The 461373-nt window shown below is 64.5% G+C and carries 423 protein-coding genes, 4 tRNA genes, 1 pseudogene and 1 riboswitch (2 of these 429 only partly in view); of the genes and pseudogenes, 222 read left to right on the top strand and 206 right to left on the bottom strand.

The annotated features are described in order from the left end of the window. The 4 genes in view from SIL87_RS11005 to SIL87_RS10990 are tightly spaced (at most 11 nt apart) and all read left to right on the top strand, a layout consistent with a single transcriptional unit that may run on beyond the window. Positions 1-853, top strand: partial view of an aminotransferase class V-fold PLP-dependent enzyme gene (locus tag SIL87_RS11005; protein WP_319614232.1) — the 3' portion only. The gene continues 395 nt to the left of window position 1, outside the view; the window shows 853 of its 1248 coding nt (coding positions 396-1248); the start codon falls outside the window, past its left edge; it ends in the stop codon at positions 851-853. Beyond that, complete coding sequence (gene sufU, locus SIL87_RS11000) at positions 850-1296, top strand: Fe-S cluster assembly sulfur transfer protein SufU (protein ID WP_319614231.1); 447 nt, start codon at positions 850-852, stop codon at positions 1294-1296. Before SIL87_RS11005 ends, sufU begins: the two co-directional genes overlap by 4 nt. Next, positions 1289-1654, top strand: a complete 366-nt coding sequence (locus SIL87_RS10995) for an SUF system Fe-S cluster assembly protein (RefSeq protein ID WP_319614230.1) — start codon at positions 1289-1291, stop codon at positions 1652-1654. Before sufU ends, SIL87_RS10995 begins: the two co-directional genes overlap by 8 nt. Before the next feature lie 11 nt (positions 1655-1665). Further along, a complete protein-coding gene (locus SIL87_RS10990; RefSeq protein WP_319614229.1) occupies positions 1666-2037 on the top strand; it encodes a HesB/IscA family protein in 372 nt (123 codons plus the stop codon). Here SIL87_RS10990 and hisI read toward each other — a convergent pair. The 4 genes from hisI to SIL87_RS10970 all read right to left on the bottom strand — a co-directional run bounded on the left by hisI (position 2034) and on the right by SIL87_RS10970 (position 5476). Next, on the bottom strand, positions 2034-2378 hold the full coding sequence (hisI, locus tag SIL87_RS10985) for a phosphoribosyl-AMP cyclohydrolase (RefSeq protein ID WP_405055228.1): 345 nt from the start codon (positions 2376-2378) through the stop codon (positions 2034-2036). The two genes, SIL87_RS10990 and hisI, sit on opposite strands and share 4 nt — an antisense overlap. Continuing rightward, positions 2375-3631: a cystathionine beta-lyase gene (gene metC, locus SIL87_RS10980; protein ID WP_319614228.1), complete on the bottom strand. Its 1257-nt coding sequence runs from the start codon at positions 3629-3631 to the stop codon at positions 2375-2377. The genes hisI and metC overlap by 4 nt, the downstream gene beginning before the upstream one ends. After that, a complete protein-coding gene (gene sseA / locus SIL87_RS10975) occupies positions 3628-4470 on the bottom strand; it encodes a 3-mercaptopyruvate sulfurtransferase (RefSeq protein ID WP_319614227.1) in 843 nt (280 codons plus the stop codon). The genes metC and sseA overlap by 4 nt, the downstream gene beginning before the upstream one ends. A gap of 127 nt (positions 4471-4597) precedes the next feature. Beyond that, positions 4598-5476 (bottom strand): helix-turn-helix domain-containing protein, encoded by an 879-nt coding sequence (locus tag SIL87_RS10970; RefSeq protein ID WP_319615955.1) that lies wholly within the window; start codon positions 5474-5476, stop codon positions 4598-4600. Between the two features lie 287 nt (positions 5477-5763). Here SIL87_RS10970 and SIL87_RS10965 point away from each other — a divergent pair, with 287 nt between their 5' ends. Then, a complete protein-coding gene (locus tag SIL87_RS10965; RefSeq protein WP_319614226.1) occupies positions 5764-6165 on the top strand; it encodes a YraN family protein in 402 nt (133 codons plus the stop codon). A 74-nt stretch (positions 6166-6239) separates the two neighbouring features. Then, positions 6240-8261 carry a hypothetical protein gene (locus tag SIL87_RS10960; RefSeq protein WP_319614225.1) on the top strand — a complete coding sequence of 674 codons (2022 nt, stop codon included), beginning with the start codon at positions 6240-6242 and terminating at the stop codon, positions 8259-8261. 34 nt (positions 8262-8295) lie between these two features. On the opposite strand, the gene gabT is transcribed toward SIL87_RS10960, so the two are convergent. The 6 genes from gabT to SIL87_RS10930 all read right to left on the bottom strand — a co-directional run bounded on the left by gabT (position 8296) and on the right by SIL87_RS10930 (position 15097). Beyond that, positions 8296-9576, bottom strand: a complete 1281-nt coding sequence (gabT, locus tag SIL87_RS10955) for a 4-aminobutyrate--2-oxoglutarate transaminase (protein ID WP_319614224.1) — start codon at positions 9574-9576, stop codon at positions 8296-8298. A gap of 21 nt (positions 9577-9597) precedes the next feature. After that, positions 9598-10251 carry a CoA transferase subunit B gene (locus SIL87_RS10950; RefSeq protein WP_319614223.1) on the bottom strand — a complete coding sequence of 218 codons (654 nt, stop codon included), beginning with the start codon at positions 10249-10251 and terminating at the stop codon, positions 9598-9600. Between the two features lie 12 nt (positions 10252-10263). Next, positions 10264-10965 (bottom strand): CoA transferase subunit A, encoded by a 702-nt coding sequence (locus SIL87_RS10945; protein WP_319614222.1) that lies wholly within the window; start codon positions 10963-10965, stop codon positions 10264-10266. Between the two features lie 4 nt (positions 10966-10969). Beyond that, positions 10970-12142, bottom strand: coding sequence for an acetyl-CoA C-acetyltransferase (locus SIL87_RS10940; protein WP_319614221.1), 1173 nt, complete (start codon positions 12140-12142; stop codon positions 10970-10972). Positions 12143-12199: 57 nt separating this feature from the next. Continuing rightward, complete coding sequence (locus SIL87_RS10935; RefSeq protein WP_319614220.1) at positions 12200-13375, bottom strand: alpha/beta fold hydrolase; 1176 nt, start codon at positions 13373-13375, stop codon at positions 12200-12202. 540 nt (positions 13376-13915) lie between these two features. Next, complete coding sequence (locus SIL87_RS10930; protein WP_319612316.1) at positions 13916-15097, bottom strand: IS256 family transposase; 1182 nt, start codon at positions 15095-15097, stop codon at positions 13916-13918. A 207-nt stretch (positions 15098-15304) separates the two neighbouring features. Here SIL87_RS10930 and phaR point away from each other — a divergent pair, with 207 nt between their 5' ends. The 6 genes from phaR (at position 15305) to SIL87_RS10900 (ending at position 20948) form a co-directional block, all read left to right on the top strand. Beyond that, positions 15305-15907, top strand: a complete 603-nt coding sequence (gene phaR, locus SIL87_RS10925; protein WP_319614219.1) for a polyhydroxyalkanoate synthesis repressor PhaR — start codon at positions 15305-15307, stop codon at positions 15905-15907. Next, entirely contained in the window at positions 15904-18294 is a 2391-nt protein-coding gene (locus tag SIL87_RS10920) for a glucan 1,4-alpha-glucosidase (protein ID WP_319614218.1), read from the top strand. Before phaR ends, SIL87_RS10920 begins: the two co-directional genes overlap by 4 nt. 9 nt (positions 18295-18303) lie before the next feature. After that, on the top strand, positions 18304-19254 hold the full coding sequence (locus tag SIL87_RS10915; protein WP_319614217.1) for an NAD-dependent epimerase/dehydratase family protein: 951 nt from the start codon (positions 18304-18306) through the stop codon (positions 19252-19254). 72 nt (positions 19255-19326) lie between these two features. Continuing rightward, the gene (gene rplM, locus SIL87_RS10910) at positions 19327-19791 is read left to right on the top strand and encodes a 50S ribosomal protein L13 (protein WP_319614216.1); all 465 of its coding nucleotides are present in this window, start codon (positions 19327-19329) and stop codon (positions 19789-19791) included. A 2-nt stretch (positions 19792-19793) separates the two neighbouring features. Beyond that, positions 19794-20285: a 30S ribosomal protein S9 gene (rpsI, locus tag SIL87_RS10905; RefSeq protein WP_319614215.1), complete on the top strand. Its 492-nt coding sequence runs from the start codon at positions 19794-19796 to the stop codon at positions 20283-20285. Between the two features lie 204 nt (positions 20286-20489). Continuing rightward, positions 20490-20948, top strand: a complete 459-nt coding sequence (locus SIL87_RS10900; RefSeq protein WP_319614214.1) for a MarR family winged helix-turn-helix transcriptional regulator — start codon at positions 20490-20492, stop codon at positions 20946-20948. Between the two features lie 50 nt (positions 20949-20998). Here SIL87_RS10900 and secA read toward each other — a convergent pair whose 3' ends face one another. After that, complete coding sequence (gene secA, locus SIL87_RS10895) at positions 20999-23737, bottom strand: preprotein translocase subunit SecA (RefSeq protein WP_319614213.1); 2739 nt, start codon at positions 23735-23737, stop codon at positions 20999-21001. Positions 23738-23950: 213 nt separating this feature from the next. Between secA and SIL87_RS10890 the strand changes: the two genes are divergently transcribed. Both SIL87_RS10890 and argJ read left to right on the top strand, forming a co-directional pair. Further along, positions 23951-24886, top strand: coding sequence for a peptidylprolyl isomerase (locus SIL87_RS10890; protein ID WP_319614212.1), 936 nt, complete (start codon positions 23951-23953; stop codon positions 24884-24886). A 12-nt stretch (positions 24887-24898) separates the two neighbouring features. Next, positions 24899-26128 carry a bifunctional glutamate N-acetyltransferase/amino-acid acetyltransferase ArgJ gene (gene argJ / locus SIL87_RS10885; protein WP_319614211.1) on the top strand — a complete coding sequence of 410 codons (1230 nt, stop codon included), beginning with the start codon at positions 24899-24901 and terminating at the stop codon, positions 26126-26128. Positions 26129-26168: 40 nt separating this feature from the next. On the opposite strand, the gene pstA is transcribed toward argJ, so the two are convergent. The 4 genes from pstA to SIL87_RS10865 form a co-directional block, all read right to left on the bottom strand. After that, a complete protein-coding gene (gene pstA / locus SIL87_RS10880) occupies positions 26169-27038 on the bottom strand; it encodes a phosphate ABC transporter permease PstA (RefSeq protein WP_319614210.1) in 870 nt (289 codons plus the stop codon). Then, positions 27022-27996: a phosphate ABC transporter permease subunit PstC gene (gene pstC / locus SIL87_RS10875; RefSeq protein ID WP_319614209.1), complete on the bottom strand. Its 975-nt coding sequence runs from the start codon at positions 27994-27996 to the stop codon at positions 27022-27024. The genes pstA and pstC overlap by 17 nt, the downstream gene beginning before the upstream one ends. Positions 27997-28062: 66 nt before the next feature. Continuing rightward, the gene (pstS, locus tag SIL87_RS10870) at positions 28063-29139 is read right to left on the bottom strand and encodes a phosphate ABC transporter substrate-binding protein PstS (protein ID WP_319614208.1); all 1077 of its coding nucleotides are present in this window, start codon (positions 29137-29139) and stop codon (positions 28063-28065) included. Between the two features lie 112 nt (positions 29140-29251). Continuing rightward, positions 29252-29764 (bottom strand): hypothetical protein, encoded by a 513-nt coding sequence (locus SIL87_RS10865; protein ID WP_319614207.1) that lies wholly within the window; start codon positions 29762-29764, stop codon positions 29252-29254. 63 nt (positions 29765-29827) lie between these two features. On the opposite strand from SIL87_RS10865, the gene SIL87_RS10860 reads away from it, so the two are divergent. Both SIL87_RS10860 and SIL87_RS10855 read left to right on the top strand, forming a co-directional pair. Further along, complete coding sequence (locus tag SIL87_RS10860) at positions 29828-30388, top strand: chromate transporter (RefSeq protein ID WP_319614206.1); 561 nt, start codon at positions 29828-29830, stop codon at positions 30386-30388. Positions 30389-30395: 7 nt separating this feature from the next. Beyond that, positions 30396-30911: a chromate transporter gene (locus SIL87_RS10855; RefSeq protein WP_319614205.1), complete on the top strand. Its 516-nt coding sequence runs from the start codon at positions 30396-30398 to the stop codon at positions 30909-30911. A 37-nt stretch (positions 30912-30948) separates the two neighbouring features. On the opposite strand, the gene der is transcribed toward SIL87_RS10855, so the two are convergent. The 3 genes from der to SIL87_RS10840 are packed head-to-tail and all read right to left on the bottom strand — an operon-like array spanning position 30949 to position 34336. Further along, the gene (der, locus tag SIL87_RS10850; RefSeq protein ID WP_319614204.1) at positions 30949-32316 is read right to left on the bottom strand and encodes a ribosome biogenesis GTPase Der; all 1368 of its coding nucleotides are present in this window, start codon (positions 32314-32316) and stop codon (positions 30949-30951) included. Continuing rightward, entirely contained in the window at positions 32313-33671 is a 1359-nt protein-coding gene (locus SIL87_RS10845; protein WP_319614203.1) for an outer membrane protein assembly factor BamB family protein, read from the bottom strand. Before SIL87_RS10845 ends, der begins: the two co-directional genes overlap by 4 nt. After that, entirely contained in the window at positions 33668-34336 is a 669-nt protein-coding gene (locus SIL87_RS10840) for a tetratricopeptide repeat protein (protein ID WP_319614202.1), read from the bottom strand. The genes SIL87_RS10845 and SIL87_RS10840 overlap by 4 nt, the downstream gene beginning before the upstream one ends. Positions 34337-34510: 174 nt before the next feature. Here SIL87_RS10840 and SIL87_RS10835 point away from each other — a divergent pair, with 174 nt between their 5' ends. Continuing rightward, entirely contained in the window at positions 34511-34882 is a 372-nt protein-coding gene (locus SIL87_RS10835; RefSeq protein WP_319614201.1) for a hypothetical protein, read from the top strand. A gap of 2 nt (positions 34883-34884) precedes the next feature. Here SIL87_RS10835 and SIL87_RS10830 read toward each other — a convergent pair whose 3' ends face one another. Continuing rightward, on the bottom strand, positions 34885-35778 hold the full coding sequence (locus SIL87_RS10830; protein ID WP_319614200.1) for an ROK family protein: 894 nt from the start codon (positions 35776-35778) through the stop codon (positions 34885-34887). Positions 35779-35863: 85 nt separating this feature from the next. Here SIL87_RS10830 and SIL87_RS10825 point away from each other — a divergent pair, with 85 nt between their 5' ends. From SIL87_RS10825 to SIL87_RS10805, 5 genes are read left to right on the top strand one after another with little or no spacing between them, the layout of a single operon-like run. After that, entirely contained in the window at positions 35864-36118 is a 255-nt protein-coding gene (locus SIL87_RS10825) for a sulfurtransferase TusA family protein (RefSeq protein WP_319614199.1), read from the top strand. 1 nt (position 36119) lies between these two features. Then, a complete protein-coding gene (locus SIL87_RS10820) occupies positions 36120-37049 on the top strand; it encodes a histone deacetylase family protein (protein ID WP_319614198.1) in 930 nt (309 codons plus the stop codon). Between the two features lie 40 nt (positions 37050-37089). Beyond that, positions 37090-37353 (top strand): exodeoxyribonuclease VII small subunit, encoded by a 264-nt coding sequence (locus SIL87_RS10815; protein WP_319614197.1) that lies wholly within the window; start codon positions 37090-37092, stop codon positions 37351-37353. Further along, positions 37350-38255: a polyprenyl synthetase family protein gene (locus SIL87_RS10810; RefSeq protein WP_319614196.1), complete on the top strand. Its 906-nt coding sequence runs from the start codon at positions 37350-37352 to the stop codon at positions 38253-38255. Before SIL87_RS10815 ends, SIL87_RS10810 begins: the two co-directional genes overlap by 4 nt. Before the next feature lie 4 nt (positions 38256-38259). Next, positions 38260-39234 (top strand): glycosyltransferase family 2 protein, encoded by a 975-nt coding sequence (locus tag SIL87_RS10805; RefSeq protein ID WP_319614195.1) that lies wholly within the window; start codon positions 38260-38262, stop codon positions 39232-39234. Between the two features lie 6 nt (positions 39235-39240). Here SIL87_RS10805 and SIL87_RS10800 read toward each other — a convergent pair whose 3' ends face one another. Continuing rightward, the gene (locus tag SIL87_RS10800) at positions 39241-40293 is read right to left on the bottom strand and encodes an acyltransferase family protein (protein WP_319614194.1); all 1053 of its coding nucleotides are present in this window, start codon (positions 40291-40293) and stop codon (positions 39241-39243) included. Positions 40294-40469: 176 nt separating this feature from the next. Here SIL87_RS10800 and paaD point away from each other — a divergent pair, with 176 nt between their 5' ends. Continuing rightward, positions 40470-40952, top strand: coding sequence for a 1,2-phenylacetyl-CoA epoxidase subunit PaaD (gene paaD / locus SIL87_RS10795; protein ID WP_319614193.1), 483 nt, complete (start codon positions 40470-40472; stop codon positions 40950-40952). A gap of 47 nt (positions 40953-40999) precedes the next feature. On the opposite strand, the gene SIL87_RS10790 is transcribed toward paaD, so the two are convergent. The 5 genes from SIL87_RS10790 to secB all read right to left on the bottom strand — a co-directional run bounded on the left by SIL87_RS10790 (position 41000) and on the right by secB (position 46328). Next, the gene (locus SIL87_RS10790) at positions 41000-41758 is read right to left on the bottom strand and encodes an NAD-dependent epimerase/dehydratase family protein (protein WP_319614192.1); all 759 of its coding nucleotides are present in this window, start codon (positions 41756-41758) and stop codon (positions 41000-41002) included. 9 nt (positions 41759-41767) lie between these two features. Next, the gene (locus SIL87_RS10785; RefSeq protein ID WP_319614191.1) at positions 41768-43096 is read right to left on the bottom strand and encodes a TldD/PmbA family protein; all 1329 of its coding nucleotides are present in this window, start codon (positions 43094-43096) and stop codon (positions 41768-41770) included. Beyond that, entirely contained in the window at positions 43093-44358 is a 1266-nt protein-coding gene (locus SIL87_RS10780) for a M16 family metallopeptidase (RefSeq protein WP_319614190.1), read from the bottom strand. Before SIL87_RS10780 ends, SIL87_RS10785 begins: the two co-directional genes overlap by 4 nt. Further along, positions 44355-45758 (bottom strand): threonine synthase, encoded by a 1404-nt coding sequence (thrC, locus tag SIL87_RS10775; protein WP_319614189.1) that lies wholly within the window; start codon positions 45756-45758, stop codon positions 44355-44357. The genes SIL87_RS10780 and thrC overlap by 4 nt, the downstream gene beginning before the upstream one ends. Positions 45759-45827: 69 nt before the next feature. Beyond that, on the bottom strand, positions 45828-46328 hold the full coding sequence (gene secB / locus SIL87_RS10770; RefSeq protein ID WP_319614188.1) for a protein-export chaperone SecB: 501 nt from the start codon (positions 46326-46328) through the stop codon (positions 45828-45830). 94 nt (positions 46329-46422) lie between these two features. Between secB and argC the strand changes: the two genes are divergently transcribed. Beyond that, positions 46423-47379: an N-acetyl-gamma-glutamyl-phosphate reductase gene (argC, locus tag SIL87_RS10765; RefSeq protein ID WP_319614187.1), complete on the top strand. Its 957-nt coding sequence runs from the start codon at positions 46423-46425 to the stop codon at positions 47377-47379. Between the two features lie 48 nt (positions 47380-47427). Beyond that, on the top strand, positions 47428-47961 hold the full coding sequence (gene thpR / locus SIL87_RS10760; RefSeq protein WP_319614186.1) for an RNA 2',3'-cyclic phosphodiesterase: 534 nt from the start codon (positions 47428-47430) through the stop codon (positions 47959-47961). 136 nt (positions 47962-48097) lie between these two features. Here thpR and SIL87_RS10755 read toward each other — a convergent pair whose 3' ends face one another. Both SIL87_RS10755 and SIL87_RS10750 read right to left on the bottom strand, forming a co-directional pair. Then, entirely contained in the window at positions 48098-48955 is an 858-nt protein-coding gene (locus tag SIL87_RS10755; protein WP_319614185.1) for a slipin family protein, read from the bottom strand. A gap of 81 nt (positions 48956-49036) precedes the next feature. Continuing rightward, positions 49037-49110: transfer RNA gene (locus SIL87_RS10750), tRNA-Cys, on the bottom strand. A gap of 205 nt (positions 49111-49315) precedes the next feature. Here SIL87_RS10750 and SIL87_RS10745 point away from each other — a divergent pair. The 3 genes from SIL87_RS10745 to SIL87_RS10735 all read left to right on the top strand — a co-directional run bounded on the left by SIL87_RS10745 (position 49316) and on the right by SIL87_RS10735 (position 52216). Then, positions 49316-49981 carry a protein-L-isoaspartate O-methyltransferase family protein gene (locus SIL87_RS10745; RefSeq protein ID WP_319615954.1) on the top strand — a complete coding sequence of 222 codons (666 nt, stop codon included), beginning with the start codon at positions 49316-49318 and terminating at the stop codon, positions 49979-49981. Between the two features lie 72 nt (positions 49982-50053). After that, positions 50054-51589, top strand: coding sequence for a TolC family outer membrane protein (locus tag SIL87_RS10740; protein ID WP_319614184.1), 1536 nt, complete (start codon positions 50054-50056; stop codon positions 51587-51589). 27 nt (positions 51590-51616) lie between these two features. Then, positions 51617-52216 (top strand): DUF2497 domain-containing protein, encoded by a 600-nt coding sequence (locus SIL87_RS10735; RefSeq protein WP_319614183.1) that lies wholly within the window; start codon positions 51617-51619, stop codon positions 52214-52216. Positions 52217-52234: 18 nt separating this feature from the next. On the opposite strand, the gene SIL87_RS10730 is transcribed toward SIL87_RS10735, so the two are convergent. Further along, on the bottom strand, positions 52235-53632 hold the full coding sequence (locus SIL87_RS10730) for an MFS transporter (RefSeq protein ID WP_319614182.1): 1398 nt from the start codon (positions 53630-53632) through the stop codon (positions 52235-52237). Between the two features lie 155 nt (positions 53633-53787). Here SIL87_RS10730 and SIL87_RS10725 point away from each other — a divergent pair, with 155 nt between their 5' ends. Continuing rightward, complete coding sequence (locus SIL87_RS10725) at positions 53788-54417, top strand: glutathione S-transferase family protein (RefSeq protein ID WP_319614181.1); 630 nt, start codon at positions 53788-53790, stop codon at positions 54415-54417. Positions 54418-54638: 221 nt separating this feature from the next. Next, complete coding sequence (locus SIL87_RS10720) at positions 54639-55094, top strand: GFA family protein (RefSeq protein ID WP_319614180.1); 456 nt, start codon at positions 54639-54641, stop codon at positions 55092-55094. Positions 55095-55101: 7 nt separating this feature from the next. Here SIL87_RS10720 and SIL87_RS10715 read toward each other — a convergent pair whose 3' ends face one another. Beyond that, complete coding sequence (locus SIL87_RS10715; RefSeq protein ID WP_319614179.1) at positions 55102-55548, bottom strand: phosphate-starvation-inducible PsiE family protein; 447 nt, start codon at positions 55546-55548, stop codon at positions 55102-55104. A 242-nt stretch (positions 55549-55790) separates the two neighbouring features. On the opposite strand from SIL87_RS10715, the gene hslV reads away from it, so the two are divergent. Genes hslV through SIL87_RS10685 form a run of 6 tightly spaced genes read left to right on the top strand, consistent with a single transcriptional unit; the run spans position 55791 to position 62367 of the window. Further along, positions 55791-56342: an ATP-dependent protease subunit HslV gene (hslV, locus tag SIL87_RS10710; RefSeq protein ID WP_319614178.1), complete on the top strand. Its 552-nt coding sequence runs from the start codon at positions 55791-55793 to the stop codon at positions 56340-56342. Then, on the top strand, positions 56342-57658 hold the full coding sequence (gene hslU / locus SIL87_RS10705; RefSeq protein ID WP_319615953.1) for an ATP-dependent protease ATPase subunit HslU: 1317 nt from the start codon (positions 56342-56344) through the stop codon (positions 57656-57658). The genes hslV and hslU overlap by 1 nt, the downstream gene beginning before the upstream one ends. A gap of 17 nt (positions 57659-57675) precedes the next feature. Continuing rightward, the gene (locus SIL87_RS10700) at positions 57676-58977 is read left to right on the top strand and encodes a chloride channel protein (RefSeq protein ID WP_319614177.1); all 1302 of its coding nucleotides are present in this window, start codon (positions 57676-57678) and stop codon (positions 58975-58977) included. A gap of 53 nt (positions 58978-59030) precedes the next feature. Further along, complete coding sequence (locus tag SIL87_RS10695; protein WP_319614176.1) at positions 59031-61142, top strand: FAD-dependent oxidoreductase; 2112 nt, start codon at positions 59031-59033, stop codon at positions 61140-61142. Continuing rightward, complete coding sequence (locus tag SIL87_RS10690) at positions 61139-61822, top strand: glycosyltransferase (protein WP_319614175.1); 684 nt, start codon at positions 61139-61141, stop codon at positions 61820-61822. Before SIL87_RS10695 ends, SIL87_RS10690 begins: the two co-directional genes overlap by 4 nt. Further along, positions 61819-62367 (top strand): TIGR04282 family arsenosugar biosynthesis glycosyltransferase, encoded by a 549-nt coding sequence (locus tag SIL87_RS10685; RefSeq protein ID WP_319614174.1) that lies wholly within the window; start codon positions 61819-61821, stop codon positions 62365-62367. Before SIL87_RS10690 ends, SIL87_RS10685 begins: the two co-directional genes overlap by 4 nt. Before the next feature lie 30 nt (positions 62368-62397). On the opposite strand, the gene SIL87_RS10680 is transcribed toward SIL87_RS10685, so the two are convergent. From SIL87_RS10680 to SIL87_RS10665, 4 genes are all read right to left on the bottom strand, one after another. Further along, positions 62398-64278 (bottom strand): AI-2E family transporter, encoded by a 1881-nt coding sequence (locus SIL87_RS10680; protein WP_319614173.1) that lies wholly within the window; start codon positions 64276-64278, stop codon positions 62398-62400. A gap of 151 nt (positions 64279-64429) precedes the next feature. Continuing rightward, a complete protein-coding gene (gene thrS, locus SIL87_RS10675; protein WP_319614172.1) occupies positions 64430-66352 on the bottom strand; it encodes a threonine--tRNA ligase in 1923 nt (640 codons plus the stop codon). Between the two features lie 165 nt (positions 66353-66517). After that, positions 66518-67420: a glycosyltransferase family 9 protein gene (locus tag SIL87_RS10670; RefSeq protein WP_405055227.1), complete on the bottom strand. Its 903-nt coding sequence runs from the start codon at positions 67418-67420 to the stop codon at positions 66518-66520. A gap of 10 nt (positions 67421-67430) precedes the next feature. After that, positions 67431-68570 (bottom strand): glycosyltransferase family 4 protein, encoded by a 1140-nt coding sequence (locus SIL87_RS10665; RefSeq protein WP_319614170.1) that lies wholly within the window; start codon positions 68568-68570, stop codon positions 67431-67433. Positions 68571-68629: 59 nt separating this feature from the next. Here SIL87_RS10665 and SIL87_RS10660 point away from each other — a divergent pair, with 59 nt between their 5' ends. Continuing rightward, positions 68630-69379 (top strand): alpha/beta hydrolase, encoded by a 750-nt coding sequence (locus tag SIL87_RS10660; protein WP_319614169.1) that lies wholly within the window; start codon positions 68630-68632, stop codon positions 69377-69379. Here the strand turns inward: SIL87_RS10660 and SIL87_RS10655 are convergent. Both SIL87_RS10655 and SIL87_RS10650 read right to left on the bottom strand, forming a co-directional pair. Further along, the gene (locus SIL87_RS10655) at positions 69366-70187 is read right to left on the bottom strand and encodes a class I SAM-dependent methyltransferase (protein ID WP_319614168.1); all 822 of its coding nucleotides are present in this window, start codon (positions 70185-70187) and stop codon (positions 69366-69368) included. The two genes, SIL87_RS10660 and SIL87_RS10655, sit on opposite strands and share 14 nt — an antisense overlap. Before the next feature lie 462 nt (positions 70188-70649). Then, a complete protein-coding gene (locus SIL87_RS10650; protein ID WP_319614166.1) occupies positions 70650-71642 on the bottom strand; it encodes a beta strand repeat-containing protein in 993 nt (330 codons plus the stop codon). 126 nt (positions 71643-71768) lie between these two features. Here SIL87_RS10650 and SIL87_RS10645 point away from each other — a divergent pair, with 126 nt between their 5' ends. Next, the gene (locus SIL87_RS10645; protein WP_319612376.1) at positions 71769-72941 is read left to right on the top strand and encodes an IS4 family transposase; all 1173 of its coding nucleotides are present in this window, start codon (positions 71769-71771) and stop codon (positions 72939-72941) included. Here the strand turns inward: SIL87_RS10645 and SIL87_RS10640 are convergent. The 6 genes from SIL87_RS10640 to dxs form a co-directional block, all read right to left on the bottom strand. Continuing rightward, the gene (locus SIL87_RS10640) at positions 72830-73780 is read right to left on the bottom strand and encodes a hypothetical protein (protein ID WP_319614165.1); all 951 of its coding nucleotides are present in this window, start codon (positions 73778-73780) and stop codon (positions 72830-72832) included. The two genes, SIL87_RS10645 and SIL87_RS10640, sit on opposite strands and share 112 nt — an antisense overlap. A 183-nt stretch (positions 73781-73963) precedes the next feature. After that, positions 73964-74761, bottom strand: coding sequence for a hopanoid biosynthesis-associated protein HpnK (gene hpnK / locus SIL87_RS10635; RefSeq protein WP_319615952.1), 798 nt, complete (start codon positions 74759-74761; stop codon positions 73964-73966). Continuing rightward, positions 74754-76178, bottom strand: a complete 1425-nt coding sequence (gene hpnJ, locus SIL87_RS10630) for a hopanoid biosynthesis associated radical SAM protein HpnJ (protein ID WP_319614164.1) — start codon at positions 76176-76178, stop codon at positions 74754-74756. The genes hpnK and hpnJ overlap by 8 nt, the downstream gene beginning before the upstream one ends. A 26-nt stretch (positions 76179-76204) precedes the next feature. After that, complete coding sequence (gene hpnI / locus SIL87_RS10625; protein ID WP_319614163.1) at positions 76205-77377, bottom strand: bacteriohopanetetrol glucosamine biosynthesis glycosyltransferase HpnI; 1173 nt, start codon at positions 77375-77377, stop codon at positions 76205-76207. A gap of 7 nt (positions 77378-77384) precedes the next feature. Next, positions 77385-78017 carry an ABC transporter substrate-binding protein gene (locus SIL87_RS10620; RefSeq protein WP_319614161.1) on the bottom strand — a complete coding sequence of 211 codons (633 nt, stop codon included), beginning with the start codon at positions 78015-78017 and terminating at the stop codon, positions 77385-77387. 17 nt (positions 78018-78034) lie between these two features. Further along, complete coding sequence (dxs, locus tag SIL87_RS10615) at positions 78035-79978, bottom strand: 1-deoxy-D-xylulose-5-phosphate synthase (RefSeq protein ID WP_319614160.1); 1944 nt, start codon at positions 79976-79978, stop codon at positions 78035-78037. A gap of 489 nt (positions 79979-80467) precedes the next feature. On the opposite strand from dxs, the gene ispH reads away from it, so the two are divergent. The 9 genes from ispH to SIL87_RS10570 all read left to right on the top strand — a co-directional run bounded on the left by ispH (position 80468) and on the right by SIL87_RS10570 (position 88888). Then, a complete protein-coding gene (gene ispH, locus SIL87_RS10610) occupies positions 80468-81409 on the top strand; it encodes a 4-hydroxy-3-methylbut-2-enyl diphosphate reductase (RefSeq protein WP_405055268.1) in 942 nt (313 codons plus the stop codon). 50 nt (positions 81410-81459) lie between these two features. Continuing rightward, positions 81460-82611, top strand: a complete 1152-nt coding sequence (gene hpnH / locus SIL87_RS10605; RefSeq protein WP_319614159.1) for an adenosyl-hopene transferase HpnH — start codon at positions 81460-81462, stop codon at positions 82609-82611. A 122-nt stretch (positions 82612-82733) separates the two neighbouring features. Beyond that, complete coding sequence (gene msrB, locus SIL87_RS10600; protein WP_319614158.1) at positions 82734-83183, top strand: peptide-methionine (R)-S-oxide reductase MsrB; 450 nt, start codon at positions 82734-82736, stop codon at positions 83181-83183. Further along, complete coding sequence (msrA, locus tag SIL87_RS10595) at positions 83180-83692, top strand: peptide-methionine (S)-S-oxide reductase MsrA (RefSeq protein ID WP_319614157.1); 513 nt, start codon at positions 83180-83182, stop codon at positions 83690-83692. The genes msrB and msrA overlap by 4 nt, the downstream gene beginning before the upstream one ends. A gap of 115 nt (positions 83693-83807) precedes the next feature. Then, positions 83808-84542 carry a 4-hydroxy-tetrahydrodipicolinate reductase gene (gene dapB, locus SIL87_RS10590; protein WP_319614156.1) on the top strand — a complete coding sequence of 245 codons (735 nt, stop codon included), beginning with the start codon at positions 83808-83810 and terminating at the stop codon, positions 84540-84542. 108 nt (positions 84543-84650) lie between these two features. Then, on the top strand, positions 84651-85838 hold the full coding sequence (gene metK, locus SIL87_RS10585) for a methionine adenosyltransferase (RefSeq protein WP_319614155.1): 1188 nt from the start codon (positions 84651-84653) through the stop codon (positions 85836-85838). Between the two features lie 7 nt (positions 85839-85845). Next, positions 85846-86508, top strand: a complete 663-nt coding sequence (gene trmB / locus SIL87_RS10580) for a tRNA (guanine(46)-N(7))-methyltransferase TrmB (protein WP_319614153.1) — start codon at positions 85846-85848, stop codon at positions 86506-86508. Positions 86509-86519: 11 nt separating this feature from the next. Next, on the top strand, positions 86520-87701 hold the full coding sequence (locus SIL87_RS10575) for a YbfB/YjiJ family MFS transporter (RefSeq protein WP_319614152.1): 1182 nt from the start codon (positions 86520-86522) through the stop codon (positions 87699-87701). Between the two features lie 74 nt (positions 87702-87775). After that, entirely contained in the window at positions 87776-88888 is a 1113-nt protein-coding gene (locus SIL87_RS10570; RefSeq protein ID WP_319614151.1) for an alkene reductase, read from the top strand. A 4-nt stretch (positions 88889-88892) separates the two neighbouring features. On the opposite strand, the gene SIL87_RS10565 is transcribed toward SIL87_RS10570, so the two are convergent. The 8 genes from SIL87_RS10565 to SIL87_RS10530 are packed head-to-tail and all read right to left on the bottom strand — an operon-like array spanning position 88893 to position 97576. After that, the gene (locus SIL87_RS10565; protein ID WP_319614150.1) at positions 88893-89924 is read right to left on the bottom strand and encodes an ABC transporter ATP-binding protein; all 1032 of its coding nucleotides are present in this window, start codon (positions 89922-89924) and stop codon (positions 88893-88895) included. After that, positions 89867-90865: an ABC transporter ATP-binding protein gene (locus tag SIL87_RS10560; protein ID WP_319614149.1), complete on the bottom strand. Its 999-nt coding sequence runs from the start codon at positions 90863-90865 to the stop codon at positions 89867-89869. The genes SIL87_RS10565 and SIL87_RS10560 overlap by 58 nt, the downstream gene beginning before the upstream one ends. Continuing rightward, entirely contained in the window at positions 90862-91836 is a 975-nt protein-coding gene (locus tag SIL87_RS10555; RefSeq protein WP_319614148.1) for an ABC transporter permease, read from the bottom strand. Before SIL87_RS10555 ends, SIL87_RS10560 begins: the two co-directional genes overlap by 4 nt. 1 nt (position 91837) lies before the next feature. Then, entirely contained in the window at positions 91838-92854 is a 1017-nt protein-coding gene (locus SIL87_RS10550; RefSeq protein WP_319614147.1) for an ABC transporter permease, read from the bottom strand. Beyond that, positions 92851-94494 (bottom strand): ABC transporter substrate-binding protein, encoded by a 1644-nt coding sequence (locus SIL87_RS10545; protein WP_319614146.1) that lies wholly within the window; start codon positions 94492-94494, stop codon positions 92851-92853. The genes SIL87_RS10550 and SIL87_RS10545 overlap by 4 nt, the downstream gene beginning before the upstream one ends. Then, positions 94491-95492 (bottom strand): tryptophan--tRNA ligase, encoded by a 1002-nt coding sequence (trpS, locus tag SIL87_RS10540; protein WP_319614145.1) that lies wholly within the window; start codon positions 95490-95492, stop codon positions 94491-94493. The genes SIL87_RS10545 and trpS overlap by 4 nt, the downstream gene beginning before the upstream one ends. Positions 95493-95503: 11 nt before the next feature. Further along, positions 95504-97057 (bottom strand): murein biosynthesis integral membrane protein MurJ, encoded by a 1554-nt coding sequence (murJ, locus tag SIL87_RS10535; RefSeq protein ID WP_319614144.1) that lies wholly within the window; start codon positions 97055-97057, stop codon positions 95504-95506. Between the two features lie 9 nt (positions 97058-97066). Next, positions 97067-97576: a CHAP domain-containing protein gene (locus SIL87_RS10530; RefSeq protein WP_319614143.1), complete on the bottom strand. Its 510-nt coding sequence runs from the start codon at positions 97574-97576 to the stop codon at positions 97067-97069. 42 nt (positions 97577-97618) lie between these two features. Between SIL87_RS10530 and SIL87_RS10525 the strand changes: the two genes are divergently transcribed. From SIL87_RS10525 to dmeF, 3 genes are all read left to right on the top strand, one after another. Further along, positions 97619-98311 carry a tyrosine-protein phosphatase gene (locus tag SIL87_RS10525; RefSeq protein WP_319614142.1) on the top strand — a complete coding sequence of 231 codons (693 nt, stop codon included), beginning with the start codon at positions 97619-97621 and terminating at the stop codon, positions 98309-98311. Positions 98312-98388: 77 nt separating this feature from the next. Then, entirely contained in the window at positions 98389-98667 is a 279-nt protein-coding gene (locus tag SIL87_RS10520) for a metal/formaldehyde-sensitive transcriptional repressor (protein ID WP_319614141.1), read from the top strand. Between the two features lie 7 nt (positions 98668-98674). After that, positions 98675-99976 (top strand): CDF family Co(II)/Ni(II) efflux transporter DmeF, encoded by a 1302-nt coding sequence (gene dmeF, locus SIL87_RS10515; RefSeq protein WP_319614140.1) that lies wholly within the window; start codon positions 98675-98677, stop codon positions 99974-99976. Between the two features lie 6 nt (positions 99977-99982). Here dmeF and SIL87_RS10510 read toward each other — a convergent pair whose 3' ends face one another. The 9 genes from SIL87_RS10510 to tsaE form a co-directional block, all read right to left on the bottom strand. Next, a complete protein-coding gene (locus SIL87_RS10510) occupies positions 99983-100468 on the bottom strand; it encodes a DUF4167 domain-containing protein (protein WP_319614139.1) in 486 nt (161 codons plus the stop codon). A 276-nt stretch (positions 100469-100744) separates the two neighbouring features. Continuing rightward, positions 100745-101605 (bottom strand): peptide chain release factor N(5)-glutamine methyltransferase, encoded by an 861-nt coding sequence (prmC, locus tag SIL87_RS10505; RefSeq protein ID WP_319614138.1) that lies wholly within the window; start codon positions 101603-101605, stop codon positions 100745-100747. Then, positions 101598-102653 (bottom strand): peptide chain release factor 1, encoded by a 1056-nt coding sequence (prfA, locus tag SIL87_RS10500; protein WP_319614137.1) that lies wholly within the window; start codon positions 102651-102653, stop codon positions 101598-101600. Before prfA ends, prmC begins: the two co-directional genes overlap by 8 nt. Beyond that, positions 102650-103885: a histidine--tRNA ligase gene (gene hisS, locus SIL87_RS10495; protein WP_319614136.1), complete on the bottom strand. Its 1236-nt coding sequence runs from the start codon at positions 103883-103885 to the stop codon at positions 102650-102652. Before hisS ends, prfA begins: the two co-directional genes overlap by 4 nt. A 238-nt stretch (positions 103886-104123) precedes the next feature. Continuing rightward, entirely contained in the window at positions 104124-104525 is a 402-nt protein-coding gene (locus tag SIL87_RS10490) for an acyl-CoA thioesterase (protein ID WP_319614135.1), read from the bottom strand. Beyond that, on the bottom strand, positions 104525-104851 hold the full coding sequence (gene trxA / locus SIL87_RS10485) for a thioredoxin TrxA (RefSeq protein ID WP_319614134.1): 327 nt from the start codon (positions 104849-104851) through the stop codon (positions 104525-104527). Before trxA ends, SIL87_RS10490 begins: the two co-directional genes overlap by 1 nt. Positions 104852-104905: 54 nt before the next feature. Further along, a complete protein-coding gene (addA, locus tag SIL87_RS10480; protein WP_319614133.1) occupies positions 104906-108352 on the bottom strand; it encodes a double-strand break repair helicase AddA in 3447 nt (1148 codons plus the stop codon). Further along, positions 108349-111258, bottom strand: coding sequence for a double-strand break repair protein AddB (gene addB, locus SIL87_RS10475; RefSeq protein ID WP_319614132.1), 2910 nt, complete (start codon positions 111256-111258; stop codon positions 108349-108351). Before addB ends, addA begins: the two co-directional genes overlap by 4 nt. Continuing rightward, positions 111255-111692, bottom strand: coding sequence for a tRNA (adenosine(37)-N6)-threonylcarbamoyltransferase complex ATPase subunit type 1 TsaE (gene tsaE / locus SIL87_RS10470; protein ID WP_319614131.1), 438 nt, complete (start codon positions 111690-111692; stop codon positions 111255-111257). The genes addB and tsaE overlap by 4 nt, the downstream gene beginning before the upstream one ends. 187 nt (positions 111693-111879) lie before the next feature. On the opposite strand from tsaE, the gene SIL87_RS10465 reads away from it, so the two are divergent. From SIL87_RS10465 to egtD, 3 genes are all read left to right on the top strand, one after another. After that, on the top strand, positions 111880-112893 hold the full coding sequence (locus SIL87_RS10465; protein ID WP_319614130.1) for an NAD(P)/FAD-dependent oxidoreductase: 1014 nt from the start codon (positions 111880-111882) through the stop codon (positions 112891-112893). 95 nt (positions 112894-112988) lie between these two features. Further along, a complete protein-coding gene (gene egtB, locus SIL87_RS10460) occupies positions 112989-114170 on the top strand; it encodes an ergothioneine biosynthesis protein EgtB (protein ID WP_319614129.1) in 1182 nt (393 codons plus the stop codon). A gap of 108 nt (positions 114171-114278) precedes the next feature. Next, a complete protein-coding gene (gene egtD / locus SIL87_RS10455; protein ID WP_319614128.1) occupies positions 114279-115223 on the top strand; it encodes an L-histidine N(alpha)-methyltransferase in 945 nt (314 codons plus the stop codon). A 233-nt stretch (positions 115224-115456) separates the two neighbouring features. Here the strand turns inward: egtD and SIL87_RS10450 are convergent, their stop codons facing one another. The 4 genes from SIL87_RS10450 to SIL87_RS10435 all read right to left on the bottom strand — a co-directional run bounded on the left by SIL87_RS10450 (position 115457) and on the right by SIL87_RS10435 (position 119730). Next, on the bottom strand, positions 115457-116011 hold the full coding sequence (locus SIL87_RS10450) for a GNAT family N-acetyltransferase (RefSeq protein ID WP_319614127.1): 555 nt from the start codon (positions 116009-116011) through the stop codon (positions 115457-115459). Positions 116012-116289: 278 nt separating this feature from the next. Continuing rightward, on the bottom strand, positions 116290-117471 hold the full coding sequence (locus tag SIL87_RS10445; protein ID WP_319612316.1) for an IS256 family transposase: 1182 nt from the start codon (positions 117469-117471) through the stop codon (positions 116290-116292). 213 nt (positions 117472-117684) lie between these two features. Continuing rightward, positions 117685-118754 (bottom strand): IS630 family transposase gene (locus SIL87_RS10440; protein WP_319612768.1). Its coding sequence is split into 2 segments (ribosomal slippage): positions 117685-118262 and positions 118262-118754, totalling 1071 coding nucleotides; the frame shifts between segments, so codons are not numbered across the junction. Positions 118755-118809: 55 nt separating this feature from the next. After that, the gene (locus tag SIL87_RS10435; RefSeq protein WP_319614126.1) at positions 118810-119730 is read right to left on the bottom strand and encodes a GNAT family N-acetyltransferase; all 921 of its coding nucleotides are present in this window, start codon (positions 119728-119730) and stop codon (positions 118810-118812) included. 255 nt (positions 119731-119985) lie between these two features. Between SIL87_RS10435 and SIL87_RS10430 the strand changes: the two genes are divergently transcribed. Beyond that, positions 119986-120618, top strand: coding sequence for a hypothetical protein (locus SIL87_RS10430; RefSeq protein ID WP_319614125.1), 633 nt, complete (start codon positions 119986-119988; stop codon positions 120616-120618). 204 nt (positions 120619-120822) lie between these two features. Here SIL87_RS10430 and SIL87_RS10425 read toward each other — a convergent pair whose 3' ends face one another. Genes SIL87_RS10425 through SIL87_RS10405 form a run of 5 tightly spaced genes read right to left on the bottom strand, consistent with a single transcriptional unit; the run spans position 120823 to position 123760 of the window. Beyond that, positions 120823-121128: a 4a-hydroxytetrahydrobiopterin dehydratase gene (locus SIL87_RS10425; protein WP_319614123.1), complete on the bottom strand. Its 306-nt coding sequence runs from the start codon at positions 121126-121128 to the stop codon at positions 120823-120825. Position 121129: 1 nt separating this feature from the next. Further along, complete coding sequence (locus SIL87_RS10420) at positions 121130-121714, bottom strand: uracil-DNA glycosylase family protein (protein ID WP_405055266.1); 585 nt, start codon at positions 121712-121714, stop codon at positions 121130-121132. Continuing rightward, positions 121698-122216 carry a copper chaperone PCu(A)C gene (locus tag SIL87_RS10415; protein ID WP_319614121.1) on the bottom strand — a complete coding sequence of 173 codons (519 nt, stop codon included), beginning with the start codon at positions 122214-122216 and terminating at the stop codon, positions 121698-121700. Before SIL87_RS10415 ends, SIL87_RS10420 begins: the two co-directional genes overlap by 17 nt. After that, positions 122213-122878: a glutathione S-transferase family protein gene (locus SIL87_RS10410; protein WP_319614120.1), complete on the bottom strand. Its 666-nt coding sequence runs from the start codon at positions 122876-122878 to the stop codon at positions 122213-122215. Before SIL87_RS10410 ends, SIL87_RS10415 begins: the two co-directional genes overlap by 4 nt. Positions 122879-122887: 9 nt before the next feature. Continuing rightward, on the bottom strand, positions 122888-123760 hold the full coding sequence (locus tag SIL87_RS10405; protein WP_319614119.1) for an alpha/beta hydrolase: 873 nt from the start codon (positions 123758-123760) through the stop codon (positions 122888-122890). A gap of 244 nt (positions 123761-124004) precedes the next feature. Between SIL87_RS10405 and SIL87_RS10400 the strand changes: the two genes are divergently transcribed. From SIL87_RS10400 to SIL87_RS10370, 7 genes are all read left to right on the top strand, one after another. Continuing rightward, on the top strand, positions 124005-124262 hold the full coding sequence (locus tag SIL87_RS10400; RefSeq protein ID WP_319614118.1) for a hypothetical protein: 258 nt from the start codon (positions 124005-124007) through the stop codon (positions 124260-124262). A gap of 36 nt (positions 124263-124298) precedes the next feature. After that, a complete protein-coding gene (gene folP / locus SIL87_RS10395) occupies positions 124299-125156 on the top strand; it encodes a dihydropteroate synthase (protein ID WP_319614116.1) in 858 nt (285 codons plus the stop codon). Between the two features lie 31 nt (positions 125157-125187). Beyond that, on the top strand, positions 125188-126576 hold the full coding sequence (gene glmM / locus SIL87_RS10390; protein WP_319614115.1) for a phosphoglucosamine mutase: 1389 nt from the start codon (positions 125188-125190) through the stop codon (positions 126574-126576). Between the two features lie 17 nt (positions 126577-126593). Further along, positions 126594-127382: a bifunctional hydroxymethylpyrimidine kinase/phosphomethylpyrimidine kinase gene (gene thiD, locus SIL87_RS10385; RefSeq protein WP_319614114.1), complete on the top strand. Its 789-nt coding sequence runs from the start codon at positions 126594-126596 to the stop codon at positions 127380-127382. A 68-nt stretch (positions 127383-127450) separates the two neighbouring features. Continuing rightward, the gene (locus SIL87_RS10380) at positions 127451-127873 is read left to right on the top strand and encodes an organic hydroperoxide resistance protein (RefSeq protein WP_319614113.1); all 423 of its coding nucleotides are present in this window, start codon (positions 127451-127453) and stop codon (positions 127871-127873) included. 130 nt (positions 127874-128003) lie between these two features. After that, on the top strand, positions 128004-128552 hold the full coding sequence (locus SIL87_RS10375) for an A24 family peptidase (RefSeq protein WP_319614111.1): 549 nt from the start codon (positions 128004-128006) through the stop codon (positions 128550-128552). After that, positions 128549-129757 carry an AAA family ATPase gene (locus SIL87_RS10370; RefSeq protein WP_319614110.1) on the top strand — a complete coding sequence of 403 codons (1209 nt, stop codon included), beginning with the start codon at positions 128549-128551 and terminating at the stop codon, positions 129755-129757. The genes SIL87_RS10375 and SIL87_RS10370 overlap by 4 nt, the downstream gene beginning before the upstream one ends. Positions 129758-129797: 40 nt before the next feature. Here SIL87_RS10370 and SIL87_RS10365 read toward each other — a convergent pair whose 3' ends face one another. Genes SIL87_RS10365 through SIL87_RS10350 form a run of 4 tightly spaced genes read right to left on the bottom strand, consistent with a single transcriptional unit; the run spans position 129798 to position 133028 of the window. Beyond that, positions 129798-130868, bottom strand: coding sequence for a glycosyltransferase family 4 protein (locus SIL87_RS10365; protein WP_319614109.1), 1071 nt, complete (start codon positions 130866-130868; stop codon positions 129798-129800). Next, complete coding sequence (locus SIL87_RS10360) at positions 130852-131262, bottom strand: 6-pyruvoyl trahydropterin synthase family protein (protein ID WP_319614108.1); 411 nt, start codon at positions 131260-131262, stop codon at positions 130852-130854. Before SIL87_RS10360 ends, SIL87_RS10365 begins: the two co-directional genes overlap by 17 nt. Further along, positions 131263-132249, bottom strand: a complete 987-nt coding sequence (locus SIL87_RS10355; RefSeq protein WP_319614106.1) for a zinc-dependent alcohol dehydrogenase — start codon at positions 132247-132249, stop codon at positions 131263-131265. Beyond that, positions 132246-133028 carry a RibD family protein gene (locus tag SIL87_RS10350; protein ID WP_319614104.1) on the bottom strand — a complete coding sequence of 261 codons (783 nt, stop codon included), beginning with the start codon at positions 133026-133028 and terminating at the stop codon, positions 132246-132248. Before SIL87_RS10350 ends, SIL87_RS10355 begins: the two co-directional genes overlap by 4 nt. Before the next feature lie 105 nt (positions 133029-133133). On the opposite strand from SIL87_RS10350, the gene mdoH reads away from it, so the two are divergent. The 9 genes from mdoH (at position 133134) to SIL87_RS10305 (ending at position 141077) form a co-directional block, all read left to right on the top strand. Continuing rightward, a complete protein-coding gene (gene mdoH, locus SIL87_RS10345) occupies positions 133134-134849 on the top strand; it encodes a glucans biosynthesis glucosyltransferase MdoH (RefSeq protein WP_319614103.1) in 1716 nt (571 codons plus the stop codon). A gap of 119 nt (positions 134850-134968) precedes the next feature. After that, entirely contained in the window at positions 134969-135475 is a 507-nt protein-coding gene (locus SIL87_RS10340) for an RNA polymerase sigma factor (protein ID WP_319614101.1), read from the top strand. Then, positions 135472-136251 carry an anti-sigma factor family protein gene (locus SIL87_RS10335; RefSeq protein ID WP_319614099.1) on the top strand — a complete coding sequence of 260 codons (780 nt, stop codon included), beginning with the start codon at positions 135472-135474 and terminating at the stop codon, positions 136249-136251. The genes SIL87_RS10340 and SIL87_RS10335 overlap by 4 nt, the downstream gene beginning before the upstream one ends. An 82-nt stretch (positions 136252-136333) precedes the next feature. After that, complete coding sequence (locus tag SIL87_RS10330; protein ID WP_319614098.1) at positions 136334-137092, top strand: substrate-binding domain-containing protein; 759 nt, start codon at positions 136334-136336, stop codon at positions 137090-137092. Between the two features lie 88 nt (positions 137093-137180). After that, on the top strand, positions 137181-137864 hold the full coding sequence (locus tag SIL87_RS10325) for a hypothetical protein (RefSeq protein ID WP_319614097.1): 684 nt from the start codon (positions 137181-137183) through the stop codon (positions 137862-137864). A 10-nt stretch (positions 137865-137874) separates the two neighbouring features. Beyond that, a complete protein-coding gene (locus SIL87_RS10320) occupies positions 137875-138498 on the top strand; it encodes a cytochrome b/b6 domain-containing protein (protein ID WP_319614096.1) in 624 nt (207 codons plus the stop codon). Next, positions 138495-139250: a molybdopterin-dependent oxidoreductase gene (locus tag SIL87_RS10315; RefSeq protein WP_319614095.1), complete on the top strand. Its 756-nt coding sequence runs from the start codon at positions 138495-138497 to the stop codon at positions 139248-139250. Before SIL87_RS10320 ends, SIL87_RS10315 begins: the two co-directional genes overlap by 4 nt. Positions 139251-139380: 130 nt before the next feature. Continuing rightward, positions 139381-139569 carry a hypothetical protein gene (locus tag SIL87_RS10310; protein ID WP_319614094.1) on the top strand — a complete coding sequence of 63 codons (189 nt, stop codon included), beginning with the start codon at positions 139381-139383 and terminating at the stop codon, positions 139567-139569. Further along, entirely contained in the window at positions 139566-141077 is a 1512-nt protein-coding gene (locus SIL87_RS10305) for a glycosyltransferase family 39 protein (RefSeq protein ID WP_319614093.1), read from the top strand. The genes SIL87_RS10310 and SIL87_RS10305 overlap by 4 nt, the downstream gene beginning before the upstream one ends. Positions 141078-141082: 5 nt before the next feature. Here SIL87_RS10305 and zwf read toward each other — a convergent pair whose 3' ends face one another. From zwf to SIL87_RS10290, 3 genes are all read right to left on the bottom strand, one after another. Next, the gene (gene zwf / locus SIL87_RS10300) at positions 141083-142546 is read right to left on the bottom strand and encodes a glucose-6-phosphate dehydrogenase (protein WP_319614092.1); all 1464 of its coding nucleotides are present in this window, start codon (positions 142544-142546) and stop codon (positions 141083-141085) included. A 243-nt stretch (positions 142547-142789) separates the two neighbouring features. Further along, entirely contained in the window at positions 142790-143440 is a 651-nt protein-coding gene (locus SIL87_RS10295) for a TVP38/TMEM64 family protein (protein WP_319614091.1), read from the bottom strand. After that, positions 143437-144267 (bottom strand): glycosyltransferase family 2 protein, encoded by an 831-nt coding sequence (locus SIL87_RS10290; RefSeq protein ID WP_319614090.1) that lies wholly within the window; start codon positions 144265-144267, stop codon positions 143437-143439. Before SIL87_RS10290 ends, SIL87_RS10295 begins: the two co-directional genes overlap by 4 nt. Before the next feature lie 260 nt (positions 144268-144527). Between SIL87_RS10290 and SIL87_RS10285 the strand changes: the two genes are divergently transcribed. Continuing rightward, positions 144528-144962, top strand: a complete 435-nt coding sequence (locus SIL87_RS10285) for a hypothetical protein (RefSeq protein ID WP_319614089.1) — start codon at positions 144528-144530, stop codon at positions 144960-144962. A gap of 21 nt (positions 144963-144983) precedes the next feature. Here SIL87_RS10285 and araD read toward each other — a convergent pair whose 3' ends face one another. Both araD and SIL87_RS10275 read right to left on the bottom strand, forming a co-directional pair. Continuing rightward, positions 144984-146708: an L-arabinonate dehydratase gene (gene araD, locus SIL87_RS10280; protein ID WP_319614088.1), complete on the bottom strand. Its 1725-nt coding sequence runs from the start codon at positions 146706-146708 to the stop codon at positions 144984-144986. Between the two features lie 29 nt (positions 146709-146737). Further along, positions 146738-146917: a hypothetical protein gene (locus tag SIL87_RS10275; RefSeq protein ID WP_319614086.1), complete on the bottom strand. Its 180-nt coding sequence runs from the start codon at positions 146915-146917 to the stop codon at positions 146738-146740. Positions 146918-146919: 2 nt separating this feature from the next. Between SIL87_RS10275 and SIL87_RS10270 the strand changes: the two genes are divergently transcribed. Further along, positions 146920-147513 (top strand): cytochrome P460 family protein, encoded by a 594-nt coding sequence (locus tag SIL87_RS10270; protein ID WP_319614085.1) that lies wholly within the window; start codon positions 146920-146922, stop codon positions 147511-147513. A 43-nt stretch (positions 147514-147556) separates the two neighbouring features. On the opposite strand, the gene SIL87_RS10265 is transcribed toward SIL87_RS10270, so the two are convergent. Together SIL87_RS10265 and SIL87_RS10260 are read right to left on the bottom strand one after the other, a co-directional pair. Next, on the bottom strand, positions 147557-148282 hold the full coding sequence (locus tag SIL87_RS10265) for an anti-sigma factor (RefSeq protein ID WP_319614084.1): 726 nt from the start codon (positions 148280-148282) through the stop codon (positions 147557-147559). Further along, positions 148279-148821, bottom strand: coding sequence for a sigma-70 family RNA polymerase sigma factor (locus SIL87_RS10260; RefSeq protein WP_319614083.1), 543 nt, complete (start codon positions 148819-148821; stop codon positions 148279-148281). The genes SIL87_RS10265 and SIL87_RS10260 overlap by 4 nt, the downstream gene beginning before the upstream one ends. 459 nt (positions 148822-149280) lie before the next feature. Between SIL87_RS10260 and SIL87_RS10255 the strand changes: the two genes are divergently transcribed. The 13 genes from SIL87_RS10255 to mscL all read left to right on the top strand — a co-directional run bounded on the left by SIL87_RS10255 (position 149281) and on the right by mscL (position 159400). Further along, on the top strand, positions 149281-150291 hold the full coding sequence (locus SIL87_RS10255; RefSeq protein WP_319614081.1) for a DUF3034 family protein: 1011 nt from the start codon (positions 149281-149283) through the stop codon (positions 150289-150291). 24 nt (positions 150292-150315) lie between these two features. Next, the gene (locus SIL87_RS10250) at positions 150316-150750 is read left to right on the top strand and encodes a group I truncated hemoglobin (RefSeq protein WP_319614080.1); all 435 of its coding nucleotides are present in this window, start codon (positions 150316-150318) and stop codon (positions 150748-150750) included. A 42-nt stretch (positions 150751-150792) separates the two neighbouring features. Beyond that, positions 150793-151062 carry a hypothetical protein gene (locus SIL87_RS10245; RefSeq protein ID WP_319614079.1) on the top strand — a complete coding sequence of 90 codons (270 nt, stop codon included), beginning with the start codon at positions 150793-150795 and terminating at the stop codon, positions 151060-151062. Positions 151063-151176: 114 nt separating this feature from the next. After that, a complete protein-coding gene (locus SIL87_RS10240) occupies positions 151177-151650 on the top strand; it encodes a Fur family transcriptional regulator (RefSeq protein ID WP_319614078.1) in 474 nt (157 codons plus the stop codon). Then, positions 151647-152474, top strand: a complete 828-nt coding sequence (locus tag SIL87_RS10235; protein ID WP_319614077.1) for a GNAT family N-acetyltransferase — start codon at positions 151647-151649, stop codon at positions 152472-152474. Before SIL87_RS10240 ends, SIL87_RS10235 begins: the two co-directional genes overlap by 4 nt. Positions 152475-152575: 101 nt before the next feature. Beyond that, the gene (locus SIL87_RS10230; RefSeq protein WP_319614076.1) at positions 152576-153085 is read left to right on the top strand and encodes an SspB family protein; all 510 of its coding nucleotides are present in this window, start codon (positions 152576-152578) and stop codon (positions 153083-153085) included. Between the two features lie 28 nt (positions 153086-153113). After that, positions 153114-154760, top strand: a complete 1647-nt coding sequence (locus SIL87_RS10225; RefSeq protein ID WP_319614075.1) for a fumarate hydratase — start codon at positions 153114-153116, stop codon at positions 154758-154760. 88 nt (positions 154761-154848) lie between these two features. Continuing rightward, positions 154849-155244, top strand: a complete 396-nt coding sequence (locus SIL87_RS10220; RefSeq protein WP_319614074.1) for a VOC family protein — start codon at positions 154849-154851, stop codon at positions 155242-155244. Beyond that, complete coding sequence (queA, locus tag SIL87_RS10215) at positions 155241-156278, top strand: tRNA preQ1(34) S-adenosylmethionine ribosyltransferase-isomerase QueA (protein ID WP_319614073.1); 1038 nt, start codon at positions 155241-155243, stop codon at positions 156276-156278. The genes SIL87_RS10220 and queA overlap by 4 nt, the downstream gene beginning before the upstream one ends. Continuing rightward, the gene (gene tgt, locus SIL87_RS10210) at positions 156275-157396 is read left to right on the top strand and encodes a tRNA guanosine(34) transglycosylase Tgt (protein WP_319614072.1); all 1122 of its coding nucleotides are present in this window, start codon (positions 156275-156277) and stop codon (positions 157394-157396) included. The genes queA and tgt overlap by 4 nt, the downstream gene beginning before the upstream one ends. Continuing rightward, positions 157386-157850 carry a preQ(1) synthase gene (gene queF / locus SIL87_RS10205; protein WP_319614071.1) on the top strand — a complete coding sequence of 155 codons (465 nt, stop codon included), beginning with the start codon at positions 157386-157388 and terminating at the stop codon, positions 157848-157850. Before tgt ends, queF begins: the two co-directional genes overlap by 11 nt. Next, positions 157795-158877: a tRNA epoxyqueuosine(34) reductase QueG gene (gene queG / locus SIL87_RS10200; protein WP_405055265.1), complete on the top strand. Its 1083-nt coding sequence runs from the start codon at positions 157795-157797 to the stop codon at positions 158875-158877. Before queF ends, queG begins: the two co-directional genes overlap by 56 nt. Positions 158878-158941: 64 nt before the next feature. Next, complete coding sequence (gene mscL, locus SIL87_RS10195) at positions 158942-159400, top strand: large conductance mechanosensitive channel protein MscL (RefSeq protein WP_319614069.1); 459 nt, start codon at positions 158942-158944, stop codon at positions 159398-159400. 11 nt (positions 159401-159411) lie between these two features. Here the strand turns inward: mscL and SIL87_RS10190 are convergent, their stop codons facing one another. The 4 genes from SIL87_RS10190 to SIL87_RS10175 form a co-directional block, all read right to left on the bottom strand. Continuing rightward, positions 159412-160923 carry a sensor histidine kinase gene (locus tag SIL87_RS10190; protein ID WP_319614068.1) on the bottom strand — a complete coding sequence of 504 codons (1512 nt, stop codon included), beginning with the start codon at positions 160921-160923 and terminating at the stop codon, positions 159412-159414. A 10-nt stretch (positions 160924-160933) separates the two neighbouring features. Next, entirely contained in the window at positions 160934-161617 is a 684-nt protein-coding gene (locus tag SIL87_RS10185; RefSeq protein WP_319614067.1) for a response regulator transcription factor, read from the bottom strand. Then, positions 161617-162678 carry a S1C family serine protease gene (locus SIL87_RS10180; RefSeq protein WP_319614066.1) on the bottom strand — a complete coding sequence of 354 codons (1062 nt, stop codon included), beginning with the start codon at positions 162676-162678 and terminating at the stop codon, positions 161617-161619. The genes SIL87_RS10185 and SIL87_RS10180 overlap by 1 nt, the downstream gene beginning before the upstream one ends. 134 nt (positions 162679-162812) lie before the next feature. Next, complete coding sequence (locus SIL87_RS10175) at positions 162813-163955, bottom strand: UDP-galactopyranose mutase (RefSeq protein WP_319614065.1); 1143 nt, start codon at positions 163953-163955, stop codon at positions 162813-162815. A 249-nt stretch (positions 163956-164204) separates the two neighbouring features. Here SIL87_RS10175 and SIL87_RS10170 point away from each other — a divergent pair, with 249 nt between their 5' ends. From SIL87_RS10170 to ptsP (SIL87_RS10150), 5 genes are all read left to right on the top strand, one after another. Then, positions 164205-164627, top strand: coding sequence for an HPr kinase/phosphorylase (locus tag SIL87_RS10170; RefSeq protein WP_319614064.1), 423 nt, complete (start codon positions 164205-164207; stop codon positions 164625-164627). Next, on the top strand, positions 164624-165601 hold the full coding sequence (rapZ, locus tag SIL87_RS10165; RefSeq protein ID WP_319614063.1) for an RNase adapter RapZ: 978 nt from the start codon (positions 164624-164626) through the stop codon (positions 165599-165601). Before SIL87_RS10170 ends, rapZ begins: the two co-directional genes overlap by 4 nt. Further along, on the top strand, positions 165598-166020 hold the full coding sequence (locus SIL87_RS10160) for a PTS sugar transporter subunit IIA (protein ID WP_319614062.1): 423 nt from the start codon (positions 165598-165600) through the stop codon (positions 166018-166020). The genes rapZ and SIL87_RS10160 overlap by 4 nt, the downstream gene beginning before the upstream one ends. Before the next feature lie 46 nt (positions 166021-166066). Next, the gene (locus SIL87_RS10155) at positions 166067-166366 is read left to right on the top strand and encodes an HPr family phosphocarrier protein (protein WP_319614061.1); all 300 of its coding nucleotides are present in this window, start codon (positions 166067-166069) and stop codon (positions 166364-166366) included. Positions 166367-166438: 72 nt separating this feature from the next. Beyond that, on the top strand, positions 166439-168217 hold the full coding sequence (gene ptsP, locus SIL87_RS10150) for a phosphoenolpyruvate--protein phosphotransferase (protein WP_319614060.1): 1779 nt from the start codon (positions 166439-166441) through the stop codon (positions 168215-168217). Positions 168218-168495: 278 nt separating this feature from the next. Here ptsP (SIL87_RS10150) and SIL87_RS10145 read toward each other — a convergent pair whose 3' ends face one another. Further along, the gene (locus SIL87_RS10145) at positions 168496-169860 is read right to left on the bottom strand and encodes a formimidoylglutamate deiminase (RefSeq protein WP_319614059.1); all 1365 of its coding nucleotides are present in this window, start codon (positions 169858-169860) and stop codon (positions 168496-168498) included. 20 nt (positions 169861-169880) lie between these two features. Here SIL87_RS10145 and hutI point away from each other — a divergent pair, with 20 nt between their 5' ends. The 4 genes from hutI to hutU are packed head-to-tail and all read left to right on the top strand — an operon-like array spanning position 169881 to position 175158. Continuing rightward, positions 169881-171146: an imidazolonepropionase gene (gene hutI, locus SIL87_RS10140; protein ID WP_319614058.1), complete on the top strand. Its 1266-nt coding sequence runs from the start codon at positions 169881-169883 to the stop codon at positions 171144-171146. Then, the gene (gene hutH / locus SIL87_RS10135; protein WP_405055226.1) at positions 171143-172651 is read left to right on the top strand and encodes a histidine ammonia-lyase; all 1509 of its coding nucleotides are present in this window, start codon (positions 171143-171145) and stop codon (positions 172649-172651) included. Before hutI ends, hutH begins: the two co-directional genes overlap by 4 nt. A 1-nt stretch (position 172652) precedes the next feature. Beyond that, complete coding sequence (gene hutG, locus SIL87_RS10130) at positions 172653-173501, top strand: N-formylglutamate deformylase (protein ID WP_319614056.1); 849 nt, start codon at positions 172653-172655, stop codon at positions 173499-173501. Further along, positions 173482-175158: a urocanate hydratase gene (gene hutU, locus SIL87_RS10125; protein WP_319614054.1), complete on the top strand. Its 1677-nt coding sequence runs from the start codon at positions 173482-173484 to the stop codon at positions 175156-175158. The genes hutG and hutU overlap by 20 nt, the downstream gene beginning before the upstream one ends. A 20-nt stretch (positions 175159-175178) precedes the next feature. On the opposite strand, the gene SIL87_RS10120 is transcribed toward hutU, so the two are convergent. Further along, the gene (locus tag SIL87_RS10120; RefSeq protein WP_319614053.1) at positions 175179-175817 is read right to left on the bottom strand and encodes an SOUL family heme-binding protein; all 639 of its coding nucleotides are present in this window, start codon (positions 175815-175817) and stop codon (positions 175179-175181) included. A gap of 42 nt (positions 175818-175859) precedes the next feature. After that, positions 175860-176519, bottom strand: a complete 660-nt coding sequence (gene bluB, locus SIL87_RS10115) for a 5,6-dimethylbenzimidazole synthase (RefSeq protein ID WP_319614052.1) — start codon at positions 176517-176519, stop codon at positions 175860-175862. On the opposite strand from bluB, the gene cobC reads away from it, so the two are divergent. Next, complete coding sequence (cobC, locus tag SIL87_RS10110) at positions 176518-177066, top strand: alpha-ribazole phosphatase family protein (RefSeq protein WP_319614051.1); 549 nt, start codon at positions 176518-176520, stop codon at positions 177064-177066. The two genes, bluB and cobC, sit on opposite strands and share 2 nt — an antisense overlap. Here the strand turns inward: cobC and SIL87_RS10105 are convergent. Genes SIL87_RS10105 through cobA form a run of 4 tightly spaced genes read right to left on the bottom strand, consistent with a single transcriptional unit; the run spans position 177050 to position 181000 of the window. Continuing rightward, positions 177050-177841, bottom strand: a complete 792-nt coding sequence (locus SIL87_RS10105; RefSeq protein WP_319614050.1) for an adenosylcobinamide-GDP ribazoletransferase — start codon at positions 177839-177841, stop codon at positions 177050-177052. The two genes, cobC and SIL87_RS10105, sit on opposite strands and share 17 nt — an antisense overlap. A 9-nt stretch (positions 177842-177850) precedes the next feature. Continuing rightward, positions 177851-178861, bottom strand: coding sequence for a nicotinate-nucleotide--dimethylbenzimidazole phosphoribosyltransferase (gene cobT / locus SIL87_RS10100; protein ID WP_319614049.1), 1011 nt, complete (start codon positions 178859-178861; stop codon positions 177851-177853). After that, the gene (locus tag SIL87_RS10095) at positions 178854-180197 is read right to left on the bottom strand and encodes a cobyrinate a,c-diamide synthase (RefSeq protein WP_319614048.1); all 1344 of its coding nucleotides are present in this window, start codon (positions 180195-180197) and stop codon (positions 178854-178856) included. Before SIL87_RS10095 ends, cobT begins: the two co-directional genes overlap by 8 nt. After that, positions 180194-181000: a uroporphyrinogen-III C-methyltransferase gene (gene cobA, locus SIL87_RS10090; RefSeq protein WP_319614047.1), complete on the bottom strand. Its 807-nt coding sequence runs from the start codon at positions 180998-181000 to the stop codon at positions 180194-180196. The genes SIL87_RS10095 and cobA overlap by 4 nt, the downstream gene beginning before the upstream one ends. A 50-nt stretch (positions 181001-181050) precedes the next feature. Between cobA and SIL87_RS10085 the strand changes: the two genes are divergently transcribed. Continuing rightward, positions 181051-182154: a cobalt-precorrin-5B (C(1))-methyltransferase gene (locus tag SIL87_RS10085; RefSeq protein WP_319614046.1), complete on the top strand. Its 1104-nt coding sequence runs from the start codon at positions 181051-181053 to the stop codon at positions 182152-182154. Here SIL87_RS10085 and cobM read toward each other — a convergent pair. Genes cobM through cbiE form a run of 3 tightly spaced genes read right to left on the bottom strand, consistent with a single transcriptional unit; the run spans position 182112 to position 184473 of the window. Then, positions 182112-182882 carry a precorrin-4 C(11)-methyltransferase gene (cobM, locus tag SIL87_RS10080; protein WP_319614045.1) on the bottom strand — a complete coding sequence of 257 codons (771 nt, stop codon included), beginning with the start codon at positions 182880-182882 and terminating at the stop codon, positions 182112-182114. The genes SIL87_RS10085 and cobM overlap by 43 nt on opposite strands. Then, positions 182879-183253, bottom strand: coding sequence for a cobalamin biosynthesis protein (locus SIL87_RS10075; RefSeq protein ID WP_319614044.1), 375 nt, complete (start codon positions 183251-183253; stop codon positions 182879-182881). Before SIL87_RS10075 ends, cobM begins: the two co-directional genes overlap by 4 nt. Continuing rightward, on the bottom strand, positions 183250-184473 hold the full coding sequence (gene cbiE / locus SIL87_RS10070; protein WP_319614043.1) for a precorrin-6y C5,15-methyltransferase (decarboxylating) subunit CbiE: 1224 nt from the start codon (positions 184471-184473) through the stop codon (positions 183250-183252). The genes SIL87_RS10075 and cbiE overlap by 4 nt, the downstream gene beginning before the upstream one ends. On the opposite strand from cbiE, the gene SIL87_RS10065 reads away from it, so the two are divergent. Then, on the top strand, positions 184456-185235 hold the full coding sequence (locus SIL87_RS10065; RefSeq protein ID WP_319614042.1) for a cobalt-precorrin-6A reductase: 780 nt from the start codon (positions 184456-184458) through the stop codon (positions 185233-185235). The two genes, cbiE and SIL87_RS10065, sit on opposite strands and share 18 nt — an antisense overlap. Here SIL87_RS10065 and cobJ read toward each other — a convergent pair. From cobJ to SIL87_RS10030, 7 genes are read right to left on the bottom strand one after another with little or no spacing between them, the layout of a single operon-like run. Next, entirely contained in the window at positions 185205-186008 is an 804-nt protein-coding gene (gene cobJ, locus SIL87_RS10060; RefSeq protein WP_319614041.1) for a precorrin-3B C(17)-methyltransferase, read from the bottom strand. The genes SIL87_RS10065 and cobJ overlap by 31 nt on opposite strands. Next, complete coding sequence (locus SIL87_RS10055) at positions 186005-186736, bottom strand: precorrin-2 C(20)-methyltransferase (RefSeq protein ID WP_319614040.1); 732 nt, start codon at positions 186734-186736, stop codon at positions 186005-186007. The genes cobJ and SIL87_RS10055 overlap by 4 nt, the downstream gene beginning before the upstream one ends. Then, the gene (locus SIL87_RS10050) at positions 186733-187362 is read right to left on the bottom strand and encodes a precorrin-8X methylmutase (RefSeq protein WP_319614039.1); all 630 of its coding nucleotides are present in this window, start codon (positions 187360-187362) and stop codon (positions 186733-186735) included. The genes SIL87_RS10055 and SIL87_RS10050 overlap by 4 nt, the downstream gene beginning before the upstream one ends. Beyond that, positions 187359-188579, bottom strand: a complete 1221-nt coding sequence (locus SIL87_RS10045) for a hypothetical protein (protein WP_319614038.1) — start codon at positions 188577-188579, stop codon at positions 187359-187361. Before SIL87_RS10045 ends, SIL87_RS10050 begins: the two co-directional genes overlap by 4 nt. After that, positions 188528-191863 carry a cobaltochelatase subunit CobN gene (gene cobN / locus SIL87_RS10040; RefSeq protein ID WP_319614037.1) on the bottom strand — a complete coding sequence of 1112 codons (3336 nt, stop codon included), beginning with the start codon at positions 191861-191863 and terminating at the stop codon, positions 188528-188530. The genes SIL87_RS10045 and cobN overlap by 52 nt, the downstream gene beginning before the upstream one ends. Positions 191864-191866: 3 nt before the next feature. After that, on the bottom strand, positions 191867-192910 hold the full coding sequence (gene cobW, locus SIL87_RS10035) for a cobalamin biosynthesis protein CobW (protein ID WP_319614036.1): 1044 nt from the start codon (positions 192908-192910) through the stop codon (positions 191867-191869). Then, complete coding sequence (locus SIL87_RS10030; RefSeq protein ID WP_319614035.1) at positions 192907-193287, bottom strand: DUF1636 domain-containing protein; 381 nt, start codon at positions 193285-193287, stop codon at positions 192907-192909. The genes cobW and SIL87_RS10030 overlap by 4 nt, the downstream gene beginning before the upstream one ends. 136 nt (positions 193288-193423) lie before the next feature. Continuing rightward, positions 193424-193640: riboswitch (cobalamin riboswitch) on the bottom strand. Positions 193641-193729: 89 nt separating this feature from the next. On the opposite strand from SIL87_RS10030, the gene alaS reads away from it, so the two are divergent. From alaS to SIL87_RS10000, 6 genes are all read left to right on the top strand, one after another. Further along, positions 193730-196366, top strand: coding sequence for an alanine--tRNA ligase (gene alaS / locus SIL87_RS10025; RefSeq protein ID WP_319614034.1), 2637 nt, complete (start codon positions 193730-193732; stop codon positions 196364-196366). A 203-nt stretch (positions 196367-196569) separates the two neighbouring features. After that, on the top strand, positions 196570-197139 hold the full coding sequence (locus tag SIL87_RS10020) for a hypothetical protein (RefSeq protein WP_319614033.1): 570 nt from the start codon (positions 196570-196572) through the stop codon (positions 197137-197139). Between the two features lies 1 nt (position 197140). Continuing rightward, entirely contained in the window at positions 197141-200056 is a 2916-nt protein-coding gene (gene ileS, locus SIL87_RS10015; protein ID WP_319614032.1) for an isoleucine--tRNA ligase, read from the top strand. Beyond that, positions 200053-200577 (top strand): signal peptidase II, encoded by a 525-nt coding sequence (gene lspA / locus SIL87_RS10010; RefSeq protein ID WP_319614031.1) that lies wholly within the window; start codon positions 200053-200055, stop codon positions 200575-200577. Before ileS ends, lspA begins: the two co-directional genes overlap by 4 nt. Further along, positions 200574-201149 (top strand): DUF3035 domain-containing protein, encoded by a 576-nt coding sequence (locus SIL87_RS10005; RefSeq protein WP_319614030.1) that lies wholly within the window; start codon positions 200574-200576, stop codon positions 201147-201149. Before lspA ends, SIL87_RS10005 begins: the two co-directional genes overlap by 4 nt. A gap of 53 nt (positions 201150-201202) precedes the next feature. Then, a complete protein-coding gene (locus tag SIL87_RS10000) occupies positions 201203-202414 on the top strand; it encodes an MFS transporter (protein WP_319614029.1) in 1212 nt (403 codons plus the stop codon). Here the strand turns inward: SIL87_RS10000 and SIL87_RS09995 are convergent, their stop codons facing one another. From SIL87_RS09995 to SIL87_RS09950, 10 genes are all read right to left on the bottom strand, one after another. Continuing rightward, positions 202415-202810: an ArsR/SmtB family transcription factor gene (locus tag SIL87_RS09995; RefSeq protein WP_319614028.1), complete on the bottom strand. Its 396-nt coding sequence runs from the start codon at positions 202808-202810 to the stop codon at positions 202415-202417. It lies immediately after the preceding gene. Then, positions 202807-203484, bottom strand: coding sequence for a peroxiredoxin (locus SIL87_RS09990; protein ID WP_405055263.1), 678 nt, complete (start codon positions 203482-203484; stop codon positions 202807-202809). Before SIL87_RS09990 ends, SIL87_RS09995 begins: the two co-directional genes overlap by 4 nt. A 48-nt stretch (positions 203485-203532) precedes the next feature. After that, positions 203533-205413 carry a DNA helicase RecQ gene (gene recQ, locus SIL87_RS09985; protein WP_319614026.1) on the bottom strand — a complete coding sequence of 627 codons (1881 nt, stop codon included), beginning with the start codon at positions 205411-205413 and terminating at the stop codon, positions 203533-203535. A gap of 173 nt (positions 205414-205586) precedes the next feature. Then, positions 205587-206246: a PEP-CTERM sorting domain-containing protein gene (locus tag SIL87_RS09980; RefSeq protein WP_319614025.1), complete on the bottom strand. Its 660-nt coding sequence runs from the start codon at positions 206244-206246 to the stop codon at positions 205587-205589. 246 nt (positions 206247-206492) lie between these two features. After that, positions 206493-207641, bottom strand: coding sequence for a glycosyltransferase family 2 protein (locus tag SIL87_RS09975; protein WP_319614024.1), 1149 nt, complete (start codon positions 207639-207641; stop codon positions 206493-206495). Continuing rightward, positions 207641-208345, bottom strand: coding sequence for a PglD-related sugar-binding protein (locus tag SIL87_RS09970; RefSeq protein ID WP_319614023.1), 705 nt, complete (start codon positions 208343-208345; stop codon positions 207641-207643). Before SIL87_RS09970 ends, SIL87_RS09975 begins: the two co-directional genes overlap by 1 nt. Continuing rightward, the gene (locus tag SIL87_RS09965) at positions 208342-209502 is read right to left on the bottom strand and encodes a DegT/DnrJ/EryC1/StrS family aminotransferase (protein ID WP_319614022.1); all 1161 of its coding nucleotides are present in this window, start codon (positions 209500-209502) and stop codon (positions 208342-208344) included. Before SIL87_RS09965 ends, SIL87_RS09970 begins: the two co-directional genes overlap by 4 nt. Before the next feature lie 40 nt (positions 209503-209542). Further along, positions 209543-210412: an ADP-polyphosphate phosphotransferase gene (locus SIL87_RS09960; RefSeq protein ID WP_319614021.1), complete on the bottom strand. Its 870-nt coding sequence runs from the start codon at positions 210410-210412 to the stop codon at positions 209543-209545. A 63-nt stretch (positions 210413-210475) separates the two neighbouring features. Then, on the bottom strand, positions 210476-211279 hold the full coding sequence (locus SIL87_RS09955) for a phosphate/phosphite/phosphonate ABC transporter substrate-binding protein (RefSeq protein ID WP_319614020.1): 804 nt from the start codon (positions 211277-211279) through the stop codon (positions 210476-210478). A 5-nt stretch (positions 211280-211284) separates the two neighbouring features. Further along, the gene (locus SIL87_RS09950; protein WP_319614019.1) at positions 211285-212136 is read right to left on the bottom strand and encodes a helix-turn-helix domain-containing protein; all 852 of its coding nucleotides are present in this window, start codon (positions 212134-212136) and stop codon (positions 211285-211287) included. 148 nt (positions 212137-212284) lie between these two features. On the opposite strand from SIL87_RS09950, the gene SIL87_RS09945 reads away from it, so the two are divergent. Further along, positions 212285-213169: a fatty acid desaturase gene (locus tag SIL87_RS09945; protein ID WP_319614018.1), complete on the top strand. Its 885-nt coding sequence runs from the start codon at positions 212285-212287 to the stop codon at positions 213167-213169. 1 nt (position 213170) lies between these two features. Here SIL87_RS09945 and SIL87_RS09940 read toward each other — a convergent pair whose 3' ends face one another. Continuing rightward, positions 213171-213314, bottom strand: coding sequence for a hypothetical protein (locus SIL87_RS09940; protein ID WP_319614017.1), 144 nt, complete (start codon positions 213312-213314; stop codon positions 213171-213173). A 97-nt stretch (positions 213315-213411) separates the two neighbouring features. Here SIL87_RS09940 and SIL87_RS09935 point away from each other — a divergent pair, with 97 nt between their 5' ends. Both SIL87_RS09935 and SIL87_RS09930 read left to right on the top strand, forming a co-directional pair. After that, complete coding sequence (locus tag SIL87_RS09935) at positions 213412-214182, top strand: enoyl-CoA hydratase (protein WP_319614016.1); 771 nt, start codon at positions 213412-213414, stop codon at positions 214180-214182. Positions 214183-214260: 78 nt separating this feature from the next. Further along, entirely contained in the window at positions 214261-216027 is a 1767-nt protein-coding gene (locus SIL87_RS09930) for a histidine kinase famiy protein (RefSeq protein WP_319614015.1), read from the top strand. A 51-nt stretch (positions 216028-216078) separates the two neighbouring features. On the opposite strand, the gene SIL87_RS09925 is transcribed toward SIL87_RS09930, so the two are convergent. Further along, positions 216079-216324 carry a DUF2934 domain-containing protein gene (locus SIL87_RS09925; RefSeq protein WP_319614014.1) on the bottom strand — a complete coding sequence of 82 codons (246 nt, stop codon included), beginning with the start codon at positions 216322-216324 and terminating at the stop codon, positions 216079-216081. Positions 216325-216717: 393 nt separating this feature from the next. On the opposite strand from SIL87_RS09925, the gene SIL87_RS09920 reads away from it, so the two are divergent. Then, on the top strand, positions 216718-217221 hold the full coding sequence (locus SIL87_RS09920; protein ID WP_319614013.1) for a YciE/YciF ferroxidase family protein: 504 nt from the start codon (positions 216718-216720) through the stop codon (positions 217219-217221). Positions 217222-217310: 89 nt separating this feature from the next. Here SIL87_RS09920 and SIL87_RS09915 read toward each other — a convergent pair whose 3' ends face one another. The 7 genes from SIL87_RS09915 to SIL87_RS09885 form a co-directional block, all read right to left on the bottom strand. Further along, positions 217311-217529, bottom strand: coding sequence for a dodecin (locus SIL87_RS09915; RefSeq protein WP_319614012.1), 219 nt, complete (start codon positions 217527-217529; stop codon positions 217311-217313). 101 nt (positions 217530-217630) lie between these two features. Further along, entirely contained in the window at positions 217631-217987 is a 357-nt protein-coding gene (locus SIL87_RS09910; protein ID WP_319614011.1) for a hypothetical protein, read from the bottom strand. Beyond that, positions 217975-218466 carry a hypothetical protein gene (locus tag SIL87_RS09905; RefSeq protein WP_319614010.1) on the bottom strand — a complete coding sequence of 164 codons (492 nt, stop codon included), beginning with the start codon at positions 218464-218466 and terminating at the stop codon, positions 217975-217977. The genes SIL87_RS09910 and SIL87_RS09905 overlap by 13 nt, the downstream gene beginning before the upstream one ends. Before the next feature lie 5 nt (positions 218467-218471). Next, positions 218472-220376 (bottom strand): potassium transporter Kup, encoded by a 1905-nt coding sequence (locus SIL87_RS09900; protein WP_405055225.1) that lies wholly within the window; start codon positions 220374-220376, stop codon positions 218472-218474. Next, positions 220373-221182, bottom strand: a complete 810-nt coding sequence (locus tag SIL87_RS09895) for a (Fe-S)-binding protein (protein ID WP_319614008.1) — start codon at positions 221180-221182, stop codon at positions 220373-220375. Before SIL87_RS09895 ends, SIL87_RS09900 begins: the two co-directional genes overlap by 4 nt. Continuing rightward, positions 221179-222429 (bottom strand): murein transglycosylase A, encoded by a 1251-nt coding sequence (mltA, locus tag SIL87_RS09890; RefSeq protein WP_319614006.1) that lies wholly within the window; start codon positions 222427-222429, stop codon positions 221179-221181. The genes SIL87_RS09895 and mltA overlap by 4 nt, the downstream gene beginning before the upstream one ends. 15 nt (positions 222430-222444) lie before the next feature. Then, complete coding sequence (locus SIL87_RS09885; protein ID WP_319614005.1) at positions 222445-223113, bottom strand: Tim44/TimA family putative adaptor protein; 669 nt, start codon at positions 223111-223113, stop codon at positions 222445-222447. Between the two features lie 142 nt (positions 223114-223255). Between SIL87_RS09885 and SIL87_RS09880 the strand changes: the two genes are divergently transcribed. The 6 genes from SIL87_RS09880 to SIL87_RS09855 all read left to right on the top strand — a co-directional run bounded on the left by SIL87_RS09880 (position 223256) and on the right by SIL87_RS09855 (position 233656). After that, positions 223256-223810 (top strand): histidine phosphatase family protein, encoded by a 555-nt coding sequence (locus tag SIL87_RS09880; protein WP_319614004.1) that lies wholly within the window; start codon positions 223256-223258, stop codon positions 223808-223810. A gap of 60 nt (positions 223811-223870) precedes the next feature. Continuing rightward, positions 223871-225382 (top strand): efflux transporter outer membrane subunit, encoded by a 1512-nt coding sequence (locus SIL87_RS09875; RefSeq protein ID WP_319614003.1) that lies wholly within the window; start codon positions 223871-223873, stop codon positions 225380-225382. A gap of 2 nt (positions 225383-225384) precedes the next feature. Further along, positions 225385-226590, top strand: a complete 1206-nt coding sequence (locus SIL87_RS09870; protein WP_319614002.1) for an efflux RND transporter periplasmic adaptor subunit — start codon at positions 225385-225387, stop codon at positions 226588-226590. After that, a complete protein-coding gene (locus SIL87_RS09865) occupies positions 226587-229835 on the top strand; it encodes an efflux RND transporter permease subunit (protein ID WP_319614001.1) in 3249 nt (1082 codons plus the stop codon). The genes SIL87_RS09870 and SIL87_RS09865 overlap by 4 nt, the downstream gene beginning before the upstream one ends. Positions 229836-229838: 3 nt before the next feature. Then, on the top strand, positions 229839-232931 hold the full coding sequence (locus tag SIL87_RS09860; RefSeq protein ID WP_319614000.1) for an efflux RND transporter permease subunit: 3093 nt from the start codon (positions 229839-229841) through the stop codon (positions 232929-232931). A gap of 191 nt (positions 232932-233122) precedes the next feature. Further along, positions 233123-233656, top strand: coding sequence for a hypothetical protein (locus SIL87_RS09855; RefSeq protein ID WP_319613999.1), 534 nt, complete (start codon positions 233123-233125; stop codon positions 233654-233656). Positions 233657-233660: 4 nt separating this feature from the next. Here the strand turns inward: SIL87_RS09855 and glgA are convergent, their stop codons facing one another. Genes glgA through tsaD form a run of 4 tightly spaced genes read right to left on the bottom strand, consistent with a single transcriptional unit; the run spans position 233661 to position 240122 of the window. Further along, a complete protein-coding gene (glgA, locus tag SIL87_RS09850) occupies positions 233661-235112 on the bottom strand; it encodes a glycogen synthase GlgA (RefSeq protein ID WP_319613998.1) in 1452 nt (483 codons plus the stop codon). 16 nt (positions 235113-235128) lie between these two features. Beyond that, positions 235129-236391, bottom strand: coding sequence for a glucose-1-phosphate adenylyltransferase (gene glgC / locus SIL87_RS09845; protein ID WP_319613997.1), 1263 nt, complete (start codon positions 236389-236391; stop codon positions 235129-235131). A gap of 60 nt (positions 236392-236451) precedes the next feature. Further along, positions 236452-238971, bottom strand: a complete 2520-nt coding sequence (locus SIL87_RS09840) for a glycogen/starch/alpha-glucan phosphorylase (RefSeq protein WP_319613996.1) — start codon at positions 238969-238971, stop codon at positions 236452-236454. Positions 238972-239012: 41 nt separating this feature from the next. Further along, a complete protein-coding gene (tsaD, locus tag SIL87_RS09835) occupies positions 239013-240122 on the bottom strand; it encodes a tRNA (adenosine(37)-N6)-threonylcarbamoyltransferase complex transferase subunit TsaD (protein ID WP_319613995.1) in 1110 nt (369 codons plus the stop codon). 41 nt (positions 240123-240163) lie between these two features. Between tsaD and hemC the strand changes: the two genes are divergently transcribed. The 4 genes from hemC to SIL87_RS09815 are packed head-to-tail and all read left to right on the top strand — an operon-like array spanning position 240164 to position 244038. Continuing rightward, positions 240164-241162 (top strand): hydroxymethylbilane synthase, encoded by a 999-nt coding sequence (hemC, locus tag SIL87_RS09830; RefSeq protein ID WP_319613994.1) that lies wholly within the window; start codon positions 240164-240166, stop codon positions 241160-241162. Further along, a complete protein-coding gene (locus tag SIL87_RS09825) occupies positions 241155-241853 on the top strand; it encodes a uroporphyrinogen-III synthase (protein WP_319613993.1) in 699 nt (232 codons plus the stop codon). The genes hemC and SIL87_RS09825 overlap by 8 nt, the downstream gene beginning before the upstream one ends. Further along, positions 241850-242848 carry a hypothetical protein gene (locus tag SIL87_RS09820; RefSeq protein ID WP_319613992.1) on the top strand — a complete coding sequence of 333 codons (999 nt, stop codon included), beginning with the start codon at positions 241850-241852 and terminating at the stop codon, positions 242846-242848. Before SIL87_RS09825 ends, SIL87_RS09820 begins: the two co-directional genes overlap by 4 nt. Continuing rightward, positions 242848-244038: a heme biosynthesis HemY N-terminal domain-containing protein gene (locus SIL87_RS09815; RefSeq protein WP_319613991.1), complete on the top strand. Its 1191-nt coding sequence runs from the start codon at positions 242848-242850 to the stop codon at positions 244036-244038. Before SIL87_RS09820 ends, SIL87_RS09815 begins: the two co-directional genes overlap by 1 nt. Here SIL87_RS09815 and SIL87_RS09810 read toward each other — a convergent pair. From SIL87_RS09810 to SIL87_RS09800, 3 genes are all read right to left on the bottom strand, one after another. Further along, on the bottom strand, positions 243977-245152 hold the full coding sequence (locus SIL87_RS09810; protein WP_319613990.1) for an acyltransferase family protein: 1176 nt from the start codon (positions 245150-245152) through the stop codon (positions 243977-243979). The two genes, SIL87_RS09815 and SIL87_RS09810, sit on opposite strands and share 62 nt — an antisense overlap. 122 nt (positions 245153-245274) lie before the next feature. Then, positions 245275-245532 carry a GlsB/YeaQ/YmgE family stress response membrane protein gene (locus SIL87_RS09805; RefSeq protein WP_319613989.1) on the bottom strand — a complete coding sequence of 86 codons (258 nt, stop codon included), beginning with the start codon at positions 245530-245532 and terminating at the stop codon, positions 245275-245277. An 82-nt stretch (positions 245533-245614) separates the two neighbouring features. After that, positions 245615-246607 carry a lysylphosphatidylglycerol synthase domain-containing protein gene (locus SIL87_RS09800; RefSeq protein WP_319613988.1) on the bottom strand — a complete coding sequence of 331 codons (993 nt, stop codon included), beginning with the start codon at positions 246605-246607 and terminating at the stop codon, positions 245615-245617. A 209-nt stretch (positions 246608-246816) separates the two neighbouring features. Between SIL87_RS09800 and hpnA the strand changes: the two genes are divergently transcribed. Genes hpnA through hpnE form a run of 5 tightly spaced genes read left to right on the top strand, consistent with a single transcriptional unit; the run spans position 246817 to position 251912 of the window. Next, positions 246817-247869: a hopanoid-associated sugar epimerase gene (gene hpnA / locus SIL87_RS09795; RefSeq protein WP_319613987.1), complete on the top strand. Its 1053-nt coding sequence runs from the start codon at positions 246817-246819 to the stop codon at positions 247867-247869. Next, on the top strand, positions 247866-248990 hold the full coding sequence (locus tag SIL87_RS09790) for a glycosyltransferase (RefSeq protein ID WP_319613986.1): 1125 nt from the start codon (positions 247866-247868) through the stop codon (positions 248988-248990). The genes hpnA and SIL87_RS09790 overlap by 4 nt, the downstream gene beginning before the upstream one ends. Then, positions 248987-249829 carry a squalene synthase HpnC gene (gene hpnC, locus SIL87_RS09785; RefSeq protein WP_319613985.1) on the top strand — a complete coding sequence of 281 codons (843 nt, stop codon included), beginning with the start codon at positions 248987-248989 and terminating at the stop codon, positions 249827-249829. Before SIL87_RS09790 ends, hpnC begins: the two co-directional genes overlap by 4 nt. Continuing rightward, positions 249826-250683 carry a presqualene diphosphate synthase HpnD gene (gene hpnD / locus SIL87_RS09780; protein WP_319613984.1) on the top strand — a complete coding sequence of 286 codons (858 nt, stop codon included), beginning with the start codon at positions 249826-249828 and terminating at the stop codon, positions 250681-250683. Before hpnC ends, hpnD begins: the two co-directional genes overlap by 4 nt. Beyond that, positions 250680-251912 carry a hydroxysqualene dehydroxylase HpnE gene (hpnE, locus tag SIL87_RS09775; RefSeq protein ID WP_319613983.1) on the top strand — a complete coding sequence of 411 codons (1233 nt, stop codon included), beginning with the start codon at positions 250680-250682 and terminating at the stop codon, positions 251910-251912. The genes hpnD and hpnE overlap by 4 nt, the downstream gene beginning before the upstream one ends. Positions 251913-252311: 399 nt before the next feature. Here hpnE and SIL87_RS09770 read toward each other — a convergent pair whose 3' ends face one another. Next, positions 252312-253514, bottom strand: a complete 1203-nt coding sequence (locus tag SIL87_RS09770) for an ROK family transcriptional regulator (protein WP_319613982.1) — start codon at positions 253512-253514, stop codon at positions 252312-252314. After that, entirely contained in the window at positions 253511-253720 is a 210-nt protein-coding gene (locus SIL87_RS09765; protein ID WP_319613981.1) for a hypothetical protein, read from the bottom strand. Before SIL87_RS09765 ends, SIL87_RS09770 begins: the two co-directional genes overlap by 4 nt. 173 nt (positions 253721-253893) lie before the next feature. Between SIL87_RS09765 and SIL87_RS09760 the strand changes: the two genes are divergently transcribed. The 4 genes from SIL87_RS09760 to katG all read left to right on the top strand — a co-directional run bounded on the left by SIL87_RS09760 (position 253894) and on the right by katG (position 260171). Beyond that, positions 253894-255264 (top strand): carbohydrate porin, encoded by a 1371-nt coding sequence (locus SIL87_RS09760; protein ID WP_319613980.1) that lies wholly within the window; start codon positions 253894-253896, stop codon positions 255262-255264. A gap of 156 nt (positions 255265-255420) precedes the next feature. Next, entirely contained in the window at positions 255421-255918 is a 498-nt protein-coding gene (locus tag SIL87_RS09755) for a DUF427 domain-containing protein (protein WP_319613979.1), read from the top strand. A 140-nt stretch (positions 255919-256058) separates the two neighbouring features. Next, on the top strand, positions 256059-257837 hold the full coding sequence (locus SIL87_RS09750; RefSeq protein ID WP_319615947.1) for a DEAD/DEAH box helicase: 1779 nt from the start codon (positions 256059-256061) through the stop codon (positions 257835-257837). A gap of 177 nt (positions 257838-258014) precedes the next feature. Continuing rightward, complete coding sequence (gene katG, locus SIL87_RS09745) at positions 258015-260171, top strand: catalase/peroxidase HPI (RefSeq protein WP_405055262.1); 2157 nt, start codon at positions 258015-258017, stop codon at positions 260169-260171. Positions 260172-260260: 89 nt separating this feature from the next. Here katG and SIL87_RS09740 read toward each other — a convergent pair whose 3' ends face one another. Together SIL87_RS09740 and SIL87_RS09735 are read right to left on the bottom strand one after the other, a co-directional pair. Beyond that, the gene (locus SIL87_RS09740; RefSeq protein WP_319613977.1) at positions 260261-261862 is read right to left on the bottom strand and encodes a PhoX family protein; all 1602 of its coding nucleotides are present in this window, start codon (positions 261860-261862) and stop codon (positions 260261-260263) included. A 2-nt stretch (positions 261863-261864) separates the two neighbouring features. Next, on the bottom strand, positions 261865-262401 hold the full coding sequence (locus SIL87_RS09735; RefSeq protein WP_319613976.1) for an outer membrane protein assembly factor BamE: 537 nt from the start codon (positions 262399-262401) through the stop codon (positions 261865-261867). 109 nt (positions 262402-262510) lie between these two features. Here SIL87_RS09735 and SIL87_RS09730 point away from each other — a divergent pair, with 109 nt between their 5' ends. The 7 genes from SIL87_RS09730 to SIL87_RS09700 all read left to right on the top strand — a co-directional run bounded on the left by SIL87_RS09730 (position 262511) and on the right by SIL87_RS09700 (position 266692). After that, complete coding sequence (locus SIL87_RS09730) at positions 262511-263065, top strand: DUF177 domain-containing protein (protein ID WP_319613975.1); 555 nt, start codon at positions 262511-262513, stop codon at positions 263063-263065. Between the two features lie 137 nt (positions 263066-263202). Then, the gene (gene rpmF, locus SIL87_RS09725) at positions 263203-263406 is read left to right on the top strand and encodes a 50S ribosomal protein L32 (RefSeq protein ID WP_029311542.1); all 204 of its coding nucleotides are present in this window, start codon (positions 263203-263205) and stop codon (positions 263404-263406) included. Positions 263407-263471: 65 nt separating this feature from the next. Further along, positions 263472-264584, top strand: coding sequence for a phosphate acyltransferase PlsX (gene plsX, locus SIL87_RS09720; protein WP_456304826.1), 1113 nt, complete (start codon positions 263472-263474; stop codon positions 264582-264584). Continuing rightward, a complete protein-coding gene (locus SIL87_RS09715) occupies positions 264581-265549 on the top strand; it encodes a beta-ketoacyl-ACP synthase III (RefSeq protein WP_319613973.1) in 969 nt (322 codons plus the stop codon). Before plsX ends, SIL87_RS09715 begins: the two co-directional genes overlap by 4 nt. A 111-nt stretch (positions 265550-265660) precedes the next feature. After that, positions 265661-265987, top strand: a complete 327-nt coding sequence (locus SIL87_RS09710; RefSeq protein WP_319613972.1) for an integration host factor subunit alpha — start codon at positions 265661-265663, stop codon at positions 265985-265987. Between the two features lie 2 nt (positions 265988-265989). Beyond that, the gene (locus tag SIL87_RS09705; RefSeq protein WP_319613971.1) at positions 265990-266574 is read left to right on the top strand and encodes a MerR family transcriptional regulator; all 585 of its coding nucleotides are present in this window, start codon (positions 265990-265992) and stop codon (positions 266572-266574) included. A gap of 41 nt (positions 266575-266615) precedes the next feature. Then, positions 266616-266692 (top strand) — tRNA-Pro (locus SIL87_RS09700). A 28-nt stretch (positions 266693-266720) separates the two neighbouring features. Here the strand turns inward: SIL87_RS09700 and ubiG are convergent. Then, positions 266721-267437, bottom strand: coding sequence for a bifunctional 2-polyprenyl-6-hydroxyphenol methylase/3-demethylubiquinol 3-O-methyltransferase UbiG (gene ubiG, locus SIL87_RS09695; protein WP_405055261.1), 717 nt, complete (start codon positions 267435-267437; stop codon positions 266721-266723). A 131-nt stretch (positions 267438-267568) separates the two neighbouring features. On the opposite strand from ubiG, the gene SIL87_RS09690 reads away from it, so the two are divergent. From SIL87_RS09690 to ispG, 5 genes are all read left to right on the top strand, one after another. Then, positions 267569-268786 (top strand): aspartate kinase, encoded by a 1218-nt coding sequence (locus SIL87_RS09690; protein WP_319613969.1) that lies wholly within the window; start codon positions 267569-267571, stop codon positions 268784-268786. Further along, positions 268786-269820 carry an NAD(P)H-dependent flavin oxidoreductase gene (locus SIL87_RS09685; protein ID WP_319613968.1) on the top strand — a complete coding sequence of 345 codons (1035 nt, stop codon included), beginning with the start codon at positions 268786-268788 and terminating at the stop codon, positions 269818-269820. Before SIL87_RS09690 ends, SIL87_RS09685 begins: the two co-directional genes overlap by 1 nt. Beyond that, positions 269798-272065, top strand: a complete 2268-nt coding sequence (gene ptsP / locus SIL87_RS09680) for a phosphoenolpyruvate--protein phosphotransferase (protein WP_319613967.1) — start codon at positions 269798-269800, stop codon at positions 272063-272065. Before SIL87_RS09685 ends, ptsP (SIL87_RS09680) begins: the two co-directional genes overlap by 23 nt. A gap of 87 nt (positions 272066-272152) precedes the next feature. Then, positions 272153-273394: a helix-turn-helix domain-containing protein gene (locus tag SIL87_RS09675; protein WP_319613966.1), complete on the top strand. Its 1242-nt coding sequence runs from the start codon at positions 272153-272155 to the stop codon at positions 273392-273394. Between the two features lie 13 nt (positions 273395-273407). Next, positions 273408-274544 (top strand): flavodoxin-dependent (E)-4-hydroxy-3-methylbut-2-enyl-diphosphate synthase, encoded by a 1137-nt coding sequence (gene ispG / locus SIL87_RS09670; RefSeq protein ID WP_319615945.1) that lies wholly within the window; start codon positions 273408-273410, stop codon positions 274542-274544. A gap of 293 nt (positions 274545-274837) precedes the next feature. Here ispG and SIL87_RS09665 read toward each other — a convergent pair whose 3' ends face one another. From SIL87_RS09665 to SIL87_RS09655, 3 genes are all read right to left on the bottom strand, one after another. Then, positions 274838-275470 (bottom strand): hypothetical protein, encoded by a 633-nt coding sequence (locus SIL87_RS09665; protein WP_319613965.1) that lies wholly within the window; start codon positions 275468-275470, stop codon positions 274838-274840. Between the two features lie 234 nt (positions 275471-275704). Then, positions 275705-277021: an MFS transporter gene (locus SIL87_RS09660; protein ID WP_319613964.1), complete on the bottom strand. Its 1317-nt coding sequence runs from the start codon at positions 277019-277021 to the stop codon at positions 275705-275707. A gap of 134 nt (positions 277022-277155) precedes the next feature. After that, complete coding sequence (locus SIL87_RS09655) at positions 277156-278247, bottom strand: AbrB family transcriptional regulator (RefSeq protein WP_319613963.1); 1092 nt, start codon at positions 278245-278247, stop codon at positions 277156-277158. A 176-nt stretch (positions 278248-278423) separates the two neighbouring features. Here SIL87_RS09655 and SIL87_RS09650 point away from each other — a divergent pair, with 176 nt between their 5' ends. Both SIL87_RS09650 and SIL87_RS09645 read left to right on the top strand, forming a co-directional pair. Continuing rightward, a complete protein-coding gene (locus SIL87_RS09650) occupies positions 278424-279104 on the top strand; it encodes a DUF1045 domain-containing protein (RefSeq protein WP_319613962.1) in 681 nt (226 codons plus the stop codon). A gap of 193 nt (positions 279105-279297) precedes the next feature. Next, positions 279298-280227, top strand: a complete 930-nt coding sequence (locus tag SIL87_RS09645) for a dihydrodipicolinate synthase family protein (protein ID WP_319613961.1) — start codon at positions 279298-279300, stop codon at positions 280225-280227. A gap of 158 nt (positions 280228-280385) precedes the next feature. On the opposite strand, the pseudogene SIL87_RS20245 reads toward SIL87_RS09645, so the two are convergent. Beyond that, positions 280386-280627: pseudogene (locus tag SIL87_RS20245) on the bottom strand (transposase); the annotation flags it as partial. Between the two features lie 163 nt (positions 280628-280790). On the opposite strand from SIL87_RS20245, the gene SIL87_RS09635 reads away from it, so the two are divergent. After that, complete coding sequence (locus SIL87_RS09635; protein WP_319613960.1) at positions 280791-281345, top strand: Uma2 family endonuclease; 555 nt, start codon at positions 280791-280793, stop codon at positions 281343-281345. Between the two features lie 123 nt (positions 281346-281468). Here the strand turns inward: SIL87_RS09635 and uvrA are convergent, their stop codons facing one another. Further along, on the bottom strand, positions 281469-284336 hold the full coding sequence (uvrA, locus tag SIL87_RS09630; protein WP_319613959.1) for an excinuclease ABC subunit UvrA: 2868 nt from the start codon (positions 284334-284336) through the stop codon (positions 281469-281471). Positions 284337-284631: 295 nt separating this feature from the next. Between uvrA and ssb the strand changes: the two genes are divergently transcribed. After that, positions 284632-285162: a single-stranded DNA-binding protein gene (ssb, locus tag SIL87_RS09625; RefSeq protein WP_319613958.1), complete on the top strand. Its 531-nt coding sequence runs from the start codon at positions 284632-284634 to the stop codon at positions 285160-285162. An 8-nt stretch (positions 285163-285170) separates the two neighbouring features. Here ssb and SIL87_RS09620 read toward each other — a convergent pair whose 3' ends face one another. The 3 genes from SIL87_RS09620 to SIL87_RS09610 are packed head-to-tail and all read right to left on the bottom strand — an operon-like array spanning position 285171 to position 287637. After that, a complete protein-coding gene (locus tag SIL87_RS09620) occupies positions 285171-285770 on the bottom strand; it encodes a hypothetical protein (protein WP_319613957.1) in 600 nt (199 codons plus the stop codon). Continuing rightward, on the bottom strand, positions 285767-286444 hold the full coding sequence (gene aat, locus SIL87_RS09615; RefSeq protein ID WP_319613956.1) for a leucyl/phenylalanyl-tRNA--protein transferase: 678 nt from the start codon (positions 286442-286444) through the stop codon (positions 285767-285769). Before aat ends, SIL87_RS09620 begins: the two co-directional genes overlap by 4 nt. Positions 286445-286464: 20 nt before the next feature. Beyond that, complete coding sequence (locus SIL87_RS09610) at positions 286465-287637, bottom strand: hypothetical protein (protein ID WP_319613955.1); 1173 nt, start codon at positions 287635-287637, stop codon at positions 286465-286467. 165 nt (positions 287638-287802) lie between these two features. Here SIL87_RS09610 and SIL87_RS09605 point away from each other — a divergent pair, with 165 nt between their 5' ends. The 9 genes from SIL87_RS09605 to SIL87_RS09565 all read left to right on the top strand — a co-directional run bounded on the left by SIL87_RS09605 (position 287803) and on the right by SIL87_RS09565 (position 299872). Continuing rightward, positions 287803-289224, top strand: coding sequence for a UDP-glucose dehydrogenase family protein (locus SIL87_RS09605; protein WP_319613954.1), 1422 nt, complete (start codon positions 287803-287805; stop codon positions 289222-289224). Further along, entirely contained in the window at positions 289217-290995 is a 1779-nt protein-coding gene (locus SIL87_RS09600) for a methyltransferase (RefSeq protein WP_319613953.1), read from the top strand. The genes SIL87_RS09605 and SIL87_RS09600 overlap by 8 nt, the downstream gene beginning before the upstream one ends. After that, complete coding sequence (locus SIL87_RS09595) at positions 290992-294471, top strand: methyltransferase domain-containing protein (RefSeq protein WP_319613952.1); 3480 nt, start codon at positions 290992-290994, stop codon at positions 294469-294471. The genes SIL87_RS09600 and SIL87_RS09595 overlap by 4 nt, the downstream gene beginning before the upstream one ends. Continuing rightward, positions 294380-295171, top strand: a complete 792-nt coding sequence (locus SIL87_RS09590) for a rhamnan synthesis F family protein (RefSeq protein ID WP_319613951.1) — start codon at positions 294380-294382, stop codon at positions 295169-295171. The genes SIL87_RS09595 and SIL87_RS09590 overlap by 92 nt, the downstream gene beginning before the upstream one ends. Next, complete coding sequence (locus tag SIL87_RS09585; protein WP_319613950.1) at positions 295161-295994, top strand: lysophospholipid acyltransferase family protein; 834 nt, start codon at positions 295161-295163, stop codon at positions 295992-295994. Before SIL87_RS09590 ends, SIL87_RS09585 begins: the two co-directional genes overlap by 11 nt. A 137-nt stretch (positions 295995-296131) precedes the next feature. Then, entirely contained in the window at positions 296132-297562 is a 1431-nt protein-coding gene (gene miaB, locus SIL87_RS09580) for a tRNA (N6-isopentenyl adenosine(37)-C2)-methylthiotransferase MiaB (protein ID WP_319613949.1), read from the top strand. Next, positions 297559-298557, top strand: coding sequence for a PhoH family protein (locus SIL87_RS09575; RefSeq protein WP_319613948.1), 999 nt, complete (start codon positions 297559-297561; stop codon positions 298555-298557). The genes miaB and SIL87_RS09575 overlap by 4 nt, the downstream gene beginning before the upstream one ends. Beyond that, positions 298557-299018, top strand: a complete 462-nt coding sequence (gene ybeY, locus SIL87_RS09570) for an rRNA maturation RNase YbeY (RefSeq protein WP_319613947.1) — start codon at positions 298557-298559, stop codon at positions 299016-299018. The genes SIL87_RS09575 and ybeY overlap by 1 nt, the downstream gene beginning before the upstream one ends. Beyond that, positions 299015-299872 (top strand): hemolysin family protein, encoded by an 858-nt coding sequence (locus SIL87_RS09565; RefSeq protein WP_319613946.1) that lies wholly within the window; start codon positions 299015-299017, stop codon positions 299870-299872. The genes ybeY and SIL87_RS09565 overlap by 4 nt, the downstream gene beginning before the upstream one ends. A 58-nt stretch (positions 299873-299930) precedes the next feature. Here the strand turns inward: SIL87_RS09565 and SIL87_RS09560 are convergent, their stop codons facing one another. Next, complete coding sequence (locus SIL87_RS09560; RefSeq protein ID WP_319613945.1) at positions 299931-301388, bottom strand: diguanylate cyclase domain-containing protein; 1458 nt, start codon at positions 301386-301388, stop codon at positions 299931-299933. A gap of 395 nt (positions 301389-301783) precedes the next feature. Between SIL87_RS09560 and SIL87_RS09555 the strand changes: the two genes are divergently transcribed. After that, positions 301784-302506, top strand: a complete 723-nt coding sequence (locus tag SIL87_RS09555; RefSeq protein WP_319613944.1) for a hypothetical protein — start codon at positions 301784-301786, stop codon at positions 302504-302506. An 82-nt stretch (positions 302507-302588) separates the two neighbouring features. On the opposite strand, the gene moaA is transcribed toward SIL87_RS09555, so the two are convergent. Continuing rightward, on the bottom strand, positions 302589-303575 hold the full coding sequence (moaA, locus tag SIL87_RS09550; RefSeq protein WP_319613943.1) for a GTP 3',8-cyclase MoaA: 987 nt from the start codon (positions 303573-303575) through the stop codon (positions 302589-302591). Positions 303576-303767: 192 nt separating this feature from the next. On the opposite strand from moaA, the gene SIL87_RS09545 reads away from it, so the two are divergent. Then, a complete protein-coding gene (locus SIL87_RS09545; protein WP_319615943.1) occupies positions 303768-304352 on the top strand; it encodes a DUF1013 domain-containing protein in 585 nt (194 codons plus the stop codon). Positions 304353-304395: 43 nt separating this feature from the next. Here the strand turns inward: SIL87_RS09545 and SIL87_RS09540 are convergent, their stop codons facing one another. After that, positions 304396-304566, bottom strand: a complete 171-nt coding sequence (locus SIL87_RS09540; RefSeq protein WP_319615942.1) for a YdcH family protein — start codon at positions 304564-304566, stop codon at positions 304396-304398. A 232-nt stretch (positions 304567-304798) separates the two neighbouring features. On the opposite strand from SIL87_RS09540, the gene SIL87_RS09535 reads away from it, so the two are divergent. Genes SIL87_RS09535 through SIL87_RS09525 form a run of 3 tightly spaced genes read left to right on the top strand, consistent with a single transcriptional unit; the run spans position 304799 to position 306633 of the window. Continuing rightward, positions 304799-305002, top strand: a complete 204-nt coding sequence (locus SIL87_RS09535; RefSeq protein ID WP_319613942.1) for a YdcH family protein — start codon at positions 304799-304801, stop codon at positions 305000-305002. A gap of 7 nt (positions 305003-305009) precedes the next feature. Continuing rightward, positions 305010-305483, top strand: a complete 474-nt coding sequence (gene purE, locus SIL87_RS09530; RefSeq protein WP_319613941.1) for a 5-(carboxyamino)imidazole ribonucleotide mutase — start codon at positions 305010-305012, stop codon at positions 305481-305483. Position 305484: 1 nt separating this feature from the next. Then, positions 305485-306633 carry a 5-(carboxyamino)imidazole ribonucleotide synthase gene (locus tag SIL87_RS09525; protein ID WP_319613940.1) on the top strand — a complete coding sequence of 383 codons (1149 nt, stop codon included), beginning with the start codon at positions 305485-305487 and terminating at the stop codon, positions 306631-306633. 11 nt (positions 306634-306644) lie between these two features. Here the strand turns inward: SIL87_RS09525 and SIL87_RS09520 are convergent, their stop codons facing one another. The 7 genes from SIL87_RS09520 to SIL87_RS09490 form a co-directional block, all read right to left on the bottom strand. Further along, complete coding sequence (locus SIL87_RS09520) at positions 306645-307268, bottom strand: isochorismatase family protein (RefSeq protein ID WP_319613939.1); 624 nt, start codon at positions 307266-307268, stop codon at positions 306645-306647. A 9-nt stretch (positions 307269-307277) separates the two neighbouring features. Then, positions 307278-309509 carry a xanthine dehydrogenase family protein molybdopterin-binding subunit gene (locus SIL87_RS09515; RefSeq protein WP_319613938.1) on the bottom strand — a complete coding sequence of 744 codons (2232 nt, stop codon included), beginning with the start codon at positions 309507-309509 and terminating at the stop codon, positions 307278-307280. Beyond that, complete coding sequence (locus tag SIL87_RS09510; protein ID WP_319613937.1) at positions 309509-310492, bottom strand: FAD binding domain-containing protein; 984 nt, start codon at positions 310490-310492, stop codon at positions 309509-309511. Before SIL87_RS09510 ends, SIL87_RS09515 begins: the two co-directional genes overlap by 1 nt. Continuing rightward, positions 310492-310998, bottom strand: coding sequence for a (2Fe-2S)-binding protein (locus SIL87_RS09505; protein WP_319613936.1), 507 nt, complete (start codon positions 310996-310998; stop codon positions 310492-310494). The genes SIL87_RS09510 and SIL87_RS09505 overlap by 1 nt, the downstream gene beginning before the upstream one ends. After that, positions 310995-312473 (bottom strand): NADP-dependent succinate-semialdehyde dehydrogenase, encoded by a 1479-nt coding sequence (gene gabD, locus SIL87_RS09500; protein WP_319613935.1) that lies wholly within the window; start codon positions 312471-312473, stop codon positions 310995-310997. Before gabD ends, SIL87_RS09505 begins: the two co-directional genes overlap by 4 nt. 69 nt (positions 312474-312542) lie before the next feature. Next, positions 312543-313436: an alpha/beta hydrolase gene (locus tag SIL87_RS09495; protein WP_319613934.1), complete on the bottom strand. Its 894-nt coding sequence runs from the start codon at positions 313434-313436 to the stop codon at positions 312543-312545. Between the two features lie 5 nt (positions 313437-313441). After that, positions 313442-314299, bottom strand: a complete 858-nt coding sequence (locus SIL87_RS09490; protein WP_319613933.1) for an SDR family NAD(P)-dependent oxidoreductase — start codon at positions 314297-314299, stop codon at positions 313442-313444. A gap of 53 nt (positions 314300-314352) precedes the next feature. Here SIL87_RS09490 and mutL point away from each other — a divergent pair, with 53 nt between their 5' ends. From mutL to SIL87_RS09470, 4 genes are all read left to right on the top strand, one after another. Beyond that, positions 314353-316092, top strand: a complete 1740-nt coding sequence (gene mutL, locus SIL87_RS09485; RefSeq protein ID WP_319613932.1) for a DNA mismatch repair endonuclease MutL — start codon at positions 314353-314355, stop codon at positions 316090-316092. 218 nt (positions 316093-316310) lie between these two features. After that, on the top strand, positions 316311-320504 hold the full coding sequence (locus SIL87_RS09480; RefSeq protein ID WP_319613931.1) for a Hint domain-containing protein: 4194 nt from the start codon (positions 316311-316313) through the stop codon (positions 320502-320504). Between the two features lie 40 nt (positions 320505-320544). Then, positions 320545-322233, top strand: coding sequence for a M3 family oligoendopeptidase (locus SIL87_RS09475; protein WP_319613930.1), 1689 nt, complete (start codon positions 320545-320547; stop codon positions 322231-322233). A gap of 132 nt (positions 322234-322365) precedes the next feature. Beyond that, positions 322366-324120: an ABC transporter ATP-binding protein gene (locus SIL87_RS09470; RefSeq protein WP_319613929.1), complete on the top strand. Its 1755-nt coding sequence runs from the start codon at positions 322366-322368 to the stop codon at positions 324118-324120. Here SIL87_RS09470 and SIL87_RS09465 read toward each other — a convergent pair whose 3' ends face one another. Further along, entirely contained in the window at positions 324121-326163 is a 2043-nt protein-coding gene (locus SIL87_RS09465; protein ID WP_319613928.1) for a prolyl oligopeptidase family serine peptidase, read from the bottom strand. Positions 326164-326283: 120 nt separating this feature from the next. Here SIL87_RS09465 and SIL87_RS09460 point away from each other — a divergent pair, with 120 nt between their 5' ends. After that, complete coding sequence (locus SIL87_RS09460; RefSeq protein ID WP_319613927.1) at positions 326284-326532, top strand: hypothetical protein; 249 nt, start codon at positions 326284-326286, stop codon at positions 326530-326532. A 75-nt stretch (positions 326533-326607) separates the two neighbouring features. On the opposite strand, the gene SIL87_RS09455 is transcribed toward SIL87_RS09460, so the two are convergent. Both SIL87_RS09455 and SIL87_RS09450 read right to left on the bottom strand, forming a co-directional pair. Then, positions 326608-326985, bottom strand: a complete 378-nt coding sequence (locus SIL87_RS09455; protein WP_319613926.1) for a YMGG-like glycine zipper-containing protein — start codon at positions 326983-326985, stop codon at positions 326608-326610. An 83-nt stretch (positions 326986-327068) separates the two neighbouring features. After that, entirely contained in the window at positions 327069-327593 is a 525-nt protein-coding gene (locus SIL87_RS09450; RefSeq protein WP_319613925.1) for an energy transducer TonB, read from the bottom strand. Here SIL87_RS09450 and SIL87_RS09445 point away from each other — a divergent pair. Continuing rightward, positions 327592-328293 carry a type 1 glutamine amidotransferase domain-containing protein gene (locus tag SIL87_RS09445; protein ID WP_319613924.1) on the top strand — a complete coding sequence of 234 codons (702 nt, stop codon included), beginning with the start codon at positions 327592-327594 and terminating at the stop codon, positions 328291-328293. The genes SIL87_RS09450 and SIL87_RS09445 overlap by 2 nt on opposite strands. A 3-nt stretch (positions 328294-328296) precedes the next feature. On the opposite strand, the gene SIL87_RS09440 is transcribed toward SIL87_RS09445, so the two are convergent. From SIL87_RS09440 to SIL87_RS09430, 3 genes are all read right to left on the bottom strand, one after another. Continuing rightward, the gene (locus SIL87_RS09440) at positions 328297-329526 is read right to left on the bottom strand and encodes an argininosuccinate synthase (RefSeq protein ID WP_319613923.1); all 1230 of its coding nucleotides are present in this window, start codon (positions 329524-329526) and stop codon (positions 328297-328299) included. A gap of 157 nt (positions 329527-329683) precedes the next feature. Continuing rightward, the gene (locus tag SIL87_RS09435; RefSeq protein WP_319613922.1) at positions 329684-331123 is read right to left on the bottom strand and encodes an MFS transporter; all 1440 of its coding nucleotides are present in this window, start codon (positions 331121-331123) and stop codon (positions 329684-329686) included. A 2-nt stretch (positions 331124-331125) separates the two neighbouring features. Beyond that, on the bottom strand, positions 331126-332178 hold the full coding sequence (locus SIL87_RS09430) for an aldo/keto reductase (protein WP_319613921.1): 1053 nt from the start codon (positions 332176-332178) through the stop codon (positions 331126-331128). A gap of 239 nt (positions 332179-332417) precedes the next feature. On the opposite strand from SIL87_RS09430, the gene SIL87_RS09425 reads away from it, so the two are divergent. The 6 genes from SIL87_RS09425 (at position 332418) to SIL87_RS09400 (ending at position 337952) form a co-directional block, all read left to right on the top strand. Then, positions 332418-333260, top strand: coding sequence for a TonB-dependent receptor plug domain-containing protein (locus tag SIL87_RS09425; RefSeq protein ID WP_319613920.1), 843 nt, complete (start codon positions 332418-332420; stop codon positions 333258-333260). A 69-nt stretch (positions 333261-333329) separates the two neighbouring features. Further along, a complete protein-coding gene (locus SIL87_RS09420) occupies positions 333330-334427 on the top strand; it encodes an ISAs1 family transposase (protein WP_319612416.1) in 1098 nt (365 codons plus the stop codon). Between the two features lie 63 nt (positions 334428-334490). Further along, positions 334491-336056, top strand: a complete 1566-nt coding sequence (locus SIL87_RS09415; RefSeq protein WP_319613919.1) for a TonB-dependent receptor — start codon at positions 334491-334493, stop codon at positions 336054-336056. A 90-nt stretch (positions 336057-336146) separates the two neighbouring features. Further along, positions 336147-336815, top strand: coding sequence for a MotA/TolQ/ExbB proton channel family protein (locus SIL87_RS09410; RefSeq protein ID WP_319613918.1), 669 nt, complete (start codon positions 336147-336149; stop codon positions 336813-336815). Positions 336816-336819: 4 nt separating this feature from the next. Next, positions 336820-337230: an ExbD/TolR family protein gene (locus SIL87_RS09405; protein WP_319613917.1), complete on the top strand. Its 411-nt coding sequence runs from the start codon at positions 336820-336822 to the stop codon at positions 337228-337230. Continuing rightward, positions 337230-337952, top strand: a complete 723-nt coding sequence (locus tag SIL87_RS09400) for a TonB family protein (RefSeq protein WP_319613916.1) — start codon at positions 337230-337232, stop codon at positions 337950-337952. Before SIL87_RS09405 ends, SIL87_RS09400 begins: the two co-directional genes overlap by 1 nt. Here the strand turns inward: SIL87_RS09400 and SIL87_RS09395 are convergent, their stop codons facing one another. Next, the gene (locus SIL87_RS09395; protein WP_319613915.1) at positions 337953-339323 is read right to left on the bottom strand and encodes an FAD-binding oxidoreductase; all 1371 of its coding nucleotides are present in this window, start codon (positions 339321-339323) and stop codon (positions 337953-337955) included. Positions 339324-339432: 109 nt separating this feature from the next. Between SIL87_RS09395 and SIL87_RS09390 the strand changes: the two genes are divergently transcribed. Next, positions 339433-340509, top strand: a complete 1077-nt coding sequence (locus SIL87_RS09390; RefSeq protein WP_319613914.1) for a hypothetical protein — start codon at positions 339433-339435, stop codon at positions 340507-340509. Here the strand turns inward: SIL87_RS09390 and SIL87_RS09385 are convergent. Next, positions 340477-341637, bottom strand: a complete 1161-nt coding sequence (locus tag SIL87_RS09385) for an IS4 family transposase (RefSeq protein ID WP_405055223.1) — start codon at positions 341635-341637, stop codon at positions 340477-340479. The two genes, SIL87_RS09390 and SIL87_RS09385, sit on opposite strands and share 33 nt — an antisense overlap. 184 nt (positions 341638-341821) lie before the next feature. Here SIL87_RS09385 and SIL87_RS09380 point away from each other — a divergent pair, with 184 nt between their 5' ends. After that, on the top strand, positions 341822-342106 hold the full coding sequence (locus tag SIL87_RS09380; protein WP_319613912.1) for a hypothetical protein: 285 nt from the start codon (positions 341822-341824) through the stop codon (positions 342104-342106). Here SIL87_RS09380 and SIL87_RS09375 read toward each other — a convergent pair. Continuing rightward, positions 342093-344636, bottom strand: coding sequence for a hypothetical protein (locus SIL87_RS09375; protein WP_319613911.1), 2544 nt, complete (start codon positions 344634-344636; stop codon positions 342093-342095). The genes SIL87_RS09380 and SIL87_RS09375 overlap by 14 nt on opposite strands. 309 nt (positions 344637-344945) lie before the next feature. Between SIL87_RS09375 and SIL87_RS09370 the strand changes: the two genes are divergently transcribed. The 5 genes from SIL87_RS09370 (at position 344946) to SIL87_RS09350 (ending at position 350630) form a co-directional block, all read left to right on the top strand. Beyond that, positions 344946-346382 carry a DUF2142 domain-containing protein gene (locus tag SIL87_RS09370; protein WP_319613910.1) on the top strand — a complete coding sequence of 479 codons (1437 nt, stop codon included), beginning with the start codon at positions 344946-344948 and terminating at the stop codon, positions 346380-346382. A gap of 76 nt (positions 346383-346458) precedes the next feature. Next, entirely contained in the window at positions 346459-347307 is an 849-nt protein-coding gene (locus SIL87_RS09365) for an undecaprenyl-diphosphate phosphatase (protein ID WP_319613909.1), read from the top strand. Beyond that, positions 347307-348479: an MFS transporter gene (locus SIL87_RS09360; RefSeq protein WP_319613908.1), complete on the top strand. Its 1173-nt coding sequence runs from the start codon at positions 347307-347309 to the stop codon at positions 348477-348479. The genes SIL87_RS09365 and SIL87_RS09360 overlap by 1 nt, the downstream gene beginning before the upstream one ends. 180 nt (positions 348480-348659) lie before the next feature. Continuing rightward, entirely contained in the window at positions 348660-349379 is a 720-nt protein-coding gene (locus tag SIL87_RS09355; RefSeq protein WP_319613907.1) for a GDSL-type esterase/lipase family protein, read from the top strand. A gap of 63 nt (positions 349380-349442) precedes the next feature. Next, complete coding sequence (locus SIL87_RS09350; protein ID WP_319613906.1) at positions 349443-350630, top strand: pyridoxal-phosphate-dependent aminotransferase family protein; 1188 nt, start codon at positions 349443-349445, stop codon at positions 350628-350630. On the opposite strand, the gene SIL87_RS09345 is transcribed toward SIL87_RS09350, so the two are convergent. Further along, positions 350612-351988: a purine-cytosine permease family protein gene (locus tag SIL87_RS09345; RefSeq protein ID WP_319613905.1), complete on the bottom strand. Its 1377-nt coding sequence runs from the start codon at positions 351986-351988 to the stop codon at positions 350612-350614. The two genes, SIL87_RS09350 and SIL87_RS09345, sit on opposite strands and share 19 nt — an antisense overlap. A 100-nt stretch (positions 351989-352088) precedes the next feature. Beyond that, positions 352089-352850 (bottom strand): 3'(2'),5'-bisphosphate nucleotidase CysQ, encoded by a 762-nt coding sequence (cysQ, locus tag SIL87_RS09340; RefSeq protein WP_319613904.1) that lies wholly within the window; start codon positions 352848-352850, stop codon positions 352089-352091. A gap of 95 nt (positions 352851-352945) precedes the next feature. Here cysQ and SIL87_RS09335 point away from each other — a divergent pair, with 95 nt between their 5' ends. After that, entirely contained in the window at positions 352946-354454 is a 1509-nt protein-coding gene (locus SIL87_RS09335) for a leucyl aminopeptidase (RefSeq protein ID WP_319613903.1), read from the top strand. A 49-nt stretch (positions 354455-354503) separates the two neighbouring features. Then, positions 354504-355547, top strand: coding sequence for a glycosyltransferase family 61 protein (locus tag SIL87_RS09330; protein ID WP_319613902.1), 1044 nt, complete (start codon positions 354504-354506; stop codon positions 355545-355547). On the opposite strand, the gene SIL87_RS09325 is transcribed toward SIL87_RS09330, so the two are convergent. Next, positions 355538-356071 carry a TIGR00645 family protein gene (locus SIL87_RS09325; RefSeq protein WP_319613901.1) on the bottom strand — a complete coding sequence of 178 codons (534 nt, stop codon included), beginning with the start codon at positions 356069-356071 and terminating at the stop codon, positions 355538-355540. The genes SIL87_RS09330 and SIL87_RS09325 overlap by 10 nt on opposite strands. Continuing rightward, positions 356046-358001, bottom strand: coding sequence for an FUSC family protein (locus SIL87_RS09320; RefSeq protein WP_319613900.1), 1956 nt, complete (start codon positions 357999-358001; stop codon positions 356046-356048). Before SIL87_RS09320 ends, SIL87_RS09325 begins: the two co-directional genes overlap by 26 nt. On the opposite strand from SIL87_RS09320, the gene SIL87_RS09315 reads away from it, so the two are divergent. Continuing rightward, complete coding sequence (locus tag SIL87_RS09315; RefSeq protein ID WP_319613899.1) at positions 358000-358353, top strand: hypothetical protein; 354 nt, start codon at positions 358000-358002, stop codon at positions 358351-358353. The genes SIL87_RS09320 and SIL87_RS09315 overlap by 2 nt on opposite strands. Here the strand turns inward: SIL87_RS09315 and parC are convergent. The 4 genes from parC to SIL87_RS09295 form a co-directional block, all read right to left on the bottom strand. Beyond that, a complete protein-coding gene (parC, locus tag SIL87_RS09310; RefSeq protein ID WP_319613898.1) occupies positions 358281-360515 on the bottom strand; it encodes a DNA topoisomerase IV subunit A in 2235 nt (744 codons plus the stop codon). The two genes, SIL87_RS09315 and parC, sit on opposite strands and share 73 nt — an antisense overlap. Continuing rightward, positions 360505-361248, bottom strand: a complete 744-nt coding sequence (gene recO / locus SIL87_RS09305; protein ID WP_319613897.1) for a DNA repair protein RecO — start codon at positions 361246-361248, stop codon at positions 360505-360507. Before recO ends, parC begins: the two co-directional genes overlap by 11 nt. 165 nt (positions 361249-361413) lie before the next feature. Beyond that, on the bottom strand, positions 361414-362538 hold the full coding sequence (locus SIL87_RS09300) for a class I SAM-dependent methyltransferase (protein WP_319613896.1): 1125 nt from the start codon (positions 362536-362538) through the stop codon (positions 361414-361416). Next, positions 362535-363686: an amidohydrolase gene (locus SIL87_RS09295; RefSeq protein WP_319613895.1), complete on the bottom strand. Its 1152-nt coding sequence runs from the start codon at positions 363684-363686 to the stop codon at positions 362535-362537. Before SIL87_RS09295 ends, SIL87_RS09300 begins: the two co-directional genes overlap by 4 nt. Before the next feature lie 277 nt (positions 363687-363963). On the opposite strand from SIL87_RS09295, the gene panB reads away from it, so the two are divergent. Further along, the gene (gene panB / locus SIL87_RS09290; RefSeq protein WP_319613894.1) at positions 363964-364764 is read left to right on the top strand and encodes a 3-methyl-2-oxobutanoate hydroxymethyltransferase; all 801 of its coding nucleotides are present in this window, start codon (positions 363964-363966) and stop codon (positions 364762-364764) included. Between the two features lie 4 nt (positions 364765-364768). On the opposite strand, the gene SIL87_RS09285 is transcribed toward panB, so the two are convergent. The 11 genes from SIL87_RS09285 to cysS all read right to left on the bottom strand — a co-directional run bounded on the left by SIL87_RS09285 (position 364769) and on the right by cysS (position 379880). Then, positions 364769-364954 (bottom strand): hypothetical protein, encoded by a 186-nt coding sequence (locus SIL87_RS09285; RefSeq protein ID WP_319613893.1) that lies wholly within the window; start codon positions 364952-364954, stop codon positions 364769-364771. Positions 364955-365089: 135 nt separating this feature from the next. After that, positions 365090-365704 (bottom strand): 30S ribosomal protein S4, encoded by a 615-nt coding sequence (gene rpsD, locus SIL87_RS09280; RefSeq protein ID WP_029311030.1) that lies wholly within the window; start codon positions 365702-365704, stop codon positions 365090-365092. A 169-nt stretch (positions 365705-365873) separates the two neighbouring features. Beyond that, complete coding sequence (locus SIL87_RS09275; RefSeq protein ID WP_319613892.1) at positions 365874-366275, bottom strand: DUF4345 domain-containing protein; 402 nt, start codon at positions 366273-366275, stop codon at positions 365874-365876. A 36-nt stretch (positions 366276-366311) separates the two neighbouring features. Beyond that, a complete protein-coding gene (locus tag SIL87_RS09270; protein ID WP_319613891.1) occupies positions 366312-370823 on the bottom strand; it encodes a Hint domain-containing protein in 4512 nt (1503 codons plus the stop codon). Positions 370824-370962: 139 nt separating this feature from the next. Next, on the bottom strand, positions 370963-373698 hold the full coding sequence (locus tag SIL87_RS09265; protein ID WP_319613890.1) for an Rne/Rng family ribonuclease: 2736 nt from the start codon (positions 373696-373698) through the stop codon (positions 370963-370965). 381 nt (positions 373699-374079) lie between these two features. Further along, complete coding sequence (hutC, locus tag SIL87_RS09260) at positions 374080-374820, bottom strand: histidine utilization repressor (protein ID WP_319613889.1); 741 nt, start codon at positions 374818-374820, stop codon at positions 374080-374082. 3 nt (positions 374821-374823) lie between these two features. Then, on the bottom strand, positions 374824-375681 hold the full coding sequence (locus SIL87_RS09255; protein ID WP_319613888.1) for a glycosyltransferase family 2 protein: 858 nt from the start codon (positions 375679-375681) through the stop codon (positions 374824-374826). Then, positions 375678-377072, bottom strand: coding sequence for an aspartate ammonia-lyase (locus SIL87_RS09250; RefSeq protein WP_319613887.1), 1395 nt, complete (start codon positions 377070-377072; stop codon positions 375678-375680). Before SIL87_RS09250 ends, SIL87_RS09255 begins: the two co-directional genes overlap by 4 nt. Positions 377073-377106: 34 nt before the next feature. Further along, complete coding sequence (locus tag SIL87_RS09245; RefSeq protein WP_319613886.1) at positions 377107-377739, bottom strand: class I SAM-dependent methyltransferase; 633 nt, start codon at positions 377737-377739, stop codon at positions 377107-377109. Next, complete coding sequence (locus SIL87_RS09240) at positions 377729-378523, bottom strand: RNA methyltransferase (RefSeq protein ID WP_319613884.1); 795 nt, start codon at positions 378521-378523, stop codon at positions 377729-377731. Before SIL87_RS09240 ends, SIL87_RS09245 begins: the two co-directional genes overlap by 11 nt. A 4-nt stretch (positions 378524-378527) precedes the next feature. Further along, positions 378528-379880, bottom strand: a complete 1353-nt coding sequence (gene cysS, locus SIL87_RS09235) for a cysteine--tRNA ligase (protein ID WP_319613883.1) — start codon at positions 379878-379880, stop codon at positions 378528-378530. 127 nt (positions 379881-380007) lie between these two features. Between cysS and SIL87_RS09230 the strand changes: the two genes are divergently transcribed. Beyond that, complete coding sequence (locus SIL87_RS09230) at positions 380008-381258, top strand: NRAMP family divalent metal transporter (protein WP_319613882.1); 1251 nt, start codon at positions 380008-380010, stop codon at positions 381256-381258. A gap of 4 nt (positions 381259-381262) precedes the next feature. Then, a complete protein-coding gene (locus tag SIL87_RS09225) occupies positions 381263-381994 on the top strand; it encodes an HAD family hydrolase (RefSeq protein ID WP_319613881.1) in 732 nt (243 codons plus the stop codon). A gap of 16 nt (positions 381995-382010) precedes the next feature. On the opposite strand, the gene SIL87_RS09220 is transcribed toward SIL87_RS09225, so the two are convergent. From SIL87_RS09220 to gyrA, 5 genes are all read right to left on the bottom strand, one after another. Then, on the bottom strand, positions 382011-382205 hold the full coding sequence (locus SIL87_RS09220; RefSeq protein ID WP_319613880.1) for a hypothetical protein: 195 nt from the start codon (positions 382203-382205) through the stop codon (positions 382011-382013). Positions 382206-382298: 93 nt separating this feature from the next. Next, positions 382299-382374: transfer RNA gene (locus SIL87_RS09215), tRNA-Lys, on the bottom strand. A gap of 139 nt (positions 382375-382513) precedes the next feature. Next, entirely contained in the window at positions 382514-383011 is a 498-nt protein-coding gene (locus tag SIL87_RS09210) for a peptidylprolyl isomerase (RefSeq protein ID WP_456304836.1), read from the bottom strand. 56 nt (positions 383012-383067) lie between these two features. After that, the gene (gene coaD, locus SIL87_RS09205; RefSeq protein WP_319613878.1) at positions 383068-383580 is read right to left on the bottom strand and encodes a pantetheine-phosphate adenylyltransferase; all 513 of its coding nucleotides are present in this window, start codon (positions 383578-383580) and stop codon (positions 383068-383070) included. Then, the gene (gene gyrA, locus SIL87_RS09200) at positions 383573-386308 is read right to left on the bottom strand and encodes a DNA gyrase subunit A (protein ID WP_319613877.1); all 2736 of its coding nucleotides are present in this window, start codon (positions 386306-386308) and stop codon (positions 383573-383575) included. Before gyrA ends, coaD begins: the two co-directional genes overlap by 8 nt. Before the next feature lie 146 nt (positions 386309-386454). On the opposite strand from gyrA, the gene SIL87_RS09195 reads away from it, so the two are divergent. After that, on the top strand, positions 386455-387774 hold the full coding sequence (locus SIL87_RS09195) for an OprD family outer membrane porin (RefSeq protein WP_319613876.1): 1320 nt from the start codon (positions 386455-386457) through the stop codon (positions 387772-387774). A gap of 6 nt (positions 387775-387780) precedes the next feature. Here SIL87_RS09195 and SIL87_RS09190 read toward each other — a convergent pair whose 3' ends face one another. After that, a complete protein-coding gene (locus tag SIL87_RS09190; protein WP_319613875.1) occupies positions 387781-388500 on the bottom strand; it encodes a phytoene/squalene synthase family protein in 720 nt (239 codons plus the stop codon). A gap of 121 nt (positions 388501-388621) precedes the next feature. On the opposite strand from SIL87_RS09190, the gene SIL87_RS09185 reads away from it, so the two are divergent. Further along, positions 388622-389227, top strand: coding sequence for a superoxide dismutase (locus SIL87_RS09185; RefSeq protein ID WP_319613874.1), 606 nt, complete (start codon positions 388622-388624; stop codon positions 389225-389227). Between the two features lie 100 nt (positions 389228-389327). On the opposite strand, the gene yajC is transcribed toward SIL87_RS09185, so the two are convergent. Then, the gene (yajC, locus tag SIL87_RS09180; RefSeq protein WP_319613873.1) at positions 389328-389690 is read right to left on the bottom strand and encodes a preprotein translocase subunit YajC; all 363 of its coding nucleotides are present in this window, start codon (positions 389688-389690) and stop codon (positions 389328-389330) included. Between the two features lie 90 nt (positions 389691-389780). Here yajC and SIL87_RS09175 point away from each other — a divergent pair, with 90 nt between their 5' ends. The 12 genes from SIL87_RS09175 (at position 389781) to SIL87_RS09120 (ending at position 406163) form a co-directional block, all read left to right on the top strand. Continuing rightward, positions 389781-390656, top strand: coding sequence for an ATP-binding protein (locus SIL87_RS09175; RefSeq protein ID WP_319613872.1), 876 nt, complete (start codon positions 389781-389783; stop codon positions 390654-390656). Positions 390657-390919: 263 nt separating this feature from the next. Further along, positions 390920-391603 carry an energy transducer TonB gene (locus tag SIL87_RS09170; RefSeq protein WP_319613871.1) on the top strand — a complete coding sequence of 228 codons (684 nt, stop codon included), beginning with the start codon at positions 390920-390922 and terminating at the stop codon, positions 391601-391603. A gap of 481 nt (positions 391604-392084) precedes the next feature. Further along, complete coding sequence (locus SIL87_RS09165; RefSeq protein ID WP_319613870.1) at positions 392085-394628, top strand: TonB-dependent receptor; 2544 nt, start codon at positions 392085-392087, stop codon at positions 394626-394628. A gap of 402 nt (positions 394629-395030) precedes the next feature. Further along, on the top strand, positions 395031-397646 hold the full coding sequence (locus tag SIL87_RS09160) for a TonB-dependent receptor (RefSeq protein WP_319613869.1): 2616 nt from the start codon (positions 395031-395033) through the stop codon (positions 397644-397646). Positions 397647-397854: 208 nt separating this feature from the next. After that, positions 397855-399567, top strand: coding sequence for a peptide ABC transporter substrate-binding protein (locus SIL87_RS09155; RefSeq protein ID WP_319613868.1), 1713 nt, complete (start codon positions 397855-397857; stop codon positions 399565-399567). Between the two features lie 10 nt (positions 399568-399577). Next, entirely contained in the window at positions 399578-400531 is a 954-nt protein-coding gene (locus tag SIL87_RS09150) for an ABC transporter permease (RefSeq protein WP_319613867.1), read from the top strand. Then, positions 400528-401415 (top strand): ABC transporter permease, encoded by an 888-nt coding sequence (locus tag SIL87_RS09145; protein WP_319613866.1) that lies wholly within the window; start codon positions 400528-400530, stop codon positions 401413-401415. The genes SIL87_RS09150 and SIL87_RS09145 overlap by 4 nt, the downstream gene beginning before the upstream one ends. Continuing rightward, a complete protein-coding gene (locus SIL87_RS09140; protein ID WP_319613865.1) occupies positions 401412-403295 on the top strand; it encodes an ABC transporter ATP-binding protein in 1884 nt (627 codons plus the stop codon). The genes SIL87_RS09145 and SIL87_RS09140 overlap by 4 nt, the downstream gene beginning before the upstream one ends. A gap of 32 nt (positions 403296-403327) precedes the next feature. Next, positions 403328-404002, top strand: coding sequence for a MotA/TolQ/ExbB proton channel family protein (locus SIL87_RS09135; RefSeq protein ID WP_319613864.1), 675 nt, complete (start codon positions 403328-403330; stop codon positions 404000-404002). 2 nt (positions 404003-404004) lie between these two features. After that, positions 404005-404409: an ExbD/TolR family protein gene (locus SIL87_RS09130; RefSeq protein WP_319613863.1), complete on the top strand. Its 405-nt coding sequence runs from the start codon at positions 404005-404007 to the stop codon at positions 404407-404409. Beyond that, complete coding sequence (locus SIL87_RS09125) at positions 404384-405337, top strand: tyrosine recombinase XerC (protein ID WP_319613862.1); 954 nt, start codon at positions 404384-404386, stop codon at positions 405335-405337. Before SIL87_RS09130 ends, SIL87_RS09125 begins: the two co-directional genes overlap by 26 nt. A gap of 76 nt (positions 405338-405413) precedes the next feature. After that, complete coding sequence (locus SIL87_RS09120) at positions 405414-406163, top strand: SDR family NAD(P)-dependent oxidoreductase (protein ID WP_319613861.1); 750 nt, start codon at positions 405414-405416, stop codon at positions 406161-406163. 6 nt (positions 406164-406169) lie between these two features. Here the strand turns inward: SIL87_RS09120 and SIL87_RS09115 are convergent, their stop codons facing one another. Further along, the gene (locus tag SIL87_RS09115; protein ID WP_319613860.1) at positions 406170-407114 is read right to left on the bottom strand and encodes an SMP-30/gluconolactonase/LRE family protein; all 945 of its coding nucleotides are present in this window, start codon (positions 407112-407114) and stop codon (positions 406170-406172) included. 142 nt (positions 407115-407256) lie between these two features. On the opposite strand from SIL87_RS09115, the gene SIL87_RS09110 reads away from it, so the two are divergent. Then, complete coding sequence (locus SIL87_RS09110) at positions 407257-408216, top strand: SDR family oxidoreductase (RefSeq protein ID WP_319613859.1); 960 nt, start codon at positions 407257-407259, stop codon at positions 408214-408216. An 8-nt stretch (positions 408217-408224) separates the two neighbouring features. Here the strand turns inward: SIL87_RS09110 and SIL87_RS09105 are convergent, their stop codons facing one another. Next, positions 408225-408827, bottom strand: coding sequence for a TlpA family protein disulfide reductase (locus SIL87_RS09105; RefSeq protein WP_319613858.1), 603 nt, complete (start codon positions 408825-408827; stop codon positions 408225-408227). Here SIL87_RS09105 and argH point away from each other — a divergent pair. Genes argH through SIL87_RS09085 form a run of 4 tightly spaced genes read left to right on the top strand, consistent with a single transcriptional unit; the run spans position 408826 to position 414113 of the window. After that, entirely contained in the window at positions 408826-410274 is a 1449-nt protein-coding gene (gene argH / locus SIL87_RS09100; protein WP_319613857.1) for an argininosuccinate lyase, read from the top strand. The genes SIL87_RS09105 and argH overlap by 2 nt on opposite strands. Next, complete coding sequence (locus SIL87_RS09095) at positions 410271-410393, top strand: hypothetical protein (protein WP_319613856.1); 123 nt, start codon at positions 410271-410273, stop codon at positions 410391-410393. The genes argH and SIL87_RS09095 overlap by 4 nt, the downstream gene beginning before the upstream one ends. Then, positions 410390-411736, top strand: coding sequence for a diaminopimelate decarboxylase (lysA, locus tag SIL87_RS09090; RefSeq protein ID WP_319613855.1), 1347 nt, complete (start codon positions 410390-410392; stop codon positions 411734-411736). The genes SIL87_RS09095 and lysA overlap by 4 nt, the downstream gene beginning before the upstream one ends. After that, positions 411711-414113 (top strand): DUF4175 family protein, encoded by a 2403-nt coding sequence (locus SIL87_RS09085; RefSeq protein WP_319613854.1) that lies wholly within the window; start codon positions 411711-411713, stop codon positions 414111-414113. The genes lysA and SIL87_RS09085 overlap by 26 nt, the downstream gene beginning before the upstream one ends. A gap of 8 nt (positions 414114-414121) precedes the next feature. On the opposite strand, the gene SIL87_RS09080 is transcribed toward SIL87_RS09085, so the two are convergent. Next, positions 414122-414733 carry an endonuclease/exonuclease/phosphatase family protein gene (locus SIL87_RS09080; protein WP_319613853.1) on the bottom strand — a complete coding sequence of 204 codons (612 nt, stop codon included), beginning with the start codon at positions 414731-414733 and terminating at the stop codon, positions 414122-414124. 120 nt (positions 414734-414853) lie between these two features. Here SIL87_RS09080 and SIL87_RS09075 point away from each other — a divergent pair, with 120 nt between their 5' ends. After that, on the top strand, positions 414854-416290 hold the full coding sequence (locus SIL87_RS09075) for a phospholipase D-like domain-containing protein (protein ID WP_319613852.1): 1437 nt from the start codon (positions 414854-414856) through the stop codon (positions 416288-416290). Between the two features lie 13 nt (positions 416291-416303). Here SIL87_RS09075 and SIL87_RS09070 read toward each other — a convergent pair. Further along, positions 416304-416378: transfer RNA gene (locus SIL87_RS09070), tRNA-Gln, on the bottom strand. Positions 416379-416503: 125 nt separating this feature from the next. On the opposite strand from SIL87_RS09070, the gene SIL87_RS09065 reads away from it, so the two are divergent. Beyond that, positions 416504-417706, top strand: coding sequence for a pyridoxal phosphate-dependent aminotransferase (locus SIL87_RS09065; RefSeq protein WP_319613851.1), 1203 nt, complete (start codon positions 416504-416506; stop codon positions 417704-417706). A 101-nt stretch (positions 417707-417807) separates the two neighbouring features. On the opposite strand, the gene SIL87_RS09060 is transcribed toward SIL87_RS09065, so the two are convergent. Then, positions 417808-417999 carry a hypothetical protein gene (locus tag SIL87_RS09060; protein ID WP_319613850.1) on the bottom strand — a complete coding sequence of 64 codons (192 nt, stop codon included), beginning with the start codon at positions 417997-417999 and terminating at the stop codon, positions 417808-417810. Positions 418000-418528: 529 nt separating this feature from the next. On the opposite strand from SIL87_RS09060, the gene SIL87_RS09055 reads away from it, so the two are divergent. Together SIL87_RS09055 and SIL87_RS09050 are read left to right on the top strand one after the other, a co-directional pair. Further along, entirely contained in the window at positions 418529-420421 is a 1893-nt protein-coding gene (locus tag SIL87_RS09055; RefSeq protein WP_319613849.1) for a ribonucleoside-diphosphate reductase subunit alpha, read from the top strand. Positions 420422-420933: 512 nt separating this feature from the next. Continuing rightward, on the top strand, positions 420934-422106 hold the full coding sequence (locus SIL87_RS09050) for an IS4 family transposase (protein ID WP_319612376.1): 1173 nt from the start codon (positions 420934-420936) through the stop codon (positions 422104-422106). Positions 422107-422389: 283 nt separating this feature from the next. Here SIL87_RS09050 and SIL87_RS09045 read toward each other — a convergent pair whose 3' ends face one another. Then, positions 422390-422917, bottom strand: coding sequence for an REP-associated tyrosine transposase (locus SIL87_RS09045; protein WP_319613848.1), 528 nt, complete (start codon positions 422915-422917; stop codon positions 422390-422392). 325 nt (positions 422918-423242) lie between these two features. On the opposite strand from SIL87_RS09045, the gene SIL87_RS09040 reads away from it, so the two are divergent. Beyond that, a complete protein-coding gene (locus SIL87_RS09040) occupies positions 423243-423875 on the top strand; it encodes a hypothetical protein (protein WP_319613847.1) in 633 nt (210 codons plus the stop codon). 183 nt (positions 423876-424058) lie between these two features. On the opposite strand, the gene tsf is transcribed toward SIL87_RS09040, so the two are convergent. From tsf to SIL87_RS09025, 3 genes are all read right to left on the bottom strand, one after another. After that, the gene (tsf, locus tag SIL87_RS09035) at positions 424059-424964 is read right to left on the bottom strand and encodes a translation elongation factor Ts (RefSeq protein ID WP_319613846.1); all 906 of its coding nucleotides are present in this window, start codon (positions 424962-424964) and stop codon (positions 424059-424061) included. Between the two features lie 30 nt (positions 424965-424994). Then, entirely contained in the window at positions 424995-425768 is a 774-nt protein-coding gene (rpsB, locus tag SIL87_RS09030; protein ID WP_319613845.1) for a 30S ribosomal protein S2, read from the bottom strand. Positions 425769-425955: 187 nt separating this feature from the next. Next, positions 425956-427842, bottom strand: coding sequence for a polysaccharide biosynthesis protein (locus SIL87_RS09025; RefSeq protein ID WP_319613844.1), 1887 nt, complete (start codon positions 427840-427842; stop codon positions 425956-425958). A 97-nt stretch (positions 427843-427939) separates the two neighbouring features. Between SIL87_RS09025 and putA the strand changes: the two genes are divergently transcribed. From putA to SIL87_RS08980, 9 genes are all read left to right on the top strand, one after another. Next, complete coding sequence (gene putA / locus SIL87_RS09020; protein WP_319613843.1) at positions 427940-431482, top strand: bifunctional proline dehydrogenase/L-glutamate gamma-semialdehyde dehydrogenase PutA; 3543 nt, start codon at positions 427940-427942, stop codon at positions 431480-431482. A 197-nt stretch (positions 431483-431679) separates the two neighbouring features. Further along, entirely contained in the window at positions 431680-432552 is an 873-nt protein-coding gene (locus SIL87_RS09015) for a protein-methionine-sulfoxide reductase heme-binding subunit MsrQ (RefSeq protein WP_319613842.1), read from the top strand. Between the two features lie 121 nt (positions 432553-432673). Then, the gene (locus SIL87_RS09010; RefSeq protein WP_319613841.1) at positions 432674-434002 is read left to right on the top strand and encodes a hypothetical protein; all 1329 of its coding nucleotides are present in this window, start codon (positions 432674-432676) and stop codon (positions 434000-434002) included. Further along, positions 433936-435432 (top strand): hypothetical protein, encoded by a 1497-nt coding sequence (locus tag SIL87_RS09005; RefSeq protein WP_319613840.1) that lies wholly within the window; start codon positions 433936-433938, stop codon positions 435430-435432. The genes SIL87_RS09010 and SIL87_RS09005 overlap by 67 nt, the downstream gene beginning before the upstream one ends. Further along, positions 435429-436685: a nickel-dependent hydrogenase large subunit gene (locus SIL87_RS09000; protein WP_319613839.1), complete on the top strand. Its 1257-nt coding sequence runs from the start codon at positions 435429-435431 to the stop codon at positions 436683-436685. Before SIL87_RS09005 ends, SIL87_RS09000 begins: the two co-directional genes overlap by 4 nt. Further along, positions 436678-437202 carry an NADH-quinone oxidoreductase subunit B family protein gene (locus SIL87_RS08995; RefSeq protein ID WP_319613838.1) on the top strand — a complete coding sequence of 175 codons (525 nt, stop codon included), beginning with the start codon at positions 436678-436680 and terminating at the stop codon, positions 437200-437202. Before SIL87_RS09000 ends, SIL87_RS08995 begins: the two co-directional genes overlap by 8 nt. Then, entirely contained in the window at positions 437195-437791 is a 597-nt protein-coding gene (locus SIL87_RS08990) for a ribonuclease HII (RefSeq protein ID WP_319613837.1), read from the top strand. The genes SIL87_RS08995 and SIL87_RS08990 overlap by 8 nt, the downstream gene beginning before the upstream one ends. Before the next feature lie 49 nt (positions 437792-437840). Then, on the top strand, positions 437841-438152 hold the full coding sequence (locus tag SIL87_RS08985; RefSeq protein WP_319613836.1) for a hypothetical protein: 312 nt from the start codon (positions 437841-437843) through the stop codon (positions 438150-438152). Positions 438153-438161: 9 nt separating this feature from the next. Next, a complete protein-coding gene (locus SIL87_RS08980) occupies positions 438162-439334 on the top strand; it encodes an IS4 family transposase (RefSeq protein ID WP_319612376.1) in 1173 nt (390 codons plus the stop codon). A gap of 160 nt (positions 439335-439494) precedes the next feature. Here SIL87_RS08980 and SIL87_RS08975 read toward each other — a convergent pair whose 3' ends face one another. Beyond that, entirely contained in the window at positions 439495-440592 is a 1098-nt protein-coding gene (locus tag SIL87_RS08975) for an ISAs1 family transposase (protein WP_319612416.1), read from the bottom strand. 267 nt (positions 440593-440859) lie between these two features. Beyond that, entirely contained in the window at positions 440860-441912 is a 1053-nt protein-coding gene (locus tag SIL87_RS08970; RefSeq protein ID WP_319613835.1) for a ribonucleotide-diphosphate reductase subunit beta, read from the bottom strand. Between the two features lie 241 nt (positions 441913-442153). Between SIL87_RS08970 and SIL87_RS08965 the strand changes: the two genes are divergently transcribed. Further along, positions 442154-442423 carry a hypothetical protein gene (locus SIL87_RS08965; protein ID WP_319613834.1) on the top strand — a complete coding sequence of 90 codons (270 nt, stop codon included), beginning with the start codon at positions 442154-442156 and terminating at the stop codon, positions 442421-442423. On the opposite strand, the gene SIL87_RS08960 is transcribed toward SIL87_RS08965, so the two are convergent. The 3 genes from SIL87_RS08960 to SIL87_RS08950 all read right to left on the bottom strand — a co-directional run bounded on the left by SIL87_RS08960 (position 442424) and on the right by SIL87_RS08950 (position 445252). Beyond that, positions 442424-443110, bottom strand: a complete 687-nt coding sequence (locus SIL87_RS08960; RefSeq protein ID WP_319613833.1) for a thioredoxin domain-containing protein — start codon at positions 443108-443110, stop codon at positions 442424-442426. 98 nt (positions 443111-443208) lie between these two features. Then, positions 443209-443841: a hypothetical protein gene (locus SIL87_RS08955; RefSeq protein WP_319613832.1), complete on the bottom strand. Its 633-nt coding sequence runs from the start codon at positions 443839-443841 to the stop codon at positions 443209-443211. A 247-nt stretch (positions 443842-444088) separates the two neighbouring features. After that, positions 444089-445252 carry an iron-containing alcohol dehydrogenase gene (locus SIL87_RS08950; protein ID WP_319613831.1) on the bottom strand — a complete coding sequence of 388 codons (1164 nt, stop codon included), beginning with the start codon at positions 445250-445252 and terminating at the stop codon, positions 444089-444091. Positions 445253-445657: 405 nt separating this feature from the next. On the opposite strand from SIL87_RS08950, the gene SIL87_RS08945 reads away from it, so the two are divergent. Beyond that, on the top strand, positions 445658-446518 hold the full coding sequence (locus SIL87_RS08945) for a DUF2189 domain-containing protein (protein ID WP_319613830.1): 861 nt from the start codon (positions 445658-445660) through the stop codon (positions 446516-446518). A 126-nt stretch (positions 446519-446644) separates the two neighbouring features. Here SIL87_RS08945 and SIL87_RS08940 read toward each other — a convergent pair whose 3' ends face one another. From SIL87_RS08940 to SIL87_RS08930, 3 genes are read right to left on the bottom strand one after another with little or no spacing between them, the layout of a single operon-like run. Beyond that, positions 446645-447196: a histidine phosphatase family protein gene (locus tag SIL87_RS08940; RefSeq protein WP_319613829.1), complete on the bottom strand. Its 552-nt coding sequence runs from the start codon at positions 447194-447196 to the stop codon at positions 446645-446647. Beyond that, on the bottom strand, positions 447196-447819 hold the full coding sequence (locus SIL87_RS08935; protein ID WP_319613828.1) for a glutathione S-transferase family protein: 624 nt from the start codon (positions 447817-447819) through the stop codon (positions 447196-447198). The genes SIL87_RS08940 and SIL87_RS08935 overlap by 1 nt, the downstream gene beginning before the upstream one ends. 16 nt (positions 447820-447835) lie before the next feature. After that, positions 447836-448768 carry a ribose-phosphate pyrophosphokinase gene (locus SIL87_RS08930; RefSeq protein WP_319613827.1) on the bottom strand — a complete coding sequence of 311 codons (933 nt, stop codon included), beginning with the start codon at positions 448766-448768 and terminating at the stop codon, positions 447836-447838. Between the two features lie 162 nt (positions 448769-448930). Here SIL87_RS08930 and SIL87_RS08925 point away from each other — a divergent pair, with 162 nt between their 5' ends. The 4 genes from SIL87_RS08925 (at position 448931) to SIL87_RS08910 (ending at position 452697) form a co-directional block, all read left to right on the top strand. Then, positions 448931-449407 (top strand): RDD family protein, encoded by a 477-nt coding sequence (locus SIL87_RS08925; RefSeq protein ID WP_319613826.1) that lies wholly within the window; start codon positions 448931-448933, stop codon positions 449405-449407. A gap of 6 nt (positions 449408-449413) precedes the next feature. Then, positions 449414-450175 carry an arginyltransferase gene (locus tag SIL87_RS08920; RefSeq protein ID WP_319613825.1) on the top strand — a complete coding sequence of 254 codons (762 nt, stop codon included), beginning with the start codon at positions 449414-449416 and terminating at the stop codon, positions 450173-450175. 134 nt (positions 450176-450309) lie between these two features. Then, on the top strand, positions 450310-451479 hold the full coding sequence (locus SIL87_RS08915) for a mechanosensitive ion channel family protein (protein ID WP_319613824.1): 1170 nt from the start codon (positions 450310-450312) through the stop codon (positions 451477-451479). Positions 451480-451545: 66 nt separating this feature from the next. Next, the gene (locus SIL87_RS08910; protein WP_319613823.1) at positions 451546-452697 is read left to right on the top strand and encodes a LysM peptidoglycan-binding domain-containing protein; all 1152 of its coding nucleotides are present in this window, start codon (positions 451546-451548) and stop codon (positions 452695-452697) included. 13 nt (positions 452698-452710) lie between these two features. On the opposite strand, the gene SIL87_RS08905 is transcribed toward SIL87_RS08910, so the two are convergent. From SIL87_RS08905 to SIL87_RS08895, 3 genes are all read right to left on the bottom strand, one after another. Continuing rightward, positions 452711-453616, bottom strand: a complete 906-nt coding sequence (locus tag SIL87_RS08905; protein ID WP_319613822.1) for a tetratricopeptide repeat protein — start codon at positions 453614-453616, stop codon at positions 452711-452713. 69 nt (positions 453617-453685) lie between these two features. Beyond that, positions 453686-455515, bottom strand: coding sequence for a translational GTPase TypA (typA, locus tag SIL87_RS08900; protein ID WP_319613821.1), 1830 nt, complete (start codon positions 455513-455515; stop codon positions 453686-453688). A gap of 142 nt (positions 455516-455657) precedes the next feature. Beyond that, the gene (locus SIL87_RS08895; protein ID WP_319613820.1) at positions 455658-456506 is read right to left on the bottom strand and encodes a hypothetical protein; all 849 of its coding nucleotides are present in this window, start codon (positions 456504-456506) and stop codon (positions 455658-455660) included. 256 nt (positions 456507-456762) lie between these two features. On the opposite strand from SIL87_RS08895, the gene SIL87_RS08890 reads away from it, so the two are divergent. Next, entirely contained in the window at positions 456763-457389 is a 627-nt protein-coding gene (locus SIL87_RS08890) for a lysozyme family protein (protein ID WP_319613819.1), read from the top strand. Between the two features lie 141 nt (positions 457390-457530). Next, positions 457531-458820 carry an AmpG family muropeptide MFS transporter gene (locus SIL87_RS08885; protein WP_319613818.1) on the top strand — a complete coding sequence of 430 codons (1290 nt, stop codon included), beginning with the start codon at positions 457531-457533 and terminating at the stop codon, positions 458818-458820. A 25-nt stretch (positions 458821-458845) separates the two neighbouring features. Here the strand turns inward: SIL87_RS08885 and SIL87_RS08880 are convergent, their stop codons facing one another. The 3 genes from SIL87_RS08880 to dnaJ form a co-directional block, all read right to left on the bottom strand. Beyond that, on the bottom strand, positions 458846-459766 hold the full coding sequence (locus SIL87_RS08880; RefSeq protein WP_319613817.1) for an energy transducer TonB: 921 nt from the start codon (positions 459764-459766) through the stop codon (positions 458846-458848). Next, positions 459729-460253, bottom strand: coding sequence for a glycine zipper family protein (locus SIL87_RS08875; RefSeq protein WP_319613816.1), 525 nt, complete (start codon positions 460251-460253; stop codon positions 459729-459731). The genes SIL87_RS08880 and SIL87_RS08875 overlap by 38 nt, the downstream gene beginning before the upstream one ends. Before the next feature lie 111 nt (positions 460254-460364). After that, positions 460365-461373, bottom strand: partial view of a molecular chaperone DnaJ gene (dnaJ, locus tag SIL87_RS08870; protein ID WP_405055260.1) — the 3' portion only. It continues 134 nt past the right edge of the window; 1009 of the gene's 1143 nt are visible here — the last part of the coding sequence; its start codon lies off the right edge, out of view; it ends in the stop codon at positions 460365-460367.

Raw genomic sequence — 461373 nt, 5'->3', positions numbered from 1 at the left:
CAACCTTGTGCCGTGGCAGATGTTGCGTGATCAGCAGGGGCCGGAACTTCGGGTCGTGAAAATTACCGATGCCGGGGAAATTGATTTCACCGATCTGGAACGGCAATTTTCAGACGGCAAAGTGAAACTTCTTGCGGTTACGCATATGTCGAATGTGCTCGGGACTTATACTCCGGTCGAACGACTGGCTGAGTTTGCCCACGCACATGGCGCGAAGATCCTCATTGATGGCGCACAAGCCGTGGTTCATCGTGCTGTGGACGTCAAAGCAATCGACGCGGATTTTTACGTATTCTCCGGCCATAAGCTCTACGGTCCAACCGGAATCGGCGTGCTGTATGGACGGCGTGAGTTGCTGGATCAGATGCCGCCGTTCATGGGTGGCGGCGAAATGATCCGCAGCGTGAGCTACGCAGGCTCGACATGGGCAGAGCCGCCGTATCGGTTCGAGGCGGGCACCCCCGCGATCATTGAAGCGATTGGACTGGGTGCGGCTATCGATTACGTTAGTGCGATCGGGTTCGAAGCGATTTCAGCGCATGAACGATTGCTCACCGACCATGCGATGGCAACTCTGGCAGCGCTTAAAGGCGTACAAGCCATTGGTCATGCGCAGGACCGGGGAGGCGTTGTATCATTCACTGTGGAGGGTATCCACTCACATGATGTCGCAACGCTGCTCGACAAACAGGGCATTGCGGTTCGGGCCGGATTTCATTGCGCCGAACCCCTGGTCCGACGTTTGGGCCTGGAAAGTACGACCCGTGCGTCGTTTGGCGTTTATACGACGACGAGCGAGATTGATGCTTTGGCAACCGGTCTGCGACGTGTTCAGCAGGTTTTCGGGCAATGACTGCGACTTCCGACGATCTTTATCAGGATCTCATCATGGATCGTGCGCGCAATCCTTGCCACACAGGTCGGTTGGAGCCGTTCGATGCCGAAGCGCAAGGCGATAATCCTATGTGCGGCGATCGGGTCATGTTGCGGCTCCGATACGATGGGACCCGCGTTGGAGCGCTGATGCATGAAACCCGAGGATGCGCAATTTGTATAGCCGCAGCTGATCTGATGGCAGATGCGGTGATCGATTTTGAGCCCGCGGCCGCTTTCGATCTCGCCGACCAGTTCGACTCGATGATATTGACGGGTAGTGCGCCCGAGCAATCGTCATTCGCAAAATTGCGCGCCTTTTCTGGCGTTCATCTTTATCGGTCACGCCATCGTTGCGCCATGCTCCCTTGGCAAGCTCTACGCATTGCCCTGAGCCAGAAGACGGACCTTTATCATGAATGAATATAACACGCAGACAGAGCCGGTTTCGACATGGACCCCTGAGGGAGAAAATGTTGCGCCGCCGACTGAGGATGCAGTGATTGCCGCGATTGCGACGGTCTACGATCCGGAAATTCCGGTTAACATTTTCGAGCTGGGCCTGATTTACGCGATCGAAATCGAGGCAGGGACTGTCAAGGTCGAGATGACTTTGACCGCGCCGGCATGTCCCAGCGCTCAGGAACTGCCCGAGGCGGTGCGCCTTGCAGTGGGTGCAATTCCCGGTGTCACAGAAGTTCAGGTCGAGACAGTCTGGGATCCGCCCTGGGATATGTCGCGTATGAGCGACGAAGCCCGCCTTGCAGTCAACATGTTTTGACGGAGATAGCCATGAGCACGACCAATACGCCCGATCGAGCGATATCACGGACGCTCCCGCCTCTCATGCGACTTACGGAAGCTGCCGTCGAGCGACTTCAAAGTCTCTATACGCGGGGCGAAGCCGGGAAGATGCTCCGTATCGGCATCAACACCAAGGGCTGCTCCGGAATGTCGTATCAGATGGATTGGGTTGAAACAAAGTCACCAACTGATGAAAGTGTAACCGAACAAGGTATTACCGTGCTGATTGATCGCAAAGCGACGCTATTCCTGATTGGAACGGTGATGGATTATAAATCTGACAAATTTACATCCGGTTTCACCTTTGAAAATCCCAACGAGAAGGGGCGTTGCGGCTGTGGCGAAAGTTTTCATGTTTAAGAATGATGATTATCGATAGTGATATTATTAAAAAAACAGTTGTGGGCCCCGGTATGACAAGCGGGGCCAGTTTGATCGACTAGCGCCAATATTGTGTCACCATCGCAGTCGAGCCGGAGCTCAATCAGTTTCTGGAAGTGACCAGAACTTTCTCCTTTGATCCATAACTTGTTGCGGCTCCGGCTGAAATAGCAAACTTGGTTGGTGCGCAGAGTGGTCGCGATGGCCTCCTCGTTCATCCAGGCAAGCATGAGCACCTCACCCGTATCATATTGCTGGGCAATGACGGGGATCAGCCCTGAATCATTGAAACGGTATGCGGGGGCTTGCTCAGTATTCATATCTTGGGCTCATTGCCGTACAGATCCAGCATTTCATCTGCGAAGCATGGAGCAGAAGCAACGTGCGTTCTTTGCTGGCTCCGTAAAACGGCCAGCCCAGCAACAAGATCATCGATCAAGTCTTCGACGTGTTCAAGCCCGATTTGTAGCCGCAACATTTCACCGCCGAACTCCCCGGTATTGCGGCTGCGGGTTATGGTGAAGCTGGTAGGAAGCGCGAGGCTTTCGTACCCGCCCCAAGAGGCACCAATCCCGAACAACTGCAAGCTGTCGACCATGGCGACGACGGCCTGATAGTCGAAATCCGGTTGAAATACGACGCCGAACAGGCCGCACGAACCGGAAAAATCGCGTTTCCAGAATTCATGACCGACGCATGAGGGAAGGGCAGGATGAAGTACTTTTTGTACTTCCGGCCTTGTGGACATCCATTCCGCAATCCGCAGCGCATTGGCTTCCTGAGCGTCGAGCCGGACATTCAGGGTTCGCGCGCCGCGCAATGCGAGCCAGCAATCGTCCGGCGAGGCATACTGTCCCAGATCGAGCGCCCCTGCCCGAAGCCAGGACCAGTCTTCTTCGGATGCGACCGTAATTGCGCCAAGTATGATATCGGAATGACCGCCGATATATTTGGTAAGCGCCTGAATGGATACATCGACGCCATGACTGAACGGCATGAAGTTGCGAATACCCCAGGTATTGTCCATGAACACCTTGCCGCCGAAGTCATGCGTGACGCGGCAGATCATGGGAACATCCTGTACTTCGAACGTATGACTACCTGGGCTTTCAACGAATACGACTTTGGCTTCGGCTGTGAGCATGGCGCGGAGATCGCGCTCGACAATCATCGGATCGTAGTAGGTTGTGGTTACGCCGAATTTCGACAGCGTTGCATCGCAAAATCGCCGCGTTGGCCCGTAGACAGAATCCGGCACCAGAATGCGGTCACCTGCCTTGAGATAGGCGAGCAACGGCACCGTGATAGCTGCCAGCCCGGACGAAACGATCTGGCAGTGCGTTCCACCTTCGATTTCGGCAATCATCGATTCAAGGGCGAAATGCGTCTCGGTGCCGTACAGCCCATAGATTTCTGCCTGCTCGAGCCGCCGCTTACCAATCTCGCGACGATCGGCACAATTCGGGTAGAGCACCGTCGAACCGCGGACCAATTTCGGATTAACATAGCCGTGGGATTTCACAGGACGCCGGCCGCTTAATCCGAGGCGCGTTTCGAACCGGTTCGTACTCATACTGATTTTTCCACTTGAGTGTCTGGTGAGCCACCCCATTCGGCCCACGAGCCGTCATATAGCGCGCCTGGGGGAAGGCCAGCGTGTACTAAAGCGAGCGATACGACTGTGCCGGTGACGCCCGATCCACACATCGTTACCGGTGCGACGGTCTCGTTGATTCCAATTGCGTTGAATATCGTGCGCAACGCGTCGGATGATTTCAGTGTGCCGTCAGGATTGAGCAATTCTCCAAACGGAAGAGATCGGGCTCCGGGAACATGGCCGCTTCGGACGCCGGGTCGGGGTTCGGGAGCGGCACCGCTGAACCGATCCGCTGACCGTGCATCGATGACGATTTCGCTCTGTGTATCAAGATTTTCCTTGACCTGAGCGATCGACCTGACGAATGCCGGATTCAGCCTTGCGGTGAAATGCGCTTCTCGTTTTGCGGGCGCGTGACCTGACTCGATCGGGCGGTGCTCCGCCAGCCATTTGGGCAACCCGCCGTCCAAAACTTGAACGCGATCATGACCGAACAGTCGAAACAGCCACCACACCCGCGCTGCCGAAAACAATCCACGTTGGTCGTATGCCACGATCGTGGATGAATTCGATACACCGAAGTCTCCAATCATTCTCTCGAATGTGACAGGATCCGGTGCCATATGCGGAATCGACGATTGATGATCGGATACATCATCAATGTCGAAGAAGAGCGCTCCGGGGATGTGCTTCTGATGGAACAGAGCCAAAGGATCACGATTTTCATGCGGGAGGTAAAACGACGCATCGAAGATGATCAGGCCAGGATCTGCGAGATGAGCCGCAAGAGCATCGGAGGAAATCAAAGTGTGCATCCCCGAGGATTAGCCCGCGCCGCGATGTTTGTCTCCCCGCGCGCGGCGCATAAGTAGAACCAACACGCTAACTACGGTGCTTCCTCACAGAGAGAAAGCACCGCAGCCCGGTCTGACGAGTGAATGATCAGTTCGCCTGCTTGGCGAGCAGTGCTTTGATCTGCTTGGCGGCGGCCTGCCCCTTGATTGCTTCCCGCCAGGTTGCCTCCGCGATACGCTGGTGCGTCATGACCGCATCTTCCGCGCTCGTAATCATGGCTACCCCACATTGTGCACCGGGAGGCGCGTCCGTCGGAAATGGGTTTATGGCGAGAGAGGCCCGGTCCCGTGTTCTCAGAAGCATGAACGGCCCGTTCAATTCTGCGCCCGCAATCAAGCCGAACTGCAACCCGATCGGCTCACTCTCCATCAGATCAACCATGCGTTCAACCTCATGACGAGCCACATCCCGGCATTGCGCCTTGAGCCTATCCGAAAGCGGCAGGATGCCCGCAACCCCTTCCGATAGGAATTTCTCAACCGCTGAAACCGTAAAAATGGCGATTACCGAAGGACGGCGCGCGATGAACATTCTCTTGCGTGCGGATAGCGCACTAAGGACTTGTTCGGCGGCCGTCCGTGCCATTCCACGATCGACCCCGGTTGCTTCGGCATGCTCTTCGAAAATTTGCGCAAGGATCGAATCGTATTCATCCGACGTCGTCAGGTAACAGACCGGCCCATAAAGCTGGAGGATTTGATCGGCGGTTTCCTCGAGCTGGCGAATCCGCTCAAGATATCCGATCGGACGACTGTAGTATTCCACGCCAATGCCCAAAAGGGTCAAAGGTGAGATCTTGAGAAGTTCAGCAAGGCGCTTGACGGTGTCGAGCTTGATGACCTCACCCTTCTCGTACCGATAGAGGGCCGCGCGCGATACGCCAAGCCTCGCGGCAATTTCCTCGGCTTTGAGTCCGGATTCCATCCGATAGGCCCGAAGCTGCTGGCCTATTTCATTGAAATGCATCATTTTAGTCCCCCAAGTGAAACCGGGCCGTACCCCGGTGTTAAAGAAATGCGCCACAATAGGCACCGGTTGCAGATAAAAAAGGATATAAGAACCAATCTGAGATAAGCTTAAAAAATACTAAGTACGCTAAAGATATACCCGTGAATCGTGCCGAGATCAATGGATTTTTTCGAGAATTCCAAAAAATCGAGAAGCTTATTCACCCATGCAACCTCTCATTGTTTGGCCCTGTAAAAGCCCCCGTTGCGTTGACGCCATATTGGTAAACCGGAGATCATTCTAAGATGGTGAAGGACATTTCATTCACAAACTCCAAAATTAAATCATCGCGCCGAGCTGCCGAAATGCGAGGGCGAAATGCCGAGTCGGTGGCAGCAGACTTTTACCAACAGCAGGATTTTGTAGTTCTTGCCCGTCGTCTGCGAAATGCCGGCGGCGAACTGGATCTTGTCGTGGCAAGCGAGACTGTCCTGGCGTTCATTGAAGTGAAGGCACGAGCAAGCTTCTCTGCCGCGAACGAGGCCGTTACGCGACGGCAACAGCGGCGCCTCGTCGCTGCAGCGGAACTTGCAATGGCCGATCACCCGGATTGGCACCGCAATGAGACGCGCTTTGACGTCGTTCTCATTGTAGCAGGCAGCGTGGTACCTTTGGTCGACGCCTTTCGTCCGGACGATCCAACTTAACGGTGACGGACCTGTGTTCTGGCACAAGCGGTAAGATACCCTTATATCACCGTCTTATGAGGAGTGATTAAGTCGTGCTGGCCTCCGCGATCCGACATTGTCTGCCCGGCGATCTAGAGCATTTCATCGAACAGGATGCGGCCTTCTGGCCGTTACGAACGATATCGTATGGGTTTTCCGATGATATCGATCGGCTGGTAATTGATACTGGGGTACCGGTTCGCGTCGTGATCCCGATCTTGGATCGCTCTGCTCTGGTCTGGGCGCGGTTGGCTGCCGAATGGCTTGCCCTCGTAAGCCATGGGGTGCCAGCCCCCTTGGCCGGCCTGGCGGCGGCGCGAATCGCTATCCAGTTCGCGTCGAGCGAGTCGATAGCTCTGAGCGGATCATGGCGGTGGATGATAGCGTTGCAGGGAGATGCGCCGCCGGCACCGGCGGAGATCGTCGCAGTCTGGCATACACTGCGACACTCGTGGGCCAACCCGGTTCCTGATTTGGCACAGCACGATTGCCAAACGCTCATAAATTTATGGCCCCTGATCGGCACAGCTGAAACAATCATGGAGACCGGTGGCGATGTCCGGCTGCTCAGGGATCCGCAGAGCAATCTGAACGGGTACGGGTGCAGTCATCGCCCTCGTCCCTGGGCAATCACCTACGCATCATCGACGGCCTCGTCGATTTCGGAACGAGGTTATGAAGCGGCGGATCGTATCCGTCTGCGTGCAACCGCGGAAATGTTGATCTCCCGCAACCGCCACGCCTTGTCGAATGAAGCGAACCAGATCAGGCGGTCAATCGCTCGATCCTTACGCTTGCCAGCCGGTTCTGCCGTTGTGCTCGCGGCTTCTGGGACCGATTGTGAACTACTCGCTTTGGCGATCGCGCATCTTTCAACGGCGGACTGCCCGCTGACGACAATTCTACTTGCGCCCGAGGAGACGGGAAGTGGAGTGCCCATGGCCGCAGTGGGTAAGCATTTCGCAATTGATACCGCCAACGGCCACGACGTGATCAAAGAGGCGCCCATAGCGGGTTTTCGTGATGATACGGCTTTGGTCTCAATTCCACTACGCGATGAAAAGGCTGAAGTCAGACCACGACTGGATATCCAAGCTGATATTCTCGAAGCGATCGAGTCGGCCCTACATCGTGGACGAAAAGTGATCCTGCATGTTCTGGATCTCTCGAAGACCGGACTTCTTGCCCCCACCATGTCGTTTCTGCGCGATATCTGCGGGCGATACGCCGGTCACATTGAAATCATTGTCGATGCCTGTCAGATGCGTATGGCTCCCGAGCGATTACAGGCCTATCTGGCGCTAGGAGCCATTGTTCAAATCACCGGTTCAAAATTTCTGACCGGTCCTCCGTTTGCAGGAGCGGCGTTGCTACCGCCGGCGATCGCGAAGCGCCTGTCGACCGGTAGGCTCCCTGCCGGATTGAATGCCTACTCCTCGCGTGGAGACTGGCCTGCATCAGCGTTCGCCGCTCAAAATCTCCCAAGCGGGGCCAATTACGGCCTGATCTTGCGCTGGTCAGCCGCGCTTGCCGAATTGCGCGCGTTTGCAAAAGTCAGCAACCGGCGAAAAGCGCTTACAATTGCCCGCTTCAAGGCCACCATCGAAGGTATAATCCAAGGCCACCGCATTTTTATCCTGCAGCCGTCACCCGTTCTTGAGCGTGAGTCCGAGGGCTGGGACACGGCCCGCACCGTCTTTTCATTTGCGGTAAGACGAAAACCAGACAGCAATGAGTGCCTCGACCCGTCCGAAATGAGACGTTTATACCATTGGCTCAATGCCGATTGTTCCGAAGCGTTTGAGGACCCGAGTGAACGGACACTCGCTGCTCGAATTTGCCATATCGGCCAACCGGTCTCACTTCCAAACTCGTATGGCGGCAAAACTGGCTGGCTGCGCGTTTCTGCCGGCGCGCGTCTGTTTTCCGGCGAGCCATCGCATCATCATCTCAGGTTTGAACGGCGAATGGATCGCGAGCTGTCAGACCTTAGAATTATCTTCGACAAAATAATCCTGCTGCGGAACAAGTGGTCAAGCTTATCGGCACTGGATCCACGTCCCAGCTATCGATGACACGACCGCCCGATCTCGACGGTGATGCGTTGTTTCAATTGATCAGCGCACTCTGAAGGGCGGCCAAGCCTTCCTGAAGAACGTCATCGCGAACAGTGAGCGGTACCAGGAGGCGGATCGTATTGGCATTCACGCCGCAGGACAGCAGGATCAGCCCCGCCTCGCGTGCTTTAGCGATTACCCGCTTGGTCTGATCGGCGTCCGGTGTGTGCCCTCCGCGCTCCTGCACGATATCGAAAGCGATCATGGCACCCGGACCGCGGATTGCCGAAATCGGCACAACATCGTTTCGCCCTGCTATGCTCTTGAGATGAGCCGTCATGGCGGCACCGATCAGATTCGCCCGATCAATCAATCCCTCGTCCTGAATGACGTCGAGAACGGCAAGCGCAGCGGCACACGCTAGGGGGTTCCCGGCGTAGGTGCCGCCAAGCCCACCCGGTTCGGGGGCGTCCATAATTGCGGCGCGACCAATTACACCCGAAAGTGGAAAGCCGCCGGCCAGTGATTTGGCAACTGTCATCAAATCGGGTTTCACGCCCATATGCTCGACGCCGAACATCTTGCCGGTTCGACCAAACCCGGTCTGTACCTCGTCGGCGATCAGCAGGATCCCGTGCTGGTCGCACAGCGACCGCAATGCCTGGAACAGCTCCGGAGGGGCGGGGATAAACCCACCTTCACCCTGAACCGGTTCGATCACGATAGCTGCAACCCGTGATGGCTCGATGTCGGCGCGAAACAGCATGTCGATGGCCCGCAAGCTGTCATCGACATCGACCCCGAATGGCTCAAACGGAAAGGGGACGTGATAGATCTCACCGGGCATAGGACCGAAATTGCGCTTATATGGCAGAACTTTCCCGGTCATCGCCATCGTTAGTAGCGTCCGCCCGTGATACCCCCCGGCAAACGTGATGATCCCGGGCCGTCCGGTTGCTGCACGGGCAATTTTGATGGCGTTTTCAAGCGCCTCCGCCCCGGTGGTGAGAAATATCGTCTTTGCCGGGCCCGCGATCGGGGCAATCGCGTTCAGCCGCTCGGCAAGTTCGATGTAGGGTTCGTAGGGTGTAACCTGAAAACATGTATGGGTGAACCGCTCAAGCTGCGCCTGAACCGCCGCAATCACTCTGGGGTGCCGATGGCCAGTGTTTAATACCGCGATACCTCCGGCGAAATCGACGTAGCGCCGTCCTTCGACATCCCAGAGTTCCGCGTTTTCCGCGCGAGCCGCATAGACCGGGTGGGCAATGCCAACCCCTCTCGCGACCGACGCCTCATGTCTGGCTCGAAGTTGCGCGTTCAAATCGGTCATGAAACTTTCCCCAATGCGAAATCAGTGTTCGATGGTGGGCGCCACGGTGAACTCGGCCTCCGTTGCTGCCGTGATGTCGGCAACCGTCACATCGTCCGGCTTGTCGACGAGTTCGAGTGATGGCGACCTCTCGGGATGAATATTGAACACCGCAAGTTCGGTAATGATCATGCTGACAACGCCCTTCCCAGTCAGCGGCAGGGAGCAGGATCTCAGAATTTTTGGTGCTCCTTTGGCAGTATGCTCCATCAGGACCACGACCCGCGGAACTCCCGCGACCAGATCCATGGCACCGCCCATACCTTTCACCATTTTGCCCGGGATCATCCAGTTTGCCAGATCGCCATTTTCAGCGACCTGCAAAGCCCCAAGGATCGAGATGTCGATATGCCCGCCGCGGATCATACCGAATGACGCCGCGCTGTCGAAGAAGCTGGTTGTGGGTAGAGCTGTCACGGTCTGTTTGCCGGCATTGATCAGGTCGGCATCCTCTTCCCCTTCGTAGGGGAAAGGACCGATCCCGAGCATACCGTTCTCCGAGTGCAACTGAACCGAAATGCCGGGCGGAATGTGATTGGCGACCAGAGTCGGAATGCCGATTCCGAGATTGACATAAAATCCGTCGCGCAGCTCTTGCGCCGCCCGGGCCGCCATCTGGTCACGCGTCCATGCCATCTTATGGGTTCCTCAAGCGCGCTTGCGCACAGTGCGTTGCTCGATCCGCTTTTCGACATGATCGAGGACCACGATCCGTTTGACGAAAATACCAGGCGTTACCACGTGGTCACCATCGATATCCCCCGGTTGAACAAGATGTTCGACCTCGGCGACCGTCATGCGCGCCGCCGTGGCCATAATCGGATTGAAGTTTCGCGCCGTCTTGCGATACACTAGATTGCCTTCGGTATCTCCCTTCCATGCATGCACGATCGCAAGATCGCCAACGATACCCCGCTCCATGACGAAATGCCGGCCGTCGAACTCCCGCTTTTCCTTGCCCTCCGCCACGGCGGTGCCGAAGCCGGTGGCGGTGAAAAACGCCGGAATTCCTGCTCCGCCCGCCCTGATGCGTTCGGCCAGAGTGCCTTGGGGATTGAATTCGATTTCGAGTTCACCGGCAAGATATTGGCGGGCAAATGTGGCATTTTCCCCGACATATGACGAAATCATCCGCCGTACCTGGCGCGATTCCAGCAACATGCCGAGACCCACGCCGTCGGTTCCCGCATTGTTCGATACGATGGTCAGATCCCGCACGCCGGAGGAACGGATGGCTTCGATCAGGGACATCGGCACTCCCGAAAGGCCGAAACCGCCCGACAGGATGGTCATACCGTCCCGTAATACATCGGCGAGCGCCTCGGTCGCCGTGGCAAACACCTTTCGCATCACATCAACGCTCGATGCACATCGCAACACCCATACCGCCACCGATACATAAGGTAGCGAGCCCCTTATGTGCATCACGTTTCTGCAGTTCGTGAACGAGAGTGACGAGTACGCGCGCCCCCGATGCGCCAATCGGATGACCGATCGCGATAGCCCCTCCATTCACATTGACCTTGGTCGGATCGAGCGCCAGCGCCTTGTTCACCGCGCAGGCCTGGGCGGCAAAGGCCTCGTTTGCCTCGATGAGGTCGAGTTGATCGACCTTCCAGCCCGCACGCTCCAATGCCCGCTGCGATGCCGGGATCGGCCCGGTGCCCATCATCGCCGGATCGACCCCGGCCGTCGCAAAACTCGCTATCCTGGCCAGCGGCGTCAGGCCACGTTTCTGTGCCTCTTGCGCGGACATGAGGATAAGGGCGGCTGCCCCATCGTTCAGCCCGGATGCATTTCCGGCGGTTACAGTGCCGTCCTTGCTGAAAGCCGGCTTGAGCCGTGCCATCGCTTCGGCAGACGAGTCATGGCGGATATATTCGTCATCTTCGATCACGACATTGCCCTTGCGCCCCGACAACGTTACGGGCGCGATCTCCGCCCGAAACCGGCCAGACTTCTGCGCCGCCGAGGCTTTTTGTTGCGATGCCAGCGCCAACTCGTCCTGCTCGCTCCGGCTGATCTGATAATGGCGGGCGACGTTTTCAGCCGTGGTGCCCATATGGAACTGATTGAAGGCATCCCACAGACCATCGACGATCATGGTATCGACGAATTTGACATCGCCCATCTTGGTGCCACTGCGAAGATGCGCGCAATGTCGGCTCATTGACATGCTCTCCTGGCCGCCCGCAAGCACGATACCGCTTTGACCAGACATGATCTGCTGCGCCGCAAGCGCCACGGCCCGCAAGCCTGAGCCGCATACCTGATTGATGCCGAACGCCGTCGTGTGCTCGGGCAGCCCCGCATTGAGCGCTGCTTGCCGCGCCGGATTTTGCCCTGCTCCGGCGGTCAGGACCTGACCGAGTATGACTTCGTCGATATCGTTCGCATCGAGCCCGGCTCGTTCGATCGCGGCCCTTATCGCAACTTCACCCAGTTGATGAGCGGGCGTATTGGCAAAAACACCATTGAAACTGCCGACCGGCGTCCGCGCAGCCGCCACAATTACGATGTCGTCCATAACTTGCTCCTTATCGATCGGCGTGCACCGAAACATACCGGTGTTATCGGCTCACTGCTACAGGCTTGTCACCCAATTCAAGAAGGGCTGCCACAAGGAATGCGGTGCTCCGGCCCCCGCGATCATGCCGATGTGTCCGGCACTGGGGCTGAGCACCTCGGCATGCGGAATGAGCGGCAATAGAGCCGATGCCGACGCAGGCGGCACCAGACGATCCCGATTGGGGATCACCACCAGCGTCGGGATTTTGATGGTCGCGGGTGCGACCGGCAAACCTGCCACGAACCATCGACCCTGTTGCGGCGTATTTCGTGAATACCATCCGTCGAGCGTTTCGCGCGCGACGGGCGCGGCCAGAGGAACGCCGTCGTTCAGCCAGTCCTCCAGCGCTACAAAACGTATCGCCTTTGCTGAATTCGGATCAAGTTTCGCAAAACTTCGAAACTTCGTATGTACCGCGTGGGGATCGATCATGGCGACAAGGCCCTGAATGGCATCGATCGGAAGCGTGCCGGTCGAATGCATGATCGGTGCAAGTACATCCATCACCCCGCGGGCTAACGGGGCCATGCCGGGGGCGTCGGCATGAAAATCCCACGGCGTTGCCAGCAGAGCCAGGGCACTCACTTTATCCGGTCGCCGGGAAGCAGCTGCGAGAGCGAACAATCCACCCATGCAATATCCGGCCAGAATGATGGGGTGAGGGCAGGCGGCAATGGCCCGTCCCAGTCGGCCTTCAATGTAGTCGGTGAGACTGAAATTCCTTTCATCCTGATCCGGCCAACCCCAATCAAGCAGCATCGGGTGGACGCCATGTGCCGCCAGATATCTTAGAAATGAGGATTCTGGTGAGAGATCAAATATATAAGCGCGGTTGATCAGGCTGGGTACGAACAGAACTGCGGGCCCGCTCCCACCATAATCCAGAAGTCGCGAGCCCCCCTCACGCCAGATGACCGGAGGATCCTCGACGCGTCGTTGGTAAGGATGCCGACGATAGGCGGCGATCGCTGCAATCAGGCCATCATCGAGCTGTCCGGGCGCTTGGTCGCCCAGACAGGACGTGAAGTCAGGTAGATCCTGACCTGGTTTCCAGTTCTGCCAGGCGTGCCTCCAGCGCAGCAACCCGTTCGGCGAGGGAGGTGAGGGGAGGGACGCCAGCATCAGGTGCAGCAGCAGCGGCCGAGGCCCCCGCCGCGCGATGGTCTCGCAGGTCGCCGCATTCAAATCCATCGTGCCGCTCGCCGATCGAGCCTCTTGCGAAAGACGCCCACCAAAATGTCATCCATTGTGCCCAAACCTCGCCGATCTCCCTATCCTCCCGGATACCGCGAAGTTCGCTCTGCCAGAGTTCCTGCCAATCCTGAAGGACTGCGCGACCATCGACAGGATCATCGTCGGCACCGGCGCCTACCGCACGATCCGAGGGCAAATCATTCATGGTAAATCCGGGTCATCGGAATTCATCACCCACGTTTAGCTCAAAGCGCGACCCAACGAACAGTGCGGGCCAGCTGAGAATCATCACTCAATCTGATTGTTGTGGTCGAGGACATCGTTGCCAGTACCGGTCAACTTGTCATCTTGTGGCAGCGGGTTGCGTCAGCATCGTTCCGGTCGGTCGATCTGTGATCTGCCGGGGCGGCGTCTGACGGGCTTCGATACCCCCTTGCGGTGGGTGATCGTGGCCAGACAGGCATACTCTGGCTTTCGGCGGTATTCTCTGTCATTCGATTGAGCAACCTGATGTCTGGAAAATAGGGCGAGCGGGGGTCAGGCATCCTGGTAGTCCCACTTGATGTAGCCCTTGGTGTCGGCGGCCCATTTTTCATCGATTTCGACGAGGACGGCGCTGACGAGGCGTTCGAGGGAGGCTTCGTTGGGGAAGACCCTGATTTTGGTGGTGCGGCGTTTGAGTTCCTGCTGGATGCCGCGTTCCATGGGGTTGGAAGTGCGAAGCCGGCGCTGGTGGGGTTCTGGCAGTGTGAAGACGGTGAGGCCTTCGGGGATATTTCGTTCGAGCCAATCGGCGAGCTTTGGTGCGGTGTCGCGATAGGCATTGACGAGGGTTGTGAGAGCGATCTGGGCAGCGGCGAGGGAATTTGCGTTCCAGACGGTCCGGAGTTCTGCGCCGATGCGTTTGCGGATGGCGTGGTTGGGGGCGTGGTGGATGGCGTTTTGGGCGAGGTGGAACTGGCATCGTTGCCAGTGTGCGGCGCCGAAGACGGCGCGGCGTGCGGCGTGCAATCCGGCATGGTCATCGGAGACGATGAATTCGACGCCTCGCAGGCCACGCTGATGGAGGCTTTCGAGGAAGGCACGCCAATGGACTTCGGCCTCGGAAAGGGCGACCGAGACGCCGAGGACACGGCGGCGTTCATCGGGTCCGATGCCGATGGCCGAGAGCACGGCGGCATCGCGGACGACGCCATTATCGCGCATTTTTTCATATCTGGCGTCGAGGATGAGGTAGCGGATCTCGGCGAGGGGTCGGGTGCGCCAGGCGGCGAGTTCGTCATCGAGCAGCTTGCTGGCGCGGCTGACCTGAGCGGAGGAGAGGCTTTCGATGCCGAATTCGCGCATGACGGCCTCGACGTCGCGGGTGGAGACGCCTTTGATGTACATTTCGGCGACGGCGACCATGACGGCGCGGACCGAGCGTCGGCCGCGTTCGAGGGACTGTGGGTAGAAGGGTTCGCCCACGTGACCGGCGGTTTTGGGGACATCGACGGTGATCGACCCGGCCGGGGTATCGATCCGCTTGGGCTTGTAGCCATTGGCGTAACCCTGACGATCGGGGTTGCGCTCGTAGTGACTGGCGTGGAGGAAGCGTTCGCGCTCGATCTGCATGGCGAGTTCGAAGGTCCTGGCAAATACCGTGGCGATATCGCCTGCGCCGTTTTCGATCAGATGTTCCAAAAGTGCCTCGATAATCGTATCCTTTTTGGCGTCCATTCATCGGTCTCCATGTTGGTGTGAACAACTGCATGGAATACCAGAATGAACAGCCCTTGCCGGGGCATGCCCCGGCAAGGGCACCAACTCCCAACCCAAAATGAATTTCCAGACGTCAGGTTACACCACCTGTCATTCTGATGCAGCGCACCACAAATCGGCTCATTGAGCCGGGCATCACACGGTGGCGGGGAAAGGGCGATGTGAATGGTTCAGACATCGGATAGCGGTACGTCGCCGCAAGTCGTCATTAAAAAATATGCCAATCGTCGCTTATATAATACTGAGTCATCTTCCTACATAACTCTCGAAACCCTGTCAGAAATGGTTCGTGCCGGACGTGATTTTGTTGTATACGATGCCAAGACAAGTGAAGATATCACACGCTCTGTTCTGACTCAGATCATTGTCGAGGAAGAAAACAAAGTTGGCCAATCGATGTTGCCCACGACTTTTCTTCGGCAGTTGATCGGATTGTACGGGGACAATATGCAGGGCATGGTCCCACGTTATCTGGAATCGGCGATGACGCAGTTCAGTCGTCAGCAAGCTCAGATGCGTGCTGCAATGCAGCAGACGATGGGGAGTTTCCTGCCCCCGGGCATGGAAGAAATCGGGCGACAGAACATGGCAATGATGGAGCGTGCCATGAGCCTGTTCGCGCCATTCGCAACACGCCCCGAGGCGGGCGGCGCTACCGCAAGTGCGGATGGCGGAACCGAGGATGAGATCGACACGTTGCGCCATGAGGTCGAACGGTTGCAAGCGGAACTCGCGGCAGCGAAAGAGAAGGTTGCAAAACGCGGATGAGTACGGCCCCGGGTTTTCCAGGCCTGCCGCCTCGGTGGACATCAAGCGCGAAAGATGGTGTCGGAACGGCGCTGTCGCCGCGCAGTGCCGTCTGGTTTACCCATAGTCACGGAATTCTCGACGAAATTTACTACCCCCGCGTCGATCAGGCCTGTACCCGTGATTGCGGATTGATCGTCACCGACGGCATTGCCGGCGGCCTCTTCGTCGAGGAAAAACGCGACACCGTCACAACGGTCGAGCGTTCCGCTCCCGGAGTGCCGCTGTTTACAATCAGAAACCAATCCACTGGCGGCGACTTTATAATAGAAAAGAGAATTATTGCTGATCCACAATACGATTGCGTCCTGCAGCACATAAATCTGATCCCTGGAAGCAGTGCCACGGGATTGCGGCTGTTCGTCCTGCTCGCCCCTCATCTGGTAAATGGGGGCGCCCATAATTCAGGCTGGACTGGTTCATACAAAAAAGATGATCTTCTGTTTGCGACGGGTGCTGGTTCGTCTCTCGCCATAGCCAGTTCCACCGGGTTTTTGGCGCGCAGCGTGGGGTACGTCGGCTCGTCGGACGGCTGGCAGATCCTGCGGCGTCACGGTAGCCTTACGGAAGCCTACGAGCATGCGGACGACGGCAATATCGCTCTGGTCGCTGAACTCGATGCAACGAGGCCCATCCTGCTGGCGATCGGTTTCGGTCGAAAGCCCCAGGAGGCGGCATTCCAGGCAACCGCAAGCCTTGGGCGTGGTTTCGATTTGGCCGAGGCCGAATACGTCTCGAACTGGCGCCACTGGCAAGCGACTTTGGAACCCCTCGATTCCGCAAGGTCTGCCGACCACCACAATTTCTACCGCATCAGTACCGCCGTGCTCCGCTGTCACGAGACGGCGATGTTTCCGGGCGGCACGATTGCAAGCCTTTCAATTCCATGGGGCGCCAGCAAGGGCGACGACGATCTCGGCGGTTATCATCTCGTCTGGCCTCGGGATCTGGTCGAGACGGCCGGTGCCATGCTGGCCTGCGGCGCGCTCGCGGAGGCGCGCCGGACTCTCGATTACCTCAAAACCATCCAGGAGGCCGATGGTCACTGGCCCCAGAACGTCTGGCTCGACGGTACGGCGTATTGGGGCGGCTTGCAGATGGATGAAACTGCGTTTCCCGTGCTGCTCGTCGATCTTGCGTTCCGCAACGGCGCCATCGCGGAATCCATTCTGCCACACTATTGGCAGATGGTCCGTTCCGCATGCGGTTATGTCATCGCCAACGGTCCGGCGACCGGGCAGGACCGCTGGGAAGAAAACGCGGGTTACACGCCCGCCACGCTTGCCGTGGAAATCGCCGCACTCCTTGCGGGGGCGGATATCGCCGAGCGACTCGGGCACGATACGATTGCAGCCTTCATGCGTGACACCGCAGATGCATGGAACGCCGATATCGAAAGCTGGATCTATGTACGCGAGACCGCTCTCGCGCGGCGCTGCGGGGTGGCCGGATATTACCTCAGGATCGTACCTGAAGGTGACCACGACCTTGCAGACATCGCCATCCATAGCCGCGTCGCAGTTCGCAATCGTCCCGGTTCCGAGGCCGACATTGCCGCCGAGGAACTCGTCGGGGCGGATGCGCTGGCTCTGGTCCGGCTTGGCCTGCGCGCAGCGAACGATCCGCGAATAATCGATACGATCAAGGTGATCGATCACCTCACCCGGGTCGATCTGCCCCAGGGACCGGTATGGCGGCGCTATAATAAGGACGGGTACGGCGAACATCATGATGGCCGACCGTTCGACGGAACCGGACATGGGCGTGCATGGCCCTTGCTGTCCGGGGAGCGCGCCCACTACGCAATTGCAAATGACGATCTGTCTGGTGCAGACGCGCTTCGCCGCACCATGGAGGGCTGCACCAGCGACGGCGGATTGCTGCCCGAGCAGGTCTGGGATTCAGAGGACATCCCCGATCATGAGCTGTTCCGCGGGCGTCCCAGCGGCTCCGCGATGCCGCTCGTCTGGGCGCATGCGGAATACATCAAGCTGCTTCGGTCGCTTCGCGATGGTGCCGTCTTCGATATGCCACCGCAGACGGTCCGGCGTTATCAGGTCGAGAAGGCCCAACCGCGATGCCGCGACTGGCGGGAAGCCTGGCGCAGGAGCAAAATTCCAACCGGTCAGCTGCTCCGGATCGAACTTCTCGTACCGGCCATCCTACATTGGACCGATGATGAATGGGCAACCACTGCGGAAATTCCGACGGTTGATATTGGGCTGGGGCTGTTTTCCGCCGAAATTCCCTGTTCAGACTTACCTCCTGGCCGCTCGGTGATCTTCACATGGCGTACTCAGACGGGAGTTTGGCGCGGCGAGAATTTCTCAGTTTCGATCGTCGCATGAGATAAAGCCTTGACCCGCCAAGTTGTGCTCGTGTGTGGGGCGGCCGGGTTCGTCGGTCGCGCCGTTTCCAGAACTCTTGCTTCCAGCGGTCATGAGGTCGTTGTCGCCCTGCGTCACGCCAGGGATGTCCCAGGTGCGACGCGAACCGTCGAGGCTGGTGACCTGTCCGCGCCAAGCCATATTCTCGGCAACGCAATGCGCAGTGTCCACGCGGTTGTGCATGCGGCGGGGCTTGCTCATCGTCATGGCGTGAACCCTGCGGATCTTTCGCGAGCCAATGTACAGGCCGCATCGCGGGTGGCGGAAGCGGCGGTCGCACGGGGCGTTCCCCATCTGGTGCTCGTGTCTTCGGCGGCAGTGTATGGCAAATCCCGCGATACGCTCTTCTCGGAAGCAAGCGAACCCTCACCCGATGACGACTACGCCAGAAGCAAGCTGGCGGGTGAGGGAGCCGTCCGTTCGATCGTCGCGGGGTCCCGTACGCGGCTGACCATCGTCCGACCTTGTGCCGTTTTGGGCCCAGGCTGTGCCGGCAATATCCCGCGTCTGGTTCGCCTGATCGGATCGAGCATGCCGTTACCCTTTGGTTCAATCGATAATCGTCGGAGCTTTATCGCGGTCGATGACGTGGCCAAGCTTATCGACGTTATCATTTCCCATCCGTCGTCCCCCGAAACGCTTATCGCGGCCCATCCGTCTCCCATATCGACGGCGGATCTCATCCGGGCACTCGCCCGCGGTCTCGGACGCCGGAGGATACTTCTGCCGGTGCCGACAGGCATCCTTTCCATGGCCGCGTCGGCGGCAGGCCAGGCGGAGTTATGGAAAAGTTTCTCCGGTTCGTTTCAGGCGGATGTTGCGCTCGCGGGCTCTGCACTTGGGTTTTCCGCATCAATCTCGATCCCGACCATCCTTGAACTTACTGCGGCGAATTCACGGTATACAGATACCACAACGTAATCTGGTTGACTGCTGCAGCGGCTTCCCGCATAAGCCGCGCACTATCCAAGTAGACCTTAAGGAACGAGTATCATGAAAACCACCGTTTCGCTGAAGCCGGCGGACGTCCAGAAAGACTGGGTGCTGATCGACGCCGAAGGGCTTGTCCTCGGCCGTCTCGCTGCCCTGATCGCAACCCGCCTGCGCGGCAAGCACAAGCCGCAATTCACGCCCCATGTCGACTGTGGCGATCATATCGTCGTGGTGAATGCCGAAAAGGTGAAGGTTTCGGGTAACAAGCTTGACCAGAGCGTATTCTATTACCACACGGGATTTGCCGGGGGCATCAAGGGAAGGACGCTGCGGCAGCGCCTTGAAAGTAAACACCCCGAGCGCGTCCTCGAAAAGGCGGTGGAGCGCATGATCACGCGTGGACCGCTGCAACGCCAGCAGATGAAAAATCTTCATATCTATGCAGGTGCGGCTCATCCGCATGACGGCCAACAACCGCGGGTGCTGGATATCGCATCCATGAACCGCAAAAACGTGAGGGCGTGAGTATGTCTGAAACTGGAACTCTCGCCGATCTCAAATCGGTCATCACGCCGGGTACCGGCATGTCCGATAGCGACCAGGCTCCGAAGCGCGAATCGAAACGCGACGCGCAGGGTCGCTCATATGCCACAGGTCGTCGTAAGGACGCTGTTGCGCGGGTGTGGATCAAGCCGGGCAAAGGCGAGATCATCATCAACGGTCGCAAGGCCGCCCAGTACTTCGCGCGTCCGGTGTTGCGCATGCTGATCACCCAACCGTTCCTGGTCGCCGATCGTTACAACCAGTTCGACGTCATGGCGACGGTAACCGGCGGTGGCCTCTCAGGGCAGGCAGGGGCAGTGCGTCATGGAATTTCACGGGCGCTGACCTATTATGAGCCTGATTTGCGCGGGATTCTGAAAGTCGCTGGCTTTCTTACCCGCGACCCCCGCACGGTCGAGCGCAAAAAATACGGTAAGGCCAAGGCACGCCGGAGCTTCCAGTTCAGCAAGCGCTGACGCGGCAGCCTTTGTCCAACAGGAAAAACCGCTCCCGATCCATCGGGAGCGGTTTTTTATTGACCGACACAGCGTTAACCATCAATGATCCTTGGAGGTCACGACTTCGATATCGTGTCAGGCACGCTGTCAGTTAATTCGTAACAAACTGGACTTATTCAGTTTTACGATATAAAAAATGAGATATCGCAAAGGCGGGGTGCTATGGGCAGGGAATTCGAAAATCTTCGGCTGGATAATCAGTTGTGCTTTGCCCTATACGCGGCAACACATTCAATTACTAGAATATATAGGCCGTTATTAGCCAAATATAAAATTACCTACCCCCAGTACATCGTCCTGTTGGTATTGATTGAATGCCACGAGTCCACCGTGAACGGTATTGCAGAGGCGCTCAAGCTGGACGCGGCAACGGTTACGCCCCTTCTGAAGCGCCTCGCCGAGGCCGACTGGATCACACGTGAGCGGAGCCGTCAGGACGAGCGTGTCGTCGTCGTGAAGTTGGCTCCGAAAGGGTATGAACTTGCTAACAATCTTGTCACGATACAGAATGAGGTCAGGTGTCGTACCCGACTTGATGATTCTGCATTCACCAGGTTGAAAGGCGAGATCATCAAATTAACAGAGACGCTCGATATCTCGACCAAGTCGGAATATAGTTAGCGTCTTCTCAAACGCGGGCTCCCGAAACTTCCGGCGATAGATGGCCAATTTCAGCCTGGCCCGAGATTGCCGTGGCAATATTTGTATTTTTTTCCCGATCCACAGGGACACGGCGCATTGCGCGGCGTGGCGGCCCATGTTTCCGGTCGCGCCGGGTCCACCGCCTCGGCGCGCAGACTCGTGACCGGTAACGGCATCGCGCCCGCCACTTCGGCTTGAGCCAACCCAAGCTCGCCGTGGAAGGGATCCGAGTGGGAGTGACTTTCAAGCAACATCGAAGGATCGAATACAGGTGGGTTCGCTGCGGGATCGACGCCCAGCTCGACGTGCGCAAGCGCTGTCGATACCTGTTCCTTCAGATCCTCCAGCATGACCGAAAACAGTGCAAACGCTTCAGCCTTGTACTCATTCAGCGGGTCACGCTGGCCATAAGCGCGCAGGCCGATGCCCTGCCGCAGATGATCGAGCGCGAGGAGATGCTCTTTCCAAAGATGATCGAGGGTTTGCAGCAAGATCGATTTCTCGAGAAACCGCATGAAGTCCGGACCGAAACTTTCCGCTTTCGCACTCATATGCGCATCGACCGCTTCGGCGATCCGTTCGCGCAGATGCGTCTCGTCAATACCTTCCTCGGCAGCCCATTCCTCGATCGGAAGATCGATACCGAAAATCCGCTGCACATCTTCCCTGAGTTCGAGGCTTTCCCACTGTTCCGCGTACGCTTTGGTCGGAATCCGCCGTTCCACGACTTCAGCGATCGTATCGGCACGCATCTCGCCGATGACGTCCGCAACGCTCTCGGCCGCCATGAACTCCCGGCGCTGCGCATAGACCTCCTTGCGCTGGTTGTTCATCACGTCGTCGTATTTCAAAAGGTTCTTGCGGGTATCGAAGTTTCTGGCCTCGACCTTTTTCTGCGCCTTTTCCAGAGCCTTGTTGATCCAGGGATGAATGATGGCCTCGCCATCCTTCAATCCGAGTTTCTGCAACATCGGCCCCATGCGGTCTGACCCGAAAATCCGCATCAGATCATCGTCAAGCGAGAGGAAGAACCGCGAAGCACCAGGGTCGCCCTGACGACCGGATCGACCACGCAACTGGTTGTCGACCCGGCGGCTCTCATGCCGTTCCGTTCCGATGACGAACAAGCCGCCAGCCGCACGGACGATCTCGTGGGCGCTCTCGATCTCGGCGCGAATGGCCGCCTCGCGCTCCGCTCTGAGGGCAGGGTCGAGCGCGTCGAGTTGCTTCTGCAACCGCGCTTCAAGGTTGCCACCGAGTTTGATGTCGGTGCCGCGCCCGGCCATATTGGTCGCAATCGTCACGGCACCCGGCGCACCCGCGTCTGCCACGATGCTGGCTTCCTGTTCATGGAACCGGGCGTTGAGCACCGAATGCTCGATTCCCATCGATGTCAGAAGGTTGGAGATGATTTCTGATTTTTCGATCGAAGTGGTCCCGACCAGTACGGGCTGTTCGCGGGCGCGGCACTCTTCGATCAATGTCGCGACGGCCTGATATTTTTCCGATTCGCTCCGATAAACCTCGTCATCGCTGTCCTTGCGGCTCACCGGCACATTGGTGGGCACCTCGACGACCAACAGCTTGTAGATTTCCTCGAACTCATCCGCTTCCGTCATGGCCGTTCCGGTCATGCCCGAAAGTTTCGGGTACAGCCTGAAATAATTCTGGAATGTGATGGATGCGAGCGTCTGATTTTCACGCTCGACCGTGACATGCTCCTTGGCTTCTAAAGCCTGGTGCAACCCATCCGAGTAGCGCCTTCCCTCCATCATCCGGCCGGTGAATTCGTCGATGATGATCACCTGACCGTTCTTGACGATGTAATCGACATCGCGGGCAAACAGTGTATGCGCACGCAACGATTGCTGCGTATGGTGAACCAGCGAAACATTGAAGACGTCGTACAAATTGCCTTCTGTCAGTAACCCGGCTTCTGCCAGCATCCGCTCGATCGTTTCAGAACCGGCTTCGGTCAGGTTGACGGTCTTGAACTTCTCGTCCTTGTCGTAGTTCAGCGGATCTTCGGCGAGGATTTTCACGAGCCCGTCCACCTGCGCGTAGAGCTCGGTCGGTTCGTCCGACGGGCCGGATATGATAAGCGGGGTCCGAGCCTCATCGATCAGGATGCTGTCGACCTCGTCAACGATGGCGTAGTTGAAATCGCGCTGCACCATGTCGGCCAGCGCATACTTCATATTGTCACGAAGATAGTCGAACCCGAACTCGTTATTGGTTCCATAGGTGATATCGCACGCATATGCGGCGCGCCGCTCGTCATCCTCGATCCCGGGCACAATGATCCCGACCGACAATCCGAGAAAATTATAAAGTTGTCCCATCCACTCGGCATCGCGCCGCGCAAGATAGTCGTTCACGGTGACGACATGAACGCCCCGTCCCGATAATGCATTCAGGTACACTGGCAGCGTCGCGACCAGGGTCTTGCCCTCGCCGGTTTTCATCTCCGCGATCTTGCCGTCATGCAGGACCATGCCGCCGATCAGCTGAACATCGAAATGGCGCATGCCAAGAACGCGTTTCGCTCCTTCGCGACAGACCGCGAAGGCTTCAGGGAGCAGATCGTCCAACGATTCGCCGCCTTCGATGCGCGTCCGGAATTCGATGGTCTTGGCCTGAAGCGCGGCATCATCAAGTTCAGCCAGGCTCGGCTCGACGGCGTTGATCCGGCCGATCCTGCGGCGATAGGCTTTCAGGGAGCGATCGTTGGTAGTGCCGAGAAGCGCGCGGGCGATACGTGATATCATGATGAGACGAGGTTCCGTTTGGTCAGGCAACGTCGCATACCGACACAAGCTGGAATCCGGCTAGCGGCAGACGTTGTTTCAACGGTCAGACATAGGAGCGCGTGCCGGTCCGGTCAATAAACAAGCACGACCGGATGAGGTTCACCGCCCCGTCTTGCCCGGTTCGCCCAGTTCGGTCATGGTGCGCCGGTTCTTGAAATGGGATGATATCGGATGAAGCGTTCGAGCTACGGGTACTCTGCGGCAGTTTACGGCGCTGTAGCAGTTGTTATGGTCACTGCAGGCGTCGCCCGTGCGGCGACCAGCGACAGCGCCAACGATGCGACCAAGCCTGCCACGTCGTCGAGTGTGCCGGCCAAAGATCCTGTGGTCGCCATTGTGAACGGGCACGACATCCACCTGTCCGCCCTTGCGAAGGCTGCTCAATCCCTGCCACCCCAGTTGCAACAGGCGCCGCCGCAGGAGCTTTACCCCGTTCTTCTCAACCGTCTCGTCGATGAACGTGCTCTTCTGGTCAAAGCCCGCGAAAGCGGCATTGCCAAAAAACCCGCGGTCAAGACCCAGATGCGAGAAGCGGCCAACCGGGCGCTGGAGGCCGCGTACCTCCGCGCCGAGGTCAAGCCGAAACTCAACGATGCGGCGGTCAAGGCATATTATCAAAAGCATTACGTGGGTCAGAAGCAGCCCGAAGAGGTCAAGGCCCGCCAGATTTTGGTCAAAACCAAGGCTGAAGCTGAAAAAATCATCGATCAGCTCAACAAGGGGGCCAAGTTCAGCGCGCTGGCGATCAAGGACAGCATCGATCCGGGTGCCAAAAACGGCGGAGAACTCGGCTGGTTCACCAAGGATGAGATGGTCAAGCCCTTCGCCGACGCGGCATTCGCTCTCAAGCCCGGTACCTACACGAAAACGCCGGTCCAATCGCAATTCGGCTGGCACATCATCAAATCCCAGGGCAAACGCGAGAAGCCAGCACCCAGTTTCGATGATGTCAAAGACAGCATCCGTCAGAAAATGACCGATGCGGCCATAACCAAGGCTTTAGAAAATGCCCGTACTGGATTGAAAATAAAGCTCTTCAATCCCGATGGTTCTCCGGCAACGCCGTCTTCTGCGGGCGACTCATCTATGGCTCCTGCGTCCAAATAGGGCTCTGATTTGATGGCCAAGGCGCTGGCGGTATCTCCTCTTGCCCAACAACTGCCCGCCCTGCCGCCGGTCCGAGGCGTTCGATTTGCGACCGCCAAGGCTGCCATCAAATATCGTGACAGGGCCGATGTCATGCTGGCCGCTTTCGAGCCCGGGACCACGGTGGCCGGTGTCTTTACGCGTAACCGCTGTCCCGGTGCGCCGGTCATCTGGAATCGCGAGAAATTGCCTGCGGGCGTCGCGCGGGGGCTCCTCGTCAACGCGGGGAACGCCAACGTGTTCAACGGAGCAGCGGGTTACACCGCTGCGAGCCTGACAGCGCAAGCCGCCGCGGCTTCACTCGATTGCCAGCCCTCGGCTATATTTCTTGCATCCACCGGTGTGATCGGCGAACCGCTCCCCGCTGAAAAAATCATTGCCGTCACGGATGATCTGGCAGCGAACCTGTCGCCGGATGGCTGGGCAGCCGCCGCACGGGCGATCATGACAACCGATACCTTCCCGAAAGCCGCGACACGCACCTGTCTGATTGATGGCGCTACGGTCCGCATCTCGGGCATCGCCAAAGGTAGCGGCATGATTGCGCCTGATATGGCGACCATGCTGGCATTTATAGTGACCGACGCCGCCATTCCGGCAAAAACCCTTCAAGCCCTCCTCAAGCAGGGTGTGGCACCAAGCTTCAATTCCATCACGGTCGATTCCGATACATCGACCTCCGACACCGTGCTCCTCTTCGCGACCGGCGCATCCATGCCCGCCCCGGTGGCCGATACGCGCAAGTTGGGTCCGTTTCGAGCCGCCTTGTTCGAAGTGCTCCACGATCTCGCACTGATGGTCGTGCGCGACGGGGAAGGGGCGCGCAAATTGATCGAGGTTTCTGTATCAGGCGCGGTCTCCAACCAATCCGCCCGCCGAATTGGCTTGTCGATCGCCAATTCTCCCCTGGTCAAAACCGCCATCGCCGGGGAAGACGCGAATTGGGGCCGGATCGTGATGGCCGTCGGCAAAGCTGGCGAGCCGGCTGATCGCGATCGTCTTGCCGTCAGCATCGGCGGCATCGAGGTTGCCCGGAACGGCTCACGCGCTGAAGCCTACGATGAAACTCCGGTCGCCGCCCATATGCGCGGCGGTGAAATCCACATCGGCGTCGATCTCGGACTCGGGCGGGGAAAAGCCACGGTCTGGGGCTGCGACCTGACCCATGGCTATATCGAAATAAACGGGGATTATCGTAGCTGAACCGAGGGGCCGTCCCCAGGCCGGATTGGCGGCATTGCGGTCAGATTTTCGGTCGCAGCACGATCCGGACCCCGATATTGATTGCCAGAACCACCAGCATCACCAGCAACGCCGCGGCGAACGCCAGCGCATGGGCTGATTTGTAGGGCTGATCGATGAAGGTCCAGATCACGTAGGTCAGATAGCCGATCGGCTGATGGATAAACTTGCCGTTCCAGACATAGTTGGACCAGCCAGCCGTATAGATCAGCGGTGCCGTCTCACCGACTGAAATCGCGAGCCCGAGCAACACGCCCGTGACCACTCCCGGCAACCCGGCCGAGAGCACGACATTGAACGCCACTGTCCGCTCTCTGGCGCCCAGCGCAAAAGCCGCCTCTCGCATGGAAACCGGCACCCGCTGCAATGATAATTCAGTAATCCGCGCCAGATACGGCACGATCATGATCGCGAGCGTGATCGAACCGGCCAGCGCCGAGAACTGCCAGCCAAATCCGATCACCATGGTAATGTAGGAAAAGTACCCCAGAACGACCGAAGGCATACCGGTCAGAGTGTCCGACAAGAACCGGATAACCGATCCCAGCCGGTTCTGCCCGTATTCCGAGAGGTACATCCCGGCCCCCACACCGATCGGTACGGCGAACACCAGTGAACCGAGCGAGAGCACCGTGGTGCCGACGATCGCGGCGAGCAGGCCGCCCTTCACCCCGTTGCTCGATGTGGTGAACAGCGTGATCGAAAATGCCGAGGCACCCTTGATCAGTATGGTCAGCACAAGATCGAGCAGCGGTATCGCGACCAGCAGAAACGCCAAGCCACACAGGGCCCAGCCGATCGCGCTCGTGATCATTCGCCGCCGTTCGAGCGAGGAGCGTTTGGTCGGCACGGCTTCAAACGTTGCGGACAAGGGTCGCTCCCCGCACGATCACCCGTGCCAATGCGTTGACCGCAAGGGTAATCACAAACAGAACCAGCGCGATCTCGGCCAGTGATTTCACCGCCATTCCGGTCGGGTCCGACAGCGCGCTGTCCAGTTGCGACAGAATGAAGGCCGCCATCGTGCTGATCGGCGTAAAAATCGTCTTCGGCAGGTAGTTCAGGGCGCCCCCGGAAACCATCAGCACCGCCATGGTCTCCCCAAGCGCGCGCCCCAACCCCAGCACCACCCCGCCCACCAGCGTCACCCGCACGGTCGGCAGCATGGTCTTGGTCACCACCTCGAACCTCGTCGCCCCCAATGCCACCGCGGATTCCCGCAATTCGCGCGGCACCTGATGCAACGCATCGTATAGCGTGGTCGCAATGATCGGCGTGATCATCAGGGCCAGCACGATCGCGGCGGCCAGCAGCCCGAAACCGCTGCCCGTGCTGTTGTGGATGTTGAAAAACGGAATGAACCCGAATACCGCCGTAATCCCCGGTCCGATATAATGGGAAATCAGCGGCGCCAGAACATAAATTCCCCAGAGCCCGAAGACGACGCTCGGCACCACGGCCACCAGTTCCACCAGCATCGACAGTGCCGGCCGCAACCGATCGGGCGCAGCCTCGGCGAGGAAAATCGCCGTCCCGACAGCGACCGGCAAAGCAAACAGCAGCGCCAGAAACGAGGACAACAATGTGCCGACGATGAATGCCAGAATTCCGTAATTCGCCCCGAGTGGCACCGAATAGCCCCGTACCGTCACGGGGTTCATATACAGATTGCCCAGGCTCCAATCGATCGTCCCGATGAAGCGGATGCCATTGAACCCGATCGCCGGCCAGGCGTATTGAGCCAGAAACACCACGATGATGAACAAAGCGAGCGGGATCAGCAGCGCGATGCCGGTGAGACTCAGACGAAAGCCGCTTGCTCGTTTCATATCATCCTCTTAACCGAAAAACGCCCCGCCGGTAAAAACCGGACGAGGCGCTTCGTATAACCATGCTCAGCCGCTGATCTTGGCGATCTGCTCAGCCGACAGTTTCTTGACCGCTGCCGGCAAGGCCTTGAACTCGACCTGCTTCAGATAGCTCTCGCTATTGCCCTGATTGCTGGCCCAGGTCAGCAGATCCTTCACCGCCTTCTCGGTCGCGGCATCCTTCTGCTTGGAATTCACGATCGCATATTCGTAGTTGATGATCGGGTAGCTCATCGCACCCGGTGCGAACACGAGGCTGATCCGCTCGTCCGCCGGCGTCTTGCCGACCAGCTCGTCCGCCGCGGCGCTGATCGTCTTGGCGGTCGGCAGCACGAACTTGCCGGCCTTGTTCAACAGCATCGCCTTGCCGAGATGCGCTTGCGCCACTTCCTTGTAGAACGACACACCGATATAGGCGATCGCATACGGGTTCTGCTTCAGCGCCTCGACCATGCCGGGGTTGCCGTTCGCACCCAGCCCGCCCTGCACCGCCGGCCACGACACCGTGGTGCCGTAGCCCACCGTGTTCGCCCAGGACGGCGTCGAGAAATCGAGATACTGGCTGAAAATGAACGTGTCGCCCGAACCATCGGTACGGTGTACCGGAATGATCTGATGATCCGGCAGCTTCACGCCGGGGTTGAGCTTCTCGATCGCCGGATCGTTCCACTTGGTGATCTTGCCGGTATAAATCCCCGCCAGCACCGGGCCCGAGAATTTGAGGTGCTTGTCGTTCAGGCCCGGCAGATTGTAGTTGATCGCCTGAGCCGAAATCGCCAGCGGAATGTTCAGAATATCCGGGTTCTGCTTGATCTGCTGGTCCGACATATAGGCGTCCGACGCGCCGACCTGCACGACACCGGAAATCGCCTGCGCGATACCCGCACCCGAACCGGTGCTCTGCGTCGTCACTTTCACGCCCGGATACGCCTTCTCGAAATGCGGCACCCAGATGTTGAACAGCGGATAGAGCAGCGACGAACCGGTCTCGACCAGAGAAACACCGGCAGCCTGGGCAACGCCCATGCCGAGCCCGGCGACGAGGGCAGCGGCCGCGGCGGCGCGCAGCAGTGTAGAACGGCGCAGTTTGGCATCAGATCGCACGATGGATCTCCCTTTCGGTTGCGAACAGAAAATTGAAAACCTGCGGGGTATTCATATCGGTAAACCCCTGTCGCGCCGTCTAAGCGATCGATCATGACAAGGCGACGGGGTTTCAATGAAGCTTTGATGACATCGCCGTTGAAGTCACGATTTCGCGAGATTGCGTCAGTCCCGACGAGAGGCGTCCCTGCAGCATCTCGACCGGCGTTTCCAACATCCCGTAGCGAATAGCGCGGCGCGTCCGCTTGCCGCCATCACCGTTCAGATGAAGCATCAAGACCGATTTGCTCACCTGAGCATCCGCGATTTCGTGCCATAGGTAAGTCTCAGCCGGTCCGGCGTGGGGCGATAAGGTGACACCGTGCCGTCCGATGACGGCCCGCGTCCGCACCAGCGGATCAGCTCGCCGCCGCCGGAAGGACTCAAACGCAGCAATCAGCGATACCACACCCGCGACCGGCAGCAGCACGGTCATGACCGTCAGAAACACGCTGGGAACCGCGTCCCGGACGAACAGGATCGGGCCGATGATCCCTAGCGCCACGATCATCAGGGCAATCGGCAAGGGCGGCGAATTCGGCGGCGGCCCCGCCCGCAAGGCCAGACTGTCCGGATCATCGTTCATCCGGCAACTCTGCCTCGTCCCACCACGATTGTCGACGAGGAGAGAGGCGCGTAGCAAGGTGTCATGGTCGATGTTGCACCGCAGGCGAGCCCCGATCGTCTCAGCCGCTCAGCGCTTTTCAACGGCTTTTTCATCGCCGGCCTGTCCGGTTTCGGCGGGGTGCTGCCATTTGCCCGCCGGATCATCGTGGAGCGGAAGCGTTGGCTGACCGATGCCGAATTCGCCGACCTGTTCAGCCTCTGCCAGTTTTTGCCCGGTCCCAACATCGTCAATCTGGCCGCCGCATTCGGCGCGCGGCATCGGGGTGCCAGCGGCGCGCTTGCCGCGATGGGTGGGTTGCTCGCCGCGCCCGTTACAATCGTCATCCTGCTCGGCCTCCTGTTCGAACGTTACGGGTGCCTGCCGGATGTCCATCACGGTCTCGAAGGCCTCGCCGCCGCCGCGGCCGGTCTCATTCTGGCGACCGCGCTGAAAATCGCTGCTCCCTCGCTGCGGGGTCCCACAACCCTCGCGGTCGTCATTCTGGCGTTCACCCTGTTTGCGGTGCTGCATCTCCGGCTGCCCATCGTCATCGCACTTTCGCTGCCGGTTTCTCTCGTCCTCGCTGCCCGGCGCATCCGTTGATCCGCTGATGATCCTGCTCGCCATCGTCCTGTTGTTCGCCGAATTATCTCTCCTCGCGATCGGCGGTGTTGCCAGCACTCTACCCGCCATGGCGCGCGCCGTCGTCGCCCGGCACTGGCTCACCGCACCCCAATTCGCCGCATTGTTCGGTGTCGCCCAGGCAAGTCCCGGCCCGAATATGCTGATCTCGACTTTGATCGGCCTGCATGTCGCAGGCTTGCCCGGCGCGCTCCTTGCCACACTCGCCATGGTCGGTCCCTCCAGCACGCTGACGGTGTTGGTCTCCGGCCTATGGCATCGCTTTCGCGAAGCCCGCTGGCGCCGGATCGTTCAGGCGGCGATCACGCCGATCACCGGGGGCATGGTGCTCGCAGCGGCCGCCTTTCTCCTTCGCACCGCCGATCACGACTGGCGGTTGATGATCGTCTCGGGATCGGTCACCATATTGACGCTGCGCACCAGGATCCACCCTTTGCTCCTGCTCGCCGGCGGCGCGGTCATCGGCGTCGCTGGCTTGGCCTGAGCGCAAATGGCTTGAGCCAAAACGAGGGTCGATCCGGTCAATCGTCAGCGTACGGATTTTTGGTCCCGCGCAGCGAGAGCCGCAGCGGCGTCCCATCAAGCTTGAACTTTTCACGCAGGCTGTTCATCAGATAGCGCTGATAGGTTTCTGGGGTCATCTCGCAACGGGTTCCGAACATGGCAAAACTCGGCGGCCGTGCCTTGACCTGGGTGATATAGCGCAATTTCAGGCGCCGCCCCTCGACCAGCGGCGGTGGAAACCGCTCCAGCGCCCCTTCGAACCAGCGGTTCAGCGCTCCGGTCGAAACCCGCTTGTTCCAGATCAGGTCCGCTTCCCGCACTGCCGGCAGCAATCTGCCGACGCCTTCGCCGGTTTCCGCCGACAAAGGAACGGTGACGATCCCCTTGAGCTGCGACAGCGACGATTCGAGCCGATCGTTGATCGCCCGTCGGGTCTTGTCCCGGTCCTCGACCAGATCCCATTTGGTCAACGCGAGCACGATCGCGCGACCCTCCCGTTCCACGAGGCGCGCGATTTGCAAGTCCTGATCGTGAATACCTTCGAAGGCATCGACCGCCAGCACCACGGTATCGGCGAATTTCATGGCCTCGATGGTCGAGGAGGTCGACAGCTTTTCGAGCCCTTCCTCAACGCGCGCACGTCGCCGCAATCCTGCCGTATCGAACAACCTGAAGCGTGTGCCGGCCTGATCCGTCAGCTCAGCCGCAATCGCGTCGCGCGTCAGCCCCGGCTCCGGCCCGGTGATCGAGCGTTCCTCACCAAGCAGACGGTTCAGCAGAGTCGATTTGCCGGCATTGGGACGGCCGAGTATCGCGAGATGCAGCGGCCGATCGCCCTCAGGCTCGGTCCCGATCATGTCTTCCGGAAGCGCATCGAGAATCTGATCGATCAGATCGGAGACGCCCTCGTTATGCTCGGCCGAAATCGCGACCGGTTCACCAAGACCGAGCGCGTAGGCTTCCAGTGCCGCCGAACCACCCCCGCGCCCCTCCGATTTGTTGGCAACCACGATCACCGGCTTGTTCGCCCGGCGCAGCCAGGCGGCAAAATGCCGGTCCTCCGGCAGCAGTCCGGCCCGCGAATCGATCACGAACAGCACGAGATCGGCCTGATCCACGGCGGTTCCCGTCGAGGCCCGCATCCGCCCCGGCAAACTGTCCGGCGGGGCTTCCTCCAATCCGGCCGTATCGACCAACTGAACCCGTCGTCCGTAAAGCTCGCCCCAGGCTTCCTTGCGATCCCGCGTTACCCCGGGCTCATCCGCCACCAGCGCAATCCGCTTGCCGGCCAAGCGGTTGAACAAGGTCGATTTGCCGACGTTCGGTCGCCCACAAATCGCGATGCGCGGTGCCCGGGTTGCTGTCGCGATGTCCGATTCGCTCATCGGTAGGCGGTCAGCACCGCATTGCGGGTCAGGGCCAGAAGCGTGCCAGACGCCGCGATCGGTGGATTATCGGCGACCCCGCGCAGTCCCAGCGCCTGATCCGGCCTGGTCAGCAGCACACCGGTTCGCGCATCGGCCACGATCATCCGCTCATCCGAACCGGTCATGATCAACCCCGCGCCCGCCAGCAGCGGACCATGCCAATAGAGCGGACCGTAATCCTTTTTGGGGTTCTTGTAGGCGGGAAGATCGGTCAGCCACGAAACATACCCATCGGCGAGATGAACCGCGGCAAGCTGCTGCTTGTCGGTCAACAGGAACAGCCAATCCCCGGCGATTGCCGGTGTTTCAGCACTTCCGACATCCTTGCCCCAGATCCGCCGCCCCGATCGCAGATCGAATGCGACGGTCGAGCCGGCCACGCTGGTCAGCACCGCCAGATTATTGCCGATCACGGGGTTGGCGACGATGCTCGACACGTTCAGCGGATTGGCGGAATTATATCCCGCCGCCAAGCTCTGTTCCCACACGGCCGAGCCGGTCTGCGCGTTCACACCCGCAACCATGCCGGTGCCGAACCCTGCAACGACGATACCCTGATCGTAAGCCGGCGCGCCCGCCCCGAACATCGAGTTCGAGGACGACCCCGTCGGGAATCGCCAGGTCGAAGCCCCGCTTTTCATATCCCGTGCGACCAGCGTATTGTCGAGCAGGACGAGATAGATCTGCCCGCCACCGATCGTCGGGGCGGACCGAGCCGGCTGGCCGAGTTGCCTGGCCCAGCGTGTCGCACCGCTCGCGGGGTCGAGCATCCGCAGTTCCGCAAACGCGGTCGCGACGTAGAGCGCCCCCTCCGCATAGGCGAGGCCACCGCCGAACGCGAAGCTGGAATCATGCTTCGGCCTCATCTTCTGCCGCCACAGATGCCGTCCATCGGCGAGCATCAGCGCATCGACGAAGCCGTTGGCGTCCATGGTGAACACCTTGCCCTCGGCGATCACCGGCTGCGCATGCAGCGACCGCCGATAGGTGGCACCCGCCCCGATGCTGGTGCTCCAGGCCTGAGTCAGCCGGTCGGGCAGGGCAATCGCGCCAGTATCGTGCCGGGGATTGGCCCCGGCCTGCGGCCAGTTCGCCAGCGGTGCCGAAGCCGGCAGTACGACGGGCGGCGCCTGCTCATCGACCTCCAGCGGTTCGTGCGGCGGCAGGACCGGTATCTTGAGGCCCGGAACCGGCTTCTTGTCACTGCCCTCGAACAGGCTGCATCCTGAGAGCAAGGCAGCCGACATCAGCAGCGCCCCGCGCCGTCCTGTCGTGATAAGCGCGCTTGAGCGTGTCATTGTGGTGTGGGTCATCCGTTCAGTTTCGCCAGCAGCCCTTCGGCCAGATTGCGGACATTGGCAGGAGAGGCCGGGTCGGCGCTGACCCGCTGGAGCAGCGATTGCGCATCGGCGACCTTGCCGCTCTGCATGTCGAGGACCGCGGCATTGACCTGCGCCAGATCGTGCCACGGGCTGGAATCGGCCATCAGCGGTTTCAACCGCGCCATCACCTGATCATCCGGCACCGTTCCCATCGCATGCTGCGTCCAGATCAGATTGGCGAGCCCTCGCAGCATCGGACCCGCCGTGCTGTCACCGGCACCCAACTGTGTCCACAGCGCCATCGCTGCCTTGGTGTCGCCGCCGCCAGCATACAGAGCCGCAGCGCGAAACCGGGCGAGCGCGGCATAGCCGGGCGGTGCCTTGGCGGCGAACGCAATCAGCGATCGCGCATCCGCAATATCAGTGGTCTTGGTCGCACCTGCACCGGTCTTTGCGATGCGGTCGGTCAAAGTCACATACTGCGTCGCGGCGCGGATATCCTGTTTGTGATGATACCATTTCAAAGTCTGCCACCCGCCGATCGCGATCAGCACGAGTCCTGCGGCCGCAATGAACACACCGGCATAGCGGACCACAAACTTGCGGGTGCGCTCGGCGCGCAGGTCTTCGGCAACTTCATCGAAAATATCGGGCACGCGGGTCTCACCTCGGATACGCGCGCAACGCCGGATCGGCGCCAGCGCACAGTTTCAATCGGTTCAGCCCCGCGTTCATAGCCGCGTGTGCCGCCAAGGGCAACGCGACGGGTGAATCGAGCGGGATCGTCGGAAACTAACCGGATTTTTACCTTTCTAGGGCATGGTCCGCTCATGCGAAGTCTCATCGTTCTGATCTGCCTCATCCCGCTCACCGGTTGCGGTCTCGGTACCGGTGCCGACATGGGCATCGCCGCCGGCGCGACGGTGCTGTCCGTCGCCACCATCCACCGCACCATTCCGGACGCGATTATTTCGATGGTCACGGGGCGGGACTGCTCTGTTGTCCGCCTCGATAACGGCAAATCGTACTGCCGCCCAAAACCGCCTTTGCCGCCACCGCTACCCTACTGCACCCAAACCCTCGGTCAGGCGACGTGCTGGGCCGATCCTTCAAAACTGCCCGATCACGCGCCTGAAGTCGCGGAAGGACCTTATAACCTCAGCCCCGCACAGATCGCCAACCACGATCGCGGCTGGCCATGAGGTCAGGCCGGCCACAACCATGCGGCGCCGCGCACGCCGGAGGAGTCGCCATGCTTGTTTCGCAGGATCGGCGTATCGAACGTATCGCTGATCACGAACGGTTTCATCAGCGCCGGCACGTCCTGGTAAAGATGGTCCAGATTGGATAACCCGCCGCCCAGCACGATCACGTCGGGGTCGAGAATATTGACGATCATCGCAAGCCCGCGTGCCAGCCGTTCGGCATGGATCGCGAGCGCGCGAACCGCCCGTTCATCCCCCGCCGCCGCCCGCGCGGGCAGTCCCCCCGCATCCCGCGCGCCGATCCCGTCGGCTTCCGCGGCCAGCGCCGGCCCCGCCACGTAGGTCTCAAGGCACCCGACCTTGCCGCACCAGCAACGCCGCAACGGCATTTCCTCCGCGCGGGGCCAGGGCAGGGGGGTATGCCCCCATTCCCCCGCGATTCGCTGCCGACCTTCGAGCACCTTGCCTCCAACCACGATGCCGCCGCCGCATCCGGTGCCGATGATCACGCCGAACACGCACTGCGCGCCCGCGCCCGCCCCATCCGCCGCCTCGCTCATCGCAAAGCAGTTCGCATCGTTGGAAACCCGGACCGGCCTGCCCAGCCGCGCTTCCAGATCTTTATCGAACGGATTGCCGTTCAATCGCTCCGAATTCGCATTTTTGACAAATCCGGTCGCCGGGCTGATCGTGCCCGGAATCCCGATCCCGATCCCGCCGCACGGCCCGAGGGCACGCTCCGTCCCCGCCACAAGTTCCGCGATCGCTTCGATGGTTGCCCGATAATCCGGCGGCGTCGGCACCCTGACCCGATGTTCGAGGTCCCCGCTACCCATCAAGGCCGCCACCTCGATCTTGGTGCCGCCGAGATCGATGCCGATGCGATACGTCATGGTTTATCCTGTACGTTTATCCTCCGCCCTCTATCTCCCGTCTGCCGCTCTTGCTCAAGAGGGTGTGACGCGGCACGATAGCATCATGGCGGATGCGACGCTCGATGCGAAATATCTCAAGGGCCCGATGCCGGTGCTGCGTGCTGCGAAAGTGCTGCGCGGCCTCACCAGCGGTGACAAGCTGCGCGTCCTCGCCACCGACCCCGGAACGGTCGCCGATTTCCGCGATTTCTGCCGTGAGAACGGACATGCCCTGATCTCGTGGAGCGAGTTGAAGGGCGTGTTCAGCTTCACCATCCGCTGCACCGCCCCTCATTCCGTCGAGAAAGCACAGATCTGACATGCCGGTCGCCCTGATCACCCATCCGGACTGCTTCGATCACGATCCCGGCCCCTATCATCCGGAAAGTCCCGCCCGCCTGCGCGCCGTCCTTGCGGCCCTCGAACTTCCTGAATTCCAGCCTCTGCTCCGCGAAGCCGCGCCGGAGGCCCCCGAATCGGCGCTCCGGGGTGTGCACAGTGACGAATACGTCGATGCCATGCTCGCCCTGACGCCCGAACCCGACGAGCGCATCCACCTCGATGCCGACACGATCGCCTCGGCAGGCACTTTGCGGGCAGCGCTCCGTTCGGCGGGCGGTGCCATGCGCGGAGTCGATGCCGTGCTCGAAGGCTGGGCACGCTGCGCCTTCGTCGCCACCCGCCCGCCCGGTCATCACGCGGAACCTGCTCGTGCCATGGGCTTCTGCCTGTTCGGCAACGCTGCCATCGCCGCCAATCATGCCCGTTCCCATGGGCTGCGCCGGATTGCCGTCGTCGATTTCGACGTTCATCACGGCAACGGCACCCAGGCGATGTTCGAAAACGACCCCGACCTGTTCTATGCCTCGTCCCACCAATTTCCCTGCTATCCCGGCACCGGCCGGCCAGACGAACGGGGTATCGCGGGCAATGTCGTCAATGCCCCGCTCGATCCGGAATCCGGCTCCGCTGAGTTCCGGGCCGCCTGGCAGACCATCCTCATCCCCGCGCTCGATGCCTTCGCCCCCGAGCTTCTGATCATCTCAGCCGGCTTCGACGCGCACAAGGCCGATCCGCTGGCGCAGATTCACGTCGAGACCGACGATTTCGCCTGGCTCACCGCCGCCCTGATGGACGTCGCGGATCGGCACTGCGGCGGTCGTGTCGTCTCGTTGCTCGAAGGCGGCTACGATCTGGACGCGTTGGCAGCCAGTGCCGCTGCCCATGTCCGCACCTTGATGCGGATCTGATCCGCCGCTATCGGCGGTAGCAAAACCAAGGAGTTTCACAATGGCAGCCACCAGGGCCGAACAACAAGCCGATCCTGCTCCCGCGCTTGCGTCGCTCAGCTTCGAGGATGCTCTGGCCGAGCTCGAACGCATCGTTCGCGGCCTCGAATCGGGCAGCCAGAAACTGGAAGACGCGATCGCCGCCTACGAGCGTGGGGCGGCGTTGAAACGCCATTGCGACGCCCGGCTCGCCGAAGCGGAAACCCGGGTCCAGGCCATCGTCGCCGGGCCCGACGGCACGTTGACCTTGAAGGACGCACCATGAGCGAGGTGATGCAAGCCGTTGCGCTGCGCAGCGGTCTGGAAGGTGCGGCGGCCCTGATCGAAACTGAACTCGACGCGCTGCTTCCGGTCCCCGAAGGCGAGGAGTATCGGCTGGTCGAAGCGATGCGCTATGCGGTCATGGGTGGCGGCAAACGGATGCGCGGATTCCTCGTCATTGAAACCGCGCGGATGTTCTCGGTCAACATCACCTGCGCCGCCCGGGTCGCGGCCTCGGTCGAGATGCTTCACGCCTATTCCCTGATCCATGACGACCTTCCGGCCATGGACGACGACGACCTTCGTCGCGGCAAACCCTCCTGCCACAAGGCATATGACGAAGCGACCGCGATCCTCGCGGGTGATGCGCTGCAGACCCGCGCCTTCGAGGTTCTCGCCGAGGCCGATACTCATTCCGATGCCGAAGTTCGCTGCGAGCTGGTGCTCGCCCTTGCCGGCGCCTCCGGTCCGCGCGGTATGGTCGGCGGCCAGATGATCGACATCGTCTCCGAAGGCAAAGAATTATCCCCGCCGCTGATCACCCGCCTGCAAGCCCTGAAAACCGGTCGGCTGATCCAGTACAGCGCCGAGGCCGGTGCCATTCTCGGTCGTGCCTCTGCCCCCCAGCGCCATTTCATCGCCGCCTATGGCCGGGATCTCGGTGCCGCGTTCCAGATCGCCGACGACATACTCGACGCCGAAGGTACGGCTGAAACCCTCGGAAAAACCGCCGGCAAGGACGCCGCTCAAGGCAAAGCCACCATGGTCTCGGTCATGGGCATCGACCGCGCCCGCATGCAGGCCGAGCATCTGGCCAAACAGGCGTCGATCTATCTCGAAAGCTTCGGCGAGAAAGCCAACCTCCTGCGCGCCCTGGCCGCCTATACGGTCAATCGCCGGAACTGACCCTGTGTCATCCCGCCTCGTGTCGGTGACCCGGAGTCTCAACGAAGACGACATCGTCGAGGCGTTCGTCCGCCACAACGCGGCGAGCCTTCACCACATGGTGTTTCTGGACAATGGCAGCACCGATGCCACGCTCGACATTTTACGCCAGCTACAGGCGGAGGGAATTTCGCTCTCGGTGTTTCAAACCATTGCCGCCGGGTTTGACGAGGTCGCCGTCAATACGTGGCTCTACCGCATGGCCGATCAGATGCACCGAGCAGATTGGGTCGTGTTTCTCGATGCCGATGAATTCATCACCACCACTTCGGGGCCGTTGCTGGAACGCTTGAATGCCAGATCAGCGCAGGACCTCGCAATCACGGTCCCTCTGGTTCATTATTTCGATACGGTGGAGGACGATGCGGCCGAACCGATTGTGCCGATCCGCATGCGCTGGCGAGCACGCGGTGAGACAGGTGTGGCCAAAATGTTCATTCGAGGTGGTCTCGGTACCCGCGTCTCGATCGACGCGGGTAATCACGGTGGCATCCTTGATGGCCGCCCGGTTCCGACGCCGCACGAATACCAAGTGGCCCTCGCGCATTATCCTCGGCGCTCGGGTTGGCACGACATGCAGAAATATGTGATCGGATGGTTGAAAGTCCTTGCCGCCGGTCAAGCCGCGATCGGGGCCGATCGTTCATCGCATTACCGTTCGCCGTTCCAGACCCTTCGGGACAAGCCGTCCGAACTGGTTTTCAATACGGGATACATCGCACCACCGGTCGATCATGCGATCGCCATTTTGGCTCCGATTACATATCTCGGCGGCGATTTGCGTTATACTGCCGTCTCCGATCCCGGAATGAAGACACTCAGTCTCGCGCTGCATTATGCCGAGCAACTGGCCCGTCAGCACGGCGCATTGCAGGACCGATCGCCAGAGGCAAAACAACTGGTCAACCGCTGGAACGCAGAGCGAAAGTTCCTGTTCTGACAGGGTTCACGCCCGACTCAGACGCAACCTGCCGGCGGTCAATACGCGCCGAAACCGGGCATCGGCATGTCCGGCGACGAACGACACTGCAATCAGCGCGGTAACCAGAGCGAGTCCTAACAGCGGGTGGTGCAACGCGCTATTGCCATGCCGGCGCTCCCAGCTGTTCAGAATCAGGATGACCGGGAAATGGATTACATAGATCGGATACGAAATCAGGCCGAGCCACCGGCACAGCTGGACCAGGAACGGGCTGGCCGGTCCGTCGAACGAGCCGAGCAGCACCAGCGCCGGCGAGATCAGCAACACGAAGCCGATATCAAACCCGATCCGCGCGGTCCCCGACAGATGCGCAAACATCACGAGCGCCAACAATCCTAAAAGTGCCGGTGCCGGCACCACGATCGGTTGCATCCGCCGATGAAGCCGATACAGCATGATGCCGACCGGAAAGCCGAAAAACACCCGCCCCAGCGCCCAGACCGTCGACGGCCAGGACGTCCCCTGGTCGATATGGCCGAACATGAAAGTCTGAACGATGACCGCAGCGGCAGCCACGCCAGCGACGACCATCAAAACCCGGCGCTGCGAGAACAGCGACGTTGCATAGACCGCATTCGCCAATAATTCGTAAAACAGCGACCATGCCGGTATGTTGAGCGCAAATATGTTGTCAAAAAATGGGGCCGGCAACATCAGCAACGCCGCCGGCACCGCAATCATGAAATCACGCGCAGTCCATTGCGAGGCATCGTGTTTGACGAACAACGCCACGGCGATCGCCGCAATCGTCAGCGCGGTTCCCGCGATATACAGGGGATAAAGCCGCAGCAGGCGGACACGCACGAATCCCGCCGCGCTCAGCCGCCCGGTAGCCAGCCGGTCGTCATAGGCATGCGCGATCACGAATCCGCTCAGACAGAAGAACAGATCGACCGCGAGATAGGCACTATGCGGATAGACCGTCCCGAAATAGGCTTTCGCGTGGAACATCACGACCGCGATCGCCGCAATGCCGCGCATGCCATCCAGAGTGGCGTAATGGGTCGTCTTGCTCAAATGCGGAAATCCCGAACAATTATATAATCCGTCGATATGAACCGATCATGGACTCGAATGCGAGTATAATTTGATGCGAGAGTGTATCAAGAATGAGAACAATGCGCTGCTTGCGTCCGGCGCCACTTGGCTGCATCTGACGGGCGCACGATGATCGCCGTCCAGGAGAGCCCAGCATGAACGATGCGAACGACCAGAGCACGAGCAGCGAGCTGATCAACCGCGCCCGTGCCTTGCTCGAAGCGATTTCGGACCCCGAATTGCCGATGCTCAGTATCGCCGACCTCGGAATATTGCGCGATATCCGCCCCTATCAAGGCGGTGTCGAGGTGTTGATGCTGCCCACTTATCCCGGCTGCCCGGCACTGGACATGATCGCGCTCGAAATCAACGCGGCACTCACCGCCGCGGGCATTTTCCCGGTGAAAATTACCATGGTCACCACCTTCACCTGGACGACCGACCTGATGTCATCCGACGCCCTGCATAAATTGAGCGCGGCCGGCATCGCGCCGCCTGAGCGAAACAAACCCGTGGTCTGCCCCAAATGCCTTTCGCCCTCGGTCGAGGAGATCAACCCGTTCGGCGCCACCGCGTGCCGGGCAATCTGGCGCTGCACATCCTGCGGCGAGGGATTTGATCGGTTCCGGTGTCATTGAGCGGGAGCCGGCCCGTTTGAACCTGCTTGATTGACTTGGATCGCGTCTCAGTCTTCCGCGAACGAGCCGCCCTGAAAAACCCAGTCCCGCCCCCCAGTCTTCATGATCTCCGCGGCAAAATCCTCCGCATTCTGCGACGGCTGGTAGCCGAGCTCGGCGGCTTCGCCATTATCCCACCACCCGCGCGTATTGGCTGAAACCCCCCAGACCGGCTGATACCCGCTGATCGGCGCCGTCAGGCTCTGCACCACCAATTGTTCGAGGTCGTCATCGCCAAGCCAGGTTGCGAGATGGCGCGGTTCGGTCGGCCGGGTCAGCGCGCTGCCAATCCGCAGGGCGACACCTTCGATGCCATACTTATCCCGGTAGAGCCGGCCGATCGCCTCTCCCCAGATTTTCGAAATGCCGTAAAACCCGTCCGGGCGATAAGGATCGGACAGGCGGAGCTTCTGCCCGGCGGGATACATGCCGATCGTGTGGTTGGAACTGGCGAACACCACGCGCCCCACCCCGTGCCGCCGCGCCCCTTCGTAAAGGGCGTGCAGCGCAACCAGATTATTCTCGATGATCTCGGGCAGGGGGCGCTCAACGCTGGTACCCGCGAGATGCAGCACGGCGGTCGCACCCTCCAGCGCCTCATCGACCACTCCGGCATCACGCAGGTCGCCGATCACGATGGTTTCACGCGGGTCGACCGGCGTGATAGGCGATATATCCACCGCGCGGAGCGGAATCCCGCGCGCCAACAACCGGGGCCGTAACACCCGCCCCAACTGACCGCCAGCACCGGTCAGAACCAGCGACATGGCCCGCGCCTAGCCGCCCGCCATGGTCATACCCTCGACCCGCAGGGTCGGGGCATCGGTACCGCGTTTGAATTCAAGATCGTTGGCAGGGGTGAGGTGCATGAACATCTCGCGCAGATTTCCGGCAATCGTGATCTCGGCGACCGGCTCGGCGATCTTGCCGTCACGGATCATGAAACCGGCAGCGCCGCGCGAATAATCGCCGGTAATCCCGTTGACGCCCATGCCGATCAGTTCGAGCACGTAGAGACCGAGCTTGATATCCGCAATCAGCGCCTCAGCCGAGTGCGCGCCCGGTTCGATATAGAGGTTCGAAGCCGCCGGGCTCGGCGGCCCGGAGGTGCCGCGCGAGGCATGACCGGTGGTCTTCAGCCCAAGCTGCGCGGCACTCCGGGAATCGAGCAGCCAGGTGGTCAGAACCCCATCCTCGATCAGGGCGCGACGCTCCACGCGCTGCCCCTCACCGTCGAAGGCACGCGAGCGCATGCCCCGCACCCGTTTCGGATCGTCGATGATCGATATCCCCGAAGCAAAGACCGGCTTGCCCATCGCATCCTTGAGGAAACTCGTGCCCCGCGCGATCCCGCTGCCGTTGATCGCCCCCGTAAAATGACCGAGCAGGCTCCCGGCAACACGAGGATGATACACGACCGGCAGCTTCGCCGTTGCCGGACGCCCCGGATTGAGGCGGCTGACCGCGCGTTCGGCGGCGATGCGGCCGAGCATCGCCGGATCATCGAGGTCGTTACCATGCACGGCAGAGGCGTATTCGTAATCGCGCTGCATCGCGACACCTTTGCCCGCGATCGGCGAGACCGACACGCTGTGGCCGGACCGGCTATAAGCGCCGGCAAACCCGCGCGAGGTCGCGAGAGCGACGTGGCTGCGCGACCAGGACGCCCCCGAGCCGCCTGAATTGGTGATGCCGGGGAAGGCGAGGGCGGCTTCCTCGGCGGCGGCGGCGCGGGCCATAAGGATGTCAGTGCCGGGCTCGACCGGATCATCCATGTCGAGCACGCCGGCATCTTCGGGCGGCGGCGCATCCGGAATATCCGCGAACTGGTCTTCCGGTACCACATTGGCCATTGCCACCGCCTGTTCGGCAAGCCGATCGAAACTGGCGGGATCGACCGCGCCGGTCGATACGATCGCACTGCGCTTGCCCACAAAAACCCGCAGCCCGATATTATTGGTCTCGGCCCGCTCGATCTCCTCGATCTTGCCCATGCGGCGACCAACCGAGACCGAAGTTCCGGACGCCAGCAGCGCATCCGCCTGATCGGCCCCGGCGCGCCGGGCGGCAGCAAGCAACCCTGCCAGATGATCGAGATTGCTCATGCCGCGAGCCTCTCCAGAATCTTCGGCATCTGCGGCACCCGCCCGATCGGGCCGATCGCGGCAAGCGTCGGTTTCCCACGAAAAATCCGCGCTGCGACGCGCGTGATGTCGGCCTCGGTCACCCCGTCGATCTTCGCCACGGTCTCGGCGATCGGGACGATCCGGCCGAACACCTGCCATTGCCGCGCCAGTTGTTCGCACCGGCTGCCGGTCGATTCGAGCGACATCAGCAACCCGGCCTTCACCTGCGCCCGGGCGCGGCGCAATTCCGCATCCGTTACCGACTCCTGCACCTTGGCCAGTTCGCCGAGCGTGACCGGCACGAGTTCCGCCGCCTCGGCTTCACCGGTTCCCGCGTAGATACCGAACAGACCCGCATCGTTATTCGGTAACGCAAAGGAATAGATCGAATAGACCAACCCGCGCTTCTCCCGGATCTCCTGAAACAGGCGCGACGACATCCCGCCGCCGAGAAGGGTGGATAACAGCATGGCCGCATGAAAATCGGGATCGCTGTATCCGACGGCCGGAAAGCCGAGCACCAGATGCGCCTGATCGAGATCACGGATCTCGCGATACTCGCCGCCGCCATAAATCCCGGGAACCGGCGGAGTCTGCGTCGCGTTGGGCAGATCGGCGAAATGCTCGCTCACCAGATCCACCACCTGCTGATGATCGAGCTTGCCCGAAGCCGACACGACGATGTTCTTCGGCGTGTAATGCGCGCGCATGTAGCGCTGCAAAACATCCGGCGAGAGCGATTTGATGATCGCCTCGGTGCCCAGGGTCGGCCAGCCCATCGGCTGGCCCGGATACGCTGCCTGCTGGAAATGGTCGAACACAATGTCATCCGGCGTATCGTTCGCCTGGCCGATCTCCTGCAGGATCACGCCCCGCTCGCGTTCGAACTCGTTGGCGTCGAAGGTGGAATGGCAGAGAATATCCCCGATGATATCGATCCCAAGCGGCAGATCGTCCTTCAGCATCTTCACGTAATACGCCGTCTGCTCGCGCGAGGTGTAGGCATTGATATGCCCGCCGACATCCTCGACCGCCTCGGCAATTTCGACCGCATTGCGCTTTTCGGTCCCTTTGAACGCCATATGTTCGAGGAAATGCGAGACCCCGTTTTCCGGCGCGGTCTCATGGCGGGTGCCAACCCCGGCGTAAGCGCCGAACGAGACCGTTTCCACCCGCTCCATCCGCTCGGTCAGGATCGTGAGCCCGGAATCGAGATGGGTGATCTGAACACCGTCGGTCATGCATTGTTCCTATGCGCAAAATTGCGAACCAGCGCCTGGACCTCGGCGAGGCGGTTGCTGGACCGCTGAAAGACTTCAGGACGATGATATAGGTCTTTTAACCGTTCAGGGAGAGTGGGCCGTACGCCGATCGCGCGCTCCATCGCATCCGGGAACTTGGCGGGATGCGCGGTAGCCGCTGCGATCACCGGTATGCCGATCGGCGAGCAGGCGCGCGCGGCGGCAATGCCGATCGCGCTGTGCGGATCGGCGATGTAGCCGTAGTCGCGTTCAATCCGGCCGATTTCCGCCAAAGTCGCCTCATCGCCGAGCGTAAATCCGGTGAACTCCCGCCGCACCGCGCGCCAGACCGGCTCATCGACGGCCATCCGTCCGCTCGCCCGGAAATCCGCCATCGTCCGCGCCGTCACCACCGCATCACGATGCTGGAACTCGAACAAAAGCCGTTCGAAATTCGAACTGACCTGAATGTCCATCGACGGCGAAACGGTCTCGACCACACCGGCGGCGCTCATGTCGTTGCTCGCCAGAAACCGCGCCAGAATGTCGTTCGCATTGCTGCCGACGATGAATCGCGCAATCGGCACGCCCATTTTTTTCGCGGCCCACGCCGCGAGCACATTGCCGAAATTACCGGTCGGCACCGAAACCGCCACCTCCCGGTCGGGCGCTCCCAGCGCCAGCGCCGCCGCGACGAAATACGGAATCTGCCCGGCAATCCGCGCCCAGTTGATCGAATTGACCGCCGACAGCCGCAAATCCTCGCGGAACGGCGCATCGGCGAACATCGCCTTCACCAGATCCTGGCAATCGTCGAAATTGCCGTGCACCGCGATATTCAACACGTTCGGCGCCCGCACCGTGGTCATCTGCCGGCGCTGCACCTCGGATGTGCGTCCTTCGGGATGCAGGATCGCAATATCCACCCGCGCGCGGTCACGGCAGGCCTCGATCGCCGCCGAACCCGTGTCGCCCGAGGTCGCTCCCACGATCGTCACCCGCTGGTCACGCGCCTCCAGCACATGGTCGAACAACCGCCCGGCCACCTGCAGCGCCAGATCCTTGAACGCCAAAGTCGGTCCGTGGAACAATTCGAGCGCGAACAGACCCGGCTCCAGCTGCACCAGCGGCACCACCGCCGCCCGGTCGAACCCGCGATACGCAGCGCGGCACATGTCCTGCAGATCAGGCATCGTCACCGCACCGCCGCACACGAAAGGCGCCATCACCCGTGCGGCGAGTTCCGCGTAAGGCAGTCCACGCATCGCCCGAAGTTCAGCCGGAGAAAATACCGGCCAAGCCTCAGGGACGAACAACCCGCCATCCTCGGCAAGACCCGCCAGCAACACCCCATCGAAATCCCGAGCCGGTGCCGCGCCCCGCGTCGAAATGTAACGCATCACTCGATCCTTATGCTTGCTCCGCCTTCACCGGCGACCAGGGGCAGGGCCCCCGGCCTTCACGGCAGCTCAGGCATTCGCAACAGGTGTCGCGTCCATCTGTTCGCGGCGGGACTGCCAGAGACCGACGAAATCGACCGGCCCGAGCATGACCGGCGGAAACCCGCCGTCGCGGGTGACATCGGCAAGAATGTTGCGGGCAAACGGGAACAGCAGGCGCGGGCATTCCACCAGCAGAACCGGCTCGACCTGATTGTCGGGGATACCGGTGAGGGTGAAAATGCCGGAATAGGACAAGTCGGCAATGAACACGGTCATGTCCTTGGCAGGTTCGCCACCATTGGCGGTTTCCGGCGGCGTGGGAATCGTGGCCTCCGCGCGGGTGGCGAGGGTAACCTCGTAAACGTTCTGGTCTTCCTGCAGGCGGCGGACCTGAACATCGAGGTTGATATTCACTGCCGGCGGCTGGCGCAGGATGGTATAGATCGCCGGCGCGTTCGGAACTTCGAAGCTGAGGTCCTTGGTGTACTGGATGTTGAGGGTGAGCGGGGCGGTTGCGGTTTCGGACATGTGGGGCTGCTCCATCTGAATTGCGCCATCGGATTGGGCGCCCGCCTAGCACGGTGTCGCATTTGGTGCCAGCATGGCAACGGAGGGCTTGAACATGAGCAAGCGGGTTTTCATCGACGGCGAGGCCGGCACCACGGGATTGCAGATCGTCGAGCGGTTGCGACGGGTCGATGGCGTGGTGGTGCAGAGCCTCGATCTGCATGCCCGCAAGGATAATGCCGCGCGCCGCGCGATGATGGCATCGGTCGATCTCGTTGTGTTGTGCCTGCCCGATGAGGCGGCCCGCGAAGCGGCGGATATGGTGGAAGGTCTGGGCAGCGCCGCGCCGCGCCTGCTCGACGCGAGTTCAGCGCATCGCATTTCACGAGGATGGACGTACGGATTTTCAGAAATGGCTCCGGAACAGCCACAATCTATCGCACAGGCCGCCCGGGTCTCGAACCCCGGCTGCTACCCGACCGGCGCGATCGCCCTGCTGAAGCCGCTGGTCGAAGCCGGATTGGTTCCGGCGGATTTTCCGATCACGATCAACGCGGTTTCAGGATATTCGGGCGGCGGCAAGTCGTTGATCGCGGATCATAACAACGCGGGCGGACCGGCCTTCGAGCTTTACGGCCTGTCCCTGAATCACAAGCACGTACCCGAGATCGCGCATCATGCCGGGCTGGCACGACGGCCGCTATTCGTCCCCTCGATCGGACATTTCCGGCAGGGGATGCTCGTTTCGGTGCCGCTCCATCTCGACGCGCTGCCCGGACGACCGACCGCGCGCGAGATCGAGTGCGCCCTGGTCGACCGTTACGACGGGGCCACGCAGGTAAAGGTGCGGATGACCCCGGCGGAACAGCGGCTCGATGCCGAAGGGGCCGCGGGGTCGGATGTCATGGAGTTGTTCGTGTTCGAAAACGAAGCCGAGAGTCAGGCCGTTCTGGTCGCGCGGCTCGATAATCTGGGCAAAGGCGCGGCTGGCGCGGCGGTGCAGAATATCGGGCTGATGCTCGGCCTCGATGCCAGATCCGCAGCGGCGGGGAAGGTGGCGATGCACGCTTGACCGATCGGTGCGGTCTCGGCAGCATATGCGCTGCGAGGAGGGCCGTTCATGCGTCTGTTTGTCGCTCTCGACCTGCCATGGGAGATCAAGACGACCCTGGCGGGGTTCGCGTTCAACCTGCCGGGAGCGCGCTGGGTTCCGGCGCAGAACATGCACCTCACGCTGCGCTTCATCGGCGAGGCGAAGCGGCTTGAGGCCGAGGAAATCGATCACGCGCTGGCGGCGGTGCGGGGACGCGGATTTTCTCTGGTTCTGACCGGGGCAGGGTGGTTCGAGAAAGCCGGACGGGTTTCAGCGCTCTGGATCGGGGTGGAGCGGAACGAGTCGCTGTTTCATCTGCAAACCAAAATCGAAACCGCACTGCGCCGGATCGGGCTGGTGCACGAACGCCGCCGCTACACGCCGCACGTAACACTGGCGCGGATGGATCTGCCGGTCGGGCCGAGATTCGCCGAATTCGTCCAGAGCCGCAACCTCTACCGTTCGCCCCCGATACCGGTGGCCGAATTCACCCTGTTCAGTTCCTATCTCGGCCCCGATCAGCCCGACTATACCGCCGAGGTCGAATATTCCTTGCAATAGGCCGCTTTTTCTTCATCGGATATTATCCAATCGGCGTTATGATAGGATTTATAGAAAGACCATCTCACCGATTATGAGAGCGCGCCGTTTCACATCCCGATTGCACCACAGGTCTGTTTGAGTGGTCTGGCCGCGATTACGGCCGTTTCGCCTCAGGCTCGGGCGAAAGGGGCGGCTGGATCGTACCGAGCACGCCGGACATCGCCCCGGCCAGATCGGTCGGGATCAGGATCGTCGTGCCTTTGTTCTTGTTCATTTCGTAAATCAGGTTCATCTGCCTGATCTTCAGCGCGGCGGGATTTGCGGCATAGATATCGCCGGCCCGCACGATCTGTTCGGCAATGGCGACTTCCGAACTCGCGAGCGTCACACGCGCCTGCTTTTCCTTCTCCGCCTGCGCATTGCGGCTCATCGCGTCGTTCAACTCGCCCGGAATGCGAACGTCGCGGATCTGCACGCCGATTCCGCCAATCCCCCAATCCTGGGATTTATCAGCAATGACGGTACGGATGCGCTGGTCCATCTGTTCGCGATTGCCGAGAATCTCGGCGAGGGTCATGCCGCTGATGGTCTCGCGCAGCGAGGTCTGCGCCACCTGACCGATCATCGCGCGATAGTCGAGCAATTCGGTCGCAACGCGCTTCACATCCTCGACCTTCCAGAACAGGATGGAATCGACCGCGACCGAAACGCCGTCGAGGGTGAGGGTATTTTCCGCACTGATCACCGTGCTTTGCTTGCGGGTATCGACCGCGACATAGACGGTCTCGATCACGGGAATGATCAGGAACGCACCGGGGCCACGAATGCCGGCGAACCGGCCAAGGCGCAGAACCACGGCGCGCTCCCACTCATTCGCCATGCGCAACGCGAGGGCCGCGCCGATTCCGATAAGGATCAGAAGGACGCCAGGAACGAACAGCCGGAGCAACCCGATCAGCACCGCTCCGGCAATCACGAGCAGAACGGCGATGACTGTGGCGGAACGGTTCATGCGGAACGCCTGATGTTGCGAAATGGTGCAAGGCTTGAGGATCGAACGTACTCGATCAAGGCGGACGCCGCTGCGGTCGTCTGGAGGTCCGGGCCGGAATCGAACCGGCATACGCGGATTTGCAGTCCGCTACATCACCACTCTGCCACCGGACCGGCGCAGCAAGCTGGCTTATCGGGCCATCGCCGCCCGATGGTCAAGAGCGCACCGAGCCGACCGCCCGGAGGAACGCGCATGGCGGACCGACCAGCAACGGTTCGGTGCGACGTCACCGCTCCCGGCGCAAGGAATGTTTTGCGAGATCGCCGACTCGCTTTATAGATGGTGCGGCGCAAAGCCGGAGGCTTCCTGTTGAAAGACGTGATGAAGGAAAAAGAGCTGAATTTCCGCACCAGTCGCGCCCTGATGGTCGATTGTCAGGTCCGCCCGAACAACATCGTTGATGACCGGATCATCATCGCAATGCGCACCCTTGCGCGCGAGCGGTTCGTGCCCCCTTCGCTCGCCGCGCAAGCTTACAGCGATGCTGACCTGCCGCTCGCCGACGGACGGATGATGCCGCGCCCGCTCACGATCGGCAGACTCGCGCAGAGTGCGGCGGTTCAGCCGGGCGAGCGGGTTCTCGTTATCGGTGCCAACACCGGCTACGGCGCCGCGGTGCTGTCGTCATGCGGCGGCGTGGTGGTGGCGCTCGAATCATCGCCATCGTTGCGCATGATCGCATCCTCCGCCCTCGCCGCCGAAACACCCGACGTCCGATTGATCGGCGGCGCGCTGATCCAGGGAGCACCGCAGCACACCCGATTCGACCTGATCGTGATCGAAGGAGCAATCGAGTATCTCCCTCCGGCCCTTGCCGGACAACTGAACGAGACCGGCCGTCTGATCACCGTGATTCGGGAGCGCGGCGTCGGACGGCTGATCCGCGCCGAGCCCAGCGGTGCAGGCTTTGCCCACCGGGTTCTAGCCGATTGCAATGCGCCGCTGCTCGCGGAATTCGCGGCCGCACCGGCCTTCGCGTTCTGATGCGGGCACAGTGAATGCAAATCACCCGCGCCGCCCGGCCCCGGCAGACGACCCAAAACGGATAGCTCAAGGATGACCATGCGCCGCCGACTGAAAAATTTCTGCGCCCTCGTGCCGATCACCGTTCTGGCGCTCCAGCCCCTGGCATGGGCCGTGCCGTCGGGCGCGCCATCCGGCGTGACGGGCAGCGATCCATCGGCCCGCCCATCGACGCTGATGCAGGCATTGGCGGAAGCCTACGCCGATAACCCGACTTTGCAGGAGCAGCGTGCCAATCTGCGCGCAACCGATGAAACCGTCCCCGCCGCGCTCGCCGGCTGGCGGCCGACCATCGAGTTGCAAGGCACCGCCGGGCGGATCACCGGCACCGAGACCGAACAGATCGCCAGCATCAACCCGCTCACCGGCCTGCCGCTCGTCACCACCGATCGGTTGCCCCAGACCCGCAACGAGGAAATCGGCCAGCTTACGGTGACTGAAAAGCTGTTCGCGGGGGGGGCCACCGTCGCCAAGACCCATGAGGCGAAAAACAACGTTTACGCCGCACGCGCCCAGTTGATTTCGACCGAGCAAACCGTGTTCACCAAGGTGGTCAACGCCTATGTCACGGTCATCACCGACCGGCAGTTGCTGGCGTTGGACATCAACAATCGCCGCGTGCTCAGCCAGCAGCTGCGCGCGGTGAACGACCAGTTCAATGTCGGTGAAATCACCGAAACCTCCGTCGCCCAGGCCAAGGCCTCGCTAGCCGGGGCGCAGGAACAGGTCGAAGTGGCGCAGGGCAACCTCAACATCGCCAACGAAACCTTCAAGCAACTAGTCGGTTCCTACCCGGCTGCCCAGCTCGTGCCGCCGCAGCCGCTTGCCCTGCCCATCAAGGGCAAGGCCGATCTGGTCCGCCAGGCGATGATCAATAACCCCGACGTGGTATCGGCCCTGTTCACCCAGGGCGCGGACCGCGATGCCGTGGACGTCGCCATCGCCGCCCTCGCACCACAGCTTTCGGTTTCAGCCTCCGCCTTCAAAGAGAACAATCCCCTCGGTCCGAACAGCTCGTCCAACGGTGGGCAGGTGCTCGCGAACCTCACCGTGCCGCTCTATCAGGGCGGCTCGGAATACGCCGCCATCCGTCAGGCGCGCGACAAGGTCCAGTACGCCGATTCCGCCGTGATCGATGCAAGGCGTACCGCCGTGCAATCGGCAACCCAGGCATGGGAGGGCCTGATCGCCTCGAAGGCCGCGGTCCGCAGCACGCGCGAGCAGATCAAGTCCGACGCGATCGCGCTCGACGGCACGGAACGCCAGGAAATCGTCGGCACCCGTGACACGCTCGACGTTTTGAACGCCCAGCAATTGCTGTTCAACGCTCAGACCACCCAGATCCAGAATATCGCCAACGTCGTCAATGAATCCTACTCCATCGCGGCGGCGATCGGGCGTCTGACCGCGACCGATCTGGCCCTGCCGGTGACGCATTATGACGATCTGAAATACTACGATCAGGTCAAGGACGCGCTGTTCGGCAACGGAAATGCGGCGTATGAGGCGGCAGGTATCGCCCCTGACGGCACGCTGCTGAACGAGCCCACGCCGGCGGCGGCACGATAAGGGGACCCTCAAGGGCGGGAGTTGCGCATGAGCATTTCGAACGAGCCGATCAATGCCGAACCATCGATGGATGAAATCCTCTCCTCGATCCGGCGCATTCTCAAGGATGACGAGGCCGTGCCGATGCCAACAGGCGATCGCGGCACCACCACCGACTCCGTGATGATGCTCGATCCGTCGATGATGGTTCCCGAACCGGCGCCCTCCGGCCCGGTGCGGCATGAGAGCAGCGAGTTGCCCGCCCCGGCGGCGATCAGTTCCGCCTCCACGCTCTCAAGCGCCCTGCCGCCGGGCGCTGCGGCAACCGATGTTCCCTACGATCCCGAACGGGGTCACGCGGGTCCGGCCGCAACGCCGAGCCCGCATTCCACCATCGAGGGGCCGCAGCCCATTCTCGGTGCCCAGGCGGCCGAGGCGGCCGCGAGCCATATCGGCGCGCTGGTGCGGACGGTATCGGCCGACCGCAACCTCGCGATCAGCCGGGGTGGGATCAGCGTCGAGGAGATCGTCCGCGAGGAAATCCGCCCGTTGCTGAAATCATGGCTCGACACCCATCTGCCCGGTCTGGTCGAGCGCGTGGTTCGCGCCGAAATCGAGCGTCTCGTGGGACAGCCGGGCGGCCTCTGACGGGCGCCGCCTCTCGGCTCAGTGGTTGATCTGTTCGAGCGCCAGACCCTTGGTCGATGGTCCCAGGCTGATCATGATGATCCCCACCAGCATGGCGATCGCGATGAACACGGCCACACCCGGCACCCCGTAATCGGCAAGCAGAATACCGATCGCAAGCCCCGCGAAAGCCGCAGCGATGCGTGACCACGAATAAACGAACCCGACCGCGCGCGCCCGGATCCGCGTCGGGTACAATTCGGGCTGATATCCATGATACGCGAACGACATGATGTTCGAGGCGAGGGTGAACAGCACACCGAGCGCGATCAACACGGCGGGCGCATTGCTCCGGGCGAACAGCACGATCACGATCCCCATCACCACGAGCCCGCCGATGATCTGGGTTTTGCGTTCGAGTTTGTCCGCGAACAGCGTGCCGAGCAGCGGGCCGAACGGGTTGGCGATCGCAATGATGAACGCATATTCGAGACTCGCGGTGACATGGATGCCGCGATGTATCAGCAGCGTCGGCACCCAGGCAGCGAACCCATAAAACCCGATCACCTGCGCCATATTAAAGATGGAGAGAATGATCGTCCGCTTCAAATAAGGTGGGCTGAAGATCTCGAAAAACGACCCGGCGCCACTTTCCTCCGGCGCTGCGGGCTGCGGCGGCGGCAAGGCGCGCCCGAGTTCGCGGCTGACCTTACGTTCGAGGTCGGTCACGATGGCATCGGCCTCGGCGATCCGTCCATGCCGGGCGAGCCAGCGCGGACTTTCGGGAATGCCGCGCTGTAGCACGAACACGATCAGCGCACCGACCGAGCCGATCAGAATGACCACCCGCCAGTAATCGAGCCCGAACGGCCTGGTTCCCTTCAGCACGAACGCAAGAAACGCAATGACCGGCACGACCAGAAAGGTGATGAACTGATTGACCGAAAATGCCCGTCCCCGCTCGGAGCGCGGAATCATTTCGGAAATGAAGGTATCAATGGTCACCAGCTCGACTCCGATGCCGATGCCGGCGATGAAGCGCCAGATATCCAGCGCAAACCCGCTGGTCTGGAACGCCATGATCGCGGTGCAGATCATGTACCAGATCAGCGCCCCGGTGAATACGATCCGCCGGCCGAACCGGTCGGCGACCTGGCTGAACACCAGCGCCCCGAGCCAAAGCCCGGCGAAGGTCGCGAACACGAAGGTGCCGAACCCCGCCACTTTCAATGCCGTCAGCGAAGCGAAAATCCCGAGCGATGCCGGTTTGAACAGGCCCGACCCGACCATGCCGGGTGCCACATAGCCGGTAAAGAACAGGTCATAGAACTCGAACACCCCGCCCAGCGAGATCAGAACGATAATGGTCCACACCGTCCGCGACGGCGGCAGGCGATCGAGCCGTGCGGCGATATCTGCGGCGTGCTGACCCGACATATGCGTTCCCCGTTGGTTGATCTTGCGGTGTTTAAGCCAGCGACTTCATCATTTGGCAAGATCGGCCATGAAGCGCGGTTGTATTTCCTCGCACATCTCTCATTCTCTGAACACCAGCCAACTCACGCGCAAACACACAGGGAGAACACCGCTCAATGTCCGACCTCGTCCTCTGGGGCTTCGACGGCTCCACCTACGTCCGCACCGTCAAAATGGTCCTCGCCGAAAAAGGCGTCACCGACTTCACCCAACATCAGATCAACGTGCTCGAAGGCGAACCGCAGAAGCCCGAACACCTCGCCCGCCACCCGTTCGGCAAGGTCCCGGTGCTTGATCATGATGGCCTGCGCCTGCTCGAGACCAGCGCGATCACCCGCTACTTGAACGATGTCCTCCCCGGCCGCTCTCTCATTCCGGCCACCCCGAAAGATCGCGCGCGGATGGACATGGTCATCGGCCTGATCGACTCCTACGGCTATGGTGCGCTGCTCGGCGGCGTCGCTGCCTATCACCTCTTCCCCGATTTCGTCGGCGGCAAAAACGAGACCGCCCGTCGCGCCGGAATCGAAGCGGGCCGCAAGGTGCTCACCCTCGCCATGCAGACCAGGGGCCACGACGCTTTCATCGCCGGCGACCTCAGCCTGGCCGACCTCTACCTCGCCCCGATTGCCGCCTACGTTTCCATGACCCCTGACAAGGACGTCCTCTTCGACGTCCCCGGCTTGCACGACTGGTGGACCAAAATCCAGGCGCTGCCGAGCTTCAAATCCACTCAACCCGGCTGATCGCGAATTTCGTTGCTTCGATGCACGGTTTTCGGCGATAAATAAAAACATCGAGCCCCATCGGCCCGAAATCTTCCGCGAAAGCCGTGCAGGAGGTCATAACAAACGCGCGCCCGACTGGGGCCTGATCGACCACACGCTGGAAAACCTGCCCCGCCAGACCCCGCCCCCCGCCTGATAACGTGCGCAGGAATTGACATGAACCCGCACACATCACGATCATGGAACGCCCGATAACCGGCGGCTGCCTCTGCGGCAGCATCCGCTTTCAATCAACCTCGGCACCGATCGCAACGCGGGCTTGCTGGTGCCGCGACTGCCAGTATCTCGCCGCCGGCAATGCTTCCATCAACCTGATCTTCAATAAAAATGATCTGACCATCACGGGCACCCTCCAGTCCTATCAAAGCACCGCCGACAGCGGCAACACGATGCAGCGTTCGTTCTGTCCCCACTGCGGCACGCCGCTGTTCAGCGAGTCATCCGGTCGCTCCGGTCTCACGGTTATCCGCGCCGGAGCGCTCGACGATCCCGGTCTCGGGCGTCCGCAAAGTTTTATCTGGACCGATCGCGCCCCGACCTGGGGACTGATCGACCAATCTCTCCGAAACCATCCACGCCAATCGCCCGCAATCCCGTCCCCGGTCGGTCAACCGCCTCCAATCACGTCATCTTGACGTACCCTCACTCCAACCCCTCGGCCTGATCCCGCCGGTCCTGATCCCGCACCAGCCAATACACCACTCCCAGCGACAGAAACGCCGCCGACAGCGCAAACAACGTCTCGGACTGCCCCTTGCCCAGGTCCAGAATGATCAGCTTGCGCACGATCGCCAGCATCCCGATCAATATCACCACCCGCACCCGCACCAACCCCTCGGCCCGCTCGCTGGTCACCAGAATCGACCGTTTGAACTCCAGCGCGATCACCACCGTGAAAATCGCCCCGAACACGGACTGGAAAATCGCCGGATTGGTCGGATCGAAACTGGTATAAAAAATATCATGCAGAATATTCGCGATCAGGTGCAGCAGCGCCGCCGTCACCACCACCGCCATCAGCAGCGTCAGCACCTGCACCACGATGATCTCGAAATAATGATAGACCCTGGTCTCGAACCCCTCACGCATCCCTGATCGTCCTTTTTTGCTTATCCAGAACGCTGCCGCGCCGCCCGTCACAACACACCACGACCGGTAAAAGTAAAGCAAGGTCTTCTTTTTTTGCAAAAAAAGAAGCAAAAAAACTCTCGTTCGTTAGCCCATTCCAGTGACACCGCCGGGAACCCAACTCCAAAAAGTTTTTTGCTTCTTTTTTTCAAAAAAGAAGCGCTTCCCTTCCTTCTCTACGCCACCCATGCCATCTCCCAATCATGGAAAACCCGCACGATCCGGTCGGCTGGCACGGCACGACCATCCTCTGCGTCCGCGCGAACGGCGCGGTCGCCATGGCCGGCGACGGTCAGGTCAGCCTCGGCAACACCGTGGTCAAAGGCAATGCCCGCAAGGTCCGCCGCATCGGCAACGGTGCCGTCCTCGCCGGTTTTGCCGGCGCCACCGCCGATGCCTTTACCTTGCTCGAACGCCTCGAAGCCAAGCTCGAACGCTTCCCCAACCAGCTCGAGCGCGCCTGCGTCGAACTGGCCAAGGATTGGCGGACCGACCGCTACCTCCGCCGCCTCGAAGCCATGATGGCGGTGGCGGATGGCATCCATTCCTACACCCTCACCGGCAACGGCGACGTGCTCGAACCCGAAGACGGCATCATCGCCATCGGCTCCGGTGGCAATTTCGCCCTCGCCGCCGCCCGCGCCCTGCTCACCGTCGATGGTCTCACCGCCGAGGACATCGCCCGCCGTGCCATGAAAATCGCCGGCGACATCTGCATCTACACCAACCATAACCTGATTGTGGAAACCCTGTGATCGACAGCCCGACCTACACCCCCCGCGAGATCGTCTCCGAGCTCGACCGCTTCATCGTCGGCCAGAACGATGCCAAACGCGCCGTCGCCATCGCACTGCGCAACCGCTGGCGCCGCCAGCAACTCCCCGAAGCCATGCGCGAGGAAGTCGTCCCGAAAAACATCCTGATGATCGGCCCGACCGGCTGCGGCAAAACCGAAATCGCCCGCCGCCTTGCCAAACTCGCCCAAGCCCCCTTCATCAAGGTCGAAGCCACCAAATTCACCGAAGTCGGCTATGTCGGCCGCGACGTCGAAAGCATCATCCGCGACCTGGTCGAAATCTCGATCACCATGCTGCGCGATGCCAACCGCAAAGGCGTCGCCGCCCGCGCCGAACTCGCCGCCGAGGACCGGCTCCTGACCGCTCTGGTAGGGGAGGGGGCCTCCGCCGATACCCGCAACCGCTTCCGCACCATGCTCCGCGACGGCCAGCTGGAAGACAAGGAAATCGATATCGAGGTCGCCGAAAACCCCGCCAACATGATCGGACAGCTCGATATGCCGGGCATGCCCCCCGGTGGTGCCGCCAACATCGGCGAAATGATGAAATCCATGTTCGGCCGCCAGCAGGGCCGCAAGCGCATGAGCGTCGCCGCCGCCCGCACCGCCCTGAACCGCGAGGAAGCCGATCGCCTGCTCGATACCGACCAACTCACCGCCGACGCCCGCACCCACGCGGAAAATCACGGCATCGTCTTCCTCGACGAAATCGACAAAATCTGCGCCAAAACCGAAGGTGGCTTCCGCGGTGGCGATGTCTCGCGCGAAGGCGTGCAGCGCGACTTGCTCCCCCTCATCGAAGGCACCACGGTCACCACCAAATACGGCCCGGTCAAGACCGACCACATCCTGTTCATCGCCTCGGGCGCCTTCCATGTCGCCAAACCGTCCGACCTCCTGCCCGAACTTCAGGGCCGCCTGCCCATCCGCGTCGAACTCGCGCCGCTCTCGCGCGACGATCTCCGCCGCATCCTCACCGAACCCGAACACTCGCTCCTCAAGCAATACGTCGCGCTGATGGAGACCGAAAACGTCCATCTCGACTTCACCGATGCCGCGATTGACGCCATCGCGAGCCTCGCCGCCGACATCAACGACCGCGTCGAGAACATCGGCGCGCGCCGTCTTGCCACCGTCCTCGAACGCATGCTGGAGGACATCAGCTTCGGTGCCACCGACCGGTCGGGCGAAACCATCAGCGTCGATGCCAGCCTCGTGCACGACCGTGTCGCGCCACTGGCGGCCAAGGGCGATCTCTCCCGCTTCATCCTGTAGCGGAGCGCCGCGCGCCCATGGCCGCCACCAAACGCAACGTGATCTTCGTACTCGCGGCGGTGATCACCGGCCTGATCTCGATCGTCTTCGGCCTCGGCGTGATCCGCGCCAGTGCCTTTTTCGCCACGCTCACGACCGGCCGGGAGTGGCTGCCCTTCCTGCTCTGTCCCGCCGGTCTGGCCCTGATCGTTTTCCTCACCCGCAGCGTCTTTCCGGGCGCCCAGGGCTCGGGGATTCCGCAGGCAATGGCGGGCCTGCAGATGCAGGACCCCGCCGATGTCGATTCGGTGCTCTCCCTCCGCATCGCAGCCGGCAAGTTCCTGCTGACCCTGCTGGGCTTCGCGGTCGGCGCCTCGATCGGCAAGGAAGGCCCGACGGTGCAGATCGGCTGCGCCACTATGAACATCTGCGGCCGCCTCGGGCTGGAGCGCAGCCACGCGCTCCAGCGATTGCTTATCCTAGCCGGTGGCGCCGCCGGCATCACCTGCGCCTTCAACGCCCCGATCGCCGGGATCATCTTCGCGATCGAGGAAATGGCCCGCAGCTTCGATGATCGTCAGGTCCGTTCGATCATCCTCGCCGCCTTCGCCAGCGGTATCACCCTGTTTCTCGTGCTCGGCTACCAGCCCTATTTCGGCTTCTCGCGCGCCACCCTTGCGCTCGGCTCGATCTGGCTGCTGGTCCCGGTCTGCGCCGTCGTCGGCGGCCTTGCCGGCGGCCTGTTCGCCCAGATCCTCATCATGCCGGCCCGCTTCATGCCGGCATCCGTCAACCGCCTCGCACGGAGCCGCCCCGTCGTTTTCGCGGCACTCTGCGGCCTCATTCTCGCGGCGATCGGCTTCGCCTCGCATGGTCAGGTCTATGATGCGAGCTACGGCGAAGCCCGCGAGGCTCTGACCCGCGGCGTGCTGCCGCCGCTGGAATTCGCCCCGCTGAAATTCCTCGCAACCCTGGTCTCCTATCTGTCGGGGATTCCCGGCGGCATCTTCGCCCCTTCTCTCGCCGTCGGCGTCGGCGTCGGCACGGCGTTTGCCCACCTGATCCCCAACCTGCCGGTGGCCGCCTTCGCCATGATCGGCATGGCCGGATATTTCGCCGGTGTCGTCCAGTCCCCGCTCACCGCCACCGCCATCGTGATCGAAATGACCAGCAACCCCGCCATGACCGTCCCGGTCGGTGTCGCCGCGATCCTCGGCACCATGGCATCGCGGGTGGTGTGCAAGGAACCAGTCTATCACGCCATGGCGCAGCAATTCCTCCGCGTCGTCGAGCACAAGCCGGTGGCGGCACCGAACACCGCCGGATTGCCTCCCGAATAAAGGCCGCGCCACCGCTTTTGCATGCGAAGGCCATCCTCGGGCATGAACGTGCCATGAACATCATCAACCCGCCGAAACGATTATCCCGGCTCCGACCGCTCGCCTTCGCCGGGCTCGTCCTCGTCACCGTCGGGATCGCCGTGGCCCTCCAGCGTCATTCACTGACCCCCGCAGGTCTCCGCCACCATTTCGCAGCACTGCATGATCTGGTGACCCATCACCGCCTCACCGGCTTCGCCGCGTTTTTCGGCATCTATATCCTCGCCACCGCCCTGTCGTTTCCCGGCGCGCTGATCCTGACGCTCGCTGCCGGTGCGCTGTTCGGCGTGGTCGCGGGCAGCGTGCTCGTCTCCTTTGCGGCCACGATCGGTGCAAGCCTCGCCTTCCTGATCGCCCGGTTCCTGCTGCGCGATTTCGCACTGGCCCGGTTTCCCGGCGCCTTCGCCCGAATTGATCACGGGATCGCGCGTGACGGCGCGTTGTATCTGATCTCCCTCCGGCTGGTCCCCGTTATCCCGTTCGTCGCGATCAACCTGCTCGCCGGGCTGACCCGGCTCTCCCTCGGCCGCTTCTATCTTGCGAGCCAGATCGGCATGCTCCCGGCCACCATCATCTATGTCAACGCCGGCGCCACCCTCGCCACACTGGGCGCCCACCACACCGTACTCACCGCGCGCCTGATCCTCGGCCTGCTGCTCCTCGCCGCCCTGCCACTCGCCGCTCCGCTCGTGCGCAATGCGTTGACACGACGCCGCCGTCAGGCCGGTTTTTCCCGCCCCCGCCGCTTCGATCGCAATCTGGTGGTGATCGGCGGGGGCGCTGCCGGGTTGGTCACCGCCTATGTCGCCGCCGCCCTGCGCGCCCGTGTCACCCTGATCGAATCGGCACTCATGGGCGGTGATTGCCTCAATACCGGTTGCGTGCCTTCCAAAGCCCTGCTCCATGCGGCCCGCCTCGGAATGGATTTCCCCGCCGCGCGCGCCGCAGTCCGCGCCGCCATCGCCGGTGTCGCCCCCCATGATTCGGTGGCGCGCTATACGGCACTCGGCGTCGATGTCCGGCACGGGCACGCCCGAATCGTCTCGCCATGGTCGGTCGCGATCGGTGAGGACATCATCACCACCCGCGCCATCGTCATCGCCGCCGGCGCCGAACCGGTCATCCCCTCGATCCCGGGCCTCGCCCATTGCCCTTCGGCAACCTCGGAAACCCTCTGGGACCTCGAAACTCTGCCCGCCCGCCTGCTCATCCTCGGCGGCGGCCCGATCGGATGCGAAATGGCGCAGGCCTTCGCCCGTCTGGGCAGTGACGTCACTCTGGTCGAAAACGCTGCTTGCCTGCTCCCGCGCGAGGACGACGATGTTTCCACCGCCATCGCCACCGCCCTGCGGCGTGACGGCGTCACCATCCTGACCGGACATCGCGCCGTGGCCGTCCTTGCCGAACATGGCGGCTTCGCCCTGCGCACCGATTTTCAGGATGACATCGTCGATATCGGGTTCGACCGCATTCTTCTCGCAATCGGGCGCAAGCCGCGCCTTTCCGGCTACGGGCTGGAAGACCTCGGCATCGCTCCGGGCCCGGGCCGCACGATCGAAACCGATGCCTGGCTGCAAACCCTCCAGCCCACCATCTTTGCCTGCGGCGATGTCGCCGGCCCGTATCAACTGACCCATATCGCCGGATTTCAGGGTGGATTCGCTGCCCTGAACGCCCTGTTCAGCCCGTTCTGGCGGTTCAAACCCTCGTATCGCGCGGTCCCCGCAGTCACCTACACCAGCCCGGAGATCGCACGGGTCGGCCTCAACGAACGCGAAGCCCTAGCGCGCGGCATTGCCTGCGAGATCACCCGCTACGAATTCACCGAACTCGATCGCGCGATCGCGGAAGCCGACACCGAAGGGTTCGTCACCGTCCTGACCCGCCCGGGATCGGACCGGATTCTCGGGGCCACCATCGTCGGCACCCATGCCGGCGAAATTCTGACCGGCTTCACCATCGCGATCCAGCATGATCTCGGCCTCAAAAAACTGCTCGGCACGATCTACCCCTACCCGACCCGCAGCGAGGCGATCCGCGCCGTCGCCGGCCTCTGGCGCCAGAAACATGCCTCCCCGCGCGGCCTCGCTTTGCTCCATCGCTTCCATAAGTGGCGCCGCCGATGAACCATGCCGCCGCCCTCATCTCGGTCGTGATCCCCACGCTGAACGAAGCGGCCCACCTGCCGGCCCTGCTCGCCACGATCGCCGCCGCTCCCGATCTGGTCGCGGCGATCATCGTCAGCGACGGCGGCAGCACCGATCAAACGCCAACCCTCGCCCGCGCCGCCGGGGCAATCCTGATCGAGGGACCATCCGGGCGCGGCAGCCAGTTGCAACGCGGCATCGCGGCCGCCCCCACCAAATGGCTGCTTCTGCTTCACGCCGACTCCCACCTCCCGCCCGATTGGCCGACCACGATCCGCCGAAACCTCATCGACCCAAGCCGCGCTTATTTCGGCACGCTCCGCTTCGCCAGCGCCGATTTGCGCGCCCGCCTCCTCGAAGCGCTGGTCCGCCTGCGCTGCTTCCTGTTCCGCCTGCCCTACGGCGATCAGGGCCTGCTGATCCATCGAGACCTGCTCGAAGCCGCCGGCGGCATGCCATGCCTCGCCTTGATGGAAGATGTCGCGCTGGCCCGAAATCTCGGCCGCCGCCGCCTCGACCCGATGAACCTCATCGTCACCACCGATGCCTCAGCCTATATCCGCGATGGCTGGGTCCGCCGCGTCGCCGCCAACTTCATCCGCCTGTTGCGCTACCTCATCGCCCCCGACGCTCCCGCCATTCGCGACTACCGCCGATGAGCCTGCCCGTGGTGATCGTGTTCACCCGCATCCCCCGTCTCGGCGTCGGCAAGCGGCGGCTGGCGCGCAAGATCGGCGACCGCGCGGCGCTGAACCTCTCGCGCACCCTGCTGCACCGCCTGCTCCGGCGCATCCGCCCCCTCCGCCGGGTCGTCCTTGTCGTCGCGATCACGCCGGACCATTACGCGCGCCTGCGCGCCCCCGGATGGGCGATCCAAAGGCAGGGTCGAGGTGATCTCGGCACCCGCATGCACCGTGCGATGGCGCATTTCCCCAACCGTCCGGTCATTCTGATCGGCAGCGACATCCCCGACATCGCGCCGTCCGACCTGCGGCGAGCACTACGCCTCCTGCGCGGCCATCACGCGGTATTCGGCCCGGCGGCGGATGGCGGCTACTGGCTGATCGGCCTGTCGGCAGGCCGCCCGGCGGCGATGTTCGCCAATGTTCGATGGTCGAGCCCCCACGCTCTGGCTGACACCCGACGCAACTTCCCCCGCCGCCGCGTCGCGCTGCTGCGCCGCCTCCACGATCTCGATGAGTAGCAACATCGGGCGAAATCAACGTCTCCGCCGTCAGGCGATCTGCGTCGCGGGCTCGACGGGAGACCGATGTTCGATGACCGAGCGGCATTGCGCCATCACGTCCGCGAAGGAACTCGCGTAATGATCCGCCCCGATCGTCGTCCGCATCCGTTCCTGCTGAAGTGCCGGCTCCTCATGCGGCCACAGCCCCACCAGAATCGGTGTGCCCTCCGGCAGATAACGCCGCAACCGCCGGATCAGATAGCGCAGATGCGCCGGACTGCCGCTGATATCGAGATACGCGATCGCCGCCATCGCCACGTTGCTGACGTCCAGATGCTGCAAGGCATGCCGTGAAACATCGTCGTACCTGACCAGCCGCCCCGCAATCCCCTGTTGCTGCAACAGATGCACCAGCATCGCCGAAGCCGGTTCATCGAGCGGCCCCCGCCCGGCAATGCTCAAAATCGCGGGCGCTTCCAGACCGGCAGGGGCAACGAGCACCCCCTCGGCACGTCCATCCCCGGTTGGCTCGACATGCTCGGCCAAAGTCTCGACCAATTCATAGATCGCCGTCTTCACCGTATCGAGCTGCTCGGGTTCCAGCACGCCCCGATCGGCATCGGCGGCCACGAGTTGCATCCCCGGCAAGGCCACCTCGTCATAATACGACGCCAGCGTCATATCCTTGAGCAGCGTCTCAGCCTGCTCCACCACCTCGTCCGCGTCGTCGGCCAGCAGCCGCTGATAGAAGGTCTCCACCGGGCTCAGCGCCGGCTGGTCCCCGAACATCACATCGAGAAATTCGAGCCGCTTGACGTTGCGTCCGATCACCACAAGGCAAAGGGTCAGCGGCGTCGACAGAAACAGCCCGACCGGCCCCCACACCCACGACCAGAAAATCGCCGCCACCACCACGGCGAACGGTGAAATCCCCGTGCTGTGCCCGTAGAGCAGCGGTTCGATCAACTGACCGGTGATCCCCTCGACGACGATGTAAAGTGCTGCCGTCCACAGCGCCATCGACCAGCCCGGTTCCACCGCCGCCGCCAGGGCGATCGGCAGCAGGGCGGAAATCATCGAGCCGATATACGGAATGAACCGCAACAGCGCTGACAACACCCCCCACAGCACCGGGTTGGGCACACCGATGAAAAACAGCCCGACCCCGACCACGATGCCGAACGTGGTGTTTACCGTAAGCTGGGTCAGAAAATACCGCCGCAACCGCGAATCCGCATCATCCATCGCGATCGTGGTCCGGTGAATATCATCTGCCCCGATCAGCCGGATCAGCCGGTCCCGTAAATCCTCGCTCTGCAACAACGCGAATATCGCGACGATGAACACGATGCCAATCGTGGCCAGCGGCGACAGCACTGGCCCCAGAACCTCCTTCACCACGCCCCAATGCGACGTCACGCCGGTCGAACCGCGCGCAGGTGCCGCCGTCGGGGCCATCTGGCCGCCCGGCGTCGCTGCGGGTGCCGAAGCGGCTGCGCCACCCTGCGCCGTCTTCCTTGCCGGCTGCATGAATTTGGTCACCCGGCCGATCGTCTCGGCCTGAATCGTCGCCGCCTTGGTCTCGATCGTCTTGGTGTAGTTCGGCAGATCATGCGCGAGCGACCCGATCTGCCCGCCGATCACGCTGCCGATCCCAAGCAGAACCCCGATCGTCACCGTCACCACCAGCAACACGGAGGGTATTCGCCCCAGCCGCCAGCGCCGGAACAGTGCGACCAGCGGCGCCAGCAGGAACGCGAGCAGCACGGCCAGGGTAATCGGGATCAGCACTTCCCGCCCGAAATAGAGCGTCACCACCACGAGGACGAACAACGTCATCATCTTCGCCGGATCTTTGGCGGGACCCCGTCCCGGGTTGCGACCCTTCGCACCCATCGAGCCCGATGCAACCGGCGATGCCTTGACCATTCCCTGAACTGCTCCCCGTCCGGATCGACCGAATGTCGATCACGAAAAGTTCACTCATACATCAGCGGCCTCTCCGATGCCGTTCCGGAAAATTACAAGACCGGAATATGTGCCGCACACCGGGGCGCAGTCAGCACCCCGGCCCGGCCTGTCATCGCAGATCGGGCGGCGTCGCCTCGGTCCTGAGCGCGGTCACCACCTCATCGAGCGCCACCGTCGTGGACGCATCGCTGCCGAGCCGGCGCAGCGATACCGTGTTCTGCTCCGCCTCCCGCCGCCCGACCACCATGATGTTCGGGATCAGCGCAAGGCTCAAATCCCTGATCTTGGCATTGATCTTTTCATTACGCAGATCGGTGGTCACCGAAAGCCCGGCGGATTTCAACCGCCCCGCCACGGTTTCGGCATACTCGTTGGCATCGGTCACGATACTGGCCACCGCCACCTGCGTGGGCGCCAGCCAGAGCGGAAACCGCCCCGCGCAATTCTCGATCATCATGCCGATGAACCGCTCGAAACTCCCCAATATCGCACGATGCAGCATCACCGGCCGGGCACGCTGGCTTTCCGCCGTGATGTAGCTGGCATCCAGCCGCTCCGGCAGCACGAAATCGACCTGCAACGTCCCGCACTGCCAATCCCGCCCGATCGCATCCCGGAGCACGAATTCGAGCTTCGGCCCATAGAACGCCCCCTCGCCGGGATTGAGCGTATACTCCACCCCGGCTTGCGCGCAGGCCGATTTCAGCGCCGCCTCGGCCTTGTCCCAGACCTCATCGCTGCCCGCGCGCGGCGTCGGCCGGTCGGCGAATTTCACCGCGAAGTCGGCGAACCCGAAATCCCGGTACACCAGCCGAAGCATCTCGACGAACCGCACCGTCTCATCCGCGATCTGATCCTCGGTACAGAAAATATGCGCATCGTCCTGCGCGAACCCGCGCACCCGCATGATGCCATGCAGCGACCCCGAAGGCTCGTACCGATGACATGCCCCGAATTCCGCCATCCGCAGCGGCAATTCCCGATACGAGCGCAGCCCGTGGTTGAAAATCTGGACATGGCACGGGCAGTTCATCGGCTTGACCGCGAGCACCTTGTTCTCGTCCTCGACCTCGGCGATGAACATATGCGCGTGGTAATTCTCCCAATGTCCCGACTTTTCCCACAGCGAGCGGTCGAGCAATTGCGGCGTGCGCACCTCGGAATACCCGAACTGCTCCTGGCGGCGGCGCATATAGGATTCCACCGTCCGGTACAGCCGCCAGCCCTTCTCGTGCCAGAACACCGACCCCGCCGCTTCTTCCTGCATATGGAACAAGTCCATCTGCCGTCCGATCTTGCGATGATCGCGCCGCTCCGCCTCCTCCAACTGGTGCAGATGCGCGTCGAGTTCCTTCTGGTCCCGCCATGCGGTGCCATAGATCCGGCTGAGCATCGGATTGCGATGATCGCCCCGCCAATACGCACCGGCCACCTTGGTCAGCTTGAACGCACCGCCGATATCCCCGGTACCGCGCATATGCGGCCCCCGGCAGAGATCGAGCCAGTCGCCCTGCCGATAGATCGTGATCGTCTCGGCATCCGGCAGATCGCGGATCAGTTCCGCCTTGAACCGCTCCCCACGCGCCTCGAAAAACTCGATCGCGGTCGCGCGCGGCCAGACCTCGCGGGTGAACGGCGCATTGGCCGCGACGATCTCGCGCATCCGTGCCTCAATCGCGGGCAGATCATCCGGGGTGAAGGCCTCGTTGCGGAAAAAATCGTAATAGAACCCGCCTTCGATCGCCGGGCCGATCGTCACCTGCGTGCCGGGATACAGCGACTGCACCGCCTCGGCCATCACATGTGCCGCATCGTGGCGGATCATCGTCAGCGCCTCGGGGTCCTTGCGGGTAATGAACCGCACCCGCGCATCCCGCTCGATCTCGCGCGCGATATCCATCATCGCGCCATCGACCTCCATCGCCAGCGCCGCCTTCGCCAGCCCCGGGCCGATCGATGCCGCGATCGTGGTGCCGGTGACGGCGCCCGGATAGTCGCGGACGGAACCGTCAGGCAAAGTGATCGCAGGCATGATTTTGCTCCTTCAGGGCAAGGGTGAGCGAGGGTTATGCCGCCCCGGCCGCGCAAAGCCAAGCGCACGGGACTTCGTCAACCTCGGCCCGAGCGACAGAAACCCGCCACCTCACCCCAACAAGAGTTTTTTGCTCCTTTTTTGCAAAAAACTAGTCCTGCCTGCCTATACTTTCCCGACCGCCGCCGCCACCGGGGATACCGCCAACTCCGAAAGATCTGACACCCGAATAATCGTCGGCCACGCCCCATCCGGCATCCGCGGTGCCGTCAACACCGGGTCGCTGGCACCGCCGAACAGCACGATGCACCGTACGCCGAGCGCCGCCGCCAGATGCACCGGCCCGGTATCGTTGCCGATCACGATGGTGGCACGGTCGAGGCAGGCGGCAAGCTGCGCGATGTCGGTGCGCCCGGTCATATCGATCACCCCGGGTGCGACGCGGCGAATTTCATCGGCGAGCGGCCGTTCGGCTTCAGTGCCAAAAATCACTGCCGGCATCGGCAATTGCGCGGCGAGCGCCCCGAACCGCGCTGCCGGCCAGCGCTTCTCCGGCCGATGCGGCGCAGCCCCCGGAATCAGGGCAGCGAACGCCTCCGGAAGCGCGCGCGGCGGCGGCACCCTACGCAGCCAGGACAAATCGGGAGCGGGCAGGGGGGCTATCCCGGCAATCGCCAGCTGCTCGGCAATCCGTTCGCGCGTATGCAGCCGGTTCCGCCCCGGATTCCCATGAAAAAACCGCGCCCCACGCGCAATCCCCGACCACTCCGGCCTGCCCGCCAGCCGAAAATAGCGCGACGACCGCGACGATGTCTGCAGATCGTACACCATGTCGAACCCCGCCAACCGTCGCCGCAGCAGCACCAACCCCGCAAAATCCCAGGGGGCCGGCTTCTCGTCGATAATCACAGTATCGAACCACGGTGCCTGCGCCAGAAACCCCGCAAACGGTGCCGTCGTCAGCAGCGAGATCGCGGCCCCGCCATGATGCGCCCGGATCGCGGCGAAAGCCGGCATGCTGAGCACGATATCGCCCAGTGCGCCGTGCCGGATCACCATGACTTTCATCCCGGCACTTTCACCCCAGCAACTCGTGATAAACCGCCAGATTTCCCGCCTGCATCGCCGCGATCGAATAATGTTCCGAAACGAATGCTCGCCCCGCGTGCCCCATTTCGATACGCGCCTCGACCGGAAGATCGAGCGCCGCATCCAGCGCCGCCGCCAGCGCAGCCGCGTCGCCCGGCTTCACCCGCCAGCCGGTTTCCCCGTCCACGATGGTTTCGCGCGCCGCGCCATGATCGCTCGCGATCACCAGCCGCCGCATCGCCTGCGCCTCGACGATGGTGCGCCCGAATGCTTCCGGATCGGTCGATGCATTGACCACGACATCCGCCAGCTTGTAGGCCGCCGGCATGTCCGCGCAGTCCCCGGCAAACAGCACCCGGCTCGCAACCTCGTGGCTCCGCGCCCGCTCCGCGAGCGATTTCGCGTAAGCATCGCGCCCCTGAGCGCTGCCGAGCAGGATCAGTGTGACGTCACGATGGCGCATCCGCCCCAGCGCCTCGATCATCACCTCCTGCCCCTTCCACGAGGTCAGCCGCGCCGGCAGCATGATGGTCTGCCCGCCATCCGGCAGCCGCCACGCCCGCGCGAGCCGATCGATCCGCCCGCCATTGACCGTCTCCGGATCGAACTTCACCGGATCGACCCCGCCAGGCACGATCCGCAGCCGGTCATCCCCGACATGATGCCGCTCGCGCACCAGTTCCGCGATGAATCGTGAAATCGCGATCACCCGGTTCCCCGACGCCATCACCGCATTATACCGCCGCTTGAACAGGCCGCGTTGGTTGTAAGCACCGTGGTAGGTCGTCACGAACGGAATTTCCCGCCGCATGCTCGCCGCCCGGGCCGCAAACGCCGGGGCCCGGGAATGGGCATGGATCAGCGAGACCTTCTGCTTCTTGATCAGCTTGGCCAGCTGATCGCCATTCCACCCCATCCGGAACGGGTTGCGCGATTTGAGATCGAGCGGAATATGAATCCCGCCGGCCCGTTCCACCGCCGGAACGAGCCGCCCCGGCAGGCTCGCCACCAGCGCCCGCGCCCCGGTGCGGGCCACCGCTTCCGTCAGTTCGATCACAACCTGTTCCACGCCCCCGGTTTCCAGTTGCGGCAGAACTTGTAGAATCGCGAAGTCGGACGGTTTGGCCATGCGTCACCTGCTGTGAGACGGCGGCGTTACCATGGCATGCAGGATAAAGGGAGAGCGCGATGCACGAGCAGATCGGCACGATCGACCACGAAGGCAAAGCACTCGCCTACGCCCATCTGGCGGGGGAGGGGCCGACGGTGGTTTTTCTCCCCGGTTTCGCTTCGGACATGCAGGGCAGCAAGGCGCTTCATCTGCGCACCGTCTGTGCCGCGCGGGGGCAGGCGATGCTCCGGCTCGATTATTCCGGTCACGGCACGTCCGGCGGCGAATTTTCCGAGGGCACGATCAGCCGCTGGGCCGGTGACGCCCGAGCGGTCATCGACCGCGTGGTGCCGCACGGCAAGCTGATCCTGGTCGGCTCCTCGATGGGTGGTTGGATCATGCTGCTGCTGGTTCGGCCGCTTGCCTCGCGAATCGCCGGCCTCCTCGGCATCGCCGCCGCGCCCGATTTCACCGAAGACCTGATCCGCCCCAGCCTGACGACCGAGGCCATCGCACACCTTGCCAGCAACCGCGACATTGCCTTGCCCAACCCCTACGGCCCACCCACCGTCCTGACGCCCGGCCTGTTCGAAGATGGCGCGAAACATCTCGTGCTCCGCTCGACCATCGATTTCACCGGCCCGACCCGCCTGATCCACGGCCAGTGCGATCTCGAAGTGCCGTGGCAGACCAGTCTGCGGATCGCAGAGCGCATCGCCAGCACCGATACCCGCGTGCTCCTGATCAAGGACGGCGAACACCGGCTCTCCCGCCCCAGCGACCTCGCGGCGATCGAAGACCTTCTGCTCTCGCTCACCCGGCCCTGAGCGGATTTTGCGCGGTATAGAGCGTCGTGGTGAACACCCGCTCCGGTGCTCCGCCGAATCGGGTCTCGGCGATATCGGCAAGCCCATCGAGCAACCGTGACCGATTCCCATCGGGCAGAGCCTTGATCACTGAAAAACTGGAATACAGATCGATCAACGCTGCGGTCGTGAGCCGGAGGCGGCGCTGCCAGCTCATAACCCCGATCTGCGCAAACCCCGCACGGCCGAGCTGATCGCGACGCCGGGAATGGTCGAGGTCGAAAGCCAGCCGCGTCCGGGAGCCCTGCGCCGCGACGCCAAGGGTTTCCATGAATATCGGCTGTATCGCGATCTGGAAATCATCCGAGATTGCGGTACCGAAATTCGTCCACCACATCGCCCACCAGCCCCCCGGCAACAGAGCCGCACGAACACGATCGAGCCCGCCCGGTTGCCGCACCCAGTGAAACGAGGTCGCGGCAATGCCGAGATCGAACGACTCCGGTGCAAGACCCACGGTTTCGAACGGTGCCGTGGCGATTCCCAGGGCGTCACATCCCTCATGCAAGCGGAATCGATCGGCCAGATAGGCGGCAAGCCGGGAGTCCGGCTCCACGGCAAGCAGGCGGCGCGGGCGGTAGTCCAGCAGCCGCCGGGTCGCGAGCCCCGTCCCGGGACCAATTTCGAAAATCGAAATTCCGCGGCGCAACGCGCCAATCGCCTCAAGCCGCTCGTATAATTCATCAGGATAAGCCGGGCGCGCCGCGTCGTAACGGGCAGGATCGTCACCGAATGCATCCCGTCCAAACCGATGCCCGACTTTGCTCACGTCGCGACGTTATTGGTCCATGCCGTCAAAGGAAAGCGCCGCCACTAAAAGTCGCCACATCGGATCAGCTCCCATCGGCGGCGCACAGCGATCAAACGCAACCGGCTCCACAGCGATCGAACGTATTTATAGCCGATGCACAGTCCTACCGCCGGCTTCAGAGTGGCCCCCTCAAGCCAACTATCACGCCATCCACGACCAGCACCGCCATGCCCAGGGATCGACCATTCCGCCGAGACACCATCGAAACCGCTGCGTGTATCGTCCGGCTCCCGATCGACCCAAGGCCGTAAAAATTTCATTCCCGACTGATCGTCCACGCCCTCGAAAGCCGGCAGTCCATTGCACGAAATTCAACTCCCTCCCGCAGCGAGATCGCTCGAAACCGATCCCGCGGCAAAGAGGTTCATGCGTGACCGAGCAGTTCGCCCATCACGATGCAGGCAGCCGAAACCAGAAGTATCAGCTCAGAATCGTCGTCGAACCACTGACGCTGGCGGTCAACGCCGCCGATGCACCGATCACGGAAATCTTGGTGCCGTCGCTCAGGGTGAGAGCGATGGAGCCCACACCCATCGTCTGATTGGTGATCGTAACGCCCGAACCCAAAGTGATTTTATCAGGTCCGTTGCTGAAGCCGGTGATCACGTCGGAACTATTGGCGCTATTCATGTTGAAGACGAAATTGTTCAACGCCGCATTCGCGCCGCCAACCATGGTCGTCGCACCTGCGGCGGCCACCATCGTATTGTTTCCGGTGCCGCCAACCAGCGTACTGCCGGTCCCTTCGGCATACAAAACATTCGAACCGCTCCCGCCCACGAGGGAGTTATTGCCCTCGGTTCCGCCATAAGCGGTAATGCCGCCGGACCCGGCCAACGCCGTCACGCTGCCCGCGCCGATCTCGACGACGCTGTGCCCGGCGCCACCGATGAAATCGAGGGTTCCACCGCCACCGTACACGTTTGCCGCACCGGTCGCATTGATCGTGTCGGCACCGGCAATCACAAAAGCCAGAGACCCGCCGTTAAGCGTCGCGCTGTTATTTCCCGAAGCCATCAGCATGTAATTCGTGCCGGTCGCCGCGATCGAGGTATTTCCTTCGACATAGGCATAGGAAGAACCGCCGAGCGTCACCAGATCGCTGGAGGCGGAGCCACCCACAACGACGAAGGCATTGCTGCTTGCCGACGTGATGATGGAGTCGTTGCCACCTGCGGCAAAAACGACGCCACCGCCGCCGACATTGATCGTATTGGCAGTGCCATTGCCGAGAACCGTATCTGATCCAACCGCGTTGATGACATTATTGCTGCCATAGGCATAAAATTGTCCGGTCGGTCCAGCATTGACAACGTTGTCCGAACCGAACACCGCAATCGGTGCGCCGCTGGTGCCGGTGATCGTATTTGCGTTTCCGAGTGCGATGGTCTGCCCCGTACCGCCGTCGCTCACAGTATTCACATTCCCGGTCACAAGCGCGGAGGCTCAGGAATCCCCCCATTTTCCATAGGTCCAGGTATTGCGCCGATTCGCTGCGATTCTCTACCAAGCGTTGGAATGCATGGATGAGGGTGGATCATGGGAATTGCAGCATCGAAAAAGCGTGATGGTGGGCGGTTGAAGGACATCCGCGCATTCATTGACGAGTTGTATGCCCACGATCTCCACGCCAAACGCGTTGACTCCCTGTCTGCTGCGACACTGGGCGTGATGACCGGCGCGTCGCTCGCCGTCGCGATGATCGGTCAGGCGTTGGCACAGGCGCGCGGGCTGGTGACCAAGCACGCGATCAAGCAGGTTGATCGCATGCTCAGTAACGAGAGTATCGACGTCTGGGAAAGCTTCGCCCGTTGGGTACCGCATCTGGTGGGTTCGCAGACCGACATCGTCGTTGCCATGGACTGGACGGATTTCGACGGCGACGATCAGGCAACGTTGGCGCTCAACCTGGTGAGCAAGCATGGCCGGGCGATGCCTCTGTTGTGGCTGTCGATGTGGAAAGAGGAATTGAAAGATCAGCGCAACGCCATCGAGGATACTTGCCTGCGCCGCCTGTCGGAGGTTGTCCCGCCCGGCTGCCGCGTGACCATCCTGGCCGACCGCGGCTTCGGTGACCACAAGCTGTTCGCGTATCTTACGGAGCTTGGCTTTGCCTATATCATTCGCTTCCGCGGCAACATCCATGTCACCGATGCCGCAGGCGAGACGCGAACCGCGGCGGACTGGGTCGGCAAATCGGGCCGGGCGCGCAAACTGCGTGGTGCGCGCGTCACCGCCTCGCACGCCTATCAGGTCGGTGCCGTGGTGTGCGTACATGCGCGTGACATGAAGGAGCCGTGGTGCCTGGCGAGCAGTGACGCCGTGGCGTCTGCAGGGACATTGATCAAGCAATATTCCCGGCGCTGGACGATCGAACCCAGCTTCAGGGACGTCAAGGATTTGCGTTTTGGGATGGGGATGGCTGAGATCCGCATCGCCGAACCAGAGCGGCGCGATCGGCTGCTGCTCATCAGCGCGTTTGCGATGGCGCTGCTGACCATGCTCGGGACGGCAGGCGAGAGCCTGGGAATGGATCGACAGCTCAAGTCCAACACTTCGAAGACCCGCTCACACTCGTTGTTCCGTCAGGGGTGCATGCTCTATGAATTGATCCCGAACATGCCGAAGCACCGGCTACTGCCCCTGATGCGGCGGTTCACGGAAATGCTGCGCAGCAGCGGCATATTCGGCAATTCCATGCCGGCTACGTAATGAGGGGATGAGTGAGGCGCGGAGGAGCCGCCGCTGATCGACACGCTATCGCCCGTACCATGCATGTTGACGACGTCGTTGCCTGTCGCAACCACGGAATTGCTTGCGGACAGTGTCGTCATGTTGACGACCGACGTCCCGGATACGGTGATGTAATCCCCGGCATTGGCGACCCTTATCGTATCGGTCCCGCCCGACATGACTGTGTCCTGCCCGGCATTCAGCGTGATGAGATTGTTGCCACCGGCAGTCGAAATCGTGTTGTAGCTGTAGGGCGACGCAGAATAAGCCGCGGCGGTGATCGTGTTGTCACCGGCTGCAACCACGGCGGAGATATTCTTGCCGTCGAGTGTGAAATTATTGTTGCCGCCACCACCATACAAGGTCGTGACCCCGGTGCCGCCCAGCGGATCATAGGTCAGATTGGTATTGGCTCCAGCCACGACGAGCGCATTGAGGCCTGCACCGCCGGTGACTGTCTCATTCCCGGTGAACGTTGCGATAATGGCTGCGAAACCACGAGAGCCGCTGGCGGCCTGTACCGGCAGTGCAATCGATCCGCCGCCCGTCACGGTGCCCGAAAGGTAGATATCGTAGCCCGTCGTGAAGCCGGAGACCGCACTCGGCAGTGATGCCGTGCTCCCATCCGCCGCCAGCGTGATCGGCACCGCCACGATCGGGTCGTATGACGTATTCGCATTGACCACATTGGTGATGCTGCCTGTCAGCTGGTCCTGAACGGCGGTCACAAGGCTGCTGCTGATATCGAATGAAATCGGCGTGGTGCCGAGGGAAGAAAGAACCGAAACACTGCCGATGGGGGATACAGAAACTGACACGAAGCTCTCCTTGGGTGCTGCCGCGAGATGATTGTCGGTCTCTAGTCCACAAAACTTAACAAACGATCACCAACATCACGACGTTCTCAAGAGCGGTGCATATTACAACCATAACGTGTTATCAAGCATTTGTTTGCGTGAAAATCGCGGCATCGTTGTGCGCGCCGATACTGTTGCAGCCGCCTACCTCGAAACGCTCAACAAAGCGTCCAGTTCTTCACGGTGGCGATAATCCGGCATCAGCCGTGCCAGTTCCCGGTCCTGACGCGTCGCCGGGTGAAAATAAATCTCGCTTGATCCCGGCGGCAGGTTCGCCAGCAAGCGCCCGATTCGCGCGCGGGTCATCTGCCCGGACCATCTGATGCCGAAAACATGGTCGCTCGTCGCCAGTCCGGCCCGCCTTGCCTGCCAGCGCAGCAGCGAAGACCACCGATACAGCATCAAATCCCCCATCCGCGCCGGCGTGCCGCACGCCGCCAGCACCGCCGGCGGCTCCGCCGGAACCCGGATCCGCCGCAGCCCGAATTCACGGCCGACCCGGATCATCAGCGCCGCCACCGTCGGGTGAAGATGCATATGCTTGTGGCAATCGGCGTGATGCAGATCGAGCCCGGTCGCGCGATAGGCCTCGAACTGCGCCCGAATTTCAGTCTCAAGCTCGCGCCGCGCCGCCGCGCTGAAAAAATACCTCACCCCGAGTCGCGCCTGATCACTGCCGAACCGCCCATCGGCCTGCGTGATATGCGACAAACGTTCATGCCCGGAGACAGAAGCGCCCTCGACCAGTACGAGATGCAGCCCGGTCTTCAGCCCCGGCAGCCGCCTGGCCCGCGCCACCGCGTCCGCCGCGGCATCTCCCGCCACCATCAGGCTCGCTTGGGTCAGGCACCCGTCGCGATGCGCGATCTCCACCGCCTCGTTGACGCTCTCGGTCAGCCCGAAATCATCGGCCGAGAAAACGACCGATCGCGGTTCAGGCAGCGTGGCGCTCGCGCAGGAACTGATAGAACTCGACCCCCTCGCGCAGGCGCCGCTTCATCATCTGCGGACTCCGGACCATCTCGTTGAGGATCGACATGATCTTAGGTGCGCGGAAGTAGAACTTGCGATAAAAAACCTCAACGCCTTCGAAAATCTCGGTATGGCTCAGATTGGGATAATGTAGCGGCGCAATCTGAATACCGTGATCGTCGATCAACTCCGCATTCGCAATATCCAGCCAGCCGTTTTCCACCGCCTGATCGTACAGGAACGTCCCCGGATAAGGAGCCGCCAGCGAAACCTGAATCGTGTGCGGATTGATATCCTTCGCGAACTGGATCGTCTCGCGAATCGTCTCCTGCGTCTCACCGGGCAGCCCAAGAATGAACGTGCCGTGGATCTTGATGCCGAGATCGTGGCAATCCTTGGTGAACTGCCGCGCCACCTCGATCCGCATCCCCTTCTTGATATTGTGCAGGATCTGCTGATTACCCGATTCGTACCCGACCAGAAGCAGCCGCAGCCCGTTTTCGCGCAGCACCTTCAGCGTATCGCGCGGCACGTTGGCCTTGGCATTGCACGACCACGTCACCCCGAGCTTGCCGAGTTCCCGCGCAATCGCCTCGGCGCGCGGCAGATTATCCGTGAAGGTATCGTCGTCGAAAAACAATTCCTTCATCTGCGGAAAATCGCGCTTGATCTGCCTGACCTCGGCAATCACGTGCTCGACCGAACGGGTCCGGTAGCGGTGACCGCCCACCGTCTGCGGCCAGAGGCAGAACGTGCAGCGCGATTTGCACCCCCGCCCGGTATAGAGCGACACATAAGGATGCAGCAGATAGCCGATGAAATAATCCTCCATCCGCAGATCGCGCTTATACACATCCGAAACGAACGGCAGGCTGTCCATATCCTCAAGGATCGTCCGATCCTTGTTATGCACGATCGCCCCGGTCTCATCCCGATACGAAATCCCGTCGACCTCCGCGAACGCCCGCCCCTCCGCGATTTCCTTGATCGTGAAATCGAACTCGTTGCGTGCAACGAAATCGACCGGCGCGCCCTGTTCCAGGCTCTCCTTCGCCTGCACCGCCACCTTCGCGCCGATCATGCCGATGATCACCCGCGGGTTCGATGCCTTGATTGCAGCCGCCACCTTCACATCGTTCGCAAACGATGGCGTCGAGGTATGAATGATCACCAGCTCGGCGGCATTCGAATGCGGCAGCACATCCGCCATGCCGAGATTGGCCGGCGGTGCATCGATCAGTTTCGAACCGGGGATCAGCGCCGCAGGCTGCGCCAGCCAGGTCGGAAACCAGAACGAGCGGATCTCGCGCTTGGCCTGATAGCGCGAACCGGCGCCACCATCGAACCCGTCGAACGAGGGGGGCTGCAAAAACAGGGTCTTCATCATCGCATCGATCCTAACTCATATACCGCTCAAGCCGGTGGAGCCGCCGCGCCATTATCCGCGCGCAGCACCTGGCCCCGCCATTCGACATTGTCGCTCCAGAAACTGGCCCCGAAAATGATCGCCGAAAGACTGTCACGCAAGAGGAAAAGCCACGGCGGCGCGGTTTTGGCAAGCAGCGGGGCTTTCGCGCCACCCCCTGCAAGCCCGAGCCGCCGCTCCAGATACCGCGCCACGATATACCGAACCCCGGAAGCCAGAGCGAGAAACACCCAGGCCCAGGTTGCAAACCCGGCCAGCACCAGCCCGGCCAGCGCCCAGAACAGCGGAAACTGCACCAGCATCCCCCAATAAGCCCCCGGAACCAGCGCACGGATGGTCCGCGCCCAGCGCAACTCATGGCGGAACAACGCCGAAAACGTCGATTCGGTCACACTGGTCGCGGGAATTGTCCCCGCCAGCCCCACCACCTGTCCGCGCGCACGCACCCGCCGGCCCAGCACGTTGTCATCCGCCACATGATCGAGCAGCGCCGGAAACCCGCCGATCGCCTCCAGCGTGGCCCGGCTCAGCGCCATCGTCGCGCCCAGGCAATCCTGCCGTCCCAGCGCCCGCGCGATTGCCGCCCCCGGCAGAAACTGATGATTGATCTGCATCGCCCCCAGCACCGAGGGCAACGCGTCCCCCGCCGGCAATCCGGTATAATAACTCGTCACCATCCCGTCCGGTGCCGCCCGCCAGGCCGTCGCGATCGAGGTCAGATAATCGCGCGGCACGTGGATATCCGCATCGGAAATCACCAGTAGATCATGCCGCGCCCCCGGCAGCATCGCCATCAGATTGGCCACCTTCCGATTACGCCCCACCGGCCGCGCCCCGCACATCACCGCGACATCGACCCCCGGATAGCGCCGCGCCAGAGCGGCAACGTGCGACAGAGCGGGGTCCGCCGGATCTTCCGCACCAAAGACGATCTGATACTTCGGATAATCGAGCAGAAAACACGATTCCAACGCGATATCGAGCAGAGGTTCGGTGCCATAAAGCGGCTTGAGCAACGAAATCCCCGGCAGACCGATCGCCGATACGTCGTTTGGCACCACGTTCCGGTCCCGCCGCGCGATCAGCCACGAACCCACCGCCTGCTGGACCAATCCCGCGACGCACAACCCCTCCGCCAGCACCGGCAGTACGTCGACCATCCCGCAATCAGCCCTTGAGCGCCCCGCCGGACAAAGCTGCGACCTTCCGCTTCAACGCCTCGATCAATCTCGTCGCATTCCCCGGAGCGATCAGGCTGTCGAAATCCGATCGCTGCGTGGCAACCTTGCTGATCGTGCCCTCGAACAGCACATCGGTGATCTTCCAGCTTCCCCCGGTCGAGGTCATCACATAAGCGAGCTTGGTCTTGTGGCCGCCCTTCGCAACCAGATCCGTGGTCACGATCCGCTTGGCCCCCACGCTGCGCGTCCCCGGAAGGGTCTCGAAATGCTGCCCGCCATAGGCATCGAAGCTGCTGATATAGCTTGCCACCGTGTACTGGGTGAACAGCGTCTGCAACTCCGTCTGCTGCGCCGCCGGTATCTGCGACCACAACAGTCCCGCCGACACCTGCAAAATCTCCGGCAGATCGAAACTCTGCTCGACCACCGGCTTGAGCGCATCGTAGCGCGCCATGAAGCTCTTCCCGGCGCTGCCGGCCTTCATCGTCGCGATCAACGCGTCATCGAGCGCGGTGACCGGTGCGGCAATCGAGCCATCCGTGGCAGCAGCGCGTGCCGAGGGAAAGGCCAGAGGCAGGACCGCCGCGAGCGGTGCCGCCAGAATGATGCGTCGTTTCATGGTCCCTTATACTGGGATCACTGAGCCGGAATTGCGACCGAAGAATGACCCTTTCCGGCGTTTTCCGTCCGTCCCAGCGCCGAAAGCGCATGGGCCACGATATCCTTCGCGGTCAGCCCCGCATCGATCAGCTGAGCCGCCGGCGTATTATGATCGATATAGCGGTCCGGCAGGGTCATCGGCCGGAACCGCAGCCCGTGATCGAACGCCCCGGTCCACGCCAGATGATGCGCCACCGCCGCGCCGAACCCGCCCGCAGCCCCGTCCTCGATCGTGATCAGAACTTCGTGATGCCGCGCCAGCTGATCGATCATTGCGGTATCGAGCGGCTTCATGAACCGCGCATCGGCCACGCTGGTGGTGAAGCCGCGCGCCGCCAGCTCGTCCGCCGCTTTCAACGCATCGTGCAGCCGGGGCCCGAGCGCCAGAATCGCGACGCTGCTGCCCTCACGAACCATCCGCCCCTTACCGATCGCCCAGGGTGTCCCGCGCGCCGGCAAGTCCCGCCCGATGCCATCGCCACGCGGATACCGGAACGCCGAGGGTCCATCATCGATCATCGCAGCGGTCGCGACGCAATCCATCAGTTCCACTTCGTCGGACGGTGCCATGATGGTAAATCCCGGCAGACACCCGAGAAACGCCAGATCATACACCCCGGCATGGGTCGCCCCATCCGCGCCGACCATTCCGGCCCGATCCATCGCGAACCGCACCGGCAGATGCTGCAACGCCACGTCGTGCACCACCTGATCGTACCCGCGTTGCAGGAAGGTCGAATAAATCGCACAGAACGGCGCCATCCCCTCGGTCGCCATCCCGGCTGCAAACGTCACCGCATGCTGCTCGGCAATCCCGACATCGAAGGTCCGGTCCGGAAACCGCTTGCCGAACGCATCGAGCCCGGTCCCTCCCGGCATCGCCGCAGTCACCGTCACGATATGCGGATTGACCTCGGCCTCGGCGATCAACGCGGTGGCGAACACCTTGGTATACGAGGGCGGCCCCGGCGGCGCCTTGGCCTGCTCGCCGGTCACCACATTGAATTTCGACACCCCGTGATATTTGTCGGCGGAGGCTTCGGCAGGCCCGTAGCCCTTGCCTTTCTGCGTCACGACATGCAGCAATATCGGCTCGTCGCCTTCCGCATCGCGCAGATTGCGCAGCACCGGCAGCAGATGATCCAGATTATGCCCGTCGATCGGCCCGACATAATAAAAGCCGAGTTCCTCGAACAGCGTGCCCCCGGTCAGAATCCCGCGCGCATACTCCTCCGCCCGCTTCGCCGTGCGCTCCAGAGTGCGGGGGAACCGCTTCGCCATCCGGGCGGCAAACTCCCGCAAATTCAAGAAACTGCGCGACGATATCAACCTTGAAAGATAAGCGCTCATCGCGCCCACGGGCGGCGCGATCGACATATCGTTGTCGTTCAACACCACGATCAGACGAGACTTGCTCGCCCCGGCATTGTTCATCGCCTCGTACGCCATCCCGGCGGACATCGCCCCGTCGCCGATCACCGCGATCACATTACGCTCCGGCGAATCGCCCCTGAGGTCGCGCGCCACCGCCATGCCCAACCCCGCAGAAATCGAGGTCGAGGAATGCGCCGCCCCGAACGGGTCGTATTCGCTCTCCGAACGACGGGTAAAGCCGGAAAGCCCCCCCGGCTGGCGCAGGGTGCGAATCCGGTCCCGCCGCCCGGTCAGAATCTTGTGCGGATAGGTCTGATGCCCGACATCCCAGATCAACCGGTCATGCGGCGTATCGAAGACCGCATGAAGCGCTACGGTCAGTTCCACCACCCCGAGCGAAGCGCCGAGATGCCCCCCCGTGACCGAAACCGTGTCGATCGTCTCGGCCCGAAGCTCATCGGCGAGCTGCCGAAGCTGCTCGCCCGAAAGGTTACGCAGATCCGAGGGGATTTTGACCCGGTCGAGCAGCGGCGTCCGCGGCGGCATCAGAGCCGGACCTCGGCACGAAATTCCGAAGTGTCGCTGCTGCGAAATGCCATCATGTCCAATCCTTTTCGATCCATCTCAACCCGGCCCGGTCGCATCATGTGTCACTTCCTGACGAAAGCGCAACGGCGATACCCGGCCTGATCAAGACCCTTTTCCTCTTCGGGACATAAGACGATCCACATCGGATTGAAACCGGTTAGCAGGAATGGTCAGCAAGCATGGCAAAACTGCCACATCCCCCCGCAACCGTACCAGCAGGGAAGCTGCCCCCGTGCTGCGCTGCGGTGCCGGGCCTTGCGGAATCGTGGCCCGATGACCTATTTGTCGTCTCTTGGAATGGGATCACGGTCGATGATGACCGGCATTCAACGGCCTTCTTCACCCGAAGGCTCCGACCGATCAGGAAAGGGCGGCTAATCGATGGACATGTCCCTCACAGCGGCGGCAACGGCAAGGGTCGACCCGGTCAACAATTCGGGCACCACCATGTCGGGCACCACCATGAAAGTCGTGCTCGCCCAGCCGCGCGGCTTCTGCGCCGGCGTCGAGCGCGCCATCGAAATCGTCGAGCGCGCCCTGGTCAAATTCGGCCCGCCGATCTACGTCCGCCACGAAATCGTCCACAACCGCCACGTCGTCGAAGACCTCCGCGCCCGTGGTGCGGTCTTCGTCGATGAAATCGCCGAAGTCCCCGATGGCGCGATCACGGTGTTCTCCGCCCACGGCGTCGCCCGCAAGGTGCAGCACGCCGCCGCCGAACGCGACCTGCCGGTGATCGACGCCACCTGCCCGCTGGTCGCCAAAGTCCATTCCGAAGGCCGCCGCTATGCCGGCCAGGGCCGCGAGATCATCCTGATCGGCCATGCCGGTCATGCCGAGGTCGAAGGCACGATCGGCCAGATCGATGGCAAGGTCTATCTGGTCCAGACCGTCGAGGACGTCGCGACCCTCACGGTCACCGACCCCGAAAAACTTTCCTACATCACGCAAACCACTCTTTCGGTCGACGATACCCGCGGGATCATCGCGGCACTCACTGCCCGGTTCCCCACCATCACCGGGCCGGACGTCCGCGATATCTGCTACGCGACCCAAAACCGCCAGGAAGCCGTCCGCCATCTGGCTGAACAGGTCGAACTCATCCTCGTGGTCGGCAGTCGCAATTCCTCCAATTCCAACCGCCTGCGCGAAATCGGTGCCGAACTCGGCCGCCCGTCCTACCTGATCGACGATGCCGGCCATCTCGAAGCCGCCTGGTTCGACGGCATCAGCACGGTCGGCGTCACCGCCGGCGCCTCGGCCCCCGAGGTTCTGGTGCGCGGTGTGCTCGAAGGCCTCAAGCGCTTCGGCCCGATCGAGGTCGAAATGCTGGCCGGCACGCCGGAAGACGTTCGGTTCAAACTGCCGAGCGAAGTCAGCGACGACTAAACACGCCGATCCGGCGTATCAATTGAATATAAGGGTTTCAGGAGTTTCTCATGGGCGTGCCGCTCAATCAGGCGATCAAAGTCGGAGCCTACGTGCTCAAGCAGCATCTCACCGGGCGCAAGCGCTACCCACTGGTGCTGATGCTCGAACCGCTGTTCCGCTGCAACCTCGCCTGCTCCGGCTGCGGCAAGATCGATTACCCGGCGCCCATCCTCAACCAGCGCCTCTCGGTGGCCGATGCGCTCGAAGCGGTCGATGAATGCGGCGCGCCGGTCGTCGCCATCGCCGGCGGCGAGCCGCTGCTGCACAAGGAAATGCCGGAAATCGTCGAGAAAATCCTCGCGCGCGGCAAGTTCATCTATCTCTGCACCAACGCGCTGCTGCTCGAAAAAAAGATCGACCAGTACAAGCCGCACCAGAATTTCTGCTGGGACATCCATCTCGACGGCGACAAGCAGATGCACGACCACGCGGTGAGCCAGGAAGGTGTCTATGAACGCGCGGTCGCCGCGATCAAACTGGCCAAGTCCAAGGGCTTCCGCGTCTCGATCAACTGCACCCTGTTCGACGGCACCGACCCCGCCCGCGTCGCCGGCTTCCTCGACACCGTCAATGAAATCGGCGTCGATGGCGTCATGACCTCCCCGGGCTACGCCTATGAGCGCGCGCCGGATCAGGAGCATTTCCTCAACCGCCAGCGCACCAAGGAACTGTTTCGCGCCATCTTCCGCTACGGCAAGGAACGCAAGGGGCGCGGCAAGGCGTGGAAATTCAACCAGTCGCCCCTGTTCCTCGATTTCCTCGCCGGCAACCAGACCTATAAATGCACCCCCTGGGGCAACCCCACGCGCAACGTGTTCGGCTGGCAACGCCCCTGCTATCTGCTCGGCGAAGGCTATGCCAAGACCTACAAAGAGCTGATGGACACGACCGACTGGGACAAATACGGCGTCGGCAATTACGAAAAATGCGCCGATTGCATGGTCCATTCCGGTTTCGAAGCGACCGCCGTGGTCGATTCGGTCAAACGTCCCTGGAAAATGGCAAAACTCGCGATTCAGGGCATCCGCACCGAAGGCCCGATGGCGGCGGACATCCCGCTCGACCATCAGCGTCCCGCCGAATTCGTCTTCTCGCGCCATGTCGAAAACAAAATGGCCGAAATCCACGCCAAACCCGCCCCGGTCGACAGCGCGGATTGAACCCCAACCCCGATGCGGGCCACCCGGCCCGCATCGCCCCGCCTGCATCGCCCCGTGCACATCGCACCCGCTCGACATCTCTCCGGTCCGCCCTACATCCTGACCGAACCGGAGGATCTCTCATGGCAGATTATCGCAAAACCCAGGACGCAATTGCGGCGCTGACGCCCCAGCAATACCGCGTCACCCAGCAAAACGCGACCGAACGGCCCGGCACCGGCCCGCTCCTGCACAACAAGGAGCCGGGGATCTATGTCGACATCGTCTCCGGCGAGCCGCTGTTCGCCAGCGCCGACAAGTTCGAATCCGGCTGCGGCTGGCCCAGCTTCACCAAGCCGATCGAACCCGCCTACGTCGCCGAAATCCGCGACACCTCGCACGGCATGATCCGCACCGAAATCCGCTCCCGCCATGGCGACAGCCATCTCGGCCATGTCTTCAATGACGGCCCGCGCGACCGTGGCGGCCTGCGCTACTGCATCAATTCGGCCTCCCTGCGCTTCATCCACCGTAACGACATGGTGGCACAGGGCTACGGCGATTATCTCTCTCAGGTGGAGGAAGTGGCATGAGTACCGAACGCGCAATCCTGGCCGGCGGCTGCTTCTGGGGAATGCAGGACCTGATCCGCAAACTCCCCGGCGTGGTCTCCACCCGCGTCGGCTATTCCGGTGGCGACGTGCCCCACGCGACCTACCGCAACCACGGCACCCACGCCGAAGCGATCGAAATCATCTTCGACCCCGACCGCATGAGCTTCCGCCGCCTGCTCGAATTCTTCTTCCAGATCCATGACCCGACCACGAAAAACCGCCAGGGCAACGATATCGGCCTCAGCTACCGCTCGGCCATCATGTACACCAGCCCCGCCCAGAAAGCGGTCGCCGAGGACACCATCGCCGATGTCGATGCCTCGGGACTCTGGCCCGGCAAGGTCGTCACCGAACTACTCCCGGCGGGCGATTTCTGGGAAGCCGAGTCCGAACATCAGGATTACCTCGAACGCCTGCCGAACGGCTACACCTGCCACTTCATCCGCCCCGGCTGGCGCCTGCCCCATCGGAGCGACGCCGCCGCCTGACCCGAACCGGCTCCCCGATCGCCAAAACCCCGATCGCCAAAACCCCGATCGCCCAAACCCCGATCGTCCAGACCCCGGATTGCCAAAGCCCGGCAGTATCCGATAGGCAGGGACCATGAGCATCCGGATCGGCATCATCGGCATCACCGGGCGCATGGGCACGCTGCTGGAACAGGCCGTGCCCGCCTCCGGGGCCACCTTCGCGGGCGGCATCGGTCGCGGCGGCGACCTCGCCGCCCTCGCCGGAGCCGCGGACGCATTGATCGACTTCACCGTCGCCGCCACGGTCAGCCACCACGCGGCACTGATCGCAGCGTCAGGAACGCCGTGGGTTCTCGGCACCACCGGCCTCACCCCGGCCGATCAGGCGGCGGTCGCCCATGCGGCGGCGATCATCCCGGTGTTTCAGGCCGCCAATTTCGCCCCCGGCGTCAACCTCGTCCTCGCCCTCGCCGAGCGCCTCGGCGCAACCCTGCCCGCCGAAACCCACGACGCCGAAATCCTCGAAATGCACCACCGCCAGAAGATCGACGCTCCCTCCGGCACCGCGCTCGGCCTCGGCCACGCCATCGCGCAGGGCAGGGGGGTCGACCTCGCCGCCGTGATGCAATCGGGGCGCGATGGCCATACCGGCCCGCGCGAAACCGGGGCCATCGGCTTCGCCGCCCTGCGCGGCGGCCAGATCGTCGGCAGCCACAGCGCGATCTTCACCAGCGCCACCGAACAGATCACCCTGACCCACCACGCGCTCGACCGCCGGATCTTCGCCGAAGGCGCGGTCCGCGCCGCCATCTGGCTCGCCGGGAAACCTCCCGGCCTCTACGGCATGCGTGACCTTCTCGGACTGTAACCCTCACCAATCTTGACCCTTGCCCGGCTTTCCGCCAATGCCCGATGGCTCGGGCATCCGGCCAGGGCGCTCCCCGGCTTCGGGCAATCGCGACAAGAGGAGAAATCCATGCGCGACCAAGGCGAATTTCTGTTCACTTCGGAATCGGTTTCCGAAGGTCACCCCGACAAGGTGGCCGACCGTATTTCCGACACCGTGCTTGATGCCTATCTGGCAGCCGACCCCTATGCGCGGGTCGCCTGCGAAACCCTCGTCACCACCAACCAGATCGTCCTCGCCGGCGAAACCCGCGGCCCGGCCTCGATCACCAACGAATACCTCGCCCATCTCGCCCGCATGGCGGTGCAGGATATCGGCTACGATCAGGACGGATTTTCCTGGCGCGACGCCAATATCGACGTCCTGCTCCACGCCCAGTCCGCCGATATCGCGGTCGGCGTCGATGCCTCGGGCAACAAGGACGAAGGTGCCGGCGATCAGGGCATCATGTTCGGCTACGCCTGCACCGAAACCGAAGCGCTGATGCCCGCGCCGATCCACTACGCGCATCTCATCCTGCGCCGGATGGCGGAGCTCCGCAAAATCGGCGACACCCGCGCCGCCGGCCTGCAACCCGACGCCAAGAGCCAGGTCACCCTGAAATACATCGACGGCAAACCGGTCGGCGCCACCTCCATCGTGGTCTCGACCCAGCACGATGAGGGGCTCAGCCAAGGCGCGATCAAATCGATGCTCCGCCCTCTGATCACCGAGCTTCTGCCCGAAGGCTGGATGTGCGGCGACGAGCATTTCTACGTCAACCCGACCGGTAATTTCGTCATCGGCGGCCCCGACGGCGATTGCGGCCTCACCGGGCGGAAAATCATCGTCGACACCTATGGCGGTGCCGCGCCCCATGGCGGCGGCGCCTTCTCCGGCAAGGACCCCACCAAGGTCGATCGCTCGGCCGCCTATATGTGCCGCTACCTCGCGAAAAACGTGGTCGCCGCCGGCCTCGCCACCCGCTGCACCATCCAGGTCAGCTACGCGATCGGCGTCTCCCACCCGCTCTCGGTCTATGTCGATCTCCACGGCACCGGCAAGGACGTGGAACAGGCCAAAATCGAGCGCGTCCTCCGCGAATCGGTCAACCTGACCCCGCGCGGCATCCGCGAGCATCTCCACCTCAACCGCCCGATCTACGTGCCCACCTCCGCCTACGGCCATTTCGGCCGCGAACCCGATGCCGAACTCGGCACCTTCACCTGGGAAAAGACCGATCTGGCCCCGACCCTGAAATCGGCGTTTGGACGTTAATCCAGCCATGGCGATCAAACCGCCGCCCGACCGTCTCTACGGTCGGGCGGTCGGCCACACCCTCCGCGCCCGTCAGGCCGAGCTGATCGAAACCCTGCTCCCCCGCCTGCGCTGGCCGGTCCCGTTCACCATCACGCCGCGGGAAACCTGGCTCGAAATCGGCGCCGGCGGCTTCGAACACGCCGAAGCCATCGCCCGCCTGCACCCCGAAATCGGCCTGATCGCCTGCGAGGTCTTCGCCAACTCGATCGCCTCGCTCCTCTCGCGCCTCGCCCCGCTCAACGGGGTCGAGACCATCCCGCCCAACCTCCGCGTCCACGACGACGATGCCCGTCCCCTGATCCGTTCGCTCCCGGACGCCTCGATCGCCCGCGCCTACCTGATGTTCCCCGACCCATGGCCGAAAGCCCGCCACGCCAAGCGCCGCTTCGTCCACCCCGCCACCCTGGCCGACCTCGCCCGCATCCTGAAACCGGGCGGCGAATGGCGCATTGCGAGCGACGATCCCACCTACCAGTCATGGGTCGATCAGGTCTTCGCCGAAACCACCCTGTTCACCCTGCTGGAGGCCACATCCACCCGCCCGGCGGACTGGTGCCCCACCCGCTACGAAGCCAAGGCGATCCGCGCCGGCCGCACCCCCCGCTACTGGCGCTTCGCCCGCGCCTGAACTCCAGGATCATGACCACCGCCCACCCGACCGCCTCAACCGCCGCAGCCGCCAGAGTCATGGCCGCAGGCGTCGCCAGCATGGTCCTCACCTTGGGCCTCGCCCGCTTCCTCTATACGCCGCTCCTGCCGCTGATGCAGTCGCAGGCCCATCTCTCGGTCGCGGGCGGCGGCTGGCTCGCCACCATCAACTACGCCGGCTACATGACCGGCACCCTGCTCGCCGCCTCGGTGGGCGACCTCGCCGCCAAATTCCGCCTCTACCGCGCCCTGCTCATCGTCGCCCTCATCGGCACCGCCGGCATGGGGCTCACCACCAGCATGATCGTCTGGGCCATCCTCCGGTTCGCCGCCGGCGTCTCCGCCGTCGCCGGCCTGCTGCTCAGCTCCGGCCTCGTGATGAACTGGCTGCGCCAGCATGGCCGCCGCCTCGAACTCGGCATCCATTTCGGCGGGGTCGGCCTCGGCATCGCAGTCTCCGGCCTGCTCGCCATCGCCATGGCCGGCTCGCTGAACTGGGCCGATCAATGGATCATCGCCGGTGCCGCCGGCCTCCTCCTGCTGATCCCCGCCTGGCTCTGGATGCCACCGCCCACCCCCATCGCGAGCCAGCGCGCGGCGATGCCCGACCATCCCCCCACCCGGCTCTGGCTCACCTTGTTCAACATCGCCTATTTCTGCGCAGGCGTCGGCTACGTCGTCAGCGCCACCTTCATCGTCGCGATCGCGGCCCACAACCCCGCTCTGCACGGCGATGGCAACTTCATCTGGGTCGCGGTCGGCCTCGGCGCGATCCCGGCCTGCCCGCTATGGGACCGCATCGCACGCCGCACCGGCGACAAACCCGCCCTGCTCGCCGCCTTCGCCCTGCTCCTCCTCAGCATCGTCCTCGCGGCACTGACCACCGGACCCGAAGGCATCTTCCTCGGCGCGATCCTCTACGGCGCGTCGTTCAACGGCATCACCAGCATGACCCTGAGCATCATCGGCCGCCTCTACCCGAGCAACCCGGCCACCGCGATGGCGCGCCTGACCATCAGCTTCGGTGCCGCCCAGATCATCGCCCCCGCCGCCTCCGGCATCATCGCCACCATGACCGGCAGCTACCGCGGCGCCCTGTTCATGGCCGCCGCCACCATGCTGATCGGCATGGCCGTTCTCGCCGCGCTGCCGCGCCCCGAACCCATCGCCTGACCGCCGCAGGGGTTATCGTGCAGCGCAACAATCCCCATCTCTCCCGACAACCAACCGCAGCAATGGATACGAACATGTCGCCCACCGGCACCCCGCTTTTCGAACCCGTCACCATCGGCGATCTCACCCTGAAAAACCGCATCGTCATGGCCCCGCTCACCCGCAGCCGCTCCTCCGATGCCGGAATCCCCCCCGAATTTGCCGCCGAGTACTACGCCCAGCGCGCCACCGCCGGCCTGATCATCTCGGAAGCGACCAACATCTCCGCCCAGGCACGCGGCTACGCTCTCACCCCGGGCATCTGGACCGCCGAACAGGTCGAAGCCTGGCAGCACGTCACGAGGGCGGTCCACGCCAATGGCGGCATCATGTTCCTCCAGCTCTGGCACACCGGCCGCATCTCCCACCCCGATCTGCACGACGGCGCGCTTCCAGTCGCGCCCTCCGCCATCGCTCCCAAGGGTCAGGCCTTCACCAATAGCGGCCTGAAGGACCACGTCACTCCCCGCGCGCTCGAAACCGACGAAATCCCCGCCATCGTCGCCGACTACGCCCACGCCGCCCAATGCGCGAAGGATGCCGGGTTCGACGGCGTCGAAATCCATTCCGCCAACAACTACCTGCTCGACCAGTTCATCCGCGACAGCACCAACAAGCGCACCGACCGCTACGGCGGCTCACTCGAAAACCGCCTGCGCTTCCCGCTCGAAGTCGTCGCCGCGGTCACCAAAGTCTGGGGCGGCGGTCACCGCGTCGGCCTGCGTCTCTCGCCCGGCACCACCATGCCCGGCGAAACCCCGCTCGATTCCAACCCGATGGCAACCTACGGCGCCTACGTCGCCGAACTCGCCAAATCCAACCTGCTCTACATCCACGACATCGAAGGCATCACCCAACTCAGCCGCGCGCCCGACGGCATCGACTACATGGCTTTCCGCAAAGCCTTCACCGGCGCCTATATCGCCAACAACAACTACACGCGCGAGCTCGCCGAAAGCACCATCGCCGAAGGCAAGGCCGACCTCATCAGCTTCGGTCGCCCCTTCATCGCCAACCCCGATCTGGTCGACCGCCTGCGCACCGGCGCCCCTCTGGCGGATGCACCGAAACCCTACTGGTACGGCGGCAACGCCAACGGCTATTCCAACTGGCCGGGCATGAACGGCCCCATCGCCCTGAAATCCTGATCCCTTATTGGCGCGGATGGTGGCACGCCACCATCCGTCCCGCGCCATCCGCCATCAGTTCAGGCCGCACGCTCCGGCATATCTCGGTCGCAAACGCGCAACGCGGATGAAACGGGCACCCGTCCGGCGGGTTTGACGGGCTGGGCGGATCGCCCGCCAGCACGATCCGCGAGCGCCGCGCGGCCCGCGCCGGATCGGCCACCGGCACCGCCGAAATCAACGCCTCGGTATAGGGATGCGCCGGTGCCGCCAGCACCGTCTCGGTCGCCCCGATCTCGACGATCCGCCCGAGATACATCACCGCCACCCGGTCCGCGATCTGCCGCACCACGCCCAGATCATGGGCAATGAACAGCAGCGCGATCCCCCGCGCCCGCTTCAAATCGGTCAACAGATTGATAATCTGCGCCTGCACCGAAACATCGAGCGCCGAAACCGGCTCATCCGCCACGATCAGCCGGGGCGACAGCGCCAGCGCCCGCGCAATCCCGACCCGCTGGCGCTGCCCGCCGGAAAACTCATGGGGAAACCGGTCCAGATGCTCGGGCCGCAACCCGACATCCGCGATCAGCCGCGTCACCGTCTCGCGGATCGCCGCCCGATCACCCCGGTGATGCACCACCAGCGGCTCGGCCACGATATCCCTGATCCGGCGGCGCGGATTGAGCGAGGCATAGGGGTCTTGGAAAATCATCTGCAAATCCGCCCGGGTCGCCCTTAGCGCCGCCCCGCGCTGCCGGGTGATATCCACCCCGCCCAGCGCCACCGAGCCCGAGGATATCTCGATCAACCGCGTCACGCAGCGCCCCAGCGTCGATTTCCCGCAGCCGGATTCCCCCACCAGCCCCAGCGTCTCGCCATCCCCGATGCTGAACGAAACGGTATCGACCGCCCGGACCTCGACCCGCCCGCCCCGGCTCAGCGCGCCGCCGCTGACATAGGTTTTGCTCAACCGATCGACCGTCAGCAACGCCCCGCTCATGCCGCCAGCACTCCCGCCCGCGCCGAACCCCGCTCGCCCTCCGGAATCACGCACGCCACCGCATGATCCGCCCCCGCCAGCGGCGGCGGTGCCACGCGGCACGCATCCCGCACGAAACCGCAGCGCGGCGCGAACGCGCATCCCGCAGGCCTGCGGTCCAGCGCCGGTGGCAATCCGGGGATCGTCGCCAGCCGCTCCCGCCGCACCCCATCCAGCGCCGGCATCGAGCCGAGCAGCCCCCAGGTATAGGGATGGCGCGGATCGGCGAACAAATCCGCCGTCCTCGCGCTCTCCACGATCCGCCCGGAATACATCACCGCCACCCGGTCGGCGGTCTCCGCCACCACCCCGAGATTATGCGTGATCAAAATCACCGCCGAATTGAAATCATCCCGCAATTTGCGGATCAGTTCGAGTATCTGAGCCTGCACCGTCACATCGAGCGCCGTGGTCGGCTCATCGGCCAGCAGCAGCGCCGGATTGCACGATAGCGCCATGGCGATCACCGCCCGCTGCCGCTGCCCACCCGAAAGCTCCATCGGATACCGCGCCGCGATCCGCGCCGGATCGGGCAGCCCCACCGCATCGAGCAACTCCACCGCCCGGGCCTTCGCCGCCCGGCGCGACAGATCGGTATGCACCCTGATCTGCTCGGCAATCTGCGCCCCGATCGAAAACACCGGGGTCAGCGCCGTCATCGGGTCCTGAAAAATCATCGCGATCGCCCCGCCCCGCAACCGCCGCAGCGTCTCCGGTGCCTGACCCACCAGTTCCTGCCCGCGAAACCGGATCGAGCCGGTAACCACCGCATTGGGGTCGCCGATCAGGTCGAGCACCGCGAGCACCGTCAGGCTCTTGCCCGACCCCGATTCCCCCACGACCCCCAGAATCTCCCGCTCCGCCACCGCAAGCGACACCCCGTCCACCGCGCGGACCAACCCGTCCCTTGTGCGAAAACTCACCGCCAGATCGGTCACGTCCAGCAATGCGCTCATCGCCGCAGCCTCATCCGCGGATCGAACGCCGCATAAACGATATCCACCACCGCATTCGAGACCACCACGAACACCGAGGCATAGATCACGGTGGCCATGATCATCGGCAGATCGAGCGTCTCCAGCGCCTGATAGGTCAGGTAGCCCACGCCCTGCAGCCCGAACACCACCTCGGTCAGCAGCGCCCCGCCGCCGACCAGCACGCCGAAATCGAGCCCGAACAGCGTCACCACGCTCACCAGCGAACAGCGCAGCGCATGGCGCAGCAGCACCTGCCGCCCGGTCAGCCCCTTGGCCCGCGCGGTGCGGATGAAATCCTCCTGCATCGTCTCGATCAGCGCCGCCCGCAGCACCCGCGCATAGAGCCCGATATATAAAATCGCCAGCGTGATCCACGGAATGATCAGCGCCTTGAACCACCCGAACGGCGATTTGCTGAAATCGATATACCCCAGCGGCGGCACCCACGAGAACAGCAACGTATGATGCCAGATCCCCTGGGTGAACAAATTCGCCACGGTCCCGACCCAGAACACCGGCATCGAAATCCCGATCAGCGAAAGCACCATCAGCAACCGGTCGATCCACGTGTTCCGGAACGCCGCCGCCGCCGCCCCGATCACCACGGCGAACAAAATCCAGATCACCGCCGCCCCGCCGACCAGCGAAAGCGTCACCGGCGCCGCCCGGAACACCTGGGGCACCACTTTCTCCCCGAGATTGACGTAGGAGGTCAGGTTTCGCGTGATGAAAATCTTCTTCATCATCAGCCCATACTGGACCGGCAAAGGCCGGTTCAGCCCGAACTGCTGCTCCACCCGCGCGATCGTCTGCGGCGAGGCGTTCTTGCCCGCGATCCGCGCCGCCGGATTGGCCCCCGGTGTCGCAAAGAAAATCAGGAACACCAGCACCGAAATGCCGAACAGCACCGCCACCATATGCACCAGCCGGCGAAAGATGGTCCCGATCATCTCAGTTCCGCAGCTTTGCGCGCGGGTCGAGCGCATCGCGCAACCCGTCGCCGAGAATGTTCAGCGCCAGCACCGTAATCACGATCGCGAGCCCCGGCGCGATCGCCACCACCGGCCGGGTATAGATCAGGCTCTCCCCGTCATGAATGATGGTCCCCCAGCTCGCCGCCGGCGGCTGCACCCCGATCGACAGAAACGACAGCGCCGCCTCGGTGAGCAAATCCAGCGCCACGATCAGCGGCGCGAACACCACCAGCGCCGAAATCACATTCGGCAGAATATCGTACCACAAAATCCGCCATGCCGGCGCCCCGATCCCGATCGCCGCCATCACATACTCGCTCTGCCGCAGCCCGATCACCAGCCCCCGCACCGGCCGCGCCACATAAGGCACATAGATCACCCCGATGATCGTGATCGGCAGCGACAGGCTCGACGCATCGAGCCGGAACAACCCGAAATCGATCCCATGCGCGATCAGCACGACCGAAAGCGAAATCGCGAGCAGAAACACCGGAAACGCCCAGAGCGCATCGAGCAGGAACGAAATCGCCCGATCCACCCAGCCGCCGAAAAACCCCGCCAGAATCCCGGTCAGCGCCGCCAGCACGAGGCACACCACCGCCGAGGCGAAACTGATCAGCAGCGAATTCCGCCCGCCATACAGCATCCTCGCCGCAACATCGCGCCCCTGCTGATCGGCCCCGAGCATATACGGCCCCAACCGCCACGAGGGCCCGATCGGCTCGATCCCGAGATGCAGCGGATTATCTGCCGCCCCCAGCACCTCCATCGTCCGGCCATGCCGCACCACCGTCCCCGACAAATTCGACTGAAACGGGTTGGTATGGGAAACATGCTGCGCATACCACGGTGCCGCCGCGCAGAGCAGCGCGATCACCACGAGCACCGCGAGCGAAATCATCGCCGCCCGGTCCCGCACCAGCTTCCGCCCCGCCGTCGCCCAATAGCCCGGGGCAGGGGGGGCAAGCGTCTCGTTCGCCGTCACATCGCTCATTTGACCACCGCGAGCTGGGGCAGAAACATGTATTCCCCGCTGAACGTGAATTTCTTCAGCGACGACGAGGTGAAATCGAGCTTGGCCACCGAAAACAAACTCACCACCACCGCGCGGCGGGTGATCTGATGATCGACATGCGCCCAGATCGCATTCGCCGCCTTCGGGTGCAGGAGCGAGAGCGTCTCCGCCTTGGCCATCTCGTCATCGATCGCCGGATCGCAGAACCCGGATATGTTGATCGAATTATCCGATCCCTTGCGGAATGAATGGCACGAGAACAGCACATCGAGAAAATCCGACGCCGCCGGATAATCCTGATCCCAGTCGGTAATCGAGATCTGCACCTTGTTATTGGTGTTCTGGATGTAGTTGAACTCGATATTCGACGAAATCGGCTTGACGTTGGCCACGAACCCCAACCGGTTGAGCACGTCCTGCAGATAAATCCCGATCTGGCGGAACGGCGCCTGCACTTCCGTGATCACCGTGACATGCTGCCCGATCATCCCGGATTTCTTCATGTATTCATGCGCGAGCGTCCAGTCCGGCGCCGACCATTTCGCCCCGGGGTCCTTGGTATAGGGGCAATAGGCCTGATACCCCGGCATTTCCGGCGGCAATATCTGGCAATCGGGCTTCGCCAGCGCATTGCCGCCGAACAGCTTCACCATCGATTCGCGGTTGACCGCGTATTCCACCGCGAGCCGCGCATCCTTGTTGTTGAAGGGCGGAATATTCACGTTCATCGGCGCGTAATAGAACCAGTTGACCGGATGGATATGCACCTGTCTGGTGAATTTCGTCGCAATCTCGTTCAGCCGGTCCGCCGGCACATCCTCGAACATCCAGTCATACTGATCGTTCTCCACCGCCGTCACCTGCGCCTCCGGCGACAGGCCGAAACTGTAGTCGATCTGATCGGGATAACCCCGGGGCTGCGCCAGCCTGCTCCATTGATGGAAATACGGGTTGCGCACCATCACGATCCCGCCCGAAGGATTGAACGATTTGACCATATAGGCCCCGGTGCCGGGGACTGGTGTGGTGCCCATGTCATGATCGGGCGTATCGGCGGGCAGGATTGCGCCGAACGGCACCGCCAGCTGATCGAGAAACTCGGAATCCGGGTGCCGCAGATGAATCGTGATGGTATTGCTCGCGGCATCCGCCACCACGCCCGGCAGCGTGCAATGCTCGGGATGCGCGTTGCAGGTCCGCCCGCCCACGATTACATCGTACCAGGTCCCGGCATTGGGATTGTTCACCTTGAACAGGCGGCGGAAACTATGCACCACCGCCTGCACCGTCAGATCCTGACCGTTGGAGAATTTGATCCCCCGGCGCAGATGAAACACATAGGTCAGCCCGCCATCGGTCGGCTTGGGCACCTCGGTCGCCAGATCCGGCACGATGCTGAGCGACTGTTTCCCCCCGGTCTTGGCAAACGTCACCAGCCCGTCATACATCGCCTGGAAAATCTCCCAGTAGCGCTCGGTATAATTGATCTGCGGATCGAACGAGCCCGACCCTGCGGTGGTGATCAGCCGTAGCGTCCCGCCATACCGGTCATCGCCGGTCGCCGCCCGCGCCGTCCCGCACAGCGCCACCACCACCAGTAACGTGGCAAACCACCTCATGAAGCGGGCAACAACCCGACCAGCCGTTCGGCCTCCGCCACAATCGGGTTGGCGATCGCCGCCGCCCGCGCAGCACCTTTCTGCAGGACCGCATCGATATGATCCGGTGCCGCCGCCAGACGCAGCGTCTCGGTGCGGATCGGTGTCAGCTTCGCCACCACCAGCTCGGTCAACCGCTCCTTGAACGGCCCGAACCCCTGGCCGCCATGCGCGCGCAGCACCTCGGCAGGCGAAATATCGGCCAAGGCGGCAAAAATCCCCACCAGATTGCGCGCCTCGGGCCGCCCCTCCAGCCTCTCCGGATGATCCGGCAGATCGGCCGGATCGGTCTTCGCCCGCCTGATCTTCTGCGCGATGGTATCGTCATCATCGGTCAGGTTGATCCGGCTCTGATCCGAAACCTCCGATTTCGACATCTTCTTGGTCCCGTCCCGCAGGCTCATGATCCGCGCGGTCCCGCCGATGATCCGGGGATGGATCGCCGGAAAAAACTCAACCCCGTAATCATGGTTGAATTTCTGCGCGATATCGTTGGCCAGTTCCAGATGCTGGCTCTGATCCTCGCCCACCGGCACCTCGGTCGCATGATACGCCAGAATATCCGCCGCCATCAGGTTGGGATACACGAACAACCCGGTCGAAACCGCCTCGCGATCCTTGCCCGCCTTGTCCTTGAACTGGGTCATCCGGTTGAGCCAGCCGAACCGCGCGACGCAGTTGAAAATCCACGCCAGCCGCGCATGGGCATGCACCGCCGATTGATGAAACAATATGCTCCGCTCCGGATCGATCCCGCAGGCGATCAGCAGCGCCGCATTGGTCCGCGTCTGCGCCCGCAACGCCGCCGGCTCCTGCCACACCGTGATCGCATGAAGATCGACGAGGCAGTAAATGCTCTCATTGCCCTCCTGCAACGCGACCCAGTTGCGGATCGCGCCCAGATAATTGCCGAGATGCGCGATGCCGGTCGGCTGAATGCCGGAGAAAATACGTGCCATGACCCCGTGTATCAGCCGGCTTGCGCGGCGGGGTCAAGCTTCGCCGGCCGCCGCAGCGTCGCCCGCAATTCATCGAGCCGGAACGCCCCGATCGCAAGCCCGATCCCGCCAAATCCGACCATTCCGAACATGATCAGAACCCCCAGCGCCACCGCCTCCGGCAACCGCATCAACGCCGTCTCGCGCAACAAAATAAGGATACCCGCCATCGCCACGCTCGCCAGTGCAATCCGCACCACCCGCCCGACCAGCCGCGCATCGGGCGCAAAATCCCCATGCCGCCGCAGCAGCACCGCCAGCATCGCCACGTTGAACCACGCCGCGATGCTGGTCGAGAGCGCGATTCCCACCTGCTGCAACGGGTGCATCAGCGCCAGATTCAATCCCAGATTCAACGCCACCGCCGCCAGCCCCACCTTCACCGGCGTCTTCGTATCGCCCCGCGCGAAAAACCCCGGCGCGAACAATTTCACCAGCACGAAAGCCGGCAGCCCGAACGCATAGGCCGCGAGCGCCGCCGCACTCCGCATCGCATCCGCATCCGAATATGCCCCATGCGCGAACAACGTCCGCATGATCGGCAGCCCGATCGCCCCGAGCGCCACCGCCGCCGGCAGCGTCAGCAGCACCGCGAATTCCAGCGCCCGGTTCAGCGTCACCCGCGCCGCCGCCGTCTCGTTCCGCCGGAAATGCCGCGACAGGCTCGGCAACAGCACCGTCCCCACCGCCGCGCCGATCACCCCCAACGGCAACTGATTCACCCGGTCGGCATAATACAGCACCGAAACCGTCCCGTTCGGCAGCAGCGAGGCAATGATGGTATCCACCGTCAAATTCAGCTGCGTCACCCCGGCCCCGATCAATCCCGGCCCGATCCGGCGGATCACCACCATCGCCCCCGGCGTCAGGCGCGGCCAGCGCAGCCGCAACGGCGCGCCCGCCCGCACCAGCGCCCGCCCCAACAGCCCGAACTGCACGATCCCCGAAAGAGCCACGCCATAAGCCAGCGCCTCCGGCACGCGCTCGCCCCGGTCGTGCAGCACGAACAACGTCCCGATGATGCACACATTGAACAAAATCGGTGCCGCCGCCGCCGCCGCGAAATGCCCCCGCGCGTTCAGCACCCCCGCGAACAGCGCGCACAGGCAAATCAGCCACAAATAAGGAAACGTGATCCGCGACAGATGCACCGCCAGCGCGAATTTCGCCGGCTCCGCCCGAAACCCCGGCGCCAGCACATCCAGCACATAGGGCATGAACAGCATCCCCAGCACCATCAGCCCGAACAGGAACACCACCATGATCGCGGTGACATCCTCGGCCAGCCGCCGCGCCGGCGCTTCCCCGTCATGGCTCAGCGTCCCGGTATAGGCCGGAATGAACGCGGCACTGAACGCCCCCTCGCCGAACAGCCGCCGGAACAAATTCGGCAGCCGCAACGCCACGAAAAACGCATCCGCCGCCGGCCCCGCGCCGAGCAGCGCCGCAATCAGAATATCCCGGGCAAACCCCAGCAACCGGCTGCCCATCGTCCAGGCGCCCACGGTAAACGCATTACGGATCATCCGGCGTCACTACCCCGAACCCCCCGCGCTGGCCACCGCTCCGGCCGCCGCCGGCTCGGGCAGAATGAACCCGTCCGCCGGATAATCGGTAATCCCCAGCGCCCGCACCGGCGGCCACCACACCCGCACCAGCGTCCAGTTATTCGCCGGGGAAACATCCACCACCGGCTGCCCATGCTCGATGCGGTGCGCCACCCAGTTCGCCTGGGTCACCGCAATCTCGCGCGGCCCCAGGATCCGGGTCACCACCGCCAGATGCCCCTCATCCATGTCGCCATGCCGCCGCAGCACCAGCACCGCCCCCACCTCAGGCACCCGGCTCCGCACATACCGCCCCGCCGCCTCATCCCACCACCGCCAGGCATTGCCCGACAGATCGATCCCGGAAGTCGTCCGCGCATACGGCACGCACGACAAATCGGTCCGCGCCCCATACGCATTCATCCCGGTGCGCGGCGCACCCCCCGCGCACCCCGCCACCAGCCCCGCCGCACCCAGCGCCAACCACCCGACTCGCATGGCGCGATTTTATCAGAACGATCTCTCTGCTAGGTAAACATTATGGATACGATCTATCGTGGCGACATCTCCACCCGATCAGGCCGCCGCAACGCCTGGATCGACGCGCTGTTCATCGACCACGCCATCCTCCGCCTCGGCTGGACCAATTTCGCCGCGGTGAAACCCGGCGCGCTCTACCGCTCCAACCACCCGGTCCCGTTCCGCCTCGCGCAATTCACCCGCGAAGCCGGGTTGCGCACCCTGATCAACCTGCGCGGCCAGTGCCGCAACGGGTCGGACGCCCTCTCGCGCGACGCCGCAAACCGCTTCCACCTCGATTTCCACGACATGGCGCTCGACTCCCGTGGCGCCCCCCAGCGCGACCGCATCCTCCGCCTCGCCGAAATCTACCGCACCATGCAGCGCCCGGCCCTGATCCACTGCAAATCCGGTGCCGACCGCGCGGGCATCGCCGCCGCCCTGTTCATCCTCACCGAAGGCGGCACCGTCGCCGCGGCCCGCACCCAGCTCACCTGGCGCTTCGGCCACATCCGCCATTCCAACACCGGCATCCTCGATGCCTTCCTCGATCTCTACGAACGCGAAGGGGAGGGGCGCAAACCCTTCCTCGCCTGGGTCGCGGAGGATTACGACCAAACCGCCCTGCGCACCGCCTACGACGCCACCAGCACCGCCGGCATCCCCCGCCGCATCGCCCGCTTCCTCAACGACCATCTCCTCGCCCGCGAATAATCGCGGTCGCGCCGCCCCCCCCCCCCGATGCGCCTTGACGGATACCCTACCCCCCTATACTAAAATCCCGAGACATCATGGCCCACCTGATCCGCGAAAAAAAACCGCTCCTCGCCCGCATCCGCCGCATTCAGGGCCAGATCGAAGCCCTGACCCGCGCCCTCGATGCCGAAACCGGCTGCGCCGACGTGCTCATGCTGATCGCCTCGGTGCGCGGCGCGGTGAACGGCCTCATGACCGAAGTCATGGAAGACCACATCCGCCACCACGTCGTCGATCCCGCAACCGACCCCGACCCCGAACGCGCCCGCGGCGCCGAGGAACTCATCGAGGTCCTCCGCACCTATTTGAAATGAACCCGCCATGACCCAGCCGATCACCGCAGCCGACGCCGAAATCCCGTTCGATCCGCCCGCCGGCCACTCCCACGTATTCCTCGGCCACACCAGTGCCCGCAACGAGCGCCGCACCTGGTTCGTCGTCGCCCTCTGCACGGTCATGATGGTGGTCGAAATCGTCGGTGGCCGCATCTTCGGCTCGATCGCCCTGGTCGCCGATGGTATCCACATGAGCACCCATGCCGGTGCCATGCTGCTCGCCGCACTCGCCTATCGCTACGCCCGCCGCTACGCCGGCGATGCCCGCTTCGCCCTCGGCACCGGCAAATTCGGCGACCTCGCGGCCTTCACCAGCGCCATCGTCCTCGCCTTCTTCGCCATCCTGATCGCAATCGATTCGATCAGCCGCTTCTTCCGCCCCGAACATATCGATTTCGCCGCCGCCATCCCGATCGCCATCCTCGGCCTGATCGTCAACGCCGCCAGCGCCCTCCTGCTCAGCGGCGGCCATGACCACGCGCACGGGCACGGCCACGATCACGGGCACAGCCACGGTCATGGGCATGACCATCACGACCACGCCCATCACGGCCACGCCCATGACGACGCCCCCCATATCCTCGAAACCGGCATCGGCCCGCTCGCCCTCACCATCTTCGAAGACGGCGTCCCGCCCCGCTTCCGCCTCACGGCACCCCACGCCGCCGCCGTGATCGAAACCATCCGCCCCAACGGCGCCAGCCAGTCCTTCGCCATGATCCCGCACGAAACCGGCCTCGAATCAGCCGAGCCGATCCCCGAACCCCACGAATTCCGCGCCATCCTCCATCTGACCACGCCCTCCGGCCCGGAACGCCACGAAACCGAATTCGCCGAAGCCGCCCACGACGCAGCGATCCATCGCGACAACAACATGCGCGCCGCCTACGTCCACGTCCTCGCGGACGCCGCCGTCTCCATTCTGGTGATCGTCGGCCTGCTCGCGGCCAAATTGTTCGGCTGGCTCTGGATGGACCCGGTCATGGGCCTGCTCGGCGCCGCCGTCATCGCCAACTGGGCCTACGGGCTGAGCCGCGCCGCCGGCGCCATCCTGCTCGACATGACCCCGAACGCAGACATCCCCCGCCGGATCACATCCACCCTGGAACGCACCGGCGCCCGCATCACCGACCTGCACGTCTGGCGCCTCGGCCCCGGCCATCTCGGCGCGATCATCGCGCTCGACCCCCGCAGGCCCGCATCATCCGGCGCCTCGCCGGACCATTACCGCACCCTGCTCGCCGCGATCCCCGACCTCTCGCACGTCACGATCGAGGTCCGGTCGTAACGCGTCTCAGCCTTCCGGCGGTGCCACGTTGATCGGGATCTCCCGCGCATCGATGCTCGGCTGATCTCCCAGCCCGTTCGCCGCATCCCCCTCATCCCCACCCTCATCGCGCCGCGACGAACCACCTCCGTTCTGGCCGCCATTCTGGCCACCTTGAGGCTGCTGCCCCTGATACCCGCCCTGGTGATTGCCCTGGGCCTGGTTCATCGCGCTGATGATCCGGAAATAATGCTCGGCATACTGATAATACGCCTCGGCCAGCACCCGGTCGCCGCTGCTCGACGCATCGCGGCCCATCTGCTGATACTTGTCATAAAGCTGCTGCGCCGTCCCGCGCACCCGCTGCTCCGGCCCCGAACTGTCGAACACATGGTTGCGGTTGAGCGGCGTGCCGCTCTGGAAACTGCGGAAATTACCCCCGCCGCCACCGCCACCGCCGCCACCACCACCGCCATGACGATTGTTGCGTCCGCGCATCCGTTTGATATTCATCGAAATTCTGTCATCCTGTTGCAGTGCGGCCCCACCATGGCGGGCCTACATGAGCCTACCGGATCAACTGATCCGCAAACCCGGCGATACATCGACTGATCATGGCGTGATCGTTCATACACACTCGATCCGGCGATATTTCACCACAGCACCCAATCTGAAACCAAAACCGGTCTCGCCGCGCTGTATGACCACCAACCCGGATCAAACCCACCCGGGTATCGAGGAATGCACGAGGTCAATAATCCGATTCTCCCGATTCACCAAATTCTTTTTTCAACCCTGATCCGCGCGCATCCGCATCACCACCGCCCGCACCACCCCGGCCAGATCCTCATGCCCGCGCGCCGTCATCCCCGCAGCCGCCGCCAGGCCCATCATCCCCGCCGCCTGTCCCGCCCCGGCCTCGATCACCGCAATCCCGCCCGCCCGCAAAAGCCGCGGCAATGCCGCAATGATCACCCGATACGCATCGAACCCGTCCACCCCGCCATCCAGCGCCGATTGCGGCTCATACCGCGCCACCTCCGGCATCAACCCCGCCATCTCCCCGCGCGGCACATAAGGCGGATTGGCCAGCACCAGATCGAACCGCCCGCCCAGCGCCGCCGCCCAATCCCCCACCACGAACCCGCATCGCGCCCCGAACCCCAGCCGCACCGCATTGCGCCGCGCCAGCGCCGCCGCCGCGCCCACCACATCGAGCCCGACCCCGAACGCGCCGGGAAACTCCGCCAGCGCCGCCAGCAGCAACGCCCCGGTCCCGGTCCCCAAATCCAGCACCGCGCGCACAACCGCCCGATTCCCGACCTCGCGCACCGCCGCCTCGATCAAGGTCTCGCTATCCGGCCTCGGAATCAGCGTCGCGGGCGATACCTCGAAATCGAGACTCCAGAACTCCCGCCGCCCGAATATATACGCAAGCGGCTCCCGCGCCGCCCGCCGCCGCGCCAGCGCCATCGCGTCATCCAGCGGCACCATCTCCCGCCCGAACAACGCCCCCGGCTCGATCCCCAGCGCAAACGCCAGAATCAGTCGCGCCTCGCGCCGCGCCTCCTCGATCCCCGCCGCCGCCAGCACCGCCGCAATCGCCGCGATCGCCTCGCCCGCCGGGATCACCCGCCCAGGCTCACTCAAGCGCCGCCAGCCGCGCCGCCTGATCCTCCTCGGTCAGCGCATCGATGATCTCGTCGAACTCGCCGAGCATCACCCGGTCGATCTTGTGCAGCGTCAGATTGATCCGATGATCCGTCACCCGCCCCTGCGGAAAATTATAGGTCCTGATCCGCTCGGACCGATCGCCCGTCCCCACCTGGGACTTGCGATCCGCCGCCCGGTCCGCCGCGAGGCTCGCCCGCGACTGCTCATAAAGCCGCGCCCGCAAAATCTTCATCGCCTTGGCCCGGTTCTTGTGCTGGCTCCGCTCCTCCTGCATCGCCACCACGATCCCGGTCGGCACGTGGGTAATCCGCACCGCCGATTCGGTCTTGTTCACATGCTGCCCGCCCGCGCCCGAGGCCCGGTACACATCGATCCTCAAATCGCTCTCATTCACCGTGACATCGACCTCCTCGGCCTCCGGCAGCACCGCCACCGTCACCGTCGAGGTATGGATACGCCCCTGCGTCTCGGTGGTCGGCACCCGCTGCACCCGGTGCACCCCGCTCTCGTATTTCAGCCGCGCGAACACCGACCGCCCGGTGATCTCGGCAATCCCCTCCTTCAACCCGCCCAATTCGGTCTCGGCATAATCCATCACCTCGAACCGCCAGCCCTTCGCATCGGCATATCGCCGGTAAGCCCCGAACAGCTGCGCCGCGAACAGCCCCGCCTCGTCACCCCCCGCCGCCGGACGGATCTCCAATATGCCGGAGCGCGCATCCGCCTCGTCGCGCGGCAACAGCGAGAGCGTGATCTCCCGCTCCAGCCTCGGCAAAAGCTCGCGCAACCCCTCGATCTCGGCATCCGCCAGCTCGCGCAACTCCGGGTCCGCCCGCGCCGCTTCCGCCTCCTCGCGCGCCCGCTGCGCCTCGCGAAACGCCACCACCTGCGCCTCGATCGTCTCGATCTCCGCCAACTCGCGCGACGCCGCGACGAACCGCTCCCCATCCAGCCCGGATGACAGCATCGCCCGCAACTCGGTCGCCCGATCGACGATCCGATCCAGCTTGTCCGCCAGATTCATGAAACCGCAGCGGCCAGATCCCCGACCGCCACCTCGCGCTGGGTCCCGTCATCGAGCGATTTCAGCGTCACCACCCCGCGCGCAACCTCATCCTGACCGATAATAACGGCATACATCGCATTGATCTTATTGCTTCGTTCCAGACGGCGCTTGAAATTGCCGCGATACCCGATATCCGTCGCTATCCCCTGGTTCCGCAACCATACCGCCACCGCGATCGCCTCTTCCGTCTCCGCCTCGCTCATCGGAATCACCGCGACCGGACGGGGCAGGGCAGGGGGTTCCGCCAACAGCATCGCCAGCCGCTCGATCCCGGCACCCCACCCGATCCCCGGCGTCGGCGGCCCGCCCATCTGCTCGACCAGCTGGTCATACCGCCCACCCCCCAGCACCGTCCCCTGCGCCCCGAGCCCGGTACTGACGAATTCGAACGCGGTATGATTGTAATAATCGAACCCCCGCACGATCCGCGGATTCTCGACGAACCTGATCCCCATCTGCTGCAACGCCGCCTTCAACCCGTCATAAAACGCCGCCGACGCCGCATTCAAATGCTGATAGATCACCGGCGCCTTCTCCAGCAGCCTGATATCCCCCGCATCCTTGGTATCCAGAATCCGCAACGGATTTTTCACCAGCCGCACCTTGCTCTCCGCCGACAGCTCCCCCTCGTAGCGCGACAGATACTCCACCAGCGCCGCCCGATACCCATCCCGGCTCTCCCGGTCGCCCAGCGTATTGATATTCAGCGTCACACTCTCGGTAATCCCGAGTTCCCGCAAAATCTGCCATCCGCACGCAATCGCCTCGGCATCCGCCAAAGGCTCCGCCGCGCCGATAATCTCAAGCCCGATCTGGTGAAACTGCCGATACCGCCCCTTCTGGGGCCGCTCATAGCGAAACATCGGCCCGGTATAGAAAATCTTCTGCGGCAAGGTCTGGGTCAGCCCGTTCGACACCAGCGCCCGGCACACCCCCGCCGTCCCCTCGGGCCGCAACGTGATACTATCCCCGCCGCGATCCTCGAACGTGTACATCTCCTTGGTCACCACATCCGACGTCTCGCCCAGATTGCGCGAAAACACCGAGGTCGCCTCGAAAATCGGCGTCGACCACTCGGTACACCCGTAAAGCCCCGCCACACGTCGCGCCGTCGCCACGACATGCCCATGCCGCCGCGCCTCCTCGCCGATCAGATCCTGGGTTCCGCGCACAGGTTGCAGCTTGGTCACGACAAATCATCCCCAAAATGAAAAAACACCCGTCCTTAGCCGCAAAACATAGCGCGTTGCGAGGGGAGGGGCGCGATGCGGGGAGGAAGGGGGAAAAGAAGGCTTCTTTTTTGCAAAAAAGAAGCAAAAAACTCTTATTAATCTTAGCCCGTGCCCTTTGAGCCGCCCGTGCCCCAACTCACAAAAGTTTTTTGCTACTTTTTTTCAAAAAAGTAGCCTTTTTTTGCTGGCCTCGCCTTTAAACCGACCCCGCCGCAATCGGCCGTGGCCGCCCCTCGCTGTCGATCGCCACGAAGGTGAACACCGCCTTGGTCACCCGCCGCTCGCTCGCCGAATCGCGCGCCCGCCGCCATGCCTCGACATTCACCTTGATCGAGCTCCGCCCCACCGAAACCAGATCGGCATAGACACTCACCTCATCGCCGATCTTCACCGGGCGAATGAAGCTCATCGCATCCACCGCCACGGTCGCGATCCGGCCATGGGCGATCCGCCCGGCCAGATTGCTCCCGCCCAGATCCATCTGCGCCATCAGCCAGCCGCCGAAAATATCGCCATTGGCATTGGCGTCGGAGGGCATGGCGATGGCGCGGATCATCGGATGGGTCGGCGGCGGTGCCTCCGGATCGTCAGACGGCATCAAAGATTTTTATCGATGAACGCCTTCAGAACGCTTTTCGGTGCAGCACCCACATGGGTCGCCGCGGCCTTGCCGTCCTTGAACAAAATCAGGGTCGGAATCCCCCGCACGCCGAATTTGGTCGGCGTCATCGGGTTCTCATCGATATTCACCTTCGCGATCGAGAGCTTCCCGGCATATTCACCGCCGAGTTCCTCCAGCGCGGGCGCGATCACGCGGCACGGCCCACACCACTCGGCCCAGAAATCCACCAGAACGGGCCCTTTTGCATCCAGAACCGAAACGGAAAACTCGGCGTCGGTCACTGGTTTGGTCACAGCGCTCATGATTCTAACTCCTCTTTCTCGTTCCTGAAACAATGGCGTGGATCGCCCCCCGGATCAAGCGGACGATGGCAGATGCGGTTTCGGCGCATGACGCGCGAGTAATGCGTCCGGCACCGCCATCACCGCACCGGTCGCGGTCCACACCAGCAACGCCCGCACCGGCCGGCCCGGATAGATCGCGCCGAGCACCGCCGCATAGGCGGCAAGCTGCACCAGATAGGGCAGGGGAATCGCGCCCGCCTCCAGCGGCGGCTGCCGATCGGTCTTGTAATCCGCGATCACGATCTCATCCGGCAGCACCACCAGCCGGTCGATCAACCCGCCGATCTCGACCCCATGCACCACCCCGGCAATCGGAGCCTCCGCCCGGCTGCCCGGCCCGAACAGCGGTGCCAGCCCGTCATGCTCCAGCACCCGCATCACCGCCGTCACCACCTGGTCCTGCGCCCCCGTATCCAGCCCATGCGCCTCCTGCGCCACATAGGCCGCCGCGCGGTCCCGCCGTGCTGACGGCGTCACATCCGGCAGATGCTGCAACAACGCATGGATCAACCGCCCCCGCGCCATCGCCGCCGCCCGCGCCGCCGCGCGCGAGCCGGAACGGGGCGAGGCCGCCGCCAGCCCGCGCGCCTCGCCCTCCGCACTCCGGCTCGGCACCAGCCGGTCGATCCGCTCGGCCGGCTCCGGCGGCGGCGCCGCCACCCATCCCTGTTCCGGCCCGATCCAGCCGGGCAGGGGGGCCATCACCGCCTGCACCTGCCGCCCGACCCGATCGGGCGGCGCGGTCTGACCGCACGCGATCACCAGACCCGGCTCGCCTTCCACCGCCTCCAACCCCCCGAACGCGACCCGCACCGCCTCGTACCAGCACAATTCCGGCAACGCCTTCCTCGGCGCCGCACCGCACACGATCAAATGATCCTCCGCCCGGGTCAGCGCGACATACAGCAGCCGGTTATACTCCTCGATCATCGCCTGCTTCGCCGCCGCCACCGCATCCCTCACCGCCTCGCACCGGATATCCGCGCGCGGACAGAACACCGGCACCATAACCTCATCCTGCGGCGCAGCGAGCCAATGCAGCGTCTCGCGCTGCACCGGCAGCCCGGTGGTATCCGGCAATATCACCAGCGGCGCCTGCAATCCCTTCGCGCCATGCACCGTCATCAGCCGCACCCGGTCGCCCGCCGCTTCCGCCTCGCGCTTGATCTCCGCCCCCGAGGCTTCGAGCGAGGCAATAAACCCCTGCAAGCCCGGTGCCTCGCGCTGTCCGTAGTCCAGCGCCGTCGCCAGCAATTCATCGATCGGCTCCGCCGCCTCCGGCCCGAGCCGCGCCAGCAACCTTGCCCGCCCGCCCAACGGCCCGAGCACCTCGGCGAACAACCGGTAAGGTGAAACGAAATCCGCCCGCGCCTGCACCGCCGCGAAAAAATCCCGCGCCGCCCGATACGCCTCGCTCTCCCCGGCCCGACTGAACAACGCATCGCGCAGCGTCCCCGTCCGCCCGATCGCGAGGTCCATCAACTCGTCATCGCTCAACCCGCCGAGCGGGCTCGCCAGCACCGTCGCCACCGCGACATCATCCTCCGGCAGCAGCACCGCCTGCGCCAGCGCGACCAGATCCGCCACCGCCCGCGTCTCGGTCAGCACCATCCGGTCCAGCCCCGCCACCGGCACCCCGGCATCCTTCAGCGCCCGCGTCAGCGCGGGCCCGAACTCGTTGCGGCTGCGCACCAGAATCAGAATATCCCCCGCCGCCAGCGCCCGCCCGCGCGATTCCAGCCGAAACACCCCGATCTGCGACGCAATCCACCCCGCCAACTGCTCCGCCAGCCGCCGCCGCGCCGAATCCTGCCGCGCATATCCCTCCGCCGCCGCCCAGGGTGCCGGTGCGATGTCCGGATCGGGCTCCGCGAGCGGCCACAGCGCGACCGACCCCGCCTGTCCCGCCCGGCTCACCCCATGCACCAGCGCCTCGCCCGGCAGCACCACGCCCGCGCGCGCCACGCCCTCGAACACCCGGTCCACCAGCGCCAGCACTGGCGCGGTCGTGCGAAACGAGGTCGCCAGCGTCCCCTCGTGCCACCGCGCCCCGGCATCGCGCACCCGCGCCCCGATCCCGCCGCGCCACGCATCGAAACTCGCAAGATCTGCCCCCTGGAACGAATAGATCGACTGTTTCCGGTCCCCCACCGCAAACACCGTCCGCTGCCGATCCGTCCGCGCCCCCATCCCCGCGAAAAACTCCGCCGCGATCGCATCGATCACCCCCCACTGCGCCGGCGCGATATCCTGCACCTCGTCGAGCAGAATATGATCGATCCCGCCATCCAGCTTGTACAACACCCACGCCGCCCCCGGATCGAACAGCAGCCGCGCCGCCCGCGCGATCAGATCGCCATAATCGAACCGCGACTCCCGCTCCTTGCCCTGCGCCGCCACCGCGTAAATCGGCACCAGCACCTCCGCCATCGCCGCCGACAGCGCGGCAACCTCCCGCGCCGCAAACCGGTCGAGGCACCGCAGGATCCGCGCCTGCTCCGCCGCCAGCACATCCGCCAATTCCGGTGCCGCCGCCGCCAGCGCCTTGCTGATCAGCCCCGATGCCTTGCGCGGCTCGCCCGTCCCGGTCAGAAATCCGCCAACCCACGAATCCCACCCCGCCAGCCGATCGCCAGCGTCGCACCCGAGCCAGTCCAGCAGCAGCACCGCCTTGTTGCGCGCCGCAGGCGAACTCTCCTCCGAAATCCGCCGAAGGCACGCAAGCAACGCCGCCTCATCGGGCCGCACCGCCTCGTCCCATAACTGCGCGATGCTGGCATCCGGTGCCCCCAGCGCCGCCCGTTGCAGCGCCATGATCGCACCCGCCCCGCCATGCCGATCCAGCAGCCGCGCCAGATGCGCCTGGCCATCCCCCAGCAGCCGATCCATCAGCGCGCCGAACTGCACTTCGGACACCTCGCCCGCCAGCAACTCCAGCGCCTCGAACGGCTCATCCACCCGTCCGCCCAGCACCTCCTCGCGCGCCGTCCGCCGCCGCACCGCCGCCTCGGCCTCATCCGCCACCCGAAAATGCGGCGAAATCCCCGCCTCCAGCGGAAACCGCCGCAACAGCGACTGGCAGAACGCATGGATCGTATCGATCCGCATCCCCCCCGGCAGATCCAGCACCACCCCGAACAACCCCCGCGCCCGCGCCCGCATCGCCCCATCCGGCACCGCATCCAGCGCCCGCAACTCCGCATCCAGCGCCGAATCAGATGCAATCGCCCACCGCCCGAGCCGGTCGCGCAACCGGATCGCCATTTCCGCCGCCGCCGCCCGCGTGAATGTCAGGCACAAAATCCGCGACGGCGGCGCCCCCGCCAGCATCAGCCGCAACAGCCGGTCGGTCAGCAGCTTGGTCTTGCCCGACCCCGCCGATGCCCCGACGAACGCCGAAACCGCCGGGTTCGACGCCGCAATCTGCGCCGCCTCCGCCACCAGCACCGCCCCGCTCACGCGCTATCCTCCCATTCCGCCCGGCGTGACACCCCGGCGAACGGATCGTCATACGTCGTCCGCGCCGGGCTCGGCCGGCTGAAAAACGGCGTCGCCGGATCGGCATAATGCGCGAGCAACGCCGGAACCGCCGTCCGCGCGGTCTCGATCACCGCCCGCACCCGCATGGCATCCCCCTTCAGCAGCGCCCGCGTCTCGCCCTCGGTCGCCCCGCCCGAAAGCTTCCAATACGCGAGTTCCTCCACCCGCCCATCGAACCCGGCAAACCCGCCCGCCTCCGCGATCACCGCCTCCAGCGGCAATTGCGGCGCGCTCCCGTCCTCCACCGCGTCATCCTTCGGCGGCGTCCCTGTCTTGAAATCGATGATCCCGACCCCATCCCCCCGCCGCTCGATCCGATCGACCCGCCCCTTCACGGTAAACCCATCGACCTCCCACACCCCCGACAATTCCACCGCGATCGCATCGGCCACCCCCATCTCGCCGATCCGCCCCCGCTCGATCGCCACGATCCACGCCGCAATCCGCGCCAGCCGCACCCGCCAGAACGCCGCCAGCGCCCGCCGCATCCGCCGCCTGCCCAACTCGTACTCGAACGCCGCCTGCAACCGCCCCGCCGCATCCCCCGCCAGCGCCCAATCCGCCCGCACCGAAACCGCGGCCAACCCGTCATGCACGATGGTCCCGAACAGCGCCGCATCGGTCTCCGCCTCCAGCGGATCGACCGGGCGCAACCGCATGATCCGCCGCGCATGGATCGCATAGGGATCGGCCAGCAGCGTGGTAATCTCCGAAATCGAGTAAACAACCGGCCTCGCCGCCACCGGCGGTCGCGGTGCGGGCTTCTCCCGCACCACCCGCGTCCCCGGCTGATCGAGCTGCCCCGCCCAACTCCCCGCCGGATGCAGCGGCAGCGCCAGCCCCGCCCCCAGCAACACCAGATCCAGCCGCGCCAGAAACCGCGACGGCACCGCCGGCGCCCGTCCCCGCCGCTTCGGAGCCGACAGCACCACCGTCCCGCAACTCGCCATCAAGCTCGTCACATCATGCGCCGCCTCGCCGATCAGCGTGGCATCGTCTGGCAATTGCGCTGCCAGCCGCATCGGCCGCGACAGCCACGGCCCCGGATCGGGCTCTGCCGGAAACACCCCCCCGACCATCCCGCCCAGCACCAGCGTATCCACCCGCTGCAACCGCGCCTCCATGATCCCCCAGATCGCAATCCGTGGATTAGCGTCCCGCGCCCGCGGCCGGCGCAACCGCGCACTCCCCAGCACCGCATCGAGCAACGCCACCAACTCCCGTGGATCGACCGGCGGCAACCCCTCCAGCGCCGCCATCTGCACCGCCAGATGCTCCGAAAGCGCCGCCCCGGCCTCCTCGTCCCACAACACCGAGCGCCCATCCGCCCCCCGCGTGATCGCCTCCGCCGCCTCGATCAACGCCCCGATCACCGCCGCAGGCTCCATCACAATCGCCGCACACGCCCCGATCAACGGCCCAAGCAATCCCTGAACCGACTGCACAAACCCATTGATTTCAGGATATCTCTCACGACATATCTCTTGATCCGTCGCAAACAGCAGCGCCGCGAACCCCGCCCCCGGCGCAACCTCGCGCAAACATAAATCCAGCTGCCGCGCCAGCCGCCGGCACTCATCCCGGCTCCGCCCGGCAAACACCAGCGGATGCTTCAACAACCCCAGCAACCCCACCGCCGCATAATCCTGATCCTGCGCCGCCGCGAGCAGCCGCAGCAGCACGGCAGGCGGCGTCTCCGCCAGCAACTCCCCCGCGCTATCCTCGGCCCTGATCCCGAGCCGCAGCAATTCCGCCGAAACCCGCTGCGCCAACCCCCGATCCGGCGTCACCAGCGCCGCATCCCGCCCCGGCTCCTCCAGCGCATCGCGCAACGCCAGCGCGATCGCCCGCGCCTCATCCTGCTCATCCGCCGATTCCAGCCGCATCACCCCCGCCACCGAAACCGCCGCCACCGAAACCGCCGGCCGGGCCGCATCCGGCGGCAGAAACGCCCGCCGCAACAACGCCACCCGCCCGTCATCCCCCGCCGCCGCCAACCCCCGCACCTCCGCGCGCGCCACCCCCATCGCCGTCAACAGCCGATACAACCCGGCCTGGGGATGCGTCGGCATCGTGCCCAACCCGTCCCAGTCCGCCTCGCCCAACCCGGGATCGAACCCGGCCAGCACCACCATCCCCTCCGGCAGCCCCGCCACCACCCGCGCCAGCCGCGCCACCGCCGGCGTCGCCACCGCCAACCCCGCGAGCCACACCGGCCCATCCGGCGGTTCCGCCGCCCAGAACCCCGCCTGCGCATCGATCAGCAGCCGCAACCGCCGCGCCGGGTCCACCGCCCGCCGATCCGCCAGAATCCCCGGCCACATCCGCGTCACGATCGTCAGAAAATCCAGCGTCCGCTGCCAATGCACCGCCAGTTCCGGAGCCACGATCCCCGGCAAGGTCTCATGCAGATCGATCTCCGCCTGCGCCGCCGCATCGATCAGCACGGCCAGATCATCCGCCAGCGTCAGCGCCTCGGCCAGCCGCGTCGGCGCGCCATCCCGCCCGCCCATCCCCAGGATCAACCGCGCCAGAATCGCCCGCCGCTCCTCCGCCGGTATCGCGGGCGGCAATTCCAGCCCCGCCGCAATCCCCAGCGCCGCCTCATCCGCCGCCCCGATCGCGGCAATCCGCGGCATGATCAGCGGCCCGCCATTCGCCGCTAGAAACGCCGAAGCCGCCGCCCGCGCCGCCCGCCGGGTCGGCAAAATCAGCACCCCCTCCGCCACATCCCGCCCGGCCTCCCGCGCCGCGCCAATCCACGCCCGCGCCAGCGTCTCCAGAAACGGCGCCTCCATCGGCACGAACGTCACAGCAGGCGTCACGAAACCACCCGCGCCGGACCCTCGATCCGCACCACCCGCCGCTCGCCCTCCGCCCACTCAAGCCCGATCCGCACCGCCTCCGCCGGAATCAACCCCCCCAGCCGCTCCGGCCACTCCACCAGCACAATCCCCGCCAGCGCCGCCTCGAACCCCAGCTCCTCCACATCGGCCTCCCCCGCCAGCCGCCACAAATCGAAATGCGCCACCGGCGGCTCCAACTCATACACCTGCACCAGCGTGAAACTCGGGCTCGGCACCTCCAGCGCCGCATCCCTCGCCCGCGCCCGAATGAACGCCCGCGCCAGCGTCGATTTCCCCGCCCCTAGCGGCCCGCTCAACAAAAACGCATCCCCCGCCACCGCCCGCGCCGCCAAACCCCGCGCCAGCGCAACCGTCTCAGCCTCGGACTCCAGAACCATCTCGCGAATCGCCATGCCCCGATCCTGCGCCGGGGGCGGGCGGCGATGCAAGGACGGGATCGGAAAAGGGAAGGGGAAGCGAGCACTTCTTTTTTGGAAAAAAAGAAGCAAAAAACTTCTGCTCCTTGGGGTTCGTGCGGGTTCAGCGGCACCTGCCCCACGGGGCGCTTTTCTTTCTGTCCAGATCGGCTACGGATATCGTATGTCAAATCCCCTCATGGCCGATGTGGCCATCATCGGCGCCGGCCCGGTCGGCCTCTTCGCCGCCTTCGAATGCGGCATGCTCAAACTCACCACGGTGCTGATCGACGCGCTGGCCGAAGTCGGCGGCCAATGCGCCGCCCTCTACCCGGAAAAACCGATCTACGACATCCCCGCCCACCCCGCGATCGAAGCCGCCACCCTGATCGAAAACCTCGAACGCCAGATCGAACCCTTCGCGCCGCCGCGCCTGCTCGGCCGCATCGTCACCGCCATCACCGGCACCGCCGGCGCCTTCACCATCACCACCGATCAGAACGACACCATCGCCGCCAAAACCATCATCATCGCCGCCGGTGCCGGCGCCTTCGGCCCCAACCGCCCCCCGCTCGACGGCATCGCCGCCTACGAGGCCACCGGCGCGGTCCAATACTACGTCAAAAAACGCGAGGCCTTCCGCAACAAACGCATCGTCATCGCCGGCGGCGGCGATTCCGCGGTCGACTGGGCCATCGCCCTCAAGGACATCGCCGCCAGCATCGCCATCGTCCACCGCCGCCCGAAATTCCGCGCCGCCCCCGAAATGGCCGACCAACTCGCCCAGGCCGCCGAACGCGGCGAAATCGACCTCGTCATCCCCTACCAGCTCCACGCCCTGCACGGCGCATCCGGCCAGCTCCACACCGTCGAAGTCGCCGATCTCGACGGCAAAACCCGCCACCTCGAAGCCGACATCCTACTCCCCTTCTTCGGCCTCGCGATGGACCTCGGCCCCATCGCCACCTGGGGGCTCGACCTCGCCCAGCACCACATCACCGTCACCCCCTCCACCTGCGAAACTAGCACACGCGGCATCTTCGCGATCGGCGATGTCGCAACCTACCCCGGCAAACTCAAACTCATCCTGCAAGGCTTCGCCGAAGCCGCCATGGCCGCCCACGCCATCCACCCGATCGTCAATCCCGGCACCGCCCTGCATTTCGAATACTCCACCTCCAAGGGCGTCCCCGCCTGATCCCCATCCCCCTGCGAAAAGATTAAAAAACAGCCAAACATCTCGCCACCAGACATTGCGCTCCCCATCTCGCCTATCAGACGGGGGAAACAATCATGGACGGATTCAACATCACGGTCGGAACCACACGGTTCACCACCGTTCGCGCCCACACCGAGCATCTCGCTTCGGCACTTTCGCCCGAAGATCAATGCATCCAGTCGATGGACGACGCCAGCCCGGTCAAATGGCACCGCGCCCACACCACCTGGTTCTTCGAGCAATTCATTCTGGTGCCCTATTCGCCCGGCTACATGCTGTTCGACCCCGATTTCCAGTTCCTGTTCAATTCCTATTACGAAACCGTCGGCGATCGTCAGTCCCGCCCCGAACGCGGCCTGATCACCCGCCCCTCCTGCGATCACGTCACCGCCTACCGCGCCCATGTCGATGCCGCGATGACCCAGCTCATCGCCCAACACCGCCCCAATCTCGACCACCTGATCGAACTCGGCCTCCAGCACGAACAACAGCATCAGGAACTCCTGATCACCGACATCACCCACGCTTTCTCCCGCAACAAACTCCTCCCCGCCGCCATCCCCCATTTCACCCGCCCCGCAGCCACACAGGGCGAAGCCCGCTTCATCACCTTCGAACCCGGCCTCACCGAAATCGGCCATCAGGGCGGCGGCTTCCATTTCGATAACGAAACCCCGCACCACCCCACCTATCTTGCCCCTTACCGCCTCGCGGACCGCCTCGTTCGCAACCGCGACTGGCTCGATTTCATGACCGATGGCGGCTACCGCACCAGTACCCTCTGGATGTCCGAAGGGTGGGACGCCGCCCGCATCAACGCCTGGTGCGCCCCGTTCCACTGGCGCAAACGCGACGGCGTCTGGTTCGAATTCGGCCCCGAAGGCCTCCGCACCCTCGACCCCGAAGCCCCGGTCGCCCACATCTCCTGGTACGAGGCCGATGCCTACGCCCGCTGGGCCTGGGCCCGCCTGCCCACCGAAGCCGAATGGGAATCCGCCCACGGCGATCCCCGCCTGCACGACATGACCGGTCAGGTCTGGCAATGGACCGCCAGCGCCTATTCGCCCTATCCCGGCTTCCGCCCGGTCCCCGGCGCGATCGGCGAATACAACGGCAAATTCATGATCAACCAGATGGTCCTGCGCGGCTCCTCGCTCGCCACCCCGCCCGGCCACGCCCGCCCCACCTACCGCAATTTCTTCCACCCCGACCGCCGCTGGCAATTCTCCGGCCTGCGTCTCGCCCAAGACTGTTGATCAGGATTGTTGATCAGAACTGCTGATCAGGATTGTTGAACACGACTGCTGATCAGCACCGCTGATCTCCCCGCCTAAAACCCAACCGCTGATCGAGGATCGCCGCCCATGCCCGAAGGTTTCATCCAAAGCGTTTCCACCAGCAGCGACGTCGCCGCCGAAGCCCTGCGCGGCCTCACCGCCTTGCGCAAAACCCTGCCGCCCAAACTCTTCTACGATGAAACCGGCTGCGCCCTGTTCGGCGCCATCACCGCACTGCCCGAATACTACCCCACCCGCGCCGAAACCGGCATCCTGCGCGCCCGCGCCGCCGACATCGCTGCCTGCATCGAGCCCGGCTGCGCCCTCATCGAATACGGCGCCAGCGACGAATCCAAAGCCGCCATCCTGCTCGACCACCTCGACGCCGACGCCTACATCCCCATCGACATCGCCCACGACGCCCTGAACGCACTCACCCGCCGCATGCGCTGGACCCACCGCGCCATCACCGTCCACCCCATCGCCGCCGATTTCCTCGCCCCGGTCCGCCTGCCCAAATCCATCCGCGCCATGCCCAAACTCGGCTTCTTCCCCGGCTCGACCATTGGCAACCTCGACCACGATCAAGCCATCCGCTTCCTCGCCATGGTCCGCGAAACCCTGGGGCAGGGGGCCTCACTCCTCATCGGCGTCGATCTCGAAAAATCCCCCGACATCCTCATCCCCGCCTACGACGACGCCCAGGGCACCACCGCCGCCTTCAACCTCAACATCCTCCAACGCCTCAACCGCGAAGCCGACGCCGATTTCGACACAGCCCTCTTCACCCACCGCGCCATCTGGAACGATCAGGCGAAACGCATCGAAATGCACCTGCAAAGCCGCATCGCCCAAACCATCCACCTCGCCGGTCGCCCCATCCGCTTCAAAGCCGGCGAAACCATCCACACCGAAAACAGCCACAAATTCAGCATCCCCGCCTTCCAAACCCTCGCCCAAAAAGCCGGCTGGCACAGCACCACCACCTGGACCGACCCCGACAACCTCTTCTCGGTCCACCTGCTGACCTGACTTCCCGCGCGCCAGGGCAGGGGAAAGGGAAAGAAAAAGGGAAAGGGAAAGGGAAGGAAGTACTTCTTTTTTGCAAAAAAGAAGCAAAAAACTCTCTGACTCCGGGCCCGTGCGTGTGACAACGCCCGTAGCCCAGCTAACAAAATTTATCTTATCGCTTGCAGGAATTGGCTGAGGTTAACAGGTGATTATGCTTCGCTTTTCCGCCCCTGCGGTCCGATGTCGTTGACCGGTTACGCGGCGTGGCGGCTGACCCAGACGAGGCCCTGCCACTTGTTGGTGCCATCGTATGCCGCGACAAAGTCGCGGGCTGGATCGCGTTGGAGGCCCAGCCGAGCCATGACCCCCTGGGATCGGATGTTGTCCGGGGCGGTGTAGGCCAGCACTTCCGTCAAACCCACCCGCAGGAATGCATCGTCGAGCGAGGCCTTTGCGGCTTCGGTCGCATAGCCGAAGCCCCAGGCGGCGCGCGTCAGACGCCATCCGATATCGTCGTGCGGACCGAGCGGATGGCGATCGGATGCCCGCATGATGCCGGTATAGCCGATGAATTGCCCGTCCAAAGTCTCGACGCACCAGCGGCAAAACCCGTATTGTTCGAAGCAGGCGCTGTAGCGATCGAGCTTTCGATCGCTTTCCTCCCGGCTGAGAAGTTTTGCCTCATCGACCATGACGTCCGGGTCCGCATGCATCGCGGCAAAGGCTTCCCGGTCGCGATCGAGCCAGGGGCGCAGGCGAAGTCGGGCTGTGCGGATGATCGTGGCCTGAAAGTCAGCGGGCAGCCTCATCACGGGTCGCTTTCGTGAACAGGGTGTTGAGTGTTCGATATATGGAGACGTGTTCAAGTTTCATACCGAACACCATCAGGAGCGCCGTCAAATAGATGGGCTTGAAAAGCGGCATGACCGTTCTTGAATATCGGAAGCCGCCAACGCCGGTTTCTGATCATGGGCGAGGCCTATCTCTAGCTGCGCGACATCATCCGCAGCCATGCGCAAAATCCGTGACGTCAATGGACGCTTTGCGATTGAGCAACCTGATGTCTGGAAAATAGGGCGAGCGGGGGTCAGGCATCCTGGTAGTCCCACTTGATGTAGCCCTTGGTGTCGGCGGCCCATTTTTCATCGATTTCGACGAGGACGGCGCTGACGAGGCGTTCGAGGGAGGCTTCGTTGGGGAAGACCCTGATTTTGGTGGTGCGGCGTTTGAGTTCCTGCTGGATGCCGCGTTCCATGGGGTTGGAAGTGCGAAGCCGGCGCTGGTGGGGTTCTGGCAGTGTGAAGACGGTGAGGCCTTCGGGGATATTTCGTTCGAGCCAATCGGCGAGCTTTGGTGCGGTGTCGCGATAGGCATTGACGAGGGTTGTGAGAGCGATCTGGGCAGCGGCGAGGGAATTTGCGTTCCAGACGGTCCGGAGTTCTGCGCCGATGCGTTTGCGGATGGCGTGGTTGGGGGCGTGGTGGATGGCGTTTTGGGCGAGGTGGAACTGGCATCGTTGCCAGTGTGCGGCGCCGAAGACGGCGCGGCGTGCGGCGTGCAATCCGGCATGGTCATCGGAGACGATGAATTCGACGCCTCGCAGGCCACGCTGATGGAGGCTTTCGAGGAAGGCACGCCAATGGACTTCGGCCTCGGAAAGGGCGACCGAGACGCCGAGGACACGGCGGCGTTCATCGGGTCCGATGCCGATGGCCGAGAGCACGGCGGCATCGCGGACGACGCCATTATCGCGCATTTTTTCATATCTGGCGTCGAGGATGAGGTAGCGGATCTCGGCGAGGGGTCGGGTGCGCCAGGCGGCGAGTTCGTCATCGAGCAGCTTGCTGGCGCGGCTGACCTGAGCGGAGGAGAGGCTTTCGATGCCGAATTCGCGCATGACGGCCTCGACGTCGCGGGTGGAGACGCCTTTGATGTACATTTCGGCGACGGCGACCATGACGGCGCGGACCGAGCGTCGGCCGCGTTCGAGGGACTGTGGGTAGAAGGGTTCGCCCACGTGACCGGCGGTTTTGGGGACATCGACGGTGATCGACCCGGCCGGGGTATCGATCCGCTTGGGCTTGTAGCCATTGGCGTAACCCTGACGATCGGGGTTGCGCTCGTAGTGACTGGCGTGGAGGAAGCGTTCGCGCTCGATCTGCATGGCGAGTTCGAAGGTCCTGGCAAATACCGTGGCGATATCGCCTGCGCCGTTTTCGATCAGATGTTCCAAAAGTGCCTCGATAATCGTATCCTTTTTGGCGTCCATTCATCGGTCTCCATGTTGGTGTGAACAACTGCATGGAATACCAGAATGAACAGCCCTTGCCGGGGCATGCCCCGGCAAGGGCACCAACTCCCAACCCAAAATGAATTTCCAGACGTCAGGTTACACCACCCGCTTTGCCAATCGGTTTGCGGTACGTGAAAAATCTTTCGAGAGAATCTTCAAAGCCGTTGGATTTGTGTAATACCAACCTGCCTATCCAATGACCGCTTTGATCCAGTCTCGTTGGGTGATCGAAGCGATTTGTTCTGGCATCTGCATGAACTTGTTCCAGGCGTTTCGGCAGGCGGCAAGGATTTCGTCGTAGCTGTTCCAGACCTGATGGCTCAGGAAGTTGCCGCGCAGAAATTGCCAGATGTTTTCGACGGGGTTGAGCTCTGGCGAATAGGGCGGCAGCGATAGCAGGCTGATGTTGTCGGGCACCGGCAACCGTTCGCCGGCTTGATGCCAGCCGGCGCCATCGAGCACCAGCACGGCGTGCGCGCCAGGCGCGACCTGCGTGCTGATTTCCCGAAGATGTTCGGCCATCGCCTCGCTATTGACCGCCGGCATGATGATGGCGGCACCAATACAGCGTTCTGGGCAGACGGCACCAAACAGATAGGCGGAGTCATGGCGGTTGTCGCGCACAGCCAGTGGTCGGGAACCCCGCTCTGCCCAGACATAGGTCAGGGTTCCCTTCTGACCGACACGGGCTTCATCGGCGAACCACACCTCGATCGGCTTACGCGCCGCCGTGGCCGGGATCGCCGCCGCTACCAGGCCAGCGAAGTCTTTTTAAAAATGTCCTGTGCCGCAGCGTCCTTCTTCGGATGATACGGACGCGGCTGGACTCGCGTGAACTTGAGCCGCCGCAACAGTCGGCTGATCGACGTCTCGTGCAGGGTAACCGCAAACTCGGTCTCGATCCGTCGCTGCAGGTCGACACAGCGCCACCGTACCACGCCGTCACGCTCCGGGTCCGGGCCCTGCCTGACCCATGCCGCGATCTGCGCCTGCTGCGAAGCCGACAATTGGGGTGGCGGGCCGTTGCGGCGCGGCGCATCGCCCAGTCCTTCAGGTCCCAATCCATTGTAACGGTGCACCCAGTCGCGCAGCGTCTGCCGGTCCATGGCACAGGCCTCGGCCGCATCGCGCCGAGACCAGCCTTCGAGAACAAGAGCAATCGCCAGCAGCCGCCTCGAAATCTTCGAATCCGTCGCGCGAGCCGCCCGCTCGCGCAGCGCCATAGGCGACAAGTCCAAACGCGTTATCGCTACCGTCATCGCAAACCTCCTCCAGGGAAGTCCAGCGAATCATACCCGCCCGAGCCGCACCAACTCACATTCGAGTCAACGGAACCTCAGGTTGGTATAACTGGATGGAGTTGTGGTTGTGCACATCGACCATAACCCTGATAACCTCTACCGCATCGTGACCGCTAAGAAAGTGACCGATCAAAGCTGTGCCGACGCGCTGGCCTCTACAGGGTTTGATCACACCGATATACGCGATCCATCCTGATCTAGCCGGATGGTCGATCTGCGGGATCAGCAAACCGACGGGACCGATATTTGTAGTGGCAACAAGCCAGGTTGAACGATCAGCACTGGCTTCCGCAGGGTCAAGAAAGTCAAAGAAATCTGCTTGCAATTCCACGTTGGGATCTCTATCGGCTCGATCCATCGTGTCGGCTTGGCACGCGATGTAGAGATCCAGCAAACAAGCTTCGGTGAAAATATTCCCACGACTTATGGCGTAGGGATGTGCGGCGCAGTTGTAAATTCCTGATTTCACATAATTCAGGATAGCGGCCTCTGCAACGAAATAAAAACCATCACGCAGAAGCGCGTCTTGCCATTGTTTTGCATCAGGATGGAGTTTAAGGAATCTTGCTTGATTGTACTTAACTGTATTTTCTGATAGTATTCTTTTAAAATATTCTAAAATTAAATTAGATATATCTTCTTTGCAAATTGCAGATAATTTCGGATTGAAGAAAGGAGGCCAGATTTCCAACCGTTTGCCGGTATCAACTTTGGCTGCGATTCTGGCGTATGTTTCGTGTCCTTTGTGAACGACCAAGCGAAAAGTTTTATGCGGGGAGTCCGAGGAAATGTCAGCCGTCACACGATCTATCGCAGCTCTGTGATTTATTGGTTTTGGGCCAACTTGGAACCATAGATCGATATTTTGGTCTCGGATGGGGCTGATTTCGAAAAGCGATTGCTGGTTCTGCTCGATATTGTTGAAATCTGACACACAACCCCCGATCGTATGATTGTACAAATATTCATGCCAAACGCACGCTGTCATCCATGCGCAGCCAATATCATACAAACTGCTGAAACCGGCGGAGGTTTACGCGCAAACAGGAAAGTTTTTTGCTACTTTTTTTCAAAAAAGTAGCCCTTCCTTGGCCTTACCTTGCCTTCCCTGTCTCGCTGCCGCTTTCTCACCCCCCACCCATTATGCTTATAGTCCCATGTGACCGAAGCCCCCCGCCCTCATGAAGCCTTGACCGAAACCCTCAAAGCCATCTTTGCGGGTTTCCATCGCGAGGCGGTTCGGCTGGCCCAGCACCACCGGGCCGCGATGCCGATGGTCACGCTGTTGCTGGGTTATTTCAACCGCGTGGTGATCCGCTTCGCCCGATCCGCCGGAAAACCCGCAGCGCCACCCCGCCCGATCCGCGAACCCGCACCTGACAACGCGGAGACCGCGCCGCCGAAACCCTCCCGCCCGCGCAAACCCTCGCCGTTCTCCACCCAATTCGGCTGGCTGCTCCATCTGCTGCCGACCACCCCGACCACCGGCGTCGTTGCCGCACAGGCCCATTATGACCTGATCGCGTTCGTCAATTCGCCAGACCTGATCGCCCTGCTCGCCGCCAAGCCAAGCCTCGGTCGCATCCTCCGCCCGATCTGCCGCATGTTCGGGGTCAACCTCCCCGACCACCTCCGCCCGCCACCCCGGGAGCGACGCCAGCGCAAACCCAACCCCAACCCGAAACCCAAACGCATCATCTGGCCGATCCCCCTCGACCCCGCCGACATCCGCGTCCCCGACGCCAACTACCACGGCGTCCATTTCGGCCCCGGCAACCGCTTCTGGCCGCCCCGACGAAAATACCGAAAAATTCACTCCTGACCGAAGGCAACTTCGCACGTCTATAATGTTACGTTATCGCAACAAATAAGGGTACAAGGCAAAGCAAGCCTTCTTTTTGTGAACAAAAAGAAGCAAAAAAACTTTGTTAATCTGGGCCCGTGCCGGTTTCAGCGCCCGTGCCCCAGCGAAAAGAAGTTTTTTGCTTTTTTTTTACAAAAAAGAAGCCTTCTTCTTCCTCCTTCTTCAAGCAATCATATCAATCGCCTCAGCCAACTGGATATCCCGCACCGACAATCCTCCGGCATCATGCGTCGAGAGTGTGATCGCCACCCGGTTATAGACATTCGTCCATTCAGGATGATGATCGTGCTTTTCCGCCAGCAATGCCACGCGGGCCATGAACGCGAACGCTTCCGAAAAATCCTTGAACACGAATTTCCGCTCGATCGCGTCGTTCTGTCCGGCATTCGTCCGGGCAAAGCTCCAGGCCGGCAGCAGATCCACCAGTGCCGCGCGTTCGGAATCGGTCAGTTTCTCGATTTTCGCCATGTCAGTGATCCTCCAGCAATGTTGCAATCGTCTCCCGCAGCGCCGGCAATGTTTCCGCCTCGAACCAGGGCCGCCGCGCCGCCCATCCCAGCGTCCGCCACGAGGGGTGGGGCAGGGGGAAGTAATCCGGCAGAAACCGCTCGAAATTCCTCACCCGGTCCTCCAGCCGCCCCGGACCCAGATGATACGCCTGCGCGTAGCTTCCCACCAGCAACGTCAACCGGATCGCGGGCATCGCCGCCCGCAGCCGCGCCTGCCAGAGCGGCGCACATTCGGGCCGGGGCGGGCAATCCCCGCCGCGCGGCAAACGGCCCGGATAACACAGCCCCATCGGCAGAATCGCAACCCGGCTGACATCGTAAAATCGCGCCGGCTCCAACCCGAGCCACCCCCGCAACCGATCGCCCGAGGCGTCGGTCCAGGGCGTGCCGCTGGCATGAACCAGCGTCCCCGGCGCCTGACTGATAATCAAAAGCCGCGCAGTGTCGGAAACCCGCAGGATCGGCCGGGGTCCGAGCGGCAGCACCGGTGCGCACACCGTGCAGCCGCGCGCCTCCGCCGCGAGGACCTCAATCCTTGATGACAGGACGGCGCACCTGCTCGTAGGCCTTGGCCCCTGGTTGCTCGACATGCAGATATAAAATCAGTTTCCCGGCATCGAGAAAATCGACGCTGCACGGGATCATCCCATGTGCATAGAACCGGTAGCGATTCCGCTCCAGCATCAGGTGCATCCCCCCCGGTGCAATCGTCAGCGTCTCCCCCGGCTTGATCACGATCCCGCCGAGCTTCTTGCCGGAACCATCGAGCAGCACGGTATGATGCGCGATCGGGCAACTCGTCGAAAGCAGCGTATCCGGCGTGGTCCCCACATTATGGACGCGGAAATACCCCTCCGTCGAATTCCCCGCTTCGGTGGTCAGTGTGGTCCAGCCATGATCCACCACCACCCCGAGCGGCGACACCTGGGTCCCCGGCATCTTCGTCTGCGCCGCCGCCGTGGCGGTCATGGCCAGGCCGAGCCCCAGCGCCAGACCCGCCCCGCGCAACAGCCGGGCGGCCGATTTAATGTTGGGAGTCGCAATCATTCCACAGCCTCATATTTTTCAAGTTTCCACGAGTCCGGCTCCGCCGCCGCCGCCTCGTACCACGCCGCCACCAGCTTATGCCCCCGCACAGCGGCGATATAGGCACGCGAAGCGTCGCTCAACGGCGGATCATAGGTCAGAAACCGCGACGCCACCGGCGCGAACATGATATCCGCCCCGGTAAAATCCGCCCCGAACAGAAAATCCCCGCCGGCTCCGAAGCGCGACCGCGTCCCGGCCCAGATCGCCTCGATCCGCCCGATATCGTCCAGCACCCCCGGCGTCCGACTGCCTCCCGGCGCATGCCGACAGCAATTCATCGGCATCGCGATCCGCAACTCGCGAAACCCGCTATGCATTTCCGCACTGATCGCCCGCGCATGTGCCCGCGCGATCCGCTCGCCCGGCCAGATCTCCGGCTTGAACTCGGCGGCATATTCCACGATCGCGAGACTGTCCCATATCAAAGCCCCCCGATGTTCGAGGCACGGCACCAGACCCGAAGGTGAAACCGCCTTGATCGCCGGCGTCGCCCCACCATTCAGCGGGATCACCCGCTCCTCGACCTCGATCCCGGCCATCGCCACCGCCAGCCACCCGCGCATCGACCACGAGGAATACCGCCGGCTACCAAGGTAGAGAACATCGTTTGTCTCGCTCATCGAAACAGGTTAGCCCGGATTGGTCCGCCCCGCCATATCGCGCCGCGCCCCGACCGGCTCGACCCGCTGCCGCATCTCCACCGTCTGGCGGATGAACGAGCCGATGTCGTCGAGCAGCGGTATCGTGAACCGCAGCGGTGGCAGGCAGGCGAGCAGAATTCTGATATGCCCGATCCCCGGATAGATCCGCGTCTCCACCACCGCCCCCGCCGCCCGCAACTTCGCCGCCAGCGAGGCAGTGTTCGAGGGCAACACGAGTCGGTCCCTTGCGCCGGTGAGCAACAGACAGGGCGGTGCCTCGGCATCGACATGGGCGATCGGTTGTGTCCCCGCCAGATCCGCCGCCCCGCCGAAAATCTTCCGATACACCGGCCCGGTGATCGGCAGGAAGTCATATGGCCCCGCCATCCCGATCGCCCCGGCCAGCGCCGCCCGATCGCTCCGCGCCGCGGCCAGATACGCCGGCGCCAGCGCCAGCATCATCGCCAGATACGCCCCCGCCGAATGTCCGGCGACGAACACCGCATCCGCCGCCCCGCCATAATCGCGAATATTGCCGAGCACCCACGCGGTCGCCTTCGCCGCATCGTGGATGAAATCGGGATAGCGCACATCGGGATAGAGCCGGTAATCCGGAACAACCACGATCAGCCCGAGCCGCGCCAGCGCCGCCCCGATGAACCGGTAATCCGCCCGCGCCCCGCTCTGCCACGATCCGCCATAAAAAAACACCACCACCGGCAGCGCCCGGCGCTGGCGTACCGGTCGATAGATATCCAGCCGGTGATAGGGATTGGGCCCATAAACCACATCCCGCGTCACCGCCGTTCCGTAACGTGGTGCGATGGCATTCAGCAGGTCGATCTGGCTCGGCAGTTTCATGTCAAACTTCTGTAACTGGCGGACGGACAAAAAATCGTCCCATCGGCCCGAACCGCAAGGCCGCTGGTCGGCATAATCGGAACACAAGGCAGAAATTGCCCGGCAGATTCTGCCGGGTGGCCGGCCCAGCCCGGCCCACCCGTCAGCCAGAGCCGCACAAAGCCGTGCCCTTATCGTCTGGCATGATATCTGCATTGACGCTGCCTGCCTATTGAAATCATCCTCGCAATCAGGAGATCGATCCATGATCCTTCCCGTCAACAACGCAATCTCCCAACCGATCGCCTATGCCGGCGGCCAGCCCTCGACCGCGAAGCCCAGCTTCGGCAACGCGCTTCAGGCCACCATGGCCCAGCTTCAGGCCACCAACCACGGCACCAACGCGCTGTTTCACCACAAGCACGACCAATCCGGCACCACCAATCAAAGCCAATCCCCGAGCCAGAGTCCCTTCGCCGCCGCTGCGGGGGCTGTATCCGGCCTGACCATGCCCGCGCTCTGATTGGCCCCCGCGCCAAACCCGGCTATTGCGCGGGCCATGTCGGCCACATCCACCACCATCCGGCCCGTCTGGGCCGGACTCGAACTCACCCGCCCCCTGGTCATGGGCATCCTGAACGCGACGCCGGACAGTTTTTCCGCGACCAGTGCCGTCTTCGACCCCGAAGCGGTGATCCGTGCCGGCCACGCCATGCTGAACGAGGGTGCCGATATCCTCGACATCGGCGGTGAATCGACCCGCCCCGGCAGCGCGATCATTGAGCCCGCGCTCGAAATCGAACGTATCCTCCCGGTCATCCGCGCCATGGTCGCCGCCGGCGCCGTCGTCTCGGCCGATACCCGCAACGCCGCCACCATGAAGGCAGCACTCGATGCCGGGGCCCGCATCATCAACGACGTCTCCGGCCTCACCCACGATCCCGCCGCCGCCCCTCTGCTCGCCGCAAATGGCTGCCCGGTGATCCTCATGCACATGCGCGGCACACCCCAGACCATGTCGCGCCACGCCCACTATCACGACCTTGTCGCCGAGATCCTCGCCGAACTAACAGCAAGGCGCGATGCCGCCCGCGCTGCCGGTATCGCCGATGCCGCCATCGCCCTCGACCCCGGTTTCGGCTTCGCCAAACGCGGGGCGCAGAACATCGATCTGCTGCGCGGCCTGCCCCGGTTCCACGCGCTCGGCCACCCGGTGCTGGTCGGCGTCTCGCGCAAGCGCTTCCTCGGCGACATCACCGGCGAACCCGATCCCGCCCGCCGCGATCCGGCATCCATCGCCGCCGCCCTGTTCGCCGCCCGCCATGGTGCTGCCATTCTCCGGGTGCACGACGTCGCCGGCACGATCCAGGCCCTCCGCGTGGCCCGTGCGCTCGAACCCGATGCCGGCTATATCTGATCCCTGACCCGAAAAGGACTTCGTTCGTCCCATGAACCACGTCGCCCCCGCCAGCCGAGCCCGCCGCCTGTTCGGCACCGATGGGATTCGCGGCCGCGCGAATACCGCCCCGATGACCGCCGAAATCGCGATGCGCCTCGGTCAGGCGGCGGGTCTGCTGTTCACCCGCGGCACCCATCGCCATCAGGTCATCATCGGCAAGGACACCCGCCTTTCGGGCTATATGCTGGAACCCGCGCTGACCGCGGGCTTCATCGGCGCCGGGATGGACGTCACCCTCGCGGGTCCGCTGCCCACCCCGGCGATCGCCATGCTCACCCGCAGCCTGCGCGCCGATCTCGGCGTCGTCATCTCGGCGTCGCACAATCCGTTCGAGGATAACGGCATCAAGCTGTTCGGACCCGATGGGGCCAAACTCTCCGATGAGACCGAATCCGAAATCGAAGCCCTGATGGATCAGGATCTCAGCGACCGTCTCGCCCATGCCTCCGCCCTCGGGCGCGCGGTGCGTCTGGTCGATGCCGGGGGGCGCTATATCGAATCGGCCAAATCGAGCCTGCCGCGCGGCCTCCGCCTCGACGGGCTGCGCGTCGTGCTCGACTGCGCCAACGGTGCCGCCTACAAGGTCGCCCCCGCCGCCCTGTGGGAACTCGGTGTCGAGGTGATCGCGCTCGGCGTGAACCCGGACGGGTTCAACATCAACAAGGAGTGCGGCTCCACCGTCCCCGGCTTCCTCTCCGCCGCCGTGCTCGAACACCGCGCCGATCTCGGCATCGCACTCGACGGCGATGCCGACCGGCTGATCCTGGTCGATGAGCGTGGCACCGTGATCGATGGCGATCAGGTCCTCGCGCTGATCGCCCGCGCCTTCCAGGCCGATCATCGCCTGTCGGGCGAAGCGGTGGTCGCCACCGTCATGTCCAATCTCGGGCTGGAGCGCTATCTCGCCTCGCTCGGCCTCGCCTTGCACCGCACCGCCGTCGGCGACCGCTACGTCGCCGAAGCGATGCGCGCGCGTGCCCTAAACCTCGGCGGCGAACAATCGGGCCATATCATCCTCTCCGACTTCGCCACTACCGGCGATGGGCTGATCGCAGCACTTCAGGTTCTCGCCGTGCTGGTGCGCGATGGACGACCCGCCAGCGAGGTCTGCCGCCTGTTCGACCCGCTGCCGCAACGCCTGCGCAACGTGCGCTTCGCCGGCACCTCGCCGCTTCTCTCGCCGAAAGTCATCGCCGCCACCTCTCATGCCGAGGCAAAGCTCTCCGGCACCGGCCGTCTCCTGATCCGCGCCTCCGGCACCGAACCGCTGATCCGCGTCATGGCCGAAGGCGAAGACGAGGCGATGATCATCGGCCTCGTCGACGAACTCTGCGGCGTGATCGAGGCTGCATCGGTCCCCGCCAGCGCCGTGGCCTGAACGCACGGCGCACGACCATGATGCCCCGCATCCTCGCGATTGGCGGTTCGGACAGCAGCGGCGGGGCCGGTATCGAGGCGGACATCAAGACCATCACGATGCTCGGCGGCCATGCCATGACCGCGATCACCGCGATCACCGCCCAGGACAGTCAGGGCATCATGGCGATCGCGCCCACCGCGCCCGATCTCGTCGCCCGCGCAATCCGCCTGGTTGCCGCCGATATCGGCCTCGATGCGGTGAAGATCGGCATGATCGGAACGCCGGACATGCTCGCCGCCATCGTCGATGCGCTGCGCGCCGTCGCCGGTTCGGTCCCGATCGTGCTCGACCCGGTCCTGGCCTCGACCAGCGGCACCACCCTGCTCGACCCCGCAGCCCTCGGCCGTCTGCGCGACACCCTGATGCCCCTGATCACCCTCGTCACGCCCAATCGTCCCGAGGCCGCGATCCTGACCGGGCTGAACGTGGATACCGTGCCGGACATCCGCGCCGCCGGCGAAGCCCTCTGCCGAATGGGTGCCGGTGCCGCGCTGATCAAGGGCGGTCATTTCGAGGGCACCCACTCGATCGATCATCTGGTCACCCCGGACCGCATGATCGAGTTCCGGATGCCGCGCCTCGCGACACGGCACACCCACGGCACCGGCTGCACGCTCGCGAGCGCGATCGCCATCGGCCTCGCACGCGGCCTGTCGCCCGATGACGCGATCGGACAGGCACGGACCTTCCTGCACGCGGCGCTGCTGGCCGCACCCGGCTTCGGACAGGGCAGGGGGCCGCTGGGCCACGCCGCCGCGCGTTGAGCTTACCCCTTGTTTTCGGGCGATATCGTTCTGATCTCCGCTTGAATCGAATCAGGAGATCGAACGCCATGAAAACGCTCTACCACGCTCACGGCCACGCCACCGGCGGACGCACCGGCCACGCCGAAACCGATGACGGCAAGCTCAACCTCGATCTCAGCACGCCGAAGGAACTCGGCGGCGATAGCGGGCCCGGCACCAATCCCGAGCAATTATTCGCGCTCGGTTTTTCCGCCTGTTTCCTCGGCGCCCTGAAATTCGTGGCCGGACAGGAAAAGATCAAAGTCCCCGCCGATGCCAAGGTAACAGCGGATATCGGCATCGGCCCGCGCGACGACGGCACGGGGTTCGGCATCACCGCAGCGCTGGTCGTGACGATTCCGGGCATGGACAAAGCGCAGGCCGAGGATCTGGTCCGCAAGGCAGAGATCGTCTGCCCGTATGCCCATGCGACCAAAGGCAATATCGAAAGCCATTTTACCGTCGGCTGAACATCGTTTCTTAATCTTTGTCCGATAAACCCGGTGCCATGCAGGCATCGGGACTCCTCGTCGGGCTGGATTGCGAATTTGAACTCTCGGCTGCTGCCCGGCTGAAACGGCATCCGCGGAACATCGGCTCATGACCGCGAGCGATCCGTTTTCGCTCGCATGGGCCGGTGTCATTTTGCTTTGTCTGATCTACGCCGCCGTCTGCGACATTGCGGTGCGCCTGATCCCCAACCGCATAAGTGCGGCGATTGCCGGCCTCGCCGTGCCGCTCCGGCTGGCCGATCACCAGCTGGTTCCGGGATTGCTCGTGGCCGGCCTGATCTTCGCCGTGCTGACCCTGTTCTGGATGATGCGGCTGCTCGGAGGCGGCGATGTAAAGCTCTGGACCGCCTGCACCCTCCTCGTCGCCCCGAACGGGCTGGACCAGGGGCGTTTCGCGATCCGGGTGATGCTGGTCGGCGGCCTGCTTGCGGTCGTCTACCTGATCCTGCGGTCCATCGTCCGTCTGCGGGGGCGCAGGGCTGTCCCGGTGCAACACGATCCACCGCCCCGCCGCAGTTTGATCGCGCGTATCTGGCGCACCGAGCAATGGCGGGCAAGGCATAACGGCTCGATCCCGTATGGCGTGGCGATCGCCGCCTCGGCGATTATAACTTTATGGCCTCAGGTACCGCGATGAGCGACTCCCAGCCCTCCCGCGCCGCAGGTGCGAACCGGACCGGACGACCCGACCAGTTGACCGTGCTGGGCTTCGTCACCGATAGCGCCAGCGAGACGGTGCTGCGCGACGGATTGAACGATCTGGCCCAGAGCGGCATCGGCAACACCTGCGATATCCGGCGCGGCAGCGCGAAATCGACGATCGCGGCAATGATGCGGATGCCGGCGCCCCAAATCCTGGTCGTGGATATCGCCGGGGATGACCGGCCATTACAGACGCTGGGCGAATTATGCGATGTGATCGAGCCCTCGGTCAGCGTGCTGGTGCTCGGCGATATCGACGATGTCGAACTCTACCGCTCGATCAATCGGCGGATCGGCGCGGTCGACTATATTTTCAAGCCGATCACCCGCGAGATGGTCGCCCGCTATTTCGCCTCCCTGATCACCAATAACGGTCATGTCGCCGATTCGACGCGCGGTGGCCGTGTGATCGCCGTTACCGGCGCACGTGGCGGGATCGGCGCGAGCAGCATCGCCTTTGCTCTCGCGTGGTTCCTCGGTGTCGATTCCAACCGTCATACGCTCCTGCTCGATGCCGATCCCTCGATCGGCGTGGCGCTCGAACAATTCGCGGTTGAGCCGCGGACATCCCTGCGCGACCTCCTCGACGACGATGCGCCGCTCGATCCCGAGCGCGTGGTGGAGGCGGCGGTCCCGGTGCAGAACCGGCTCTATCTGCTCGGCTCGCCCCCGAACCCCGGTGCGGAAGCCGCGGCGCGGGTCGGACGGGCGCGCCAGATCATTGATGCGCTGCGGTTCCGCTTCAATTTCGTGATCGTCGATCTACCGGTCCTGCCGGTTCAGTCGCAGCGCGAATTGCTTGAACTGACCCATCATCGGGTCATTGTCCTCGATCCAAGTATCGGCGGGTTGCGCGATACGTTGCGCCTGCTGGCCATTCCCAACAATCCCGGTCAGCCGCAGCGGCCCACGATCGTGCTCAATCGCGAGGGTCGGCCCGGCGGGTTGAAGCGCAAGCACATCGAGGATGCGCTGAAACGCAAGGTCGACATCGCAATCTCCGAATTACCAAAACCCTTCGCGGCCCTCGTGGCGGGTGGTCGCTTCGCGGGGGTAGGCAAAGGTCCGCTGCTTCGGTCAATCCACGACCTCTCGCGCGAGGTCGGGTTCGAGGTCGGTCGCAAGGTCGAACGCGCATGAGGAGCGATCGGCCCATTTCTCATTCACGCTTGGTCCCCATTCAGTCTGGCAGCTTGCGCAGCGCCTCCCCGATCAATCGCGCAGTGTCAGTCCAGTCCGGCAAATCGCGCACCGCGCGCCGGGACCCTGCCGCAAGGCGTGCCCGATGCTCCGGTTCGGTGATCACTCCACGCAAAGCGTCCGCGAGGGCAATTGGATCATCGACCGGGACCAGATGCCCGGCATCGGCGGGAACCACGCTCGGGATCGCCCCCGCAACGGTCGCGACGATCGGCAAACCGTGAGTAAGCGCTTCGCCGAAGACCATGCCGTAGCCTTCATACCGGCTCGGCAGCACGAAGATGTCAGCATTGGCATAAGCGCGGTCGACATCATCCACTTCACCGGCCAGGGTGATCCGGTGATCCAACCCGCCCGCGCGGATCGCCGCGCGCAACGCAGCCACCGTCGCCGGGCAACGTTCGATATTGCCGATGATCAGGCAGGCGAAATCCAGATCGGCGAGATGGCGGAGTGCCTCCACCAGCACGTCGTATCCTTTTCGTGGAATCACCGCCCCGACCGCGAGCAGCGCAATCGTCGGCTGCGCGGGGTCGCGCCCGCGATGGGCCGGGCGATCGGTTCCGGGCGGCGCGATCGTTATGCATCCGGGCGCAACGGCATAGTCACGGATCAGGATGGCAGCGGTGGTCTCGCTGGTGGTGATCACGCCCGCCGCACAACGCAGTGCACGTTGTTCGGCGTCGCGGTACCGCGCGATGGCCTCGATACCGAGACCGGTCTCCAGCGCGAGCGGGTGGTGCACCAGGGCGACCAGACGCAATCGAGCCGCGTGACGGGCCGCCATGCCGGGGATCGCCCCGAAGATCAGTCCATCGATCATGACCAGCGCCCGATCGGGACACGATCCCAGAACGCGGTCGAGGGCGAGGAGGTCGGTTTCCGAGGGCGCAGGGAAATGGCCGGAACATTCGACGATATCGACGTTCCATCCCCGGTCCCGCAAGGCCGCACTCACGCGCCGGTCGTAGATCGATCCACCAGTCCGTGTCGTGATCGAGCCCGGAACCGCGAAGATCAGCCTGGGCTCAGGCTCAGGCTGGGGGAGCAAGCGACGCCTCGTACCACGCGCGGGCAATATGCGATTCCCGCAGCGTGACCCTCATGCGCCCGATCCCCTCGGCGTGCGGTCCGAGATCGCCGGCGCGGATCGCAGCCGCCAACCGGTCGAACACGTGGCGGGCCAGAAACTCGGTGGTGGTGACAGCACCTTTGAACGCCTCATGAGTATCGAGATTGGCGTAGTTGAGTTCCGCCAGAACCGTTCGCAGCGCATCGCCCGCCCGGCCGATATCCACCACGATATTGTCCGGATCGAGGGTTTCGCGAAAGAACGCGACATCGATCACGAAGGTCGCCCCGTGCATCCGCTGCGCCGGGCCGAATACCGCACCGTTCAGACTATGGGCGATCATGATGTGATCGCGAATTTCAAGAGCGTACATTCAATCACCTCGATAGAGAAAACGATGGCACAGCGTCGCCGGGTCGGACAGGATGGCGCCGTAATGCGCAGCACTGTCCGCGAACGGTGTGGCGTCCGCAACGAGGACATCGAGAACCGGATCGGCGCACAAAGCGAGGGCAAGGCGCAATCGCCGCTCGTGTGTCCAGCGCGCCCGGTGCGATGGCGCGATATGACCGACTTGCGAGGCGATGATCGCAAGGCGGCGGCTGTGGAAACCGGCACCGAGCCCGATCGTCACCGACCTGTCGCCATACCAGCTCAACTCGATGATCCGTGCCTCGAACCCGGCCCAGGCCAGCGCGTGGTCGAGCCCGGCACCCGAGCTGGAGGCATGAAAGACCACGTCGCACTCCTCGCTGGGCGGTGCGCCGGGCTGCTGAAACCGGCAACCCAGTCGGGTTGCGATCGCGGCGCGGCCAGCGTTGTGGTCGATCAGGATCACTTCACCGCCGGGGAGCTTCGCGCACAAATAACCGACGAGGCAACCGATCACACCAGCGCCCACGACCGCGATCGTATCACCGATGCCGATCGCGGCATCCCAGCTAGCGTTGAGCGCGGTCTCGATCTGCGGCGCCAAAGCGGCGCGTGCCGGCGAGACGCCTGCGGGCAGGGTCAGAGCCGCGTCAGCCGGAACATCGAACAGATCCTGATGCGGATGAAGGCAGAATACGGTCTCCCCCACCCGGTCATCGGGTCCGGCGATAATCTCCCCGACCATCGCGTAGCCGTATTTGACCGGATAATCGAACATGCCGTCCTGAAACGGCGCGCGCATCCGGCTGCGCTCGCTCACCGGCACGCCGCCGCGAAACACCAGCGATTCCGTCCCCCGGCTGATCCCGCTCGTCACCGCGCGAACCCGCACCCATCCCGGCGGCAATGGCGGCAGCACAGCCTCACGCAGGGCGGCGTGGCCGGCGGCGGTGATCCAGAGTGCCTGAGCCTTTGCCGGGCCAGTCATCGGATATCGCCGAAGACGCAATCGAACAGGATATCGCTGCCGAGACGATGGATCGTCGTTTGCGGCCGGATCATGCCATGCTGTCCGTTCGTAGGGGTCAGGTTGCAACCGGTCAGTCCGCGACCGATGATGACTGGTGCCACGGTCACGTGAAGCCGATCGATCATTCCCGCCGCCAGAAAGGCAGAGACCGTGTGTGCGCCGCCTTCCACCAGAATGCGGCGGAAACCCAATTGCGCGAGGCTCGCGATGATGGCGGCAGGGGCTATCGAGCCGGGTGCGTGATCCGCCGTTGCCGGGACCACGACCGGCTGTACCCGACGCGCCCGTTCGCCTGTGCAGGACTGGACCACAAATACCGGCACGCCATCGTCAGCCAGCAGTTTCGCCCGCTCCGGCAGGCGAAACCGCGGATCGATGACGATGCGGGCAGGGGAGGGGCCCTGTGCCAGGCGAACCGTGAGGCGCGGGTCATCGGCAACCACGGTGCCGACGCCGACGATCACGGCATCGACGAGGGCACGGAGCCGGTGCAGATGGCGCAGTCCTTCGGGGCCGCTGATCGCGGGAGATTGATCGGGCGCCGTGACGATCCTGCCGTCGAGCGACTGTCCGAGCTGGGCGATCACATAGGGGTAATGCCGACAAGCCGCGATCGGGCCGTAGATATCCCAGAGCCCGCATACCGGCTGGCCGATCGCGGGCTCCGGATCGTGGCAGGCCCGCAGCACGGACTGCCAGCGTTCGTCGCCGCCTTCGGCATCATAAGCAATCGTCATGCCCATCTATACGTGCGGATCGTTCAATTGGCCGATGACTCCCGGAACGTTCTGGCTTGCGTCGCGCCACCGTGCCATCACATGGGGTTGATGGACGCCAGCACAATGAACCTCCCGGACGACCGATTGGGCGCTCCGCCCGCCGCTCTGCGCGGTCGCCGGGCGCTGGTTCTGGCCCTCAACCTGATCAGTTACGTGCTGCTGGGTGTCATGATGGTGCGCGTGCTCGGTGGCGATGGGCTGAGCATCCCCGCCCTGTGCTTCCTCCTGTTGTTCCTGCTCGGCCTGCCGTGGACCCTGCTCGGCTTCTGGAACGCGGTGATCGGGTTCGTGATCGCGCGGCTGGTGACCGATCCCGCACGCTACACCAACCCCGCACTTGCCCGCACGGCCCTCGATGCACCGATCACGGCGATGACCGCCATCTGCCTCATGATCCGCCACGAGGACGTGACCCCCTGCTTCGCGCGGCTGGGGGCGATGATCGATGATATCGACGCGAGCGGCGCCGGCGATCATTTCACCTTTCATGTTCTCAGCGACAGCCAGTTGCCGGACGCGATTGCCGATGAAGCGGCGGCCTTTGCACGCCTGCGGGACGGGCGGAACCGGCCGGACGCGATCATCTACCGGCGGCGCGAGGCGAATACCGGTTTCAAGGCCGGCAATATGCGCGCCTTCGCAACGACGGCCCGCGACACCCACGACTACATGATCGTGCTGGACGCCGACAGCATGATGTCAGCCGATGCCATGCTGCGGCTGGTCCGGGTGATGCAGGCGAACGACCGGCTGGGCATCCTGCAATCGCTCGTGGTCGGCCGTCCGGCGGCGAGCGGCTTCGCGCGGATCTTTCAGTTCGGCATGCGTCACGCAATGCGGATGCAGACGGTCGGCACCGCGTGGTGGCAGGGGCCGAGCGGGCCGTTCTGGGGCCACAATGCGATCATCCGGCTGCGCCCGTTCGTCGATTGTTGCGATCTGCCGGTGATCCCCGGGCGCGGCCCGCTCCGGGGGGATTTGCTCAGTCACGATCAGGTCGAAGCGGTGCTCATGCGGATCGCCGGGTACGAGGTGCGGGTGATCGCCGATGAGTTCGGCAGTTCCGAGGAAAACCCGCCGGACATTCTGGAATTCATCAAACGCGATCTGCGCTGGTGCCAGGGCAATATGCAATACATCCACCTCATGCGCCTGCCCGGGTTGCAGCCGATGGGCCGGTTTCAACTGATCAACGCGATCATGATGTATGTCGGCGCACCGCTCAATTTCCTCATGCTGATGTCGGGCCTCGCCATCGCCTTCACCGGAACCGGGCGGGGTTTCGCGACGGGTCTCGCCTTCGCGCTCTATCTGATCGTGATGGCGATGATCTTCGCGCCGCGGCTGCTCGGTGTGGTCGATGTGCTGCTCCGCCCGGGGGCGTCGCGCCGATATGGCGGGCGGGGACGGCTGCTGACCGGCGTGATCATCGATCTGGTCTTCTCGCTCTGCCTCGGTTCGATCATGCTGGTGATCCAGGCACTGTTCATGCTCAGCCTCGCGCTTGGCCGCAGGGCGGGATGGCAGGCGCAGAACCGCGCCGCGCGCCGGATCGGGCTGGCGGCATTCGCGCGCACGCTCTGGCCGGTGATGCTCTATGGCGCCTTTGCCGGGCTCGTGCTCGCCGCCGTCGCCCCCGGCGCGCTGCCCTGGGCGGTGCCGACGATCGGGCCATGCCTCGCGGTGGTGCCGTTTGCCGCCCTGTCCGCCCAGCCGGGGATCGGCGCATGGCTCGCCCGGCATCATGTCTGCGCGATCCCCGAGGAAGTCGCGAGCTGATCCCCCCGCCTACCGGCGCAAAAAATCGTCGAAGCGCGTGGAATAAATCGCGGGCTCGTGCGTTGTTGCTCCAGATATTCGGAGTGTGCCGTGCGCTATCCTGCTGAACCCGTTCGGGCGTGACCACGCATGCTGCCATCGAGCAGACGATCCCGTCGTTGCGCCGTTTCGCCCGTGCTTTGCTCGGCACCGCGCAGGATGCCGATGATCTGGTGCATGACGCGCTGGTCGATGCGCTGGCACGGCCCAGGCTCGGCATGGCGGATCAGCAGGTCCGGCCATGGCTGTTCGCCATCCTGCGCAACCGCTTCCTCAGCGACCGTCGGCGCGCCAAACACCGCGCCACGACCCCGCTCGATGACTCGGGCGGCCCGGCTGCCGCCGTGCGACCCGGCCAGGAAGCGGGGCTCCAGATGCGCGACCTCACGATCGGGCTCGCCGGCTTACCCGTGGAGCAGCGCGAAATCCTCCTGCTCGTCACCGTCGAGGGTTTCACCTATGCCGAGGTGGCGGCGATGCTCGACCTGCCGCTCGGCACGGTGATGTCGCGGCTCAGCCGCGCCCGCGACCGGCTCAACGATTTCATGGACGGCACCGCCCGTCCCCGCTTGCGGAGCGTTTCATGACGCAGAATACCCCCCCGATTACCGATGACGATCTTCACGCCTATGTCGATGGCGTGCTCGGCCCGGAGCGCGAAGCGATCGTCGCCGCGTATCTGGCGCAGCATCCCGGGCAGAACCGCCGGATCGAGAGCTGGCGTCGCCAGCGCGAACAGCTCCGCGCGGGACTCGCCGGCATCGTCGAACAGCCGCTCGCGCCCGAACTGACGATGGCGCACCTCGCTTCAGCCAGCCGGCAGCGCCGCTTCGGCTGGATTGCCGATCACGCCCGGGCCGCCGCGCTGGTCCTGCTCGCTTTCGGGATCGGGGCGTCCTCGGGCTGGTTCGTTCGGGCCGATCTGGGGATACATCGCGACCCCGCCGCAACCGGCATTGCCGCCCTGAAACTCGAAACCCGCGCCGCCTACCGGATTTTCGCCCCCACCACGCCCACACGCACGACGGCGCCCGACCTCACAGCGGCGGTCGGTCACGATTTCAGCCCGCCCGATCTGACCGCATCCGGCTATACCGTCGGGCGGATCGAATGGCTGGCGACCCTGCACGGCCCTGCTGCGGTGGTGATGTACCGGGCACCCGATGCGCGCCCGCTGCTTCTTCTGGTCCGCCGGATGGATGTCCCCGCGCACAGCGACCGCATGACCGAGGATCATCGCAATGGTCACACCATGTTCACCTGGATCAGCCACGGTGTCGGCTTCTCGGTTGCTGCCGAGGTCGAACCCGCGCGCCTGCACCGCATCGCCAACCGGATCAGGGCAGATCAACATGCGCTGTAGGCACGAATGTGCCGCGATGCGGTCCGCTTCGCGCAGGTCTTGCCGTCACGCCCCCCATCGTCACGTTTCAAAAGGTCCATCCATGCTCAAATCCAGTTTCATCGGTCTCGCCCTCATCGCATCCCTGTTCGGTGCCGAAGCCGCCCATGCCGAAGCCCCGATCCATGTCTATGGGCCGGGCGGGCCTGCCCCCGCCATGCAGGAGGCGGCAAAGGCCTTCGGCGCGGCGCATCACGTCGAGGTCCTCGTCGTCGCCGGTCCCACGCCGAAATGGCTCGATCAGGCAAAGGCCAATGCCGATCTGATCTTCAGCGGTGCCGAAACCATGATGAGCGATTTCCAGACCGCTATGCCCACCGAGATCGATCCCGCGAGCGTCGAACCGCTCTATCTGCGCCCGGCGGCGATTCTGGTCCGCCCCGGCAACCCGGACCACATCACCGGCATCACCGATCTGTTCAAGCCGGGGCATCATATTCTGGTGGTCAACGGCGCGGGTCAGCAGGGATTGTGGGAGGATGTCGCGGGGCGCACCGGCAGCATCGCCGATATCCGCGGCTTCCGGCACAACATCGCCATGGTCGCCGGCAACAGCGCCGCCGCGCGCGCCGACTGGATCAAGGACAAATCGCTCGACGCCTGGCTGATCTGGAACATCTGGCAGGTCGCCAATCCCAGCCTTGCCACCACCGTGCCGATCGCACCCCGATACGCAATTTATCGCGATGCCGGAATCGCTCTGACCCATGCCGGCGAAGCGCGCCCCATGGTCAGGCAATTCGCGGCATTTCTCGCCTCGGCAAAAGGAAAAGCGATTTTCACGAAATGGGGCTGGCAGTAACTCGGCTACCCGTCCCACCCATCATCCGGCACCTCGCCGGACCCGATTTCACCCCGGGGCAACCTCGCCCCATCGCAAAGGACACCCGATGAAACCAACCCTCCTGCTCGGCATCGCCGCCGCCGTCATGGTATCGGCCACCGCCATCGCCGCGCCCACGCCGGTCCGCCTGCGCGGGACCATCACCGCGATCAGCGCCGACAGCCTCACCCTCAAAACCGGCAGCGGCAAGACCGAAACCGTCGGCATCGGGGCCGGCACCCACTACCTCAAGGTCGAGAAATCCTCGCTCGCCATGGTCGACAAGAACAGCTTCATCGGCACGGCGACCAAAACCGTCGGCCATCAGATGATCGCCCTCGAAGTGGTGATCTTCCCGAATTCGATGCGCGGCACCGGCGAAGGCCACTACGCCTGGGACAAAATCCCCGACACCACGCTCGACGGGGCGGCGAAGACGCCGAGCACCATGACCAACGGCAACGTCGCCGCCGTGTCGGGCGCCGGCAGCAAGGTCGCCAGCACCATGACCAACGGCAATGTCGCCGCGACCAGATCGGGCGATGGGGTCAAGCGCCTCACCGTCACCTACAAGGGTGGCCAGCAGACCATCATCGTCCCGCCAACGGCGCCGATCGTGAAGTTCCGCCCCGGCGTGAAGGCCGATGCCACCGATGGCTCGCACGTGTTCATCAAGGCCGGCGAAACCGATGGTAAAATCACCGCCGATGTCGTCGCCGTCGGTGTCGATGGCGTCGTGCCGCCGATGTGAGGAGAGCCGGATGCGTCCGCTTCGATCCGCGCGGCCGGCGCATCCGGTCCCGATCCGCATCATGCACTGGATCGGCGTCTACGCGATCGGCTGCATGATGTTCAGCGGCTGGGAAATCTACGATGCCTCGCCCAGCCTGCCGTTCCTGTTCCCGCAATGGACCGGTCTCGGTGGCTGGCTCGGCGGCGCGCTGGCCTGGCACCTGAGCGCGATGTGGCTGCTCTTCGCCGATGGGTTGGCCTATCTCGCCTACGGCATCGCCACCGGCCATTTCCGCCGCGACCTTGCCCCACCCCATCCGCGCGAGGTCGGGCGCGATCTCGGCGCCGCACTTCGCTTCGCCCTGCCGCACCGGATCGGCCACTACAATGCGGTGCAGCGCCTGCTCTATGCCGGGATCATCATCGTCATCACTTTCGCGGTCGCCACCGGGCTCGCGATCTGGAAACCGGTTCAGTTCGGCTGGCTTACCGGGCTGTTCGGCGGCTACCCGATCGCGCGCGGCATCCACCTCGCCATGATGGGCCTGATCGCGACCTTCGTGGTGATCCATGTCACGCTGGTGGCGTTCTACCCGCGCACCCTGGTCTCGATGATCGCGAACACCAGCGCCGATCCGGAAACCACGCCATGAGCCCGAAACCCCCGATCGTGCGGCACGATGATCTGAAACCCGGGTTCGCCCGCCTCCGCCGTCGCGGCCTGTTGCGCGGCAGCTTCTCCCTCGGCGCGCTCACCCTGCTTACCGGCTGCGACCTCTCGACCCATTCCGGCGTCGATGCCGCCCTCGAAGCGATGCTCCGTTTCGACGACCGTATCCAGGAAGCCCTGTTCGATAAATCGCGGCTCGCGGAAACCTATCCGGCGAGCGCGATCACCCATCCGTTCCGTTTCAACGCCTATTACCCGGAATGGCAGGTTCGGATCATCGATCCCGCAACCTGGCGCCTCGGCGTGAGCGGGCTGGTGCGCGAAACCCGCGCCTGGAGCGTTGCGGATCTGCGCGCCCTGCCGCAGCAGAGCCAGATCACCCGCCACATCTGCATCGAGGGCTGGAGCCAGATCGGCCAATGGTCCGGCGTTCCGCTCCATGTCTTTCTCAAGCGCATCGGTGCCGACCTGCGGGCGAAATATGTCAGCTTCACCTGCTTCGATGGCTATTCCACCAGCATCGACATGCCGAGCGCCCTGCAATCGCAGACCATTCTGGCCCTCGATTTCGAGAGCAAGCCGCTCACCCCGGAATGGGGCGCGCCCTTGCGCCTGCGTATCCCGACCAAGCTCGGCTACAAAAGTGCGAAAAACCTGCAATCCATCGCGGTGACCAACAAATACCCCGGTGGATACTGGGAAAATCAGGGCTACGACTGGTTCGCTGGCGTCTAGGCTTCAAGCCCCGCGGCCCGACTTGCTCCCACGCGATTTTGCATGGCCCGTAATCATTTGTGACGCGACGCCGCCATGATTCCGGCATGATTCGATACCAGATACATCGGGTCAAACCGGAATCCCCGCCATGCATCATCGTTCCCTGATCGAGATCGCCTTCGCCGCCATGGGCATCACCTATGAGGGCGCCGGCCCCGGCACGGTGAAGCAACCGCAGCGCGAGTCAGGTCCCGTCCCGATCGACGATGACGAGGACTGGATGGGTTCGCTCGCGATCGGCCCCGATGATGGCCAGAATGGCGATGGCGTGGCGTGAGCCGCGCCCGGGCCACTTCCTGGCTGTCGGGGCTTGCGATAGTTCTGGTCGCCCTGCTCGCCCGGCTGCACGGGCTGGGGTTCAAACCGTTCTGGCTCGATGAGGTTTTCACGGTCCACCGCGCCTCCCGTCCGCTCGCCGGGGTCATCGCCCACTCGCTCGCGCATCACCACACGCCGGTTTTTTTCCTGATCGAACACGCCGTCATCGCGCTCAGCGGCAGTGCAGGACCGTTCGCGCTCCGGCTGGTCCCCGCCATCTTTGGCGCGATCACCGCGGGCCTGGTTTTCGCCATCGCCTGGACGATCGGCGGCAGGGCAGGGGCCTGGCTCGCCGGACTGTTCATGGCCCTCGCCCCGCTTCAGGTTGGTTTCGCCCAGGAAGCGCGATCCTACACGATGATGACCGCCGTCATCCTGCTCGGCCTGTGGGGGCTGATCCTGCTGACGCGCAGCCCCGCGCGTCGTCCGCTTACCGGCTGGCTCGCCTATGCCGCCGGCACGCTGGGGGCGCTCTGGACCCTGGGCGATGCGCTCCCGTGGCTGATCGCGGCCAACCTCGCGATGGGCGTGGCGATCCTGCCCCGCGTGCCGGACCGCAGCCGGTTTCTGCTCCGGTGGGCCACGGTCCAGATCGGCATCATCGCAGCCGCCATCCCGGTCTATCTGGCAATCCTGCGGGCCGAGCACGACCACGTCATGCGCAGCTTCGGCTGGATTCCGCCTTTGTCATGGCGATCCGGCTGGGCCGATGCCGCGAGCCTTTACGGCATCCGCGACGCCACCATGGTCACGATGCGATTGCTCCCGACGCCGCTCGGCGCCGTTGCGATCCTCATGTTCGGTCTCGCCGGTCTCGGCGCATGGCATTTGCGCGACCGGGCCGCATCGCTCATCACCCTGGCCATCGCGTTCCTCGCCTTGCCGGTCACGCTGGCGCTGGTCTCGTTGATCCACCCGGTGCTGCTGCCGCGCTATCTGCTCTGGAGCGCAGCACCCTTTTTCGTGCTCGCCGGCATCGGCATCGAAGCGTTCGGTCCTCGCCTGCGCACATCGCTCGCCGCCGCCGCAAGCATCCTGCTGGTGGTGAATCTGCTGCCCTACTACCATGCCGAAACCAAGCCGCGCTGGGATGAAGCCGCCACCATCCTCGCGCAGCGGATCGCGCCCGGCGACATGCTTCTGGTCAGCGATGGGGCCGCGCCGGCAATGCTTGCCTACGAAACCGCCGGAACCGCGGCCGACCATCCGCCCTGGCCGGCCACGAGGCATCTGCGCAAGGCGCAAGCCGCCCTTGCCGCCAGCCACCGGGTGTTCGCCGTCTACGGCCCGGCAGGGCAGGGCAAACCACCCGGCAAACGCGCCTTCTTTGCCAGGGTCGCCTCCATTGGCGGCACCGCCGCGCCGATCGAGGCGGGCGATGAAATCACCATCGAGCAAATCGATCCCGGCTCACGCGGCCTCGTCGCCTGCTCCAACGCCGATGCCGACCCCGCGACCTGCGATTAGGCGGATCAGCCGGTCACCGTCGTTCCGCCCCGCCACACCCGCTCGAACGGCAGCCGCCACGCATGCGGGGCGATCAGCTGATGGATCGATTTCGGCCCCCACGAGCCCGGCTCGTAAAGCCGGACTGGCGGCGGCGCTTCGAGCAGCGGCTTTGACACATCCCACAGCCGCTCGATCCCCTCGGCCGTGGTGAACAGCGTGTGGTCGCCGCGCATCGCATCCAGAATCAGCCGCTCATAGGCTTCGAGCACTTCACCCACCAGCCCGGTATCATGCATCGCGAATTGCAGGCTCAGCTTGTCGAGCCGCATACCGGGACCCGGCCTCTTGCCATAAAACGACAGCGACATGCGCGATGCATCGGCAAGGTCGAAAGTCAGATGATCCGGCCCCTGAGCGCCCACGCCCGACCCTGCCGGAAACATGCTCTTTGGCGGTTCGCGGAACGCGATCGAAATGATCCGCTGCCCTTCGGCGAGGCGCTTGCCGGTCCGCAGAAAAAACGGCACCCCCGCCCAGCGCCAGTTGTCGATCAGGCATTTCAGCGCAATGAACGTCTCGGTATCGGATTCCGGATCGACCCCGTCCTCGGTGCGGTACGAGGTATATTGCCCCCGCACCACGTTGCGCGGATCGATCGCCACCATGCTGCGGAACACCTTGTTCTTTTCCTCGCTGATCGGCGCGGGTTCCAACGCCGTCGGCGGTTCCATCGCCATGAATGCGAGGATCTGGAACAGATGCGTCACCACCATGTCCCGGTACGCGCCGGTCTGCTCGTAAAACCCGGCGCGCCGCCCGAGACCGAGCGTTTCCGGGACGTCGATCTGGACATGATCGATGAAATTGCGGTTCCAGATCGGCTCGAACAGCCCGTTGCCGAAGCGGAAGGCCAGAATATTCTGCGCCGGTTCCTTGCCCAGAAAATGATCGATCCGGAAAATCTGATCTTCCGCGAACACCTCATGCAGCCGCGCGTTCAACAAAACCGCACTTTCCAGATCAGTCCCGAACGGCTTTTCCATGATGATCCGCGAGCGCTCGACCAGTCCGGCCTCGGCCAGCAGCCGCACCGCCGGCAGCGCCGCATTCGGCGGCACGCTCAGATAATGCACCCGGCGCGAATCCCCCCCGAGCGCGAGTTCCGCCCGCGCCACCGATCCCCGCAAGGCGTCCGGCCCCGCCCCGAGCGCCACATAGTCGAGCATCCCGGCAAAATGAGCCCAATCCGCGTCATTCACCGCCCGGCTGGAAAACTGCCGCAGCGCATCCAGGGCAATCGCGCGAAACCCGTCCGCATCGATGTCATCGAGCGAAACCCCGATGATCCGGCAGCCCGGAATGAACCCGGCGGTCACCAATTGAAACAGCCCCGGCAACAGTTTCCGCCGCGACAGATCGCCGGTCGCCCCGAACAGCACCACAACCTGCGCCTGACCCGGCCCCACCCCGGCGGGTACCGGCCTCACGAGCGTGATCCCCGGTAACAGGGCAGGGGTGTCCTCCGATCCCGCACGTCAACCCGGTCGATCATCGCTGCAATTCCCCTCTGCTGCGGCATTGCAGCAAACTCCCTTCATTCGATCAGGAGGTCAAGCGGGCCGAACCGGAGGTTCGTATCGGGAGTGAAGACAGTAAGGGAAGCACTTCTTTTTTATAAAAAAGAAGCAAAAAATTTTTTGTCGTTTGGGGTGGGGTGGAGTATGCCGAATTTAGTCTGCCAGTTTGGCTTGGGGCAGGGGTGGGGCCGACTGGCGGCGTAGCAGGACGATGCCGATAAGGGTGGAGACCACGAACAGCCCGATCCCGAGGCCGATCTGCGTCGACCGTGCAATCCGGCTGCCCGAGCCGAGCAGTGCAAAAATTGCCGTTTGCGGGATGAACCCGATCGCCGGACCCAGCACGAACCCGCGCATCGGCACCGCCGAAACCCCGGCCAGCACATTGAGCAGCAGATTATTGCCGACCGGCATGAGCCGCAGCGTCAGCGCATTCACAAAGGGCTGGCGTGTCAGCATCCGTTCGAGCCGCAATGCCCGTCCGCGCAGCCGGGCCTGCACGAAATCCCGCCCCACCAGCCGCGCCCAGTAGAAATCCACGAGGCAGCCAATGACCTGAGCCAGCAACGCCAAAGCGCCACCCAACGCCGCGCCCCAGGCGAAGCCGGCGGCAAACGCCACGATCTGACGCGGCATGCCGACGCCGCAGGCCAGCGCCCCAACCGCCACGAAAATCGCGGTATCCGACCAATCGGCCCGCGCATGGGATTTCAGGATGGTCCCGAACGGCAGCAGATGCAGAGCGAGCACCGCCCCGGTCAGCCCGACCAGCATCAGCGCGGACTTGCCGATCAGGCGGATCATTCGGTGCGCACGAGCGGCCGCTGCGCCGATCGGGCGATCGCCTCGGCCGCCTCGAACCCGCTGGTGTCGTCGGTCGTGACGATGTCAGGCTGGTTCCACCTGTTCTGCAGCCAGATCACGCCGGCAAGATCGACCACGCCGACTTTCAGCCGTCCCCATGTCCCGTAATGGGATGCGCCGGATTGCCGTGGCCGATGGCCGACCGGATGCGACACCACGCGACCACCGGCCCGAATGAACAAGGCAGGGAGAAAACGATGCATATGATCGAAATGCGGCAGGGCCAGAAACGCATCCCGACGGAATAATTTGAGGCCACATCCGGTATCCGGCGTCGCATCGCCGAGCAGTCCGGCGCGGACCCGGTTGGCGATCCGTGAACTGACCAATTTGATCGCACTGTCCTGCCGGCGCTGGCGATGCCCGGCGATCAGGATCGGTGCCGCAGGTTGATCGTGCCGCAACGCCGCTTCGAAAAGTGCCGGAATATCCGCCGGATCGTTCTGACCATCACCATCGATCGTCGCGATCCAATCGGTATCGGCCGCCTTGACGCCGCTGATGATGGCTGCACTCTGGCCGCAACCGGTCCGGTGCGTGACAACCCGCAGATCGGCACTCTGCCGCGCCAGATCGCGCAGAAGTTTGTCGCTCGCATCGGTGCTGCCATCGTCGACATAGATGATCCGGTAATCGAACCGTCCCGCAAAACGATCGTCGAGCGTCCTCATCGCCGTGCGGATTTCCGCGATCAACGGCGAGATGTTGGCGGCCTCGTTGTGAACCGGCACGACGACCGCAAGGCTGTAGTCGGGAGCATGGGGCATGTGAAAAATTCCTGATCTGTCGCGGGTCCGCTGATCGCAGAATTGTGATCCAATTCGGGCAGATATATGGCCGGTCGACGCAAGGCGGAAAACGTGATCGCGCCTTGCCACCAATGCGAGTTTCCATAATATATCTTCTACGACATTTGCGTGTCGGGCCGTGATCACCGCCGCTCGCTCCACCCTGCGGTTTCGCCTTTGTAATTTTGCTCAGGCTCCGCTGCCTCCCACATGCTGAGGGCATTTTCGGGAGAAGCACCATGCGCGCCAAAGCGATTTCAATCTCTTCACAACCCAATCCGGTAAGCCGACCTGCCCTCATCCTCGGCGGCGCGTTGCTGCTCGCCGGCCTATTCGCCTTCGCCCCGGCACACGCGCAGATGACGTCGCCGGGCATGACGTCCTCGCACAACACCGCAGTCTCGCATTCCACGACCAGAGATGCCGGGGCCGCCGCGCGCCGTCAGACCCGGATGAGCGGCCACAAGCCGATGCGCACCACCCATATGATGCACACCAGCCACATGAACACGAGCCGGATGCCGCATAAGACCATGTCGCGCAGCGCCCGCAAGACCAAAATTTCGAATACGATGGGCCATAAATCCGCCCATCAAAACCAACTCGAAGGTGCCACCACGTCCACGTCGCACCACATGAGCGACCAGTCGCGCAGCACCCATCCGGCAAACTGAGTCGGCCTCCGCAGCGGGGGATCAGTGGATCTCGGGTTCGCCGATCACGCCCGGTCGCTGGAGAAAATCGAAATCGCAGCCCGTATCGGCCTGGCCGATATGGGCTGCGGCCATTGCGCCGTACCCACGCGCATAGCGCGGTGCGGGCGGCCTCCACGCGTCCCGGCGCATCTGCAAATCGTGGTCACTGATGAGCACATCGATCCGCCGCGCCGCGACATCGAGCCGGATGATATCGCCGGTCCGCACCAGCGCCAGCGGCCCGCCGATAAATGATTCCGGCGCGACATGCAGAATACAGGCACCATAGCTCGTGCCGCTCATTCGCGCGTCTGAAATGCGCACCATGTCCCGCACCCCCTGCCGCAGCAGCTTCACCGGAATCGGCAGCATGCCCCATTCCGGCATGCCCGGCCCTCCGAGCGGCCCGGCATTGCGCAGCACCAGCACGGTATCCGCCGTCACGTCGAGTTCCGGGTCCGCCACGGCCGCGGCCATCGTGTCGTAATCATCGAACACCAGCGCCGGTCCTTCATGGCGCAGCAGCCGCGATTCGGCCGCCGAGGGCTTCATCACGCAGCCATCCGGTGCCAGATTTCCCTGCAATACCGCCAATCCTTCCGCCGATGACACCGGATTGTCCCAGGGCCGAATAACGGTCGCGTTCCACACCGTCGCGCCCGCGATATTTTCGCCCAGCGTGCGTCCATTCACGGTTGCGGCGTTCAGGTCGAGCCGATCCGCGATCCGGGTGAGGAACGCAGGCAACCCCCCGGCGTAGAAAAAATCCTCCATCAGCCAGGCGCCCGAAGGCCGGATATCGGCCAGCACCGGGATCCCGGCTGAAAGCTCATCGAACCGGTCGAGCCCCAGCGCGATCCCTGCCCGCCGCGCCATCGCGATCAGATGGATGATCGCATTGGTCGAACCGGCAAGCGCCGCGCTGGCGATGATCGCATTGTCGAAACTCGCGGCACTCAACAGATCTACGGGCTTGATATCCTGCCAGACCAGATCGACCGCCCGCTGACCTGTCGCTGCCGCCATCCGCGCATGGCCGGAATCCGGTGCCGGAATCGATGTCGCCCCCGGCAGCGTCAATCCCAGCACCTCCGCCAGCGAGGTCATGGTCATGGCGGTGCCCATCGTCATGCACACGCCGTCCGACCGTGCGATCCCCGCCTCCATCTCCGACCACTGTGCCTCGGAAATCCGCCCTGCCCGCTTTTCGTCCCAGTATTTCCAGATATCCGAGCCGGAACCGAGTATCTGTCCGCCCCAATTACCCCGCAGCATCGGCCCGGCCGGCATGAAAATCGCGGGCAGTCCGGCGCTGATCGCGCCCATGATCGTCGCGGGCGTGGTCTTGTCACACCCGCCCATCAGCACCGCGCCGTCCACCGGCAGGGAGCGCAAATTCTCTTCCACCTCCATTGCCAGCAAATTGCGATACAGCATGGTGGTCGGCTTCACGAAGTTTTCCGGCAGCGCCATCACCGGCACTTCGACCGGAAACCCGCCCGCCTGCAGAATCCCGCGCTTGATCGCCTCGACCCGCGCCGGAAAATGCCCGTGGCAGTGTGCCAGACCGTTCCAGGTATTGATGATCGCGATCACCGGCTTGCCGGCAATCTCATCGAGCCCGAACCCGAGTTGCCTGATCCGGGACCGATGCCCGAAACTCCGCAGATCCGCAGCGCCGAACCAACGATGACTCCGCAGCGTCGTAGGGTCGCGCCGATTCATGAGCGTCTCCTGTGCTGCCGCCCGCGATATCAAATCACGTCAGCTCCGTCCATCCATCCTGCCGAATACAAATAACCGGCGATCCTTAACAAATCCTTTCCACGCGAAAATTTTCCGCCAACAGGGAAGTCGCCGTTCAATACGCCGCGATATCGGCCCGGTCCGGCCCTTCGCCGCTTGACCTGATCGGCCAGCCATGCACCGATCAATCATGAAAATCCGTTCACTGAAAGCGACGCTCGGCCCGGCCCTTGCCGTGATCATGGCGACCGCGCTGGTCATCGCGCCCGCTGCGGCACAATCCGGCCCCGTCTCCGCTCCCACGCCCGCCAGCCTGTGGCGACAGGTCCAGACCTTGCGTGACCACGGTAAACTCCTCGAAGGCAGCCACCTCGACATGTTCGGTTCCCGCATGGCCGATTATTACACGATCGACCGGGCCAACGCCCCTGCCCTCACGGCGGCCACCCACGGCATCGCCAGCGTCACTAAGTTCCCGCCCGGCAGCCTGTTGATCAAGGAAAACTTCGACGAGGGCAAGAAACTCGGCACCATCACCGCCATGTTGAAACTGCCCGGCTACGACAAGGCCAATCGCAACTGGGTGATGGCGATGTTCAGCCCCACCGGCAAAGCCCTTGCCTATGGCAAGGTCGCCTCATGCGATAAATGCCACTCCATCGCGGCGTCGAGCGATTTCGTGTTTCCGCCGTTGCAGCGCCTGCCGCCGATGGTGGTGATGAGTTTCTTTCCGGGCCAGAAAATGTCGCCCGCTTATCTGAAGCTGCTCGACAAAAACCAGTAAATCCAGCGCCGAAACGCTGGATTTCGCGCTCACACCCCGAACGTCACGATCCGTTGATCGGCAACAGCGGCCCTGAGAACACGATGGGTGTATCCGGCTGCCCGGTCGGCGAACCGCCCGGCGGCTCGACTGTCACCGCCATCAAAATCTGCGGCTTGCGCATGTCCGGCGGCATATCGTTACGCGGCAAAATCGTCCTGCCCGGCTCGACGAAGCCAACCGGCACCGGCTTTTCGCCCCCCGCCACCGCCCAGAGCTGCCAGACCTTGCCCGGTGGCGGCTTCGCGTTGCCGACCGGCGCGATACTCATGGCGCCATCGCTGCGCAAAGCGACGGTGAAGACCGGCCCGGCCTTGCTGCTCAGCACCGCGACCATCCCCGGCGGTGAAACCGGCTGCGGCCGAACGACGATGAGCGCGACGAGTGCTGCAACCGCAACCGCCCCGATGCCGCGCCACACCGCCACATTATCCCACCACCCTGCCCATCCGCCGGCACGACGGCTCGCCATCGCGCGCACCGGCCCGGTCGTTACAGCCTCACGCGGCGCGATCAGCCGGGCAATTTCCGGCCAGATCGTCTCGGACGGCACGACCGGCGGAATCGCCAGCGAAAGCGGGAGCATCCTCTCCTGCCAGGCCGCAACTTCGCGCCCGAGCACCGGATCGACCGCCAGATCAGCCTCGAACTCCCGGCGTTCCTGCCCGCGCAGCAACCCGAACACGTAAAGACCGGCCCGATCCGGCTGTTGCGGCAGGATCTCGCTCATCGTTCCATACACTTCTTGAGGGCCGCGAGCGCGCGGACGATCCAGCTTTTGACGGTGCCAAGCGGTGTATCGGTCCGCTCGGCGATCTCACTGTGCGAATATCCTTCGACATAGGAAAGCATCACGGATTTGCGCCATGTTTCCGGCAATTCCTCAATGCAGGTCGCCAGCGCCCGGCTGTCCTCGATGCCGACCGGCATGTCCGCCGCCACATCGGGCAGTTCATCCGTGCCGGTGTGGCGCCGTTCCGTCTCCAGCCGATCGAGCGCCCGGTAGCGCAAAATCCCGATCATCCAGGCCTTGGGCGATCCCCGGCTCTGATCGTACCGGTCGGCATTGCGCCAGATCTGCAGGAACGCATCCTGCAAGGTCTCCTCGGCATGGGGCCGGTTACGCAGAAGACGCAAAGCGACACCGAGCATCGTCGGCGCCATCGCATCATATATCGCCTTGAGAGCCTGAGGATCGCGCTCGGCGCATCGCCGCAGAAGCTGGCCGAGACCATCATCCGCAACCGAACCGGTCGCATTGCCACTCAAGCCGATAAATCCTGTGCCATCAAACATCTTGTAGGTCACTACGCCGTGACAAGCAATCCGGATGCACCGGCGGACGAGCCCGTCGTTTATTGACGATCGGCGAAATCATCGGGCGCTTACGCTTACGGAAACGGCAGCATCCTCGCGCGGGATGTATGCAATTATTATGGGGACAGGAGAAAAAAAATCCACAACCGGATGCATCCGACTGGATGGCTGGATCGTAGGTGGACTTGAGTCGCAATCTAATCCCGTCACCCGTTCATGAAGATTGGGGCCGGCTCATGTTGCACTGCGAAATTTTCCCGCTGATCTGCTGTACACGAGATCTTGATTGTCACCAAAATCACACACCGCGGCTTAATATGTGACTTAGCTTAATCCGGAACTTTACTTGCCTAAGTGTGCGCCTCTAAATTATGTGCGTCGGCACCAATAATTCGGCATTAGGAGGTTAAAATGGGAATGTTCCCACTCAAAAAACGTCTCAAGTTCACATCGATCATCGGCGGCTTCGCAATGATGGCGACGGCTGCGCTCGTCGCATCGCCGGCAGCCCAGGCCCACAGCACCATGTTCTCCCAAGGCGGCATCAACGCCACCGGCGGCGTGACCTCCATCACCGGCGCAGCCGGCGGCGGCCTCAATCCTCTCGCGTTTATCGGCGGCTACGAAACCGATGATCAGATCGGCGGCACCGCTTTCTACTCGCATGATATTGCCGGCAGCTACTCCCTGAATGCCGGTGGCGCACTGATCGGCTTCTACAATCGCGTCGAAGTTTCGGTGGCGCGCGACAATTTCGATCTCGGCAATCCCGGCGCATCGCTCGGCCTCGGTTCCGATTTCAACCTCGAACAGAACGTCATCAGCGTGAAGGCGCGCCTGTTCGGCAATCCGGTCTATGATCAGGAATCGCTCGAGCCGGTCGTTTCGGTCGGCCTCCAGTATCATGAGAACGTCAGTGCCGCGTTCCCCGGCACCAACCGCAACATCGTCGACGTGCTCGGCGCCCATCCGGACGGCACGTCCTTCTATATCGTGGCGACGAAGCTGTGGCTCGATGGCTTGTTCGGCCACTACACCGTTCTCAGCGCCGGCCTGAACGTGACCAACGCCAACGACGAAGGCCTCCTCGGCTTCGGCGGCACCAATGCGGTCGGCCAGTACAAATCCGGCTACCATGTCGAACCTTTCGTCACCGCGGCCTATTTCCTCAACCGCAAAGTGGCGATCGGCGGCGAATATCGTGACGAGCCGAGCTTCCCGGTCGGCGTCGGCGCCGGTCTGAACCTCAACCAGGGCGGTGCGTGGAAAGATCTGTTCCTCGCCTACTTCCCGAACAAGAACCTCTCGATCACTGCGGCGTATGTCGATCTCGGCACGATCGGGAATGCAGTCTCCGGCGGTCAGGTCATCGATGTGAAGAACTCGAATGGTCTTTACCTGTCTCTGACGGCCTATTTCTGATCCAATAACGAAGGAATCGTCTCAATGAACAAGTTACGCTTCGCTCTCATGTCCGGCGCGATGACACTGGCGCTCGGTCTGGCCACCGCCGTACCGGCCCAGGCGGCGACAAACTACTATCAGGAGTTCGGTGGCAAGGCCGGCATCACCGCCCTGATCAACCAGTTCGTCGCGAACGTCGCGGCTGACAAGCGGATCAACTTCTACTTCGCCCACACCAACATCCCCGCCCTCAAGGCGGCGTTGGTGGCCCAGGTCTGCAACGCCGAGGGTGGCCCGTGCGCGTTCGATATGAACATGCGGACCATCCACGAGCACATGGGCGTGACCCAGAACGCGTTCAACGCCCTCGCCGAGGACATGATCCGCGCGATGGACCATGAGCAGATCCCGACTGCGGCGCAGAACAACCTGCTGGCCAAGCTGGCCGCAATGGAACCGCAGATCGTCACCCGATAAGGTTCGGCATTTCCCGAACCTTAGATAGCCAAGGAGATCGACATGACCGAATTTCGGATTAATCGCCGCACCTACCTGAAAGCCGCTTCCGCCGGACTGGCAGGGACCGTGGCGGCGGTCGCCTTTGCCGGCACCGCCCGAGCGTCGAGCAAGGCGACCAAGGCCCAGGCCGGTTATGTCGATCATCCCGGCACCGGCGGAGCCCAGTGTTCCACCTGTGCGAACTACATCCCCACGGGATCAAAATGCATGCAGGTTCAGGGCGTGGTCTCCCCGCACGGGTTCTGCAATTATTACGCGCCCAAAGGCTGACGCGACCCCTTCACACCCCCGCCTGACCTTACCTCTCGTATCAGTGATACCACCGGTTCATCCCGCGTTCATTTGGGGTGGACCGGATCGCTCATATAGTTCACAACGCGCCTGATGGAGAGCCGGATCGAGCGATTATGCGTGGAAAACGGGCTCAAAATGACCGGCCCGCGCCGCGCCATCGCCCGCATCCTGTCCGAGGTCGATGGTCATCCGGACGTCGATGAACTCCACCGCCTCGCCCACACGCTCGACCCGAGGATTTCCCTTGCCACGGTCTATCGCACCGTCCGCCTGTTCGAGCAGCACGGCATCCTCGAACGGCGCAGCCTCGGCAGCCGCCGGGCGCGTTACGAAATGTCCGGCGAGCACGATCATTTCCATCTCATCGACCAGGAGAGCGGCAAAGTCATCGAATTCGACGAACCCGAAACCGAAACGCTGATGCGCCGCGTCGCCGCCCGCCACGGCTTCGATCTCATCTCACTGAAAATCGAGTTGTTCGGTCGCAAACTCCGCTCCGAGAGCCCGCCCGACCGGTCAGACGATGCCAGGCAGACCGTTGAACCGGCAGGAGAGCCGCGATGACCATGCGCACCGCAACCCTGCCGACCACCCTCTGCGGCGAGGATGGGTTCGAGGAGGTCCGCGCCGGCAATCTCGGCGTCCGACTCGCGGCGACGCCCGATGAACTCGACGCCGCCCAGGCCCTGCGCTTTCAGGTCTTCTACGAGGAACTCGGCGCGAAACCCGATGCCGATACCCTCGCCCGCCGCCGCGATCAGGACCGCTTCGATGCCGATGCCGATCACCTCCTGGTCATCGACCACGACATCGCCGACGATGCGCGCGGCGTCGTCGGCACCTATCGCCTGATCCGCCAGGAAGCGGCGGCGCGAATCGGGCGGTTCTATTCCGCCGATGAATACGACCTTTCAGCCCTCGAGCGCTTCCCCGGCCGCCTGCTCGAACTCGGCCGCTCCTGCGTCGATCAGGCCTATCGCTCGCGCGCGGTGATGCAATTGATGTGGCGCGGCATCGCGGCCTACGTGTTCCAGCACGATATCGAGCTGATGTTCGGCTGCGCCAGCCTCCACGGCACCGATCCCGACCTGCTGGCCCCCGACCTGACCTACCTGCAATCCCACCACCTCGCCCCGGAAGCGATCAGACCCCGCGCGGTCGCCGCCCGCTATGTCGATATGTGCCGCCTCGATCCCGCCCTGATCGATCCCAAACAGGTCCTCGTCGGCCTGCCGCCCCTGATCAAGGGTTACCTCCGCCTCGGCGGATTCGTCGGCGACGGCGCGGTGATCGACTGGCAGTTCAACACCACCGATATCGCCGTCGTGGTCCAGACCGATCTGGTCACCGAGAAATATTACCGTCATTACGACCGCCAGCGCGCCTGACCCCGGCCCGTTCCGCCCTGTCCCGCGCCGAACGAGGTTGGCCTTCCGCGCGGTGCGCGCTATGCGTGCCCCGACCGATCCATTGCAGAGCAGATGAACCGATGGCCGAAGACGATACCCCGATCCCCGAAAGCCTGTTGCCCTACGACGTCTGGACCGAAGAGGCCCTGCGCCTCGTCGCCCTGCGCGCCCTGCAGCACGCCGAACGCGAAGGCCTGCCCGGCGGCCACCATTTCTATGTCACCTTCGACACCCGCCATCCCGGCGTGACCATGCCGGACCGGCTCCGCGCCCAATACCCCGAGGACTTGACGATCGTCCTGCAACACCAGTATCGCGACCTCCGTGTCGATATGGCGGCCCAGCGATTCTCGGTAAAACTCTCCTTCGGCGGCGTCCCCGCCACGCTCGACATCCCGCTTGCCGCCCTCACCGGTTTCGCCGACCCCGAGGTCCGGTTCGGCCTGCAATTCAATCTCGCAACCGATGAACCGATCGCAGAACCGGAACCCGAGGCCGCGCCGGAGCCAGCGCCCCCGCCGGTCGATGCCGGTCCCGCCGAGGTGGTCAGCCTCGATGCGTTCCGCCGCCGCCCGCCCAACAAGGAATGACCCGCGAAGGATCGATCGGAGACCGCACATGAATGCGATAGTCAAAAAAACCGCCGAATTCAGCTTCACGACGATGTTTCCACTCGGCCATGACGATATCGTCTGGCGCCGGCTCGACCTCGGCGGCATCACCACGATCGAGGCTGCCGGCAAAACCATCGTGCGGATCACCCCGGAAACGCTCTCCGCCCTCACCTTCGCCGCGTTCCACGAGGTTTCGCATTTGCTGCGTCCGGCCCATCTGCGCCAGCTTCGCGCCATTCTCGACGATCCCGAAGCCTCGCAGAACGACCGTTACGTCGCGATGGAATTCCTCAAGAACGCGAATATCGCCGCCGGTGGCATCCTGCCGATGTGCCAGGACACCGGCACCGCCATCGTGTTCGGCAAAAAAGGCCAGCGCATCTGGGTGGATGGCGACGAGGAAGCGGCCTTCTCCCACGGCGTCTACCGCACCTTCACCGAAACCAGCCTGCGTTATTCCCAGATGGCGCCGCTCACCATGTACGACGAGGTCAACACCGGTACCAACCTGCCGATCCAGTGCGACATCCTCGCCGCCCCCGACGAAGCCCATGCCGAGGCGTTCGACCTGATGTTCGTCGCCAAAGGCGGCGGCTCGGCCAACAAGAGCTTCCTGTATCAGGAAACCCGGGCGATCCTAAATCCGAAAAAACTTCTGGAGTTCGTTGAAGCTAAAATAAAAACACTCGGAACATCAGCCTGCCCGCCCTATCATCTGGCCATCGTGATCGGCGGCACGTCGGCTGAGGCGACCATGAAGACCGTCAAACTCGCCTCGACGAAATATCTCGATGCGCTGCCCACCACCGGCGATGCCACCGGCCATGCCTTCCGCGATCTCGCCCTCGAACAGGAGATCCTCGACCTCACCCGCCGCATCGGCATCGGCGCGCAATTCGGCGGCAAGTATTTCTGTCACGATGTCCGGGTGATCCGCCTGCCCCGCCACGGCGCGTCCCTGCCGGTCGGCATCGGCGTCTCCTGCTCGGCCGATCGTCAGATCCGCGCAAAAATCACGAAGGATGGCGTCTTCCTCGAACAGCTCGAAACCGAACCCGCCAAATACCTGCCCGAAGTCACCGATTCTCACCTCGGCGGCGATGTCGTGCGGATCGACCTGTCCCGCCCGATGCCGGATATTCTCGCTGAACTGTCCAGACACCCGATCAAGACCCGCGTCGCCCTGACCGGCACCATCGTGGTTGCGCGCGACATCGCCCACGCCAAACTCAAGGAGCGGCTCGATCGCGGCGAAGGCCTGCCCGACTACTTCAAGAATCACCCGGTCTATTACGCCGGCCCGGCCAAAACCCCCGAAGGCATGGCAACCGGCAGCTTCGGCCCGACCACGGCGGGCCGGATGGACACCTACGTCGCCGAATTCCAGGCTGCCGGCGGCTCCCTCGTCATGCTCGCCAAAGGCAACCGCTCCCGCGCGGTGCGCGATGCCTGCAAGACCTATGGCGGCTTCTACCTCGGCTCGATCGGTGGCCCCGCCGCCGTGCTCGCCCGCGACAATATCCGCCACGTCGAGATGCTCGAATATCCCGAACTCGGCATGGAAGCGATCTGGAAAATCGAGGTGGAGGACTTCCCGGCCTTCATCGTCATCGACGATAAGGGCAACGACTTTTTCGCGGAACTGGTATGACGATGGCCATCGAGGCGCACCTTCCCTCAGCTTGGCGCGCAGCGCCTTCGGCACTGCCGCGCGGCAACGACTTCTTTGCGGAACTGACATGAAATTCACCATCGACCGGATCGATCACGTCGTCCTCACCTGCAGCGACCTCGGCGTCACCGCCGACTGGTACGAGCGCGTGCTCGGCATGGAACGCGAGGAATTCGGCGCGGACAAGCGCATCGCGCTGCGGTTCGGCGCGCAGAAACTCAATCTCCACCAGGCTGGTTCCGATTCCGGCCCGCAAGCCGCCAAGGCCCAGGCCAGCGCGCTCGACATCTGCTTCATCACCGCCCTCGGCATGGAAGATGTCGTTGCCCATCTCGGTGAACAGAAGGTCGCGGTCGTCGAAGGCCCGGCCCAGAAAATCGGCGCGCTCGGCGCAATGCGCTCGGTCTACTGCCGCGACCCCGATGGCAACCTCATCGAGATTTCCAGCTATCTCGACGAATGAACCTGTCGGATTTCGACTACCGGCTTCCGCCCGAACGCATCGCGGCCTCCCCTGCCCGGCCGCGCGATTCCGCACGCCTGCTCCACGTCCGCCCCGATGGGGTAACTGACCTGATCGTGCGCGATCTGCCCACCCTGTTGCAGCCGGGCGACTGCCTCGTGGTCAACGATACCAGCGTCATCCCGGCGCAACTCACCGGGCGGCGCGGCGATGCCGCCATCGGCATCACCCTCGACCGGCCGATGCCGGACGGCACCTGGCGCGTCCTCCTGCGCAACGCCCGCCGCGCGCGGGTCGGCGAAACCATCGTCATCGACGGCATCACGGACTTCACCGCCATCGTCACCGCCCGCAACGAGGACGGCTCCGCCCACCTGTTGTTCGACCGTACCGGCGAGGCGTTCCGCACCGCGCTCGACGCTGCCGGAGCCCTGGCCTTGCCACCCTACATCCCGCGCGATACCGGCGTGACCGAAACCGACGCGGCGGATTACCAGACCATGTTCGCCGCCCGCGAAGGCGCGGTCGCCGCCCCCACCGCCGGGCTGCACTTCACCCCTGCCCTGCTCGACGCCCTCGCCGCACGCGGGATCGACCTCGTCCGCATCACCCTGCATGTCGGCGCCGGCACCTTCCTGCCGGTCCGCACCGAAACCCTGAGCGAGCACCGGATGCACGCCGAACGCGGCGAAATCTCGCCCGCCGCCGCCGCCGCGATCAACCGCGCCCGCGCGTCCGGTGGCCGGATCGTCGCGGTCGGCACCACCAGCCTGCGCGTCCTCGAATCGGCGTGCGACGAAACCGGCCACCTCTCGCCCTGGTCGGGCGAGACCGATCTGTTCATCCTGCCCGGCTACCGGTTCCGCGCGGTCGACCGGCTCCTGACCAATTTCCATCTGCCCCGCTCCACCCTGCTGATGCTGGTCTCGGCCTTCGCCGGGATCGCGCCGATCCGCGCCGCCTACGCCCATGCCATCGCGGCAGGCTACCGCTTCTACTCCTACGGCGATGCCTGCCTGCTGGAACCGGCATGAGCGCGTTCGGCTTCACCCTCACTGCGCGTGACGGCGCCGCACGGCGTGGCACCCTCACTACCGCCCACGGCACCGCGCAAACCCCCGCTTTCATGGCGGTCGGCACCGCCGGCACGGTCAAAGCCATGACCGCCGATCAGGTGCGCGCCACCGGCACCGAAATCGTGCTCGGCAACACCTATCACCTCATGCTCCGCCCGGGCTCGTCCCGCGTCGCCGCCCTCGGCGGCCTGCACCGCATGATGGACTGGCCCGGGATCATCCTCACCGATTCCGGCGGATTCCAGGTCATGTCCCTCGCCAAACTCCGCAAGCTCGACGAAATCGGCGTCACCTTCCGCTCGCATCTCGACGGTTCGGCCCACCACCTGACCCCGGAATCCTCCACCGCCATCCAGCACGACCTCGACGCCACCATCACCATGGCGTTCGACGAATGCACCAAATTCCCCGCCACGCCGGATGAAGCCGCCGCCTCGATGCGCCTGTCGATGCGGTGGGCCGCCCGCTCGCGCGATGCCTTCACCCCCCGCCCCGGCTACGGCCAGTTCGGCATCGTCCAGGGCGGCATCTACCCCGACCTCCGTGCCGAATCCGCCGCCGCCCTCACCGCGATCGGCTTCGAAGGCTACGCCATCGGTGGCCTGGCGGTCGGCGAAGGTCAGGCGGCGATGTTCGAAACCCTCGATGCCACCACCCACCTCCTGCCCGCCACCCACCCGCGCTACCTCATGGGCGTCGGCACGCCGGACGATCTGCTCGGATCGATCGCCCGCGGCGTCGATATGTTCGATTGCGTGATGCCGACCCGCGCGGGCCGCACCGGCCGCGCCTACACCTCGCGCGGCGTGTTCAACCTGCGCAACGCCCGCTTCGCCGATGATCCCGCCCCGCTCGATCCCGGCTGCGCCTGCACTCTCTGCACCCGCCACTCCCGCGCCTATCTGCACCATTTGTTCCGCTGCGAGGAAATGCTCGGCCCGATGCTCCTGACCGGGCATAACCTCACCTATTATCAAACCCTGATGCGCGGCGCGCGCGACGCAATCGAGACCGGCGGTTTCGCGGCCTATGCCGCCACCGCCCGCGAAGGATGGACCCAGACCGATGACCGATGACCGTTACGCCGGCCTCCACCAGCTCGGCCACTACACCAAAGCGCCGGAAACCCCCGAAGAGGCCGAGCTCGAACGCGTTGCCGCCCCCGCCCAAGGCCGCGCCTACGTCATTCGCTTCACGTGCCCCGAATTCACCTCGCTCTGCCCGATGACCGGTCAGCCCGATTTCGCCCATATCGTGCTCGATTACATCCCCGATGCCTGGATCGTCGAAAGCAAATCGCTCAAGCTGTTCCTCGCCTCGTTCCGCAACCACGGCGCCTTCCACGAAGCCTGCACCATGATGATCGCCGAACGCCTGATCGATCTTCTCGCCCCGCGCTGGCTGCGGATCGGTGCCTACTGGTATCCGCGCGGCGGCATCCCGATCGATGTGTTCTGGCAGACCGGCAGCCCGCCTGAAGGCGTCTTCCTGCCCGATCAGGGCGTCGCCCCCTATCGCGGCCGTGGCTGAGCCGCCAAGCCTCAAGGCCGCCATCACCACCCGCGCCGTAGCGCTCGGCTTCGATGCGATCGGCTTCACCGCCGCCCGCCTCACCCCACAACATCGCGCGAACCTCGAGTCCTACCTCGCCGCCGGCCATCACGGCACCATGGCATGGCTCGCCGAACGCACCGCCCAACGCGCCGACCCCGCCGCCCTCTGGCCCGAAGCGGTCAGCGTCGTCGCCCTCGGCCTGTCCTACGCCCCGGGCACCGACCCGCTCGCGACACTCGCCCACCCCGATCGCGGCAACATCTCGGTCTATGCCCGCAACCGCGATTATCACGACATCATCAAAGGCAAACTCAAACACCTCGCCCAGTTCATCACCGCGCGCGCACCCGCCGGCATCAAGGTCTTCGTCGATACCGCGCCGGTCATGGAAAAACCGCTGGCCGCCGCCGCCGGCCTCGGCTGGCAGGGCAAACACACCAACCTCGTCTCCCGCACCCACGGCTCCTGGCTGCTGCTCGGCGAAATCATGACCACGCTCGACCTGCCCGCCGATCCTCCCCACGCCGATCGCTGCGGCTCCTGCACCAAATGTCAGGCGGCCTGCCCGACCGATGCCTTCCCCGCCCCCTACCGGCTCGACGCGACCCGCTGCATCTCCTACCTCACCATCGAGCACGACGGCCCGATCCCCGACCGGTTCCGCGCCGCCATCGGCAACCGCATCTATGGCTGCGACGACTGCCTCGCCGTCTGCCCCTGGAACAAATTCGCGAGCGCCGGGCGCGAACACAAACTCGCCGCCCGCGACGACCTTGTCGCCCCGCCCCTCGCTGGCCTCGCGCGCCTGACCGATGCCGGATTTCGCACCCTGTTCGCCGGCAGCCCGATCAAACGGATCGGCCGCAACCGTTTCGTCCGCAACGTCGCCATCGCCATCGGCAATTCTGGCGATCCCGCCTTGCGCGAAAGCGCCGCGATCCTCGCCGCCGACCCCGACCCGGTCGTTGCGGAAGCCGCAAGATGGGCCCAGTCACGTCTCTAATTTGAAGCTGGCCCGCCATCGGATAATGATTTACACGCGAACGCGAGCAGACAGGGAGATCGACGTGTCGCAATCGTTCCGGCCAAAAACCCCCGGTTGGGTGGACGAATTCAAGACTTTCCTGTTGCGCGGCAATGTCGTCGATCTCGCCGTCGCCGTCGTCATCGGTGCCGCCTTCACCGGCATCGTCTCCAGTCTGGTCGCCAATATCATCAACCCGGTGATCGGCCTGATCACCGGCGGCGTCGATTTCTCCAACCATTTCATCACCCTCAAGGGCACGGTCGAACCCACCCTCGCGGCAGCCAAGAAAGCCGGCGCGGTCACGCTGAACTACGGCCTGTTCATCAATGCGATCATCAATTTCGTCATCGTCGCCTTCGCGATCTTCTGGATGGTCCGGCTGATCCAGAAACTCTACCGCAAGCCGCCCCCGGCGCCCGCGGTCGAACCACCGCCGACGCCTTCGGAACTGTTGCTGACCGAAATCCGCGATCTGCTGAAATCGCGCCCCACCGTCTGATCCCGCGTTGCCTATGCCCCGCGCTGAGCGTCGGCCCCGCTCTGCGTCTCCGCCTTGCGAACCGTCTGGGCCCACAGCTTGATCCGCAAGGTCGCTTCCGGATTGAGCGCCCGGCGCGGCAGCACCAACACCGCCCGCAGTCCCGGCGCATTATCTTCGAGGCGCAACACCCCGCCATGCAACTGCGCGATCGCCGCAACCAGCGCGAGGCCGAGGCCGGTCCCCGGCGTCGAGCGTGCCAGTTCGCCCCGGTAGAACCGCTCGGTTGCGCGCGGGCGATCGGCTTCGGGAATCCCCGGCCCCTCATCCGCGATCTCGATCTCGATATCCGCCGCATCCATCCGCGCCGAAATGGCCACACGATGATCGGGCGGCGAAAATTTGATCGCGTTTTCCAGCAGATTCGCGACCGCCTGCTGGAGCATGTCCCGGTCGCCCACCATCGGCAGGTCGGGCGGCCAGCGGGTATCGATCGCAATGTGCCGCTCCTCGGCCACCGCCTCGAAAAACTCGGCCAGATCCTCCAGCACCAGGGTGAGATCGATATTGGCGAAAGCCGAGCGCCGGGCCCCCGCCTCGATCTCCGCGATCCGCAACAGCGCCTGAAACACCTTGACCACCCCGTCCAGTTCCCCGGTCGCCCGGTCGACCGCGCCGCGCAATTCCTCCTCGGTGCGCGCGTGGGAGGCAGCATCCTCCAGCCGAGCCCGCGCGCGCGTGATCGGCGTCCGTAAATCATGCGCAATCGCGTTCGATACTTCGCGCACCCCGTTCATCAGCTTGGTAATGCGGTCGAGCATGTCGTTGATGGTCTCGGCCAGCTCGTCGAACTCATCGCCATGACCCGACCGGCGCACCCGCTGCGTCAGATCGCCACGTGCGATCGCACGGGTCGTCGCGGAAATATCGGCCAGCGCCCGCTTGAACAGGCCGCGAATGATCAGCGCCCCGAGCGCGCCCAGCAGAACCATCGCCGCAAGCGCCCAGATCAACCCATCGCGCAGCAACCGGCGCAGTTGTGTCCGGGCGCTGACATCGCGCCCGACCAACAACTGGAAGCCCCCCGGCAGGTCGTAAAAACGCATCAGCGCATGCGATCGCTTGCCCGATCGCTCCACCGGCACCTGATACCAGACCTGCGGCGTATCGATGCCCTGCGGCCAGCGTGACAAATTCCCCGCAATCCGGTTGCCCAGCGGATCGACCAGCAGGTAGATCGCGTTCTCGTTGATATCCTCGTTGATCCGCCCGTCCAGCGTCAGCACCAGCGCCGAAAGGCCGCCGGTCTTGAAATGCGCCGCGAGGCCCCGCGCATCGGTCCTGATTGCCTCATGGGTCTGACGATCCAGCAGCCCGATCGTCGAATAGCGCAGCGACGCCGCCAGAAGGATTGTGGAAACCCCGAACACCAGCGCGTAAAGCACCGCGAACCGCACCCCGGCCGAACGCAACAGCCGCCGCCACCGCACCGGGCGGATTGCTGACGTCGTCGTCTCAGGCTGGTCGGGCGCGGATGAACTCATCCCGCCGGGCTCAGGGTTCCTCGACCCGCAGCATATACCCCGCATTACGCACCGTGTGCAGCAGCGGTGCCTCGAACGGCTTGTCGATCTTCTGGCGCAGGCGCGAGATATGCACATCGATCACGTTGGTCTGCGGGTCGAAATGATAATCCCACACGCCTTCCAGCAGCATGGTGCGGGTCACCACCTGCCCGGCATGGCGCATCAGATATTCCAGCAACCGGAACTCGCGTGGCTGCAGATCGATCTTCTGCCCCGCCCGCTTCACCCCGCGCGAAAGCAGATCCATCTCCAGATCGCCCACGCCGAGCCGCGTGGTCGGCCCCTCGCCCTCGCCCCGGCGCGACATCGCCTCGACCCGTGCGAGCAGTTCAGCGAAGGCGAACGGCTTGGTCAGGTAGTCGTCGCCCCCGGCCTTGAGCCCCTTCACCCGGTCATCGACCTGCCCGAGCGCCGAGAGAAACATCACCGGCGTCGCGTTGTCCTGCGCCCGCAGCGTTTCGAGCAACCGCAGCCCGTCGATCCCGCCCGGCAGCATCCGGTCGAGAATGATCGCATCGAAATTCTCCGATGCCGCCATGAACAGCCCGTCGCGCCCGTTATCGGCGTGCTCGACCGTATGCCCGGCCTCGCGCAGCCCTTTGACCACAAATCCGGCAACGTCCTTGTCGTCTTCCACTACGAGTATACGCATCAGTCACTCCCCAGTTCCGCCGGCCTGCGGCCGACTCTTACCGAAAGGTCGAACATCCGACCCCCCCGATCCATACGCAGATGCTCATCCGTTCCCGGCGGCACCGATGCGATCGCCCGGATGAGCGCGCTCGCATCGTTCACCGGCAGATGGTTGATCGCAAGCACGATGTCACCGGGCTGCAACCCGGCTCGACCCGCCGGACCCGAACTATCGACTCCCGTGAGCCGGACCCCCGGCCCGCTGGTGCGGTCCTGCACCGAAACCCCGAGCCAGCCGCGCGGAATGCTGCCATGGGCGATCAGCGCCGTCACGATCCGCCGCGCCATGTTCGAGGGGATCGCAAACCCGATCCCGACCGACCCGCCAGAAGGCGAGACGATGGCGGTATTCACCCCGATCACATGGCCCCGCATGTCGAATGACGGCCCACCCGAATTCCCCGGGTTGATCGGCGCATCGAGCTGCAGGAAATGATCGAACGGCCCATCGCCGATCTCCCGCCCCCGCGCCGAAATGATCCCGGCGGTGAACGAGGTACCAAGATCGAACGGATTGCCACCCGCGAGGATCCAGTCCCCCACCTGCATCCGCGCCGAATCGCCCCAGATCGCAAAGGGCAGATCCCGCCCGGTATCGATCCGGATGATCGCAAGATCGGTCAGCTGATCGGTGCCGATCACCTCCGCCTTCACCCGCCGCCCGTCATCCAGCGTCACCACGATCTCGGCGGCATTACCAACCACATGGTTGTTCGTGACGATGATGCCCGAGGCGGTGATGATGAACCCCGAACCGGCGGCCTTGCTCACCTCGGTCCCGGCATAATCCTGCGGACGGGTGCGCGGCTGACCGGGGATCGGCGCACGCGGCGATGGCAGGACCGGCGGCGAGGGGCGCGGCGCCCCGCTATATTGCGTGACCGAAACCCCGACCACGACGGGTGCGACCATCCGCACCAGCGGCGCGAAGCTCGAAGGCATCGCGCGCGCACGCCGCACCCGCAGCACGAAAGGTGCGACAACACTGGCGGCGATGATCGCGCGGCGTCGAGCCGGCATTCAGATTTCCTATCGTTGACCGGCACGGTTCTGAGCGGACAGACATGGTGACATGCCCTGTTCGGCACAAGATGAAGCCAGCCGGCTTTGCCTGGCGTTACGGCGACGTTACGAGCACGGCAGGCTGCGTCGGGTCAATCCCGCTCCGCCAGCCAGCGCCGCGCCGAAGCCAGCGATTGGTTGATGACCTGATCCATGTCGAGATACTGATAGGTGCCGCACCGGCCGATAAAGGCCATTTCAGGATTGGCTTTCGCGGCCAGTTCCTTGTATTTCAAATAAATATCATGAAACCGGTTGTCCGCGGTCCGCACCGGATAATACCGCTCGAACCCGTTATCCCGATAATCGCAGGGTTCCTCCGCCGTCACGGTGCGCCGTCCCGTTTCGGTCACGATATGGTGCGGCAGGCAGTCCCACCGCGTCTCGCGGGTCAGCGGCCCCGAATCGGTGAAATTGGTCACGCTCCACGCCTGCGGGGCCGCGTCGGTCGCCGTTCGGGTATGGAACCTGATCGAGCGATAGGGCAGTTCGCCTTCCTGATGTCCGTAAAACACATCGATCGGCATGGCGTTGAAACAGAACCCGTAATCGCCCAGCATGGCGTCATCGAACGCGGTTTCGAGCGTCACCCGGATATTCGCATGATCGAACATCCGCTCGAACACCGCAGTGTAACCATCACGCGGCATCATCTGGATCTCGTCATCGGCGAAATAGGTGTCGCTCCGGTCGGAGCGCAGCGGAATCCGCTTCACCACCGCAGCCGCCATGTCTTCGAGATCGAACTGCCACATCTTCTTCGTGTAGGGCCGGAAAAACAGATCGGTCAGGTCGCGCCCGATATTGGCATAGAGATATTCTGCGGCATTCGCCGGTGCGGCGATCGGCACCGCCACCCGCGCGAGATGCGCGGCCACCTCCTCCGCGGTCGTATAGCCGGTCCCGAACACCATGTTGACGGTATCGAGATTGATCGGCAGCGGCGCCAGCGCACCCGAAGGCAGCAACGCCCTGACCTTGTGGGAATAATCGACGAAGGTTCCATACGTCCGCAGCCAGTCGGCGACCGCCCGGTTCTTCGTGTGAAACAGATGCGGCCCGTAGGCATGCACCCTGATGCCGTTGGCATCGACGTGATCATAGGCATTGCCCGCAATATGAGGCCGCACGTCGATCACATCGACCCGGTAGCCCGCCTCGGCTAGCAGCCGGGCATGAACCGCCCCCGCAAAACCCGCCCCCACGATCAATACCGGCCGCCGCGCATCCATCATCGTCTCCAATCCAGTGTCGCAACAATTAGACCGTGATCCCCCCGCTGCCGCAAGCCGCCCCCGCCAACGCGCGCGCATTATTCGTCCATCCGGCAATTTTCCCTGGCAATTTATGGTTGTATCTACGGCTGCCCTCTCACGAAAAACGGGCTGAAATCATCAACATCTTACAAAATCATAAAGATTCGGACTGTTCTGTGCCATCTGCCCCTTTTGTTTCATCCCGAAACTTGCCACAATCCTGATACGATGGCTTTTCACGGTTCCTGCGCTGCGTTCGGCGATGATGCGGTGGTGCTGCTCGGTCCTCCGGGTTCCGGCAAATCGGATCTGTTGCTCCAACTGATCGATCGCGGCTTCGAACTCGTCGGTGACGATCAGTTCGAGCTCGATCGCGGGAGGGTGCGCCCCGCCTTTCGTCTCGATGGTCTGATGGAGGTGCGCGGTCTCGGCATTTTCCACCTGCCCCACCGCCCTTCGGCGCACCTCCGCCTCGCGGTCCACCTCGACGGTCCCGCCCCCCGGTTGCCGGAACCCCGCACCCATCCCGAATTCGGCATCCCCGAAATCCGGATCGATCCGGTCACGCCGACCGCCGCCATCCGCATCACCTGGGCGCTCGAAGCCGCCTGCGGCCGAAAAACCCAATCCTGCGGTGCCTTCGCCTCATGATGCCGCCGCCCCCCGCCCGCACCGTCCCACGCCTCATCGTGGTCAGCGGACTCTCCGGGGCCGGCAAAAACTCCGTCCTCCGCACCCTCGAAGACATCGGCTACGAGGCGGTCGACAATCCCCCCCTCAGCATGGTCGAAACCCTGATCGGCGCCGAACGCAACCTCGCGGTCGGGATCGACGCCAGGACCCGCGATTTCTCCGCCGAACAGATCATCGAAACCCTCGCCCGCCTGCGCCGCACCGGCACGATCCAGCCCGAACTGATCTTCACCATCGCCTCGACCGAAGTGCTCCAGCGCCGCTTCACCGAAACCCGCCGCCGTCATCCCCTTGCGCCGCAGGGCACGGTCGCCGAAGGCATCGCCACCGAACAGGATCTCACCAGCCGCCTGCGCGACTCGGCGGACTGGGTGATCGACACGTCGGACCTGCCGCTCGCCACCCTCCGCCGCATGATCGAGGCCCGTTTCGCGAGCGACGGCCCCGGCCTTGCCATCACCCTGATCTCCTTTGCCTTTCCCGCCGGCCTGCCGCGCGAGGCCGACCTCGTGTTCGACGCCCGCTTCCTGCGCAACCCGCATTACATACCCGACCTGCGTCCACAGACCGGCCTCGATGAGCCGGTTCGTGCCTATATCCGATCAGACCCGGATTACGCCGAATTCTGCGACCGCCTGGGCGGTCTCGTCGCCTTCATGCTGCCGCGCTTCGTGCGGGAAGGCAAAAAATACGCGACGATCGCAATCGGCTGCACCGGCGGGCGTCATCGCTCGGTCACCCTGATCGAGCACCTCGCCCGCCTGCTCCAGTCGCAGAACTGGACGGTCAGGATCGAACATCGCGAACTCGACGGGATCGCTTCGGAACGTCAGACCATTCAACAACCACCGCAGCCGGACAGCCGCCCGGCGGCGCAACCCGAAAATCCGGGTGGAATTCGGAGAATCCTCATGAGCGGAGCGTCGAAATGATCGGGCTCGTCCTGGTTAGCCACGGTAATCTCGGAGTCGCCCTGCGCGAGGCGATGGAGCATGTCGTCGGTCCGCAGCGCAACGTCGCGACCGTCTCGGTCGAAGCCGATGCCGACATCGAAACCCAGCGCCGCGAAATCGCCGAGCGGGTCGCCGAGGTCGATACCGGCGACGGTGTGGTGGTCCTGACCGACATGTTCGGCGGCACGCCGTGCAACCTGTCGATGTCGATGCTCAACCGCTCGAACGTCGAGGTGATCGCCGGCGTCAACCTGCCGATGCTGGTCAAGCTCGCGAAAATCCGCGGCAGCCACACCCTCGTCGATGCCGTCCACATCGCCGAAGCCGCCGGACGGAAATACATCGCCTGCGGTTCCGAGGTCGTCCACCCGATCACGCCCCGCCGCGCATGCGGCTGAGATTGCTGGCTTGATCCGATAATCGATGAACCATGATCGATGAACCATGACCGATGAAGAGGACGCCTCCTCGACCCGCCTGGTGCAGGAGGTCACAATCCGCAACACCCGTGGCCTGCACGCCCGCGCCGCCGCCAAACTCGTTACCCTCGCCGAAAAATTCAGCGCCTCGGTCGAGGTCTCGCGGGATGGTCAGTCGGTCTCCGCCCAATCGATCATGGGCCTGATGATGCTCGGCGCCGGCCAGGGCTCGACCGTCGAAATCGCCGCCGACGGGTGGGATGCCAAGGAAGCCATGGCCGCCGTGGTCGAATTGATCGATGCCGGGTTCTACGAAACCGGCTGACCCCATGTCCGCTTTGGCCGCGCCCGCTCTCGCCGTCCTTGATCTGCACGGGCTTTGCCCCGATGATCCGGCATGACAACGAGCCGCCCGCGGACACGCCGTCAAACCAGACTAACCGGCACCCCGATCGTCGCCGGTCTCGGCATCGGGCCGGTCACCTTTGCCGATGAGCCGGTCCTCGCCGCCCCGCGCCTGAAAATCGCGGCAACCGACATTGCCGGCGAGCTTCAGCAGTTCGAAGCCGCCGTCATCCAGTCCCGCCGCCAGCTCGAACGCCTGCACGCCCGCCTCGCCGCCCTGCCGGAAACCGCGCGAACCGAGCTTGCCCCCCTGATCGACGCCCATATCCACATGCTCGGCCGCTCCCGCCTGATGCGCGCGATCCGCAGCGCGATCGAGGAACGCCTGATCGCCGCCGCCACGGCGGTGGCCGATGTCGCCGAGGATCAGGCCCAGGCGGTCCTCGCCGCCCGCCGCACCGCCGATGATGGTGCCGCCCAGCGCCAGGCCGAGGAAATCCGCGAACTGGGCCGCCGCCTGCTCCGCAACCTGATCCGCCTGCCGTTCCGCAGCTTCGCCGATCTGCCGCACGGCAGCATCCTGGTGGTCGAACGGCTCCGCCCGTCGGATGCCGCCCTGATCAACCCGGCCCAGTTCGCCGGTATCGCGACCGAAGACGGCTCGCCCGACGATCATACCGCCGTCATGCTCCGCGCGATCGGCGTGCCCGCCGTCACCGGCATCGCCGGGCTGATCGCCGCCACCCGCGAAGGTGCCACCGCCATCCTCGATGGCGAAGCCGGCACCCTCATCCTCAACCCCACCGAAGCCAGCCTCACCGAAGCCGCGCGGCTGCGCGCCGGTTTCGCCCGCGCCCAGCGCAGCCTCGTCCGCCTCCGCCGTCTCGCCTGCGAAACGAGCGATCACGTCCCGATCGAATTGCAGGCCAATCTCGAACTCCCGTTCGAACTGCCGATGATCGCCCAGTCGGGTGCCTCCGGAATCGGGCTGATGCGCACCGAATTCCTGTTCATGAACCACGAAACCCTGCCCGACGAAGACCTCCAGTTCACCACCTACCGCGAAGCGGTGCAGGCGATGGACGGCGACCCGGTGACGATCCGCCTGCTCGACTGGGGCGGCGACAAGCAATCCGACGCTTCGGGCGCCGCCGAACTCATGCCGGATGTCCACGAACCCAACCCCGCCCTCGGCCTGCGCGGGGTGCGCCTGCTGCTCCACCATCCCGCTTTGCTCGAACTCCAGCTCGCGGCCATCCTCCGCGCCGCCGCCTACGGCCATGTGCGGATCATGATCCCGATGGTCAGCAGTCTCGGCGAACTCACCGAAGTGCGCGCCGCCCTGCACCGGGTCTGGCGCCGGCTTCAGGCAGCGCAGACCCGCCTGCCCGCCGAACTTCCGGCACTCGGCGTCATGATCGAAACCCCCGCCGCCGCCCTGATCGCCCGCACGCTCGCCGCCGAAGCCGCCTTCTTCGCGATCGGCACCAACGACCTCACAATGTACACCCTCGCGGTCGATCGCTCGGTCGCCACCGCCAACCGCCTCTACGACCCGCTCGACCCCGCAGTCCTCCGCCTGATCGCAATGACGGTCCACGCCGCCCGGGCTTTCGCCATCCCGGTCTCCCTCTGCGGCGAACTCGCGAGCCGCGCCGAAACCATCCCGCTCCTGATCGGCCTCGGTCTCCGCCAGTTCTCGATGCATGGCGGGGCAATCCTGCGGATCAAGCGCGTCGTCCGGACGACCGATCTCACCGAGGCGCAGACCCTCGCCGCCGCCGCCCTCGCCGCACCCACCGCCGCCGACGTCCACGCCCTGCTCACCTGATCCGGAACGCCCGGAAATCACCGATGATGCCAATTCGTTATTGAAACCCCGGCAGGCAGACCTTAAACGTAAAGATACCCGCTCGATAACAAGCCAGCCTCATCGGTCGGGCCTCACGATCAAACGAACAAACATGAGGAACAAACCGATGGACCCCATCTTCATCTGGATCTGGATCTTGATCGCCCCCGCTATCGCCATCGTTCTGCTCGGCGCGCGCTAACCCGCCACCGATCGGCACAAGTATCGGCGCGCCCCGATCCGGACGCGCCGATACCTCACAATGTTTCGGCCAACCGCCGCAGCACCGGTCGAAACCGTGCCGCCACCGCTTCCCGCGCGTGGTGCGCCCCCCGCTCGACCCGCAGATCCCCCCCGGCATAAACCCGATCGATCACCCGCCTCCCACCCACGAACACGAAATGATCCAGCCACAGGGACGGCGGCAGCGCCGCGAGATCCGACCCGTCCCGATCGAGCACAATAATATCCGCCCGCGCCCCGGTCTCGAACCGGCCCATTGCCTGACCGCTCGCGCGCCGCCCGCCATCCCAAGCCCGCCGCAGCAGTGCCGCCCCCGCCGAGCCCTCTGGGCTGAGCACCACCCGGCGCTGATCCCGCAACCGCTGCGAGGTATCGAACTGCCGCAATTCCTCTGCGGCATCGATCCGGATCAACGAATCGCTCCCGATCGCGAACCGTCCGCCCGCCGCCAGAAACGCCGGCCCCGGAAAAATCCCGTCGCCCAGATCCGCCTCGGTCAACGGGCATAGCCCGACCACCGCCCCGCTGCGGGCCAGGCCGCCAATCTCGGCATTATCAATATGCGTCGCATGGATCAGGCACCACCGCCCATCCACCCCGGCCCGATCGAGCAACCACGCCACCGGCCTCGCCCCGAGCCCCGCCACGCACGCCTCGACCTCGGCCACCTGCTCCGCCGCATGGATATGAACCGGCCCCGCCGGAAACATCGCCCCGATCCGCGCCACATCCTCAGGCCGCGCCGCCCGCAGCGAATGCGGTGCCACCCCGAGCACCGCCCCCGGCATCTCCCGCCGCAGAATCCCGGCAATCTCCTCATGCAGCCGCCCGAACGCATCGATCCCGTTGATGAACCGCCGCTGCCCCGGCTCGAAGGCCAGCCCGATCCCGCCCGCGCTATACAGGCACGGCAGCATGGTCAGCCCGATCCCGCTCGCCCGCGCCGCCGCCACGATCCGCCCGGCCAACTCCGCCCGATCGGCATAAGCCGCACCCGAGCGGTCATGATGCAGGTAATGAAACTCACCGACCACGGTGAACCCCGCCTCCAGCATCTCGACATAAGCCATCGCCGCCACCGCCTCGACCTCATCGGGATCGAGTTCATTGGCGATGCGGTACATCACATGCCGCCACGACCAGAAATCCTCGCCGGGCCGGTTGCCACGCTCGGCCAGCCCCGCCATCGCCCGCTGGAACGCATGGCTATGAACGTTCGCCAGCCCCGGCATCGCAGCGCCCGGCACAATCTCGGCTTCCTCGGCCGGCACGCCCACCCGCACGGCGGCAATCATCCCCGCCGCATCAATGTCGAGCGCCACCCGCTCCTGCCACCGCTCATCAACCCAGGCCCAGTCGAACCACAAACAACGTGTCATCGCAGCCTCCGGCATCGGACTTGAACAAGTTTCGCGACCAGTTGTATATACAACTGATGAACTCCGGCAAAGGGGGCGACATGATCTGCGACCGGCTCTGGATCAACGCGAATCTGGCCACCTGCGCCGCCGCCGCGCCTGGCCTCGCCCGGATCGAACGCGGCGCGATCGCCTGCCGCGAAGGCAAAATCATCTGGTGCGGCCCCCAGCGCGACCTGCCTGCGACCCTCACAGCACCCGAAATCATCGACTGCGAAGGCCGCTGGATCACCCCCGGCCTGATCGACCCCCACACCCATCTGATCTTCGCGGGCGACCGCTCGGACGAATTCGCCCGCCGCCTCGCGGGCGTTCCCTATGCCGACATCGCCCGCGGCGGCGGCGGCATCCTCGCCAGCATGCGCGCCACCCGCGCCGCCTCCTTATCCCGGCTCCACGCCGATGCCGCACACCGCCTCGCCGCCTGGCGCGTCGAAGGCGTCACCACCATCGAGATCAAATCCGGCTACGGGCTCGACCAGACCACCGAACTCGCCATCCTCCGCACCGCCCGCGCGCTGAACGATGCCACCATGCGCGTCCGCACCACCTATCTCGGTGCCCACGCACTCCCGCCCGAGCACGACCGCGCCACCTATCTCGACCTGATCCGCACCACCATGATCCCGATGATCGCCCGCGACCACCTCGCCGACGCGGTGGACGGGTTCTGCGAATCCATCGCCTTCACCCCCGCCGAAATCGCCGAAATCTTCGAAGCCGCCCGGTCGCACGGCCTGCCCGTGAAACTCCACGCCGATCAACTCAGCAACGGCGGCGGTGCCGCCCTCGCCGCCCGCTTCGCCGCACTCTCCGCCGATCACCTCGAATACGCGGCCCCCGAAGGCCTCGCCGCCATGGCCGCCGCCGGCACCGTCGCCGTGGTGCTGCCCGGTGCCTATTACGTACTGCGCGAGCCGGTCGCCCCCGATATCGCCGCCATGCGCCACGCCGGCTGCGCCATCGCGATCGGCACCGATTGCAACCCCGGCACCTCGCCGATCATGTCGCTCCGCCTCTGCGCCCACATGGCCTGCGTCCTGTTCGGCCTCACCCTCGACGAAGCCTGGCGCGGCATCACCATCAACGCGGCAAGCGCTCTCGGCCTCGCCGCCGAGACCGGTTCGCTCGAAACCGGCAAATCCTGCGACCTCGCGATCTGGTCGGTCGCCGACCCCGCCGAAATCCTCGCCTGGATCGGCCCCGCGCCCCTGCACCAGCGTATCCTGAAGGGAAACGACGCATGATCACCCTGAACCCCGGCCATATGTCAGTCTCCCACTGGCGCGCGATCCAGACCGGCGAACACCTCACCCTCACCGGCGAAAGCCGCGCAGCGATCGCCGCCAGTGCCGCCACCGTCGCCGCGATCGTCCAGCGCGACGACGCGGTCTACGGCATCAACACCGGCTTCGGCCTGCTCGCCTCGACGCGGATCGACCGCGCCGACCTCGCGACCCTGCAACGCAACCTCGTCCTCTCCCACGCCGCCGGCGTCGGCGATCCCCTGCCCGCCCCCATCATCCGCCTGATCCTCGGCCTGAAAATCGTAAGCCTCGCCCACGGCGCCTCCGGCATCCGCCCCGAAACGATCGATGCCCTGATCGCCCTGCTCACGCACGACATCCTCCCGGTCATCCCCGCCCAGGGCTCGGTCGGTGCGTCGGGCGATCTCGCGCCCCTCGCCCACATGACCTGCTGCCTGCTCGGCATCGGCGACGCCATCGTTCACGACGTGCGCAAACCCGCCGCCACCGCCCTCGCCGAAGCCGGGCTCGCCCCGCTCACCCTCGGCCCGAAGGAAGGCCTCGCCTTGCTCAACGGCACCCAGGTCTCCACCGCCATCGCGCTCACCGCCCTGTTCGCCGCACAGGATCTCTGCCAGTCCGCCCTGATCACCGGCGCGCTGAGCACCGATGCCGCCCGTGGCTCCGATGCCCCGTTCGATCCCCGTATCCACGCCCTGCGCGGCCATCCCGGCCAGATCGAGGTTGCCGCCACCCTTCGCCGCCTGATCGCGAACAGCGAAATCCGCGATTCCCACCGCATCGGCGATCCCCGGGTGCAGGACCCCTACTGCCTGCGCTGCCAGCCGCAGGTGATGGGCGCGGTCTTCGACCTGCTGGCCCAGGTCGAACGCACCCTGACCATCGAAGCCAATGGCGTGACCGACAATCCCCTGGTCTTCGCCGCCGAGGGCGAGGTTATCTCCGGCGGCAATTTCCACGCCGAACCGGTCGCCTTCGCCGCCGACCTGCTGGCTCTGGCCCTCGCTGAGACCGGCTCGATCGCGGAACGCCGCATCGCCATGCTGGTCGATCCCGCCCATTCCGGCCTGCCCGCCTTCCTGACCCCGAAACCCGGCCTCAACTCCGGCTACATGATCGCCCATGTCACCGCCGCCGCCCTTACCGCCGAAAACCGCATGATGGCCCACCCCGCCAGCATCGATTCCATCCCGACCTCCGCCAATCAGGAAGACCATGTCTCGATGGCGACCCACGGTGCCCGCCGCAGCCTGCAAATGACCGAAAACCTCGCCGCCATCCTCGGCATCGAATACCTCGTCGCCTGCCAGGCGCTCGACTGTCTCGCCCCGCTGCAAACCAGCGCCCCGCTCCGCGCCGCCCACGCACTGCTGCGCCGCGAAATCCCCCCTTTGACCGACGACCGGCTGCTGGCACCCGATATCGACCACGCCCGCCATCTGGTCGCGAGCGGTGCCTTGCGCGCAATCGCCAAGGCGAACTGACATGCCACCCCCCGATTTCATCGCCCACCGCCAAGGCGAGTCCCGCCTGATCCTCAGCCTGCCCCATACCGGCACCGAGCTTCCCGCCGATATCGCGGATCGCTACACATCGCCCTGGCAGGCCCGCGCCGATACCGACTGGTGGGTCGAACACCTCTACGATTTCGCCGAGGCGCAGGACATCACCATCATCCGCACCCGGATCTCCCGCAGCGTGATCGACGTCAACCGCGACCCTTCCGGTGCCTCGCTCTACCCCGGCATGGCCACCACCGGCCTCTGCCCCGTCCTCGATTTCGACGGCAACCCCCTCTACCACCCCGACACCGAACCCGACGAAGCCGAAATCGACCACCGCCGCACCCGCTATTTCCAGCCCTATCACGACCTCCTCGCCACCGAGATCGCCCGGCTCCGCGCCCTGCACCCCGCCATCGTCCTGTTCGACGCCCATTCGATCCGCTCGCACATCCCCCGCCTGTTCGAAGGTGAACTCCCGGTCTGCAACATCGGCACCAATAACGATGCCAGCGCCGCCCCCGCCCTGACCCGCTCGCTCGCCGCCGCCTGCGCCGCCAGCCCGTTCAGCCACGTCGTCAATGGCCGCTTCAAAGGCGGCTACATCACCCGCCACTACGGCAACCCGCCGGACGGCGTCCACGCCGTCCAGCTCGAACTCGCCTGCCGCGCCTATATCGACGAACCGCCCCTGCCGATCACCCCGGCCAACTGGCCACCCCCCTACGAACCCGCGCGCGCCGCGCCGATCCGCACCCTCCTGCGCCGCATCATCGATCTCTGCCTCACCCACATTCTCACGGAGTCCCGCGATGTCCAGCCGCCTCGATAACGCAAGGACCATCCGCGCCCCGCGCGGCACCACCCTCACCGCCCGCTCCTGGCTCACCGAAGCGCCCTTGCGGATGCTGATGAACAATCTCGACGCCGAGGTTGCCGAACGCCCCGAGGAACTCATCGTCTATGGCGGCATCGGCCGCGCCGCCCGCGACTGGAACAGCTACGACCGCATCGTCGCCGCCCTCACCACCCTTGAGTCCGACCAGACCCTGCTGGTCCAGTCCGGCAAGCCGGTCGGCGTCTTCCGCACCCACGCGGATGCCCCGCGCGTCCTGATCGCCAACTCCAACCTCGTGCCCCAATGGGCCAACTGGGAGCATTTCAACGAACTCGATCGCCGTGGCCTCATGATGTACGGGCAGATGACGGCGGGATCATGGATCTATATCGGCTCGCAGGGCATCGTGCAGGGCACCTACGAAACCTTCGTCGAAGCCGGACGCCAGCATTATGACGGCAACCTTGCAGGACGCTGGATTCTCACCGGCGGCCTCGGCGGCATGGGCGGCGCCCAGCCGCTCGCGGCCACTATGGCCGGCGCCTCGATGCTCGCGGTCGAATGTTCCGCCACCCGCATCGACATGCGCCTGCGCACCCGCTACCTCGACGCCCAGGCCCGTACCCTCGATGAGGCGATGGCCATGCTCGACCACGCGAAAGCCGCCGGCAAACCGGTCTCGATCGGCCTGCTCGGCAACGCCGCCGAGATTTTCCCCGAAATCCTCGCGCGCGGCATCCGCCCGGACATGGTGACCGACCAGACCTCCGCCCACGACCCGCTCAACGGCTACCTCCCCGCCGGCTGGACCCTCGCCGAATGGGAAGACCGCCGCGCCACCGACCCCGATGCCGTCACCGCCGCCGCCAAACGCTCGATGGCCGATCAGGTCCGCGCCATGCTCGGCTTCTGGCGTCAGGGCATCCCGGTGCTCGATTACGGCAACAACATCCGCGCGATGGCGAAGGATGTCGGCGTGACCGACGCGTTCGACTTCCCCGGCTTCGTCCCCGCCTATATCCGCCCGCTATTCTGCCGGGGCATCGGCCCGTTCCGCTGGGCCGCCCTGTCCGGCGACCCGGAGGACATCTACCGCACCGATGCGAAAGTGAAGGAACTGATCCCCGACAATCCCCACCTTCACCACTGGCTCGACCTCGCGCGCGAACGCATCGCCTTTCAGGGCCTGCCCGCGCGGATCTGCTGGGTCGGCCTCGGCGACCGCCACCGCCTCGGTCTCGCCTTCAACGAAATGGTCGCCAACGGCGAGCTTTCCGCCCCCATCGTCATCGGCCGCGACCACCTCGATTCCGGCTCGGTCGCCAGTCCCAACCGCGAAACCGAAGCCATGCGCGACGGGTCGGACGCCGTGTCCGACTGGCCCCTGCTCAACGCCCTGCTCAACTGCGCCTCTGGAGCCACCTGGGTTTCCCTGCACCATGGCGGCGGCGTCGGCATGGGCTACTCCCAGCACGCCGGCATGGTCATCGTGGCGGACGGCACCGAAGCCGCCGCCGCCCGCCTCGCCCGCGTCCTCTGGAACGACCCCGCCACCGGCGTGATGCGCCACGCCGACGCCGGCTACGAAACCGCGATCGACTGTGCCCGCACCCACGCCCTCGACCTCCCGTTCCTGCGCCCCGGGGATTAACCCCCGCGCCGCCCGGCCGATCACCCCGGCTCGCGCTTCACTGGCACCGCCGCCTCGTTGCGCCGCAGGAACGGGATCGTCCAGGGCGGATCATAGAACCACGCGGTCGGCTCGCCATCGGGCTGCCAGACCGAGGATTTCAACGCCGCCAGCAGCCGCGCCTGTTCGCGCGCCACCGCAGCCGGGCTCGGCACCCCGGAAAACCGCAGCACGGCGTAGGTCTCCGGCGGCACTGGCACCAGATGCACCTGCGGATCGTTGGGAACCGGCAGCGTCTCCATCGTATACCCCGGCGGCATGAAAAACCTGATCGTCCATGCCCCGGCTCCCGCCGCCGATTGCGCAACCGGCGCGGTCATCGCGATCTTTTCCGAAGCCGACTGCGCAACCGGAGCGGTCATCGCAATCTTCGCCCGCGCCTTGTTGCCCCCGAAAATATACCCGGCCAACCGGCGGAATCCCTGATACCGCGCATGTTCCGCACTGCCCGCAATCGTGGTCTCCGCCGCGATGCGCGGCGCATAGCGCCGGATCTCGATGGTGCCGACATGGCCGATCACGCTGTATTTCGGCTCCGGCGTCCCCGAGCGGATACCCACCACCGAACACGCGCTCAGCGCGGCACTCATCACCATCGGCGCGATCGATTTCGCTTTCACCTCGGCATCTCCTCGTTGCTGTCTCCCATATAGGGTGGCCGCTCACCGGCGACAGATCACCGCCTCGACCGGCTGCGCCCGTTCCCACCCACGCCGTTCGAGTTCCGGCGTCTCATGCCGCTCCTGCGGATAGCCGATGCACAAATACCCGATCAGACGCCACTGCTCCGGCACATCGAGCGCCGAGCACACCGCCTGCGGATCGAGGATCGAAACCCATCCCACCCCCACGCCCGCCGCCCGCGCCGCAAGCCACAGCGTATGGATCGCCATGACCACCGAATAGGCCACGGTCTCCGGCATGGTCTGGCGTCCCAGCCCGTGCCCGGTCACCGGATCGGGTTCGGCGAACACCGCGACATGGCAGGGCGCGTCATCGAGCCCGGCGAGCTTGAGCCGGGCATAATCCGCCGATCGTCCCGCCTCGTATCCCGCCGCCGCCGCAGCATTGGCCGCAACGAAACTCGCCCGCACCGCCCCCCGCGCGCGCGCACTCTCCACGATCACGAACCGCCACGGCTGGCTGTAACCCACCGAAGGCGACAGGCACGCCACCCCGAGCAGCTCCTCGATCAACCCGTCCGGCAGCGCATCGGTCCGAAAATGCCGGACATCGCGCCTTAGCGTGAACAAGCGGATCAACTCCCCGGCAAAACCCGCCAAAAATTCCGACTCGTCCGCATTTGCTACACTCGCCGCCATGAACCTACCTCTCCCAACCCCGCGCTTCGCCCTGCTGCGCCACCCGAAACCCGACATCGCGCCCGGCATCTGCTACGGGCGCAGCAATCTCGGCCTCGCCCCCGAAGGCCACGCCGCCATCGCCGCCATCACCGCGCGCCTCGCTCATTTCGCCCCCACCGCCATCCTGACCAGCCCCGCCCTGCGCTGCCGCCTCCTCGCCGATGCCATCGGCACCGCCCACCACCTCACGCCCACCATCGATCCGGCTTTGCACGAGATCGATTTCGGCGCGTGGGAAGGAATGGCGTGGAACGACATCCCCCGCCCCGCGCTCGACCGCTGGGCCACCGACCCGCTCGATTTCGCTCCACCCGGCGGCGAATCCGGTGCGGCCCTGCTCGCCCGCATCACCACCATCGCCGCCCGCCTGCGCGAAATACCCGGTGCCGTCATCATCGTCTCCCATGGCGGCCCGCTCAAATTATTGATCCCCCTGCTGCGCGGCGAACCGCCCGACCTTCTGGCCCACGCCCCGGCGCAGGGCTCGATCACCCTGATCCCATAACCCGGAACCCGCCCTTCGCCATCACCCCGGCCAACAGGCTCAGCACCACACATTCCACGATGATTTCCAACCCGCCCAGCGTATCGCCGGTATATCCACCGATCGCGCGCCGCCCCACGCCGCGCCACCACCACGCGAGCCCCCCGGTCACTGCCAGCACGAGCACCGCACGAACCACGCCGAGCAGCACCACGCACACCAGCGCCGCACTCCCCGCCGCCGTCCACGCCGCATGGCGCGGTATCGGCCCGATCCCTGCGGCCAACCCGTCCCGCCGCGCCGGTTCCCCGCGCCACATCACCAGCACCATCGCCATCCGCCCCAACATCCCCGCCGAAACCACCCCCGCCGCCACTACTCCCGGGATTCCGAGTGCCGCGATCGCCGCCCCCCGCACCCCGAGCGAAAGCATCAGCGCCAGCGCCCCGTAACTGCCGATCCGGCTGTCGCGCATGATCTCCAGCCGCCGCGTCACACTCTGGCCCCCCGCGAGCCCATCCGCACTATCCGCCAGCCCGTCCTCGTGCAGCGCGCCGGTCACCAGCCCGTTGACCACCAGCGCCCAGAACGCCGCGAGCAAAGGCGACATCCCGGCCTCGCTCGCCAGCGCATACCCCATGGCCGCGATCAGCCCGACCACCCCACCCACCAGCGGATACGCCCGGACGCTTTGCGCCTGATCGACCTCATCCGGCCCCGGCAGATAGCGCCCGAGCGGCAAGCGGGTCAGCAGCCCCATCGCCGCCAGCAACTCCGCCCCCCGGCGCGATCTCATGATGCGAACCTAACCAGCACCGTCCGAAACCCCGGCCTCGGCGAAACTCGCCATCCCGCTATGGCACGCCACCGCCGCGCGCAGCACCGGCACCGCCAGCGCCGCACCCGACCCCTCGCCCAGCCGCATCCCCAGATCCAGCAACGCCGCCTGCCCCAGCGCCGCCACCAGCCGCCGATGCCCCGCTTCCGCCGAAACATGCGCGACCAGCGCATGATCCAACCCACCCTGAGCCAGCACCGCCAGCGGTGCCGCCGCCGCCGTACACACGAACCCGTCGAGCAGTACCGGCACACCCTGCTCGCGCGCCGCGATCACCGCGCCCAGAATCGCCGCAAGTTCCCGCCCCCCGAGCGCCGCCGCCGCCGCCAGCGGGTCGGCCAGCACCGCCTCATGGCGCGCGAGCCCACGGTCGATCACCGCCGCCTTGCGCCCCACACCCGCCTGATCCAGCCCGGTCCCGCGCCCGGCCCACGCCGCGCCGCCCCCGCCGAACAACGCCGCCGCCAGCGCCGCCGCCACCGTGGTATTGCCGATCCCCATCTCGCCGAGACACAACAAATCGATCCCCGGCGCCACCGCGTCGCTCCCCACCGCCACCGCCGCCCGGAATTCATCCGCCGACATTGCTGTCCCCACGGTGAAATCGCCGGTCGGCCTCGCAACCTCGACCGGCACGACCCGCAGCCCCGCCCCGGCGACCCGCGCCAATTGATTGATCGCCGCCCCGCCCGCCGCGAAGTTCCCGACCATCTGCGCGGTCACTTCAGCCGGAAAGGACGAAACCCCCTGCGCCACCACGCCATGATTCCCCGCGAACACGACAATCTCGACCCGGTCGAGCCGTGGCATCGCCCGCCCTTGCCAGCGCGCCAGCCACGCCGCCAGATCCTCCAGCCGCCCGAGGCTGCCCGGCGGCTTGGTCAGCGTGTCCTGCCGCGCCCGCACCGCCGCTTCCGCCGCTGCATCCCCGGTCCCGAAGGTACTGACCCGCGCCCGCAAATCGTCGAATTCACTCATCGTCATCATCCTCGTTGATCGGCGCAATCGCATGAAAAAACGAACCCGAAACACAGCCGCGCCGCCCGCCATGCGGCGGCAGCGCCACCCCGCGCGCATCGCGCAGCACCGCCAGCGGCGCATCCTCCCCCGGTTCGGTGACCGAGGCATAATGAAACTCATGCCCGCGCAAGCGCTGCCCGGCCCGGCCCAGGGCGCAATCCTCCAGCAGCACCGCCGCCCGATACCCCAGATGCAACCGCCGCTGCGCGAAACTGGTCTCCTGCCCGAGCAGCCCGGTCATCGCGTGGCGCACCCCCGCCGCATCGGTCAGCCCCGCGCCGAGCACCATGAACCCGCCGCATTCCCCATGCACAAGCCGGCTCGCCGCGAAATCCCGCAATCCACTCGCAAACCGCCGCGCCGCCGCGAGCCGCCCGGCATGAAGCTCGGGATACCCGCCCGGCAACCAGCACGCATCGCAATCCGCCGGCGGGGCCTCATCCGCCAGCGGCGAAAACCGCACGACCTCCGCCCCCGCCGCCCGCCATCCGGCGAGCAGATGCGGATAAACGAAGCTGAACGCCTCATCGCTCGCCAGCGCCACACGCTGCCCCGGAGGAGCCAGACCCGGAGCCAGACCCGGGGCCAAACCCGAAGCCGCCCCGATCGGCCCGCCCGCCACAGCGATCAACCCGTCGATATCGATATCCCGCCCCGCCACATCGCCAAGCCGGTCGATGAACGCGGCGAGCCCCGCATGTTCCCCCGCCTGCACCAGCCCGAGATGCCGCTCCGGCAGGGACAGCGCCGCATCGCGCATCACGCACCCCAGCACCGCAATCCCCGCCGCCGCCATCGCCTCGCTCACCTGATCCCGATGCCGCGCACTCCCCACCCGGTTCAGAATCACCCCCGCCACCCGGACATCCGGATCGAACCCGATGAACCCGCGCGCCACCGCCGCCGCCGATTGCGATTGCCCGGACACATCGAGCACCAGCACCACCGGAATGTCATACCGCGCCGCGATATCCGCCGCCGCCCCCCGCCGGAACCGCGTCGTCCCCACCCCGTCGAACAACCCCATCGACGATTCGATCACCAGAATCTCCGCTGGCTCCGCCTGCGCCGCGATCACCCGATCCAGCAGCGCAGGCCCCATCGCCCAACTGTCGAGATTGACGCTCGCGGCTCCGCTCGCCGCCGCATGAAACGCGGGATCGATGTAATCCGGCCCCGATTTCGCCGCCCGCACCGCAACCCCGCACCGCCGCAGCGCCGCCAACACCCCCAGCGTCACCGTGGTCTTGCCGCTCCCCGATCGCGGCGCCGCAATGATCACCGCGCGCGTCATACCGAGGCAAGCGCAGGCAGCAAATCGAGCAGCGCAGCCCGCGCCGCCACCACCGCCCCGATCACCACGATCGCCGGTGCCCCGATCCCCTCACGCGCAACCTCATCGACCAGCGCATCCAGCCTGCTGATCAGAATCCGCTGCGAAGGCAGCGTCGCCGAAGCGATCGCCGCCGCCGGCGTCTCGCCCGCCAACCCGCCCGCCATCAACGCCGCACAGATCGCCGCCAGATTGGTCATCGCCATATACAGCACGATCGGCTGGCCCAGCCGCGCCAGCGCCGCCCAATCCATCCCTTCGTCACGCACCGCGCCATGCCCGGTCGCGAACACCACCGCCTGATTGACGCCGCGCAGCGTCAGCGGGATCAACCCGCTCGCCATGCTCGCAAGCCCCGAGGTCAGCCCCGGCACGATCCTGAACCGCACCCCCGCCGCCGCCAGCGTCAACGCCTCCTCGCCGCCCCGCCCGAACATGAACGGATCGCCGCCCTTCAGCCGCAGCACCCGCAACCCCTCGTGCGCCAGCCCGATCAGCTGCGCCGTGATATCCGCCTGCACCGCCGAAGGTTTGCCCCCGCGCTTGCCCGCCGCAATCAGCCGCGCCCCCGACCCCGCCAGACGCAGCACCCGCGGATCGACCAGCGCATCATGCACCACCGCATCCGCCTGCCGCAGCCCGGCCAGCGTCAACAACGTCAGATGCGCCGGATCACCCGGCCCGGCCCCCGCAAGCCACACCGATCCCGGCTCCAGCCGGGGCAAATCACCCAGATCATCCAGAACATCCCCCACGCCGCTCATCCGCTCCCCCCGATGTGACTCGACCGCCGCGCCACGATATAGTCCCGCCCGTGACGAACCGGACGCCGCTCCGCCGTGGCTGGACCACGGGTGCCTGTGCGACCGCCGCGGCCAAATCCGCCTGCGCGGCCCTGCTGACCGGCGACTTCCCCGATCCGGTGACCATCACCCTGCCCAACGGCGCCACCACCGCCTTCACCCTCGCGGAAGCCACCCGCACCGAAACCACCGCCACCGCCGCCATCGTCAAGGACGCGGGCGACGACCCCGACGTCACCCACGGCGCCCTGATCCGCGTCACCCTCAGCCCCGCCCCACCCGGCGCCGGCCTGATCTTCCGCGCCGGCGAAGGCGTCGGCACCATCACCCGCCCCGGCCTGCCGATCCCCCCCGGCGAACCCGCGATCAACCCGGTCCCCCGCGCGATGATCCGCACCGCCCTCACCGAAATTGCCGGACCCGACCCCGATTTCATCGTCGAAATCGCCATCCCCGGCGGCGAGACCCTCGCCGAACGCACCCTCAACGCCCGCCTCGGCATCATCGGCGGCCTCTCGATCCTCGGCACCACCGGCATCGTCATCCCGTTCTCCTGCGCCGCCTGGATCGACAGCATCCATCGCGGGATCGACGTCGCCCGCGCCTCCGGCCTCACCCACATCGCGGGCGCCACCGGCCGCACCTCCGAACGCGCCGTCCAGACCCTCCACGCCCTCGACGACGTCGCCCTGATCGAAATGGGCGATTTCGTCGGCGGCATGCTGAAATACCTCCGCCGCCACCAGCTTCCCCGCGTCACCATCGCCGGCGGCGTCGCCAAAATCACCAAACTCGCCCAGGGCCGGCTCGACCTCCACTCCAAGCGCCACGCGGTCGACCGCGCTGCCCTCGCCGCCCTCGCGCCCGCCCTCACCGCCCCGATCATGGAAGCGAACACCATCGCCGAAATCCTCACCCTCGCGCAGAGCTCCGGCATCGACCTCGGCACCACCATCGCCGACGCCGCCTGGCACACCGCCGCCAGCGTCCTCGCGGGCACCGGCACCACGCTCGACATCGTCATCTTCGACCGCGAAGGCCGCCTCGCCGGCCGCACCACCCCAAGCCCGGTTCACGACCTTGCCCCCGACCCCGGCCTGAACCTGCGGTCATAACCCGCATCATACAACGCACTCTCGCGCCCCTGCCGCGCCCCGAGCGACCACCCCACGAAAATCACCGCCGTCCGCTCCACCGGGTCGCCCGCCAGCATCCCCCCAATCGTCCCGAGCGTGCCCCGCACCACCCGCTCATCCGCCCAGCTCGCCCGCGCCACCACCGCAACCGGGCATTCCGCGCCATAAGCCGGCGTCAACCGCGCCACCACCTCACCGATCGCATGAACCGCCAGATGCACCGCCAGCATCGCCCCGGTCGCCCCGAACCCTTCCAGCGTCTCGCCCGCCGGCATCGCCGAAGCCCGCCCGGCCACCCTGGTAATCACCAGGCTCTGCGCCACCTCCGGCAAGGTCAATTCCTGCCCCAGCGCCGCCGCCGCCGCCGCAAACGCCGGCACCCCCGGCGTCAGCGTATAGGCAATCCCCCGCGCCTCCAGTCGCCGGATCTGCTCCGCCACCGCCGAATACAGCGCCAGATCCCCCGAATGCAGCCGCGCCACATCCACCCCCGCCGCATCCGCCGCCACGAACTCCGCCTCGATTTCATCGAGGCTCATCGGCGCGGTATCGACAATCCGCGCCCCCACTGGACAGAAATCCAGCATCGCCCGCGGCACCAGCGACCCCGCGAACAAACATACCGGGCACCGCGCCAGAATATCCCGCCCCCGCAACGTCAACAAATCCGCCGCCCCCGGCCCCGCGCCGATGAAATGCACCGTCACGCCCCATCCCCCTCGGCCAGCGCACAGGTCACCCCGGGCCCCTCGATCCGCGCGAGCACCAGCCGCGCCCCCACCCCCGCCGCCGCCAGCGCGCACCCTTCCGCCACCGAAGCCACCCCCACCGCCGCTGCCACGAACGCCGACCGTGTCGCACACTCCCCCTGAACCGCCGCCAAAGCCTCAGCCCCCACCCATATCACCGGCACCCCCAGCAACCCCGCCGCCGCCCTCACCCCCGCCTCATCCACCTTGAACGACGCCGCCGCCAACACCCCGATCTCGCACCCCGCCAACCCCGCCGCCCGCCGCACCAGCGCCGCGATCGCCGCACCCTCCGCCCCGCGCCGGCACCCGACCCCGGCAACGATCATCCCTTCACCCCGCGCCACTGGGTCACCGTCATCCCCGGTCGAAACCCGTGCATCCGCCCGACCCGATCCAGCCGCTCCACCCCCAGCCGGGTCAACCGCCCGCCGAACCGCCGATGCGCCGCGAACAAGGCCGCCTCGGTCTCGATCGTCACGGCATTGACCACCATCCGCCCGCCCGCCCGCAACGCCTGCCACCCCACCCCGATCACCTCATCCCCCGCCCCACCGCCGATGAACACCGCATCCGGCACCGCCAGCCCCGCCAGCGCGCCGGGTGCCTCACCCACCACCACCTCGTAATGTCCAACCCCCAGCGCCGCCGCATTTTCCCGCGCCCGCGCCGCCCGCACGCCATCCCGCTCGACCGCCACCACCCGGTTGCGCGGATGCGCCCGCAGAAACTCGATCCCGACCGACCCCGATCCGCACCCCACATCCCACAACAAATCCCCCGGGCGCGGCGAAAGCGCCGCCAGCGTCACCGCCCGGATCTCGGCCTTGGTGATCTGCCCGTCATGTGCGAACGCGTCATCCGGCAACCCCGGCACACACCCCACCCCATTGCCCGCCCCCGCCACCTCGATCGCCAGCAGATTGAGCCGATCGATCCCGCCGGGCATCACCCCGAACCCAACCTCCCGCACCCGCTCCCGCGCCCCGCCGAGCGCCTCCATCACATAAACCCGCGACTCCCCGAACCCGCGCGCCCGCAACAGCGCCATCACGGCTCCCGGCGTCGTCTCATCCGCGGACAGCACCATGAGCCGCGCCCCCGCATACAAATGCGCCGCCACCCGCCCGACCGGATGCCCGCAGCACGAAACCACAATCACCTCCTGCAACGCCCAGCCCAGCCGCGCCGCCGCGAGCGACACGCAGGACGCCACCGGCACGCAGCGATACTCCTCCCGCGAAAAATGCCGCGCCAGCAACGATCCCACCCCATGAAAGAACGGATCGCCCGACGCCAGCACCACCACCGCCCAGCCCCGCCGCGCCGCGATCGCGGCCACCCCATCGCCGATCGGTCGCGGCCACACCATCCGCTCCCCCGCAATCAACGATGACGCCAGCGCGATATGCCGCGCCCCGCCCACCACCAGCTCCGCCTGCCCAATCAACGCCCGCGCCGCCGCGCCCAGCCCGGCAATCCCCTCCTCGCCTATTCCCAGAATGCTCAACCAGTGCGACGAACCGGGCCGATGACCCCGAACCCCCACCTCAACCTGCTCATCCTCGGCGGCTCCAGCGAAGCCTCCGATCTCGCCCGCCGCATCGCGCCCGATCCGCGCTACGCCGCCACCCTCTCTTTCGCCGGCCGCACCCGCAACCCCATCCTCCCGCCGATCCCCTGCCGCATCGGCGGCTTCGGCGGCGCCATCGGCCTCGCCGCCTACCTCCGCGACCACGCGATCGACGCGCTGATCGACGCCACCCACCCCTTCGCCGCCCGCATCACCGCCAACGCCGTCCACGCCGCCGCAATCACCGCCACGCCGCTCCTGCGGATCGACCGTCCCGCCTGGCAACCCGTTGCAGCCGATCACTGGATGGAACTCCCCACCATGGCCGCCGCCGCCGCCGCCATCGGCCCCACCCCGCGCCGCGTCTTCCTCACCATCGGCCAGCAGGACCTCGCCCCGTTCCGCGCCACCCCCCGGCACCACTACCTCATCCGCAGCATCGACCCGCCGGACCCCGATCTCATCCCGCCCGACGCCACCCTCATCACCGCGCGCGGCCCGTTCGACGAAGAGGCCGAACGCACCCTCCTGCGCGCCCACCAGATCGACATCCTCGTGACCAAAAACGCCGGCGCCGCCGCAACCGAAGCCAAACTCGCCGCCGCCCGCAGCCTCGCTCTGCCGGTCATCATGATCGCCCGCCCGCCGACCCCGCCGGTCGATCGCGTCGAGACCGTCACCGCCGCGCTCGACTGGCTGTCCCGGCTTCACGATGCCGCCACCCCGCGCGGGGTATAAACCCAGCTCGTCCCGTCCGCCCGCGCGATCACTCTGGTTTCCGCCGTCCCCACCATCACCAGCGTCCGCATATCCGCCAGCGCCGGATCGGCGGCACCCAGGCTCGTCACCGTGACAAGCTCATCCGTCCGGCTCACCGAGCGCGCGAACATCACCGGCACTTCCTCCGGCAAGACCGCGCGCAGCACCTCGAAACACCGCCCGATCTGCCACGCCCGCGCCCTCGACGCCGGGTTATACAGCGCCATCACGAACCCCGCCCCCGCCGCCGCGACCAGCCGCCGCTCGACCGTCTCCCACGGCTTGAGATTATCCGAGAGCGAAATCGCACAGAAATCATGCCCGAGCGGCGCACCCACCCGCGCCGCCACCGCCAGCAGCGCCGAAATCCCCGGCACCACCGACACATCGAGCCCCCGCCATGCCGGATCGCCTTGCTCGATCGCCTCGAACACCGCGCTCGCCATGCCGAACACCCCGGCATCCCCGCCCGAGACCACCGCCACAACCCGCCCCGACGCCGCCAGCCCCAACGCATGGCGCGCCCGCTCAAGCTCGACCCGGTTATCGCTGGCATGAACCACCACCTCCGGCCCCACCGCCAGCCGCGCCAGATACGGCCCGTACCCGACCAGATCGGTCGCCCCCGCCAGCGCCGCCCGCGCCTGCGGCGTCACCATCGCCTCATCCCCCGGCCCGATCCCGACCACGACCAGCCGCCCGCCTGTCCGCTCCGCCGTCACCTGATCCGCGCTCACCCTGTCTGCGCTCACCGGACCCCCCGGCGTCCGGGGATCAGCACCATCGAAAAATACGGCGCGCCGGGCGTCACCACATCGCCCAGCTTCATCACCGCCTCGCCCGTCATGCTCCCCCGCTCGACATAGATCGCCCGATCCATCACCCCGGCCTGACGCGCCGCCTCGCGGATCTTGGCGAGATTCCGCCCCACTTTCATGATCACCGCCGCCCCGCCGCCGCCCAGCCGCGCCGCCAGCTCATCCCCCGGCAGCGTCCCCGGCAGAACACTCAGCACGTCATCACCGTGGGCAATCGGCACCCCCGCGCGCGACCAGCACGCGCTCATCCCCGAAACGCCCGGAATCACCTCATGGCGATAAGCCGGCCCCAGCCGGTCGGCCAAATACATCGCGGAACCATACAAAAACGGATCGCCCTCGCAGAGCAGCGCGACATCCGCACCGCCATCCAGCGCCGCCGCAACCTCACGTGCCGATTTGTCATAAAAACAATCCATTGCCGCCCGATATTCATCGCTCACATGAGCAATTTCGGTGGTATAGGGATACTCGAAGCGCAACTCCCGCACCCCCCGCGCCAGCAACCCCTCGGCAATCCCCCGCGCATGGCCCACCCGCCCGCTTTTGGCGAAATACGCAACCACCGGCGCCTCCCCGAGCACCCGCGCCGCCTTGCGCGTCAACAGGTCCGGATCGCCCGGCCCCATCCCCACGATCGACAGTTTCCCCCGCTCGCTCATTCGCGTTCGGACGCGATCGCATTCACCGCCGCCGCCGCCATCGCGCTGCCGCCCCGCCGCCCGCGCACCACGGCATACGGGATCGCGGTTTGCGCCGCGAGCGCCGCCTTCGATTCCACCGCGCCGACGAACCCCACCGGCATCCCGATCACCGCCGCCGGGCGCGGTGCCCCCGCCGCGATCATCTCCAGCAGATGAAACAGCGCGGTCGGCGCATTGCCGATCGCCACCACCGCCCCCGCCAGCCGATCACCCCATAATTCCAGCGCCGCCGCCGAGCGCGTCGTCCCGAGCCGCACAGCCAGCCCCGGCACCGCGGCCTCGCGCAGCGTGCACACCACCTCATTGCCCGCCGGCAGCCGCGCCCGGGTAATCCCGTGCGCCACCATCTCGGAATCGCACAAAACCGGTGCCCCCGCCCGCAGCGCGCCCCGCGCGATCGCGACGAACCCTTCGGAAAACCCGATATCCCGCGCGATATCCACCATCCCGCTCGCATGAATGATCCGCACCGCCACCTGCGCCTCATCAGGCCCGAACGCCGCGAGATCAGCCTCGGCGCGGATCGTCGCAAACGAGCGCGCATAGATCGCCGCCCCGTCATGGATGTAGTCGAATCCGCTCATGCCGGCACTTTCATCATCAATTCCGCGCGCACCGCCGCCAGATCGAGGCCCCGCCGCACCGGCGTATCGCCCGCCCGCCCGTTCCGCACCAGATCATACCGTCCATCGCGCCCCACCAGCGTCACCTCCGCCGGTCCCGGATGCGCGCAGCCCTTGGCGCAGCCCGACACATGAACCCCGCGCCCGGTATCGCCGAGCGCCAGCGCATCCGCCCGTGTCGCCCGCCCCGCCGCCGCACAGAACGGTGCCCCCACACAGGCCTGCACCCCGAACCGCCAATCCGGCCCCGCCACGATCATCCCCTCGGCCGCAGCCACGTCAGCCAGACGCGTCGCCGCCGCCTGCGTCACCCCGGCGATCACCACCGCCCGCCAGGGCGTGAACCGCAGCACCCCATCGCCGAACGAGGCCGCCAGATCGGCCAGAAGCCGGAGTAAATCCGCATTCATCGCCCCGAACACCAGCCCGAGCCCGAACGCCCCGCGATCCGCCGCATAAGCCACAAACCCCAAGGGCGGCACCCTCGCCGCCCGCGCCATCCCCATCCGCTCGGGCCGCCGTCCCGCGCGCAGCGCCGGCGCGCACGCCTCCAGCCGCCGCCGCACCACCGCGACCAGATCCCCCGCCGAACACACCTCGTCATCCACGACCCACCCCGTCGCCGCCGCCCCAATCGCCGCCGTCCCAATCGCCGCCGTCCCAATCGCCGCCGTCCTGATCGCGATATCCGCACCGACCGACCCCAGTCCGATCACGCCCCCCGCATCGAACGACACCGAAAATTTCTCCGCCGGTCCTTCCAACCCGGTCATCCCCGCCACAACCGCCGCAATCTCCCCCGCCAGCGCCCCGGCCTCCGGTGCCGCCGCCGGATCGACCCCGAGCAACGGCGAGACCATCAACCCCGGCGTCCCTACCGGCTGATCGACCCCAAGCCCGCCCACGATCGCCGCAAACGACGCCGCCGAGCCCAAATCAAACCCGCGAAACTGCAAATTCCCCCGCTGGGTCAGGTCGATCAGCCCATTGCCATGCGCCGCCGCCGCCGCCGCAACCTGCCGCGCCGCTCCGGCATCGATCCGCCCGAAAACCGGCCTTACCCGCACCAGCAGCCCATCCGCCGCCGGCATCGGCGTCGCGAGACTCGGGCACCACCCCCGCCGCGTCACAGCACGCCCGCGAGCAATGCCGCGACATCGTTGCGGCGCGGATGCCACCAGCCGCGCCGCAACGCCTCGGCAAACCGCCCCGCAATCGCCGCCCGCGTCGCCGGATTCTCCGCCTCCAGAAACGCCGCGACCGCCGCATCCCCCAGAATCGCCCCGAATGCCAGATCGAACTGCGCATCGAATCGCTCCGGCATGGTCGCCGCAAACCCGTGCAATCCCTCGACCCCCCGCGCAATCTCCGAGGCCCCGCGATACCCGTGCCGCATCATCCCCGCGATCCAGCGCGGATTGGCCAGCCGCCCCCGCACCACCCGCGCGACCTCCTCGGCCACCAGCCGCGCGCGCGGCGTCTCCGGCTGCGAGGTATCCACGTGATACAACGCCGTCTCCGCCCCCAGCAGCGCGGCGGCAGCGGCAAACCCGCCCTCATGCGCCGCATATTCCGAACTCTCCAGAATATCGGTCCCGGCATGATCCTGCTGATGCACGAACGCCCCCGCCGCCGCGACGCGCGCACCAAACCCCGCCGCATCCGCAACCCCGTCCAACCCGAGCCCGTAGGCGCTCGACGAGGCCGCCAGATACGCCCGCCCCAGATCGTCCCGCCCGTCCCAGCCGCCCCGCGCCAGCAAATCCCCGACCGCGACGCCGTAATCCCCCGGTGCCGCACCGAACACCCGCGCCGTCGCCCGCCGCAGCGCCTCGCCTTCGAGCCCGCGCGCCGCCGCCGCCAGCGGGTTCCAGTCCCCCGCCTCGTCCCGCGCCGCCACCGCCCGCACCGCCGCATCGAACAGCGCGATCTGCATCTCGAACGCATCGCGAAACAGGCCGGAAATCCGCAGCGTCACATCCACCCGGGGCCGATCCATCGCGGCCAGCGGCACCATTTCGAACCCGCTCACCCGCCCCGATCCCTCATCCCACACCGGCGCCACCCCCATCAGCACCAGCGCCAGCGCGAAATCCTCGCCCCCGGTCCGCAGGCTCGCACTCCCCCACAGATCGATCACCACGCAGCGCAAATCCTCGCCCTGCTCCTGACGATGCCGGTCGAGCACCACCCGCGCCGCCTTCGCGGCCAACCCCATCGCCGCACGGGTCGGCAACAGCCGGGGATCGAGCGTGGTCAGGTTCCGCCCGGTCGGCAGCACATCCGCCCGCCCCCGCGTCGGCGCCCCTGCCGGCCCCGGCTCGACGAAGCGCCCGTCCAGCGCCGCCAGCAGCGCCGCCATCTCCGCCGCGCCGGACCGATCCAGCCGATCCGCCAGCACCCCCGCCCCAACCTCCGGGCAACTCGCGATCAGCCCCGCCAGCATCGCCTCCCGTCCCGCCGGGGCCTGGCCGAACACGTGCAGCCCGTCCCTGATCTGCAACTCCTTGACGTCGCACAAATACGCATCGAGCCGTGCGAGGGCGACATCCTCGGGCGCATCCGCCGCCACCCCGCATTCCGCCAGCAACCCGGCTGCCCCCGCGCGCTCGATAATCTCCCGGCGCAACCCCGCCGCCCGCCGCCGATCCAGCCCGTCCGCCGCGGCGTATTCATCGATCAGCCGTTCCAACGCACCGCCCGAAGTCGGCCCCGCGGCAATGAGCGGCGGGGTCAGATGCCCGATCGTCACCGCCCCCAGCCGCCGCTTCGCCGCCGCCGCCTCGCCCGGATTGTTCACGATGAACGGATAGATCACCGGCACCCCCCGCATCAGCGCCACCGGAAAACAATCCGCCGCCCCCGCCGCCGCCTTGCCCGGCAACCATTCCAGCGTGCCATGCGTGCCCATATGCACCACCGCATCCACGCCCTCGATCAGGCGCAACCACAAATAAAACGCGATATACTCATGGCAGGGCGGGCAATCCGCATCGTGATACCCCGCCTTCCGGTCAACCCCGCCCCGATCCGGCTGCACCGCAATCACGGCAGCCCCGCACCGCACCAGCCGCGCCTCAAAATCCCCGACCCGATCCGCCGGATCACCCCAGACCTCGATCATCCGCGCCCGCACCGACCCCGGCAGATCCGCAAACAACCGCCGATACTCCGCACAGGTCAGAAACCGCACACCCGGGCCCCGGCCCAACGCCTCGGCGAGCCCCGCCGCCGCAACCCTCCCGCACCGATACCCCGCCGCCGCCAACCGCGTCAGAATCTCCTGCAGACTCGCGAAACTATCCAGCCCCACCGCATGAGCCACCTGCCCCGATGCCGCCCCGCCAACCCCCGGATAATCCGAAACGATCAGCCCGATCCGCCGCTCCCCCGCCGTCCTTTGCGCGAGCCGCACCCACCCCGCCGCCCGATCCGCCGCCAGCGCCACGCCCTCAGCATCCGCCCGGTTGACCACCCGCGAAAACTCAAGCCCCGCCAGCGTCTCCGCCTCGGCCTTGAACGAGATCGCCGTGGTCGACAGCCGCCCATCCAGCTCCGGCAGCGCCACCTGCATCGCCAGATCGGCCTGCGAAACCCCGCGAAACCCCGCCCGCCACGCCTCGATGAACTGCCCGGACAAAATCACCTGCAACACGCTCACCCCCGCCGCATCCAGCGGCGATCCCGCCTCGTCGCGCGCCGAAAACCCGGTCGCATTCAGCACCACCAGCGGCGCGACCCGCGCCAGCCGCTCCCGCACGAACCGCGCCGACTCCGCATCTTTCAAACTCGCCACGAACCACGCTTCCGCCGGCATCCCCCGCGCCGCCAGCGCCGCCAGCAGCGCCTCCACCGGCTCGACATCCCCGGCCAGCAGATGCGACCGATAGAACACCACCACCGCCACCGCATCCGCCGCTTCCCGCCACACCCCCGCCTGCGCCAACTGAGCCGGTGCCGCCTGCACCGCGTCCCCCACCCCGGCCAGATGCGCCATCACCCCCAGCGCCGCCGCGCAATTCGCAGGCCCGCCGATCCGCAGATAATCCGCAAGCCGCCCCCGGATCGCGCCATCCACCGCCCCCACCGCAGCCAGCCGCGCATCCACCCGCCCGTCCCCTTCGAGCATCACCAGCGCAATCCCCCGCGCCGCACAGCACGACGCCACCTCCTCGACCCCGTAGCGCCAGTATTCCACCCCCCCGAGAATCCGCACCACCACGCATTTCGCCCGCGCGATCACCTGCTCGACATATAAATCCACCGAAAGCGGATGGCGCAGCCGCACCAGATTCGCGAGCCGCAACCCCGGCCGCACCGCCATCCCCCGCCACGCATCCGCCATCGCCCCCAGATCCGCATCGGAAAACGACAGAAACACCAGATCCGCCGGGCTCTGGCCCAGATCGACCGCCTGCGCCTCCTCATCCAGCGTCGCCGTCTCGCGGACCAGCAGATGCATCGCTCAGCCCGCGATCGCCGCAATAATCGCCGCCCGGTCCATCCCGGTCCGCCCGATCACCACCACCGCCCCGTCATGCCCCTCGCCCGGTCCCCAGACCCGATCGAAATGATGGCCGAACCGCGTCCCCACCCCCTGCACCGCCAGCCGCATGCTCCGCCCCATCACCGGTACGAACCCCTTGATCCGCAGAATGTCATGCGCCGCCGCCACCGCCCGCAACCGCCCGACCAGCGCATCCGCCGACGTCACCGGCGCCACGCTCACCGTGAAACTGTCGAAATCATCGTGCTCATGCGCGCCATCCTCGGCATCGTGATGCGAAGGCCGCGCCGCCAGATCATCCTCCGCCGCCGCCCCGATCCCCAGCACGACCAGCGGATCGAGCCGCCCCTCCCGCGCCGTCACCAGCTTCACCCCGCGCGGCACCGCCGCCTCGATCTCGGCACGCACCCGCGTCAGCTCGACCTCGGTCAACAGATCCTGCTTGTTCACCACGACCAGATCCGCCGCCCGCAGCTGATCCTCGTAAACCTCCGCCAGCGGATTATCATGATCCACCGAAGGGTCCGCCGCCCGCTGCGCCGCCACCGCCGCCGGATCATCGGCAAACCGCCCCGCCAGCACCGCCGGCCCGTCCACCACCGCGATCACCCCATCCACCGTCACCCGCGTCCCGATCCCCGGCCAGGTGAACGCCTTGAGCAGCGGCTTCGGCAGCGCCAGCCCCGACGTCTCGATAACGATATGCTCCGGCGGCACCGCCCGATCGAGCAGCGCCATCATCGTCGGAATGAAATCATCCGCCACCGTGCAGCACAGGCACCCGTTCGCCAGCTCCACGATATCCTCCTCAGCACACCCTTCGATCCCGCAACTCCTCAGCGTCTCGCGATCGATCCCCAGCGTCCCGAACTCATTGACAATGATCGCAATCCGCCGCCCCCCCGCATGCGCCAGCAAATGCCGCACCAGCGTCGTCTTCCCCGCGCCCAGAAACCCGGTGATGATCGTCGCCGGAACCTTCGCCGTCGTGGTCGCACTCATTCCGCCGCCTCCTGATATGAAATGTCGTAAGCCGGAAACCGCGCCAGTATCATGTCCTTCAGCGATTCCGCCCGCCGCGACGGCATGATCGTCCCGGTCTTCGAGGCCGCGAACGACCGCGCATAATCCAGCAGATCCCCCGCCATCTCCGGCCGCAACCCGCCCAGCAGATACGTCCACTTCCCCGGCATCGAAATCGTCGCCGCACACCCGCGCTCGCACGTGGCGAGGCACTCAACCCCGCGCAGTTCCACCGGCCCGCCCAGCGCCGCCATCGCCTCATGCAGCAGCGCCCCCATCGGCACCCCGCCCGGCTCCAGCGGCAGCCCCGCCCGGCACGTCACACAAACATGAAAACAGGGAACACGCGCGCTCATCGGACCTCCGGACATTCTCACACGGCAGATCACTGACCGTCCCGACCCCGCGCGCAGGACCGAAAGACGACGTTTTCACGCGTCGTTGCCCACAGGACACCCCGCCCGGGACACGGACAGCCCGAACCGGAAACACCTCCGGCCCGGCGATGGCAGGTCTCCTGGCTCGCAGCGTCGGGATCATCGAAATCCCCGGTCCCCATCGCCTTCCCGGAAACCAAACCGGTCCCCAGTGGCATCATGATGAAAACCACGCCGCTTACAGTTGCGGGGGCAGCCGTGGCCTGGGGTCGCCCCGCACCACGTTCCCTATTCACCTTTCTCGCGAAAGGACCATCTTGCCCGATACTATGCCCCAACCCCGCCCGCGGCAAGATGACAGCGAAGCCATGAAGCGGTATGCGGTACTCCACCTCCGATTTCAGGGATATCCGGCCACTCCATGACCTCCAGTAACGACATCCGCGCGACCTTCCTCGACTATTTCGCCCGCAACGGCCACGAAATCGTCCCCAGCGCCCCGCTGGTCCCGCGCAACGACCCCACCCTGATGTTCGTCAACTCCGGCATGGTCCCGTTCAAGAACGTCTTCACCGGCCAGGAACGCCGCGACTATCTCCGCGCCACCTCCGCCCAGAAATGCGTCCGCGCCGGCGGCAAGCACAACGATCTCGACAATGTCGGCTACACCGCCCGCCACCACACCTTCTTCGAAATGCTCGGCAATTTCTCCTTCGGCGATTATTTCAAGGAACAGGCGATCACCCACGCCTGGACCCTCCTGACCCGCGATTTCGCCCTCCCGAAAGACCGCCTCCTCGTCACCGTCTATCACTCGGACGACGAAGCCGCCTCCCTCTGGCGCAAAATCGCGGGCCTCCCCGAAGACCGCATCATCCGCATCAAAACCGACGATAATTTCTGGCGCATGGCCGATATCGGCCCCTGCGGCCCGTCCTCCGAAATCTTCTACGATCACGGCCCCCACATCGCCGGCGGCCCGCCCGGCAGCCCCGAGGAAGACGGCGACCGGTTCATCGAAATCTGGAACCTCGTCTTCATGCAATACGTCGAGGACGCCGCAAAAACCCTCACCCCGCTCCCCCGCCCCTCGATCGACACCGGCATGGGCCTCGAACGTTTCGCCGCGATCATGCAGGGCAAGCACGACAATTACGACACCGATACCCTGCGCGCCCTCATCCTCGCCTCCGCCGAAGCCTCCGGCACCGACCCGGACGGTCCCCACAAAACCAGCCATCGCGTCATCGCCGACCACCTCCGCGCCACCGCCTTCGTCATCGCGGATGGCGTGCTCCCCTCCAACGAAGGCCGCGGCTACGTCCTCCGCCGCATCATGCGCCGCGCCATGCGCCACGCCCACATGCTCGGCCAGCGCGACCCCTTCATCTACCGCCTCGTCCCCGCCCTGATCCGCCAGATGGGCGTCGCCTACCCCGAACTCCCCCGCGCCGAACCCCTCATCGTCGAAACCCTCAAACTTGAGGAAAGCAAATTCGCGACCATGCTCGAACGCGGCCTCGCGCTGCTCGACGATGAAGTCGCCCGCCTCGGCGCCACCGCCCCGCTCCCCGGCGCGGTCGCCTTCAAACTCTACGATACGTTCGGCTTCCCGCTCGACCTCACCGAAGACGCCCTGCGCGAACAGAACCGCACCCTCGATCGCCCCGGCTTCGACACCGCCATGGCCGAACAACGCGCCCGCGCCCGCGCCGCCTGGGCCGGCAGCGGCGATGCCGCCACCGAAACCATCTGGTTCGACCTCAAGGAAACCCTCGGCGCCTCCGAATTCCTCGGCTATTCGATGGAAGATTCGGATGCCACCATCACCGCCCTCATCGTCGATGGCCAACCCGCCCCCACCGCCACAACCGGCCAATCCGTCGCGATCATCCTCAACCAGACCCCGTTCTACGCCGAATCCGGCGGCCAGGTCGGCGATACCGGCACCCTCACCGCCGAAAACCTCCTCATCCGCATCACCGACACCCAGAAAAAAGCCGGCGACCTCTTCATCCATTACGGCATCGTCGAATCCGGCACCGCCACCCTCGATCAGACCATCCACGCCACCATCGACCACACCCGCCGCACCGCCATCCGCGCCCACCACTCCGCCACCCACCTCCTGCACGAAGCCCTCCGCCAGGAACTCGGCCCCCACGTCACCCAGAAAGGCAGCCTCAACGCCCCCGACCGCCTCCGTTTCGACATCTCCCAACCCCGCCCGATCACGCCCGACGAACTCCGCACCGTCGAACGCGCGGTCAACGCCCGCATCCGCGAAAACACCGAAGTCGAAACCCGCCTCATGACACCGGATGAAGCGGTCAAACGCGGCGCCATGGCCCTGTTCGGCGAAAAATACGGCGATGAAGTCCGCGTCGTCGCCATGGGCAAAGGCGATGCCACCAAATCCGCCTACTCCATCGAACTCTGCGGCGGCACCCACGTCACCCGCACCGGCGATATCGGCGCCTTCCGCATCCTCGCCGAATCCGGCGTCGCCGCCGGCATCCGCCGCATCGAAGCCGTCACCGGCAGCGCCGCCCTCACCGCCATCGAAACCGACGCGGACCTCCTCGCCACCGCCGCCGCCACCCTCAAAATCCCCGCCACCGAACTCCCCACCCGCCTCAACGCCCTGCTCGACGACCGCAAACGCCTCGAACGCCAGATCGCCGAACTCCAGCGCAAACTCGCAACCGGAGCCAGCGCCGCCGCCATCGAAGATATCGCCGGCATCAAACTCGCCGCCCGCAACCTCGGCGACGTCGCCCCCCGCGACCTCAAATCCATCGCCGATTCCATCCTCAAATCGATGGGCTCCGGCATCGCCGCCGTCATCTCCACCGCCGAAGGCAAGGCCAGCATCGTCATCGGCGTCTCCGAAGACCTCACCAAAACCCACAACGCCGTCACCCTCGTCCGCGCCGCCGCCGAAGCCCTCGGCGGCAAAGGCGGCGGCGGCCGCCCCGACATGGCCCAGGCCGGCGGCCCCGACGCCACCCAGGCCGAAGCCGCCCTCGATGCTATCCGCGCCGCTCTCGCGGCGTGACCCATTGTTAGGGAAGGCAAGGGAAAAGAAGGGTTCTTTTTTGCAAAAAAGAACCAAAAAACTTTCTTGAATCTGGGTCCGTGCGCTCTGAAACGCCCGTGCCCGGAGGAGCGAAAGTTTTTTGCTACTTTTTTTCAAAAAAGTAGTGCTTCCTTCCTATTGCCCACTTTCTCACCCCCCACCCCCTGTGATGAATAGGGTGCGTGTCCAGCAATGCGCCGTCTCACCCTCTTACCCATGCCGATGTGATCGGCCGGATCATCGAGATCCTCGAAGGGCTCCTCGCGGTTCTCGCGGCGCAATACCCTGACGGCAACCTGACGACCGGCGTGCTCCGCCTCACCTGCCGCCACCTCGCAGCCTACCGCGCCAGCAACGACAACCCCATCGCACCCGCGCTCGCCGCGCCCATGCCCATCCGGTCCGGCGCACCCGCACGCCGTCGCACCCGCACCGCACAGCACCGCCCGGCATCACCCGCCCACCCCGCAACCACGCGCGCGACTTCACCTCATGCGCGCCCCGACCATCTGTCCGCACGCCCACGCCCGCCCCGACGATTAAAAACCCTCAAACCCGCCGCCTCCAGACACGCCCATATCGTTACGATATCGCAACATATTGATCCCTCGAAACCCACCCGACTTGACCGCCACGCCCCCACCCTCGCATATACCTCCCATGGAAAGACGGACCGCCCGGCGAATTATCCGCCCGGCCCTGCACTAAGGGCCGGGTCCTCCAACTCACCCTCCCTCCCTGCCGGAGCCTGACATGAACGACGTCCCCGCCGAGCGCGACTACCGCGCCACCGTCTTCCTCCCCCGCACCGACTTCCCGATGCGCGGCGACCTCCCCAAACGCGAACCCGAAGCCCTCGCCCGCTGGGAAGCCATGGGCCTGTTCGCCCGCCTCCGCGCCGATGCGGCAGGCCGCACCCCCTTCATCCTGCATGATGGCCCGCCCTACGCCAACGGCAACCTCCACATCGGCCACGCCCTCAACAAAATCCATAAGGACGTCATCAACCGCGCCCGCCAGATGGCCGGCTACGACGCCGACTACGTCCCCGGCTGGGACTGCCACGGCCTGCCGATCGAATGGAAAATCGAGGAACAATACCGCAAGGCCGGTAAAAACAAGGACGATGTCCCCATCCTCGCCTTCCGCGCCGAATGTCGCGCCTACGCCGCCAAATGGCTCGACATCCAGGCCGCCGAATTCAAACGCCTCGGCGTCGAAGGCAACTGGGCGCACCGCTACGCCACGATGGATTTCCCCTCCGAAGCCGCGATCGCCGCCGAAATCCACAAATTCGCCGCCAACGGCGCACTCTACCGTGGCCTCCGCCCCGTCATGTGGAGCCCGGTCGAAAAAACCGCTCTCGCCGAAGCCGAAGTCGAATACCAGGACAAAACCGACACCGCGATCTGGGTGCGGTTCAGGATTTCGAATCCCGTATATGAAGGAAGCGGATATCCGTTAAGCCGTCCATGGGACAATGCTTCAATCGTGATTTGGACGACGACCCCATGGACAATACCGGGTAATCAGGCAATCGCATACAATCCCCAAGCATCATACGATCTCATTGTCGTTGATGAAATTGAACCGGGCTCTGCCGCTATAGTAGGTGAGGAACTGGTTGTTGCCACTGATCTACTGGACAGCTTCAAAAAGGCAGCCGGTATCGTCCATGCACGCAGTTTTGGCAGCGTGTCTGGTGACGTCTTTAAGACGTTCCACTGCCAGCACCCATTTCATACTCATAATTATCCACTACCGGGGATCATGGGAAAATCCGGCGAAGGTGCACGCCTCCCCGACCGGCTTCCCGGCCATGTCAGAATGCTACCGGGTGATTTCGTAACCACGGATGCTGGCACCGGATTTGTTCACATGGCCCCGGCCCACGGCGAGGACGATTTCTTCCTCTGCCGCGAAAACGCCATTGGCGTCCCCGAAACCGTGAACGACGACGGCACCTACGCGGCAGACGTTCCCCTCTTTGCCGGAATGCACGTCTATAAAGTCGCCAACGCCGTCTGCGACGCGCTCACCGCCACCGGCACCCTCCTCAAACGCGAGGAATTCCGCCATTCCTACCCCCATTCCTGGCGCTCCAAAGCCCCGCTGATCTACCTCGCCCGCCCCAACTGGTTCATCCGGATGGACGGTCCCGAACACATCCGCGACAAAGCCCTCGCAGCCCTCGACGCCACGCGCTTCGTCCCCGAAGCCGGGCGCAACCGCATCCGCTCGATGGTCGAATCCCGCCCCGACTGGTGCATCTCCCGCCAGCGCGCCTGGGGCGTGCCCATCGCCATCTTCGTCCACAAAACTGACAAATCCATCCTCAACGACCCCGAAATCTTCGCCCGCACCCGCGCCATCTTCGAGGCCGAGGGGGCCGATGCCTGGTACGCCCGCCCCGCCGCCGACTTCCTCGGCAATGCCTACAACCCCGAGGATTACGAACAGGTCTTCGACATCGTCGATGTCTGGTTCGAAAGCGGCTCGACCCACGCCTTCGTCCTCGAAGCCCGCGGCATGCCCTGGCCCGCCGATCTCTACCTCGAAGGCTCGGACCAGCATCGCGGCTGGTTTCAGGCCTCCCTGCTCGAATCGGTCGGCACCCGTGGCATCGCCCCGTTCAAGGCCATCGTCACCGATGGTTTCGTGCTCGACGAGCAGGGCCGCAAAATGTCGAAATCCCTCGGCAACGTCACCGCCCCGCAGGAAGTGATCGACCTTTACGGCGCGGACATCCTCCGCCTCTGGGTGATGAACGCGGATGTCCATAACGATCTGCGCATCGGCAAGGACATCCTGAAACAGCAGGCCGATCTCTACCGCCGCATCCGCAACACCCTGCGCTGGCTGCTCGGCAGCCTCGATGGCTTCACCCAAGCCGAAATCCTCGATCGCACCGCCATGCCCGAGCTTGAGCAATACATGCTCCACAAACTCGCGGTGCTCGACGCCATGCTCCGCCGCGCGGTCGATACCCATGACTGGACCGGCGTGTTCCCCGCCATCCACCAATTCTGCAACAACGACCTCTCGGCTTTCTATTTCGACATCCGCAAGGACGCCCTCTATTGCGATGTCCGGCTCGATGCCGAAGGCCATCAGGTCCGCCAGAGCGAAACCCGCCGCGCCTGCCGCACCGTGCTCGACCTCATCCACCGCTGCCTCACCACCTGGCTCGCCCCGGTCCTGCCCTTCACCGCCGACGAAGCCTGGCGCGCCCGCTTCGGCGAGGCCGAATGTGTCCACCTCGCCCCATTCCCGACCATCCCGGCGGACTGGCGGGACGATGCGCTCGATGCCGGCTGGTCCGAGATCCGCGCCGTCCGCAAACTCGCCAACACCGAGCTTGAAAACGCCCGCCGCACCGGCGATATCGCGGCCTCCCTCCAAGCGAAAATCACCCTCACCTTGGCGGTCGATGCCCCGCTCGCCCTGCAAAACGTCGATTGGGCGGAACTGCTGATCACCTCGGATGCCGAAACCCTGGTCGCGCCCGATGAAGCCGGTGCCGGCACCGCCGCCCCGCTGCGCGCCTTGCCGAAGGTCGAGATCGCCCCCGGCACCAAATGCGCCCGCTGCTGGAAAATCCTCCCGGAAGTCGGAACCAACCCCGCCCACCCGACACTCTGCCGCCGCTGCTGCGAGTTCGTCGAATGAACCGCCGCCTCGCCGGACTCCTCATGGCCCTCGTGGTCCTCGCCGCCGATCAGGCGTCGAAATACTGGGTGCTCTACGATCTGCACCTCCCCGAGCGCGGCATCGTCAAAATCCTGCCGGTCCTCAATTTCGCGATGGTCTGGAACCACGGCGTCACCTTCGGCATCCTCGCGGGCGACAACGCCACCCTCATGCTGATCGTGGTCGCCGCCATCGCGGTCATCGCCCTCTCGATCTGGCTCTGGCGCACCGCCTACCTCACCACCACGCTGGCACTCGGCGCGATCATCGGCGGCGCGATCGGCAACATCATCTCGCGCGTCGAATACGGCGCGGTGGTCGATTTCATCGAGGCCCATATCGGCCCCTACGAATGGTATGTCTTCAACGTCGCGGACGCCTCGATCGTCTGCGGCGTCGCCACCCTCATCATCGAATCGATGGTCCGCAAGGACACCCCCGCCCCCACCGCAACCCCTCCCTTGCCCACCTCCGCGCGCGGCGATAGAGAGGCTCCATGAATCGCACCAAGCAAGCCGCACCGCTCGCCCTGATCGTCCTCGCGGCCGCAACCCTCGCGCTTGCCGGGTGCAGCGATGCCTCCAAAACCTTCGGCCTCGACGTCACCCCGCCGGACGCCTTCTCCGTCGCGACCGAAGCCCCGCTCTCGATGCCGCCCAACCTCACCCTCGCCGCACCCCAGCCCGGCGCGCCCCGGCCCCAGCAGATTTCATCCTCGAAACAGGCCGAGGAAGTCCTCGCCCCGCAAACCGCTTTGGCCAATGGCGACACCACCATGGGTCCCGGTCAGGAAGCCCTGCTTGAGGCCGCCGGCCCCACCCCGCCCGCCGGCATCCGCGCCTCGGTCAACCGTCAGGCCGAGCTCGAAAGCCGCAGCCCCGGCTTCATCTCCTCCCTGATGTCCTTCGGCGGCAGCGCCAAAAGCGGCAACGCCGTGCTCAACGCCGGAGCCGAACAACGCCAGTTGCAGGAAAACGCCGCCCTCGGCACCCCGGTCAATAACGGCCCCACCCCGGTCGCCCAGCCAAACCACCCCACGACGCTGCTGGGCCGGGTTTTCAGCATCTTCTGAGCCCGCGCCCCGCGCCGGTTGAACCCGGCGCGAACAAGGTCATATCCCACGCCATGTCGAACAATCAGACGAACGAACCAGCCGCCCCCACGGCCGGGCTGGTCGCGCTCTACGCCATCGCCGCCGGCGCGGTCGTCGCCAACCTCTATTACGCCCAGCCGCTGGTCGGCCTGATCGCCCCCTCGCTTCATCTGCCCAAATCCATCGCGAGCCTTCTGGTCACCTTCACCCAGCTCGGCTACGCAACCGGCCTCCTGCTTCTGGTCCCGCTCGGCGACCTGATCGAAAACCGCGCCCTCAGCACCCGCCTGATCGCCGGCGCCGTCATCGCCCTCGCCTTCGCCGCCGCCGCCTGGACCTGGCCAATCTTTCTCGCCGCCGCCCTGCTGATCGGCCTCTGTTCCAGCACGGTTCAAATCCTCGTCCCCATGATCGCGACCCTCACGCCGGATAAAACCCGTGGCCGCGTCGTCGGCAACGTCATGGGTGGCCTCGTCTTCGGCATCCTGCTCGCCCGCCCGGTCGCGAGCCTGATCGCCTACACGATCGGCTGGCGCGCCGTCTTCGCCCTCTCGGCAGCGGGCATGGCGATCCTGTTTCTGGTCCTCCGCCGCAAACTACCCCGCGTCGTCCCCAAATCGCGCGAACGCTACGGCGCGCTCATCCTGAGCATGTTCAAACTCTACGCGACCGAACCCACCCTCCGCCGCCGCGCCGCCTACCAATGCGCCGCCTTCGGTGTGTTCAGCCTCTACTGGACCGCCGTGCCGATCTACCTCACCGAACAATTCCACTACACCCAGTTCGGCATCGCGGTCTTCGCGCTGGTCGGTGCCGCCGGCGCGATCTCGGCCCCCCTCGCCGGCCGCCTCGCGGATGCCGGCTACGGGCGGATCGGCAGCGCCGTCTCCCTCGCCCTCGTCCTCGCCTCGTTCGGCATCTCGGCTCTCGGCGCGGACCTCCACAGCGTGGTCCTGCTGGCCCTTGCCGGCGTCGCGCTCGATTTCGGCGTCCAGGCCAACAACGTCCTGGGCCAGCGCGCGATCTACGCCCTAGCCCCCGAACTCCGCGCCCGGCTCAACGGCGCCTACATGGCCGCCTTCTTCGGCGGCGGCGCGCTTGGCTCGGCACTCGCGAGCGCGCTCCTGATCCACGGCGGCTGGCCCCTGGTCGCGCTGGTCGGTGCCGCCGCCCCCGCCGCCGCCCTCGGCTATTTCACCCTGAACGAGCTCCGCCGCCGCACCCGCCCGCAGCCCGCGACCTGATCAGCGCCGCTTGCCCACGGTGGCGAACATCGCGACCTGCCGATGCGCCGGTGGCGCCGCGGGCGTCGGGGGTGCCGCCTGCGATGCCTCGTTCTGAATAGGCTCCCCGCCGAACCCCACCAGCAACGCCGCGATCAGGCGCTTCTGTTCGTCATCGGCGATACTGTAAATCATCGCCCGCGAATCCCGCCGCGCGGTCACCAGCCCTGCATCGCGCAATTCGGCCAGTTGCTGCGACAAATTGGGCTGGCGGATTTCAAGCGCGGACTCAAGGTCGCCCACCGCCTGCTCGCCGTGGAGCAGATACAGCACGATCCGCAACCGCACCGCATTGGCCAGCGAACGCAGCACCTGCGCCGCCTTGACCACATCGATCGGCTCCGCAACCCCGCTCATGCCCGTTTCGCCTTCAACGCAGGCGTGGTGGGCAGCGGCCCGGTCCGGTAATACCAATCCTGCCCCGGACCGGTGGGCGCATAAAGCCCCTCCGCCGATTGCGGCGGCGGCATGATCACGTCATCGCCGGGCCGCCACCCCGCCGGGGTCGAGACATGATGGGCATCGCTGGTCTTGAGCGCGGTCACCAGCCGGAGCAGTTCATCGATATTACGCCCCGTGGTCATCGGGTACCACAGGATCGACCGAACCACGCCGATCGGATCGATCACGAACACCGCGCGGATCAGCGCGGTATCCGGCGCATGCGGCGCGATCATGCCGTAGCTCCGGGCGATCACCATCGATGGGTCCTCGATCACCGGAAACGGAATCTCGACCCCGAACTGCATCTTGATGCTCCGCAGCCAGGCGAGATGCGAATAGAGACTGTCGACCGACAAAGCGAGCAGCGCGCAGTCGAGGGCCGCGAACTGATCGGCGGCGCGGGCGAAGGCGATGAACTCACTGGCGCAGACCGGGGTGAAATCCGCCGGATGCGAAAAGAACAACAGCCACTGCCCCCGGTAATCCGACAGGGCACGCATACCCATCGTGGTGCGGGCCTGAAATTCAGGTGCCTGATCGTGCAGTTGCGGGGGATGGATCGGTTCGGCGGACGGCGTCAATGTCATCATCTGTCCCTGAAGGGGCCTCGTGCGGTGGTCATACTTAGATTATAGCTAAATTGTTAATTTGTGAATGCCAATTTCTCGTGCGCCGGCTAAAGTTTCAAGGATCGCATCGCCGTAGCGCTCGATCTTGCTGCGCCCCATGCCCGGAATCGCTTCCATCTCGCTCCGGCTGCGGGGCTTGACCGAGGCCAGCGCGATCAGGGTCGCATCATGGAAAATGACATAGGCCGGAACGCCCTGCGCGGTGGCAAGCTGTTTCCGCCTGGCCCGCAACGCCTCGAAAATCGCCTCCGACCCCGGTGCCGCCCCGGCTGGGGATAGCGGGCGCGGACGCGACGATCGCCCCGCGACCGTCTTCTCCGCCGGTTTGTCCCGCCGGAACTGCACGCTCTCGGCACCGCGCAGGATCGGGCCGGACAGCTCGGTGGTGCACAAGGCGCCGAACTGGTCGTGATCGACCGCGACGATCCCGGCCACCACCATCTGACGGAACACCGAGGCCCATTGCCTGCGATCGAGCTCAACCCCGACGCCGAAGGTCGGCAGCTTGTCGTGACCGAACCGGATGATCTTTTCCGTCGCGGTGCCGAGCAGCACATCGGTCAGATGACCCACGCCGAAGCGCTGGCCGGTGCGCAGGACCGCCGAAAGCGCCTTGCGGACCGCCAGCGTGGCATCCCAGGTCTCGACCGCGGTGACGCAATTATCGCAATGGCCGCAATTCATCGGCGGCGCTTCGCCGAAATGCAGCAGGATGGCGCGGCGCCGGCATGAGGCGGTCTCGCAGACCCCGAGCAGCGCATCGAGCTTGCTGCGCTCGACCCGCTTGACCGCCTCCGGCGCATCGCCCTGATCGATCATCCGGCGGCGCAGCGTCACGTCCTGCAAGCCGTAGAGCAGCAGCGTCTCGGCGGGCTGGCCGTCCCGCCCGGCGCGTCCGGTTTCCTGATAATAGGCTTCCAGGCTCGACGGCAGGTCGAGATGCGCGACGAACCTGACATCGGGCTTGTCGATCCCCATGCCGAAAGCGATGGTCGCGACCAGCACCAGCCCGTCATCGGCAAGGAACGCATCCTGACGGCGGCTGCGCAGGCCCGATTCCAGTCCAGCATGATAGGCGAGCGCGTTGATCCCCTGCGCGGTGAGCCAGGCGGCGGTTTCATCCACTGTGGCGCGGCTGAGGCAGTAGACGATGCCGCTCTCGCCGGGGTGGCGCTTGAGAAACGCCAGCAATTGTCGCTTCGGTTCGGTCTTGAGCGCGATGTTGTAGAAAATATTCGGCCGGTCGAAACTCGCGAGAAACAGCCGGGCATCGCCGAGATCGAGCCGGCGGCGGATATCCTCGCGGGTCTGGGGATCGGCGGTTGCGGTCAGGGCAAGGCGCGGCACGCCGGGAAACCGCGTGCCCAGGGCGGCGAGCTGGAGATATTCCGGCCGGAAATCGTGTCCCCACTGGCTGATGCAATGGGCTTCGTCGATCGCGAACAATGCGATGTCGATTTCGGCCAGCATATCCATGAAGTCGGGCGACACCAGCCGCTCCGGCGCGACGTAGAGCAGATCGAGCCGGCCAGCGCGGAGATCGGCCCGGACCCGGGCGCGCTCCCCGGCATCGAGGCTCGAATTGAGCGCGGCGGCCCGGACGCCGAGCTGGCGCAACGCCTCGACCTGATTGCGCATGAGCGCAATGAGCGGCGAGACCACGATCCCGACGCCGTCGCGGCAGAGCGACGGCAATTGATAGCAGATCGACTTGCCGCCGCCGGTCGGCATCAGGATGAGCGCATCGCCGCCGGCCACGACATGACGGACGATCTCGCTTTGCTCGCCGCGAAACCCGCCATGGCCGAAAACGGTGTGAAGGATCTGTTCAGGCTGGCGGGAGGTTGTCGCCGATCGCATGTCGTCCGGGATGATCAGGGCCTCCATCTGCCGTTTGCCCCACTTGGTCAGCGACTCGGTGGGGTGCGGTCCGTATGGTGTCCGCTGCCGCTGCTGCGATGTCAATTGCCGCCGGGGCGAGATATCAGGGTCGGAGGCGGAACGAAGAACGGGTCCGCCGCAGCGGACCCGTCAATCCGAACACCGCTTCAGGAAGGCGATCAGATGATGCGGCGGCGGCGAACCACGGCAAGACCGAGCAGCCCGGAAGCGAGCAGAAGCAACGAACCGGGCTCCGGAACGTCCGTCAGTGTCGCGCTTGCGGAGAAACTGCCGGAATCGGTGCCGAGGCCGAGATTGTTATTAGTCCCGACGGCAAAGATGCCGGAGGCGCCCGAAGAGGACGATGAGTCGACGTGGTAGTAGTAGCTGAGGCTGAACCCATCGTAACTGACACTACCGGGATTCTGCCCGCTGAGCAGGATGGTATCGATGACCGTGACCAGAGCCGGATCGTAGGCGGTGGTCCCGCCGATCGACAATGCTTCGATCGCGCCGGTGAGGTTGCCGAGGGAACTGGTAAACACGCCGGAGGTACCGCTGAGGACCGGCGTGTTACCGACATAGATGGCACCGCCGAGGGTCAGATTATACGGTGTGGTGGATGAGGGGAAATCGTTCGAGAAGCTGAAGTCGCCTGTGGCGTAATTTGTATAGGTTCCGTTGAGGCCGCTAACCGACGCTCCGCCGCCACCAACTGAAAAACTGCCGCTGGTCAAACTGACCGATGCCGTCATCGGTGCGGCGACCGCCGTGCCTGCTCCTGCTATACCAAGGGCAAGCACACCGGCGAGAATGCTGGAAAATCGAAAAGAATACATTGAAATATCTCCCACTACCCTGTTGAACAGTCAGGCACGTCGATCGCAGAGCGCGATCACGTTTTGAATTTTTCGGCAACGGACCTGAGGTCAGGAAGATTGCACAGAGTTCATCTATCTCAAGTAATGTAACGATGTCAAATAACGATGTGCGGCCAGGTCAGTAAATTTCTCGGCGTTCAGATGCAATGCCCAGTGAGTTTCTGGACAATTCTATTTTTCGACTTACCACAAATTGTTATCTACTTAAGGTTGCCGATCTGTCATAGGCTCGATCGGGTCGGTCTGATAGCTGACCGAGCCGACGACGGTGAGTTCGATGCTGTGGACCTGCGGTAGTTCGGCGCGGCCCGCGGTCCAGCGCCATGCGGATTCAGCAGGATACCAGCCGCGCTGAAGTTGCGGATCGAACAGGCGCTCCACCCCGTCGAGGATCAGGCTGCCGAGCGAAACGCCGAGGGGGCGGCGATCGACCGACTGCAGGGCAAAACCGCGCCGGCATGTCAGAGTGATTTCAGCCGCATCCGGTACGGTGAAGCGATACACCCGATCGAGTCGCTCGGCATCGATCCGCACGCCGTCGGCCACGACATGCAGATCGGGCTCGGTGGTGATGCGCCCGCTCTGTTCAAGCCCCGCCATGATCGCCTGCTCGGCCTGCGCCTTGTAGGTCAGGCTGTACATGTAGGCGTTGCGGGCATTCATGTCGTAGGCCGGATAATCATAGACATTCAGCAGCGAGAGATGACGATGGCGCACTTCGGTGCTGATGCCGGTCGTGTAGCCGAGTTCGAACAGGCGATCGTGCAGGTCCGAATCGGTGGCACCGCCGGCACGGCGCACCGCCTCGGTCCGGATCATGAGGAGGCGACCGGCGGGATTATGGGGCGAGAACACCGCCTGCCCCGGATCGGGGCGGTGACGGCGGGCTTCGGGGTCCTCATGATGGGTGATGTCGCGCAACTCGTATTCGGTGAGGTGCGGTGCCGCGATGCGGGCCTGATCGAGGCTGACGAAATCGTCGGGATCGATCAGCGAGCCGAGCATGGCGAGCCTGGGATCGGCCATCAGCTCGGCCATTCGCGCGACCCAGCACCCGATCGAGCCGGGCAGGAGAACGACGTCGGACTCGATGAAGGCGAATAATTCGTCCGTTTCATCAAGACGCTCGACGATCGCGGCGCGGACCATCGTTGCGTCGTTGCGTTTGAGCCAGACGATTTCGGCCAGCATGCCGCGCCGTTCGAAGCCTTCGATCACCGGGCGGATCAGCGGGTCGTCCGAAGCGGAATCGATCAGGATGAAGCGGCAGGGGGTGCGGGTGTGACGATAGAGGCTGTCGAGGCAGGCCCAGAGAAAGATCGGGCGGTTACGCGACAGGATGAAGATCTTCATCAGACGGGGTCCGTCAGGGGCCGGGTGCCGCGACGGCGGCGGGCGGCGGCGAGGCTGACATCCCGGGCCGGATTTCCAGCCACTTTCATGCCCGGCGGCACCGATTTTGTCACCACCGCGCCGGCATAGATCACCGCGCCCTGCCCGATCTGGATCGGTCGGGACGCCGTGCCGTTCACGATCGCCGCGCCGACGCCGATGAAGACCTCGTCGCCGATCAGCACCCAGCCGGCGATGTTCGAGGTGCAGATTGTCGAATAGTCGCCCACCCTCGCGTCATGGGCGAGTGTGGTCATCGGCTGGATCTGGACGTGGCGGCCGATGCTGACATTGGGGCCAATATAGTTCGGGCCGCCGGTGAAGCTGCCCTCGCCATAGGTGAAATCGGCTGCGATCGAGGGCCAGTCCCCGCACATCGAGGCAAACCGGCCCCCGGCGGCTTCGATCCGTTCGGCGAGGGCGCGGCGGGCGCGGGGCTCGCCGATCGTGACGATCACCGGAATTTCGCGGAAGCGGACCTGCCATTCGTCGAACGTCACGACCGGTGCGCCCGCGAGTTCGCCGCCCGGGTGATGGTCGTCGATATAGGCGACGATGTGGTGATTTCTGGCGGCGAAGACGCGTTCGATCTGGGCGCGGACCGACAGGGCATGTCCGGTTGCGCCGTAAAGGACGAGAGGCTGGACTTGTGTGCTGGCGTTCATGGTGCGGTCCGTGCGAGCGCGGCGATGATCCGTTCGATCGCCGGCTCGTCGATATCGGGGAAGACGGGAATGCCGAGCAGGGCGGCGGCGCAGGCTTCGGTAGCGGGCAGTGCCGCTGGCCGGTGTGCCGCGAAATAGGGTTCGCGATGCAGGCCCGGACCATACCAGAACCGGTGCTCGATCGCCGCCGCTTCGAGGCAGGCGCATGAGGCGAGGGGGTCCGAGCGTGAGTCGGCACGGAACAGGGCGTAGTTCGAGGCGATTTCGGGCGCGAGGATCAGCCGGTCGCCAAGGCCGGCGCGCATGGCTATGGCGCGGTAGCGTGCCGCGAGACGTGCCGATGCTGCCGCGGTGGCGTCCCAGCCATCGAGCGCGGCAAGACCGATGGCGGCATGGTACTCGCTCATCTTGCCGTTGAAACCGGCCGCGCGGCTTTCGCGGCTGTAGAGGAAGCCGAAATTCATCGCCCGGGCGCAGCGTTTCAGGCCTTCGATATCGGACCAGATCACGGCACCGCCTTCGCCGGTCGCGAAGGCCTTGGTCGCATGGAAACTGAGGACGACCGGCACGGTGCCGGTCAGGGTGGCCGGGTTTTGCATCAGTGCCTCGAACGAGGCGGCGGCGTCGATCACGACCGGTACGCCGGTCGAGGATGCGAAATCGACCCAGGCTTGTTGATCGTGCGGGCGGCCATAGGGGGCGACCGCCAGCACGATGCCGGTGCGCGCAAGCCGATCGTGGCGGCGGAGGGTTGCGGGATCGATCGCCCAGGTCGCCGGGTCGATATCGACGAAGACCGGGGTGTAGCCGCAGGCTTCGGCGGCCATGGCAGTGGCGACGAAGGTGTAGCCTGCGATCAGGGCGAAGGGCCGTGCGGGATCGGCCCGGCCCGTCTGGGCGAGGATCGCCGCCTGCAGGGCGGCGGTACCCGACGCGGCGGTGAGGACCGCGCATCCCGGTGCGGCGATCCGTTCGCGGAGCCGGGTTTCGAGCCGGCGGACCAGTTCGCCCCGGTTGGCGTAGTGGCGGTTGGCGTCGATGATCCGCAGGTAGGGCAGCAGGGCATCGGCGCCGGGCAGGAGTGCGCGATAGATCGGCACTGCCGGAGGGGCGTCGGCTGAGCCGATTGCGGGCCGGTCGGGCGACTGGACGCTCATGGGGGGTGATCGGCCCTGAATGAAGTGATGCGGGCGTGGGTCACGCGGCCAACTGCCTGCGAATGTCCTGGAGTTCGGCGCGGCGCTCCGGGGTGACGTGCGGGAAACTCATGTCGAGGGCTTCGAGAGCCTCGACGATGACCTGCGATACGATGAGCCGAGCGGTGTGCTTGTCATCGGCGGGGACCGCATACCACGGCGCGTGGGTGGCGCTGGTGGCCCCGAGACAGGCCTCGTAGGCGGTCATGTACTGATCCCAGTATTTGCGTTCCTCAAGGTCGGCGGTGCTGAATTTCCAGTTCTTTGCCGGATCGTCGATCCGGTCGATGAAGCGGCGGCGTTGTTCGTCCTTTGAGAGATGCAGGAAGAACTTGATGATTTTGGTGCCGTTGGTGCTCAGGTGATGTTCGAGATCGACGATCGAGCGGTAGCGCGCGGGCCAGACCGCATCCGGCGGGTGTGGCGGGTCGGGCAGGGATTCGCTGGCGAGGATTTCGGGGTGGACGCGGGCGATCAGCACTTCCTCGTAATAGGAGCGGTTGAAAATGCCGATCCGGCCCCGTTCCGGCAGGTCGCGCGTGGTGCGCCAGAGGAAATCGTGCTGGAGTTCGAGCGCGCTCGGGTGCTTGAAGCTGAACACTTGGCAGCCCTGCGGGTTGACGCCGGACATGACGTGCCGGATCACCCCGTCCTTGCCGGCGGCGTCCATCGCCTGAAAGATCAGCAGGATGGCGTGGCGGTTGGCTGCGTAGAGACGTTGTTGCAGGTCGCTGAGCCGTTCGACATGCTGCTTGAGCAGGCCCTTGTAGTCCTTTTTGCCCTTGAACGGTGGGTCGATCCGCGTCGGGTGGCGGCGGAGCTTGAAGCCGCTGCCGGGTTCGACGCGAAACGGCGTGGTCTCGATACGCATGTTGCCTCCCCTGCCAGCCGATCCCGCATGATGGCTGCTCCGATCCTGCACGCAATCGCTGTGTCAGCGCAACTCCGGATAACCAAGGGCCACGGCATCGGCGCGCATCGCGAGGATCGGGGCGTAATCGGCACGGGTGAGACTTTCGAGGCCGCGCCAATGGATCGCTTTGCCGGTGGCATCTGACGCCGCGCGGGCCAGCGCATCGCGCAGGCGGGCAAGCAGATCGGGTGAGGTCCCTGCGGCGGTGATCAGCGGCAGACCGGGCGTCTGGGGTGATCTGGCGAGGATGCGGGTACCGGTGAGGGACGCGGGTTCGTAGCGGGCGAGCAGGCCGTGGGTGACACAGTCGATCGCGGCGACATCGGCGCGGCCCGATTGCAGCGCGGCGAGGCTGGCGCGGTGACTGGAGGTGACCTCGACAGCCGAGAAAAAGCGTGCGGTTCCTGTGATCGGGGCGATCGGGGCGATCACGGCGCGCAGGGCGTTCATGCCGGACTGGCTGTTCCATCCGTTGATCGCGGCGCGGCGGTCCCGCAGGTCGGCCAGGGTGGCGGCGGGGGAGGATGCGGGGACGACGATCAGGCTGCGATAGAGCGGGCCGTCGCATTCCGGGAGATCGTAACAGGGGGTTGCGACGAGTTGCACCTCGGGCAATTCGGTCATCAGCGGCAGGCCGCAGGTCTGGGCCAGTATCAGGTGGGGATTGCGCCACACCTCATCGAGCGGGGCATCGTGGGACAGGCTTGCCGGGATCGGGGTATCGGCGTTGCGCAGCGTTTCGCTGACCACGTGCCAGAACCGGTCGAGCGCGGGGCGCAGCGCGGGGATGTCGTACATGCCGAGGCTCGCGACCGGTTCGGACATTGTGATCAATCCGGCGCGACGCGCAGGGTCGCGAAAAAATCGGCGATATCGGGGGGTTGGACGATGGCGCCGCGCACGAGATCGTCGAACCGGCGGATCAGGGCGCGGATATGTTCGGTCCAGGTGAAGACGAAATAGATGCCGCCGATGAACACCGCGGCACGCGCGGTGCCGAACACGGTGAACGGCACCGAATAGAGCTGGCGGCGATCGAACAGGAAGAGGCGGAAACTCGGGTAGAGGTCGGTGCCGAGAATTCGGATCCGGGCGATCTGGGCTTCGCGGTCGGCGGCGGAGAGCCCGGCCCAGATGCCACGGCCGGCCGCGAATTCCTCGATCGCCTGAACCGAGGCGCAGGCTTCGATTTCGGTCTCGGGGCGCTGGAGGTATTCGAGCCGGCTGGCCACACTGTCCCAGCGCGGTGCGGCATCGCCGGCGGCGTTGCGATATTCGTGATGCAGGACCTCGCCGGTTTTGAGCAGATCGGGGAAGCCGACCGGGACCGTGCGGATTTTGGCGCCGGCGGCTTCGGTCATCCACTGGAACATCCGGTCGTCGATCGGCAGGCCGCCATCCGCTTCGATCTGCATGACTTCACCGACGCTGGGCGGAGCACTCTGGTCGGGTCCGTTCAGGCCGAGGAGCCAGTCGGTCGAGACGCCGCAGGCGAGGGCGATGGCGACCAGGGTTTCGGCGCGCGGCAGGCGGGGCGCGTGATCGCTGAGCAATTGGGTGAGGGTCGAACGATCAAGACCCGCGGATCGGGCGAAAGCGGCCTGGGTGAGACCGCGCCCGGCGATCAGTTCGAGCAGGCGGTCGCGGAAGGCCGGGGCGGAGATCCGGCGATCAGGGGGCACTGGAGATGGATATCATCATGATGTTTGAAATATCAGCAAATGACGTGATCTGTCTACATATCGCACATATCGAACAGTTCGTTTCGCTGATAGGATCGTGCGATTGCAACTGGCTGGAGATCGGGTCTTGGACTGCCCTGAACGATCGGTGTCGCGGATCGAATGGCCGACCCTCGCGCTTGGTGCGGTGATTTATGCGATGTTTGTCGGTCTCACCTGGTTCTACGCGTCTCTGCCGTGGCCGGTGCTGGTGATCGGGGGCGGGGTTGTCGTGGCATGGCACGGGTCGTTCCAGCATGAGTTGATCCATGGGCATCCGACCCGCTTGGCCTGGTTCAATCGGGCGCTCGGACTGCCGGGTCTGGCGCTGTTTCTGCCGTTCGACCGGTACGCGGCACTCCACATTGCGCATCATCGCGACGATGTGCTGACCGATCCGCTCGAAGACCCCGAGACGTATTATTGGACCGCAGCCTCGTGGACGGCTTTGCCGATCTGGGCGCGCGCCATTGTCACCGCCTCATCCTGCCTCGCCGGGCGTCTGGTGTTCGGACCGGTGTGGATGATCGCGCGGTTCCTGCAGGCGGAGGTCGGGCGATGGCGGCGGAATGAACCGGGGGTTCGGCGGGCGTGGGCGTGGCATCTGCCGGTGGCGGGGCTGATATTGGGTTGGGTATGGGGGATCTGCGGCATCGATCCGGCGCATTATGCCTTGATGTTCGTGCTGCCGGGGACTTCGTTGTTGATGATCCGGTCGTTCGCCGAGCATCGCGCGGCACCGGATGCCGACCGGCGGACCGCCACGGTGGAACAGGCCGGCCTGTTCGGATTGTTGTTCCTGTTCAACAATCTGCATGCCGCTCATCATGAACGGCCGGGCATCCCGTGGTATCGGCTGCCGCGCTGGTATCGGGGCGAGCGCGAGCGGCTCCTTCAGAAAAATGGCGGCCTGATCTATCGGGGCTATGCCGAGGTGATGAAGCGCTACTTCCTTCATCACCACGACCAGATCGTTCATCCTTACCGACCCTAATTCACGAGCCGCTGCTTTTCGAGCCAGATGCCTTGCCGGGGTTTGTCTTGCCGTCGGCGGAGGTGCCCTTCATGCCGGTGGACCCGATATTCGACGCCCCTTTGGCGACGACGGCGAAGGCGATGTTTCGGATCTGAGGGGTCATGGTGTAATCCCTTGTTGAGAGATCACATTTTGGCGTCGGGCGGAACCGGCTCAACCGGTCTCGTCTGTCGGCGCGATGAAACACAGGTGAGTGAGCGATGAATTTCGAAATGCTGAAGACCGAAATCCACGGGCGGGTCGCGCTGGTCCGGCTCGATCGCCCCAGCGCGCTCAATGCGCTCTGCGACCAGCTGATGGGTGAACTCGGAACCGCGTTGAGGGATTTCGACGCCGATCCCGCGATCGGCGCGATCGTGCTGACCGGCTCGGACCGCGCATTCGCAGCCGGGGCGGATATTCGGGAAATGCAGTCCCGCAGCTACCCCGATACCGCGATGAACGACTTCATCGGCGCGACCTGGGAAGTGGTGACGACGATCCGCAAGCCGGTCATCGCGGCGGTTGCGGGTTATGCGCTGGGGGGCGGCTGCGAACTCGCGATGATGTGCGACATGATCATTGCCGCCGATACCGCGAAATTCGGGCAGCCGGAGATCAATCTCGGGGTGATACCCGGCGCCGGAGGAACTCAGCGGTTGACCCGCGCGATCGGCAAATCGAAGGCGATGGACATGGTTCTGACCGGGCGGATGATGGATGCCACCGAAGCCGAGCGGGCTAATCTGGTCGCGCGGGTGGTGCCGGCCGGCGAGCTTGTGGCGGAAGCCCTGCGGGTTGCCACCACCATCGCATCGCTCTCGCCGGTCGCGGTGGCGCTGGCCAAACGCAGCGTTTCGCGGGCGTTCGAGACCACTCTGGCCGAGGGCGTGGCCTACGAGCGCGCGGTGTTTCTGGCCCTGTTCGGCACGCCGCATCAGCGCGAGGGGATGGCAGCGTTTCTGGAGAAACGTAAACCAGACTTCATCTGAACGAAGGTTTTCATCCTTGCGACCCCATCCTATTTCCTTGCGATGAAAGATCGAACCAACAACCGGGATACCGGCCCGGTGCCTGAGCCGGCTGATATGCTGCTCCGGCGCATCCCCGGAACACCCGAGATGGACCGGCACCATGGCCCGATGAGCAGCGGGGTCACCGCACGCGGGATGGTGGACCAGACCGCCGATGATCTGACCGGCAGGCCGGCCGTGACCCATTGGGTGGAATCCCAGATCAGCGAGCCGGGGCTGGGCGCACGCGGCAACGTGTTTTTTGCCGCCGTGGCGATGACCCGGATGCCGATGATCATCGCCGATCCGAACATCGAGGACTGCCCGATCATGTTCGCGAACGGCGCATTTCTTGACCTGACCGGTTATGCCGAGGATGAGTTGCTCGGCCGGAACTGTCGTTTCCTTCAGGGCGCGCGCACCGATCGCGATATGGTCGAACAGATCCGCACGGCACTCCGGGAGCGCAAACCGTTCGCCGGTGAAATCCTCAACTACCGCCGTGATGGCACGGCATTCTGGAACGCGCTCTTCATCGGGCCGATCTATGGCGATGATGGCGAATTGCTGTATTTTTTCGCGAGCCAGCTCGACATCACGCGGCGTCGTGCCTCGGAGGATGCGTTCCGGCAATCGCAGAAAATGGAGGCGATCGGCCAGCTGACCGCAGGCCTCGCGCATGATTTCAACAACATGCTGCAGGTCGTGATGGGAAATCTGGAAATTGCCCGGATGCGGATCGAGCAGTCGCCCGAAGCGGCGGCGGCGGCGATCGAACGGGCGGATCGCGGCGCGCGGCAGGCGGCGAAAGTAACCGGGCAGTTGCTCGCTTTCGCCCGCAAGACCAGGCTTGAGCCGCGCCCGACCAACCTGAACAGTTTGATCACCGAATTCGGCGAAATGGTCGCGCGAACGCTCGGCGAGGGCATCACCATCGACCTCAGGCTCGACCTTGCATTGCCGCCGTGCACGGTCGATCCCGGCCAGGTCGAGATGGCGCTGCTCAATGTGCTGGTCAACGCGCGGGACGCGATGTCGGACGGCGGTGTCGTCACGATCGGGACGGGAGTGCAGACCCTGGGCGCCGACACGGCCGATCCCGGGAATCACTTGCCGCCGGGGCGTTACGTCGTGCTGTCGATTTCGGATCGTGGCGAGGGGATGGACCCTGAAGTGCTGCGCCGTGCCACCGAGCCGTTCTTTACGACCAAAGGGCCGGGGCGAGGGACCGGGCTGGGTCTTGCGATGGTCCACGGGTTTGCCCGGCAATCAGGCGGGCGGCTCGAAATCGAAAGCGAACTCGGCAACGGGACGACGATGCGGTTGCTGTTTCCGGAATCGCGGTCGGCGGTGCGTTCGCAGGCGATCCCGGTTCCGGCGGCAAGCGTCGGTGGCAGGGAAACGATCCTGCTGGTCGATGATAGCGAAGATGTCCGCGATATCGCCGAAAGCCAGCTTACATCGCTCGGCTATCGGGTCATGACCGCCGATAGCGGGGCTGCTGGCTTGCTGCGGCTCGAACAGGCGCTGCAAGAGGGATCGGACGTCGATCTGCTGTTCACCGACATCGTGATGCCGGGCGGCATGAACGGTCTGGCTCTGGCCGAGCGGGCACTTCAACGGGTGCCCGGTTTGCGGGTGTTGCTCGCCACCGGATATATCGAGGATCTGGTTGCGCAGGGGCCTCGCGCCCACGGGATGGACGTGCTGGGCAAACCCTACCGGCAGGCGGAACTCGCGGCCCGTGTGCGTGAGGCGCTCGATCGGCCCACTCGTCCGCAGGATCCGGCGGCACAGCAAGCGCGACCGCACAAGCGGGGATAAGCTCCGGTCAGCGCCGCAACAGGGTGTTTGCGACACTGACCGGCAGCGAGGTCAGGCGGCGCGGCCGGGCTTGCCGGTGCGGGTCGCTCCGGTGGGCGATGGTTTCGCCGGGGGCGGCGCAGGCGGATTTTTGATTTCCGTTTCAGCCTGATGCCAGAATTCGTCATCGCGATCGGCGGGCGAGCCGGCGTCCTGCCACAGGCGATAGGCGCGCTCGCGAATCGACTGGTGCCGGTCGGACTCGTCATGGTTGTCGTCAGGTTGACTGGGGGGCTGGTCGGGTTCGACGAGGGACATGGTGCGGTTCCTTGTTCTGATCTGTTGGCGCCGCGTAGCCTCGGGTCGACCAGCGCGGCATTGCGGATATGGAAAGTACGCCATGACGCGGCAATCGGAGGATTGATGAATTCCCGGAGAGGCAATCCGTGATCAATATTACACATCACGACGATGCCTTGAATTCGATTTCGTTATCAATATTCAAATGCGTTTACTTGGGTCGAAAGATGGGCTGGTCAGCTTCGTGACTTGTGGATCAAAACGACTATCTCATTTTTCATTGAAATGATACGCGCAATTTGTGGAACGTGAACAGGGCGGGACCATGTAGAACGGATGCCGCTGCAGGCCGAACGACAATCATGGTTCACGCGGATTTTGCGTCAATTCGAATCAATACAGGAGTCAGTCATGGGTTTGTTTTCAACGCCGATCAAAACGCTGGACGATCTGTTCGTTCATACGTTGAAGGATATCTATTACGCCGAACACCAGATCACCAAGGCGCTGCCGAAGATGATCGACAAGGCGCAGAATCCGGCCCTGAAGCAGGGCTTCACCCACCATCTGCAGGAAACCAAGGAGCAGATCACCCGGCTCGATGAGATCTTTCAGAAACTGGGCCAGCCGGCTGAGGGCGTTACCTGCGAAGCGATCGACGGTATCATCGCCGAAGCCAAGGAAGTCATGAGCGATATTGCCGATCCGGCCGTGATGGATGTGGGCATGGCATCGGCGGCGCAGGCGGTGGAGCATTACGAGATGAGCCGCTACGGCACCCTGATCGCTCTGGCGAAACAGCTCGGCCACAATGATTGCGTGCCGCTCCTGCAGAAGACGCTCGATGAGGAACATGCGGCCGATCGTAAGCTGACCGAAATCGCGCAGGGCGACCTCAACCGCAAGGCGGCCTGATCACGTCGACACCCACCCGCTTTTTTCGTAACAATGGCCGCAGTCCCGGTGACAGGACTGCGGCCATTGCCGTCTGCAATGAGGTCAGATCAGACAGCATCGTCCTCGATGGTGAAGCCGACTTTGAGCGTCACCTGATAGTGGGCCACCCTGCCGGCTTCGACATGGCCGCGGGTTTCCAACACCTGAAACCAGTGGATGTGACGGAGCGTTTCGTGCGCCTTGGTCAGAGCCGTCTGGATCGCGTCCTCGATGCTGACAGGGGATGAGCCGACGAGCTCCACGAGCCGATAGGTGTGATTTTCCATAGTCCTCGCCTGATTGATACCGGGACGGGACATTGGCAGCCATGCGCGAGGTTTCAATGCGGAACGGGTCGGTACCCCGTTCACGGGCATTACTGGGAGCGTTATTGGGAACGTGACTGGGCGGGACCGATGATCGTGGGTTCGGGGAGATTGGCATCCGAACCGGCATAGGACGGGTTTGCGTTGTGGACGCAGTTGTTGATCCGGTCGTCCTGATCGTGGAGCTGGGCCAGTTTGTTGCTGATGTAATCCTGGTTCGGTGTGCCGAGGAACGGGGTGGCGAACTGGTCGGTCCGGGACAGATAAGCGTAGTGGCGGGCGGCGTTGATCTTTTCGGCCCGCTGGGTGCAGGCCGCGAGATTGGCCTGATCGGCAGCCGATTGCGGGCGGGGTGCGTTGAAGCTGCACGCGGCGAGCGGCAGGGTGACGGCGGACAGCATCAGGGTCAGGCGGAGCATGGGGTCTGGTCCTCGGAAGCGCTGGGAAGCAGCAGGGAACGGAGCTGGTTTTCGTCGAGACCGCCGGTTTCGGTCAAGCCGGTCAGGGCGGCGGCGGTGAGAAGCGCGCCATCGAGCGCACTACCGTCGCGCCGGAGGTCGATGAACGGGGCGAGCCACGCGGCATCGCCGATCAGGGCGACGAGGCCGAGCAGGCGCAGGCAGAGCGAGACGCCGTGGGGCGTCGAGAGATCGGCGATTTGATCGACCGAGGATGCCCAGGCCCGGGCATCGCGGTCGCGCAGGATCACATCGGGTCCATTGGTGAAGCGAAAGCCCCGGGCGGGGCCGTCATTGCCGGCGCGGGCCGCTTCGCGGGCGGCATCCCACGCCTGTTCGAGGTCGCGCTTGGCGACGCGCGGCAGGCGCGGCGGCGGCATCGGCACCAGATGCAGTTCGGTGCCGTCGGCGGCGATTTCACGGCGGACATGCGCGACCATGGCAGTCAGATGGCGACGCGGACGCCGAGTTCCACCACCCGATCGCTCGGGATCTGGAAAAACTCGGTGGCCGAGATGGCGTTGCGCAGCATGAACAGAAAGACCGCCCGCCGGATGAACCCGAGTTTCGGCACCGTGGCGGCCACGATCGTTTCGCGCCCGAGGAAGTAGCTCGTCTGCATCGGGTTGAACGGCAGGCCCTGGTCTCGCATCATTTCGAGGGATCGGGGCAGATTGGGGGTATCCATGAAGCCGTATCCGATGCGGACGCGGTAGATGCCCGGGGCGAGCTCCTCGCATTTCATCCGATCGTCGCCCATCGCGGTCGGGACGTCGAGATTGCGGACGGTGACGAAAAAGACGGTCTCGTGCAGGACCTTGTTGTGTTTGAGGTTATGGAGCAGCGAGGCCGGAGTATATTCCGGGTTGCCGGTCAGGAACACCGCGATGCCGGGGACGCGGACGATGCGCGATTGCGGCAACCGGCCAAGAAACGAGGCGAGCGGCAGGCTGTCCTGTTGCCAGCGGGCGAAGAGCAGCGAACGGCCCCGCCGCCACGTGGTCATCAGCAGAACGATGCTGAAGCCGATGGCCAGCGGCACCCAGCCGCCTTCGAATATCTTGAGGATATTGGCGCCGAAGAAGGCAAGATCGACCAGAAAGAAGGCACCCCAGACCAGGCTCGTCTTCCAGAGCGGCCAGTTGAAATGACGGTGAAACACGAGGGCGGAAAGCACGTTGGTGCAGAGAAATGTACCGGTCACCGCAATGCCGTAGGCCGAGGCGAGCGCGTTCGACGAGCGGAAGCCGAGGACGAGGATGAGGACGCCGATCATGAGCGCCGCGTTCATCTGCGGGACATAGACCTGACCTTCCTCGGTCTTGCTGGTGTGGCGGATTTCCATGCGCGGCAGCAGGCCGAGCTGCACGCACTGGCTTCCGAGGGTGAAGGCACCGGAAATCACCGCCTGACTCGCGATCACGGTCGCGATGGTCGCGAGAACGACCATCGGGATCAGGATCTCGTGGGGCATCAGGAGATAGAACGGGTTGTCGGCAGCCTGCGGATTGGCGATGACCAGCGCGCCCTGCCCGAAATAGTTCAGGACCAGAGCAGGAAGCACGAAGAAGCGCCAGGTCGCGCGGATCGGGCGGCGGCCGAAATGGCTCATGTCGGCATAGAGCGCTTCGGCACCGGTGACGGCGAGGACCACGGCACCGAGGGCGAGGAAGGCGAGCAGGTCGTGGCGATAGATGAACCGGATGCCCTGGCCGGGGATCAGAGCGATGAGGACGCGGGGATTGAGCACGATGTGGTAGAGGCCGAAGCCCGCGATCACCAGAAACCAGAGCACCATGATCGGGCCGAACAGCTTGCCGACCGCGCCGGAGCCGCTGCGCTGGGCGAGGAACAGGCCGATGATGATGGCCACCGAAATCGGCAGCACGAACCGGCTGAAATCGGGCGAGGCGACGCTCAGCCCCTCGACCGCGGAGAGCACCGAGATGGCGGGGGTGATGACACCGTCGCCGAGGAACAGCCCGGTGCCGACGATGCCCACGATCATGAGCGTGTAACGGATCTTGTCGGTGCGGGCGACACGCTGGGCGAGCGCCATCAGCGCGAGGATGCCGCCTTCCCCGTCATTATCGGCGCGCATGACGAAGGTGACGTATTTGAGGGTGACGGTGATGATCAGCGCCCAGAAAATCAGGCTCAGCAGGCCGAGCACGTCATCGGGTTTCAGACCGCCCTTGGATACGTAGCCGAGACAGGCCTGCAGGGCGTAGAGCGGTGAGGTGCCGATATCGCCGTACACCACGCCGAGCGCGCCGATGATGGCGGCGAGCTTGAGTGTTTCGATCGGCTTCGGCGGTTCGGGCGACGCCTCGGGCGATGCCTCGCTCAACCGCGTGGTCCTCCGATCGGTGGCAAGCCGGTGGTCATGCCGGCGAGAACTTCGGCGATGTGGCGGACCGCGACGGGTTTGCCTTCTCGGGAGAGTTTGCCGGCCATGTTGAGCAGGCAGCCGAGATCGCCGGCGAGCAGGAGGTCGGCCCCGGTGGTGGCGATATCGGCGGTTTTATCGCCGGTCATGCGCGCGGAGATGTCGGGGTATTTGACGCAGAACGTGCCGCCGAAGCCGCAGCAGATTTCGGGCTCGGCCATTTCGACGAGATCAAGGCCCGCGACTTTGGCAAGAAGGGCGCGGGGCTGGGCTTTGATGCCGAGTTCGCGCAGGCCGGCGCAACTGTCGTGATAGGTGGCGCGGACGGGGAGCGTCAGATCAAGCCCGGCGAAGCCCATCACATCGACAAGGAAGCTGGTGAGTTCCCAGGTTTTGGCGGCGATTGCCTCGGCGCGGCTGCGCTGGTCGGGGTCCTGCTCGAACAAGGCGGGCATGTGCCGACGGATCATGCCGGCGCAGGAGCCTGAGGGGGCGACGACATAATCGTACCCGGCGAGGCTGGTGATCAGCGCTTCGGCGAGGGCGCGGGCGGTGGCGCGGTCGCCGGAATTATAGGCGGGCTGGCCGCAGCAGGTCTGGGCGCGGGGCACCTCGACGGTGCAGCCGGCGGCTTCGAGCAGGCGGATCGCCGCGAAACCCACGCTCGGGCGATAGAGATCGGCGAGGCAGGTGATGAACAGGGCGACACGCGGCCGGGACTGCCGGGTATCATCGGGCCTGTTGTCGTGGAGGGGGGCGTCGTTCACGAGGAGGCTCCGGTTGAAGGGGAGGCGACCGGACGGGGCAGCAGGACGTAAAGGCTGCCGACCTCGTCCATGGCTCCGGCGCGCTGGGCGGCGCGGTCGCCCAGGCCGAAAAAGATCTGGGCTGCCGAGGCGCCTTTGGCACCGACATCGATATCCTGCGCGGTGGTGAGGCGGTCGAGGGTTTTGGTCGCGATGAAGACGGGCGCGCCGAGGGGAATCGCCTTTTCATCGACCGCGACCGAGCCTTCCGGGGTGAGCGGAACGCCGAGTGCGCCGGGCGCGCCGAGACCATCGGGCACGTCGCGGACACGCTTGAAGAAGACGTAGTTCTTGTTCGCATCCATCAGGCCCGAGGCCTGGGCGGGGTGGGCGCGGAGCCAGGCGCTGATCGAGGGGGCCGAGACGTCATTGGCGGCGAGATCGCCCTTTTCGACCATCAGTTTGCCGATCGGGGTGTAGGCGCGGCCGTTGGTGCCATCGAACCCGAGATCGATCAGTGTGCCATCGGGCAGGCGCAACTCGGCGGACCCCTGGACTTCGGCCATGTAGGCATCCACCGGGTCGCGCAGCCAGGCGATGACATGGGCCTGACGGGCGATCGCGCCGGATTCGATTCTGGTCCGGGTGTAGTAGGGTACCAGCTTGCCGTAACGCAGGCGGCCGACGATGCGCTGCTTGCCGGTGCTGTCCCGAAAGGCGGAGAGGTTGGCGAGCACGAGATTGCGCGGGCGGGCGTAGAGCGGGATGTCGTAGCCGGGGAGTTTCACCTCGGAACCGGCATAGACCGGTTCGTAATAGCCGGTGATCCGGGCGGCGGTGCTGGCCTGATACGGGACGAGGTTCGACTGGAAGAAGGTCTGGGCGGCGGCGGCATCGTCCGGCGGAACGGCGCGGGCGGCGGCGCAGACATTGCGCCACAGACCGGCCTTGCCACCTTCGGCGGCGGCGGTGCCGGTGCCCCCAAGGCTCTGATCCTCCGGCATGACATCGATCGCGCGGCAGGAGCGGGTGAAGGAATCAAGACCCGCGATTGCGGCCTGCGGGCCCCATCCGGGCAACGCGCTGTAGGCAACCGGTGTGAAACCGCCCTGCCCGCCTGACGTGTCGGCCGGTGGGCGTGTCGCGCAGCCGGCGATGAGGAGGGTGACGGCGCAGAACAGAGCCGTCCTGATCGGGGACACCAGCCGCCTGTTCTGCTCGTGCCGGGGTTCATGCGTCGCCGTGGCGGTGCCGGGCCGCCTGTTCATCCATTCACGCATGCGTCAGCCGCTTCGCGCCGCTGCAAGGCGCCAGAGCGGATCGGAGGAATTCACACTCCGCTCGAAGCTCCAGAGATCGACGATTTCGGTAACCGATTCGGTACCCACGATGATCTGCCCGGTGCGGTCACGTGTGAAATTTTCCTGATCGGAGACGAAGCGAACCACGATCACCGCATGATCGCCCAGCATTTCGGCTTCATCGATGCTCGCCTCGACGATCGCCTTGATTTCGGTCGTGTGGGTTTCGCCGGCTTCGGAGCGGGCGGTGATCGCGTGTTCGAAGGTCGTGTAGACCGTGGGCGTCAGCAGAGTGCGCAAGGTGGTGAGATCGCCGCTCGCGTAGGCGGTGACGATCCGGCGAAAGCTGGCTTCCGCGGTGTCGATGAATTTGACCGGATCGAAATTGCGATCCGCTTCGGCGATCCGCGCGAGGGCCTGGCCAACGGCGGTGTGCGGCGTGGGGATCGGGCGGCCGGGACGCGCGCGGATCGGCTCGACGATGCCGTCGATTACCGGGGCGGCAGGGCCGCGCAGGCCGACACTCTGTTGTTCGGGCAGCGGTGGGCGCTCGTAGCCGGTGCGCTTGCCCAGAACGCTGCGCAGACGCAGCACCAGAAATCCCGCCACCAGGGCAAGAAGAACGATATCGAGCGGAAAACCCTTGTACATCGCGTGTTGACACCTGTGTTCGGAGCACGGCCCGGAGTGCCGTGATAGGCCCTGACACCCGAAGCCGCAACCGGGAGCCGCATCGGGTGCGGCTTCGGGCCGCCGGTTTGCCGCGCGGCGCGGCGCACGGTATCGCTGCGCCATGATCCTGCTTCGTCATGGCCAGAGCCAGTTCAACCTTCATTTCAGTGCGACGCGACAGGACCCCGGTATCGAGGACCCAACGCTGACGCCGGCGGGACATGAGCAGGCGGTGGCGGCGGCACAGGCGCTCGCGGACCGGAAGCTGCGCCGGTTGATCGTCTCGCCCTATACACGGACGCTGCAGACGGCGGCGCCGATGCTGGCGCAACGGGAGCTCACGATCGAAATCGAGCCGCTCATTCGCGAACGCTATGCGTTCACCTGCGACATCGGCAGCGGGCGCGGCATTCTGGCCGCGCGGTTTCCTGATCACGATTTCGCGCATCTGACCGATCCGTGGTGGCCGGACCGCATCGAGACCGAGGCATCGGTGATCGGGCGGGCGGCGGCGTTTCGGGAGCGGATGGCCGCGCGCGAGGACTGGCGCGAGACGCTGGTGGTGAGCCACTGGGCGTTCATTCTTGCGCTCACCGGGCAATCGCTGATGAACGGGCAATGGATCGAGTACGATCCGCGCAGCGCGCCGCCGGGCGAATTGCGCTGGCATCCGTGACCTCACGCACCGATGCAATGACACTGTTACAATTGGGCGGTAAGGCAGGATCGACATGATGTGCAGAACGCCTCCCCTCCCCGCCTGTTTTCACGCCTGCCGGCCTTGCGATCTGTGATCGGCGCGAGGCCGTTGGTTCGCTTCGGGCTTCTGGCAACGCCCTTGCTGCTTGCGGGCTGTGTCGTGGGGCCGTCGTTTCATGGCCCGAAACTCGCGGTGCCGACCGCTTTCCTCTCGCCCTCGCGCGCGGCGCCGGCGTGGCCGAAGCCGGGATGGTGGCGCAATTTCGGGTCGCCCGAACTCGATTCGCTGGTGGAGGCCGCCAAGCTTCATAATTTTTCGGTGATCGAGGCGATCGATCAGCTGGAGGCGGCGAACGCGCAGATCGAGGTATCCGGATCGCCCTTGCTGCCGAGCATTACGGGATCGGGTAGCGGCAACTTCCAGCAGGCCGGGACCGGGGCGGCGGGTGCGTCTTCGCGCTCCGCCTTTTCGCAGTTCGGCGGCGTGGGATCGGGCAAGAATTCGACCACGCACAGTTATTCGGCAAATTTCCAGGCCTCGTATGAGCTCGATTTCTGGGGCAAGAATTACGATGCGCTGCGGGCGGCGCAGGCCAATGCGGCGGCGGCGCAGTTCAATGCGGCGACGGTTGCGCTGACCGAGGAAGCCTCGGTCGCGACCACGTATTTCCAGGTTCTCGCTTACGAGGATGAACTGGCGATCGCGCATCATAATCTCGATGCCGCGCAGGGTCTGCTCGCTCAGTTGAAGGCGGAATTCAAGGCCGGCGTGGTGGATGAGCCGACCGTCGCGCAGCAGGCGGCACTGGTCGCGAGCGAACGGGCGACGATTCCGAATCTGGTGTCCGAGTTGCGCCAGCAGGCGCTGGGGCTGGGCATTCTGACCGGCAAGGCGCCCGAGTTTCTCCGGGTCAAGGGTGGATCGCTCAACGACATCGTCGTCCCGCCGCTGCGACCGGGATTACCGGCCCAGTTGCTTGAGCGGCGGCCGGACGTGGCCGAGGCGGAGGCCACCCTGATCGGCGCCAATGCGACGGTTCGCGGCGCGTTCGCGTCGTTCTTTCCCTCGATCACGCTGACCGGGTCGGGCGGGTGGCAGAGCACGGCGCTCAATACGTTGTTCAACCCCGGCTCGGCCCTGCTCTCGGCGGTGTCCTCGTTGAGCCAGCCGATTTTCGAGGGTGGCGCATTGACCGGCACGCTCAACGTCGATCGGGCGACGTATCGAGAGGATGTCGCGAAATATGAGCAGGCGGTGGTTCAGGCGTTCACCGATGTCGAAACCGCGATGACGGCGCTGCATTACGCGACCGACCAGGAGCATCTGCAGCAGATCGCGGTGCAACGCGCGCAGGCGGCGCTCGACGGGGCGCGGGCGCAGCTTCAGGCAGGCGTCGTCGATGTCAGCACCGTGCTCAATGCCGAGGAGACCCTGCTTTCCGATGAGAATACTTTGGAACAATCGCGGCTCACGCGGCTGGATGCGGCGGTGAATTTGTACAAGGCGATGGGCGGCGGCTGGGTGTTACCAAAGAACGAGGTGCGATAATCATGGCGAGACGCCGGGGCAGAGTGATCGTTGTCGTTGTCGTTGTCGTGCTCGTGCTGGTCGCCGTCGTGGTGATCCGGCTGGAGCACGGGACCGGCAAGAAGAAACATATGGCATCGACCGCGATACCCGTGACGGTCGCGAAGGCCGTTGTGCAGACCGTACCGGTCTATCTCGATGCGCTCGGGACCGTGGTGCCCTACCGCACAGTGACGGTGCAGCCGATGATCACCGGGCCGCTCGAAAAAGTCCTGTTCCATGAGGGGCAGTTCGTGAAGAAGGGGCAGGAGATCGCCGAGATCGACCCTGCCCCCTATCAGGCGACGCTGGCGCAGGCCAAGGCGAAGCTTGCGCAGGATCAGGCGAGCTTGGTCAACGCCGAATTGCAGGCGCGCCAGTACGCCTCGCTGGTCGCGCAGAATTATACCTCGAAACAGCAGGCGGCGACCGCGAATGCCACGGCGGCGGAAGACCGCGCACTGGTGATGCAGGACAAGGCCAGCATCGAATCCGATCAGATCAGTCTGGGATACACCAAAATCACCGCCCCGATTTCGGGCATCACCGGAATTCTGCAGGTCAATGCCGGGAATATCGTCAACCCGAATCTGTCGAACGGGATTGTCGTGATCAATACGCTGCAACCGGTTTCGGTGCAGTTCAGCCTGCCGCAGCAGGACCTGCCGCAGATCACGGCGGCGATGAGCAAGGGCAAGGTCGATCTCGTCGCGACGGCGGAAGGCAATCCGCAGACCGCCAAAGTGCTCGATCACGGGGTAATTTCCGTGCTGGACAACACGGTGAGCGCCAGCACCGGGACGCTGACGTTGAAGGGCAATTTTCCCAATCCGAAGCTCGCCTTGTGGCCGGGCGCCTATGTGAACGTCCGCACGCTGGTGCGCACCATCCCCAATGCGGTGACGGTGCCGCCGGTCGCCGTGCAGCAGGGGCCGCAGGGAAGTTTCGTGTTTCTGATCAAGCCGTCCGCCGCGGGCCACAAGAACCCGACGGTGATCGATCAGGCGGTGACGATCGGCTACGAGGATGAAGCGACGATCGTCATCACGAAAGGCATCACCGCCGGCGAGGAGGTGGTGACCGAAGGGAATTCCCGACTCAAGGACGGCTCCAAGGTCAAGATCGTCACCGGTGCGGGCGCTGGCGCGACCTCCGGGACCGGCGCGCCGACACCGGGCGGTTCTGCGTGAATATTTCGGCACCGTTCATCGGCAGGCCGGTTGCGACCACGCTGCTCGCGATCGCGATTTTTCTGCTCGGTGTGCTCGGCTACCGCTCCCTGCCGGTCTCCTCCCTGCCGCAGGTGGATTTTCCGACGATCCAGGTGGTGACCAAGCTGCCCGGAGCTTCGCCGGATACCGCCTCGAAACTGCTCACCGCCCCGCTCGAACGCCAGTTCGGGGAAATCGCCGGTCTTTCCTCGATGAGTTCGATTTCGAGCCAGAATACCAGCGCGATCACCCTGCGGTTCGATCTTTCGGTTTCACTCGATACCGCAGCCCAGAACGTCCAGGCCGCGATCAACGCCGCCTCGGGCACACTGCCGCCGAATTTGCAGTATCCTCCGACCTATACCGAGGTGAACCCGGCGGATGCGCCGATCGTGAGCATTGCCCTCACCTCGACGACCGTGCCGATCTACACGATCGCGAACGCGGCGCAGACCCAGATCGTGCCGAAGCTCTCGGAAATATCCGGGGTCGGCAATGTCTCGGTCGAAGGGGGGATGACCAAGGCGATCCGTATCAATGTGAACCCGGCACGGCTCGCCGCCTACGGGCTGTCGCTCGAGGATGTCCGCAACGCCATTTCCAATGCCAACCAGACCGGCGCCAAGGGCGCGTTCGATGGCAAAAATCAAGCCTACACCCTGGGCGCCAACGACCAGATCACCGCGCCCGCGCAATACCGCAACCTCATCATCGCCTATTCCCACGACGCGCCGGTGCGGCTTTCGGCGGTGGGCACCGTGACGGACGGGCTGGAAAATAACCAGCAACTGGGCAGCTACAACAACGTCCCCGCCGTCGTGCTCGACATCCAGCGCCAGCCCGGCGCCAATATCGTGAGCACGGTGCAGCGGGTTCAGTCGGCGCTCGGCGAATTGCGCAAGGATCTGCCGCCGGGGATCAAGGTGCAGATCGTCGCCAACCGGACCGGCACGATCAAGGCTTCGGTGAATGACGTGCAGATCACCCTGATCACATCGGCGCTGCTGGTGATCCTGGTGATTTTTCTGTTCCTGCCCAATCCCCGCGCGGTGCTGATCCCTGCGGTGGCGCTGCCGCTCTCGATCGTCGCGACCTTCGCGGTGATGAGCGAGCTTGGCTATCAGCTCGACAATTTGTCGCTGATGGCGCTGACTGTGGCATCGGGATTCGTGGTCGACGATGCGATCGTGATGATCGAGAATATCGTGCGATTCATCGAGGCCGGCGAAACGCCGATGCGCGCGGCGTATCTCGGCTCCCGGCAGATCGGCTTCACCATCGTGTCGCTGACCATTTCGCTGGTTGCGGTTTTCATTCCGCTGCTGTTCATGCCGGGGGTGATCGGGCGGCTGTTCTCGGAGTTCGCGGTGACGCTGGCGATCGCGGTGGTGATTTCGGCGGTGATTTCCTTGACGCTGACGCCGATGATGAGTGCGCGGCTGCTGCGTCCCGCCGATCAATCAAAGCCCGGGCGGGTGGCGCGCGCCGCCGAGGCCGGGCTGCTGGCGCTGCGGAACCGGTATCAGACCGGGCTGGACTGGAGCCTGCGCCATCGCCGGTTCATGATGCTGCTGTTCGGCGCGACCATCGTGATCACGGGGATCCTGTTCTACGTCATTCCGAAGGCGTTGCTGCCGCAGGAGGATACCGGCGCGATCGTGGCGGTGACGCAGGGCGCGCAGAGCATTTCGCTCGATGCGATGAACAAGCTGCAATCGCAGGCGGTGGCGACCATTCTGCGCAACAAGGCGGTGGCCGGGGTGACCTCGCTGCTCGGTTCGGGCCTGACCAACCCGACACCCAATACCGGGCGGCTCAACATCACCCTCACGCCGTTCGGCAAGCGGCCGGGGATCACCACGGTGATCAGCCAGTTGCAATCCTCGCTGGCCGGGATTCCGGGGCTGAACATCTATATGCAGCCGGTGCAGGACATTACCTTGTCGTCCCGGATATCGCCGACGCAGTACCAATATACGCTGACCGACACGAATCAGACCGAACTCGATCTCTGGGCGCGGAAAATCCAGGCGGCGATGGCGAAGCTGCCGCAACTGGCGGATCTGGCGAGCGATCAGCAGAATCAGGGACTTGAGACGTATATCAAGGTCGATCGCGCCGCCGCCGCACGGCTCGGGATCAGTATGGCGACGATCGAGGCGGTGCTCTACGATGCGTTCGGCCAGCGCCAGATTTCCACGATCTATACCCAGAACGCGCAGTATCGCGTCGTGCTCGGGGTCGATCCGCAATATGCGTCGTCGCCGCAGGCTCTTGCCAGTATCTATCTGCCGGCGAGCGGCCTGAGTTCGAGCAGCAGCACCACGGCTCTCGGGCCGGGCGGATCGGTCAGCGGCAATTCGACCACGACGGCAGGCTCCGCAAGTTCGACCACTTCGAGTTCGGGTACCGCCAACAGCAATACACTGGCCAACCTGCCCGCGCAGGTGCCGCTCACCCAGGTGGCGACGATCGAGCGCAAGTTCGGACCGCTGGCGATCACCCGGGAGGATCAGTTTCCCTCCGTGACGCTGAGTTTCAACCTTGCGAACGGCTCCTCGCTCGGTGCGGCGGAATCGGCTATTTTGGGGGCGGAGCGCAAGCTCGGCATACCCGAGACGATCTCAGGCTCGTTCAGCGGGGCCGCAGCGGAGTTCCAGACCTCGCTGGCGCAGGAGCCGTGGCTGATTCTCGCCGCACTGGTGGTGATCTATATCGTGCTGGGCGTGCTGTATGAATCGACGATTCATCCGTTGACGATCCTTTCGACCCTGCCGTCCGCCGGGGTCGGCGCGTTGCTGGCGTTGATGATCACCGGCACCGAGTTCACCCTGGTGGCGCTGGTCGGCATCGTGCTGCTGATGGGGATCGTGAAAAAGAACGGTATCATCATGGTCGATTTCGCGATCGAGGCCGAGCGTAATCGCGGGCTTTCGCCGGAGGCTGCGATCATGGAAGCGGCGATCCTGCGGTTCCGGCCGATCATGATGACGACGCTGGCGGCGCTGTTCGGTGCGGTGCCGCTGGTGCTCGAAGGCGGGGCGGGATCGGAACTGCGCGCACCGCTCGGCATCACGATCATCGGCGGCTTGCTGCTCAGCCAGTTGCTGACCTTGTTCACCACGCCCGTGATCTATCTGGCGATGGATCGGCTGCGTCCGGCGTCGCGGCTGGCTTCGGCCAGCGAGACCAATGGGCCGGGCGCACCCGCCCCGGCCGAATAGGCGATGAGTTTTTCCGAGCCTTTCATCCGGAGGCCGATCGGAACCGCGCTGCTCGCGATCGGGATCATGATCGCGGGGATTCTGGCGTATGGTCAGTTGCCGGTTGCGGCGGTGCCGAGCATTCCGATTCCCGCGATCGTGGTTTTCGCTTCCGAGCCCGGCGCTTCGCCCAGCATCATGGCCAGTACGGTGGCGGCACCGCTGGAGCACACGCTCGGCACCATTCCGGGGATCGACGATGTGCGCTCGATCAATTCGGTCGGGTCGTCATCGGTGATTCTGTTGTTCGACACCGATACCAACATCAACACCGATGCCCATGCGGTGCAGGCCGCGATCAACGCAGCCCTGCCCAATCTGCCCTCGGCGATGCCGAGCCGGCCGTTCTACAAGGAGTTCAACCCGGCATCGCGCCCGGTGCTGACCCTGGCGCTGACCTCGAAGACGCTCAGCCTCGGCGATATCTACAATGTCGCCGACACGGTTCTGGATCAGCGGCTTGCGCAGGTCTCGGGGGTTGCACAGGTCAATCTGTACGGCGGGGGGTCGCCCGCCGTGCGGATCAGGTTGAATACCCAGGCCCTTGCCGCCGCAGGCCTCACCAGCACGGATGTCTATAATTCGGTGCGAAGCGCCAACGAGACCGAGCCGCTCGGCGTGCTGCAAGGCCCGCACCGCGCCAGCATCATTACCGCCAACGGCCAGTTGAGCACTGCGGCGCAATATCGGCGGATCGTGCTGAAAACCAAATCGGGCGCGCTGCTCCAGCTTTCGGATGTCGCCTCGGTGGTCGATAGCGTGGCAAATACCCAGCTTGCGGCCTCGGCCAACGGCCAGCCGGCGATCACCATCGAGATCACCAAGACCGCCCAGGCCAACGTGATCAAGACGGTCGAGGGGATCAAGAAGCTGTTGCCGGAGGTCGAGAAATTTCTTCCGCCGTCGGTGAAATTACAGATCATGACGGACCGGACCACCACCATCCGCGCGAGTGTGGCCGACATCCAGCTGACCCTGCTGATCACCATCATTCTCGTGCTCATGGTGGTGACGCTGTTCATGCGGCGGCTGACCCCGACAATTGCAGCGGGGGTGACGGTGCCGCTTTCGCTTGCGGGTACGGTGGCGGCCATGTGGGCGCTCGGGTTTTCGCTCGACAATTTTTCGCTGCTGGCGCTGACGATCTGTGTCGGTTTCGTGGTGGACGATGCAATCGTGATGATCGAGAATATCGTCGCCCAGCACGAACGGGGCCTGACCGGGATCGAGGCGGCGCTGGTCGGGGCGAGGCAGATCGGGTTCACCGTGATCTCGATCACGGTCTCACTGGTCGTCGTGTTCCTGCCGCTGACCCTGATGGGCGGGATCATCGGCGGGCTATTCTACGAATTCGCCATGACCCTGTCGGTCGCGATCGTGATTTCCGGGCTGATCTCGCTGACCGTGACGCCGATGATCTGCGCTCATTTCATGGGGCGCACGCCGAAGGTCGGACGTGATTCGCGGCTCGCGCGCGGGATCGACCGGCTCTACAACCGCAGCCTCGCCGCCTATGTCCGCAGCCTCGACTGGGCGCTCGATCACCGCTGGCTGATGCTCGCGAGTTTTTTCCTGACCATCGTTTTGACCATCTTTCTCTACATGAAAATCCCCAAGGCCTTTATTCCGGAGGAGGATACCGGGCTGATCATCGCGCAGACGCTGGCACCATCGGATGTTTCGTTCCAGCGGATGCAGCGGCTTGAGGCGCGGGTGGTCAAGGTGATCGATGCCAATCCGGCGGTGGCGACCACGACATCGCGCATCGGGGTCGCGAACGGATTTTCCTCGGCCAATCGCGGCACCATGTTCATCGGGCTCAAGCCGCTCGATCAGCGCAACATCTCGGCGCAGAACGTGATCGTTCAGTTGCAGAAGAAGCTCGCGCATATTCCCGGCATCTCGACCAACATGCAGGTAGCACAGGATATTTTTTTCGGTGGACAGTCGAATGGCGGCGAATACAGCTTCTCGGTGATCGATACGTCGCTCGACGGGCTGGATACCGTGACCCAGCAGATCGAGACGAAGTTGCGGACGCTCAAGGACATCAACAATATCTCGACCGATCAGAACAAGGCTCAGACCGAGATCATGATCGATATCAACCGCAACGCCGCAGCACGGCTCGGGGTCTCGATCGCGGCGATCGACGGGGTGTTGCAGAACGCCTTTGCGCAGCAGCAGATCTCAAGGATCTATGAGGCGCAGAACCAGTACGAGGTGGTGATGAAAGTCCCTGCCGACCTCGATCGTTCGCCGAGCAACCTCAGCCACATTTTCGTCGCCGGCAGCAAGGGGCCGGTGCCGCTCGACCAGGTCGCAACCTACACCCGCACCACCGCGCCCCTGTCGGTGACGCATCTCGACAGCGAGCCGGCGGGAACGATCAGTTTCAATATCGCCAAGGGGAGTTCGCTCGGCCCTGCGGTCGCGAAGGTGAAGGCGGCGATCGCCGAACTGCCGTTGCCCGACACGGTGAAAATCCAGTTCGGTGGCAATGCCAAGTACTTCCTCAAATCGCTCCAGACCGAGCCGTTGCTGATCCTTGCCGCGATCGTTGCGATCTATATCGTGCTCGGCGTGCTGTATGAAAGTCTGAGCCAGCCGCTCACGATTCTGTCGACCCTGCCTTCGGCCGGTGTCGGCGCGCTGCTGGCTTTGCTGATTACCGGCACGCCTCTGTCGGTGATCGGGGTGATCGGGGTGTTCCTGCTCATGGGGATCGTGAAAAAAAACGGCATCATGCTGGTCGATTTCGCGCTCAATGCCGAGCGCACCGGCAATATGGGGCCGGTGGATGCGATCCGCGCCGCCTGCGTCGAGCGTTTCCGCCCGATCATGATGACCACGATCGCGGCGATGCTCGGTGCCTTGCCCCTGGCCTTCGCGGTCGGCACCGGCGAACAGCTGCGCCGCCCGCTCGGGATTGCGGTGATCGGCGGGTTGATCGTCTGCCAGGCGCTCACGCTCTACACCACGCCGGTGATCTATCTGGCGCTCTCGGGGTTCGGCAAGCGCCGCGCGCGCCGAATCACCACGATGCCGGCCGAATAGGGTTCAGGCTACAGCCGCGTCCGGCTTGGCTATTTCGTGATCCGCGTCACAGTGTATAGTTTCGGACCTTATGTAAAAATGGCTGGCGCTGTATAACTGCCCGCCCACCAAAATGGATGCGTCGCCATTCTTCCAAATATTTAACGACGGACCGACTTAACGAAACCATTAAGATAGGAGAATTTAATCAAATGACCCTCTTATCCGATTGTCCTGCCGATAATGTCGTGCGCTTTCCGGTGGAAATGTCCCACCCGGACCTCGACACCCTGATTGCAATCGAGCCTGACGTGCTGTTCGTCGATGAATTATCGGAGCGCCACGGTCTCGACATGCTGCCCTTTGATTCGATCGAGTCCGGTGAGATCGAAGGCAACGCGTTGATCGATCGTCTATGGCGGCATCACCCGGCTGACGCCCAGGCCGAACTGGCCCGATTTCACCGTGCCGCGATGGCCGAGGCGATACGGCTCTGCCTTCGCGCGCGCGAAGCCGATTCGCGGGCCGCGAGGCTCCGGCGCGAGGCGGATATCGCGTCCGCCTGTCAGCGACCGGGGCACCTTGCTTCGGAGCAACGCGCCATGGCCGCAGAGCACGACGCAGCGGTGCGGACACTGGCGGCGATTGCCGCCGCCCATCGTGCGCGCGGGATCGATGCCGCAGTGACCATGGCACCGTACCGGGGCCGCGCGACATCCTGTTTCGGCATTCTCGATATACTGTAATCCCTCATTTGCCCGGGCGGGATTGTGCGAGCTGACGATAGAGCGATGCGTAGCGTCGTGCCGGCGCGGCCCAGGAGACGTCGAGCGCCATCGCGTTGCGCTGGATCTGCTGCCAGACCGCACGATCGGCGAACAAGGCGGCGCAACGGCGGATGCCATCGCGCAGTCCGGCAGCGGTGACCGGCGCGAACTGAAGTCCGGTGGCAACCCCCGCGCCGAGTGCCGCGGCATTCGCATCGATCACGGTGTCGACCAGACCACCGACCGCGGATACCAGCGGGATCGCGCCGTAGCGCTGGGCCGATAGCTGGGTGAGGCCGCACGGCTCGAAGCGCGATGGCACCATGACGGCATCGGCACCTGCCATGATCTGGTGAGCCAGCGCCTCTTCGAATCCGAACATCACCCCGACACGGCCGGGGTAGCGGGCGATCGCTTCGGCCAGAGCCCGCTCGATCGCCGGGTCGCCGGTGCCGAGGACCACGATCTGGGCATCGAGCGACTCCAGCAGCGGCAGCGCTTCGATGATCAAATCGATCCCCTTCTGAGCCGCGAGCCGGCTTACCACGCCGAACAGCAGGGATTCAGGGTGCGGCTTGAGACCCATTCGCGCCTGAAGTGCGACCTTGTTGGCGGGGCGAGCCTCGATCGTGGATGCGTCGTATCGCGCGACGAGTGCCCGATCCGTGGCGGGATTCCAGTTTGCGGTATCGAGACCGTTGAGAATGCCGTGTACCACGCTGCTTCGCGCGCGGATCAGGCCATCGAGCCCCATACCGCCCTCCGGCGTGGCGATTTCGACCGCGTAATGCGGCGAGACGGTGGTGATCGCATCGGCGAATTGCAGACCGGCCTTGAGGAAACCGATCGAGCCGTAATATTCCACGCCGTCCATTGCATAAGCCGCGACCGGCAGGCCGAGCGCGCCGAGCAGATAGGCGGGGAATTGACCCTGATAGGCCAGATTATGAACCGTCATGACGCTCGGCGGCGCAGGCAGACCATCGTAATGAAGATAGGCCGCGACCAGACCGGCCTGCCAGTCATGGGCATGAACGATATCCGGCACGAATCCCGAAATGGCACCACGCGCCACCAGTGAAGCTACCCGGCTCAACGCGGCAAAGCGCTGGGCATTATCCGGCCAGTCCACGCCGTTGGAGGCGAGGTAGGGATTGCCGGGCCGGGCGAACAGATGCGGGGCGTCGAGCGCAAAGAGCGGCAGCCCATCCGGTTCACCTGCCACGATGCGCGCGGGGCCGCCGAACAGATCGGTGATGTCGAGCGCGACCGCACCAGCCCCGAGCGCAGCCATAACGGCGGGATAGCCCGGTACCAATGCCCGCATGGTGATGGACTCGGCAGCGAGCGCCGCCGGCAGTGCGCCCATCACATCGGCAAGACCGCCGGTTTTTACCAGCGGATAGATCTCCGAACCGACCGAGAGGATTTTCATGACCGGATCGGGATTGTCACAGCCGGTCGATCATCGCCTTCGTGATCAAGCAGACGCCTTTCTCGGTGCGGCGAAAGCGCCTTGCATCCTCTTCGGGGTCTTCACCGACCACGAGACCTTCCGGAATGCGCACACCTCGGTCGATCACCACATTGGTCAACCGCGCATGGCGGCCGACATCCGCGTCCGGCAGGATCACGGCGGATGTCACCTGCGAAAACGAGTTGATCCGCACATCCGTGAACAACAGGGACCGCCGCAAGGCCGCACCGGAGATCACGCAGCCGCCGCAGACCAGCGAGGACACCGCAAGGCCGCGCCGACCTTCCTCGTCATGGATGAATTTGGCCGGTGGCGTTCCTTCGGTATAGGTCCAGATCGGCCAGGACCGGTCATAGATATCGAGGGCGGGGACGAAATCGGTCAGGTCGATATTCGACTCCCAATAGGCATCGATCGTACCGACATCGCGCCAATAGGGTTCGGCCTCCTTGGATGAACGGACGCAGGAGCGCGAGAAATGATGGGCCATCGCCCGGCCTTCCCGCACGAGGCGGGGGATGATGTCGCGACCGAAATCATGCTCGGAATGGGGATCGGCGGCGTCGTGGCGCAGGAGATCGAACAGGAATTTGGTCTCGAACACATAGATGCCCATGCTCGCGAGGGCGACATCGGTGCGGCCTGGCATCGGCGGCGGCTCGGCCGGTTTTTCGAGGAAGGCGAGGATCCGGTCGGACGTATCAATGTGCATCACGCCGAAGCCCGTCGCCTCGGCGAGCGGCACTTCGACACAGGCGACCGTGACATCCGCCTTCTGGGCGACGTGCTGCTGGAGCAGCATTTCGTAGTCCATTTTATAGATATGATCGCCGGCCAGAATGATGATGTGAGCGGGCGCGATGCTCTCGATGATCTCGATGTTCTGGTACACCGCATCGGCGGTGCCGAGATACCAGCTATGCTCCGAAACCCGCTGGCTGGCCGGCAGAATGTCGAAACTCTCGTTGCGCTCGCGGCGAAAGAAGGTCCAGCCGAGTTGCAGGTGGCGGATCAGGCTGTGCGCCTTGTACTGGGTGGCGACGCCGATATGGCGGATGCCGGAATTGAGCGCATTGGACAGCGCGAAATCGATGATTCGCCATTTCCCGCCGAAATGCACCGCCGGCTTCGCGCGCTTGTCGGTCAGGTCGTGCAGACGCGAGCCCCGCCCGCCAGCGAGGACGTAGGCCATCGCGTTCCGCGACAACGGGGTACTTTTGCCGTTTCCGATGATCATCGCCTGCTCCCTTCAGTTGTGGCCCGCGTCGTTGGTGCGCGGGTCCCGGTCTCTATTGGATCATGTGGTCTCCAGACCCGTGGTGCGCCAGATGTTCTGCGCATAATCACCGATCGCGCGGTCCGACGAAAAATAGGCCATCCCGGCGGTGTTCAGGATCGACGATTTCCACCACGCCTCCTGATCGAGCCATTTGCGGTCGACCGCCCGCTGGGTGGCGGCGTAGGAATCGAAATCGGCGGTGACGAGGAAACGGTCATCGCCGCGCAATTCATGGACCAGCGGATGAAACCTGGCGGAGTCATCAGGTGAAAAGACCCCCGACCACACCGCATCGATCACTTCGGCGAGCGCCGGAGAGGCGCTGATCGATTGCTGCGGGCGCCAGCCGTCCCGCTTGCGCGCGGCGACCTCGGCGGCGGTGAGACCGAAGATAAAAATGTTCTCATCGCCGACATGATCGCGGATCTCGACATTGGCGCCATCGAGCGTGCCGATGGTCAACGCGCCGTTCAGGGCGAATTTCATGTTGCCGGTGCCGGATGCCTCCATGCCGGCGGTGGAAATCTGCTCGGAGAGATCCGCCGCCGGGATGATCATTTCGGCGAGGCTGACATTGAAATTCGGCATGAACACGACCTTGAGCAGGCCGCGCACCGTCGGATCGCTGTTGATGACCCGTGCCACATCGTTGATCAGCTTGATGATCAGCTTGGCCTGATGATAGCTCGCCGCCGCCTTGCCCGCGAAGATTTTCACCCGCGGCACCCAGCCCGCCGAAGGGCGGGCGCGGATCGCATCGTAGAGAGCGATGGTTTCGAGAATATTGAGAAGCTGGCGTTTATATTCGTGGATCCGCTTGACGTGGATGTCGAACATCGCATCGGGATCGAGCTTGATCCGCATCCGGTCGCGCACCCATTTCGCCAGGGTGATCTTGTGGTTGCGCCGGCAGGCGATCAGGCGGTTGCGGAACCCGGCATCGGTTGCCAGATCGCGCAGTCCGGCGAGCTCGGCAGGATCGTCACACACATGCTCGCCCAGCGCCTCCACCAGCAGGCGGGTGAGGCCGGGATTGGCCTCATAGAGCCAGCGCCGGAAGGTGATGCCGTTGGTGACGTTGGTGATCCGCTCGGGGAACATCCGGTGCAGATCGGCGAACACCGTCTCGCGCATCAGGTCGGTGTGCAGGGCCGAGACGCCGTTGATCCGGTGGGACCCGATGAAGGCGAGCGTGCCCATTCGCACCCGGCGACCGTGGGATTCATCGATCAGGGACAGCCCGGCGAGTTTTTCGTTACTGCCCATGCCGAGCAGGCGAACCTGTTCGAGGTGTTCGGCGTTGATCAGGTAGATGATCTGCATCTGGCGCGGCAACATCCGCTCCATCAGCGGCACCGGCCAGGTTTCCAGCGCCTCGGGCAGCAGGGTGTGATTGGTGTAGGAGAACGTGCCTTTGGTGATCTCCCACGCATCCGCCCAGGGGATGCCATGAACGTCGATCAGCAGCCGCATCAGCTCGGCCACCGCGATGGAAGGGTGGGTGTCGTTCAACTGGATCGCGACCTTCTGCGGCAGGAGGCGCAGATCCTTGAACTGTGCGATATGCCGGCGGAGCATGTCCTGCAGCGAGGCGGCGGCAAAGAAATATTCCTGGCGGAGCCGGAGTTCCTGCCCCGCCGGGGTTGCATCTGAAGGGTAGAGCACGCGCGAGATCGATTGCGCCCGGACATCCTGCGCCAGCGCGCCGACATAATCGCCGGCATTGAAGGTTTCGAGCTGAAGCGGATCGACCGCGCGGGCCGACCAGAGCCTCAGCGAATTGACGTGCCGGCCCCGCCAGCCGACCACCGGCGTATCGTACGCGACCGCGCGCACCACCTCGCCGGGGTGCCAGACGTGGCGGGCGTCGCCATTATCGTCGCGCACCGCCTCGACCGACCCACCGAAGCCGATATCGTAGGACACTTCAGGCCGCTCGAACTCCCAGGGATTGCCGACGGCGAGCCAGTCTTCCGGGAATTCGAGTTGCCGTCCGTCGTCGATCGCCTGCTTGAACAAGCCGTTATTGTAGCGAATGCCATAGCCGTATCCCGGGATGGCGAGTGTGGCCATGCTTTCCATGAAACAGGCGGCGAGTCGCCCGAGACCGCCATTGCCGAGGGCGGCATCGGGTTCGGCATCGCGCACCCGGTCGAGATCGACGCCGAGACCGGCAAGCGCGCTGCGGGTGACATCGACCATGCCCAGATTGGTGAGCGTGTCGAACATCAGCCGGCCGATCAGGAATTCCAGCGAGAGGTAATAGACCCGCTTGTGACCGCGATCGTAGATTTTATTGGTGCTGGCAATCCAGCGCTCCACCACCCGGTCGCGCAGGGCGAGGGCAAGGGCCACGAACCAGTCCCGGTCGTTCGCGGTTACTACGTTTTTGCCGACGCCGTAGATCAGTTTCGCAACGATCGCCTCGCGCCAGTCCTCGCTCGTGCGGATCGGTGCCAGCGGCGGCGGATCGGCCGAGAGGGGCTTTTTCGCGCGCCTGGTCGGGTCGATGCGGTCCTGCACCGGCGAGTTATCCATCGAAAAGTCACCTCTTTGTTTATTGCGTTAGAGCCTCATAATCAGACTGCCACGGAAACCGCCTTGCCCGCAATCAAACTTTGCACTGCACCATCAAGCGGCCAGCGTGGCCGGCAGTGCGCCGCCAGATCATCGGATGAATACCCGGCACGACGCCGTTCGATCGCGGCCCAGGCGACCATCGTTGCGTTGTCGGTACAAAGACGGAGAGGTGGTGCGATCAGGGTAAGCCCTCCTGCCGTGGCAGTCGCTTCCAGCCGCCCACGGATCGCGCGATTCGAGGCGACGCCCCCGGCGACAACCACGCAGGTCGCATCGGGCATCATCGCCAGCGCATGTGAAAGGCGATCGGCCATCGCCTCAACCACGGCGGCCTGAAACGAGGCGGCGATATCCGCTGCCATCCCGCGTGGCAGGCTGCCGGGCGGCAGGCGTGAGACGATCTGTGCCACGGCGGTCTTGAGGCCGGAGAATGAAAAATCGCAACCCGCCCGCCCGAGCAGCGGGCGCGGCAGGGTAAACCGGGCCGGATCGCCCTCGGCTGCGAGCGCTTCGAGCGCCGGGCCGCCGGGATAGCCGAGGCCGAGCAGTTTCGCGACCTTGTCGAACACCTCGCCGGCGGCATCGTCGAGCGTCGTGCCGAGGCGGCGATAGCGCCCCACCGCCTCGACCGCGATAAGCGCGGTATGGCCCCCGGAGACCAGCAGCAGCAGGTAGGGGAAATCCGGCGCCCGGGCTGCAATGCCGGGGAGCCGCGCGGTCAGCGCGTGGGCTTCGAGATGGTTGATGGCGTAGAACGCAGCACCGGTCGCCAGCGCCATCCCCTTCGCAAATCCGGCACCCACGATCAGGCCTCCGATCAGACCGGGCCCCACCGTCGCCGCGATTCCGCTGAGGTCGCGCGCCGCGATCCCCGCTTCGGCGAGAGCGGCGCGCACCATCGGCGCCAGAGCGGCGAGGTGCGCGCGCGCAGCAATTTCGGGCACCACGCCACCGAACGGGGCATGATCGGCGATCTGACTCGCCACGATCTCGGCGCGCACCCTGCCCTCCCCGTCGAGCACGGCGCAGGCGGTTTCGTCGCACGAGCTTTCGATCCCCAGCATCATCGCGGGTGGATCACGCCCGTTCGTGTCATCGGAAACTGACATTTCCACTTTTCTTTCCATGACGTTCCTTTAAAGCAAGGCCGATGGACCAGGAAACCACGGCTGCACCCAAAGTCGCCCCCCATACCGGCCGCCTGCCCTTACGGGTCGGCACGCGCGGCTCGCCGCTGGCGCGCAGACAGACCGAGATGTTTCTCGCGGCCCTGCGCGAGATCTGTCCGGCACTCGGCTACGCGCCCGATGCCTTTCAGGCCGAGATCATCAGCACCACCGGCGATCAGGTGACCGACCGGCCGCTCGCCGATATCGGTGGCAAAGGATTGTTCGCGAAGGAAATTCACGAGGCCCTGCACGACAAGCGGATCGATTTCGCGGTGCACTCGCTCAAGGATCTCGAAACCACCCTGCCCGACGGCATCATTCTCGCCTGCACCATGAAGCGCGAGGACGCGCGCGATGCGCTGATCCTGTCGGATGAATATCGGATCGAGGAGGGGGCCGAAATCTGGTCGGCGCTGCCGGCCAATGCGCGAATCGGCACATCGTCGGTCCGGCGTCAGGCACAGCTGCTCCATGCGCGGCCCGATCTGAAAATGGAATTGCTGCGCGGCAATGTGCGCACACGACTCGATGCCGCACGGACCGGCAAGTACGACGCGACCCTGCTGGCTCTGGCCGGGTTGCGCCGGCTCGGCTTCGAATCGGAGGTTTCGGCGGCGATCGATCCGGAAGCGATGGTGCCCTCGGCCTGTCAGGGGATCGTGGGCATCACGGTGCGGGCCGAGGATGCCGCCCTCGGCGATCTGCTCGCGATGATCGAGGACAAGGAAGCCAAAGCGGTGGCCACCGCCGAACGCGCCTTGCTCGCCGCCCTCGACGGCTCCTGCCGGACGCCGATCGGCGGTTATGCCCGCCTGTTGCCGGATGGCACGCTGCATCTGACCGGTCTGACCGCCCGCGCCGATGGGAGCTTCCTGCTCAAGCGCAGCGACGTCGCCGATGTGGCCGACGCCGAACGGCTCGGCACCGAACTCGGCGCCTCCCTGCGACGCGACAGCCCCTCCGACATTTTTCTTGACTGAACCGCTGACCGTACTGGTCACCCGCCCGGAACCCGGCGGCAGCGCGACCGCCGCCATCCTGCGCGAGCGCGGCTACGTGCCCGTGCTGGCACCGTGCCTGACGATCGAACCACTCCCCACCACATTTCCCTCGCGGTGCGATGCCATCGTGATCGCCAGCGCTCAGGCGCTGCCGGGCCTGCCGCACGCGTTTCATCCGGTTCCCCTCTTCGCGGTCGGTGATGCCACGGCGGACCGGGCCCGCCACGCCGGGTTTCAGAGGGTTCACAGCGCCGCCGGTACCGCGAAGGAACTGGCCTCACTCGTTGCGCGCGCCATGCCGCAGGCGGCGCGCCTGCTGCTTCCCTGCGGCGAGGGGCATAGTCTCGATCTCGCCCGCGCCTTGCGCCTCGCGGGGCTGAAAGTGAGCCGGCGGGTGGTCTACCGGTCCGCACCTGCGCCCTTCCTCGCTCCGGCGGCGCAGGCGGCACTCGATGCCGAGGAGATCGACCGGGTGATGATCTTTTCGCCGGCAACCGCGCGGCGTTTCGCGTCGCTGGTAACAAGCGCCGGGCTGGCGCGGGCCTTGCACCGCGCCATTGCGGTCGCGATCAGCCCTGCGGCGGCAGCCCCCCTCGCCCGCCTCGGCTTCGACGCCATCCGCACCGCGGTTTCACCGGATCAGGATCACATGCTATCGCTGCTGCCATGACCGATCACGATCCGAGCCCCGATCCCGTACCGAATTTCACCCTCCCTGCTGCCGCGTCCGCAGGATCGACGGTCGAGCCCGAGGCCGACCGGCCCGAACCGATCGGCACCGCTGCGGCCGAACCCGCGCGCACCCGCAGATTGTCACTGGGGCTGATCGGCGTCATTGCATTTCTCCTGCTGGCCGGGGGCGAGGCGTGGCTGTTCAGGACGATTGCCCGCAACGATGATTCCACCGCATTGGCCGCGCAATCGGCACGGATCGCCGAGGTCGATCAACGCGTCGATCGGCTGGAATCCCGAATGGCGGCGCTGGAGGATAAAGTCGACCATCTCAAGGCAGCACCGGCAGCGCAACCCGCCCCCGCCGCCGTGCCGCAGGCGCCCGCCGCGCCGAGCGTGCCGCCCGAACTGGCCAAGGAGATCACCGCGATGCAGGCCAGCATCGCCGCGCTCTCGACCACGACCCTCGCCGATCACGCCGCCATGGCGGATCTGCAAAGCAAGGCGGCGGATCTGCCCAAGCTGGCCGATCAGGCCAAAACCATGGCCCGGCTGGCGCAGGCAAGCCTTGCGCTGCAGAACGGCGACCCGCTCGGTCCGCTTGCCAATGCGCCGGACGCGTTGATGCGCTACGCGACGGCGCGTCCACCCACGATCGGTGCGCTGAAAGCCTCGTTTCCCGCTTACGCACGCAAGGCCGAACGGGCCGGCGGCGAGGTGACCGCGCATGGTGGTTTCTGGCGTAATGTCAAAGGTCATATCGAAAGCCTGGTGACGATCCGGCACGATCACGACGTGCTGGTGGGCAGCCGGGCCGCCGGGGCGCTCGGAAAGGCTCAGACCGATCTCGACGATGACGATCTCGGGGGTGCCGTTGCCGCACTGAAAGAATTGCCTTCACCGGCCAAGGCCGCGATGGCTCCGTGGACCCGGCAGGCCGATCATCTGCTTGCCGCCCGCGCGGCACTGGCGACCATGGCAGGGCAGAGCTGATGCTTCGCGCGTTCGGTTTCGCCCTTGTCGCGATCATCGTCCTGGCGCTGGTCTGGTACGTTGCCACACTGCCCGGCCATGTGACGATCGACTTCGGCCACTATGCCGCGACCGCCTCGACGCCGATTGCAATCCTGCTGCTGGCGATCGTGGTTTTCGTCGGCGTGCTGATCGTCGGCATCATCCGCGCTTTATTGCGCTCGCCCGCGCGGCTCGCCCGGCGGCGGATGATTACACGGCGCAACAATGCCGATGCCGCCTCGTTGCGGGCCCTGTCCGCGATGGCGGCGGGCGATGACCGGACCGCAGGCAATCATGCGCGGATCGCCCGGCAATACGCGCCGGATGCTCCGCTCACCTTATACGTGGCGGGTGAATCGGCTCGTCGGGCGGGGGATCATGAGGCGGCGGATGCTCATTTCGCTGCCTTGGCACAGCATCGCGACGCCGGATTCCTCGGCTGGCGCGGACTGGTCCATCACCGGACGCAACTGAGCGGCAATGCCGCGGCACTGGCCGAAGCCGAGGCGCAGGCGCGCCAGGCCGCAACCGCCTACCCCAATTCGGTCTGGCTGCGGGATCAGCGGGTGCAATTGGCGCTCAGCCAGAGCAATTTCGCCGATGCCGCACGGCTCGCCACCGATAAGCCGGCGCGGGCGGCTCTGGCCATCATGGCCTCGCGCACCGCGACATCCGGCCCACTGGCGATCGACTGGGCGAGGGACGCTGTACGGTCGGCGCCTAATCTGGCTCCGGCCTATCTCGCTCTCTACGCCGCGCACGAGCGGGCGGGGCATTTGTGGCGGGCCCAGAGGGCGCTGGTTGCGGGCTGGAAAGCCGCACCTCATCCCGACCTCGCGACCGCCTATCTTTCGACGATCAAGCTGCCGCTCGACCGTGCCCGTGCGGCGCAAAAACTCGCCAATGCCAATCCCGGCCATCCTGAGAGCGAAGCCTTGCTGGCGCAGACGGCGCGCGCGGCGGATCTGGCCGGCGAAGCCCAGCGCCATGCCGCCAAAGCCAATGGGGTCGCGGGTGCGCGGTGGGTGTGTGCCGCCTGCGAAACCGTCCACCCCGAGTGGCAGGCCAGTTGCCGCAAATGCGGCACTATCGGCAGCCTCGCCTGGATTACCCCGCCACCCGACCCGACGACGACGGCCCTGCTCCCGGCGCCGCTGCCGGCAGACTGAGGTTTGCCATCCGCTGGCGCATGAACCGCATTTCGATTGCGTAATGCAATATCGCTGCCGCGCCGATCGACATAGCCAGCGTGAGCGGGCCCCATAGCAGCGAAAACATCACCGGGTCGGACGCCGTCATCCGCCCGATAACCACGGCGAGCCCACGGCCCACCGGTTCATTGACGAGGTAGAGCGGGTATGAAATCGCGCCGAGCCACAGCATCGCGGGATGACCCAGCGCCCACGCGACCGGCCGGACGAGGCTGAACCGGGGCGCGCGTTGCGCGGCAATCGCGATGACCCAGATCAGCGGAGGCAACGCCTTGCCCAGCATCGCCAACCCGCTGGCATGGCTCGCCCCGAGCAGCATCGCGATCACCACACTCATCCCCATCAACCCGATGCCGCCCCCGCGCCACATCCGCGCAGCCGCGATGCCGATGGCGAAATACGCTGCCTCGTTGGGCAGGAACGCGCGCGGAAACTGCCAGCCGAACGGGGCCAGACCGGCATAACACCTGCTGACCACGGCAACCGCGAGGCACAGCAGGGTCAGACGCGTCAAGCCCCGGCGATCCCCGCCGGCCCATGCCATGAGTACTGCGATCACGACGTAGAACTGCCATTCGGTCGAAAGACTCCAGGCCGGACCCAGCAGGGCGAATTCGGCATCGGGCAGCAGGCCCTGCGGGATCATCCCTTGCAGCAGCGTGGCGTGCACCGCGACATGAACCCATAGGGGGCGGGGCAGTCCCGCTTGCCAGATCTGATGCGCCGGATCGCCGGGGTGCAGCCATGGCATCACGGCGAACGGCGACGGACCGGCAAGGACCACGATCGCAAAGATCAGGACGACGAAATAGACCGGCAGCAGCCGTCTCGCCCGCGCGGCAAGGAAGGCCGTGACCCGCCCCTCGAAACGCGACATCGATTGCACGATCACCAGCCCGGACAGCGCGAAAAACAGATCGACCCCGGCGAGGCCATGACTGACCAGAGCCTCGACGATCCGGCCAAGGAACGGCGGCCACGGTATGAACGGCGCGATATGCCCCAGCATCACATAAACCGCCAGCAGGCCGCGCAAACCATCCAGCCGATGCAACCGGCCGAGCGGTGACACTGGGCAATCGTTATGCAACCGTGTCGTCATAAGGCGAATATAACACAACTTTTAGTTGCGCGTAATCCGTCTTGATCGGGTGCGGATCGACAGGATCGATCAGGGGCGGCGACCGCCCGGCATCAGAGCCGGCGCTGGCCGGAAATCGCGTGATAGATCACCAGCACCACGACCGAGCCGATCACCGCGACGAACAGGCTGTACAGATTGAACCCGGTAATCGGCGCCGCACCCAGGGCCGAAAAGATCGCGCCGCCGACCAGCGCGCCGATGATGCCGAGCACCATGTCGACCAGCGGCCCCTTGCCGGCATTGTCGACGATCAGGCTTGCGATCCAGCCGGCGATCAGGCCGAGAACGATGATGGCGAGCAAACCCATGGCGCAAACTCCCTGACTGCGGAAACTCCGTTCATATCCAATGGGCCGACCGCCGCGCAAGGGCGGTGAGCGGACCCACCGGTCACGGTGCGTCGCCCGGCGCGGGTTGCAGGCGGCGTGCCTCGATCCCCTGCCAGATCAGCAATACCGGAATCGCGACAATCAGATCACGCGCCCGGCGCAGCAGTGAAACCGAGAGCGCGACATCGGGGGGAATACCGAATACCGCGCCGAGCAGCGTGTAGGCCGCTTCCTGCACGCCGATGCGCCCGGGGATGAAAAAACCGGCAGCGAGGATCGCATGAAGCAAGGCCTCGATCGCCAGAGCATCGATCGGGGAGATATTCTGGCCGAGGGCATGGAACGCAACATAGGAGGCAACCCCGGTCGCGAACCAGCAGAGCAGATGGAGCGCGCCCGCCATCAGCATCCGCCCCGGTCGCGCATAGATCTGATCGAGCGCGGCCTGAAGGCGTTCCATCCTGACCGATGCACTCTCGGCCGAACGCCCGGCAATCCGCATCGCGAGACCGCGAAACAGCCGCCCGCCGCCCTTCTGCACGAACAGAAAGCCGATCGCGCCGAGAACAGCCACGGCAAGACCGAGACCGACCGGACGAAGCAGATCGCTGTGAGGTGCCAGAAACGCGAGCAATCCGAGCCCGGTGGCGATGAAGATGAGTTCGGCGAGGAACTCGATGGTCACATCGGCAAGGGTCGAGGCGGCGGCGTCGGCAAACGCCACGCCCCCGAGGGCGATGGCCCGGCCACCGAGGATGAACCCGCCGACATGGGAGAACGGCAGGAACTCGCCCGCCGAATCCCGCACCATCCGCCCCCAGTACAGCAGCCAGAATCGCCCGCCCGATCCGCTGCGCAACAACAGCCGCCATGCACCCGCCAGACCGGCGATCACCACGAGCTGCACCACGAAATAGAGCGTGAAGCCCCAGGCGCTCACCTGCTCCAGCGCGTGCACGATGCCGCCCCATCCCAGCCAGGCGATGGTGATCGTGAACAGCGCGAGCCCGGCGAGCGCGAAGGCTGCGGGCCAGATGCCGAGACGGCGGATCACCCGATCCACCCCGAGGACGATCGCATACGCAGTTTCACCAGATCAGCTCCTTGAACCGGATCGCTCATAACAAAATGTAACCTTCCATGATACCGCATCACATCGGTGCGATCGGGCTTTTTTGCAGTCGCCCGAGTTTCTCGGTATGCCACCGCCGGGCCCACCGCTGTGGCGCAATCCGTTATTCCCCCTTATCCTGACTGAACCCGATGATGACCGCCCCGATCCTTCCTGACGCACGACCGACCCTGGTAACCGGGGCTTCCGGTTTCATCGGCGCAGCGGTCGCGCGGGCGCTGGCGCGGCGCGGCTTTCCCCTGCGCCTGATGCACCGGCGGACCAGTGACCCGACCAATCTGGCGGGACTGCCGGGCGAACGTATCGTGGGCGATCTGACCGATCCTGATTCGCTGGAGCGCGCGGTCGAAGGCTGCCGGTTCGTATTTCATGTCGCCGCCGATTACCGGCTGTTCGTGCCGGATCCGGCAGCGATGCAGCGGGTCAATATCGGAGGCACGACCGCGCTGCTGCGGGCGGCACGGGCAGCGGGCGTCGAGCGGGTGATCTATACCAGCAGCGTCGCGGCACTGGGGCTGACGCGGGATGGCTCGCCCGCCGATGAAACCACACCGCATGTCGCAGCGGATCATGTCGGCACGTACAAGCAATCCAAATATGCCGCTGAGATCGCGGTGAGAAACCTGGCCGCTGGCGGCCTCGACGTCGTGCTGGTCAACCCGTCCACACCGATCGGGCCGGGCGATCTCAAACCGACACCGACCGGTCGCATGGTGCGCGATGCCGCGCGCGGGCGCATGCCGGCCTATGTCGAGACCGGAATGAACATCGTGCATGTCGATGATGTCGCGGAGGGGCACATTCTCGCCCTGCTGCAGGGCAGGACCGGTGAGAGCTATATTCTCGGCGGCGAGAACCTGATGCTGTCGGATATCGTGGGCATGATCGCGACGATGGCCGGACGATCCCCACCCCGTGTCAAACTGCCGATCGCCCCGCTGATGCCGATCGCCGTCGTGATGGAGTTTTGGGCGAACCGCACCGGCACGGACCCGCTGATGACCCGCGACATGCTGCGCATGGCCCGGCGCCTGATGTTTTTTTCCTCGGCAAAGGCCATCGCCGCGCTGGGCTACGCGCCGCGCCCCGCCGCCGTGGCTGTGCGTGATGCCATCGACGATCTGGTGCGCCGCGGGGTGATCGCGCAGGATCGCATTGCGGCGCGCGTGGTGGAGACGGCATGATCCTCACGATCGTTGCGTTGCTGATCTGGGTCTATCTCTACGCGCTGCATGGTCGGTTCTGGGAAAGTCGCCCGGAACTGGCCCCTGCCCTGGCCGTTTCTGGGCTACCGGTCGACATCGTGATCCCCGCACGCGACGAAGCCGGCTCGATAGGCACCGTCATCACCTCACTGCTGGCCCAGGATTATCCCGGTCCGTTCCGGGTCTTGCTCGTCGATGACGGCAGCACCGACGGAACCGCTGCAATCGCGCGGGAGGCCGCGCGGGGCGATCCCCGTTTCGTCCTCATCGAAGGTCGTGCCAAGCCCGCCGGCTGGTCGGGCAAGCTCTGGGCACTCGGCCAGGGGATCGACGCTGGTGAGGCGCCGGTCGTTCTGCTCACCGATGCCGATATCGCCCATGATCCAAACCATCTTTCGACCCTGATGGCCCGGCTGGAAACCCCGTTGCGCGGGGCGCGGCTGGACATGGTTTCCGAAATGGTGCGGCTGAACTGCGAAAGTGCGGCGGAACGCGCCCTGATCCCGGCTTTCGTGTATTTTTTCCAGATGCTGTACCCCTTCGCCCGCGTGAACGACCCGCTTTCGGCAACAGCGGCGGCGGCAGGGGGCGTGGTGCTCATCCGGCGCGAAGCGCTGGAGCGGATCGGCGGCCTGGCTGCGATCAGGGGCGCGCTGATCGATGACGTGACACTCGCCCGGCGGGTCAAGCAGGGCGGCGCGATCTTTCTCGGACATTCGGCGCTGGCCCGGTCGATCCGCCCCTACCCGGATTATCGGGACATCCGCGCGATGATCGCGCGAACCGCCTTCACCCAGCTGCGGTATTCCTACGCGTTGCTTGCGCTCACCATTGCGGGGCTGGCCCTGGTCTGGCTGGTGCCGCCGATCGCCATCATCTTCGGCGGCGGTGCCGAGAGGCTGTTCGGATTGATGGCCTATGCCATCGCGGTGCTGACATTCCAGCCGACCCTGCGGCGCTATCATCTGGCCTGGTATTGGGGCCTCGCGCTGCCTTTGATAGCGCTCGCCTATATGGAGGCGACCATCGCCTCCGCGTGGCGGCATGCCACCGGCAGCGGCGCCTCGTGGAAGAACCGCGACTATGGAGCCGGATCGTGAGCGCTCTCATCGACGATGTCGAACTCGCCTCCGGCAAGGGCAAGGACGACGAGAATTTTCCGGTCGCCTCGATCCTGATCCGGCGCGACCTCCGCCGCCACGTTCATGCCTATTACCGTTTTGCCCGCAACGCCGACGACATCGCCGATCATCCCCGCCTCACCGCCGCCGACAAGATCGCCCGGCTCGACGTGATGGAAGCCGTCCTCACCGGGGCCGCCCCGACCGGATCGGCGTCCGCCGCCGGGCTGCGCGCGAGCCTCGCCGAAACCGGGGTCGATCCGGTGCATGCGCGGGAGTTGCTCGTGGCGTTCCGCCAGGATGCGGTCAGGCATCGTTACGCCGACTGGGCGGACCTCATGGATTACTGCCGCTATTCCGCTGCGCCGGTCGGGCGCTACGTGCTGGCGCTGCACGGTGAGAGCACGGCGAGCTGGCCCGCGTCGGATGCGCTGTGCGCCAGCCTGCAGGTGCTCAATCACATCCAGGATTGCAAACGCGATCTTGCGGAGCTCGATCGGTCCTATCTGCCGGGTGACTGGCTGGCGGCAGAGGGACTGACCGCCGAAGCGGTTGACGCCCCCGCCGCCTCGCAAGGGCTGCGCCGTGTGTTCGACCTTATGCTCGACGCGACCGCAGCGCTCAACCGGACCGCAGCGGGGCTTCCCGGTCAGGTCCGCAGCCGCGGCCTGCGGATCGAAACCGCGATCATCGCCGGGCTGGCCCAGCGCCTGCACCGGCATTTGTCCCGGCAGGACCCGGTCGCCGGGCGGGTCAAACTGCGCCCGGCCGATGCGATCGGCGCGATCGCCGTCAGCCTGCCGCGCATCCTGGCATGACCGACCGGATGGATGACGATGCAGCCTTCGTCGCGGCGGTGACCCGTGCGGCGGGAACCTCGTTCTACCGGGGCATGACCGTGCTGCCCGCGCGCCGCCGCACCGCGATGTACGGTATCTATGCGTTCTGCCGCGCCGTCGACGACATCGCCGATGAGGAAGCGCCGCTCGAAACCAAACGGGCCGGGCTCGACATCTGGCGGCAGCGGATCGACCGCCTGTCCGAAGGCGGCGACGATCCCGTCACCCGCGTCCTGCGCGATGCCTCCCTGCGCTATGCCCTGCGTCAGGCGGATTTCCACGCGGTGATCGACGGCATGGCGATGGATGCCGGCGCGCCGATCATCGCACCGGATGCCGCGTTTCTCGACCTGTATTGCGACCGGGTGGCGTCCGCCGTGGGGCGTCTCGCGATCCGGGTGTTCGGCGAAGTCTCGCCCGATGGCGATCTGGTCGCCTATCATCTCGGCCGCGCGCTGCAATTGACCAATATCCTGCGCGATGTCGGCGAGGATGCCGCGCGCGGGCGCATCTACCTGCCGCGCGAGGCGCTCGTCGCGGCGGCGGTTCCGCTCGATCCCGCCCTGATCGTGGCGAGCCCGGGATTACCGCACGCGATGGGCCGGATCGGCACGGAAGCATCCGGGCATTACGCCGAGGCGGAAGCCGCCATGGCGCGTTGCGCTCCCGGTGCCGTGCGCCCGGCGCGGATGATGGGCGCGGCCTATCGGCCTTTGCTGGAGGGAATGCGGCGGCGCGGCTTCCGCGATCCCACCCGCCGCCCGCGCCTGCCGGCCTGGCGCAAGGCGCTGCTGGCCGCCCAGTTGCTGATGTTTACCGATCGCCGCGCATGAGCCGCATTCACGTGATCGGTGCGGGTCTCGCCGGACTGTCCGCCGCGACATCGCTCGCGGCAAGGGGGGCGAGCGTGGTGCTCTACGAGGCGGCGAAATGGGGGGGTGGCCGTTGCCGCTCCTACGACGACCTTCAACTCGGCTGCCGGATCGACAACGGCAATCACCTGCTGCTGTCCGGCAACCTCTCGACCAAAGCGTATCTCGACCGGATCGGCGCGGCCGATACCATGACCGGCCCGCCGCAGGCGGTATTTCCCTTCATCGATCTGGTATCGGGCGCCTACTGGGCCCTTCGCTTGAACCAGGGGACGCTGCCATGGTGGGTGCTGCGCCGGAACCGGCGGGTGCCCGATACCCGCGCGCGCGACTACCTCGCTTTGCGCCGGTTGCAGAAGGTCGGACCGGACGATCTCGTCGCGGACCTGCTCGGCGATCTGGGCCATCTCTATGAACGTCTGCTGGAACCTCTCGCGATCGCGGCTTTGAACACCAAACCCGCCGTCGCTGCCGCGGCTCCGCTCGCGGCAGTGGTTGCCGAAAGCATCGTCCGGGGTGGTGCGGCATCGATGCCGCGTTACCCCGCGATCGGCCTGTCGGAAAGTTTCGTCGATCCTGCACTCGCGTTCCTGCGGGATCATCGGGTCGAACTCCGCTTCGGAGCGCGTATCGCCGGGCTCACCATCTCCGACGATCGGGTGACCGGCCTGGTCGGACCGCAGATCGACGAGATCGTCGCCCCGAACGACCGGGTCGTGCTCGCAACTCCGCCCTGGGTCGCCGCCGATCTGATCACCGGCCTCGTGGTTCCGGACCAGTTCGAATCGATCCTGAACCTGCATTTCCGCGCCGGAATCGATTCCGGACCAGCCGGCTTCTACGGCCTGATCGGCGGGGTCGCAGAATGGGTCTTCGAGAAGACCGAAGTGGTTTCCGTCACCATCAGCGCCGCCAATGATCGTCTCGACACCGACACCGATACGCTGGCCGCCGAAGTCTGGGCCGACCTGCGGCGCGGCTTCGGCCTGCCGCGCACCATGCCGCCCTATCGGGTGGTTCGGGAGAAGCGCGCGACGTTCGCGGCGACACCGGCGCAGCTCGCTCGCCGCCCCGGTCCGCGGACGCGCCTGAACAACCTGTTTCTCGCCGGCGACTATACCGCCACGACGCTGCCTTCCACCATCGAAGGCGCGATCCGGTCCGGGGAAACCGCCGCCAGCTTGATCTGACCCTGATTTGCGTAATTCCGAATTCCCGAAACCCGCGACCCGCCTGCAAACCGCAACGACCCATCAGGCGGTCGCGGCCGATCGATAACTCCGATGATCTGGTCAGCGGTTTTCGATAAGTCCGGTAAAATCAGCCAGATGCCATGACCTTTTCATCTGTATAGGTAATTTTGCAACACATGCACCGATAAATCGGGGCAATCATCCGGTTCCATGAAATCGGCTTGACCGGATGCCAGCCCGACGCGCAATTGTCACGAAACTACAAAAGACAGTCGTGGCGGTTCGCCCCGACTGGCTGTCACGTCCGGCGTTCACGTCTGGCGTTCCGGGTGGAGGATAAGCATGGCCGAAGATCCGCGCGTCCGGATCTCATCGTCGCAAATGTGGGAGTCTGGTTCAGCTTGTCTGCGCCCGTCCTTCCCGGCCGCGCCCGAGGCGGATCGGCGGATCATCGAGAAACTGCTGCAACGCGAGGGCGATGCCGCCCATCGGCGCCGCATCGTCCCCCATCGCGGACACCACAAGTTCGACATCGCGCATGATCGCGGCCAGGGCATTCCGCTCCAGCGCCCGATGCGCCGCATCGAGCAGCGCGGGTGCAAGCCGGGCCAGGCTGCCGCCGAGCACGATCCGACGCGGGCTGACGATATTGATCAGATTGGCCAAAGCGAGTCCCAGATAGGTTCCCGCCTCATCGAGCACCGCGCGGACAACCTCGTGTCCCGCTTCATGGTCACGCAGAATCTCCGCCACACCCCCGACCTTGTGGCCACGTGCAGCGAGTTCGGCGCGGATCGCGCGCTCCGAGACATAGGCCTCGAAACAGCCCCGCGCGCCGCAACTGCAGCTTCGCCCCTCGGGCACCAGCTTCATATGGCCGATTTCGCCGGCAAGCCCATGCGGCCCGCGATAAAGCTCGCCCATCATGTACAACCCGCCGCCGATGCCGGACCGCCCCATGATGTAGACGAAGTCGGTGATATCCCGACTGGCGCCGAACAGATGCTCGGCGATCGCCGCGGCTTTCACGTCGTTTTCCAGGCGGATGGGGCAGGCGAGCAAACGCGCGAGGTCGGCGGCGAAATCGAGATCGCGCCATCCGAGATTCGGTGCGAAGACCACGCTGCCCTCGAGCGACACCAGCCCCGGCAGGGCCACGCCGACGCCGAGCAGCGCATCGCGTTTCGCTTTGACGCTGCGCAACGCCGCCGCAATACCCTCGCGCACCGCGCGCGCGGCGCGAACCGGGTCATCACTGCCCGGAACACTCACATCGGCGCATTGGGCGCCATCGATGGTCGCGAGCACAATCCGGATCGTATCGGGCTCGATCCCGATTCCGGCGAGGTAGCCGGCGCGGGCATCGATGCTCAAGGCAATCGTCGGGCGTCCTGCCCGTCCGGTCGGCGCATCCGTCTCGCGCCGCACGATGCTGGCCGCTTCGAGATTGGTGATGATGATCGAGATCGTGGCGGGGTCGATGCCCGATGCGCGCGAGAGAAGCTGCTGGGAAATGCCGGGCGTCTGGCGGATGATATGAAACAGCCGCCCGGTGTTTATCCGCCGGATCAGCGCGGAGTTGACGCGTGTCCGGGTCATCCGCGATGCCCGTTGTTAGCAGTTGCTTTCATGGCCATTTTCCCTGATCGCGGCGGTTTCGTTTTCGTGTTGACACCGTTTGCGCACCTCACTAAGGGTTTCTTAAAGAGTAAAAATAATTCACGCAAGCGCGGTATCGCGGCGCGAAACGTGGGTTTGGAGGGGGATGAAACATTGGCACGATCGATCACCGCTGCGGCAAGCATTCAGGCCTATCCTGCGGTCTCGCCGTTCGTGCCGGCAACCGATGCTCATTCCCATCACCTCGGCCGTCATCTTCCGGCGGCCGCTGATCGATCCTGTCCGGCGCCGAGGGCGCGGCACCGGGGCGCTCGCACGGCGTCTATGCAGGGCTCGCCACAACTTGACGTCAAGCAACATGGAGGTCCTTTTGTACAATAACCAACCAGTCAAGCCACGGCGTCGGCTTGCGGCGACCCTCGCCGCCGCCACGCTGTTCGGCACCGTGCTCGGTGTCGGCACCACGGCCTATGCGCAACAGGCGGCACCGGAAGTCAATCTGACCCCCTCGCCGATCCAGCAGCTCGGGCAGACCCTCTACAATGACGGCATCTACCTGAACTCGCGTTATCTCGGCGAATTTGCAGGGTCGGTCAGCGGCGGCCAGCGCCAGGGCACCGATTATGCGGGCGAGCTGAATTTCGGCGCGACGTTCGACATGGAAAAACTCGCCGGCATCAAGGGCGGCTCGTTCCACGTGCTGTTCACCCAGCGTCACGGCAACAATCTAGCGGCCCAGACGATCAATAACAGCGTGTCAGTCCAGCAGATCTATGGTGGCGGGCAGACCGCGCAGCTCACCATCTTCACCTACGAACAGAAGCTGTTCGACAACATGGTGGATATCGAGGCCGGCCGTACCGACATGCCGGATAGTTTCGACGTGTCCTCGTTCTATTGCGATTTCCAGTCCAACGCGATCTGCGGCAATCCGCCGGACATGGGCAAGATCACGACGACGAATTTCTACGCCGTCGCGGTGTGGGGTGGCCGCCTGCTGATCACGCCGACTCCGAACCTGTACTTGAAGGTCGGCGCCTATCAGTCGACCAACAATGAAAACCCCGATGCCCATCACGGCTTCTACTGGGGAACCGAAGGTTCGAACGGCTATCTGCTGCCGGTCGAACTCGGCTACAAGTGGAAAACCCCCGGCGCGATCGCGAATAACCGTTACGACATCGGCGCCATCTTCGACCGGGCCAGCTACACGGCACCTTATTATGGTCCGGGCACCTACAACAACGAATCCGCCGTCTATGTTCAGGGTCAGCAAATGGTCTACCAGACCAGCCCGAACTCGCCGCGCGGCGTTTATGTGTTCGGCGAAGCCATGCTGGGCACCGCCGGCGGCAAGCAGGTCTCGAACCTGCAGGCCGAAGCCGGCATGATCTGGGAAGGTCCGTTCGCGAGCCGCCCGAATGACAATATCGGCCTCGCGGTCAGCGGTATCCACTACAATAACCGCTACCTCAACTCGCTCTACCAGACCCGTCTGACGGAGGGCGGTGCAGGATATCCCGATCACAACCTGATCATGACCGAACTGCACTATTCCTGGCAGGCTAATAAATGGCTGAACATCATGCCGAACTTCCAGTACATCATCAATCCGGACGGGCAGGGCTTCTCGACCTACTCGACCCATAACCTGCCGAATGCCGCCGTCTTCGGCATTCAGCTCTATGTCGATCTGCCGACGCTGTTCGGTATCCCGACCAAGTCCTGATTGCCTCCGCTTCCGCGGCAAACCCCGGTGCAATGCACCGGGGTTTTTTCATGTCCGTATCGTGATGATTTCCCTTGTCGCCAGCGTATCGATGTGATCTGACAGGCATACGCCACGGTAGCCGACCCACTGCCCGTCAGACAGGACCCCGTCGCCATGCCGATCGAGCCGTCAATCCGCACGACCCTCAACGAGCCCGAAAATGTCTGGGATTATCCGCGCCCGCCCCGGCTCGAACCGATCGATCTGCCGATCCGCATCGTCCTCGGCGGCGATGTCATCGCCTCCACCACGGCAGGATGGCGCACCCTGGAGACCAGCCACCCGCCGACCTACTATCTTCCTCCCGGCGCCTTCTCCTGCGCGATCGAAGCGGCCGAGGGCGGCAGCTTCTGCGAATGGAAAGGCCGCGCCGCCTACTGGACCCTGCGGCACGGCAACCACATCGCCCGCAACGCAGCCTGGAGCTACCCTGATCCCACGCTCGATTTCCTCGCGATCAAGGATCATCTCGCGGTCTACGCCAGCCGCGTCGATGCCTGTTTCGTCGGCGACGAGCAGGTGCTGCCGCAACCCGGCGACTTCTACGGTGGCTGGATCACCGCCAACCTGATCGGCCCGTTCAAAGGCGCGCCCGGAACGACGGGCTGGTAAATGGCGTTCGATGTTGCAGTGCGGCGACCAGCTTGGTATTGGCCCCCATGTTGACCCCTCCATCCCTGCCCGACCCAGTCCTGCCCGGCTCAGTCCTGTCCGACAACGATCCGGCTCCCGCGACCGATGAGCGCCCTGCCCTGTCGTTTCCGATCGAAACCCCGGCGCTGCAGCGCGCGTTGCGCGACCGCGGCTACGCCGAGCCCACCGCGGTCCAGAGCGCGGTCCTGCAACCGGATGCCGAGGAGCGCGACCTGCTGGTGTCGGCGCAGACCGGTTCCGGCAAAACCGTGGCTTACGGCCTTGCCTTCGCCGCCACCATCATGGCCGATGGAGCCTTGCCCCCGCCCGGTGCGCCGCTCGCCCTGATCATCGCGCCCACCCGCGAACTCGCGATCCAGGTCCATGCCGAACTCGCCTGGCTCTACGAACATACCGGCGCCCGCGTGGTCTCCTGCGTCGGCGGCATGGACCCGCGCCGCGAGCAACGCGCGCTGTCCGCCGGATGCCACATCGTGGTCGGCACGCCGGGGCGCCTGCAGGACCATATCGAGCGCCGCCATCTCGATGTCAGCGCGCTGAAGGTCGTCGTGCTCGACGAAGCCGATGAAATGCTCGATCTCGGGTTTCGCGACGAGCTGGAATTCATTCTGGGCACCACGCCCGAAGATCGCCGCACCCTGCTGTTTTCCGCAACCATCGCCCGCGAAATCGCCGCCCTCGCCCGGCAGTATCAGCGCGACGCCCTGCGGATCGACACGGTGGCCCGCAATCAGCCCCATGCCGACATCGATTATCGCGCCGTCCGCATCGCTGCCCACGAGATCGAACATGGTCTGGTCAACCTGCTGCGGTTTTATGAACGCGGCGGTTGCCTGGTGTTCTGCTCCACCCGCGAATCGGTCCGCCAGTTGCACGGCCGCCTGCAGGAACGGGGTTTCGCCGTCGTTGCCCTGTCCGGCGAGTTGAGCCAGACCGAACGCAACACCGCCCTCCAATCCCTGCGCGACGGTCGCGCACGGGTCTGCATCGCAACGGATGTCGCCGCTCGCGGCCTCGATCTGCCTAATCTCGATCTGGTCATCCATGCCGATCTGCCAACCAACAAGGCAACCCTGCTCCATCGTTCGGGCCGCACCGGGCGCGCCGGGCGCAAGGGGATGTGCGTGCTGCTGGTGCCCAATTCGCGCCGCCGGCAGGCCGAGGCACTGCTCGCATCCGCCAATATCAGGGCGACCTGGGAAGATCCCCCGGCGGCGGAGGCCATCCGTGCGCGCGACCAGGCACGATTGCTGACCGATCCCCTGCTGACCGAAGCCCCGCTCGACGATGATCTGGCACCCGGGCAGGATCTGCTCGCCCGGTTCAGTCCCGAAATCATTGCCGCCGCACTGATCCGGCTCTACCGCGCCCGCCTGCCCTCGCCCGAGGACATCGCCCCCCCGCCGCCCGAGCGGCCCCGTTTCGAACGATCCCGGGTCGAGCGGGCCGCCCCCGAAGGCGCGGGCGCGCCACGGTTCCGATCCGGCCCGATGGTCTGGTTCCGCGCCGATGTCGGACGCCGCAAAAATGCCGATCCGAAATGGCTGTTGCCTCTGATCTGCCGGGTCGGCGGCGTCACCAAGCGCGATATCGGCGCCATCCGCATTTTCGACCGGGACACGAAGTTCGAGATCGCCGAGGAGATCGCCGTCGAATTCCTCAAATCGGTGACCGCCGCCAACAATCCCGATATCAGGATCGAACCCGCGCTCGATGTGCCGGATGCCGCCCCGCCTCGGACCGGCCCTCAGCCCGAACGCGGCCCCAAGCCGCCCTGGCGCGGCCGCCCCAACAAACCCGGCTCCCCCCGTCCCCCCGGCGACAAACCGAACGAACAGGCGCGCCGGCGGCGTAACAAGGCGAACAACGTCAAATAAACTCACCCCCGCCGCGATAGGCGATGCTTATTACCGTGATTGTTTATATCGCCTTAACTTAATCGATCCGGTTTGCTAAGCATCCATCGGTCTGGACGCTCCGCCCGCGCGGTGGGTCCGGTTGCACGGAAACTTGTCGCACAACGCGGATTGGAGAACATCATGGACGGAGACAGGATGACCACATCGGGCAAATGCCCGGTCCTGCACGGGAGCAATACGTCGAGCGAGATGATCGACATGGAGTGGTGGCCCAAAGCCCTCAATCTCGACATCCTCCATCAGCACGACAGCAAGACCAACCCGCTGGGCAAGGATTTCAACTACCGCAAGGAACTCGAAAAACTCGACGTCGCCGCCCTCAAACGCGACCTTCACGAGTTCATGACCGAGAGCCAGTCCTGGTGGCCGGCCGATTGGGGCCATTACGGCGGGCTGATGATCCGCATGGCGTGGCACGCGGCGGGGTCCTACCGCATCGGTGACGGGCGCGGCGGTGCCGGCACCGGCAACCAGCGCTTTGCGCCGCTGAATTCATGGCCCGACAACGCCAATCTCGACAAGGCGCGCCGCCTGCTCTGGCCGATCAAGAAAAAATACGGCAACCGGATCAGCTGGGCCGACCTCATCATTCTGGCGGGGACCATCGCCTATGAGTCGATGGGCCTGAAGACGTTCGGTTTTGCGTTCGGCCGCGAAGACATCTGGCACCCGGAAAAGGACACCTACTGGGGTGCGGAAAAACAGTGGCTCGCCAGCAGTCAGGAACGTTATGCGAGCCATGATCGCACCTCGCTGGAAAATCCCCTCGCCGCCGTCCAGATGGGCCTGATCTACGTCAATCCCGAAGGCGTCGACAGTCACCCCGATCCGCTGCGCACCGCCCATGACGTTCGCGAAACCTTCGCCCGCATGGCGATGAACGATGAGGAAACCGTCGCCCTGACAGCCGGTGGCCATACCGTCGGCAAATGCCATGGTAACGGCAACGCGGCCGATCTCGGTCCGGCTCCGGAAGGTGCCGGCCCCGAGGAGCAGGGGCTCGGCTGGATGGTCCACGCCCATCGCGGCGTCGGGCGCGATGCGGTCACCAGCGGCCTCGAAGGCGCCTGGACCACCCATCCGACCAAGTGGGACAATGGCTATTTCGACATGCTGCTCGGCCACGAATGGGAATCGCGCAAAAGCCCCGCCGGTGCCTGGCAGTGGGAACCGGTCACGATCGCCGAAACCGACATGCCGGTGGACGCCGAAGACCTCACGACCCGCCGCAACCCGATCATGACCGACGCCGACATGGCGATGAAGATGGACCCGGTCTATCGCGAGATTTCAGAGCGGTTCCACAAAAACCCGGACGAACTTTCGAAAGCCTTCGCCCGTGCCTGGTTCAAGCTCACCCATCGCGACATGGGACCGAAAGCACGCTATTTCGGCCCGGACGTTCCGGCCGAGGATCTGCTCTGGCAGGACCCCGTCCCGCCCGGCCCGACCGGCTACGATGTCGATGCGGTCCGCGCGCGGATCAAGGCCAGCGGTCTGTCGTCCAGCGACATGATCACCACCGCCTGGGACAGCGCCCGCACCTTCCGCGGTTCGGACATGCGCGGCGGTGCCAACGGAGCCCGCATCCGTCTCGCACCGCACCGCAACTGGGAAGGCAACGAGCCTGCCCGGCTTGAACGGGTTCTGGCGGTTCTGGAACCGATCGCAGCGGAGTCCGGCGCCAGCATCGCCGATGTCATCGTTCTCGCCGGCAATGTCGGCATCGAACAGGCGGCGGGTGCTGCGGGTTTCGACATCACCGTGCCCTTCGCTCCGGGACGCGGCGATGCGACCCAGGACATGACCGATATCGACTCCTTCGCGGTTCTGGAGCCGATCCACGACGGTTACCGCAACTGGCTGAAGGCGGATTATTCCGTCAGCAGCGAGGAGCTGATGCTGGAGCGGACCCAGTTGCTCGGTCTCACCGCCCCGGAAATGACCGTACTGGTCGGCGGCATGCGCGTGCTTGGCACCAATTTCGGCGGCACGAGGCACGGCGTCTTCACCGATCGCGAAGGTGCGTTGACGAATGATTTCTTCGTCAACCTGACCGACATGGCCAATCGCTGGGTACCGGCAGGCGGCAATGTCTATGAAATCCGCGATCGTGCCACCGGTGCGGTGAAATGGACCGCCTCACGCGTCGATCTGGTGTTCGGCTCGAACTCGGTGCTGCGTGCCTATGCCGAGGTCTATGCCCAGGACGACAACCGCGAGAAATTCGTCAAGGATTTCGTCGCCGCCTGGACCAAGGTGATGAACGCGGACCGGTTCGACCTCGCCTGATCTCGCCTGCGTTCGGACCGGATGCCCTCGGGCATCCGGTCGCCCTGCCGGCCCGGCGCGACCGGGCCCGATATCATCAGCCCGACTATTCAGCTTGTAAGCGAAACTACGGTCGTCTGCGGCGGCATATCCGGCTGCACCGTCGGCCAGCGCGTCGCCGGGTGGGCGAAATCCGCATTGGGCGTGGCACCGGGATGACGGGCGACGGTGAAGCCGGTGCGGCCCTGCGGACCGAACGCCGCCCCGCCGATCGCCCCGCCGATCGGCGCCAGATACAGCATATCGAGCGCATAACGCCCGTAGCCGGTCACGTTCATGACGAAAAGGCCATCGGCGGTATCGGTCACCGCCCCCCCCTGATCGGTCCCGACATGCAGCCGATGGGCGGCATCGAAATTCAGGGTATAGGGCGATCGCAGCCAGGCCAGAGATCCGGGGGTGTAGCGTGCAGTGGGGTCGGTGTTGGGGTTGCCGCCGAGCAAAATCACCCGTCCGGCGAAGCGGGATGCCGCCAGATCACCGCCGGCGGGTGCCAGCGCCAGAATATGGCCGGCACCGTTACCCGCGCGGGGATTGAGCGCATCGACCTGATCGACCCCGCGCCCCGGATTGCCGGAACAGGCGAGGTAGAGCGTCCCGTCCGCGCCGATCGCCATGCCGGCGGGCGCATCGAACCGCGCCCCGTCCGATGCCGCTGAAAGCGTCGCCGTCAGGCTGGTCAGCCCCGGCGGCAGATCGCGCCAGACGATGCTGGACCCTTCGAGCGTTGCGACCGCGAGGGTTCCGGCATCGAGCGCGCCGGACCCATCGCCGATCGGTGCGGCACCCTTGAAGCGAAACAACCGCCCCATCGGCGCATCTTCGGTCATGAAAACGATGGCCGAACCGTCACCCGCCATGCCGCAGGCGGTTCCGGCGCGCGGCATCCGGCCCAACGCCGTGCGCTTGGCGGGAAAGGAGGTCGGGTTCAGCGCATCGAGTTCGACCACCCAGCCGAATCCGGCACCCACCGTCGGGCTCGAAAATCCCGCTGCCTTGTCAGCGAGGCGGGCAACCCATGAGTTGGTCCGCCCCTCGGGCAGCAGCACGGTATTCCACGGCGTGACGCAGCCGATCCCCGGTGCCAGAACGCCCTGAACGCTCGGGCCGATCGAGGCCGCGGCCGGGCCGGTGATCGTGCACAGGGTACCATCCGTGATCCGGCGGGACTGGTAGCCGCCATCCACCACCACCCAACGGCCACCGCGCTGTGACAGGTTGAGAACCGAGGCGCCCTGCATTTTGCCCGCGATCCGGGGCCGGTCGACCCCGCCGGGAAACACCATTCGTGGCGCAACGTCCGGATGGCTCAGCACCATCACGATCCGGGCGATGCCATCCTGGGCCTGGGGCGGGTTGACGATGCCGGCGATGATCGCGTCCCAGCCGAACTGCCGCGCCGCTGCCGCCTCGGTGACGAACCCGGGCCGGAACGGCGGCGCATTCGCCAGCACCGGATCGCCCCAGCGAATGATCACATCGCGCTGCAAGCCAGGCGCCACCACATCGTCGAGCTGTGGCGCTTCGGGATCGGCACCCGGTGTGAAACTGTTGGGTGTGAGGGGCGACGCGGACTGCGCGTGCGCGATCCGCAGGGCCGCGATCCCGGCCATTGCGCTCGATCCGGCCAGCAGGCGGCGTCGTGTCGTCATGCTCAGAACCCCGAGAGCCCGCTGCTGCCGCTGGCACCGCCGATATCGGAACTACCGGTCCCGCCGAAGCCGCCCGCACCCGCGCCGAGACCCGGATTATAGTGACCGACGCCCCCGACAAGCTGCTGGAACAGGCTCGCGGTGCCGCCCGGCGCCTTGGTCGCGCCTGACGCCATCGCAACCCTGACCGCCTGCTTCTGGTTGACGTTACGGATCGACTGCAACACCCCGCCATCGTTGAAATGCAGCACCACGACCTTCTGGCGCAGCACCCCCTGGGTCTGGCCGATCCGCCGCTTGGTCACCTGGCTCGCATACAGCCAGTCGTTGCGGTTGAAGGTTTCATGCAGGGTCGGCGTTCCCAGCAGCGCCGTGGCATCGGCCTCGGTCGAAACCCCTGGGGTCAACTGCTTGAGTTGATGTTCGGACACCGCATTGCCCCGGTAGTGCGGTGCGGCCGAGAATACCGCGCATCCGGCCAGCGCGGGCAACAGCATCAGGGGCAGCAGGCGGTGGAGCTTGATGGCGGGTCTGCGCACGCGGCTCAATCCTCATTCTCGACAGATCTATAAATGACGGGCATTGGCCTATCATCGCGGTTCTATGGGCGAGCTTCCGGCTTCGCGCAAGATGCGGCATTATGCCCCGATGACCGACCCGATCCAAGCCCCGCTCTCGTATAAAGTCGATCTCGCCCGGCTGGGCACCGCCCCGCTGCCGGTCACGGTCATCGCCGATGAAGCGGCGTGCGCAGGTATCGCCGCCGCGTTCGGACTTCCGGCGATTGCCGCCCTGCGCGGCGATTTCGTGTTGAGCTCGGTGCGAAATCCCGGTGCGGCGGATCACGCAACCGCCACGCTGGCCCTCAAGGCCACCGTGATCCAGACCTGTGTGGTGACGCTCGAACCTTTCGAGCAGACGATCAGCGAACGCGCGGTCCTCCTGATGCTCACCGAGTCGCAGGCCGAGGCACTCGATCTCGATCAGGCGCCGATCGACCCGGAGGCACCCGACGAGATCGTTGCCAACGGCACGATGGTCGATCTCGGCGCGGTGTTGACCGAGCAACTCGCTCTTGCGCTCGACCCGTATCCCCGCAAGCCGGGCGTCGCGGCACCCGAGGAATATACCGCACCGCGCATCGGCCCGTTCAGCGCGCTTGCCGCCCTCGCGGTGAAGCGCAAGAATGACGAGCCGCAATGAGGAACGGTAGCGGCGCGCAAACCAGCGCTGCGCTTGCCCGTGCCGGATGGCTCTGCTAGACGCCGGGGTCTTGAACCTCCCCTTGCGGGGCGGTAGCGCGTTGCTGCGCCGCCGTTACAGAAAATACGAGAGTTGATATGGCCGTACCCAAGCGAAAAACCAGCCCGTCCCGCAAGGGCATGCGCCGGAGCCATCAGGCCCTGGTCATCCAGCCGCACGCCGAATGCAGCAATTGCGGCGAGTTGAAACGCCCCCATCACGTCTGCGGCCATTGCGGTCATTACGACGGTCGTGAAGTCGTGGCCGCCGGCAAGGACATCAAGGGCACGGTTCGGGTCTGAACCGACGGTGACCGCCCTGCTCCCGGCTTTCCGCGCGGACCACCGATGACGACGATGACCGATCAATGACCATGGCTGAAGGGGCGAGCGTGCCGGTTCTCGCGGTCGATGCCATGGGCGGCGATCACGCACCCGAGTCGATCATCGCGGGACTCGATATCGCGGCGGTTCGTCATCCGAAGGCGATGTTCCATGTCTTCGGTGACGAGGCGCTGATCCAGCCGCTGATCAGCAAGGGCAAGCACCTCGCCGGGCGTGTGGTGATCTGCCCGACCACTGAAATCATCGCCGACGATCTCAAGCCCACCGCAGCGTTGCGGCTGCGCAATGCCTCGATGCGCCGGGCGATCGATGCGGTCGCTAATGGCGAGGCTGCCGGGGTGATCTCGGCCGGCAATACCGGCGCGATGCTGGCGCTCGCGAAAATCGTGATCAAGACCATGGCGGGGATCGACCGTCCGGCGATGGCGGCAATCGGGCCGTCGGCCAAGGGCGACGTCGTCATGCTCGATCTCGGCGCCAACATGATCTGCGATGCGCGCAACCTCGTCGAATTCGCGGTGATGGGCGAGATGTTCGCCCGCACCGTGCTCGGCCTGCCGAAACCCACCATCGGCCTGCTCAATGTCGGGTCCGAGGAAATGAAGGGCGACGAAACCCTCAAGCGCGCCGCCGAGGCGTTGCGCGCCGGCCCGATCGGCCCGCAATTCCACGGTTTCGTCGAGGGGCACGATATCGCGGGCGGCACCGTCGATGTGGTGGTAACCGACGGCTTTACCGGTAACGTCGCCCTCAAGACCGGCGAAGGAGCCCTGCGTCTGGTCGGCGACCTGCTGAAGCGCGTCTTCACTGCCAGCATCTCCGCCAAACTCGCCTATGTGCTTGCCAAGCCCGGTTTGAACCGGCTGCGCGAGTGGCTCGACCCCCGCCGCTACAACGGGGCGGTGCTGCTCGGGCTCAACGGCGTCGTGGTCAAATCGCATGGCGGAACCGATGCCGAGGGCTTCGCCCATGCGGTCGATGTCGCGATGGACATGATCGTCAACCGGTTCAACGAGCGGATCAGGGACGGGCTGCGCCAGCACGACGATCGGGCGGCGCTCGTCGCCGAGCCGGCAGCGCCCGTTGCCACGCCGGTTGCCCCGCCGGTCGCCACACCGATTGCCTTCGGGCCATGAGCAATCCCGCCACTACGCTGGACGGTATCGGCGGCTACCTCCCCGAACGGATCGTCTCGAACCAGGAATTGGCCACGCGGGTCGATACGTCGGATGAATGGATTCGCGAGCGCACCGGCATCACCCAGCGCCACATCGCCGCACCCCACGAAACCGCCGCCTTCATGGGCGAACAGGCGGCACGGCGCGCGCTCGACGCCGCCGGGATCGAAGCCGGATCGGTCGATGCGATCATCGTCGCCACCTCGACACCGGATCAGGGGTTTCCGGCCACCGCCGTGACCATCCAGAGCGCGCTCGGCATCACCGCCGGTTTTGCCTTCGACATCTCCGCCGCCTGCTCCGGCTTCGTCTACGCGGCCTCGATCGCCGATGCGATGATCCGGGCCGGGCAGTGCCGCACCGCGCTGGTCATCGGGACCGAGGTTTATTCGCGCATCCTCAACTGGCAGGATCGCGGCACCTGCGTCCTGTTCGGCGATGGCGCGGGAGCAGCCGTTCTCCGGGCGAATACGGCGGATGCGCCGCGCGGAATCATTTCGACCCATATCCATGCCGATGGCCGGTTCGGCGACATCCTTTATATCGACGGCGCGACCGGGCAGACCGGCAAGCCCCAGCATCTCGTGATGAACGGCCGCGAAGTGTTCCGCCACGCGGTGCCCAAGCTCGCCGGTGCGGTGGACGAGGCGCTCAAGGCCAATGGTCTCGGCCATGCCGATATCGACTGGCTGGTGCCCCATCAGGCCAATCGCCGGATCATCGATGCCATGGGCAAGCGGCTGAACCTCCAGCCGGAGCAGGTCGTCGTCACGGTCGATCGTCACGCCAATACCTCTGCCGCCTCGATCCCGCTGGCGCTCGACGATGCCATGAGGGATGGACGGATCAAACCCGGCCATCTCATCCTGATCGAGGCGCTCGGCGGCGGCCTGACCTGGGGTTCGGCGCTGATCCGGATGTGACCGGTGCGGCCAGCGTGGCCGAAATGTCGAATTCTCCTTCAAATCCAGTCTCTTTCGGCCCAGCGTCCTGAAACTGGTTGACCGGTCCGGCTTTCTTGCTAATCTTGACCGATGAGCACCTTGACCCGCGCAGGACTGGCTGAATCGATCTACGCTGCGGTAGGGTTGTCGCGCAACGAATCCGCCGAACTGCTCGAATCGGTGCTCGACCGGATGAAATCCGCTTTGGCGGAAGGGGATTCCCTTAAAATCAGCGGGTTCGGGACGTTTTCGGTGCGCCAGAAAGGCCGCCGGATCGGCCGGAACCCCAAGACCGGAAAGGAAGTTCCGATCCTGCCGCGCCGCGTTCTGATCTTTCGCCCCAGCCAGATCCTGCGCGAAGCCGTGGATCACGGCGAGGCACCTGATCGGGCCAAATCTGCGGCATCCGGCGCTTGACGATGGATACCGATCCGTTTGCGATGGAGGGCGATGAAGCGAGCCGCCTTCGCCCGCGTAAATCCGCCGAGGCATATCGCACCATCAGCGAGGTGGCGGACGAACTGCATGTTCCGCAGCACGTGCTGCGCTTCTGGGAGACCAAGTTTCCCCGAATCAAGCCGCTGAAGCGCGGTGGCGGACGGCGCTACTACCGCCCTGACGATGTGGTGCTGCTGCGGCGAATCGCCAATCTGCTTTATATTCAGGGCTATACGATCAAGGGTGTGCAGCGGCTGCTCAAGGAAGGCGGCGGTGCCCTGCACGACCAGATCCCACCGGCATCGGAGGAGGAGCGCGCCGCCGCCGCCGCCGAACGTGCCGCCACGGCGAGTCTCGCGGCCACTGCCGTGCCGCGCGCCGACCTGCCGGAACTGCCGATCCATCACACCCCGCCATTGGCCTCGCCGTCGCCCCCCGCCGCATCGGTGGACACCGATGATGCCCGTGCCCTGGCTCATGCTCATCGCAACAACGCAATCCTGCGACGCACATTGCGCGCGACACTCGACGATCTCGAACGTTTGCGGCGTCTCGTCGCCGGGTGAGGTTTGCCCTCCCGGTTTCAACTTGCTAAGGACCATCGGGTCGGAGCGTAGCGCAGCCTGGTAGCGCATCAGTCTGGGGGACTGGGGGTCGTGGGTTCGAATCCCGCCGCTCCGACCAATCGCTTTCCCATCGGCTACTGTCAGGGTCAGCCGTTCGCCATCGCGATGTAGTTTACCCCGACATTTCGTGATTCCCTGAACCCGCCCGCGAGCGGCCGGGGCACCAGCCCGGCGACATCACCGAAGCGCAGCCCGGCATTGCGGCACAGCGTCGCGAGTTCGCCAGGGGTTATGAAGCGCGCCCATGAATGGGTGCCGACCGGCAGCAGTCTCGCCAGATATTCGGCCCCGAGTTTCGCCACGGCGAAGGATTGCGCGGTGCGGTTCAACGTCGAGATGAAAACAAGGCCGCCCGGTTCGAGCAGACCGGCGAGATCGTCGAGGAAGCCCTGAGGGTCGGGCACATGCTCGATGACCTCAAGCGCGGTAATCACCGGAAACCGCACTCCTTCAGCCAGCAGATCGCCGGTTTCCGCCGCGCGATAGGCGATGGTCAGACCCTGGGAAGCCGCATGGGCCCGTGCGGCGGCGATCGCAGCACCGGCGGCGTCGATCCCGGTCACGTCGCAGCCTGCGCGGGTCAGGCTCTCGGCGAGAAGTCCGGCACCGCAACCGACATCGAGCACACGGACCGGATGATCGCCGAACCGGCGGCGCACGCGTTGCATCACCCATGCGGTGCGGGCGGGGTTCATCGCGTGGAGCGGGCGCATCGGGCCGGTGCGGTCCCACCAGCTGCTCGCCAGCGCATCGAATTTGTCAACCTCGCGCCGGTCGGCGGCGCCGCTTCGTTCCGTGATCATCATGCGTCCTTGCATTGCCCTCTGCCGCCTTGCCCGTTATGTGAACCCGCGAGGGCGAAGCGGCAAGCGCTCCGCGCAACGCAAGCAAAACTCCCCAGACAAAAACGACCCAGGGCAACGAACGGATTGTTATGGCGCGCATCGTGATGAAATTCGGCGGCACATCGGTCGCCGATCTGGACCGGATCCGCAACGTCGCCGCCCGGGTGAAGCGCGAGGTCGATGCCGGGCACGAGGTCGCGGTGGTGACTTCGGCAATGGCGGGGGCGACCAATCAGCTGGTCGCGTGGTGCCAGGACCTCTCGCCGCTCTACGATGCGCGGGAATACGACACCGTCGTCGCGACCGGCGAACAGGTGACGGTGGGGCTGCTCGCGATCGCGCTGCAGACGCTCGGCGTGGAAGCCCGGTCCTGGACCGGCTGGCAGGTTCCGGTTGCGACAGATGGCCAGCACGGCAAGGCGCGGATCGCTTCGATCGACGGGGCGGAACTGATCCGGCGGATGCAGACGGGTCAGGTGCCGGTGATCGCGGGGTTCCAGGGGATCGGGCCTGACCGGCGGATCACCACGCTGGGACGCGGCGGGTCCGATACCTCGGCGGTCGCGGTGGCGGCGGCGATCGGGGCGGACCGGTGCGACATTTATACCGATGTCGACGGGGTTTACACCACCGATCCGCGGATCGTGCGCAAGGCGCGTAAACTTGCCGCAATCACGTATGAGGAGATGTTGGAGCTCGCTTCGGTCGGTGCGAAAGTGCTGCAGACGCGGTCGGTCGAGCTCGCGATGAAGGAACGGGTGCGGGTTCAGGTACTCTCAAGTTTTTCGGACGCTCCCGGAACTCTGGTTGTTGATGAGGATGAGATCGTGGAACAGGAAATCGTGGCCGGTATCGCCTACTCGCGGGATGAAGCGAAGGTCACCATCCGCCGGGTGCCGGACCGGCCGGGCATCGCGGCTTCGGTGTTCGGCCCTCTGGCCGAGGCGAGCATCAATGTCGACATGATCGTGCAGAACGTCTCCGAGGATGGCACGACCGACATGACGTTCACCATGAACAAGACCGAACTGCCGCGCGCGCGGGCGGTGCTGGAGGCGATGCACGCCGAAATCCAGTACGCCGACCTGTCGATCGATGCGGATGTCGCGAAGATTTCGGTGGTGGGTGTCGGCATGCGCAGCCATGCCGGCGTGGCCGGGACGATGTTCCGCGCCCTGGCCGGCCGGGGGATCAACATCCTGGTCATCTCGACCAGCGAGATCAAGGTGAGCGTGCTGATCGCCGCCGAATATACCGAGCTTGCGGTGCGGGCGCTGCATACCGCTTACGGGCTGGACGTGGTCTGATGGGCACGCTCGATCGGCTCTGGGCGCGCGGGTGCGCCTTCCTCGGCACTGAAACCGCCATCATGGGTGGTGCGATGAGCTGGGTGAGCGAGCGGCATCTGGTCTCCGCGATTTCCAATGCCGGCGGGTTCGGCGTGATCGCCTGCGGCTCGATGAACCCGTCCCTGCTCGATGCCGAAATCACCGCGACCAAGGCGCTCACGGCAAAACCCTTCGGCGTCAATCTGATTACGATGCACCCGCAATTGCTCGACTTGATCGAGGTGTGCATCCGCCACGAGATCGGCCATGTCGTGCTGGCGGGTGGCGTACCCTCGGGTGCCGCGGTCCGGGCGGTGCGCGACAGCGGGGCGAAGCTGGTATGCTTCGCGCCCGCACTGGTGTTGGCGAAGCGGCTGATCAAATCCGGGGCGGATGCGCTGGTGATCGAAGGTTCCGAGGCGGGCGGGCATATCGGACCGGTGTCGCTGACCGTGCTCGCGCAGGAGATATTGCCGGTGATCCGCGAGGTGCCGGTGTTCGTCGCCGGCGGGATCGGGCGGGGTGAAGCCATTCTTGCGTTTCTGGAAATGGGGGCGTCGGGTGTGCAGCTCGGCACGCGATTCGCGGCGTCGAGCGAGAGCATCGCGCATCCGAATTTCAAGGCTGCATTCATCCGCGCCAATGCGCGCGACGCGGTGCCCTCGGTGCAACTCGACGCGCAATTTCCGGTGATCCCGGTGCGCGGCCTCGCCAATGACGGGACGCGGAATTTTCTGGCGCATCAGGCGGCGACCCTGAAGCGGTTCCAGTCGGGGGAGCTGACCAAAGAGGCGGCACAGCTTTCGATCGAGCATTTCTGGGCCGGTGCGCTGCGGCGCGCGGTGATCGATGGCGATGTCGAACAGGGCTCGGTGATGGCGGGGCAGTCGGTCGGGATGGTCACCGCGATCCAGCCGGTTGGCCAGATCATCGCCGAGCTGATCGCGCAGGCCGAGGCGGCGCAGGCGGGCCGCATGGGGACATTCGCGGATGCTCGAAGCAACGCCGCCTGACCCGCTGATCCCGCCCGATGCGGAACCGTTCGCGGCGGCGCGGCGGTTGTTCGCCAAACTGCGTGAGCGGCTCGCCGCGGGCAATTCCAGCCTTGCTGAACTCACCGAACTGATCGCCACCGAACTCGATATCGCGGTCTGCTCGATCTATGTCGCGCGGCCGGGCGAAATGCTCGAACTCGCGGCGACCCACGGGCTGCGGATCGGCGCAGTGGGGCGGACCCGCCTGCGCGTCGGGGAGGGTATCGTCGGGCTCGCGGCTGCCCGGGGCGAGTTGATGAACCTGCCGGATGCCCAGAACCATCCGGAATTCGCCTATCGGCCGGAGACCGGCGAAGACCGTTACGCGGCGATGCTTGCGGTGCCGATCCGTCGCGCCGGGCGCATTCTGGGCGTGATCGCGGTGCAGAATGTCGAGCCCCGGCAGTATGAGGGGTTCGAGGTCGAGACGATCTCGACCATCGCGATGCTGCTCGGTGAGATATTGTCCGCGCAGGGTGCGGGCAATATCGCCCCGACTGGGTTGGGGGATTCGCTGTCGCGGCGTTATGCCGGGCATCCGCTGGCCGGGGGCATCGTGCGCGGACGGGCTCTGCCGTTCGGCCGCTCGACCGGTCCGCGCCATGTGCTGGCCGATGATCCGGCGGTGGAGACCGACCGGCTGGAGCGCGCGATGGCGGAGGCGGAGCAGAGCCTCGATGCGCTGATGGCGGATCATTTGCCGAAAGGCCATGCGACGCGCGAAGTGCTGGAGGCCTACCGGCTGATTTCGCAGGGGACCGGCTGGCTGGAGCGGGTCCGGACCGCGATCGGCGACGGGCTGACCGCGGAGGCGGCGGTCGATCAGGTGGGCTCGGAACTGCGGCGGCGGATGCGCAAGATCGCCGATCCGTATCTGCGCGAGCGGTTGGCCGATGTCGAGGACATGATCGAGCGGATGCTCAGCGCCCTGGGCGCGGGCACCGCCAAGCCCGACGATGCGAGCGGGATGATTTTGATCGTGCGCCGGCTCGGCCCCGCCGAGCTGCTGGACTGGCACCGGCGCGGGATCGCCGGGGTGGCGATCGAGGAGGCGAGTTCGGGCGGTCATGCCGCGATCCTGGCCCGGGCCCTCGAAATTCCCGCTCTCGCAGTCGAGGCCGGTGCGACCGAAGCGGCGCAGGCGGGCGATACCGTGCTGCTCGATGCCGATTCGGGCGCACTGATTCTGCGCCCGGATCCGGAAGTGACCAACCTTTATGACCGGGCGCTGGCGGCGCGGTCGGAGCGGGCGGCGGAGCTGAGCGCATTTCGCGACCGCCCGGCCGAAACGCAGGACGGGACGCGCCTGACCCTGATGCTCAATGTCGGCCTGGCGTTCGAACTCGATCAGCTGGCGCGGACCGGCGCGGAGGGGATCGGGCTCTACCGGACCGAGATTGCGGCACTGGCGGCGGCGCGGGTTCCCGGGGTGGCGGCGCAGGCCGCCGATTACCGGCGGGTGATCGAGCGCGCGGGCGGACAGCGGGTGGTGTTCCGCACGCTCGATCTCGGGGCGGACAAGATGCTGCCCGGCGAGGCGGAGGATGGGGTGGAGAACCCGGCGATGGGCTGGCGTTCGCTGCGCGTGGGTCTCGATCGTCCGGTCATTCTGCGCAAGCAGCTGCGCGCCCTGCTGATGGGGGCGGCGGGGCATCGGCTGTCGGTGATGTTTCCGATGGTGGCGACCGTGGCGGAGTTTCGCGCGGCGCGAGACCTGCTTGAGGCGGAGGCGGCCAAGCTCGACGAGCGGCCCACCGATATCGAGATCGGGACCATGCTCGAAGTGCCGGCGCTGCTATTTCAATTGCCGGGATTGCTGGCGGAGGCGGATTTCATTTCGCTCGGCACCAATGATCTGATGCAGTTTCTGTTCGCGGCCGACCGGGGCACGCCGCGGCTCGCCAATCGCTACGACATATTGTCGGCACCGGTGCTCGAACTGATCGAAGGGCTGGCGGCGGCCTGTGCGGAGGAAGAGGTCGGATTTTCGATCTGTGGCGAGGCGGCGGGGCGACCGCTGGATGCACTGGTGTTCGCCGCGATCGGGGTGGATACGCTCTCGATGTCGGGTACGTCTATCCTGCCGGTCAAGGCGATGCTGGCGGCGACCGACCTTGCGATGATGCGACCGGTGCTGCGCGAATTGCGGCGCGCCGGGGCCGCCGGAACCTCGCTGCGCGAGCCGTTGACCGGCTGGGCGCGGGAGCATGGTTTGCCGATCTGAGCGGATCAGGGTAAACATCTGATTGGATTGGTGTTGGCCACCGCACAGCCGACGACGATGTCAGTTGGGCTACGGATGATATCTGCGATGAACAGTATGAACGGCAACCGCGATACCGGCATGAAGATTCCCGAATTCCAGACTTCGGATCTGAGCGGCCCTGCGCGGGTGGGGGCCGAACTGCGGGGCGTGCGCGAGCGGCTGGGATGGAAACTGCCGGACGTCGCGACGCGGTTGAAGATCCGGCTGCCGTTTCTCGAAGCGATCGAGGCCGGGGATTTGTCCGCCCTGCCCGCCCCGGCATATGCGGCGGGATTCATTCGCTCGTATTCCGAGACGATGGGGTTGGACCCCGACGAGATTTTGCGCCGGTTTCGGGCCGAAGGGATGACCCGCCCGAAACAGCCGACCCTGAGCTTTCCCGAGCCGGTGCCGGACCGGGGGGTTCCGCCGGGGGCGATTGTGTTTTTGGTCGCGGTGATCGGGATCGGGGCGTATTTCCTGTGGTACCGGCATTCCGAACACGAGTTGAAAATGGCGCAGATGGTGCCGGCGGTGCCGGCGAAGCTCGCGCCGCTGGCGGTGCCGAAGCAACCGGTTCCAAAAGTCGTGACCGCGCCGAAGCCGGCTGTGACCGCGCCATCGACCGCGACTCCGGCGAGTGGAAATCCGGATACGGCGGTCGCTTCGGGGCAAGGCCAGACCCCGGCATCGGCACCGACGGATAGTTCTGTCGCGACGAACGGTGCGGCGGGCCCGGCGGCGCTTGCGGTTGCGGCATCCACCGGGACGTCGGGTTCGGGTCCGGCCAATGGGGCATCGACGGGCTCGGTCGCGGCGGGGACCGCTTCGACCGCTTCGCCTGCGGCATCGGCAACGACCGCACAAGGGATATCGGGGGCCGCGGCACCGCTGGTGATCAGTGCGAGCGCGGATAGCTGGGTGCAGGTGCAGGGGCCGAGCGGCACGATCCTGTTCAGCCGGGTGCTCAAGGCCGGATCGACCTGGCCGGTGCCGGACGAACCGGGACTGACCCTGACGACGGGCAATGCGGGCGGCACCGAACTGATTCGTAACGGGGTGACCGGCGCGCCGCTCGGCCCGGTTGGCGCGGTGATGCGGCATGTGCCGCTGACCCCGGCAGCGGGGGCGACTGCGGGTGCGAAAGGTGCGAGCGCCAGGAGCACCGCGCCGGCAACGCCGCCGACTGGCTCGGATACGGCGAGCACCGGAGCGACGGGCACTGGAACGACAGGCACTGGAACAACAAGTACCGGGGCAACAGGTACTGGGGCGACAAGCACCGGTGCGCCGACTTCCTCACAATAACCGCGAAAGCCAGATTATGAACTACCGCGAATACCAGATGATCACCCGCCGCAAATCCCGCCAGATCAGCGTGGGCCCGGTGAAGGTGGGGGGTGATGCGCCGGTTTCGGTGCAGACCATGACCAATACGCTGACCGACGATGTCGCGGCGACGGTGGCGCAGATCCACCGGGCCGAACGGGCAGGCGTGGATATCGTGCGGGTGTCCTGCCCGGACGAGGCGGCGACGGCGGCGCTGGCCGATATCGTGCGGCAGGTGAACGTGCCGATCGTTGCCGATATCCATTTCCACTACAAGCGCGCGATCGAGGCGGCGAAGGCCGGGGCGGCTTGTCTGCGGATCAATCCCGGCAATATCGGGAGCGCCGAGCGGGTGCGCGAAGTGGTGAATGCGGCGCGGGATCATGGGTGCTCGATCCGCATCGGGGTCAATGCGGGTTCGCTGGAGCGGCATCTGCTGGAGAAATACGGCGAGCCGAACCCCGAGGCTCTCGTGGAATCGGCGCTCGAACATGCGAAGATTCTGGAAGATCACGATTTCCACGAATTCAAGATCAGCGTGAAAGCCTCCGATGTGTTCATGGCGGTGGCCGCGTATCAGCAGCTCGCGGATGTGTGCGATCACCCGCTGCATATCGGGATTACCGAGGCGGGCGGGCGGCGGACCGGGACGGTGAAATCCTCGATCGGGCTCGGTTCGCTGCTGTGGGCCGGGATCGGCGATACCATGCGGGTGTCGCTCTCGGCGGAACCCGAGGAGGAAGTGCTGGTCGGGTGGGATATTCTGAAATCCCTCGGCATCAGGCATCGCGGGGTGCGGATCATTTCGTGCCCGTCCTGCGCGCGGCAGGGGTTCAACGTGATCGATACGGTGGCGAAGCTGGAGGACCGGCTTGCGCATATCGAGACGCCGATCACGCTGTCGATCATCGGCTGCGTGGTGAACGGACCCGGCGAGGCGCTGATGACCGACCTCGGGGTGACCGGCGGCGGCAACGGGCGGCATATGGTGTACGCGGCGGGCAAGACGGATCATACGGTCGAAGGCGAGACGATGATCGACCATGTGGTCGAACTGGTCGAACGCCGGGCGGCGAAATTGCAGGAGGCGGCGGCGCTGGCCAAACAGGAGGCGCAGGCTGCGGAGTGAACGCCGCTCACGGCGTTTCGTTCAGAAATTTTGCCATGACGGTGCGCACCGTCTCCTGATAGCCCAATGTTCGGTGCTGCGGGATGGGATAGGTAAGGATAGGAAGGCTTCTTTTTTGTAAAAAAGAAGCAAAAAACTTTTTTTCGCTGGGTCGCGGGCGGTGAAACGGTCACAGGCCCAGATTAACAAAGTTTTTTTGCTTCTTTTTGTTCACAAAAAGAAGGCTCTTCTTTGCTTTTTTCCCTTACTTGTTGCGATAACGTAACATTATAGGCGTGCGAAGTTGCCTTCGGTCAGGGGCAAATTTTTCGATATTTTCGTCGGGGTGGCCAGAAGCGGTTGCCGGGGCCGAAATGGACGCCGTGGTAGTTGGCGTCGGGGATGCGGATATCGGCGGGGTCGAGGGGGATCGGCCAGATGATGCGTTTGGGTTTGGGGTTGGGGTTGGGTTTGCGCTGGCGTCGCTGGCGGGGTGGCGGGCGGAGGTGGTCGGGGAGGTTCACGCCGAACATGCGGCAGATCGGGCGGAGGATGCGACCGAGGCTTGGTTTGGCGGCGAGCAGGGCGATCAGCTCGGGCGAATTGACGAACGCGATCAGGTCGTAATGGGCTTGGGCGGCGACGACGCCTGTGGTCGGCGTGGTCGGCAGCAGATGCAGAAGCCAGGCGAATTGGGTGGAGAACGGTGAGGGTTTGCGCGGGCGCGATGGTTTCGGCGGCGCGGTCTCGGTGGTGCCAGGTGCGGGATCGCGGATCGGGCGCGGTGGTGCGGCGGGTTTGCCAGCGGATTGGGCGAAGCGGATCACCACGCGGTTGAAATAGCCCAGCAACAACGTGACCATCGGCATCGCGGCCCGGTGGTGCTGGGCCAGCCGGACCGCCTCGCGATGGAACCCCGCAAAGATGGCTTTGAGGGTTTCGGTCAAGGCTTCATGAGGGCGGGTGCTTCGGTCACATGGGACTATAAGCATAACGGGCGGGGGGTGAGAAAGCCGGAAAAGGGCAGGCGAAGGCCAAGGAAGGGCTACTTTTTTGAAAAAAAGTAGCAAAAAACTTTTGTTAGTTGGGGCACGGGCGTTCGAGAGGGCATGGGCCCAGATTCAAGAGAGTTTTTTGCTTCTTTTTTGCAAAAAAGAAGCGCTTCCCTTCCCTTCCCGGCCTTACTTCGAAAGATCGCTCCCCCCGGTTTCCGGGGTCATCAGGATCGCGACGATCGCGGCGGCGGCGTAGGCCATGACGAGGAGGCCGATATAGATGAAGGCGTGTTTGATTCCGACGCTTTTGAGGATCAGGCCGGCGAGGATGGGGATGAGGCCGCCGCCGTAGACCTGGGAGATCTGGTAGCCGGCACTGGCGCCGGAGGCGCGGTAGCGGGTGGGGAAATTCTCGGTGTAGAAGGCCGGGATGGCGCCGTAGCCGAAGCCGAACACGAAGCCAAAGCCGATGATTTCGGCGATGGCGGCGAGGATGAGCTGGTGGGTGTTGATCAGGTAGAAATAGGGGATTGCGAAGATCAGGAAGGTGATGGCGGAGGTGAGCAGGACGGCGCGGCGGCTGATGCGGTCGGCGAGGAAGGCGCCGATGATCATGAAGCCGAGCATGAAGGCGGCGGCGAGCAGGCCGATGGCTTCGGCCTGTCCGGCGGTGAAGCCGACGACTTTCATGTAGCTGGTGCCGAAGACGAAGCAGAGGAAGAAGGCGCCGCTGAACATGGCGTTGACGACCGAGGTGCGCAGGATGCGGCCCGGCATTTCGCGCCAGACCCGGGCGGCGGGGTGGTCGAGGATCTGGCGGTCGGCTTTGAGGGTTTCGAACAACTGGCTGTCTTCGGTGCGCAGGCGGATGACGAGGCCGACGATGGCGACGAGGAAGCCGATGACGAAGAAGATGCGCCAGCCATAGGCGATGAACGCGGCTTCGCTCATCAGGGATTTGACGAAGATGACCGAGCCGAAGCCGAGGAGCAGGCCGATCGGGATGGCGAAGCCGACCCAGGCGCCCCAGAAGCCGCGATATTTCGAATGGGCCGCCTGTTCGATCACCCAGGTGGAGGCGGTGCCGAATTCGGCGCCGAAGCTGATGCCCTGGGCGAGGCGGAAGATGATCAGCAGGATGGGGGCGGCGATGCCGATGGTGGCGTAGGTGGGGGTGAGGCCGATGAGGAGGGTGCTCACGCCCATCAGGACCAAAGCGCCGACCAGGGCGTTCTTGCGGCCGGCGCGGTCCGCCAGATTGCCGAAGATGTAGGCCCCGACCGGGCGGATCATGATGCCGATGCCGTAGACGCCGATGGCGGCGGCGACGGCGGCGAGGGCGTGGAGTTTGAAGAAGATGCCGCCCCAGACCGTGGCGGCGATGATGCCGGTGACCAGGAAATCGTATTGTTCGATCACCGAGCCGACGATGCTGGCGATGGCGACGCGGGTGATCTGGCGGGTGGTGGGCGCGGTGGAAGGCATGGCGAGTCCCCTTTTCATGTCCCTGTCCGGTTCTGCGGCGGCTCGATGTGGCATCCGTTGGTTCCGGTGGTTTCGGCTATGGCAGAGCGTTCATGCGGCAACAACCGCGCGGGATGCATGGCGCGGGGTGATTTTTGCTTATTTCGGACGGGTCAGACATCGTTCGCCATGCCGGGGGCGGTGAAGCGGCGGAGGAGGCGGACGAAGAGCGGCATGGCGAACATCAGCATGACGACGCGCAGGACGTGGACGGCGAGGACGAAGGTGACATCGGTGCGGCTGGAAATGGCGAGGGCGAGGGCGGCGTAGATGCCTCCGGGGACGGTGGCGAGGTAGCCATCGTAGGCGCTGACGCCGGTGAGGTGGGCGAGCAGGACGCCGAGACCGGCGCAGATGAAGTTGACCAGAATGATGAGGGTGAGCGCGGCCGGGAGGGCGCGGCCGACCTGTTTGAGGCGTGAGAGGGTGAATTTGAGGCCGGCCTGCCAGCCGATCAGCGCGTAGGCGAGGTCGACCAGCGGGAGGGGGACGATGGCGCCGGGAGCGATGCCGGAGAGGGTGATGGCGCCCGCGATGATCATGGGGCCGAGCAGGGTGCCAGCGGGGAGCCGGGTGACGCGGGCGAGGAGGAGGCCGAGCGTGCCGGACAGGATGAGGATGGCGAGGCCGATGAACCACGGGGCGGTGGCCGGATGGGCGGCGGCGGCGTGGTGATGGGGGGGATGGAAGGCCAGGGCGACGATGAGGGGCATGCTGGCGGTGACGAGGCCGACCCGGAGGTATTGGACGATGGCGACCATGCGGTCATCGCCGCCGAACTGGGCGGCGAGGGAGACGATGGCGGACGCGCCGCCGGTGGTGAGGGCGAGGGCGCCGGTGATGGGATCGACATCGCGGCGGAGGCTGAGCAGGAGGCCGGCGGCGATGCTGACCAGGAGGGTGGCGGTGGTGACGATGAGGACCGCGACGATGTGGCCGCCGAGGGCGCGCAGGGTCGAGGTCTGGACCAGCATGCCGATCATGGTGCCGAGGACGGATTGGGCGGCGATGACGAGGCGGGGGTTCACGCCATCCGGCGCGAAGCCGCGCAAGGCGAGGATGGTGGCGATGAACAGCCCGGCGAACAGGGCGGCGGAGGGGATGTGGAGTGCCGCGAGGCCGATGGTGGCGAGGAGGGTGATGACGATCAGGACGAGCCAGCGGCGCAGCAAAGGCGGTGCCGGAATCGGCGGGAGATGGATCATCCGCGGTGTGGGGTCACTGGGTGTGGGATCACTGGGTGTGGGGTCACTGGGTTTGGGGTCACTGGAGGCCTCGGGCGATACGGTAGCTCGTCTGTCATAAATGGCGGGGGGGGACAATGGTGGCGGCGCGGTGATCCGGAGTATGGAGGCATTGCCCTCACTGATGGACCCCTGCGATGCGCGCTGCGATTTATTACGCCCCTGCCCTGTCCGATCCGCTCTGGGCGGCGGGGACGTGCTGGCTGGGGCGGGACCCGGAGCGCGGGGTGGCGCTGGTTCAGCCGGATTTTGCGGGGATTGCGGCGGCGACGGCGGCACCGCGGCGGTATGGGTTTCATGCCACGATCAAGCCGCCGATGCGGCTGGCGTTCGGGCTCGATGCGCTGATGGCGGATGTGCGGGAGTTGCTGGCCGGGGTGGCGCCGTTCGAGATGCCGGGGTTGCGGGTTTCACGGATCGACGGGTTCATTGCGCTGACCGAGATCGAGCGGAGTGCTGCGCTTCAGGCGGTGGCGGATTTGTGCGTGACCGGGCTGGAGCGGCATCGGGTTGCGGAATCGGCTACCGAGATGGCGCGGCGGGCGGGGCGGCTGGATGAGCATGGGCGGGGACTGCTGGCGCAATACGGGTATGGGCATGTGCTTGACCGGTGGCAGTTTCATATGACGCTGAGCGAGCGGCTGGCGGATGGCGATGCGCTGGAGGCGGCGGCGCGGGGGTATTTCGCGGCGGCGCTGGGGATGGCGCGACGGGTTGAGGGCGTGGCGGTGTTTGTCGAGGATAAGCCGGGCGCGGCGTTCAGGCTGGTGGGGCGGGTGGGGTTTGGTGAGGGGAAGAAGAAAAGTTCTTTTTTGTAAAAAAGAACCAAAAAACTTTCTTGAATTGGGGCACGGGCGTTTCGACAGCACAGACCCAGATTAACAAAGTTTTTTTTGCTTCTTTTTTGTTCACAAAAAAGAAGAACTTACTTTTATCTGCCTGCGACGCTGGCGTTTGCGTGGGCGGTTTTGGTGCCGTAGCGTGCGGGCAGGATTGGTGTGGGGGGGTGTGATGAGGCTCGATGAGGGGACGTCCGGGGTGTTTGCGATTGCGGCGACGCCGTTTTTGCCGGGTGGGGCGATCGATGAGGCTTCGGTCGATCGGCTGACGGATTTTTATGTCGGGTGCGGGGTTTCCGGGCTGACGATATTGGGGATTATGGGCGAGGCGCCGAAGCTGGATCAGGCGGAGGCGCTGGCGCTTTCGGACCGGGTGATCCGGCGGGCGGGGGTTCCGGTGATCGTGGGGGTTTCGGCGCCGGGGTTTGCCGCGATGCGGGGGCTGGCGCATGGCGCGATGGCGAGCGGGGCGGCGGGGGTGATGATTGCGCCGCCGCCTTCGTTGCGGACGGATGATCAGATCATTTCGTATTATCGGCAGGCGGTGGCGGCGATCGGGGCGGATGTTCCGTTCGTTATTCAGGATTATCCGCTGACGCTGAGCGTGGTGATGACGCCGGGGGTGATCCGGGCGATTGTGATGGAGCATTCGTCGTGCGTGATGCTCAAGCATGAGGATTGGCCGGGGTTGGAGAAAATCTCGGCGCTGCGGGGGTTTCAGCGCGAGGGGTCGATGCGGCCGCTTTCGATTTTGACCGGGAATGGCGGGTTGTTTCTGGATTTCGAGATGGAGCGCGGGGCGGATGGGGCGATGACGGGGTATGCGTTTCCCGACATGCTGGTGGAGCTGGTGGCGCGGGCCGGTGCGGGTGAGCGGGAGGCGGCGCATGATCTGTTCGATGCGCATCTGCCGTTGATCCGTTACGAGCAGCAGCAGGGGATCGGGCTCGCGGTGCGGAAATATGTGCTGTGGCGGCGGGGGGCGATTGCGCATGAGACCCAGCGGGCGCCGGCGGCGGGGTTGAGTGCGGTGGCGCGGGCGGAGATCGAGTATTTGCTGGAGCGGTTGGGGCGGCGGGATCGGCGGGCGGTTTTGGGTTAGGCGGATTCGAGGGCGTTCACGACCATTGCATCGAGCCCGCCGGGGGTTTGGCGCGCGGCGGCGATGTCCGCCCGGGACCAGCGGTGGGTGCAGGTGCCATTGCCGAGGAAGAGGATTTCGGAACAATCGTCGCCGATGGTGCCGAGCATGTGGGTGGATAGAATGACGCCGTGACCGGCGGCGCAGAGGGCGGCGAGGACGTCGTGCTTGATGTGATCGGGGGAACGGCGGTCGTTGAAACAGGCGGCGAAGCACTCGGTCAACCGGATCGCCCGATCGGCCGCACCCAGCAATAGAGCATCGGCATCCGAGGTGATCGCTCCACCGTCAAAGTCAGCAATCACGACCCGGCCCGGACCTCCCCAAATTCAAATCGCACCGCGCTACACTCCGTCTGCATCGGGGATACTCCTCTACTCGTGAAATTCCTTTGTCGCAGAAGAACTTTCACCGCTGTTTTTGGTGGTCCGGGGCGTAAAGGCATGGGGCGTTTTGGCTTCGCGCCGGTCAAATGTCGTGCTAAGTAATTATTTATGTCTAGTGCGATCAAATTCCCGGCTCGGATGAGTGTGGCGGAATTCTTGGATTGGTGTCCTGAGGACGGCCAGGTCTGGCAGCTTGTCGATGGTGAGCCGGTGGCGATGGCGCCGGCGAGTACGACGCATGCTCGGATTCAGGCGGAGATTGCGCGGTTGATCGGCAATCATCTGCTGGAGCGGGGCAGTGCTTGCGAAGTGCTGATGGCGCCCGGGGTTACGCCGCATCTGGAGCGTGCGCATAATGTGCGAGTGCCGGATATCGGGGTGAGTTGTTCGCCGGGTGGGGATGACGGGTCGCTGTTGAGTGCGCCCGTGTTGCTGATCGAGATATTATCGCCGAGCAATCATCGGGAGACTTGGGCGAACGTCTGGGCCTACGCGTCGATACCGAGCGTGCGTGAGATATTGGTCGTCTCTTCGGTATCGGTCGGTGCGGAGGTTTTGCGACGGCGGTCAGATGGCAGTTGGCCGGAGCAGGCGGAGGTTGTTTCCAGTGGCGAACTTCACTTGGAGAGCATCGGTTATGTGACGCCTTTGATGGCGTTTTACCGTACGACGCGGCTCAACACGCGTCGCTAAGGCGCGCCTGATTTCGTTTAGGTATGCAGCCCGGGCGCCGATCAGCCCGAGGACGAAAAGTTTTTTGCTTCTTTTTTTCAAAAAAGAAGTGCTTGCCTCCCCTTCCCTTCCCTCCCTTTCGCTTCAAGCCCGTCGGCGTTTGCGTTTTTCGGGGATGGGGGGTGCGAGGAGGGGGGCGAGGAAGCGGGCGGTGTGGGAGCGGGGGATGGTGGCGATGTCTTCGGGGGTGCCGGCTGCGACGATCTCGCCGCCGCCGTCGCCGCCTTCGGGGCCGAGGTCGATCACCCAGTCGGCGGTTTTGATGACTTCGAGGTTGTGTTCGATGACGATCACGGTGTTGCCGGTGTCGACCAGGGCGTGGAGCACTTCGAGGAGTTTGCGGACGTCTTCGAAGTGCAGGCCGGTGGTGGGTTCATCGAGGATGTAGAGGGTGCGGCCGGTGGCGCGGCGGGCGAGTTCCTTGGCGAGTTTGATGCGCTGGGCTTCACCGCCGGAGAGGGTGGTGGCGGATTGGCCGAGTTTGACGTAGCCGAGGCCGACTTTCAGGAGGAGTTCGAGGCGGTCGCGGATGCGGGGTTGGGCGGCGAAATAGGCCATGGCTTCTTCGACGTTGAGGTCGAGCACGTCGGCGATCGAGAGGTCGCGGAATTTGATTTCCAGGGTTTCGCGGTTGTAGCGTTTGCCTTTGCAGGTGTCGCATTTGACGAACACGTCCGGCAGGAAGTGCATTTCGATTTTCAGCACGCCGTCGCCCTGGCAGGCTTCGCAGCGGCCGCCTTTGACGTTGAAGGAGAAGCGGCCGGATTTGTAGCCGCGGGCGCGGGCTTCGGGGAGTTCGGCGAACCAGTCGCGGATCGGGGCGAACAGGTCGGTGTAGGTGGCGGGGTTGGAGCGGGGGGTGCGGCCGATCGGGGATTGGTCGATTTCGATGATTTTATCAAGCTGGTCGAGGCCGTCGATGCGGTCGTAGGGGGGGGGCACCTGGCCGGAGCCCATCAGGCGGCGGGAGACGGCTTTGTAGAGCGTGTCGATCACCAGAGTGGATTTGCCGCCGCCGGAGACGCCGGTGATGCAGGTGAAGACGCCGAGCGGGAAGGCGCCGGTGACGTTTTTGAGGTTGTTGCCACGCGCGCCGATCAGGCTGAGCATGCGGGCAGGGTCGATGGCGCGGCGTTGTTCGGGGATGGCGATGCCGCGGCGGCCTGAGAGGAAATCGCCGGTGAGGGAGCGGGGGTTGGCGGCGATTTCGGCGATTGTGCCTTCGGCGACGAGTTCGCCGCCGTGGATGCCGGCGAGTGGGCCCATGTCGATCACGTGGTCGGCGCTGCGGATGGCGTCTTCATCATGCTCAACCACCAAGACCGTGTTGCCGAGGTCGCGCAGGCGGCGGAGGGTGCCGAGGAGGCGTTCGTTGTCGCGCTGGTGCAGGCCGATCGAGGGTTCGTCGAGCACGTAGAGCACGCCGGTGAGGCCGGAGCCGATCTGGCTGGCGAGGCGGATGCGCTGGCTTTCACCGCCGGAGAGGGTGGCGGAGCCGCGCGCGAGGGAGAGGTAGTCGAGCCCGACATCGACGAGGAATTGCAGGCGTTCGGTGATTTCGCGGAGGATGCGTCGCGCGATGTCCTGGCGTTGGGGGGTGAGGGTCTCAAGGGTGCGGCCGAACCAGATGCGGGCGTCCCTGATCGAGAGGTCGGAGACGGCGGCGATGGTTTCGCCGTCGATTTTGACCGCGAGGGCCTGGGGTTTGAGGCGGGCGCCGTGGCAGGTTTTGCAGGGGCGGTCGGCCTGGTAGCGGGAGAGTTCCTCGCGGACCCAGACGCTGTCGGTCTCGCGCATCCGGCGTTCGAGGTTGCGGACGACGCCTTCGAAGGATTTGCTGACGCCGTAGGCGCGCACGCCATCCTTGTACTCGAAGGCGATTTCGGACTCCCCTGCCCCGTAGAGAATCGCGTCCCTGATTTTTTGCGGCAGGTTTTCCCATGGGGTCGATAGTTTGACCTTGAAGAATTTGGCGAGGCTCGCGAGGGTCTGGTCGTAATAGGGGGATTGGGCGTTGGCCCAGGGGGCGATGGCCTGCTGGGCGAGGGATTTCGTTTCGTCCGGCACGATCAGATGGGGGTCGAAGAAGGTTTCGGTGCCGAGGCCGGCGCAATCCGGGCAGGCGCCGTGGGGCGAGTTGAAGCTGAACAGGCGGGGTTCGACTTCCTCGATGGTGAAGCCGGAGACCGGGCAGGCGAAGCGGGCGGAGAAGACGGTGCGTTCGCCGGTATCGGCGTTTTCGGCGTAGACGATGCCGTCCGACATGGCGAGGGCGGTTTCGAAACTGTCGGCGAGGCGCTGTTCGATGCCCTCCTTGACCACGACGCGGTCGACCACCGCTTCGATTTCGTGTTTGGTTTTTTTGTTCAGGGCGGGAACTTCGGCGATTTCGTAGAGTTTGCCGTCGATTTTCACGCGGGTGAAGCCGCGGCGCTGGAGTTCGGCGAGTTCCTTGCGGTATTCGCCCTTGCGGTCGCGCACCACGGGGGCGAGCAGGAGCAGGCGGGTGGAATCGGGCATCGCCATGACGCGATCGACCATCTGGCTGACGGTCTGCGCCTCGATCGGCAGGCCGGTGGCGGGGGAATAGGGCACGCCGACGCGGGCCCAGAGCAGGCGCATGTAGTCGTGGATTTCGGTGACGGTGCCGACGGTGGAGCGGGGGTTTTTCGAGGTGGTTTTCTGTTCGATCGAAATGGCGGGGGACAGGCCCTCGATGCTGTCGACATCGGGCTTGCCCATCAGTTCGAGGAACTGGCGGGCATAAGCCGAGAGGCTCTCGACATAGCGGCGCTGGCCCTCGGCGTAGATGGTGTCGAACGCGAGGGAGGATTTGCCGGAGCCGGACAGGCCGGTGATGACGGTGAGCTGGTCGCGCGGGATGCGGACATCGACGTTTTTCAGATTATGCTCGCGCGCGCCGCGAACGACGATGAAACCCGACCCGGTCATGCTTTTGTTTCCGATATGTTCATGGTAGATATGGCGGCAAAATCGGGCTGTGGGAAGGGGTGGATGGTGCGGTGCAGGGATGATCGAGAAAGGGTAGCGAGCGCTTCTTTTTTGGAAAAAAGAAGCAAAAAACTTTTATTTATATAGGCTTGTGCGGTTTTGTTGGCACCGGACCCAAATTGACGAAGTTTTTTTTGCTTCTTTTTTGTTCACAAAAAAGAAGGCCTTTCTTTGGCTTGACGCATTGGACCACCGGTGACACGGGTTGCGAACGGAACACGATAGGGGATCGACGATGGCGGGTAGTGTGAACAAGGTGACGCTGGTGGGCAATCTGGGCAAGGACCCGGAGGTGCGGACCACGCAGTCGGGGATGAAGGTCGTCAATCTGGCTCTTGCGACGTCGGAATCGTGGAACGACAAGGCCAGCGGGGAGCGCCAGGAGCGCACCGAGTGGCATCGGGTCGTGATCATGAACGACCGGTTGGCCGAGGTGGCGGAGAAATATCTCAAGAAGGGCTCGAAGCTTTATCTGGAGGGCAAGTTGCAGACGCGGAAATGGACCGATCAGGCGGGGGTGGAGAAATTCACGACCGAGGTGATGCTGGGGCGGTTCGGCGCGGAGATGGTGTTGCTCGATCGGCCCACGGGCGGCGGCGCGATGGCGGGCGGTGGCGATAGTTATGGCGGGGGAAGCAGCGCGCCGGCGCGGCGTTCGACGGGTGGCAATACCGGTGGTGGCAATATGGGCGGTGGCAATATGGGCGGTGGCGGCGGATGGGATTCCGGGCGGGGGAACGATCTCGACGATGAAATTCCGTTCTGAGGGCGGGATCAGCCGCCGAGGAGTTGCGCAAGCATCTGCGGCGGCAGGTTGATGTTGGAGTAGCCCTGCGGGAGCTGGAAATCTTCCGGGGGCTGCGGGGCTTCGGCGATTTGCAGGGCGGTGACCTGGGCCGAGCCTTTCGAGTCCTTGCCGGTGGCGGCGAGGACGATGCCGCTTCGGGTGATGCAGGCCGAGCCGTCACCCTTGCGTTTGAGGATCAGGTAGCGGGTGCATTGGTGGCCGGCGATGGTGGCGTCGCCGAGGCGGGTGAAATGGGCACCGTTCTGATCGAGCGCCTTGTGGATCACGCCCGAGAGGCCGGGAACCGCGACGATGGCGTGCATCTGCGGGACCACGATATCGGCGGAGCCGGCGGCGAGGTCGAGCAGCACGGTCACGCCGGTCGCCTGGCCGGAGAGGCTGACGGCGCGGAGCATCCGGCTGGAGGCCTGGTAGCGCACCCGCCAGGTCTGGGTCGGTTTGCCGGGCTGGGTGACCTGATAGACGCCCATGGCATCGCGATCGGGGATCAGGCGCGGGGCGGCGAAGGCGGGCACGATGGCCGCGCCGGAGAGCAGCAGCGCGGCGGCGGCGATTTTGAAATTCATGGCGAATCCTCGGAACTCTTCGAACGCATCGCCTCGATATCGTGCATGATTGTGGCAGGATCAAGCGCGGCGTTCCAGCGCGCCGGGATCGCCACCGCTTCGGCCAGCAGGGCGTGATAGTGGGCGCGGCTGACTTCGTGCGCGCCGAAGCGGGCGAGATGGGTGGTGAGGAACTGGGTGTCGAGCAGGGTGAAGCCCGAGAGGCGCAGGCGGGCGACCAGATGTGCGAGGGCGAGTTTCGAGGCGTCGCGCACGAAAGAGACCATGCTTTCGCCGAAAAAAGCCCCGCCGATCGCCAGACCGTAGAGGCCGCCGACGAGGCGGGGACCACTCCAGACTTCGATGCTGTGGGCGTGGCCGCGATAATGGAGTTCGACGAACAGACGCTCGATTTCGGGGTTGATCCAGGTTTCCGGACGCACCGCGCGTTCGGCGGCGCAGGCGGCGATCAAAGACGGGAAATCACGATTGCTGACGATTTCGAGCGGGGTGGTGCGCAGGGTGCGGAACAGGCGGCGGGGCAGATGGAACCCGTCGAGCGGCAGGATGCCGCGATGTTCGGGATCGAGGAAATGCAGGTGCCGGGAATGGCGGGTTTCGGCCATCGGGAACATGCCGAGGCGGTAGGCGCGCAGGATCATGTCCGGAGTGAGGTGGAGATTGCGCGCGCTCATGGCGTGTTGTCGCGCGAAACTCAGGCGGCGACAACCGCGCTCACCGGTTGGGTCGCGCCGTCGAACCGGGCGCGGGCGATTTCGTACACCACCCGGTCGAGCCGGGTCAGGCGCTCGATTTCGGCCTCGGCCTCCGCGGTGATGGTGACGGTTTCGGTCCGGCGGAACCAGCCGCTGGGGTCGGTATGGTTTTCGGCGGCGATGTTGCCGCGCACCGGGGCTTCGGGCGGCTTTGCGCCGATCAGGGCGGCGAGGCGATGGATGCTTTCGTCCATCCGTTCGGTGATGCCGACGAAGCCGATCCGGTCGAGGGCGGCGACCGCCTGATTGAGGGCGGCGACCGGCGAGCGGATCAGAGGATCGATGGTGGCGCCGGTCGCGTAGCGTCCGGTCAGGCGGCGGACGTAGAAATTGTCGATGTAATCGCGGAGCAGGGGTTCGGGGTCGCGCAGGAAACCGAGCAGGTCGTTGCGGTGGGCGGACCCGACCACGGGATCGTGTTCGATGTCGTCGACCATGGCGGGATTGACCGCGCGCCAGTAGCGGTACAGCGAGATCAGGCGGGCGCGCGGGTCGCGCAGCATGGTGAAGATGAAGCGCTCGGGTTCGATTCGTTCGAGGGTGGGCAGGCCGAAATGACCCCAGAGCAGGGAATATTTCGTGATGTCACGGCCGATGCCGGGCGGGGCGCGATAGAAATTATGCGGGGGCGCGGCGCGCAGGGGGTCGGGGTCGATCTGGTCGGGGTGGAACTGCCCGGTGAGCCATTTGACCACGGCGACGCCGCCGCATTTTTCCAGATGCAGGAAGCCGAGTTTCGGGCCGGTCCAGGCGGTGAAGATATTGCCGAGGAGATCGGGGATCGGCGGGACCGGGCCGGTTCGTTCGAGATCGTCGATGGTCATGCCCTGGTTTTTGATGAACCACATCATGCGCAGCAATTCGGGCAGGAGGGACTCCATATCGGGCTGGAGCATCAGGCCGCGCAGGAGGGCGGGCATCCGGACGAATTTGGTGGCGACGGCGCGGCGGAACAGATCGGCTTCGGCCCCGGTGGGCCAGCGGCCCAGGGCCATGCGGAGCAGAGGGCGGGTGGAACCGCGGAGCAGCGTCCGGGTCAGCAGGGTGCGGGTCAATCGGGCGCGAGACCGACCGCCGGAAGGCGGCTGGATGGCAGGATCGGGATCGGACATGCCATTTGACTAATGTGTTGCATTGCAGCGGGTCAAGCATCGAACATTTGCGGAATGTTACGATCGGGAGACACGCCCGCGTGAGGCCGAGGTCTTGCAACCCGTGATGGAGATTGTCAGAACGGATCGGCGTCAACCCTCGATCGACCTGTTGGAGTGCCCGGATTGAAAATCGCGATCATCGGCGGCGGCTATGTCGGCCTGGTATCGGCGGCGTGTTTTGCCGAATTCGGCGTCGAGGTGTGTGTCGCCGAGACCGATCCGGCGCGGCTGGATCGGCTGCTGGCGGGCGAGATGCCGATTTACGAGCCGGGGCTCGATGCGCTGGTGGCGAGCAACCGGGCGGCGGGGCGGCTTTCGTTCACCGGGGCGCTGGCCGAGGCGATTGCCGGGGTTGAGGCCGTGTTCATCGCGGTGGGCACGCCCTCGCGGCGGGGCGGCGGCCATGCCGACCTGACCTATGTGTTCGCGGCGGCGGAGCAGGTGCTGAAGGCGCTCGATCATCCGGTGGTTCTGGTGACCAAATCGACCGTGCCGGTCGGCACCGGGCGGAAGCTGGCGGCGCTGGCGGCGCGGCTGCGGCCTGATCTTGCGGTCGAGATTGCGTCGAACCCGGAATTTCTGCGCGAGGGCAGCGCGATCGGCGATTTCATGCGACCCGATCGGGTGGTGGTGGGGGCGGAGACCGAGCGGGCGCGGGCGGTTTTGCGGGCGCTGTACCGGCCGCTCAATCTGATCGAGACGCCTGTTCTGATGACCGGGCTGGAGACTGCCGAACTGATCAAATACGCGGCCAATGCCTATCTTGCGATGAAGGTGACGTTCATCAATGAAATGGCGGATCTGTGCGAGGCGGTGGGCGCGGATGTTCATGACGTGTCGCGCGGGATGGGGCTGGATGGGCGGATCGGGCGGAAGTTCCTGCATCCCGGGCCGGGATTCGGTGGCTCTTGCTTTCCCAAGGATACGCTGGCTCTGGCGCGGATCGCGCAGGATGCCCGCGCGCCGAGCCGGCTGACCGAGGCGGTGGTGGCGGTGAACGAGGCGCGCAAGGCCGGGCTCGGGCGCAGGATTATCGATTTCGCGCTGGCGGCGGGGCCGGCGGGCGAGGATTTGCGGGGCCGGCGGATCGCGGTGCTCGGCCTCGCGTTCAAGCCGGAGACCGACGATATGCGGGATTCGCCCGCGATTCCCGCGATCGAGGCGCTGGCGGAGACCGGGGCGGTGATTGCGGCCTACGATCCGGCGGCGATGAGTGCGGCGAAACCGCTGCTGCCGGGGTCGGTGGTTTATGCCGAAAGCGCGTTGCAGGCAATCGAGGGTGCTGATCTGCTGGTGGTGATGACCGAGTGGAACGAGTTTCGCGCGCTGGCGCCGGCGCGGCTGGCGCAGGCGATGGCGGGGCGGGTGATCGTGGACCTGCGCAATATTTTCGATCCGGCGGCGATGCGCGCGGCGGGATTCGTGTATCATGGGGTGGGACGCGGGCAGCGCCCGGTGACTGCCGATGCTGACGCGTACGATGATGATGCTGACGATGACCATGCCGTGATGGGCAGAGATGAGAAGGACCTTGCCGATGGATGATGTCGCCACCGCTCACGAGGGGCAGACCGCCGGACCGGCGGGCGAGGAGGCGGTGCGGCGCGATCAGCATGGGCTTGCGATGATCGGGGCGTATCCGGATTTCGCCAATCCCGATCTGGTCGAGACCATGCCGCTGACCGCGCGCACGCTGATCGATATCGGGTGCGGCGGCGGGGCGATCGGGGCGGCGTATCTGCGGCGCAATCCGCGCGCGCGGATGCTGGGCGTGGATATCGATCCCGGTTCGATCGAGGTGGCGCGGACCCGGCTGACCGAGGCGGCGGTGTGCGACGTGCAGACCGAGGCGTTTCCCTTCGATTTGTCCGAGGGGGTCGACTGCCTGGTGTATGGCGATGTGCTGGAGCATCTGGCCGATCCGTGGGCGGTACTGGCGCGGCATGTCGAGGTGCTCAATCCGGATGGGACGGTACTGGTGTGTTTTCCCAATGTCGAGCATTGGAGCATCACCTACCGGCTGCTCAAGGGCAGTTTCGATTATGAGGATGCCGGGTTGCTCGACCGGACGCATCTGCGGTGGTTCACCCCGCGCACCATGGGGGCGGCGCTGGAGCGGGCCGGGCTGACGGTGTGCGATGTGCGGCCGCGCCCGGTCGATCCGACCGAGGCGGCGCGGTTTGTCGAGGCGATGGGACCGGCGCTCGGCGCGCTGGGGATCGATACCGGGGATTATCTGAACCGGGCGGCGCCGATCCAGTTCGTGTGGCGGGCGAAGAAGCAGCCGCGGCCCCGGCTGGTGCTCGGCGCCACCATGCTGCCGCCGGTGGGCGGGGTTTCCGATGCGCGGGTGATCGAGCCGGTGCGGGCGATGGCGACCGATGCCTCGCTGCTGACCAGTATTCGCCCGGAGAGCGAGCTGACCCCGATATTCGAGGGCGGGGCGCAGGTGGCGGTGCTGCACCGGCCGCTGCTGCTCGGCGAGCCGGGGCTGGCGCGGGTGCGCGAGCTGATCCGGCGCGGGTATGTCGTGGTGTCGGAATTCGACGATCATCCGGGATTTCTGGAGGCGCGCGGGGTTTCGCAGGCGGATTTGCTGACGTTCACGGCGGTGCATGCGGTGCAGACCAGTACCGAGGCGCTGGCGGCGGTGCTGTGCGGGTTCAATCCCGAGATCGCGGTGTTTCCGAACGCGGTGGCGGAACTGCCGACGCCGGTGAATTTCGCCGATCCCGAGCGGATGACGCTGTTTTTCGGGGCGCTGAACCGCGAGGAGGATTGGGCGCCGTATATGCCGGTGCTGAACGAGGTGCTGCGGGCGGTGGGGGCGCGGCTTGCCGTGACCGTGGTGCATGATCGCGGGTTTTTCGATGCGCTGGATACGACGGAAAAGACGTTCGTGCCGACCTGCGATTACCCGACCTATCGGGGGCTGCTCGCGCAGTCGGAGATTTCGTTCATGCCGTTGCAGGATACCGTGTTCAATCAGGCGAAATCGGATCTGAAATTTTTGGAGGCGAGTGCGGCGCGCGTGGTCTCGCTGTGCAGCCCGGTGGTGTATGAGGCGAGCGTGCGCGAGGGCGAGACCGGGTTGCTGTTCCGCAGCCCGGATCATCTGCGGATGCAGTTGCTGCGGCTGCTCGCCTACCCCGATGCGGCGCGGCGGCTGGCGGAGGCGGCGCGGGCCGAGGTGAGCGCGGGGCGGATGCTGGCGTATCAGGTCCGGGCGCGGACCGACTGGTATCATGCGCTGTGGGCGCGGCGGGAGGAGTTGACCGAAGCGCTGCGGGCCCGGGTGCCGGCGCTGTTCGCTTGAGCACATCCGGCGTGCCCGGGCGGGAGGATGGTGACGTGCCGGCGGGCGGCATCCGGATCGACTGGCCGGCATCGGATCAGCCGGCGTATCAGGGGGTGTGCCCGAATTGCGGTGCGGCGGGGGACAAGCCGCATGTACTGGATGTGGCCTGGGTGGCGCCCAAGCTGCCGCAGGGCGATCGCAAGCCGGTTTATATGTGTCCATCCTGCACCGCGCGGTTCTATCCGCCGCTGAAGGTGCCGAATTATCATGATCCGGATGTGATGGATTGGGGCTGGCATCAGTTTCACATCCAGCAGGGCGCGGGGCTGGTGCCGATCACGGCACCGCTCGGGCGGATCGACCGGCCGGGGGGCACGCGGTTTCTGGAGATCGGGTGCGGGTACGGGTTCGGGCTGGATTTCGCGATCCATGCGCTGGGCTGGGAGGGGATGGGCATCGATCCGTCGCCGATGGCGCGGCTGGGGGCGGCGGATCTCGCGATCGAGATCCGTGATGGGTATTTTCCGCAGGCCGACCCGGAAGCGCGGATCTGGGACGTGATCGCGGCGACCGAGGTGATCGAGCATGTCGAGCAACCCCCTGCCCTGCTGGCAGCGTTGCGGGCGCGGCTGGCGCGCGACGGGGTGTTGCTGCTGACGACGCCGGATGGCGAGGCGATCAGGCGCGAGACGCCGGAGGCGGCGCTGGCGCAGTTGCTGGCACCGGGCATTCACATGGTGTTTCAGACCGAGGCGAGTTTGCGCCGGTTGTTTGCGGCGGCCGGGTTCGGCGATGTCGTGGTCGGGCGGGACGGGCTGACGCTGGTGGCCTATGCCGGGGCGATCGCGGGGGTGGTGACCGACGAGCGGGCGGATCATCGGGCGCGGTTTCGGAATTATCTGGCGGCGCGGGCGGCGGCGGTGCCGACCGGGAGCGATCTGGGGCTGGGGTTTGCCGGGCGCGCGATGTTCGAGGCGGTGGTGGATCTGGATTGGGCGGCGGCGCGGACGGCGCGGGGTTTGCTGTGGCCGGCGATCAGGGCGCGGTTCGGGCTCGATCTCGATGAGTTACGGGAGGTTCCGGCGGATTTTTTCGGGATCGGGCTGGCTGCGCTGAAGGATGCGATGCCGCTGAATCTCGGGATGATTTTATACGCCGAGGCGAGCCGGTTGCGCGCCGAGCCGGTGCTGCGACCGCAGGCGGGGGCGATGTTCACGCTCGCGGGCATGGCGGCGCAGGCACTTCATTCCGCTCTGGCACAGGCGACGCTGAACGACGGTCTGGCCGAGGAACTGGTGTGGCGCGGGGCGGCGGAAGCGGCGATCGAGGCGGCGCGGGTGGCGGCACCGGAGACGCTGGGGCGGGTTGATTATCTGCGGTCGCTGCCGGTCGGGCGGGGTGAGCTTGCGGCGGCGACGTGGCGGGTGGTGGTCGAACTGGTCAATCAGGGGGCGATCGATCCGGCGCGGGAGATGGTCGGGCGGTATGGGCTGCTGGATGAGCTGGATGATCTGCCCGCGCTGGTGCGGCGGGATGCGATGATCGTGCGCGGGCAGATGGCGCTGGCGCCTGACGGCGATCCGGCGGAGGCGATGATGATCGCGGGGATGATGGATGCCGGAGAGACCGCGGCGGATGAGATTTTGCTGGGTGGGTTCGTGCGCCTGACGAATGGCGGGCGGTACGGGGAGGCGGCGCTTCATATCGGGGCGGTGAGTGCCGCGGCGCTGCGGCGCGAGGATGATGTGGCGGCGGATGCGCGGGCGGCGCTGGCGATCGTGATCGAGCGGACCGCCGATCCGGTGGCGGTTCCGGGACTGCTGCGCGGGGTGGCGCTCGATCCGGCGCGGCGCGATCAGATCGTGCTGGAGGCGTTCTGCCGGCTGGTCGATGCCGGGCGGCATGAGGAGGCGATACTGTTCGTGGATGCCGAGAACATCGTCAGCCGGGCGGTGGCGCGCGATGATGTCGCCGGGCACGATGCGCGGCTGGCGCTGGCGCTGCTCGATCTGGCGACCGGGGACCCGATGGATGTGCCGGCCCGGCTCGCGGGGCTGGCGATTGATGAGGCGCGGCGGTGCGAGCTGATCATCGGGGCGTTTTCGCGGCTGGTGAATGCGGCGCGGTATCAGGATGCCGAGGCGTTTGCGCGGGCGGAGGGGATCGAGGCGATGGCCGATCCGGCGACGTTGGAGGGGCTGGATGCGGTCATCGGGCTTGCGATTCTCGACCTTGTAACCGGCGATCCGGCGATGGCGCCGCGACGGATTGCCGGGGTGGGGATCGATGAGGAGCGGCGGCGGCAGATCACGCTCGGGGCCTTCGTGACGCTGGTCAACCGGGGGCGTTACGACGAGGCGATTGATCTGCGGGAGGGCGCGCCGATCGAGGCGTGGGCGCGGCGGGGGGATGACGAGGATGGGGCTGATGCGTCGATCGCGCTGGTCGCGCTTGCGCTGGTCAGGGGCGATCCGGCGGATGTGCCGCATCTGGTCGCGCGCCTGCCCGGTTTGACGGCGGTGGCTTGTGCCGATGCGCGGGCGCAGGCCGCGTTGCGGTTGATCCATCTCGGGCGCGAGGACGAGGCGCGACCGCTGTTCGGGATGATCGATATTACCCTGCTCGATCCGGCGAGCCGTGCCGATCTGATCGCGACGGAGGCGAGATTCGCGGCGGAATCCGGCGATATCGAGGGGCTGGTGGGATTGCTCGACATGCTCGACGCCGATGCCGAACCGGCGCGGGTTCAGGCGCTGGCGACCGCCGGGTTCGTCACCGCCGTGGCGAGGGGGGATTTTGCCGGGGCGGGGCGGCTGCGCTCGCGGATCGAAAAGGATTTTGTCAATTACGCGAAGGCGACGACGGAGGGGTTGCGAAGTGCCGGGTATGCGCTCGGCGTTCTCGATCTGCAGGAACCGGCGCAGCCGCACCGGGCCGAAGCGGCCTTCGCTGCGGTGCGCCGGGGTTTTGCGCTGGAGCTTGGCGAGGGCGAGGCGGCACCCGCGCTGTTCTGGGAGTCGCTGCGGGGCGAGATCATCGCGCTGCACCGGACCGACCGGGCGGCGGAGGCGACCGCGTTGGGCCGGGCCATGCTGAAGCGGTATCAGGGCGCTCCGGATGATCTCGCGGCGGAACTCACCGGCGGGGGGCACGATGATGGCGGTGTTGCGCCGGCTCTGGCTCGGGGTCAGCGCGGTTCGTGCGGCGGTCACGCTTGCGGTGGCAGGGGTGCTCGGGCGGTTGCGCAGCCCGCATCAGGTGATCGTCAGCAAGCCGGTCACCGGGATTTCGCTCGGGCCGAAAGTGGTGCTGTTTTTGCACTGGGATCGCGGCGGGCGGGTTCGCGAGGCGTTGTTCAGCTATATCGCGCAACTGGCGGAATCGGGACGGTCGGTCGTTTTCGTGACCAATGCGGGCAAGATCGAGCCCAATGCCGAGGCGCGGCTTCTGACCCTGTGCGCGGGCGTGCTGGTGCGGCGCAATATCGGGTATGATTTCGGCGGCTGGCGGGACGGGATCGAGACGCTGAATTTGCCGCAGGCGGAGACCGAGGAGATCATCATCGTCAATGACAGCGTGTTCGGACCGGTGCGACCGCTGGAGGCGACGCTGTTACGGCTCGATTATGCCGAGGCGGATGTCTGGGGACTGACCGAAAGCTGGCAGCGGCGGTATCATCTGCAGTCGTATTTCGTGGCGTTCGGGCCGCGGGCGATCCGCTCGGCGGCGTTCCGCAAATTCTGGGCGCAGGTGATCCCGGCACCTTCGAAAGCCTATGTGATCGGGAAATATGAGATCGGCATGACCCAGGCGATGATCAAGGCGGGGCTGCGGGTTTCGGTGCTGTGGCCCTATGAGATGTTGACCAAGCAGATCAGCCGCGACCAGTTGACCGAGTATCTGGCGGGAGACGGATCGACGCGCAACGATCCGCTCGACCTGACCCGCTGGCTGCATGTGCTGCGGCTGCGCGATGCGATCGCCCGGCGCAAGCCGCTCAACCCGACCTCAGATTTGTGGCGGCATCTGCTGCTGTCGGGGTATCCGTTCATCAAGCGGGAATTGCTGCGCGACAATCCGACGCGGGTTGAGGATGTCGGGGATTGGGCGGATGTGCTGCGGGATACGCTCGGGGTTGATCCGGGGCCGATCATTGCGGATTTGCGGACGATGCTGAAGGGGGATGCGCCGTGACGCGGGGCTTCTGTCGGGGTTAGGGGTGGTCGCGACCCTGCGCATGCTGGGGCGGCTGGTGGTGTTCGTGGTCTGGACGCTGGTTCTGCTGCCGGTGCAGATGGTGCTGATCCGGCTGCCAGGGGCGGGCAAGCAGCGATTGCCGATGCGCTACTGGGGCGGGGTGGCGCGGATCGTGGGGTTGCGGCTCGATGTCAGCGGCGCGGTGGCGCAGGGAGACGGGCGGCCGGTGATTTTTGTGGCGAATCATAGTTCATGGCTCGATATCGTCGCCCTTGGGGCGGTGCTGCCGGGGTGTTTCGTGGCGAAGGCGGAGGTTGCGCGCTGGCCCGGGATCAACTGGGTGGCGGCGGCGGGGCGGACGATTTTCGTCTCGCGCCGGCATCGCGCGGCGGCGGGCGAGCGCAATGCGATGCAGGAGCGCCTGGCCGCCGGGGATAATCTGATCCTGTTTCCCGAGGGCACGACCTCGGACGGGGCGCGGGTGATGCCGTTTCATCCGACATTCCTCGCCCTCGCGGGGGATGCGACCAGGCCGATCGTGCAGGCGGTGACGATCGTTTACGACCGGATGGACGGGTTGCCGATCTGCCGGCGCAACCGACCCCTGGTGGCGTGGTATGGCGATATGGACATTGCCTCGCATTACGCCGAACTCGGACGGCATGACTGGCGGGCGCGGATCGTGATCGATCCGCCGCTGGTGGTTGCGGGCGGGCGCAAGCAGCTCGGCGCGGCGCTGGAGGCACGGATCGGGGCGGTTGCGGCGCAGATCCGCCAGGGGCGGGACGTTGAAGCCGAAGCGTCATCGGAAAAGTCTTGACATGACGGGCGGTCGGTCTGCGATACTCGATTGATGGACTCGGACCATGGACTCGGGGCAGGTATCATTCAGGCGCGCTTGACCGCATCGGCAACTCGGCACATCGACGGGCTGATTTCATGCCCGGATGATCAGGAATGACCGAAACGACGACCCGCACCGCCACTACCCGACCCGTCTTTGTACGCCATGACGACGCCGCGTTACGCACCCTGCATATCGTGACCTGGGGCTGCCAGATGAACGCGTATGACAGTCTGCGGATGGCGGATGTGCTGCGGCCGATCGGGTATCGGGAGGTCGCGACCGACGATGCCGACATGGTGATTTTCAACACCTGTCATATTCGCGAGCGGGCGGCGGACAAGCTGTTTTCGGCGCTCGGGCGGTTGCGGGCGGTGAAGGAGGCGCGCGGCGGGCGGATGATGATCGCGGTGGCGGGGTGCGTCGCCCAGGCCGAAGGGGCGGAGATTTTGCGGCGGGCGCCTTATGTCGATCTGGTGGTCGGGTCGCAGGCCTATCACAAACTGCCTGAACTGATCGCGGCGGTCGAGGCAAAGCGGGCATCGGTGATCGGGGCATCGGTGATCGATACCGCGTTTCCCGCGGAGCAGAAATTCGATTTCCTGCCGGAGGATCAGTCGGGTCAGGGGGCGATCGCGAATATTGCGATCCAGGAAGGCTGCGACAAGTTCTGCACGTTCTGCGTGGTGCCCTATACGCGCGGGGCGGAGCAGAGCCGGCCGGCGGCGGCGATCATTGCGGAGGCGAAGCGGCTGGTCGCTCGGGGGGCGCGCGAGATTGCGCTGCTCGGCCAGAATGTGAATGCGTGGCACGGCGAAGGGCTCGATGGGCGGGACTGGTCGCTGGCGCGGCTGCTCGATGCGCTGGCCGAGATCCCCGAGATCGGGCGGCTGCGCTATACCACCTCGCACCCGCGCGACATGGGCGATGATCTGATCGCGGCACACCGGCGCAATGCCAAGCTGATGCCGTTTCTGCATCTGCCGGTGCAGTCGGGGTCCGATGCGATCCTGACCGCGATGAACCGGCGCCATACCGTTGCGGGGTTTCGCCGGATTATCGAGGCGTTGCGGGCGGCGCGGCCCGACATGGCGTTTTCGAGCGATTTCATCATCGGGTTTCCCGGCGAGACAGATGCCGATTTCCGGGCGACGATGGCACTGGTGCGCGAGGTGGAGTTTGCGCTGGCCTATAGTTTCACTTATTCGCGCCGGCCGGGAACGCCGGCTGCCGATGCGGTGGCGCAGGTGGCCCCTGCCCTCGCGCATGAGCGGCTGCTGGAATTGCAGGACTTGTTGCGCGATCAGCAGCACGCATTCAACCGCGCGCAGGTCGGGCGGCGGTTCGAGGTGCTGTTCACCGGAGCGGGGCGGTATCCCGGGCAGGTCGCGGGGCGTTCGCCTTATCTGCAACCGGTCGTGGTCGCCGGGGCCGGGGTTGCGGACGGTGCGATCGGGCCCGGGACAATGACCGAGGTGACAATCACATCCGCCAATCCCAATTCACTGATGGGCACAATCAACCAGGAGCAAATCGCCGCGTGAGCCAGATCATCGCACCGCCGGCTTCATTATCCCGCACTTTGACGTTCAATAACAACGGCTTGCTGTCCGTTCTTGTCGGAGATCACGACCGCAATCTCGCGCGGATCGAGCAGCGGCTCGGTGTGCGGGTCGCGTGCCGGGGCAACCGGGTTTCGATTTCGGGCGAGGCGAGCCGGGTGGAGGCGGCGGAGAGCGCGCTTTCATCGCTGTATCAGAGGCTTGCCCGCGGCGAGGCGATCGATGCCGGGGAGGTCGATGCCGCGGCGCGGCTGGTCGATCCGGGTGCCGATCCGCGCCTGCCGCTTTCGGACCTGCCGGCGATCCGCACCCGCAAAGGGGCGGTGGGGCCGCGCAGCCCGGGCCAGACCGGATATATCGAATTGCTGGCCAAGCACGAGATGGTGTTCGCGATCGGGCCGGCGGGGACCGGCAAGACCTATCTGGCGGTGGCTCAGGCGGTGGCGATGCTGATTTCCGGGCGGGTCGAGCGGATCGTGCTGTCCCGCCCCGCCGTCGAAGCCGGGGAACGGCTGGGGTTTCTGCCGGGCGATATGAAGGAGAAGGTCGATCCCTATTTGCGACCGCTCTACGATGCGTTGCAGGATCTGCTGCCGGGCGATCTGATGACGCGGCGGATGGCGGCGGGCGAGATCGAGATCGCTCCCCTCGCCTTCATGCGGGGGCGGACGCTTGCTCATGCCTTCGTCATTCTCGACGAGGCGCAGAACACCACACCGGTGCAGATGAAGATGTTCCTGACCCGGATGGGTGAAGGCACCCGGATGGTGATCACCGGGGATCTGTCGCAGATCGATCTGCCGAGCGGGGCGCGGTCGGGCCTTGCCGATGCGCTCGACACGCTCGAAGGTGTACCGGGGATCGGGGTTGCGCGCTTCGGGGTGGGCGATGTGGTGCGCCACCCGCTGGTGGCACGGATCGTCGAGGCGTATGAGCAGCGGATGACAGCGCAACAGGAACGCGAACGCGGCCGCTGATGGAGCCTTCCGAACCTTACAGTAAATTCCCCTGCGCCGGGGTTCCGGCGCGGGGGGACATCATTATCGCCGATGCCGGATGGCGCCGCCATGTGACCGCACCCGAACGGGTGGTGGGCCGGGCGCTCGCGCTCGCGGGTTGCGCGCCGACCGTGGTGCTGAGCGACGATGCGACGGTGCGGCGGCTCAACGCGCGGGATCGGGGGCGGAACAAGCCGACCAATGTGCTGACCTATGAATCGCCGCCGGAGATTATTCTCGCGCTCGGCGTGGTGTTGCGCGAGGCGCGGGCGGCGGGGCGGCGACCGGCGCATCATCTGGCGCATCTGGTGATGCATGGCGCGCTGCATCTCGCGGGCGAGGATCATCACGGGGCGGGCGAGGCGCGGCGGATGGAGCGGCTGGAAACCAGGTTGCTGGCGCGGATGCGGGTGCCGAACCCGTGGAAGCATCAGTCGTGAGCGGGTCGTGGTTCACCAAGCTGCTGCACAAAATCCGCGAGCGGCCGGATTTGCGCCAGCAGATCGGCGATCTGATGGAGGAGGCCAATGCCGAGATCGATGCCGAGGATGGCGGGGGCACCGGGCTCGACCGGCAGGAGCGCGCGCTGATCGCGAATGTGCTGCGGTTGCGCGGCTTTACCGCCGATGACGTGATGATCCCGCGCGCGGACATTGTTGCGATGCGGGCGGATGTGACGCTGGATCAGGCGATCGATCAGATGCGGCGCGAGGGACATTCGCGGGTGCCGGTGTATGGCGAGCATCTCGATGACGTGCTCGGGATGGTCCATGTCAAGGATGTGCTGGGCTATACCGGGCCGGCTCCCGCGTTTTCGCTGCGGGCGATCCTGCGCAAGCCGTTGATGGTGGCGCCGCAGATTCCGGTGCTCGATCTGCTGCTGCAGATGCGCCAGCGGCGGACCCATCTGGCACTGGTGATCGACGAATATGGCGGGGTCGATGGGTTGGTGACGATCGAGGATCTGGTCGAGACGATCGTGGGGGATATCGACGACGAGCATGACGAGGTCGAGGGGCCGCTGCTGATCGAGCGCGAGGATGGCAGCGTCGATCTGAATGCGCGGCTGCCGATCGAGGATTTCGTCGCGGTGTTCGGCGACGTGCTGACCGAGGAGGAGCGCGAGACCGATATCGACACGGTGGGGGGCCTCGTGTTCACCATGGCGGGACGGGTGCCGATCCGGGGTGAGGTTTTGAGCCATCCTTCGGGGATCGAGTTTCTGGTGACCGATGCGGATGCGCGGCGGATCCGGCGGTTGCGGGCGCGGAAGGTGGACGCGGAGGCGGCGTGACGGGGTTTTCCGATCGACCGCGACGCCGGGAGGATGCCAGCCGCTGCCAGCGGGCACGCTATACGGTGCAGACCCGGTAGTTGCGGCGTCCGGTGAGTTTTGCCTCGTAGAGGGCGATGTCGCAGTTTTTCAGTAGGGATCCGAGATCGATGCCGTGGTGGGGCGCGTAGGCGACGCCGATGCTGGCGCTGATGGAGAAATCCATCGCGTCGATCTGGTAGGGCGCGCTGAGATGTTCGATGATCCGGCTGGCCAGGGCGGTGGCGCTGCCGGGTTCACCCGAGCGGTCGATGACCGCGAATTCGTCGCCGCCGATGCGGGCGATCCGATCGCGCTCGCGCACGCAACTACGCAACCGTCCAGCCACGGCGCGCAGCAGCGCATCGCCCGCCGGATGACCCCAGGTGTCGTTGACCGCCTTGAAGCCATCGAGATCGATGCAGAGCAGGGCGAAATGCTCCTCATTTGACGCAAGGCCCTCGAAGGCGTGACCGATCGATTGCTCGAAACTGGCGCGGTTGGGCAGGCCGGTCAGCATGTCGTGGCTGGCGAGGTAGGCGATTTTCGCGGCACTTTCACGGGCGATCGTGACATCGGAGCCGACGCCGCGATAGCCGAGGAAATTGCCCTGCGCATCGAATTCCGGAGCTCCGGTGAAGGACCACCAGCGCCGCTCGCCATGGGCACGGCCCTCGACCACGCAATCGCGGAAATGGCGGGAGGCGGTCATGCAGCTTTGCAGTTCGTCCAGCGAGGCGTGATCGGAGGCGAGGGTGCCGTCATGGGCATTCCTGAGAATGTCGATGAAGGGGGCGCGCTCCAGATCCATCGATGAGGCGTCGAGCGCATCGGCGAAGCGGTCCGAAACGTCGCGCAGCCGGCCGAGACTGTCGGTGCGCCAGAGCCAGTCGCTCGCGGTGCGCTCGAAATCGCGCAGGAGCAGCCTGATTGTGGCGGCCTGATCTTCGACCCGGAGTTGTTCGGTGAAGCGCTCCTGGAACAGGCGGGAGAGGTAGATGGCGCTGAAACTCACGAACAGGGCGTAGAAGGCGAGCAGTGAGCCGATGAAGAGAAAGAAGCGATCACCGGTTTGAGCCAGGGCGATGAACGAGCCGGCGATGATCGGGAGCATGAAGGCCAGTGCCGCGCGCACCAGGGGGGCGACGACCACGCCGGTGCAGATCAGGCCGGTCACTGTGCCGGTGATCAGGAGTTGTTCCCTGGAATCGCCGGTGGCGAAGAGTTCCATCGGCATGGTGCCCCAGAGCAGGCCGAGCGCGCCGCCGCCGGCAACCGCGGCTGTCATGGCCGTTCGGGGTGAGCGCGAGGAAGAACCGGCCCAGCGCGAGCATCCGAACAGGATGGCGAGGACGACCGACTGGATCGCGAGGAACAACGCGATCAGATAGGCGTGGTCGCCGTAAGGCCAGAAGGACAGGACGACGACGAAAACCGTCGCTGCGCTCGCAAGCGCGGAGATCGGTGCGAGCCGGACCGCCGCGTCGATCTGCGCCACGCGGAAGCGATCGGAAGCACCGGACTCCCGAAGCGGTGGGTGTAAGTTTTTCATGACATTCGGGAATCGGTATGGTTCAGTTGGCGAAACGAGGGAAGCGTTGTCACGGAAAGTTGAACGGGATTCGTCGCGTGGGGATCGCAGGTTCGAAGTATCGGGCAAGTGAATGCTCCTTCCAGGATCATACGGAGCGCCGCAGGGCGATTTCGGTAGCATGTCAGCGCCGCAATAGTTAATAAAAAATGAAATTCATAAAAATAAGGCCAAAAATCTATTTATTTGATCAAAACAAACGTCAGTCGGCCAGATACAAAAGAATAATTGTAGTCAGCCGCGCGCGCATTTAAGCCAGTGAGACTTGCATGGGCAAGTGTGAAAATCATCAGGAGCGAAAAATGTACGCATTACTCTATGGAGACACGATTCTCGATCGGGGCGCGTTGCGCGAGTTCATGCGCGCCCAGGTGCGCGGCGCGCCGCTGCTGCGTGCCTGCGCGGAGGGAGACACCGCGGCGGTCGCGGCACTGCTTTCGGGGTTCTGGCCGTTCGTGGATGCGTTCGAGAAGGCGATCGACCGCCAGGTGGCGGGCTTGCCGATCCGGCCGCTGGTGGAACGGTTCGGACGCGAGCGGACCCATGCGTATTTCGACATGGCGCGGGCGGCGGTTCGGGAAATGCATGAGGAAGAGGGCTCCCACGCGTTGCTGTGGCAGGAGGGGGCGCGGGCGCGCCGGGTCGATCTCGCGGAATATCAGCTTGTCGATGGCGTCGAGCGGCTGGTGGCGCAGGCGACCACGCGCGATCCGGTGGCGTTTTTCTGCTGGCTGGCGGGGACGGAATACATTGCCGAGGAAATGGCGGCGTATCTATGCGAGTCGCCGCGATTCCTGGCATTGTTCCCCGAGGGGCGGTGGACCTGGGGCGAGGCGCATACCGAGGTGCATGACGGGCCTTCGCATCTCGAAATCGACGAGGATCTGGCCCGGGCCTATCACCCCTCCGACGATGATGCGGTGGCCAGCCGGGCGCTGTGGGATGGGATCGTGGCCTGTCAGGCGCTGTTCGCCGATGCGGCGGCGGATGTGTATGATCGGATGAATATGCTCCAGCCGGCCTGAGAGCGGGTTTTGACCTGAGACGTGCCGGGACGTGACCGCGTGGCGGCGGTCATGTCCCGGAGACGGCTGCGCGATGCGGCGCTCAGCCGCCGGTCACGCTCATGTGGCGGGCGACGGCGGGGCCGCTGCGGGTGCGGTCGATCACGAAATCATGGCCTTTCGGCTTGCGCGCGATCGCGGCCCTGATGGCGTCTTCGAGGATCTGATCGTTATCGCTCGCGCGCATGACGCCGCGCAGATCGGCCGCGTCGTCCTGACCGAGGCACATATAGAGGGTGCCGGTGCAGGTCAGGCGGACGCGGTTGCAGCTTTCGCAGAAATTATGGGTGAGCGGGGTGATCAGGCCGAGCCGCGTACCGGTTTCGGCGATGTCGAAATAGCGCGCCGGGCCGCCGGTGGCATAGGTGCTCGGCGTCAGTGTCCAGTTGGCGGCGAGGCGTTGGCGGACCACGGACAGGGGCAGGTACTGGTCCATCCGGTCGCCCTCGATCTCGCCGAGCGGCATGGTCTCGATCAGGCAGAGGTCGAAGCCGTGGTCGCCGCACCAGGCGAGCATGGTATCGAATTCGTGTTCGTTCACGCCTTTCAGGGCGACCGCGTTGATCTTGATGCGCAACCCGGCCTGTTTCGCGGCCATGACGCCCTCGATCACCTGGGGCAGGCGGCCCCAGCGGGTGATCGATGCGAATTTCGCCTCGTCCAGCGTGTCGATACTGACATTGAGCCGGCGCACCCCGGCGGCGGCGAGTTCATCGGCGTAACGCGCGAGCTGGCTGCCGTTGGTGGTGAGGGTGAGTTCGTCGAGCCCGTGGCCGATCTGCAGCCCGAGGCGGTTGACCAGCGCCATGACCCCACGGCGGACCAGAGGCTCGCCGCCGGTCAGGCGCAGCTTGCGGACGCCGAGGCGGATGAAGGCGCCGGCGAGACGTTCGAGTTCCTCGAGCGATAGAAGATCGCGCTTGGGCAGGAAGCTCATGTCTTCCGCCATGCAGTAGACGCAACGAAAATCGCACCGGTCGGTGACTGAGATGCGAAGATATGTGATACTGCGTCCGAACGGGTCGATCATTTCTGTAATGTTTACCTTCCCGACGCCAAACGCAAGTGAGGGTTCCCGCCCGATGCGAGGGGGCGACCTGCGATGATCGCAGCCCGGCACGGCTTGACCGGCACGGCCAGTCTGCACCATATCACTATGGCTAATGTATGTCGGCACCGCCGAGGCACGAACTTGGCCGCCTGCCGCTCTCTCTGAGGTATGATCATGACGCTCCCGCTGATGCCGAAAGCCACCGCCGTGTGGCTGATCGAAAAGACGGCCCTGACCTTCGAACAGATCGCGGATTTCTGCGGCATGCATCCGCTGGAGATTCAGGCGATCGCGGATGGCGAGGTCGCGCAGGGGATCGTGGGCTATGATCCGGTGGCCAACAAGCAGACCACGGCGGAGGCGATCAAGCGGTGCGAGGCAGATCCTGCGGCGCGGCTGAAAGTGCTGGAGGCTGCCAATCCGGGGGCGCGGCGGAGCAAGGGCGCGAAATATACCCCGGTCGCCAAGCGGATCGACCGGCCGGATGCGATTGCGTTCATGCTGCGCAACTATCCTCTGGTGCAGGATGCGGCGATCGTGAAGCTGCTTGGCACCACCAAGGAGACGATCCAGAAGGTGCGGGAACGCAGCCATTGGAACTCGGCCAATATCAAGCCGCGCGATCCGGTTATTCTGGGCTTGTGCAAGCAGTCGGACCTGAACGATGCGGTCCATGCGGCGAATGCGCGGGCGGAGCGCGAAGGTCAGCCGATTCCGGCACCGCTGCCGATGATGAGCGAAGACGAAGCCGCCTGAGGATCGACCCGAGCCGACGATGCGGCTCGGGCCGGTGGAGACATCACTGGCGAGTTCGGATCCGCTCCATTTCCTCTTTCAGACGGAGTTTTTCGAGTTTGAGTCGCGAGAGGCTGTCATCATCGGGACGGGGGCGGCGGTCCTCATCGGTGATCCGGGCATCGACGCCGGCGTGACGTTGTTTCAATGACTCAAGCCTCGCTTGCAAACTCATCATCGACTCCTTTCCAAGAGCAAAAAGCAACTGGTTCGAAGAACTGGTCTCGTCGTTCCGGGTCTCACGCTGCCGTGAGGCACCGGTTTTCGAGACTAGTCCCCTGCCCCGGGGTTTGTCATCAAACTTTTATGCAACGCCACCGAAACACGATGGATACCGATGCGGTGCGTGGTTTTGCGGATGAATCGGGAGTAGGACGGTGCCGCGACCGTGTGCTAAGGAGCCGTTCATGCTGACCGACAAGGATAATCTGCTCCGCCAGTTGCACGGGTTGCGCAGCGAGCATCGCGACCTCGACACCGTGATCGCCCGGCTCGGCGATCAGGCTCTGATCGACCAGTTGCAGGTTCAACGGCTGAAAAAACGCAAGCTGCTGCTGCGCGACCAGATCCTGCGGCTCGAAAGCCGGTTGATCCCCGACAGCATCGCGTGAGGGGCGCATGATCGGGATCATCATGGGCAGTCGGTCGGATTGGCCGACCATGAAATTCGCCGCCGATATTCTGACCGAACTCGGCGTTGCGCATGAAGAGCGCGTGGTCTCGGCGCACCGCACCCCGGAACGCATGGTTGAATACGCCAAATCCGCGCGGGGGCGCGGCGTGCGGGTGATCATCGCCGGGGCCGGTGGGGCGGCACATCTGCCGGGGATGGTCGCCTCGCTCACTTCCCTGCCCGTTCTTGGCGTGCCGGTGGAATCGCACGCGTTGCGCGGCGTCGACAGCCTGCACTCGATCGTGCAGATGCCGGGCGGCGTGCCGGTGGCGACTTTTGCGATCGGCAAGGCAGGGGCGATCAATGCCGGGTTGTTCGCGGCCGCGATACTTGGTTTGTCCGACCCGGCGCTGGCCGCACGGCTGGATGGGTGGCGGGCGGCGCAGAGCGATGCCGTGCCGCTGACCCCTGAAGACTGAGATGATGAGATTTCCGCTCGCGCCCAACGCCACGATCGGCATCGTCGGCGGCGGCCAGCTGGGCCGGATGTCGGCGATGGCGGCGGCACGGCTCGGCTACCGGTGCCACGTGTTCACGCCCGAACCGGATGCCCCGGCCTCGCAGGTCGCGAGTGTCACCACCCTCGCCGATTACGACGATCATGCCGCTCTGGCGCGGTTTGCCGATCAGGTCGATGTCATTACGTTCGAATTCGAGAACGTCTCGGCGGAAGGGCTCGATCTGCTGGCGGAGCGCCGCCCGGTGCGGCCGGGACCGGATATCCTGCGGCTCAGCCAGGACCGGATTGCCGAGAAATCGTTTCTCAATCAGGCGGGCGTCCGCACCGCGGCGTGGGCCGCTGTGACCACGCCCGATGAGCTGCGCGATGCGATCGCGACGATCGGCCTGCCTGCCGTGTTGAAAACCACCCGCCTCGGCTACGACGGCAAGGGCCAGGCGCTGATCCGCACTGAGGGCGAGGCCGAGATGGCCTTTGCCCTGCTCAATCCCAAGCCGCTGATCCTCGAAGGATTCATCGATTTCGCCTGCGAATGTTCGGTGATCGTCGCGCGCGGCGGCGATGGCGCGAGCACGGCGTTCGATACCGTGGAAAATCGTCACCGCGACCATATCCTCGACCTGACGTTGGCCCCTGCCCCGTTCGATCCCGAATTGCGGCGCGAGGCGCAGGAGATGGCGTTGCGCGTGGCGGACCGGCTCGGCCTGATCGGGCTGATGGCGGTCGAGTTTTTCGTCGATGCCGCAGGGAGGCTGCTCGCCAACGAGATTGCGCCGCGCCCGCATAATTCCGGGCACTGGACGATCGATGCATGCCCCGCCAGCCAGTTCGAGCTGCATATACGCGCGGTTGCGGGACTCGCGCTGCCACAGGCGATCCGTCATTCCGACGCGGTGATGAGAAATCTCGTCGGACCCGCCGATATCGCACTGTGGCCGGAGATCGTCGCGGCACCGAGGCTGATCCCGCATCATTACGGCAAGACCGCCGCGCGGGAGGGCCGCAAGCTCGGCCATGTCACCACGCTGTTTCCCCACGGCGCGTTGCCGGGGGCATTCGGGATCGCCGCCGCGCTGGGACCGCTGGCCGGAGAGTTGGCCGGAAGCTGAAGCGCTCCGTGTCAGCGAAAGCTGATCAGGTCCAGCCGTGTCAGCGTGGTGTGGGGGCCGACCGCCGGGGCGTTGAGCAGGTCCCAGGCGACATACTGTTGGGCATATTCATGGCGGGATGACATGCCGTCATACGGCAGGACGACGCGGTAGCCGCGATAGGCCGCTTCGCTCGCGGTGGCGAGCACGGCTCCTTCCGCGGCGGTGCCGGTGATGATCACGGTCTTGATCCCGTCCTTGCGAAGCAGGGCAGCGAGATCGGTATGGAGGAATTTGTCGGGGCCGGATTGCACCGCCGCTTCGCCGGGCAGCGGCCTGAGAGCCGGATTCACATCTGTCATCGTCCCGCTCAGGACGTAGGAATAGATGATGGTGGCGTGTGCGGCGCGGGCACGGGCGAGCAGGCGGGCGACATGGGGGATGGTGGCGAGGCAGGTCGGGCGGGTGGACGCGCTGCAGGTCTGGCTGACGAAATCGAGCAGGAGGAGTGCCGTGGTCCGGGGATCGAGCGTGACCGCCCGGACCACGGGGGATGGCGGGATCGCGGCACGGCCCCAGCCGGCAACCGTTCCGTCAGCAAAGGCGGGGGCGGTTGCGGCGAGGACCGCGAGGGATGCGGCGATGACCCGTTTCATCGGCGCGGACTACAGAATGTCCTCGATCCGGATCGGGGTGCGGCGGATGCGTTTGCCGGTTGCGTGATAGATCGCATTGGCGATCGCGGCGGGCATGCCGACGATGCCGACCTCGCCGACCGCCTTGGCCCCGATTGCGTTGACCACGGGATCGTCCTCGTCGAGCATTTCACACACGACCTCGCCGATATCGGCATTGGCGGCGATATGGTAGGAGGCGAGGTCGGTGTTGGCGAAGCGGGCGCGCGGGCGGTCCACCTGGGTTTCCTCGAGCAGCGCCGAACTGGCGCCCCAGATCATGCCGCCGATCAGATTGCTCCTTGCGGTGCGGGGGTTGATGATCCGCCCGCAGGCGAACACGCCGACCATGCGCGCGACTTTGATGGTCCGCAACAGGGGGTCGATCCGCACTTCGGCGAATTGGGCACCGAACGAGAAGGAGACGTGGCTGGAGCCGACCGGGCCGGCGAAGGCCATGCCGCCGGAGAGTCCGTGACGCATGGTTTTCTCGTCCATGTCGTCGGGTTTCCAATCGGCCTGTTCCTCGATCACGCCGCCCGGAAGGCCCGCGAGGATATCGCGGATCGCGCGGCGGGAGCCATCGGGGAGGACCACATGGCGGTCGGCGATGGTCATGCCGGTGCGATCCTGATCGCCCGCGACGGTTGCGAACAGGCGTTCCCGCACCGCGAGGGCTGCCTTGTGGACCGCCGAGCCGGCGGAGCCGGTGGTGATCGAACCGCCGGAGACCGGGCCGGAGGGATGACGGGAGTGGCCCATCTCGACGCGGATTTCGGAATCCTCGATCCCCAGCACATCGGCGGCGACCTGACCGAGTACGGTATAGGCCCCGGTGCCGACATCGTGCGCGGCGCAGAAGACGTGGCACGAGCCATCCGCTGCGATCCGCACGCGCGCGGACGATGGCGCCATTGCGGAGGGGTAGGTCGCGGTGGCGCAGCCATAGCCGACCAGCGCGCCGTCGCTTGCGATCATCGAGCAAGGCTCGGGCGAGCGGCGGTTCCAGCCGAAAATTTCGGCTCCGCGCCGGAAGCAGGGCACCAGCGAGCGGCTGCTCCACGGCAGGCCGCTCACCGGGTCGCGCTCGGGTTCGTTCATGATGCGCAACTCGATCGGGTCGATCCCGAGTTGTTCGGCGAGTTCGTCCATCGCGGATTCGAAGCCGAAGAAGGACGGGGCTTCGGCGGGGGCGCGCATGAAACCCGGCGTGTTGACATCGGTTGCGACGGTTGCGCCGTGCATCAGGATGTTGGGCGAGGCGTACATTTTCGAGGTCGCTTCCATCCCCATGAACGAGACATGATCGATCGCGGCACTCTGGCCGATCTCGTCATGCATCACGGCGGTGAGTTTGCCGTCTTTGGTCGCGGCCAGCCGCACCCGGCTTTCGGCAGCGGGGCGGAAACTGCCGACGGTGAACATCGCCTCGCGCGAGACGACCAGCTTGACCGGGCGGCCCAGCCGCCTGGCCGCCATGGCGACCAGCACGACATGCGGCAGGATCGAGGCCTTGCCGCCGAACGCGCCGCCGACATACGGGCTTTCGACCACGACATCATCGACCGGGATGTCGAACACCTTGGCGAGGCCGGCGCGGGTGCCCATCACCCATTGGCTCGGCAGATTGACGTGGAGCTTGCCGTCGACCCAGGCGACCGATGCCGCGTAGAGTTCGATCGGGTTGTGGTGCTGCGCCGGGGTGTAATAGGTCGCGTCGATCTTGACCGGGGCGGCGGCGAAGGCGGCCTCGGCATCGCCGACCTCGATGGTGGACTCATCCATCGGGTCGAGTTTGCGGCCGGGGGCGTCGAGCGCGGCGTTGGCGGTCTCGCTCGCATAGTCGATCTCGACGAGGCGGGCGGCTTGCTCGGCGGCTTCCTGGGTGTCGGCGATGATCAGTGACACGATCTGCCCGGCGTAGTGGATTTCATCGGAGGTCAGCGGCAGGAACGAGGATTGCATGTGGCCGCCCTTCATCACGAAGGTTTCCTCGCCGAGATCCTCGTTGAGGCTGCGATGGGTCAGGACCATCTGCACCCCTTCGACCGCTTCGGCTGACGCGGTATCGAGGCGGGTGATCCGTCCGCGCGCGACCTTGCTCAGGGTGAGCGCGGCGTAGGCGGTGTTGGCGTGGGGGAAATCCGCCGCGTAGTGCGCGACCCCGGTGACCTTTGCCAGCGCATCGCGCCGGACGACCGGTGTGCCGATACTGCCATCCATCAGATTTTTCCTTTCGCGACCAGGGCGGCGCGGGCGACGGTGCGCGCACCCAGTTCGATCTTGAATTGATTGTGCCGGAGCGGTTTCGCATCGGTGAACGCGGCGTGGCCGGCTTCGATGGCCAAAGCCTCGTCGAGCCGCCGGCCGATCAGCACCGCCTCGGCGGCCTGGGCGCGCCACGGCTTGCTGGCGACCCCGCCGAGGGCCACGCGGGCGGCGATGACGGTTTCGCCGTCCGTTTCGAGGGCCACCGCCGCCGAGGTGAGGGCGTAGGCGTAGCTCTGGCGGTCGCGCACCTTGATGTAGGTGGAGCGTTTGCCGGACGGGGTGGCCTTGACCAGGATCGCGGTGACGATTTCGCCGGGCCGGAGGATCGACAAGCGGGCGGGGTCTTCGCCATAGGCGGTGTGGAAATCCGCGAAATCCACCACGCGGCGGCCCGAGTCCGAGGCGATTTCGATGGTGGTGTCGAACGCGGCGAGGGCCGTGCCCCAGTCGCCCGGGTAGGTCGCGATGCAGCGATCGGATGTGCCGAACAGCGCCATTTCGCGGTCTTCGCCATCGAGCGCGGCGCAGCCGGAACCGGGGGTGCGCTGGTTGCAGTCCGAAACGCCATCACGGAAATAGACGCAGCGGGTGCGTTGCAGCAGGTTGCCGCCGAGGGTGGCGGCGTTGCGGATCTGCTGCGAGGCGGCGAGTTGCAGGCTTTCGACCAGAGCGGGATAGTTGTGTTTGAGGAACGTGTTTTCCGCGACGTCCGCCATGCGGGCGAGCGCGCCGAACCTGAGCGTTTCACCCTCGACCTCGATCTCCGCGAGGCCCGGGATATGGGCGATGTCGATGACCTGATCGGCTCCCGTGAGATCGCCGCGCATCAGATCGACCAGCGTGGTGCCGCCCGCCATGATCGCGCTGTGGGGATGACCGGACTCGCTGATCGCCTGATCGAGCGAGGTGGCGCGGCTGTAGGTGAACGGGCGCATCAGGCGGCCTCCGCCATGGTGGTATCCGCGACGTCGCGGATGGCCGCGACGATGTTGGGGTAGGCGGCGCAGCGGCAGAGATTGCCCGACATGTATTCGCGGATCTCATCGTCCGATCCGGCGTGGCCTTCCTCGATACAGGCGATGGCGGACATGATCTGCCCCGGGGTGCAGTAGCCGCACTGCAATGCATCGTGGGCGACGAAGGCCGCCTGCATCGGGTGGGGCGCGCCGTTGGCTCCCTGGAGACCTTCGATCGTGGTGATTTCCGAGCCCGCCGCTGCCGCCGCGAGCATCAGGCAGGAGAGCTGGCGGCGGCCATCGACATGGACGGTGCAGGCACCGCAGGTGCCGTGGTTGCAGCCCATTTTGGTTCCGGTGAGGGAGAGATGTTCGCGCAGCGCATCGAGCAATGTGGTGCGGGGGTCGAGCTGGATGTCGTGGTTTTGCCCGTTGACGTTCAGAGTGATCCGCATGCGCGGACCGGTTGCTTTCTGGCCGCTCATGCGCCGATCCCTCCAAGGCCGATATATTTGATTTCGAGATAATCCTCGATCCCGTATTTCGAGCCTTCGCGGCCAAGGCCGGAGGATTTCACCCCGCCGAACGGCGCGACCTCGGTGGAGATCAGGCCTTCGTTGACGCCGACGATGCCGTATTCCAGCGCCTCGGCGACGCGGAAGATCCGCCCGATGTCGCGGGCGTAGAAATAGCTCGCCAGACCGAATTCGGTGTCGTTCGCCATGTCGATCGCTTCCTGTTCGGTCTTGAAGCGGAACAGGGGTGCGACCGGGCCGAAGGTTTCCTCGCGGAAGATCAGCGCGTCGCGCTTGACGTCGGCTAGTACGGTCGGCTGGAAGAAATTGCCGCCTTTGGCATGGGGCTTGCCGCCGGTGACCACGCTGGCTCCGTGCTTGAGGGCATCGGCGATATGCTCCTCGACCTTTTCGACCGCCGCCTGGTTGATCAGCGGGCCCTGGGTGACGCCCTCCTCCATGCCGTTGCCGACCTTCAAGGCCTCGACCGCCGTTTTCAGTTTGGCCGCGAAGGCGTCGAACACGCCGTCCTGGACCAGGATGCGGTTGGCGCAGACGCAGGTCTGCCCGGCATTGCGGAATTTCGACACGATCGCGCCCGCGACGGCTTCATCGAGATCGGCGTCGTCGAACACGATGAACGGGGCGTTGCCGCCGAGTTCCATCGAGGTCTTTTTCACGCTCGGCGCGCATTGGGCGAGCAGTTTCGCGCCGATTTCAGTGCTGCCGGTGAAGCTCAGCTTGCGGACCGTGGGATTGCCGGTGAGTTCGCCGCCGATCGGTCCGGCGGGACCGGTGATGACGTTGCACACGCCGGGTGGCATGCCCGCGCGTTCGGCCAGAACGCCGAGGGCGAGGGCGGAAAACGGGGTCTGGCTCGCGGGGCGGATGACGCCGGTGCAGCCCGCCGCCCAGCCGGGACCGGCCTTGCGGGTGATCATCGCGGCGGGAAAATTCCACGGCGTGATCGCGGCGAAGACCCCGATCGGCTGTTTGAGCACCATGATCCGCCGTCCCCTGGCGTTCTGCGGGATCATGTCGCCGTAGATGCGCTTGCCCTCTTCGGCGAACCATTCGATGAACGAGGCGGCGTAGGCGATTTCGCCCTTCGATTCCGCGAGCGGCTTGCCCTGTTCGGCGGTCATGATGACGGCGAGATCGTCCTGATTTTCCATCATGAGGTCGAACAGCTTGCGCAGGATCGCCGCGCGTTCCTTGGCCAGCATTGCACGCCATGCCGGCAGGGCGGTGTCGGCGGCTTCGATCGCGCGGCGGGTTTCGACCTCGGTCATCGCCGGGGCACGCCCGACCAGTTCGCCGGTGGCGGGGTTGAGGATATCGAAACTCCTGCCGCTATCGGCACCGACCCATTTGCCGCCGATCAGATTGGCTTCGCGCAACAGGGTCGGGTCGTTCAGTTTCAATGCGCTGGGTTGGTTCAACATGACATGCTCCTCAAATCTCTTGCGCCACATGGTAACGATGATCGGGAAACGGAACCCTCAGGGCGCGTTTCAGCCGCGCAATGCACCCCGGATGAAGGCGGCGGCGGCGTCCAGCGCCTCGCGGCCTTCGGGCAGCAGGCTCTGGAAAATCGGCCAGGCATGCGGCACCACCGGCCAGACCCGCAGCAGGCTGATGACCCCGGCGGCGCGGGCCTTGTCATCGAGGCGGACGCTGTCGTCGCGCAGGACCTCGTTCGCGCCGACATGGATCATCATCGGCGGCATACCATCCATCGCGCCGTAGAGCGGCGAGGCGTAGGGCGTGGTGGCGTCGGCCCCGTTCAAATAGAGCGCTGCTCCCTCGGCGATCCGGCTTCCGACGAGCATGGGGTCGCGCCCGTCGTTTTCGGTGGCGCTCGCCCCGGTGCCCGCGAGATCGGTCCAGGGCGAGAACAGCACGATGCGCGCGGGCATGGGCAAACCCTCGTCGCGCGCCTTGAGCAGCACCGCGAGCGCGAGGCCGCCGCCGGCGGAATCCCCGGCGATCGCGAGGCGGTCCGGCGCGATGCCCTGTTCGAGCAGGCCGCGATAGGCGGCGAGGCCATCCTCGACCGCTGCGGGAAACGGATGCTCGGGGGCGAGGCGGTAATTCGCCGCGAAGACCCGCACGCCGCGCCGGGCGAAGCCGCCGGTGATCGGGCGATGGGTTTCCGCCGAGCAGACCATATAGGCCCCGCCATGCAGATAGAGCAGGGTGACGCCGGGCCGCGCGCCCGAGGCCGGCTCGACCCATTCGCCCGGAATTCCGCCGATGATCGCGGCGGTATAGCTGACGCCGCGCGGCACCGGCAGGCGGGTGCGGAATGCCTTGCGGATCTGCGCGGGGTCGGATGCTTTGCCGAGCGCGCGGCGGACCTGATAGCGCAGGACCGGGTTGAGCAGATGGGCGGCGAGACTGGCCATGGGGATTATCCTTGGTTTGCGGATCGGCGTGTTGAAGAGCGGGGGGACAGGGCGTCGAGACGGCGCTGGATGAGCGACCATGCGCGCACGGGCATCAGGCGGGCGAGACTGTCGATCGCCAGCGCATCGGCGCCGATCAATACACGGGGGCTGCCGCGCTCGATGCCGTCGAGAATGACGCGGGCTGCGGTTTCGGGCGGGGTGACCAGCGAGGATTCGAACGCCTTGACGCCGATGGCGGCATCCTCGGGGTTCATGCGTGCGGCGAGGCGGGCGTTGCGGGCGATATTGGTGCGGATGCCGCCGGGATGGACGATGGTGACGCCGATATCGGTTCCGGCGAGTTCGTGGCGCAGCGATTCGCCGAAGCCGCGGATCGCGAATTTCGAGGCGGAATAGGCCGATTGGAACGGCGGCCCGACCAGGCCGAACACCGAGGAGAGGAACACGATGCGGCTTGGGCCGGGATGGCGCAGGCTGGGCAGGAAGGCGCGGGTCAGCCGCACGGCGGCACGGAAATTGACGTCCATCAGCCATTCGAACTCGGCTTCGTCCATCTGTTCGAACGAGCCGACCAGCGCGACCCCGGCATTGTTGATCAGCAGCACGGGCGGCGGATGATCGGCGGCGACGCGCGCGGGCAGAGCCGCGATGGCCGCGGCGTCGGTCAGGTCGAGGATATGGGTCGAGATTTTCGCGCCGAACAGTCGCGCCTCGGCGGCGATGCGGGCGAGGCCGTCGGCGTCACGGTCGATCAGGGCGAGGTCGGCACCGCGCGCGGCCAAAGCGAGGGTGAGCGCGGCACCGATGCCGCTGGCCGCTCCGGTCAGCACCGCGACCCGCCCGTTGACGCTCATCCGCATCGCGACCTCCTCGGCATTTGGACATTGTTAACCCGATCCTTCTAAATGGTCGCATGGCGATCAGACTCCTAGCCCCGGCCACCATCAACCGAATCGCCGCCGGCGAAGTGATCGAGCGTCCGGCGGCGGCGGTCAAGGAACTCGTCGAGAACGCGCTCGATGCCGGGGCACGACGGATCGCGGTCGGCATCGAGCGCGGGGGTATCGCGCGCATCGAGGTGAAGGATGACGGGTGCGGCATTCCCGAGGCCGAACTCGAACTCGCGATCACCCGCCACGCGACCTCGAAGCTGACCGATGAGGCGCTGGTGCGAATCGCGACGCTCGGGTTTCGCGGCGAGGCGCTGCCCTCGATCGGCGCGGCGGCGCGGCTGACCCTCACCTCGCGGCCGCGTGGGCAGGACAGTGCGGCGCGGATCATCGTTGCGGGCGGGGCGGTGGGGGCGGTGATGCCGGTGGCGGGGCCGGCCGGGACCAGCGCGATCGTGGAGGATTTATTCTACGCCACCCCAGCGCGGCGGAAATTCCTGCGCTCGGTTGCGGCTGAGAGCAGCGCGTGCGCGGATGTGGTGCGGCACCTGGCCCTTGCCGCCGCCGAGGTCGCGTTCCGGCTCGATATCGACGGCGCCACCAGTTTCGACCTGCCGGCGCAGGACCGGCAGGCGAGGATCGCGGCTTTGTACGGGCGTGGCGATGCGCAGGCGATGATCGCGCTCGATGCGGTGCGCGAGGATGTGACGCTCAGCGGGTTTATTTCGCCCGCCAGCCTCACCCGCGCTTCGGCACGACATCAGCACATGATGGTGAATGCCCGCCCGGTGCGCGACCCGCTGCTGCGGATGGCGCTGCGGGTGGCCTATCGCGAGATCATCCCCGCCGGGCGGCATCCGCTGGCGGCGCTCTGGCTCGAAATTCCGCCGGAAAGCCTTGATGTCAACGTCCACCCGGCCAAGTCGGAACTGCGCTTCGCCGCGCCGGAGGCGATCCGCAGCCTGGTGATCGGCGCGATCCAGCGCCACCTCGCCACTCCGGCGGCGCTGGGTGCGGCACCGTCCCTGCGGCTCGAACCCGCGCGCCACCGGGCCCGGTTTTCCTATCCGGTGGCACCCTCACCGCAGGCGCGGGGCTTCGCCGAGGCGGAAGCGACACTCGGTTTCGCGTTGCCGCCGACGCTGCGCCGGATTGAGCCGGAAGCGGCGGTGGCGGAATTTCCGTTGGGCAGCCCGATCGCGCAGGTGTTCGACACCTATGTTCTGGCCCAGGCGGCCGATGGCACGCTGGTTCTGGTTGATCAGCACGCGGCGCATGAACGGCTGACCGAGTTGCGCCTGCGCGCCGAACGCGAGGCGCTTGGCATCGTCAGCCAGGGGCTGCTGTCGCCGATTCCGGTTGATCTCGCGGCGGATGATGTCGGCCGCCTGCTCGACGCGGCGGGGTCGCTGGCGCAACTGGGGCTGGTGATCGAGGGTTTCGGTCCCGGCGCGGTGCTGATCCGCGCGATTCCCGCCGCGCTCGGCGACGCCGATCCGGTGGCGCTGGTGCGCGATATTGCCGATACGCTGGCCGAGCAGGGCAGCGCGGTCGGGCTGACCACGCGGCTCGATGCGCTGCTGATCCGCCTCGCCTGCCACCGTTCGATCCGCGCCGGGCGACGCCTCGGCCTCGATGAAATGGCCGCCCTGCTGCGCGCGATGGAGACGACCCCCCTCGCCCAGACCTGCCCGCACGGCCGCCCGACCGTGCTGAAACTGACCCGGAGCGATCTGGAACGGATGTTCGGCCGCGCGGGCTGATGGGCCGGATCGGCGGCATTCGGCGGCGTAAGGCTTGCTCAAAATTTGTTGCAATGACGGGAACGTGATCGACAAGATTGGTTGAGTGTTGCTTGTGACGCCAAAATTAAGCTGTTAGCGTCAATATCGGCTCATAAAATTATCATTATTGAAACAAAAGATTATTTATTGAGCAATTGGATCTGGTTTTGACTTCACATCTTTTCCGGAGAGACTGAATGTCTGGTACGACCCTGGCGAGCGCGGCGAGCATCGTTTCCTCCGGCCTGACCCTGACGGGAAATCCCAATACCATCACGGCGACTGAGACGATCACCACTCAAGGGTATGGTGCCGCCGTCAGCGGGGCCTATGGCACATTGTTCACCCTGCTCAATCTCGGCTCTGTCGAGGGCAACAGCGAGCAGAGCGGGATTTCGCTGACGCAGGGTCTTGTCACCAACGGGGTTGGCGGTTTCGTCGAGGGCAGTGTCGGGGTTTATATCGGCACCGGGACGCTGGTGAATGCCGGGACGATCATGGCGCTCGGCACCGGGGCCGCCGTGTCGTTCGGCAACGGCAGTGCCGATGCGCTGACCGTGGTGCAGGGCGGGGTGATCGATGGCGGGATCGCCGGGTTCGTGCAGGGCGACAGTATCGATCTCGCGGGGATTACCGCGACGAGCGAGAGTTTTTCCGCCGGGACGCTGACGCTGTACGATCAGGGCAGCGCGGTGGCGAGCCTTTCGCTGGTGGGTGGATTCAATACCGGGGAATTCGGCCTCTACACCGATGGCCAGGGCGGTACCAACATCACGCTCGGCGCGGAAACGCTGAGCGGCAGCTATAGCGGCCCCTTCGAGCTCACCGCGCTGGCCACCACGATTTCCAGGGACACGAATTTCAGTCTGAACAGCGGCGGGATCAATTCGACGCTCGATCACGGCGTGACGCTGGTGAACGAGGGCAGCATCGTCAATGCCGGTTTTTACGGCAATGCGGTGAACATCTCCGAGGGCATCGTGACCAATGCGGTCTCCGGGGTGATCGATGTCGATTCCGGGGCTGGTTCTGGGGTGTCGCTCGGGACCGGCACGCTGGTGAATGCCGGGACGATCGCCAGTAATACCGGTGCCGGACGGGCGGCCTATGTTTTCAACGGAGCGTTGATCAATCAGGCCAGCGGCGTAATCATTGGGCCGACCGCTGCCGGGGTGAACAGTGGCACGATCGAGAATTTCGGGATCATCGCGGGTTCGGCGAGCGACGGGATCGGGATTTATGTCGGGCTCAACCAGCAGGCCAGCCGGATTACCAACGCGGCCTATGGGATCATCGAGGGATCGCTCGGGATCACCCTGGTCGGTGGCACCATCGTCAATGCCGGGCTGATCCGCAGCACGGCACCCGGTGGCACCGCGATCGCGATGGGGATTTCCGATACCGACCTCGTGGTCGATACCGGATCGAAAATCGTCGGTAACGTCGCGGGTTTCATCGCGGGGGATACGATCGACGTCGCAGGGGCGGCGATCACGCGGGAAAGTTTTGCCAACGGGGTGCTGACCCTTTCCGGCAAGAATGATGTGGTCGAGACCATCGCGCTGGCGGGCGAGTTGAACAGCAGCGAATTCACCCTCAGCAGCGACGGGATCGGCGGCACCAATGTCACGATCGGGCGCGAGATCGTGACCGGCAGCTACGGGACGGGCTTCACCCTCAGCGCGTTGCAGACCACCTTTGCCGCTTCGGCTTATGTGGGCGGGACTGCCGGCGTCTATGGCTCGGGCGCACGGACCTGGACCGTGGTGAACAAGGGGGTCATTGCCGATAGCGCCGGGGATGGGCTGTTGCTCGGCGATCAGGCGACCGTGACCAATATCGGCACGATCATCGGCACCACCGGGGTGGATATCGGGGTCGGCACCCTGACCAATTCCGGCGTGATCACCGGGACCACGGCGGATGGGGTCTATCAGAGCAGCGGGTCGCTCACCAACAAATCCGGCGGCACGATCAGCGGCAAATACGGCGTGTTCGTCGATAACGCGACCGTGGTGAATGCAGGGCTGATCGAAGGCAGTGCGGGCACGGTCGGGTATGGCGGCGTGGCGCTCGCCGGGGTGCTGGACAACAAGGCGAGCGGGGTGATCGTTGGGCATTACGGGGTCTATGCGAGCAATGGCACGGTCATCAATGCCGGGGTGATCGAGGGGACCGCCGGGATCGGGTTGGTGCTGGGCGGCGGTGCCGAGACCATCGTGGTCGATCCGAAATCGACCATCATCGGCGCGATCGCCGGCTTCGCGGCGACCGATACGCTGGATTTCGCCAAGACCAAACTCGATGCCGCGACCTTCGCCAATGGCTACCTGACCCTTTCGGAACAGGGCACTGTAGTGGCGACCTACGGCATGGTCGGGCAGTTCACCGGCGATGAATTCGCCCTCGCCTCGGACGGGCATGGCGGGACCGATGTCACGCTCGGCGCGGCCACGGCGACCGGCGTCTATAACGGGTTGACGCTGACCGCACCCTCCACCTCGTTGGCGCCGGGGGCTACGGTGTCGAGTGCTTCGACGGTCGCCTCGGTTTTCGGCTCCTCGCTTGCGAGCTGGAATGTGGTGAATTCCGGCACGATCATCGATACCGGGACCGGCGACGGGGTGAAGCTTGCGGGCGTCGGCACGCTGACCAATCGGGCCGGTGGGTATATCACCGGCTATAACGGGGCCTACGTCAATACCGGCACGGTCACGAACGAAGGCACCATGACCGGGGCGTTCAACGGCGCGGAAGTCATTTTCGGGACGCTGGATAACCGGGCGGGCGCCACGCTTTCGGGGGTGTTCCGCACCTATGTCTATAACGGCACGATCATCAATGCCGGGACGATCGAAAGCACCGGCGGCGCGGCCGGGACCGCAGCACTCACCGGCGGATTCCGCGGGACGGTGATCGATGATCCGGGTGCGGTGTTCATCGGGCAGGTGGGCGGCGCGACCGAGACGTCCGGGATCAGCCTGCTCGAACTCGGGTCGGGGGCGACCGAGGGTACGCTGAGCGGCTACGGTACCCAGTTCGTCGATTTCCACACGCTGGAGGTGGCGACCGGCGCGACCTGGGAGATCGCGGGCAGCACCACGATCACCGGCACGCTGATCAATAACGGTACGATCATCGAAACCGCCGCCGATACGCTCGACATTGCCGGCCCTATCGAGGGGACCGGCAGGATTGTGTTCGATCCGACCACTGGCATCTTCAACGGGCCGGTCGGTGCCGGACAGGTGATCGAATTCAGCGGTGCCGGCAGCACCATCGTGCTCGGCGACCCGACCCAGTTCGCCGGTACGCTGAGCGGGTTCGCGGCGGGGGATGTGCTGAGCCTGCCCAGCCTCACCGGGCTGACCGGTGCCACCTACAGCAATGGCACGCTGGTGCTGACGGTCGGTTCGGCCACGATCGATCTGGCGGTGACGAATTCGCCCGGGCTGAGCGCGGGCGTCGGCATCGTTGCGGGTCCGGACGGGCCGCAGCTCGATGTTCACTGCTTTGCCACTGGCACGCGCATTGCGACCGCGCGGGGCGAGGTCGCGGTGGAAGCCCTGATCGTGGGCGATCTGGCGCGGCTGGCCGATGGCGGGTTCGCTCCGATCGTCTGGCGCGGTCAACGCGATTTGTCGCCCGCGCGCCATGCGCATCCTGAGGCCGTCAATCCGGTGGTGTTGGCAGCGGGTGCGCTTGCCGACGGGGTTCCGGCGCGTGAGCTGCGGGTTTCGCCCGATCACGCCTTCTGGCTCGATGGCCATCTGATCCCGGCGAAGGCGCTGGTCAATGGGGCGACGATCCGTCAGGTTGCGGTCGATCGCATCACCTATCACCATGTCGAACTGCCGCGACACGGCGCATTGCTCGCCGAGGGGGCGGCGGCGGAATCCTATCTCGACAGTGGCGACCGCGCGGATTTCACCGGCGGCGGCGGGGCGGTCCGGCTGCATCCGGATTTCGCCCAGGCGATGCGGGTGGCGTCGAGCTTCGCACCGTTCGTGGAGGCGGGGCCGGTGGTCGAGGCGGTGCGGGCGCGGCTGCTGGCGCGGGCCGATCTCGTTTTGACCGACGATGCGGCGATGCGGATCATGCGGGTTGCGGCGGGCGCGGTGGTTGCCTCGCGGCATTTCATTCCGGCGGAACTTTCGGCCGATCCGCGCGACAGGCGGCGGCTCGGGGTCAAGATCGCGGCGATCGCGGTTGGCGGGCGGTCGATCCCGCTTGATCATCCCGCACTCGCAGACGGGTGGCACGCCTGCGAGGCGGATGGCCGCTGGACCGATGGCGCGGCGCTGATCCCCGCTTCATTGCTCGGTGACGAGGGGGTCGATGCGATCACGATCACGCTGGCGGGGGCAGCGCGCTACCGGATTGCGGCATGAGGCGGCTTGCCATGTCGCGCGCGATTTGATCAGATCGGGGATGGACATCGAAACCCCGATCCGATTTTCGGATATCACTGCAGCCACCCCCACGAGGGAGACGCTGGAACGCGATTACGCCGCGATCAACGCGCTGTTCGACGATGGCGATATCGCCGAGGCGGCGGCGCGGTTCGACCGGTTGCGCCGCGAGATCGGCACGTGGGGCGCGCTGGTCGAATTGCGGTTTCAGCAAAATACCGATGATGCTGAAGCGAAGGCGGCGCTCGATTATCGGGATGAATTGCTGCCCACGGCTCAGAATCATGAGACTGGCTTGAAGCAGCGCATGCTCGCTCATGATGACCGCACCGCGATCGTGAATGCGGCGGGGGCTCATGCCGTCGCGTTATGGGAACTCGATGTCGGGACATTTCGCCCCGAGATCGAGGCCGATCTGGAGCGGGAGGCCAAGCTTTCGGCGCGGTATACCGAACTGACGGCGTCGGCGCAGATCCAGATCGATGGCCGGATCGTGAATTACGAGGGGATGGCGCCTTATCGGGAACATCTCGATCGGGCGCTGCGGCATGAGGCGGAACGGAAGATTGATGGGTTCTTCGGGGATAATGCCGCGGAGCTTGATCAGATTTATGACGATCTGGTGAAATTGCGCCATGGTATGGCGCGCAAGCTCGGCTACGATAATTTCATTGCACTTGGCTACAAGCGGATGCGCCGGCTGGATTACGGACCCGATGATGTCGCGCGGTATCGCGACGCGATTGCGGCGCATGTGACACCGCTGGTCGCGCGGCTGATGGAACAGCGGCGCGAAACCTTCGGGTGGGACAAGGTGTTCGTCTGGGATGAACGGATCGTCGATCCGCTCGGCAACCCGACGCCGCTGGGCGGGCATGATGAGTTGGTTGCGGCCGGTCAGGCGATGTATGACCGGATGGACCCGGAAATCGCCCGGTTTTATGAGGCGATGAACCAGGGTGGGTTTCTCGACCTGAAGAACCGGCCCGCCAAGGGCAACGGCGGGTTCTGCACCAGTTTCGATACGGTCGGCATGCCGTTCATTTTTGCCAATTTCGTCGGGACCAGCGGTGATATCGACGTGCTGACGCACGAGATGGGCCATGCGTTTCAGTATTTTTCCAGCCGGGCTCTGCCCAGCGTCGATTATGTCTGGCCGGGGAGTGAGACGGCCGAGATTCACTCGATGAGTTTCGAGCTACTGACGTACCCCCATGCCGGTCTGTTGGTAGGCGAGGCCGCGGCGGAGCGTTATCGGCGGATGCACTTGGTCAGTGTTTTGCAGACCCTGCCGCGGATCGCATGCCTCGATCACTTCCAGCACGAAATCTACGCCAAGCCCGAGATGACCCCGGCGGAACGTCGCGCAACATGGCGGCGGCTCGAACATCATTACATGCCGTGGCGCGATTACGGCGATCTGGCCAATGGTGCGGATGGTGGGTGGTGGCAGGAGGTGCTGCATTTATATCTGGTGCCGTTCTACATGATCGATTATGCGCTGGCGCAGTGCTGCGCTCTGCAGTTCTGGACACGGTCGCGCAAGAATTACGCGGTGGCGCTTGAGGATTACATCGCGCTGTGCCGCCGTGGTGGGTCGGCGCCGTTTCTGGAACTGGTGAGGTCGGCGGGGCTGATCTCGCCGTTCGAGCCCGGTGCGCTTGAAGACTCGGTTGCCGAAGTATCGCGGAGTCTTCTGTCCTCGTAGGGGCGTAGATTAAATTGCGGTCAAGTCCATAATTTTGCCGCTCCGCTGCCTAAAATCGCCACGGTTGCGTGACCATTCCTTCGTATGGGCTCCACCGCAGCGAGACGTTTATTGGCACTCCGACGACGCGAAATGATCGCGAGCGAGCTTCCGCTCGAACAGCAGAGCGCGCTCCGCTTCATTCTCGGCGCGGCACGGCGGCGGCTTTGGTCGCATATCGTGGTGCTGCTATCGGTGATGGTGGCGGTGAGCTGCTCGATCGGTTCGCAATATGCCGTCAAATTCATGGTCAATGTGCTGGCGGCGCACCGGGTCGATGAGGTCTGGCTGGCGTTCGGGTTGCTCGCCGGGTTGATCGCGGCGGATAATCTTGCCTGGCGGGTCGGCGGCTGGGTTGCTGCCCGGGCCTTCGTGGTGGTGACGGGGGATATCAGGCGGCGGCTGTTCAACCATATGCTCGGCCATTCCCACGGTTATTTCGCGGAACGCCGGCCGGGAATGCTGGCGGGGCGGATTTCCGCGACCGGGAATGCGGTGTTCCGGATCGAGAGCCTGACCTTCTGGAACGTGCTGCCGCCCCTGTTCGCGGTGTTCGGCGCGATGCTGCTGCTGATTTCGGTCAATACCGTGATGGGTCTGGCCGTGGTGGTGGTGGCGCTTGTGCTCGGCATCATTCTGAAGCGGATGGCCGAAGGTGGCGAGGACCTGCACAAGGATTATGCGGTGAAGGCCGCTTCGGTCGATGGCGAACTGGTCGACGTGATCAATAATGTCGGCGTGGTCCGCGCCTTCGGTGCGCTGCGGCGCGAGCGGCGGCGGTTTGCCGGGCGGGTCGGCAACGAGATGAGCGCGCGGCAGGAGAGTTTGCGCTACCTCGAAAAACTCAGGATTTTTCATGCGGTGTGCACCGCCGGGCTGACTTCGGCGTTGCTCGCCTGGACGCTGCATCTGTGGGTGATCGGCAAGGTTTCGCCGGGCGATGTCGTGCTGGTGACCACGCTGGGGTTCACCGTGCTGCACGGCACCCGCGACCTCGCGGTGGCACTGGTCGAAATGGTGCAGGATTTCGCGCGGCTGACCGATGCGCTGAAGGCCCTGCTGGTGCCGCACGATATGGTGGACGACCCCGATGCGCCGCCGCTCGAAGTGCGACGCGGGGCGATCAGTTTCCGGCATATCGAGTTCGCCTATCCGGACAGCGATGTGCTGCTCCGCGATTTTTCGCTCGATATCCAGCCGGGGGAAAAGATCGGTCTGGTCGGGCGTTCGGGGTCGGGCAAGACCACCCTGCTTGCGTTGCTGCAGCGCCAGTTCGACGTGCCGGAAGGCCAGATTTTGATCGATGGCGAGGATATCTCGACGCGGACCCAGGCTAGTCTGGCGGGGGCGATTGCCGTGGTGTCGCAGGATGTTCAACTGTTTCATCGTTCGGTGATGGACAATATCCGCTACGGCAAACCCAGCGCCACCGATTCCGAAGTGCGGGCGGCGGCGGAGGCGGCGGAGTGCATGGATTTCATCCGCAAGCTGCCGGACCGGTTCGATACCATGGTGGGTGAGCGGGGGATGAAATTATCCGGCGGTCAGCGCCAGCGGATCGCGATTGCGCGGGCTTTTTTGTGCGATTCACCGATTTTGCTGCTCGATGAGGCTACCTCGGCGCTCGATTCGGAATCGGAGAAATCGGTGCAGGAGGCGCTGGCCCGGCTATCGCACGGGCGCACGGTGATCGCGGTGGCGCACCGGCTTTCGACGGTGAAGGATTTCGACCGGATCGTGGTGATGGATGGCGGGCGAATCCTCGACGAAGGGGCGCCCGATGCGCTGGCCGCACGGCCCGGGCCGTATCGGGACCTGCTGGCGCATCAGGGCATGCAAATCGCGTGATCAGCCCCCCTGCCCGATCGTCTGGCGGGTGAACGCGAAAGCGAGCGCGTAGAAGAACGCGCGCTGCGCGGCATCGGCACCGGCGCCGTGACCGCCTTCGGCCTGTTCGTAATACAGCGCATCGTAGCCGAGCGATTGGAGTTTCGCCGCCATTTTGCGGGCATGGCCGGGGTGGACGCGGTCGTCACGCCGAGTCGTGTTGATGAAGATCGGCGGGTAGTGCTGGCCCTCGCGGACCAGATGATAGGCTGATATCTCGCGCAGGAAGGCCCAGTCCGCCGCGACATCGGGGTCGCCGTATTCCGCGATCCACGAGGCGCCGGCGAGAAGTTTGGTGTAGCGGCGCATGTCGAGCAGCGGGACGGCGCAGATGATCGCCCCGAACGCATCGGGGTGGCGGGTGAGCATGTTGCCGACCAGGAGCCCGCCATTGCTGCCGCCCGAGCCGAGAATCCGCGCCGGGGTGGCGAGGTTGCGCGCGACCAGATCGGCAGCGACGGCGGCGAAATCGTCCTGTGCGATTTTTTTGCCGGCGCGGATACCGGCCTGATGCCAGGCCGGACCGAATTCGCCGCCGCCGCGGATATTGGCGATGACGTAGGCCCCGCCGCGCGAGAGCCAGAGTGCGCCCTGGGACGCGAGATAATGCGGGGTCAGGGAGATTTCGAAACCGCCATAGCCGTAGAGATAGGTCGGGAAACCGCCTTCGGGCGGCCTGGTGTCGGGGGCGATCAGGAAATAGGGGATGGCAGTGCCGTCGGCGGCGATCACTTCGTGCTGGTGGACCACGAGCCCGGTCGCATCGAACTGGGACGGGAGGTGCTTGAGGCGTTCGGGCGCGGTGAAAGGCGTGCCGAGCATCAGGCTATCGGGGGTGAGAAATCCGCTGACATCGAACAGCAGGGCATCGGAGGCTTCATCGTCCACCGCGAGTTCGCGCACCGCGATGCTGCTGTTGGCGGGCAGGCCAGCGATCGGGCTGCAGGCCCAGTCTTTCGTGGCATCGGCATGGTCGATGGCGCTTGCGACGTTATCGAGCATGCCGAGGACGATGCCGGATTTGAGGTTGATCCAGCTTTCCAGCGCGCGTTTCGGGGTGGGCGTGAAGACGGCACGGAAGGCGCGTGATCCGGCGATGAACGCCTCGATGCCGATCACGAGCAGGCTGCCGGGGGCGAACCCGGCGAAGGGCGAGCGTGGCCGAATCAGAAGGCGGTGGTGGCCGATATCGATATCCGCATCCTCCGGCAGGTCGAGCTCGACCGGCGCACTGCCGGCTGCATGATAGACGTCGCGCTCGCGGTAGAAGGCGATCCGGCGGGTGAGGAGGACAAAGCGATGCGCGGGGTCGTGGCTGATCGCTGCTGCGGAGGCCATGTCGTTCGCCGCGACTTCGAAAATCACCGGAGCGTCGGCGATCGGCGTGCCGCGCCGCCATTGGCGCACGGTACGGGCGTAGCCTGATGTGGTGACGTCATCGCCGTAAGCCGAGGTCAGCAGCACGGTATCGGCATCGAGCCAGGCGATCGCGGTTTTCGCGCGCGGGACGGTGAAGCCATCCGGCACGAAGCTGCGCGTGATCATGTCGAACTCGCGGACGACGCCGGCATCGGACCCGCCGGGCGAGAGGGTGATCAGGGCGCGGGCATGAGCGGGGCGGAGGGTCTGGGCGCCGTGCCAGACCCAGCTTTCGCCTTCGCTGGCGCAGAGCGCATCAAGATCGAGCAGGATGTCCCAGTGCGGCGCGTCGCTGCGGTAATCGTCGAGGGTGGTGCGCCGCCAGATGCCGCGCGGGTGGGCGGCGTCGGTCCAGAAATTATAGACGTGGGGGCCGCGCTGGACGATGGCGGGAATCCGCGCGTCGGATTCGAACTGGGCGGTGAGGATGTCCTTGTCGTGGGTGAAGTCAGGGTCGCACAGGCGGGCGATGGTTGCGCGGTTCTGGGCTTCGACCCAGGCGATGGCGTCCTCTCCTTCGATGTCTTCGAGCCAGAGAAACTTGTCCGGTTCGGCGAATTGATCGGCGGGCGACGTCTGATCCATGGTCGTGATGGTCTCCGCTGGGGGCCCAGCCGAAGCCGGATGAGGGAATTGAAATGTCGTGACCCTGTGATCATGCCCGCGACATGACCACGTAGGCAAGGTCACTTCGAGGAGGGTTCCATGTCGAAAACATTGAAGTCGCGGGTATTCGGTGCGTTGGCGCTGGTGCTGGCGGCGGGATCGCTGGCGGGATGCGCCTGCGGACCGTTCGGGATGAATGCGTGCGGCTATGGCTATGGGCGCGGGGGCTATGGCCATCCCGGGCCTGGTGGGTATCGTGGCGGTCCCGGCGGTTACGGCGGAGGGCCGGGTGGCTATGGTCATGGACCGGGACCCGGTGGCCCGCCGCCTGGGCCGGGTTATCACTAAGCCGGATTATCGGGATGCAGGACCGGGCCGCGATGTGATGTCGCGGCCCGGTTTTACGATTGATAACGTTGGTGCTCAGTAACCGGGGCCGTTATTGTAATAGCCCTGCGGCGGTGGCGGCGGCGGGGGCGGACGGTTGTAGCCGGGCGGGGGACCGCCGTAGCCACCATTATAGCCGCCATTATTGTAGTAGCGCGGCCGCGGTGCCTGCGGCGTGGTGAGGGCACCGCCCAAGGCACCGACCGCGCCGCCGATCAACGCGCCGGCTGCCGGGCTGCCGCCGGTTGCCGCGCCGATCACGGCACCGGTACCGGCGCCGATCGCGCCGCCGCCGAGGGCACGCTGCCCGGGGCTGTAGGGGTTGGTACATCCGGCCAGAGCCAGTGCCGTCGCCAGGATCGCGCCGGCAAGACCGGCGCGGCGCCAGCTTCGTGCTGGGATTGTGGGGTTCATGGTCATCCTCCGTTGGAACATCGTGGATATAGAAACGAACAATGGCTAACAAAGGGTCGAAAGATGGCAATTTAGCCGCGATCTCACGAAGGCGGTGCGGCGGGCGCGCCTGTGGAGGTGGTGCCGTTTTTGTGGAAGGCGATCGGGATGATGAACTGCATGGTCGGCGGCGAATGGGCCGGGAGGCGTTTCAGCATGGCTTTGCCGATGGTGGCGAGGGCCATGTGATCGAGCGAGGCGGAGCCTGAGGACCGGACGACCCATTCGCTCAGGACGTGACCCGCGCGATCGACGATGAAGCCGTAGAAGCCGACGCGCTGGACGCCGGGCGTGGCGAGCAGACGTTTGGCGTCCTGCGCCAGGGTGGCGCGGGTTTTGGGCGAGAGCGGATGGGCCTGTGCCGATTGGGTCGGTGCCGATTGGGCCGAGGCGATGCCGGGTGACGCGGCGAGCAGGGCGAGGCCGAGGGCGGCAATCGAGGGGGTGATCCTGTTCATGCGATCACATTCCGGGGTTTTGGCGGCAGGGGCAAGCCAGCGGTCGTCGCGCCGCTCGTAATCGGGGTGGGGGCATCCTACCTGCCGGGGAGATAATGAGGAGAGTTTCATGACGCATATTCTGATCGTGACCACGTCGCATACCCGGATTCCCGGTTCGGATGATCGCACCGGCGTGTGGTTCGAGGAGCTGGCGACGCCCTATTATGCGTTCATCGATGCCGGATGCGCGGTGACGCTGGCCTCGGTGCGGGGCGGTGAAATTCCGATCGACGGGCGGAGCCTCGCCGAGACCCCCCTGCCCGCTTCGGTCCAGCGGTTTCACGAGGACGAGGCGGCGCTGGAGGCCGCACATCACAGCAAGCCGGTCGATGAGCTGACCGTGACCGATTACGATGCGCTGTTCCTGCCCGGCGGGCACGGCACGATGTGGGATTTTCCCAATAATCCGGCGCTGGCGGCGGCGATCGTCGCGATGCTGGACGATGGGCGGATCGTCGCTTCGGTGTGCCACGGGCCGGCGGCGTTTTTAGGGGTGCACCGGATCGATGGATCGCCGCTGATCAAGGGGCGGTCGATCACCTGCTTCACCGATAGCGAGGAAGCGGCGGTGCATCTCGATGACAAGGTGCCGTTTCTGCTCGAAGCGACGCTGCGCGAGGCGGGCGCGCAGGTTTCGGTCGGGCCGGATTTCGCGCCGCACATCATGGAGGACGGCACGCTGCTGACCGGGCAGAATCCGAAATCATCCGAACCACTGGCGCAGGCGGTGGTCGCAGCGCTCAAGGCGAAGCGGGCACAGGCGGCCTGAGGTTCAGAGCGCGCCCCCTCGGCGTCCCACCGCGGCGCCGAGGCGGAGGCGAAGGGCGTTGAGTTTGATGAAGCCGGCGGCGTCCTGCTGGTTGTAGGCACCCTGATCGTCCTCGAAAGTGACCATGCGGGCCGAGTAGAGCGAGTTCGGGCTTTCGCGGCCGATGACGATGACGTTGCCTTTGTAGAGTTTCAGCCGCACCGTGCCGGTGACCGAATGCTGGCTGGTATCGATCAGGGCCTGGAGCATGTGGCGTTCCGGGCTGAACCAGAAGCCGTTGTAGATCAGCTCCGCATAGCGGGGCATGATGCTGTCCTTGAGATGGGCGGCTTCACGGTCGAGGGTGATGCTCTCGATTGCGCGGTGGGCGGCGAGCAGGATGGTACCGCCGGGGGTTTCATAGACGCCGCGTGATTTCATGCCGACGAAGCGGTTTTCGACCAGATCGAGCCGGCCGATGCCGTTATCGCGTCCCAGCGCGTTGAGGCGGGTGAGCAGGGTTGCGGGCGAGATGGCTTCGCCGTTGAGGGAGACCGCATCGCCCTTGGCGAAACCGATCGAGATGATGGTGGCGACATCGGGTGCGGCTTCGGGGCTGATGGTGCGCTGGTAGACGATTTCGTCGGGTTCCTGCGCGGGGTCTTCGAGGAGTTTGCCTTCCGAGGATGAGTGCAGGAGGTTGGCGTCGACCGAGAACGGGGCTTCGCCGCGTTTGTCCTTCGAGATCGGGATCTGGTTGGCTTCGGCGAATTCGAGCAGTCGGGTGCGGCTGGTGAGGTCCCATTCGCGCCACGGCGCGATCACCCGGACATCGGGTTTGAGGGCGTAATAGGCGAGTTCGAAGCGAACCTGATCGTTGCCCTTGCCGGTCGCGCCATGGGCGACGGCATCGGCGCCGACCGCTTCGGCGATTTCGATCTGGCGCTGGGCGATCAGGGGGCGGGCGATCGAGGTGCCGAGGAGATACTGGCCTTCGTAGAGGGCGTTGGCGCGGAACATCGGGAAGACGAAATCGCGGGTGAAGGTTTCGCGAAGATCTTCCACGAAGATTTCCTTGACGCCGAACATTTCGGCCTTGCGGCGGGCGGGTTCGAGTTCCTCGCCCTGGCCGAGATCGGCGGTGAAGGTGACCACTTCGGCCTGATAGCTGGTTTGCAGCCAGCGGAGAATCACGCTGGTGTCCAGCCCGCCGGAATAGGCCAGCACGATCTTTTTCACGCTCTTGTCTGCCATCGTCGTCATCCTCGTGAACACTGCGCGCGCCCTATCAGCCGCAGGGACGCAGGACAAGGGTGGAACGGGATCAGGTATCCGAACGGGCGTTCTGCCGAGGGCAGCGTTTGGGCATTCTGACCGGTGGGTTATTGGTGTTCACTTGGCACGCCCGTACTTAATCAGCAATTTCCGATAAGGGCTTTGCGACGTCTTCGAGGGATTTTCCGGCGGAATCGGGACCGATGGCAGCTTCGGTGAGTGCGGCGATCAGCATCAGGGCGCTGCCGAGGAGGTAGCCGTCCATGACGTTGGCACGGTTGCCGCTGCCGATCAGGGCGCCGAACAGGATCGGGCCGATGATGCCGCCGAGCGCGGTGCCGAAGGCGTAGAACAGGGCGATGGCGATGGCGCGGATTTCGAGCGGGAAACTCTCGCTGACCGTGAGGTAGGCCGAACTTGCCGCTGCCGAGGCAAAGAAAAAAATGATGGTCCAGGCGGCGGTCTGGCTGGCGGCGGAGAGGATACCGTGGGCGAACAGCAAGCCGGTGATTGCCATGAGCAGCCCGGCGGCGGCGTAGGTGAAGGTGATCATGATGCGCCGGCCGATCGTGTCGAAGAAACGGCCGAGGATGAGGGGGCCGGCGAAATTGCCCAGCGCGAAGGGGAGAATATAGAGGCCGACCTTGCCGTTGGGTACGTGGTAGAATTTGGTCAGCACCAGGGCGTAGGTGAAGAAGATCGCGTTGTAGCAGAAGGCCTGCGCCGTCATCAGGGTGATGCCGAGCACCGCTCGCTGGCGGTAGCGGGTGAACAGGGTGTGCAGGCCGATCGCGAACCATGATTTGATGTCCGTGCGCAGGCGGATGGTTTTCAGCGGGGTGGCGGGGGGTGCCGCGCCGACCCGGGCCTCGATATCGGCAACGATGCGTTCGGCTTCGGCGGGTTGCCCATGGGTCATCAGCCAGCGCGGGCTCTCGGGGATGAAGCGGCGGAGCAGCAAAGCGATGAAGGCGATGAGGCCGCCGATGATGAAGGCGGCGCGCCAGCCATAGGCGACCGGGACGATCGCGGGATCGAGTGCCGCAACCGCGCCGAGCGCGCCGAGGGCCGCGCCGATCCAGTAGCTGCCGTTGATCACGAGATCGGTGAAGCCACGGCGGCGGGCGGGGACGAGTTCCTGGATGGTCGCGTTGATCGCGGCATATTCCCCGCCGATGCCGGTGCCGGTGATGAAGCGGAAGGCGAGCAGAGACGTGAAGTTCCACGCGAGGCCGGAGGCGATGGTGGCCAGCAGGTAGACCAGCAGGGTGATGGTGAACAGGCGCTTGCGGCCCAGCCGGTCGGTCAGCCAGCCGAAGAACAGCGCGCCGAGCACCGCGCCCGCGACATAGGCCGAGCCGAGGGCGCCGACATCGGCGCTGGTGAGGTGCATGTCCGGCGCGCGGGCGATGGCACCCGATAGCGAGCCGACCATGGTGACTTCGAGACCGTCGAGAATCCACGTGACACCCAGGGCGCTGACCACCAGCCAATGAAAGCGGGACCAGGGCAGACGGTCGAGCCGTGCGGGGATCGCGGTCTCGACCGAGGGGGCCGAGACCGCAGAGGCGGGCATGGTCAGAGGTGCGGGCCGAGGCGCAGGAGATCGGCGGCGCCGAGGCGGTCGTTCGCGGTCTGGGCCTGATGCCAGTACGGGTATTGCAGGGGCTGCTGGCTGACTTTGTCGAGCGCGGCGGTTTCCTCCCCGGTGAGGGTGAGGTTGGCGGCTTTGAGATTGTCGGCAAGTTGGGTTTCGTTGCGCGCGCCGATGATGACCGAGGTGACGGTGGGGCGCGCGAGCAGCCAGGCGAGGGCGATCTGCGCACCGGAGACGCCACGAGCGTCGGCGATTTTCACCAGAACGTCGATGATGTCCCAGAGTTTCGCTTCGTTGTGGATCGGCGGTTCCTTCCAGCCGGCGAGCTGGCGGGTGCCTTCGGGTGCTTTCTGGTTGCGGCGGTGCTTGCCGGAGAGCAGGCCACCGGCGAGCGGGCTCCAGACCAGCACGCCGAGCCCCTGATCGTGCGCGAGGGGCAGCAGCTCGTTTTCGGCTTCGCGGGCTTCGAGCGTGTAGTGGATCTGCTGGCTGACGAAGCGCTGGCGGTGGGCGGCATCGCTGAGGGCGAGGGCTTTCATGATGTGCCACGCCGAATAATTCGAGCAACCGATGTAGCGCACCTTGCCGTGGCTGATCAGGGTGTTGAGCGCTTCGAGGGTTTCCTCAAGCGGGGTGATCCCGTCCCACTGGTGGACCTGATAGAGGTCGATATGGTCGGTGCGCAGGCGTTTGAGGCTGGCGTTGCAGGCTTCGATGATGTGATGGCGGGAGAGGCCGGCGTCGTTGGGGCCTTTGCCCATCGGGAATCGGACTTTGGTGGCGAGCAGGACGCCGGATTTGCGCACGCCGCCCAGCGCTTCGCCGATGATCTCCTCCGAGCCGCCGGTCGAGTAGATGTCGGCGGTGTCGATCAGGTTGACCCCGGCATCGAGGCACATGTCGATCTGGCGTCTGGCTTCGTCGAGGCCGACATTGCCGACTTTCTCGAACGCGCCCTTGCCACCCATTGTCATGGTGCCGAGGGTGAGGGCCGAGATTTTCAGGCCGGACCGGCCGAGTTGACGATATTGCATTCTGGCTCCGTGTGATCGGTGAGGTGACGTCGGGCCTCATGTCGGGTCGGAGGGGCGTGGTCTCAAGGCCGGCGCGGCGGCGGGGCCGATCATGACAGTTGCGCGACGGTTTATTGAAGCTTCGGTGAAACCAGCCGGTTTGGCCGGCTGAGCGATTGCTTGCCCTTTGTTCATCTGGTTTGAGCGCGGCGAGAAACGAACCGTAACAGGCGGTTTGAGGCACACCGAAGGAGAACGACGTGGCACATCATGCGCCCGCGAAAACACATGGAAAACGCACGGCTTTTGCCGTCCTGCTGTTGTCGGGCACCGCTCTGGCACCGGTTGCGGCACGGGCCCAGGCGCTCAATGCTGGCGCGGTGAATGCGGGGACAGTCAGCGCGGCGGGGACAGCCACGCTGGCGGGGGCGACCACTGCGCCGACCCACAGGAAACTGTTTCATTCCGGCACCACCACCCGCGTGCTCAACCGCCAGATCATGGACGCTGCCGGGCCGGTGGCCGGGGCGGCGCAGGTGCTTTCGTACTCGCCGGGGGTTTCGGTAACCGGCTATGGCAATAGCGGTTCGACCAAATACACCATCACGCTCGATGGCGTGCAGCAGGGCTGGGGCGGGTATGGCGGGTTCACCGGGACCGGCTCGATCGCGGTGACGCTCGACGGGATTCCGGTGGTCGATCCCTCGACCAATCTGTGGCAGTCGAACACCATTCCGCAATCGGGGATGATCCAGGATACCGCAGTGACCTATGGGCCGGGCAACCCGGCGGATCGGTGGTACAACAATATCGGCGGGGGCGTGGAGTATACGCCGGTGCAGCCAACCGCGACGCCGGGCGGTGATGTGACGCTGACTTATGGCAGCTACGGGCAGAAGAATATCGAATTCGATCTGCGCACCGGGGTTTACGATGGCTGGTCCACCGTGCTGGCGGGCGGTGCTGGAAACGGCAACAGTTTCAGGACCGCGCCGGATGGGTTTCAGAGCCCAACCGAGAATTACTCGATCTACCTCAAGAGCGTGAAGCACTTCAACGGCGGGAACATCCCAGGGGAATCGCACTTGAAATTTTCAGAATAAGGGGGGCTTGCGTGACTGAGCGGGAGCGATTCTACCGACGGCGTGTGAAACACTTCAGGGGAGGACACGTTGGAGGAATTTGCTGCGTGCTGGCAGGGTTTGGAAGATCCGCGGACCAGTAATGCCGCTTTGCACAACTTCCATGAGCTTTTGATGATAGCCTTGTGCACGGTTCTGTGCGGTGGCCAATGCGCTGTCGACATGGCGCTGTTTGCCCGCGCGAAAGAGTCGTTTCTGCGGGGGTTTCTGAAGCTTGAGAACGGACTACCCAGCCATGACACGTTCAGCCGGCTATTTCGTCAGATCGATCCGGAGCAGTTCAGCGCTGCGTTTCAGCGGTTCATGGCTCGATTTTCCAAGACGATCGAGGGTGTTGTGGCGATCGATGGGAAAGTCCTTCGTCGATCTTTCGATCATGCCCGCGGCAAATCGGCGTTGCATATGGTCAGCGCTTGGGGTTGCGAACAGCGTCTCGTGCTGGCGCAGATCGCCACAGACGTCAAATCCAATGAAATCACCGCAGTGCCGAAACTGTTGAAGTTGCTATCATTGAAAGGCACGATCGTGACAACCGATGCGTTGAACTGCCAGCGTGCGATCGCGCAACAAATCGTCGATCAAGGAGGTGATTACGTTCTCGCGCTGAAGGGGAACCAAGGCAACTTGCATGGTGATGTCTCCATGTTTCTCAACGGCGTGCCGTGCGACGAAACCAATACGACGCGCACAGTCGATGCTGATCATGGTCGTATCGAGACCCGCACCGCAACCGTTTCAGACGATATCGCCTGGTTGCAGGAGGGACACCGATGGCCGGGTCTTGCCGCCATCGGCAAAATTGTCCGTATGCGCGAAACCTCCACCAAAACCACGACTGAGACCGCCTACTACCTGCTCAGCACTGTGCTCTCCAGCGAACGCTTCAATGAGGTTGTCCGGTCACATTGGGGCATTGAAAACCGGCTCCATTGGAGGCTCGATGTCGTCATGAACGAGGATCAGGATCGAAGCAGATTGGGCAATAGCCCAAATAATCTCGCAGTCCTGCGACATATGGCCCTGAACGTCATGCAAAAAGAGAACGCCACCAGGGGCTCCCTGCGCGGCAAATTCAAACGGGCCGGATGGGATGATGCCTACCTCACCAGCCTCCTACAACTATTCTGAAGTGCGATTGCCCTGGGGAACATCCAGTTCGGCGGGTATTTTGCGCGGAGCGCGGGGTATCGGGTGCCGGTGATCCCGGTCTCGCCGATCGCGGGGGTGACGGTGACCGGCAATCCCGGCGTGGCGGGATCGACGCTGTATAGTCAGCAGAGTTCGGGGTATGATAGCGCGCTGCCGTTCAATACCTACGAAAAATTCGACACCAACGCGATGTGGCTGGTGTTTGCCAAGGAGAATGTGGCGCTCGACGATACCACGACGCTGCATAATCTGACCTGGTATGAAAACATCACCCGGGTTCACTCACGGCTGAACGATTTGTACAATACCGGTCCGCAGGTGAGCGAATACAACGATCCGCATACCAATATTTTTGGCGACAAATTGTGGATCACCAAGGATTTCACCGACAATACGGTGGATATCGGCGGGTACTATATCCACGATACCTACAATTCGCGGAATAATTTTTATAACGTTCTCGATGGCGGTAACAAGAATACCGTCAATATCGGCGGGAAGATCCGCTCGTCCTATTTCACTCAGGATGATTTCGCGGCGTTCGCGCAGGATGATTTTCATCCGATGAAGGCGTTGCACATTACGCCGGGGGTGCGGTTCGTAAGTTTCCAGACCGGGTATTCCAACGGGGCGTTGCAGGATTTCACCTATGCGCCGGGGGTGGTGCTGTCCTCGCATTGCCCGCTCGATGGGAGTTCGACCAAGGGGAACACCACGGATCAGGGTGCGAGTTGCGGAGCGAATGAGAGCCGCAACGGGGTCGAGCCGTCGATTTCGGCGAATTTGCAGGTAATGCCGTGGATGTCGCTTTATGGCAGCTATGCCGAGTCGCTGCGCACACCTTCGGTGGGTGGCGGTGGCGGATTGTTCCAGAAGGTCGATCCGACCTCGTATCATCTTGAACTGGGCCAGGATTTTCAGGCGGGGGCCAAGTTCAAGGTCAGTCACCAGGGGATTTTGAACCATTTCATTGCCGGGATCAGCTATTTTCATCTGCGGTATGCCAAACAGTCGATCAATTATACGCTGGCGAACGGCAATACAATCACGGCGAACGGTAGCTCGATCTATAAGGGCGTCAATCTGTATTTCGACGATAACCCGATCTACAGCCTGTTCGTCTATGGCAATGCCTCGATCAACGATGCGGTCTATCAGACCTATGTGACCGGGGCCGGGGCGGCGAATGCGGGGACAAGCTTCGGCGGCAGCCATGTTCCCTATGTGCCGCGGGCGAGTTTCAATCTCGGCGCGTATTATCAGGATGTGGTGGGTGACACGCTGATCGAGCCCCGGGCGTGGTATCAGTTCACCGGCACGCAGAACCTGTTCAACAACTTCACCGGCGCGCCGAGTGCGCAGAAAATGCCAAGTTACGGGACGATCAACCTGTCGCTCAAGGTCGCGGTGCCGCTCACCCTGCCCTATGCCGGGCGCAAGACGCTGGATTTCAAGCTGACGGCGCTCAATGTCGCGAACAATCGCTACAATGAATACGAGTATATCGGCACCGGCGGTTACTTCGGCGCGGCTCAGGCGGGGCAGTATCTCTACGCCTATCCGGGCGCGCCGCTGACGATTTACGGCAGTGTCGGGATGCATTTCTGACCGGCGATAACTGTCATCGATCCTTCACACAATTGCGGCGCAGCTTCGGATAGGACTGCGCCGCGTCTGTAACCGCCGGAGACAGCGAAAGTGACCTTTGCCTATATCGTTCATCTCGCCAATTATTCCGATGGCGTGCTCTATGTTCTGGCCGGCCTGTTCGTGATCGCGACCGCGGTGATGCTGGACCGGGTGTGGTATCTGCGGCGGGCGATCCTGCGCGGCAATACGATCGTGACGCGGATGGCGCGGATGGGGCAGATGGTGCCGCAGGATATCGCGGAGCTTCGCGATTTTGCCGGGCGGCAGCCGGAAGCCGTGCTGCTCGATACCGCGCTGCATCATATGGACGATGCCGATCCGACCGCGATGGGCAACCGGATGGACGAAGCAATCATGCTGGTGGCACCCCGGCTTGATCAGCGGCTGTGGGTTCTGGATACGATCGTGACGCTGGCACCGTTGCTCGGGCTGTTCGGCACGATCATTGGGATGTTCCATGCGTTTTCGGTGCTTGCGGCGCCGGGGCACGCGCCTGCCGAGGTGACCGGCGGGGTAGCGGATGCGCTGGTGGCGACCGCGTTCGGGATATTGATTGCGATGCTCGGATTATCCGCGTTCAACATGTTGCAGAATCAGGTGCGGCTGACGCTGCATCAGCTCGAAACCATCAAGACCATGGTGCTCAACCGGACCGACGGGGCGCTGCTGGTGCCGATGGTGCGGGCGGGTGGCGCGATGCGGGCGGCGGCGGAATGAGCCAATGAAACTTCGTTATTTCGAGGCGCGCAAGGCACGGGTCGAGATTATTCCGATGATCGACGTGATGCTGTTTCTGCTGGTGTTTTTCATTATCGTGACGCTGCAGATGATCCCGGATGCCGGGGTTTCGCTGCACCTGCCGACATCGAGCGAGACCGCACATTTGAAGCATCCGAAATTCACAGTGAACATTCTCAAGGATGGCACAGTGAAGGTGAAGGACGAGGTGTTGACCCCGGCGCAACTGACCGCGCTGTTCAAGGCCGATGGCGACACGGCGCGCACGCGGGTGACCATAGCGGCCTCGAAGCAGGTTGCGTTCCAGCATTTCGTGACGGTGATGGATGCGGCGCGCAAGGCCGGGGTGAGCGATATCGGGATCGCGGCTCAGCCGGTGGCGGGGGCGCACTGATGTCGGGCATGGGGGCGGTCGAACGTTATGTGCCGCCGTATCAGCAGCCGGACCGGTTCGGGTTCGCGCTGCTCGCGGCCCTGGTTTTGGAGGCGGTGGCGGTATTGGGGGTCGTGCATTTTGCCGATCGGGCCGGGCCGGTCGCGGATCATCGGCCACGGATCATGAAAATCCAGATGCTGGCACCGAAACCGCTGCCGAAGCCGTTGCCGCCGCCGCCCAAACCAGTGCCGCCGCCACCGAAGGCGCTGCCGCCACCGCCTCTGCCGGTCGCGCCACCCCGACCGATGCCGCCACCGCCGCCGAGGCCGGTGCCACGACACGTTGCGCGCCCGATCCCCCGTCCGCATCCGGTCAAGCCCGCGCCGGCTATCGTGCCGCCACGACCGCAACCGCCGCCGCCCGCGCCGGTGGTATCGGCCGCCGAGGTGGAGACCGCGACAGCGCGTTATGCGGCGCTGGTCCATTCATCGGTGCAGGCGGATCTGCGGGTGCCCGAGATGGTGAGCATGATGCACCTGCGCGGAGTGACCGTGGTGGCGATCACGATCGCGCCGAGCGGGGCGCTGATGGGCGTCTCGGTGCTGCGCTCGTCTGGCGCGCCGCCGATCGACCGGGCGGCGGTGGCTTCGGTGCGGGCGACGCGGTTTCCGCCGTTTGCCGCGGCGATGCCGCATCATCCGATGGTGTTCCGGCTCGCGGTCAGGCTCAGCGGCGGCTGATCAGTCGAGGAAGAGCTTGCCGGGGTTGAGGATACCGCGCGGGTCGAGGGCGGATTTGATCGTGCGCATCATGGCGAGGGCCGAAGCCCCGTGTTCGCGGGTGAGGAATTCGCGTTTGCCGATGCCGACGCCGTGCTCGCCGCTGGCGGCACCACCTAGCGCAAGGGCCTGGCCGACGATTTCACGGTCGAGCGCCCAGGCGCGGGCAGCACCTTCCGGCGTGTCGGGGTAGAGGATCAGGACGTGGAAATTGCCATCGCCGACATGGCCGACGATGCAGGCATGCAGGCCTGAGCGGGTGACGGATTGCCGGGCCTCAGCCATGGCTTCGGCGAGGTTGGAGATCGGGACGATCGTGTCGGTCGAAAAGGCGCCGTGGCCGGGATAGGCGGCGCGGGCGGCCCAGTAGGCGTCGTGACGGGCTTGCCAGAGTTTGGTGCGAGCTTCGGTTTCGGTCGCGAAAGCGAAGCCCTGGCCGCCATGGGTGGCGGCGATCGCTTCGGCCATGGCGGCCTGTTCGGCGACGCTGGCTTCGGTGCCGTGAAACTCCAGCAGCAAGGTGGGGCGGGCGGCGAGGTCGAGTTTCGAGTAGGCGATGGAGGCGGCCATCTGGGCGGGGTCGGCGTATTCGATGCGCGCGAGGGGGATGCCGGTCTGCATGATCTCGATGACCGCATCGATCGCGCCACGTTCGCTCTGAAAGCCGCAGACGGCGGCACCGATGGCCTCGGGAATGCCGTAGAGGCGGAGCTGGATTTCGGTGATGATGCCGAGCGTTCCCTCCGAGCCGATCAGCAGGCGGGTGAGGTCGTAGCCGGTCGAGGATTTACGGACGCGGCCGCCGGTATCGACGATGGTGCCGTCGGCGAGGACGGCGCGCAGGCCGAGGACGTTGTCGCGGATGGTGCCGTAGCGGACCGCATTGGTGCCGGAGGCGCGGGTCGCGCACATGCCGCCGATGGTGCAGTCCGCGCCGGGATCGACCGGAAAGAACAGCCCGTGGTCGCGCAGGTAGGTGTTGAGTTGTTTGCGGGTGACCCCGGCTTCCACCCGGCCATCGAGATCGGCATCGTTGACCGCGAGAATTCGGTTCATCCGGCTGAGATCGAGGCTGATGCCACCGGCGACCGGGGTGACGTGACCTTCGAGCGAGGTGCCCGCGCCGAAGGCGGTGACCGGGGTGCGGTTCTCGTGGCAGAGGGCGAGGAGCTGGGCGATCTCGGCGGTGGTTTCGGGAAAAATCACCGCATCGGGCAGGGTGGTCGCGGCGTTGGCTTCGCCATGGGCGTGGGTTTCGCGGATCGCGTGATTGAGGCTGAGCCGGTCGCCGAACAGGGATTGGGCGGTGGTGATGGTGAGAGCCGTTTCCATGTGGCGAGGTTAGGCCGATCGGGGCGGGTTTGGAAGCGGCTGTGGCGGGATTTGACATCGCAGGCGGAAGTCCCGCAGGGCAGTGGGACGAGCCGGAGGAGACGGGGCGATGGATGGGATCAGGAACGATGTTGCGCGCCGGGTCCTGAGCGTTCTGCTCGTGGTGGCATTTGCCGCCGTGGTGCTGGCGCGGATTCCCTCGATCGAGATGCATGGCGGGCGGTTCTGGGCCGAGGAAGGCACGGTGTATTTCAGCTCGGCGTGGCATCGGCCCTGGTATGTCACGTGGTTCACGGTGGCGGCGGATGCAGGGTACTGGAACTTCGCGGCGGGGTTCGGCACGTGGCTCGCGCTGAAATGGGGCGGGGTGCTGCATGCCCCGATGGTGACGATCGCCTTTGCCCTGCTGATCCAGTGCCTGCCGGTTTACGTGATCGTGACCCATGAATTTCCGTGGCGGCGGTCGGTGATCGCGACGGTGGTTGCGGTGCTGTTCTGTGCCATTCCGCCGGTGACCGGCGAGGTCTGGCTGAACACGATCACCAGCCAGTTTCATCTGGCGCTGGCAGCGGCGCTGATTTACGCGGCACCGCCCCGGCGGGTGGCATTTGCCGTGCTGGATTGCGCGATCCTGGCGTTCGCGGTGATTTCCGGGCCGGCGACCAGTTTTCTGATGCCGCTCTTCGTGATTGCGGCGGTGATCGGGCGGCAGCGTATCGTCATGGTCGAGGCGGCGATCGTGTTCGCCGGGTTCTGTATCCAGCTGACGGTGTTCCTGCTCTATCCGCTGGCAGAGCGGGGCAGCCATTTCGGCCCGGGAGAATTGCTTTCGGTGATCAGCCTGCATGTGGTGGTGTTGCAGATGCTCGGCCTCGTCCTCGCGCGGGATTTCGCGGCCTATCTGCATGCGGTTCATCACGCCGGTGCGTGGTTATGGGCGGGGCCGCTGATTTTCGTGGCATTTTACGGTGTGATCGGCTGGGGGATTTTCCGGACCAGGAGTGTTGTGCTGTTGCGGTTGTTCGCGGCTGGCCTCGTGTTCGTGCTGGTGTCGTTTTACGAGGCCTGGGCGGGGTCGTTCATCGGGTTCATGCACTTGCTGTCCGGCGGGCGCTACGGGTTTGCCCCTGAGGTCTCACGACTCCCCTCATTCCTATATCGTACCGAAGGTTTCGTTGAAAACTGACTGTTGAGCGAGGTTTTGGGCGAAGTTTTCGATCAATGGGCGGAGACGATGCTCTGGCATATTGGGGATGAGCTCGTAGAGCATGCATCCTTGCCGAAAGAGCGAGTGGGTCCGCCGCTTTGAGGTATTGGATTTGAGGTGCCTGTCGTAGCCGAGAGCTTCTCCGGTGGCACCGAGCAGAGTGAGCAGGGCGACAGCGAAGGCATTGAGCAGCCACAGGCGATCGCGCCGCTCCGGGGTGCTGACGTGGAGGGCGCCCATCCCCATGCCGAAGCGTAAATTTTTGGTGTCGCGGAAACCCGGTTCAATGGTCCAGCGTTTCGCGTAGAGATTGATCAGTTGGCGCGCGGTATCATCGGTGGTGCTCGCGGCCAGGCACCACGGTTCCTTCATACCTTTGTCCCGCACGCAAACCACCGTGCCGACGGTGAACCGTTCCGCGGTGACGGCGGCTGCGCGGAGTGTTCTGGCGCGTCCGGCGGCCATCACCCACTCAGCGGCTGGTCTGGCCTCACCGCTCGCCGCGGTAACCAGGATATTGCCGCGAAAGCGGATCACGTAGTCGAACTTCAACTCCTCCGTCAGCACCCGGTAGAGCTTATGATCGCCGAACCCACGATCGGCGACGATGCAGACGCTTGTTTCGGCCGGCACGATTTCCGCCAGCGCGACCAGCAAGCGGTATTCCTCTTCATTGCGCCGGTTCTTCAGATTGGCCTTATCAACCGTATGCCAGATCAGCGGCGTCGCGCGACCGTGCGAACTCAGCAGCGAGAGCATCAGCGTCGCCTGACCATCGGCGTCGAATTCGGTCCAATCCATCGCGACAACGAAACGCTCACGCGTCCCGATCACGAATGATACCCACCGCCGCAGCACGACGTCCAGGTCAATCCCGGGGTTCGAGAGCATGCGATCGACCTGCTTGATCGCATGCTTGGTCAGTCGCCCACGTGCCAGAGCCAGCCCCTGGCCAATCGCGCCAATCGCCAGCGATGCGGTCTCGATGACCCCCAGTGTTGCTCCTGCCAGGGACAGGATCCGCTTGGCATGCAGGTCCTCCCCCAGCAAACCTTCCAGAAAGCGCTGAACATCGTCAAACGACATGGGTCTCCTCCTGGCAGCCATCCGATCCTCCAGAAACCAGACTGATTGCCGGGCAACCTTGGAATCGTGCACCGAGGAACAAGGGCAGCCACAAAATTCGAACGAAAAGAACCTGGATCAACCGATCCCGATTCCTTCCGAAAATCCAACCCGGCGCTCTCGATTCTCTTTAAGCGATAATTGCGGAATCAATATGAGGGGATCAATGAGCCCTGAGGTTCTCGATTCGCTGTCGGTTCTTGGAGTGGCGGTGCTGGCGCAAGGCGGATTGCGGCGCGGGTTCGTCGCAGCGACGGTGTTGCTGTTCGCGATCGGCGTGATCGATTTTCGCAGCGACGTGCTGTTTTTCGCCGAGGGGCCGGCATGGCCAGCTCAGGTGGCGCTATGGCGCAAGGATCCCCGACATTTCCTGTTGATCTGGCCGAACGCACCGTGGAAGGTCAATCTGCGGGCGGGGACGTGGAGTATCCAGCATCCTAACAAGGTGTAGCGGGTCCGGTTTTGCTGCCAGCAGCACGGCGTGGGACGATCAGCCAGACCAGACTTGCCACGCTGAACCAGAACAAAATCCAGGCGACCGGCTCGAATGGCGGGGTGAAATGGAACGCGATGCGGTTGCGGCCCTGCTTCAGGTCGATCGACTGGACGATGCCGTGATCGGGCGTGATGGCGACCTGATGGGCGTTCACCGTCGCGTGCCAGCCGGGCATGAATAACTCCCGGCGAACCAGCCGGGCTGCGCCGGTGCAGGTGGCGACGAGGGCATTCCGTCGTTGATCCTGCAGGGAACAGGATGATCCGCTGGTGGTGTAGTAGGGATCGGCACCGTGCTGTTCCCAGATGGACATCAGCTTGTCGCGGTAGACACGCTGGAAGCCGGTTTGATTCGATTGGGTATCGAAGCTTACCAGTAGGCTGCGATCGGGTAAGATCTCGCCGCTATTTGTCGTCAGGGTCGTCTTGCCCGGCGGAGCGGGCGGGAGCCAGAGCGCATCGGGGTGGTTGCCGCTCGTGTGGGTGACGGTGATGGTGAGTTGGTCGCCCGGTTTGATAACGAGCGGCGGGTTTAGCGGGATTCGGAACATGCTGTTGTCGGCGGATTGCGAAAGATTGCGCTGGCCGGAACTGCATGCGTCATCGGCGCACACGGTCGTTGCCAGAACGCCGCTTGCCGTGTTGCCATAATTGCCTTGGAAAAAGCTGATCCGCGTGATCGTACCGAGATGCGAGAACGCTGCTGGAGCAACGAGGTGCCAGGTCAGGCCGTCGCCACGATAGAGCCGTTCGGGGCTACGCTGTCCCGCTTCCGACGGCAGGGTAAGTGAGGGCGACATCTGCTGCCCGGGATCTGCCACGACATAGCGCACGCCGAGAAACTGGTAGGAGGTCGCGAAGCGATGCAGATCGGCAATAGCTGTTCCTACTTTCATGGGGGGAAACGGTGCCCAAAAGATACCGCCGTTCTGACTTGCCGCAGACGGGAACAGATGCGTCTCCACGTATCGACTCCAGTTGAGTGCGACCGGCAGATAATTGTGATTGATGTTGGCGATTTCGAAATAGGCGCTGTAATTCGGTTGGATGGGACCGACTGTGTAAAAGCGCTGAAGACCCAGATGGGATTTCAGGAATTTGATTGCGGGCCAGTCGATTTTTCCGGGGGGCTGTCCGGATAACTGGGGCAGCATCATCATAGCCATCGTGTAAACCACGAGTGTTCCACCAAGCAGCGCTTGGCGTCGCGGGCCCGCGATGCGCAGCCAGATGAATGTCGTGAACGCGATCGCGGCGAGTTGAAAAGCCGTCGCCATTACAATCCACCGGATCATGTAGGCGAGATTGACCGACGACCAGTGCCAGATCGGCAACCACGGCCACGCCAGCGCCACACAAAGTCCGATGAGAAACAGTCCGGCAACGACCGCCACGAGGTAGGTCCGGATCTGAGGGGTCGGATTATCGAGTCCCCCCGCAATCAGAATCACAGCCGCAAGTTCCCATGCGGGAGAGGAATATCGGAAAAACTCGGTATCCTTCATGAACGGAAGCGCGTTCATCATCGTCATGACGGGCTCGAAACCGAACATCTTGCCCAATGAGAGTAGAATCCAAATTACCAACAATACAGCAATGGGACGGTCACGCATCGTCAAGGCACCGAAGGCGGCGAAGATCAAGGATAAGACGCCGACATAGCCGCCAGTGCCGCCGGCAATTTGTAGCAGAAGATTGTTGCCGAGATTTGTACCGAGTGGACCATAAATGTGAGGCACGATTATTTGTGCCATAGCATGGATGTTCAGAAATACATTTCCGATAGTGTGTGTTTGAAAAATATCGGTTAGTGCCGCGAAATCGGTGAAGGCGATAATTTGAGGGCCAGCGATAAAGAGGCCGAGGATACCGCCGATAGCGACCCGGCGAATGAACCTTAGTCGATCAGCATCGGCGTAGAGCCGGAATGTTGCCCATAGGAGGGCCATCAATCCATCGATATAGGCGGCTTCGGGAAACCCGCCCAGAATGGAACCGCCGATGCCGCAGGCGATCAGAACGATCGCTGTCCGGCCCTCGCGTGGATTTTTCCGGGAGTCCGAATGGTCTCCGCTGGTGCGGGCACGCTCAATTCCGAGCAACAGCAACGGCAGGAACGGGATGACGTTCAGTATCGTTTCGCCAGGAACGGCTTGGAATGTGCCGTTGAATTCGTAGAGCAAGGCTCCGACGATCGACGTTGCCCTACCGAACCCCATTTGCCGAAGGAGTGCGAATGTCATGAGTCCGGCGAAGCTCTGCAACACCAGTTCTAACCAGAATATGCCATTCTGAAATGCCAACAGGAGAACGAAGGGCAGAAACATCGCTGCGGGCTGCATTTCGCCGGCGAGAGGCAAGCCTATACCGGAGTATGGGTTCCACCACGGAATGCGGCCATGGAGCCAATCGATCGCGGCCAGCTTGCCGAGGGCTTGGTTGGTCCAGCCGACATTCGGATCACCGAAGGGCCAGCCCGCGACCATTTGCGGACCAACTCCCGAGACGACTCCCGAAACTGTCCAGATTGGATTTGAGCTGAGGCCTGTGAGTAGGGAGGCCGATTGACCTAGCAGAGGTGCGACGATTAGAACGAGAACGCTTAGCAGCGTGGCGCGATGGGTCGAGAAAAACATAGACATACTCGACATTCGAGGCCCACGTAGGTCAATCCTCAAACTTTATACCCCTTGGCAGCAAGAACATTTCAGTCATGGTCATATGCACGGAATGAGTAAGTCCCGGAAGTGGCGCGAGCAATGTTTCGCCAAGCGTTCCACTCGCACAGTGAGCCAATGAAGCCCAGCCGAAGGGCTCTGCGTCTCGACCGGATCATTCTGGTCGCCCTTTTCGTCGTGCTTACGATGGTGACAGGTTTCCGGTTGGCCGTGCTCACGCCGATCGGGCAGGTTGCCGACGAGCCAGCTCATATTGCGCGCGCTGCGGCGCTGCTGCATGGGCAGTTGCTCGGTCAGCGGGTACCGTTCACGCCGCCGGGCAAGTCGACTGTGACCGTGCCGGCGGTGCGCGTCGATTACGGATTGCTGAATGCGTCGATCGGTGAAATGGGCGCATCGTGCGCCCATCCCGGCACTGCCGTGCGGACAGCCGATCTGCCATGGACGCGCAATCAAATCATCGACATCGATTACAATACGGTCCAGTATTTTCCGGCTCTGTATCTGCCCGGAACGATCGGGATCGCGATAGGTCGCCTCCTTGGTCAACGCCCGCTGGCAGCGCTGTTTTCCGGACGAATAGGGATGCTGCTCGCTTACGTGCTGATCGGGGCGCTGGCGGTCGGAGTGGCGCGATTCGGGGCTGGGGTGATCTTTGCGACCCTCTCGCTGCCCATGGCGCTCAGTCTGGGCGCGTCCTTCAATCAGGATGGTCTGCTGATCGCGCTCAGTGCGCTCGCAGGGGCAATTCTAACAATTGATCCGGTGCGGCACCCTAAAACGCGCTGGTGGTTTTTGCCGATCTTCATGCTGGTGATCGCTTCCAAGCCACCCTACGGTCTTCTGCTGTTCATGGCGCTGACACCTCTGGCGGCACCACACCGGTGGCGGCGCGCGTTCCTTATAGCGATCTGGGGCATCCCCCCCCTGATCTGGGTCGTCGTGATGGCTCACGTGTCATTGATGCCGTATCTGCTCGGCCCCTACAAACCCGGGCCGCTCTGGCCTGGGCAAGCCGGGGCGGTGTTCACCACGACGGCCCCCCTCGCCCAATTGCGGGTTCTGACCGCAGATCCACTTCGGATCGTGACATTGACCGTTGGCTTATTGATCGATAGCGGCGGATTTCTGATCAAATCCGGGATCGGCATGCTGGGGTGGCTGACGGTAGATTTGGCGCGATGGGCGTATGTCGGGTGGGGATTAGCACTTGCTGCCGCCGGAGCCGGGGTGATTGCCGCGCGAGCCTCGGACGGGGCGCGTTGGAACTGGCTCGACTCGGTGTTTTCAATCGTCCTCGTCTCTTGCAGCGTGATAGCCATCGAACTCGCGGTCTATCTGAGTTGGGATAAAGTAGGCAGCGCCGTGATATATGGGCCGCAAGGCCGGTATTATCTTTTATTCCTTCCCTTTCTGATGCTTGCGATCCCCCGTTTGGGAGGGCGATTCTCACGCGTGATGGTTGCCGCAAGTGTCGTTCCCGCTGTCATCATGGCGGTGATCGACATGTTTTATCTTCCGGGGTTGATGGCGCAACGCTTCTGTCTCGGATGATCTGACGTGCGGTCGCGCGGCATTTGCCTTTTGCCGATGGCTTGGCCAGACAGGGGGTTCACCGGGAGATGTTGGGATGACGCCTTTGATTGCCGTTCTGTTCGCCGTGATGCAGGGGGCGACCGAGTTGTTTCCGGTTTCCAGCCTGGGGCATGCGGTGATCGTGCCGAAGCTGTTGCATTGGCATATTGACCAGCATGCGGCGACGTTTCTGCCGTTCGTGGTGATGCTGCATGTGGGGACAGCGACCGCCCTGCTCGCCTATTTCTGGCGGGATTGGTGGAACATGCTGCGCGGCGTGCTCGGGCAGGGCGATGCGCGGGCGGTGAATGCGGAGCGGGGGTTGTTGCTGCGGCTGGTGGTGGCGACGATCCCGGCGGTGGTGATCGGGTTCGCGCTCAAGAAGCCGATTGCCCATTTGTTCGCGAGCCCGATGATCGCGGCGGGGTTCATTATCATCAATGGCGGGTTGCTGCTGGCGGGCGAGCAGTTGCGGCGGCGGCGGGCGGCGGGCGGATTCGGGATCGGGCAGTTGACGCTGTTCGATGCGTTCGTGATCGGGTTGTTTCAGTGCCTTGCGTTTCTGCCCGGTCTCTCGCGGTCGGGTGCCGCGATCGTGGGCGGGTTGACGCGGGGGATCGATCATGAGGCGGCGGCGCGGTTCGCGTTTCTGATGGCAACCCCGGTGATCGCCGGGGCGACGGTGGTGGAGGTGCCGAAGCTGTTGCATCATTCGGCGGCGCTGCACGGTATGTTCGGGATGGCGGTTCTGGCGGCGGTGGTGGCCGGGGTGGTGGCGTATTTGTCGACCGCGTTCCTGATGAAATATTTCCGGGATCATGACCGGTGGGCTCTGGGGCCGTTCGCGGCGTATTGCGGGGCGTTCGGGGTACTGAGCCTCGTGCTGCTGTCCGCCGGGATCTGATGCCGCCACTCGCACCCGAGGCGAAGCGGCTGATGGCCGCGCGGCTGGCGCGAAGCCTCGCCCAAGGGGCGCTGGTGGTGGATTTCGCGCTTTATGTCACCAAGCTCGGGTGGAGTGCGACGTATCTCGGTGTGGTGTTCGCGCTGGCGATACTGGTTTCGGTGGCGATTACCGCGACGATCGGGCCGTTGAGCGACCGGCTGGGGCGCAGGCGGTTCGTGCTGGTGTACGAGGCGATTTCGATCGTTGCGGCGGTGATCGGGCTGACCAGTCAGGCGCCGCTGCTGCTGGCGTTCGCCGCGATAATCGGCGGGTTCGGGCGCGGGGCGAACGGGTCGGCCGGGCCGTTCGGGCCGGCGGAGCAATCATGGCTGTCGGGGTATGTCGCGCGGCGGGATTTCGGTTCCGTCCTGTCGATCAATGTCGCGATCGGGTTTGGCGGGATGGGGCTCGGCGCGCTGCTGGCCGGGACGATCGGGCTGGGGCGGGATTTGTTTTTGTTGCCGCTGGCGGCGTCGCTGGTGGCGGGGGCGTTGCTGATCATGACGCCGGACCGGGTTTCGCGGCCGGAGGCGGTGCGGGTGAACGAGGCAGCGGATGCGAAGGCGGAGAACGGGCTGTTGTGGAAGCTCGCGGGGCTGAATGTGCTGAACGGCACCGGGATCGGGCTGAGCGGGCCGTTCATGTCGTGGTGGTTCGCGACGAAGTTTCATGCGCCGGTGAGTGCGGTGGGTCCGGCGCTGGCGATTGCGTTGTTTGCCGCGGCGGGAGCTTCGTTGACCTCGGGGCAGTTGACCCGGCGGTTGGGCACGGTGCGGACGGTGGTGCTGATGCGCGGGATCGGGCTGGTGAGCCTGTTCGCGCTGCCGTTTGCGCCGAGTTTCGCGGTCGCGACCGGGATTTATGCGGTGCGTTCGGCGTTCAACCGGGGTACCGCCGGGGCGCGGCAGGCGGTGGCACTGGGGATCGTGCGCGGGGATCGGCGCGGGTTGGCGGCGAGCGTGAATAATGTTTCGGTGATGGTGCCGCGCGGGATTGCGCCGGCGCTGGCGGGGGTGCTGTTCGATTCCGGGCTGCTGGCAGCGCCCTTCCTGCTGGCGGGGGTGTTTCAGGGTGTGTATCTGCTGCTGTATCCGAGAGTGTTCGGCGGGCATGATCCGTCGCGGCCATGAAGTGAGGATGGGATGAGGTTGGTTAAGCAAGCATTTCTTTTTTTGAAAAAAAAGAAACAAAAAAACTTTGATTTTTCTGGGGCAGTGCAGGTGAAACCAACAACGACCCAAATTACAAAAAGTTTTTTGCTTCTTTTTTCCAAAAAAGAAGCCCTCCCCTTCCCTGCCCTGTTACTTGCCATGCTTCTCCCCATCACGGCGCAAGCTGCGGTGAACCTCGCGGCCGTACCGATCGGGCGGATGGATCTGCCGTGGTGGCGCGCGCGGTTCGAGCATACGCTGGCCGAGGCGCGGGCGGATCGGGGGGCGAAGCTGGTATGGCTGGGGGACTCGATCACGCAATATTGGCTGCGGACGGGGGACAAACCGTATCTGCAGGTCAAGCCGGTGTGGGACCGGTATTACGGCAAGTATGATCCGCTGAATTTCGGGTTCATCGGGGATACGACGTCGAGCGTGATCTGGCGGATCGATCATGGCGAGTTCGATGGGCTGCATCCGAAGCTGGTGATTCTGATGATCGGGGCGAACAACCTCGGTGCGACGCATTGGGGCGCGCATTTGACTATGCCGGGGATCGAGGCGGTGGTAAATGATCTGCACCGGCATGTGCCGGGGGCGAAGATCTTGCTGCTGGGGATTTTGCCGTCGATCCGATCGGCGTGGATTTCGGCCGAGACGACGAAGATCAACCGGGAGTTGGCGCTGGTTTATGCGCATAGCCGGCTGGTGACGTTCAGGAATGTGGGATCGGTGCTGGAGGTGGATGGCAAGCCGCTTGCGTCGCTCTATGTCGATCCACGGATGACGCCGCCGGAGCCGGCGCTGCACCCGGATGCGACGGGGATGCGGCGGATTGCGCGGGCGATCGCGCCGACCGTCACACGTCTCATGCAATAAAGCCGGATTGCCGCCGCGCGCGGCAATGCGATATCAGACACGACCGATCAGGAGAGCGAAGCCATGAGCACCACGTCAGCCCGCAAGCCGGGACGCCTGTTTTTTGCCAATCCCGGCCCGACCAATATTCCCGACAGCGTGCTGCGGGCGATGGACCGGGCGACGGTGGATTTCATGGGGAGCGATTTCCTCGAAGTCTATGATGAGGCGGTGGCCGGGCTGAAGCGGCTGTTGTTCACCGAGGGCGAGGTGTTCGTCTACACGTCCAGCGGGCATGGGGCGTGGGAAGCGACGCTGCAGAACCTGTTTTCGCCGGGGGACCGGATATTGATGCCGGAAGCCGGCTATTTTTCGCGGACCTGGGGGGCGATGGCGCGGCAATACGGGATCGAGGTCGAGATGCCGGAGACCGATTGGCGGCGCGGGCCGGAGGCGGCGCGGATCACCGAGCGGCTGGTGGCGGATAAGGGGCACGAGATCAAGGCGGTGTGCATCGTTCACAACGAGACATCGACCGGGGTGGCGCTCGATCTGAAGACGATCCGCGAGGCGATCGACGCGGCGGGGCATCCGGCGCTGTTTCTCGTCGACACGATTTCCTCGTTCGGCTCGTTCGAGTTCCGGATGAAGGAGTGGGGGATCGATGGTGTGGTGGGCGGCAGCCAGAAGGGGCTGATGCTGCCCGCCGGGCTGGCATTCACCGCCGTTAGCGCGAAGGCGCTGGAGGCGCACAAACGGGCGACGATCACGCGGTTCTATTTCGACTGGACCAAGATGATGGCGCGGCGGCACCGGAGTTTCGTCGGCACCGTGCCGGTTTCACCCTTCTACGGGCTGCGGGAATCGGTGCGGTTGATCGAGGCCGAGGGGATCGAGGCCGTGTGGCACCGGCATCACCGGCTGGCAGAGGCGACGCGACGGGCGGTTTCGATCTGGAGCGGCAACGAGGGGGTGAGTTTCTATTGCGCCGATCCCAAGCGCCGCTCGGATTCGGTGACGGCGGTCAAGATGCCCGACGGTCACGACGCCGAGGCGGTGCGGGCGATCGCCTATGACCGGTTCAATGTCTCGCTCGGCGGCGGGTTGGAGCCGTTGGGCGGCAAGCTGTTTCGGATCGGGCATATGGGCGATCTGAACGAGCCGATGATTCTGGGCACACTCGGCGTGGTCGAGATGTCGCTGCGGCTGGCGCATGTGCCGCATGCGCGCGGCGGGGTGGATGCCGCGATCGATTATCTGGCGACGGCCTGAACCGTGATGCGGCGGTTGACCAGAATGTAGAGAACCGAGGGGACGATCAGGCCGACGATCCAGGAGATGTCGGCCCCGCCGAGCGCCTTGGCGATCGGCCCCTCGTAGAGATCGGCGTTCATGAACGGGATTTCGACCAGAATGCCGATGGCGTAGACCGCCATGGTCTTCCAGTTGATCGCACCGTAGATGCCGCGCGGGTCGTAGATCGCCTTGATGTCGTAGCGGGCGCGGCGGACGAGATAGAAATCGGTCAGGTTGATCGCGGTCCAGGGCACGAAGACGTAGAGCAGCAGAAGCAGGAAATTGGTCATGGCGCCGACGAAATTGCCGCCGGCACCGATCGCCAGGGCGCTGCCGATGACGGCGGCAGCGGCACCGACCGCGACGCGCAATGCCATTCCCTGGGCCAGAATGGTGCGGGTGAAGCCGGTATCGCCGCCGGAGGTCAGGACGGTCGCGACCGACATGGCGGTGCCGTACAGGTTGAGCACGTTGGCACCGATGATGCCCAACAGGATCACCAGCAGCATCAGCCAGGTCCAGGAGGCACCGAGCAGGGACGCGAAATAGCCGGTGGTATCGGCATTGGCGGCCTTGCTCGCGATCAATCCGGCGAGCAGGCCGAGCGCCATCATCCAGATCGAGGCGATCACGGAACCTGCGTAGGTGTAGGCGGAACTGCGAAGGAACGAGGTGTTGGCTGGCAGGTAACGGGAATAATCGGCAACGTAGGGGGCGTAGGTGATCTGCCATGTCGCATAGATCGAGATGCCGAGCACGATCATGGCAAGCGGGGCGGGTTTGGCGGGAGCGAGCGGTGCTGCGATGTAGGTGCGCAGCAGAACGATCGTGACGATCGCGAAGACGATCAGAAACACCAGTGCCATGATCCGCTCGTAGCGGTGGATCAGATCGTAGCCGAAGATCAGCAGCAGGAAGGTCGCGGCATCGGTGATGACGATGCCGATGGCTTGCGGCACGCCGAACAGGTGCGCGGCGGCCTCGCCACCCAATACCGCGCTGAGGGTGAAGAAGCCGACATAGAGGATGATGACGAGCACGACCGGCAGGTTGGCGCCGATGACGCCGAACTGGGCGCGCGACTGGATCATTTGCGGAATGCCGAGTTTCGGGCCCTGCGCGGCGTGGTAGGCCATGAAGATGCCGCCGATGACGTTGCCGAGAATAATCGCGGCGAGGCCGGAGACCAACCCGAGACCGAGGGACCCGGCCACGAGGCCGGTCGCCACCGTCGTCATCTGCATATTGGCGGAGAACCAGAGGGTGAACAGCGAGGCGGGCTTGCCGTGCCGTTCGCTTTCGGGAATGAACTCGATGGCGCGACGTTCGAGCATGGGACGGGTCCTTGCTATTCGAAGCGTTATGAAGACCCAAAATTTCCGGTCATGTCAATTGAAAAGACATGTCTATACAAGCGGGCAAAAATCGTCCGGATCAGTCGCGTCCAAAGCAGAGGAAATGGGGATTTTCAAAACCGTGCTTGCCGTAGGTCATCGGCCGGTCGTCCATGGTGACGACGCGCCCGCCTGCGGCTTCGAGCAGTGCCTGCGGGGCGGCGGTGTCCCATTCCATGGTTCGGCCGAGGCGGGGGTAGAAATCGGCGACACCTTCGGCAAGGCGGCAGAATTTGAGGGCCGAGCCGATATTGGTCAGGTGGGCGATTTTGTAGCGGGCGAGGTATTCGGCGAGTTTCGGGTCGTCCGCATAGTGGCGCGAGGCGTAGACGGTGATGCCTTCGGCGGGCGGGCGGCGGGCGGCGATCGGTTCACGGCCGGCAGCGGTCTGGCGCCAGGCACCCTGGCCGACGATGCCGCCATAGATGGTGGATTGGGCGGGAGCGCCGACCGCGCCGAGGCGGACGCGGCCCTCGACGACCAGGCCGACGCAGACAGCGAATTCATCGCGTCCGGCAGCGAATTCGCGGGTGCCGTCCAACGGATCGACCAGCCAGAAGCGGGGTCCGGGATCGGTCAGGCGGCCAGCGGCAACCTCTTCCTCCGCGATCACCGGAATGTCGGGCGTGGCTTCGCGCAGCCCGGCGAGGATGATGCGTTCGGCGTTCATATCGGCGCGGGTGACCGGGGAATCGTCGGATTTGCTGTCGATGGTGAAGCCGGCGGCGCGGACGGCGAGAATCTCCCGCCCGGCGGCTTCGGCGAGGGAGGCGGCGAGTTCGAGCAATGCGGGTTCGTTCATGCGGCGTGCTTATCGCCGGGGTTGGAAATCCGCAAATTGGGTTGCATGATGCGATCCACGATTGCAACGACTGCTCAGGAATGGAACGCATCAGCATGATCGATATCGCTTTTACCCGTGCGGAGCTGCCGAAATCCGGCGCCTTAGCCCTGCTGCTCGGTGAGGATGGGGGATTGACCGGCCTGGCCGCCGCACTCGATGCGGCGCTGGACGGCGGATTGGGCCGGGCGATGGCGGCGGCTGCGTTCAAGAGCAAGCGAGGCCAGAGTGCGACGCTGCTGGCACCGGGGGCCGGGCTCGATCGGGTCGTGCTGGTGGGGTTGGGCAAGTCCACGGAAATGACCGCCCATCAGGCCGAGATCGCCGGCGCGAAGGCGGTGGCGGCGCTGATGCGCGACGAGGCGGCGGCGATCGGCGCGGATGGTTTGAGCGCCACAATGCTTGCCCACGTTGCGCTGGGGGCGCGGCTGCGGCGGTATCGGTTCGATAAATATCGCACGACGATGAAGGAGGAGCAGAAGCCTAAACTGGCGAAGCTGCGGATTTTGGCCGGTGACGAAGCGGCGACGGGGACGGCGTATCAGCCGCTCGCGGCACTGGCCGCCGGTGTGGAACTCACCCGCGATCTGGTTTCGGAGCCGGCGAACGTGCTGTTTCCCGCGGAAATGGCGGACCGGACCAAGGCGCTGCGGACACTCGGCGTCAAGGTCGAGATCTTCGACCGGCGGGATATGGAAAAGCTCGGATTCGGCGCGCTGCTCGGGGTTGCCATGGGCAGCGACTGCGAACCGCGCATGGTGGTCATGAGCTGGCTCGGCGCATCCGATCCGGAGGGGACCAGCAAGGCCAAGAAGGGCAAGATCGCGCCGAAAGACCCGATCGTGTTCGTCGGCAAGGGCGTCACGTTCGATACCGGCGGGATTTCGATCAAGCCGGCGAGCGGCATGGAGGACATGAAATGGGACATGGCCGGCGCCGGCACCGTGATCGGGCTGATGGCGGCTCTGGCCGGGCGCAAGGCGAAGGTGGATGCGATCGGGCTGGTCGGGCTGGTCGAGAACATGCCGTCCGGCACCGCGCAACGGCCGGGAGATGTGGTGAAATCCGCATCGGGACAGACGATCGAGGTGCTGAATACCGACGCCGAAGGACGGCTCGTGCTGGCGGACGTGCTCTGGTACGCGCAGGATCGGTTCAAGCCGCGCTTCATGGTCGATCTCGCGACGTTGACCGGGGCGATCATCGTGGCACTCGGTAACGAGAACGCGGGCCTGTTCGCGAACGACGAGGCTCTGGCGCAGAACCTGCTCGATGCCGCGAAGGCGACCGGCGAAGGCTTGTGGCGGATGCCGCTGGGCGAGGCTTATGACAAGATGATCGATTGTGATATCGCGGATATGAAGAATATCGGCGGCGGTCGGGCCGGCGGCTCGATCACCGCGGCGCAGTTCCTGCAGCGCTTCGTCAACAAGGTGCCCTGGGCGCATCTGGATATCGCGGGCATGGCCTGGGCGGGCAAGGACGGCGCCGTGGCGCCCAAGGGCGCGACCGGGTTCGGGGTGCGGTTGCTCGACCGGCTCGTCGCGGATCATTACGAGCATTAACACGCGGGGTGGCTGCATCTCCGGCGTTCTGCCCGGGGGTGCGCCGCGTGTGCGGCTGGCGGCGGCGGCGACACCGAAGCCCCTGCCCCGGCTCGCGATCGACTCGCCGGCGCTGGTTTCGGAGCACTGGGTGCGCTTTCATGCCGAAGCGGCGCAGCCCGAGGCGTTCGATCTGGCGGCGCATGGGCCGATGCCGGTACGGCTCAACGGGCCGGGGTTGATCTGGTCGGACGAGCATTTGCTCGATGATAACGAGTTTCTGCCGGTTTACGTGCGGCCCGAAATCGATCGGGATGGTTCGGCCACACGCGAACGGCTGGCAGCGCTGCCGGTGCGACGCGAGGCGCGAACCGGGCTGGTATTTCACGGCTGGGGCGTGCGGGTCTATGGGCATTTCCTGATCGAAATGCTGCCGAAGCTGCTGCTCGCGGCGCGGTTCCCGGCCCTGTTCGAGCGGATACCGCCGGTGCTCGACCGGCAGATGGCGCCGTGGCTGATCCGGATTTTGCAGGATCATTGTGATATCGATCCGGAACGGGCAATCTGGTTCGATTCAGCGGTGGAACAGCTGGCGCTGGAGCGGGCGGTGGTGCTGCCCCTGCTGACCCGGTCGGCAGGATATCATCCGGTGACGTCCGGGTTGATCGACGGCTTCGCCTCACGGGTCGGAGTGGTGGCGGATGGAACGCCGGAGCGTTTGTTCGTCGCACGCGGCGATTTCAGTAATCCGGCGGCACCGCAACGGCATCTGGCCAACGAGGCGGCACTTGCGGAGATCGCGTGCGCGCGGTTCGGGTTCCGGATGGTGCGCCCGGAGCAGTTGGATTTCGCGGCACAGGTCGGGCTGTTCGGACAGGCACGGGTCATCATCGGGCAGGCAGGATCGGGGATGCATAATGCGCTGTTCGCACAGGCGGGCGCGCGGGTCGGGATGATCAGGTTTCCTGCACCGGACCAATCGGCGATCGCGGCTTTGCGGGGGCAGCGGATCGCGTATCTGACCGAAGGGGTGAGCGAGACCGAACCCGCCGTGTATCACGCCGATCCCGCGCTGTTCACCCGGTTCGTCGAGGCGCTGCTCGATCAGCCGTGACCGGCGATGCGGTCGGTCAACGCGAGGAGCAGGCCGGTGACGACGAAGGCGATCATCAGGCCGCCTTGGAACATCACCACACGGTCGGGTTCATCGCGGATTTCGAGAAACACGCGCAGGACGTGGACCGCGGCGATCGCGGTGATCGAGCCCATCAGCTTGAGTTTCAATCCGCCGAAATCGATATTGCCCATCCATTCCGGGCGGCGGTCCCCGGCGGCGAGGACGATGCGGGCGACGAAATTTTCGTACCCGGTAAGAATGACCAGGACGACGAGATTGGCGGTGAGCGAGAGGTCGATCAGCGAGAGCGTCGTCATGATGACCTTGGTTTCGGTCATGGTCGGCAGTTCGGGCGCGGCGTGGATCAGTTCGATCACGAAGCGGACCACCAGCAGGGCCAGCAGCACCAGCATGGCGAGGTAGAGCGGCGCGAGCAGCCAGCGGCCGCCGAACAGCAAAGCTTCGACGATACGGACCAGTTGATTGGGTTTTGGTTCAGTCTTGGGTTCGGGTTCGGGCATCGGAAATCTCCAGGCGGGCGGCATCGAACACCAGTTCGGCCTGACGCGCCAGACGGCGCAGGCTTTCGGCGGCTGATGGGGTGGCGACATCGCCGGGTGTGGGCAAAGCAGGACCGCGCGCAGGGTCGAACGCGGCGTCCAGCCAGTCGCGCCAGCGCAACCACAGAGCGCGCTCGGCTTCGGGGGGCGATTTGTCGAGGTTGAGGATTGCGAGGCGTCCGGCGGTGCGGCGCAGCGCGGCATCGGTCACCAGGGCGGAGCGGAGCAGCGGATCGTGCCCCCGGTGCGGTTCCATCAGGGCGCGCGAGATCGATGCTTCGAGGTTGTTGCTGGCAAGACCAGCCTGACGGCGGGCGGCTTCGGGCGGCGATACGCGATCGAGCAGGGCCGCGAAACTCGCACCGAGATAGGCGCGATGGGCGGCGATCGCGGCATCGCGCGCGGCACCAAGGCGGTTGCCCTCGAAACTCGGCCACAGGACGAGGTTGGCAGCAACCGCGAGCAGGCCGCCGGCAAGGGTAAAGCCGACACGCGAGACCGCGATGGTCCATTGATCCAGCCCCGGTTCGATCTGTTCGATCAGCAGCACGATCATCGGCGTGAGAACCGCGACATAGGCGCTGTAATTGACCCCGCGGATCGCGAAGGCTGCGAGGGTGAGCGGGATCATGGACAAGGCGAGTTCCATGCGGGTGTGGCAGACCAGACCGATCAGGGCGGCGATGACGCCCCCCGCCGCAGTGCCGCCGACGCGTTCAATCGCCCTGATCCAGGTTGCCGAGAAATGCGGCTGGAGCACGAAGATCACAGTGATGGCAAGCCAGTGGCCGAACGGGTTACCGAGCCAGAAGACGAAGCCAAGCACCGGCGTGGTGACGATGGCGGTGCGCAGGGCATGGCGCAGCGGCACCGAGGAAAGGGTCGCGTTCGCGCGGATCGGGCCACTGACAGCTTCGCGCCAGCCGGTGGTGCCGCCCTCCGCGAGCGCGACCGGGCCAGGCGCATTGGAGACGGTGACGATAACCGATAGCCGGTCGGCCACGATATCGAGGAGCCGGCGGATCGGAACGGCAGGATCGATCGTTGCGATGTCGTCGCGCAGGCCGCGCAGGGCGGCGCGGATCGGCGGCGTGTCGAGCGAGCGATCGGCCTCGATCGCGGGCGCCAGGGTGGCGAGCAGCGGCGCGAGGTCGGCGAGCGCCTTTCGCGCCGTCGGGGCATGAGCGGGATCGACCGCCATGGCTTCGCCGACCGCGATCATCGCGCCGAACATCTGATCGAAAGTGGCGAGGCGGAGTGCGAGGGCATTGGCGCGCCGGCTTGCGGCACCACGCCGGCGGATGGTGGCAAGCGCGATGCCGCGTGCGCGCTCGATCGTGTCGCGCACGATCCGGCGATGCCCCCGCGCGTGATGGTCGAACCCGTCCTCGTCGATGACCCGATCATCGGCGAGGTCGATCAGGTCGCCAGCCAAAGCGGACAAAGCGACCGCGAGATCGGCGAGGGCCGCACGGGCGGGATGGAACGGACGAATGCGCCAGAGGGCGAGCGTAAGAATGGCCGCACCCGTCGCGCCCGCCCAGAAGGCGATACCGGGTGCAATGGCGGCGCGAAGCGAGGGCAGCGGGGCATCGAGCGCGAGAACGATGGCAACCGCGAGCAGGTTGCCGGTCTGGAGCCCGGCCTGACCATAAATCCGGGCAAAACTGCACGCAAAGATCGCGAGGCCTGCGGCGAGGATGGCGATGACCGGGCTGTAGGCGAGGATCAGACTGAAGCCGGAGAAGCTGATCGCACCCAACACCCCGAACACCAGCATCGGCGGAAGACGATCGCGCACCGCACCGCCCGGATCGGCAAAACAGGCGAGCAGAGCGCCCAGCGCGGCAAGACCGAGTTGCGGCAGGCCGAGCAGGGACCCCAGCGCCATGGTGCCGGCAACCGCAATGGCGGCGCGAATGCCTTCAAGCAGGGAAATCGCGCGGAAATTGAGAGTGAGTCCCGCGAGGGCGGGGAGGCCCGCGCGGGACTCGGCTGGGGGGGATGAGAACAGGGAAGAAGAAGGCTTCTTTTTTGTAAAAAAGAAACAAAAAACATTCTTTATCTGGGGCATGGGCGCCTTTGACGGCACGGACCCGGAGGAGAAAAGTTTTTTTGTTTCTTTTTGTTCACAAAAAGAAGTGCTTGCTTACCTTTATCAAGCGCCCGATCACCCCGCGCCATCGCTCGACCCGAACACGCCGGAGCGGGGAAAGCCATTCGGCGGCAGGCGACCAGCCTGACCGCGCGCGCCGAGCCATTCGGTGAGTTTGGGTTCGGTACGAATTTTGTCGCCGAGTTTCCAGGTCAGGCCCTCCGCGAGCGTGAAGCCCTTGGCGTCGGCAAGGCCGCCATCCTTGTATTTCTGCAAAATAACGCCGGCTCCGCGAGCCATTTCGGGAATCTGGTCGACCGGGAAGACGAGGAGCTTGCGGTTCTGCCCGATGATGGCGAGGTGGTCGCCCATCAGTGGCAGGCAGAGTTTGGCGTCTTCCCCGGGTTTGGTGGTAAGAATCTGCTTGCCGGTGCGCTTTTCGGCGGCGAGTTCGGCACCGCTCACGATGAAGCCGCGCCCCTGGGTGTTCGCGACGAGGTAGCGGGCGGCGGGGTCGGCCACGAAGAGCGTGACGATATCGTCGTCGTTGCCGAGTTCGATCATCAGGCGGATCGCCTGACCGTCCCCCCGGCCACGCGGCAGGTCGGCCGCGCGGATGGTGTAGATACGGCCATTGGAGGCGAAGACCGCGACACGATCAACGCTGGAGCAGCGGAGCAGGAATTTCAGCCGGTCGCCTTCCTTGAACTTGAGGTCGGCATCGGCGACGGCGTGGCCCTTGAGTGCGCGAACCCAACCCTTTTCCGAGAGAATGATGGTAAGCGGCTCGCGTTCGATGAACGCCTCTGCGGCGACGTCGATGACGCTGGGAGCAACGCCGATGCTGGTGCGGCGGGCACCGAGCGGCCCGGTGCCGAATTTTTTGCCGGTGGCTTCGATCTCGGCCTCGATCCGCGCCCAGCGCTTTGCCGGATCGTCGAGCATGGCATTGAGGGCTTTCTGTTCGGCGGACAGGGTCTTGTGTTCGCGGCGGAGTTCCATTTCCTCAAGCTTGCGCAGGCTGCGCAGGCGCATGTTGAGAATGGCTTCGGCCTGGGTATCGGTGAGCACAAAGGCCGCGATCAGGACGGGCTTGGGTTCGTCCTCGGTACGGATGATGCGGATGACCTCGTCGAGATTGAGGAAGGCCTTGATGTAGCCATCGAGGATTTCGAGGCGGCGGGCGATGGCGGCGAGGCGATGGCGGGAGCGGCGTTCGAGCACGACGTGGCGATGATCCAGCCACGCCTGGAGCATTTCGACTAGATTCATGACGCGCGGGGTGCGGTTGGCGTCCAGCACGTTCATGTTCATGCTGAAGCGCTGTTCGAGCGCGGTCGCACGGAACAGGCTGGCCATCAGCATGTCGGGATCGACGGTGCGCGATTTGGGTTCCAGCACGATGCGGACGTGCTCGGTGCTTTCGTCCCGGATATCGGCGAGCAGGGGGAGTTTTTTCTCGGCGAGGAGTTCGGCGACCTGTTCGATCAGGCGGGATTTCTGGACCTGGTAGGGAATTTCTGTGACGACGATCTGCCACATGCCGCCCTTGAGGTCGGATTTGCTCCAGCGGGCACGGACCCGGAGACTGCCGCGCCCGGTTTCGTAGGCGACGCGGAGGGTTTCGCGGTCTTCGACCAGTTCGCCGCCGGTCGGAAAATCCGGGCCCTGAACGAAAGCGAGGAGGTCGGCGACCTTGGACGCGGGGTTGCGGATCAGATGGATGGCGGCGGCGCAGAGTTCGCCCGCATTATGCGGCGGAATCGAGGTCGCCATCCCGACCGCGATGCCGGCGGCGCCGTTGGCGAGCAGGTTGGGGAAGGCGCCGGGCAGAACGACGGGCTCGGAATCCTCATTGTCGTAGGTCGGGCGGAAATCCACCGTGTCCTCGTCGATCCCGTCGAGCAGGGCGGCGGCGATCTCGGTCATGCGGCTTTCGGTGTAACGCATGGCAGCGGCGTTATCGCCGTCGATATTGCCGAAATTCCCCTGCCCTTCGATCAGGGGGTAGCGCGACGCGAAATCCTGCGCGAGGCGCACGAGGGCTTCATAGATCGACATGTCGCCATGCGGGTGGAACTTGCCCATCACGTCGCCCACGACGCGGGCGCATTTTTTAAACCCGGAACCGGGGTCGAGCTTGAGCTGACGCATCGCGTAGATCAGGCGGCGGTGAACCGGTTTCAGCCCGTCCCGCACGTCCGGCAACGAACGGGACATGATGGTGGAGAGCGCATAGGCGAGGTAGCGCTCGGACAGGGCCGTGGCGAGCGGGGTGTCCTGGATGGTTCCGGTCAGATCATCCGGCATTCGTGTCTCCGTTTATCCGTCGTGTCACGAGGTCATAGAGGGCGACCCGCGCGGAGGGAAGCGGCGCGTGACGGGCACCGAAGGCATCGCGGGCGAGGAAGTGACCGGTCAAAGCCAGACCGTCACGGCAGGCGGGAAAATTCGCCGGTTCATCGGCGATCAGGAAGGACGGCAGGGGGAGCAGGCGGGATTGCCAGATTCCTGCGGCAGCGCGCGAGACGGCGCGACCGGTGCGCGGGGAGACGAAGGCGAGGTCTTCGGTGGCGCCGGTGACGGCACAACCCGTCAGGTCGAGCCCGTAGCCGAGTTCGCGGAGCAACTCGATTTCGAAGCGGACCAGTGCAGGCAAAGCGGCATCCGGAATGGCAATTCCGGCGAACAGGCGGGCGAGGCCGAGGAACGCGGCGGGGTGGGCTTCGCGCTCTGGCAATACCCCTGCGGCAACCGCGCAGGCGGCCCGGAGCACGGCGAGGGCCAGCGTATCGTTCATCGCCAGGGCGGCGGCGGGGTGGACCAGTTCGCCGGTCAGCGTGCCGAGCTGTTCGGGCAGGCGGGCGACCCAGCGGGCGGCGATGAGATTGCCTTCCTGCCAGATGGCCGCACCCTTGCGCGAGGCACCCCCGCGCGCAAGGCCGTGCCAGGCGCCATGTGCTTCGGTGAGCACCACGGCGCGTTGATCGCCCTCACCGTAGGGGTTGAGGCTGAGGACGATGGCGGGGCTGGACCATTCCATAAATGCGCTCAGGGTAAGAAGGGCACTTCTTGCTTGTAAAAAAGAAGCAAAACCTTTGTCCAATCCAGGGCACGGGTAACTTCACAGCGACGAGCCCAACAAACAAAAATTTTTTTGTTTCTTTTTTTTATAAAAAAAGAAATACTTTCTTCTACCCCTCACCCGTCATCTAATGCCCGACCCCAGCACTTCGGCCCATGCGAAGCCGTTGGACTGGGCGTGCGCCATTTCGGTGCTGAATTCGACTGTCGCCGGCGCATTGATGGGGGGTAGATCGACTTTCACCATTTGCTGGGAGTTGGCGGGGAGGATGGTTTCACCGGTAGCGATGATGCCGGTCTCGCAGGTGACGGTGATACGGAACCGGACGGGGTTCGCCGCTTCGTGGTTGACCCGAAGCTGCGTTTCGAGTTGGCGTTCGCCGGCGAGGGTAATGTGGAGAACGAGCCGGGGCGGTTGCTGGCCATGGGGATTGGGGTGCAGGCGAAACCCGGTGTCGCCGATCGGGAAGAAAGCCCAGGCGTCGGGGGCGATATTGTGGCGTGCCATTTTCATCGGCGGACCGCCGAGATCGAAAACGGGGCGGGGATGGCCATGGGCAGCGGAGGGGACATCGTGGCGGATGATGGTTTCGGTGTTTTCGCCGGTACGGCGCAGGGCGACGAGACGGGTGCCGGCAAAGCCAGCGGTGATGTCGGGATCGTCGAGGTCCGGGCAGACGCGCTGATCGATCAGCAGAAGGTCGGCATGGTCCCAGCCGAGCAGGCGGTGGAGATCGGAAAGCGACATGCTGCCGATGCCGCCCCGGGGGTCGGGCCGCAGGGCCGGGATACCGGTTGCAGGATCCGCGATGGCGGTAAAGCGGGTGGGGTGAGCGGTGATTGCGGTCCGCAGCCCGATGATGCGCCGCCAGGGCAAGGTATTGAGCGCGTGAAGCCGGGCATTGGCCGGAAAAGGTTCGACGCTCGCAATGGTCGCACCTGGAAACGCGTGCGCGAGGGCGACACTGCGATAGCCGCAACCGGCGCCGATCTCGATGATCCGGAACGGGGTGAAATCGAGCTTGAGGCGGGGAATCGCGTGCTGCATCGCTTCGGTGAGATGCGCGGCATCAGAGCCGCCGGCCCGCAGCCAGAGCGCCTCGGAAATGCCGGGCCAATGGCTCGCGATCAGACCGATCTGATCGGCAGGCACGATCAGATCGGCGGGCTCCGCTGGCGGCTGATCGTCACCGGCCAGTTGGCGGGCGAGACGCTGGCGGGTGGCGAATGGCAGGGTCGCGGCGCTCACCCTATCGCGGCTTTCGCGATGCCGGCGAGGTAGGTGGCGGCACGGGGCAGGATGGCGTCGTTGAAATCGTAGTTCTGGTTATGCAGGAAAGCCCCCGATGCGGCGGGGCCGTTGCCGATCCAGGCATAGGCGCCGGGAATTTCGCGAAGGTACCAGCCGAAATCCTCGCTCGCCATGGTCGGCGGCAGATCGGTGCGGACCGGCATGCCCAGCGCCGCCGCGACACTGCGGCCGAGAGCGGCCTCGTCGGCGTGGTTGATGGTCGCAGCGACGGTGCGTTCGAACGTGACCTCGGCCTGGCAACCCAGCGCCGCGGCCGTCCCGGTCGCGACCTCGCGGATGCGTTCGGCGACCCGGTCGAACACGGCCGGGATCAGGGCGCGGAAGGTGCCGCGCATGGTGACGGTTTCGGGGATTTGATTTTCGGCTTCGGCGCCCTGCAGGATGCAGAGTGAAACCACAGCAGCATCGAGCGGGTTGATGCTGCGCGCCACGATCGATTGCAACGCGACGATGACGTGACCAGCCGCAACCACCGGATCGGCGGTGAGATGGGGCATGGCGGCGTGGCCCCCGTGACCGTGAATGGTGATGCCGAGCCGTTCGCCCTGCGCCATCATCGGGCCGTCATGGATCATCACCGTGCCGGCATCGAGGCCGGGCCAGTTATGGTAGCCGAAGATCCGCTCCATCGGAAAGCGCGAGAACAACCCGTCCTCCATCATCGCCCGCGCGCCGCCATAGCCTTCCTCGGCGGGCTGAAACACGAAATGGACGGTGCCGGACCATGAGGGATCATCCCGCAACAGCAGGGCCGCACCGAGCAGGGAGGCGGTGTGGCCATCGTGCCCGCACGCGTGCATCACGCCGGGATTTTGCGAGGCATAAGGCAGGTTGGTGGCCTCGGCGATCGGCAGCGCATCCATGTCCGCACGAAGCCCGACGCTGCGATTGCCGCCGCGCCGCAGCGTCGCCACCACCCCGTGGCCGCCGATATCGCTTTCGAACGGGATGCCGAGTTCACCGAGCCTCGCACAGACGAAGGACGCGGTTTGCTTCTCGTGGAGTGAGAGTTCGGGATGACGATGAAGGTGATGACGCCATTCGGTGAGAAGCGGAGCAATGCGGTCGGCAAGGGAGTCGGGCATGCGGGCACCTGTCGTTGAGATATAAGGATAAGCCCCCGGTTCGCGGCTCGGCAAGGGGTTGTCGAAGTGGGCTCGTTGTTCACAGTGGTCGAGCCCACCAATCCAGCGCCTCCCCAAGCCAGGGCCACGCGAAATCACGGCACCACGATGGCCCAAGGCGAACGGCACGCTGCAAAAGATCACCGGGGATGCGGAAAAAATAGTCGCCCGGAACCGGGTGCCGGCGTAAGACCGACGTTAAAGCCTTTGACCGCCTCGCCTCACGGGAAACGCAAATATGGATAAGCCAGTGCCGAAGCCGGACCGGAAATCGATCGCCGCGTGGGATCGCGCCAAGCGCGACGGTCGGGTGCGCGCCCTGATCACGGCCTACGACTATCCGTTCGCCCGGCTGGCGAGCGAGGCGGGGATCGATGGTATTCTGATCGGCGATTCTCTGGGAATGACCGTTCAGGGCCATGAGGATACCCTGCGCGTGAGTCTGGAGCAGATGATCTACCATACCGAGATCGTCGCGCGCGCGGCGCCGGAGTGTCTGATCATGGCCGATCTGCCGTTCGGGTCGTTTGAGAGCTCACCGTCAAAAGCGTTTGATAGTGCGACATTATTGCTCAAGGCCGGCGCCGATATCGTCAAGCTCGAAGGCGGGGCGGCGATGGTCGAGACGGTGGGGTTTCTGAGCGCGCGGGCGGTGCCGGTCTGCGCTCATATCGGGCTGACGCCGCAGCATGTTCGCCAGTTCGGCGGGTTCCGCAAGCAGGGCAAGACCGCCGATGCGGCGGCGCGGCTGCGGACGGATGCTGTCGACCTTGCCGAGGCAGGAGCGCGCATGGTCCTGATGGAAGCGATCCCCGCCGATCTGGCGGCGGAGATCACGCGGGCGGTGCCGGTGCCGACTGTCGGGATCGGAGCGGGCGGCGGGACCGATGCGCAAATTCTGGTGCTGCACGACGTTCTGGGGCTGACCAGCGGCTACGTGCCTGGTTTCGCACGAACCTACCTCGATGGATCGCGCCTCGTGCGCGAGGCGATCGAAACCTACGCCACCGACGTGCGCGCGCGGCGGTTCCCGCAATAGCGGATCAGCCGGGCGCGGTCGGCCCGGTATTCTGGGGAATTTCGATATAGGTTTTCGACGCGGTAGGTCCCGCACCGAAGATGCCGCAGCCGGAAAGAGTGGCCGCGAGGATCGCGCCGATCACCAGCATGACGACGGTGCCGCTCCGCTGCCCGGCCCTCGTATTCCGGTTCATATCGTTTTCTTGCATGGCTGCCTCCCGATTGCGCGGTATTCGGGAGCGATATTCACATGATTGGCCGGTTTGGCAATGGCAGGACCGGCGCGGGAGCGGTGGAATGAGCGAAATCGACCGGAGGGCGGCTGCTCCTCCGGTCCTGTTCGTTCAGCGCGAGTAGAATTCGACGACCAGATTCGGTTCCATCTGGACCGGATAGGGCACGTCGGCGAGTTTCGGGGCGCGGGTGAAGCGGCCCTTCATCGCGCGGTGATCGACTTCCATGTATTCCGGCACGTCGCGTTCGGCGCTCTGGGTAGCATCGAGCACGACGGCGAGTTGCTTGGATTTTTCGCGCACTTCGATCGTGTCGTCATCGCGGACCTGATAGGAGGCGATATTCACGCGCTTGCCGTTGACCAGAACGTGGCCGTGGCTGACGAACTGGCGGGCGGCGAAGGGGGTGATCGCGAATTTCATCCGGTAGATCACGGCATCGAGCCGACGCTCCAGCAATTCGATAAGGTTTTCCGAGGTATCGCCCCGGCGGCGCACGGCTTCCTCATAGTATTTGTAGAACTGCTTTTCGCCGATATTGCCGTAATAGCCGCGCAGTTTCTGCTTGGCCATCAGCTGCACGCCGAAATCCGACGGCTTCTTGCGGCGCTGACCGTGCTGGCCGGGACCGTAATCGCGCTTGTTGATCGGGGATTTGGCGCGGCCCCAGAGATTGACGCCGAGGCGGCGGTTGATCTTGTACTTGCTTTCGGTACGCTTGGTCATGCGCGCCGGACTCCTTCGTTAGCGGGCGAGATTTCGCCTCATGTTGCACCGGTAGGTTTCGCCCCGCCCGCAGGCGCGACAAAACGGGCCCACACCGACCGCCACCTAAATGGGGGATGCGTCCACGTTCCCAGCAATGATCGGGGATTAGGCAGGGTGGCCCGGAAAGTCAAATCGCGGGCACCGGAACGATCGCGATGCGCGACTGCCACCAGCAGATGAAGGGGGTGACCAGCAGTTCCATCACCATGCCGAACCACATGGTGCCACCGGGGCTGCCGTGGAGGAACACGCTGGCGAGACGGGACAGGCCGCCGATGAACACGATGAGCGTCAGCAACCGGATGCGGTTGGTATGGTGCTCGATATGCGGGATGCTGGCGTAAAAAATCAGGCCGATCGCGAGGAGCAGGCCGGACAAATAAGCGAACATGCTGGTGATGTCCGGCAAGGCATTGGGTTCCCCGACGAAGCCCGGCCCGAGCAGAATACCGCCGAGGCCCGCGCCCACGGGAACGATGCCCGCGATAGCGATGGCGATCTGCAGGTTGCGGCGGGTGAGTTTGGTCATCGCTTGCAGATACGCCGACCCCGGGCCGAAACAAGCTCAGATCGACAGGTCGGCCCGATCGCGGACCCAGCGCGGGACGCTGCCGAGCAATTCGAGGCTGATGCTGGTGGCGGCGCGCGGCAGGGTCAGTTCGGCGCGATCGGTACTCCAGAGGCCCCGGTCGCCCGGCGCACGAGGATGCCACCCCTGCCCTGCCCAGTTCGCGATTTTGCGGCCATCGGCACGGAGCGTACCGGCGCAGAGGCCAAGCGCGCGGCGATCTTCCGAGGCCGGATCGGTATCGCTCGCCATGCCGGTGCGGCAGCGCAGGGTGAGGCGCGTGGCGGGATGGGGCAGATCGAAGATCAGGCGCTGTCCATGGCGGCGCGGGGCGATGCGGCGCGGCATCGAGGGCAGGATCGCTTCGGCCACCGGGCCATGCACGATTTTATGCCCGAGCGCGGTGGCACGGCGGTGCAGGGCAGCGCGGGCGGCGCGGAGTTCGACCCCGCCGAGGATGAGCGGAGCGCATGAGGGCATCGGTGCGCCGGGTGTGCCGAGATGTTCGAGGAAGCGGTCGCGATTGCCATTGTCGCGATAGGTTTCGGTCTGCAGCCCTTCGGCGAAGACGATCGTGTGACGGTCGAGTTCGACATGGTAATAGGTCACCGCGAAACCGGTGTCATCGCGGGTGATGGTCGCGTTGTTGACCAGCAGGATCGCCGGGACCAGCGCACCGGCACCAAGGATAGCGTGAAGCGGCGAGACCGCGAGAGGTCGGCGCGGACGGCCCGGGCCGAAAGCACCGGGAGCGACGACCACCGGGCGAAGCAGGTGCGCGGCGGGATCGCGCGCAAGGTCAATCGTGCGCCAGCCGATCCAGCGGATCGCACGCGGAATGCCGTCGCTCGTGACCAGCGCATCGCCGGGGCGGAGGGTTTCGACCGCGCGGTAGCCGTTCGGGGTAAGCAGGCTGGTGCCGCGGGTGAAGCACGGCATCGCCCCGCCGACCGTGAGCAGGGTTCCACCGGTCCCGTCGGCGGCGATGGTCGGCGTTCCCCCATCGAGCGCGAATTCCTCCGAGGGCTGGGCGATGCTCACAATGTTGCCCGATACGCTGACCAGCGAGGGAGCGATGCCGATCAGATCGACCGCATCGCCCGCGGCAAAACCCGCGACCGCATCCTGCAGGGCGGCGACATTGCCGATCACCAGCATTCCGGCCCCGCCGGCGAAGCTGATCGTCCCGCCGCTCTCCGAACCCGCGAGATCGAGCGTGGCGCCGGTGGCGATGGTGGCGTTGCCGGTCAGGGCGGCACCGAGATCGAGCGTACCGCCGCTGGCTTCGAGCACACCGTTCGCGACCAGCGAGATCAGACCGACACCGGTCGGGATGGCACCGATGATGCCATTGCCCGCGATCGTCGCGGTCGTCGCGATGGTGAGGCTGCCAGCGGCGAGAGTACCGGCGGCGAGATCGAGCATGGCGCCGGCGGCGAGACTGGCCGCACTCAGAATGGTCGCGGCCCCGCCCGTCAGGGTAGCCTGGCCGGATTGGTCCAGAGAGTCGGCGGTAAGCGTGCCCGCGAGGTCGAGGCTGGCGGCGGCGGCGATGGTGATCGTGCCACCGCCGAGCGTCTGGCTGGCCTGACCGCCGATCGCCAAGGTGCCTCCCGCGAAGTCGATACCAAAGGGGGTTTCGAGCGCGGCGCTGCCCGACAGGGTAATGACACCGCTGGCGATGGTGGCGGCATCGATGATCGCCTGGGCAGCGCCATTCAGCGCGATGGTTCCCGCGACGAGATCGAGCGTACCGAGTCTGAGCGTGGCGGTGCCCCCGGCGCGGATCAACCCGGCGGCGGCACCCCCGAGCGTGGCGGCGGCGAATCCGGCATCGCCCGCGAGATCGAGCGTGGCGTTGCCCTCCGCACCGAGATCGAGGGTCTGGCCGAGCAGGAGGCTGCCGGTGATGTCGATCAGGCTGGACGCGGCAGCGGCATTGCCGCCCGCAATGAGGTTGCCCAGCGCGTAGACGGTGCCGGCAATCCCCAGCGTGCCGCTGCCGCTGGTATCACCGATAACGGCAGCGCCCCCGAGGGTAACGACCGCATCGGCGTCGAACAGGGCGAATCCGCCATGGTCGATCGCCAGCGCGGTCCCTGCGGTGCCGGCAAGATCGAATTCGCCGGTAAAATCGTAGCCGCCCGCGATCGAGGCTTCGCTCGCAACACCTGGGCCGATCACCAGCAGCGGCGCACCGGCATGGCTCGCGAAGCTCGCGATGTTGCCGGCAGCGGGACCGATGCCGGCGGACCACGAATTGCCGGCATCGAACCGGGCCCCGCTCGCCGCGGTGAAATCGAGCGTGGCGGCAGGGGCGAGATCGACCGCAATGGCCGCACTTAATCCCGCAAGCCCGGTGCCGCCGGTAAAATTCAAAACATCGCCGCTGCCGGTCGCAGGCGCGGTGTAGGCGAGCGTGCCGAGTTCGCCATTGAGGCCGAGCGCGGTGGCGGCGGACAAAGTGAGCGCGCTGGTGGCCGCACCGCCGTCGCTGAGCGCGCCGTGGCTGGCGCTGATGGTCAGGACCAGCCCGGCACTGCCATTGCCCGGCACGATCAGGCCGAGACCTTCGATCGGCGTGGCGACCCCATTGACCGCATCGATGATCGCGCTGCCGGCGGCGGTATCGTTCAGCGTGAGGGCGGCGGTGTCAGCGCGCAGGCCGATGACCTGATTGCCGGCCTGATCGGTCTCGACCTGCGGCGAAAGGCCCGCAGCAAGACTCGCATGGAGCGTGACGATTTCGCTGCTGGCGGTGTTGCCGATCACCGCCCCTTCGACCTCGAAGGAATTTGCCGTGATGTTGAAAATCGACAGGCTGGTGAGGGTGGACAGGTCGATCCGGTCGCCCGGCAGGAAGCCGAGAATGGTGCCGGCGAAGCTCTCGGGATTGTCGAGCACCAGCACGCCACCCTGTTCGCCGAGCGTGCTGGCGTAGGTGGTGGTGTCCTGCCCGTTCGAGGCACCGGGGGCGAAACTGATCGTGGCGTCGTTCCCCACCGTGATCGGGGTCGGGTTGAACACGCCGTAAAGCGAGGGAACCGCGCCGAATTCGAGCGAGGCGCCGGGGTCAACGATGAATTGCGCGCCACCGCCGACGCTTCCGGCCAGAACCTCGAACGGCGACGGACCCAGGGCGATGACCGTGCCGGGGCCGACGATATTCTCCGAAATGCTGAAATTGCCGGCAATCAGCGTGCCGGCCCCGGCCAAAGTGGCATTGGTCGCCAGCGACAGGGCGGTGATCCCGAGACTGGTCGCGGCGGAATCGGCCTGCAACGTGCCGGCGAAGTCGATCAGGCCCCCGGCGGCGATGCCGATCGGGCCCGCAAGCGTCGCGCCCCCCGGCAGCAGGGCGGTGCCGATGGCGTCGAGTCCCGCGATCGTCATGGTCCCGAAATCGGTCAGCGCCGCACCGGCGCCGAGGGTGACGTTACCGGCGCCAAGCGTGGCGCTCGCGCCCACGAACAGGCTGGCGCCGGTCAGGATCAAATTGCCGCCGATATCGAGATAGGCCGACCCCAGACGCAGGGCGCTCGCCGTGTCGAGGGACGTATTCCCGGCAATCCCGATCGCAGCTTCGAGATCGGCGGTCCCGGTGAGGATTAGGCTCTGCGCGACACCCTGGCCGGTGATGGTGGCGCTGGCAATGGTCACGCCGGTGCCGAGGGCCGGGCTCTGCCCGTCGGACCACGCGGCAGCGGTCTGCCAGGCGCCGCTGGTCGCGGTGAAACTGGCCTGGCTGGTCGCGAGACTGCCGGTGGTGCTGTAGCTGAGACTGCCCGAGGTATCGGTGATCGGCAACGGGCCGCCCGTCTGGCGAGCGACGTATTGCAGGACGCCGCCGGTGGCGGAATCGAGGGTAACCGCGCCGATCGCGGCGCCAAGTGCCGCGAATTGGGCACTGGTCGCGGACAGGGTGATCGCGTCGGTCGCATTGCCGGTAATGCCAATACCCGGAGCCGCAGCGGGGTCGAGCAGAAGGATACCGGCAGTGGCGTCGAGCGTGACCGTCAGGGTTTCCGGTGATGCGCCGATCTGGCCGAGCGCGCTGGCAGGATCATCCGCGAGGGTGAGCCCGAGCGGTGTGGCAATACCCGAGGCGAGCGCGAGGCTGGTCGGCGGGGTGATGAAGGCCGGGGGATTGTCGGGCAGGACATCGACCGCGATTGCCGTGGTCGCGCTCGCACTGCCGTCGGTCGCGGTGACACCGAGGATGGCGCTGCCCGTTGCGGTCGGGCTGAACGTCAGGCTGGCGAGACCGGCGTTGATCTCGGCGAGACTGCCGCTGAGGGTGAGGCCACCACCGCCGTCGATGATGGTTGCACCGCCGCTGCTGCTCGCGGCAAGCGCGATCGAACTTGTCAGGGTGATGCTGATGCTTGCGCTCGTGTTGCCATCAATGAGCGCAAGTCCGCCGGGGGGCAAAAGATTGAGCGATGAGAGGGTCAGCCCGTCGATCAGGTCGATGGCGGCCGGACCGATGATCTGCAATGTCGAACTCATGGCGACTCCGGCGCAGTGAAACCCGGAGCGTACAGATCAACCAAAGGTTGTTCAAGAGGCGGTTGCGTGATGACCGGCCAGGGTCGCGTCGATCGGCGACGCTCCTTGGCCGGTCATGGAAAGATTCAGAAAAGGCGTCTCAGGCGCGCTTCCACCAGCCGCGCTTGGGGGCCGCGACCGGTTCATCCGCCCCGATCACCACGGGTTGTATCACGGCTTTGACCGGTTCCGGCGCGGGTTCCGGTTCCTTGACCGGGGCGGGTGCCGGCTCGGGTTCCGGTGCCGGTGCGGGCGGCTGCTCCGGCGGCGACCGCTGCGGTTCGGGTTCTGGACTGACAGACTCAGGAACGGCCTGCGCGGCTTTAGCCCGCGAGGGGCGCCGTGGCTTGACCACCTTGGCTTCCGCCTGTTCGGCCGCCTCGAAAATATCCGCAATATCGGTGAAGACCGGCAGCACCGGCGCGGGTGCGGGCGCCTCGCCCGGCGTGGCGGCACGGCGACGGCGCGGCGCGCGACGCTTGGGCCGGTCGCCCTGCTCGGTCTCCGCGTTCGGGTCGAGCAGCAGTGGTTCGGCCGGTTCGCTGACCGGCTCGACTGCGGGAGACGCCACGTCCGGTATTGCGACATCCGCCACAGGCTCGGAGATTTGGACCCGCTCGTCGTCGATCGTCGCGTCAGCCTCGATGCGGTCGGCGACCGGCTGGCCGAGGCGGGCGGCAAATTCCGCCGGCAGTTCCGCAAGATCGGGCTGTTCGGCGTCGGCTGCCGGAGCGACATCGTCGCGACGGCCGCCACGGCGGCGACGGCGACGGCGACGGCGGCCCCGTTCGGCCTCCTCCGCCGTCTTCTGCTCGCCGGTCATGCTGACGTTGCGTTCACCGCTCCCGGTTTCAGTCTCGACATCCTCATCCGCCTCCGCCGTATCATCGCCGTCGAACGCGGGGGGCGCGATGGCGCGGTCAGGGGTGGTTTCGATCGGGCGGGGGCTCGTCTGGGTCCGGAGTTTCTCAACCTTGAACTCGGCGGGGACCTGCCCGTCGGCCACGAAATGCACGGTCATGTCGAACCGGGCCTCGGTGGCGGCGAGCTGGGCGCGCTTGTGGTTGAATATATAGAGAGCCACCTCCGGGGCGAGATGCACCGAAATCTCGGCGGCCTGGCGGGCGGCCTCGTCCTCGATCGCGCGGAGAACCGCGAGCGCCGTGCTCGCCGTGCTGCGAATATGGCCAACCCCCGCGCAATGCGGGCACGGGATCAGCATGGTCTCGGAAATCGAGGGGCGCAGGCGCTGGCGGCTCATTTCCATCAGTCCGAAATGGCTGATGCTGCCGACCTGAATGCGCGCACGATCGTTTTTCAGCGCGTCCTTGAGCTTGCGCTCGACCATCGCGTTGTTGCGGCGAACCTCCATGTCGATGAAGTCGATCACGATCAACCCGGCGAGGTCGCGCAGGCGGAGCTGGCGGGCGACTTCCTCGGCAGCTTCCATATTGGTGCGAAGTGCGGTGTCCTCGATATTGCGCTCGCGGGTGGCACGCCCCGAGTTGACGTCGATCGCGACCAGCGCCTCGGTCTGGTTGATCACGAGATACCCGCCGGAACGCAACTGCACCGTGGGCTGGAACATCTGATCGAGCATCTGCTCGACCTGGTATTTGGCATAGAGCGGCTGGCGATCATTCCACGGAATGACTTTCTTGACCGCGGCAGGCATCAGCATCCGCATGAAGTCGCGCGCGGTCCGGTAACCCTCCTCGCCCTCGACCAGCACCGTGTCGATATCGCGGGTATAGACATCGCGAATGGTGCGCTTGATCAGCGTCGCTTCCTCATAGACCAGAGCAGGAGCGATCGAAGCAAGGGTCTTCTCGCGTATATCATCCCACAGGCGCAGCAGATATTCGCAGTCGCGCTTGATTTCCGGCTTGGGCCGCGCGGCCCCGGCGGTGCGGACGATCATGCCCATGCCATCCGGAATATCGAGCTCGGTCATCACCTCCTTGAGGCGGCGGCGATCCGCGACCGAGGTAATCTTGCGCGACACGCCGCCGCCGTTCGGCGAATTGGGCATCAGCACCGAGAAGCGTCCGGCGAGCGAAATATAGGTCGTCAGCGCCGCCCCTTTGGAGCCGCGTTCCTCCTTGACGACCTGAATCAGAATGATCTGGCGGCGATGGATGACCTCCTGGATCTTATAGGAGCGCAGAGCGCGCATCCGCCGCCGCTCGCGCGCTTCGTCCGCCCCGTCATCGGTTCCGCCAACCTGTTCGGGCGGGGCAGCGGGGGCTGCATCGGTCAGATCCTCGGGCGGCGGCCCGTTGCTGGCGAGTTCGGCCTCGATTTCGGCAGCCGCGCCGGAGACCCGCTCGGGTTCGGCGTGATCATCGATCCGGTCCGCAGTGTCATAACCCACCCGCTCCGCCTCGATATCGCCGTCGATCCCTACCGGATCGGCCCCGTTCTGATCAGAAGGAGGTGGCGCATCCCCGATCGCGATTTCAGAAACACTCGCCGGGCGACGCGCCGCCAAAGCCTGAGCCGGACCGTCATTGTCCTCGGCATCCTCGGCCTCGACGCGGCGACGGGCTTCCTCAGCCTCCATCGCCAGCAGCTTCTGGCGGTCCGCGACCGGGATCTGATAATAATCGGGATGGATTTCCGCAAAGGCCAGAAAGCCGTGGCGGTTGCCGCCGTACTCGACAAAAGCGGCCTGCAGGCTGGGTTCGACCCGGATCACCTTGGCAAGATAGATATTGCCCTTGATCTGTTTTTTATCGGCGGTCTCGATATCGAAATCATCGAGGCGGTTGTTATCCAGCACCACCACGCGGGTTTCTTCCGCGTGGCTGGCATCGATCAGCATTGTTTTGGTCATCGACGAAAAAACTCCTGCGCGCCGGCGGCGGGACCGAAAGGTCGCCAGCGTGCAGGCGCGGGTGATTGTGTGTGAAGCGAATTATGGCTTGGTCATTCATGGTCAAGGGCCGGAGCGCTCGTCGCGGCAAACCCCTCGCGCGGGGCATTGCTGGGTGTGAATGCGACAAAAGACGCGTGCATCGGTCCTTATCTCGTGGGGGGACGCCGAACGATCGGCGCAACCCTGGGTGGCGGTGGACCTATCCTGCTGAAAATACGGCGTGGATAGAAGGAAATGATCAAGGGGAAGCGTCGTTCGAACTGAAGCTCTGCGCCGAACCCGTTGATAGCTTTATTCAATGACGCAATTGCGACGTTCGCGCAAGTGTCGCCGCCCGGATCAGACGGTGGAGCGGCTGCCGAGGCTGTAACGCGTGCCGGGATGGACGAACTGGCTCTGCGTCGCCGGAACGCCATGGCTCCAGGTCCGCCGCCACAGGATCAGGCAGGCGGGATCGTCGGTCGGGCCTAATTCGAGCAGTGCGCGGATATCGGCGTCCGGCGTGGCGGCAAAAGCGGTGTGCTCGACCTCGGTGGCCGGGCCGATCCGCAGGAGGTAGCGCGCGGTCGTTTCACTGGTGAAGTCGGCATCGAGGTAATCGGGCGCGAATTTCGGCGACACCAGCCGGTCTTCGAGCTGAACCGGCACATCGTCCTCGAAATGCAGCACCACCGAGTGAAAAATCTTGGCCCCGGCCCGCAGGTCGAACCCCATCGCCTGCGCTGCCGAAGCGCGCACCGATTCGAGGGTGATCAGCCGCAACCGGTGGCGATGGCCACGGGCGGTGATGTCCTCGGCAATGTCATGAACATGCAGAAACTCCTGCCGCGGCCGCACCGCGCAGGCGAAGGTGCCGACCCCCTGGATCCGCGAGACGATCCCCTCCGCCGACAGCTCGCGCAGGGCGCGATGTACGGTCATGCGCGAAACCCCGAATGCAGCGGTGAGTTCGTGCTCCGACGGCAACCGTCCTTCCGCACCCCAGACCCCGGCGGCGATGCGGCGGACGAGGTCGTTCTTGACCTGCTGGTAGAGCGGCAGGCGCGCCGGAGCACCGGAATCGTCCTCGCTATCGGCCATCGATCAGAAGAGGGCCGCGAAACGCTCGGGCACCCGCCAGAGCTCCGCGCTGTGAATGCCGAGGTCGATCCGGTAATCCTGCGACTCGCGACCGGCCCGGCTCGCCGTCACCCGTTCAAGATGCGCCGCAACTACTGGATCATGCCGCTCGGCACGGGTTTCGCCGATCCGCGATGCGTCCCCGAACCCCGCGAGGAGGGCAAGCCAATCCGCATCGCCCATCCGCTGATGGCGCGCCTGATCGGGATGCGACCACGGTTGCGCCCGGGACCGCTGCAGCCGCCTAAGCCCGATATCGCGATCGGCGTAGCGCAGATGGAACAAATAAAGGTCATCGAACGGCGCTGCATCCGGCATGCAATGAAATCCGGGCGACCAGTCGAGCCTGCGGTTGGTCAGAGCGGGTTTGCACATGGCGCTATCGAACCACACGTAGCGTCGTTGCGCCAGAACCGGGCGGTGCGGATCGAGCCCCGGTTCCTCCTCGACATGCTGGAGTTCGAGCCCGATCATCGAAACGACATCGTGCCGGCACGCGGCGGCATAATGGGCGAGATCGGGGTAATGCGCCGGATCGGCGACCACCAGCTCGTCGATATCGACATGCAGGACATAGCGGTACCGCCCGAGCAGGCTCCGCGCGAACCGGCGGATGAGATCGAGATGGTGGTTGTCGTCCTGCGGCGAGCGCAGCAGGCGGACCACATTGGCCCCGCCGGTTTCGCCCTGCGAGCCATCGTCGCTGCCGTGATCGAGCAAGTAGCAGTTTTCGAGCCCGACCTGACGGCGGTAATGTGCCAGCCAGATCGGCAGATACCCCGCCTCGTTGTAGAATTTGCAGATGATGGCAAGAGGTTTCACGTCAGCGCGCTCTGGGTGCGCACGACCTCGCCGACCAGATTGCGGGCATCGAGAATCCGGTCGAGATCGGCCCCCGGGAGCGCCTCGGCGGCGAGTTCGCGCACGGTCCGCCCGGTGGCAAGCGCGATTTTCGCGAGGGCGGAGGCGCGCTCGTAACCGATATAAGGGACCAGAGCAGTCACGGTCGCGGTGCTGGCTTCAAGATGTTTCAGACAGTTCGCCGGATTTGCCTGAATGCCATCGACGCAGAGGGTCGCGAAAACCTCCACCGCATTGCGGATCATTTTCATCGAGTCGAGCGTGTTATGGGCGATCAGCGGCTCGAAGGCGTTGAGCTGCAACTGCCCGGCCTCGGCCGCGAGAGTGATCGCGACGTCATGGCCGATCACCTGATAGCAGACGATCGTGATCATTTCCGGAATGACCGGATTGACCTTGCCGGGCATGATCGAGGAGCCGGGTTGCAGCGCAGGCAGGCTGATCTCGCCGAACCCGCCGCGCGGACCCGAGGAGAGCAGGCGCAGATCGTTGGCGATTTTCGAGAGCTTGGTGGCGATGCGCTTGAGCACGGCGGAAAACATGATGAACCCGCCCATGTCCCAGCTGGCTTCGAGCAGGTTGGCCGACTGCACGAAGGGGATACCACTGAGATGCGCGAGCGAATCGATCGCGAACGGCCCATAGGCAGGATCGGCGTTGATCCGGGTGCCGATCGCCGTGCCGCCGAGATTGATCTCGGTGAGCAGCCTGGCCGCTTCGTCGAGCCGCTGGATGTCTTCGCGGATGGTGGAGGCGAACGCGCCGAATTCCTGGCCCAGCGTCATCGGCACCGCATCCTGCATCTCGGTGCGGCCCAGCTTGATCACATCGGCGAATTCGCCCGATTTGCGCTCGAACGAGGTCGCCAGCTGATCGAGCCGGGCACTCAGCGCATCCTTGCCGAGCAGCACGGCAAGGCGGACCGCGGTGGGATAGGCGTCGTTGGTCGATTGCGACATGTTGACGTGATCGTTCGGGTGGACCCGGAAATCGCCGCGCACCCCGCCGAGCAGTTCCGAGGCGCGGTTGGCCAGCACCTCGTTCATGTTCATGTTGGTCGAGGTCCCTGCCCCGCCCTGAATGACATCCACCGGAAACTGGTCGTGCCATTTGCCCTCGATGATTTCACGCCCCGCCTTGTCGATCGCCTCCGCAATCGCGGGATCGAGCTTGCCGAGACGCGCATTGGCACGGGCGGCAGCGGTTTTCACCATCGCGAACGCGACGAGCAGATGGTGATGCTGGCCGATGGTGAGTTCCGAGATCGGGAAATTGCGCAAGGCGCGGGCGGTGGAGGCGCCCCAGTAGACGTCGTCCGGCACTTCGATCGGCCCGAGACTGTCGTGATCCATTCTTGGCATCGTGTGTCCCCGTTGAAGGTATCGTTCAGCCCGGTCCGGTTCGTTGCAGATGAGCATAGATGAAACGCTGCGCCGCGCCACCGGGCGTGTTGTGGGTATGGGCGCGTCGGGCGATCAGGGTGAAGTCCGGTGCCAGCAATTCAGCCATACGATCGGCGTCGTAACGCACCACCGGCAAGCCGCTGCAACGCTCCGGCCCGTCGGGCGCGAAGGTCGCGAGGATCACATGTCCGTGGGGCATCACCGCGCGGCGCAGCGTGGCGAGGTAGGACGCGCGGTCCTGCGGATCGGTCAGGAAATGGAACACGGCCCGATCGTGCCAGAGCGCATAGTGCTTTTGCGGTTGCCATGCGGTGATGTCGGCCTCGATCAGCGTGACCGTGGCCGGCAGGGAGCGCGCGGCCTCATCGAGCGCGATCCGCGAGATATCGAGGATCGAAAGATCGCGATACCCCCGCGCGTACAAAGCTTCCGTCAGTCGCGAGGCCCCGCCGCCGATGTCGATGATCGGGGCGTCAGGCGCGAGAGAGCAGGTCTCGACGAGGTCGAGCGACGTTGTGGGCTCGGCTTCGAACCAGCTGACCCGGTCGGGCGGATTGCGGGTATAGGCGGCGTTCCAGTGATCGCGCCGCCCGGCTGGGGTGGGGTCACTCGCCATGTTCGGGCTCCGGCGAAGGCTGGTGGCGGCTATGGGCAAGTTCGGTGATCACCCCGTGCAGGGTGCGCAGTTCCTGTTCGGTCACTTCGCCACGCTGGAAAAAATGCCGCAGGTTGCGCACCATGCCGGGGCGCTTCGGCGCATTGCGCAGAAAGCCCGACGCATCGCATTCGGCGATCAGGTGGGTGAGGAAGTTTTCGAGTTCGCCCTTGGTCGCGACATGGGTCTTATGGGTGATCATGTCGCGCGCCGGGGTCTCATCGCACGCCATCCACCATTCATGCGCCATCACCATCACCGCCTGGGCGAGGTTGAGGGACATGAAATCCGGGTTGAGCGGGTAGCGGATCAGGCTGTCGGCATGGGCGATATCGTCATTGTCGAGCCCGGCGCGTTCCGGGCCGAACAGAAGACCCATGCGCAGACCGCGATTGCCGATCTCGCGAAGCTCGGCGGCGGCACCGCGCGCGGTGAGCAGGGGTTTGACGATGTGGCGTGGCCGTGGGCAGGTCGCGAACACGCGATGGAGGTCGGCCACGGCATCGGCCACGCTCTCATGCACGGTGGCGGCTTCGAGGATGCGATAGGCCCCGGAGGCGGTCCGCATCGCCCGATCCTGCGGCCAGCCGTCGCGCGGAGCGACCAGGCGGAGGTGAAACAACCCGCCATTGCCCATGGCGCGGGCAACCGAGCCGATATTCTCGGCAAGTTGCGGGCGGATCAGCACGACGACCGGCGAGGGATCGATCGGGCGGAGATCGGCTCCTTCGTCGCGGGCGGTCATCGGGTCAACGCTTCCGGACCGCAGTGCCCGTGCCCCCAGCAAAATCCTCGACGATCAACCCCATGCTCTCGATTTCGCTCCTTATACGGTCAGCGGTCACATAATCTTTGCGATATTTGGCAAGCATTCGCTCGTTTAAAAGTTGATCAAGGCGGTTCTGGTCAATACCACCGCGAAACCAGTGATCTGCAGACTGATTAAATAACCCCAACAATTTGCCCGCTGCGTAAAGTTCCGACGCTCTGCCCGAATCACCTTTCATGGCACCATCAGCGAGCATATGCATTACGGCAATCGCCCCCGGCGTATTAACGTCGTCCACCAAGACATCAACGAACGCTGGAGGGGGCTCCATTGCTTCAGTAGCCTTTGGATGCGCCTCTAAAGCGCGATAAAACCGGTCCAATTCGCGCTTCGCGTCGGCCAGCGCGGCATCGGTGAAATCCAGCACGCCGCGATAATGGGTTTTCAACAGCAGAAACCGCACCGCCTCACCCGGCGCGATGGCCAGCACATCCTGCACGGTCCTGAAATTGCCGAGCGATTTCGACATTTTCTCGCCGTCGACCTGAAGCATCGCATTATGCATCCAGACCCGCGAAAATTCCGAACCGGGAAACGCGCAGCACGATTGGGCAATCTCGTTCTCATGGTGCGGAAAGATCAGATCGGTGCCGCCGCCGTGAATGTCGATGGTCTCGCCGAGATGCTGATGGATCATCGCCGAGCATTCGATGTGCCAACCGGGCCGCCCCCGTCCCCACGGGCTGTCCCACCCCGGCAGATCATCCGGCGAGGGTTTCCACAGCACGAAATCGCCGGGATCGCGTTTGTAAGCGGCGACATCGACCCGCGCACCCGCCAGCAACTCATCGGTCGAGCGCCCCGAAAACTTGCCATAATCGGGGTCGGAGGCAACCGCGAACAGCACGTGGCCTTCGGCGGCATAGGCATGACCCCCCGCGATCAGCCGTTCCACCATCGCGATGATCTCGGGAATGCTCCCGGTCGCGCGGGGTTCGATGTCGGGTGGCAGGGCATACAGCGCGGCCATGTCGTTGTGAAACCATTCGGCGGTGCGGGCGGTGATGGCCCCGATGGACTCCCCGCTCTCGCGGGCGCGGGCGTTGATCTTGTCATCGATGTCGGTGATGTTCCGCACATAGGTCACGCGCGGGTACACAAGCCGCAGCAACCGAACCAGAACATCGAACACCACGACCGCACGGGCATTGCCGATATGGGCGCGGTCGTACACCGTCGGCCCGCACACATAGATCTTCACATGTTCGGGATCGAGCGGGGCAAACACCTCGCGACGACGGGTTCTGGTATTGTGCAGCTTGATTTGTAGCATGGCGCGGATGTCCTACCCGGCTTCAGGGAAGTCAACCATCCTCGATTGACAGGACCAAACCGGTCCGGTATCAATTCCGTCACCATATGAGAATGGTTCTCATTCTCATATAATGCCGGAGGAATGCATGTCAGAAACAACCACCGCGCCCGTGCGCCGCCGCTCGCGCCTGCCGTTTCTCGCGGTGTTCGGACCCGGGCTCGTGGTCATGCTGGCGGATACCGATGTCGGGTCCGTCATTACCGCCGCACAATCCGGCGTCGCCTGGGGCTACCGGCTGCTGCTGCTGCAATTCATTCTGATGCCGATCCTCTACGTGGTCCAGGAACTGACCGTGCGGCTGGGCATTTTCACCGGCAAGGGCCACGGCGAGTTGATCCGCGAGACCTTCGGTGCCAGTTGGGCCTGGCTTTCGGCGGCGGGGCTGACGGTCGCCGCGATCGGCGCGCTGCTCACCGAGTTTTCCGGCGTCGCCGGGGTCGGTGAACTCTATGGCGTGCCGCGCGGCGTTTCGGTCGGGCTGGCAGCGATTTTCCTGCTGATCATCGCGCTGACCGGATCATACCGGCGGGTCGAACGCATCGCGATCGCACTCGGCCTGTTCGAATTCGTGTTCTTCGCGATCGCCTATCTCGCCCATCCGAGCCTCCATGAAATGGCGGCGCAGGCGCTCAACCCGGCGCTCGGCAACGCCAACTACCTCTATCTCGTGGCGGCCAACATCGGCGCGGTGATCATGCCGTGGATGATTTTCTATCAGCAATCGGCGGTCGCGGACAAAAAACTCATCCCGGCCGATTTCCGCTACGCCCGCTGGGATACCGCGATCGGCGCAGTGGTGACGCAATTGGTGATGGCCGCCGTGCTGGTCGCCGCTGCGGCAACGATCGGCGCCAAAAACCATCAGGCGAGCCTGAACAGCGTGGGTGACATCGCCCACGCGCTGACCCCCTTCCTCGGCAAGACGGTGGGGAATCTGGTATTCGGCATCGGCGTGCTGGGAGCGGCCCTGATCGCCGCCATCGTCGCCTCCCTCGCGCTGGCCTGGGGGCTCGGCGAGGTCGCCGGCTATCGCCGCTCGCTCGAAGACCACCCGTTGCAGGCCAAATGGTTCTACGGAGTCTATGCGTTCTGCCTTATCGCGGGCGCCTTGCTGGTCGCTCTGGTACCCAACCTCGTTTTCCTCAACATCGCGGTCGAGGTAATGAACGCGCTACTCCTGCCGCTGGTGCTGGGCTTCCTGATCGCCCTCGCGGTGCGCGCCTTGCCCGCGCATATCCGCCTGCGGGGATGGTATCTCTGGCTCACTCTGTTTCTGGCAACGCTGACTGCGGGCCTCGGGGTCTATGGCGGTATTTCAGGAGCCGGGATATTCTGATTGCATGATGAAACTGCGCGCCCTGATTTTCGACGTCGACGGAACCCTCGCCGAAACCGAGGAACTCCACCGGATCAGCTTCAACGCCACCTTTGCCGAGGTCGGGCTCGATTGGGAGTGGGATCGCGCCATGTACCGCGACCTGCTGGCGGTAACCGGCGGCAAGGAACGGATCAGATATTATATCGACTCCTTCTATCAAAGCGTAGATCTCGCACCCGAGCGGATCAGGCAGATCCATGAGCGCAAAACTGCGATCTACACATCCCGCATGGCCGAAGGCGCGCTGGCACCCCGGCCGGGCATTCTGCGGCTGATCCACGAGGCGCGCGAGGCCGGGGTCAAATGCGCGATCGCAACCACCACGAGCCGCCCCAACATCGACGCGCTGCTCCAATCGGCCTTCGCACCGGATGCGGTCTCCTGGTTCGACGCGATCGCCGCCGGTGACGAAGTCGCCCGCAAGAAGCCGGCCCCCGATGTCTACACCCTCGCGCTGGAACGGCTGGGCCTCGCGCCGGAAGAGTGCCTCGCGATCGAGGATTCCCGCAACGGGCTTGAGTCAGCCCGCGCGGCGGGGCTGGACTGCATCATCACGGTCAGCCCCTACACCGATGGCCAGGATTTTTCGGCAGCCTTGCGGATCGTCGATCATCTCGGCGATCATGAGACCCCGAATGCAGCGGTGGAAGGCGGAATGGTCACACTGGCCATGCTGGAGACGATGCGGCGGTAGAGAAAGCGGCGAGGCGCTACCCCGAATTGGCGATCGCCAGAACACCGATCATCAGCGCGAAAATCAGCAGAATCGCCGCGATCGCAGAAAGTCCCGGATTCTCCGCCATCCGGGCAGCGATTTCTTTTCGCGGCATCGCAATCAACATGCGGATCAACGTGACCAGCATCATCAAGGCGATGAGACTACGAAAAATTATACCGATCGTCACGATTGGCTCCGGATTCGCGGTCCACGCCGATCGAAGGATCGTTGCCTGACCAAAAGCGCCACGAATATAGCCACGCTGACACTTCCGGAAGTTTGGTGAGCCCGGAGGGAATCGAACCCTCGACCCCAAGATTAAAAGTCTCGTGCTCTACCAGCTGAGCTACAGGCTCTCACCAAAACAGGATGCCACGCTAAGACTAGATCGCGCGGCTTTCGTCAACCCCGGCTTGCCCACCAAGGGCCGCCCTGCGCGGATTATCGGCGCAAGGCGGCCATGAAGCCGGCAGGGCTTTACGATTCCCGATCAGATCAGGCGGCGAGTTCCATCTTGATGATCTTGGTCGGATCGGTCACACGACCGCTCTGCCCGTGGCCCTTCTTGATCTGATTGACGTACTCCATGCCCTCGGTGACCTGACCGAACAGGGTGTATTTGTCATCGAGGAACGTGGCGGGATCGAAGCAGATGAAGAACTGGCTGTTGCCGCTGTTGGGGTCGTTGGCGCGGGCCATGCCGAGGGCGCCCGTGAGAAAGCTCGCCTTGGTGGTGAACTCGGCGGGAACGTTCGGCAGATCGCTGCCGCCGGTGCCGGTGTTGGTCGGGTCGCCGGTCTGCGCCATGAAGCCCGCGATCACGCGAAAGAACTCGCATCCATTATAAAATCCACGCCCGGTCAGGGTCTTGATCTGGGTGCAGGTCTTGGGTGCCAGATCGGGGCGGAGCACAATGGTGACGCGGCCGAACGGCAGGGTCATATAAATCGTGTTGGCCAGATCGGCGGGTGCGGCAGTGGCGGTATCGGACATGAAAACTCCAGCGAGGGGGGAAGCCGCCGTGGCGGCAAGAATGGTACGTCGTGTGATCATTTTGTTCTGCCAACCCTTCGCAGGGTTCTCTCCAAAGTCAGTTTCGGGACGAAACTCGATATGTCGCCGCCCAGTTGGGCGATTTCCTTGACGAAACGTGACGAGATGAATTGCTGGCGCTCGCTCGCCATCAGGAAAATCGTCTCGATTTTCGGATCGAGACGGGCGTTCATACCGGCCATCTGGAATTCGTAGTCGAAATCCGAGACCGCGCGCAACCCGCGCACGATCACATGCGCGCCAAGCTCCTGCGCGAATCCGATCAACAGCGAATCGAAAGCGCGCACCTCGATGATGGTACCGGTCCGCGCCGCAATCGGCTCGATCTCCGCACGCACCAGTTCCACCCGCTCGTCGCTCGGAAACAGCGGCCCCTTCCCGGCATTGCGCGCCACCCCGATCACCAGCCGCGCACACAGCGTTGCGGCCCGGCTGATGATATCGACATGGCCATTGGTGATCGGATCGAACGTCCCGGGATAAAGCCCGGTCAGCCCGCGCTCAGCCACCGGATTCGTCCTCGCCCGGAGCATCCCCGCCGTCATCGAGCACCGGAAACACGCTGGTCACCTGTTCATCCTTATCGACCCGCACGAGCGTCACCCCCATCGCCTGCCGCCCCGTGATCCGCACCTGATCGACCGGCGCGCGGATCAGCTTGCCATGATCGGTCACGAGCATGATGTCGTCCCCGGCGCGCACCGGGAAACTCGCAACCACCGCGCGGCCATTGCGCGCGGCAAGGGCGATATTGGTAATCCCCTGCCCGCCCCTGCCGGTGACGCGATATTCATAGGCCGAGGACCGTTTGCCGAACCCGCCGGTGGTGACGGTCAGCAGCATCTCTTCAGCCGCCGCGAGTTCGGCGGCCCGTTCCGGCGACAAGGTGATCTCAGCCGTGACCTCCTCGGGCTCGACGGTTTCGACATCGGCATCCTCGCCATTGTTCCGGCGCTGGGCGGCGGCGAGTTTGAGGTAAGCGGCGCGCTGATCGACGTCGGCATCGACATGACGCAGCACCGAAAGCGAGATCACCTCGTCCTCACTGCCGAGCCGGATGCCACGCACCCCGTTGGAATCCCGCCCCGCGAACACCCGCAACGTCTCATCGGTGATCTGAAACCGGATGCACCGCGCAAGCCGGGTGGCCAGAAACACGTCATCCCCCTCCCGGCAGGTCGCAACACCCACCAGATGATCCCCCTCATCCAGCTTCATCGCGATCAACCCGGACGAGCGGACATTGCGGAAATCCGCCAGCCGGTTGCGCCGGACATTGCCCGCAGCGGTGGCGAACACGAGGTGCAGATCGTTCCACAGGCTCTCGTCCTGCGGCAACGGCAGCACGGTGGTCACCGCATCGCCATTGAGTTCCGGCAGGATATTGACGATCGCGCGCCCCTTCGCGGCAGGGGCGGATTCCGGCAGGCGCCAGACCTTTTCGCGAAACACCTTGCCGCCCTTGCTGAAAAACAGCACGAACTGATGGGTATGGGCGTTGAAGCTGCGGGTGATCACGTCATCCCCGCGCATCGAAGCCGCCGCCCGGCCCCGTCCGCCCCGATTCTGGGCGCGGAACGCTTCCAGCGGGGTGCGCTTGATGAACCCGTCCCGTGTCATGGTCACGACCATCTGGCCGGGCTCGATCAGGCTTTCATCGTCCTGATCGGCGACGCTGTCCTCGATGCTGGTGCGTCGGGGCGAGCCGATCCGCGCCCGCACCGCCACCAGTTCCTCGCGCATCACTTCCAGCCGGCGCGGCCGCGAGCCAATGATCGCAAGCAATTCCCCGATTTTTTCCCCGACCTCGCGCAACTCGCCCTGGATCTTGTCGCGCTCCAACCCGGTCAGGCGTTGCAGGCGCAATTCCAGAATGCCCCGCGCCTGCGCTTCGGTCAGCCGCACCGTGCCGGCCTCGGTCACCTGGTTGCCGTGATCATCGATCAGCGCGAGCAGCGGCATCACATCGCCCGCCGGCCAGTCCCGCGCCATCAACGCCACCCGCGCCGCCGCCGCATCCGGCGCGGCGCGGATCAGGGCGATGACATCGTCGATATTCGCAACCGCAATCCCGAGCCCGACCAGAATATGCGCCCGGTCGCGCGCCTTGTTCAGATCGAACCGCGCGCGGCGCAAAATCACGTCCTCACGGAACGCGATGAAACAATCGAGCGCATCGCGCAGCCCGAGTTGCCGGGGCCGCCCCGCATCCAGCGCCAGCATGTTGATGGCGAAGCCGGTCTGCAACTGGGTGAACCGGTACAACTGGTTGAGCACCACCTCCGGCGTCGCATCGCGCTTGAGTTCCACCACCATGCGCATCCCGTCGCGGTCGCTCTCGTCGCGCAGATCGGAAATCCCCTCGACCTCCTTGTTGCGGACCAGTTCGGCGATCCGTTCCAGCAGCGTCGCCTTGTTGACCTGATACGGCAGCTCGCTGACCACGATGGCAAGCCGGTCCTTGCGAATCTCCTCGATCGCCGCGCGCGCCCGCACCACGATCGACCCCCGCCCGGTTTCGAACGCATTGCGAATGCCCGAACGCCCGAGAATCATGGCACCGGTCGGAAAATCCGGCCCGGGGACGATCTTCATCAGATCATCCAGCGTCGCCTCGGGGTGTTCGAGCAGATGCAGCGTCGCATCGATGATCTCGGTCGGGTTGTGCGGCGGAATATTGGTCGCCATGCCCACCGCGATGCCGTTGCCGCCATTGACCAGCAGATTGGGATAGGCGGCGGGCAACACACGCGGCTCATTGTCGGATTCATCGTAGGTCGGCTGGAAATCGACGGTATCGCGATCGATATCGGTCAGCAGCGCCATCGCCGCATCGGCCAGCCGCGCCTCGGTATAGCGCATCGCCGCCGGCGGATCGCCATCGACCGAGCCGAAATTGCCCTGACCGTCGATCAGCGGCACCCGCATCGAAAATCCCTGCGCCATCCGCACGGCGGCATCATAAATCGCGGCATCGCCATGCGGATGATACTTGCCCATCACATCACCGACCATGCGGGCCGATTTGCGATACGGCTTGTCCGGCGTGTTGCCCGATTCGGCCATGGCATACAAAATCCGCCGATGCACCGGCTTCAACCCGTCCCGTGCATCCGGCAGCGCGCGCGAAACGATCACGGACATGGCATAATCGAGATAGGAACGGCGCATTTCCTGCTCGATGGTCACGGGCGACAGGCCGCGCGGGCCTTCGGTAGTCTCGGATTGGTCGGTCATGCGGATGTCATATCATTTATGGTGAACACCGGCGAGAGGACGCCCAATCAAGCATATATTCGTGATTGGACATATGGGTGGCTCCATCCCCATTTCCGTCGCCGGAGCCGCCGGTGGGGGTGGCCACAAAAGGGGGGATCAAGGATATGCGAATCCACAGTCTCGCGGCAGGCGCGCTGGCATGCGCAACAATGGCGCTGCCGATGCGGGCACACGCCCAGGCGGCCACGAGCCCCGATTTCATCCATATCAGCGGCCAGATCCGCTCCTATTATTTCAGCCGCCTGACCGGATCGCCGCGCAAGGACAATCAGAACGCCTACAGCCTCGGCGGCATCCTGAACGTCAGCACCGAACCGGTTCTGGGCGGCTTCAGCGCAACGGCGAGCCTGTTCTACGCCAACTCCCTCGGGGCCAACGGGCGCAATCCGGCGACCATCGATTCGACCCTGATGGGCACCGGCCCCACCCTGGCATCGCTCGGTCAGGCCTATCTGCAATACCGGAACGATTTCCTGCTGCTCCGCGCCGGCGATCAGATCATCAAGACCCCCTGGATGGGCCCGCGCGATTCGCGAATGTTCCCCCAGACTTATCAGGGCGTGTTCGTGGCGGTGAAACCGGTCAGGGACATCACTCTGGTCGGCACCCGGGTATTCGCCTGGCAGTCGCGCACCTCGTCACGGTATGCTCAGGACAACCTCTATTACGCGACGCAGTACCAGAACGACGATCTTTACGGCACGGAAGGCGTCCTGCCCCGCACCGCAGCCCCCGCCCCGGGCACGCTCGCCTTCGGGGCCACCTACAAAACCCACAGGGTGGACGCGACCGCATGGTATTATAATTTCTACCAGTTCGCCCGGATGTTCTACACGCAGGGCACCTACGATTTCGGCCATGACGGCGCGGTGACACCTTTCGTCAGCGGCCAGTTCCTGCGCGAATGGTCCGGCGCCGGCATGTTCTCCCGCTATGATGCGGTCATGTTCCATCAGCCCGGTCACGATGTCGATACCACGCTCGAAGGCATCGAAGGCGGGGTGAACATCCCGCACGGCAAGCTCTTCCTCGGGTACGACGTCCTCCAACCCCACCCCGGCGCCTTCGGCGGCGGCGCGCTGGTTTCGCCCTACGAGAACTACAAGGTGATGTACGCCTCCTTCATGTCGACCAGCCTCGTCACCTTCGGACCGGGACACGCCATAGCCCTGGGCGCGGACTACACCGCCCTCGACCGCCGCCTGTCGCTGATGGGCGCGATCGCCGATTTCAACACCTATTACAGCGGCGATATCCATGCGCTTTATGCCAGCGTGCAGTATCGCCCGACGAAGCTGAAGAACCTCACCATCCGCGACCGCATGGTCATCAACAAATGCGCGAATAATCTATGCAACGAAACCAACACCTACGGATCACACGATTTCATCTATAACCGGGTGATGCTGGCCTACCGGTTCTGATCCGTCTCACATCCGGCCGGAAAGCCCCGCGGCGATCACCGCGAGCCGATCACCCAGGCTGCGCGGCCGCATTGGGTCGCCGCGTCGCACCCGCTGCAAATCCCGCCGCGCCAGCACGGCCGGCAGTGCCGCCGCGAGTGCAGCGCGCGGTGGCCGGTTCGCCAGCAGGAGCCGGGCAATATCGGGCAGATCGCGCAGCACCCCCGCATCCTCGGGCAGCAGCACCCGTCCGTGCGCCCTGAGCGCATCACCGGCTCGCAAAATCGCCACGATCCCATACCCGGTCCCGAGATCATCGAGGCACCCCAGCCCCGCCGCATCATCCACTCCGAGGCACCGTCCGGCCATCCGGCCCAGCCCTCCGGCGGTCCCGCGCACATAGGCCATGAACGCGGCCCCGCCCGCAATCGGCTCCGCCTCGGCCTCCCGCGCATCGACCAGCGCCGCCAACGCTACCGGATCGAGCGCGCCCGCCCCGATCGCCTCGCGCACAAGGTTGGCAACCGGATGATCGCGCGTCGCCCCTTCCACCACCTCGCGCCACCAGTGCAGCCGGATCAGCGCGAGCGGGGCCGAATGCGCCACCTCGCGCGCCCGCGCCAGTTCATGATTGAAAGCATAAAGCGTCAGCAGCCATCGCCGCCGCTCCGGTGGTGCGAATAAGGCACCGATAAACCGGTCCGGATCGGCCCGGCGCACCAGCGCGGCCAACTCGGCATCAGTCATTGCATCAGGCGATCGATGCTTGACGCGGCCATCGCCCGACCATAGCTACCGGTGACGCAACCGGTGCGGCTCGCGTGCCGGCGGTCAAGCAGAATCCTCAAACCGGATCGGAGATGCCACAATGGCGTTCGAACTCCCCGCATTACCCTATCCCCACGCAGCCCTGGCGGGCCACGGCATGTGCCAGGAGACCATGGAACTCCATCACGACAAGCACCACCAGGCCTATGTCACGGCACTGAACGGCTTCGTTGAAAAACATGCCGAACTCCAAGGCAAATCCCTCGAAGAGATCATTCACCACACCCACGGCAAGGCCGACATGGCCCCGGTGTTCAACAATGCCGGCCAGCATTGGAACCATAATCTGTTCTGGCCGATGATGTCACCGACCGACGGCGGCAAAATCCCCGCCCGGCTCGAAGCCAAACTGACCGAGGATTTCGGTTCGGTCGAGAAATTCAAGGAAGCGTTCAAAACCGCCGCCACCACCCAGTTCGGCTCCGGCTGGGCCTGGTTGATCCTGAAACCCGATGGCAAGCTGGCGGTGACCAAGACCCCCAACGGCTCCAACCCGCTCGCCACGAAGGAAGGCAAGGCCCTCCTCGGCATCGATGTGTGGGAACACTCCTACTACCTCGATTTCCGCAACCGCCGTCCGGATTATGTGACCAACTGGCTCGATAAGATCGCGCATTACGCCTACGCCGAACACCTCATGGCGTAACAACGCCAAGGAAGCGCTTCTTTTTTATAAAAAAGAAGCAAAAAAATTCCTGAATCGACAAGAGTTTTTTGGTTCTTTTTTGCAAAAAAGAACCGCTTCCTTATTTCGTGGCCTTCTTCACCTCAGCCACCTTGCCCGCTGGCTTCGGATCGCCCAACACTGTGCTGATCGTGCTTCGCAGCACCGTCACCCGCACATTGGGCGCGATATCCACCTCGATTTCCTCCGCGCCGTCCACCGCCTTGGCGACCTGCCCGATGAACCCGCCCCCGGTCACCACCTTGTCGCCGCGCTTGATCGCGGTCAGCCGGATCTTCTGCGCCTTGGCCTGCTGCTGCTGCGGACGGATCAGAATGAAATAGAAAACGATAACGATCAGAACGAGCGGCGCGAAATTGATGAGCGCCGACATACCGCCCGAATCGGCAGCGGTGGTTGCGGCATAGGCGGTGGCGATGAACATGAATGATACCCTGATCTGAAACGGTGATGGTTGCCCTTGGTCGCGCGGGACCATAGTTTGGCCGCCCGCCCCGTCAAGTCAGGACCCTGCATGGACCACGCCGTGACCGATCTGCTCGCCCGCATCGCCGACGCTCTGGAACGGCTCGCACCACCGGCCCCACCCCGTGCCTCGCTCGCCGACCACGATGCCTTCGTCTGGCATCCGTCCCGCCAGGTGCTCGAACCGGTCGATCACGTCGCCCGCGTCGATATCGATCTCCTCAAGGGCGTCGAACGCCAGAAGCAGATCCTGCTCGACAACACGATCCGCTTCGCGCGCGGTCTCCCCGCCAACAACGCGATGCTGTGGGGTTCGCGCGGCATGGGCAAATCCTCCCTGGTCAAAGCCGCCCACGCCGCCGCCAATCGCGAAATCCCCGGCAGCCTCGCCCTGATCGAAATCCACCGCGAGGATATCGGCACCCTCCCCGCCCTGCTCGACATCCTCCGCCGCGACTCCCGCCGCGCCCTCGTTCTGTGCGACGATTTGTCCTTCGAACGCGAGGATGCCGACTACAAAGCCCTCAAATCGGTGCTCGACGGCGGCATCAAAGGCCGGCCCGAAACCGTGCTGTTCTACGCGACCTCCAACCGCCGCCACCTGATGCCGCGCGACATGATCGAAAACGAGCGCAGCACCGCCATCAACCCTTCCGAGGCGACCGAGGAAAAAGTCTCTCTGTCGGACCGGTTCGGCATCTGGATCGGCTTTCACAAATGCGACCAGGCACAATTTCTCGCGATGGTCGAAGGCTACGCCGAAAAATTCCGCCTGCCGATCGAGCGCGAGCCGCTCCACGCCGAGGCGATCGAATGGTCGGTCACCCGCGGTGCCCGCTCGGGGCGGGTGGCGTGGCAGTTCATCAGCGATCTCGCCGGCCGCCTCGGCCACGATATCACGATGGCGGATGCCGATTTTTCATAAAATTTATTTTTGTTGAAAATTGCTTGCCTGCCACCGATTACGCAAGGGATGACAAGCAAAAATGCCACCCGGCGCAACGCCTCCCTCACACGCAGCCCATCATTGCGTCCCGCGCTGGTGCAATGCGGCATTTCGGCACAGGCATTGCTTGACAGCCCATATGGCAAACGGATTACAGACACCGAAATCATCGATCGGGCATGGCTGCCGCCACCCGGTCTTCAATTCACGATTAGGCCATAAACTGGCTGGAGAGCCCGCTGATGCTTGATGGCGCGACCATGAATGGCGGCCTGCCGCCCTGGGAACCCGATGAACTCGGCCTGCCACGGGCCGGCATTTTCAGCATCGTGCTGATGGCGGCGGTATTCGGCGGCATTTTCTATGCCGCCAACCACATGCCGCACGTCAAAAAGCCGGTGGTGCCGACCACCTTCGTCCATATGGTGCAGCTCCCCAAACCGAAACCACCACCGCCGCTGCCCAAACCGCCGCCGCCGGTCCCGGTGCCGGTACCCAAACCCATTCCGCACCCGATCGTGCATCACGTCTCGCCGAAACCGACCAAAATCCCGGTGCCGGTGAAACACGTCGTGATCCACCACCCGCCGCCGCCGCCCCTGAAAAAGCCGCCGCCGCCCCCGGCCCCGCCACCGGCGCCCGCCTATAATTTCGCCAATTATGCCGCCGGCCTCCGCGCCCCGATCCAGCACCTCGTCCACGTCAGCCGCGCGATGCGGATGCTGAAGCTGCAAGGCACGGTCTATATCGAGTTCTCCCTCACCCCCGCCGGCCGGCTGATTTCCGCCAGCATCTACAAAAGCAGCGGCAACCCCCTGATCGACAAAGCCGGCCTCGAAGCCGTGGAACGCATGCACTTCCCGGGATTTCCGGGCAGCGCAAACAAGACCTTCGCCTTGCCGATCGAGATCCTGCCCGAAGGATAAGACGGACAGGCTGCAACGAGTCCAATCAACCCCGCCATCTGGCGGGGTTTTTTTGTGCAAAATAAACTCCACCTATGCAAAATACGCCCAATAATTAGTCATCTTTTTCTACCAAACATCAAAGCTCGCTCACTTCACAAAATCGTGATAATTTAGCCATTCGTAATCCAAGTAACAAAACCGTCATCGTCTTCGGAATTATGTTACTCCCATCTTCTTGTGAATGACCGAAACTGTCGAGCCGATCCGCCAATCGGCATGGAACGCAGTGCCAAGCCGCAATCTCTTACGAAGTTTTCAGAATGTGGCCGAATTGCCCTAGCGAAAAAATCACGCACCCTAAATTATACGGAGGTCAGCCATGCAAAGCGGTGATGGCTGTCGAATTTTTCTCTGATCAGTCTGGGAGACTTGAATGATGATATCGCGATCCGGCCGTCACCGAATAATCCTGCTCACCGCCTGCTCGGTCGCGAGCGGCATGGTGTTCTCGGCCAGAGTCTGGGCGCAAACCGCACCGGCCCCCGTGATCGTTCCCGATACCGGTGCCGGCCCGATCATTCCGGGCGGTCCGGCAACGCCCGAAGCACAGGCCGTTCATATTGCGAAAATCAAAAAATATTATCGGGAATTGCTGCTGAAGGAAAAGAACGTCTCCACAGCAGTGTCCCATATCGACAAAAAGCAGATCGAATCGACCGGCACGCAGCAGGGCTCGATCCAGTCCCTGTTGAAACAGACGCCGTCGGTCAACGAATACCAGCAGAATATCGGTCAGGGCGTCCCCGTTCTCACGGTTCGCGGTGTCCGCAACTCCCAGTTGGCCTCGACCTTGAATGGGCTGATTCCCTTGCAGGATCTGCTCTCAGGCGGCCAGGGCGCCTTTTTGAATAACAATCTCGGGTCGCCCATCACGCTTGGCCAGTTGGAAAGCACCACGGTCTATCCGGGCGTCGCGCCGCCGGACAAGCAGGGCTTCGCGACCATCGGCGGCACCATCGCTTACGAATCCAAAAAGCCGACCGCCAAGCCTTACGCCGAGATTTTCGGCGGCATCGGGTCGTTCGACTCCAGCAATGCCGGTTTCGAAATCAACACCGGCGATATCGGCCAAGGGATCGATGCGCCGCGAGCCATTCTGCGGTATAACCAGAGCTACACTTACGGCTTCCCGGATGGCAACTCCATCCGCTCAGGCGACATGTATTTCCAGGTCGAGAAGCCCTATGATGAGGGTTTGTCCCACATGTCGGCGACCGTCATCTACAACCGCGCGGACGGTTACATCACGACCGCTCCCCTGCCGGTGCCGCTCCAACAGGCCAACAGCTACAGCTACAATTTCCCTCATTCACTGACCTACACGAGGGAGAACAACAAGTATCTGACGGCGATATTGCACGACGAGACCTATATCAACCCGCACCTGATCCTTGAGGGCAGCCTGTTCTATCTGCGTCAGCCGAGCACCTTCACCAGTTATCAGAACCCCAACACCATCGCCTATAATCCCGCCTTCCCCTACCAGGTCACGTTCCAGGTGCCCTATTTTGCCGATGGCCCGGTCGGACCCGGCACCGGCTTCTACTACAACCCGCCCTTCTTCACCTATAATCCGTTGGCCACCTTCGGTAGTTATACCGCTGGCGAGTCTGCCGAAGTCATTACCGGGGGGACCCAGACAATCGGTTTCAGCCCGCGCGCCAACATTTTCCTGCCGCATAACGACATCACGGTCGGCGGACTTTTCACCAAGTCAATGGGGTTGGGCGGAGCAAGCTACGTCTATGGTTCGGAACCGATGCCGCAGATCATCGGCTACAACTCGATCTCGTTCGGCGGCGGATCGCAACGGACCATCTATACCGTATTCGCTCAGGACAAGATCAATCTGTTCCACAACAAGCTCCACATCGAACCCGGTATCCAGTTGACCGGCGTGTATAGCAGCGCGATCGCGGCCTTCTCCTACTCGCAGGCCGACATCAATACCGGCCTGACCAGCAACCCGACCGGCAACTACAAGCTGCAGAACTACGGCAAACAGGCCGACCCCTATTTGGGCGTGACCTACGATTTCCCGCACAATTTCGTCGGATACGCCGAATACGGCAAAGGTGCCCGCTACGCGCCGATCGACGACTATACCCTCGGCACCGCCAACTCCCTCGGCATTTCCAGCACAACCTCCGCGCCAAAGCCGGAAGTCGTTCACGCCTACACCGCCGGTATCCGTTACGACACGCCGGATTTCTACCTGAACCTCGATACTTTCTACCAGAAGGTCACTGCACAGTTCTCGTTCTACACCAACTACCAGACCGGCGTTTCGAATTACTCCAATACCGGCGCGTCAGCCTATCACGGCTATGAAATGTCGACGAAATACCGCCTGACCAATGACATCGAACTGTTCGGCAATGCGTCCTATACTCAGGCCCAATATCTCAACAATTTCTTTGCGAGCGTAACGCCGTTCCAAGGGCAGTTCGGCTACGCATTCAAGGGCGAACCCCTCGCCGGTGTGCCGAACTGGCTTGGTAATTTCGGCGTCGAATACGATCACGGTCCGTTCTCGGCTCGCCTCAGCGCATCCTATACCGGGCAGCAGTTCATCACCTACGACTTCGCACCCCAACTGCCGGACAATCCGGAAATCGCACCGCCAAGCCCCAATTCAAGCCTGGCGCTGGCAACAACGCCTTACTACGCAGTGCCCCAATCCGTACTCGGCAACAAACTCAGCGGCTTCGGCCCGATTCCGCAGAACTTCAAATTGCCGTCCTATTTCCTGGCAAACGTATATCTCAGCTACAAACTTCCGATGCATGGTTACGAGCATCTTCAGTACCTCAAGTTCTCGCTGAACGTACAGAACCTTCTGGGACTGCATTATTATCAGCATTACTTCCTCGCACCGGCGGAACTGCCCCTGAATGGCGGATTCGCACTCACGCCAACCTACGCATCGTCCTATGTCGGAATCCCGCGTTCGATCTTCTTCAACGTCACCGCGCGATTCTGACAAAACTGACACGACTGAGAAAAACCGGCCAATAGGCCGGTTTTTTTCTACCCGGAATTCCAAAACGCCCCGGATTGCGTTCCATACCCATCCAAATTCACACAATTGTGATATTAAGGTGACAAAAACTGTTCACCGAAATGAGTAGGCACTCTATCGACGCATTTTCGAAAATAAAAATCGTTTGTAGCCGACTTTGAGATATTTTTTTGAAATTTAATAAAACCCATTTCATGAATATGTAACGATACGAAAGCGGAAAGGACATAGCTGTGTCCTGAACGCTCTAGCCAGCAAAAACCCCCCCATGCGACATGCGCGCCTCTGCACCGCGTTTGCTGACATGCGCGATCAAAATTTGGATTCGGGTTCACCGCCCCTCAGGGGCTCTGGGAGTTGTCTATGCAAGTTGGAACGAGGCGAAAGCGCATTCTGCTGATCACCGCCTGCTCGGTCGCGAGCGGCATGGTGTTTTCGGCACGGGTCTGGGCGCAAAGCGCGCCCGCCCCGATCATCATCCCCGCCACACCGGCCACCGGTAACGCCCCGATCATTCCGGGCGGCGCCACCACGCCCGAGGCGCAGGCGGTCCACATCCAGAAGATCAAGAAGTTTTATAAAGAACTTCTGCTCAAAGAGAAAAACATCGCCAACGCCGTTTCTTCGGTCAACCAGAAACAGATCGAGGCCGAGGGCACTCAGCAGGGCTCTATCCAGTCGCTGCTCAAACAAACTCCGTCCGTCAACGAATACCAGCAGAATATCGGCCAGGGCGTTCCCGTGTTGACGGTTCGCGGCGTCCGCAACAGCCAGCTCGCTCAGACGCTCGATGACGTCCCGCTTCAGGACCTCATCTCCGGCGGCCAGGGCGCATTCCTCTCGAACAATATCGGCTCGCCGATCACGCTGGGCCAAATTTCCGGCACCACCGTCTATCCGGGCGTCGCCCCGCCGGACAAGCAGGGATTCGCAACGGTTGGCGGTACGATTGCCTACACGACCAAAAAGCCGAGTGACAAGCCTTCCGCCGAAATCTTCGGCGGCATTGGCTCGTTCGACACCAGCCATGCCGGCTTTGAACTAAACACCGGCAACATCGGCACCGGTATCGATGCCCCGCGGGCCCTTCTGCGCTATAATCAGAGCTACACGGCAGGTTTTCCGGACGGCAACTCCATCCGCTCCGGCGACATGCTGTTCTCGCTCGTGAAACCGTACAACGAGGGCCTCTCCCACGTTTCGGCAACCATTATCTACAATCGCGCCCAGGGATACATTTCGGCGTTCTCGCTCCCGACCACGCTGCAACAATCGAACAGCTACAGCTACAACTTCCCGCATTCGCTCAGCTTCACGAATGAGAACAATAAATACCTCACCGTCATTCTCGGCGATCAGACCTACGTCAATCCGCACCTGATCCTGAGCGGCAAACTGTTCATGATCCACTCGTCGGATGTGTTCACGAGCTACATGAACCCGAACGTGGCCGGCACCTACTCCTACGACCCATCGTTTCCGTATCAGGTGAATTTCCAGGTCCCCTACCTCGCTTACGGCGCACTTGGCCCGACGGCACTGGCCAATGGCGTGTCAACCAACCCGTCGGGCTATCGCCCCGGCGCCTTCACCTACGACCCGTACCAGTTCGCTCCGGCCGGCTGCAGCCCGACCAACCCGACCTGCTATTCCTACGGCGAGGCGGCAGAGGAGAATATCGGCCACTCCACCACCATCGGCTTCGCGCCGAAGGCGAACATCTTCCTGCCGCACAACGACATCACGGTGGGCGCCCTCATCGCGAAGGAATCGAGCGGTGGTGAAGACTTCATGTACTCGACTGCCGATATGCCGAACGAAATCGGGTATAATTCGGATTCATTCGGCGGCGGCATCCAGCGGACACTCTACTCCGCCTACGCGCAGGACCGGATCAACCTGCTGGACAACAAGCTGCATCTTGAGCCCGGCGTCACGTTTACCGGCGTCTATACCAGCAACATCACCCAATACAGTCTCCAGGGCCTCCCTGCGAAACTCCAGAATTTCGGAGCCGTCGCCGAACCCTATTTCGGAATCAGCTACGATCTTCCGCATAATATGGTTGCCTATGCCAGCTACGGAAAATCGGCACGGTTCGCGCCCGCAACCGACTACACCCAGGGCGTAACCGGAAGCACAACCCAGGCTCCGACACCGGAAATCGTTCACCTGTACGAGGCGGGTCTTCGTTACGATACGCCACGTCTTTATTTGAACGCCGATGTCTATTACCAGAAAATCAACGACCAGTTCTCGTTCTATACCAACTACCAAACTCTGGTTTCAACATACGCAAATACCGGCGCAAGCCAGTATCACGGCTATGAAGCATCCGGAAAATTCCGTCTGACTCACGACCTCGAATTTTTCGGAAATGCCTCCTACACCCAGGCGCAATACCTCAACAGCTTCTTCGCGCAGGACACGCCATTCGAGGGGCAGTTCGGATATGCGTTCAAGGGTCAGCCGCTGGCCGGCGTGCCGAACTGGCTGGGCAATTTCGGTGTCGAGTTCGATCACGGTCCGTTCGAGGCTCGCCTGAGCGGCCAATACACCGGCCAGCAGTTCATAACCTTCGATCTGCCGTCTCAGTTGCCTAACAGTCCTACCATCGTCCCCGGCGCTCCCAACAGCGCTCTGGCTCTGGCGACCACGCCCTACTATCCCAACACTCAGGCCAATCTGGCCAACACGCTGGGCGGCCAACCGAACATTCAGAACTTCAAACTGCCGGGCTACCTGCTGACCAATCTCTATCTGGCCTACAATCTGAAGCTGCACGGATACGATCATTTGAAAGAGCTGAAGTTCTCGATCAATGTTCACAACCTGCTTGGCCTGCACGCCTACGAACATTACTTCCTCTCGCCTGCGGAAATCCCGCAGGGTGGCGGCTTTGCGTTGACCCCGAGCTACGCCTCGGCCTTCAACGTGATCCCCCGCTCGATCTTCTTCAACGTCTCGGCGAAGTTCTGATCACCTGAACGAGGCTGCCGAAGGGGTGGCATCCGTGCCACCCTTTCGTGCGATTCGGCATGAAAACATCATGCCCCGGCATTGAAAATTTCAATTCCCTTCGCATGTGCGAAACTGTTTTCCAAACCTTAACTTATTTTGCATTTCCGCTTTGCAAGCCTCGGTATTTCTGCTTGACGAGCGTTCCATGGATCGGCGAGAGCAAAGAATGACCATGCGGCCAGCACATGTGCAGACAGGTACGAACAACCGGTTCACCCGCCTGCGCCGCTGCCTCCTCGCCGCCGCCCTCTCTCTGCCCCTCCCCGCCCTCGCCGCCGCCCCGCAAGCCTGCGGCACCGTCATCGTCCCCCCCGGCGTCGGCCTCGGCACCCCTCCGGCCTCCGTCACCTCGCTCAACCCGTTCCTGATCAGCAGCGCCTATAACGGCGAGGCGTCCAGTCTGATGTATTACGGGCTGCTCTACATCAACCGGGACCACAAAATCGTTTGGCCCCGCAGTCTCGCCACCAAAATCGATGTCTCGAAAAATAACACCGTTTTCACCGTCACCATGAAACCATGGAAATGGTCGGATGGCCGCCCGGTGACCACCAGGGACGTCAAGTTCACCTACGACCTGATCAAGCGCCTCGGGCCGACCTATCCCGGGTATAATTCGGGCGGTGTTCCGAACCTGATCAAATCATTCGATATTCTCGGTCCGGAAACGTTTTCGGTCACCCTGAAGCACCCGGTCAATCCCGACTGGTTCGAACTGCTCGGCCTCGCCCAGTTCGTGCCCTACCCGGCCCATGCCTGGGGCAAATACACCATCAATCAGATGTGGCGTCATCAGTCCGATCCGGCATTCTTCAAGGTGGTCGATGGCCCGTATCAGCTCGTGAAATTCAAGCTGGGCCGCTTCATCGAATTCGCCCCCAACCCGACCTACCAGGGTCATAAATCGCAGATCCGCCGGTTCATCATGACATTCCTCCACTCGTCGGGATCGGAGATCGAGGGAATGCAGAGCGGCACGCTGGATGTCAGCAACCTCCCGTTCTCGCTCTGGAATGCCGTCGCAAAATTGAAAGACGTGCGCCGGATCAAGATGACGCCGAATTTCGGCTTCCAATTCATCCAGTTGAACTACAAAAACCCGGCCGTGCCCTTCTTTCACGACGTCAGGGTCCGGCAAGCGATGGCAGATGCCATCAATCAGGAGCAGGTGGTCCATGTCCTGTTCCATGACGCCTCCAAACCGGAATACGGCCCCATCCCGGTCATCCCCTCCACGTTCCTGCCCCCATCGGAAAAGGCCGGAAAATATCCGATCGGCTACGATCCGGCCAAGGCGCGCAAATTGCTCGACGAAGCGGGCTGGAAGCCCGGCCCCGACGGCATCCGGGAAAAGAACGGAAAAAAACTCGCCTTCACCCTCCTGACCCCCTCCGGCGGCACCACCTCGACGCTCTGGACCGAAATCCAGCAACAGGATTTGCGCGCGGTCGGCATCGACATGAAGATCCGCCAGGTCACGTTCAATCAGTTGATGGCGCTCGATTACCGGCCTCTCACATGGGAAGCCATGGCGTTCGGATGGTCGCTCGGCAGCTTCCCGTCCGATGCCGCGCAACTCGGCTCCAAAGGCAGCTACAATCAGGAAGGCTACAACGACAAAAAGATGGACGAACTTCTCGCCGCGGTGACAACCACGCCCGGCCTGTCTGCCTTGTACGCCTACGAGAAATACGCGGTCGAGCAACAGCCGATCATTTTCCAGAACGATACCGGTGTCGTCGTGCTCGCCCGGAAAGGGCTGCGCGGCATCCGCAAGTTCATCAGCCCCACCGGTGGCTGGTCGCCGCAATATCTCCATTGGACCACGCCGGACTGCGCCTCGCAGGTCGCGGATAACGTCGCGCCATCTTCACCGTGAAGGCTCCGCCATGCTGCGCATGATCGTCAACCGCCTTCTGACCGCTCTCCTGTCGCTCGCGATCCTCATCACCATCGTCTTCTTCATGACCCACGCCACCCCGGGCGGTCCGGCCTATTCCATCCTCGGCCAGAAAGCGACGCCCGCCGCCGTGCACGAGCTTAACGTCCGCCTCGGCCTCGCCGCCCCGCTCTGGAAGCAATACGTCATCTGGTGGTGGCATCTGCTGCAGGGCCGTCTCGGCTATTCCTACCTGCTCAACCGCCCGGTCACCCAACTGGTCGGCGACTACATGATGAACACCCTGGCCCTCTATATCGGCGCCATCCTGCTCGCCCTGATCCTCTCGATCGGCCTCGGCCTGCTTCAGGGCGTCACCTACGAGCGCTGGCCCGCCCGGGTCATCGGCGCCCTCCAACTCTCGCTCTATGCCCTGCCGACCTTCTTCGTCGGCACCATGTTCATCCTGTATTTCGGTGTGAAATGGGGCGTCCTGCCCACCGGCGGCATCACCAATCTCCGCCTCGAAAACCCCGGCCTGCCGGACTATGCGCGCCACCTCATCCTGCCGGTCCTCACCGTCGGCCTGCTCGGCGTCGCCGGGCTGTCGCGCTATTTCGGCACCTCGGTGCATGAGGAACTCGGCAAGGATTACGTCCGCACCGCTCTGGCCAAGGGCCTCACCTTCCGCGCCGTGCTGTTCAAGCACGTGCTGCGCAACGCCCTGCGCCCGCTGGTCACCATTCTCGGCCTGTCCTTTCCCGGCATTTTCGCGGGCTCGGTCCTGGTCGAAACCGTCTTCAACTATCCCGGCCTCGGCTACCTGCTCTGGCGATCCGCATTATCGCAGGATTACCCGGTCATCTCCGCCATCGTCCTGTTGATCGGCGCGCTCACCGTCATCGGCAACTTGCTGGCGGATCTGGTCAACGGCCTGCTCGACCCCAGGGAGCGCTTCGAATGAGCAATTCACTCGCCACCGCCATCACCGCCCCCGGCGGCGCACTGCGCCGCTCCGCCGCCGAACGCGCCGCCATGTGGCTGGGCGACCGCGGCACGCTGGTCACCGGGCTGGTGCTCGCCGTCCTCATCCTCGGCTTCAGCCTGCTCGGTCCCTATCTCTACACCGCCAGCCCCTACGCCATCCACGGCCATCACGCCCTGCAGGGCCCGAGTGCGACATTCCCCCTCGGCACCGACCAGATCGGCCGCAACGAACTCGCGCGCCTGATCGCCGGCGGGTACGCCACCCTCATCGTCAGCATCCCCGCCGCCATCCTCACCTTCGGCCTCGGCATCGTCTACGGCCTCGCCGCCGCCCTCAGCCCCTCCTGGATCGACAAGGTTTTGATGCGCGTGCTCGATGCGATCCTGGCCCTCCCCGGCCTCGTCGTGCTGATCTTCTTCTCCGCCCTGTTCCAGCCGGGCAATTTCGAACTGATCCTGCTGCTCGGCCTCACCTCCTGGCCCGGCCTCGCCCGCATCGTCCGCAACGAAGCGATCGCCCAGCGCAACCGCGATTTCATCCTCGCCACCCGCCAGTTCGGCGGCGGCACCTGGTACGTCGCCCGCGTCCACATCCTGCGCGTGATGGCCCCCATCCTCGTGGTCAACGCAACCTTCCTGGTGGGTGACATGGTGCTCGCCCTCTCCGGCCTGAGCTTCCTCGGCCTCGGCGTCCAGCCGCCCTACACCAGCTGGGGCGGCCTGCTGCAAACCGGCCTCAACCTGATCGCGCTCGACCCGTGGTGGATGATCCTGCCCGCCGGCCTGATGATCTTTCTCTCGATCATGGCCGCCAACCTGATCGGCCAGGGCCTGCTCGCCCGCTTCGGTGCCGCACGATGAGCACGGTCCTCTCGCTCGAACATCTCTCGGTCGCCCTCAAGCGCGGCCGTGGCCGCCCGATCTCGGTGCTCGACGATATCAGCCTCACCGTCAACGCGGGCGAAATGACCGCGCTGGTCGGCGAAAGCGGATCGGGCAAAACCATCGCCTCGCTCGGCGTCATCCGGCTCCTGCCCCGCAGCGCCGAAATCACCGGCAAGGTCATGCTCGCGGGCACCGATCTCGCCGCTCTCACCGAATCCCAGATGCGCAAGGTTCGCGGCCGCGACATCGGCATGGTGTTCCAGAACCCGCTCTCGGCGCTCAATCCCACCACCCGCGTCGGCAACCAGATCGCCGAAGTCTATCGCCTCCACACCGGCGAGTCCGATCGCGCCGCCCGCGCCCGCGCCCGCGAACTGCTCGGCGAAGTCGGCATCCCCGACCCCGCCGACCGGCTCGACGACTACCCCCACCAATTCTCCGGCGGCATGCGCCAGCGCGTGATGATCGCGATGGCCCTGGCCTGCTCGCCCAAACTGCTGATCGCCGACGAACCCACAACCGGCCTCGATCTGCTGGTCGCCCGCCAGATCCTCACCTTGCTCAGCCGCCTCCGCCGCGAACACAGCATGGGCGTGCTGTTCATCACCCACGACCTCTCGATCGTCGAGGAACACGCCGATCAGGTCCACGTCCTCTACGCCGGCAAATCGGTCGAATGGGGCGGCGCCCGGTCCTTTTTCGCCCAGCCGCGCCATCCCTACAGCCAGGCCCTGCTCGGCGCGGTCCCCCGCCTCGGACAAACCCGCCTCGCCAGCATCCCGGGCAACCTGCCGGACCCGGAATCCCGCCCCCCCGGCTGCCGCTTCGCCCCGCGCTGCGCCTTTCGCGAACCCGCCTGCGAAACCGCCTACCCCGCACCGGACACCACCGGCGGCACCATCTTCGCCTGCCGGCGCGCCCGCGAGATCGACCCCGCCGCCCTGCTCGATGCGGTCACGCCCGAAGCCGCCCCCGCCGCCCCGGTCAACCGCGACACCGCCCTCGAAGTCACAGCCCTGGGCGTCGATTACGAACGAACCGCCACCAGTTTCATCCAGGGCGTCCTCGGCCGCAAGGACAAGATGCGCGCGCTGGAGGACATCTCCTTCACCCTCGGCCAGGGCGAATGTCTCGGCATCGTCGGCCAGAGCGGCTCGGGCAAATCCACCCTCGGTCGCGCCGTCCTGCAAATGATCCCCTATCAGGGTCACGTTATCTTGAACGGCGAAGCCTTCGATGCAATGCCCCGCGCTCAGCGCAAACCGGCCCGGCGGCGCATCCAGGTCGTGTTCCAGGACCCCAAGGAATCGATGAACCCGCGCATGCGGATCGGCGACATCATCGCCGAACCCCTGAAACTCGCCGGGATTCGCAGCAAACGCGCCCGCATGGACCAGACCGTCGCCCTGCTCGACCGGGTCGGCCTGTCCGATCGCATGATCAACCTGTTTCCCGGCTCGGTTTCCGGCGGCCAGGCCCAACGCATCGCGATCGCGCGCGCCCTCGCCACCAATCCCGGCATAATCGTGCTTGACGAACCGACATCGAGTCTCGATGTTTCAACCCAGGCTCTATTGTTGAACCTTTTGAAAGATTTGGCGCGTCAAGATGGTTTGAGCTATATGCTGATCAGCCATGACATTGCCGCGGTTAGTTACATGGCCGACCGGATTGCCGTTTTGAACGGCGGCAGGATGGTGGAATTCGGTACCGCACAGGAAGTGCTGACCAGCCCACGCAACGCCTACACCAGGGAACTCATTGCCGCCTCCCCGCATTTCCGCACGAACCAACCGGGCGGAGCGCTTGATATAATGGAATTCTTACCCTCAACCGCCCAGCCGTCCGCCGTATAGACCGCGACCGCGCAGCCTCTGGAGATGAACCGATGAACGAAATTGTCCGACTTGTCCTGCTCACGGGTGGCCTGCTCGCCGTCATGCCCGTGCTGCTGCTGATCACCCTCGTGGTCGCCTTCGAGCGGCTCTGGCTGCTGAAAAAGACCATCAATTCCGGCAGCCGCATCCACGCCCGCCTCCGCGAGATCGGCTACGGCAATCTCGAAGGCCTGCGCGAACTCGCGGAAGCCAACAGCAAGACCCTTCAGGGCCACCTCATCGTCACCGCCCTCGCCTCGCGCGGCGAAACCGCCGACGAGCTCGATTTCCACCTCGAAGAGGAAATCATGGACGCGATGCCCCGGGTCAATCGCGGCCTCTGGATTCTCGACACCTCGGTCACCCTCGCCCCGCTGCTCGGCCTGTTCGGCACCATCATCGGCATGATCCAGGCCTTCAACGTGCTCTCCCAGCACGGCGGCCCGGCCAAGGTTACCGGCGGCATCGCGGATGCGCTGATCTCCACCGGCGCCGGCCTGCTCATCGCGATCATCGCGGTCTATTTCGTCAACTACTTCAACTCGATCGCCCAGCGCATCACCCAGCAGCTTGAACTGATCAAGGTCATGCTGGTCAACCGTTTCCACACCCGCGGCCTGAGCGACGGCGCGACGAGCACGATGGCCCAGACCCGCGCCGCCGAATACACCGCCGCAGGGGTCTGATCATGCGCCACAGACGTCACCCTCAGGAGCGCAGCCGACCCCGGCTCGAAATCGTCCCGATGATCGACATCATGATGTTTCTCCTGGTGTTCTTCGTCATGATCGTGCTGAAAATGATCCCCGATTCCGGCGTCAAGCTCCAGCTCCCCGGCGCCTCGACCGCCAACGAGCTGAAGCCCACCCAGATCGTCATCATGATCGACCCCAACGGCGGCCTGCACGTCAAGAATCAGTCGATCACCCGCGCGGGGCTGACCACCTACCTGACCGGCCTGTACGACACCAAGAAAAAGATCGACGTGATCATCGCGGGCGACAAATCGGTGAAATACGAGCGCATCATGCAGGTGATGAACTCGGTGCGGAAATCCGGCATCACCGATGTCGGTCTCGCCACCAAGCACTGACGCGGCCCCAGCGGCGGCGGACACGCCAGCGGAGGATCTGCGCGCGGCGTTCCTGGCCTATCTGGCCAGTGAACGCCGCGCCGCTCCCAAAACCATCATCACCTATGGCGGCGACCTCGCCGAATTCCTCGGCTTCCTCACCGCCCATCTCGGCGCCGAACCCACCGCAGCCGACCTCGCGGCCCTCACCCTCACCGACCTGCGCAGCCACCTCGCCCGCATCGCGACGAACGGCGTCGGCAACGCCACCCGTGCCAAAAAACTCGCGGCGATCCGCAGCTTCTACCGCTATCTGCACCTCCGCCACGGCATCGCCAACCCAGCCCCCGGCCTCAGCCTCACCCCGCGTGCCCGCAAACCTTTGCCCCGCGCCCTCACCACCCCCGATGCGAAATCCGTCGTCACCGCGATCGGCGATGATGCCGCCACCACCGCCCTCGCCATCCGCGACACCGCGCTGATGGCCCTGCTCTACGGCGCCGGATTGCGGATCGACGAAGCCCTGTCGCTCAACATCGCCGACCTCCCGCCCGAGGCCACGCCCCTGATCGTGCGCGGCAAGGGTGGCAAGCAACGCATCGTTCCCCTCCTCGCCACCGTGCGCGAAGCTCTCGCCGCATGGCGACGCATCCACCCCGCCGCCGCCCCGCAATCGCCCCTCTTCCTCGGGGCCCGCGGCGCGCGGCTCAACGCCGGTGTGGTCCAGCGCCATCTCCGAAACTTCCGCCGCGCCAACGGCCTGCCCGAACACGCCACCCCCCACGCCCTGCGCCACTCCTTCGCCACCCACCTCCTCGCCGCCGGGGCCGATCTCCGCTCGATCCAGGAACTCCTCGGCCACGCCAGCCTCTCCACCACCCAGCGCTACACCGATATCGACACCGCCCAGCTCATCTCGGTCTGGCAGAAATCCCACCCCCGCGCCTGAGCCGGCATCCCGTCCGGCCAAGACAAACCGATCCCGAAGTGTTATCCCTGTCCATCATCGATAAGGGACGGAAACCATGACCCAACAGAACCGCTTCGAAGGCCAATCCGCCGTCATCACCGGGGGCGCCGCCGGCATCGGCCATGCCGTCGCGCACCGCATCATCGCCGAAGGCGGCCGCGTCGCCATCTGGGACCGCGACCACGCCGCCATCGCCGCCGCCCGCGCCACCCTCGGCGATGCCGCGATCGGCTTCACCGTCGATGTCACCGACGAAGCCTCCGTCGAACAGGCAGCCAGCACCACCCACGCCACCTTCGGCAGCATCGACATCCTGGTGGCCAGCGCCGGCATCACCGGCCCCAACACGACGACATGGACCTACGAGACCGATGCCTGGCGCCAGGTCATCGAAATCAACCTGATCGGCATGTTCATCACCAACAAGGCGGTGGTGAAACGCATGCTCGAAGCCAATACCGGCCGCATCGTCAACATCGCCTCGATCGCCGGCAAGGAGGGCAACCCCAACGCATCCGCCTACAGCGCCTCGAAGGCCGGGGTGATCGGCCTGACCAAATCCCTCGGCAAGGAGCTCGCGAAAACCGGCATCACGGTCAACTGCGTCACCCCCGCCGCCGTCAGGACCGCCATTTTCGACCAGATGACCCAGGAGCACATCGACTTCATGCTCTCGAAAATCCCGATGGGCCGGTTCGGCACCGTCGAGGAAATGGCCTCGCTGATCTGCTTCCTCGCCTCGCGCGAATGTTCGTTCAGCACCGGCGGCGTGTTCGACATCTCAGGCGGCCGCGCCACCTACTGACCCCGCTCACCCACCCGGCACCCCCGCGGCATTGACATAAAGCGCATAGAGCGACCGGCTGGACGCCATGAACAGCCGGTTGCGATGCCGCCCGCCGAAGCACACATTCGCACAGCGTTCCGGCAGCGCGATCCGCCCGATCGCCGCGCCGTCCGGGTTGAATATCATCACCCCGTCGAGCGCCGCGCTGCCCATCCCCCACCCCGCCCAGATATTGCCATCCACATCGCAGCGTATCCCGTCCGGCGTCCCCTCCGTCCCGGCATCGATCAGCACCCGCCCGTTGCCGATCGCACCCTCCCCCGTCACATCGAACACAAGGATGCGCCGATGCGGCACCCCGCGCGACTCCACAATATAAAGCCGCCGCTCATCGGGCGAAAACGCAAGCCCGTTCGGCCCGAGCACATCATCCGCCACCAGCGTGACCGCCCCGTTCCCCCCGTCGATCCGATACACATGGGCCCCGAGTTCCGCACGCGCGATCCGCCCCTCGTAATCCGACCCCAACCCGAACGGCGGATCGGTGAACCAGATGCTGCCATCCGATTTCACCACCACATCATTGGGCGAATTCAACCGCCTGCCCTCGAACCGATCCGCCAGCACGGTCAGCGACCCGTCATACTCCGTCCGCACCACCCGCCGCCCGCCGTGCTCGCACGTCACCAGCCGCCCCTGCCGGTCGCGGGTATTGCCATTGGCGAACCCGCCCTCGCGAAACACCGAAACGCTGTCATCGGTCTCATCCCACCGCATGATCCGGTCGTTCGGAATGTCGCTCCACAGCAAATATCGCCCATCCCCGAACCACACCGGCCCCTCGCACCAGCGCATCCCGGCCGCAATCCGTTCCACCGCCGCATTGAACAGCCGGTATTTCGCGAATGACGGATCGAGCGTCTCGATCGCCGGATCAGGATAACGCGACGCCGGAACCCACCCGCTCATCGCGCCCCCACCATGCAAAGCCGCACCCCGCAACGCCCGGACGCGCCAATCCTGCCCGTCAACCTTCCTGATTGCCGCCTTTTCATTTGAAGCATTTCCCCATCCTTCCCAACTTGGCAACCATCATTCAAGGAGCCCGATCATGGACGTCACCGCCCGCCAGAAAGCGATCCAACAGCAAGTCCGCGACGCCGACAAGGCGCGCCCGCCGATCGAAATGCAGGGCGCCATGCAGGCCGGCGCCCGCCGCTACCCCGAACCGCCCTTCCCCGATGAATCCCGATCGAAACCCGGCATCGAAACCGGCCAGAGCCTCGCGCCGATGTACGACGCCCCCTACTGGAAAGGCTCCGGCAAGCTCGCCGGCAGCGTCGCGATCATCACCGGAGGCGATTCCGGCATCGGCCGCGCCGTCGCCATCCTGTTCGCCCGCGAAGGGGCCGATGTCGCCATCCTCCACCTCGCCCACGAACAGGAAGACGCCGACGTGGTCAAAGCCGCGATCGAGGCCGAAGGCCAGCGCGTCCTCACCATCGCCGGCGACGTGACCGACCGCAAATCCTGTTTCGACGCCGTGGCCAAAGTGGTCGAGGCCTTCGGCAAAATCGACATCCTGGTGAACAACGCCGCCTTTCAGATGCATGTCAGCCGCTTCGAAGACCTCACCGAGGAGCATTTCGACCTGACCATCAAAACCAATCTCTACGGCTATTTCCACATGGCCCAGGCCTGCCTGCCGCACATGGGCGAGGGCGCGGCCATCGTCAATTCCGGCTCGGTCACCGCGCTGATGGGCAATTCCACCATCATCGACTACACCATGACCAAAGGCGGCATCCACAGCTTCACCCGCGCCCTCGCCGGCTCGCTCGCCTCGCGCGGCATCCGGGTCAACGCCGTCGCCCCCGGCCCGGTCTGGACCCCGCTCAACCCGAGCGACAATCCCTCGAAAATGGACAGTTTCGGCTCCAACACCCGCATGAAGCGCCCGGCCCAGCCCGAGGAAATCGCCCCGGCCTACCTGTTCCTCGCCTCGAAGCAGATGTCGAGCTTCATCACCGGCGAAATCCTCCCGGTGATCGGCGGCTATACCGACCGCTGAACCAAACCCTAGGTCGCGGTCGCCTTCGTCCCCCTGGCCAGAGGCGGCCCGATCAGCTCGCGCACCTTCGCCGCCGTCGTCGCAGTCGCCCAGTTGCCCGCCCCCTGCAGCGAGGCGACCACATCGCCCTTGCGATTGACGATCACGGTCAGTGGAATCCCGTTGACCTGAAACGCCCGCAACGCGCTGGAGGACGGGTCGATCAGCATCGGCACGCCCGTAATATCGTGTTTCTTGTAATACGGGATCACCGCCTTGATCCCATCGGAATCGACCGAGATCGGCAGCACCCGGATGCCGTCCGGCAGCAGCATCTTGTTGAGCACCACCAGCGAGGGCAGTTCCGCCCGGCATGGCGGGCACCAGGTCGCCCAGAAATTAACGATCAACCCTTCGCCCTTGTAATGTGCAAGGTCCAGCCGCCGCCCCGCCGCGTTCATGAAATGAAAATCCGGTGCCGGCTCCGGCAGGGTTTCCGCCAGATTCTGCGCCACATCGGGCAAACTCATCGCGAAAGCCGATTTGCCCAACCCGGCAAGCGCCGTTAAGTCAGGCAGCAACACCCCTGCGCCCAATGCCGCGAAATGCCGCCTTGAAAGTTTGATTGCCATGAACGTCGATGCTCCGCCCGAAAATATAACCAAGTCTGCATCTGACCATAACACCGGCGAAGCGCAAGCCGCGCGCCTGCAATGGGGCGGTCGATTTTCCGAAGGGCCGGCGGCGATCATGCAGGCGATCAACGCCTCGATCGGGTTCGATCACCGGCTCTGGCGCGAGGATATCGCCGGAAGTCTGGCCCACGCCGCCATGTTGGCGCATCAGGGCATCATCAGCCAGGACGACGAAACCGCGATCCGCAACGGTCTTGGCGAAATCCACGCGGCGATCACTTCACAAAAATTTACTTTCGACCCCGCCCTGGAAGACATCCACACCAACATCGAAGCCTGGCTGGTCGGCCGGATCGGCGAGGCCGGGCGCCGCCTCCACACCGCCCGCAGCCGCAACGATCAGGTCGCGACCGATTTCCGCCTCTGGGTCCGCAACGCGATCGACGCGATCGACCTCCAGCTCCGCGACCTGATGCGCGCCCTGGCCGACCGCGCCGCCGAACACGCCGGCACCATCATGCCCGGCTTCACCCATCTGCAAACCGCCCAGCCGGTCACCTTCGGCCACCATCTGCTCGCCTATGTCGAAATGCTCGCGCGCGACCGCTCCCGCCTCGCCGATGCCCGTGCCCGCCTCAACCAATGCCCGCTCGGCAGCGCGGCCCTCGCCGGCACCACCTTCCCGATCGACCGCAACATGACCGCGCAAGCCCTTGGTTTTACAGCACCAACTGCCAATTCCCTCGATGCCGTCTCCGACCGCGACTTCGCCATCGAATTCCTCGCCGCCCTCTCGATCATGGCGATGCACCTGTCGCGCTTCGCCGAGGAAATCATCATCTGGGTCAGCGCCCCCTACCGCTTCATCCGCCTGTCGGATGCCTACACCACCGGCTCCTCGATCATGCCACAAAAGCGCAATCCGGACGCCGCCGAACTCACCCGCGCCAAAACCGGCCGCATCTTCGGTGCCCTGCTCGCCCTGCTCACCGTCATGAAGGGCCTGCCGCTCGCCTATGCCAAGGACATGCAGGAAGACAAGGAAGCCGTCTTCGACGCGGCGGACGCCGCCGAACTCAGCCTCGCCGCGATGACCGGCATGGTCACCGACATGCAGGCCGACGAAGCGCGCATGCGCGACGCCGCCGGGGCCGATTTCGCCACAGCAACCGACCTCGCCGATTATCTGGTCCGCGACCTCGACCTGCCGTTCCGCACCGCCCACCACGTCACCGGCCGCATCGTCGCCATGGCCGAGGCGCGCGGCACCGACCTCGCCTCCCTGCCCCTCGCCGCCATGCAGGAGGCCGAACCCCGGATCACCGAAGCGGTGTTCGGCGTCATCACGGTCGAGGCCTCGGTCGCCGCACGCAAGGCGATCGGCGGCACCGCGCCGGACAACGTCGCCCGCGCCGCCGCCGCGTGGCAGAAGGCCCTGTCATGAAATACCTCATCCTGATCCTCGCCTGCGCCGCCCTCGCCGCCTGCGGTCGCGCCGGTGCCCCCTCGCCGCCCGGCCCGGCAAGCGCCATCACCTACCCGCACCAATACCCGTCGCAATGAACCATCACGCCGCCCTTTCCTCCGCCACGCTGCTGCGCGACCAGCCCTGGCACCGGCTGATCGCGGCGCGCCCCGCTCTGCGCTGGCACGCTCAGGACGGACTCACCTTCGATGATGTCCCGCTCGCCGCGATCGCCGCCGAACATGGCACCCCAAGCTGGATCTACAGCGCAGCAACACTCCGCAACCGTCTGACTTTGCTGCAAACCACCTTCGCGACTATCGGCCTCACCCCCGCGATCCGCTTCGCCGTCAAGGCAAACGACCACCTCGCCATCCTGAACCTGCTGCGCCAAGGCGGAAACGGGGTCGGTGCGGGCGCCGACGTGACCAGCGCCGGCGAATTCGCCCGCGCCGCCGCCGCCGGCATCGCCCCGGCTGCGATGGTCTATTCCGGCGTCGGCAAGCGCGAGGACGAAATCGCCGCCGCCCTCGCCGCCGGCATCGGCCAGTTCAACGTCGAAAGTGCCGAGGAACTGGCCATGATCTCGGCCATCGCCACCGCCGCCAACCGCATCGCCCCGGTCGCGCTGCGGGTGAACCCCGACATCGCGGCGGGCGGTCACGATAAAATCAGCACCGGCCGCGCCACCGACAAATTCGGCATCCCCCTCCATCAGGCCGCCGCACTCTACCGCCACGCCGCCCGCCTGCCCGGCATCCGCGCCATCGGATTTTCCACCCATATCGGCAGCCAGATCTTCAGCCCCACCCCGTTCGAAGCCGCCTATCACCGCATCCTCGATTTGATCGACAGCCTCATGGCGGAAGGTGCCACGATCACTGCTTTCGACCTCGGCGGCGGCTTCGGCATCCCCTATGATGACGGCATCGCCTTCCCGCTCGGCGCCTATGCCGCCATGGTCAAGCGCCTGATCGGCGATCGCGCACTCGACCTCACCATCGAACCGGGCCGCTGGCTGGTCGCCCCCGCGGGCATCCTGCTCGCGCGGGTCACCCTGACCAAAGCCACCGAAGCCGCCGATTTCACCATCCTCGATGCCGGCATGAACGATCTGATCCGCCCCGCCCTCTACGACGCCAATCACGGCATCGTCCCGGTCGGCGCGATCGATGCCGCATCCCCGCCGCGCCCCACCGAAATCGTCGGCCCGGTCTGCGAAAGCAGCGACCGGTTCGGCCGGTACGATCTGCCCGCCCTCAAACCCGGCGCGCTGGTCGCAATCCTCGATGCGGGTGCCTATGGCGCGGTGATGAGCAGCACCTACAATGCCCGCCCCCGCGCCGCCCAGATCTTGATCGATCGCGGGCAACCCCATCTGATCAGAATGCGCCAACCGATCGATCAGCTCTGGCATGACGAGATCATCCCCCACGCCTGACCCCGATCCCATCGCCACCCACCTCGCCCGCCTCCGCCGGCGGGCGCATCTCGTCCTCACCATCGAGGCGCTCGCCGTCGCATCCCTCGCCCCGCTCGGCGTGATCGCCCTGTTCCTGATCGCCACCCTGCTCGGCCTCGGCGGCTGGCGCGCCGACCTGATCGGCCTCCTCGCCTTGATCGCCGCCATCCTCCACGCCCGCCGCCACTACGCCCCACCCCTGCCAGCCGCGATCGACCGGCGGATCGAACACGATTCCCGCCTCTCGCACCGTCCGATCACCGCCTTCGAAGACCGCCGCGCCCTCGCAGGCTCCGCCTCCCTCACAGACTCGCTCACCGATCCGCTCACCACCACGCTCTGGCAGTCCCATCGCGCCCGCACCGATGCCGCGTTGCGCACCGCGCGAATCGGCCGTCCTACACCCGATCTCGCCGCCCACGACCCGCTCGCCCTGCGCGCCCTGCTGTTGCTCGCCCTGATCGCGGCCTGGATCGCGGCGGGCCATCAGGCCGGCCCGCGCCTCGCCCGCAGCTTCGACCTGCCGCGCCTGTTCCCCGGCAGCGGCATCACGGTCCAGGCCTGGATCACCCCGCCACGCTGGACCGGCGAAGCCCCGATCCTGATCAAACCCTCCGCCCACCCGATCACCGTCCTGAGCGGCTCCTCGCTCGCACTCATCCTGACCGGCGGCGGATCATCGCCCCCCGCCGCCGCCGCCGGCCCTCACGGCATCCGCTTCGCCACCATCGCAAACGGCAGCTACCGCGCCACCGTGCCGCTCACCGCGCCCACCACCATCACGATCGGCCCCTTCTGGCACCGCATCGCGCGTTACCGCCTGATCGTCGCAGCCCCCGTCCCGCCCACGATCGGCTTTACCATCCCGCCCTATCGCGACCCCGACGGCAAACGGATCGACTTCACCTGGAACGTCGCGAGCCCCTACGGCCTGACCGGGCTCGACCTCGCCTTCCAGCCCGCCAGCCGCACGCCCCCCGGAAAGCCCGCACCCCGCACCGACCACGCCGCCGTGCCCCACCCCTCGCCCACCCACGGCGAAGCCCTGCTCGACCTGCTGGAAAGCCCCTATGCCGGCATGGCGGTCGAAGCCCGGCTGATCGCCACCAACAAGGCGGGCCAGACCGGCACGTCCAGCCCCGCCCGCATCACCCTCCCCGCACCGATCCTCCATAACGCGACCGCGCAGGCGCTCGAAGCGATCCGTCAATCCCTCGCCCTCGATCCCGCACGCCACAATGCCCTCGCCGCCCGTCTCGCCACCCTCGCAACAACCCCCCCCGGCCCGATCACCCCCGGCACGAAACGCGACATCGCCAGTTTCGCCCCTCGCTTCGCCGCCGGCACCGCGCCCCATCCCGAAGCCCAGCTATGGGGCCTCGTGCAACGCGCCGAACAGGGTGCGGCCTTCCGCGCCGCCGAACAGCTCGCCGCCGCCCGCCGCGCCCTCGAAGCCGCCCTGAACAAGGCCCTCGCTGGCCATTCCACCGCCGCGACCCAGTTACAGAAACTCCTCGCCCGGCTCGACGCCGCCTCCCAGGCCCATCTCGCCGCCCAGGGCCAGAAATCCCTCACCCAGGCCCAGCTCGGCACCATGTCCAGTATCAGCGCCCTCGCCCAGCGCATCGCCGATGAAGCCGCCGCCGGGGATGCTGGACAGGCCAAGGCCGACCTCGCCAAACTCCGCGCCATGCTGCGTCAGGTCCAACAGGAAAAACCGGTCTCCGCCGCCGAGCAGGCCCGCCAGCAGGCCGCCCATCAGGCCGAAAGCACCCTGTCGAAACTGATGCGCGAGGAAGCCGGGCTGATGGACCGCACCGCCCGGCAATCCCAGCCCCAACCGGGCAATCAACCGGGTAATCAGCGGGGCAACCGCGCCGGCCAGCCCACCCCCGCCCCGGACCAGGCCCTCGCCCGCGCGCAACAAGCCCTGCAGCAGCAACTCGGCGCCACCGCGACCAGCCTCGCCCAGGCCGGCATCCCACCCGGCCCGCAGATCGGCCAGGGTCAGCAGGCGATGCAATCGGCAACGGCCTCCCTCACCCGCGGTGACGCCCCCGGTGCCTTGCCCGCCGAACGCGCCGCCATCGCCGCCCTCCAGCAGGCCCAGAGCGCGTTGCAGGCGATGCGCACCGGCAAGGGTTCCGGCAGCGGCCCCTCCGGCCTCGGCCAACGCGCCTCAGGCGGCCACGGCCAGTACGGCAACCAGAATCACGGCGTCATCCGCCTCGGCCGCGCCGGCATCAAATCCGACGCCCGCACGATCCAGAACGAACTGATCCGGCGCGACGCCGCACCCGACCTGCCGCCCCCCGCCCACCAATACTACCACCGCCTGCTCGGCAACGATTTCTGACCGGTCGCCTACCGCGCGCCGCCCACCCGCAGCGTCAGCATGATCGGATGATGATCGGAGGGCCCGCGCCACAACACCCGCGCCTCACCCCGCTCCATCCCGCGCACCATGCACCGGTCGAGCCGGAACGGGATCATCCCGCTCGCCCGGCACGTCACCTGCCGTGGCCCGACATCGTGAAACCCCGCCAGCCGGATCGGTCCAAGCGCATTGTAATCGCCGATGATCGCCCCCGGCCCCACCAGATGCCGCGTGATATGGCGCAGTTGCAGCCGGTTCAGCATCTGCCCGTGCGACAAATGCACATTCGCGAGCGTCACCCCCTCGATCCGCACCATCTGCGCCAGCCGTGGCGGCACCCGCCCCGGCACCTTCGAGGCGGGCAGCCGCAGCGTCGCCGGCTCCTCGAACCGATGCCGGCTCCACGCCGCCAGCCCATAGGTCCGCCGCGCCATCGGCGCACGATAATACCACCCGCCGCACAGATGCGCGATCTCGCCGATCTCCTCGGTCGCCTCCTGCATCAGCATCACATCAGGCCGGCAGGACTCGATCAGCGAAGCCACGTCGCGCGCCTGCGCGCCCACATGATGCAGAAGGTTCCAGCTCACGATACGCATGATGATCTCCGCTGGCCCGGATCGGGAATCTCGTCGGGTTGACTTGTCTTTGCGCGCAAACCCGGCTTCATCCGGTCACGCCGCTCAACCGGAACAAACCGGTACAGGATATCCGCTCACATGCCGCTCAAAACACCGCTCCCGACCCTCACCGAAACACCCATCATCTTCATCGTTCACTGTCTGATCTCATTCGGGCTGACGTGGCATATCCTGCGGCGCAAATCAAACGTCCGCTCGGCAATGGGATGGATCGCCCTGGTCTGGCTGACCCTGATCACCGGCCCCCTGCTCTACATCGTCTTCGGCATCAACCGCATCTCCCGCAAGGCCGCGCGCCTCGCCCAGATTGCCCCTACCACCGAAGGCCGGCGCGGCGTCACCGCCCTGCTCGAAGCCCCCGCGCCGATCCAGACCCTCGCCACCATCGCCGGACAGATCACCGGCATGCCCCTCACCGCCGGCAACCGCATCACCGTCTACCACGGCGGCCGCGCCGCCTACGGTCCGATGATCGGGGCGATCGAACAGGCCCAGCACAGCGTCGCCCTCGCCGGCTACATCTTCCGCAACGACGCGGTGGGCCGCCGCTTCATCGCCGCCCTCACCCGCGCCCATCAACGCGGCGTCGCCGTCCGCGTCCTGATCGACGGAGTCGGCGGCGGCTTCTTCACCGCGCGCGCCTTCCGCGCCCTCCGCGCCGCCGGCGTGCCCTGCGCGCGCTTCCTCCACAGCTACGCCCCGTGGCGCATGCCCCTGCTCAACCTGCGCAACCACAAAAAACTCCTCATCCTCGATGGCACCTCCGGCTTCACCGGCGGCCTGAACATCGGTGCCGAAAACCGCGCCCCACCCGACGCCCCCGGCAGCGTCGACGATGTCCAGGTCGGCGTCACCGGCCCCGTCATCCGCCATTTGCTCGGCACCTTCGCCCAGGACTGGAACTTCACCACCAACGAATCGCTCGAAAGCGAAATCTGGTGGCCCGATTCCCTCCAGGCCCCAGGCCCCACCCTCGCCCGCGGCATCCGCTCCGGCCCGGACGCCGATCTCCACCACATCGAAACCCTGCTCGGCGCCGCCCTCTCGCTGGCCGAACACCGTGTCCGCATCGTCACCCCCTATTTCCTGCCCGACGACCAGCTCCGCTCCGCCATCGAGCTCGCCTGCATGCGCGGCGTCACCGTCGAAATCGTCATCCCCGAACACTCCGACCACCGCCTGATCGACTGGGCGGTCCGCGCCCATCTCCGCGCCTCGCGCCAGCTCCGCCCCCGCGTCTTCCTCGGCGCCACCCCGTTCAACCACGCGAAACTGATGACGATCGACGGCATCTGGAGCCTCGTCGGCAGCTCCAACTGGGATGCCCGCAGCCTCCGCCTCAACTTCGAATTCGACCTGGAATGTTACGACCCCGCGGTCTGCGCCGAACTCGACAGCCTGATCGACGAAAAAATCGCCCGCAGCCGCCCGATCGCCGATGCCGAACTCGCCGCCGACCCGCTCTGGAAGCGCCAGCGCGACGCCGCCGCCCGCCTGCTCCTGCCCTATCTCTGAACCCCGGGAAATCTGGCTGGGGAGGGAGGATTCGAACCTCCGAATGGCGGAATCAAAATCCGCTGCCTTACCACTTGGCTACACCCCAATCCGTGCCGAACTGATATTGGTTTGCCGCCCGCTCGGCAAGACCCGCAACCCCGATGTTGCAAATCGGCCATATTCACCGCGCCGATAACCCGCTAAATCCCCTTGCCTTCAGGGAGAACCGCCATGGAATTGATCGCCGCCCGTCTCAACCGCATCAGCCCGAGCCAGACCATCGCCATCAGCACCAAGGCGCGTCAGCTCAAGGCCGCCGGCCGCGACATCATCAGCCTTTCCGCCGGCGAACCCGATTTCGACACCCCCGCCCACATCAAACAGGCCGCCATCGCCGCCATCGAAGCCGGCGACACCAAATACACCGACGTCGCAGGCACCATCGCCCTCCGCCGCGCCGTCGCCGCCAAATTCAAACGCGACTCCGGGATCGACTACAAACCCGAGGAAGTCATCGTCTCCACCGGCGGCAAACAAGTCATCTTCAACGCCATGCTCGCCACCATCCAGTCCGGCGACGAAGCCATCATCCCCACCCCCTGCTGGGTCTCCTACCCGGACATCGTGCAACTCGCCGAAGGCAAACCCGTCTTCGTCCCCTGCAGCCAGAACCACGGCTTCAAACTCCGCGCCGAAGATCTCGAAGCCGCCATCACCCCGAACACCAAATGGCTGATCCTCAACTCCCCCTCCAACCCGACCGGGGCCGCCTATTCCGCCGAAGACCTCCGCCCGATCTGCGACGTCCTCCTCCGCCACCCCCACGTCTGGGTCTTCACCGACGACATCTACGAAAAACTCACCTACGATGGCTTCAAGCCCGCCACCATCGTCGAAGTCGAACCCGCCCTGCGCGACCGCACCGTCACCATGAACGGCTGCTCGAAAGCCTACGCCATGACCGGCTGGCGCATCGGCTTCGCCGGCGCCCCCCTCGCCCTGATCAAGGCAATGGACAAACTGCAAAGCCAGTCCACCTCCAACACCTCCTCGATCTCCCAGGCCGCTGCCGTCGCCGCCCTCAACGGCCCGGAAGACGACATCGAAATCATGCGCAACACCTACCGCGACCGCCGCGACCTCGTCGTCGCCATGCTCAACGACGCCCCCGGCCTCACCTGCGCCACCCCCGAAGGTGCCTTCTACGTCTTCCCCTCAATCCACGGCTGCATCGGCAAAACCACCGCCGCCGGCACCAAAATCACCGACGACGAAACCTTCGTCACCGCCTTGCTCGACGAACACGGCGTCGCCACCGTCCACGGCTCCGCCTTCATCTACCCCGGCTACTTCCGCGTCAGCTACGCCACCTCCACCGAAGCCCTCCGCGAAGCATGCACGCGGATTCAGAAGTTCTGTTCGGATATGAAGTAGGCAAGTTGTAGGATGGGCAGAGCCCTCGCGAAGCCCATCACGTTCCAGTCACCACAAGTCGTAGGATGGGCAGAGCCCTTGCGAAGCCCATCACTCTCTAATCACCAATAAAACAAGTCAATCAAGCCGTTCTTTTTTATAAAAAAGAACCAAAAAATTTTTTCGAATTGGGACTGGGGCTTCGGCTTAGCTTCAATCCAATAGACGCATTGCACCCCGCCGACCGACGCATTACAATCCCACGTAGCCAGCGCTCGCCGCACCAATGCCTCGTCACGCCGCAGGATCAGCACATCGATATCATGATGATCCCTGATTGTCCGGCCAGCCGCATAATTCAGAACAATCCGTCACCCCAACCAAAGCCCCGTCCCGGAGTCGTAGGATGGGCAGAGTCCTTGCGAAGCCCATCACTTTCTAATCACCACATGTCCGAAGCCAAAATTTTTGAAATCTCCCCGATCAGCCCTACGGCAGACGGAATAAATCGCCCGCATCAATCTCCCCCGACCGCCCGGCGATCCCATAGCCCCACACCACCCCCGATTAAAAAAAGTTTTTTGCTTCTTTTTTACCAAAAAAGAAGTCTCTCCTCTCCTTACCTCCCCTTACCTCCCGTTACCTCGCCTTCCCCAGCCCACGCCCACCCTTGCCGTCCGCCCCCACTCCCCCTACAAGAACAAACAACGAACATTAACCGCCCATAAACCCCGACTCGACGCAAGTTATTTTTCTCGCAAAACTTGATCTGGTAGCGATTGCGCGATGCCCTCCCAATATGTTGTTATGCCCCCCGCCGAACCGATTGGAGTCTCCGCTGCAATGAACGCCATGTCCCGTGCCGACCAGGCTCTGCTTGAGCCCACGCTGCTCGAAACCGATATTCAGCTGCAAGGCGGCCACCAGATCAAGGTGGATCGTTCGCGCGATGCTCTCCTGACCGATTTCGGCCGCGCCACGCTCGACGATCGTTATCTGATGCCCGGCGAATCCTATCAGGATCTGTTCGCCCGCGTCGCCTCCTATTATGGCGACGATCAGGCCCACGCCCAGCGCCTCTACGATTACATCAGCAAGCTCTGGTTCATGCCCGCCACCCCCGTTCTGTCCAACGGCGGCACCTCGCGCGGCCTGCCGATTTCCTGCTTCCTCAACGAAGCGTCGGACAGTCTGGAAGGCATCGTCGATCTCTGGAACGAAAACGTCTGGCTCGCCTCCAAGGGCGGTGGAATCGGCTCCTATTGGGGCAATCTCCGCTCGATCGGCGAAAAAGTCGGCCAGAACGGCAAAACCTCCGGCGTCGTCCCCTTCATCCGCGTGATGGACAGCCTCACCCTCGCCATCAGCCAGGGCTCACTCCGCCGCGGCTCGGCAGCGGTCTACCTTCCCATCTCCCACCCGGAAATCGAGGAATTCATCGAAATCCGCCGCCCCACCGGCGGCGATCCCAACCGCAAGGCCCTCAACCTCCATCACGGCATCCTGATTTCGGACGCTTTCATGCGCGCCGTCGAAGCCGACGACAAATGGTCCCTCACCTCCCCCAAGGACGGCGCCCACGTCCGCCACATCTCCGCCCGCGCCCTCTGGGTCCGCATCCTCACCGCCCGCATCGAAACCGGCGAGCCCTACATCATCTTCTCCGATCACGTGAACAACGCCCGCCCCGAACACCACAAACTCGCGGGTCTCGAAGTCAAAACCTCCAACCTCTGCGCCGAAATCACCCTCCCCACCGGGCTCGACCAGCACGGCCAGCAACGCACCGCCGTCTGCTGCCTCTCCTCGATCAACCTCGAAACCTGGCTCGAATGGCACGAAAACCCCCAGTTCATCGAGGACGTCATGCGCTTCCTCGACAATGTGCTGCAGGATTTCATCACCCACGCCCCGGACAGCATGGCCCGCGCCAAATACGCGGCCATGCGCGAACGCTCGGTCGGCCTCGGCGTCATGGGCTTCCACTCCTTCCTCCAGGCCCTCAACATCCCGTTCGAATCCGCGATGGCAAAAGCCTGGAACATCAAAATCTTCAAACACATCCGCACGGGTGCGGACCTCGCATCGAAAACCCTCGCCAAGGAACGCGGCCCCTGCCCCGACGCGGCCGATTACGGCCTCATGGAACGCTTCTCCAATAAAATGGCAATCGCCCCCACCGCCTCCATCTCCATCATCGCCGGCAACTCCAGCCCCGGCATCGAACCCATCGCCGCCAACGTCTTCCTCCAAAAAACCCTCTCCGGCAGCTTCTCCGTCCGCAACCGCCACCTCCAGCAACTTCTGGCCTCCAAAGGCCGCGACGACGACGCCACCTGGTCCAACATCACCGTCACCAAAGGCTCGGTCCAACACCTCGACTTCCTGACCGACGACGAAAAAGCCGTCTTCAAAACCGCCTTTGAACTCGACCAGCGCTGGATCATCGAACACGCCGCCGACCGCACCCCCTTCATCTGCCAAAGCCAATCCATCAACGTCTTCCTCCCCGCCGACGTCAACAAACGCGACCTCCACCAAATCCACTACCAAGCCTGGAAACGCGGCGTAAAATCCCTCTACTACTGCCGCTCCCTCTCAATCCAACGCGCCGACTCCATCAGCGAAAAAGTAGAACACCGCACCCACCTCGAAGCCGCCAACAACACGGGGCACGTGCCACTGCCGCTGGTAGCCGCCACTACGAACTACGAAGAATGCCTGGCCTGCCAGTAAGGTAAAGTAAGGCGAGGGCTCTGCCCTCGACCCGCTGGGGCCTTAGGCCCCAGACCCCGCTTTCATAAACTTTGCTGGACATAAGCGTTTTCCAAATTTGGACTACATTTGGCAAATCTTATCGAACAACGCATCGCCCTCGCACGAACGAACCAGAACCCGTTTGTGATATGCCAGATGAAGTCTGGTTGGCTAGTTGCAGGCGATGTGCAACCGCTACCGGGATATTGCCTACTTTTGGCAGATCCTGTTGTTCCAAGCATAAACGATTTGGATGAGGCAGGACGTATCAATTATCTATTGGATACAATCAGGGCTGGAGACGCGATTTTAGCCTGCACTACGGCCGCTCGTGTGAATTACGAGACTTGGGGTAACAGTGAACACGCATTACATACGCATATCACGCCCCGATACCCTCAGGAATCCCCCCATTTTCCATAGGTCCAGGTATTGCGCCGATTCGCTGCGATTCTCTACCAAGCGTTGGAATGCATGGATGAGGGTGGATCATGGGAATTGCAGCATCGAAAAAGCGTGATGGTGGGCGGTTGAAGGACATCCGCGCATTCATTGACGAGTTGTATGCCCACGATCTCCACGCCAAACGCGTTGACTCCCTGTCTGCTGCGACACTGGGCGTGATGACCGGCGCGTCGCTCGCCGTCGCGATGATCGGTCAGGCGTTGGCACAGGCGCGCGGGCTGGTGACCAAGCACGCGATCAAGCAGGTTGATCGCATGCTCAGTAACGAGAGTATCGACGTCTGGGAAAGCTTCGCCCGTTGGGTACCGCATCTGGTGGGTTCGCAGACCGACATCGTCGTTGCCATGGACTGGACGGATTTCGACGGCGACGATCAGGCAACGTTGGCGCTCAACCTGGTGAGCAAGCATGGCCGGGCGATGCCTCTGTTGTGGCTGTCGATGTGGAAAGAGGAATTGAAAGATCAGCGCAACGCCATCGAGGATACTTGCCTGCGCCGCCTGTCGGAGGTTGTCCCGCCCGGCTGCCGCGTGACCATCCTGGCCGACCGCGGCTTCGGTGACCACAAGCTGTTCGCGTATCTTACGGAGCTTGGCTTTGCCTATATCATTCGCTTCCGCGGCAACATCCATGTCACCGATGCCGCAGGCGAGACGCGAACCGCGGCGGACTGGGTCGGCAAATCGGGCCGGGCGCGCAAACTGCGTGGTGCGCGCGTCACCGCCTCGCACGCCTATCAGGTCGGTGCCGTGGTGTGCGTACATGCGCGTGACATGAAGGAGCCGTGGTGCCTGGCGAGCAGTGACGCCGTGGCGTCTGCAGGGACATTGATCAAGCAATATTCCCGGCGCTGGACGATCGAACCCAGCTTCAGGGACGTCAAGGATTTGCGTTTTGGGATGGGGATGGCTGAGATCCGCATCGCCGAACCAGAGCGGCGCGATCGGCTGCTGCTCATCAGCGCGTTTGCGATGGCGCTGCTGACCATGCTCGGGACGGCAGGCGAGAGCCTGGGAATGGATCGACAGCTCAAGTCCAACACTTCGAAGACCCGCTCACACTCGTTGTTCCGTCAGGGGTGCATGCTCTATGAATTGATCCCGAACATGCCGAAGCACCGGCTACTGCCCCTGATGCGGCGGTTCACGGAAATGCTGCGCAGCAGCGGCATATTCGGCAATTCCATGCCGGCTACGTAATGAGGGGATGAGTGAGCCCGATACCAGGATGAGCCGGAGGAAAAACGTATTCGGCCGGCTTGCATGGGATATATTTGGTCTGAGTCGCGTCGTTTCGATCCTATACGTGACCGTTCATTCGTTGATAAAATGAAAGGGCTGCTCGCGCCATTTACTGTTGAAGCCTAAAGAGCAAGCCGTAGCAAGCCGTAGGATGGGCAGAGCCCTTGCGAAGCCCATCGATCACAACACCACACTCGATCCGACTACCTCCTAAACCCGTCACCTCAAAATCAATCCGGCCTCACCCATCACCCCCCACATCCGCCACCACCCCATCCCCTGCCCAATCAACCGGATACTGCCCCATCGCCACGGCCCGATGAAACGATGAATACGGCCAATCGGCCACCCCGGCCACAAGCCCATGCTTCACCGGGTTGAAATGAATATAATCGACATGCGCCGCATAATCCGCATCGTCGCGTATCGTATGCTCCCAAAACCGACGCTGCCAAATCCCGCGCTCGCGCTTGCCGATCCGGCTCACCGATCGATACTCCCCCGCCGGTATCCGCCGCGAAAACGCGATCTTTATCGCGTTCCACCGAAACGAAAAATCGGAATCGCCCTCAGGTAACGTCCAAATACAATGCAAATGATCCGGCAACACCACAAACGCGTCGATATGAAACGGCGCCCGCGCCTTGGCACCCCGCACCGCCGCACGCAAACCATCGATATGTCGGACAAGCATCTCACTGCGCCGGTCATAAAGATTGACCGTAAAGAAAAAACACCCGCCCGGCACCCGATTACGACGATAGTCCATCACGCCTCGCCCCCGCCATCATCAAGCAAACCGTAGGATGGGCAGAGCCCTTGCGAAGCCCATCGATCACAACCCCAAAATCGACCCACCTCCCGCAAAAAGGCAAGGCAAAGGGTTCTTTTTTGCAAAAAAAACCAAAAAACTCTTTCGAATCTAGGCCCGTGCCCTCTCGAACGCCCGTGCCCCAACTAACAAAAGTTTTTTGCTACTTTTTTTCAAAAAAGTAGCCCTTCCTTACCTTCCCCTGCCTTCTTGCCGCTTTCTCACCCCCCATCGCCTATGCTTATAGTCCCATGTGACCGAAGCACCCCGCCCTCATGAAGCCTTGACCGAAACCCTCAAAGCCATCTTTGCGGGTTTCCATCGCGAGGCGGTTCGGCTGGCCCAGCACCACCGGGCCGCGATGCCGATGGTCACCCTGTTGCTGGGCTATTTCAACCGCGTGGTGATCCGCTTCGCCCGCTCCGCCGGCAAACCCGCAGCGCCACCGCGCCCGATCCGCGAAGCCACACCGGACAACGCGGAGACCGCGCCGCCGAAACCCTCGCGCCCGCGCAAACCCTCGCCGTTCTCCACCCAATTCGCCTGGCTGCTCCATCTGCTGCCGACCACCCCGACCACGGGCGTCGTTGCCGCACAGGCCCATTACGACCTGATCGCGTTCGTCAATTCCCCGGACCTGATCGCCCTGCTCGCCGCCAAACCAAGCCTCGGTCGCATCCTCCGCCCGATCTGCCGCATGTTCGGCGTGAACCTCCCCGACCACCTCCGCCCGCCACCCCGCGAGCGACGCCAGCGCAAACCCAACCCCAATCCCAAACCCAAACGCATCATCTGGCCGATCCCCCTCCACCCCGCCGACATCCGCATCCCCGACGCCAACTACCACGGCGTCCATTTCGGCCCCGGCAACCGTTTCTGGCCCCCCAGACGAAAATACCGAAAATTTTGCCCCTGAACGAAGGCAGCTTCGCACGCCGATAATGTTACGATAACGCAACGAATAATCCGTGAACCTTCTTACGAATGATTGCCGGCATCGCAGTCATAAAAAATCCCGCCAATCCAAAGCCGGTGCGAAACATCGCCGGCCCCGGATCAGCGGGATTTCAGCTTCCGCAGAAATGCGGGCGTGTCGCCCTCAGACCCCCGCCGCCGCCGCAACTTCGGCTGCGAAATCGGTGGTTTCCTTCTCGATGCCCTCGCCGAGCGTGAACCGCACAAACCGCGTCACTTCGGCCCCGGCATTATGCACGATCTTCTGCACCTTGCTTTCACCGTCATGCACCCAGACCTGTTCGAGCAGCACGACATCGGCGAAATACTTGCGAACCCGCCCCTCGACCATTTTTTCGATGATCGCATCCGGCTTGCCTTCGGCCCGCGCCTGATCGGCGAAAATCGCCCGCTCCCGCGCCACCGCCGCCGGATCGACATCCGCCGCGCTGATCGCATCGGGCCGCGTCGCCGCGATATGCATCCCGATCTGCCGCCCCAGCGCCGCAAGTGCCTCTTCGGCCTTGCCCTCCAGCGCGACAAGCACGCCGATCTTGCCCAAACCGGGCTTCAGCGCCCCATGCACATACGAAGCCGCCGCGCCGTTCGAAACTTCGATCACCGCAACCCGGCGGATCGTCATGTTCTCGCCCACCGTCGCGATCAGATGCGTCAGTTCCTCGGCCACCGAATGCGACGTCCCCGGATAGGTCGCCGCCTTCAGCGTCTCGACATCCTCGCCCACGCCGAGCGCGAGCCTGGCCGCCGTCTCGACGAAAGCCTGGAACGCATCGTTGCGCGCGACGAAATCGGTCTCGGCATTCACCTCGACCATCGCCGCCTTGTTGCCCTCATGCGCAACGCCCACCAGACCTTCGGCCGCAACCCGGCCCGACTTCTTCGCCGCCGCCGCCAGACCCTTCTTGCGCAGCCAGTCCACCGCGGCTTCCATGTCGCCACCGGCCTCGACCAGCGCCTTCTTGCAATCCATCATCCCCGCGCCGGTCTTGTCGCGCAGATCCTTCACCATCGCGCCCGTTACTTCGGCCATGGTTATCCTCCTCAAAAAATCGAAACAAACTCAGGCGTGAACTTCGGCATCCTCATCGAGCGCGGCATCCGGCGGCAGCTCTTCGAGCGCCCCGAGATCGACCCCCGAACCGGCCATTTCGGCGCTGATCCCATCGAGCACCGCGCCCGCGATCAGGTCGCAATACATCGTGATCGCGCGGATCGCATCGTCATTGCCCGGAATCGGATAGGTCACGCCCTCGGGGTCGGAATTGGAATCCAGCACTGCAATCACCGGAATCCCGAGCTTGTTCGCTTCCTCGACCGCCAGCTTCTCCTTGTTGGTGTCGATGATGAACAGAATATCCGGCAGCCCGCCCATTTCCTTGATCCCGCCGAGCGCGCGTTCCAGCTTTTCCTTCTCGCGCGACAGGTTCAGGATTTCCTTCTTGGTCAGCCCCTGGGCCTCACCGCTCACGGTGTCTTCCATCTGGCGCAGCTTGCGGATCGAATTGGTGATGGTCTTCCAATTGGTCAGCATCCCGCCGAGCCAGCGGTGATTGACGTAATACTGCCCGCACCGCGTCGCCGCCTCGGCGACATGATCCGCCGCCGCCCGCTTGGTGCCGACGAACAGAACCCGCCCGCCGCCAGCCGCGACATTGCGCACTTCCCGCAACGCCCGCTCCAGCATCGGCACGGTCTGCTGCAGATCGATAATGTGAACCTGATTGCGAACCCCGAACAGATACGGCGCCATCCGCGGATTCCACCGCCTGGTGTTATGACCGAAATGCACGCCCGATTCGAGCAGTTGACGCAGTGAAACCTCTGGCATCGCCATGAGCGAAATCCTTTCTGTGATCGCAGGATGCGATCGTCCGGTTGAAACCTCCACGGAGCCATGCCTCGCGGCACCGGACCCCGATCCGGGGGAAGGTGCTCCGTGTGCGAATTATCGGCACCACCGTCTCGCAACGGGCCGACGCGCGCGGTATGACCCACCCGCCCCGCTTTCGCAAGTCCCCGCCCTAATTGATCGCGCGGCGCTGGTCCGGGCTGAATTCGGGGATCAGCCGCGCGAGCAGCGCGACACCCTGCGCCGCATCGCCCCGATCGACGATCGCCCCGGCCTCATCGAGCGCCCGCCCGATGATCGCGGCATCCGCCACCCGGGGTGCGGCCATCAACAAACCTGGATACCCGGTCTCGATCGGCTTCTCGGCGCCGTGGAACAACTCCTCGAACAATTTCTCACCCGGCCGCAACCCGGTGAACTGCACCGCGACATCGACATCCGGCCGCAGCCCGGCAAGGCGGATCATCTGCCGCGCCAGATCCACGATCTTGACCGGCTCGCCCATGTCGAGCACGAAAATCCCGCCCCCCTCGACCGGCAGCGCCGCCCCCGACGCGCCGACCACCGATGCCTGCAACACCAGAGCGACCGCTTCGCGCACTGTCATGAAATACCGCCGCATATCCGGATGGGTCACGGTCAGCGGCCCACCCCGCGCAAGCTGACGGCGGAACAGCGGCACCACCGAACCGGTCGAGCCGAGCACGTTGCCGAACCGCACCGTCACGATCTTCATCGACGCACGCTGCCGCCCCGCGACATCCAGCCCCTGCGCATACATCTCGGCGAGGCGCTTCGAAGCCCCCATGACCGATGAGGGGTTCACCGCCTTGTCGGTCGAAATCAGCACCATAAGCCCGGCCCCCGCCGCCCGCGCGGCATCCGCCACATTGCGGGTGCCGAGCGTGTTGGTGGCAATGCCTTCGAGCGGATTGGCCTCGACGATCGGCACATGTTTCAATGCCGCGGCGTGAAACACCAGTTCGGGCCGCACTTCATCGCACACCTGCACGATCCGCGCCCGGTCCCGCACATCCGCGATCAACGCACGCCGCCGCAGGGCGGGAAACGTCTCCGAGATTTCGAGATCGATCTGCCACAGCGCGAATTCGCTCGAATCGAGCAGGATCAGCGTATCCGGTCCGAACCCGGCAACCTGGCGCACCAGTTCCGACCCGATCGACCCGCCCGCCCCGGTCACCAGCACCCGCCGCCCCTGGATCAGCCGGGCCATCCCCTCCCGGTCGAGCGACACCTGGGGACGATTGAGCAGATCCTCGATCGCGATGGGCCGGAGCGAAGCCTCGCCGGCAATCGTCGGCGCCAGCGCGGTCGGGCTGGGGGCCCGCGCGAGCCGCAGCCCACGCGCCTCGGCGATCGTCATGACCTGCCGCAACCCCTCCCCGATAATCTCGCCACTCGCCACGATCAGCAGCGCCGGCGGCTGTTCGGTCGCGGCCAGCCGATCCAGCACGGCATCGAGCGTCGCCACGGTCCCGAGGATCGGCACGTTGTGAATCCGCCGCCCGGTCTCCCGCCCCGAGATCGACAGCAGCCCCACCATCCGCAGCTTGCGGTTGCCCGCCCGGGCCAGCGCCGCAAGAAACAGTTCCGCCGCCTCGCCATCCCCGAGCAGCAGGGCCGGTTCGGCATCTTCATCGGCGGTCTCGCGCGGCGCGCGGGCAATCCGGTACAACAGGCGCGGCGCCGTCAGCCCGAGCGCGAAGGTCAGCATCAGCAGGACCGGAAAACTCGCCGAGGGCAGCGCCGCGCCGACGCCCACCAGCAGCAGCACGATCAACCCGGCGGCAAGCACGGCGATCGAGGCAATCGCGATCAGATCCGGCAAGGCGGTGAACCGCCAATGCTGCCGCGCCAGCCCGAACGGCACCCCGATCAACCAGATCGAAGCGGTCCCGGCCAGCGGCAGGACCATCGGATTGGGGATCGGATGCGCCGGATCGGCCAGCCACCCGGCGGCGACCACCGCGAGGGCGGCGAGCAACCCGTCGAGAGCGAAATTCACCGCGATGCGAAACTGGCTGCGCCCAAACCTCATGACCCGCCTTGTGTAGCCGAAACTCAGGGCGATTTCATAGGGTACGGAACATGCTACCATAGAGTGATCAGTGGAATATCTTGAAGGAACGGGCGGCATGGCGGGCTCCATCAGGGCGATCAGGCACGACGAGACCTCCGGCGATCCCGCCCCGTTCGATGCCTTCCTCCGCGATATCCACCCAGAGACAGCATTGCGAGCCGCGATCACCGCAAGCTACCGCCGCCCCGAGCCCGAAGCGGTCGCCGCGATCCTCGATGAAGCGACCCTCGCCCCCGCCGATCAGGCGCAGGCGCAGCGGACCGCGCGCCACCTGATCACCGTGCTGCGCGCCCGTGGCCATAGCGGGCTGGTCGAAACCCTGCTTCAGGAATACGCCCTCTCCAGCCAGGAAGGTGTCGCGCTGATGTGCCTCGCCGAGGCGCTGCTGCGAATCCCCGATACCGCGACGCGCGATGCCCTGATCCGCGACAAGATCGGCGCGGGCAACTGGCGCAACCATCTCGGCGAAAGCCCCTCGCTCTTCGTCAACGCCGCCACCTGGGGCCTGCTGCTCACCGGCAAGCTAACCGCGACGGCGAGCGAAGCGGGGCTGGGCTCGGCACTGACCCGGTTGCTGACGCGGGGCGGCGAACCCATCGTCCGGCGCGGCGTGAACATCGCCATGCGGCTGATGGGCGAGCAGTTCGTCATGGGCCAGACCATCGGCGAGGCCCTGAACAATGCCCGCAAACGCGAGGCGCGCGGCTTCCTCTATTCCTACGACATGCTCGGCGAAGCCGCCCTCACCGCCGCCGATGCCGGGCGGTATTATCGCGATTACGAACAGGCGATCCACGCGATCGGCGTCGCCGCCGCCGGACGCGGCCTCTATACCGGGCCGGGGATTTCAGTGAAACTTTCCGCCCTGCATCCGCGTTACAGCCGGGCACAGCGGGGCCGGGTGATGACCGAGTTGGCCCCGCGCCTGACCGCGCTGGCCCTGCTGGCACGGCGCTACGATATCGGGCTGAACATCGATGCCGAGGAAGCCGACCGGCTCGATCTCTCGCTCGACCTGCTCGAACGCCTCTGCTTCGAGCCGGAACTCGCCGGTTGGCACGGGATCGGCTTCGTGGTGCAGGCGTATCAGAAACGGGCTCCCCGCGTGATCGATTTCCTGGTCGATCTCGCCCGGCGGAGCGGCCACCGCCTGATGGTGCGGCTGGTCAAGGGCGCCTACTGGGATTCCGAAATCAAGCGCGCGCAGGTCGATGGGCTGGAAGGCTTCCCGGTCTATACCCGCAAGATCCACACCGATGTCTCCTACCTCGCCTGCGCGCGAAAAATGCTGGCGGCGGGCGCTGAAATCTTCCCTCAGTTCGCGACCCATAACGCCCTGACGCTGGCCAGCATCCACGCAATGGCGGCCCCTTACGCGCCGGGACGCTATGAGTTCCAGTGCCTGCACGGCATGGGCGAGGCGCTGTATGACGAGGTGGTCGGGCCGCAGAAACTCGGCGTGCCGTGCCGGATCTACGCGCCGGTCGGCACCCATGAGACCTTGCTGGCCTATCTGGTGCGGCGGCTGCTCGAAAACGGCGCGAACAGTTCCTTCGTCAATAAACTGGCCGATCCGGAGGTTGAGATCGAGGCGTTGCTCGATGATCCGGTTGCGGCAAGCCGGCGGATCATCCCACCCGGCGCGGGTCACGAAAAAATCAGCCTCCCCGCCGCGATCTTCGGCAGGCGACGCAACTCATCCGGCCTCGACCTCTCGAACGAACAGCGACTGGCGGAACTGGCCACCGGCCTCGCCGCCGGCCGCACCATCGCGTGGTCGGCTGGCGCGGATGGGGCGGAGGCAGCCGATCCGGTGCGGGTGATCGTCAACCCGGCGGATCGCGCCGATCGGGTCGGCACGGTGGTCGAGGCGACATCGGCGACGATCATGGCGGCGCTGGCTTCGGCCACGGCATCGACATGGCGATCGGTGCCGGCGGCGGACCGGGCGGCCCGTCTCGAACGGGCTGCAGAACTTCTGGAGGATCGCCGCGCGATCCTGGTCGGGTTGATCGCGCGCGAAGCCGGCAAGACCATCCCGGCAGCGCTCGGCGAGGTTCGCGAGGCGGTGGATTTCCTGCGTTACTACGCGGAGGAGGTTTCCAAACTCGATGATGCGGCGCATCGTCCTCTGGGGGTCGTGGTCGCGATCAGCCCGTGGAATTTTCCGCTGGCGATTTTCACCGGCCAGGTCGCGGCGGCGCTGGCGGCGGGCAATGCCGTGCTCGCCAAGCCCGCCGAGGAAACCCCGCTCATCGCCGCCGAAACGGTCCGCATTCTGCACGAAGCCGGGGTGCCGCGCGATGCCGTCACCCTCGTCCCGGGCGACGGCACGGTCGGGGCCGCTCTGGTCGGGGATGCCAGGGTCGGCGGCGGCGTCTTCACCGGCTCGACCGGCGTGGCGCGGCTGATCCAGCGACAACTCGCTTTGCGGCTCGATGCGACGGGACATCCCGTGCCATTGATCGCCGAAACCGGCGGCCAGAACGCGATGCTGGTCGATTCATCCGCCCTGCTGGAGCAGGCGGTCGGGGACATCGTGACCTCGGCCTTCGATTCGGCAGGCCAGCGCTGTTCGGCCCTGCGCATTCTGCTGGTGCAGGAGGATATCGCCGATGCGCTGATCACCATGCTGAAAGGCGCGATGGCGGAATTGAGCCTCGGCCGGCCGGACCGGCTGGACAGCGATATCGGACCGGTGATCAGCGCGGCGGCGCGCGAGGGCATTCTGGCTCATGTCGCGGCGATGCGCCGGTCCGGGTACCGGGTGTTCAGCATCCCGCCGAACGATACCTGCCAAACCGGCTGGTTCGTCCCGCCCACGATGATCGAAATCCCCGATCCTGGCGTGCTGGGCGCCGAGGTTTTCGGGCCGGTGCTGCACATCGTGCGGTATGCCGCGCGTGACCGGGACCGGATGATCGATGCGGTGAATGCGCTCGGCTACGGCCTGACCTTCGGCATCCACAGCCGGATCGACGAGACGATCGAGCACGTGACCCGGCGGATCACGGCGGGGAATATCTACGTCAATCGCAACATCATCGGCGCGGTGGTCGGCGTTCAGCCATTCGGCGGCCATGGAATGTCGGGTACCGGCCCGAAGGCGGGCGGGCCGCTCTATATCCGCCGGCTGATGGCGCAGCACCCCGGTTTCGATGAGCGGTGCGGGATGACCATGGAATTGCAAGGTCCAGTCGGTGAACAGAATATCTATCGGCTCCAGCCGCGCGGCACCGTGCTGTGCCATGCGGCGACCGCAGCGGGTGCCGCACGTCAGATCGCGGCCTGTGCTGCGAGCGGCAATGACGCGCTGGTGCTTTGCCCGGAGCCGCTCGCCGCGACGATCGGTTCAGCCCGGCTCGCCAACCGGCAGACCCTGTCATCCGAGCGGTTCGATGCGGTGCTGTTCGAGGGCGATGCCGCGACATTGCGTGACCTGCTGCACGATCTCGCCCGGCGGGACGGGCCGATCATCCCGGTTTACTGCGGAAATGCGGATGGGGATTATCCGCTGGCCTTCCTGAGCGTGGAGCAAGCGGTGAGCATCAACACCGCGGCGGCCGGCGGAAATGCGAGCCTGATGGCCATCGGTTAGCGGGACGATCACATGCAAAGCCCAAGGCCCAAATCAAACAGAGTTTTCTGGTTCTTTTTTGTAAAAAAGAACCCTTCCACCTCAACCTCCCCGAAGCCCCGCCCCGCAAACTTGCGATCTTGTCAGGAACCGGCAGGTCCATCTCCATCTTAAATGCCGGACCTCGCCGTAATACGATCATCACGCGGATAACAGCCATGAGCACATCCACCATTCGTCGCCGTCCTTCGATCTTCGCGGTACCCTGGCGCACACCGGCTGGGCGGTTTTCGTGGCTGAAGCTCGTCACCCTGATTTTATGCATCGCCCCGGTTCCGTTGATCGGATGGCAATGGGCGACGGACAATCTGGGGGCGCGCCCGGTTCATCATGCCATGCTGGAAACCGGGTTCTGGGCGATCCGGTTTTTGATCCTGTGCCTCGCGGTCACCCCGGCGCGGGCATTGTTCGACTGGACGCGGGTGGTGATGCTACGCCGCATGCTGGGGCTGGCGGCAGCATTCTATACGTTCGCGCATATCGTGCTCTACGCCGCCGATCAGGATTTCGCGCTCGGTTTCGTGCTCAACCAGATGCTGACGGTATTCTATCTCATCCTCGGGACGATCGCGACGGTCGGGTTCATCGCCCTGTCGCTGACCTCGACCGACCGGGCGATGGCCGCGATGGGCCGGCGCTGGAAGCTGCTGCACCGGTTGATCTATCCGATCGCGATTTTATCGCTCTGGCATTTCTTTCTGACCCAGAAGGTCGAAATCGGCATCGCGGCGGTCCCGGCGGGGTTGTTCATATTCCTGATGCTGTGGCGGACCACCCTGCCCGGGTTTCGCCGCTCGATCGGCGGGGTGGCGATACTGGCCGTGGCGAGCGTGGCCCTGACGGCGCTGGGCGAGGCGGCATGGTATGCGCTGAACTCGGGCATCAATCCGTGGCTGGTGCTCGATGCCAATTTCACCACGGCGCGAACCACGGCGGCGATGTTCGTCGCGGCGGATCTGGTCCTGCTGATCGTCATCATGGCCGGGCGTCGTGCCCAGCTCCGCATGGCGCGAGGCGACGGCAAGGTTTAGCGTTTCACGAGGCCGGATCAGCGCGAGCGCCGGTTTGTCCCTCGCGCTTGGGTGAGGATTGCGTCGGACTCTCCACACGGGTCCGATGGCCGACTCGGCGCCCGGGCTGCTATGGTATGCCATGGTCCGACCCTCCCGGCGCAAATCACCGACCCTGCGTTTGACTCCGCTGATGGCGGGGGTGGGTGCCGCCGCGTGCCTCGCCGGGGCGATCGGGCTGGCCCTCGATGCCGGATTGGGATTGGCCCCGCTTCGGGCGGATGTGACCGGGATAGGGCGGTACGGCGATGCTGTGTTCGTGATCGATCCGGGACGCGCTCTTTTGCTGGCCTCCGTTGCGCTGGCAGCGGGGGCGTGGATGGTCGCGACGATCGGGCGGCGGGATACGCGGCCCGCGCCGGTGGCGATCGGGCTGGTTCTGGCGGGTGCTGCGGCGATTCTGGCGCAGGGATTGTTCACCGGGTTGTTCGCCGGGTTGGGTGCGCTGGTGCTGACAGCGCTGATGACAGCGCGTCGGCAGATGCCGCACGCTCTCTCGCTCGTGGTGATGCCCGCTGTGATCGTGGCGGTGGTCGGCTTCGATCTGCCGGGAGCGGCCCTGGATGCGGCGAGTCCGTTTCTGCTGGCTGGCGGTGCGATCGCGATGCTGGCGGGGGCGGTCGTGGCGACGCGGACGCTCGACCTGTTCCGGATGGCCGCGGCGCTGGCGCTGGGCTGGACCGGCCTGGCGGTGCTGTCGCTCGGACTCGGCGACCCCGGTGCGGCAGGGCTGGCGATCGGCGCCAATGCCGTGATCGTGGCGGCGATCGGGTTGATCGGGGTCACCTTGTTCGAAGCGACCGGCACGGTCTCGCTCGACTGGTTGGGCGGTCTGGCGCGCGGCATGCCGCGTTTCGCCCTGCTGATGCTCGGGGTGTTCGGGTTCGTGGGCGTGCTGCCGCCCGGGCCGGGATTTGCCGCGATGGCGGGCGTGATGGCCCGTGCGATCCGGGAGGGCGACGTGATGATCGTGGCCGCGCTCGGGGTCTGGATCGCTCTGATGGCGTTTGCGGCATTGCGGGGGTTCGGTCTTGCCGCGCTGGGGCGGCCGCGCAGCCTGCGGGCGGCGGCGGCGGAGGATGCCGAACGGCCGGTGCTGATCGCATTGGGGTTGCTGCTGGCCGGAGGTTTGGTGCTCGGCCTCGCCCGATGGGCCGATTTCGTCCTGGCGGTCGCGTTGATCGTGATCGCATTCGGGGTTCGGGCCTGGCTGGTCCGGTCGGAGCCAGCCGAAATTGTCGGGTTCGATGACGGTTTCGCGCGTCCCCCGGCGTGGCTGCCCTTCGGCGATCCGGCGACCCAGATCACCGCAACCGGCTTCGCTCTGGGCATGGTCGCGCCGGCATGGGCGGCGCGCTGGACCGGAATGTCCGTCACTGCGTGGCGGCGGTTGCGGGCGCGATCCGGTTGATGGGCGGATCGGGAGACGTCATTGTCCGGCTCTTCGCCGTCGGTATCGGGTTCGCGGCGATGGTGCTGATGGCCGCGGCACTCGCCCTGATGGACGGGCGGCTGCAGGCGATGCGTCTGGGGGTGGGGTCGGGTCCGTGGCGTCAGCCCTTGCGGGACCTGACCAGGCTCGGTCGCAAACGCCGGCTCCGCCCCGGTTTCGCCTCACCGCTCTATCCGGTCTGGCCGGTGGTCGCGGCGACGGCGACGATCGCGGCAGCTCTGATCGTCCCCGGGTTTGCGTTTGGCACGTGGCGCGGCGTGCTCGCCTCACCTTGGGCGCTGCTCGGCCTGATGGCGATCGCGGCGGCGGTGCGGATCGCGGCGATGCTGGAATCCGGCGCGGCGATGCGCGGGTTCGAGGCGGCAAGGAGCAAGCGGAGTCTGATTGCCGCGCTGGCGATATGGGCGGTCGGGTTCGGGGTTATTGCCATACGGGGTGGCGGCGACGCGCTCGGCAGTATCGGGGCGGGTCTGGCGGCGTCCGCCAGCGCAGGGCCGGGTGACGCGATGCTGACGGTGCTGATTGGTCTGGCTCTGGCGCTGAGCCTCGGCGGTTTCGGATTTGCCACGCCGGGCGATTACGCCGGACCGGAGCGCGCGCTGTTCGTGGCGGAGGCGATGCTGCGGCGCGTGGTGCTGATTTCGGCGCTGGTTGCGGTCGTTGCGCCGATGCCGATGGCGGATGCGAGGCTGGTCGCAACCTGGCCCCTCGGCATGCTGGGGTGGATCGTGAAGGTTGCGGTGGTGGGGGTGGTTTTGGTGGGGTTCGCGCCCCGGCGCTATGCGATGAGACTGGCGGCGGCGGCGCTTTGCGGCGCGCTGGCGCTGGTGGTGTTGGAGCAGGCCCGGACCGGTTTCTGGATCGTGGTGCTGGGGGCGGCATGTGTCGTCGCCGGATTAGTCTGGCTGGTGCGATCGCGCGGTGCGGTGGATGACGGGGCGCTGAGGGCGGCGAGCCTCATGCAGGGCGGGGTCGCTCTGGTTGGATTGGCATTGGCCGATCCGGCTGGGGTGGTCCGGGGTGTGGGGCCCGGGACCGGTGCGGTTCTGATCCTGCTCACGATCGGGCTGGTGCGGGTTGCGGGGCTGCTCGCGGGTCCGGGCGGGTGGGTGCAGATGGCAGGGTTGATCGCTCTGGCGGGACTGCCGCCCTTCGCGGGGTTCGCCGGGGATTTCGCGGTCGTCGAGGCGGCGATGCGCGACTCGGTGTGGCTCGGGAGCGCGTTGCTGGCGGGACTGGCTTTGGCAGGTGCGGTGCTGCTGGGCGCAATCGGGATCGTCCCGGCAAATGATCGCGCGGCCCGGGCGGGACGCGGGGTGGCTGCGGTGATGCTGATCGTGGCGGGGTTGATCGGGGTGGCGCCCTGGCTGATCGCGGGGATCGGATGACGCCGGACGATGGCGCGGTGACGGGCTGCGAGGTGCTCGACCCGGCCGGGTGGGCGGCATTGGGCCAGGGTGATTCATCGCTGACCCTGTGCGGGCTCTTCGTGTCCGAGCCGAGAGTTTATGCGTGTTTCGAGGGACCGGGCGGGACGCGGCTGGTGGCGTGCGAACTGGTGGAGCGGGCTTATCCGACGTTGACGGCAGGTTTTGCGGCGGCGGGATGGTTCGAACGGTTGGGCTTCGATTTGACCGGGGTCCGCGCGATCGGGGGCTCCGACCAGCGGCCGGCGATCAGGCAGGGCGCTGCGGGCAGCGATGCGGCGTGGCCCCAGTTTATCGAGACAAGGGGCGAAGGCGGGTATCAGATTGCGGCGGGGCCGGTGGCGGGGACGATTGCGACACCGGTGCACCGGCGGTTCACGATGGATCGGGCGCGGGTGGTCAGCCTCGAACATCGGCTGGGATATACGCATCGGGGGATTGCGGGATTGATGCGTGGCAAGTCACCCCGGGTCGCGGCGCGGTTTGCCGCGCGGATTGCCGGGGATGCGACCGTTGCGCACGCGACCGCCTTTGCCCGGGCGGCGGAGGCGGCGAGCGGCGTTGCGATCCCGGCGCGGGCGCGGGGATTGCGCACGGCGATGCTGGCGGTCGAACGGGTGACCACGGATCTGGTGGCGCTTGGCGATGCGGTGGAACGGGCGGGCGATGTCACCTACGCCGGTTTGCTCGGACGTGCGCGCGAGGCGATTGCAATGGCGCTGGGCGAGGTTTTCGGCCATCGGCTGATGATGGATATCGTGGTGCCGGGCGGCGTGGCGTTGGACGCACGGGGTGAGGCCCTGCCACAGCTGTACAAGGCGCTGGACGGAGCGGTTTTCACCGTCCGCGCGTTCGGCTGGCAGCGGGTGAGGCGCGACCTTGCGGCGGCGGCCCCCGTCGCGATGGCGCGGGCGCGGGCGGTTCGGGCGATGGCACAGGCGGCGCGGGCGGGTTTCGGCACCCTGCCCGAAGGGCCGGTGGCGCTGGCGCTGCCGAATGCGACCGGCATGGCCGTGGGGGTGGCGGAGAGCGCACGGGGGAAGGTGCATCATTGGCTCGATATTGTGGACGGCGAGATCCGTGACGGATTCGCGATCGACCCCTCGGCGCGGTTGCTCGGCGTGCTGGAGGCGGCGGTGGTGGGGCTGGATTTCGAGGCCGCCGATGTGCTGATGGCCTGCTACGGACTTTCGACGGGAGCGATCGATGGCTGATCGGCCGGGGGACGACGGGGGTCGTGGTGACGGGGCAGCCGGGTTGCTCGCGGCGCGGCTGGCGGAGGCGGGCAGCGTGCTGCTGGGCCGGAGCCTGGCGGTGCGACATGTCGATGCCGGTAGCTGTGGCGGGTGCGAGATTTCGCTGCGGGGCGCGCGGGTGCTGCGGGAGGGGCTGACCCGGTTCGGGATTTCGATGGTCGATGACCCGCGGGAAGCCGATGTCCTGCTGGTGACCGGGGTGGCGACGGCGACGCTGGCGGATGCGGTGCGCCGCACGCTGGAGGCGATGGCCCCGCCGCGCTTTGTGGTCGCGGTCGGCGATTGCGCGCTGGATGGCGGGGTGTTCAAGGGGGCGCCGAACGTAGTGGGGGGTGCGGAACGGGTGGTGACCGTCGATCTGCTGATCGCCGGCTGCCCGCCCTCGCCCGGGCGGATCATTGCCGGGCTGGTGGCGCTGGTCGAGGCGAATGCGCCGCCCGTGAAGCGGCGGAGCAGGATCGAGCCGCATGCCTGATCTGGAGCATGAACGGCGGATCGGCGGGGTCGTCGCGGGGGTCGATGAAGTGGGGCGGGGACCGCTCGCGGGGCCGGTTCTGGCGGCGGCGGCGATCCTGCCGGTTGCGCTGGATGCGCGGATTCTGGACATGATCGATGATTCCAAGAAACTGACCGCCGAGCAGCGCGAGGCGGCACTGGCGGCGATGCTGGATGGGGGAGCGTTGGTGGCGCTGGGTGCCGCATCGGTCGCCGAGATCGAGCGGATCAATATTCTGCGGGCGAGTTTATTGGCCATGCGACGGGCAGTCGGGCGGCTGGCGCTGAAGCCCGATCATGTGCTGGTCGATGGCACGATGGTGCCGGACCTGGCGATGGGATGCACATGCATGATCGGCGGCGATGGAATTTCGGCCTCGATCGCGGCGGCCTCGATCGTTGCGAAGGTCGCGCGGGACCGGCTGATGAGGCGGCTCGATGCCCGCTACCCGGGTTATGCCTGGGGGCGCAACGCTGGATATGGAACGCGGGCGCACCGTGATGCCATCGTGACCCTGGGGATCACGCTTCATCACCGGCGCGGCTTTGGCGCGTTATTAAAGCGTTAGGCGATCAGGCGAATTTCTGCTCCGGGTGGCGAAGGTGCCAGAGGCGTTCATGCGCGGCGACGAGACTCTCGATGCTCTTGCGTCGATTGGCATCGGTGTTAGTCGAGCGACGGGTGACCATGCGTTCGAGGATGACCAGGAGTTGTTCCGCGACATCATAGTCGTCCTGATCGCAGGCGTGATGGAATGCGATCAGGATTTTATCGGACAGCCGACGGGTATACCGGGCTTGGGTTTTGTCGGCCTTTCCGGGCTCGTCGGCGAACTGGTCGATAGCTCAGGAATCCCCCCATTTTCCATAGGTCCAGGTATTGCGCCGATTCGCTGCGATTCTCTACCAAGCGTTGGAATGCATGGATGAGGGTGGATCATGGGAATTGCAGCATCGAAAAAGCGTGATGGTGGGCGGTTGAAGGACATCCGCGCATTCATTGACGAGTTGTATGCCCACGATCTCCACGCCAAACGCGTTGACTCCCTGTCTGCTGCGACACTGGGCGTGATGACCGGCGCGTCGCTCGCCGTCGCGATGATCGGTCAGGCGTTGGCACAGGCGCGCGGGCTGGTGACCAAGCACGCGATCAAGCAGGTTGATCGCATGCTCAGTAACGAGAGTATCGACGTCTGGGAAAGCTTCGCCCGTTGGGTACCGCATCTGGTGGGTTCGCAGACCGACATCGTCGTTGCCATGGACTGGACGGATTTCGACGGCGACGATCAGGCAACGTTGGCGCTCAACCTGGTGAGCAAGCATGGCCGGGCGATGCCTCTGTTGTGGCTGTCGATGTGGAAAGAGGAATTGAAAGATCAGCGCAACGCCATCGAGGATACTTGCCTGCGCCGCCTGTCGGAGGTTGTCCCGCCCGGCTGCCGCGTGACCATCCTGGCCGACCGCGGCTTCGGTGACCACAAGCTGTTCGCGTATCTTACGGAGCTTGGCTTTGCCTATATCATTCGCTTCCGCGGCAACATCCATGTCACCGATGCCGCAGGCGAGACGCGAACCGCGGCGGACTGGGTCGGCAAATCGGGCCGGGCGCGCAAACTGCGTGGTGCGCGCGTCACCGCCTCGCACGCCTATCAGGTCGGTGCCGTGGTGTGCGTACATGCGCGTGACATGAAGGAGCCGTGGTGCCTGGCGAGCAGTGACGCCGTGGCGTCTGCAGGGACATTGATCAAGCAATATTCCCGGCGCTGGACGATCGAACCCAGCTTCAGGGACGTCAAGGATTTGCGTTTTGGGATGGGGATGGCTGAGATCCGCATCGCCGAACCAGAGCGGCGCGATCGGCTGCTGCTCATCAGCGCGTTTGCGATGGCGCTGCTGACCATGCTCGGGACGGCAGGCGAGAGCCTGGGAATGGATCGACAGCTCAAGTCCAACACTTCGAAGACCCGCTCACACTCGTTGTTCCGTCAGGGGTGCATGCTCTATGAATTGATCCCGAACATGCCGAAGCACCGGCTACTGCCCCTGATGCGGCGGTTCACGGAAATGCTGCGCAGCAGCGGCATATTCGGCAATTCCATGCCGGCTACGTAATGAGGGGATGAGTGAGGGTCGATAGTATCCTCATCAATCACTGGCTAATTCCGATCCAAAGATGAACTGATCGTCATCTTACCGGTTTCCTAACATTTGCCTATCCCGAAACGTGCTTAAAGCCAACAAAATACACCTTATGCAGCAGGGCAATCGCACTTCAGAATAGTTGTAGGAGGCTGGTGAGGTAGGCATCATCCCATCCGGCCCGTTTGAATTTGCCGCGCAGGGAGCCCCTGGTGGCGTTCTCTTTTTGCATGACGTTCAGGGCCATATGTCGCAGGACTGCGAGATTATTTGGGCTATTGCCCAATCTGCTTCGATCCTGATCCTCGTTCATGACGACATCGAGCCTCCAATGGAGCCGGTTTTCAATGCCCCAATGTGACCGGACAACCTCATTGAAGCGTTCGCTGGAGAGCACAGTGCTGAGCAGGTAGTAGGCGGTCTCAGTCGTGGTTTTGGTGGAGGTTTCGCGCATACGGACAATTTTGCCGATGGCGGCAAGACCCGGCCATCGGTGTCCCTCCTGCAACCAGGCGATATCGTCTGAAACGGTTGCGGTGCGGGTCTCGATACGACCATGATCAGCATCGACTGTGCGCGTCGTATTGGTTTCGTCGCACGGCACGCCGTTGAGAAACATGGAGACATCACCATGCAAGTTGCCTTGGTTCCCCTTCAGCGCGAGAACGTAATCACCTCCTTGATCGACGATTTGTTGCGCGATCGCACGCTGGCAGTTCAACGCATCGGTTGTCACGATCGTGCCTTTCAATGATAGCAACTTCAACAGTTTCGGCACTGCGGTGATTTCATTGGATTTGACGTCTGTGGCGATCTGCGCCAGCACGAGACGCTGTTCGCAACCCCAAGCGCTGACCATATGCAACGCCGATTTGCCGCGGGCATGATCGAAAGATCGACGAAGGACTTTCCCATCGATCGCCACAACACCCTCGATCGTCTTGGAAAATCGAGCCATGAACCGCTGAAACGCAGCGCTGAACTGCTCCGGATCGATCTGACGAAATAGCCGGCTGAACGTGTCATGGCTGGGTAGTCCGTTCTCAAGCTTCAGAAACCCCCGCAGAAACGACTCTTTCGCGCGGGCAAACAGCGCCATGTCGACAGCGCATTGGCCACCGCACAGAACCGTGCACAAGGCTATCATCAAAAGCTCATGGAAGTTGTGCAAAGCGGCATTACTGGTCCGCGGATCTTCCAAACCCTGCCAGCACGCAGCAAATTCCTCCAACGTGTCCTCCCCTGAAGTGTTTCACACGCCGTCGGTAGAATCGCTCCCGCTCAGTCACGCAAGCCCCCCTTATTCTGAAAATTTCAAGTGCGATTCCCCTGCCTTATGCAGCGTGAGTGTTGCAAGCAAACAGCAGAATCGAAGTCAATCTCGTTATTGGCAACTCCGAACTCAAACTTCGTCGCACATATTCTAATTTTTGACAAGACTTTTCTCGATTAGCTCGAAAGATCCCGGAAATCCGGGGGGATTTCCAGGATCGACCGGTTAGACTCCGGTAAGCAGCGACGGTTCCGGCGAGGTGAAGACGAAATCGGAGAAGGCGTCCTCCCATGAGCCGGTGGTGGAGGCCTTGCTGTATTCGGTTGCCCGATTCTCGAAGAAATTGGCATGTTCGACCGCGTTGAGCATTTCATCGAGCCAGGGGAGCGGGTTTTTCTCGACGTGGAACAGCGGGTTGAGGCCGAGCTGCTGGAGGCGGCGGTCGGCGATGAAGCGGATATAGCGTTTCACCTCCGCGCCGTTGATCCCTTCGATCGCGCCGAATTCGAAGGCGAGGTCGATGAAGGCGTCTTCATGATCGACGATGGTGGCGCAGGTCAGGTAGAGTTCGCGGCGTAGCTCTTCGGTCCAGATTTCGGGGTTTTCCGAGATGAAGGTGCGGAACAGCCGGATGATCGAGAGGCAGTGGAGGCTCTCGTCGCGCACCGACCAGGAGATGATCTGGCCCATGCCCTTCATTTTGTTGAAACGCGGGAAATTCAGCAGGATGGCGAAGGAGGCGAACAGCTGCAGCCCCTCTGTGAAGGCGCCGAAGGCTGCGAGGGTCTTGGCGATTTCGTGTTTGTTGTCGACCCGGAAGCCGTGCATGTAGTCGTATTTGTCCTTCATTTCCTTGTATTTCATGAAGGCGGAGTATTCGAGCTCGGGCATGCCGACAGTGTCGAGCAGATGGGAATAGGCGGCGATGTGGACGGTTTCGATGTTCGAGAACGCCGAGAGCATCATCAGCACTTCGGTCGGTTTGAAGACCTGGCTGTAGTGCTTCATGTAGCAGTTGTTCACCTCGACATCGGCCTGGGTGAAGAAGCGGAAGATCTGGGTGAGCAGGTTGCGCTCGCCGGCGGTGAGGTTTTTGTGCCAGTCCTTCACATCGTCGGCCAGCGGGACTTCCTCGGGCAGCCAGTGAACGCGCTGCTGGGTCAACCAGGCCTCGTAGGCCCAGGGGTAACGGAACGGCTTGTAGACCGGGTTTTCGGTCAGCAGGTCGAATTTGGTGGGCAGGACGATGGATGAGGGCGGGGTGATGATGGCGGACATGATGTTCCTTCGGGCGAGGCGAGGTCGGGGCCGCGCTGGTTCGGTGGTGCGATTCTGAAAGGTATTATGGACCCGGACGGGGGGTTCGGCAACCGGGAGACCGGCTGATTGGTGGTCGGTTGTACCATATATGTTTTGTCTGACGTGATTTGCCACCAGATGTAGTGTGGCGGCGCGGGAGATTGACAGCGGGGCCAGTGGCTCGGAGAGTCGGCGACGGATAGATCTGACAGGATGAACGATGACCGACGAGCCGCAGAAACAGGCCGAGAAGCTGGCGCAGACCCTGAGGGAAACGGGCCGGGAGGAACATGCATCGCGGTTCGCCGAGGTGCTTTCGGGCAATCTGGTCGGGCGGGCGCTGCTGGAGGCGTTGCGCGATGTCAGTGACACGGTGGTGGCCGGGGTCGAGGCGCTCGACCCGGCGGGGGTGGCGGCGCTGGAGGATTTCCGGCTCTCGCTGGACCGGCATCTGACCCCGGACGACGGCAGCAAACCGCCGGTCCCCTGATCAGGATTTGTGGGGCGCCGGGGAGGCGTTTCCGGCGGTTTGCTTCTGCCGTGATTCGACCTCGGCCACGGTTTTGACCAGGGCGGCATAGCTGATCGAGCCGATGATGCGGCGGTGGCCGATATACCAGCTCGGGACGTATTTCAGGCCGAGGGCGTGGCCCCGCGCGAGGTTGGAATTGAGCCGCGCGGTGACGGCGGGGGAGTTCATGGCGGTTTTAAGTTCCGGCCAGTCGATCCCGGCTTTGGCAGCGTCGGTTTTCAGGATCGCCATGGTGGGCTTGGGCTTCTGGCGCATCAGGATGTGGCGGAGTGCGTGGTATTTGTGCTGCAGTGTGGCAGCGAACAGGGCGCGCGTGCCGAGGACGCTCGGTTTGCCGAGAATGGGGAAATCGATCGGGACGTAGCGAATATCGGGATTCGCCTTCATCAGCCGGTTGAACCGCAGATTCATACGCCGGCAGGGCGGGCAGCGGATGTCGTAGAAATCGACGATGGTGAGGCGACCGGTGGGATTGCCGAACACCGGATCGCCGGGACGGATCAGGCTCGCGGCGGTGAAATCGGTCTGGATCACCGGAGGATTGCCGTTGTTCGGCGGCCTGCGGGTCAAATGGTGGGCGGTGATGGCGAGGGCGACGGCTATCAGGATGCCGCCGATGGCGAAGAGGGCTGCGCGCTTGATCATGGTGCTCCTTGTGGCGGGAGTTCGGCGGGGTTGGCAAGGTTTTTGACGATTATTCGTTGCGTTATCGTAACGTTATCGGCGTGCGAAGATGGATTCTGTCAGGAGTGAATTTTTCGGTATTTTCGTCTGGGGGGCCAAAAGCGGTTGCCGGGGCCGAAATGGACGCCGTGGTAGTTGGCGTCGGGGATGCGGATGTCGGCGGGGTCGAGGGGGATCGGCCAGATGATGCGTTTGGGTTTCGGGTTGGGGTTGGGTTTGCGCTGGCGTCGCTCGCGGGGTGGCGGGCGGAGGTGGTCGGGGAGGTTTACGCCGAACATGCGGCAGATCGGGCGGAGGATGCGACCGAGGCTCGGCTTGGCGGCGAGCAGGGCGATCAGGTCCGGGGAATTGACGAACGCGATCAGGTCGTAATGGGCCTGTGCGGCAACGACGCCGGTGGTTGGCGTGTTCGGCAGCAGATGCAGCAGCCAGGCGAATTGCGTGGAGAACGGTGATGGTTTGCGCGGGCGGGAGGGCTTTGGCGGCGCGGTGTTGGTGATGTCTGGCGCGGGTTCGCGGATCGGTTTGGGTGGCGTTGCGGGTTTGGCGGCGGAGCGGGCGAAGCGGATCACGACGCGGTTGAAATAACCCAGCAACAGCGTGACCATCGGCATCGCGGCCCGGTGGTGCTGGGCCAGCCGAACCGCCTCGCGATGGAAACCCGCAAAGATGGCTTTGAGGGTTTCGGTCAAGGCTTCATGAGGGCGGGGTGCTTCGGTCACATGGGACTATAAGCATAACGGCTGGGGGGTGAGAAAGCCGGAAAAGGTTAGGGGAAGGTAAGGAAGGCGAGGGAAGGGCTACTTTTTTGAAAAAAAGTAGCAAAAAACTTTTGTTATCTGGGCTACGGGTGGTGTCAGGGGCACGGGCCTAGATTCAAGAGAGTTTTTTGGTTCTTTTTTGCAAAAAAGAACCCTTCCTTCGGCTTCCTCCCCTTCCCTAATAAATCTCGGCGTAAATTCTCATGATCTGGGTTTCATCGGGGATGATTGGGTTATTGGCGGGGCTGCCGGAGGCGAGGGCTTGGGTGGCCATGGTGGGTTGGGTGCGGTCCCAGTCCGATCGGGCGATGCCGAAGGCGGAGGGGGTGGGGACGGCGAGGTCGTGGTTGAGGGTTTCGAGTGCTTCGAGGAGGCGGGCGCCGGCGAGTTGGTCGGCGTCGGTGTCCGGCGCGAAGCCGGCGAGGCGGGCGGCTTCGGCGTAGCGTGGCAGGGCGGCGTTGAGGGAGTAGCGGGTGACGGCGGGGAGCAGCATGGCGTTGGACAGGCCGTGGGGGACGTGGAAGTGCGCGCCGATCGGGCGGGACATGCCGTGGACCAGGGCGACGGAGGCGTTGGAGAAGGCGAGGCCGGCGAGGGTGGCGCCGAGCATCATGGCGGCGCGTGCGGCGCGGTTGTCGGGTTCGCGGTAGACGGTGCGGAGGTTGCGGCCGATCAGACGCAGGGCGGCGCGGGCGTAGCCATCGGAGATTGGATTGGCGCGGCGGGAGACCAGGGCTTCGAGGGCGTGGGTGAAGGCGTCGATCCCGGTATCGGCGGTGGTGCGGGCGGGGACGCTCATGGACAGTTCGAAATCGACGATGGCGGCGACCGGCAGGGCACCGAGGCCGGCGATGAGCATTTTTTCATCCGTGCCGGTATCGGTGATGACGGTGAAGCGGGTGGCTTCGGAGCCGGTGCCGGCGGTGGTGGGGATTGCGATCAGCGGCAGGGCGGCGTGGTCGGCGGCGTGGGGGACTTTGAAGTCGCGCATGCGGGCCCCCTGCCCTGCCGCGCGGAGGATGTTGATGGCTTTTGCCGTGTCGATCGGGGAGCCGCCGCCGAAGGCGATGATGCAGTCGATATCGAGATCGGCAGCGAAGCGCACGCCGGCTTCAATCACGGTATCGACCGGTTCGGGGACCGTGTCGCTGAAGATGGTGTGGGGGATGCCGGCTTGATCGAGCGGCGCGCGGATGCGGTCGATCAGGCCGAGGCTGACCATGACCGGGTCGGTCACGATCAGGGGGCGGCTGACGCCGAGGCGGTGCAGCATGGCGGCGATGCGCGAGGCGGCACCGCCGCCGATGTCCATGTGGCGAGGGGCGAAGAGGCTGATATCCATGATGCCGGTTCCTGTTGTTTCGGGCGATCATGAACCGGAACCGCTGAAAATCAACCGGGGGCGGGGTGGTGCGTTTTTTTTGTTGAGTTGGTGCTTTCAATCACTCTACAAGTAGAGTCTGGGGCGTTGCCTCAGCAGCCAAATGACCACGGATGCCGGACCAGTCCAAACGAAAACAAGCGGTTAGGAATGGTGCGGAGCTTTCTACAGTCTGTCGTGTTTACGGTGAATGCCTCAAGAATTTGCCGGAGCGCGGGATATAATAAAATAGAGCAGAGTCACTCCCTGAATTTGTACAGTAAATTATAAAAGATCACGTTACGGCCGGACATAACGACCGAGCGGTTCGAACTGTCATGACAATACCCGCTCATTCAAGGACGGGTTCAGGAGGAGACAAAATAAATGGCCATACGCAATCCCATCGAATGGATTTTTACCGCCCCGTCCGGTCCGGTTGGACAGATCGGTACGGCGACACCGGGGGAATATTGGCAGGAGCGTGCGCGTGACGGTGATCCGCAGGTTCAGCGGGTCGGGTGGAGCGATATCAGGATTGCGCTCGGGCGGGGGCTTGAGGATTTCAAGGCGAACCGGACCGATGTGGTGATGCTCGCGATCATTTATCCGATTGCCGTTCTGCTGGGGGTTGCGGCGATGGCGCGGCATGCGGTGATTCCGATGGTGTTTCCCGTCGTGTCCGGTTTCACGCTGATCGGGCCGCTGGCGACGATCTGGCTTGCCGAGTTGAGCAGGCGGCGTGAGGCGGTGGGGTCGGCATCGCTTGCGGATGCGGCCGGGGTGTTCCGGTCACCGCAGATCGGGGCGATTCTGGCGCTCGGGGCTTGCGAGATTTTGCTTTATTTCGCGTGGATCGGGACGGCGGCGGCGATTTTTCGGGCAACGATCGGGCCGGCGATGCCGCCGACGATGGGCGGGTTCGTCTCGGCGGTGTTCGAGACGCCGGCGGGTTGGACGCTGATTGTCGCGGGGGTGGGGACAGGGTTTGTGTTCGCTCTGATCGGGCTGGTGGTCGGCTGCGTTTCGATGCCGTTGCTGCTCGATCGTCATGTGTCGGTCGGGACGGCGGTGGCGATTTCGGTCAGGGCGTTCAGGACCAATCCGGGGACGATTCTGGCGTGGGGGTTTGTCGTGGTCACGAGTGTCGTGCTGGGGGCGATTCCGCTGTTGTTCGGGCTTGTGGTGGTGGTGCCGATCCTGGGGCATGCGACGTGGCATTTGTATCGCCGGATCGTGGCGAACTGATAACCGGGGATCGGACGTTTTGGTTGATTTATATTGAGTTAACGACCCCGAAAACGCCCGGTCCCAGCATAAAAAAGTTTTTTGGTTCTTTTTTACAAAAAAGAACCGCCTTCCTGCTCCCTTCCCTCACGCAAACTTCGTAGCCCGCCACCCCTCGGCCACTGGTTCGCATAAAATCGGTGTCGCGTTTTCGGTGCGGATGTCGAGTTCGAGGCCCATGACGCCGCGCAGGGCGCGGAAGAAGGCGCCGTGGGAGACGATGAGGAGGGGTGCGGGGGCGGTGAGCAGGTTGGACATGACGGTGCGGGCGCGGGTGGTGATGTCGGCGAAGCTTTCCGCACCTTCGGGGGTGGCGATGCCGTTGAGCCAGTCGGCGAACCAGGTGCCGAGGGGTTGGCCTTCCATGCCGCCGAAGACGACTTCGCGGAGGTTGGGTTCGGTGGTGAGGGGCAAGTTGAGGGTCTGGTTGACGATTTCGGCGGTGACCAGTGCGCGCTGCATCGGGGAGGCGATGACGGCGGTGATGCCGCGGCCTTCGAGCAGGGGGGCGGCTTGATGCGCCTGGGCGATGCCGGTGGCGTTGAGCGGGATATCGACCGAGCCCTGGGAGACGCCGCGCGCGTTGTAGTCGGTCTGGCCGTGGCGGAGGAACCAGAAGGGCGCGCGCGGCAGGGACATTATGCGAAGCCTTCGATGGCGAGGGCGCGCTGGACGGCGGGGCGGGATTTCATGCGGGCGTAGTGGGCGGCGACGTTGGGCGGCATGGTGGCGGCGCCGCGGACATCGGCCCAGAAGCTGACGTAGAACAGGGCGGCGTCGGCGATCGAGTAATGGTTGAGCAGCCACTCGCGGCCTTGGAGGACTTCATCCATGAGGGCGAAGCCGTCGTTGAAGATGCGGCGGCCCTGGCCACGGACGGTTTCCTCGTCGTCCTCGTCGCCGGAGGGGGTGAAGCGTTCGGCGCGGCGGATGCGGGCGAAGCCGTGGCTGTGCATGGTGCAGTTGCAATGGACCATGTATTCGGTGGCGCGGGCCCAGTCGAGCGGGTCCTGCGGCAGGAGGTTGGCTTCGGGGTTGGTGACGGCGAGGTAGCCGGCGATGGCGATCCATTCGGTGAGGGAGGTGCCATCATCGAGGATCATGACCGGGACTTTGGATTTCGGGTTGATTTGTTTGAACGCCTCGGAGAATTGTTCGCCGCCGGCGAGATTGACTTCGTGGCTTTGGTAGGGCTTGCCGATTTCCTCAAGGATGACGTGGGTGCCGATCGAGCACGAGCCCGGGGCGTAGTAGAGTTTCATGGCGTTTCCTTCCGGTTCAATCGAAGAGCGAACTGACCGAGGTTTCCTCGGAGATGTTGCGCATGGCGCTGGCGAGCAGCGGGGCGATGGTGAGGATTTTCAGGTTGGGCGGGATGGTGCGGGTGGGGTCGAGCCGGATGGAGTCGGTGATGGTGAGGCTCTCGATCGGGCTGGCGGCGATGCGGTCGAGTGCGGCGCCGGAGAGGACGCCGTGGGTGACGTAGGCCGAGGCGGAGACGGCGCCGCGCGCGAGCAGGGCATCGACCGCGTTGCAGAGGGAGCCGCCGGAATCGACGATATCGTCGATCAGGATGCAGTTGCGGCCTTCGACATCGCCGATGACGTTCATGACTTCGGAAACGCCGGCGCGCTCGCGGCGTTTGTCGATGATGGCGAGATCGCAGTTGAGGCGGCTCGCGGTGGCGCGGGCGCGGGCGACGCCGCCGGGATCGGGCGAGACGACCATGATGTCGCGGTTCGCGAAAAGTTTTTTGATGTCGCGGGCGAACAGGGGGGCGCCGTAGAGGTTATCGACCGGGATGTCGAAGAAGCCCTGGATCTGGCCGGCGTGGAGGTCGATGGTGAGGACGCGGTGGGCGCCGGCTTCGGTGATGAGGTTGGCGACCAGTTTGGCCGAGATGGGGGTGCGGGCGCTGGTGCGGCGATCCTGCCTCGCGTAGCCGAAATAGGGGATGACGGCGGTGATGCGGCGGGCGGAGCTGCGGCGCAGGGCATCGAGCGTGATCAGCAGTTCCATCAGATTGTCGTTGGCGGGGAAGGCGGTGGACTGGACGACGAAGACGTCTTCGCCACGGACGTTTTCAAGGATTTCGACATGGATTTCCATGTCGGCGAAACGGCGGATCAGCGCTTGGGTGAGATTCATGCCGAGTTGGGCGGCCACCGCCTCGGCGAGGGGTGGGTTGGAGTTGCAGGCGACGATCTTCATCAGGGATTCCAGTGGCTGAGGCGCGCCGCGCATGTAGCAATCGGGGGGGTGGATGTCCATGCGCGGGGGATGGCGTCGGGAAAGGGCGTGATGACTTGATCGGGCAAGATCGCCATTGCTTTGAGGCGTGGCGGGTCATATTCTCGTTATATGAGTCAGGGATTGTCGCTGCGATCGGACGTGGTGCTGGATGCGTGGCTGACACGCGATGTGTGGCCGCGGCGGATCGTGGCGTTCATCGTCGATTTTCTGCTGATCGCGGTATTGGGGTTCGTTGCGATCTGGGTGGTTGTGGTGTTCGGGATTTTGACGCTGGGGCTGGGGTTTCTGCTCGGGCATCTGCTGCCGCTGGTGCCGTTCGTGTATTATGTGGCGTGGCTGGTGACGATGGGGGCGGCGACGCCGGGGCAGCGGTTGCTGGGGCTGACGGTGCGCCAGGATGACAGCCTCGCGCTGGCGAACCCGGTGCGGCCGAGCCTGGCGCAGGCGATTGCGTGGACCGTGTTGCTGTATCTGTCATTCGCGCTGAGCATGGTGCCGTTCATCGCGGTGTTTTTCAACCGGCGGCGGCGGGCGTTGCATGATATTCTCGCGGGGGTGACGGTGGTGCATGCCAGTGCGCTGAACCGGGGGGTGTGAGGGGTGATGCATAAATCGCCGCAGTTTTTCTATGCGACCGCCCCCCTGCCCTGCCCTTACGTGCCCGGACGGGTCGAGCGGAAGGTGGTGACGGAACTGGGTGGCACCGGGGCGGAGGCGCTGCATGACCGGCTTTCGCGCGGGGGGTTCCGGCGCAGCCATAATATTGCGTATGCGCCGGTGTGCCAGGGGTGCCGCTCGTGCATTCCGATCCGCATTGTCGTGGCGGATTTCGAGCCGAGCCGGACGCAGCGGCGGATTGCGGCGGTGAATGCGGGGTTGCGGGCGTATGAAATGCCGCCGCGCGCGACCTCGGAGCAGTTTCTGCTGTTCCAGCGCTATCAGATGGCGCGGCATGGCGACGGCGACATGGCGGCGATGAGTTTTTACGATTACCGGGCGATGGTCGAGGATACCCCGATCGAGACCTGGCTGGTGGAGTTTCGCGACGAGGCGGACCGGCTGGTGGGGGCGTGCCTGACGGACCGGCTCGGGGATGGGCTTTCGGCGGTCTATTCGTTTTTTGCGCCGGAACTGGCACGACGCTCGCTCGGGACTCAGGCGATCATGTGGCTGGTGGAACGGGCGGCGGAGCTGGGGCTGCCCTATGTGTATCTCGGCTATTGGGTGCCGGAGAGCCCGAAGATGAGGTATAAATCGAAGTTCCATCGCACACAGGTGCTCGCGGGTGGGGCCTGGGTGGATCGCGACGCGGTGTTCGAGGCGCAGCTTGCGGCGCGGAGTGCCGCACCGGTCACGACGGCGTGACGCGCTGACCGGCGGTTGCCGGTGATCGGCGGTTGTATATCGCCGTGCGGGTTCTAACTCCCGACTGAGGGCGGTTTATGCTGCGTTGCAGCAGGACCCTCATGCTGCTTTGCGGCATTGTTCGAGGAGGGAAGATGACGGGTTCTGTTCAACCGGCGACGACGGCGACCGCTGGCAATCCGATTGCGCATGCTGCCGGCTCGGTGACGACGGCGTTGCATGGCTGGCCGCCGGCGGTGACGACGGCGATTTTGTTCGCGGCGGCGATTTTCGTGGCAGCCGTGTTGCAGGCGGTGCTGGTGCGGGTGATTCCGAAGAAGGTGCTGGCCAAACATCCGGTGCTGACGATCGTGGTGCGGCGGACCAAGTCGATCCTGTTCATGTTCATCGCGGTGATCCTGCTCGGGATCGTGGTGCCGGAATCGCCGATCGGGGTACGGGCGGAGAACTCGGTGCTGCATGTGCTCAGCGCGGTGTTCATCGCGCTGATCGGCGCCAGCGTGATGGTGAGCATCGACGTTTACACGACCTACAAGCTGTCGCGACGGCCCGATAATATTCAGGCTGACGTGATGGCGCGCAAGCATGTGACGCAGTGGCAGGTGTTGCGGCGGGCGAGCCATGTGCTGGTGCTGATGATTACCATTGCGGCCGCGCTGATGGTGTTTCCGGCGGTGCGGCAATATGGCGTTTCGCTGCTGGCTTCGGCGGGTGCGGCGGGGCTGGTGGTGGGATTGGCGGCGCGGCCGGTGCTGTCGAACCTGATTGCGGGCATTCAGATTGCGATCACGCAGCCGTTGCGGGTCGAGGATGCGGTGGTGATCAACGGCCAGTGGGGGTGGATCGAGGAGATTACCAGCACCTATGTGGTGGTGCGGATCTGGAACTGGCAGCGGATGATCGTGCCGCTGGCGTGGTTGCTGGAGAATCCGTTCCAGAACTGGACGCGCGACAGTTCCGAGCTGATCGGGACGGTGCACTGGAATGTGGATTATACCGTGCCGGTCGATAAGTTGCGGGACAAGCTTACCGAGATCGTTCATTCCTCGAAATTGTGGAGCGGGAAGGTCGTGGTGCTGCAGGTGACCCATGCGCTGGCCACGACGATCGAGCTGCGGGCACTGGTTTCGGCGCGGAACTCGGGCGAGGCGTGGGATTTGCGGTGCTATGTGCGCGAGCAGATGATCAAGTATCTGCAGGCGGAATTCCCCGGGGCGTTGCCGAAGCAGCGGGTGGAGATCGAGGGGCAGCGCGTGCCGGAGGGGGAGACGGTGCTGATGCACGATCACGTGAACGCGGATTGATCGTGGCGTGATGGACAGACCGGCTGTCGCTGTGTCAGTTCAGGATCGGCACGCAGGGTCGGAACGATGGAAAAATACGAGATCTATACCGTCAGGCAGGGCGACTGCCTGTGGGATATCGCCGGGGCTTATTATGGCCACCCGGTGCTGTGGCCGAGCCTGTATAGTTTGAATAACTGGGCGGCGGCGCACCATGTCGATCGGATCAGGCCGATCGTGAACCCGAACCTGATCTATCCGGGTGAGCGGCTGTTGCTGAAGCCGTTGCCGGTGCATCGGCTGAAGCCGTTGCTCGATGATCCGCGGTTGATTGCGATGGTGCCGCGCACCGAGCCAGCGCCGCCGCGCGGGAGCCTTGCCGGGATGTCCATCGTTAATCCGGCGAAGAAACTGGGGTTCAAGCCGTTCTTTGCGCTGTCCTACGATTTCGGCGATGTCGATGTCGGGACGTATGAGGCGGCGGGGTTTACTGCCGAGATCAGTTATGGCGGGAGCATCACGTTGCAGCCCGACAAGGATGCGGCGCTGGTGACGTTGAGCAATACCGGGGTCGAACTCGATTATGAGCGGGCGGCGCGGACCGTGGTGGGGCAGTTGGTTGGGGGTGCCAAGGTCAGATATGATCCGGCGGCGGCGAAAGCGGGGGGCGGGCGGCGGAATCCGCTCGGCTTTTCCTGCGCGCTGACGCGTGTGGGGCATGGCGGGGTGCCGGATTTCACGGTCGAGATCGACGGTGATGCTGTGACGTGCACGCTGACGTTTTATCCGGTGCACGGAAATTATCACGGATATGTTTTTTATTCGTCGGATTTTCGGGTGACAGCGAAGGTGACGAAGAATGAAGCCTCATCCAAAAATGGTGGCAGTCGAGGTTCAGGTCAGAATTTGAAGATTGTTCAAAACCTCATGCATGCACCTCGTCATCACTTGCCGATAATTACAGGAAAAACCAATTCTCTATCGATAAATCAAAATTATATCCAAAGCCCCGATCAGTTATTTGCCAAAGCGAAGACATTACCTATTTCTTCCATTGGTATGTTTAGTTTTATCTTCTTTACTGGGCTTCCAAATCTGAGTTCTTCTGTTATGAAAACAATCATCCATGACGATCGAGAGTTTGGGCAATACATTGAAAGAAGCTTGCGGCAGAAACCAAGACATCAAACAACATCGTTTCCTATTGCGCCACCAATCTGGGAATTTTTACCTGGATAGAAAGTCTTAGTTATTAATTAAACTTATGCCTCCTCAGCCATTCATTTGATTTTTCTTTAGCCAGAGCTAATTTATGTTTACTCAATATACTTGAGACTACCTTGAGATTGTGTTCTGGGGCGGCTTTATTGAATTGACTTGCAAGCTTTACTGCTGAAAACAAATAAAATGCCGACTTTTCGGGATCATATGGCACGCCGTTACCATTAAAATAAAGTACTGCAAGGTTATTCATTCCGCCTTCACCACCTAATTCTGCAGCCTTTTTATAGAGCTGAAATGCTTTGGTGACATTTTTACGAACTTCTTGACCGTTCTGATACATGGACCCCAAGTCATTGAGCCCACCAACATTGTCAGCGGCAGCGGAAATTTTGAACCAGTGTAATGCTAATTTTGTGTTAACTGGGACACCCTCTCCGTGAAGATAAATCTGACCGAGATTATTGGCAGCAGACGAATTTCCTTGTGCAGATGAACGCTCAAACAGTTTCGCAGCTTCTTTATAGTTCTTTGATACGCCAATTCCTATTTGATACATGTAACCTAATTGGCTTTCAGCAGCTGAGTTATGCTGATGTGATGATGCTGTGTAGTAGTGGAATGCCTTACTATAGTCTCGCTTGACGCCAAAACCATGGAAGTAGATGTTTCCAAGCTGATATTCGCCCGCAGCGTTACCCTGCTTGGCTGCTCGTTCGTCCCATTGACGCGCTTTGTCGTAATCGCGCGGTACACCGCGACCGTGCTGATAGGCCAGACCGAGTTCCGCCTGGGCCTGTGGGTCGCCGGCGGCGGCTTTTTGTTTGATTGTTTTGACCGATTGCAGGGTAACGGCTGTCGTGGCGTTCGCGTGCGCGAAGGCGGCGGGGGCGGCCGCCATTATGCTGCAAAACCAGATTATTGCCGGGCGTTTCATCGGGCGATCTCACACTGCTGCCGTTAGCCGAACCTAGTCCGGCAGCAGTGTTTGATCAAGGCGATAGCCTCAGGCGGCGTCGAAGGCGCGGTCGGCTTTTTTGCGGGAATGCGGGTCGAGGTGGCGTTTGCGGAGGCGGATTGCGCTGGGGGTGACTTCGACCAGCTCATCGTCCTCGATATAGGCGATCGCCTGTTCGAGGTTGAGGCGGCGGGGCGGGATCAGCAGCAGGGCTTCGTCCTTGCCGGCGGCGCGGATGTTGGTCAGTTTTTTCTCGCGGATCGGGTTGATGTCGAGATCGTTTTCGCGGGAATGTTCGCCGAGGATCATGCCGAGATAGACTTTCTCGCCGGCCCCGATGAACAGCGTGCCGCGATCCTGCAGCGAGAACAGCGAATATTGCACGCTCTCACCATCGGAATTGCTGATCAGCGCGCCGTTGCGGCGGCCTTCGAGCGTGCCCTTCCAGGGACCGTAGCCGAGGAAGTTTCGGTTCATCACGCCGGAGCCGCGCGTGTCGGTCAGGAATTCGCCGTGATAGCCGATCAGGCCACGGCTCGGGCTGTGGAAGGTCAGGCGCTGCTTGCCGCCACCGGAGGGGCGGATATCCTGAAGCTCGCCTTTGCGGCGGCTCATTTTCTCGACGACGATCCCGGCATAGGGTTCGTCGACGTCGATCAGGACTTCCTCCATCGGTTCCTCGCGCTCGCCGGCCTCGTTTTCGCGGGTGAGGACGCGGGGGCGGCCGATGGTGAGCTCGAAGCCTTCGCGGCGCATCTGTTCGATCAGCACGCCGAGCTGGAGTTCGCCGCGACCGGCAACCTCGAAGGCTTCGGTTTCGTTGGAATCGGTCACCTTGATCGCGACATTGCCTTCGGCTTCGCGGAACAGGCGTTCGCGGATCTGGCGCGAGGTGACTTTTTTGCCTTCGCGACCGGCCAGAGGACCATCGTTGATGCGGAACGTCATCGCGAGGGTCGGCGGGTCGATCGGGGTTGCGGGCAGGGCCGCGGTGATTTCCATGCCGCCGATCGTGTCGGGCACGGTGGCTTCCTTGAGTCCGGCGACCGCGATGATATCGCCGGCGGAGACTTCATCGACCGGAACCCGGTCGAGACCACGGAAGGCGAGCAGCTTGGTCAGACGGCCGGTTTCGACGGCGCGGCCATCGAAACTGATGACGCGGACCGGCATGTTGACGGTGGCGCGGCCCTGCTCGACGCGCCCGGTGAGGACGCGGCCGAGGAAATTATCGGTCTCCAGGATGGTGACGACCATGGCGAAGGGTGCATCTTCCGGCAGGTTCGGGGCCGGGACGTGGCTGACGATGAGGTCGAACAGCGGCTTGAGGGTTTCGCGCGGACCATCGAGCGTGGTGGTGGCCCAGCCCTGACGGCCCGAGGCGTAGAGCATGGGGAAGTCGAGCTGTTCGTCGTTCGCGCCGAGGGCGGCGAACAGGTCGAACACCTCGTTGTGGACTTCATCGGCCCGAGCGTCCGGACGGTCGATTTTATTGACGACGACGATGGGTTTGAGGCCGCGCGCGAGGGCCTTGCCGACGACGAATTTGGTCTGCGGCAGGACGCCTTCGGCGGCATCGACCAGAACCACGACGCCGTCCACCATGTTGAGGATGCGTTCGACTTCGCCGCCGAAATCGGCGTGGCCGGGGGTGTCGACGATGTTGAGCCGGACGTCGCCCCACTGGACGGCGGTGCATTTGGCCAGAATCGTGATGCCGCGCTCGCGTTCGAGGTCGTTGCGGTCGAGCGCGCGTTCGGCGACGTGCTGGTGGGCGCCGAACGAGCCGGATTGCTTCAGCAACTGGTCGACGAGTGTGGTTTTGCCATGATCGACGTGGGCAATGATGGCGACATTGCGCAGCATATTCTGGGTCATTACGTATCTTTCGGGGTTCAACGCGCTCCTCCTACACGTTTTGCGTTGCAAAAGCGAGCAGGGCAGCGCAGCGGATCTCGCATATGCGAAAAGGGGTGGCATCGGCCACCCCTTCGCTGATCCTTCGGTGAGGCGAGGCTGATTACATCGAGGAACCGGTGGAGTTGGTCATCTGGTTGTGCATGGTGCTGTCTTTCTTGCCCTGCATCGCGCTGCCGGGCATCGAGCCGTTGTTCATCGCACCGTTGTTCATGGCGCCGTGGTTCATGGCGCCGTGGTTCATGGCCCCATTATTCATGGCTCCGCCATCGGGCGCCATGCCGGTATTGCCCGGGACCGGCGTGCCCATGTCGGACGAGGCACCCATGCCGGGTTTGTGCATGCCGGGGCGGCCCATCATGCCCTGATGCATCTCCATCATGGCCCGATGGATCATCATGGAGGCCTGGTGGTAATCGCCGCCTTCGACCGCTTTGCGCGCGCCGCGCACCGCTGCGATGGCGGGGGTGCTGATCGGGCCGTTGACCGAGCCCTGGACGTAGGAGTTGGTCAGCATATCGGTTTCAGCGCGGCCGAGAGCGTCATGGGCGCGCATTTTGTTGTGCGACATCACCGCCTGCTGGGCGATGTGAAGGTATTCGCCGGCCGATGCGTTCATCGGCATGCCGCCGCCCATCGAATGGCTGATCATGCCGTGGTTCATCATGCCGTGGTGGTTCATGCCGTTCCGCATCGCGGTGTGGTGCATGCCGCCATTCATGGCGCCGTGGTGCATGGTCTTGCCCATGGTGCTCTGGCGCTCGGCCGGCATCGCCGTGTTCGGGTTGGGCGAGGACGGGGTCATGTTGCCGCTGGTCGATCCCGGCATCTGGCCGGTCACGCCGGTGCTGTTCATTCCGGCGGTGGGGGCCTGACCGCCTGCGGGGGTCTGGGCGAATGCCAGACCGCTCATCATGATCAGGGCCGAGCCGGTCATCAGAATCTTGCGCATATGTTTGGTGTCCTTCCTGCGATCACGCCAAATACGTGACGGCTGATATTTAGCCGAATTGGTGCCGGGGATTTGGTCCCGGCGGTTAAGCCTGCCGTAACGAGTTGGGGATAATGTTCGGGTCAGACAACCACGGGCAGATCACCGGGTGATTAAACCGGAGTCAGAATTATCGGGGCACGCGGCGGGAACAGGATGGATTTTTGTGCGGCTGACGCGAGCAGTTTTCAATATTGCATTGATCTTGTGGTTTTTTGTGTGGACCAGCCCAGTCGCGGGCGCGGTGACGGCAGACCGGGCCTGCGGAGTGGCGGCGCGGGCGGCCACCGTCGCGCGCGATCTGCCGCCGGGGATGCTCGATGCGATCGGGGTGGTGGAATCGGGGCGATCGGCTAGTGATCCGTCGGTCGGTGATCGGGGCGATCCGCTAAGGGTGCGCCGCCATGCCTGGCCGTTTACCGTCGATGCCGACGGGATCGGGCATTGGTTTGCGAACGCCGCCGATGCCGCGCGCTTCGTGCGGGTGAGCCTGGCGGATGGTGCGCGGGCGGTGGATGTCGGGTGTTTTCAGATCGACCTTGAAGATCATCCGGGTGCGTTCGCGAGCCTGCGGGACGCGTTCGATCCGGTGACCAATGCGGGGTATGCCGCCGGTTTCCTTGTGCGGCTGCATCGGCGGCTGGGATCGTGGCCGGCGGCGATTGCGGCCTATCATTCGGCTGATCCGTCACGTGGCGGCCCGTATGCGGCGCTGGTGCGGGCGGCGTGGCGGGGCGATGCAGGTGGCGCTCGGGGCGCGACGGGCGGGCGGCCTGTGGAGGATCGGCATGTGATCGTGCTCGGGCCGGTCGGGCGCGGCTTGCCACGGATCGTGACGCCGTGAGCGGGCGGCGTATGGGCAGACTCGCAGGATATTGTATAGGCGGGGGATGAGCGAAACGCTGCCGGGGCCCCGTTATGTGATGTCATCGAGGAGGCAATGCGGTGCGTTTCGGCTCCGCTTTGGCGGCATGATCGGGTTGTTTTGAAGCTGGCGAGCGAAACCTCCTTCGATGAGCGACGCGGGCGGTGGCGGGCGATTGCGCTCATTACGGTGCTTGGTTTTTCATCGGGGCTGCCGCTGGCGCTGTCGGGGTTCACGCTGCGATTATGGCTGGCGCGGGCGCATCTGCCGCTGGCGGCGATCGGGTTTACCGCAAATCTCGGCATTGCCTATTCGCTGAAATTCGTCTGGGCGCCGGCGCTGGATCAGTTGCGGGCGCCGCCGCCGTTTCGCGGGCTCGGACGGCGGCGGGGCTGGCTGATGCTGTTCCAGATCCTGCTGGCGGCGGCGATTGGCGGGCTGGCGCTGACCCATCCGGCGCATGATCTGGCGGCGACGCTGGTGCTGGGCGGGCTGGTCGCGTTTTTTTCGGCGAGTCAGGACATTATGATCGATGCCTGGCGGATCGAGTTTTTTCCGATGAAGCTTCAGGGTGCGGCGACCGCGGGATATGTGTGGGGGTATCGCGCGGCGATGCTGATTTCGGGCTCGGGGGTCATTGCGCTTTCGGTCGTGATCGGGTGGCAGAAAGCGATATTGCTGATGGTGCCGCTGCAACTGCTGGGCGCGGCGGCGACGCTGCTGTGCCCGGAACCGGCACCGCCGGTGGCGCGGCAGCTTTCGGTCGGCGCGCGGCTGCGGGCGGCGGTGGTCGATCCGCTGGCGGAGTTTTTTCGCAGGCGCGGGGCGGTGGTTATTCTGGCGTTCGTCGTGCTGTTCAACCTCGGTGAGGCGCTCGCGGGGGTGATGCTGGCACCCTATTACACCCATCTCGGGTTCAACCGGGCGGTGATCGCGATTGCGACCGGGCCTGCGGCGCTGGTGGCGGTGCTGGCCGGGACCGCGGCGGGGGGCGCATTGGTTGCGCGGGCCGGGGTGGGGTGGGCGCTGCTCACCGCGCTGACGTTCCAGACCCTGGCGCTGGTGCTCTATCCGGTGCTCGGGCTGTTTCCGCATCTGCCGCATATTCTGCTCGGGGTCAGCGTTGTGGAATCATTCGCGGGCGGGATTTCGGACGCGGCGTTCATTACCTATCTCTCGGGCCTGTGCAACAAGGATTATACTGCGACCCAGTATGCCTTGCTCTCCTCGGTGGCGGCGCTGGCGTTGCGCACGATCGGCGGATTTTCGGGCGTGCTGGCCCATGCGATGGGGTGGATTCCGTTCTACGAATTCACGATCGTCTCGGCTCTGCCCGCCATGGTGGTGATGCTGATCATTCTGCGGCGCTATCCCCCGGCGGAGCGGCGGATGCGGGCGGCGGGGGACTGAACCCGGCGGAGCGGGCCACGCGCGATCAGTGGATCAGGACGAAATGCATGGTGGCGATGACCTGTTCCTGTTTGGCGGTCGAGCCGGGGGGGAATGGCGGGACGCGGACGCCGCGGAACAGGCCGTACCAGGCCATGTCGAGCAGGGGGGCACCGGAGCTGCGAACAAGGTGAAGGTTGGTGACCTGCCCGTTGCGCAACACGGTGAAGCTGATCGTGACCTTGCCTTGTTCGTTCTGGGCGGCGGCGGCTTCGGGGTAATATTTGTGTTCGTTGACCCATTTGTTGAAGGCGCTTTCCCAATCGGGGCCGGCATTGCCCTTGAAGGTGATCGAGGGGGCCTGACGGGCGAGGTCGGACTGGGGCGGAGCGAGGTTGAGGGCTCCGGGCGCGCGGTTGATGATGGTGGTGGGGTGGCTGCCGAAGGACATGCCGTTCATCACCATGAATTTCCGGGGCGGCGCGGGCGGGGCGTGATGGGGGTGGGCCGGGATGGCGTGTTTCGGCGGGGGCGCGGGGATGATTTCCTTCGGCAGGTGGAAGGGAATGTCGGACGGGGATGTGAGATTGACCTGTGGCTGGGCCTGCGGCTGCGCGGGGGATGGCGGGGGCGGGGGCGGCGGCGGCAGGGTTTCCATGGTGGGCGGGGCCTTCACCGGAGCTTTGGGGGCCGCGTTATGGGCTGCGCTGTGCGGCAGGCCGGTGTTCTGGAACACCACCGCGATGCTGGATTCCGGTGAGGGCGGGGTCAGGCGCTGGCGGTGGACGGCGTAGAGGAGCAGGAGGATGATTGCCGCGTGGACGGCAAGCGAGATCGGCAGCGGGATGAACCAGTCATCCGCTTCGGGGCGGCGGCGCGCGAGGGCACGCGGCGCACCGCCCAGGCCGGGCCCGGTGGCGGGCGCCGGATCAGTAACCCGGATACGCGTAAGAGCCGGGTGGCGCATAGGCGGGCGCGCCATAGCCGTAGGATGGGCCGGAACCGCCGGCATAGCCTTCCATTTTATTGCCGTGGCCGACCATGCATTGGGCGTAGGCGACGTTGTACTGCGCCTGCATGGAGTCCGCGGCACCCTGGGCGTTGCCGCCGCCGGCGGCGCTGCCGAGCAGGAGGCCCGAGCCGGCACCGATGGCCGCACCTACCCCGGCATTGCCGCCGGCGGCTCCGAGCAGGGCACCGGCTGCGGTTCCGAGCAGCGTGCCGCCGATGGCGGTGTTGGTGGCGGACTGGCTGGCCATGGCCGCCCCGCTGCCGCTGCCGCTGCGCTGGCTCGCGTAATAGCGGCAGTAATTGTCGTCCTGCTGGAACGTGTTGAAACTCACGCCGGGGCCGGGCATGGCGACGACGGTGGGGGCGGCTGGCGGGGCGACGGTGCAGCCGGCGAGACCGGCAACGGCGATGGCGGCGATGGCAAGGGTGGTGATCGGCTTCATGATCGGATGCCTCGGCAAGGTTGATCGGTGAGTCTCAATTGCAGTTTGGGCGGGAAAACACAACGAGGTGTTACATTCCATTAAATTAATCCTGTCCCCGCTGCGCGATGCTCAGAGCCCTTCGAAGAACTCCTTGACCTTGGCGAAGAATCCCTCGTGCTCCGGGCTGCCGGACGTGCTGCCGCCGGCCTCGCGCTCGAATTCCTCAAGGAGTTCGCGCTGGCGCCTGGTGAGGTTCTGGGGGGTTTCGACCGCGACCTGGATGTACATGTCGCCGCGCTGGGTGCTGCGCAGGACGGAGAACCCCTTGCCGCGCAGGCGGAACTGATCGCCGGTTTGGGTGCCGGTGGGGATTTTGACGCGGGCGCGGCTGCCATCGATGGCGGGGACCTCGATTTCGCCGCCGAGTGCCGCCTGGCTCATGCGCAGGGGAACGCGGCAGAAGACGTTGGCACCGTCGCGCTGGAAGATGGCGTGCGGGCGGATGGCGACGTGGACGTAGAGATCGCCGGGCGGTGCGCCCTTGCCGCCGGCTTCGCCTTCGCCGGAGAGGCGGATGCGGGTGCCGTCTTCCACGCCGGCGGGGATGGCGACCGAGAGGGTGCGCTCGCGCGGCAAGGTGCCAGCGCCGGCGCAGACCCGGCACGGGTTGCGGATGGTGCGGCCCGCGCCGCCGCAGGTCGGGCAGGTGCGTTCGACCACGAAGAAGCCCTGCTGGGCGCGGACCCGACCGGCGCCGCCGCAGGTCGGGCAATTGTCGGAACTCGCCTGCTTGTCGGCGGAGCCGGTGCCGTTGCAGGCATCGCAGGCGACGCGGGTGGGGACGCGGACTTCGACCTTGGTGCCCGCGAAGGCCTGGGTGAGGTCGATTTCGACGGCGGCGCGGACATCGGCGCCGGTGCGTTCGGCCCGGCCACCGCCGCGCCGGCCACCCATGGCCTCGCCGAACATCTGTTCGAAAATATCGCCGATACCGCCTTCGAACCCGAAGCCGCCGCCGCCGAATCCGCCGGGACCGCCGCCGTTTTCGAAGGCGGCGTGACCGAATTTGTCGTAGGCGGCGCGTTTCTGGTCGTCCTTGAGGACGTCGTAGGCTTCGTTGACGTCCTTGAACCGCTGT

Origin of the sequence: Acidiphilium acidophilum (assembly GCF_033842475.1) — a bacterium.
GTDB classification, from domain to species: Bacteria; Pseudomonadota; Alphaproteobacteria; order Acetobacterales; family Acetobacteraceae; genus Acidiphilium; species Acidiphilium acidophilum.
The sequence above is the reverse complement of the archived record's forward strand: the minus strand, read 5'-3'. Positions and strand labels throughout refer to the sequence as shown.

Coding starts and splice junctions, on each gene's coding strand:
- purE (WP_319613941.1), top strand. CDS start 305,010: ATGATCGGGATCATCATGGGCAGTCGGTCGGATTGGCCGACCATGAAA.
- SIL87_RS10715 (WP_319614179.1), bottom strand. CDS start 55,548: ATGCGTGAGGGGTTCGAGACCAGGGTCTATCATTATTTCGAGATCATC.
- ubiG (WP_405055261.1), bottom strand. CDS start 267,437: ATGATCACGGAACGAAGCGGCGCCGCCGACCGGCGCGAGGTTGACAAA.
- aat (WP_319613956.1), bottom strand. CDS start 286,444: ATGAGCGCGCGCAATCTCCACCTCACTCCGGACATGATCCTGCGCGCC.
- mdoH (WP_319614103.1), top strand. CDS start 133,134: ATGAACCTCCCGGACGACCGATTGGGCGCTCCGCCCGCCGCTCTGCGC.
- SIL87_RS09685 (WP_319613968.1), top strand. CDS start 268,786: ATGGGCACGCTCGATCGGCTCTGGGCGCGCGGGTGCGCCTTCCTCGGC.
- SIL87_RS08985 (WP_319613836.1), top strand. CDS start 437,841: ATGCGCGGCGACGAGACTCTCGATGCTCTTGCGTCGATTGGCATCGGT.
- sufU (WP_319614231.1), top strand. CDS start 850: ATGACTGCGACTTCCGACGATCTTTATCAGGATCTCATCATGGATCGT.
- cobW (WP_319614036.1), bottom strand. CDS start 192,910: ATGAGTGCGACCACGACGGCGAAGGTTCCGGCGACGATCATCACCGGG.
- SIL87_RS10410 (WP_319614120.1), bottom strand. CDS start 122,878: ATGAGCGAGACAAACGATGTTCTCTACCTTGGTAGCCGGCGGTATTCC.
- SIL87_RS10330 (WP_319614098.1), top strand. CDS start 136,334: ATGCTCAAATCCAGTTTCATCGGTCTCGCCCTCATCGCATCCCTGTTC.
- cobA (WP_319614047.1), bottom strand. CDS start 181,000: ATGAGCGGCGTGGGGGATGTTCTGGATGATCTGGGTGATTTGCCCCGG.
- SIL87_RS10450 (WP_319614127.1), bottom strand. CDS start 116,011: ATGAGGCTGCCCGCTGACTTTCAGGCCACGATCATCCGCACAGCCCGA.
- SIL87_RS10735 (WP_319614183.1), top strand. CDS start 51,617: ATGAGCATTTCGAACGAGCCGATCAATGCCGAACCATCGATGGATGAA.
- SIL87_RS10315 (WP_319614095.1), top strand. CDS start 138,495: ATGAGCCCGAAACCCCCGATCGTGCGGCACGATGATCTGAAACCCGGG.
- SIL87_RS09755 (WP_319613979.1), top strand. CDS start 255,421: ATGCCGATCGAGCCGTCAATCCGCACGACCCTCAACGAGCCCGAAAAT.
- SIL87_RS09345 (WP_319613905.1), bottom strand. CDS start 351,988: ATGCTCGAACGTCGCGCCATCGAGTTCATTCCCGAAAGCGAACGGCAC.
- SIL87_RS09555 (WP_319613944.1), top strand. CDS start 301,784: ATGTACGCATTACTCTATGGAGACACGATTCTCGATCGGGGCGCGTTG.
- SIL87_RS09760 (WP_319613980.1), top strand. CDS start 253,894: ATGGAGGTCCTTTTGTACAATAACCAACCAGTCAAGCCACGGCGTCGG.
- hpnD (WP_319613984.1), top strand. CDS start 249,826: ATGACCGACCGGATGGATGACGATGCAGCCTTCGTCGCGGCGGTGACC.
- SIL87_RS10810 (WP_319614196.1), top strand. CDS start 37,350: ATGAGCGAGGTGATGCAAGCCGTTGCGCTGCGCAGCGGTCTGGAAGGT.
- SIL87_RS09710 (WP_319613972.1), top strand. CDS start 265,661: ATGAGCACCTTGACCCGCGCAGGACTGGCTGAATCGATCTACGCTGCG.
- SIL87_RS10160 (WP_319614062.1), top strand. CDS start 165,598: ATGATCGGGCTCGTCCTGGTTAGCCACGGTAATCTCGGAGTCGCCCTG.
- SIL87_RS10700 (WP_319614177.1), top strand. CDS start 57,676: ATGGCCGCCACCAAACGCAACGTGATCTTCGTACTCGCGGCGGTGATC.
- hpnI (WP_319614163.1), bottom strand. CDS start 77,377: ATGGTCGACGTACTGCCGGTGCTGGCGGAGGGGTTGTGCGTCGCGGGA.
- SIL87_RS09170 (WP_319613871.1), top strand. CDS start 390,920: ATGCTTGATGGCGCGACCATGAATGGCGGCCTGCCGCCCTGGGAACCC.
- SIL87_RS10685 (WP_319614174.1), top strand. CDS start 61,819: ATGAGCCTGCCCGTGGTGATCGTGTTCACCCGCATCCCCCGTCTCGGC.
- SIL87_RS10155 (WP_319614061.1), top strand. CDS start 166,067: ATGACCGATGAAGAGGACGCCTCCTCGACCCGCCTGGTGCAGGAGGTC.
- SIL87_RS09055 (WP_319613849.1), top strand. CDS start 418,529: ATGAACGCCATGTCCCGTGCCGACCAGGCTCTGCTTGAGCCCACGCTG.
- SIL87_RS10105 (WP_319614050.1), bottom strand. CDS start 177,841: ATGAGATCGCGCCGGGGGGCGGAGTTGCTGGCGGCGATGGGGCTGCTG.
- SIL87_RS10820 (WP_319614198.1), top strand. CDS start 36,120: ATGCCGGTCGCCCTGATCACCCATCCGGACTGCTTCGATCACGATCCC.
- msrA (WP_319614157.1), top strand. CDS start 83,180: ATGAGTACCGAACGCGCAATCCTGGCCGGCGGCTGCTTCTGGGGAATG.
- SIL87_RS09940 (WP_319614017.1), bottom strand. CDS start 213,314: ATGACCCCTCAGATCCGAAACATCGCCTTCGCCGTCGTCGCCAAAGGG.
- SIL87_RS09470 (WP_319613929.1), top strand. CDS start 322,366: ATGATCGCGAGCGAGCTTCCGCTCGAACAGCAGAGCGCGCTCCGCTTC.
- cysS (WP_319613883.1), bottom strand. CDS start 379,880: ATGCTACAAATCAAGCTGCACAATACCAGAACCCGTCGTCGCGAGGTG.
- SIL87_RS08950 (WP_319613831.1), bottom strand. CDS start 445,252: ATGGATATCAGCCTCTTCGCCCCTCGCCACATGGACATCGGCGGCGGT.
- araD (WP_319614088.1), bottom strand. CDS start 146,708: ATGAATCGGCGCGACCCTACGACGCTGCGGAGTCATCGTTGGTTCGGC.
- SIL87_RS10680 (WP_319614173.1), bottom strand. CDS start 64,278: ATGGTCAAGGCATCGCCGGTTGCATCGGGCTCGATGGGTGCGAAGGGT.
- SIL87_RS09110 (WP_319613859.1), top strand. CDS start 407,257: ATGGACGTCACCGCCCGCCAGAAAGCGATCCAACAGCAAGTCCGCGAC.
- SIL87_RS09915 (WP_319614012.1), bottom strand. CDS start 217,529: ATGGAAAATCACACCTATCGGCTCGTGGAGCTCGTCGGCTCATCCCCT.
- gyrA (WP_319613877.1), bottom strand. CDS start 386,308: ATGACCGACCAATCCGAGACTACCGAAGGCCCGCGCGGCCTGTCGCCC.
- SIL87_RS10050 (WP_319614039.1), bottom strand. CDS start 187,362: ATGAGCGGATTCGACTACATCCATGACGGGGCGGCGATCTATGCGCGC.
- glgA (WP_319613998.1), bottom strand. CDS start 235,112: ATGAAAATCCTCTCGGTCGGTTCGGAGATCTATCCGCTGGTAAAAACC.
- der (WP_319614204.1), bottom strand. CDS start 32,316: ATGAGCGAATCGGACATCGCGACAGCAACCCGGGCACCGCGCATCGCG.
- SIL87_RS09645 (WP_319613961.1), top strand. CDS start 279,298: ATGAGGCTCGATGAGGGGACGTCCGGGGTGTTTGCGATTGCGGCGACG.
- SIL87_RS09395 (WP_319613915.1), bottom strand. CDS start 339,323: ATGGAAACGGCTCTCACCATCACCACCGCCCAATCCCTGTTCGGCGAC.
- SIL87_RS09195 (WP_319613876.1), top strand. CDS start 386,455: ATGCGAATCCACAGTCTCGCGGCAGGCGCGCTGGCATGCGCAACAATG.
- ileS (WP_319614032.1), top strand. CDS start 197,141: ATGAACGACGTCCCCGCCGAGCGCGACTACCGCGCCACCGTCTTCCTC.
- SIL87_RS10545 (WP_319614146.1), bottom strand. CDS start 94,494: ATGAGGTGGTTTGCCACGTTACTGGTGGTGGTGGCGCTGTGCGGGACG.
- SIL87_RS10190 (WP_319614068.1), bottom strand. CDS start 160,923: ATGAGTTCATCCGCGCCCGACCAGCCTGAGACGACGACGTCAGCAATC.
- SIL87_RS09610 (WP_319613955.1), bottom strand. CDS start 287,637: ATGTCCGATCCCGATCCTGCCATCCAGCCGCCTTCCGGCGGTCGGTCT.
- SIL87_RS09390 (WP_319613914.1), top strand. CDS start 339,433: ATGGATGGGATCAGGAACGATGTTGCGCGCCGGGTCCTGAGCGTTCTG.
- SIL87_RS09840 (WP_319613996.1), bottom strand. CDS start 238,971: ATGGATAACTCGCCGGTGCAGGACCGCATCGACCCGACCAGGCGCGCG.
- moaA (WP_319613943.1), bottom strand. CDS start 303,575: ATGATCGACCCGTTCGGACGCAGTATCACATATCTTCGCATCTCAGTC.
- thpR (WP_319614186.1), top strand. CDS start 47,428: ATGCGTCTGTTTGTCGCTCTCGACCTGCCATGGGAGATCAAGACGACC.
- SIL87_RS09155 (WP_319613868.1), top strand. CDS start 397,855: ATGACCATGCGGCCAGCACATGTGCAGACAGGTACGAACAACCGGTTC.
- cobT (WP_319614049.1), bottom strand. CDS start 178,861: ATGAGTGAATTCGACGATTTGCGGGCGCGGGTCAGTACCTTCGGGACC.
- SIL87_RS08945 (WP_319613830.1), top strand. CDS start 445,658: ATGGCCATACGCAATCCCATCGAATGGATTTTTACCGCCCCGTCCGGT.
- SIL87_RS09660 (WP_319613964.1), bottom strand. CDS start 277,021: ATGAAAAGGGGACTCGCCATGCCTTCCACCGCGCCCACCACCCGCCAG.
- SIL87_RS10240 (WP_319614078.1), top strand. CDS start 151,177: ATGGAGAGCCGGATCGAGCGATTATGCGTGGAAAACGGGCTCAAAATG.
- hpnH (WP_319614159.1), top strand. CDS start 81,460: ATGGGCGTGCCGCTCAATCAGGCGATCAAAGTCGGAGCCTACGTGCTC.
- SIL87_RS10325 (WP_319614097.1), top strand. CDS start 137,181: ATGAAACCAACCCTCCTGCTCGGCATCGCCGCCGCCGTCATGGTATCG.
- SIL87_RS09160 (WP_319613869.1), top strand. CDS start 395,031: ATGCAAGTTGGAACGAGGCGAAAGCGCATTCTGCTGATCACCGCCTGC.
- SIL87_RS10290 (WP_319614090.1), bottom strand. CDS start 144,267: ATGCCCCATGCTCCCGACTACAGCCTTGCGGTCGTCGTGCCGGTTCAC.
- SIL87_RS08970 (WP_319613835.1), bottom strand. CDS start 441,912: ATGTCCGCCATCATCACCCCGCCCTCATCCATCGTCCTGCCCACCAAA.
- SIL87_RS10405 (WP_319614119.1), bottom strand. CDS start 123,760: ATGAAACTGCCGAGCCAGATCGACCTGCTGAATGCCATCGCACCACGT.
- SIL87_RS10225 (WP_319614075.1), top strand. CDS start 153,114: ATGAATGCGATAGTCAAAAAAACCGCCGAATTCAGCTTCACGACGATG.
- trmB (WP_319614153.1), top strand. CDS start 85,846: ATGGCGATCAAACCGCCGCCCGACCGTCTCTACGGTCGGGCGGTCGGC.
- SIL87_RS08880 (WP_319613817.1), bottom strand. CDS start 459,766: ATGCGCCACCCGGCTCTTACGCGTATCCGGGTTACTGATCCGGCGCCC.
- SIL87_RS10550 (WP_319614147.1), bottom strand. CDS start 92,854: ATGAGCGATGTGACGGCGAACGAGACGCTTGCCCCCCCTGCCCCGGGC.
- metC (WP_319614228.1), bottom strand. CDS start 3,631: ATGAGTACGAACCGGTTCGAAACGCGCCTCGGATTAAGCGGCCGGCGT.
- SIL87_RS09495 (WP_319613934.1), bottom strand. CDS start 313,436: ATGGCCAGTCTCGCCGCCCATCTGCTCAACCCGGTCCTGCGCTATCAG.
- trpS (WP_319614145.1), bottom strand. CDS start 95,492: ATGGCACGTATTTTCTCCGGCATTCAGCCGACCGGCATCGCGCATCTC.
- SIL87_RS10490 (WP_319614135.1), bottom strand. CDS start 104,525: ATGCCGTCTGACGATCCGGAGGCACCGCCGCCGACCCATCCGATGATC.
- SIL87_RS09860 (WP_319614000.1), top strand. CDS start 229,839: ATGAGTTTTTCCGAGCCTTTCATCCGGAGGCCGATCGGAACCGCGCTG.
- SIL87_RS09515 (WP_319613938.1), bottom strand. CDS start 309,509: ATGGATGGCAGTATCGGCACACCGGTCGTCCGGCGCGATGCGCTGGCA.
- SIL87_RS09730 (WP_319613975.1), top strand. CDS start 262,511: ATGACCGACCCGATCCAAGCCCCGCTCTCGTATAAAGTCGATCTCGCC.
- ptsP (WP_319613967.1), top strand. CDS start 269,798: ATGCTCGAAGCAACGCCGCCTGACCCGCTGATCCCGCCCGATGCGGAA.
- rpsD (WP_029311030.1), bottom strand. CDS start 365,704: ATGACCAAGCGTACCGAAAGCAAGTACAAGATCAACCGCCGCCTCGGC.
- SIL87_RS09585 (WP_319613950.1), top strand. CDS start 295,161: ATGCGCCGTGACGCGGGGCTTCTGTCGGGGTTAGGGGTGGTCGCGACC.
- parC (WP_319613898.1), bottom strand. CDS start 360,515: ATGCCGGATGATCTGACCGGAACCATCCAGGACACCCCGCTCGCCACG.
- glmM (WP_319614115.1), top strand. CDS start 125,188: ATGAACCACGTCGCCCCCGCCAGCCGAGCCCGCCGCCTGTTCGGCACC.
- SIL87_RS09600 (WP_319613953.1), top strand. CDS start 289,217: ATGGATGATGTCGCCACCGCTCACGAGGGGCAGACCGCCGGACCGGCG.
- SIL87_RS10265 (WP_319614084.1), bottom strand. CDS start 148,282: ATGAGCGAGATCCTGCCGCAACAGCCGGATCGGGCCGGTCTTTACGTG.
- SIL87_RS10620 (WP_319614161.1), bottom strand. CDS start 78,017: ATGAAACGACGCATCATTCTGGCGGCACCGCTCGCGGCGGTCCTGCCT.
- SIL87_RS10175 (WP_319614065.1), bottom strand. CDS start 163,955: ATGATGGATGCGCGGCGGCCGGTATTGATCGTGGGGGCGGGTTTTGCG.
- SIL87_RS09375 (WP_319613911.1), bottom strand. CDS start 344,636: ATGGTCGCGGGCTGGCCCTTCGGTGATCCGAATGTCGGCTGGACCAAC.
- ispH (WP_405055268.1), top strand. CDS start 80,468: ATGTCGGGCACCACCATGAAAGTCGTGCTCGCCCAGCCGCGCGGCTTC.
- hutC (WP_319613889.1), bottom strand. CDS start 374,820: ATGGCCGATAGCGAGGACGATTCCGGTGCTCCGGCGCGCCTGCCGCTC.
- SIL87_RS08915 (WP_319613824.1), top strand. CDS start 450,310: ATGACGGGTTCTGTTCAACCGGCGACGACGGCGACCGCTGGCAATCCG.
- SIL87_RS09010 (WP_319613841.1), top strand. CDS start 432,674: ATGGTCCGACCCTCCCGGCGCAAATCACCGACCCTGCGTTTGACTCCG.
- thrC (WP_319614189.1), bottom strand. CDS start 45,758: ATGCGTTACATTTCGACGCGGGGCGCGGCACCGGCTCGGGATTTCGAT.
- SIL87_RS09050 (WP_319612376.1), top strand. CDS start 420,934: ATGGGAATTGCAGCATCGAAAAAGCGTGATGGTGGGCGGTTGAAGGAC.
- SIL87_RS10465 (WP_319614130.1), top strand. CDS start 111,880: ATGTCAAATCCCCTCATGGCCGATGTGGCCATCATCGGCGCCGGCCCG.
- SIL87_RS10940 (WP_319614221.1), bottom strand. CDS start 12,142: ATGGACGACATCGTAATTGTGGCGGCTGCGCGGACGCCGGTCGGCAGT.
- SIL87_RS10320 (WP_319614096.1), top strand. CDS start 137,875: ATGCGTCCGCTTCGATCCGCGCGGCCGGCGCATCCGGTCCCGATCCGC.
- miaB (WP_319613949.1), top strand. CDS start 296,132: ATGACCGAAACGACGACCCGCACCGCCACTACCCGACCCGTCTTTGTA.
- pstC (WP_319614209.1), bottom strand. CDS start 27,996: ATGAAACGAGCAAGCGGCTTTCGTCTGAGTCTCACCGGCATCGCGCTG.
- typA (WP_319613821.1), bottom strand. CDS start 455,515: ATGACCCAGAATATGCTGCGCAATGTCGCCATCATTGCCCACGTCGAT.
- bluB (WP_319614052.1), bottom strand. CDS start 176,519: ATGGCGGCGAGTGTAGCAAATGCGGACGAGTCGGAATTTTTGGCGGGT.
- SIL87_RS10310 (WP_319614094.1), top strand. CDS start 139,381: ATGCATCATCGTTCCCTGATCGAGATCGCCTTCGCCGCCATGGGCATC.
- SIL87_RS09620 (WP_319613957.1), bottom strand. CDS start 285,770: ATGAATTTCAAAATCGCCGCCGCCGCGCTGCTGCTCTCCGGCGCGGCC.
- SIL87_RS09335 (WP_319613903.1), top strand. CDS start 352,946: ATGATCGATATCGCTTTTACCCGTGCGGAGCTGCCGAAATCCGGCGCC.
- SIL87_RS09000 (WP_319613839.1), top strand. CDS start 435,429: ATGACGCCGGACGATGGCGCGGTGACGGGCTGCGAGGTGCTCGACCCG.
- SIL87_RS09455 (WP_319613926.1), bottom strand. CDS start 326,985: ATGAACCCCACAATCCCAGCACGAAGCTGGCGCCGCGCCGGTCTTGCC.
- rpsB (WP_319613845.1), bottom strand. CDS start 425,768: ATGGCGATGCCAGAGGTTTCACTGCGTCAACTGCTCGAATCGGGCGTG.
- SIL87_RS09880 (WP_319614004.1), top strand. CDS start 223,256: ATGATCCTGCTTCGTCATGGCCAGAGCCAGTTCAACCTTCATTTCAGT.
- SIL87_RS09005 (WP_319613840.1), top strand. CDS start 433,936: ATGGGCGGCGCGCTGGACCGGAATGTCCGTCACTGCGTGGCGGCGGTT.
- argC (WP_319614187.1), top strand. CDS start 46,423: ATGAGCAAGCGGGTTTTCATCGACGGCGAGGCCGGCACCACGGGATTG.
- SIL87_RS08995 (WP_319613838.1), top strand. CDS start 436,678: ATGGCTGATCGGCCGGGGGACGACGGGGGTCGTGGTGACGGGGCAGCC.
- SIL87_RS09230 (WP_319613882.1), top strand. CDS start 380,008: ATGTCAGAAACAACCACCGCGCCCGTGCGCCGCCGCTCGCGCCTGCCG.
- SIL87_RS10570 (WP_319614151.1), top strand. CDS start 87,776: ATGTCGCCCACCGGCACCCCGCTTTTCGAACCCGTCACCATCGGCGAT.
- recO (WP_319613897.1), bottom strand. CDS start 361,248: ATGGAATGGTCCAGCCCCGCCATCGTCCTCAGCCTCAACCCCTACGGT.
- SIL87_RS10415 (WP_319614121.1), bottom strand. CDS start 122,216: ATGATTGCGACTCCCAACATTAAATCGGCCGCCCGGCTGTTGCGCGGG.
- SIL87_RS09105 (WP_319613858.1), bottom strand. CDS start 408,827: ATGGCAATCAAACTTTCAAGGCGGCATTTCGCGGCATTGGGCGCAGGG.
- glgC (WP_319613997.1), bottom strand. CDS start 236,391: ATGATCATCGGAAACGGCAAAAGTACCCCGTTGTCGCGGAACGCGATG.
- SIL87_RS09535 (WP_319613942.1), top strand. CDS start 304,799: ATGCTGACCGACAAGGATAATCTGCTCCGCCAGTTGCACGGGTTGCGC.
- SIL87_RS09980 (WP_319614025.1), bottom strand. CDS start 206,246: ATGTATTCTTTTCGATTTTCCAGCATTCTCGCCGGTGTGCTTGCCCTT.
- SIL87_RS09085 (WP_319613854.1), top strand. CDS start 411,711: ATGACGAGATCATCCCCCACGCCTGACCCCGATCCCATCGCCACCCAC.
- SIL87_RS10095 (WP_319614048.1), bottom strand. CDS start 180,197: ATGACGCGCGCGGTGATCATTGCGGCGCCGCGATCGGGGAGCGGCAAG.
- SIL87_RS10920 (WP_319614218.1), top strand. CDS start 15,904: ATGAGTACGGCCCCGGGTTTTCCAGGCCTGCCGCCTCGGTGGACATCA.
- SIL87_RS09320 (WP_319613900.1), bottom strand. CDS start 358,001: ATGGCGCTGGGGTCCCTGCTCGGCCTGCCGCAACTCGGTCTTGCCGCG.
- SIL87_RS10250 (WP_319614080.1), top strand. CDS start 150,316: ATGAACAAGTTACGCTTCGCTCTCATGTCCGGCGCGATGACACTGGCG.
- cobC (WP_319614051.1), top strand. CDS start 176,518: ATGAACCTACCTCTCCCAACCCCGCGCTTCGCCCTGCTGCGCCACCCG.
- murJ (WP_319614144.1), bottom strand. CDS start 97,057: ATGATCCGTAATGCGTTTACCGTGGGCGCCTGGACGATGGGCAGCCGG.
- SIL87_RS10295 (WP_319614091.1), bottom strand. CDS start 143,440: ATGATCCGCCTGATCGGCAAGTCCGCGCTGATGCTGGTCGGGCTGACC.
- SIL87_RS10425 (WP_319614123.1), bottom strand. CDS start 121,128: ATGGCGAAAATCGAGAAACTGACCGATTCCGAACGCGCGGCACTGGTG.
- SIL87_RS09380 (WP_319613912.1), top strand. CDS start 341,822: ATGAGCCCTGAGGTTCTCGATTCGCTGTCGGTTCTTGGAGTGGCGGTG.
- SIL87_RS09805 (WP_319613989.1), bottom strand. CDS start 245,532: ATGGGTTTGCTCGCCATCATCGTTCTCGGCCTGATCGCCGGCTGGATC.
- SIL87_RS09790 (WP_319613986.1), top strand. CDS start 247,866: ATGATCCTCACGATCGTTGCGTTGCTGATCTGGGTCTATCTCTACGCG.
- SIL87_RS10000 (WP_319614029.1), top strand. CDS start 201,203: ATGTCGAACAATCAGACGAACGAACCAGCCGCCCCCACGGCCGGGCTG.
- SIL87_RS10180 (WP_319614066.1), bottom strand. CDS start 162,678: ATGCCGGCTCGACGCCGCGCGATCATCGCCGCCAGTGTTGTCGCACCT.
- SIL87_RS09295 (WP_319613895.1), bottom strand. CDS start 363,686: ATGCCCGACTCCCTTGCCGACCGCATTGCTCCGCTTCTCACCGAATGG.
- SIL87_RS08895 (WP_319613820.1), bottom strand. CDS start 456,506: ATGCGCAAGATTCTGATGACCGGCTCGGCCCTGATCATGATGAGCGGT.
- SIL87_RS09540 (WP_319615942.1), bottom strand. CDS start 304,566: ATGAGTTTGCAAGCGAGGCTTGAGTCATTGAAACAACGTCACGCCGGC.
- SIL87_RS09045 (WP_319613848.1), bottom strand. CDS start 422,917: ATGGACTATCGTCGTAATCGGGTGCCGGGCGGGTGTTTTTTCTTTACG.
- SIL87_RS09970 (WP_319614023.1), bottom strand. CDS start 208,345: ATGAACGCCAGCACACAAGTCCAGCCTCTCGTCCTTTACGGCGCAACC.
- trxA (WP_319614134.1), bottom strand. CDS start 104,851: ATGAGCGCTGTGACCAAACCAGTGACCGACGCCGAGTTTTCCGTTTCG.
- SIL87_RS09480 (WP_319613931.1), top strand. CDS start 316,311: ATGTCTGGTACGACCCTGGCGAGCGCGGCGAGCATCGTTTCCTCCGGC.
- SIL87_RS09270 (WP_319613891.1), bottom strand. CDS start 370,823: ATGAGTTCGACATTGCAGATCATCGGTCCGGCCGCCATCGACCTGATC.
- SIL87_RS10555 (WP_319614148.1), bottom strand. CDS start 91,836: ATGATCGGGACCATCTTTCGCCGGCTGGTGCATATGGTGGCGGTGCTG.
- SIL87_RS09315 (WP_319613899.1), top strand. CDS start 358,000: ATGGTGCCGGCAACCGCAATGGCGGCGCGAATGCCTTCAAGCAGGGAA.
- SIL87_RS10935 (WP_319614220.1), bottom strand. CDS start 13,375: ATGGATTTGAATGCGGCGACCTGCGAGACCATCGCGCGGCGGGGGCCT.
- SIL87_RS09405 (WP_319613917.1), top strand. CDS start 336,820: ATGAAACTTCGTTATTTCGAGGCGCGCAAGGCACGGGTCGAGATTATT.
- SIL87_RS10690 (WP_319614175.1), top strand. CDS start 61,139: ATGAACCATGCCGCCGCCCTCATCTCGGTCGTGATCCCCACGCTGAAC.
- SIL87_RS10890 (WP_319614212.1), top strand. CDS start 23,951: ATGAAGCGTTCGAGCTACGGGTACTCTGCGGCAGTTTACGGCGCTGTA.
- SIL87_RS09350 (WP_319613906.1), top strand. CDS start 349,443: ATGAGCACCACGTCAGCCCGCAAGCCGGGACGCCTGTTTTTTGCCAAT.
- SIL87_RS10530 (WP_319614143.1), bottom strand. CDS start 97,576: ATGCGAGTCGGGTGGTTGGCGCTGGGTGCGGCGGGGCTGGTGGCGGGG.
- SIL87_RS09450 (WP_319613925.1), bottom strand. CDS start 327,593: ATGAAACTCTCCTCATTATCTCCCCGGCAGGTAGGATGCCCCCACCCC.
- hpnA (WP_319613987.1), top strand. CDS start 246,817: ATGATGACCGCCCCGATCCTTCCTGACGCACGACCGACCCTGGTAACC.
- SIL87_RS09475 (WP_319613930.1), top strand. CDS start 320,545: ATGGACATCGAAACCCCGATCCGATTTTCGGATATCACTGCAGCCACC.
- ptsP (WP_319614060.1), top strand. CDS start 166,439: ATGACAACGAGCCGCCCGCGGACACGCCGTCAAACCAGACTAACCGGC.
- SIL87_RS08935 (WP_319613828.1), bottom strand. CDS start 447,819: ATGAAACTCTACTACGCCCCGGGCTCGTGCTCGATCGGCACCCACGTC.
- thiD (WP_319614114.1), top strand. CDS start 126,594: ATGATGCCCCGCATCCTCGCGATTGGCGGTTCGGACAGCAGCGGCGGG.
- SIL87_RS09525 (WP_319613940.1), top strand. CDS start 305,485: ATGATGAGATTTCCGCTCGCGCCCAACGCCACGATCGGCATCGTCGGC.
- SIL87_RS09690 (WP_319613969.1), top strand. CDS start 267,569: ATGGCGCGCATCGTGATGAAATTCGGCGGCACATCGGTCGCCGATCTG.
- SIL87_RS10525 (WP_319614142.1), top strand. CDS start 97,619: ATGGATACGATCTATCGTGGCGACATCTCCACCCGATCAGGCCGCCGC.
- SIL87_RS09075 (WP_319613852.1), top strand. CDS start 414,854: ATGCCGCTCAAAACACCGCTCCCGACCCTCACCGAAACACCCATCATC.
- SIL87_RS09210 (WP_456304836.1), bottom strand. CDS start 383,011: ATGTCCGATACCGCCACTGCCGCACCCGCCGATCTGGCCAACACGATT.
- SIL87_RS09505 (WP_319613936.1), bottom strand. CDS start 310,998: ATGAGCGGCCAGAAAGCAACCGGTCCGCGCATGCGGATCACTCTGAAC.
- secA (WP_319614213.1), bottom strand. CDS start 23,737: ATGATATCACGTATCGCCCGCGCGCTTCTCGGCACTACCAACGATCGC.
- SIL87_RS09820 (WP_319613992.1), top strand. CDS start 241,850: ATGACCGATCACGATCCGAGCCCCGATCCCGTACCGAATTTCACCCTC.
- SIL87_RS09885 (WP_319614005.1), bottom strand. CDS start 223,113: ATGTACAAGGGTTTTCCGCTCGATATCGTTCTTCTTGCCCTGGTGGCG.
- SIL87_RS10185 (WP_319614067.1), bottom strand. CDS start 161,617: ATGCGTATACTCGTAGTGGAAGACGACAAGGACGTTGCCGGATTTGTG.
- tgt (WP_319614072.1), top strand. CDS start 156,275: ATGAGCGCGTTCGGCTTCACCCTCACTGCGCGTGACGGCGCCGCACGG.
- metK (WP_319614155.1), top strand. CDS start 84,651: ATGCGCGACCAAGGCGAATTTCTGTTCACTTCGGAATCGGTTTCCGAA.
- hutG (WP_319614056.1), top strand. CDS start 172,653: ATGCCACCCCCCGATTTCATCGCCCACCGCCAAGGCGAGTCCCGCCTG.
- putA (WP_319613843.1), top strand. CDS start 427,940: ATGGCGGGCTCCATCAGGGCGATCAGGCACGACGAGACCTCCGGCGAT.
- SIL87_RS10720 (WP_319614180.1), top strand. CDS start 54,639: ATGGAACGCCCGATAACCGGCGGCTGCCTCTGCGGCAGCATCCGCTTT.
- SIL87_RS09150 (WP_319613867.1), top strand. CDS start 399,578: ATGCTGCGCATGATCGTCAACCGCCTTCTGACCGCTCTCCTGTCGCTC.
- SIL87_RS09165 (WP_319613870.1), top strand. CDS start 392,085: ATGGTGTTCTCGGCCAGAGTCTGGGCGCAAACCGCACCGGCCCCCGTG.
- yajC (WP_319613873.1), bottom strand. CDS start 389,690: ATGTTCATCGCCACCGCCTATGCCGCAACCACCGCTGCCGATTCGGGC.
- thrS (WP_319614172.1), bottom strand. CDS start 66,352: ATGCCTGCGATCACTTTGCCTGACGGTTCCGTCCGCGACTATCCGGGC.
- SIL87_RS10285 (WP_319614089.1), top strand. CDS start 144,528: ATGCGCGCCAAAGCGATTTCAATCTCTTCACAACCCAATCCGGTAAGC.
- SIL87_RS09855 (WP_319613999.1), top strand. CDS start 233,123: ATGACCCTCTTATCCGATTGTCCTGCCGATAATGTCGTGCGCTTTCCG.
- SIL87_RS09465 (WP_319613928.1), bottom strand. CDS start 326,163: ATGGATCAGACGTCGCCCGCCGATCAATTCGCCGAACCGGACAAGTTT.
- SIL87_RS10835 (WP_319614201.1), top strand. CDS start 34,511: ATGCGAAGTCTCATCGTTCTGATCTGCCTCATCCCGCTCACCGGTTGC.
- katG (WP_405055262.1), top strand. CDS start 258,015: ATGACCACATCGGGCAAATGCCCGGTCCTGCACGGGAGCAATACGTCG.
- panB (WP_319613894.1), top strand. CDS start 363,964: ATGGATAAGCCAGTGCCGAAGCCGGACCGGAAATCGATCGCCGCGTGG.
- SIL87_RS10145 (WP_319614059.1), bottom strand. CDS start 169,860: ATGACACGTTGTTTGTGGTTCGACTGGGCCTGGGTTGATGAGCGGTGG.
- SIL87_RS09440 (WP_319613923.1), bottom strand. CDS start 329,526: ATGGCAGACAAGAGCGTGAAAAAGATCGTGCTGGCCTATTCCGGCGGG.
- SIL87_RS09245 (WP_319613886.1), bottom strand. CDS start 377,739: ATGGCGAGTGACCCCACCCCAGCCGGGCGGCGCGATCACTGGAACGCC.
- SIL87_RS10845 (WP_319614203.1), bottom strand. CDS start 33,671: ATGACCCACACCACAATGACACGCTCAAGCGCGCTTATCACGACAGGA.
- SIL87_RS10255 (WP_319614081.1), top strand. CDS start 149,281: ATGGGAATGTTCCCACTCAAAAAACGTCTCAAGTTCACATCGATCATC.
- SIL87_RS09975 (WP_319614024.1), bottom strand. CDS start 207,641: ATGAAGATCTTCATCCTGTCGCGTAACCGCCCGATCTTTCTCTGGGCC.
- SIL87_RS09285 (WP_319613893.1), bottom strand. CDS start 364,954: ATGCAAGAAAACGATATGAACCGGAATACGAGGGCCGGGCAGCGGAGC.
- SIL87_RS10965 (WP_319614226.1), top strand. CDS start 5,764: ATGGTGAAGGACATTTCATTCACAAACTCCAAAATTAAATCATCGCGC.
- SIL87_RS10510 (WP_319614139.1), bottom strand. CDS start 100,468: ATGAATATCAAACGGATGCGCGGACGCAACAATCGTCATGGCGGTGGT.
- ybeY (WP_319613947.1), top strand. CDS start 298,557: ATGGAGCCTTCCGAACCTTACAGTAAATTCCCCTGCGCCGGGGTTCCG.
- SIL87_RS10575 (WP_319614152.1), top strand. CDS start 86,520: ATGACCACCGCCCACCCGACCGCCTCAACCGCCGCAGCCGCCAGAGTC.
- SIL87_RS09965 (WP_319614022.1), bottom strand. CDS start 209,502: ATGAGCGTCCAGTCGCCCGACCGGCCCGCAATCGGCTCAGCCGACGCC.
- SIL87_RS09430 (WP_319613921.1), bottom strand. CDS start 332,178: ATGCAATATCGTCAACTCGGCCGGTCCGGCCTGAAAATCTCGGCCCTC.
- SIL87_RS09190 (WP_319613875.1), bottom strand. CDS start 388,500: ATGACTGATGCCGAGTTGGCCGCGCTGGTGCGCCGGGCCGATCCGGAC.
- SIL87_RS10560 (WP_319614149.1), bottom strand. CDS start 90,865: ATGAGCGCATTGCTGGACGTGACCGATCTGGCGGTGAGTTTTCGCACA.
- SIL87_RS09655 (WP_319613963.1), bottom strand. CDS start 278,247: ATGATCCATCTCCCGCCGATTCCGGCACCGCCTTTGCTGCGCCGCTGG.
- SIL87_RS09115 (WP_319613860.1), bottom strand. CDS start 407,114: ATGAGCGGGTGGGTTCCGGCGTCGCGTTATCCTGATCCGGCGATCGAG.
- SIL87_RS10270 (WP_319614085.1), top strand. CDS start 146,920: ATGAAAATCCGTTCACTGAAAGCGACGCTCGGCCCGGCCCTTGCCGTG.
- SIL87_RS09445 (WP_319613924.1), top strand. CDS start 327,592: ATGACGCATATTCTGATCGTGACCACGTCGCATACCCGGATTCCCGGT.
- SIL87_RS10065 (WP_319614042.1), top strand. CDS start 184,456: ATGACCCCGAACCCCCACCTCAACCTGCTCATCCTCGGCGGCTCCAGC.
- ssb (WP_319613958.1), top strand. CDS start 284,632: ATGGCGGGTAGTGTGAACAAGGTGACGCTGGTGGGCAATCTGGGCAAG.
- SIL87_RS09990 (WP_405055263.1), bottom strand. CDS start 203,484: ATGACATTGACGCCGTCCGCCGAACCGATCCATCCCCCGCAACTGCAC.
- SIL87_RS08930 (WP_319613827.1), bottom strand. CDS start 448,768: ATGAAGATCGTCGCCTGCAACTCCAACCCACCCCTCGCCGAGGCGGTG.
- SIL87_RS09740 (WP_319613977.1), bottom strand. CDS start 261,862: ATGACGACACGACGCCGCCTGCTGGCCGGATCGAGCGCAATGGCCGGG.
- phaR (WP_319614219.1), top strand. CDS start 15,305: ATGGTTCAGACATCGGATAGCGGTACGTCGCCGCAAGTCGTCATTAAA.
- SIL87_RS09960 (WP_319614021.1), bottom strand. CDS start 210,412: ATGCGTATCGAGACCACGCCGTTTCGCGTCGAACCCGGCAGCGGCTTC.
- dapB (WP_319614156.1), top strand. CDS start 83,808: ATGAGCATCCGGATCGGCATCATCGGCATCACCGGGCGCATGGGCACG.
- SIL87_RS10380 (WP_319614113.1), top strand. CDS start 127,451: ATGAAAACGCTCTACCACGCTCACGGCCACGCCACCGGCGGACGCACC.
- SIL87_RS10990 (WP_319614229.1), top strand. CDS start 1,666: ATGAGCACGACCAATACGCCCGATCGAGCGATATCACGGACGCTCCCG.
- SIL87_RS10725 (WP_319614181.1), top strand. CDS start 53,788: ATGTCCGACCTCGTCCTCTGGGGCTTCGACGGCTCCACCTACGTCCGC.
- SIL87_RS08990 (WP_319613837.1), top strand. CDS start 437,195: ATGCCTGATCTGGAGCATGAACGGCGGATCGGCGGGGTCGTCGCGGGG.
- SIL87_RS08980 (WP_319612376.1), top strand. CDS start 438,162: ATGGGAATTGCAGCATCGAAAAAGCGTGATGGTGGGCGGTTGAAGGAC.
- SIL87_RS10520 (WP_319614141.1), top strand. CDS start 98,389: ATGGCCCACCTGATCCGCGAAAAAAAACCGCTCCTCGCCCGCATCCGC.
- SIL87_RS09325 (WP_319613901.1), bottom strand. CDS start 356,071: ATGCCCGAACCCGAACCCAAGACTGAACCAAAACCCAATCAACTGGTC.
- argH (WP_319613857.1), top strand. CDS start 408,826: ATGAACGTCGATGCTCCGCCCGAAAATATAACCAAGTCTGCATCTGAC.
- SIL87_RS09815 (WP_319613991.1), top strand. CDS start 242,848: ATGCTTCGCGCGTTCGGTTTCGCCCTTGTCGCGATCATCGTCCTGGCG.
- SIL87_RS09905 (WP_319614010.1), bottom strand. CDS start 218,466: ATGGTCGCGCATGTCCGCCGTGAAATCGCCGCCGACGGCACCGAACTG.
- SIL87_RS09460 (WP_319613927.1), top strand. CDS start 326,284: ATGTCGAAAACATTGAAGTCGCGGGTATTCGGTGCGTTGGCGCTGGTG.
- SIL87_RS09490 (WP_319613933.1), bottom strand. CDS start 314,299: ATGCGGATGAGCGTCAACGGGCGGGTCGCGGTGCTGACCGGAGCGGCC.
- SIL87_RS10670 (WP_405055227.1), bottom strand. CDS start 67,420: ATGAAAGTCATGGTGATCCGGCACGGCGCACTGGGCGATATCGTGCTC.
- SIL87_RS09510 (WP_319613937.1), bottom strand. CDS start 310,492: ATGCGCCCGTTCACCTACAGCCGCGCCACCTCGCTCGATCAGGCGATC.
- SIL87_RS10370 (WP_319614110.1), top strand. CDS start 128,549: ATGAGCGACTCCCAGCCCTCCCGCGCCGCAGGTGCGAACCGGACCGGA.
- cysQ (WP_319613904.1), bottom strand. CDS start 352,850: ATGAACGAACCCGCATTGCTCGAACTCGCCGCCTCCCTCGCCGAAGCC.
- SIL87_RS10030 (WP_319614035.1), bottom strand. CDS start 193,287: ATGAGCGCGCGTGTTCCCTGTTTTCATGTTTGTGTGACGTGCCGGGCG.
- SIL87_RS09715 (WP_319613973.1), top strand. CDS start 264,581: ATGAGCAATCCCGCCACTACGCTGGACGGTATCGGCGGCTACCTCCCC.
- SIL87_RS10695 (WP_319614176.1), top strand. CDS start 59,031: ATGAACATCATCAACCCGCCGAAACGATTATCCCGGCTCCGACCGCTC.
- SIL87_RS10755 (WP_319614185.1), bottom strand. CDS start 48,955: ATGAACCGTTCCGCCACAGTCATCGCCGTTCTGCTCGTGATTGCCGGA.
- SIL87_RS08940 (WP_319613829.1), bottom strand. CDS start 447,196: ATGTCCCTGCCGCGCGCGCCCTTCTGGTTCCTCCGCCACGGCCAGACC.
- SIL87_RS10970 (WP_319615955.1), bottom strand. CDS start 5,476: ATGCATTTCAATGAAATAGGCCAGCAGCTTCGGGCCTATCGGATGGAA.
- SIL87_RS10830 (WP_319614200.1), bottom strand. CDS start 35,778: ATGACGTATCGCATCGGCATCGATCTCGGCGGCACCAAGATCGAGGTG.
- dxs (WP_319614160.1), bottom strand. CDS start 79,978: ATGCCGCCGCGGACGCCGCTGCTCGACCGGGTCAAAATCCCCTCGGAT.
- rapZ (WP_319614063.1), top strand. CDS start 164,624: ATGATGCCGCCGCCCCCCGCCCGCACCGTCCCACGCCTCATCGTGGTC.
- tsf (WP_319613846.1), bottom strand. CDS start 424,964: ATGGCCGAAGTAACGGGCGCGATGGTGAAGGATCTGCGCGACAAGACC.
- lspA (WP_319614031.1), top strand. CDS start 200,053: ATGAACCGCCGCCTCGCCGGACTCCTCATGGCCCTCGTGGTCCTCGCC.
- queA (WP_319614073.1), top strand. CDS start 155,241: ATGAACCTGTCGGATTTCGACTACCGGCTTCCGCCCGAACGCATCGCG.
- tsaE (WP_319614131.1), bottom strand. CDS start 111,692: ATGGCGATTCGCGAGATGGTTCTGGAGTCCGAGGCTGAGACGGTTGCG.
- SIL87_RS10375 (WP_319614111.1), top strand. CDS start 128,004: ATGACCGCGAGCGATCCGTTTTCGCTCGCATGGGCCGGTGTCATTTTG.
- SIL87_RS09065 (WP_319613851.1), top strand. CDS start 416,504: ATGGAATTGATCGCCGCCCGTCTCAACCGCATCAGCCCGAGCCAGACC.
- SIL87_RS10785 (WP_319614191.1), bottom strand. CDS start 43,096: ATGAGCAATCTCGATCATCTGGCAGGGTTGCTTGCTGCCGCCCGGCGC.
- SIL87_RS08920 (WP_319613825.1), top strand. CDS start 449,414: ATGCATAAATCGCCGCAGTTTTTCTATGCGACCGCCCCCCTGCCCTGC.
- SIL87_RS10945 (WP_319614222.1), bottom strand. CDS start 10,965: ATGCGAAAGGTGTTTGCCACGGCGACCGAGGCGCTCGCCGATGTATTA.
- SIL87_RS09770 (WP_319613982.1), bottom strand. CDS start 253,514: ATGACCCGGACACGCGTCAACTCCGCGCTGATCCGGCGGATAAACACC.
- dmeF (WP_319614140.1), top strand. CDS start 98,675: ATGACCCAGCCGATCACCGCAGCCGACGCCGAAATCCCGTTCGATCCG.
- SIL87_RS09140 (WP_319613865.1), top strand. CDS start 401,412: ATGAGCACGGTCCTCTCGCTCGAACATCTCTCGGTCGCCCTCAAGCGC.
- alaS (WP_319614034.1), top strand. CDS start 193,730: ATGACCTCCAGTAACGACATCCGCGCGACCTTCCTCGACTATTTCGCC.
- SIL87_RS09910 (WP_319614011.1), bottom strand. CDS start 217,987: ATGCTCCGCCTGACCCTGATGCTGTCCGCCGTCACCCTGCCGCTCGCC.
- rpsI (WP_319614215.1), top strand. CDS start 19,794: ATGTCTGAAACTGGAACTCTCGCCGATCTCAAATCGGTCATCACGCCG.
- SIL87_RS10950 (WP_319614223.1), bottom strand. CDS start 10,251: ATGGCATGGACGCGTGACCAGATGGCGGCCCGGGCGGCGCAAGAGCTG.
- SIL87_RS09265 (WP_319613890.1), bottom strand. CDS start 373,698: ATGACCAAAACAATGCTGATCGATGCCAGCCACGCGGAAGAAACCCGC.
- SIL87_RS09370 (WP_319613910.1), top strand. CDS start 344,946: ATGAAGCCCAGCCGAAGGGCTCTGCGTCTCGACCGGATCATTCTGGTC.
- SIL87_RS10355 (WP_319614106.1), bottom strand. CDS start 132,249: ATGACTGGCCCGGCAAAGGCTCAGGCACTCTGGATCACCGCCGCCGGC.
- SIL87_RS09385 (WP_405055223.1), bottom strand. CDS start 341,637: ATGGCTGCCAGGAGGAGACCCATGTCGTTTGACGATGTTCAGCGCTTT.
- hslV (WP_319614178.1), top strand. CDS start 55,791: ATGGAAAACCCGCACGATCCGGTCGGCTGGCACGGCACGACCATCCTC.
- SIL87_RS10445 (WP_319612316.1), bottom strand. CDS start 117,471: ATGGACGCCAAAAAGGATACGATTATCGAGGCACTTTTGGAACATCTG.
- SIL87_RS10170 (WP_319614064.1), top strand. CDS start 164,205: ATGGCTTTTCACGGTTCCTGCGCTGCGTTCGGCGATGATGCGGTGGTG.
- SIL87_RS10995 (WP_319614230.1), top strand. CDS start 1,289: ATGAATGAATATAACACGCAGACAGAGCCGGTTTCGACATGGACCCCT.
- SIL87_RS09130 (WP_319613863.1), top strand. CDS start 404,005: ATGCGCCACAGACGTCACCCTCAGGAGCGCAGCCGACCCCGGCTCGAA.
- SIL87_RS10815 (WP_319614197.1), top strand. CDS start 37,090: ATGGCAGCCACCAGGGCCGAACAACAAGCCGATCCTGCTCCCGCGCTT.
- lysA (WP_319613855.1), top strand. CDS start 410,390: ATGAACCATCACGCCGCCCTTTCCTCCGCCACGCTGCTGCGCGACCAG.
- mutL (WP_319613932.1), top strand. CDS start 314,353: ATGGCGATCAGACTCCTAGCCCCGGCCACCATCAACCGAATCGCCGCC.
- SIL87_RS09145 (WP_319613866.1), top strand. CDS start 400,528: ATGAGCAATTCACTCGCCACCGCCATCACCGCCCCCGGCGGCGCACTG.
- SIL87_RS09650 (WP_319613962.1), top strand. CDS start 278,424: ATGCGCGCTGCGATTTATTACGCCCCTGCCCTGTCCGATCCGCTCTGG.
- uvrA (WP_319613959.1), bottom strand. CDS start 284,336: ATGACCGGGTCGGGTTTCATCGTCGTTCGCGGCGCGCGCGAGCATAAT.
- folP (WP_319614116.1), top strand. CDS start 124,299: ATGTCGGCCACATCCACCACCATCCGGCCCGTCTGGGCCGGACTCGAA.
- SIL87_RS10660 (WP_319614169.1), top strand. CDS start 68,630: ATGCACGAGCAGATCGGCACGATCGACCACGAAGGCAAAGCACTCGCC.
- SIL87_RS09095 (WP_319613856.1), top strand. CDS start 410,271: ATGAAATACCTCATCCTGATCCTCGCCTGCGCCGCCCTCGCCGCCTGC.
- prfA (WP_319614137.1), bottom strand. CDS start 102,653: ATGAATCTGGCGGACAAGCTGGATCGGATCGTCGATCGGGCGACCGAG.
- SIL87_RS10220 (WP_319614074.1), top strand. CDS start 154,849: ATGAAATTCACCATCGACCGGATCGATCACGTCGTCCTCACCTGCAGC.
- SIL87_RS10930 (WP_319612316.1), bottom strand. CDS start 15,097: ATGGACGCCAAAAAGGATACGATTATCGAGGCACTTTTGGAACATCTG.
- SIL87_RS09925 (WP_319614014.1), bottom strand. CDS start 216,324: ATGTCCCTCGTCGAACCCGACCAGCCCCCCAGTCAACCTGACGACAAC.
- SIL87_RS09920 (WP_319614013.1), top strand. CDS start 216,718: ATGGGTTTGTTTTCAACGCCGATCAAAACGCTGGACGATCTGTTCGTT.
- egtD (WP_319614128.1), top strand. CDS start 114,279: ATGCCCGAAGGTTTCATCCAAAGCGTTTCCACCAGCAGCGACGTCGCC.
- plsX (WP_456304826.1), top strand. CDS start 263,472: ATGACCATGGCTGAAGGGGCGAGCGTGCCGGTTCTCGCGGTCGATGCC.
- hisI (WP_405055228.1), bottom strand. CDS start 2,378: ATGAATACTGAGCAAGCCCCCGCATACCGTTTCAATGATTCAGGGCTG.
- hutU (WP_319614054.1), top strand. CDS start 173,482: ATGTCCAGCCGCCTCGATAACGCAAGGACCATCCGCGCCCCGCGCGGC.
- SIL87_RS08965 (WP_319613834.1), top strand. CDS start 442,154: ATGACCGACGAGCCGCAGAAACAGGCCGAGAAGCTGGCGCAGACCCTG.
- SIL87_RS08960 (WP_319613833.1), bottom strand. CDS start 443,110: ATGATCAAGCGCGCAGCCCTCTTCGCCATCGGCGGCATCCTGATAGCC.
- SIL87_RS09870 (WP_319614002.1), top strand. CDS start 225,385: ATGGCGAGACGCCGGGGCAGAGTGATCGTTGTCGTTGTCGTTGTCGTG.
- SIL87_RS09435 (WP_319613922.1), bottom strand. CDS start 331,123: ATGCCCGCCTCTGCGGTCTCGGCCCCCTCGGTCGAGACCGCGATCCCC.
- SIL87_RS10335 (WP_319614099.1), top strand. CDS start 135,472: ATGACGCAGAATACCCCCCCGATTACCGATGACGATCTTCACGCCTAT.
- SIL87_RS09250 (WP_319613887.1), bottom strand. CDS start 377,072: ATGGATCACGACAGTCTCGGGCCGATCGAAGTGCCGGACGACGTCTAC.
- queF (WP_319614071.1), top strand. CDS start 157,386: ATGACCGATGACCGTTACGCCGGCCTCCACCAGCTCGGCCACTACACC.
- SIL87_RS09360 (WP_319613908.1), top strand. CDS start 347,307: ATGCCGCCACTCGCACCCGAGGCGAAGCGGCTGATGGCCGCGCGGCTG.
- paaD (WP_319614193.1), top strand. CDS start 40,470: ATGAACGATGCGAACGACCAGAGCACGAGCAGCGAGCTGATCAACCGC.
- gabT (WP_319614224.1), bottom strand. CDS start 9,576: ATGACCGATTTGAACGCGCAACTTCGAGCCAGACATGAGGCGTCGGTC.
- egtB (WP_319614129.1), top strand. CDS start 112,989: ATGGACGGATTCAACATCACGGTCGGAACCACACGGTTCACCACCGTT.
- hemC (WP_319613994.1), top strand. CDS start 240,164: ATGGACCAGGAAACCACGGCTGCACCCAAAGTCGCCCCCCATACCGGC.
- SIL87_RS10860 (WP_319614206.1), top strand. CDS start 29,828: ATGGTCGATGTTGCACCGCAGGCGAGCCCCGATCGTCTCAGCCGCTCA.
- SIL87_RS10865 (WP_319614207.1), bottom strand. CDS start 29,764: ATGAACGATGATCCGGACAGTCTGGCCTTGCGGGCGGGGCCGCCGCCG.
- recQ (WP_319614026.1), bottom strand. CDS start 205,413: ATGGAGGCCCTGATCATCCCGGACGACATGCGATCGGCGACAACCTCC.
- SIL87_RS10740 (WP_319614184.1), top strand. CDS start 50,054: ATGACCATGCGCCGCCGACTGAAAAATTTCTGCGCCCTCGTGCCGATC.
- msrB (WP_319614158.1), top strand. CDS start 82,734: ATGGCAGATTATCGCAAAACCCAGGACGCAATTGCGGCGCTGACGCCC.
- SIL87_RS09080 (WP_319613853.1), bottom strand. CDS start 414,733: ATGCGTATCGTGAGCTGGAACCTTCTGCATCATGTGGGCGCGCAGGCG.
- SIL87_RS09240 (WP_319613884.1), bottom strand. CDS start 378,523: ATGACCGCCCGCGACGAAGGAGCCGATCTCCGCCCGATCGATCCCTCG.
- SIL87_RS10055 (WP_319614040.1), bottom strand. CDS start 186,736: ATGAGCGAGCGGGGGAAACTGTCGATCGTGGGGATGGGGCCGGGCGAT.
- SIL87_RS09185 (WP_319613874.1), top strand. CDS start 388,622: ATGGCGTTCGAACTCCCCGCATTACCCTATCCCCACGCAGCCCTGGCG.
- mltA (WP_319614006.1), bottom strand. CDS start 222,429: ATGAACAGGCGGCCCGGCACCGCCACGGCGACGCATGAACCCCGGCAC.
- SIL87_RS09175 (WP_319613872.1), top strand. CDS start 389,781: ATGGACCACGCCGTGACCGATCTGCTCGCCCGCATCGCCGACGCTCTG.
- SIL87_RS09995 (WP_319614028.1), bottom strand. CDS start 202,810: ATGAGCGGGGTTGCGGAGCCGATCGATGTGGTCAAGGCGGCGCAGGTG.
- SIL87_RS10400 (WP_319614118.1), top strand. CDS start 124,005: ATGATCCTTCCCGTCAACAACGCAATCTCCCAACCGATCGCCTATGCC.
- SIL87_RS08905 (WP_319613822.1), bottom strand. CDS start 453,616: ATGAAACGCCCGGCAATAATCTGGTTTTGCAGCATAATGGCGGCCGCC.
- SIL87_RS09675 (WP_319613966.1), top strand. CDS start 272,153: ATGAACAGTATGAACGGCAACCGCGATACCGGCATGAAGATTCCCGAA.
- tsaD (WP_319613995.1), bottom strand. CDS start 240,122: ATGTCAGTTTCCGATGACACGAACGGGCGTGATCCACCCGCGATGATG.
- SIL87_RS10665 (WP_319614170.1), bottom strand. CDS start 68,570: ATGGCCAAACCGTCCGACTTCGCGATTCTACAAGTTCTGCCGCAACTG.
- SIL87_RS09135 (WP_319613864.1), top strand. CDS start 403,328: ATGAACGAAATTGTCCGACTTGTCCTGCTCACGGGTGGCCTGCTCGCC.
- argJ (WP_319614211.1), top strand. CDS start 24,899: ATGGCCAAGGCGCTGGCGGTATCTCCTCTTGCCCAACAACTGCCCGCC.
- SIL87_RS10075 (WP_319614044.1), bottom strand. CDS start 183,253: ATGATCGTTGCCGGGGTCGGGTGCCGGCGCGGGGCGGAGGGTGCGGCG.
- SIL87_RS10235 (WP_319614077.1), top strand. CDS start 151,647: ATGACCATGCGCACCGCAACCCTGCCGACCACCCTCTGCGGCGAGGAT.
- SIL87_RS09955 (WP_319614020.1), bottom strand. CDS start 211,279: ATGTCCGAACCGGTCGCGAGCCTCGGCATGTACGACATCCCCGCGCTG.
- SIL87_RS08875 (WP_319613816.1), bottom strand. CDS start 460,253: ATGAAGCCGATCACCACCCTTGCCATCGCCGCCATCGCCGTTGCCGGT.
- rplM (WP_319614216.1), top strand. CDS start 19,327: ATGAAAACCACCGTTTCGCTGAAGCCGGCGGACGTCCAGAAAGACTGG.
- SIL87_RS10350 (WP_319614104.1), bottom strand. CDS start 133,028: ATGACGATTGCTTATGATGCCGAAGGCGGCGACGAACGCTGGCAGTCC.
- SIL87_RS09015 (WP_319613842.1), top strand. CDS start 431,680: ATGAGCACATCCACCATTCGTCGCCGTCCTTCGATCTTCGCGGTACCC.
- SIL87_RS09025 (WP_319613844.1), bottom strand. CDS start 427,842: ATGAGGTTTGGGCGCAGCCAGTTTCGCATCGCGGTGAATTTCGCTCTC.
- SIL87_RS09365 (WP_319613909.1), top strand. CDS start 346,459: ATGACGCCTTTGATTGCCGTTCTGTTCGCCGTGATGCAGGGGGCGACC.
- SIL87_RS09635 (WP_319613960.1), top strand. CDS start 280,791: ATGAGTGTGGCGGAATTCTTGGATTGGTGTCCTGAGGACGGCCAGGTC.
- SIL87_RS10230 (WP_319614076.1), top strand. CDS start 152,576: ATGGCCGAAGACGATACCCCGATCCCCGAAAGCCTGTTGCCCTACGAC.
- secB (WP_319614188.1), bottom strand. CDS start 46,328: ATGTCCGAAACCGCAACCGCCCCGCTCACCCTCAACATCCAGTACACC.
- SIL87_RS10825 (WP_319614199.1), top strand. CDS start 35,864: ATGGCGGATGCGACGCTCGATGCGAAATATCTCAAGGGCCCGATGCCG.
- SIL87_RS10245 (WP_319614079.1), top strand. CDS start 150,793: ATGACCGAATTTCGGATTAATCGCCGCACCTACCTGAAAGCCGCTTCC.
- SIL87_RS09765 (WP_319613981.1), bottom strand. CDS start 253,720: ATGCTTGCCGCAGCGGTGATCGATCGTGCCAATGTTTCATCCCCCTCC.
- SIL87_RS09705 (WP_319613971.1), top strand. CDS start 265,990: ATGGATACCGATCCGTTTGCGATGGAGGGCGATGAAGCGAGCCGCCTT.
- rpmF (WP_029311542.1), top strand. CDS start 263,203: ATGGCCGTACCCAAGCGAAAAACCAGCCCGTCCCGCAAGGGCATGCGC.
- sseA (WP_319614227.1), bottom strand. CDS start 4,470: ATGCACACTTTGATTTCCTCCGATGCTCTTGCGGCTCATCTCGCAGAT.
- SIL87_RS10730 (WP_319614182.1), bottom strand. CDS start 53,632: ATGTCGGGTCAGCACGCCGCAGATATCGCCGCACGGCTCGATCGCCTG.
- SIL87_RS09120 (WP_319613861.1), top strand. CDS start 405,414: ATGACCCAACAGAACCGCTTCGAAGGCCAATCCGCCGTCATCACCGGG.
- cobN (WP_319614037.1), bottom strand. CDS start 191,863: ATGCATCTGCTGGTCCGCGAGACGGCGACGCTGGATGAGGAGGCGCAG.
- SIL87_RS08910 (WP_319613823.1), top strand. CDS start 451,546: ATGGAAAAATACGAGATCTATACCGTCAGGCAGGGCGACTGCCTGTGG.
- SIL87_RS09275 (WP_319613892.1), bottom strand. CDS start 366,275: ATGACCAAACTCACCCGCCGCAACCTGCAGATCGCCATCGCTATCGCG.
- SIL87_RS09125 (WP_319613862.1), top strand. CDS start 404,384: ATGTCGGTCTCGCCACCAAGCACTGACGCGGCCCCAGCGGCGGCGGAC.
- SIL87_RS09520 (WP_319613939.1), bottom strand. CDS start 307,268: ATGAAACGGGTCATCGCCGCATCCCTCGCGGTCCTCGCCGCAACCGCC.
- SIL87_RS10360 (WP_319614108.1), bottom strand. CDS start 131,262: ATGTACGCTCTTGAAATTCGCGATCACATCATGATCGCCCATAGTCTG.
- hutH (WP_405055226.1), top strand. CDS start 171,143: ATGATCACCCTGAACCCCGGCCATATGTCAGTCTCCCACTGGCGCGCG.
- SIL87_RS10855 (WP_319614205.1), top strand. CDS start 30,396: ATGATCCTGCTCGCCATCGTCCTGTTGTTCGCCGAATTATCTCTCCTC.
- SIL87_RS09935 (WP_319614016.1), top strand. CDS start 213,412: ATGAATTTCGAAATGCTGAAGACCGAAATCCACGGGCGGGTCGCGCTG.
- SIL87_RS09355 (WP_319613907.1), top strand. CDS start 348,660: ATGCTTCTCCCCATCACGGCGCAAGCTGCGGTGAACCTCGCGGCCGTA.
- SIL87_RS10645 (WP_319612376.1), top strand. CDS start 71,769: ATGGGAATTGCAGCATCGAAAAAGCGTGATGGTGGGCGGTTGAAGGAC.
- SIL87_RS09225 (WP_319613881.1), top strand. CDS start 381,263: ATGATGAAACTGCGCGCCCTGATTTTCGACGTCGACGGAACCCTCGCC.
- gabD (WP_319613935.1), bottom strand. CDS start 312,473: ATGTTGAACCAACCCAGCGCATTGAAACTGAACGACCCGACCCTGTTG.
- SIL87_RS10900 (WP_319614214.1), top strand. CDS start 20,490: ATGGGCAGGGAATTCGAAAATCTTCGGCTGGATAATCAGTTGTGCTTT.
- SIL87_RS10005 (WP_319614030.1), top strand. CDS start 200,574: ATGAATCGCACCAAGCAAGCCGCACCGCTCGCCCTGATCGTCCTCGCG.
- SIL87_RS10790 (WP_319614192.1), bottom strand. CDS start 41,758: ATGTCGCTGGTTCTGACCGGTGCTGGCGGTCAGTTGGGGCGGGTGTTA.
- hpnJ (WP_319614164.1), bottom strand. CDS start 76,178: ATGATGAAGACCCTGTTTTTGCAGCCCCCCTCGTTCGACGGGTTCGAT.
- SIL87_RS09400 (WP_319613916.1), top strand. CDS start 337,230: ATGTCGGGCATGGGGGCGGTCGAACGTTATGTGCCGCCGTATCAGCAG.
- hpnE (WP_319613983.1), top strand. CDS start 250,680: ATGAGCCGCATTCACGTGATCGGTGCGGGTCTCGCCGGACTGTCCGCC.
- SIL87_RS10780 (WP_319614190.1), bottom strand. CDS start 44,358: ATGACCGACGGTGTTCAGATCACCCATCTCGATTCCGGGCTCACGATC.